This window comes from Microbacterium sp. Z10_103 (assembly GCF_058310455.1).
Genome location: NZ_JBZEGK010000001.1, coordinates 1017976 through 1470902, shown reverse-complemented (window position 1 = coordinate 1470902; position 452927 = coordinate 1017976). Strand labels below are relative to the sequence as shown.

419 protein-coding genes, 14 tRNA genes, 1 other RNA gene and 3 pseudogenes (2 of these 437 only partly in view) are annotated in these 452927 nt (G+C 69.5%); 252 read left to right on the top strand and 185 right to left on the bottom strand.

The features are described 5' to 3' along the window. Together mnmA and ligA are read left to right on the top strand one after the other, a co-directional pair. Nucleotides 1–857: the 3' portion of a tRNA 2-thiouridine(34) synthase MnmA gene (mnmA, locus tag AC4FS2_RS06910; RefSeq protein WP_491152524.1), read on the top strand. Its footprint begins 241 nt before the window's first position; 857 of the gene's 1098 nt are visible here — the last part of the coding sequence; its start codon lies beyond the left edge, outside the window; its stop codon occupies nucleotides 855–857. A 50-nt stretch (nucleotides 858–907) separates the two neighbouring features. Then, nucleotides 908–3163 (top strand): NAD-dependent DNA ligase LigA, encoded by a 2256-nt coding sequence (ligA, locus tag AC4FS2_RS06905; RefSeq protein ID WP_491177809.1) that lies wholly within the window; start codon nucleotides 908–910, stop codon nucleotides 3161–3163. 79 nt (nucleotides 3164–3242) lie between these two features. On the opposite strand, the gene AC4FS2_RS06900 is transcribed toward ligA, so the two are convergent. Both AC4FS2_RS06900 and AC4FS2_RS06895 read right to left on the bottom strand, forming a co-directional pair. Next, complete coding sequence (locus tag AC4FS2_RS06900; RefSeq protein ID WP_491152526.1) at nucleotides 3243–3785, bottom strand: hypothetical protein; 543 nt, start codon at nucleotides 3783–3785, stop codon at nucleotides 3243–3245. 92 nt (nucleotides 3786–3877) lie between these two features. Further along, complete coding sequence (locus AC4FS2_RS06895; protein WP_491152528.1) at nucleotides 3878–5578, bottom strand: long-chain-fatty-acid--CoA ligase; 1701 nt, start codon at nucleotides 5576–5578, stop codon at nucleotides 3878–3880. Nucleotides 5579–5677: 99 nt separating this feature from the next. Between AC4FS2_RS06895 and gatC the strand changes: the two genes are divergently transcribed. From gatC to AC4FS2_RS06865, 6 genes are all read left to right on the top strand, one after another. Beyond that, nucleotides 5678–5977, top strand: a complete 300-nt coding sequence (gene gatC / locus AC4FS2_RS06890) for an Asp-tRNA(Asn)/Glu-tRNA(Gln) amidotransferase subunit GatC (RefSeq protein ID WP_484509068.1) — start codon at nucleotides 5678–5680, stop codon at nucleotides 5975–5977. Next, on the top strand, nucleotides 5974–7512 hold the full coding sequence (gene gatA / locus AC4FS2_RS06885) for an Asp-tRNA(Asn)/Glu-tRNA(Gln) amidotransferase subunit GatA (protein ID WP_491152529.1): 1539 nt from the start codon (nucleotides 5974–5976) through the stop codon (nucleotides 7510–7512). Before gatC ends, gatA begins: the two co-directional genes overlap by 4 nt. Then, complete coding sequence (gene gatB / locus AC4FS2_RS06880; RefSeq protein ID WP_491152531.1) at nucleotides 7512–9026, top strand: Asp-tRNA(Asn)/Glu-tRNA(Gln) amidotransferase subunit GatB; 1515 nt, start codon at nucleotides 7512–7514, stop codon at nucleotides 9024–9026. Before gatA ends, gatB begins: the two co-directional genes overlap by 1 nt. 116 nt (nucleotides 9027–9142) lie before the next feature. Continuing rightward, complete coding sequence (locus AC4FS2_RS06875) at nucleotides 9143–10399, top strand: DNA polymerase IV (protein WP_491152533.1); 1257 nt, start codon at nucleotides 9143–9145, stop codon at nucleotides 10397–10399. A 38-nt stretch (nucleotides 10400–10437) separates the two neighbouring features. After that, complete coding sequence (locus AC4FS2_RS06870; protein WP_491152536.1) at nucleotides 10438–10758, top strand: hypothetical protein; 321 nt, start codon at nucleotides 10438–10440, stop codon at nucleotides 10756–10758. Then, nucleotides 10733–11326, top strand: a complete 594-nt coding sequence (locus AC4FS2_RS06865) for a nucleoside/nucleotide kinase family protein (protein ID WP_491152537.1) — start codon at nucleotides 10733–10735, stop codon at nucleotides 11324–11326. The genes AC4FS2_RS06870 and AC4FS2_RS06865 overlap by 26 nt, the downstream gene beginning before the upstream one ends. Before the next feature lie 17 nt (nucleotides 11327–11343). Here the strand turns inward: AC4FS2_RS06865 and AC4FS2_RS06860 are convergent, their stop codons facing one another. The 7 genes from AC4FS2_RS06860 to AC4FS2_RS06830 form a co-directional block, all read right to left on the bottom strand. Continuing rightward, complete coding sequence (locus tag AC4FS2_RS06860; RefSeq protein WP_491152539.1) at nucleotides 11344–11883, bottom strand: YaeQ family protein; 540 nt, start codon at nucleotides 11881–11883, stop codon at nucleotides 11344–11346. Between the two features lie 54 nt (nucleotides 11884–11937). Continuing rightward, nucleotides 11938–12441: a DUF2017 family protein gene (locus AC4FS2_RS06855; RefSeq protein WP_491152541.1), complete on the bottom strand. Its 504-nt coding sequence runs from the start codon at nucleotides 12439–12441 to the stop codon at nucleotides 11938–11940. Beyond that, complete coding sequence (gene clpS, locus AC4FS2_RS06850) at nucleotides 12438–12728, bottom strand: ATP-dependent Clp protease adapter ClpS (RefSeq protein ID WP_491152543.1); 291 nt, start codon at nucleotides 12726–12728, stop codon at nucleotides 12438–12440. Before clpS ends, AC4FS2_RS06855 begins: the two co-directional genes overlap by 4 nt. Then, the gene (locus AC4FS2_RS06845; protein WP_491152546.1) at nucleotides 12725–13108 is read right to left on the bottom strand and encodes a metallopeptidase family protein; all 384 of its coding nucleotides are present in this window, start codon (nucleotides 13106–13108) and stop codon (nucleotides 12725–12727) included. The genes clpS and AC4FS2_RS06845 overlap by 4 nt, the downstream gene beginning before the upstream one ends. A gap of 19 nt (nucleotides 13109–13127) precedes the next feature. Further along, nucleotides 13128–13203 (bottom strand) — tRNA-His (locus tag AC4FS2_RS06840). Nucleotides 13204–13241: 38 nt separating this feature from the next. Next, on the bottom strand, nucleotides 13242–13868 hold the full coding sequence (gene orn, locus AC4FS2_RS06835; RefSeq protein ID WP_491152547.1) for an oligoribonuclease: 627 nt from the start codon (nucleotides 13866–13868) through the stop codon (nucleotides 13242–13244). A gap of 42 nt (nucleotides 13869–13910) precedes the next feature. Continuing rightward, nucleotides 13911–13983: transfer RNA gene (locus tag AC4FS2_RS06830), tRNA-Arg, on the bottom strand. A gap of 95 nt (nucleotides 13984–14078) precedes the next feature. Here AC4FS2_RS06830 and AC4FS2_RS06825 point away from each other — a divergent pair. Further along, on the top strand, nucleotides 14079–14288 hold the full coding sequence (locus AC4FS2_RS06825) for a methyltransferase (RefSeq protein WP_491152549.1): 210 nt from the start codon (nucleotides 14079–14081) through the stop codon (nucleotides 14286–14288). 32 nt (nucleotides 14289–14320) lie between these two features. On the opposite strand, the gene yczE is transcribed toward AC4FS2_RS06825, so the two are convergent. Beyond that, nucleotides 14321–14947 (bottom strand): membrane protein YczE, encoded by a 627-nt coding sequence (yczE, locus tag AC4FS2_RS06820; protein WP_491152551.1) that lies wholly within the window; start codon nucleotides 14945–14947, stop codon nucleotides 14321–14323. A 61-nt stretch (nucleotides 14948–15008) separates the two neighbouring features. Between yczE and yczR the strand changes: the two genes are divergently transcribed. Beyond that, a complete protein-coding gene (gene yczR, locus AC4FS2_RS06815) occupies nucleotides 15009–16430 on the top strand; it encodes a MocR-like transcription factor YczR (protein ID WP_491152552.1) in 1422 nt (473 codons plus the stop codon). Between the two features lie 3 nt (nucleotides 16431–16433). Here the strand turns inward: yczR and AC4FS2_RS06810 are convergent, their stop codons facing one another. Then, the gene (locus AC4FS2_RS06810) at nucleotides 16434–16679 is read right to left on the bottom strand and encodes a hypothetical protein (protein WP_491152554.1); all 246 of its coding nucleotides are present in this window, start codon (nucleotides 16677–16679) and stop codon (nucleotides 16434–16436) included. A gap of 114 nt (nucleotides 16680–16793) precedes the next feature. Between AC4FS2_RS06810 and msrA (AC4FS2_RS06805) the strand changes: the two genes are divergently transcribed. The 5 genes and pseudogenes from msrA (AC4FS2_RS06805) to AC4FS2_RS06785 all read left to right on the top strand — a co-directional run bounded on the left by msrA (AC4FS2_RS06805) (nucleotide 16794) and on the right by AC4FS2_RS06785 (nucleotide 20713). Beyond that, the gene (msrA, locus tag AC4FS2_RS06805) at nucleotides 16794–17321 is read left to right on the top strand and encodes a peptide-methionine (S)-S-oxide reductase MsrA (protein ID WP_491152555.1); all 528 of its coding nucleotides are present in this window, start codon (nucleotides 16794–16796) and stop codon (nucleotides 17319–17321) included. Nucleotides 17322–17467: 146 nt separating this feature from the next. After that, nucleotides 17468–17818: pseudogene (gene ssb / locus AC4FS2_RS06800) on the top strand (single-stranded DNA-binding protein); the annotation flags it as partial. 198 nt (nucleotides 17819–18016) lie between these two features. Further along, a complete protein-coding gene (locus AC4FS2_RS06795; RefSeq protein WP_491152557.1) occupies nucleotides 18017–18502 on the top strand; it encodes a DUF6993 domain-containing protein in 486 nt (161 codons plus the stop codon). A 41-nt stretch (nucleotides 18503–18543) separates the two neighbouring features. Beyond that, a complete protein-coding gene (ettA, locus tag AC4FS2_RS06790) occupies nucleotides 18544–20223 on the top strand; it encodes an energy-dependent translational throttle protein EttA (RefSeq protein ID WP_491152558.1) in 1680 nt (559 codons plus the stop codon). Beyond that, complete coding sequence (locus AC4FS2_RS06785) at nucleotides 20216–20713, top strand: acyl-CoA thioesterase (RefSeq protein WP_491152560.1); 498 nt, start codon at nucleotides 20216–20218, stop codon at nucleotides 20711–20713. The genes ettA and AC4FS2_RS06785 overlap by 8 nt, the downstream gene beginning before the upstream one ends. Here AC4FS2_RS06785 and AC4FS2_RS06780 read toward each other — a convergent pair. Continuing rightward, complete coding sequence (locus AC4FS2_RS06780) at nucleotides 20704–21576, bottom strand: acyl-CoA thioesterase (RefSeq protein ID WP_491152562.1); 873 nt, start codon at nucleotides 21574–21576, stop codon at nucleotides 20704–20706. The two genes, AC4FS2_RS06785 and AC4FS2_RS06780, sit on opposite strands and share 10 nt — an antisense overlap. 50 nt (nucleotides 21577–21626) lie before the next feature. On the opposite strand from AC4FS2_RS06780, the gene AC4FS2_RS06775 reads away from it, so the two are divergent. Next, entirely contained in the window at nucleotides 21627–22310 is a 684-nt protein-coding gene (locus tag AC4FS2_RS06775) for a DUF8185 domain-containing protein (protein WP_491152564.1), read from the top strand. 652 nt (nucleotides 22311–22962) lie between these two features. On the opposite strand, the gene AC4FS2_RS06770 is transcribed toward AC4FS2_RS06775, so the two are convergent. From AC4FS2_RS06770 to pepN, 4 genes are all read right to left on the bottom strand, one after another. After that, the gene (locus AC4FS2_RS06770) at nucleotides 22963–24627 is read right to left on the bottom strand and encodes an FAD-binding dehydrogenase (protein WP_491152565.1); all 1665 of its coding nucleotides are present in this window, start codon (nucleotides 24625–24627) and stop codon (nucleotides 22963–22965) included. A 25-nt stretch (nucleotides 24628–24652) separates the two neighbouring features. Beyond that, a complete protein-coding gene (locus AC4FS2_RS06765; RefSeq protein ID WP_491152566.1) occupies nucleotides 24653–25093 on the bottom strand; it encodes a globin in 441 nt (146 codons plus the stop codon). Further along, on the bottom strand, nucleotides 25090–26250 hold the full coding sequence (locus AC4FS2_RS06760; RefSeq protein WP_491152568.1) for a mechanosensitive ion channel family protein: 1161 nt from the start codon (nucleotides 26248–26250) through the stop codon (nucleotides 25090–25092). Before AC4FS2_RS06760 ends, AC4FS2_RS06765 begins: the two co-directional genes overlap by 4 nt. A 66-nt stretch (nucleotides 26251–26316) precedes the next feature. Beyond that, nucleotides 26317–28863 (bottom strand): aminopeptidase N, encoded by a 2547-nt coding sequence (gene pepN / locus AC4FS2_RS06755; RefSeq protein WP_491155634.1) that lies wholly within the window; start codon nucleotides 28861–28863, stop codon nucleotides 26317–26319. A 127-nt stretch (nucleotides 28864–28990) separates the two neighbouring features. Between pepN and AC4FS2_RS06750 the strand changes: the two genes are divergently transcribed. From AC4FS2_RS06750 to AC4FS2_RS06740, 3 genes are read left to right on the top strand one after another with little or no spacing between them, the layout of a single operon-like run. Further along, complete coding sequence (locus AC4FS2_RS06750; protein ID WP_491152569.1) at nucleotides 28991–30184, top strand: ferrochelatase; 1194 nt, start codon at nucleotides 28991–28993, stop codon at nucleotides 30182–30184. 10 nt (nucleotides 30185–30194) lie between these two features. Further along, a complete protein-coding gene (locus AC4FS2_RS06745; RefSeq protein ID WP_491152570.1) occupies nucleotides 30195–30737 on the top strand; it encodes a ribose-5-phosphate isomerase in 543 nt (180 codons plus the stop codon). Further along, nucleotides 30737–31735 carry an Fpg/Nei family DNA glycosylase gene (locus AC4FS2_RS06740; protein ID WP_491152572.1) on the top strand — a complete coding sequence of 333 codons (999 nt, stop codon included), beginning with the start codon at nucleotides 30737–30739 and terminating at the stop codon, nucleotides 31733–31735. The genes AC4FS2_RS06745 and AC4FS2_RS06740 overlap by 1 nt, the downstream gene beginning before the upstream one ends. A gap of 82 nt (nucleotides 31736–31817) precedes the next feature. Here AC4FS2_RS06740 and AC4FS2_RS06735 read toward each other — a convergent pair whose 3' ends face one another. Together AC4FS2_RS06735 and AC4FS2_RS06730 are read right to left on the bottom strand one after the other, a co-directional pair. Continuing rightward, nucleotides 31818–32372 (bottom strand): small multidrug efflux protein, encoded by a 555-nt coding sequence (locus AC4FS2_RS06735; protein WP_491152574.1) that lies wholly within the window; start codon nucleotides 32370–32372, stop codon nucleotides 31818–31820. Nucleotides 32373–32478: 106 nt separating this feature from the next. Then, entirely contained in the window at nucleotides 32479–33231 is a 753-nt protein-coding gene (locus AC4FS2_RS06730) for a MerR family transcriptional regulator (RefSeq protein WP_491152576.1), read from the bottom strand. An 88-nt stretch (nucleotides 33232–33319) separates the two neighbouring features. Here AC4FS2_RS06730 and AC4FS2_RS06725 point away from each other — a divergent pair, with 88 nt between their 5' ends. Together AC4FS2_RS06725 and AC4FS2_RS06720 are read left to right on the top strand one after the other, a co-directional pair. Continuing rightward, the gene (locus AC4FS2_RS06725; protein WP_491152578.1) at nucleotides 33320–33955 is read left to right on the top strand and encodes an FMN-binding negative transcriptional regulator; all 636 of its coding nucleotides are present in this window, start codon (nucleotides 33320–33322) and stop codon (nucleotides 33953–33955) included. After that, nucleotides 33952–35442, top strand: coding sequence for an amidohydrolase (locus AC4FS2_RS06720; RefSeq protein ID WP_491152580.1), 1491 nt, complete (start codon nucleotides 33952–33954; stop codon nucleotides 35440–35442). Before AC4FS2_RS06725 ends, AC4FS2_RS06720 begins: the two co-directional genes overlap by 4 nt. Before the next feature lie 54 nt (nucleotides 35443–35496). Here AC4FS2_RS06720 and AC4FS2_RS06715 read toward each other — a convergent pair whose 3' ends face one another. Then, entirely contained in the window at nucleotides 35497–35979 is a 483-nt protein-coding gene (locus tag AC4FS2_RS06715; protein WP_491152582.1) for a Dps family protein, read from the bottom strand. 149 nt (nucleotides 35980–36128) lie between these two features. Between AC4FS2_RS06715 and AC4FS2_RS06710 the strand changes: the two genes are divergently transcribed. The 3 genes from AC4FS2_RS06710 to AC4FS2_RS06700 are packed head-to-tail and all read left to right on the top strand — an operon-like array spanning nucleotide 36129 to nucleotide 39197. Beyond that, complete coding sequence (locus AC4FS2_RS06710) at nucleotides 36129–38270, top strand: acyltransferase family protein (RefSeq protein WP_491152584.1); 2142 nt, start codon at nucleotides 36129–36131, stop codon at nucleotides 38268–38270. Nucleotides 38271–38279: 9 nt separating this feature from the next. Further along, nucleotides 38280–38831 (top strand): gamma carbonic anhydrase family protein, encoded by a 552-nt coding sequence (locus AC4FS2_RS06705; protein ID WP_491152586.1) that lies wholly within the window; start codon nucleotides 38280–38282, stop codon nucleotides 38829–38831. Nucleotides 38832–38840: 9 nt separating this feature from the next. Further along, a complete protein-coding gene (locus tag AC4FS2_RS06700; protein ID WP_491152588.1) occupies nucleotides 38841–39197 on the top strand; it encodes an A1S_2505 family phage non-structural protein in 357 nt (118 codons plus the stop codon). 15 nt (nucleotides 39198–39212) lie between these two features. On the opposite strand, the gene AC4FS2_RS06695 is transcribed toward AC4FS2_RS06700, so the two are convergent. Both AC4FS2_RS06695 and AC4FS2_RS06690 read right to left on the bottom strand, forming a co-directional pair. After that, nucleotides 39213–39374 (bottom strand): hypothetical protein, encoded by a 162-nt coding sequence (locus AC4FS2_RS06695; protein ID WP_491152590.1) that lies wholly within the window; start codon nucleotides 39372–39374, stop codon nucleotides 39213–39215. Between the two features lie 616 nt (nucleotides 39375–39990). Continuing rightward, a tRNA-Gly gene (locus AC4FS2_RS06690) sits at nucleotides 39991–40064 on the bottom strand. Nucleotides 40065–40390: 326 nt separating this feature from the next. Between AC4FS2_RS06690 and AC4FS2_RS06685 the strand changes: the two genes are divergently transcribed. The 7 genes and pseudogenes from AC4FS2_RS06685 to AC4FS2_RS06655 all read left to right on the top strand — a co-directional run bounded on the left by AC4FS2_RS06685 (nucleotide 40391) and on the right by AC4FS2_RS06655 (nucleotide 46577). Continuing rightward, nucleotides 40391–40464: transfer RNA gene (locus AC4FS2_RS06685), tRNA-Pro, on the top strand. Nucleotides 40465–40538: 74 nt separating this feature from the next. Then, a complete protein-coding gene (gene tig, locus AC4FS2_RS06680) occupies nucleotides 40539–42062 on the top strand; it encodes a trigger factor (protein ID WP_491152591.1) in 1524 nt (507 codons plus the stop codon). A gap of 65 nt (nucleotides 42063–42127) precedes the next feature. Further along, nucleotides 42128–42619 (top strand): tetratricopeptide repeat protein, encoded by a 492-nt coding sequence (locus tag AC4FS2_RS06675; RefSeq protein WP_491152594.1) that lies wholly within the window; start codon nucleotides 42128–42130, stop codon nucleotides 42617–42619. 69 nt (nucleotides 42620–42688) lie between these two features. Then, a pseudogene (locus AC4FS2_RS06670) lies at nucleotides 42689–43300 on the top strand (ATP-dependent Clp protease proteolytic subunit); the annotation flags it as partial. Between the two features lie 32 nt (nucleotides 43301–43332). After that, nucleotides 43333–44007 carry an ATP-dependent Clp protease proteolytic subunit gene (locus AC4FS2_RS06665; RefSeq protein WP_491152596.1) on the top strand — a complete coding sequence of 225 codons (675 nt, stop codon included), beginning with the start codon at nucleotides 43333–43335 and terminating at the stop codon, nucleotides 44005–44007. A 146-nt stretch (nucleotides 44008–44153) separates the two neighbouring features. Then, complete coding sequence (gene clpX, locus AC4FS2_RS06660; RefSeq protein WP_491152598.1) at nucleotides 44154–45422, top strand: ATP-dependent Clp protease ATP-binding subunit ClpX; 1269 nt, start codon at nucleotides 44154–44156, stop codon at nucleotides 45420–45422. 42 nt (nucleotides 45423–45464) lie between these two features. Then, a complete protein-coding gene (locus AC4FS2_RS06655) occupies nucleotides 45465–46577 on the top strand; it encodes an epoxide hydrolase family protein (RefSeq protein WP_491152600.1) in 1113 nt (370 codons plus the stop codon). 6 nt (nucleotides 46578–46583) lie between these two features. Here the strand turns inward: AC4FS2_RS06655 and AC4FS2_RS06650 are convergent, their stop codons facing one another. Next, on the bottom strand, nucleotides 46584–48635 hold the full coding sequence (locus tag AC4FS2_RS06650; RefSeq protein WP_491152601.1) for a M3 family metallopeptidase: 2052 nt from the start codon (nucleotides 48633–48635) through the stop codon (nucleotides 46584–46586). Nucleotides 48636–48792: 157 nt separating this feature from the next. Between AC4FS2_RS06650 and AC4FS2_RS06645 the strand changes: the two genes are divergently transcribed. Both AC4FS2_RS06645 and AC4FS2_RS06640 read left to right on the top strand, forming a co-directional pair. Continuing rightward, on the top strand, nucleotides 48793–48924 hold the full coding sequence (locus AC4FS2_RS06645; RefSeq protein ID WP_491152603.1) for a hypothetical protein: 132 nt from the start codon (nucleotides 48793–48795) through the stop codon (nucleotides 48922–48924). After that, the gene (locus AC4FS2_RS06640; protein ID WP_491152604.1) at nucleotides 48924–50249 is read left to right on the top strand and encodes an MFS transporter; all 1326 of its coding nucleotides are present in this window, start codon (nucleotides 48924–48926) and stop codon (nucleotides 50247–50249) included. The genes AC4FS2_RS06645 and AC4FS2_RS06640 overlap by 1 nt, the downstream gene beginning before the upstream one ends. Here the strand turns inward: AC4FS2_RS06640 and AC4FS2_RS06635 are convergent. The 3 genes from AC4FS2_RS06635 to AC4FS2_RS06625 form a co-directional block, all read right to left on the bottom strand. Continuing rightward, on the bottom strand, nucleotides 50246–50497 hold the full coding sequence (locus AC4FS2_RS06635; RefSeq protein ID WP_491152607.1) for a hypothetical protein: 252 nt from the start codon (nucleotides 50495–50497) through the stop codon (nucleotides 50246–50248). The two genes, AC4FS2_RS06640 and AC4FS2_RS06635, sit on opposite strands and share 4 nt — an antisense overlap. Next, nucleotides 50497–53067 carry a valine--tRNA ligase gene (valS, locus tag AC4FS2_RS06630; protein ID WP_491152609.1) on the bottom strand — a complete coding sequence of 857 codons (2571 nt, stop codon included), beginning with the start codon at nucleotides 53065–53067 and terminating at the stop codon, nucleotides 50497–50499. The genes AC4FS2_RS06635 and valS overlap by 1 nt, the downstream gene beginning before the upstream one ends. A gap of 369 nt (nucleotides 53068–53436) precedes the next feature. Next, nucleotides 53437–53670 carry a DUF559 domain-containing protein gene (locus AC4FS2_RS06625; protein ID WP_491176807.1) on the bottom strand — a complete coding sequence of 78 codons (234 nt, stop codon included), beginning with the start codon at nucleotides 53668–53670 and terminating at the stop codon, nucleotides 53437–53439. A 902-nt stretch (nucleotides 53671–54572) separates the two neighbouring features. Here AC4FS2_RS06625 and AC4FS2_RS06620 point away from each other — a divergent pair. From AC4FS2_RS06620 to ndk, 8 genes are all read left to right on the top strand, one after another. Then, nucleotides 54573–56180, top strand: a complete 1608-nt coding sequence (locus AC4FS2_RS06620; RefSeq protein WP_491152613.1) for an ABC transporter substrate-binding protein — start codon at nucleotides 54573–54575, stop codon at nucleotides 56178–56180. Nucleotides 56181–56218: 38 nt separating this feature from the next. Next, nucleotides 56219–57196 (top strand): ABC transporter permease, encoded by a 978-nt coding sequence (locus AC4FS2_RS06615; RefSeq protein WP_491152615.1) that lies wholly within the window; start codon nucleotides 56219–56221, stop codon nucleotides 57194–57196. Beyond that, entirely contained in the window at nucleotides 57193–58005 is an 813-nt protein-coding gene (locus AC4FS2_RS06610) for an ABC transporter permease (RefSeq protein ID WP_491152616.1), read from the top strand. Before AC4FS2_RS06615 ends, AC4FS2_RS06610 begins: the two co-directional genes overlap by 4 nt. Continuing rightward, complete coding sequence (locus AC4FS2_RS06605; protein ID WP_491152618.1) at nucleotides 58002–59522, top strand: dipeptide ABC transporter ATP-binding protein; 1521 nt, start codon at nucleotides 58002–58004, stop codon at nucleotides 59520–59522. The genes AC4FS2_RS06610 and AC4FS2_RS06605 overlap by 4 nt, the downstream gene beginning before the upstream one ends. A 215-nt stretch (nucleotides 59523–59737) precedes the next feature. After that, a complete protein-coding gene (gene ileS / locus AC4FS2_RS06600; protein ID WP_491152619.1) occupies nucleotides 59738–63160 on the top strand; it encodes an isoleucine--tRNA ligase in 3423 nt (1140 codons plus the stop codon). Next, nucleotides 63157–64509: a bifunctional folylpolyglutamate synthase/dihydrofolate synthase gene (locus AC4FS2_RS06595; protein WP_491152621.1), complete on the top strand. Its 1353-nt coding sequence runs from the start codon at nucleotides 63157–63159 to the stop codon at nucleotides 64507–64509. The genes ileS and AC4FS2_RS06595 overlap by 4 nt, the downstream gene beginning before the upstream one ends. Continuing rightward, nucleotides 64497–64901: a DUF4233 domain-containing protein gene (locus tag AC4FS2_RS06590; RefSeq protein ID WP_491152623.1), complete on the top strand. Its 405-nt coding sequence runs from the start codon at nucleotides 64497–64499 to the stop codon at nucleotides 64899–64901. Before AC4FS2_RS06595 ends, AC4FS2_RS06590 begins: the two co-directional genes overlap by 13 nt. Nucleotides 64902–64903: 2 nt before the next feature. Beyond that, on the top strand, nucleotides 64904–65320 hold the full coding sequence (gene ndk, locus AC4FS2_RS06585) for a nucleoside-diphosphate kinase (RefSeq protein ID WP_491152625.1): 417 nt from the start codon (nucleotides 64904–64906) through the stop codon (nucleotides 65318–65320). Here ndk and AC4FS2_RS06580 read toward each other — a convergent pair whose 3' ends face one another. Continuing rightward, nucleotides 65321–65743 carry a hypothetical protein gene (locus tag AC4FS2_RS06580; RefSeq protein WP_491152627.1) on the bottom strand — a complete coding sequence of 141 codons (423 nt, stop codon included), beginning with the start codon at nucleotides 65741–65743 and terminating at the stop codon, nucleotides 65321–65323. Between the two features lies 1 nt (nucleotide 65744). Further along, nucleotides 65745–66344, bottom strand: a complete 600-nt coding sequence (locus tag AC4FS2_RS06575; RefSeq protein ID WP_491152630.1) for a vitamin K epoxide reductase family protein — start codon at nucleotides 66342–66344, stop codon at nucleotides 65745–65747. 286 nt (nucleotides 66345–66630) lie between these two features. Here AC4FS2_RS06575 and AC4FS2_RS06570 point away from each other — a divergent pair, with 286 nt between their 5' ends. Then, nucleotides 66631–68982: an Rne/Rng family ribonuclease gene (locus AC4FS2_RS06570; protein ID WP_491152632.1), complete on the top strand. Its 2352-nt coding sequence runs from the start codon at nucleotides 66631–66633 to the stop codon at nucleotides 68980–68982. 4 nt (nucleotides 68983–68986) lie between these two features. Here the strand turns inward: AC4FS2_RS06570 and AC4FS2_RS06565 are convergent, their stop codons facing one another. Further along, nucleotides 68987–69262 carry a DUF4031 domain-containing protein gene (locus tag AC4FS2_RS06565; protein WP_491152634.1) on the bottom strand — a complete coding sequence of 92 codons (276 nt, stop codon included), beginning with the start codon at nucleotides 69260–69262 and terminating at the stop codon, nucleotides 68987–68989. A 229-nt stretch (nucleotides 69263–69491) separates the two neighbouring features. On the opposite strand from AC4FS2_RS06565, the gene rplU reads away from it, so the two are divergent. The 9 genes from rplU to rsfS all read left to right on the top strand — a co-directional run bounded on the left by rplU (nucleotide 69492) and on the right by rsfS (nucleotide 76127). After that, nucleotides 69492–69800 carry a 50S ribosomal protein L21 gene (rplU, locus tag AC4FS2_RS06560; RefSeq protein WP_484509123.1) on the top strand — a complete coding sequence of 103 codons (309 nt, stop codon included), beginning with the start codon at nucleotides 69492–69494 and terminating at the stop codon, nucleotides 69798–69800. Nucleotides 69801–69817: 17 nt separating this feature from the next. Continuing rightward, nucleotides 69818–70075, top strand: a complete 258-nt coding sequence (rpmA, locus tag AC4FS2_RS06555) for a 50S ribosomal protein L27 (RefSeq protein WP_442926970.1) — start codon at nucleotides 69818–69820, stop codon at nucleotides 70073–70075. 118 nt (nucleotides 70076–70193) lie between these two features. Then, nucleotides 70194–71693, top strand: coding sequence for a GTPase ObgE (gene obgE, locus AC4FS2_RS06550; protein WP_491152636.1), 1500 nt, complete (start codon nucleotides 70194–70196; stop codon nucleotides 71691–71693). Then, nucleotides 71690–72541, top strand: a complete 852-nt coding sequence (gene proB / locus AC4FS2_RS06545; RefSeq protein ID WP_491152638.1) for a glutamate 5-kinase — start codon at nucleotides 71690–71692, stop codon at nucleotides 72539–72541. The genes obgE and proB overlap by 4 nt, the downstream gene beginning before the upstream one ends. Next, nucleotides 72538–73797 (top strand): glutamate-5-semialdehyde dehydrogenase, encoded by a 1260-nt coding sequence (locus AC4FS2_RS06540; protein ID WP_491152640.1) that lies wholly within the window; start codon nucleotides 72538–72540, stop codon nucleotides 73795–73797. The genes proB and AC4FS2_RS06540 overlap by 4 nt, the downstream gene beginning before the upstream one ends. A 49-nt stretch (nucleotides 73798–73846) precedes the next feature. Next, on the top strand, nucleotides 73847–74068 hold the full coding sequence (locus AC4FS2_RS06535; protein WP_491152642.1) for a hypothetical protein: 222 nt from the start codon (nucleotides 73847–73849) through the stop codon (nucleotides 74066–74068). A gap of 9 nt (nucleotides 74069–74077) precedes the next feature. Beyond that, entirely contained in the window at nucleotides 74078–74674 is a 597-nt protein-coding gene (gene nadD / locus AC4FS2_RS06530; protein ID WP_491152644.1) for a nicotinate-nucleotide adenylyltransferase, read from the top strand. Then, nucleotides 74671–75756 (top strand): hypothetical protein, encoded by a 1086-nt coding sequence (locus AC4FS2_RS06525; protein WP_491152645.1) that lies wholly within the window; start codon nucleotides 74671–74673, stop codon nucleotides 75754–75756. The genes nadD and AC4FS2_RS06525 overlap by 4 nt, the downstream gene beginning before the upstream one ends. After that, nucleotides 75756–76127 carry a ribosome silencing factor gene (rsfS, locus tag AC4FS2_RS06520; RefSeq protein WP_491152647.1) on the top strand — a complete coding sequence of 124 codons (372 nt, stop codon included), beginning with the start codon at nucleotides 75756–75758 and terminating at the stop codon, nucleotides 76125–76127. The genes AC4FS2_RS06525 and rsfS overlap by 1 nt, the downstream gene beginning before the upstream one ends. A gap of 16 nt (nucleotides 76128–76143) precedes the next feature. Here the strand turns inward: rsfS and AC4FS2_RS06515 are convergent, their stop codons facing one another. Further along, nucleotides 76144–76578: a VOC family protein gene (locus tag AC4FS2_RS06515; RefSeq protein ID WP_491152649.1), complete on the bottom strand. Its 435-nt coding sequence runs from the start codon at nucleotides 76576–76578 to the stop codon at nucleotides 76144–76146. Nucleotides 76579–76689: 111 nt separating this feature from the next. Between AC4FS2_RS06515 and AC4FS2_RS06510 the strand changes: the two genes are divergently transcribed. Together AC4FS2_RS06510 and AC4FS2_RS06505 are read left to right on the top strand one after the other, a co-directional pair. Next, nucleotides 76690–76762, top strand: a tRNA-Ala gene (locus tag AC4FS2_RS06510). 94 nt (nucleotides 76763–76856) lie between these two features. After that, nucleotides 76857–77015, top strand: a complete 159-nt coding sequence (locus AC4FS2_RS06505; protein ID WP_491152651.1) for a hypothetical protein — start codon at nucleotides 76857–76859, stop codon at nucleotides 77013–77015. A gap of 3 nt (nucleotides 77016–77018) precedes the next feature. Here AC4FS2_RS06505 and AC4FS2_RS06500 read toward each other — a convergent pair whose 3' ends face one another. From AC4FS2_RS06500 to AC4FS2_RS06490, 3 genes are all read right to left on the bottom strand, one after another. Next, nucleotides 77019–77252: a hypothetical protein gene (locus AC4FS2_RS06500; RefSeq protein WP_491152653.1), complete on the bottom strand. Its 234-nt coding sequence runs from the start codon at nucleotides 77250–77252 to the stop codon at nucleotides 77019–77021. Beyond that, nucleotides 77242–77403: a hypothetical protein gene (locus AC4FS2_RS06495; protein ID WP_491152655.1), complete on the bottom strand. Its 162-nt coding sequence runs from the start codon at nucleotides 77401–77403 to the stop codon at nucleotides 77242–77244. Before AC4FS2_RS06495 ends, AC4FS2_RS06500 begins: the two co-directional genes overlap by 11 nt. A gap of 426 nt (nucleotides 77404–77829) precedes the next feature. Then, the gene (locus AC4FS2_RS06490; protein WP_491152657.1) at nucleotides 77830–78159 is read right to left on the bottom strand and encodes a hypothetical protein; all 330 of its coding nucleotides are present in this window, start codon (nucleotides 78157–78159) and stop codon (nucleotides 77830–77832) included. A 162-nt stretch (nucleotides 78160–78321) separates the two neighbouring features. On the opposite strand from AC4FS2_RS06490, the gene AC4FS2_RS06485 reads away from it, so the two are divergent. Beyond that, the gene (locus AC4FS2_RS06485; protein ID WP_491152658.1) at nucleotides 78322–79830 is read left to right on the top strand and encodes an alpha/beta hydrolase; all 1509 of its coding nucleotides are present in this window, start codon (nucleotides 78322–78324) and stop codon (nucleotides 79828–79830) included. A 24-nt stretch (nucleotides 79831–79854) separates the two neighbouring features. On the opposite strand, the gene AC4FS2_RS06480 is transcribed toward AC4FS2_RS06485, so the two are convergent. The 5 genes from AC4FS2_RS06480 to AC4FS2_RS06460 are packed head-to-tail and all read right to left on the bottom strand — an operon-like array spanning nucleotide 79855 to nucleotide 85647. Then, nucleotides 79855–81228 carry an amidohydrolase family protein gene (locus tag AC4FS2_RS06480; protein ID WP_491152660.1) on the bottom strand — a complete coding sequence of 458 codons (1374 nt, stop codon included), beginning with the start codon at nucleotides 81226–81228 and terminating at the stop codon, nucleotides 79855–79857. Nucleotides 81229–81262: 34 nt separating this feature from the next. After that, complete coding sequence (locus tag AC4FS2_RS06475; protein WP_491152661.1) at nucleotides 81263–82861, bottom strand: ABC transporter permease; 1599 nt, start codon at nucleotides 82859–82861, stop codon at nucleotides 81263–81265. After that, nucleotides 82858–83649, bottom strand: coding sequence for an ABC transporter ATP-binding protein (locus AC4FS2_RS06470; protein ID WP_491152664.1), 792 nt, complete (start codon nucleotides 83647–83649; stop codon nucleotides 82858–82860). The genes AC4FS2_RS06475 and AC4FS2_RS06470 overlap by 4 nt, the downstream gene beginning before the upstream one ends. Beyond that, nucleotides 83646–84683, bottom strand: a complete 1038-nt coding sequence (locus tag AC4FS2_RS06465; RefSeq protein WP_491176805.1) for an ABC transporter substrate-binding protein — start codon at nucleotides 84681–84683, stop codon at nucleotides 83646–83648. Before AC4FS2_RS06465 ends, AC4FS2_RS06470 begins: the two co-directional genes overlap by 4 nt. 28 nt (nucleotides 84684–84711) lie before the next feature. After that, a complete protein-coding gene (locus AC4FS2_RS06460; RefSeq protein ID WP_491152668.1) occupies nucleotides 84712–85647 on the bottom strand; it encodes a nucleoside hydrolase in 936 nt (311 codons plus the stop codon). Between the two features lie 147 nt (nucleotides 85648–85794). Between AC4FS2_RS06460 and AC4FS2_RS06455 the strand changes: the two genes are divergently transcribed. Together AC4FS2_RS06455 and AC4FS2_RS06450 are read left to right on the top strand one after the other, a co-directional pair. After that, nucleotides 85795–86823 carry a LacI family DNA-binding transcriptional regulator gene (locus AC4FS2_RS06455; RefSeq protein WP_491152670.1) on the top strand — a complete coding sequence of 343 codons (1029 nt, stop codon included), beginning with the start codon at nucleotides 85795–85797 and terminating at the stop codon, nucleotides 86821–86823. Between the two features lie 143 nt (nucleotides 86824–86966). Next, a complete protein-coding gene (locus AC4FS2_RS06450) occupies nucleotides 86967–88166 on the top strand; it encodes a glycoside hydrolase family 3 N-terminal domain-containing protein (RefSeq protein ID WP_491176803.1) in 1200 nt (399 codons plus the stop codon). On the opposite strand, the gene AC4FS2_RS06445 is transcribed toward AC4FS2_RS06450, so the two are convergent. The 4 genes from AC4FS2_RS06445 to AC4FS2_RS06430 are packed head-to-tail and all read right to left on the bottom strand — an operon-like array spanning nucleotide 88167 to nucleotide 91503. Continuing rightward, nucleotides 88167–89030, bottom strand: coding sequence for a 3-methyladenine DNA glycosylase (locus AC4FS2_RS06445; RefSeq protein ID WP_491176800.1), 864 nt, complete (start codon nucleotides 89028–89030; stop codon nucleotides 88167–88169). 19 nt (nucleotides 89031–89049) lie between these two features. Further along, on the bottom strand, nucleotides 89050–89763 hold the full coding sequence (locus AC4FS2_RS06440; protein WP_491152674.1) for an SOS response-associated peptidase: 714 nt from the start codon (nucleotides 89761–89763) through the stop codon (nucleotides 89050–89052). A 28-nt stretch (nucleotides 89764–89791) separates the two neighbouring features. Further along, nucleotides 89792–90835: an App1 family protein phosphatidate phosphatase gene (locus AC4FS2_RS06435; protein WP_491176798.1), complete on the bottom strand. Its 1044-nt coding sequence runs from the start codon at nucleotides 90833–90835 to the stop codon at nucleotides 89792–89794. 5 nt (nucleotides 90836–90840) lie between these two features. Further along, on the bottom strand, nucleotides 90841–91503 hold the full coding sequence (locus AC4FS2_RS06430) for a DedA family protein (RefSeq protein WP_491176795.1): 663 nt from the start codon (nucleotides 91501–91503) through the stop codon (nucleotides 90841–90843). A gap of 42 nt (nucleotides 91504–91545) precedes the next feature. Here AC4FS2_RS06430 and pabB point away from each other — a divergent pair, with 42 nt between their 5' ends. The 5 genes and pseudogenes from pabB (at nucleotide 91546) to holA (ending at nucleotide 99545) form a co-directional block, all read left to right on the top strand. Next, on the top strand, nucleotides 91546–92868 hold the full coding sequence (gene pabB, locus AC4FS2_RS06425) for an aminodeoxychorismate synthase component I (protein ID WP_491176793.1): 1323 nt from the start codon (nucleotides 91546–91548) through the stop codon (nucleotides 92866–92868). Between the two features lie 46 nt (nucleotides 92869–92914). Further along, the gene (gene leuS, locus AC4FS2_RS06420; protein ID WP_491176791.1) at nucleotides 92915–95494 is read left to right on the top strand and encodes a leucine--tRNA ligase; all 2580 of its coding nucleotides are present in this window, start codon (nucleotides 92915–92917) and stop codon (nucleotides 95492–95494) included. 192 nt (nucleotides 95495–95686) lie between these two features. Beyond that, a pseudogene (locus AC4FS2_RS06415) lies at nucleotides 95687–96180 on the top strand (ComEA family DNA-binding protein). Continuing rightward, entirely contained in the window at nucleotides 96177–98498 is a 2322-nt protein-coding gene (locus AC4FS2_RS06410) for a ComEC/Rec2 family competence protein (protein WP_491176789.1), read from the top strand. Before AC4FS2_RS06415 ends, AC4FS2_RS06410 begins: the two are co-directional and overlap by 4 nt. 9 nt (nucleotides 98499–98507) lie before the next feature. Then, nucleotides 98508–99545, top strand: coding sequence for a DNA polymerase III subunit delta (gene holA / locus AC4FS2_RS06405; protein ID WP_491176787.1), 1038 nt, complete (start codon nucleotides 98508–98510; stop codon nucleotides 99543–99545). A 59-nt stretch (nucleotides 99546–99604) separates the two neighbouring features. Here the strand turns inward: holA and rpsT are convergent, their stop codons facing one another. From rpsT to AC4FS2_RS06390, 3 genes are all read right to left on the bottom strand, one after another. Beyond that, nucleotides 99605–99865 (bottom strand): 30S ribosomal protein S20, encoded by a 261-nt coding sequence (rpsT, locus tag AC4FS2_RS06400; RefSeq protein WP_491152690.1) that lies wholly within the window; start codon nucleotides 99863–99865, stop codon nucleotides 99605–99607. A gap of 111 nt (nucleotides 99866–99976) precedes the next feature. Beyond that, nucleotides 99977–100696: an alpha/beta fold hydrolase gene (locus AC4FS2_RS06395; protein WP_491176784.1), complete on the bottom strand. Its 720-nt coding sequence runs from the start codon at nucleotides 100694–100696 to the stop codon at nucleotides 99977–99979. Nucleotides 100697–100759: 63 nt separating this feature from the next. Beyond that, nucleotides 100760–105412 carry an ExeM/NucH family extracellular endonuclease gene (locus AC4FS2_RS06390; protein WP_491176783.1) on the bottom strand — a complete coding sequence of 1551 codons (4653 nt, stop codon included), beginning with the start codon at nucleotides 105410–105412 and terminating at the stop codon, nucleotides 100760–100762. Nucleotides 105413–105629: 217 nt separating this feature from the next. Here AC4FS2_RS06390 and AC4FS2_RS06385 point away from each other — a divergent pair, with 217 nt between their 5' ends. From AC4FS2_RS06385 to leuA, 13 genes are all read left to right on the top strand, one after another. Continuing rightward, entirely contained in the window at nucleotides 105630–106784 is a 1155-nt protein-coding gene (locus AC4FS2_RS06385; RefSeq protein WP_491176781.1) for a pyridoxal phosphate-dependent aminotransferase, read from the top strand. 12 nt (nucleotides 106785–106796) lie between these two features. Further along, nucleotides 106797–108641 (top strand): translation elongation factor 4, encoded by a 1845-nt coding sequence (gene lepA / locus AC4FS2_RS06380; protein WP_491152698.1) that lies wholly within the window; start codon nucleotides 106797–106799, stop codon nucleotides 108639–108641. Between the two features lie 108 nt (nucleotides 108642–108749). Beyond that, nucleotides 108750–109400: a DUF1990 domain-containing protein gene (locus AC4FS2_RS06375; RefSeq protein ID WP_491152700.1), complete on the top strand. Its 651-nt coding sequence runs from the start codon at nucleotides 108750–108752 to the stop codon at nucleotides 109398–109400. Beyond that, nucleotides 109400–110617, top strand: a complete 1218-nt coding sequence (hemW, locus tag AC4FS2_RS06370) for a radical SAM family heme chaperone HemW (RefSeq protein ID WP_491176779.1) — start codon at nucleotides 109400–109402, stop codon at nucleotides 110615–110617. The genes AC4FS2_RS06375 and hemW overlap by 1 nt, the downstream gene beginning before the upstream one ends. A gap of 82 nt (nucleotides 110618–110699) precedes the next feature. After that, nucleotides 110700–111740, top strand: a complete 1041-nt coding sequence (gene hrcA, locus AC4FS2_RS06365; protein WP_491152704.1) for a heat-inducible transcriptional repressor HrcA — start codon at nucleotides 110700–110702, stop codon at nucleotides 111738–111740. A gap of 53 nt (nucleotides 111741–111793) precedes the next feature. Beyond that, nucleotides 111794–112915, top strand: a complete 1122-nt coding sequence (gene dnaJ / locus AC4FS2_RS06360) for a molecular chaperone DnaJ (protein ID WP_491176777.1) — start codon at nucleotides 111794–111796, stop codon at nucleotides 112913–112915. Nucleotides 112916–112918: 3 nt separating this feature from the next. Further along, a complete protein-coding gene (locus AC4FS2_RS06355) occupies nucleotides 112919–113650 on the top strand; it encodes a 16S rRNA (uracil(1498)-N(3))-methyltransferase (RefSeq protein ID WP_491176775.1) in 732 nt (243 codons plus the stop codon). 43 nt (nucleotides 113651–113693) lie between these two features. Further along, the gene (locus tag AC4FS2_RS06350; RefSeq protein WP_491176773.1) at nucleotides 113694–114041 is read left to right on the top strand and encodes an HIT domain-containing protein; all 348 of its coding nucleotides are present in this window, start codon (nucleotides 113694–113696) and stop codon (nucleotides 114039–114041) included. Continuing rightward, nucleotides 114019–115125, top strand: a complete 1107-nt coding sequence (locus AC4FS2_RS06345) for a PhoH family protein (protein ID WP_491152711.1) — start codon at nucleotides 114019–114021, stop codon at nucleotides 115123–115125. Before AC4FS2_RS06350 ends, AC4FS2_RS06345 begins: the two co-directional genes overlap by 23 nt. Next, nucleotides 115122–115589 (top strand): rRNA maturation RNase YbeY, encoded by a 468-nt coding sequence (gene ybeY, locus AC4FS2_RS06340; RefSeq protein ID WP_491176770.1) that lies wholly within the window; start codon nucleotides 115122–115124, stop codon nucleotides 115587–115589. Before AC4FS2_RS06345 ends, ybeY begins: the two co-directional genes overlap by 4 nt. After that, the gene (locus AC4FS2_RS06335) at nucleotides 115586–116920 is read left to right on the top strand and encodes a hemolysin family protein (protein WP_491152715.1); all 1335 of its coding nucleotides are present in this window, start codon (nucleotides 115586–115588) and stop codon (nucleotides 116918–116920) included. The genes ybeY and AC4FS2_RS06335 overlap by 4 nt, the downstream gene beginning before the upstream one ends. After that, nucleotides 116913–117806, top strand: a complete 894-nt coding sequence (era, locus tag AC4FS2_RS06330) for a GTPase Era (protein WP_491176767.1) — start codon at nucleotides 116913–116915, stop codon at nucleotides 117804–117806. The genes AC4FS2_RS06335 and era overlap by 8 nt, the downstream gene beginning before the upstream one ends. 277 nt (nucleotides 117807–118083) lie before the next feature. Beyond that, nucleotides 118084–119844: a 2-isopropylmalate synthase gene (gene leuA / locus AC4FS2_RS06325; protein ID WP_491152718.1), complete on the top strand. Its 1761-nt coding sequence runs from the start codon at nucleotides 118084–118086 to the stop codon at nucleotides 119842–119844. 130 nt (nucleotides 119845–119974) lie between these two features. On the opposite strand, the gene AC4FS2_RS06320 is transcribed toward leuA, so the two are convergent. Further along, nucleotides 119975–120664 carry a trimeric intracellular cation channel family protein gene (locus tag AC4FS2_RS06320; protein WP_491177807.1) on the bottom strand — a complete coding sequence of 230 codons (690 nt, stop codon included), beginning with the start codon at nucleotides 120662–120664 and terminating at the stop codon, nucleotides 119975–119977. A gap of 72 nt (nucleotides 120665–120736) precedes the next feature. On the opposite strand from AC4FS2_RS06320, the gene recO reads away from it, so the two are divergent. From recO to AC4FS2_RS06305, 3 genes are all read left to right on the top strand, one after another. Next, nucleotides 120737–121465 (top strand): DNA repair protein RecO, encoded by a 729-nt coding sequence (gene recO / locus AC4FS2_RS06315; RefSeq protein ID WP_491152720.1) that lies wholly within the window; start codon nucleotides 120737–120739, stop codon nucleotides 121463–121465. Further along, nucleotides 121462–122268, top strand: coding sequence for an isoprenyl transferase (locus tag AC4FS2_RS06310; RefSeq protein ID WP_491176765.1), 807 nt, complete (start codon nucleotides 121462–121464; stop codon nucleotides 122266–122268). Before recO ends, AC4FS2_RS06310 begins: the two co-directional genes overlap by 4 nt. A 146-nt stretch (nucleotides 122269–122414) precedes the next feature. Next, entirely contained in the window at nucleotides 122415–123113 is a 699-nt protein-coding gene (locus AC4FS2_RS06305; protein WP_491176763.1) for a DsbA family oxidoreductase, read from the top strand. A gap of 21 nt (nucleotides 123114–123134) precedes the next feature. On the opposite strand, the gene AC4FS2_RS06300 is transcribed toward AC4FS2_RS06305, so the two are convergent. Then, nucleotides 123135–123635 (bottom strand): glutathione peroxidase, encoded by a 501-nt coding sequence (locus AC4FS2_RS06300; protein ID WP_491176760.1) that lies wholly within the window; start codon nucleotides 123633–123635, stop codon nucleotides 123135–123137. 53 nt (nucleotides 123636–123688) lie between these two features. On the opposite strand from AC4FS2_RS06300, the gene dusB reads away from it, so the two are divergent. The 6 genes from dusB to AC4FS2_RS06270 all read left to right on the top strand — a co-directional run bounded on the left by dusB (nucleotide 123689) and on the right by AC4FS2_RS06270 (nucleotide 129374). Beyond that, nucleotides 123689–124867, top strand: a complete 1179-nt coding sequence (gene dusB / locus AC4FS2_RS06295) for a tRNA dihydrouridine synthase DusB (protein ID WP_491176758.1) — start codon at nucleotides 123689–123691, stop codon at nucleotides 124865–124867. Further along, a complete protein-coding gene (locus AC4FS2_RS06290; protein ID WP_491176756.1) occupies nucleotides 124857–126197 on the top strand; it encodes a deoxyguanosinetriphosphate triphosphohydrolase in 1341 nt (446 codons plus the stop codon). The genes dusB and AC4FS2_RS06290 overlap by 11 nt, the downstream gene beginning before the upstream one ends. Further along, nucleotides 126197–128062, top strand: coding sequence for a DNA primase (gene dnaG, locus AC4FS2_RS06285; RefSeq protein WP_491176753.1), 1866 nt, complete (start codon nucleotides 126197–126199; stop codon nucleotides 128060–128062). Before AC4FS2_RS06290 ends, dnaG begins: the two co-directional genes overlap by 1 nt. Nucleotides 128063–128094: 32 nt before the next feature. Then, complete coding sequence (locus tag AC4FS2_RS06280; RefSeq protein ID WP_491176752.1) at nucleotides 128095–128868, top strand: ATP-binding cassette domain-containing protein; 774 nt, start codon at nucleotides 128095–128097, stop codon at nucleotides 128866–128868. A 62-nt stretch (nucleotides 128869–128930) separates the two neighbouring features. Continuing rightward, a tRNA-Asn gene (locus AC4FS2_RS06275) sits at nucleotides 128931–129003 on the top strand. Between the two features lie 161 nt (nucleotides 129004–129164). After that, nucleotides 129165–129374, top strand: coding sequence for a hypothetical protein (locus tag AC4FS2_RS06270; RefSeq protein ID WP_491152736.1), 210 nt, complete (start codon nucleotides 129165–129167; stop codon nucleotides 129372–129374). Nucleotides 129375–129405: 31 nt separating this feature from the next. Here AC4FS2_RS06270 and AC4FS2_RS06265 read toward each other — a convergent pair whose 3' ends face one another. The 3 genes from AC4FS2_RS06265 to def form a co-directional block, all read right to left on the bottom strand. Beyond that, nucleotides 129406–129669, bottom strand: coding sequence for a DUF8836 family protein (locus AC4FS2_RS06265; RefSeq protein ID WP_491176749.1), 264 nt, complete (start codon nucleotides 129667–129669; stop codon nucleotides 129406–129408). Between the two features lie 39 nt (nucleotides 129670–129708). Then, nucleotides 129709–130389, bottom strand: a complete 681-nt coding sequence (locus AC4FS2_RS06260; RefSeq protein ID WP_491176747.1) for an HAD family hydrolase — start codon at nucleotides 130387–130389, stop codon at nucleotides 129709–129711. Between the two features lie 74 nt (nucleotides 130390–130463). Continuing rightward, complete coding sequence (def, locus tag AC4FS2_RS06255) at nucleotides 130464–131030, bottom strand: peptide deformylase (protein ID WP_491176745.1); 567 nt, start codon at nucleotides 131028–131030, stop codon at nucleotides 130464–130466. Between the two features lie 42 nt (nucleotides 131031–131072). On the opposite strand from def, the gene AC4FS2_RS06250 reads away from it, so the two are divergent. The 4 genes from AC4FS2_RS06250 (at nucleotide 131073) to AC4FS2_RS06235 (ending at nucleotide 134122) form a co-directional block, all read left to right on the top strand. Continuing rightward, nucleotides 131073–132059, top strand: coding sequence for a DMT family transporter (locus tag AC4FS2_RS06250; RefSeq protein WP_491176743.1), 987 nt, complete (start codon nucleotides 131073–131075; stop codon nucleotides 132057–132059). A gap of 70 nt (nucleotides 132060–132129) precedes the next feature. Next, a tRNA-Ile gene (locus tag AC4FS2_RS06245) sits at nucleotides 132130–132203 on the top strand. A 466-nt stretch (nucleotides 132204–132669) separates the two neighbouring features. Continuing rightward, entirely contained in the window at nucleotides 132670–133419 is a 750-nt protein-coding gene (locus AC4FS2_RS06240) for an SDR family NAD(P)-dependent oxidoreductase (RefSeq protein WP_491176741.1), read from the top strand. A gap of 145 nt (nucleotides 133420–133564) precedes the next feature. Then, complete coding sequence (locus tag AC4FS2_RS06235; RefSeq protein WP_491152748.1) at nucleotides 133565–134122, top strand: TetR/AcrR family transcriptional regulator; 558 nt, start codon at nucleotides 133565–133567, stop codon at nucleotides 134120–134122. Nucleotides 134123–134287: 165 nt separating this feature from the next. On the opposite strand, the gene AC4FS2_RS06230 is transcribed toward AC4FS2_RS06235, so the two are convergent. Beyond that, nucleotides 134288–135181 (bottom strand): alpha/beta fold hydrolase, encoded by an 894-nt coding sequence (locus AC4FS2_RS06230; RefSeq protein ID WP_491176739.1) that lies wholly within the window; start codon nucleotides 135179–135181, stop codon nucleotides 134288–134290. Between the two features lie 81 nt (nucleotides 135182–135262). On the opposite strand from AC4FS2_RS06230, the gene AC4FS2_RS06225 reads away from it, so the two are divergent. After that, nucleotides 135263–135736 (top strand): MarR family transcriptional regulator, encoded by a 474-nt coding sequence (locus tag AC4FS2_RS06225; RefSeq protein WP_491176736.1) that lies wholly within the window; start codon nucleotides 135263–135265, stop codon nucleotides 135734–135736. A 123-nt stretch (nucleotides 135737–135859) separates the two neighbouring features. Here AC4FS2_RS06225 and AC4FS2_RS06220 read toward each other — a convergent pair whose 3' ends face one another. Both AC4FS2_RS06220 and AC4FS2_RS06215 read right to left on the bottom strand, forming a co-directional pair. Next, nucleotides 135860–136798, bottom strand: coding sequence for a CAP domain-containing protein (locus tag AC4FS2_RS06220; RefSeq protein ID WP_491176733.1), 939 nt, complete (start codon nucleotides 136796–136798; stop codon nucleotides 135860–135862). A gap of 132 nt (nucleotides 136799–136930) precedes the next feature. Further along, nucleotides 136931–138946, bottom strand: coding sequence for a DUF262 domain-containing protein (locus AC4FS2_RS06215; RefSeq protein ID WP_491176731.1), 2016 nt, complete (start codon nucleotides 138944–138946; stop codon nucleotides 136931–136933). Between the two features lie 213 nt (nucleotides 138947–139159). Here AC4FS2_RS06215 and AC4FS2_RS06210 point away from each other — a divergent pair, with 213 nt between their 5' ends. From AC4FS2_RS06210 to AC4FS2_RS06200, 3 genes are all read left to right on the top strand, one after another. Continuing rightward, a complete protein-coding gene (locus tag AC4FS2_RS06210) occupies nucleotides 139160–139933 on the top strand; it encodes a hypothetical protein (protein ID WP_491152758.1) in 774 nt (257 codons plus the stop codon). A 126-nt stretch (nucleotides 139934–140059) separates the two neighbouring features. Further along, nucleotides 140060–140569, top strand: coding sequence for a DUF1269 domain-containing protein (locus AC4FS2_RS06205; protein WP_491152760.1), 510 nt, complete (start codon nucleotides 140060–140062; stop codon nucleotides 140567–140569). Nucleotides 140570–140793: 224 nt separating this feature from the next. Further along, nucleotides 140794–141297, top strand: coding sequence for a DUF3145 domain-containing protein (locus AC4FS2_RS06200; protein WP_491152762.1), 504 nt, complete (start codon nucleotides 140794–140796; stop codon nucleotides 141295–141297). 134 nt (nucleotides 141298–141431) lie between these two features. Here AC4FS2_RS06200 and AC4FS2_RS06195 read toward each other — a convergent pair whose 3' ends face one another. The 6 genes from AC4FS2_RS06195 to aceE form a co-directional block, all read right to left on the bottom strand. Continuing rightward, nucleotides 141432–142670, bottom strand: a complete 1239-nt coding sequence (locus AC4FS2_RS06195; protein ID WP_491152764.1) for a beta-ketoacyl-[acyl-carrier-protein] synthase family protein — start codon at nucleotides 142668–142670, stop codon at nucleotides 141432–141434. A 52-nt stretch (nucleotides 142671–142722) separates the two neighbouring features. Beyond that, on the bottom strand, nucleotides 142723–142971 hold the full coding sequence (locus tag AC4FS2_RS06190; protein ID WP_124293295.1) for an acyl carrier protein: 249 nt from the start codon (nucleotides 142969–142971) through the stop codon (nucleotides 142723–142725). Nucleotides 142972–143045: 74 nt separating this feature from the next. After that, nucleotides 143046–144047 (bottom strand): beta-ketoacyl-ACP synthase III, encoded by a 1002-nt coding sequence (locus AC4FS2_RS06185; RefSeq protein WP_491152766.1) that lies wholly within the window; start codon nucleotides 144045–144047, stop codon nucleotides 143046–143048. Next, nucleotides 144044–144964, bottom strand: a complete 921-nt coding sequence (locus AC4FS2_RS06180; RefSeq protein WP_491152768.1) for an ACP S-malonyltransferase — start codon at nucleotides 144962–144964, stop codon at nucleotides 144044–144046. Before AC4FS2_RS06180 ends, AC4FS2_RS06185 begins: the two co-directional genes overlap by 4 nt. An 82-nt stretch (nucleotides 144965–145046) precedes the next feature. Beyond that, the gene (locus AC4FS2_RS06175; protein WP_491152770.1) at nucleotides 145047–146267 is read right to left on the bottom strand and encodes a PucR family transcriptional regulator; all 1221 of its coding nucleotides are present in this window, start codon (nucleotides 146265–146267) and stop codon (nucleotides 145047–145049) included. A 6-nt stretch (nucleotides 146268–146273) separates the two neighbouring features. Further along, nucleotides 146274–149000, bottom strand: coding sequence for a pyruvate dehydrogenase (acetyl-transferring), homodimeric type (gene aceE, locus AC4FS2_RS06170; RefSeq protein ID WP_491176729.1), 2727 nt, complete (start codon nucleotides 148998–149000; stop codon nucleotides 146274–146276). Between the two features lie 286 nt (nucleotides 149001–149286). Here aceE and AC4FS2_RS06165 point away from each other — a divergent pair, with 286 nt between their 5' ends. From AC4FS2_RS06165 to AC4FS2_RS06145, 5 genes are read left to right on the top strand one after another with little or no spacing between them, the layout of a single operon-like run. Continuing rightward, nucleotides 149287–150354: an Ldh family oxidoreductase gene (locus AC4FS2_RS06165; protein ID WP_491176727.1), complete on the top strand. Its 1068-nt coding sequence runs from the start codon at nucleotides 149287–149289 to the stop codon at nucleotides 150352–150354. Then, nucleotides 150351–151706 carry an MFS transporter gene (locus AC4FS2_RS06160; protein ID WP_491176725.1) on the top strand — a complete coding sequence of 452 codons (1356 nt, stop codon included), beginning with the start codon at nucleotides 150351–150353 and terminating at the stop codon, nucleotides 151704–151706. The genes AC4FS2_RS06165 and AC4FS2_RS06160 overlap by 4 nt, the downstream gene beginning before the upstream one ends. Beyond that, nucleotides 151703–153061 (top strand): mannitol dehydrogenase family protein, encoded by a 1359-nt coding sequence (locus AC4FS2_RS06155; protein WP_491176723.1) that lies wholly within the window; start codon nucleotides 151703–151705, stop codon nucleotides 153059–153061. The genes AC4FS2_RS06160 and AC4FS2_RS06155 overlap by 4 nt, the downstream gene beginning before the upstream one ends. Continuing rightward, entirely contained in the window at nucleotides 153058–153822 is a 765-nt protein-coding gene (locus AC4FS2_RS06150; RefSeq protein WP_491176721.1) for an SDR family NAD(P)-dependent oxidoreductase, read from the top strand. The genes AC4FS2_RS06155 and AC4FS2_RS06150 overlap by 4 nt, the downstream gene beginning before the upstream one ends. Nucleotides 153823–153852: 30 nt before the next feature. Beyond that, on the top strand, nucleotides 153853–154605 hold the full coding sequence (locus tag AC4FS2_RS06145) for an IclR family transcriptional regulator (protein ID WP_491176718.1): 753 nt from the start codon (nucleotides 153853–153855) through the stop codon (nucleotides 154603–154605). A 12-nt stretch (nucleotides 154606–154617) separates the two neighbouring features. Here the strand turns inward: AC4FS2_RS06145 and AC4FS2_RS06140 are convergent, their stop codons facing one another. The 4 genes from AC4FS2_RS06140 to AC4FS2_RS06125 all read right to left on the bottom strand — a co-directional run bounded on the left by AC4FS2_RS06140 (nucleotide 154618) and on the right by AC4FS2_RS06125 (nucleotide 158805). Further along, nucleotides 154618–155574: a sugar kinase gene (locus AC4FS2_RS06140; RefSeq protein WP_491176716.1), complete on the bottom strand. Its 957-nt coding sequence runs from the start codon at nucleotides 155572–155574 to the stop codon at nucleotides 154618–154620. Beyond that, the gene (locus AC4FS2_RS06135) at nucleotides 155571–156194 is read right to left on the bottom strand and encodes a bifunctional 4-hydroxy-2-oxoglutarate aldolase/2-dehydro-3-deoxy-phosphogluconate aldolase (protein ID WP_491176714.1); all 624 of its coding nucleotides are present in this window, start codon (nucleotides 156192–156194) and stop codon (nucleotides 155571–155573) included. The genes AC4FS2_RS06140 and AC4FS2_RS06135 overlap by 4 nt, the downstream gene beginning before the upstream one ends. Nucleotides 156195–156315: 121 nt before the next feature. Beyond that, nucleotides 156316–156388, bottom strand: a tRNA-Val gene (locus AC4FS2_RS06130). 851 nt (nucleotides 156389–157239) lie between these two features. After that, nucleotides 157240–158805, bottom strand: a complete 1566-nt coding sequence (locus AC4FS2_RS06125; RefSeq protein ID WP_491176711.1) for a deoxyguanosinetriphosphate triphosphohydrolase family protein — start codon at nucleotides 158803–158805, stop codon at nucleotides 157240–157242. Nucleotides 158806–158932: 127 nt separating this feature from the next. On the opposite strand from AC4FS2_RS06125, the gene AC4FS2_RS06120 reads away from it, so the two are divergent. From AC4FS2_RS06120 to rnpB, 4 genes are all read left to right on the top strand, one after another. Beyond that, on the top strand, nucleotides 158933–159664 hold the full coding sequence (locus AC4FS2_RS06120) for a zinc ribbon domain-containing protein (RefSeq protein WP_491176709.1): 732 nt from the start codon (nucleotides 158933–158935) through the stop codon (nucleotides 159662–159664). Next, nucleotides 159661–160101, top strand: coding sequence for a reverse transcriptase-like protein (locus AC4FS2_RS06115; protein ID WP_491152789.1), 441 nt, complete (start codon nucleotides 159661–159663; stop codon nucleotides 160099–160101). The genes AC4FS2_RS06120 and AC4FS2_RS06115 overlap by 4 nt, the downstream gene beginning before the upstream one ends. After that, nucleotides 160088–161803, top strand: a complete 1716-nt coding sequence (locus tag AC4FS2_RS06110) for a bifunctional 3'-5' exonuclease/DNA polymerase (RefSeq protein WP_491176706.1) — start codon at nucleotides 160088–160090, stop codon at nucleotides 161801–161803. Before AC4FS2_RS06115 ends, AC4FS2_RS06110 begins: the two co-directional genes overlap by 14 nt. A 40-nt stretch (nucleotides 161804–161843) precedes the next feature. Further along, nucleotides 161844–162226: RNase P RNA component class A (gene rnpB / locus AC4FS2_RS06105), an RNA gene on the top strand. 6 nt (nucleotides 162227–162232) lie between these two features. On the opposite strand, the gene ppgK is transcribed toward rnpB, so the two are convergent. Further along, a complete protein-coding gene (gene ppgK, locus AC4FS2_RS06100) occupies nucleotides 162233–163027 on the bottom strand; it encodes a polyphosphate--glucose phosphotransferase (protein ID WP_491176703.1) in 795 nt (264 codons plus the stop codon). 91 nt (nucleotides 163028–163118) lie between these two features. Here ppgK and AC4FS2_RS06095 point away from each other — a divergent pair, with 91 nt between their 5' ends. Genes AC4FS2_RS06095 through AC4FS2_RS06080 form a run of 4 tightly spaced genes read left to right on the top strand, consistent with a single transcriptional unit; the run spans nucleotide 163119 to nucleotide 168675 of the window. Continuing rightward, nucleotides 163119–163328, top strand: coding sequence for an SPOR domain-containing protein (locus AC4FS2_RS06095; RefSeq protein ID WP_491152795.1), 210 nt, complete (start codon nucleotides 163119–163121; stop codon nucleotides 163326–163328). A gap of 20 nt (nucleotides 163329–163348) precedes the next feature. Then, a complete protein-coding gene (locus AC4FS2_RS06090; RefSeq protein ID WP_491152797.1) occupies nucleotides 163349–164689 on the top strand; it encodes a glutamine synthetase family protein in 1341 nt (446 codons plus the stop codon). Between the two features lie 13 nt (nucleotides 164690–164702). Further along, on the top strand, nucleotides 164703–167699 hold the full coding sequence (locus tag AC4FS2_RS06085; RefSeq protein WP_491176701.1) for a bifunctional [glutamine synthetase] adenylyltransferase/[glutamine synthetase]-adenylyl-L-tyrosine phosphorylase: 2997 nt from the start codon (nucleotides 164703–164705) through the stop codon (nucleotides 167697–167699). Continuing rightward, a complete protein-coding gene (locus AC4FS2_RS06080; RefSeq protein WP_491176699.1) occupies nucleotides 167692–168675 on the top strand; it encodes an epimerase in 984 nt (327 codons plus the stop codon). The genes AC4FS2_RS06085 and AC4FS2_RS06080 overlap by 8 nt, the downstream gene beginning before the upstream one ends. Nucleotides 168676–168835: 160 nt before the next feature. Here the strand turns inward: AC4FS2_RS06080 and glnA are convergent, their stop codons facing one another. Beyond that, nucleotides 168836–170260 carry a type I glutamate--ammonia ligase gene (gene glnA / locus AC4FS2_RS06075; RefSeq protein ID WP_491152803.1) on the bottom strand — a complete coding sequence of 475 codons (1425 nt, stop codon included), beginning with the start codon at nucleotides 170258–170260 and terminating at the stop codon, nucleotides 168836–168838. A gap of 136 nt (nucleotides 170261–170396) precedes the next feature. On the opposite strand from glnA, the gene AC4FS2_RS06070 reads away from it, so the two are divergent. After that, complete coding sequence (locus tag AC4FS2_RS06070; RefSeq protein ID WP_491152805.1) at nucleotides 170397–170798, top strand: RDD family protein; 402 nt, start codon at nucleotides 170397–170399, stop codon at nucleotides 170796–170798. A gap of 57 nt (nucleotides 170799–170855) precedes the next feature. On the opposite strand, the gene AC4FS2_RS06065 is transcribed toward AC4FS2_RS06070, so the two are convergent. Next, nucleotides 170856–171566 carry a DUF4191 domain-containing protein gene (locus AC4FS2_RS06065; protein WP_491176697.1) on the bottom strand — a complete coding sequence of 237 codons (711 nt, stop codon included), beginning with the start codon at nucleotides 171564–171566 and terminating at the stop codon, nucleotides 170856–170858. 122 nt (nucleotides 171567–171688) lie between these two features. Between AC4FS2_RS06065 and AC4FS2_RS06060 the strand changes: the two genes are divergently transcribed. Further along, on the top strand, nucleotides 171689–172960 hold the full coding sequence (locus tag AC4FS2_RS06060; protein ID WP_491176694.1) for a hypothetical protein: 1272 nt from the start codon (nucleotides 171689–171691) through the stop codon (nucleotides 172958–172960). On the opposite strand, the gene sucB is transcribed toward AC4FS2_RS06060, so the two are convergent. Genes sucB through AC4FS2_RS06045 form a run of 3 tightly spaced genes read right to left on the bottom strand, consistent with a single transcriptional unit; the run spans nucleotide 172961 to nucleotide 177692 of the window. Further along, the gene (gene sucB / locus AC4FS2_RS06055; RefSeq protein WP_491176692.1) at nucleotides 172961–174796 is read right to left on the bottom strand and encodes a 2-oxoglutarate dehydrogenase, E2 component, dihydrolipoamide succinyltransferase; all 1836 of its coding nucleotides are present in this window, start codon (nucleotides 174794–174796) and stop codon (nucleotides 172961–172963) included. A 56-nt stretch (nucleotides 174797–174852) separates the two neighbouring features. Then, nucleotides 174853–176226 (bottom strand): dihydrolipoyl dehydrogenase, encoded by a 1374-nt coding sequence (gene lpdA, locus AC4FS2_RS06050; protein ID WP_491176690.1) that lies wholly within the window; start codon nucleotides 176224–176226, stop codon nucleotides 174853–174855. Further along, complete coding sequence (locus tag AC4FS2_RS06045; protein ID WP_491176688.1) at nucleotides 176223–177692, bottom strand: leucyl aminopeptidase; 1470 nt, start codon at nucleotides 177690–177692, stop codon at nucleotides 176223–176225. The genes lpdA and AC4FS2_RS06045 overlap by 4 nt, the downstream gene beginning before the upstream one ends. Before the next feature lie 84 nt (nucleotides 177693–177776). On the opposite strand from AC4FS2_RS06045, the gene AC4FS2_RS06040 reads away from it, so the two are divergent. The 3 genes from AC4FS2_RS06040 (at nucleotide 177777) to AC4FS2_RS06030 (ending at nucleotide 180975) form a co-directional block, all read left to right on the top strand. Next, the gene (locus AC4FS2_RS06040; protein WP_491176685.1) at nucleotides 177777–178721 is read left to right on the top strand and encodes a proteasome assembly chaperone family protein; all 945 of its coding nucleotides are present in this window, start codon (nucleotides 177777–177779) and stop codon (nucleotides 178719–178721) included. Nucleotides 178722–178936: 215 nt separating this feature from the next. After that, a complete protein-coding gene (locus AC4FS2_RS06035) occupies nucleotides 178937–180280 on the top strand; it encodes an RNA polymerase sigma factor (RefSeq protein WP_491176682.1) in 1344 nt (447 codons plus the stop codon). Beyond that, nucleotides 180277–180975 carry a coenzyme F420-0:L-glutamate ligase gene (locus AC4FS2_RS06030; protein WP_491152816.1) on the top strand — a complete coding sequence of 233 codons (699 nt, stop codon included), beginning with the start codon at nucleotides 180277–180279 and terminating at the stop codon, nucleotides 180973–180975. Before AC4FS2_RS06035 ends, AC4FS2_RS06030 begins: the two co-directional genes overlap by 4 nt. 350 nt (nucleotides 180976–181325) lie before the next feature. Here the strand turns inward: AC4FS2_RS06030 and AC4FS2_RS06025 are convergent, their stop codons facing one another. Then, a complete protein-coding gene (locus AC4FS2_RS06025; protein ID WP_491152819.1) occupies nucleotides 181326–182348 on the bottom strand; it encodes a sugar-transfer associated ATP-grasp domain-containing protein in 1023 nt (340 codons plus the stop codon). Nucleotides 182349–182393: 45 nt separating this feature from the next. Between AC4FS2_RS06025 and AC4FS2_RS06020 the strand changes: the two genes are divergently transcribed. Both AC4FS2_RS06020 and AC4FS2_RS06015 read left to right on the top strand, forming a co-directional pair. Further along, the gene (locus AC4FS2_RS06020; RefSeq protein ID WP_491152821.1) at nucleotides 182394–183047 is read left to right on the top strand and encodes an alanine racemase C-terminal domain-containing protein; all 654 of its coding nucleotides are present in this window, start codon (nucleotides 182394–182396) and stop codon (nucleotides 183045–183047) included. Further along, entirely contained in the window at nucleotides 183044–184099 is a 1056-nt protein-coding gene (locus tag AC4FS2_RS06015; protein ID WP_491176679.1) for an alanine racemase, read from the top strand. The genes AC4FS2_RS06020 and AC4FS2_RS06015 overlap by 4 nt, the downstream gene beginning before the upstream one ends. Here AC4FS2_RS06015 and AC4FS2_RS06010 read toward each other — a convergent pair. After that, entirely contained in the window at nucleotides 184083–184307 is a 225-nt protein-coding gene (locus AC4FS2_RS06010; RefSeq protein WP_491176677.1) for a DUF7455 domain-containing protein, read from the bottom strand. The two genes, AC4FS2_RS06015 and AC4FS2_RS06010, sit on opposite strands and share 17 nt — an antisense overlap. 163 nt (nucleotides 184308–184470) lie before the next feature. On the opposite strand from AC4FS2_RS06010, the gene AC4FS2_RS06005 reads away from it, so the two are divergent. Continuing rightward, the gene (locus AC4FS2_RS06005) at nucleotides 184471–186543 is read left to right on the top strand and encodes a DNA gyrase/topoisomerase IV subunit B (protein ID WP_491177805.1); all 2073 of its coding nucleotides are present in this window, start codon (nucleotides 184471–184473) and stop codon (nucleotides 186541–186543) included. A gap of 30 nt (nucleotides 186544–186573) precedes the next feature. Here AC4FS2_RS06005 and AC4FS2_RS06000 read toward each other — a convergent pair whose 3' ends face one another. Beyond that, nucleotides 186574–189030 (bottom strand): DNA gyrase/topoisomerase IV subunit A, encoded by a 2457-nt coding sequence (locus AC4FS2_RS06000; protein WP_491176675.1) that lies wholly within the window; start codon nucleotides 189028–189030, stop codon nucleotides 186574–186576. 84 nt (nucleotides 189031–189114) lie between these two features. On the opposite strand from AC4FS2_RS06000, the gene AC4FS2_RS05995 reads away from it, so the two are divergent. Further along, complete coding sequence (locus AC4FS2_RS05995) at nucleotides 189115–190242, top strand: alkaline phosphatase family protein (RefSeq protein WP_491176673.1); 1128 nt, start codon at nucleotides 189115–189117, stop codon at nucleotides 190240–190242. A gap of 1011 nt (nucleotides 190243–191253) precedes the next feature. Here AC4FS2_RS05995 and sepH read toward each other — a convergent pair. Then, nucleotides 191254–192282, bottom strand: coding sequence for a septation protein SepH (sepH, locus tag AC4FS2_RS05990; RefSeq protein WP_491176672.1), 1029 nt, complete (start codon nucleotides 192280–192282; stop codon nucleotides 191254–191256). Nucleotides 192283–192501: 219 nt separating this feature from the next. On the opposite strand from sepH, the gene AC4FS2_RS05985 reads away from it, so the two are divergent. Continuing rightward, the gene (locus tag AC4FS2_RS05985) at nucleotides 192502–192795 is read left to right on the top strand and encodes a DUF4193 domain-containing protein (RefSeq protein ID WP_491152832.1); all 294 of its coding nucleotides are present in this window, start codon (nucleotides 192502–192504) and stop codon (nucleotides 192793–192795) included. On the opposite strand, the gene AC4FS2_RS05980 is transcribed toward AC4FS2_RS05985, so the two are convergent. Then, nucleotides 192770–193261: a DUF3093 domain-containing protein gene (locus AC4FS2_RS05980; RefSeq protein ID WP_491176670.1), complete on the bottom strand. Its 492-nt coding sequence runs from the start codon at nucleotides 193259–193261 to the stop codon at nucleotides 192770–192772. The two genes, AC4FS2_RS05985 and AC4FS2_RS05980, sit on opposite strands and share 26 nt — an antisense overlap. A 12-nt stretch (nucleotides 193262–193273) precedes the next feature. Between AC4FS2_RS05980 and dut the strand changes: the two genes are divergently transcribed. The 5 genes from dut (at nucleotide 193274) to dxs (ending at nucleotide 200204) form a co-directional block, all read left to right on the top strand. Next, entirely contained in the window at nucleotides 193274–193729 is a 456-nt protein-coding gene (dut, locus tag AC4FS2_RS05975) for a dUTP diphosphatase (protein WP_491176669.1), read from the top strand. Then, the gene (locus AC4FS2_RS05970) at nucleotides 193726–194322 is read left to right on the top strand and encodes a DUF3710 domain-containing protein (protein ID WP_491176667.1); all 597 of its coding nucleotides are present in this window, start codon (nucleotides 193726–193728) and stop codon (nucleotides 194320–194322) included. The genes dut and AC4FS2_RS05970 overlap by 4 nt, the downstream gene beginning before the upstream one ends. Before the next feature lie 38 nt (nucleotides 194323–194360). Further along, entirely contained in the window at nucleotides 194361–195092 is a 732-nt protein-coding gene (locus tag AC4FS2_RS05965; protein ID WP_491177803.1) for a DUF3159 domain-containing protein, read from the top strand. A 129-nt stretch (nucleotides 195093–195221) separates the two neighbouring features. Beyond that, complete coding sequence (locus tag AC4FS2_RS05960) at nucleotides 195222–198071, top strand: aconitate hydratase (protein WP_491176666.1); 2850 nt, start codon at nucleotides 195222–195224, stop codon at nucleotides 198069–198071. 174 nt (nucleotides 198072–198245) lie between these two features. Continuing rightward, nucleotides 198246–200204, top strand: a complete 1959-nt coding sequence (gene dxs / locus AC4FS2_RS05955) for a 1-deoxy-D-xylulose-5-phosphate synthase (RefSeq protein ID WP_491176664.1) — start codon at nucleotides 198246–198248, stop codon at nucleotides 200202–200204. A 105-nt stretch (nucleotides 200205–200309) separates the two neighbouring features. Here the strand turns inward: dxs and AC4FS2_RS05950 are convergent, their stop codons facing one another. The 4 genes from AC4FS2_RS05950 to AC4FS2_RS05935 form a co-directional block, all read right to left on the bottom strand. Beyond that, on the bottom strand, nucleotides 200310–202448 hold the full coding sequence (locus AC4FS2_RS05950) for a 3-hydroxyacyl-CoA dehydrogenase NAD-binding domain-containing protein (protein ID WP_491176663.1): 2139 nt from the start codon (nucleotides 202446–202448) through the stop codon (nucleotides 200310–200312). A gap of 6 nt (nucleotides 202449–202454) precedes the next feature. Continuing rightward, entirely contained in the window at nucleotides 202455–203660 is a 1206-nt protein-coding gene (locus AC4FS2_RS05945; RefSeq protein ID WP_491152850.1) for a thiolase family protein, read from the bottom strand. 72 nt (nucleotides 203661–203732) lie between these two features. Beyond that, the gene (locus tag AC4FS2_RS05940) at nucleotides 203733–204929 is read right to left on the bottom strand and encodes a ribonuclease D (RefSeq protein ID WP_491152852.1); all 1197 of its coding nucleotides are present in this window, start codon (nucleotides 204927–204929) and stop codon (nucleotides 203733–203735) included. Beyond that, nucleotides 204922–205515, bottom strand: a complete 594-nt coding sequence (locus AC4FS2_RS05935; RefSeq protein ID WP_491152853.1) for a DUF3000 domain-containing protein — start codon at nucleotides 205513–205515, stop codon at nucleotides 204922–204924. Before AC4FS2_RS05935 ends, AC4FS2_RS05940 begins: the two co-directional genes overlap by 8 nt. A 25-nt stretch (nucleotides 205516–205540) precedes the next feature. On the opposite strand from AC4FS2_RS05935, the gene AC4FS2_RS05930 reads away from it, so the two are divergent. Continuing rightward, complete coding sequence (locus AC4FS2_RS05930; protein ID WP_491176661.1) at nucleotides 205541–206764, top strand: alpha/beta hydrolase family protein; 1224 nt, start codon at nucleotides 205541–205543, stop codon at nucleotides 206762–206764. On the opposite strand, the gene AC4FS2_RS05925 is transcribed toward AC4FS2_RS05930, so the two are convergent. The 3 genes from AC4FS2_RS05925 to AC4FS2_RS05915 all read right to left on the bottom strand — a co-directional run bounded on the left by AC4FS2_RS05925 (nucleotide 206733) and on the right by AC4FS2_RS05915 (nucleotide 208846). Next, complete coding sequence (locus tag AC4FS2_RS05925) at nucleotides 206733–207437, bottom strand: dihydrofolate reductase family protein (protein ID WP_491176660.1); 705 nt, start codon at nucleotides 207435–207437, stop codon at nucleotides 206733–206735. The genes AC4FS2_RS05930 and AC4FS2_RS05925 overlap by 32 nt on opposite strands. A gap of 1 nt (nucleotide 207438) precedes the next feature. Continuing rightward, the gene (locus AC4FS2_RS05920; RefSeq protein WP_491176659.1) at nucleotides 207439–207879 is read right to left on the bottom strand and encodes a SufE family protein; all 441 of its coding nucleotides are present in this window, start codon (nucleotides 207877–207879) and stop codon (nucleotides 207439–207441) included. A 73-nt stretch (nucleotides 207880–207952) separates the two neighbouring features. Next, entirely contained in the window at nucleotides 207953–208846 is an 894-nt protein-coding gene (locus AC4FS2_RS05915; RefSeq protein WP_491176656.1) for a sulfurtransferase, read from the bottom strand. Between the two features lie 119 nt (nucleotides 208847–208965). On the opposite strand from AC4FS2_RS05915, the gene zapE reads away from it, so the two are divergent. The 3 genes from zapE to AC4FS2_RS05900 all read left to right on the top strand — a co-directional run bounded on the left by zapE (nucleotide 208966) and on the right by AC4FS2_RS05900 (nucleotide 212075). After that, nucleotides 208966–210006, top strand: coding sequence for a cell division protein ZapE (zapE, locus tag AC4FS2_RS05910; protein ID WP_491176654.1), 1041 nt, complete (start codon nucleotides 208966–208968; stop codon nucleotides 210004–210006). Between the two features lie 203 nt (nucleotides 210007–210209). After that, nucleotides 210210–211478 (top strand): ammonium transporter, encoded by a 1269-nt coding sequence (locus AC4FS2_RS05905; protein WP_491152863.1) that lies wholly within the window; start codon nucleotides 210210–210212, stop codon nucleotides 211476–211478. 78 nt (nucleotides 211479–211556) lie between these two features. Continuing rightward, entirely contained in the window at nucleotides 211557–212075 is a 519-nt protein-coding gene (locus AC4FS2_RS05900) for a type II toxin-antitoxin system PemK/MazF family toxin (RefSeq protein WP_491176651.1), read from the top strand. Between the two features lie 587 nt (nucleotides 212076–212662). Here the strand turns inward: AC4FS2_RS05900 and AC4FS2_RS05895 are convergent. Next, a tRNA-Val gene (locus AC4FS2_RS05895) sits at nucleotides 212663–212735 on the bottom strand. Nucleotides 212736–212881: 146 nt separating this feature from the next. Between AC4FS2_RS05895 and AC4FS2_RS05890 the strand changes: the two genes are divergently transcribed. From AC4FS2_RS05890 to AC4FS2_RS05880, 3 genes are all read left to right on the top strand, one after another. Continuing rightward, nucleotides 212882–212954: transfer RNA gene (locus tag AC4FS2_RS05890), tRNA-Gly, on the top strand. Between the two features lie 62 nt (nucleotides 212955–213016). Next, nucleotides 213017–213090, top strand: a tRNA-Cys gene (locus AC4FS2_RS05885). A gap of 24 nt (nucleotides 213091–213114) precedes the next feature. Further along, a tRNA-Val gene (locus AC4FS2_RS05880) sits at nucleotides 213115–213189 on the top strand. Nucleotides 213190–213645: 456 nt separating this feature from the next. Here AC4FS2_RS05880 and AC4FS2_RS05875 read toward each other — a convergent pair. Beyond that, nucleotides 213646–214689, bottom strand: coding sequence for an RNA polymerase sigma factor (locus tag AC4FS2_RS05875; RefSeq protein ID WP_491176649.1), 1044 nt, complete (start codon nucleotides 214687–214689; stop codon nucleotides 213646–213648). Further along, nucleotides 214686–215069, bottom strand: a complete 384-nt coding sequence (locus AC4FS2_RS05870; RefSeq protein WP_491176647.1) for a YciI family protein — start codon at nucleotides 215067–215069, stop codon at nucleotides 214686–214688. Before AC4FS2_RS05870 ends, AC4FS2_RS05875 begins: the two co-directional genes overlap by 4 nt. 199 nt (nucleotides 215070–215268) lie before the next feature. On the opposite strand from AC4FS2_RS05870, the gene AC4FS2_RS05865 reads away from it, so the two are divergent. After that, entirely contained in the window at nucleotides 215269–215433 is a 165-nt protein-coding gene (locus tag AC4FS2_RS05865; RefSeq protein WP_491152876.1) for a hypothetical protein, read from the top strand. Nucleotides 215434–215465: 32 nt separating this feature from the next. Here the strand turns inward: AC4FS2_RS05865 and AC4FS2_RS05860 are convergent, their stop codons facing one another. Continuing rightward, entirely contained in the window at nucleotides 215466–216287 is an 822-nt protein-coding gene (locus AC4FS2_RS05860) for a zinc-ribbon domain-containing protein (protein ID WP_491176645.1), read from the bottom strand. Between the two features lie 1035 nt (nucleotides 216288–217322). On the opposite strand from AC4FS2_RS05860, the gene AC4FS2_RS05855 reads away from it, so the two are divergent. After that, nucleotides 217323–217649 (top strand): hypothetical protein, encoded by a 327-nt coding sequence (locus AC4FS2_RS05855; RefSeq protein ID WP_491152879.1) that lies wholly within the window; start codon nucleotides 217323–217325, stop codon nucleotides 217647–217649. Between the two features lie 182 nt (nucleotides 217650–217831). Here the strand turns inward: AC4FS2_RS05855 and AC4FS2_RS05850 are convergent, their stop codons facing one another. Next, nucleotides 217832–219073 (bottom strand): MFS transporter, encoded by a 1242-nt coding sequence (locus AC4FS2_RS05850; protein ID WP_491152881.1) that lies wholly within the window; start codon nucleotides 219071–219073, stop codon nucleotides 217832–217834. A 107-nt stretch (nucleotides 219074–219180) separates the two neighbouring features. Here AC4FS2_RS05850 and AC4FS2_RS05845 point away from each other — a divergent pair, with 107 nt between their 5' ends. Continuing rightward, complete coding sequence (locus AC4FS2_RS05845) at nucleotides 219181–220077, top strand: LysR family transcriptional regulator (protein ID WP_491152883.1); 897 nt, start codon at nucleotides 219181–219183, stop codon at nucleotides 220075–220077. A 56-nt stretch (nucleotides 220078–220133) separates the two neighbouring features. Here the strand turns inward: AC4FS2_RS05845 and AC4FS2_RS05840 are convergent, their stop codons facing one another. The 4 genes from AC4FS2_RS05840 to AC4FS2_RS05825 all read right to left on the bottom strand — a co-directional run bounded on the left by AC4FS2_RS05840 (nucleotide 220134) and on the right by AC4FS2_RS05825 (nucleotide 224571). Then, a complete protein-coding gene (locus AC4FS2_RS05840) occupies nucleotides 220134–220970 on the bottom strand; it encodes a carbohydrate ABC transporter permease (protein WP_491152885.1) in 837 nt (278 codons plus the stop codon). Next, nucleotides 220967–221935, bottom strand: coding sequence for a carbohydrate ABC transporter permease (locus tag AC4FS2_RS05835; protein WP_491152887.1), 969 nt, complete (start codon nucleotides 221933–221935; stop codon nucleotides 220967–220969). Before AC4FS2_RS05835 ends, AC4FS2_RS05840 begins: the two co-directional genes overlap by 4 nt. Nucleotides 221936–221940: 5 nt before the next feature. Beyond that, nucleotides 221941–223224 (bottom strand): ABC transporter substrate-binding protein, encoded by a 1284-nt coding sequence (locus tag AC4FS2_RS05830; RefSeq protein ID WP_491176643.1) that lies wholly within the window; start codon nucleotides 223222–223224, stop codon nucleotides 221941–221943. A gap of 81 nt (nucleotides 223225–223305) precedes the next feature. After that, nucleotides 223306–224571, bottom strand: a complete 1266-nt coding sequence (locus AC4FS2_RS05825; RefSeq protein WP_491176641.1) for an aminotransferase class V-fold PLP-dependent enzyme — start codon at nucleotides 224569–224571, stop codon at nucleotides 223306–223308. 180 nt (nucleotides 224572–224751) lie between these two features. Here AC4FS2_RS05825 and AC4FS2_RS05820 point away from each other — a divergent pair, with 180 nt between their 5' ends. After that, nucleotides 224752–225435 (top strand): FadR/GntR family transcriptional regulator, encoded by a 684-nt coding sequence (locus tag AC4FS2_RS05820; protein WP_491176639.1) that lies wholly within the window; start codon nucleotides 224752–224754, stop codon nucleotides 225433–225435. A gap of 17 nt (nucleotides 225436–225452) precedes the next feature. On the opposite strand, the gene AC4FS2_RS05815 is transcribed toward AC4FS2_RS05820, so the two are convergent. Next, nucleotides 225453–226601: an SLC13 family permease gene (locus AC4FS2_RS05815; RefSeq protein WP_491176637.1), complete on the bottom strand. Its 1149-nt coding sequence runs from the start codon at nucleotides 226599–226601 to the stop codon at nucleotides 225453–225455. A gap of 214 nt (nucleotides 226602–226815) precedes the next feature. On the opposite strand from AC4FS2_RS05815, the gene thrS reads away from it, so the two are divergent. From thrS to AC4FS2_RS05800, 3 genes are read left to right on the top strand one after another with little or no spacing between them, the layout of a single operon-like run. Then, nucleotides 226816–228825: a threonine--tRNA ligase gene (gene thrS / locus AC4FS2_RS05810; RefSeq protein WP_491176635.1), complete on the top strand. Its 2010-nt coding sequence runs from the start codon at nucleotides 226816–226818 to the stop codon at nucleotides 228823–228825. Continuing rightward, entirely contained in the window at nucleotides 228822–229388 is a 567-nt protein-coding gene (locus AC4FS2_RS05805; RefSeq protein ID WP_491176633.1) for an HIT family protein, read from the top strand. Before thrS ends, AC4FS2_RS05805 begins: the two co-directional genes overlap by 4 nt. Before the next feature lie 33 nt (nucleotides 229389–229421). Next, complete coding sequence (locus AC4FS2_RS05800; RefSeq protein ID WP_491152901.1) at nucleotides 229422–229994, top strand: hypothetical protein; 573 nt, start codon at nucleotides 229422–229424, stop codon at nucleotides 229992–229994. Between the two features lie 3 nt (nucleotides 229995–229997). On the opposite strand, the gene pdxY is transcribed toward AC4FS2_RS05800, so the two are convergent. Both pdxY and AC4FS2_RS05790 read right to left on the bottom strand, forming a co-directional pair. Next, entirely contained in the window at nucleotides 229998–230849 is an 852-nt protein-coding gene (gene pdxY / locus AC4FS2_RS05795) for a pyridoxal kinase PdxY (RefSeq protein WP_491152903.1), read from the bottom strand. Nucleotides 230850–230856: 7 nt separating this feature from the next. Further along, nucleotides 230857–232179 carry an aminotransferase class I/II-fold pyridoxal phosphate-dependent enzyme gene (locus AC4FS2_RS05790; protein WP_491176631.1) on the bottom strand — a complete coding sequence of 441 codons (1323 nt, stop codon included), beginning with the start codon at nucleotides 232177–232179 and terminating at the stop codon, nucleotides 230857–230859. Nucleotides 232180–232296: 117 nt separating this feature from the next. On the opposite strand from AC4FS2_RS05790, the gene pdxS reads away from it, so the two are divergent. The 3 genes from pdxS to AC4FS2_RS05775 are packed head-to-tail and all read left to right on the top strand — an operon-like array spanning nucleotide 232297 to nucleotide 234332. After that, nucleotides 232297–233181: a pyridoxal 5'-phosphate synthase lyase subunit PdxS gene (gene pdxS / locus AC4FS2_RS05785; protein WP_491152907.1), complete on the top strand. Its 885-nt coding sequence runs from the start codon at nucleotides 232297–232299 to the stop codon at nucleotides 233179–233181. A gap of 2 nt (nucleotides 233182–233183) precedes the next feature. After that, nucleotides 233184–233777, top strand: coding sequence for a pyridoxal 5'-phosphate synthase glutaminase subunit PdxT (gene pdxT / locus AC4FS2_RS05780; RefSeq protein WP_491176629.1), 594 nt, complete (start codon nucleotides 233184–233186; stop codon nucleotides 233775–233777). 21 nt (nucleotides 233778–233798) lie between these two features. After that, the gene (locus tag AC4FS2_RS05775; RefSeq protein ID WP_491176627.1) at nucleotides 233799–234332 is read left to right on the top strand and encodes a DUF1697 domain-containing protein; all 534 of its coding nucleotides are present in this window, start codon (nucleotides 233799–233801) and stop codon (nucleotides 234330–234332) included. On the opposite strand, the gene AC4FS2_RS05770 is transcribed toward AC4FS2_RS05775, so the two are convergent. Further along, nucleotides 234316–235695 (bottom strand): pyridoxal phosphate-dependent decarboxylase family protein, encoded by a 1380-nt coding sequence (locus AC4FS2_RS05770; protein ID WP_491176625.1) that lies wholly within the window; start codon nucleotides 235693–235695, stop codon nucleotides 234316–234318. The two genes, AC4FS2_RS05775 and AC4FS2_RS05770, sit on opposite strands and share 17 nt — an antisense overlap. Nucleotides 235696–235903: 208 nt before the next feature. Here AC4FS2_RS05770 and AC4FS2_RS05765 point away from each other — a divergent pair, with 208 nt between their 5' ends. From AC4FS2_RS05765 to AC4FS2_RS05730, 8 genes are all read left to right on the top strand, one after another. After that, nucleotides 235904–236662 carry a YebC/PmpR family DNA-binding transcriptional regulator gene (locus AC4FS2_RS05765; protein WP_491152915.1) on the top strand — a complete coding sequence of 253 codons (759 nt, stop codon included), beginning with the start codon at nucleotides 235904–235906 and terminating at the stop codon, nucleotides 236660–236662. A 49-nt stretch (nucleotides 236663–236711) separates the two neighbouring features. Continuing rightward, entirely contained in the window at nucleotides 236712–237314 is a 603-nt protein-coding gene (ruvC, locus tag AC4FS2_RS05760) for a crossover junction endodeoxyribonuclease RuvC (RefSeq protein ID WP_491152918.1), read from the top strand. Between the two features lie 10 nt (nucleotides 237315–237324). Beyond that, a complete protein-coding gene (ruvA, locus tag AC4FS2_RS05755) occupies nucleotides 237325–237945 on the top strand; it encodes a Holliday junction branch migration protein RuvA (protein ID WP_491152921.1) in 621 nt (206 codons plus the stop codon). Then, nucleotides 237938–238963: a Holliday junction branch migration DNA helicase RuvB gene (gene ruvB / locus AC4FS2_RS05750; RefSeq protein WP_491176623.1), complete on the top strand. Its 1026-nt coding sequence runs from the start codon at nucleotides 237938–237940 to the stop codon at nucleotides 238961–238963. Before ruvA ends, ruvB begins: the two co-directional genes overlap by 8 nt. A gap of 78 nt (nucleotides 238964–239041) precedes the next feature. Then, nucleotides 239042–239479, top strand: a complete 438-nt coding sequence (locus AC4FS2_RS05745) for a preprotein translocase subunit YajC (RefSeq protein ID WP_491152924.1) — start codon at nucleotides 239042–239044, stop codon at nucleotides 239477–239479. A 33-nt stretch (nucleotides 239480–239512) separates the two neighbouring features. Continuing rightward, entirely contained in the window at nucleotides 239513–241234 is a 1722-nt protein-coding gene (gene secD / locus AC4FS2_RS05740; protein ID WP_491152925.1) for a protein translocase subunit SecD, read from the top strand. After that, on the top strand, nucleotides 241234–242235 hold the full coding sequence (gene secF / locus AC4FS2_RS05735; RefSeq protein WP_491152927.1) for a protein translocase subunit SecF: 1002 nt from the start codon (nucleotides 241234–241236) through the stop codon (nucleotides 242233–242235). The genes secD and secF overlap by 1 nt, the downstream gene beginning before the upstream one ends. 57 nt (nucleotides 242236–242292) lie before the next feature. Beyond that, the gene (locus AC4FS2_RS05730) at nucleotides 242293–244545 is read left to right on the top strand and encodes a RelA/SpoT family protein (protein WP_491176621.1); all 2253 of its coding nucleotides are present in this window, start codon (nucleotides 242293–242295) and stop codon (nucleotides 244543–244545) included. Here AC4FS2_RS05730 and AC4FS2_RS05725 read toward each other — a convergent pair. From AC4FS2_RS05725 to AC4FS2_RS05715, 3 genes are all read right to left on the bottom strand, one after another. Further along, nucleotides 244524–245087 carry a type IV toxin-antitoxin system AbiEi family antitoxin gene (locus AC4FS2_RS05725; protein WP_491176619.1) on the bottom strand — a complete coding sequence of 188 codons (564 nt, stop codon included), beginning with the start codon at nucleotides 245085–245087 and terminating at the stop codon, nucleotides 244524–244526. The two genes, AC4FS2_RS05730 and AC4FS2_RS05725, sit on opposite strands and share 22 nt — an antisense overlap. 90 nt (nucleotides 245088–245177) lie before the next feature. Next, nucleotides 245178–246443 carry a DUF349 domain-containing protein gene (locus AC4FS2_RS05720; RefSeq protein WP_491176617.1) on the bottom strand — a complete coding sequence of 422 codons (1266 nt, stop codon included), beginning with the start codon at nucleotides 246441–246443 and terminating at the stop codon, nucleotides 245178–245180. Nucleotides 246444–246541: 98 nt separating this feature from the next. Continuing rightward, the gene (locus AC4FS2_RS05715; protein WP_491176615.1) at nucleotides 246542–246853 is read right to left on the bottom strand and encodes a dioxygenase; all 312 of its coding nucleotides are present in this window, start codon (nucleotides 246851–246853) and stop codon (nucleotides 246542–246544) included. Nucleotides 246854–246962: 109 nt separating this feature from the next. Between AC4FS2_RS05715 and AC4FS2_RS05710 the strand changes: the two genes are divergently transcribed. From AC4FS2_RS05710 to AC4FS2_RS05520, 39 genes are all read left to right on the top strand, one after another. Then, nucleotides 246963–248297: a replication-associated recombination protein A gene (locus tag AC4FS2_RS05710; RefSeq protein WP_491176612.1), complete on the top strand. Its 1335-nt coding sequence runs from the start codon at nucleotides 246963–246965 to the stop codon at nucleotides 248295–248297. A 301-nt stretch (nucleotides 248298–248598) separates the two neighbouring features. Continuing rightward, complete coding sequence (gene rpsD / locus AC4FS2_RS05705) at nucleotides 248599–249228, top strand: 30S ribosomal protein S4 (RefSeq protein ID WP_491152939.1); 630 nt, start codon at nucleotides 248599–248601, stop codon at nucleotides 249226–249228. Nucleotides 249229–249332: 104 nt separating this feature from the next. After that, the gene (locus tag AC4FS2_RS05700; protein WP_491176610.1) at nucleotides 249333–249647 is read left to right on the top strand and encodes an ATPase; all 315 of its coding nucleotides are present in this window, start codon (nucleotides 249333–249335) and stop codon (nucleotides 249645–249647) included. Nucleotides 249648–249711: 64 nt separating this feature from the next. Next, nucleotides 249712–252378 carry an alanine--tRNA ligase gene (gene alaS / locus AC4FS2_RS05695; RefSeq protein ID WP_491176607.1) on the top strand — a complete coding sequence of 889 codons (2667 nt, stop codon included), beginning with the start codon at nucleotides 249712–249714 and terminating at the stop codon, nucleotides 252376–252378. Beyond that, on the top strand, nucleotides 252375–252848 hold the full coding sequence (gene ruvX, locus AC4FS2_RS05690) for a Holliday junction resolvase RuvX (protein WP_491176605.1): 474 nt from the start codon (nucleotides 252375–252377) through the stop codon (nucleotides 252846–252848). Before alaS ends, ruvX begins: the two co-directional genes overlap by 4 nt. Nucleotide 252849: 1 nt before the next feature. Continuing rightward, nucleotides 252850–254298: an endolytic transglycosylase MltG gene (gene mltG, locus AC4FS2_RS05685; protein ID WP_491176602.1), complete on the top strand. Its 1449-nt coding sequence runs from the start codon at nucleotides 252850–252852 to the stop codon at nucleotides 254296–254298. Beyond that, the gene (locus AC4FS2_RS05680; RefSeq protein ID WP_491176600.1) at nucleotides 254268–255122 is read left to right on the top strand and encodes a shikimate dehydrogenase family protein; all 855 of its coding nucleotides are present in this window, start codon (nucleotides 254268–254270) and stop codon (nucleotides 255120–255122) included. The genes mltG and AC4FS2_RS05680 overlap by 31 nt, the downstream gene beginning before the upstream one ends. A 4-nt stretch (nucleotides 255123–255126) precedes the next feature. After that, the gene (gene aroC, locus AC4FS2_RS05675; protein WP_491176598.1) at nucleotides 255127–256356 is read left to right on the top strand and encodes a chorismate synthase; all 1230 of its coding nucleotides are present in this window, start codon (nucleotides 255127–255129) and stop codon (nucleotides 256354–256356) included. After that, complete coding sequence (locus AC4FS2_RS05670; RefSeq protein WP_491176596.1) at nucleotides 256343–256876, top strand: shikimate kinase; 534 nt, start codon at nucleotides 256343–256345, stop codon at nucleotides 256874–256876. Before aroC ends, AC4FS2_RS05670 begins: the two co-directional genes overlap by 14 nt. Further along, a complete protein-coding gene (gene aroB, locus AC4FS2_RS05665) occupies nucleotides 256873–257946 on the top strand; it encodes a 3-dehydroquinate synthase (RefSeq protein ID WP_491176593.1) in 1074 nt (357 codons plus the stop codon). The genes AC4FS2_RS05670 and aroB overlap by 4 nt, the downstream gene beginning before the upstream one ends. Nucleotides 257947–258081: 135 nt before the next feature. After that, nucleotides 258082–258540: a type II 3-dehydroquinate dehydratase gene (aroQ, locus tag AC4FS2_RS05660; protein ID WP_491152956.1), complete on the top strand. Its 459-nt coding sequence runs from the start codon at nucleotides 258082–258084 to the stop codon at nucleotides 258538–258540. Nucleotides 258541–258628: 88 nt separating this feature from the next. Then, nucleotides 258629–259189, top strand: a complete 561-nt coding sequence (gene efp, locus AC4FS2_RS05655) for an elongation factor P (RefSeq protein WP_491152958.1) — start codon at nucleotides 258629–258631, stop codon at nucleotides 259187–259189. Between the two features lie 18 nt (nucleotides 259190–259207). Beyond that, complete coding sequence (nusB, locus tag AC4FS2_RS05650) at nucleotides 259208–259618, top strand: transcription antitermination factor NusB (protein WP_491152960.1); 411 nt, start codon at nucleotides 259208–259210, stop codon at nucleotides 259616–259618. Between the two features lie 58 nt (nucleotides 259619–259676). Next, nucleotides 259677–262928 (top strand): DEAD/DEAH box helicase, encoded by a 3252-nt coding sequence (locus AC4FS2_RS05645; RefSeq protein WP_491152962.1) that lies wholly within the window; start codon nucleotides 259677–259679, stop codon nucleotides 262926–262928. 88 nt (nucleotides 262929–263016) lie between these two features. Next, nucleotides 263017–264579, top strand: a complete 1563-nt coding sequence (locus tag AC4FS2_RS05640) for a Rieske 2Fe-2S domain-containing protein (protein ID WP_491176592.1) — start codon at nucleotides 263017–263019, stop codon at nucleotides 264577–264579. A gap of 170 nt (nucleotides 264580–264749) precedes the next feature. After that, nucleotides 264750–265283, top strand: a complete 534-nt coding sequence (gene pyrR, locus AC4FS2_RS05635) for a bifunctional pyr operon transcriptional regulator/uracil phosphoribosyltransferase PyrR (protein WP_491152966.1) — start codon at nucleotides 264750–264752, stop codon at nucleotides 265281–265283. A 4-nt stretch (nucleotides 265284–265287) separates the two neighbouring features. Further along, nucleotides 265288–266256, top strand: a complete 969-nt coding sequence (locus tag AC4FS2_RS05630) for an aspartate carbamoyltransferase catalytic subunit (protein ID WP_491176591.1) — start codon at nucleotides 265288–265290, stop codon at nucleotides 266254–266256. Then, nucleotides 266253–267593, top strand: a complete 1341-nt coding sequence (locus AC4FS2_RS05625) for a dihydroorotase (RefSeq protein ID WP_491176589.1) — start codon at nucleotides 266253–266255, stop codon at nucleotides 267591–267593. The genes AC4FS2_RS05630 and AC4FS2_RS05625 overlap by 4 nt, the downstream gene beginning before the upstream one ends. Continuing rightward, nucleotides 267590–268087 (top strand): PH-like domain-containing protein, encoded by a 498-nt coding sequence (locus AC4FS2_RS05620; protein WP_491176587.1) that lies wholly within the window; start codon nucleotides 267590–267592, stop codon nucleotides 268085–268087. Before AC4FS2_RS05625 ends, AC4FS2_RS05620 begins: the two co-directional genes overlap by 4 nt. Further along, complete coding sequence (carA, locus tag AC4FS2_RS05615) at nucleotides 268084–269235, top strand: glutamine-hydrolyzing carbamoyl-phosphate synthase small subunit (RefSeq protein ID WP_491176584.1); 1152 nt, start codon at nucleotides 268084–268086, stop codon at nucleotides 269233–269235. The genes AC4FS2_RS05620 and carA overlap by 4 nt, the downstream gene beginning before the upstream one ends. Continuing rightward, entirely contained in the window at nucleotides 269235–272522 is a 3288-nt protein-coding gene (carB, locus tag AC4FS2_RS05610; RefSeq protein ID WP_491176580.1) for a carbamoyl-phosphate synthase large subunit, read from the top strand. The genes carA and carB overlap by 1 nt, the downstream gene beginning before the upstream one ends. Further along, nucleotides 272519–273367 carry an orotidine-5'-phosphate decarboxylase gene (gene pyrF / locus AC4FS2_RS05605; RefSeq protein ID WP_491176578.1) on the top strand — a complete coding sequence of 283 codons (849 nt, stop codon included), beginning with the start codon at nucleotides 272519–272521 and terminating at the stop codon, nucleotides 273365–273367. Before carB ends, pyrF begins: the two co-directional genes overlap by 4 nt. Beyond that, nucleotides 273360–274256: a guanylate kinase gene (gmk, locus tag AC4FS2_RS05600; RefSeq protein ID WP_491152983.1), complete on the top strand. Its 897-nt coding sequence runs from the start codon at nucleotides 273360–273362 to the stop codon at nucleotides 274254–274256. Before pyrF ends, gmk begins: the two co-directional genes overlap by 8 nt. A gap of 134 nt (nucleotides 274257–274390) precedes the next feature. Continuing rightward, nucleotides 274391–274645, top strand: a complete 255-nt coding sequence (gene rpoZ / locus AC4FS2_RS05595) for a DNA-directed RNA polymerase subunit omega (protein ID WP_442927132.1) — start codon at nucleotides 274391–274393, stop codon at nucleotides 274643–274645. A gap of 107 nt (nucleotides 274646–274752) precedes the next feature. Next, nucleotides 274753–275946, top strand: a complete 1194-nt coding sequence (gene metK / locus AC4FS2_RS05590) for a methionine adenosyltransferase (protein ID WP_491176575.1) — start codon at nucleotides 274753–274755, stop codon at nucleotides 275944–275946. Between the two features lie 27 nt (nucleotides 275947–275973). Further along, entirely contained in the window at nucleotides 275974–277947 is a 1974-nt protein-coding gene (locus AC4FS2_RS05585) for a primosomal protein N' family DNA-binding protein (protein WP_491176573.1), read from the top strand. 8 nt (nucleotides 277948–277955) lie between these two features. Next, nucleotides 277956–278876 (top strand): methionyl-tRNA formyltransferase, encoded by a 921-nt coding sequence (gene fmt, locus AC4FS2_RS05580; RefSeq protein WP_491176570.1) that lies wholly within the window; start codon nucleotides 277956–277958, stop codon nucleotides 278874–278876. Continuing rightward, nucleotides 278873–280243, top strand: a complete 1371-nt coding sequence (locus tag AC4FS2_RS05575; RefSeq protein ID WP_491176567.1) for an RsmB/NOP family class I SAM-dependent RNA methyltransferase — start codon at nucleotides 278873–278875, stop codon at nucleotides 280241–280243. The genes fmt and AC4FS2_RS05575 overlap by 4 nt, the downstream gene beginning before the upstream one ends. A 23-nt stretch (nucleotides 280244–280266) precedes the next feature. Continuing rightward, entirely contained in the window at nucleotides 280267–280959 is a 693-nt protein-coding gene (gene rpe / locus AC4FS2_RS05570; protein ID WP_491176565.1) for a ribulose-phosphate 3-epimerase, read from the top strand. 113 nt (nucleotides 280960–281072) lie between these two features. After that, the gene (locus AC4FS2_RS05565; RefSeq protein WP_491152995.1) at nucleotides 281073–281336 is read left to right on the top strand and encodes a phosphoribosyl-ATP diphosphatase; all 264 of its coding nucleotides are present in this window, start codon (nucleotides 281073–281075) and stop codon (nucleotides 281334–281336) included. 43 nt (nucleotides 281337–281379) lie between these two features. After that, complete coding sequence (gene hisG / locus AC4FS2_RS05560) at nucleotides 281380–282222, top strand: ATP phosphoribosyltransferase (protein WP_491176563.1); 843 nt, start codon at nucleotides 281380–281382, stop codon at nucleotides 282220–282222. Between the two features lie 16 nt (nucleotides 282223–282238). Further along, nucleotides 282239–283003 carry an imidazole glycerol phosphate synthase subunit HisF gene (hisF, locus tag AC4FS2_RS05555; protein ID WP_491155637.1) on the top strand — a complete coding sequence of 255 codons (765 nt, stop codon included), beginning with the start codon at nucleotides 282239–282241 and terminating at the stop codon, nucleotides 283001–283003. 26 nt (nucleotides 283004–283029) lie between these two features. Then, nucleotides 283030–283377 carry a phosphoribosyl-AMP cyclohydrolase gene (hisI, locus tag AC4FS2_RS05550; RefSeq protein ID WP_491177801.1) on the top strand — a complete coding sequence of 116 codons (348 nt, stop codon included), beginning with the start codon at nucleotides 283030–283032 and terminating at the stop codon, nucleotides 283375–283377. Continuing rightward, complete coding sequence (locus AC4FS2_RS05545; RefSeq protein WP_491176562.1) at nucleotides 283374–283958, top strand: Trp biosynthesis-associated membrane protein; 585 nt, start codon at nucleotides 283374–283376, stop codon at nucleotides 283956–283958. Before hisI ends, AC4FS2_RS05545 begins: the two co-directional genes overlap by 4 nt. 85 nt (nucleotides 283959–284043) lie before the next feature. Then, on the top strand, nucleotides 284044–284274 hold the full coding sequence (locus AC4FS2_RS05540) for a DUF6704 family protein (protein ID WP_491176559.1): 231 nt from the start codon (nucleotides 284044–284046) through the stop codon (nucleotides 284272–284274). 35 nt (nucleotides 284275–284309) lie between these two features. Continuing rightward, nucleotides 284310–285086: an indole-3-glycerol phosphate synthase TrpC gene (gene trpC / locus AC4FS2_RS05535; protein WP_491176556.1), complete on the top strand. Its 777-nt coding sequence runs from the start codon at nucleotides 284310–284312 to the stop codon at nucleotides 285084–285086. After that, entirely contained in the window at nucleotides 285083–286345 is a 1263-nt protein-coding gene (gene trpB / locus AC4FS2_RS05530; RefSeq protein WP_491153003.1) for a tryptophan synthase subunit beta, read from the top strand. The genes trpC and trpB overlap by 4 nt, the downstream gene beginning before the upstream one ends. Further along, nucleotides 286342–287127, top strand: a complete 786-nt coding sequence (trpA, locus tag AC4FS2_RS05525; protein ID WP_491153004.1) for a tryptophan synthase subunit alpha — start codon at nucleotides 286342–286344, stop codon at nucleotides 287125–287127. The genes trpB and trpA overlap by 4 nt, the downstream gene beginning before the upstream one ends. Further along, nucleotides 287124–287975 carry a helix-turn-helix domain-containing protein gene (locus AC4FS2_RS05520; RefSeq protein WP_491153005.1) on the top strand — a complete coding sequence of 284 codons (852 nt, stop codon included), beginning with the start codon at nucleotides 287124–287126 and terminating at the stop codon, nucleotides 287973–287975. Before trpA ends, AC4FS2_RS05520 begins: the two co-directional genes overlap by 4 nt. Here the strand turns inward: AC4FS2_RS05520 and AC4FS2_RS05515 are convergent. Continuing rightward, nucleotides 287957–288502, bottom strand: coding sequence for a DUF5655 domain-containing protein (locus tag AC4FS2_RS05515; RefSeq protein ID WP_491153007.1), 546 nt, complete (start codon nucleotides 288500–288502; stop codon nucleotides 287957–287959). The genes AC4FS2_RS05520 and AC4FS2_RS05515 overlap by 19 nt on opposite strands. Nucleotides 288503–288588: 86 nt before the next feature. Between AC4FS2_RS05515 and lgt the strand changes: the two genes are divergently transcribed. From lgt to AC4FS2_RS05485, 6 genes are all read left to right on the top strand, one after another. After that, a complete protein-coding gene (gene lgt, locus AC4FS2_RS05510) occupies nucleotides 288589–289572 on the top strand; it encodes a prolipoprotein diacylglyceryl transferase (RefSeq protein ID WP_491153009.1) in 984 nt (327 codons plus the stop codon). A gap of 55 nt (nucleotides 289573–289627) precedes the next feature. Continuing rightward, on the top strand, nucleotides 289628–294205 hold the full coding sequence (gene gltB / locus AC4FS2_RS05505; protein ID WP_491176554.1) for a glutamate synthase large subunit: 4578 nt from the start codon (nucleotides 289628–289630) through the stop codon (nucleotides 294203–294205). Beyond that, a complete protein-coding gene (locus AC4FS2_RS05500; protein WP_491153012.1) occupies nucleotides 294198–295664 on the top strand; it encodes a glutamate synthase subunit beta in 1467 nt (488 codons plus the stop codon). The genes gltB and AC4FS2_RS05500 overlap by 8 nt, the downstream gene beginning before the upstream one ends. A gap of 55 nt (nucleotides 295665–295719) precedes the next feature. Further along, nucleotides 295720–297168 carry a pyruvate kinase gene (gene pyk, locus AC4FS2_RS05495; RefSeq protein ID WP_491176552.1) on the top strand — a complete coding sequence of 483 codons (1449 nt, stop codon included), beginning with the start codon at nucleotides 295720–295722 and terminating at the stop codon, nucleotides 297166–297168. Between the two features lie 72 nt (nucleotides 297169–297240). Then, nucleotides 297241–297323 (top strand) — tRNA-Leu (locus AC4FS2_RS05490). Between the two features lie 82 nt (nucleotides 297324–297405). Continuing rightward, on the top strand, nucleotides 297406–298026 hold the full coding sequence (locus AC4FS2_RS05485) for an ANTAR domain-containing response regulator (RefSeq protein WP_491153015.1): 621 nt from the start codon (nucleotides 297406–297408) through the stop codon (nucleotides 298024–298026). A gap of 143 nt (nucleotides 298027–298169) precedes the next feature. Here AC4FS2_RS05485 and AC4FS2_RS05480 read toward each other — a convergent pair whose 3' ends face one another. Then, nucleotides 298170–298601, bottom strand: a complete 432-nt coding sequence (locus AC4FS2_RS05480; RefSeq protein ID WP_491153017.1) for a hotdog fold thioesterase — start codon at nucleotides 298599–298601, stop codon at nucleotides 298170–298172. Between the two features lie 57 nt (nucleotides 298602–298658). On the opposite strand from AC4FS2_RS05480, the gene polA reads away from it, so the two are divergent. Together polA and AC4FS2_RS05470 are read left to right on the top strand one after the other, a co-directional pair. Next, a complete protein-coding gene (gene polA, locus AC4FS2_RS05475) occupies nucleotides 298659–301295 on the top strand; it encodes a DNA polymerase I (protein ID WP_491176550.1) in 2637 nt (878 codons plus the stop codon). Between the two features lie 58 nt (nucleotides 301296–301353). Then, nucleotides 301354–303027 carry a DUF885 domain-containing protein gene (locus AC4FS2_RS05470; protein WP_491176547.1) on the top strand — a complete coding sequence of 558 codons (1674 nt, stop codon included), beginning with the start codon at nucleotides 301354–301356 and terminating at the stop codon, nucleotides 303025–303027. Nucleotides 303028–303043: 16 nt separating this feature from the next. Here AC4FS2_RS05470 and AC4FS2_RS05465 read toward each other — a convergent pair whose 3' ends face one another. Next, nucleotides 303044–303673 carry a phosphoribosyltransferase gene (locus AC4FS2_RS05465; protein ID WP_491176545.1) on the bottom strand — a complete coding sequence of 210 codons (630 nt, stop codon included), beginning with the start codon at nucleotides 303671–303673 and terminating at the stop codon, nucleotides 303044–303046. A 139-nt stretch (nucleotides 303674–303812) separates the two neighbouring features. Between AC4FS2_RS05465 and AC4FS2_RS05460 the strand changes: the two genes are divergently transcribed. The 3 genes from AC4FS2_RS05460 (at nucleotide 303813) to AC4FS2_RS05450 (ending at nucleotide 307075) form a co-directional block, all read left to right on the top strand. Then, nucleotides 303813–304856: an LLM class flavin-dependent oxidoreductase gene (locus tag AC4FS2_RS05460; RefSeq protein ID WP_491176542.1), complete on the top strand. Its 1044-nt coding sequence runs from the start codon at nucleotides 303813–303815 to the stop codon at nucleotides 304854–304856. A 66-nt stretch (nucleotides 304857–304922) separates the two neighbouring features. Further along, on the top strand, nucleotides 304923–306275 hold the full coding sequence (locus tag AC4FS2_RS05455; protein WP_491176540.1) for an MFS transporter: 1353 nt from the start codon (nucleotides 304923–304925) through the stop codon (nucleotides 306273–306275). Nucleotides 306276–306310: 35 nt separating this feature from the next. Continuing rightward, entirely contained in the window at nucleotides 306311–307075 is a 765-nt protein-coding gene (locus AC4FS2_RS05450) for an SGNH/GDSL hydrolase family protein (protein WP_491153029.1), read from the top strand. Nucleotides 307076–307083: 8 nt separating this feature from the next. Here the strand turns inward: AC4FS2_RS05450 and AC4FS2_RS05445 are convergent, their stop codons facing one another. Continuing rightward, nucleotides 307084–307731: a hypothetical protein gene (locus AC4FS2_RS05445; RefSeq protein ID WP_491153030.1), complete on the bottom strand. Its 648-nt coding sequence runs from the start codon at nucleotides 307729–307731 to the stop codon at nucleotides 307084–307086. Next, complete coding sequence (locus tag AC4FS2_RS05440) at nucleotides 307728–308300, bottom strand: dihydrofolate reductase family protein (RefSeq protein WP_491153033.1); 573 nt, start codon at nucleotides 308298–308300, stop codon at nucleotides 307728–307730. The genes AC4FS2_RS05445 and AC4FS2_RS05440 overlap by 4 nt, the downstream gene beginning before the upstream one ends. A gap of 172 nt (nucleotides 308301–308472) precedes the next feature. Between AC4FS2_RS05440 and AC4FS2_RS05435 the strand changes: the two genes are divergently transcribed. The 5 genes from AC4FS2_RS05435 (at nucleotide 308473) to AC4FS2_RS05415 (ending at nucleotide 312270) form a co-directional block, all read left to right on the top strand. Further along, complete coding sequence (locus tag AC4FS2_RS05435; protein ID WP_491153035.1) at nucleotides 308473–308733, top strand: DUF6458 family protein; 261 nt, start codon at nucleotides 308473–308475, stop codon at nucleotides 308731–308733. A gap of 97 nt (nucleotides 308734–308830) precedes the next feature. Further along, the gene (locus AC4FS2_RS05430) at nucleotides 308831–310081 is read left to right on the top strand and encodes a serine/threonine-protein kinase (RefSeq protein WP_491153037.1); all 1251 of its coding nucleotides are present in this window, start codon (nucleotides 308831–308833) and stop codon (nucleotides 310079–310081) included. Beyond that, entirely contained in the window at nucleotides 310078–310674 is a 597-nt protein-coding gene (locus AC4FS2_RS05425; RefSeq protein ID WP_491153039.1) for a hypothetical protein, read from the top strand. The genes AC4FS2_RS05430 and AC4FS2_RS05425 overlap by 4 nt, the downstream gene beginning before the upstream one ends. Before the next feature lie 53 nt (nucleotides 310675–310727). Next, entirely contained in the window at nucleotides 310728–311645 is a 918-nt protein-coding gene (locus tag AC4FS2_RS05420; RefSeq protein ID WP_491153041.1) for an AEC family transporter, read from the top strand. Nucleotides 311646–311721: 76 nt separating this feature from the next. Further along, complete coding sequence (locus AC4FS2_RS05415; RefSeq protein ID WP_491153043.1) at nucleotides 311722–312270, top strand: HdeD family acid-resistance protein; 549 nt, start codon at nucleotides 311722–311724, stop codon at nucleotides 312268–312270. A gap of 558 nt (nucleotides 312271–312828) precedes the next feature. Here the strand turns inward: AC4FS2_RS05415 and AC4FS2_RS05410 are convergent. Continuing rightward, entirely contained in the window at nucleotides 312829–314823 is a 1995-nt protein-coding gene (locus tag AC4FS2_RS05410; protein ID WP_491153045.1) for a S9 family peptidase, read from the bottom strand. Between the two features lie 2 nt (nucleotides 314824–314825). After that, nucleotides 314826–315590 carry an SDR family oxidoreductase gene (locus tag AC4FS2_RS05405; RefSeq protein WP_491153047.1) on the bottom strand — a complete coding sequence of 255 codons (765 nt, stop codon included), beginning with the start codon at nucleotides 315588–315590 and terminating at the stop codon, nucleotides 314826–314828. A gap of 128 nt (nucleotides 315591–315718) precedes the next feature. Between AC4FS2_RS05405 and AC4FS2_RS05400 the strand changes: the two genes are divergently transcribed. From AC4FS2_RS05400 to AC4FS2_RS05385, 4 genes are all read left to right on the top strand, one after another. Further along, the gene (locus AC4FS2_RS05400; RefSeq protein WP_491153049.1) at nucleotides 315719–316192 is read left to right on the top strand and encodes an NfeD family protein; all 474 of its coding nucleotides are present in this window, start codon (nucleotides 315719–315721) and stop codon (nucleotides 316190–316192) included. Then, complete coding sequence (locus AC4FS2_RS05395; protein WP_491153051.1) at nucleotides 316189–317268, top strand: SPFH domain-containing protein; 1080 nt, start codon at nucleotides 316189–316191, stop codon at nucleotides 317266–317268. The genes AC4FS2_RS05400 and AC4FS2_RS05395 overlap by 4 nt, the downstream gene beginning before the upstream one ends. Next, entirely contained in the window at nucleotides 317265–318041 is a 777-nt protein-coding gene (locus AC4FS2_RS05390) for a glycerophosphodiester phosphodiesterase family protein (RefSeq protein WP_491153052.1), read from the top strand. Before AC4FS2_RS05395 ends, AC4FS2_RS05390 begins: the two co-directional genes overlap by 4 nt. Nucleotides 318042–318146: 105 nt before the next feature. Further along, entirely contained in the window at nucleotides 318147–318527 is a 381-nt protein-coding gene (locus AC4FS2_RS05385) for an RNA polymerase-binding protein RbpA (RefSeq protein WP_491153054.1), read from the top strand. A gap of 49 nt (nucleotides 318528–318576) precedes the next feature. Here the strand turns inward: AC4FS2_RS05385 and lnt are convergent, their stop codons facing one another. The 9 genes from lnt to AC4FS2_RS05340 all read right to left on the bottom strand — a co-directional run bounded on the left by lnt (nucleotide 318577) and on the right by AC4FS2_RS05340 (nucleotide 328487). Next, complete coding sequence (gene lnt, locus AC4FS2_RS05380; protein WP_491153056.1) at nucleotides 318577–320112, bottom strand: apolipoprotein N-acyltransferase; 1536 nt, start codon at nucleotides 320110–320112, stop codon at nucleotides 318577–318579. Between the two features lie 39 nt (nucleotides 320113–320151). After that, nucleotides 320152–322638, bottom strand: coding sequence for a DEAD/DEAH box helicase (locus AC4FS2_RS05375; RefSeq protein ID WP_491176537.1), 2487 nt, complete (start codon nucleotides 322636–322638; stop codon nucleotides 320152–320154). Beyond that, nucleotides 322635–323396, bottom strand: coding sequence for a twin-arginine translocase subunit TatC (gene tatC, locus AC4FS2_RS05370; protein ID WP_491176535.1), 762 nt, complete (start codon nucleotides 323394–323396; stop codon nucleotides 322635–322637). The genes AC4FS2_RS05375 and tatC overlap by 4 nt, the downstream gene beginning before the upstream one ends. Nucleotides 323397–323468: 72 nt before the next feature. Further along, the gene (gene tatA / locus AC4FS2_RS05365; RefSeq protein ID WP_491176533.1) at nucleotides 323469–323717 is read right to left on the bottom strand and encodes a Sec-independent protein translocase subunit TatA; all 249 of its coding nucleotides are present in this window, start codon (nucleotides 323715–323717) and stop codon (nucleotides 323469–323471) included. Nucleotides 323718–323791: 74 nt separating this feature from the next. After that, nucleotides 323792–324763: a helix-turn-helix transcriptional regulator gene (locus AC4FS2_RS05360; RefSeq protein WP_491153064.1), complete on the bottom strand. Its 972-nt coding sequence runs from the start codon at nucleotides 324761–324763 to the stop codon at nucleotides 323792–323794. After that, a complete protein-coding gene (locus AC4FS2_RS05355) occupies nucleotides 324760–325689 on the bottom strand; it encodes a helix-turn-helix transcriptional regulator (protein WP_491155639.1) in 930 nt (309 codons plus the stop codon). Before AC4FS2_RS05355 ends, AC4FS2_RS05360 begins: the two co-directional genes overlap by 4 nt. A 126-nt stretch (nucleotides 325690–325815) precedes the next feature. Then, nucleotides 325816–326763, bottom strand: coding sequence for an FKBP-type peptidyl-prolyl cis-trans isomerase (locus AC4FS2_RS05350; RefSeq protein WP_491176531.1), 948 nt, complete (start codon nucleotides 326761–326763; stop codon nucleotides 325816–325818). A gap of 9 nt (nucleotides 326764–326772) precedes the next feature. Continuing rightward, nucleotides 326773–327786: a tRNA (adenine-N1)-methyltransferase gene (locus tag AC4FS2_RS05345; RefSeq protein ID WP_491176529.1), complete on the bottom strand. Its 1014-nt coding sequence runs from the start codon at nucleotides 327784–327786 to the stop codon at nucleotides 326773–326775. Then, nucleotides 327783–328487 carry an HAD family hydrolase gene (locus AC4FS2_RS05340; protein ID WP_491176527.1) on the bottom strand — a complete coding sequence of 235 codons (705 nt, stop codon included), beginning with the start codon at nucleotides 328485–328487 and terminating at the stop codon, nucleotides 327783–327785. Before AC4FS2_RS05340 ends, AC4FS2_RS05345 begins: the two co-directional genes overlap by 4 nt. Nucleotides 328488–328594: 107 nt before the next feature. Between AC4FS2_RS05340 and AC4FS2_RS05335 the strand changes: the two genes are divergently transcribed. Beyond that, nucleotides 328595–329464, top strand: coding sequence for a PAC2 family protein (locus AC4FS2_RS05335; protein ID WP_491176526.1), 870 nt, complete (start codon nucleotides 328595–328597; stop codon nucleotides 329462–329464). An 18-nt stretch (nucleotides 329465–329482) separates the two neighbouring features. Here the strand turns inward: AC4FS2_RS05335 and AC4FS2_RS05330 are convergent, their stop codons facing one another. Beyond that, entirely contained in the window at nucleotides 329483–330313 is an 831-nt protein-coding gene (locus AC4FS2_RS05330; protein WP_491153074.1) for an undecaprenyl-diphosphate phosphatase, read from the bottom strand. Nucleotides 330314–330322: 9 nt separating this feature from the next. Then, the gene (locus tag AC4FS2_RS05325) at nucleotides 330323–331624 is read right to left on the bottom strand and encodes a M20/M25/M40 family metallo-hydrolase (RefSeq protein ID WP_491176524.1); all 1302 of its coding nucleotides are present in this window, start codon (nucleotides 331622–331624) and stop codon (nucleotides 330323–330325) included. Nucleotides 331625–331754: 130 nt separating this feature from the next. Between AC4FS2_RS05325 and AC4FS2_RS05320 the strand changes: the two genes are divergently transcribed. After that, nucleotides 331755–331839, top strand: a tRNA-Leu gene (locus AC4FS2_RS05320). A gap of 163 nt (nucleotides 331840–332002) precedes the next feature. Here the strand turns inward: AC4FS2_RS05320 and AC4FS2_RS05315 are convergent. After that, nucleotides 332003–333211: an MFS transporter gene (locus tag AC4FS2_RS05315; protein ID WP_491153077.1), complete on the bottom strand. Its 1209-nt coding sequence runs from the start codon at nucleotides 333209–333211 to the stop codon at nucleotides 332003–332005. 39 nt (nucleotides 333212–333250) lie between these two features. Between AC4FS2_RS05315 and AC4FS2_RS05310 the strand changes: the two genes are divergently transcribed. Then, nucleotides 333251–334039: a GntR family transcriptional regulator gene (locus AC4FS2_RS05310; RefSeq protein WP_491176522.1), complete on the top strand. Its 789-nt coding sequence runs from the start codon at nucleotides 333251–333253 to the stop codon at nucleotides 334037–334039. Nucleotides 334040–334174: 135 nt separating this feature from the next. Next, on the top strand, nucleotides 334175–335521 hold the full coding sequence (gene gdhA / locus AC4FS2_RS05305) for an NADP-specific glutamate dehydrogenase (RefSeq protein WP_491176519.1): 1347 nt from the start codon (nucleotides 334175–334177) through the stop codon (nucleotides 335519–335521). Nucleotides 335522–335530: 9 nt separating this feature from the next. Here gdhA and AC4FS2_RS05300 read toward each other — a convergent pair whose 3' ends face one another. Together AC4FS2_RS05300 and AC4FS2_RS05295 are read right to left on the bottom strand one after the other, a co-directional pair. Next, nucleotides 335531–336697, bottom strand: coding sequence for a VIT1/CCC1 transporter family protein (locus tag AC4FS2_RS05300; protein ID WP_491176517.1), 1167 nt, complete (start codon nucleotides 336695–336697; stop codon nucleotides 335531–335533). Nucleotides 336698–336729: 32 nt separating this feature from the next. Then, entirely contained in the window at nucleotides 336730–338601 is a 1872-nt protein-coding gene (locus tag AC4FS2_RS05295; RefSeq protein ID WP_491176515.1) for a DEAD/DEAH box helicase, read from the bottom strand. 99 nt (nucleotides 338602–338700) lie between these two features. Between AC4FS2_RS05295 and AC4FS2_RS05290 the strand changes: the two genes are divergently transcribed. Beyond that, nucleotides 338701–339660 carry an SGNH/GDSL hydrolase family protein gene (locus AC4FS2_RS05290; RefSeq protein ID WP_491176513.1) on the top strand — a complete coding sequence of 320 codons (960 nt, stop codon included), beginning with the start codon at nucleotides 338701–338703 and terminating at the stop codon, nucleotides 339658–339660. A 108-nt stretch (nucleotides 339661–339768) separates the two neighbouring features. On the opposite strand, the gene AC4FS2_RS05285 is transcribed toward AC4FS2_RS05290, so the two are convergent. Then, nucleotides 339769–340581: a TrmH family RNA methyltransferase gene (locus tag AC4FS2_RS05285; protein ID WP_491176510.1), complete on the bottom strand. Its 813-nt coding sequence runs from the start codon at nucleotides 340579–340581 to the stop codon at nucleotides 339769–339771. Between the two features lie 106 nt (nucleotides 340582–340687). Here AC4FS2_RS05285 and AC4FS2_RS05280 point away from each other — a divergent pair, with 106 nt between their 5' ends. The 3 genes from AC4FS2_RS05280 to AC4FS2_RS05270 all read left to right on the top strand — a co-directional run bounded on the left by AC4FS2_RS05280 (nucleotide 340688) and on the right by AC4FS2_RS05270 (nucleotide 342527). Further along, nucleotides 340688–341545: a Sir2 family NAD-dependent protein deacetylase gene (locus AC4FS2_RS05280; protein WP_491176507.1), complete on the top strand. Its 858-nt coding sequence runs from the start codon at nucleotides 340688–340690 to the stop codon at nucleotides 341543–341545. Between the two features lie 18 nt (nucleotides 341546–341563). Beyond that, nucleotides 341564–342160 (top strand): histidine phosphatase family protein, encoded by a 597-nt coding sequence (locus AC4FS2_RS05275; protein ID WP_491177799.1) that lies wholly within the window; start codon nucleotides 341564–341566, stop codon nucleotides 342158–342160. Nucleotides 342161–342263: 103 nt separating this feature from the next. Further along, nucleotides 342264–342527: an iron chaperone gene (locus AC4FS2_RS05270; RefSeq protein WP_491176505.1), complete on the top strand. Its 264-nt coding sequence runs from the start codon at nucleotides 342264–342266 to the stop codon at nucleotides 342525–342527. A gap of 7 nt (nucleotides 342528–342534) precedes the next feature. Here the strand turns inward: AC4FS2_RS05270 and AC4FS2_RS05265 are convergent, their stop codons facing one another. Genes AC4FS2_RS05265 through pdhA form a run of 8 tightly spaced genes read right to left on the bottom strand, consistent with a single transcriptional unit; the run spans nucleotide 342535 to nucleotide 351997 of the window. Next, entirely contained in the window at nucleotides 342535–343347 is an 813-nt protein-coding gene (locus AC4FS2_RS05265; RefSeq protein WP_491153095.1) for an HpcH/HpaI aldolase/citrate lyase family protein, read from the bottom strand. After that, the gene (locus AC4FS2_RS05260; RefSeq protein WP_491153096.1) at nucleotides 343344–343823 is read right to left on the bottom strand and encodes a MaoC family dehydratase; all 480 of its coding nucleotides are present in this window, start codon (nucleotides 343821–343823) and stop codon (nucleotides 343344–343346) included. Before AC4FS2_RS05260 ends, AC4FS2_RS05265 begins: the two co-directional genes overlap by 4 nt. A 9-nt stretch (nucleotides 343824–343832) precedes the next feature. After that, the gene (locus tag AC4FS2_RS05255) at nucleotides 343833–345002 is read right to left on the bottom strand and encodes an acyl-CoA dehydrogenase family protein (protein WP_491176503.1); all 1170 of its coding nucleotides are present in this window, start codon (nucleotides 345000–345002) and stop codon (nucleotides 343833–343835) included. Further along, a complete protein-coding gene (locus AC4FS2_RS05250; protein ID WP_491153098.1) occupies nucleotides 344992–346911 on the bottom strand; it encodes an acetyl/propionyl/methylcrotonyl-CoA carboxylase subunit alpha in 1920 nt (639 codons plus the stop codon). Before AC4FS2_RS05250 ends, AC4FS2_RS05255 begins: the two co-directional genes overlap by 11 nt. Nucleotides 346912–346916: 5 nt before the next feature. Then, a complete protein-coding gene (locus AC4FS2_RS05245; RefSeq protein ID WP_491153099.1) occupies nucleotides 346917–348497 on the bottom strand; it encodes a carboxyl transferase domain-containing protein in 1581 nt (526 codons plus the stop codon). Nucleotide 348498: 1 nt separating this feature from the next. Next, nucleotides 348499–349863, bottom strand: coding sequence for a dihydrolipoamide acetyltransferase family protein (locus tag AC4FS2_RS05240; RefSeq protein WP_491176501.1), 1365 nt, complete (start codon nucleotides 349861–349863; stop codon nucleotides 348499–348501). Beyond that, nucleotides 349860–350870, bottom strand: a complete 1011-nt coding sequence (locus tag AC4FS2_RS05235) for an alpha-ketoacid dehydrogenase subunit beta (protein WP_491153101.1) — start codon at nucleotides 350868–350870, stop codon at nucleotides 349860–349862. Before AC4FS2_RS05235 ends, AC4FS2_RS05240 begins: the two co-directional genes overlap by 4 nt. Then, nucleotides 350867–351997 (bottom strand): pyruvate dehydrogenase (acetyl-transferring) E1 component subunit alpha, encoded by a 1131-nt coding sequence (pdhA, locus tag AC4FS2_RS05230; protein WP_491176498.1) that lies wholly within the window; start codon nucleotides 351995–351997, stop codon nucleotides 350867–350869. Before pdhA ends, AC4FS2_RS05235 begins: the two co-directional genes overlap by 4 nt. A 166-nt stretch (nucleotides 351998–352163) precedes the next feature. On the opposite strand from pdhA, the gene AC4FS2_RS05225 reads away from it, so the two are divergent. Then, the gene (locus AC4FS2_RS05225; protein ID WP_491176496.1) at nucleotides 352164–352637 is read left to right on the top strand and encodes an Lrp/AsnC family transcriptional regulator; all 474 of its coding nucleotides are present in this window, start codon (nucleotides 352164–352166) and stop codon (nucleotides 352635–352637) included. Here AC4FS2_RS05225 and AC4FS2_RS05220 read toward each other — a convergent pair. Beyond that, nucleotides 352609–353583 carry an EamA family transporter gene (locus AC4FS2_RS05220; protein WP_491176494.1) on the bottom strand — a complete coding sequence of 325 codons (975 nt, stop codon included), beginning with the start codon at nucleotides 353581–353583 and terminating at the stop codon, nucleotides 352609–352611. The two genes, AC4FS2_RS05225 and AC4FS2_RS05220, sit on opposite strands and share 29 nt — an antisense overlap. Nucleotides 353584–353651: 68 nt before the next feature. Between AC4FS2_RS05220 and AC4FS2_RS05215 the strand changes: the two genes are divergently transcribed. Continuing rightward, complete coding sequence (locus AC4FS2_RS05215; protein WP_491153105.1) at nucleotides 353652–354215, top strand: CGNR zinc finger domain-containing protein; 564 nt, start codon at nucleotides 353652–353654, stop codon at nucleotides 354213–354215. Here AC4FS2_RS05215 and AC4FS2_RS05210 read toward each other — a convergent pair. Next, nucleotides 354175–355068, bottom strand: a complete 894-nt coding sequence (locus AC4FS2_RS05210; RefSeq protein WP_491176492.1) for an alpha/beta fold hydrolase — start codon at nucleotides 355066–355068, stop codon at nucleotides 354175–354177. The genes AC4FS2_RS05215 and AC4FS2_RS05210 overlap by 41 nt on opposite strands. Nucleotides 355069–355139: 71 nt before the next feature. On the opposite strand from AC4FS2_RS05210, the gene AC4FS2_RS05205 reads away from it, so the two are divergent. Beyond that, entirely contained in the window at nucleotides 355140–355874 is a 735-nt protein-coding gene (locus AC4FS2_RS05205; protein WP_491153107.1) for a 3'-5' exonuclease, read from the top strand. A 191-nt stretch (nucleotides 355875–356065) separates the two neighbouring features. On the opposite strand, the gene AC4FS2_RS05200 is transcribed toward AC4FS2_RS05205, so the two are convergent. The 3 genes from AC4FS2_RS05200 to glgA all read right to left on the bottom strand — a co-directional run bounded on the left by AC4FS2_RS05200 (nucleotide 356066) and on the right by glgA (nucleotide 358409). After that, nucleotides 356066–356314 carry a type B 50S ribosomal protein L31 gene (locus AC4FS2_RS05200; protein ID WP_491153108.1) on the bottom strand — a complete coding sequence of 83 codons (249 nt, stop codon included), beginning with the start codon at nucleotides 356312–356314 and terminating at the stop codon, nucleotides 356066–356068. Nucleotides 356315–356420: 106 nt separating this feature from the next. After that, nucleotides 356421–357206, bottom strand: coding sequence for an ABC transporter ATP-binding protein (locus AC4FS2_RS05195; protein WP_491153109.1), 786 nt, complete (start codon nucleotides 357204–357206; stop codon nucleotides 356421–356423). 9 nt (nucleotides 357207–357215) lie between these two features. After that, entirely contained in the window at nucleotides 357216–358409 is a 1194-nt protein-coding gene (gene glgA, locus AC4FS2_RS05190; RefSeq protein WP_491176490.1) for a glycogen synthase, read from the bottom strand. 76 nt (nucleotides 358410–358485) lie between these two features. On the opposite strand from glgA, the gene AC4FS2_RS05185 reads away from it, so the two are divergent. After that, nucleotides 358486–359730 carry a glucose-1-phosphate adenylyltransferase gene (locus AC4FS2_RS05185; protein WP_491153111.1) on the top strand — a complete coding sequence of 415 codons (1245 nt, stop codon included), beginning with the start codon at nucleotides 358486–358488 and terminating at the stop codon, nucleotides 359728–359730. Nucleotides 359731–359747: 17 nt separating this feature from the next. Here AC4FS2_RS05185 and AC4FS2_RS05180 read toward each other — a convergent pair whose 3' ends face one another. Next, nucleotides 359748–360518, bottom strand: a complete 771-nt coding sequence (locus tag AC4FS2_RS05180) for an SDR family NAD(P)-dependent oxidoreductase (RefSeq protein WP_491176487.1) — start codon at nucleotides 360516–360518, stop codon at nucleotides 359748–359750. Between the two features lie 21 nt (nucleotides 360519–360539). Then, a complete protein-coding gene (locus AC4FS2_RS05175) occupies nucleotides 360540–361013 on the bottom strand; it encodes an S-ribosylhomocysteine lyase (RefSeq protein WP_491153113.1) in 474 nt (157 codons plus the stop codon). A gap of 131 nt (nucleotides 361014–361144) precedes the next feature. Here AC4FS2_RS05175 and serB point away from each other — a divergent pair, with 131 nt between their 5' ends. Continuing rightward, entirely contained in the window at nucleotides 361145–361783 is a 639-nt protein-coding gene (gene serB, locus AC4FS2_RS05170; RefSeq protein WP_491176485.1) for a phosphoserine phosphatase SerB, read from the top strand. Nucleotides 361784–361891: 108 nt separating this feature from the next. Beyond that, a complete protein-coding gene (locus tag AC4FS2_RS05165; RefSeq protein ID WP_491176483.1) occupies nucleotides 361892–362584 on the top strand; it encodes an alpha/beta fold hydrolase in 693 nt (230 codons plus the stop codon). Between the two features lie 108 nt (nucleotides 362585–362692). Here AC4FS2_RS05165 and fabG read toward each other — a convergent pair whose 3' ends face one another. Beyond that, entirely contained in the window at nucleotides 362693–363403 is a 711-nt protein-coding gene (gene fabG, locus AC4FS2_RS05160; RefSeq protein WP_491153116.1) for a 3-oxoacyl-ACP reductase FabG, read from the bottom strand. A gap of 123 nt (nucleotides 363404–363526) precedes the next feature. Here fabG and AC4FS2_RS05155 point away from each other — a divergent pair, with 123 nt between their 5' ends. Genes AC4FS2_RS05155 through AC4FS2_RS05140 form a run of 4 tightly spaced genes read left to right on the top strand, consistent with a single transcriptional unit; the run spans nucleotide 363527 to nucleotide 365549 of the window. Next, a complete protein-coding gene (locus tag AC4FS2_RS05155; RefSeq protein WP_491176480.1) occupies nucleotides 363527–364120 on the top strand; it encodes a DUF4190 domain-containing protein in 594 nt (197 codons plus the stop codon). Between the two features lie 39 nt (nucleotides 364121–364159). Next, a complete protein-coding gene (locus AC4FS2_RS05150; protein ID WP_491176478.1) occupies nucleotides 364160–364525 on the top strand; it encodes a DUF3099 domain-containing protein in 366 nt (121 codons plus the stop codon). Then, on the top strand, nucleotides 364522–364734 hold the full coding sequence (locus AC4FS2_RS05145) for a hypothetical protein (RefSeq protein WP_491176476.1): 213 nt from the start codon (nucleotides 364522–364524) through the stop codon (nucleotides 364732–364734). Before AC4FS2_RS05150 ends, AC4FS2_RS05145 begins: the two co-directional genes overlap by 4 nt. Then, nucleotides 364731–365549, top strand: coding sequence for an SURF1 family cytochrome oxidase biogenesis protein (locus AC4FS2_RS05140; RefSeq protein ID WP_491176474.1), 819 nt, complete (start codon nucleotides 364731–364733; stop codon nucleotides 365547–365549). The genes AC4FS2_RS05145 and AC4FS2_RS05140 overlap by 4 nt, the downstream gene beginning before the upstream one ends. A 13-nt stretch (nucleotides 365550–365562) precedes the next feature. Here AC4FS2_RS05140 and AC4FS2_RS05135 read toward each other — a convergent pair whose 3' ends face one another. Then, on the bottom strand, nucleotides 365563–367161 hold the full coding sequence (locus AC4FS2_RS05135; protein WP_491176472.1) for an ABC-F family ATP-binding cassette domain-containing protein: 1599 nt from the start codon (nucleotides 367159–367161) through the stop codon (nucleotides 365563–365565). Nucleotides 367162–367366: 205 nt separating this feature from the next. On the opposite strand from AC4FS2_RS05135, the gene AC4FS2_RS05130 reads away from it, so the two are divergent. From AC4FS2_RS05130 to AC4FS2_RS05105, 6 genes are all read left to right on the top strand, one after another. Then, nucleotides 367367–368389, top strand: a complete 1023-nt coding sequence (locus tag AC4FS2_RS05130; RefSeq protein WP_491176470.1) for an iron-siderophore ABC transporter substrate-binding protein — start codon at nucleotides 367367–367369, stop codon at nucleotides 368387–368389. Between the two features lie 5 nt (nucleotides 368390–368394). After that, nucleotides 368395–369441, top strand: coding sequence for a FecCD family ABC transporter permease (locus AC4FS2_RS05125; RefSeq protein ID WP_491176469.1), 1047 nt, complete (start codon nucleotides 368395–368397; stop codon nucleotides 369439–369441). Then, nucleotides 369438–370463: a FecCD family ABC transporter permease gene (locus AC4FS2_RS05120; RefSeq protein WP_491176466.1), complete on the top strand. Its 1026-nt coding sequence runs from the start codon at nucleotides 369438–369440 to the stop codon at nucleotides 370461–370463. The genes AC4FS2_RS05125 and AC4FS2_RS05120 overlap by 4 nt, the downstream gene beginning before the upstream one ends. Continuing rightward, nucleotides 370460–371266: an ABC transporter ATP-binding protein gene (locus tag AC4FS2_RS05115; protein ID WP_491176464.1), complete on the top strand. Its 807-nt coding sequence runs from the start codon at nucleotides 370460–370462 to the stop codon at nucleotides 371264–371266. The genes AC4FS2_RS05120 and AC4FS2_RS05115 overlap by 4 nt, the downstream gene beginning before the upstream one ends. A 10-nt stretch (nucleotides 371267–371276) precedes the next feature. Continuing rightward, nucleotides 371277–372188, top strand: a complete 912-nt coding sequence (locus AC4FS2_RS05110; protein ID WP_491153126.1) for a siderophore-interacting protein — start codon at nucleotides 371277–371279, stop codon at nucleotides 372186–372188. Between the two features lie 99 nt (nucleotides 372189–372287). Continuing rightward, on the top strand, nucleotides 372288–373667 hold the full coding sequence (locus AC4FS2_RS05105) for a collagen-binding domain-containing protein (RefSeq protein ID WP_491176461.1): 1380 nt from the start codon (nucleotides 372288–372290) through the stop codon (nucleotides 373665–373667). 18 nt (nucleotides 373668–373685) lie between these two features. Here the strand turns inward: AC4FS2_RS05105 and AC4FS2_RS05100 are convergent, their stop codons facing one another. The 8 genes from AC4FS2_RS05100 to sufB are packed head-to-tail and all read right to left on the bottom strand — an operon-like array spanning nucleotide 373686 to nucleotide 381241. Next, nucleotides 373686–375044, bottom strand: a complete 1359-nt coding sequence (locus AC4FS2_RS05100) for an MFS transporter (RefSeq protein ID WP_491176459.1) — start codon at nucleotides 375042–375044, stop codon at nucleotides 373686–373688. Next, a complete protein-coding gene (locus AC4FS2_RS05095; RefSeq protein WP_491176457.1) occupies nucleotides 375041–376201 on the bottom strand; it encodes a MalY/PatB family protein in 1161 nt (386 codons plus the stop codon). The genes AC4FS2_RS05100 and AC4FS2_RS05095 overlap by 4 nt, the downstream gene beginning before the upstream one ends. A 9-nt stretch (nucleotides 376202–376210) precedes the next feature. After that, nucleotides 376211–377164: an NAD-dependent epimerase/dehydratase family protein gene (locus AC4FS2_RS05090; RefSeq protein ID WP_491176454.1), complete on the bottom strand. Its 954-nt coding sequence runs from the start codon at nucleotides 377162–377164 to the stop codon at nucleotides 376211–376213. Nucleotides 377165–377183: 19 nt separating this feature from the next. Beyond that, complete coding sequence (locus AC4FS2_RS05085; protein ID WP_484509409.1) at nucleotides 377184–377513, bottom strand: metal-sulfur cluster assembly factor; 330 nt, start codon at nucleotides 377511–377513, stop codon at nucleotides 377184–377186. Between the two features lie 27 nt (nucleotides 377514–377540). Next, nucleotides 377541–378314, bottom strand: a complete 774-nt coding sequence (sufC, locus tag AC4FS2_RS05080; protein WP_491153131.1) for a Fe-S cluster assembly ATPase SufC — start codon at nucleotides 378312–378314, stop codon at nucleotides 377541–377543. Beyond that, entirely contained in the window at nucleotides 378315–378641 is a 327-nt protein-coding gene (locus AC4FS2_RS05075) for a non-heme iron oxygenase ferredoxin subunit (protein ID WP_491153132.1), read from the bottom strand. After that, nucleotides 378638–379822 carry a Fe-S cluster assembly protein SufD gene (gene sufD / locus AC4FS2_RS05070; protein ID WP_491176451.1) on the bottom strand — a complete coding sequence of 395 codons (1185 nt, stop codon included), beginning with the start codon at nucleotides 379820–379822 and terminating at the stop codon, nucleotides 378638–378640. Before sufD ends, AC4FS2_RS05075 begins: the two co-directional genes overlap by 4 nt. After that, nucleotides 379823–381241 carry a Fe-S cluster assembly protein SufB gene (gene sufB / locus AC4FS2_RS05065; protein WP_491153134.1) on the bottom strand — a complete coding sequence of 473 codons (1419 nt, stop codon included), beginning with the start codon at nucleotides 381239–381241 and terminating at the stop codon, nucleotides 379823–379825. A 255-nt stretch (nucleotides 381242–381496) separates the two neighbouring features. On the opposite strand from sufB, the gene AC4FS2_RS05060 reads away from it, so the two are divergent. Then, on the top strand, nucleotides 381497–382468 hold the full coding sequence (locus AC4FS2_RS05060) for a COX15/CtaA family protein (protein WP_491176449.1): 972 nt from the start codon (nucleotides 381497–381499) through the stop codon (nucleotides 382466–382468). Between the two features lie 102 nt (nucleotides 382469–382570). Then, nucleotides 382571–383116 (top strand): dinucleotide-utilizing enzyme, encoded by a 546-nt coding sequence (locus tag AC4FS2_RS05055; RefSeq protein WP_491176447.1) that lies wholly within the window; start codon nucleotides 382571–382573, stop codon nucleotides 383114–383116. Nucleotides 383117–383200: 84 nt separating this feature from the next. On the opposite strand, the gene AC4FS2_RS05050 is transcribed toward AC4FS2_RS05055, so the two are convergent. Then, complete coding sequence (locus tag AC4FS2_RS05050; RefSeq protein ID WP_491153137.1) at nucleotides 383201–384127, bottom strand: heme o synthase; 927 nt, start codon at nucleotides 384125–384127, stop codon at nucleotides 383201–383203. A gap of 226 nt (nucleotides 384128–384353) precedes the next feature. Here AC4FS2_RS05050 and tkt point away from each other — a divergent pair, with 226 nt between their 5' ends. From tkt to pgl, 6 genes are read left to right on the top strand one after another with little or no spacing between them, the layout of a single operon-like run. Then, nucleotides 384354–386480 (top strand): transketolase, encoded by a 2127-nt coding sequence (gene tkt / locus AC4FS2_RS05045; protein WP_491153138.1) that lies wholly within the window; start codon nucleotides 384354–384356, stop codon nucleotides 386478–386480. Beyond that, nucleotides 386477–387598 carry a transaldolase gene (gene tal / locus AC4FS2_RS05040; RefSeq protein WP_491153139.1) on the top strand — a complete coding sequence of 374 codons (1122 nt, stop codon included), beginning with the start codon at nucleotides 386477–386479 and terminating at the stop codon, nucleotides 387596–387598. Before tkt ends, tal begins: the two co-directional genes overlap by 4 nt. Continuing rightward, on the top strand, nucleotides 387595–389217 hold the full coding sequence (locus tag AC4FS2_RS05035) for a phosphoglucose isomerase-related protein (protein ID WP_491153140.1): 1623 nt from the start codon (nucleotides 387595–387597) through the stop codon (nucleotides 389215–389217). Before tal ends, AC4FS2_RS05035 begins: the two co-directional genes overlap by 4 nt. An 8-nt stretch (nucleotides 389218–389225) precedes the next feature. Further along, a complete protein-coding gene (zwf, locus tag AC4FS2_RS05030) occupies nucleotides 389226–390776 on the top strand; it encodes a glucose-6-phosphate dehydrogenase (RefSeq protein ID WP_491176444.1) in 1551 nt (516 codons plus the stop codon). Then, nucleotides 390773–391723: a glucose-6-phosphate dehydrogenase assembly protein OpcA gene (locus AC4FS2_RS05025; protein ID WP_491153142.1), complete on the top strand. Its 951-nt coding sequence runs from the start codon at nucleotides 390773–390775 to the stop codon at nucleotides 391721–391723. The genes zwf and AC4FS2_RS05025 overlap by 4 nt, the downstream gene beginning before the upstream one ends. Then, nucleotides 391716–392507: a 6-phosphogluconolactonase gene (pgl, locus tag AC4FS2_RS05020; protein WP_491176442.1), complete on the top strand. Its 792-nt coding sequence runs from the start codon at nucleotides 391716–391718 to the stop codon at nucleotides 392505–392507. The genes AC4FS2_RS05025 and pgl overlap by 8 nt, the downstream gene beginning before the upstream one ends. A gap of 103 nt (nucleotides 392508–392610) precedes the next feature. Here the strand turns inward: pgl and AC4FS2_RS05015 are convergent, their stop codons facing one another. The 11 genes from AC4FS2_RS05015 to AC4FS2_RS04965 all read right to left on the bottom strand — a co-directional run bounded on the left by AC4FS2_RS05015 (nucleotide 392611) and on the right by AC4FS2_RS04965 (nucleotide 404584). After that, entirely contained in the window at nucleotides 392611–392967 is a 357-nt protein-coding gene (locus AC4FS2_RS05015) for an RNA polymerase-binding protein RbpA (protein ID WP_491176440.1), read from the bottom strand. A gap of 2 nt (nucleotides 392968–392969) precedes the next feature. Beyond that, nucleotides 392970–393218, bottom strand: coding sequence for a preprotein translocase subunit SecG (gene secG / locus AC4FS2_RS05010; RefSeq protein WP_484509424.1), 249 nt, complete (start codon nucleotides 393216–393218; stop codon nucleotides 392970–392972). Between the two features lie 80 nt (nucleotides 393219–393298). Continuing rightward, nucleotides 393299–394090, bottom strand: a complete 792-nt coding sequence (gene tpiA, locus AC4FS2_RS05005) for a triose-phosphate isomerase (RefSeq protein ID WP_491153145.1) — start codon at nucleotides 394088–394090, stop codon at nucleotides 393299–393301. Then, entirely contained in the window at nucleotides 394081–395295 is a 1215-nt protein-coding gene (locus AC4FS2_RS05000; protein WP_491176438.1) for a phosphoglycerate kinase, read from the bottom strand. The genes tpiA and AC4FS2_RS05000 overlap by 10 nt, the downstream gene beginning before the upstream one ends. A 6-nt stretch (nucleotides 395296–395301) precedes the next feature. Beyond that, nucleotides 395302–396306, bottom strand: coding sequence for a type I glyceraldehyde-3-phosphate dehydrogenase (gene gap, locus AC4FS2_RS04995; protein WP_491153147.1), 1005 nt, complete (start codon nucleotides 396304–396306; stop codon nucleotides 395302–395304). 108 nt (nucleotides 396307–396414) lie between these two features. Next, the gene (locus tag AC4FS2_RS04990) at nucleotides 396415–397041 is read right to left on the bottom strand and encodes a superoxide dismutase (RefSeq protein WP_491153148.1); all 627 of its coding nucleotides are present in this window, start codon (nucleotides 397039–397041) and stop codon (nucleotides 396415–396417) included. A gap of 126 nt (nucleotides 397042–397167) precedes the next feature. Further along, nucleotides 397168–398145 (bottom strand): DNA-binding protein WhiA, encoded by a 978-nt coding sequence (gene whiA / locus AC4FS2_RS04985; protein ID WP_491153149.1) that lies wholly within the window; start codon nucleotides 398143–398145, stop codon nucleotides 397168–397170. Nucleotides 398146–398248: 103 nt separating this feature from the next. Then, nucleotides 398249–399130, bottom strand: a complete 882-nt coding sequence (gene rapZ / locus AC4FS2_RS04980; RefSeq protein WP_491153150.1) for an RNase adapter RapZ — start codon at nucleotides 399128–399130, stop codon at nucleotides 398249–398251. Nucleotides 399131–399151: 21 nt separating this feature from the next. After that, nucleotides 399152–401116, bottom strand: coding sequence for an excinuclease ABC subunit UvrC (uvrC, locus tag AC4FS2_RS04975; RefSeq protein ID WP_491153151.1), 1965 nt, complete (start codon nucleotides 401114–401116; stop codon nucleotides 399152–399154). Between the two features lie 2 nt (nucleotides 401117–401118). After that, nucleotides 401119–404052 carry an excinuclease ABC subunit UvrA gene (gene uvrA / locus AC4FS2_RS04970; protein ID WP_491176436.1) on the bottom strand — a complete coding sequence of 978 codons (2934 nt, stop codon included), beginning with the start codon at nucleotides 404050–404052 and terminating at the stop codon, nucleotides 401119–401121. A gap of 97 nt (nucleotides 404053–404149) precedes the next feature. Next, the gene (locus AC4FS2_RS04965; RefSeq protein ID WP_491176434.1) at nucleotides 404150–404584 is read right to left on the bottom strand and encodes a MarR family winged helix-turn-helix transcriptional regulator; all 435 of its coding nucleotides are present in this window, start codon (nucleotides 404582–404584) and stop codon (nucleotides 404150–404152) included. A gap of 39 nt (nucleotides 404585–404623) precedes the next feature. Here AC4FS2_RS04965 and AC4FS2_RS04960 point away from each other — a divergent pair, with 39 nt between their 5' ends. Then, the gene (locus AC4FS2_RS04960) at nucleotides 404624–404860 is read left to right on the top strand and encodes a hypothetical protein (RefSeq protein ID WP_491153154.1); all 237 of its coding nucleotides are present in this window, start codon (nucleotides 404624–404626) and stop codon (nucleotides 404858–404860) included. 60 nt (nucleotides 404861–404920) lie between these two features. On the opposite strand, the gene uvrB is transcribed toward AC4FS2_RS04960, so the two are convergent. Together uvrB and coaE are read right to left on the bottom strand one after the other, a co-directional pair. After that, entirely contained in the window at nucleotides 404921–407002 is a 2082-nt protein-coding gene (uvrB, locus tag AC4FS2_RS04955; RefSeq protein ID WP_491153155.1) for an excinuclease ABC subunit UvrB, read from the bottom strand. Between the two features lie 113 nt (nucleotides 407003–407115). Then, nucleotides 407116–407712 carry a dephospho-CoA kinase gene (gene coaE / locus AC4FS2_RS04950; protein ID WP_491176432.1) on the bottom strand — a complete coding sequence of 199 codons (597 nt, stop codon included), beginning with the start codon at nucleotides 407710–407712 and terminating at the stop codon, nucleotides 407116–407118. Between the two features lie 127 nt (nucleotides 407713–407839). Here coaE and AC4FS2_RS04945 point away from each other — a divergent pair, with 127 nt between their 5' ends. Beyond that, entirely contained in the window at nucleotides 407840–408208 is a 369-nt protein-coding gene (locus AC4FS2_RS04945; protein ID WP_491176430.1) for a response regulator transcription factor, read from the top strand. Between the two features lie 7 nt (nucleotides 408209–408215). On the opposite strand, the gene AC4FS2_RS04940 is transcribed toward AC4FS2_RS04945, so the two are convergent. Together AC4FS2_RS04940 and AC4FS2_RS04935 are read right to left on the bottom strand one after the other, a co-directional pair. Then, the gene (locus tag AC4FS2_RS04940) at nucleotides 408216–409382 is read right to left on the bottom strand and encodes a hypothetical protein (RefSeq protein WP_491176429.1); all 1167 of its coding nucleotides are present in this window, start codon (nucleotides 409380–409382) and stop codon (nucleotides 408216–408218) included. Continuing rightward, on the bottom strand, nucleotides 409379–411022 hold the full coding sequence (locus AC4FS2_RS04935) for a sensor histidine kinase (RefSeq protein ID WP_491176427.1): 1644 nt from the start codon (nucleotides 411020–411022) through the stop codon (nucleotides 409379–409381). Before AC4FS2_RS04935 ends, AC4FS2_RS04940 begins: the two co-directional genes overlap by 4 nt. Before the next feature lie 153 nt (nucleotides 411023–411175). Between AC4FS2_RS04935 and AC4FS2_RS04930 the strand changes: the two genes are divergently transcribed. Next, on the top strand, nucleotides 411176–411949 hold the full coding sequence (locus AC4FS2_RS04930; RefSeq protein ID WP_491176425.1) for a GNAT family N-acetyltransferase: 774 nt from the start codon (nucleotides 411176–411178) through the stop codon (nucleotides 411947–411949). Between the two features lie 10 nt (nucleotides 411950–411959). Here the strand turns inward: AC4FS2_RS04930 and AC4FS2_RS04925 are convergent, their stop codons facing one another. Beyond that, nucleotides 411960–412508 (bottom strand): GIY-YIG nuclease family protein, encoded by a 549-nt coding sequence (locus tag AC4FS2_RS04925; RefSeq protein WP_491176423.1) that lies wholly within the window; start codon nucleotides 412506–412508, stop codon nucleotides 411960–411962. A gap of 128 nt (nucleotides 412509–412636) precedes the next feature. On the opposite strand from AC4FS2_RS04925, the gene AC4FS2_RS04920 reads away from it, so the two are divergent. Then, entirely contained in the window at nucleotides 412637–413020 is a 384-nt protein-coding gene (locus AC4FS2_RS04920; protein WP_491176421.1) for a hypothetical protein, read from the top strand. A 66-nt stretch (nucleotides 413021–413086) separates the two neighbouring features. Continuing rightward, the gene (locus tag AC4FS2_RS04915) at nucleotides 413087–414307 is read left to right on the top strand and encodes an MFS transporter (RefSeq protein ID WP_491176419.1); all 1221 of its coding nucleotides are present in this window, start codon (nucleotides 413087–413089) and stop codon (nucleotides 414305–414307) included. Between the two features lie 63 nt (nucleotides 414308–414370). Here the strand turns inward: AC4FS2_RS04915 and AC4FS2_RS04910 are convergent, their stop codons facing one another. The 11 genes from AC4FS2_RS04910 to AC4FS2_RS04860 form a co-directional block, all read right to left on the bottom strand. After that, nucleotides 414371–414859, bottom strand: a complete 489-nt coding sequence (locus AC4FS2_RS04910) for a hypothetical protein (RefSeq protein ID WP_491176417.1) — start codon at nucleotides 414857–414859, stop codon at nucleotides 414371–414373. Beyond that, nucleotides 414856–415200 carry a DUF2200 domain-containing protein gene (locus AC4FS2_RS04905; protein ID WP_491176415.1) on the bottom strand — a complete coding sequence of 115 codons (345 nt, stop codon included), beginning with the start codon at nucleotides 415198–415200 and terminating at the stop codon, nucleotides 414856–414858. Before AC4FS2_RS04905 ends, AC4FS2_RS04910 begins: the two co-directional genes overlap by 4 nt. Nucleotides 415201–415243: 43 nt before the next feature. After that, on the bottom strand, nucleotides 415244–416443 hold the full coding sequence (locus AC4FS2_RS04900) for an MFS transporter (RefSeq protein ID WP_491176414.1): 1200 nt from the start codon (nucleotides 416441–416443) through the stop codon (nucleotides 415244–415246). 154 nt (nucleotides 416444–416597) lie between these two features. Beyond that, on the bottom strand, nucleotides 416598–417278 hold the full coding sequence (locus AC4FS2_RS04895; protein ID WP_491176412.1) for a response regulator: 681 nt from the start codon (nucleotides 417276–417278) through the stop codon (nucleotides 416598–416600). Further along, nucleotides 417275–418573, bottom strand: coding sequence for a sensor histidine kinase (locus tag AC4FS2_RS04890; RefSeq protein ID WP_491176410.1), 1299 nt, complete (start codon nucleotides 418571–418573; stop codon nucleotides 417275–417277). Before AC4FS2_RS04890 ends, AC4FS2_RS04895 begins: the two co-directional genes overlap by 4 nt. Nucleotides 418574–418583: 10 nt before the next feature. Next, entirely contained in the window at nucleotides 418584–419402 is an 819-nt protein-coding gene (locus tag AC4FS2_RS04885; protein ID WP_491153169.1) for an ABC transporter permease, read from the bottom strand. Next, nucleotides 419399–420310: an ABC transporter ATP-binding protein gene (locus AC4FS2_RS04880; RefSeq protein WP_491153170.1), complete on the bottom strand. Its 912-nt coding sequence runs from the start codon at nucleotides 420308–420310 to the stop codon at nucleotides 419399–419401. The genes AC4FS2_RS04885 and AC4FS2_RS04880 overlap by 4 nt, the downstream gene beginning before the upstream one ends. A 107-nt stretch (nucleotides 420311–420417) precedes the next feature. Then, complete coding sequence (locus AC4FS2_RS04875; RefSeq protein WP_491153171.1) at nucleotides 420418–421596, bottom strand: SGNH/GDSL hydrolase family protein; 1179 nt, start codon at nucleotides 421594–421596, stop codon at nucleotides 420418–420420. Nucleotides 421597–421599: 3 nt separating this feature from the next. Next, entirely contained in the window at nucleotides 421600–422187 is a 588-nt protein-coding gene (locus AC4FS2_RS04870) for a TetR/AcrR family transcriptional regulator (protein WP_491153172.1), read from the bottom strand. Between the two features lie 333 nt (nucleotides 422188–422520). Further along, nucleotides 422521–423993 (bottom strand): 30S ribosomal protein S1, encoded by a 1473-nt coding sequence (gene rpsA, locus AC4FS2_RS04865; RefSeq protein ID WP_491153173.1) that lies wholly within the window; start codon nucleotides 423991–423993, stop codon nucleotides 422521–422523. 313 nt (nucleotides 423994–424306) lie between these two features. Continuing rightward, a complete protein-coding gene (locus AC4FS2_RS04860) occupies nucleotides 424307–425596 on the bottom strand; it encodes an HNH endonuclease signature motif containing protein (RefSeq protein ID WP_491176409.1) in 1290 nt (429 codons plus the stop codon). 152 nt (nucleotides 425597–425748) lie between these two features. On the opposite strand from AC4FS2_RS04860, the gene AC4FS2_RS04855 reads away from it, so the two are divergent. Further along, complete coding sequence (locus tag AC4FS2_RS04855) at nucleotides 425749–426915, top strand: hypothetical protein (RefSeq protein WP_491153175.1); 1167 nt, start codon at nucleotides 425749–425751, stop codon at nucleotides 426913–426915. 78 nt (nucleotides 426916–426993) lie between these two features. Here AC4FS2_RS04855 and AC4FS2_RS04850 read toward each other — a convergent pair whose 3' ends face one another. Next, complete coding sequence (locus AC4FS2_RS04850; protein ID WP_491176407.1) at nucleotides 426994–429951, bottom strand: DEAD/DEAH box helicase family protein; 2958 nt, start codon at nucleotides 429949–429951, stop codon at nucleotides 426994–426996. Between the two features lie 168 nt (nucleotides 429952–430119). On the opposite strand from AC4FS2_RS04850, the gene AC4FS2_RS04845 reads away from it, so the two are divergent. Both AC4FS2_RS04845 and AC4FS2_RS04840 read left to right on the top strand, forming a co-directional pair. After that, nucleotides 430120–430533 carry an MmcQ/YjbR family DNA-binding protein gene (locus tag AC4FS2_RS04845; RefSeq protein WP_491177794.1) on the top strand — a complete coding sequence of 138 codons (414 nt, stop codon included), beginning with the start codon at nucleotides 430120–430122 and terminating at the stop codon, nucleotides 430531–430533. A gap of 363 nt (nucleotides 430534–430896) precedes the next feature. Further along, nucleotides 430897–431760 (top strand): aggregation-promoting factor C-terminal-like domain-containing protein, encoded by an 864-nt coding sequence (locus AC4FS2_RS04840; RefSeq protein WP_491176406.1) that lies wholly within the window; start codon nucleotides 430897–430899, stop codon nucleotides 431758–431760. Nucleotides 431761–431857: 97 nt separating this feature from the next. On the opposite strand, the gene AC4FS2_RS04835 is transcribed toward AC4FS2_RS04840, so the two are convergent. Genes AC4FS2_RS04835 through AC4FS2_RS04825 form a run of 3 tightly spaced genes read right to left on the bottom strand, consistent with a single transcriptional unit; the run spans nucleotide 431858 to nucleotide 434866 of the window. Then, a complete protein-coding gene (locus AC4FS2_RS04835) occupies nucleotides 431858–432466 on the bottom strand; it encodes a GyrI-like domain-containing protein (RefSeq protein ID WP_491176404.1) in 609 nt (202 codons plus the stop codon). Between the two features lie 52 nt (nucleotides 432467–432518). After that, a complete protein-coding gene (locus AC4FS2_RS04830; protein ID WP_491177790.1) occupies nucleotides 432519–434273 on the bottom strand; it encodes an ABC1 kinase family protein in 1755 nt (584 codons plus the stop codon). Nucleotides 434274–434293: 20 nt separating this feature from the next. Beyond that, the gene (locus AC4FS2_RS04825) at nucleotides 434294–434866 is read right to left on the bottom strand and encodes a PadR family transcriptional regulator (protein WP_491153179.1); all 573 of its coding nucleotides are present in this window, start codon (nucleotides 434864–434866) and stop codon (nucleotides 434294–434296) included. 1026 nt (nucleotides 434867–435892) lie between these two features. Between AC4FS2_RS04825 and AC4FS2_RS04820 the strand changes: the two genes are divergently transcribed. Both AC4FS2_RS04820 and AC4FS2_RS04815 read left to right on the top strand, forming a co-directional pair. Further along, a complete protein-coding gene (locus AC4FS2_RS04820) occupies nucleotides 435893–436291 on the top strand; it encodes a PPOX class F420-dependent oxidoreductase (RefSeq protein WP_491176402.1) in 399 nt (132 codons plus the stop codon). Nucleotides 436292–436362: 71 nt separating this feature from the next. Continuing rightward, nucleotides 436363–437304, top strand: a complete 942-nt coding sequence (locus AC4FS2_RS04815) for an aldo/keto reductase (RefSeq protein WP_491176401.1) — start codon at nucleotides 436363–436365, stop codon at nucleotides 437302–437304. A gap of 78 nt (nucleotides 437305–437382) precedes the next feature. Here the strand turns inward: AC4FS2_RS04815 and AC4FS2_RS04810 are convergent, their stop codons facing one another. The 5 genes from AC4FS2_RS04810 to AC4FS2_RS04790 form a co-directional block, all read right to left on the bottom strand. Then, entirely contained in the window at nucleotides 437383–438261 is an 879-nt protein-coding gene (locus tag AC4FS2_RS04810; RefSeq protein WP_491153182.1) for an aggregation-promoting factor C-terminal-like domain-containing protein, read from the bottom strand. A gap of 219 nt (nucleotides 438262–438480) precedes the next feature. Next, complete coding sequence (gene nagB / locus AC4FS2_RS04805) at nucleotides 438481–439263, bottom strand: glucosamine-6-phosphate deaminase (RefSeq protein WP_491153183.1); 783 nt, start codon at nucleotides 439261–439263, stop codon at nucleotides 438481–438483. Nucleotides 439264–439314: 51 nt separating this feature from the next. Next, entirely contained in the window at nucleotides 439315–440994 is a 1680-nt protein-coding gene (gene pgi / locus AC4FS2_RS04800; RefSeq protein ID WP_491176399.1) for a glucose-6-phosphate isomerase, read from the bottom strand. Nucleotides 440995–441004: 10 nt separating this feature from the next. Continuing rightward, entirely contained in the window at nucleotides 441005–441937 is a 933-nt protein-coding gene (locus AC4FS2_RS04795) for an NAD(P)H-hydrate dehydratase (RefSeq protein WP_491153185.1), read from the bottom strand. Next, nucleotides 441921–442688, bottom strand: coding sequence for a histidine phosphatase family protein (locus AC4FS2_RS04790; RefSeq protein WP_491176397.1), 768 nt, complete (start codon nucleotides 442686–442688; stop codon nucleotides 441921–441923). Before AC4FS2_RS04790 ends, AC4FS2_RS04795 begins: the two co-directional genes overlap by 17 nt. Nucleotides 442689–442802: 114 nt before the next feature. Between AC4FS2_RS04790 and AC4FS2_RS04785 the strand changes: the two genes are divergently transcribed. Then, nucleotides 442803–443864 (top strand): NAD(P)-dependent alcohol dehydrogenase, encoded by a 1062-nt coding sequence (locus tag AC4FS2_RS04785; protein WP_491153187.1) that lies wholly within the window; start codon nucleotides 442803–442805, stop codon nucleotides 443862–443864. A 4-nt stretch (nucleotides 443865–443868) separates the two neighbouring features. On the opposite strand, the gene AC4FS2_RS04780 is transcribed toward AC4FS2_RS04785, so the two are convergent. The 3 genes from AC4FS2_RS04780 to AC4FS2_RS04770 form a co-directional block, all read right to left on the bottom strand. Next, nucleotides 443869–444918 carry a PQQ-dependent sugar dehydrogenase gene (locus tag AC4FS2_RS04780; protein ID WP_491176396.1) on the bottom strand — a complete coding sequence of 350 codons (1050 nt, stop codon included), beginning with the start codon at nucleotides 444916–444918 and terminating at the stop codon, nucleotides 443869–443871. A gap of 127 nt (nucleotides 444919–445045) precedes the next feature. After that, nucleotides 445046–445867 carry an SDR family NAD(P)-dependent oxidoreductase gene (locus AC4FS2_RS04775; protein ID WP_491153189.1) on the bottom strand — a complete coding sequence of 274 codons (822 nt, stop codon included), beginning with the start codon at nucleotides 445865–445867 and terminating at the stop codon, nucleotides 445046–445048. 26 nt (nucleotides 445868–445893) lie between these two features. Continuing rightward, complete coding sequence (locus AC4FS2_RS04770) at nucleotides 445894–446376, bottom strand: pyridoxamine 5'-phosphate oxidase family protein (protein WP_491153190.1); 483 nt, start codon at nucleotides 446374–446376, stop codon at nucleotides 445894–445896. Nucleotides 446377–446585: 209 nt separating this feature from the next. On the opposite strand from AC4FS2_RS04770, the gene AC4FS2_RS04765 reads away from it, so the two are divergent. Both AC4FS2_RS04765 and AC4FS2_RS04760 read left to right on the top strand, forming a co-directional pair. Continuing rightward, nucleotides 446586–448349 (top strand): thiamine pyrophosphate-dependent enzyme, encoded by a 1764-nt coding sequence (locus AC4FS2_RS04765; protein WP_491153191.1) that lies wholly within the window; start codon nucleotides 446586–446588, stop codon nucleotides 448347–448349. 20 nt (nucleotides 448350–448369) lie between these two features. Beyond that, nucleotides 448370–448936 carry a dihydrofolate reductase family protein gene (locus AC4FS2_RS04760; RefSeq protein WP_491177788.1) on the top strand — a complete coding sequence of 189 codons (567 nt, stop codon included), beginning with the start codon at nucleotides 448370–448372 and terminating at the stop codon, nucleotides 448934–448936. On the opposite strand, the gene AC4FS2_RS04755 is transcribed toward AC4FS2_RS04760, so the two are convergent. Both AC4FS2_RS04755 and AC4FS2_RS04750 read right to left on the bottom strand, forming a co-directional pair. Then, nucleotides 448933–449322 carry a nuclear transport factor 2 family protein gene (locus AC4FS2_RS04755; protein ID WP_491153192.1) on the bottom strand — a complete coding sequence of 130 codons (390 nt, stop codon included), beginning with the start codon at nucleotides 449320–449322 and terminating at the stop codon, nucleotides 448933–448935. The two genes, AC4FS2_RS04760 and AC4FS2_RS04755, sit on opposite strands and share 4 nt — an antisense overlap. Before the next feature lie 49 nt (nucleotides 449323–449371). Then, nucleotides 449372–450112: an NUDIX hydrolase gene (locus tag AC4FS2_RS04750; RefSeq protein WP_491176394.1), complete on the bottom strand. Its 741-nt coding sequence runs from the start codon at nucleotides 450110–450112 to the stop codon at nucleotides 449372–449374. Between the two features lie 709 nt (nucleotides 450113–450821). Between AC4FS2_RS04750 and AC4FS2_RS04745 the strand changes: the two genes are divergently transcribed. The 4 genes from AC4FS2_RS04745 to AC4FS2_RS04730 form a co-directional block, all read left to right on the top strand. Further along, on the top strand, nucleotides 450822–451115 hold the full coding sequence (locus AC4FS2_RS04745; protein WP_491176392.1) for a thioredoxin domain-containing protein: 294 nt from the start codon (nucleotides 450822–450824) through the stop codon (nucleotides 451113–451115). 96 nt (nucleotides 451116–451211) lie between these two features. Continuing rightward, entirely contained in the window at nucleotides 451212–451676 is a 465-nt protein-coding gene (msrB, locus tag AC4FS2_RS04740; protein ID WP_491153195.1) for a peptide-methionine (R)-S-oxide reductase MsrB, read from the top strand. Next, nucleotides 451673–452224, top strand: a complete 552-nt coding sequence (gene msrA / locus AC4FS2_RS04735) for a peptide-methionine (S)-S-oxide reductase MsrA (protein WP_491153196.1) — start codon at nucleotides 451673–451675, stop codon at nucleotides 452222–452224. The genes msrB and msrA (AC4FS2_RS04735) overlap by 4 nt, the downstream gene beginning before the upstream one ends. Nucleotides 452225–452378: 154 nt before the next feature. After that, on the top strand, nucleotides 452379–452927 hold the start of the coding sequence (locus AC4FS2_RS04730; protein WP_491176390.1) for a MalY/PatB family protein. The gene runs 627 nt beyond the window's last position; only the first 549 of its 1176 coding nucleotides appear in the window; its start codon is at nucleotides 452379–452381; the stop codon falls past the right edge of the window.

Here is a 452927-nt window from a genome sequence, read left to right as displayed (position 1 = left end):
TGATCGACGATTTCATCGCGGAGTACAGCGCGGGTCGCACACCCAATCCCTGCATGCGGTGCAACGAGCACATCAAGTTCGCCGCGCTCCTGGAGCGGGCGCTCGAGCTCGGTTTCGACGCCGTCTGCACGGGGCATTACGCCGCTCTGGTCGACGGACCCGACGGCCGCGAATTGCACCGGGCGTCGGATGCGGCGAAGGACCAGTCCTACGTCCTGGGCGTCCTGACGGCCGAGCAGCTCGCGCACACCTACTTCCCGCTCGGTGACACGCCGTCCAAGGCGCTCGTGCGCGCCGAGGCCGAGGCGCGCGGCCTGACGGTCGCCCAGAAGCCCGACAGCCACGACATCTGCTTCATCCCCGACGGCGACACGCGCGGATGGCTCGCCGAGAAGGTGGGCGCCGAACAGGGCTCCATCGTCGATCGCACCGGCGCGGTCGTGGGTTCGCACGAGGGCGCCCACGCCTACACCGTCGGCCAGCGGCGCGGGCTGCAGCTGGGCACGCCCGCTCCGGACGGCAAGCCCCGTTTCGTGCTCGAGGTCCGTCCGGTGAGCAACACGGTCGTCGTAGGGCCGAAGGAGGCGCTGGCGACGGCGGAGGTCGCCGGCAGCCGGTACACGTGGGCGGGCCGCCCGCCCCGCGAGGGCGCCTTCACGTGCCATGTCCAGATCCGGGCGCACGCCGATCCCGTGCCCGCACGGGCGACGTGGGCCGACGGCACCCTGGCGGTGACGCCCGACGAGCCGTTCGACGGCGTGGCACCCGGGCAGACCGCGGTGCTGTACGACGGCACCCGCGTGATCGGTCAGTTCACGATCGACCGCACGGTTTCGGCGGTACCGGTTCCCGCGTAGGTGTCCACCCCTCCGGCCGCGTCGGAGGTCATCCCTAAACTGACCGGGTGGTGAACGGCGACGAACTTCCCGATCTGACCCTCGAGCAGGCGCGCGCGGAATCGGGCGATCTCATCTCCCGCATCCTCCAGGCGCGCGACGCGTATTACGGCGACGACGCCGAGATCGTCGACGACGCCACCTATGACGAGTGGATGCGGCGGCTCGACGCCATCGAACGCCTCTACCCGGAGCTTCAGGGGCAGGACAGCCCGACGCAGTCGGTGGGGGCCGCGTCGGGGACGCTGTTCGCTCCCGTGGAGCATGCCGAACGGATGCTCAGCCTGGACAACGTCTTCAGCGACGAGGAGTTCCTGGCGTGGGCGACCCGGGTCGAGCGTGATGCCGGCCGGCGGGTGGACTACCTGTGCGAGCTCAAGATCGACGGCCTGGCCCTGTCGCTGCGCTACCAGCGCGGCCGGCTCGTGTCGGCGGCCACCCGCGGGGACGGCCGCGTGGGGGAGGACGTGACCGAGACCGTTCGGGCCATCCGCGGCATCCCGCAACGCCTGAAGGGCACGGGGCACCCCGACCTCGTCGAGGTGCGCGGTGAGGTGTTCTTCAACGTGGCCGACTTCGAATCCCTCAACGCGTACCAGGAGTCCGTGGGCGATCGGATCTTCGCGAACCCGCGGAACGCGGCATCCGGCTCCCTCCGCCAGAAGACGGAAGGGAAGAACGAGCGTCAACTGCAGGCGATGCACGAGCGCCTGTCGCGGTTGCGCATGACGGTGCACGGGATCGGCGCGTGGCCGAACCCGCCGGTGAACTCGCAGAGCGCGGTGTACCGCCTGCTGGCGGAGTGGGGACTCCCCACGAGCGACTACTTCCGCGTGGTGACCTCCGCCGCGGAGGCCGACGAGTACATCCGCCACTACGGTGCGCACCGCCACGACGTCGAGCACGAGATCGACGGGGTCGTCGTCAAGGTGGATGACCTCGCACTCCACGACGAGCTCGGCGCGACCAGCCGCGCGCCGCGCTGGGCCATCGCCTACAAGTACCCGCCGGAGCAGGTCAACACCAAGCTCCTCGACATTGTGGTGTCCGTGGGGCGGACAGGACGGGCCACGCCCTTCGCCGTCATGGAGCCCGCCCGCGTCGCCGGGAGTGTCGTGCGTCAGGCGACGCTCCACAACCAGGAGGTCGTCAAGGCCAAGGGTGTGCTGATCGGCGACACGGTGGTGCTGCGCAAGGCCGGAGACGTCATCCCCGAAGTCCTCGGTCCCGTGGTGGAACTTCGCGACGGCACCGAGCGCGCTTTCGTCATGCCGGCGGAGTGCCCGGAATGCGGGTTCCCCCTCGCCCCGGCCAAGGCCGGCGACATCGACCTGCGCTGCCCGAACACGCGCGCCTGCCCCGCCCAGGTGCGCGGAAGGGTGGAGCACATCGGGTCGCGCGGTGCGCTGGACATCGAGGGTCTCGGTGAGGTGTCGGCCGCAGCGCTCACCCAGCCGGTGCGGCCGGAACAGCCGCCGCTGGACACCGAAGCCGGACTGTTCGATCTGCGCCCTGAAGACCTCTTCCCGATCGACGTCGTCGTCCGCGATGCCGAGACCGGGCTGCCACGGCTGCTCGAGGACGGCGCGCCCGACACCCGGTCGCCCTTCCGCCGTCAGCGCAAGAAGACCGACCCCGCGTTCGATCCGGACGGGCCGTTCGACGGCGACGCGGGCTTCGTGTTGTCCAAGTCGGCTCAGGAGCTCCTCGCGAACATCGAGGCGGCGAAGACCAAGGAGCTGTGGAGATTCCTGGTCGCCCTGAACATCCGTCATGTGGGGCCGGTCGCCGCGCGCGCCCTCGCCCAGTGGTTCGGATCCGTCGACGCGATCCGCGCAGCATCCCGGGATGAGCTCGCTGCGGTGGAAGGCGTCGGCGGCATCATCGCCGACGCCCTGACGGACTGGTTCGAGGTCGAGTGGCACCGCGAGATCGTGGAGCGGTGGACGGCCGCAGGGGCACAGCTGTCGACCCCCGGCCACCCCGGCCCCGGGGCGGCCACTACCGAGGGCGGGGTCCTGGAGGGACTGACGATCGTGGCGACCGGGTCGCTCGAGGGCTACACCCGCGAGGGGGCGCAGGAGGCGATCCTCCGCGCCGGCGGGAAGGCCGCATCCAGCGTGTCCAAGAAGACCGACTTCGTCGCCGCCGGTCCGGGAGCGGGCTCCAAGCTCGGCAAGGCGGAGGAGCTGGGGCTGCGCATCATCGATGCCGCGCAATTCCACGTCCTCGTCACGGAGGGTCCGGCGGCGCTGGACGCCGGATGATGCGCCGCAGTTTCCGGTAGATCGGCGGGCCGGGTCCGGCAGACCGCGGGCATCCGGAACCGTCGCTGAGACGCCGGTCTCAGTCCGTCCTCATGTTGCGGTATGCGGGGAGGAAGACGAGGAGGGCGGTGAGGGTGGTCGCCAGGGTGAGCACGGGAAGTGCGGGTTCGGTGAACCAGGGCGAGTATTCGGCATTCGTTCCCATTCCCATGACCACCCAGGCTCCGAAAGTGCCGAGGATGAGGAGCACAGCGAAGGTGAGGGGGGCCACCGCCGCCCGTCCCCGAAGCGGCCGGCGGGCGATCATCGGCACGGTGAGGATCGCGCCGATGATCACGATCACGAGCACAGTGAAGGCGCCGCCGAACAGCGCACCGCCACGGTCGAGCTCGCCCGACTCGTCGGGAGCGAAGAGGCTGAAGATCAGGCCGAACAGGTTCGCCGTCTCGTCATCCTCGGATACCTCCGTGGTGACGAAAGGGAGGAAGAGCGCGAGCACCAACAGGGTCTCGATCAGGATGATCGGGAGGACGAGCAGGATCGACTCGAGGGCGCTGACTCGCTGTTCCAGCGATCGGCGAGCCGCCTCGTTCGCGACGTCCTCGGACGTGTCGTGTGTCATGGTGCGCCTTTTCTCTGGTTGCGGGCGAGGGGAATGACCGGCACGAGCGTGTCCGCGAGATCCTACAAGCGGCGTCGACCCTGCGTCGCCCGTCAGCGACCCGAGGAGAGGGTGAGGAGACGGTCGCGGACCTGACGGCGAAGCACCTTGCCGATGAGCGAGCGGGGGAGTTCGTCCACGAGGAAGATGCGCCGTGGCACCTTGTAGGCGGTCAGGACGCTCCGCGCGAACTCGCGGATCTGCTCGACGTCCACGTCGTCATCGCCGTCCGGAACGATCGCGGCGACCACCTCTTCGCCGGAGTGCTCGTTCGGTAACCCGACGACGGCGACGTCCGCGACCCGCGGATGCTGGCGCAGGACGTTCTCGACCTCTGTCGGGGCGACGTTGAATCCGCCGGTGATGATGAGCTCCTTGATCCGGTCGACGACCCGCACGAACCCGTCGTCGTCGATCGTTACGATGTCGCCGGTGCGGAACCAGCCGTCGACGAAGACGGCTTCCGTCTCCTCGGGTCTGCCGTAGTAGCCGCTGAACACCTGCGGGCCGCGCACCAGGAGTTCGCCCCGTTCCCCGGGGGTCACGTCCACCCGCGGGTCATCCGGGTCCACGACGCGGCATTCGGTGCCGGGAATCGGGAGCCCGACCGTTCCGGGCTTGCGGTTGTCGGCGACGGGATTGGCCATGAGCACGGGCGAGCACTCGCTGAGGCCATACCCCTCGACGAGGTAGCCGCCGGAGGCATCCTCGAACGGCACGACCAGTTCGTGGGGCAGAGCCATCGCTCCCGAGATGGCGATCCCGGTGCCGGTGATCGGGATCCCCTTCTCCCGCGACGCGTTCAGAAGGCGCTCGGCGATCGGAGGGACCAGCGGCAGGAACGTCGCCGGATGCTTCTTCGTCACGGCGAGCACGAGATCGGGGTCGAACCGCGGGAACAGCACCAGTCGCGCGCCCATCGACATGGCGAACGTCAGGCACAGGGTCAGGCCGTACGCGTGGAACATGGGCAGTACCGCGTACACGACGCATCCCTCACCGCGACGGATCGACGGCACCCACGCCCGCGCCTGGGCGGCATTGGCGAGCAGGTTGCGGTGGGTCAGTGCGGCGCCCTTGGGCGTGCCCGTGGTGCCGCTGGTGTACTGGATGATCGCGAGGTCGTCGGTCGCCGGCTGCGGGTAGCTCGCCGGGAGCGGATCCGCGCGCAGCAGGTCTTCCCACGTCATGGTCCCGGAGACCTTCGCGTGGAGAGCGGCCCGCGATTCGCGGGCCCGCGCCACGGGGAGGCGCAACGCGGCACGCGTGCGAAACGGCATGGCACGCGTCACGTCGATGGATACGAGCGTGTCGACGCGCAGGTCCTCGGGGAATTCCTGAACCGTGCCGACCACTTTGCTCCACACGATCGCGTGCTTGGCACCGTGGTCCTCGAACTGCTTGCGGAGCTCGCGCGCGGTGTAGAGCGGGTTGTGCTCCACGGCGACGGCGCCCAGCCGCAGGATCGCGTAGAACGCCACGATGTGCTGAGGGCAGTTCGGCAGCACGATCGCCACCGGATCGCCCGCGTGCACGCCCTGGGCACGGAGGCCGGCGGCCGCACGCGCGATCTGCTCCTCGAGTTCGCGGTACGACGTGGTTCGTCCGAAGAACTCGAGAGCCGGGGCATCCGGGTAGTCGCGCGCGGACGCTGCCACGATGTCGCCGAGCGATCCGGAGACCGGGTCGAGGTCTTCGGGTACACCGTCGGCGTAGCTGCGAATCCAGGGCCGGGGCGGGTCGTACGTGGTCATCTCGCCACCCTATTTCGTTCGAGCGGAGGGTCAGCGACGGCGCCGGCGGGCGGGTGCGGGCGAATGTGGCCCATCGCGCACAGAACCTAGACTGGAGGGGTGTCTGAAATCACCCCCGATCTCGTGCGCCACCTCGGTGTGCTCGCCCGGATCCAGCTCAGCGACGAGGAGGTCGAGCGTCTCACCGGTCAGCTCGACGTGATCGTCGACAACATCGCGAAGGTGTCGGAGGTCGCCACCCCCGACGTCGTGGCGACCAGTCACCCGATCCCGCTGCAGAACGTGTTCCGCACCGACGTGCCGAGCGACGTGCTGAGCCTGGACGAGGTACTGCAGAACGCCCCGGATGCGGCGGATAACCGCTTCCGCGTGACCGCGATCCTGGGGGAGGAGCAGTGACCGACGACCTCACGCGCCTGAGCGCGTCCGACCTCGCCGCGCGCCTGTCCGCGGGGGAGGTCTCCAGCGTGGAGGCCACGCAGGCGCACCTCGACCGGATCGCCGCCGTCGACGGCGACCTGCACGCCTTCCTGCATGTCAACGCCCGAGCTCTCGACGTAGCCGCCGACATCGACCGCCGTCGCGCGGCCGGCGAGGAGCTCGGCCCGATCGCGGGCGTGCCGCTGGCCATCAAGGACGTGCTGGTCACGACCGACATGCCCTCCACGAGCGGCTCGAAGATCCTCGAGGGGTACCTCTCGCCGTACGATGCGACGGTCGTTGCGCGCTCTCGCGCGGCCGGCCTCGTGCCGCTGGGCAAGACGAACATGGACGAGTTCGCGATGGGGTCCTCCACCGAGCACTCCGCCTACGGTCCGACGCGCAACCCGTGGGACCGCGACCGGATCCCCGGCGGCTCCGGCGGCGGATCGGCGGCGGCGGTGGCCGCGTTCGAGGCGCCGCTGGCCCTCGGCTCCGACACGGGCGGCTCCATCCGCCAACCCGCACACGTCACCGGCACGGTCGGGATGAAGCCGACCTACGGCGGCGTCAGCCGCTACGGCGCCATCGCGCTGGCCTCGAGCCTGGACCAGGTCGGGCCGGTCACGCGCACGGTGCTGGACGCGGGGCTCCTGCACGACGTCATCGCCGGACACGATCCGCATGACGCCACCTCGCTGACCGACGCATGGCCGTCGTTCGCCGACGCCGCGCGCGACGGCGCCACCGGGGAGGTCCTGAAGGGACTGAAGGTCGGTGTCATCCGCGAACTCCCCGACAGCGGCTTCCAGGCGGGCGTGGCGTCGTCGTTCCGCGATGCGCTCGCGGCGATGGAGGCCCAGGGTGCCGAGATCGTCGAGGTCAACGCGCCGCACTTCGAGTACGGCGTCGCGGCGTACTACCTGATCCTCCCGGCGGAGGCCTCCAGCAACCTGGCGAAGTTCGACTCGGTGCGGTTCGGGATGCGGGTCACCCCGCACGCCGCTGCCACCGTGGAGGAGGTCATGGCCGCCACCCGCGACGCGGGCTTCGGCGACGAGGTCAAGCGCCGCATCATCCTGGGCACCTACGCGCTGTCGGCCGGATACTACGACGCGTACTACGGCAGCGCCCAGAAGGTGCGCACCCTCATCCAGGCCGACTTCGACGCCGCCTTCGCGCAGGTGGACGTCATCGCGACGCCCTCGGCGCCGACGACGGCCTTCCGCTTCGGCGAGAAGATCGATGACCCGCTGCAGATGTACCTCAACGACGTCACGACCATCCCGGCGAACCTCGCCGGTGTGCCGGGGATCTCGATCCCCTCCGGCCTGGCCGCGGAGGACGGGCTGCCCGTCGGCATCCAGTTCCTCGCTCCGGCGCGGGAGGATGCCCGCCTGTACCGCGTGGGCGCCGCTCTGGAGACGCTGCTCGTGGAGGAGTGGGGCGGTCCGCTGCTGGACCGCGCACCTGCCCTTCCACAAGCTCAGGGACCGAACGGAGGGAGCCGCTGATGGCGAAAGACACGCTGATGGGCTTCGATGAGGCACTGGAGCTGTTCGAGCCCGTGCTCGGCTTCGAGGTGCACGTCGAACTGAACACGCGCACGAAGATGTTCTCCGGAGCGCCGAACCCCGCCCACTCCGACAACCACGACGCCGCTCCCAACACCCTCGTCGCACCGGTGGACATGGGACTCCCCGGTGCGCTGCCGGTGGTCAACGAGCAGGCGGTGCGGTTCTCGATCTCGCTCGGGCTCGCGCTGGGATGCTCGATCGCTCCCTCCAGCCGCTTCGCGCGGAAGAACTACTTCTATCCCGACCTCGGCAAGAACTACCAGATCTCGCAGTACGACGAGCCCATCGCCTTCGAGGGCTCCGTCGAAGTGGAGCTGCCCGACGGCACCCTCGTGACCGTGCCGATCGAGCGCGCCCATATGGAGGAGGATGCGGGCAAGCTGACCCACGTGGGCGGCTCGACCGGTCGGATCCAGGGCGCGGAGTACTCCCTCGTGGACTACAACCGTGCGGGTGTGCCGCTCGTGGAGATCGTCACCAAGCCGATCTTCGGCGCCGAGCACTCGGCCCCGGAACTGGCGAAGGCGTACGTGCAGACCATCCGCGACATCGTCCTGTCCCTCGGCATCTCCGAGGCCCGGCTGGAGAGGGGAAACCTGCGCTGCGACGCGAACGTCTCCCTGCGTCCGCGCGGGCAGGAGAAGCTCGGCACGCGCACGGAGACGAAGAACGTCAACTCGATGCGATCGGTCGAGCGCGCGGTGCGGTACGAGATCCAGCGCCAGGCGGCGATCCTCGCCGCCGGAGGCACGATCATCCAGGAGACCCGTCACTGGCACGAGGACACCGGCACCACGTCGCCCGGCCGGCCCAAGTCGGACGCCGATGACTACCGGTACTTCCCCGAGCCCGACCTGCTTCCCGTCGCTCCTTCCGAGGAGCTCATCGAAGAACTCCGCGCGGCCCTGCCCGAGCCGCCGGCCGCCCGCCGCCGCCGCTTGCAGGGCGAGTGGGGCTTCGCCGACATCGACTTCCAGGGCGTCGTCAACGCGGGCCTGCTCGCGGAGGTCGGTGCCACGGTGGCTGCCGGCGCGTCGCCCGCCGCGGCGCGCAAGTGGTGGATGAGTGAGATCAGCCGCATCGCGAACGCCCAGAACCGTGAGGCGACCGACCTCGTCTCGCCGGAGAACGTCGCCGCCCTCCAGAAGCTCGTCGACGCGGGCACGCTGACCGACAAGCTCGCCCGCCAGGTGCTCGAGGGCGTCATCGCCGGGGAGGGCACCCCGCAGGAGGTCGTGGATGCGCGCGGCCTTGCGGTCGTGTCCGACGACGGCGCGCTCCTGGCAGCCATCGACGAGGCCCTGGCAGCCCAGCCCGACGTGCTGGCGAAGATCCGCGACGGCAAGGTTCAGGCAGCCGGGGCCGTGATCGGCGCGGTCATGAAGGCCATGCGGGGCCAGGCGGACGCGGCGCGCGTGCGCGAACTCGTCCTCGAGCGCGCCGCCGAGTAAGCCGAATCAGGCGAAACGCCCGAATCAGGAGCATCCGGAGTCGCCGGGTCCTGGTCCGGGCGTTTTCGTCGTGGGGCCGTCGCTGGATGTCGGCGCTCCACGGGAGAATAGATCACATGGGACGCGGCGATGGATCGGGGCGCATCGTCTCCGCCGCGGGTGCCGACGACACCGGCGCGGGGATCCTGCACGTCGACATGGATGCGTTCTACGCGTCGGTCGAGATCCTCGACGATCCGTCGCTGCGCGGCAAGCCGATCATCGTCGGAGCCCCGGAGGGACGCGGCGTCGTCTCCAGCGCCTCGTACGAAGCCCGACGGTTCGGCGTCCGCTCGGCGATGCCGGTCTCGCAGGCCCTGCGGCTCTGTCCCACCGCCACCGTCGTTCCGCCGCACTTCGATCGGTACACCGAGCTGTCCAGCCGCGTGATGGCCATCTTCCGCGACTTCACCCCGCTCGTGGAGCCCCTCTCCATCGACGAGGCGTTCCTCGACGTGCGCGGTGCCCGCCGGCTGTGGGGGAGTCCCGGGGAGATCGCGCGGATGCTGCGCGCCCGGGTCCTCGAGGAGACCGGGCTCACCTGCAGCGTGGGAGCGGCGTCCACCAAGCACGTGGCGAAGATCGCCTCCACCATCAGCAAGCCCGACGGCGTCCTCATCATCGCCGAAGCCGATACGCAGGCGTTCCTGGCCGCGCGGCCCGTGCGGGCACTCTGGGGGGTGGGCCCCAAGGCGGCCGATGCTCTCGAGTCGCGGGGCATCCGGACGGTGGCCGACGTCCTGGCCTCCTCGCGCCCGCTCCTGGACCGGGCCCTCGGCCCCGCGATGGGGGAGCGGGTGTGGCAGCTTTCCCACGGGATCGACGCGCGTGAGGTGCACACCGAACGCGTCGAGAAGAGCATCGGCCACGAGGAGACGTTCTCCGAGGACATCGCCGACACGCGCGTCCTGCATGTGGAGCTCCGCCGGCTGGCCGACCGTGTGGGCGCTCGGCTTCGACGCCACGGCGTGGAGACCTCGACGGTGGCGATCAAGGTGCGGTTCTCCGATTTCACGACGCTGAGCCGATCGCGCACCCTCGCCGAGCCGACCGCTGTCGGGCAACGCATCGGCGAGGCTGCGATCGAGATGTTCGATGCGATCCCGCGCCCGCTGCCGGTCCGGCTGGTAGGCGTGCGGGGAGAGAAGCTGCGCTCGGCCGCCGGTCCGCTCGGCCTGTGGGATGACGACGAGGAATGGCGGGCCGTCGAAGACGCGCTCGACGACGCGACGGCGCGCTTCGGCCGCGGCGCGGTCACCCGCGCAGCCCTGCTCGGCCCGCGTCGTGACGGCGGCTCCCTGCCGTCGCATCCCCTCCCGCCCGGCGGAGACTGACGCTGGGCAGACGGTTCGTCGGGCGGTACGGTGGAGGCATGCCCAACATCGCACTCGACCTCGGCAACCAGGCCGCACAGTTCGGCGTCACCGCCGCGTACGGAGAGCAGCAGGACGTCGATGGCGTGCGGCTCGTGCCCGTAGCCCTCACGTGGAGCGGGTTCGGCGGCGGCGAGGACGAGAACGGCAACGGCGGAGGCGGCGGCGGCGGCTACACCGTGCCCATCGGCGCGTACGTCCGCCGTGGCGACGACCTGCGCTTCGAGCCGAACGTCGTATCGTTCCTCGCGGTGGCGATCCCCTTCGTGTGGGTCGCCGGCCGCGCGCTCAGCCGTGTCATCCGGGCTCTCAAGAAGTAACCCCGACCCGTTCGCACGCGCCCTGGACACCGCGGTCGACGCGGTCGTCGACGCTGTGCGCGGCGTCGCAGCCGCCAACGCGGTGGTGCTCATCGACGGGCGGAGCGGCGCGGGCAAGACGTCGCTGGCCCGCCTTCTGGTGGGCCGCTGGCCGCAGCGCGGCCGTGTGCAACTCGTCGCCCTGGACGCCGTCTACCCCGGCTGGGACGGGCTCGCCGACGGGGTCGACTACGCCCGCACCACCATCCTGGTCCCGCACGCGAGGGGCCTCATCGGGGTGTGGCAACGCTGGGACTGGGACGCCTCGGACCGCGCCGAAGCGCACGCGGTCGACCCGTCACTGCCGCTCATCGTGGAAGGCTCGGGGCTGCTCGCCCCACGTACCGCCCCCCTGGGCGACGTTCGGGTCTGGCTGGACGCACCCGCCGACGCGCGCCGCACGCGAGCGCTGGCACGCGATGGGGATGGCTACCGGCCGCACTGGGAGCGGTGGGCCGCGCAGGAGGACGTGCATCTGACGGCCGACGACCCGAAGTCGCACGCCACTGTGACCATCAGACTGCCCTGACCGCCCGCGACCGCGCGCTAGACGAGGGCGTGCTCGTGGACGGCGGACTCGAGCGTCGAGCCGTTCAGGTCCAGGTAGATCCGGCGCTCTGTGATGGACAACGTCATGGTGTTGCGACGCTCGAGGAGGGCCGCGGCAGCATCCACGAAGCTCGGATCGAAGCTGTAGAGCGCGATGTCTTCGGCGCGATGGATGCGTTTGCCGGTCCACTGCGCGGCGACGGTGGTGGGATCGCGATGCGTGTACACACGGGTACGGTCGGCGAGCTTGCTTCCGTAGTGCAGGCGCGCGGCGTCCGGGGACCCCACCTCGACCCACGCGATGATGCTCCCCGTCGCGTCGCGGACGAGCACGGCGGGCTCGTCCGTCGAGGAGATGCCCTCACTGAAGGCGATTCCGTCCTCGAATTCGAGGCAGTACGCCAGCACGCGCGTCATCATGTAGGCGGCGGTCTCGGAGGGGTGACGCGCCACCCGGAGTGCGAAGTCCTCGTAAACGGCGCGGTCCACGTCGGCCAGCTGTACCGAGAAGGTGTGCATTGTCGCGCCGGTGGCCATAACGATCGAGCTTACGCGCGGGTGCCAGCGGGCCCTATTCCGGGTGCGCGGGCCTCAGTCCGCGTCGAGCGCCATCACGAGACCGTCCAGGCGGGAGCCGAGCCAGTCGTACAACAGCGACCGGGGGTCGTCGCTCGGGTCGTCGTCCTCGTCCTCGATACCCATGCGGGAGGCGAGGACGAGCCGTACGGCCGCGAGGGTGCGCAGCCACGCAGAAGCCTCGCCGGAATCGAGGGTGACCCGCACGGGCTGCATCGCGCGTCGTTCGTCCAGGTCGGACACGAGTGGGATCGGGCCGGACTGCGCGAGCGTGTCGAGAACCGTCCGCGCGTCGCTCGCACGGCGCCCCAGCAGATCACCCGAGGTCAGCCGACGGAAATCTGCGGACGACGATGCGTCGTCGGGGTACGCGTCGGGGACGAGGCGGGCCACCGCAGGATCTTCGGATGCCGCGCCCTCGCCCTCGTCGACGAGCTCGAGGAACTGACCCGTCACCGCCGCGAGATGGGCGACCTCCACCGCGGTCAGATCGAGCACGAGCAGCCGGTTGCCGTTCATTCCGGCGCCTTTCGAACGGTGGCCCACAGGCCGTAATCGTGCATGGCGGAGGTGTGCAGTTCCATCTGCTCGCGTGCACCCTCTGCCACGATGGCGTGCCCTTCGTGGTGAACGGCCAGCATCAGGCGGGTCGCTTCGGCCACGGAGTACCCGAAGTACTCACGGAAGACATGCACGACGTAACTCATCAGGTTGACCGGGTCATTCCAGACGACGGTCTGCCACGGCCGGTCGCCTGCGGAGGCCTCGTCCAGCCGGAGGTCGTCCTCGAGGAGCGTGCTGGTCATGCCCAGCCCAGCTGGTGCAGTCGAGCATCGTCGATGCCGTAGAAGTGGGCGATCTCGTGGACGAGCGTCGTATGGATCTCGTCCCGTAGGTCCTCGAGCGAGGCGCACGCGGCGAGGTGCGACTCCCGGTAGAGGATGATGCGGTCGGGAAGCTCCCCGGCGCTGCCGTAACGGTCGCGCTCGGTCAGCGACCAGCCGTCGTAGAGGCCGAGCAGATCGAGAGAGCCGTCCTCGGGCCGGTCTTCCACGACGAATACGACGTTGTCGAGTCCTCCGACCATGTCGTCCGGAAGACGGTCGAGTTCGTCGATGACGATCCGCTCGAACCGTTCGGCATCCATGTCCCCGAGGCCGCCCGCCTGATCGGAGAGGTCGGTCATCGCCCCTCGCGGGAGGTATTGGGGTGAGTAACGGGGCTCGAACCCGCGACATCGGCCACCACAAGGCCGCGCTCTACCAACTGAGCTATACCCACCATGCGCTCCGCGGCTGCGGAACAACCAGAATATTCTCTCATACCGAGAAGGGGTACGCCGACACCGCTGCTGCCGCCGCGGCGCGCGCGCCGTCGCTCGTCGGTCCGGGCTCCGGAACGAAGACCGCGGTGCGGTAGTACGCCAGCTCACGGATGGACTCGTGGATGTCGGCGAGGGCGCGGTGACCGCCGTTCTTGGCCGGTGCGTGGATGTACGCACGCGGGAACCAGCGGCGGGACAGCTCCTTGACGCTCGACACGTCGACGTTGCGGTAGTGCAGCCAGCGGTCGACCCGCGGCATGTACTTGGCCAGGAACATCCGATCGGTGCCGATGGTGTTGCCCGCCAGCGGTGCCTTTCCCTCCACGGGCACGAATCGCTGGATGTACTCGAGTGCCTGGAATTCCGCATCCGCCAGGGAAACCCCTGCCGGGATCTCCTCGAGAAGCCCCGACGAGCGGTGCATGTTGGTGACGAACTCACTCATGTTCGCCAGCGCGGACTCGTCCGGTTTGATCACGATCTGGAACCCCGGGTCGAGCACGGTCAGTTCGAAATCTGTCACCACGACGGCGATCTCGACGAGTTCGTCGACGGAGAGGTCGAGTCCCGTCATCTCGCAGTCGATCCACACGAGGCGGTCATTCTCGGAAGGCCCCACCATGACAACCATCCTAACGATGGCCGCCGACCGGGGTGCGCAGCGTCCCCCAGGCACGATTCGAACGTGCGACAAACGGATTAGAAGGCCGCTGCTCTATCCACTGAGCTACTGGGGGTCGGCTCCCCAGGTTACCGATGCGCGGGCGCGCGTGCACTGGTGCGGCGGTGGGATGCGGCGTACCGTCGCATGCGCACCAGGAAGGAAGCGATGATGACCGAACCGACCACGCGCCGACTGTGGGTGGCGTACGGACCGGCCGGTGCCGTCGGCAAGATCCAGAAGGACGCCGACTCCTTCACCGTCCAGATGGCCGGGAAGGATGCCCCGTTGGGCACATACCCGTCGATGGACATCGCCAAGCGGGCGCTGCAGTCGCATCTCAAGCCCGGCGCCGAGCCGCCCGAGTACCGCGAGCACTGACCCCGGTCGGTCCCGCCACCTGCAGACCGGCCTCAGCGGTGCGCGATCGTCGGCGTCTGCAGTGCCGGACACGTCCCGTGGGTAGGCGTGCGGATGTCGAACAGCGGCAGGGCCATATGCACCAGCGGTCCGATGCTGAGCGCGAACACCACGGTGCCGATCCCGACGGTGCCGCCCAGCGACCAGCCGAGCACCAGGACGGTTCCCTCGACCGAGAGGCGGCAGAGCCAGATCGGCGCGCCGAACCGCGAGTGAAGGCCGGTCATCAGGCCGTCGCGTGGTCCGGGTCCGAAGTGGGCGCCGATGTACAGGCCCGACGCGACCGCGACGGACACCACACCCGCGGCGAGCATCGAGACGCGCCCGAGGGTGCTGCCCGGCGGGGGGATGAGGCCCAGGGTGATCTGCATGGCCGTGCCCACGAGGGCGATGTTCGTGATGGTGCCGATGCCCGGGTGCTGGCGCAGAGGGATCCAGACGAGGAGCACGACCGCGCCGAGGAGATTCGTGACCCAGCCCACGCCGATCCCGGAGTGCAACGACAGCCCCTCGGCCAGAACCGTCCACGGATCGACGCCGAGGCCGGCCGCAACCGTGAGGCCGCAGCCGAATCCGTACAGCGCGAGGCCGATCAGGAGTTGCGTCACGCGACGGGGCATACCAAGATCCAATCACCTCAGTGGCCCGCGGATAGCAGGCCAATTCGGCTAGCCTGGCCTGATGGATTCTCGTCTTTCGGCCCGCGCCCTGGCCGCCGCCCTCGGCGGATGGCGCAGCAGCGAGCCAGCCTACGAAGCGCTGGCGGACGCCGTGCGTCTGCTCTGCCTGGACAATCGGCTGGCCGCGCACACCGCACTGCCGGCGGAGCGGGAACTGGCCGCCGCGCTCGGTGTCAGCCGGACGACGGTGGCAGCGGCGTACCGCAGCCTCCGTGACAGCGAACACATCCGCAGCCTCCGGGGATCGGGCAGCGTCACGCTCCCACTCGCGCGGCGCGACCCGGGGATCCGCGCGGGGGTGGCCGACGCGATCGACCTCCAGCGGGCGTCGCCGCCGGCATGGCCGGGGCTCGCCGGAGTGTTCACCGAGGTGGCCGCGAAGGCCGCGAGTCTCGTCGCTCGAGCCGGCTTCGACGTGGTCGGCGGTCTGGCCCTGAGGGAGGCCGTCGCCGCGCGCTACCGGATGCGGGGCATCCCGACCCGCCCGGAGGAGATTCTCATCACCGGCGGCGCCCAGAGCGCGATCCATCTCCTGGCGTCCGTGATGCTCGGCCGGGCCGACCGTGTCCTCATCGAAACGCCGACCTATCCGCACGCCGCCGACGCGTTCCGTCGCGCCGGCGCGCGGCTGGTGGGCGTCCCCGTCACCACCGACGACGGATGGGACCTCGACCGAGCCGAGCAGGCGTTCGCGCGCACGCTCCCGGTGATGGCCTACCTCATGCCGAGATTCCAGAACCCCACGGGCCGGACCATGAGCCCCTCCGAAGCCGCGGTGTTCTCCGCCGCGGCGGAGCGGGCAGGCACGCTCGTGGTCATCGACGAGACCACTGCCGACCTCGCCATCGACGCGGATCCCGACCGTACCGAGCCATTCGGAGGTGACGAGACCGTCGTGCGGATCGGGTCGATGGGCAAGACGGTGTGGGGCGGGCTGCGCGTGGGATGGGTGCGGGCCTCGGCCGACATCATCCGTCGCCTGATCGCCGCTCGCCCGATGCACGACCTCGGCACGCCGGAATTCGAGCAGGCCGTGGCCGCAGCGCTCCTTCCGCGGATGGACGAAGTCGTGGCGCAACGGGCGGCGCACTTGCGCGCCGGGCGTGACGCGGTGACGGACGCACTGGCCGAGATCTTGCCCGATTGGCGCGTTCCCACGGTCAACGGCGGAGTGGCGCTGTGGGTGGAGTTGGATGCGCCGCTCAGCTCCGCGCTCGTCCTCGCGGCCCGATCGCGCGGCCTGTACCTGTCGGCCGGTGCTCGCTTCGCTGTCGAAGGCGGTCACGACCGCCATCTGCGCATCCCGTTCACGGGCGCTCCCGACGACCTGGTGCGGGCCGCCCGCATCCTGGGGGAGACGTGGCCGGAGGTGCGCGCCGGGTCTCCGGCTGCGCGCGTCGACCGCCTCGACGCTGTCGTCTGACGGTCAGTTCTGGTAACGGAGGCAGTCCAATGCCTCCTCCGGAGTCCAGAACTCTCCGATCCGCCGGAAAGACCGTGACCCGGCGGAGAACTTCTCAGCGGCATACCGCCATCCGCCGTCGGTCAGCATGCTGTGCACATGGCCGACAACCCGTCCGGAGCGGTCCGTCACCCGCCACCGGCCGCGCGCGACGCGGCTGAGTCGCGCCCACGTCGGTGCCGATAGTTCGGGCGTGTCGGTCCAGATCATGTCTCCACGCTAGGCACCCCCTCCGACATTCCGACGAGGCCGCCCACCGCGGGACGGACGGGACGGGCAACGGTCCAACGCGTAACGTGGAGAAGCGAGTCCGAGGAGGGGCAAATGACCACGTTCGTACTGGCCGGCGGCTGCTTCTGGTGCCTGGATGCCGCGTACCGGACGCTCCGCGGAGTGACCGCTGTCGTGTCGGGCTACACGGGGGGTGACGTGCCTTCTCCCACCTATGAGCAGGTCTGCACTGGCCGCACGGGACATGCGGAGGCGGTGGCGGTCTCCTTCGATCCCGAGGTGGTTCCCTCAGACATCATCCTCGACGCGTTCTTCACGATGCACGACCCTCGCCAGCTCAACCGGCAGGGAGGTGACATCGGCACGCAGTATCGCAGTGCGATGTTCCCCGCTGACCAGGAGCAACGGGTTCTCTTCGAGGCCGCGCGAGACCGCGCCGCGCAGTGGTGGGACGGCGGCGTGGTGACGACGATCGAGCCGCTCGGGGACTTCTACTGGGCCGAGGACAACCACCAGGACTTCTTCGCGAAGAACCCCACGCAGGGCTACTGTCTGGCCGTCGCCCTCCCGAAGGTGAACAAGGTCCGCGCGAGGTTCGCCGACTACATCCTCCCGGGCTGACCTTCCTCCCCAGGCGGGTCCTCCGGCGAATTCTCCCCAGCAGCGCACGAGGCTGTCCCGGCGAGAAGACGGCGCCGCGACGATGGTCGCAGCTCCGGTGTCCGACGGGCACGCGGACACCGGAGCATCCGACGAAAGGATGCGACATGACCGAAATCATCACCGTCACCGGCAACATCGCCACCGAGCCCGAGCAACGCAACATCTCAGACGGAGTGCGGGTCACTTCGTTCCGGATCGCGTCGCCGCACCGCCGGTACGACAGAAGCTCGGGCAAGTGGGTGGAGCAGTTCACCAACTTCTTCACGGTGTCGGCGTTCCGCGGGCTCGGCGAGCACGCTTACGCGTCTCTTCATTCCGGTGACCGCGTTATCGTGACGGGCCGGCTGCGCCTGCGCGACTGGGACAACGGCACGCGCCACGGGACCTCAGCCGATATCGACGCCGACGCCATCGGACACGACCTGCTGTGGGGCACGACGGCATACAGCCGAGCGGATGCGGGCGACCGGGAACGCGAACGGCCCTCGGAGGAGCAGAATCGCCCGGCCGACGCGCCGGCTCCGGCGGTGACCGACGGCGCAGGGTGGGCTATCCCCGCCGCTTCGCCCGAGCTCGTCGGTGTCGGAGTGGAGGCCGACCGGGCCTCCGGCGGAGGCGACGAGACGCCGTTCTGATCCCCATAGACTCGTCGGGTGGCCAGATCGCTCGCGCACCGGCGTCTGTTTGCTGCTCTCTCCGTCGTGATCGTGGGAGGGGCCGCGACGGGCTGCACGGCGCAAGCGCCGCCCGCGGCCTCACCCGCTCCGGACCCGGTCGTGTCGAGTCCGGCGCCGACACCTGCTGGCCCGACGCTCGTTCCGGAGGGAACCGCTGACGAGAACCTCCCGTACTTCACGGAGATCGTCCGCGAAGTGTGGGCGGGGCCGGAACAGGTTGCCGGCCGCGCCTACGTGGACGCTCTCGCCGCCGCCGGTTTCGACAAGGCGGCCATGCAGGTGACCCCCGACCAGACGACGGTGGGCAACGCCGCCGAGAGCATCCAGTTCTCGGTGCGCTGGGGCGAGGAGTGCCTGATCGGCCAGGTCGGACCGGCCACGGGGGAACCCGTCGCGCTGGTGATGCCGGGGCTCCAGTCGGGCGGCTGCCTGGTGGGCAACACCCGTCCCATCGACTGGTGACGCGGCGGGCCCGCACGCCCGGACCGTAGACTGGACGGGTTATGGCGGAATATATCTACTCGATGGTGCGCGCCCGTAAGGCCGTGGGCGAAAAGCTGATTCTCGACGACGTCACGATGGCGTTCCTTCCCGGTGCCAAGATCGGCATGGTGGGTCCGAACGGCGCGGGCAAGTCGACGATCCTGAAGATCATGGCCGGGATGGACACCCCGTCCAACGGGGAGGCCAAACTCGCACCGGGGTTCTCGGTCGGGATCCTCATGCAGGAGCCGGTGCTCGACGAGACCAAGACGGTGCTGGAGAACATCCAGGAGGGTGTCGCGGTCAAGGCCAAGCTGGACCGCTTCAATGAGATCTCCGGTCTCATGGCCGACCCCGATGCCGACTTCGACACGCTGCTGGCCGAGATGGGCACGCTGCAGGAGGAGATCGACGCCGCGGACGGCTGGGACCTCGACTCGCAGCTCGAGCAGGCCATGGACGCGCTGCGCACCCCTCCCGGTGACGCTGCCGTCGGTCCGCTCTCGGGTGGAGAGAAGCGTCGGGTCGCGCTGGCGAAGCTGCTGTTGCAGAAGCCGGACCTCCTGCTGCTCGATGAGCCCACGAACCACCTCGACGCCGAGAGCGTGCAGTGGCTCGAGCAGCATCTGCAGGCGTACAAGGGCGCCGTCATCGCCGTCACCCACGACCGGTACTTCCTCGACCACGTCGCGGAGTGGATCGCGGAGGTCGACCGGGGCCGGCTCATCGGTTACGAGGGCAACTACTCGACGTACCTGGAAAAGAAGGCCGAGCGTCTCGACGTCCAAGGCAAGAAGGACGCCAAGCTCGCGAAGCGCCTGAAGGACGAGCTCGAGTGGGTGCGCAGCAGCGCGAAGGGGCGTCAGACCAAGTCGAAGGCGCGCCTTGCCCGGTACGAGGAGATGGCCGCCGAGGCAGACCGCACGCGGAAGCTCGACTTCGAGGAGATCCAGATCCCGCCGGGGCCGCGCCTGGGCAGCGTCGTCATCGAGGCGAAGAACCTGAAGAAGGGCTTCGACGGGCGCTCGCTTATCGACGGGCTCAGCTTCAGCCTTCCGCCGAACGGCATCGTGGGTGTGATCGGTCCGAACGGCGTGGGCAAGACCACGCTGTTCAAGACGATCGTCGGTCTCGAACCCCTTGACGGTGGCGATCTGAAGATCGGCGAAACGGTCAAGATCAGCTACGTCGATCAGACGCGCTCCAACATCGACCCGAACAAGTCTCTCTGGGAGGTCGTCTCGGACGGCCTGGACATCATCACCGTGGGCAAGATCGAGATCCCCTCGCGCGCCTACGTCTCCAAGTTCGGGTTCAAGGGGCCCGATCAGCAGAAGAAGGCGGGTGTGCTCTCCGGCGGAGAGCGTAACCGGCTGAACCTCGCCCTCACGCTCAAGGAGGGCGGCAACCTGCTGCTGCTGGACGAGCCGACGAACGACTTGGACGTCGAGACGCTGTCGAGCCTGGAGAACGCGCTGCTGGAGTTCCCGGGTTGCGCCGTGGTCATCACGCACGACCGGTGGTTCCTCGACCGCATTGCAACGCACATCCTCGCGTACGAGGGCACGGAGGAGAACCCCGACAAGTGGTACTGGTTCGAGGGCAACTTCGAGGCGTACGAGACGAACAAGATCGAGCGTCTCGGGCCGGACGCCGCCAACCCGCACCGGTCGACGTATCGCAAGCTCACTCGTGACTGACGGGCCCCGCCTGCACATCCCCATCCATCTGCGGTGGGGCGATCTGGACGCGCTGGGCCACGTCAACAACACGTCGATGCTGAAGCTTCTGGAAGAGGCGCGTCTTCGTGCCTTCTGGCGGGGCGACGGGACGGATGAGCCACTGCCCACGGCGGTGTTCGACATGGACGTGCTCGAGAACGGCGGGGCGCGGGCGACGCTGATCGCCCGCCAGGAGATCGAGTACTACCGGCCGGTGCCCTACGGGCAGCGCCCGCTGGACGTGCAGCTGTGGATCGGCCGCATCGGCGGGTCGAGCGCCGACGTGTGCTTCGAGGTGTTCAGCCCGCTGGGCGTCGAGCCGCCGGTCCTCTACGCGCGAGCGACGGCCGTCGTCGTGATCGTCGACACGGCCTCGGGGCGCCCCATCCGCTGGAACGCCGAAGAGCGCGCCGCGTGGACGCCGTTCCTCGACGAGCCGATCGACCATCGGCGGCGCCGTCAGTCCTGAGGGACGCGGACGGTGATCTCCTGCGCGACGCTGGCCGCCAGCACACCCTCGCGCGTGTAGATCCGCCCGGTGGCGAGGCCCCGTCCACCGCGTGCGCTGGGGGAGTCCTGCACGTAGAGGAGCCACTCGTCCACACGCGCGTCCCGGTGCCACCACATCGCGTGGTCCAGGCTTGCGACCTTCAGGCCAGGACGCGCCCACGAGATGCCGTGGGCGCGCAGGATCGGCTCCTGGATGGTGAGGTCGCTGAGGTAGCCGAGGGCCGCGCGGTGCAGCAGCCGGTCATCGGGCAACCGCCGGCGCGCGCGCATCCACACCGCCTGGTGGGGCGACGCCTCGCCCTCGACCGCGAAGTAGATCGGCGACGGCACATGCCGCAGGTCGACCGGCCGCTCGGTGAAGAGCCTGCGGGTCATGGGATGCTGCGCCTCCGGGCCTAGCGCCGGGTCGGGCAGGTCCTCGGGCGCGGGGACATCGGGCATGGGCTCCTGGTGGTCGACGCCCGGGTTGTCGTCCTGGAACGACGCGATCATGGAGAAGATCGGCACTCCGTCTTGGAAGGCCTGCGTGCGGCGGGTGGAGAACGACCGGCCGTCGTGGATGCGATCCACCGAGAACGTGATGCCGGAGTTCACGTCGCCCGGGCGGAGGAAATACCCGTGCATGGAGTGGATCATGCGTCCGGCGGGGAGCGTTCGGGACGCGGCCACCACGGACTGCGAGAGTACCTGACCGCCGTAGACGCGCCCGCTCGGCATCGCGTGCGATGCGCCGGTGAAGATGTCTTCGGAGGTGCGGGCGCCGGCATCCTTGAGATCCAGCACGTGCAGAAGTGCGCCCACCGGGTCGATCGCGTCCGACACTCGTCCTCCAGACGGGCGGCTGTGCTCCGCCCCTTGATAGTTTAGGGCGGGTGTCTGCGCGCCTTGTTTTCCCCGACCCCGATGCCGCGGCCGACGTGCTCACCTTCGCTGCACGCGCCGCGCCGCTCGGCGATGGGACGGTGCGGCTGCGCGCGGCGGGAGGCACGCTTGTGGTGACCTCCGCCCCGCTGGCGCCGCGTGGGCTTCTGGACGCCACCCCGACCGTGCTCGGGATGCGGGCGATGGCGGTGGACCCCGACCTGGAGTGCGATCTGCTCGTGCCCGCAGATGCCCTGACGATCGCGCTCGACGACAACGCGGCCGTCGCGCTGCCCGAAACCGCGGTCTCGGCCGCGTGGGCGGGCGTTTCGCCCCCGCGGGCCGGGTGGGTCGCGGCCGGCGAGCTCGCAGCATCCACCCTCGCAGCGCGGGCGCAGTGGGGGATGGCCGCGGTCGCTGACGGCGTGCCCGCCGACGCGGGCGAGGACGCGGTGCGCGCCGTGCGCGCTCACGTGTGGGGTCCCCCCGACGAATCGCTCGGCGGTCTTCCCCTCGGCGTGGCCTTCGCCGCCTTCGCGCTCGGGTTCATCGCGGGCGAGGAGAAGGCGGTGGTACGGACGGCGGGACCCTGGACTCGGATCACCCTGGTCCGCGGACACATCCTCGTCCGCGGTCCCATGCGCTCTGGCCTGACCCCCGTGCGTCGCACCGGCTCGCCCTCCTCCGGGACCTAGCCGGACAGCTGTGGGGAGACGTCCGTGGGGCAGGAGATCTAGCCGGGCCGTCGGGGAGGACATCTAGGCCGGGCGGTCAGGTAGGAGATGTGGCCGGGCGGTTGGGGAGGAGATGTGCGTTGGGGAGGGCGCATCCGGCGTATTTGGACCTCCGCAGTGCACATCTCCTCCCGGACGGCTCGCGCGCTGCCGAGGCGGACCGCCGTCCGAGCCGTGCTGGCTGCGGCGGGTGCTGGTCCGGGGCGGGCGCTAGGGGAGGAGATGTGCGCTGGGGAGGGCGCATCCGGCGTTCTCGGACCTCCGGTGTGCACATCTCCTCCCGGGCGGCTCGCGCGCCGGGGCGGACCGCCGTCCGAGGCGTGCGGGCTGCGGCGGGTGCTGGTCCGGGGCGGGCGCTAGCGGAGGAGATGTGCGTTGAGGAGGGCGGATTCGGGGTAATAGGACCTCCGGTGTGCACATCTCCTCCCGGGCGGCTCGCACTCGGAGCTACCCGCCTTCTGAGGTTTCCTGGCTGCCCCGGGTGCGCGCCCGGCCGGGCGGCTGCGGAGGAGATGTGCGTGGGGGAGGGCGCATCCGGCGTATTTGAACCTCCGGAGTGCACATCTCCTCCCGAATGGCCCGGCTTCGCCCGGCTTCGACCGGCGGCCGGCGGCTACACCGCGGCGGCGGCGGTACGGCCGGCGACGCGTCCGGAGAAGAGGCATCCGCCGAGGAAGGTTCCCTCCAACGCGCGATAGCCGTGCATCCCGCCCCCGCCGAAGCCGCTCGCCTCGCCCGCCGCATACAGGCCGGGGACAGGCGCCCCGTCGGCGGCGAGCACGCGTGCGCCGAGATCGGTCTCGAGACCTCCGAGGGACTTTCGCGTCAGCACGTGCAGCTTCACGGCGATGAGCGGCCCGGCCGCAGGATCGAGGATGCGGTGGGGCGCGGCCGTGCGGATGATCCGGTCGCCGCGGAAAGCTCTCGCCGATCGCAGCATGGCGATCTGCGCGTCCTTGGTGAAGTCGTTCGCCATCTCCCGGTCCCGCGCCTCCAGCTCGGTGCGCACCCGTGCCGGGTCGAGGACCTCGCCGCCGGGCAGTTCCCGCATCCCGGCGATCAGCGCGTCCAGGTCGTCCCGTACGACGAAGTCCGCTCCGTGGTCGAGGAACGCCTGCACCGGTCCGGCCGCGCCCTTGCCGAGGCGCGAGCGGACGAGGAGCCCCAGGTCCTTCCCCGTCAAGTCCGGGTTCTGCTCGCTGCCCGACAGGGTGAACTCCTTCTCGACGATGCGGGATGACAGCACGAACCAGGAGTGGTCGTGGCCGGTGGCCCGCAGGTGCGCGAGGGTTCCGAGCGTGTCGAACCCGGGGAAGAGGGGTGCGGGCAGCCGCGCCCCGGTGGCGTCGAGCCATACGGACGACGGCCCCGGAAGGATGCGGATGCCGTGGTTCGCCCACACCGGATCCCAGTTGCGGATGCCTTCGACGTAGTGCCACATCCGGTCGCCGTTGATGCGCCGGCCGCCCGCGGATGCCGCGATCGCCAGCATCGACCCATCCACGTAGGCCGGAACGCCGGCGACCATCGACGTCGGCGCACTCCCCAGCCTCGCCGGCCATTGGGAGCGCACCAGGTCGTGATTGCCGCCGATACCGCCGGAGGACACGATCGTCGCGCCGGCGGTGATCCGGAATCCTCCGATGCTCTCGCGAGAGGATGCTGCGCCCCGAGGCGATCCGCTCGGGGCGAGGATGTCGCCGGCGGCACCCGTGACGACGCCGTCCACGGTGAGGAGTTCGGTGACGCGATGGCGGGGAAGAAGAACCGCGCGGCCGTCGCGCTCGGCCTCCTCGACGGCGACCTGGAAGGGGGCAACCACGCCGGGACCGGTGCCCCACGTGATGTGGAAGCGGGGGACGGAGTTCCCCGGTCCCGTCGCGGTGTAGCCGCCGCGCTCGGCCCACCCGACGATCGGGAAGAACCCGACGCCGAGCTCCTTCAACCACGCCCGCTTCTCGCCGGCCGCGAATGCGAGGTAGGCCTCTGCCCATTCGCGGGGGCGGGCGTCTTCGACGCGGTCGAACCCTGCCGTGCCGAACCAATCCTGCCGGGCGAGGTCGAGCGAATCGTTGATGCCGATTCGGCGCTGCTCGGGGGAATCGACGAAGAACAGTCCACCGAACGACCACCATGCCTGGCCGCCGAGGTTCGTGCGCGGTTCCTGGTCGACGATGGCCACCCGCTTGCCCGCCCGGACAGCCTCGCGGGCGGCGACGAGTCCGGACAGTCCCCATCCGATGATGAGGACGTCGGTCTCGTAGGTCTGGACGGTCATGGCGACTCCCTCGTCGTCGTGGCGGTCAGCGTCGGTCGTCTCCCGCCAGGGGGAGCGACGGTCGTCCGCCCCGGGCACCCGTGGTGTCGACCGTGTTCACCATCGCATGCGCCGCTCGCGACAGGTAGTCCCACAGTGTGGCCTCGTGAAGCGGCGGCAGGTTCAATTCATCCACGGCCGTGCGCATGCAGCGGAGCCAGCGGTCGCGCGCGTCGGCATCGACGGCGAAGGGGAGGTGTCGCATCCGCAGCCGGGGATGTCCGCGCCCCTCGCTGTACGTTCCCGGGCCGCCCCAGTACTGCATGAGGAAGAGGGTCAGACGCTCCTGCGCCGGACCGAGGTCTTCCTCGGGGTACATCGGCTTGAGCACGTCGTCGCGCGCCACCTCGCGGTAGAAGATATCGACCAAGCGGCGGAAGACCGGCTCCCCGCCGATCTCCTCATAGAAGGCAAGCGGCTCGCTCATGCGCCGGTCCCCTCGGGCGCGTCGGACGCGGGCTTCTTCGGGGCGCGCTTGGCCGGTGGCGTCTTCGGGGCGGGGGCCGCAGCGCCGGATGCTCCGGCCTGGGATGCGGCGTCCGCATCCGCGTCGCGTTTGCGCCGCGGCTTCCACACCGGGCGTTCGGGGGTGGGAACCGCGGTGGGCTTGGTCTTCGGCGGGTTCGCCCCGCGGACGCGCTGGGCGCCTTCGATTCCGCTCAGCACGATCGAACTGAGCTGCGGCAGCTTCAGTCCCAGATCGTCCATCGCGTGCTTCAGCCGCATCCGTAGTTCGCGTGCGACGTCGTCTTTCGCGTTGGCCCGGGTCTTCAATACCAGGCGGATGACCAGAGCATCGCCCGCGATCGACTCCAGGCCCCACACCTCGGGCTGCTCGATGACACGCGTGCGCCATTTCGCGTCCTTGGTGAGCGCCTGCGCGGCGTCCAGCATCGTCGCCTCGACCTCCGCGATGTCCGCGTCGACCGGGACGGCCAGGTCGATGATGACGCGCGACCACCCCTGCGACATGTTGCCGATGCGGGTGATCTCACCGTTGCGCACGTACCAGAGGGTGCCGTTGACATCGCGGACGTGGGTGATGCGCACGCTGACGTACTCGACGACACCGGTGGCCAACCCCAGGTCGACGACGTCGCCGATGCCGATCTGGTCCTCCGCGACGAGAAAGATCCCGTTCAGCACGTCCTTGACGATGTTCTGCGCACCGAAGCCCAGACCCGCGCCGATCGCGGCGGTGAGCAGCGTCAACGACGCCAGAACGTCGGGGGCGACGATGCCGGCGATGAGGACGAGCGCCACGACGACGATCGCCACGTTCACGATGTTCTGCAGGATGGAGCCGAGCGTCCGCGTCCGCTGGACGAGTCGCACGGCCGCGATCGGTGAACGGTCGAGCGCCTGCGTGTCGTCGACGTTCGCCTTGTTCTTGGCGCCGTTGACGATCCGCCCGACCACACGACGGATGACGAAGCGGAGCCCCCAGGCGATCAGGACGCTGACGACGATCACGACGATGACGTTGAGGGCCCGGAAGCCGAACACGATCGCGCCTTCGCCGAGAGTCGTCCAGAAGTCGGGATCGGTGACGGGCGGGAGCGAGGGGGCGAAGAGAACAGGCATCCCAGCCATGCTAACGACGGATGCCTCGGCGCCGGCTGAGCGTCGAGGCATCCGGTCGGGCGATTCTTAATCCTCCGCGTCGCGGTCCTGCACGGAGAGGGCGCGCTCGACGCCCGCGAGGTTCTCGTGCACGAGACGGCGGAGGGCCGGCGGCGCGTCGGGATGCGCCGACAGCCAGGCGCGCGTGGCGTCGCGCAGCGCGCGGTTGGCCAGGGGCGCCGGGTAGAGCCCCACGATGAGGTACTGGGCGATCTGGTACGTCCGCGACTCCCACACCGGCAGAAGCATGTCGAAGTAGGGCGTGACGAACTCGGCGAGTTCGGTCACGGTCGCGGGGTGGACGAATCCCGCCGCGACCGCACGCACGATGGTGTTCGGAGCATCATCCGTCGTGACCAGGGACTCCCACGCGGCCGTCTTGGCCGCCGCGTCGGGGATGGCCGCCTTCGCCTGTGCGGCGAACTCACCGCCCTTGGCGGTGTTGTCGGCGGCCAGTGCGCGGTCGATGTCGGCCACGTCGACGAGTCCGCCTGCGGCGAGCGACACGAGAAGCTGCCACGAGAGGTCGGTGTCGACCTCGAGGCCCTCGAGACGCGCCTCGCCGTCGCGCAGGGCACGGACCTGCGCCCACTGCTCCGCCGTAGCCGCGGCTGAGGCGAACGCGGTCACGAACTGCAGCTGGTTGTCGCTCCCCGCATCGGCACCCTGCGCGAGCTGCCAGAGGCTCTCGGCGACGCGCGTGCGCGTGGCATCCCGCCTGTCGGGGGCGACGTAGGAGTTCGCAGCAAGCTGCAGCTGCGCGAGGGTGGTGCGTACGGTCGTCGACTCCGTCTCGGAGCCGATGTTCGCGAGCACGAGGTCGACGTAGTCGCTCGCAGACGCTTCCGCATCGCGGGTCTGGTCCCAGGCCGCACCCCACACCAGCGAACGCGCGAGGGGTTCGCGGATGTCTTTCAGGTGCGCGATCGCCGTCCGCAGCGACCGGTCGTCCAGACGGATCTTGGCGTAGGCGAGATCACGGTCGTTCAGAAGCACCAGGTCGGGTCGCTTCTGGCCCTTGAGCTCGGGGACATCCGTCCGGTCGCCGTCGACGTCGAGCTCCAGGTAGTGCACTCGCTCGAGCCCGCCGTCGGTGAGGTCGTAGAACCCGACGCCGAGACGGTGCGGGCGGATCGTCGGGTAATCCGCCGGAGCGGTCTGAACGATCGCGAACCGGGAGATCGTGCCGTCCCCGGACTCATCGATGAGCGGGGACAGCGTGTTGACGCCGGCCGTCTCGAGCCACTTCTTCGACCAGGCGGTCAGCTCGCGACCGCTGGTGGCTTCGAGCTCGGTCAGCAGGTCGCCGAGCTCGGTGTTGGACCACTCGTGCTTGGCGAAGTACGCCGCGACGCCGGCGAAGAACTGCTCGATCCCGACCCAGGCCGCCAGCTGCTTGAGCACAGAGCCGCCCTTGGCGTAGGTGATTCCGTCGAAGTTCACCTGAACGTCTTCGAGGTCGTTGATCTCGGCCACGACCGGGTGCGTCGAAGGCAGCTGATCCTGCCGGTACGCCCAGGTCTTCTCCATGGCGTTGAAGGTCGTCCAGGCCTCGGTCCACTCGGTGGCTTCGGCGGTGGCGATCGTCGACGCCCACTCGGCGAACGACTCGTTCAGCCACAGCCCGTTCCACCACTTCATGGTCACGAGATCGCCGAACCACATGTGCGCGAGTTCGTGAAGGATCGTCACGACGCGACGCTCCTTGATCGCGTCGGTCACCTTGCTGCGGAAGACGTACGACTCCGTGAACGTCACCGCGCCGGCGTTCTCCATGGCGCCGGCGTTGAACTCCGGGACGAAGAGCTGGTCGTACTTGGCGAAGGGGTACGGGTAGGCGAACTTCTCCTCGTAGTACGCGAATCCCTGACGCGTCTTGTCGAAGACGTAGTCGGCGTCCAGGTGCTGCCAGAGGCTCTTTCGTGCGTACACGCCGAGGGGGATGACCCGGCCGGAGGCGCTCGTCAACTCGGAGAACGTCGACTCGTACGGGCCGGCGATGAGGGCTGTGATGTACGAGGAGATCCGCGGGGTCGGTTCGAATCGCCACGTCGCCGTGCCGTCCCCGTGCCGCTGGGGCTCGGGGGTGGGGGAGTTCGAGACCACCGCCCACGGCTCCGGCGCGGTGACGGTGAACTGGAACGTCGCCTTCAGGTCGGGCTGCTCGAAGACGGCGTACATCCTCCGCGAGTCGGGCACCTCGAACTGCGAGTAGAGGTACACCTCTCCGTCCACCGGGTCGACGAAGCGATGCAGGCCTTCGCCGGTGTTGGTGTAGAGGCAGTCCGCATCCACGATGAGTTCGTTCTCGCGCTCTAGTCCGGTCAGCGCGATGCGCGAGTCGGCGAAGGCGCCGAGGTCGACCGAGCGGCCGTTGAGGGTGATTTCGCGCACGTCGCGCGCGATCAGGTCGACGAAGGTGTCGGCGCCATCGGTGGCGCTGAAGCGGATGATCGTCCGCGATCCGAAGATCTCGGGACCCCGGGTCAGATCCAGGGCGACCTCGTACGACTGCGTGTCGACGATGGCGCGGCGTTCCTGCGCTTCGATGCGGGTGAGGTTCTCTCCAGGCACGTGCATGCTCCCAGGGGTGTCAGGGCGGATGTCGCGGGCGGCGCTGCTGACGCCGGCGGCAACCGTCTCAGCCTAGCGTCGGCGCCCGCCCGGAGAAGGACCGGGTGGACGATGAGAGGATGGGGGAGTGCCCCACGATGCCCCCCACCCTCCGTACGAATCCGACCAGGTCCCGTACGCCAGTCCCGCAGCGCGTGCCGGTCTGCCGTGGGTGGAGGAGCCGGTCGCGTACGACGCGATCCTCCTCGCCGGCTTCGGGGGGCCGGAGGGTCAGGATGATGTCATCCCGTTCCTGCGGAACGTCACCCGGGGGCGGGGCATCCCGGACGAGCGTCTGGAAGAGGTGGCTCATCACTACCGCCACTTCGACGGCGTGAGTCCCATCAACGCCCAGAACCGAGCCCTGAAGGCGGCGCTGGAGGCCGAGATCGCCCGACGCGACCTCGATCTGCCGGTCTACTGGGGGAACCGCAACTGGGCGCCGTACCTGGAGGAGGCGGTCCAGGATGCCTCGGCGGCGGGCGACACGACGCTTCTCGCGATCGCGACCAGCGCGTACAGCTCGTTCTCCAGCTGCCGGCAGTACCGCGAGGACTTCGCCCGCGTTCTGGAGTCGACGGGCCTCGGAGAGACCGTGACCATCGACAAGGTCCGCCAGTTCTTCGACCACCCCGGCTTCGTCTCCACCTTCATCCAGGGGGTCCGCACCGCGGTAGCCGGTTTCCTCGCCGAGGGCGTGGCTCCGGCCGCGATCCGCGTGCTTTTCTCCACTCACTCCATCCCCCTGGCGGACGCTCAACGATCCGGTCCGCGCGACGTCGACTTCGGGGAGGGCGGCGCATACGCTGCGCAGCATCGTGCTGTCGCCGAGCTCGTCATGACGGAAGTGGCGGCCACAACCGCCGACGTGGCGTGGGAGCTCGTCTACCAGTCCCGCTCAGGTCCGGCCACCCAGCCGTGGCTGGAACCTGACGTCAACGAGGTCATCGCGGAGCTTCCGGCTCAGGGGGTCGAGGCGGTCGCCATCGTGCCGCTGGGCTTCGTCAGCGACCACATGGAAGTCCTCTGGGATCTCGACACCGAGGCCATGGAGGCCGCCGCCGAGGCCGGGCTGCGGGCGGTGCGCACGCCGACGCCCGGGGTCGACCCGGCATACGTGTCCGGCCTCGTCGACCTCATCCAGGAGCGGCTCCGGGGCACACCCGCGGCCGACCGCCCTCACACGACCGCCCTCGGCCCCTGGTTCGACGTCTGCCGACCCGGCTGCTGCGAGAACGTGCGGGCGGGTTTCAAGCCCGCCGCCGCCGGGGTGGCTCCATAAAATGTCTGGCATGCGCATCCACATCGCCACCGACCATGCCGGTCTGGACTTCTCGACCCAGCTGCAGCATCACCTCGCGGCACAGGGGCACGAGGTCATCGACCACGGCCCCCTGGAGTACGACGCGGTGGACGACTATCCGGCGTTCTGCATCCGCGCCGCTCAGGCGGTCGTGCGCGACCAGGAAGCGGGCATCGAAACGCTGGGCGTCGTGTTCGGCGGATCCGGCAACGGCGAGCAGATCTCGGCGAACAAAGTCCGCGGTGTGCGTGCAGCGCTGGTGTGGAACATCCCGACCGCAGAGCTCGCGCGCCAGCACAACGATGCGAACGTCATCGCCATCGGGGCGCGTCAGCACACCTTCGACGAGGCGGCATCCTTCATCGACCGGTTCATCGCGACGCCGTTCTCCGGTGAAGAGCGGCACGCGCGACGCATCGCTCAGATCGCGGCCTTCGAGGAGGACGGTGCGCTCGCGCCGGATCCGCGTGCCACCACCGCCGGCCCCGACGTGCTCGATGCCAGTGACACCTTCGATCCCGAGGCCGGCTGATGCCCGAAGGGCATTCCGTCCACCGCATCGCTCGCCAGTTCGACCGTAACTTCGTGGGGCGCCGGGTCGCCGCATCCAGTCCGCAGGGCCGGTTCGTCGAAGGCGCGTCGCTGATCGATGGGCGCGAGGTGCTCGCCGCCCGCGCGGTCGGCAAGCAGATGTTCCTGCAATTCGAGGGCGACCTCTGGCTGCGCGTGCACCTCGGGCTCTACGGCGCCTGGGACTTCGCCGGCGAGATCCTCGTCGACCCGACGATCGCCTCGGCGAACGGCCGGATGGGCCAGACGAACCAGCGCGGCACCGAGCTCGGCGACGCACCGATCCTGGACGGTGCCGGGGAGAACTCGCTTTCATCGATCGGCGCTCCCCGCAAGGCGCGCGGTCGCGTGCGCATGTCGGAGCAGACCACCGGGATGGAGGAGGAGAGCGAGTGGCCGCCGCCGGTGGTCGGGCAGGTCCGCCTGCGACTCCTCACGGACGTCACCTGCGCAGACCTCCGCGGCCCCACCGCGTGTGTTCTGCAGACCCCGGACGAGGTCGCCGCGACGATCGCGAAGCTGGGTCCGGATCCGCTGGTCGACGGTGCGGCCGCCGGCGAGGAGCGGTTCGTCGCCACCGTCCGCCGGAAGGCGACGCCGATCGGACTGCTGCTGATGGATCCGTCCGTCGTGAGTGGCATCGGCAACGTCTACCGGGCCGAGCTGCTGTTCCGCGCGCGGCAGAATCCGCATACCCCGGGGCGAGACGTCCCCGAAGAGGTCGTCCGCGCCATCTGGCGAGACTGGGTGCGGCTGCTCACCATCGGTGTCGAGACCGGACAGATGATGACGATGGACGACCTCGACCCGGACGGCTACCGCCGGGCGATGGCGAGCCGCGACGACCGGCACTGGGTCTACCACCGCGCGGGCCTCCCGTGCCGCATCTGCGGCACGACGATCCTGGTGGAAGAGGCCGCCGGGCGGAACCTGTACTGGTGCCCGCGCGACCAGGCCTGAACCTCCGGTCGACTCGCCAACTTATGCGCGATTTCGGCCCGGTTTGCGACGTTTTCTGGCGAGTCGACCGAGGTAGGGAGGCTCACGCCCCCAGGACGACCTGGAGCGCGAGCCACAGCGAGACGGTCGCGACCGTGGTCCAGATGGCGATGGCGATGCCCTGCCAGAGCAGCACCCACGCTCGGGAGGTCCCGCCGGCCACGAGTATGGCGGAGGTGAACTGGGTGGGGATCGCCAGGGGGCCGAGGATGCTGGCACCGGGCACACCGAATCGGACGAGCATCTTCTGGAAGCGCAGGCGTCCCTTCGACTCCGGTTTCGCGACGGGCGCTTCCATCGTGGTCACGCCTCCGGCGCTGCCCACGGCGGCGGTCCGGCTGGCTTGGCGGTTGACGACGGCGGTTCGTGCACCCGAGCTGAGAAGCACGACGAGGAGCACGCTGACGAAATTGCCCACTGCCGCAGCGATCGCGGCGACGAACAGGTTGATTCCGCCGACGATGCCGATGATGGCCGCTCCTTCGCCTTCGATGAAGGGGATGGCGCCGGCGAGCATGACGATGAACGGTTGGATGAGTTCGGGCACCTGGGCCACGAGATTCTGGAAGTTCTGGACGAGTTCTTCGATGGGATTCATCGGAACGGCTCCTTGAAGAGATGGCGAGACGCCGGGATCTGTCCCGGCTGATCCCCAGTAGAAACCGTGTTCTCAGGACATGGTCAAGCGCTGGCCGACAGGGATGTCAGTCAGCCTCCCCGCTCTGTTCGGATGCGCGGCGGAGCTGCTCGTGGGCGAGGACGCTGGCACGGCCCAGCACGTCGAGCTGAGCGGGGTTGTACAGCTCCACGAGTGCGTCTATGAACGTCTGCTGCGTGACCTGCGGGCCCTTCGACAGGTGCGCCTTCGGATCGTTCAGCCAGGGGTAGTCGATCATGTTCCGCGCGATCACCGGCGCGAGCCGTTCGGCAAGCTGCCGCCTGGTCGCCTCGTCCGCATCCGCGCGGAGCGCGTCGATTTCGGCGCCGACGGCGTCGGTGTCGGCCTCGACCATCTTCCGCACATCCGCGAGCGCGTCCTCGTCGTACAACCGCGTATAGATGTGGAGGATCGAATTGTCGGCCTCGGAGAGCTGTGACGCCACGGACTCGAAGCCTGCGGGTGCGTCGGCCGGCGCACGGTCGCGCAGGATGGCCGCGATATCTGACCGCGCCTGCTCCAAGCGCTCGATCCTCGCCGCAAGCTCAGCGTCCAGATCCCTCAGCGCCTCTGGCGTGCTGCCCCCACCTGCGGCCACCTCCCCGATCTGAGACAGCGGTACCCCCAGATCGACGAGACGCCGGATACGCAGGAGACACACCAGATGCCGTACCTCGTATTCTTTGTAACCGTTGTACCTGCGCTCAGGGACATCGAGCAGGCCCAACCGGTGATAGTGCCGGATTGTGTTCACCGTCGTCCCCGCCAGGTGGGCGAGTTCACGAGTACTCCACGCCACGTGCGACTCCTTCGATGGCATCAAACGTACCGAACGGTGCAGGAGGAGGGTTCGGCATCGAGTCGAGCGCGGGTCGTAGGCTGGCCGGATGCGGCAGAATCCGAGCTTCGCGATGACGGACGTGGGCGAGCTGCGGCGGCTGGTCGAGGAGAACCCCTGGGGCACCCTCGTCAGTGCCACCGACGAGGGGCTCGTCGCGTCGCACTACGCCGTCCTCCTGGACGACGACCGCGACGACCTGACCATCGTCGGGCATGTGGGCAAGCCCGACGACCTCATCCACGGCCTCGGCCAACGTGAGCTCCTCGTCGTCGTGCAGGGCCCGCACGGCTACATCTCGCCCGGCTGGTACGGCGACGTCGCATCCGTCCCCACGTGGAACTTCGTCTCGGCACACCTGACCGGTGTGCCCGAGCTGCTCAGCCCCGAGGAGAACCTCCGCATCCTCGACCGCCTCGTGGCGCGGTTCGAAAACCGGCTGCCGCAGCCGCGGCAGCTGTGGGAGCTCCCCAACGACGCGACCTTCGTCGAGCGCCTGGAGAAGGGGACCGTCGGCTTCCGCCTCACCCCGCGGCGCGTCGTCGCCAAGCGCAAGCTCAGCCAGAACAAGACACCGGAGGTCGTCGAGACGATCATCGCCGAACTCTCCGCATCGGGTCCGTACGCCGACGCGCGGTTGGCCGCGGAGATGCAGCGCGCCGCCGACGCGCGACCCCGCGCATGATCGGGGAGGCCATCGGCACCATCCGCGGTGCCCGCGTAGCGGGGGCCGGCCGCGAAATGCTCCTGGACGACGGTCCGGTCGACGTGTTCGTCACCGACGGGCGCATCACCGACATCGCACCATCGGGGGCACTCCCGCCGGTCGGCGCGGTGCTCGATGCAGAGGGCGCGTGGCTGATTCCCGGCCTCTGGGACCATCACGTCCACATGCTCCAGGCCGCGATGGCGGGGGTACGCGTGCCGCTGGGGTCCGCGGATTCCGCCGCCGAGGCGGCGGCGATCATGGGTGCCGCCGCGCCGATCGACGGCCGGCGGATCGGCGTCGGCTTCCGTGACGCGTTCTGGGCGGATGCTCCGACCCTCGAGCTGCTCGATTCCGCCACCGGCGAGGTGCCGACCTACCTTGTCAACGCCGACGTGCACAGTGCGTGGCTCAACTCCGCCGCCTTTCGCCGCGAAGGTCTGCGCGCCGACGATGACGGGATGCTCCGGGAGGAGGGCGCCTTCGAGGTCTCGCGTCGACTCAACGCCGTCGACGCGACGGCGGGTGACCGTCAGGTCCATCGCCTCGCGCAGGAGGCCGCCGCGCGTGGCGTGGTCGGCATCGTCGACCTCGACATGGCATGGAACGACGAGGCCTGGATGCGCCGCACTTCCCAGGGATTCGACACCCTCCGGGTGTCGTACGGCATCTACCCCTCAGATCTGGACCGTGCGATCGCCGAAGGACTGCGCAGCGGCGACGCGGTTCGCGGCAGCACCTCCCGGCTGGTGCGGACGGGCGGATTCAAGGTCATCACAGACGGCTCGCTCGGTACCCGCACGGCCGCCTGCTCACACGCCTATCCGGAAACCGGCGAGCGCGGGGTCCTCACGGTGGACGCCGAGACGCTGCTGGATCTCATGAGCCGCGCCACCGGGGCAGGTCTGGCGTGCTTCGTCCATGCGATCGGCGACGTGGCCAACACGTCCGCGCTCGACGCTTTCGCGGCCACGGGTGCCACAGGAACGATCGAGCACGCGCAGCTCGTGGCGCACACGGACATCCCCCGGTTCGCCCGCCTGGGCGTGGCGGCCAGCGTGCAGCCGGAACATGCGCTGGATGACCGCGACCTCACCGACACCGTGTGGGCGGGTCAGACGGCGCACCCGTATCCGCTGCGCTCCCTCGCCGACAGCGGCGCGAACCTGCAGTTCGGATCCGACGCACCCGTTTCCCCCCTCGATCCGTGGGCGGCGATCGCCGGCGCGGTGTTCCGCACGCGGGGAGGGCGGGAGCCGTGGCGGCCGCACGAGCGGATCGACGTGGATACCGCCCTCGGGGCATCCACGGCGGGAGGTTCGACCTCCGGCGCACGGATCGAGCCGGGCGCCCTGGCTGATCTCGCGCTCTGTGAGAGCGACCCGCGGACCGCCGACGAGGCGGGGATGCGGGGAATGCGGGTGACCGCCACGCTCGTCGCCGGGCGCGTCACCTTCGCGGCCTGACGCGACGAAGCCCCCGGCTGCTCTGCGGCGGCCGGGGGCTTCGAACGTGGCGGATTACTCCGCGAGGTGGGCGAAGAGGAACCAGCGGTCCTTCTCCAGGCCTTCCTTGATGGTGACAGCGACGTCCTGGCTCGTGAGGTCGATCTCGTCGAGGCCGTCGATGGCGACCTGCAGGTCGGTGAGTACGGTGTCGATGTCGGAGATGACGTCGCGCACCATCTCTTCCCACTGCGTGAAGCCCGCGCGAACGGCCGACGTGGACTTCTCGGCGACGCTCGTCAGGCGACCGTCCACGGGGAGGCCGAGTGCGACGATCCGCTCGGCGGCGTCGTCGGACCATTCGCGAGCGTGTTCCACGACGGTGTCGAGGAGCTCGTGGATCGCGATGAAGTTGGATCCGCGCACGTTCCAGTGCGCCTGCTTGCCGTTGACCGACAGGGCTGTCAGCCCGACGACGACCGGGCTGAGGAACTGTGCGGCGGCTGCTGCCACGGTGGGGTCGGCAGCGGTGGCCGGTGTGGTCTGCGTGTGAGTCATTTCTCGCCTCCGTACTGGGCAGGAGATGCCCGTGAGGACCAACGCTACTCAGGGCGGAACATTCCGCAAGCAAGCGAAGGCTGGGCTTACATCCGCGCGAACCCGCGCAAATCCCGGGGACCGCCTGCTGTGTCGACTACCGTCGAGTGGTGCCTTCCGCCGACCCGACCCCCGCTCCGCAGCACCTCGGCGATCCGGCCGATGTGCGCCGCCGCATCCCCGTGGACCGTTCGCCCGAGCACGCGGAGCCGGCGCGGTTCCTTCCGCATGTGCAGGGCCTGCGCGCAATCGCGGTCCTCTTCGTCGTGCTCTACCACTTCTGGCCGGGGCGCCTGCCGGGCGGCTATGTCGGCGTCGACATCTTCTTCGTGATCTCGGGCTTCCTCATCACGTCCCACCTCATGCGCGAGTTGACGGCGACCGGTACCGTCCGCCTGGGCCAGTTCTGGGCCCGACGCGCCCGCCGGCTTCTTCCCGCATCCCTCCTGGTCCTGCTGTTCTGCGCGATCGTGGCGATGTCCCCGTACCTGACGCCGACATCCGCGCTGCCGAACGAGGTGCAGGAGATCGTCGCATCCACGTTCTACGTGGAGAACTGGTTCCTCGCCCTCAACTCCGCCGACTACCTCGGCCACGGTGGGGAGCCCACCACCGTGCAGCACTACTGGTCGCTGTCTCTCGAAGAGCAGTTCTACGTCCTGTGGCCCCTGCTGATGCTCCTCGCCGCGTGGATCGCGGTGAAGTGGCTCCACGGATCGACGCGCCGCACCGTGGTGATCGTCCTCGGTGTCGTGTCCATCGCCTCGTTCGTCTTCTGCGTCTTCTTCACGCTGACCGACCCCGCACCGGCGTACTTCGTGACCTTCGGGCGGATGTGGCAGTTCGGGGTGGGCGCGATGCTCGCCCTCGTCCCGCTGCTGCGGGTGCAGCATCCGGTGGTCAGCTTCATCCTCGGATGGGGCGGCGTTCTTGTGCTGCTCTACGTCGCGTTCCGCTTCGACGGCCAGACCCCGTTCCCCGGCTACGCCGCCGCCCTCCCGACCCTGGGAGCCGCCGCGATCATCGCTGCGTCCAATACGAAACGGTGGTGGTACCCGACCCGGGTGCTGGCCCTCCGCCCCGCACAGTTCGTGGGGAACATCTCCTATTCGCTGTACCTGTGGCACTGGCCGCTGATCGTGATCGCACCGTCGGTGCCGTTCTGGGGATTGACGATCTACCACCGTGTCGCGCTCCTCGTGCTGTGCTTCGTGCTCGCGTGGCTGACCAAGCGCTTCGTCGAGGATCCGGCGCGCTCGTGGCGTGTGCTGACATCCCGCCCCGCGCGCGTGACCCTGTGGTCGTCACTGGCCGCGATGGTGGTCGTGGGCGCGGTGGCCGCGGGGGCGTGGGCCGTGAACGCGCCGGCGTATCGGGATGGCGTACAGGCGCTCGAGCAGCTGCGCGAAGATCCCCCGGAGTGCTTCGGGGCGGCCGCGGTGCTGGATGCCGGCTGCGCCGGAACGGAATGGGACGACACGATCCTGCCCGCGCCCGGCTTCGCCGGCGTCGATCGCCCCGCCGACGAACAGTGCTTCGTGCAGCTGAACAACGCCCGCGCGGTGTTGTGCGAGTTCGGTTCGGACGATCCGGATGCTCCGACCGTCGCCCTCGTCGGTGACAGCCACGCCTACCAGCTGCTGTCCACCTTCCAGCGGATCGCCGAGAACGAGGGATGGCACCTGACGACGTTCTTCAAGGGTGCCTGCCCGTGGAACACGACGCCGTTGTCAACGCCCGGGTCCTTCGGAGACGCCTGCACCCAGTGGCGGGACAGCGTCGCGACCGAGCTGCAGGAGGCCGACGTCGACGCGGTCTTCACGGCGGCCCTCGCCACGACGCCGTTCTCCGCCGCGGGGTACGACTCCTCGTTCGACGCGGCGGTCGCGGGCTACCGCGAGGCGTGGTCGGCGATGACCGACCGCGGCGTCCCGGTGATCACCGTCGTGGACAACCCGGTGTGGGAGACCGACCCGAACAAGTGCCTGCGCACGCGAGATGCCGCGTCGTGCGAGGGAGCGCGGTCGGAGGTGCTCGTTGCGGACGACCCGCTGCGCGCTGCCGCGGAGGGTGCCGAGGGCGTCACGTTGCTCGATTTCACCGACGTCTACTGCACGGAGGAGCTCTGCTCGCCGGTCGTGGGCGGCGCGAACGTGTACCGCGATCAGGACCACCTGACCGTGACGTTCGCCGACACCTTGGCACCGTGGTTCACCGAGGCGGTCGGGGAGGCGCTCGCGGGCTCTCAGTAGGCTCGCCTCATGACGATCGCCGCCGACGCCACCGTTCTGGCCCTCCCTGGTTCGACCCCCTCCGTGGATGCGTCCGCCTTCGTCGCACCGGGGGCACGTGTGGTGGGTGATGTGACTCTCGCCGCCGAGTCGAGCGTCTGGTACAACGCGGTTCTCCGGGCCGACAGCGCCCCCATCACGATCGGGGCCGGCAGCAATCTGCAGGACAATGTGTCGGTGCACGTGGATGCCGGACACCCGGTGCGCATCGGCGAGAACGTCTCGGTGGGGCACAACGCGGTCGTCCATGGGTGCACGATCGGCGACGGGTCGCTCATCGGCATGGGCAGCGTCATTCTCTCCGGCGCGGTCATCGGCGCCGGATGCCTCATCGCCGGGGGCGCCGTCGTCCTCGAGGGCAGCGTCATCCCGGACGGCTCCCTCGTCGCTGGGGTGCCCGCGAAAGTGCGGCGCGAGCTGACCGGCGAGGAACGCGCCCGCCTGCGTGCGAACGCGGACATCTACCGTGACCACGTCCGCACGCACGCGGCGGCCGTGGACGCGGCGGCGGACCCGGCGTAGCGTCGGCCCATGCGCATCGAGGTCCTGCAGCCGGGCGAGGTCTTCGTCTTCGGGTCGAACGCGTCCGGCGCGCATGGCGGGGGAGCAGCGCGGTTCGCGTATGACCGGTTCGGTGCGGTCTGGGGCCAGTCCGAAGGGCTGCAGGGCCAGTCGTACGGCATCGACACGATGTCGGGTCTCGGCGTGTTCGAGGAGCAGGCCGGGCGGTTCCTCGACTTCGCCCGGCAGCATCCGGAGCTGAGGTTCCTCGTGACCGAGGTCGGCTGCGGCATCGCCGGCTATACGCCCGAGCAGGTGGCCGGGTTCTTCGCGGGCGCACCGGAGAACGTCGTGCTGCCGGAGAGCTTCGTCGCCGCGATCGAATGAGGGGCCGGGCCCGCGTCAGGGGGCGGGGGAGACCTCGATGACGATGCGCCCATCCTGGATCTCGCCGAGCCGCGGCCCCTCACCCGCAGATGGGGCGGGGGCCGGAAGCTGGTTCCGCGTCTGCCAGTCCAGCCGCGCGTCGTGTGCGGACGGGTGGAACAGCGCGAAGACGTCCATGGTGCGACGCTAAGCGGCGCTCGTGTGGCGGCACATCACCCGGAAGGACGATGTTCGCCTCCTCCCTTGGTACGGGGTGATAACAGGAAGCCACCCCGCCGCCCCTCGGGTCTCGCTCCCGCGCGGCGCGCGGCGGTCAGCTCGGGAGGAGATGTGCACTGCGGAGGACGAAGTCGTCGGATTCGGTCCTCCCGAACGCACATCTCCTCCCGACCTGCACGTGCCGGTAGGCCCTGATGGTCGTGGGCGTGCGTCGGCGTGCGCTGCGGTGCGCTGCCGCCACGGCCTGCGCGCGCAGCGCCCACAGCGTGCGGCGGGCAGCTCCGGAGGGAGCAGCTCGGGAGGAGATGTGCACTGCGGAGGACGGAGTCGTCGGATTCGGTCCTCCCGAACGCACATCTCCTCCCGAACTGCACGAGCCACGGCCCACGCACATCGCGAGTAGACGCCCAAGGGGGTCTCGCGGGGGATGGCGGCGTCCCCGCGCCCTCGCTTGCGGCGGCGAGGCGCGCGGAGCCTCCGACCGCCCCCCGCGTCCCGCTCCGAGAAACAAGAATCCGGACGAGACGTCACGCGGCGCGTGGTGTCTCGTCCGGATTGTCGTTTCTCGCGGATGTGGAGGGGATGACGGGAATCGAACCCGCACCATCAGTTTGGAAGACTGAGGCTCTACCATTGAGCTACATCCCCGCAGCGGCCTGCGCCGCAGCATCCCCGAGTCTAACCGAACGCCGCGCCGCTCTTGGACGCATGACTCGCGAGCCGCCCGCACCGGATCCGCACCGCGCCCGCACCGCGCCCCCACCGGCCCGCTCCGCACCGGCGCCGCCCGCGCCACATCCGCACCGCGCCCGCTCCGGAGCCGCGCCGCCCGCGCCGCATCCGTGCGCATCGGCGCAAGCGAGGCTGCAACGGACGTGCCGCCGAAGGGCTTCGGGATGTGGGCACAGATCTGGCACGGGCGGATCGACTAGACTTCCGGGGGACGTTCGTCGTGCGCGCACGTGCGCACCGCCCGGGGCGTAGCTCAGCTTGGTAGAGCGCCCGCTTTGGGAGCGGGAGGCCGCAGGTTCAAATCCTGTCGCCCCGACGGTCGGATCCCTCAGACCCAAACGTATGACCGCCGCTTCTGCGCGCGGACCATCACAAGGAGAACGAAAAGGCATGGTCAACAGCACCGTCGAGAAGCTCACCCCGACGCGGGTGAAGCTGCACATCACGGTCTCGCCCGACGAGCTCAAGCCCAGCATCGCGCACGCGTACGAGCACATCGCGCAGGACGTGCAGATTCCGGGATTCCGCAAGGGCAAGGTGCCGGCTCCGATCATCGACCAGCGCATCGGGCGCGGCGCGGTTCTCGAGCACGCCGTCAACGAGGGACTGGACAAGTTCTACCGTGAGGCCGTCGCGGCGCAGAACCTGCGCGTGCTCGGCCGGCCGAACGCCGACATCGTCGAGCTTCCCGAACTGAAGGACTTCTCCGGCGATCTCATCGTCGACGTCGAGGTCGACGTTCGTCCCGAGTTCGACCTGCCCGCCTACGAAGGCATCACGATCACCGTGGATGCTCTCGAGGTCGACGAGGCCGCCATCGACGAGGAGCTCGACCGCCTGCGCGCCCGCTTCGGCACGCTCGTGACCGTCGACCGCCCCGCCGCCACGGGGGACTTCGTCGAGCTGAACCTCGTCGCCACGATCGACGGCACCGAGATCGACCGCGCCGAAGGTGTGTCCTACGAGGTCGGCTCCGGTGAGCTCCTCGAGGGCATCGACGAGGCGATCGAGTCGCTCACCGCGGGCGAGGAGACCACCTTCCGCTCGAAGCTCGTCGGTGGAGACCACGCCGGCGAAGAGGCCGAGGTCGCGGTCGTCGTGACCGCCGTCAAGGAGCGCGAGCTCCCCGAGGCCGACGACGACTTCGCGCAGATCGCCAGCGAGTTCGACACCATCGGCGAGCTGCGCGAGAGCCTGAAGGACCGCGTCGCTCAGCAGTCCAACTTCACGCAGGGCTCTGCCGCCCGCGACAAGCTGGTGGACGAGCTCCTCTCCCAGGTGGAGATCCCCGTGCCGCCGCAGCTCATCGAAGACGAGGTGCACACCCACCTCGAGAACGAGAACCGTCTCGAGGACGACACGCACCGCGCCGAGGTCGCCGAGGCCAGCGAGAAGCAGTTCCGTACGCAGATGCTGTTGGACAAGGTCGCCGAAGAGGCGGATGTCCAGGTGTCGCAGGACGAGCTGACCCAGTACCTCATCCAGTCGGCTGCGCAGTACGGCATGGCGCCGCAGGAGTTCGTCGACGCGCTGCAGCAGGGCAACCAGCTGCCCGCCATCATGGGCGAGGTCGCGCGTAACAAGGCCCTGGCCGTCGCGCTCGCCCGGGTGAACGTCGTCGACACCAACGGCAACCCGGTCGACCTCAGCGGCTTCGTCGCCATCGAGGACGAAGCGGCGGCCGAGGAAGACGTCGTCGAGGAAGCCCAGGAGATCGCTGACGCCGCCGCGGACGAGGAAGCCGTCGAAGCCGAGGAGAAGCCGGCCAAGAAGAAGCGTGCCCCCGCGAAGAAGGCCGCCGCCGAGGCCGAGCCTTCGCCCGAGCCCAGCACAGGCGAGGCCATCGAGGCCGAGGAGAAGCCCGCCAAGAAGAAGCGCGCCCCGGCGAAGAAGAAGACCGACGCCGCAGAGTGACACGCGGTTTGTAAGAAGGGGGTGGATGCTGCGGCATCCACCCCCTTCTGCATGAAAGGACGATCGTGACCGAGACATGGGATGACCGCGTGGCGGCCGTCTGGGACGATGCGACGCTGCGTGACGGCCAGCGCATCGCCGCGATCGATGCGCTGGCCGCGGAGCGCGACCCCACCGACCCGCGCGCGCTGTTCGAGCGGGCGGGCGCCCGCGACGCGGCCGGGCGGGAAGCAGAGGCCGAGCCGCTCTACCGGGCCGCGCTCCGTGGGGGCCTCCCGGAGGACCTGCGGACGCAGGCGGTCATCCAGCTGGCCAGCACGCTGCGCAATCTGGGGCGCTCCGATGAGGCCGTCGCCCTGCTGGAGGAGGAGTCCGTCAGCGCGGCGGGGAGTCCCCTGCGCGACGCGGTTGCGGCGTTCCTGAGCCTTGCGCTGGTGTCCGCGGGCGAGCCCGATCGCGCCGCATCCGTCGCGCTGCAGAGCCTGGCGCCTCACCTGCCGATGTACACCCGCGCCGTGACCGCTTATGCGCGGGAGATCGCGCAAGGACGCGCCTGATCTGCCGACGGCGAACACGCGTACCGGGCCTCTGACGCGCCGGTAGATTCGAACCCAGATCGAACGGAAACAGGAGCACACATGCCCGAACCCCTGGTCGCAACAAGCGTCTTCGACCGGCTGCTGAGAGACCGCATCATCTGGCTTGGCTCAGAGGTGCGCGACGACAACGCGAACGAGATCTGCGCCAAGATCCTTCTGCTGGCTGCCGAAGACTCCGAGAAGGACATCTACCTCTACATCAACTCGCCCGGCGGCTCCATCACGGCCGGCATGGCGATCTACGACACGATGCAGTTCGTGCCCAACGACATCGTCACCGTCGGTATCGGGATGGCGGCTTCCATGGGTCAGCTGCTGCTGACCAGCGGCACGAAGGGCAAGCGCTACATCACGCCCAACGCCCGCGTCCTGCTGCACCAGCCCCACGGTGGCTTTGGCGGTACCGCCAGTGACATCCAGACCCAGGCGCAGCTCATCCTCGACATGAAGAAGCGGCTCGCCGAGATCACCGCTGCGCAGACCGGCAAGCCGGTCGAGCAGATCAACGCGGACGGCGACCGTGACCGCTGGTTCAGCGCCCAGCAGGCGCTGGAGTACGGCTTCGTCGACCACATCCGCGAATCCGCGACCGACGTCATCGGTGGCGGCGGCACCGCCGACGGCGGACCGGCAGCCTGAGACCCGCGTCGAAAAAGAAGGACATTCCCGATATGCAGACACCCACATTCGGCGGCGCGAACCCGCAGGCGTTGCAGATGCCCGGCAGCCGCTACGTCCTCCCGCAGTTCGAGGAGCGCACGGCCTACGGCTACAAGCGCCAGGACCCGTACAACAAGCTGTTCGAAGACCGCGTGATCTTCCTCGGTGTGCAGGTCGATGACGCGTCCGCCGACGACGTGATGGCGCAGTTGCTGGTGCTGGAGAGCCAGGACCCCGACCGCGACATCATCATGTACATCAACTCGCCCGGTGGCTCGTTCACCGCGATGACCGCGATCTACGACACGATGCAGTACGTCTCGCCGCAGATCCAGACCGTCGTCCTCGGACAGGCAGCCTCGGCTGCCGCTGTCCTGCTGGCCGCCGGTGCGCCGGGCAAGCGACTCGCGCTGCCCAACGCGCGCATCCTGATCCACCAGCCTGCGATGGGCGAGGCCGGCCACGGTCAGGCCTCCGACATCGAGATCCAGGCGCAGGAGATCATGCGGATGCGCACCTGGCTCGAGGAGACGCTCGCAAAGCACTCCCACCGCTCGCAGGAGGAGGTCAACAAGGACATCGACCGTGACAAGATCCTCTCCTCCGAAGAGGCGGTCACGTACGGACTTGTCGACCAGGTCCTCACCACGCGCAAGCGAACCCCAGCGGCCGCTCTCACCCGCTGATCGAATCCGAAGCCCCGCCGCACACCGGCGGGGCTTCGGCGTTCCAGGCGGCGCCGATCCGTCGCCGTCGCAATACGCTCCGATGTCGGCCCCAGCGGTTAGGCTCGAAGCATCCTGTATGACCCTGCCGAAGGAGGAGGAGCCGGATGGCACGCATCGGTGAGAGCGCCGACTTGTTCAAATGCTCCTTCTGCGGAAAGAGCCAGAAGCAGGTCCAGCAGTTGATCGCCGGCCCCGGCGTCTACATCTGCGACGAGTGCGTCGAACTCTGCAACGAGATCATCGAAGAGCGGATGGCCGAGTCCTCCGCCGGCGTCGTCTCCGAGTTCGACCTGCCCAAGCCCCGCGAGATCTTCTCCTTCCTGGAGGAGTACGTGGTGGGCCAGGACGCGGCCAAGCGTGCGCTCTCGGTCGCCGTGTACAACCACTACAAGCGCATCCGTGCGCACGGCACGCTCCAGCCCGCCGAACAGCGCGCCGAAGACGTCGACATCTCCAAGAGCAACATCCTGCTGCTCGGCCCGACCGGGTGTGGCAAGACCTACCTCGCCCAGACGCTGGCGAAGCGACTCAATGTGCCGTTCGCCGTCGCGGATGCCACGGCCCTCACCGAGGCCGGTTACGTCGGCGAAGACGTCGAGAACATCCTGCTCAAGCTCCTCCAGGCCGCTGACTTCGACACGAAGCGCGCCGAGACCGGCATCATCTACATCGACGAGGTCGACAAGATCGCCCGTAAGGCCGAGAACCCCTCCATCACCCGCGATGTGTCGGGGGAGGGCGTGCAGCAGGCACTGCTGAAGATCCTGGAAGGCACCGTCGCCTCGGTCCCCCCGCAGGGCGGGCGCAAGCACCCTCATCAGGAGTTCATCCAGATCGACACGACGAACGTTCTGTTCATCGTCGCCGGTGCCTTCGCCGGGCTCGAGGAGATCATCTCCTCCCGCGTCGGCAAGCACGGTGTGGGCTTCGGCGCCCCACTGCACGACAAGGGCGGCGACCTCAACCTCTTCGGGGAGGTCCTGCCCGAAGACCTGCACAAGTTCGGTCTCATCCCGGAGTTCATCGGACGTCTGCCCGTCGTCGCCTCGGTGCACCCGCTCGATCAGGACGCGCTCATGGAGATCCTCACCGGACCCAAGAACGCCCTCGTGAAGCAGTACCAGCGCATGTTCGAGCTCGACGGGGTGCAGCTCGAGTTCGAGGAAGACGCCCTGCGTGCCATCGCCGATCTCGCTGTCGGCCGAAAGACGGGCGCTCGCGGGCTCCGCGCCATCCTCGAAGACGTCCTCGGGCCGATCATGTTCGACATCCCCTCGGCCGACGACGTGGCCAAGGTGATCATCACTCAGCCGTCCGTGAACGAGGGCGCGACTCCGACGCTCGTGCTGCACCAGAAGCGCAAGAGCGCCTGACTCAGCCACTCCGCTGTCGGCGGGTGCCTCTAGCGTGGCGGAATGAGCACGCCCAGGCCCTTCCGTATCTCCGTTCCGGACGACGTCCTCGACGATCTGCGGGCGCGTCTGCGCGGTGCGCGGCTGCTCGCTGACTCCCCGAGGCGGATGCCGTCGGGGATGACAGCGGCCTACCTTCGCGAACTCGTGGATGCGTGGATCGTCTTCGACTGGCGCGCGCGGGAGGAATGGCTCAATTCGCATCCGCAGTACCTCACCGGGATCGACGGGTCCCGCCTGCACTTCGTGCACCGGAAGTCCACGGCGCCGGACGCGCCCGCGCTGCTGATCATGCACGGGTGGCCGCACACGTTCGCACTCCAACTCGAGCTGGCCGATCGTCTTCCCGACTTCGATGTCGTCCTCCCGAGCCTTCCCGGTTTCGCGTTTTCGGAGCCGTACGCCGATGCCCCGATGACGGAACTCCGCCTCGCGGAGACCATGCACGCCCTCATGACCAAGGTCTTGGGCTACCGGAGCTATGTGACCTACGGGGAGGACGTGTCGGCGAATGTCAGCGACCTGCTCGCCTCGACCCACCCCGACGCGGTGCGGGCGATTGTGGCCACGCACGCGCATTTCGGTTCCCCGGCGGAGCGCGCGAGGGCCGACGAGCCCGACGTGCAGGCCTTCTTCGAGCGGTTGGCCGCTGATCATCAGCTCCACGGAGGCTACGGCCAGATCCAGGCGACACGACCCGACACCCTTGCGACGGCGCTGAACGACTCGCCGGCCGGTCTGCTGGCGTGGCTCGTCGAAAAGATCGTCGAGTGGGCTGACGTCGCCCCCGGTGACCCGGCCCGGATCGAAGCACGCATCAGCCGGGAGCGGCTTCTCACGGAAGCGATGATCTACTGGGTCACGCAGTCCATCGGAACGTCCTTCCGCCCGTACTACGAAGGCGCCGATCAGCCGGAGCCCATGGCGCCCACCGACGTCCCGGCGGCGGTGTTCATCCAACGGCACGAGCACGACTACCCGGAGGTGCTCGCCCGCCGGTTCTACCGGGATCTGCGCGTCTTCGAGCGCCTCGCGGCGGGCGGGCACTTCACGGCCGCGGAGATCCCGGAGGAGCTGGCCTCCCGCATCCGCGCGTTTCTGGGGTCGCTGCCGTGAGTGCGGTCAGTCGGTGAGCCCGCGACGTTCCAGCAGCGGCTGAATGTCCGCGTCGCGGCCGCGGAAGTCGCGGTAGGCCTCCAGGGGATCCTTCGCCCCGCCCACTCCGAGCAGCCGCGCCCGGAATCGGTCGCCGTTGTCGCGGCGCAGGCCGCCGTTCTCCCGGAACCACTCGACGGTGTCGGCGTCGAGAACCTCGCTCCAGATGTACGAGTAGTATCCGGCGCTGTATCCGCCCGAGAACACGTGCTGGAAGTACGTCGAGGCGTAGCGAGGGGGCACGACCGGGTTGTCCAGGCCGATGTCGGCCAACGCCGCCTGCTCGAACGTGGACACGTCGATGTCCGCGGCCGCGTCCGCCGCCGACAACCCGTGCCACGCCTGGTCGATCCAGGACGCGGCAAGATACTCGCTCGTGGCGAAGCCCTGGTTGAACGCCTCGGACGCGTGGAGCCGGTCGACGACATCGGTGGGAAGGGGCTCGCCCGAGTCGACATGCCGGGCATAGTTCGCCAGGACCTCCGGGTCGAAGATCCACATCTCATTCACCTGGCTGGGGAACTCGACGAAGTCGCGGAACACCGCCGTTCCACCGAAGTGCGGATACGTCACACGCGCGAAAAGCCCGTGCAGTGCGTGCCCGAACTCGTGGAAGAGCGTCGTGACTTCGTCGAGGGTGAGGAGCGTCGGGGTTCCGGCGGCGGGCTTGGAGACGTTCAGGTTGTTGACCACGACGGGCGTCGTGCCGCGGAGCTCGGACTGGGTGACGATGGAGTTCATCCAGGCGCCGCCGCGCTTGGTGTCGCGGGTGTAAAGGTCGAGGACGTACAAGCCGAGTGGCGAGCCGTCGGGCTCGAAAACTTCGAACACGCGGGCGTCCGGGTGGTACGCGGTGAGATCATCCCGCTCACGGAATCGGATGCCGTAAAGGCGTTCCGCGGCGAAGAAGACGCCGTCCTGCAGCACGCGTTCTGCCTCGAACCAGGGACGGAGCGCCGTGCGGTCGAGGTCGTATTCCGCTGCGCGGACCTTCTCGGTGTAGAACGCCCAGTCGTGCGCCTCCAGGGTGAACGTGCCGTGTTCCTCGTCGAGAAGATGCTGCAGCGTCTCCTCCTCTCGGCGGGCGTTGCGGGCGGCGGGGGCAGCGAGCCGGCGGAGCATCCCGTGGACGGCCTCGGGCGAGCCGGCGGTCTGGTCCGCCGTCACGTAGGCGGCGTGGCTGGTGTAGCCGAGCAGCTGCGCCCGTTCAGCGCGGAGGCGCGCAATCTCCCGCAGGACGTCGCGATTGTCGTGGGCGTTGCCCCGGGTACCGCGGGAGCGGGAGGCCTCGAGGAGTCGTCGGCGGCTGTCGCGGACGGTCAGTGTGGACAGATACGGATGGCCCGTGAACAGGGTCAGTGTGACGACGTACTTTCCGGGAAGTCCGCGATCGTCGGCGGCTTGAGCGGCCGCGGAGAGTTCACCCTCCGACAGCCCGTCGAGCTCGGCTGCGTCGTCGAACACGACCGCGAGATCATTGGTGTCCGCCAGCAGATTCTTCTCGAACGTCGTGGTCAGGACCGAGAGTCGCTGGTTGATGTCCATGAGGACCGACTTCTCGTCCTCGCTCAAACCTGCGCCGGCGCGGGACATCTCCCGGAATCGACGGTGCACGAGATAGCGCTGCTCGTCGGTCAGGTCCAGCTCGTCGAGGCGGTCGCGAATCGCTCGGATGCGCGCGAACAACTCCGCATTCAGCGCGATGGCGTCCTGATGCGCGGACATCAGCGGGGCGAGCGTCTCTTCGATGTCCTGGATCTCCGGCGTCGCGTCCGCCGATGAGACCGTGTAGAACGTGTGGGCGACGCGCTCAAGCTTCTCGCCACTGTCCTCCAGCGCCCGCAAGGTGTTCTCGAACGTCGGGGGCTCTGCGGCCCGGGCGATGAGGTCGACGGCTGACCGCTGCGCGGCCATCGCCTGCTCGAAGGCCGGGAGGTAGTCGTCGGTCCGGATGGCGGCGTAATCGGGGAGCCCGTGGGGGAGCGGGCTGGCCGTGAGCAGCGGGTTGGTGCGGTCCATCTCGCCAGCGTAGCCAGGGTCCGGGGCTTCGCAGCGCCGCGGAGCCCGGCGGCGGCGCACCGGGTCCGCGGAAGCGGGAATGGGAAGGCGGAGGCGGAGCTTGTGACAACGAGGACTTGCACGTATTCCGCTGAAGGCATTGCCGAAGGACCCTGACATGACCATTCACGCCATACCGGCATACCGAGCTCTGGACGGGTCGGGGGCGGAGCGTCTCCTCCCGCGCGGCGGCGGTGCGGAACCGCAGCGCGACGCCGGATCCGGCGTGCATCCGGACCTGATTCCGTGATGGCACTGACAGGGGCTCGCCCTGATCGTCGTCGTCGACGGGCAGCGCGTGACGGCCTGGGACGAGACTTCGGCAAGCTCTGGACCGCCGCCGCCTTCAGCAATTTCGCGGACGGGGTGGGGCGCACCGCGGTGCCGTTGGTCGCGACCACCCTCACGAGTGACCCGCTGACCATCTCCCTGTTCGGCGCTCTCGCCTTCCTGCCCTGGCTCGTGTTCGGCCTTCCCGCGGGCATGGTCGTCGACCGCTTCGATCGCCGGATGGTGATGGCCGCGGCGAATGGGCTGCGGGGCGCGGCCGCGCTGTGGCTGGCGATTCTCGGGGTGACCGGTGACGTGACGGTGGCCGCCCTGCTCGCCGGCACCCTTCTGTTCGGTCTGGGCGAGACGCTCTTCGACAACGCCACCAATGCCGTCGTCCCCGGCGTCGTTCGTCGCGATCAGCTTGAGCGCGCCAACGGGCGCATCCAGACTGCGCAGGTCACGATCGACAATTTCGTCGCCACGCCGATCGCGGGAGTCCTCTACGCCGTCGCGCTCGCGCTGCCGCTGTGGTGCGGAGCGGCCGGATACCTCGTGCCGGTGGTACTCGCCCTCTTCCTGCCGGTGACGGCCGCGCGACCGCTCCGCCAGGCGCCTCCGTCGACCTCGGCTGAACCGCCCTCGGCCCCCGGCGCGGTCCCTGCGCCCCCCGCGCGAGTCCCGACGCGGGACGCTCTCCGTTATCTCGCGCGGCACCGCTACCTCCGGGCCATGGTGGTGTTCGTCTCAGTCCTCGGTTCGGCGTTCAGCTTCGCGCAGGCGACGACGCTGCTGTACTTCCTCGACGAACAGGGGGTCGCCCCCGGGGCCATCGGGTTCGTCACGGCCGGCCTGGGAGTGGGCGCCATCCTCGGGTCGGTCCTCGCAGCATGGTTCGTGCGCCGCTTCGGCCGCGGCCCGGTCATGCTGGGCGCGAACCTCGTGGCCGTGGCGGGGATGACGGCGATATGGCTGGCGCCCGGGGTGGTCGTCGCCGTCGTGTCGTTCGCCGTGTTCGCCTTCGCGGTGTCGCTCTGGAACGTCCCCTGGTCCGCCCTTCGACAGCAGATCGTGCCGCCGATGCTCTTCGGACGGGTGCTGGGGGTGATCCGGATGCTGACATGGGGACTCTTCCCCGTCGCCACCGTGCTCGGGGGCGTCGTGGCGCGCGTCGATCTGCGGCTGCCGTTCGTTGTCGCCGCCGCGGTGGTCCTCATCACGACGCTGGCCTGCTCGCGGCTTCTCATCCGGGGCACGCGGGAAGCCGGGGCCGAGGCGGGCGCCCTGCCGGTCGAGGACGACTAAGAGATGCCGGTGTCGTCGTCCTTGCGCACGACGACCTCGCCGTTCGGGTCGACCGTGACGATCACACCGGTGTCCAGTTCGGCGACGGGGCGGTGTTCCAGCCAGGTCAGCGTCCAGCGCGGCGTCGGCTGGTGCGCCAGCTGGTCGGCGGGGAGGAGGCGCTCGACAGCGGCGATCTGGGCGTGGAGCACCTCCGGCACGGCGGACGGCGGGGTTTGGCCGGAGGTCCAGCGGGTTCCGAGTTGCATCAGTCCTCCTGGGGGGTGAAGCGGATGTCGAGCACCGAGGTGGACTCGGCGTCGGTGAATGTGATCGACGCGATGCGGCCGACCGCGCGCAGGTCGCCCTCGGCGAGCTGCAGGGCAGCGGAATGGGGGCCGGCGACGGTCGCCGACTCCACGGGGGTCTTCTGCGAGACCTTCGCCTCGGTCTTCGCCCGACGGATGCCGATCAACGCCTCACCCACGGCCGTGAGGATCGCCGGGTCACCGTCGATCCCGACCGGCTCCGGCCACTCCGCGCCGTGCACAGAGCCATCGTTGAACCACGACCACGCCTCTTCGGCAGCGAACGCGAGCACGGGCGCGAACAGGCGGATGAGGGTGGACAGCGCCATCCTCAGCGCGAGGGCGGCCGACGCCTGGCCGACGTCGGAGGAGGGGTCGTAGGCGCGTTCCTTGACGAGCTCGAGGTAGTCGTCGCAGAACGTCCAGAAGAAGGACTCGGTGACTTCCAGTGCGCGCGCGTGGTCGTACCCCTCGAGCGCCTTGGTCGCCTCCCGAACCACGCCGTCCAGCGTCGCGAGCATCGAGGCGTCCAGCGCGTGCGTCACCTCCGCGCCCTCCGGCACGGGGAAGGACAGCACGAACTTCGCGGCGTTGAGGAGCTTGATCGCCAGGCGCCGCCCGATCTTGATCTGTGTCGGGTTCTGCGGGTCGAAGGCGGCATCCGTCCCCAGGCGGCTCGAGGCGGCCCAGTACCGCACCGCGTCGGAACCGTGCTGCACGAGGATGTCGGCGGGCGTCACCACATTGCCCTTGGACTTCGACATCTTCTTGCGGTCGGGGTCGACGATGAAGCCGGAGATCGCGGCATCCGTCCACGGAGCGCGCCCGTCCTCGAGGGCGCTGCGCAGCAGCGTGGAGAACAGCCAGGTACGGATGATGTCCTGCCCCTGGGGGCGCAGATCGAACGGCGCGACGGTGTTCCACAGCTCTTCGTCGCGCTGCCATCCGCCGGCCAGCTGCGGCGTGAGCGAGGACGTCGCCCAGGTATCGAAGATGTCGCGCTCGGCATCGAACCCACCCGGCACGCCCCGCTGGTCTTCGGTGTACCCCGGCGGCACGTCGGTGGTCGGGTCGACGGGGAGGTTCGCGAGGTCAGGTGTGAGAACGCGCCCGTAATCGCGCTCACCGCTCTCATCGAGCGCGTACCAGACGGGGATCGGAACGCCGAAGAACCGCTGGCGCGAGACGAGCCAGTCTCCGGTGAGTCCGTTCGTCCAGTTCTCGTAGCGCACGCGCATGAAGTCGGGATGCCACGAGATGTCGCGGCCGAGCGTGATGAGGCGCTCGCGCAGCTCAGCGTCGCGGGCGCCGTTGCGCACGTACCACTGGCGCGTGGAGACGATCTCCAGCGGCCGGTCGCCCTTTTCGAAGAACTTGACGGCGTGGGTGAAAGGCTTCGGGTCGCCGACCATCTCGCCCGATTCCTGCAGGAGCTCGACGATCCGCTTCTTCGCGCTGAACACCGTCTTGCCGGCGAGCTCCGCGTACGCGGCCTTCGCCGCATCCGTCTGAACCACGTCGGGGGCCTCGGGCAGCACGCGGCCGTCTTTTCCGAGGATCGTGCGGTTGGGCAGGTCGAGCTCGCGCCACCAGATGATGTCGGTGACGTCGCCGAACGTGCAGATCATCGCGATGCCCGACCCCTTGTCGGGCTGGGCAAGCGGGTGGGCCAACACCGGCACCTCGACGTCGAACAGCGGCGTGCGCACCGTCGTGCCGAAGAGCGGCTGGTACCGCTCGTCGTCGGGATGGGCGACGAGGGCCACGCAGGCGGGCAGCAGTTCGGGGCGGGTCGTCTCGATGAAGACGTCGCTCTCGCGGCCGTGGAAGGCGAGGCGGTGGTACGCGGCGGGCTGCTCGCGGTCCTCCAGCTCCGCCTGGGCGATCGCCGAGCGGAAGTCGATGTCCCACAGCGTCGGCGCGAGCGCCTGGTAGGCCTCGCCGCGATCGAGGTTGCGCAGGAACGCGAGCTGGCTCGTGCGCATGGTGTCGTCGGAGATCGTGCGGTAGGTCTGCGTCCAGTCCACGCTCAGTCCGAGCGAGCGCCACAGCGCCTCGAACGTCTTCTCGTCTTCGACCGTCAGCCGTTCGCAGAGTTCGATGAAGTTCCGCCGGCTGATGGGCACCTGGTCGGCCGCCTTGCTCGACTTGTTGTCGCCGCCTTCGTACGGCGGGGCGAATTCCGCGTCATACGGCAGCGACGGGTCGCACCGCACGCCGTAATAGTTCTGCACGCGGCGCTCGGTGGGCAGGCCGTTGTCATCCCACCCCATCGGGTAGAACACCGTCTTTCCGCGCATCCGCTCGAAACGTACCTTCACGTCGGTGTGCGTGTAGCTGAACACGTGGCCGATGTGGAGGCTCCCGGACGCCGTCGGCGGGGGAGTGTCGACGGAGAAGACGCCGCCGCGACCGGCTTCGACGGCACGGGCGCGGTCGAACAGGTACGTGCCGCGTTCCGTCCACGCGGCATCCCACTTCCGTTCGAGGCCTTCCAGGGCGGGCTTGTCGGGAATGTGCGCGTCGGCCATGGGAACTCCTCGATATGTGCGGCACTGTGTGAGCGTGCCTGAGTGTGGGCGTGCTCGATTCTACCGCCCGCCCGCGGCCGGTCTTCGTGCACGCGCGTGAGGGACGCCCGCGAGCCGGCGGAAAACGAGGGGATCTCGGATATCGAGGAGCGGATCCCGCATCCGGCTCCTCGATTTGCGGAATCTCCTCGAAAAACGTGGGCGCCGACCCCGCGCCCGCCTCGGGGCTGGGCGGTTCGCGTGCGGGGAATGGCCCGCGCAGTCCGCGGGCGGAAGCTCAGCGCGGCACGGGAATCGAGGGGATCTCCGATATCGAGGAGCGGACCCCGCATCCGGCTCCTCGATTTGCGGGATCTCCTCGAAAAACGGTCAGCGCGGCAGGTGCAGCCCCTGAGCGACGGCCTGCATGACGAGCCCCTGCACCTCATGCCAGCGGTCGACGACCTGGATGTAACCGACCCGGATGACGTGGTACCCCATCGTGGTGAGGAGCGCGTCGTGCGCGATGTCTTCTGCCCGCTGCTGCCCGACGTGATGCGCGCCGTCGATCTGCAGGACGAGCCTGTCACCGATGAGGAAATCCACCCTGTGGCGGCGATCCACGCCTGCGGCACGATCGGCAGCCGCATCCACCGGAGACGGATGAGCACGAACGTCTCGAGCCCGGAGTCGCTGAAAGGCGTTGCAACCCAGGCGATTTCCCGCGCGGTGCCGGTGAGGGGGAGTCGACGAAGCTGATGGAGGTCGACCATTCCCGCTTTTATCGCCGACTCCCATGTCGCCAGGGCACGTTCGTAGGGTTGGCACCCGGCGACCAGCGCGAGCATGTTCTCCGGCGCATCCGTGAGCGCGCCGGGGATGCGGGGGACCAGCGGCTCCGCCCAGTGCACATGTGCTCCTTTGGCGGTCACAGCGCCGGAATGCCGGGGCGCCGCGACATGGTGATCGTCGCTGTTGCGCAGCACCCACAGCCCCGCCCGCGCTGCCAGCGTCACGCACGTGAGGACGACTCCCGCGCGCGCCGCGGCGATCAGATCCGGATCGGCGTAGGGGAGCGCGACCCACCCGCCGCGGGGCCGCATGAGAAGGCCTGCGGCGATGTCCTGCCTGATGCGGTGTTCGCTCGCACCGGCGCGGCGAAGGTCGCAGGTCCGCACCACGCCGCCGTGTGCGGCCACCCATCCGAGGACATCCATCCTGGGATCCTCACCCCGGTGGGGATGCCGCGAGGGAGCCGGGGGTGCACCGGTGCATAACGTCACTCCCGCGCACCCTGGGGAGGAGAACTGGCCGACTCGGGAATCGAGGAGATCGCAGAAATCGAGGGGCGGATGCGGCAACCTCGCCCTCGATACGCGAGATCTCCTCGAATTCCGCCCGCTCCGCCGGTCGGCCAAATCCGGGCGCGATGGGGGGAATGCGGGAGCCGCGGCCGGCGTTGTTCGACCGCGTCCAGGAATCCGATACGGTTGACGCCGTTCCCACCTTCGTTCAAAGGTTTTGCCATGCCCTTCCGTACCTCGCGCCGGGTCGTCCCGGCCGCAGCCCTCAGCCTCCTCGGCGCGCTCGTGCTCAGCTCGTGCGCCCCCGCGGGACAAGAAGCCGGCGACGAGGTGGTGTGGGCCATCGAGGGCGCGAACCTGTCCGCCGGGCACATGGATCCGCAGACCAGCCAGCTCGACGTCTCGGCGATGGTCCAGCGCACGGTGCTCGACTCCCTCGTCCATCAGGAAGCGGACGGCACGTTCTCTCCCTGGCTCGCGGAGGAGTGGGAAATCGAGGACGACGGCGCCGCGTATGTCTTCACGCTGCGCGATGACGTGACCTTCCACGACGGCGAAGCGTTTGATGCTGCGGCCGTCAAGGCGAACTTCGACCGCATCGCCGACCCGGAGACCGCGTCGGCGCAGGCGGCGAGCATGCTCGGTGGCGAGTTCTACGCCGGCACGGAGGTGGTGGACGACCACACGGTCCGCGTGAGCTTCACCCAGCCGTATGCGCCGTTCCTGCAGGCGGCGAGCACGGCTCTGCTCGGCTTCTATTCGCCGGCCGTGCTGGAGGAATCCGCCGACCAGTTGAAGGCCGGCGGCCCGGGTATCACGGTGGGTACCGGACCTTTCGAACTGACCGAATACACCCCCGACCAAGAGATCGTCTACACGCGCAATGACGATTACGCGTGGGGGCCGGATGGTGGCGGCGCCGCGCAGTTCGAGACCTTGCGGGTGGAGATCCTCCCCGAGGCCGCCGTGCGAGCGGGCGTGGTGGAAAGCGGGGAAGCGGATCTGGCGACCGACATTCCGCCGAACCTCGCCGTGGAGCTGCCGGACACCGTCACCATCGACTCGATCGCGTACCCGGGGCTGCCCTACTCCCTGTATCTCAACGAGAAGTATGGTGTCTTCGCCGATGAGCGGGTGCGCCAGGCGTTCGCCCGCGCCATCGACGTCGACACCGCCGTCACCGAGATCTTCCACGGCCAGTTCCCTCGGGCCTGGAGCATCCTCGGTCCCACCACCCCCGCCTATGACCCCTCGCTGGAGGGCACGTGGGAGTTCGATCCCGAGGTGGCCGGCGAGCTTCTGGATGAGGCGGGGTGGACCGAGCGCGATGCTGACGGCTACCGCGTCAAGGACGGCGTGCGGCTCTCCGCGCGGTGGATCGCGTGGACGCCCGTGCCCGACGATCGCGTCGCGCTGGCCAACGCCATCCAGTCGGATCTGAGGGCCGTGGGTTTCGAAGTCGTTCGTGAGGTGCTGGAGCCGGGCGCTTACAACGAGCAGTACGGGCCGAAGACCTTCGATCTGACGGACTGGGGATTCTCCGGGGTGGACCCCGATCTGCTGCGGAGTCACCTGCACACTGACGGCTTCCAGAACGCCTCCCAGGTGAGCGATCCTGCCGTGGATGCCCTGCTCGAAGAGGGCGTGGCCGCCACCGACCAGGATGCGCGCACCGCGATCTACGCGCAGCTCCAGCAGTGGAATGCGCAGCACGTCGCGATCGTGCCGCTGTACAGCCCGTCGTTCATCACCGCCGTCGGCGAGACGGTGTCGGGGCTCACCTTCGACCTGTACGGTCGCCCGCTGTTCTCCGACGTCACCGTCGGCTGAGGCGCGTCCCCGGTTTCCCATCCGGCGGGGAGGGCAGGATGACCAGCGGTACCCGCACGCGCGAATGGGTCGCGCGCCTGGGCGGCCTCGTGGTGTCCGTCCTGGTGGTGCTGTGGGGGGCCGCGACACTCGCCTTCGTGGTCTTCCGGCTCATCCCGGGCGACCCCGTCGAGGTGATGCTCGGCCCCCAGGCTCAGGTGAGCGACGCCGTGAAGGACTCCATCCGTGCCGAGCTGGGACTCGACCGCCCGCCCCTCGAGCAGTACGTCGCGTACCTCGGCGCACTGCTGCGCGGTGACCTCGGCGAGTCGTATCAGCTGCGGATGCCGGTGGCCGACGTCATCGGACGTCAACTCGGACCGACGTTGCAGCTGACGGCCACCGCGCTCGTGCTGGCCACCATCCTCGCCCTCTCGGCCGTGCTCCTCGCGCGAGGGCGCACCGCGCGAGGAGTGGTCGCGGCGGTCGAACTCGTGATCCTGTCGTCCCCGGTCTTCTGGATCGGGTTGCTCCTGCTGAGCGTGTTCGCCTTCGGACTGGGATGGTTCCCGGTGTCCGGCTCGCGGAACCCGGCGACCATCGTCCTCCCGGCGGTGACGCTGGCGCTGCCGGTGGCGGCCCTTCTGGGTCAGGTGCTGCGCGACGGTGTCGAGGCCGCCGAACGCCAGCCCTTCGCTGTCACGGTGCGGGCGCGGGGTGCGGGGCCCACGTGGCTGACGCTGCGCCACACGTTGCGCCACGGCGCGACGGGCGCCGTCACGCTCGCGGCCTACTTCGTGGGGTCGCTGCTGGGCGGGGCCGTGCTCGTGGAGACCGTGTTCGCCCGTCCGGGACTCGGCCGGGTCACCCTGGCCGCGATCAGCGACCGTGACCTCCCGGTGATCACCGGAATCATCCTGCTGAGCGCGCTGGTGTTCGTGGTCGTCACCTCGATCGTCGAAGTGCTCTACCCGCTGTTGGATCCTCGGCTGCGCGATGCCCGCACGGCCGCCGCGCGCGCCCGGAGGGTGTCGTGACCGCTGGTGGGCGCGTGCTGGTGGGCGCGGCCATCACGGTCCTGAGCCTGGTGGCACTGGCGGCGGTCGCGCCGCAGCTGCTGGCGACCCAGGACCCGCTGCAGACCGACGTCACCCAGGCGCTGCTCCCGCCTGGCGCGGAGCACGTGTTCGGCACCGACCAGAGCGGGCGGGATGTGTATTCACGTGTGGTCTACGGGGCGTCACGCTCGGTGGGGATCGGTCTGCTCGCGACGGGGCTGGCGCTGATCGTCGGTCTGGTGGTCGGCTCGCTCTCCGGGGTCGCCCCGCGACTGGTGGATGCGGCGGCCATGCGTGCGACGGACGTGTTGCTGGCCTTCCCCGAGTTCCTCATCGCGCTCGTCGTGGTCGCCGTCCTCGGCCCGGGCGCCGTCAACGTGGCGATCGCCGTCACGGTCGCCGCGGTCCCCGTGTACGTGCGACTCGCACGCGCCCAGACGCGCAGCCTGCGAACAGCGGAGCACGTCGAGGCGGCGCGGATCCTCGGTGTGCCGGCACCCGCCGCCTTCGTCCGCCATGTGGCCCCCGGTGTCCTCGGGTCGCTCAGCGTGCTGGCGACCATCGGGATCGGCTCCAGCATCCTCGCCGCCGCCGGCTTGAGCTTCCTGGGACTCGGCCCCACCGAACCCACCCCCGAGTGGGGGCTGATGCTGTCGGGCGGGCGTAACGTCCTCGGCCAGGCATGGTGGGTGGCCGTCTTCCCGGGAGCCGCCATCACGCTCACCGTCGTGGCGGCCACCGTCCTCGGCCGTGCGGTGCGAGCCCGCGCAGACGGACGGGCGACATGACCGGTCTGCGTGTGCGGGGCCTGCGGGTGTCGTTCGGAGCGAGCGTGGTCGTCGACGGACTGGACTTCGCCGTCTCGCCGGGGGAGTGTCTCGCCATCGTGGGAGAGTCCGGCGCCGGCAAATCACTCGCCGCGCGGTCTCTGCTGGGACTGTCGCCCAGCGGCGCCCTGGTCCACGCGGACGAGCTCATGGTGGACGGGATCGACGCGCGTGGCATGGGCGACCGCGGATGGCGGCGGCTTCGGGGGGCGCGCATCGCACTGGTCTCGCAGGACGCGTTGGTCTCTCTCGACCCGCTTCGGCGGATCGGTGCGGAGGTGGAGGAGCCGCTCCGGCTGCATGAGCCGAGGATGCCCCGCGCCGAGCGTCGCGCGCGCACTCTGGCACTCCTCGCCGACGTCGCCCTGCGTGATCCGGAGCGTCGGGTGCGTCAGTATGCCCATGAACTGTCCGGCGGCCAGCGTCAGCGGGCGCTCATCGCGTCCGCGCTCGCGGCGAGCCCGGCGATCCTGGTCGCCGACGAGCCCACCACCGCGCTCGACGCCACGGTGCAGGCGCGCGTCCTGGATCTCCTCCGCCGGATCGCCGACACCGGCGTCGCGGTCGTGCTCATCAGCCATGACCTCGCTGCGGTGCGCCGCGTCGCCGATCGCATCGCCGTCATGCGGGACGGTCGCTTCCTCGAGACCGGAGCGGCCGATGCCGTGCTCGGTGATCCTCAGCACCCGTACACCCGTGCTCTTGTCGCGGCGGCCCGCCACGACCCGCGTCCCGTATCGATGCCAGGCGGGACGGTCGCGCTGAGCGCTCGTCACCTGTCGAAGGCCTTCGACCGCCCCGCGGTGCGGGATGTCTCCCTCGACGTGGCAGCGGGACGCACCGTCGCCGTGGTGGGCGAATCGGGGTCGGGCAAGACCACTCTCGCCCGCATGATCGTCGGGGCATCACGGCCGGACGCCGGCGAGGTGCGCATCGGGGGACTGGAGTGGGGCAGCGGGCACGACACGCAGCTGCGACGGCGGATCCAGTTCGTGCAGCAGAACGCGCTCGGGGCCTTCGACCCCCGCTGGCGCATCGGCAGATCTCTCCGCGAAGCCCTCGCCGCCGGCGGGATGGCGCGGTCCGAGCGCGCCGCTGCCGTAACGGCGCTCCTGCGCGAGGTCGATCTGGATCCCGCGCTCGCGCGTCGCCGTCCGGCGCAGCTGTCCGGCGGCCAACGGCAGCGCGCCGCGATCGCGCGCGCCCTCGCCCCCGCGCCCGACATCCTCGTGCTGGACGAGCCGGTGTCCGCCCTCGACCCGACCGTGCGCGAGCGGGTGCTCGCCCTGCTTGAGCGGCTGCAGCGCGAGCGGGGCCTCACCATGATCTTCATTTCGCACGACCTCGACGTGGTCGCATCGGTCGCCGACGACGTCATCGTGATGCAGGACGGCGCCGTGGTCGAGTCGGGGCCGACAGCGGCGGTGTTCGCCGACCCGCAGCATCCCTTCACGCGGGAACTGCTCGCCGCACGGTAGCGGGCGGGCGGGTACAATCGATGCAAGAGCACCGATCCGGCCATCACCGGGGAGCTCTCGGAAGAACAGGACGCCAGTCCCCAGTAGAACCGAGCGGGTCAGGCCCGTCACAGCCGCAGTGAAAGAGGGCGGATGCGCGAAGCATCCGTCACGCGGGGTGGTACCGCGGCCGAAAGGGTCGTCCTCGCAGGGAGAAGACGACCTGCTGGAGTGACATGACCTACCCGAAGTCCGCGTTCGGACCCGCCGCCGACCCTGTCGTGCCGAGTCCCCGGTTCCCCGCGATCGAAGAGGACACCCTCGCCTTCTGGGCCTCCGATGACACGTTCCGTGCGTCGATCGCTCAGCGCCAGGATGCTGAGGAGTGGGTGTTCTACGACGGGCCGCCCTTCGCCAACGGGCTCCCGCACTACGGCCACCTCCTCACCGGATACGCCAAGGACCTCTTCCCTCGCTTCCAGACCATGCGCGGGAAGAAGGTCGATCGCGTCTTCGGCTGGGACACGCACGGGCTGCCGGCCGAGCTCGAGGCGATGAAGCAGCTGGGCATTACGGAGAAGGACGACATCGAGCGGATGGGCGTTGCCACCTTCAACGCGAAGGCACGCTCGTCGGTGCTGGCGTACACCCGGGAGTGGGAGGAATACGTCACCCGGCAGGCGCGGTGGGTCGACTTCGAGCGGGGCTACAAGACGCTCGACCCCACCTACATGGAGTCGGTGCTGTGGGCGTTCAAGACTCTGCACGACAAGGGCCTCGCGTACGAGGGCTACCGCGTGCTGCCGTACTGCTGGCGGGACCAGACGCCGCTTTCCAGCCATGAGCTTCGGATGGACGACGACGTCTACAAGTCGCGCCAGGACCCGTCGGTGACCGTGACGTTCCCCCTCGTGGGCGCCAAGGCCGAAGTGCTCGGTCTCACCGGCGTGCGCGCCCTGGCGTGGACGACGACGCCGTGGACGCTGCCGACCAACCTCGCGCTGGCCGTGGGTCCCGGCATCCGCTATGTCGTGGTGCCGGGCGGGCCGGACGGCGCCGCCGATGTGCACCGCACGCCCGGGGGCGAAGCCGACGACGTGGTGGAGACCTCCGCGCACCGTTATCTCCTGGCCGCCGACCTCCTGGCCGGCTACGCCAAAGACCTCGGCTACTCCTCGGCGGAGGATGCCGCCGCCGCGGTGGAGCAGACCGTCGTCGGTTCCGAGCTGGAGGGCGTCGCGTACGACCGCCTCTTCGACTACTACGCCGACGCCGACACGTGGGGCACCGGGAACGCCTGGCAGATCCTCGTCGACGACTACGTCACGACTACCGACGGCACGGGCATCGTCCACCAGGCGCCGGCCTATGGCGAGGACGACAAGCGTCTCGCCGATGCGGCCGGAATCCCGACCATCCTCTCGCTCGATGACGGCGGGCGCTTCCTGCCGGCCGTGGCCGATGTTGCCGGGACGCGGTGGATGGACGCCAACACCCCCCTCATCCGCATGCTCCGCCAGAGCGGGCGGCTGGTCCGCGAGGCCAGCTACGAACACGCGTACCCGCACTGCTGGCGCTGCCGCAATCCTCTGATCTACAAGGCGGTCTCCAGCTGGTTCGTCCGTGTCACGGACATCAAGGACCGCCTGATCGAGAACAACGGGGACATCCGGTGGGTGCCGGAGAACGTCCAGCACGGTCAGTTCGGCAAGTGGCTCGAAGGCGCCCGCGACTGGTCGATCAGCCGCAACCGGTACTGGGGTTCGCCCATCCCGGTGTGGAAGAGCGACGACCCGGAGTACCCGCGCGTCGACGTGTACGGCTCGCTGGCCGACCTGGAGGTGGACTTCGGACGGCTTCCCCGCAACGAGAACGGTGACGTGGATCTGCACCGCCCGTTCATCGACGAACTCACCCGCCCGAACCCGGATGACCCGACCGGTCGCAGCTCGATGCGCCGCATCGACGACGTGCTCGACGTCTGGTTCGACTCCGGCTCGATGCCGTTCGCGCAGGTGCACTACCCGTTCGAGAATCACGAGTGGTTCCAGGAGCACGCGCCGGCCGACTTCATCGTGGAGTACATCGGGCAGACCCGCGGCTGGTTCTACGTGATGCACGTCCTGTCCACGGCGCTGTTCGACCGGCCGGCGTTCAAGGCGGTGTCCGCCCACGGCATCGTCCTCGGTAACGACGGACAGAAGATGTCGAAGTCGCTGCGGAACTACCCCGACGTCCGCGAGGTCTTCGACCGTGACGGATCGGACGCGATGCGCTGGTTCCTCATGTCCAGCTCCGTCCTCCGTGGGGGAAACCTCGTCGTCACCGAGGAGGGCATCCGCTCCGGCGTCCGTGAATTCCTGCTCCCGCTGTGGAACGCGTGGTACTTCTTCGCCACCTACGCCAACGCGGCGGGCGGACCGGCGACCGCTTCAGGGACCGCGACCGGCGGCTACGACGCCTCCTGGCGCACCGACTCGACGGATGTGCTGGACCGTTACATCCTCGCGCTGACGGGGCAGCTCGTCCGCGACGTGGCCGCCGACCTGGATGGATTGGACTCGACGACGGCGAGCGAGCGCCTCCGCGACTTCGGTGAGGTGCTGACCAACTGGTACATCCGGCGCTCTCGCGACCGGTTCTGGCTCGGTGTCCGGGACGAAGACCCGGCCTCCCGCGAAGCCTTCGACACCCTGTACACGGTTCTGGAAACGCTCACCCGGGTTGCCGCGCCGCTGCTCCCGCTCGTCGCGGAGCGGGTGTGGCAGGGGCTCACCGGTGGACGGAGCGTGCACCTGACCGATTGGCCGGATGCGGGCGCCTTCGACGCCGCGGAAGACATCCGCGCCGCCATGGACGCCGTGCGCGCGGTCTCGAGCGTCGCCAACGCCTTGCGCAAGAGGGAAGGCAAGCGCGTGCGGCTCCCGTTGCCACGGCTGACGGTCGTCATCGAGAACGCCGCAGCTCTGCAGCAGTTCGAGAACATCCTCGCCGACGAGCTCAACGTCAAGCGCATCGACCTCGTCGAACTCGAAGCCGGCACCCCGGCGGAGTACGGCATCACGCACCGGCTGAACGTCAACGCCCGGGCGGCCGGCCCGCGGGTGGGCAAGCTGGTGCAGCAGGCCATCCAGGGTGCCCGCTCCGGCGACTGGAGCGATGTGGACGGTGTCGTGACGGCGGGCGGTGTCGTGTTGCAGCCCGGCGAGTACGACCTTCACGTGGAGACGGCCGGGCGACCGGAGGGCGAGGCGCTCGCGGTTCTTCCGTCGGGCGGTCTGGTTCTCCTGGACACGACCACCAACGAGGCGCTCGAGGCCGAAGGTCTCGCCCGCGATGTGATCCGTGCGGTACAGGACACGCGAAAAGCTGCGGGGTTCGACGTCAGTGACCGTATCCGTCTCGTGCTGGCGTTCGAGAACGCCGACGATGCTGCCGCGGTCACGACCGCCTTCGACGTCGCCGACATCGCGGGGGAGACTCTTGCTCGCGAGGCGTGCGTCGTCGCCGACGGCGCTACCGTACTCGCCCGTAACACGCTGCGATCCACCCCCGACGCGGATGCCGAGCACACCGGCGAGTTCGCGCCCGGGGCATTCGCCAACGCCGGAGCGTTCCGCGTCGCGGTGACCCGGCTCGATGCAGAGGAGACACTGTGAACGATCGGGCGCGCGCCGACGCCGTGTACGCGGCGCTCCTGCAACGCCAGGGCGAGCAGTGGGTGCAGCCCCGCGTGGAACGAACCCGCCGCGTGCTGGAGCTGCTGGACGACCCGCAGCGCACGTACCGCGTCATCCACGTCACGGGGACGAACGGCAAGACCTCGACCAGTCGCATCATCGAAAGCCTCGTGCGTGCCCTGGGCCTTCGCACCGGGCTTTTCACGAGCCCGCATCTGGAACGGTTCACCGAGCGCATCATGATCGACGGCGAACCGGTGGCCGATGCTGCTATCGCCGACGCATGGGACGAGATCACGCCCTTCGTCGACCTCGTCGACGCCGAACTCGCGGCAGCCGGCGACGCGCCGCTGACATTCTTCGAGTTGCTGACGGTCCTCGCGTTCGTGGTCGCCGCGGACGCACCCGTCGACGTCCTGGTGCTCGAGGTGGGGATGGGCGGGTCCTGGGACTCCACCAACACCGCCGACGGCGACGTTGCGGTGTTCACCCCGGTCGATCTGGACCACACCGACCGGCTGGGCAGCACCCTCACCGAGATCGCGCGTGTGAAATCCGGCATCATCAAAGACGGCGCGGCCGTCGTCTCGGCGCAACAGGATTCCGCGGTCGCCGCCGTCCTCCGTGAGGCGGCCGCCTCCCGCGGCGCCACCATCGCCTTCGAAGGGCAGGACTTCGCCCTCGACGCGCAACGTCTTGCCGTCGGCGGCCAGCAGATCTCCGTCCGAGGCCTCGCCGGGACCTACGCGGACGAGTACCTTCCGCTGTACGGAGCGCACCAGGCCGCCAACGCCGCGCTGGCCGTCGCCGCCGTGGAATCTCTCATCGGCGGGGCCTCCCAGCCTCTGACCGACGAGGTGGTGGGCGACGGCCTCGGGCAGGTGACCTCCCCGGGTCGCCTCCAGCTGGTGGGTGCGCATCCCACGGTGCTCGTGGATGCCGCGCACAACCCCCACGGTGCCCGCGCGCTGGTGACAGCGTTGAGCGACTCCTTCGACGTGGACGAGTGGGGCGTGGTCCTGGGCGTTCTGGGGGACAAGGACGTCGCCGGCATCGTCGCTGCCCTCGCGCCCGCAGCGGCGCACGTCTTCGCGACCGCGCCGGATTCCGAGCGGGCCACCGACCCGGAGGTCCTCGCCGACCTGGCCGAGGCGGCAGGTCTCACCGTGACGGTTCATCCGAACGTGGAGGATGCGGCGGATGCGGCTCGGGAATGGGCCGCGGCCTCCGACCGCCGCGCTGTCGTCATCGCCGGTTCGGTCGTCCTGGCCGGCGAGGCGCTGCGCGTGTCGGAGATCGAGGGATGGAAAGACGGATGGCAGGCGTGAGTCCTCGGCAGCGACGGCCGCGCGGTGCCGCCGAATCACTCGGGGCCGTGGTGCTCGGGTTCGAGTCGATCGTGGTCTTTCTCGGCGGGCTCGTCGCCTATGGCCTGCGCGTCCTCCCGGCCGGTATCGAACCGTGGTGGGCGGTGGTGGCCGGCAGCGTCCTCGCCGTCCTCATGATGCTGACCGCCGGTCTCCTGCGCCACCGCTGGGCGATCGCCGTCGGATGGGCTCTTCAGGTCGTGCTGGCGCTGGGCAGCATCTGGTTGCCGGCGCTGGTGCTGGTGGCGCTCGTTTTCGGCGGGATGTGGGCGTATGCGACGATCAAGGGGGCTTCCCTCGATCGGCGCAACGCCGCCGCATCCCGGAATCCCGAACCCGCGAACGGAGAATGACAATGGCGACCGAAGAGACCCTGGTGCTGGTGAAGCCCGACGGTGTGGCTCGTGGGCTGACGGGCGCGATCCTCGCCCGGATCGAGGCGAAGGGGTATGCGCTCGTCGACATCCGGCTGGTGGAACCCGACCGCGCCCGGCTGGAGCAGCACTACGCCGAACATGAGGGCAAGCCTTTCTACGAGCCCCTGCTGGAGTTCATGATGTCGGGTCCGTCGGTGGCGATCCGCCTGGCGGGCAACCGGGTGATCGAGGGGTTCCGCTCCCTGGCCGGCACCACCGACCCCACCGCGGCCGCCCCGGGAACGATCCGTGGCGACTACGGGCGCGATTGGGGTGTGGCCGTCCAGCAGAACCTCGTGCACGGCAGCGACAGCCCCGAGTCCGCCGCGCGCGAACTGGCGATCTGGTTCGCCTGACTACTCGCGAACGTCGAAGATGACCGCGGCGGCCGCGCAACTCGCGCTCCCGGGGCAGCTCGCATAGTCCCAGTAGTTCGCGATGTGCGCGACCGCCCGGCCGGGCCCGATCGTGGGCGGCACGGTGATGCTCACCGTGAAGGAGCCGTCCGGCTCCGGGTCGACGGAGGCACGCGCGATCGGGATCCGCTCGCCTTCCGGCTGGATGCGGACGTCCCAGCGAGCTCCCTCGGGCAGCTCGCCGGGACAGGAGCGGGTGGTCTCCACCGTGACGATGCGTCCGGGGCGGGGATCGTCGGGTGTGACGGACAACTCCGGAACGCAGACGTTCGGGGCCGCCGGAGGTGCGCAACCCGCGAGCACGCCCGCAGCGCACCCGAGCAGCACGAGTGTCGCTGTCGCGCGGTGCCATCGGCCGGCCATGTCAGAGCGACTGTATCCAGTGCAACTGCACCTGCGCGATCGCCGCGATGGCGGCGTAGCTGAGGACGGCCAGCAGCGGCACCCATCCGGCGAGGGCACCCGCCGCGCGGCGGACCGCCGCCGACGTCGGCACGATCCCCGTGCGCAGGACGTGCAGGAGCACCGCGTAGAACGACGGGATGGTGACGATCCAGGTGACCATGCACCACGGGCAGAGGGTCGACAGCTCCAAGATGCTCTGCGCGATCAGCCAGAGGACGAACGCGAAGGCGCCCGTCATCCCGAGCGTGAAAAGCCACCAGAACCAGCGGGCGAAGCGAGCCCCTGCCAGCAACGCGACACCCACCACGATCGGCGCCATCCAGCCCGTGAGCCCGAGAAGCGGGTTCGGGAAACCGAAGACGCTGCCCTGCCACGAGTCGAGGTTCTTTCCGCACTGGATGAGAACGCTGAAGTCGCACGAGGCCGAGCTTCCGGGATTGGCCAGGAGATGCAGCCGCTCCAGCGTGAGCGAGAACGCGGCCCACCATCCGATCAGCCCGGCCAGGATCAGCCAGACGGCAAGCGCAGTCGGACGAGCGGGGGAGACCGTGTTGCTCATGGCTCGGATTATGGCATCGGCGGCTGGATGAAACGCCCGTTGCGCGGCGGCGAAGACGCGCCATTCGGAGCGGTGCCTGCACGAGGCCGCAGGAAGTGCGATAATAGGGGTCGATGCACCGCGGCCGCGCCGCAAACGCATCACGACCAGACTTCGGGCGATGGACGCCCTTCGCAGTATGTGCTTCGAGCCGACTGCAGACCGCGAGAGTTGATGGCACCGCCGGGTGCGGCGCCGCATGAGTTCCGGACGACGCGCGGCGTCGCCCGCAGGGAGTATGCCAGAGATGGCCGATGCAACAGAGAACCAGCCAGAAGCCGCCGACGAGACCGTCGACGAGACAGTGGTCGCGCCGGATCTGACCGAGGCGTCGCTCGCCGAGGATGAGATCGCTGCGGTGATCGATGCGGTGGCGGCCGTCGAATCCGACACCGGAGCGCCCGCCGCGCTGACGCTGACGGACGGAAGTTCGTCGGAGGACGAGACCGCGCCGAGCGGCGACGGGCCGACCGCTACTGCGGTGCCGGCCGAACTCTCCGCGCAGCAGACCCAGCCTGATGGGCCGCCCACGGCGGTCTCGCTCGGACTCCTGCCGGAGACGTTCGTGTCGACCGTGAGCACGGCGCTGCACTTCTACGCGCCCGAGATCCCGGTCCTCCCACCGGCCCCGCTCGAGGAGGAGCCCGCCGGCCCCACCAACGTGCGCCGCCGTAACCGCCGCCGGGGGGCGGGCGCCGATGAGGCGCCGGCGCCGGAGCAGCAGGAGCCGCAGCAGCCCGCGCCGCGTCAGCGTGCCGTGGAGTACATCACCGAGCCTCAGCGCATCAAGGGCTCGACGCGCCTGGAGGCCAAGAAGCAGCGTCGACGCGATGGCCGCGAGGCGGGGCGCCGCCGTCCCGTCGTCACCGAGGCCGAGTTCCTCGCTCGCCGCGAGGCGGTGGACCGCGTCATGGTGGTGCGCTCCAAGAACGGCCGCGTGCAGATCGCCGTTCTCGAAGACAACGTGCTCGTGGAGCACTACGTCGCACGCAACCAGGACGCATCCTTGATCGGCAACGTCTATCTCGGCCGTGTGCAGAACGTCCTGCCCAGCATGGAGGCGGCGTTCGTCGACATCGGCCGGGGCCGCAACGCGGTGCTGTACTCGGGCGAGGTCGACTGGGATGCGGCGGAGACCGGCAACCAGCCGCGCCGGATCGAGCTCGCACTGAAGTCGGGCGATCGTGTTCTCGTCCAGGTCACGAAGGACCCCGTCGGCCACAAGGGTGCGCGACTGACCAGTCAGATCTCCCTTCCCGGCCGTTACCTCGTCTACGTCCCGGGCGGCGCCATGAACGGCATCTCCCGCAAGCTCCCCGACACCGAGCGGGCGCGTCTGAAGAAGATCCTCAAGGAGGTGCTGCCCGAATCCTCCGGCGTGATCGTGCGCACGGCGGCCGAGGGTGCGACCGAGGAGCAGCTGACTCACGACGTGCAGCGACTCACCTCGCAGTGGGAGCTGATCTCGCAGCAGGTCGAGTCGATCCAGGCGCCCGCGCTCCTGCACTCCGAGCCTGACCTCCTCGTCAAGATCGTCCGCGACGTCTTCAACGAGGACTTCACGAAGATGCTCATCCAGGGCGAGGACGCGCAGCAGACGATCTCGTCCTACCTCGCCGGCGTGGCCCCCGACCTGCTCGAGCGTGTCGAGTCGTACGACTCCGATGGTGACCCGTTCGACGAGTTCCGGATCACCGAGCAGATCGAAAAGGCTCTCGACCGCAAGGTGTGGCTGCCCTCGGGCGGGTCGCTCGTGATCGACCGCACAGAGGCGATGACCGTCGTCGACGTCAACACGGGCAAGTTCGTCGGCTCCGGCGGCAACCTCGAGGAAACCGTCACGAAGAACAACCTCGAGGCGGCCGAGGAGATCGTCCGGCAGCTGCGGCTGCGCGACATCGGCGGCATCATCGTGGTCGACTTCATCGACATGGTGCTCGAGTCCAACCGAGATCTCGTGCTGCGCCGACTCATCGAGTGCCTGAGCCGTGACCGCACCAAGCACCAGGTCGCGGAGGTCACCTCGCTCGGCCTTGTCCAGATGACCCGTAAGAAGTTGGGTCTGGGCCTGCTGGAGACCTTCAGCGAGCCGTGCGAGGTGTGTGCGGGCCGCGGGGTGGTCGTGCATCACGACCCCGTCGTGAAGCATCGTTCGAACGGCTCGGCCAGCGCCGGCCCGGCCTCGAACAGGCGCGGCGGCCGAAGCAACGGAAACGGCAACGGCAATGGCAACGGGTCCGCCGCTTCCACGGGCACCCACGTCATCACGGAGGGCGTGAAGTCGGCGCTCGCACAGATCGCGGCATCCACCATTCAGACGGCGGCGATCGACATCATCGAGACGCCGTCCGAGCCGGTGGTGGCCGAAATCGAGATCGAGCCGGCGGAGCAGACCACCGAAGCCCCGCGCAAGACGCGAAAGAAGCGCTCGGACGCCGGAACGAAGTCTCAGCGCACGGAGAAGGACCTGCTCCTGGACTCGGTGCTGAACGCGCTCCCCGAGCCCAAGGCGCCCGGTCAGGGGCGCTCACGCCGACGCGTCACCACGGCTGCCCTCAGCGGCACGCCCGTGCAGGCTTCTCCGGCCGACGATAACTGAGCGGTCAGCGGTTCCGGCGCCGGTCGCGCGCCGGAACCCGCAGTCCCGAGGCGATGAGACGCCGGACCAGTTCGTGCCCGTCAACCGGCTGTGCGCCCCCGGCGACCAGGCGGGCGTGCTGTTCCTGGGGAATGTCGTAATGGTCCAGATCGAATCCGCGCCGCGGGATCTCGTGGGCGCGGGCGAATGCGTGGAGCTCGTCCAGATCGGTGTCGCTGACCAGGTGAGACCAGAGGCGCCCGTGCGCCGGCCAAATCGGCTTATCGATCAGGATCGCCACCCAGCGATCATATGTGGGAGGTCACGACACGCGGCGGAGCCTCCCGCTTTGCCAGTAGTCCGGGCATCAGGTAAACTCGACCTTTGGTGCGTCACGTTCGCCTCCTTCGCGGGGGTGACCTCGTCGTTCGTCTCTCAGCCGCAACGCGGTGAGACGACGAAATCGTGCCGAGACTTCCGTCATCAGACAAACCCCGGAGCAGTGCGCTCCCGAATGAAACAGGTGTGAAGTGGTTTACGCAGTTGTGCGCGCCGGTGGCCGGCAGGAGAAAGTCGAGGTCGGCACGGTTGTCGTTCTCGATCGTCTCGCCGCGTCGGTGGGCGACAAGGTGCAGCTTCCCGCGGTCCTCCTCGTCGACGGCGACGCTGTCACGACCGACGCCGACAAGCTTGCGAAGGTGACCGTCACCGCCGAGGTGCTCGGCGAAGAGCGTGGTCCGAAGATCGTGATCCAGAAGTTCAAGAACAAGACCGGGTACAAGAAGCGCCAGGGGCACCGTCAGGACCTCACGCGCGTCAAGATCACCGGCATCAAGTAAGCCAGGGAGACGTAGACATGGCACACAAGAAGGGCGCAAGCTCCACTCGGAACGGTCGCGACTCCAACGCCCAGCGACTGGGCGTGAAGCGGTTCGGCGGTCAGGTCGTCGGTGCGGGCGAGATCATCGTCCGCCAGCGCGGCACCCACTTCCACCCCGGCGCCAACGTCGGCCGTGGCGGCGACGACACGCTTTTCGCGCTGTCCGCCGGCGCGGTGCAGTTCGGCACCAAGGGCGGCCGGAAGGTCGTCAACATCGTCGCAGCGGCGGAGTGACCCGGAGCGTCGGAACGGTTTCACGAGGGGGTGGGCGTAGGCCCACCCCCTCGTTTTTTTCCCGCGTCCGATCCTCCTCCACCCCCGCATCCGCGGCTCACGCCCGAAGGGAAGACCCATGGTCACATTCGTAGACCAGGTGACGCTGCACCTGCGCGCGGGCAAGGGCGGCAACGGATGCGTCTCGGTCAAGCGCGAGAAGTTCAAGCCCCTCGCCGGCCCTGACGGAGGCAACGGCGGACATGGCGGCGACGTCGTGCTCGTCGCCGACCCGCAGGTCACGACGCTGCTCTCCTACCATCACTCCCCGCACCGCTCGGCCGGCAACGGCGGATTCGGCATGGGAGATCACCGTTCCGGTGCGCTCGGCGAGTCGCTCGAGCTGCCCGTTCCGGTGGGCACGGTCGTGAAGTCCGCCGACGGGGAGACGCTCGTCGACATGATCACGCCGGGCATGCGATTCATCGCTGCGCCCGGCGGACAGGGCGGACTCGGCAACGCTGCCCTCGCCTCCACAAAGCGCAAGGCCCCCGGCTTCGCTCTGCTCGGCACTCCCGGGTGGGAGGGTGACCTTGTCCTCGAGCTGAAGACCGTCGCAGATGTCGCACTCGTCGGCTATCCCTCGGCCGGGAAGTCGAGCCTCATCGCCGCCGTCTCGGCGGCGCGACCGAAGATCGCCGACTATCCGTTCACCACGCTGCATCCGAACCTCGGTGTCGTCCAGGCCGGCGACGTGCGGTTCACCATCGCCGATGTCCCCGGGCTCATCGAAGGGGCAAGCGAAGGTCGGGGTCTGGGGCTGGAGTTCCTCCGTCACGTCGAGCGCTGCACGGCACTCGTCCACGTCCTGGACTGCGCCACACTGGAGCCCGGCCGCGATCCGCTCAGCGACCTCGATGTCATCCTCGCCGAACTGGCCGCCTACCCTGTTCCGGAAGGCCAAACCCCCCTGGTGGATCGCCCGCAGCTGGTGGCGCTGAACAAGGTGGACGTTCCCGAGGCGAAAGAACTGGCCGCACTCGTCCGCCCCGATCTGGAAGCGCGCGGATTCCGGGTCTTCGAGATTTCCACCGTTTCCCGTTCTGGTCTGCGCGAACTCACGTTCGCGCTGGGGGAGCTCATCGAGCACCACCGCGCGGAGCTTGCCGCGACCGAGCCTGCCGAGCGCATCGTCATCCGCCCGAAGGGCTCCGAGCGCGACTTCAGCGTGCGGGTCGAGGGCGGCACCTACGGCCCGGTCTACCGCATCCTCGGTGCCAAGCCGCTGCGGTGGGTTCAGCAGACCGACTTCCAGAACGACGAGGCCGTCGGTTATCTTGCCGACCGCCTGGAACGCCTCGGCGTGGAGGACGAACTGTTGCGCGTGGGGGCGACGCCCGGCGCGACCGTCGTCATCGGTGAGGGCGACGGCGTCGTCTTCGACTGGCAGCCGTCCCTGTCCTCCGCTGCGGAGCTCATGACCGCCCCCCGTGGCACGGACCCGCGCCTGGACGAGAACCCCCGTCGCACCACCTCCCAGCGCCGCGAGCGCTACCACGAGCGCATGGATGCGAAGGCTGACGCCCGCGCAGAGCTCGAGGTTGAGCGACTGGCGAGACGGGACGGAGACGGCGGATGACCGCGCTCACGCGGTCCGAGGTCCCCGGGGCCGATCGAGTCGTGGTGAAGGTCGGTTCGTCCTCGATCAGCGGTGACAACGCGCACCGTATCGATCTCATCGTGGAGGCCCTGGCTGCGGCGCACGCCCGCGGCACGGAGATCGTCCTGGTTTCTTCGGGCGCGATAGCCACCGCCCTGCCGTTCCTCGACCTCGCCGGACGCCCGACCGACCTGGCGACGCAGCAGGCGGCGGCCGCGGTCGGTCAGAACGTGCTCATGTGGCGCTACCAGACCTCGCTCGACCGCTTCGGGCTCCTTGCCGGGCAGGTGCTGCTCACCGCGGGCGACCTGGAGAACGCCACCTCTCGTTCCAACGCCCGCCGCGCTATGGAGCGACTCCTCGGGTTACGCATCCTCCCGATCGTCAATGAGAACGACACCGTCGCCACCCACGAGATTCGCTTCGGTGACAACGACCGGCTGGCAGCTCTGGTGTCGGCGCTCCTGGGTGCCGATGCGTTGATTCTCCTCAGCGACATCGAATGCCTCTACACCCGCCCCCCGGGGGACCCGGGTGCCCGCCCCATCCCCGCGATCGAGTTCGGAGACGACCTGCAGGGTTACGAATTCGGAAGCATGGTCGTCAACAGCGTGGGGACCGGGGGAGCGGCGACGAAAGTGTCGGCCGCGCGGCTTGCTGCGGCTTCCGGAGTGGGCGTACTCGTCACCAGCGCCGACCTCGTGGCCGATGCGCTCAGCGGGCGCGACATCGGCACCTGGTTCCACCCCGACCCCGACGCGACGGCGCCGGCACCGACCGGCCCCGTCGGGACCGTCACCACCCCCATCGGTAGACTGAGCGGATGACCGTCGTCGCCACATCCGCACGCGAGAGGATGCTTCTCGCTCACGATGCTTCGCGCTCCGTCGGGTTGCTGGACGCCGCTCGCAAGGAAGAGCTTCTGCGTGCGATCGCCGGCCGGCTGGAGGCCGATGCCGGGCCCATCGTCGCCGCGAACGCCGAAGACCTCTCGCGCGGTCACGAGAACGGGATCGGCGAGGCGCTGCTGGACCGCCTCCGCATGGACGAACCGCGCGTGTCGGCTCTCGCGGCCGCAGTGCGGCAGATCGCTGAGCTCCCGGACCCGGTGGGCCGCGTTCTCGACGAACGGACCCTGCCCAGTGGCCTGCGGCTGCAGAAGATTTCGGTGCCGTTCGGAGTGGTGGGCACCATCTACGAAGCCCGGCCCAACGTGACGGTCGACATCGCTGCCCTCGCGCTCCGCTCCGGCAACGCCGTCGTGCTCCGCGGTGGGAGTGCCGCGGAGCAGACGAACGCGGCGCTCGTTCGCAGCATGCGCGCCGCATTGGTCGACGTGGGCGTGAATCCGGACGCGGTACAGACCGTGGACGAGTTCGGCCGTGACGGTGCCCGTGAGCTGATGCAGGCTCGCGGCATCGTGGATGTCCTCGTGCCGCGCGGAAGCGCGCAGCTGATCGAAACGGTCGTGACCGAGTCGCTCGTGCCGGTCATCGAGACCGGCGCAGGTGTCGTCCACATCGTCCTCGACGCGACGGCGCGCGCGGACTGGGCACGGGACATCGTCGTCAATGCCAAGGTCCAGCGTCCGAGCGTCTGCAACGCGGTGGAGACGGTCCTGGTGCACCGTGACGCCGCCGAGCGCGTCCTGCCGGGCGTTCTCGCCGCGTTGGATGAGGCGGGCGTCACCGTTCACGGAGACGAGGCGGTCGTGCGTCTGCATCCCCGCGCTGTCCCTGCGACCGAGGAGGACTGGGCGACCGAATACCTCAGCCTCGACGTCGCGGTACGCATCGTCGCCGACCTCGACGATGCCCTCGCTCACATCCGGCGGTATTCGACGCACCACACCGAGTCGATCGTCACCGATGATGCCGCCAATGCGGAACGGTTCCTCGCCGAGGTGGACTCGGCTGTGGTCATGGTGAACGCATCGACGCGGTTCACGGACGGCGGCGAGTTCGGCTTCGGTGCTGAGGTCGGTATCTCGACGCAGAAGCTCCACGCCCGCGGGCCGATGGGGCTTGCGGAGCTGACCAGCTCGAAGTGGCTGGCGCGCGGCGACGGGCAGATCCGCACATGAGCGCACTAAAATGGCAGGGCGCGTCGCGCTCGACCCGAACGGAGACCCGATGACCACCGCCACGTTGATCGCCCTGGCCGCTGCGGAGGCGGAGCATCACGGCAACGTCGCCCTCGAGACGTTCTGGTACGGCGCTGTGGCCCTCGCGGTTTTCGCCCTCCTCGGGATCGTGACGCTGTCCTACCGCAACGTGGCCAACCGTCACGCACCGAAGGCGGAGGCATACGCTCGCACCCACCCGGCACCGAGCCACGAGGGACACGGCCACTAGGCCCACTGGATGTCGGGGGAGCGCGCGGCGCGGATCGGGGTCATGGGCGGGACTTTCGATCCCATCCACAACGGTCACCTGGTTGCGGCCAGCGAAGTGGCACAGGGCTTCGGGCTCGACGAGGTCATCTTCGTGCCGACCGGTATGCCGTGGCACAAGCAAGAGGTCTCGCCGAGCGAACACCGTTACCTCATGACGGTGATCGCCACCGCGTCCAACCCGCAGTTCAGCGTCAGCCGGGTGGACATCGACAGGATCGGGATCACGTACACGATCGACACTCTGCGCGACCTGCAGGCCCAACGCCCGGGCGCCGAGCTGTTTTTCATCTCCGGTGCGGATGCCGTGGCGCAGATTCTCAGTTGGAGGGACCATGATGAGTTGTGGGACCTCGCGCACTTCGTCGCGGTGTCACGGCCCGGCCACGTACTGAGCACGGAAGGGCTGCCCACCGAAGACGTCAGCCAACTCGAGATCCCGGCGCTGGCGATCTCGTCTACCGACTGTCGGGACCGCGTCCGCCGAGGACACCCCGTGTGGTACCTCGTCCCCGACGGGGTCGTTCAGTACATCGCAAAGCACCACCTTTACCGGAGCAAGGCATGAGCACACCAGATCAGCCCGAGACGACTCCGCTGACCCGTCGCCGCATCCGCGAGATCCGCGCGACCGGCGCCAACCCCATCATTCCTCCGCCAACGGAGGAAGAGGCCGGCGATTCGCCCGCCGAGACCGTTGTACCGGAGCCGGTCGCCGCAGCACCCACCCCGCTGCCGCGCGCCGCCGAACCCGCCCCGGTTGCTCCCGCACCCCTGCCCGACACTTCCATCGACCTCGGAGTGACCGCCCTGACGCGCCGCCAGGCCCGGGCGCAGGAGCGCATCCGCACCGCCTCGGTCCCCGTCATCCAGCCCGACATGCTGTCGGACGCGTCGGCGGCTGCCGTGCCGCCCGCGACGGACGCGCCGACGGCATCGGAGGAGACGCCCGAGGATGAGGTTCCCGCCGACCCGCGACCGGAGCCGGAGCCGACCGGCGCGCAGCCGGATGCTGCACAAGAGGCGGAAACCGACGCCGGGGTTGCCGAGCCCGAAGCGCAAGAGGCCGAAGGGCAAGAGGCCGAAGCCGATTCTGGTCCGATCGCCCACCTCCCACGCCCCGCCGAGGACGAAGAGGCGCCCGCGCCGTCCGTGGTGAATCCGGAGCTGGGCTCCGGCCTGCTTGCCGGCCAGACGCCTCCCGTTTCCGCCCCGTCCTCATTCGATCAGCTGATTGCGCGCGGCAGTTCTGCGACCGGGTCCATCGCGACGCCGAACGCGTTGATCCTCTCCCAGACGCCCAGCGCGGCCCCGCTCTCACCGATATCGGCGACGGGCGAGCTCCTCATCACGGGCTCGTTCGACCTGCCTGCCGGGCTGGGGTCTGTCGGGCACGCGCACGGAACCACGGACGGCAAAGACGTCGACGCCGTCCTCATCGACGGCGAGCTCCCTGCCTCGTCCTCCCCGACACCGATCGCCGCGAGCGCGGCGATCAGCACCGCGCGACACCCCGGCGAGGAGATCATCCGACCGCCGGCACCTGAGAAGGGCAACCGATTGATGCTTGCCCTGGTGATCACCGCCGGCGTCCTTGCCCTCGCCCTCGTCGGTGTGCTCATCGCCGCCGTCACAACCGGAGTCTTCTGATGGCCGCCACCGAGTCCTCGCGGACGATGCTCGACATCGCCGCCCACGCCGCCGATTCCAAGGGTGGCGAAGACCTCGTCGCGCTCGACGTCTCGCAGCCGCTTCCGCTCGTCGACATCTTCCTCATCGCCACGGGGCGAAACGAACGCAACGTCGCTGCGATCGCCGACGAGATCGAAGCGAAGCTCCTGGAAGGCGGACACAAACGCCTACGCCGGGAGGGTCGGGCGGAGTCGCGCTGGATTCTGCTGGACTTCGGCGACCTCGTCGTGCATGTCTTCCACGAGCAGGAGCGCGTGTACTACGGGCTCGAGCGCCTCTGGAAGGACTGTCCGGTCGTCCCCATCGACCTTCCCGCACACGCGGAGTAGCGTCGCGACGACGCCCTCACTGCAGGCAGAACTCGTTCCCCTCGGGATCGCGCAGCTGCCAGTAGCGCTCCGGCCACGGCCCCCAGTTCTGCTCCACCAGCCGAACGACCTCGGCACCGAGAGCGACCAGGCGGTCCTTCTCTGCGTCGAGGGTCGCCGCGTCCACCTGCAGCTGACCGTCCGGCCGATCGGCGGTGAGGTCGATGTGCAGGCGATTGCGCTCCGTCTTCGGTCCGTCGGCATGGTGGAAGAACATCCGCGGGCCTTTCCCCGTCGGATCCTCCGCCAGTCCGCGATGGGAGAGGTCTTCCTCCGTCAGCCCGTTGGCCAGGAGCATATCCCGCAGCTCGCCCTCGAACTCGATATGGGGGTACCCGAACACGTCCGACCAGAAACGCGCGAGTTTCGGCGGGTCATCCGCATAGATGACGATGTTTCCCAGTGACGGCATAGCGCATCCCTTCGTTGCCAGCACGATATCGACCGCCGCCGACAGCCGCCGCGGTTCGAGAGCCTCGGCGGGATGTAGTAGTCTTGCGTAGTTGCCTCGTGAGGCAGCTTCGGGCCTGTGGCGCAGCTGGTAGCGCACCTGCATGGCATGCAGGGGGTCAGGGGTTCGAGTCCCCTCAGGTCCACCGAAAGACCCCCGTCATTGCGGGGGTCTTCGTGTTTTCACCCTTCATGCCGCGCCGGTGATGCGGGCACTATCGTCGGTCCAGTGCCCGGATTGTGTCCAGAGGCACCGCCGGAAGGGGCTCCATCACCCTCGACGCGGTCGGCACGTTCGCCCGCCGGACCGGCGTGACGGAGATCGAAGCGGACGACAGAGGGGCGCTGCGCACGAAGGTGCCCGACGGCTGGCAGCTGCTGAGCGTCCGCACGCTCTAGCCCTCAGCCACGCGGCTCGGATAGTGGCGGGCGCGGTTTCCTGAGCTCGAGGGCCGTGACGACGGTGGCCGAGATCCCTGTGATGAGGAGCGTGAGCGCTCCCCACAGCCCACCCCACATCTCGAGGTATATCGCGCCAGCCAGCATGAGGAGCCCGAGGATCGTCACCGCGATACCCATGACGTGGACGACCTTGTAAAGGCGACGGTTCACACTGCTCTGTGGGTTATTCGTCATGGCGGGGAACCTGGCCTTCTCCCGGCTCGTCGAGTTCGAGTTCCTTGCCGCTGTTACGGAGTGCGACAGCGAGTGTGATGAAAGCCGCGATTGTTCCTATCGACGTGATGACGATGACCAGCGCCTCGGCGTCCAGGCCGCCTGCGAACACAGCGACGACCGTCGCGCCTTATACCAGAATCGCGAGAACCCAGAGCCAGAGGATGTGGTTCTTCATCACCGTCACCCCCGAAGGTCTCCCGCATAGGGAACCACAGGCGTGCAGCTGTGCGCCAGTGGGTCCCCCAGTGCTCCTGGAGCCGGCGGCCGGTGACTGGATACGGGGCAGGGTGACCGCATTGGTGACCTCCACAGGCAACACCAGGATCACCCAGGAATCACGCATGGCATGCAGGGGTCAGGGGTTCGAGTCACCTCAGGTCCACGAAACACCCCGGGAGACCGGGGGTTTTCGCGTTGCGGGGCGTGTTGCGGCCCCGGCGATGCGCACACCTCGGCCTGGCCGAGGCATCGCGGGGGCACCTGAGGAAACGCTGTCATCCGGTACCGCGCGAGGGCAGGGCGGTGGCAAGGACGGTCAGTCTCCGCCACCGCCCCCGCCGCCACCGTCGCCGCCGCCACCGTCGCCGGAGTCACCGTCATGACCGATGGTGCGGTCGTGGTCACCGGACCCCGCGGCCGCGGCCGAGCCGTCGGAGCCGTCAGCAGCCGTCTTCGACCCCTTCGCCTTCTCGGATTCCCACAGCGAGAACGCGACGGCGAGCGAGGCGCCGATACCGATGCCGACGGCGATACCGGCGCCGATGTTTCCCATCGCGACACCGATGGCTGCGCCGATGGCGACGCCCAGGGGAATACCGGCCGCCCACGCCGTGCCGTTCAGCTGCTTCTCGTCGTCCGTCGCCATACGAAGCACCCTACGAAGGCTACGTCGGGATCTCCTCCCCCTCCCGGGGGAGAGGCCCCCTCCGTCTTCGGTCGTGGGGCAACCCGGTGGTGGGAGGACACCCTCGCGCGGAACGCCGGCGGCGACTATCGTGTGCGGCATCAAGCCCGGGGGAGAGCACCCATGCGTGAGATCGATCGTGTCCTGCTGGACCTCAAAGCGATCGGGGACCGCCTGATCGAACTCCTCGGTGGCCGCGCCGACGAGTTTCAGGCCGCGCTCCTCGCACTTCTCGGGGAGCTCGACGGCGATGACAGTCGAGCTGCCGCGAGCGATACCGTGCAGCTGGTCCGCCGTTACACGCAGACCCCTGAGGGCGATCCGGACGACCGCATCACAGACCTTCTCGCGAGCACGGCGACGCTCGGGCCCGCCCTCGCGGCGCACGAGGCCCCCCTGGCTGAGGTGTTCGATCCCGCCGGGACGACGTTCTCCGTGGATGACGCGGCCGGCCCGCCCTCGAGCGATTTCCTCGACATCGCTCCTGTCGGCGTCCCTCCGTTCGACGCGGACGCGCTCACTGCCGTCGAGGACGTGCTGACGTCGGCGGACGTCGTGAGGCCGCCGAACGCGAAGCACGTGCTCGTGCCGATCTGGTATGCGACCGACCGCGACCACCGGCCGGGGGAGGGACCGTCCGACCGTTTCGGCAGCGAGCGGAGTACAGCGGAGAACGGCACCTTTCTTCGCTACGGAACCGTGACGGTCAGCATCCCGGATGTCCACGAAGCGGGGGAGAAGGAGCGCCCGAAGTGGTACAAACCGTGGCAGCAGGAGGACCCCGACCTGCACATCGTGGTCCGAAGCATCCGGGAGCTCGGCCACGACGCCTGGATGAGGTCCCTGCGATACGGGCTCCAGAGTGGGAAACCTGCCGGCACCGACACCCGGGGCGACGTCCTGGTCTTCGTGCACGGGTACAACACGACGTGGGGTGATGCCGCGAGAACCGCGGCCCAGTTCACCTGGGACCTGGGGTTCCAAGGCCGCACCGTGATGTACTCCTGGCCCTCCCGCGGCACGTTCCTGGGCTATGGAAGGGATGAGGACCAGGTGCTCTGGGCGCAGGACCACTTCACCGGGCTTCTCCAGGACGTGCTGGCGAACAGTGGCGCGCGCCGGGTGCATCTGGTCGCCCACAGCATGGGCAATCGCCTGACGACCAACGCGCTGAGATCCATCGCCGAAGAGAACACCGTCTACCGGACCCCGGTCCGTGAGATCGTCTTCGCCGCGCCGGACGTCGACCGAGACACCTTCGGCGAGTTCGCTCGGCGCTTCAACGACCTGGTCGCCTCCTTCGAACCGCCCAGGGCGCCGCACCTGACTCTGTACACGTGCGGCGTGGACTCAGCGCTCGATTTCTCTCGCCTCCTGCACGGCAACTTCTTCCGCGCCGGCGATGCTCGCGACGGCATCCTCGTCGCCCTTCCCATGGACACGATCGAGGTGACCCGCATCGTCGTGGAGGAAACCCGTGACGACTGGACGGGCCACGCCTACTTCTGCACCAACCCGCGCGTGATCGACGATCTCAACCGCCTCGTGCTCCAGGGCGCGACCCCGACCGAGCGACACCACGAGCACAGCGAGTCCTACTGGCGGATGAGGTCGGTGAACGATCTCGGCTGAGGAAGCCGCGGGGCGTCGATCAGCTCACGCGATCCGGTCGGCGAGTTCGCGCTGCCGGCGACGCGCCCTGGCATGGATCTCGGCGGCATCGACGGTGGTGCTGACGCCTTCTTCGACGACGCGCTGACCATCGACGTAGACATCCCGGACGTCGCGGCCGCTGGCGCACTCGTAGAGGAACGCCTCCTCGGAGTCGTATCCGGCGGCGTCCGGGCTGTCCATGGAGATGACGACGAGGTCCGCGCGCTTGCCGACCTCGATCGAACCGATGACCGCGCCCAATCCCATCGAGCGCGCGCCGCCGACGATCGCCATTTCGAGCGGCTCACGCGGGTCGATCTCATTGCGGTTGTGGCGGTGCACCCCTTCCACCAGCTGCTGGCCGACGCGCGTGATCATCGCGATGCGGAAGAGATCGAGGGTGCCGAGGGATGCGACCCCATCCGACCCGAGGCCGATGTCCACACCGCGCCGCCACATCCGCACCGCCGGTGCCGGGCCGATGCCGAAGTTCCCCTTCGCGCAGTGCGCGGCGGAAACGCCACTGCGGGCGTAGGCGGCGATGTCTTCGTCACCCACGAGGACGGAGTGCGCGCCGTGGAGGGTGTCCGTGAAGACTCCGAGATGTTGCAGATACTCCACCGGTCGCCGACCGAAGTGCTCCAGGGCGTAGTCGATCTCGTAGGTGCCCTCGACCAGGTGCGTGTGCACCTTCACGCCCCGAGCGCGTGCCTCGCGATGGATGTCGACGACGAGGCCGGGAGAGCAGGCGACGATCTGGCGCAGTGACATGCCCCCCGTGACGCGCACCGATCCGTCGGGAGCGGCGCGGTGCTGTTCGACAACGTCGATGTTGCGTTGGACCGCTTCGTCGCTCGTCAGCTGCATGGAGCCGGGAATCCGCGCGCCGCCGTCCATCGTGTTCTGCGACACGACCCCGCGGATGCCGGCGTGCCACGCTGCCCGGGCCATCGCCGAGGGGTGCGGCCCTCCCGCTTCGAAGAAGGCCGTCGTCCCTGTGGCGAGCATGCTCGAGTACGCCAGAAGGCCGGAAAGCTCCACGTCGTCCTCGTCGAGATTCGCCTCGAAGGGGACGAGGTACTCGCGCCACGTGGGGACGCGCAGCTCGCGCGTGCGGCGCATGTCGGTGAGCAGGCCGCGCATCATCGTCTGTGCAGTGTGGATATGGGCATCGACGAGTCCGGGGATGACGATCCGGCCCCCGAGATCGCGGCTCGCGGCGGGAGCGACGCGCGTGCGGACATCGGCGGTGGGGCCGATGTCGACGATCGCGCCGTCGGCAATGGCGATCGCACCGTCGCGGATGACGGTGCGATCGGTGTCGAACGCGACGATGTAGGCGTGCTCGAGCACGAGATCGACGGGGCGGGGGTGCATGGTGCTCCTCGGAGTGCAGGGTCGGGTGGGGCTGTCAGGCGAGGCCGAGGCGGCGCGTCACGACGCGGTCGAGCCATCCGATGGCCCCGTAGGCCAGGAGAGCGACGACCACCAGCAGAATTCCGGCGGCCCAGAGCGTGTAGTAGTCGGCGAGGATGGATGACTGCGTGAGCAGCTGACCGAGCCCCTTACCGGTGGCGAGCCATTCGGCCAGGGTCGCTCCGCCGATCGCGCCGGGGACGGCGATCCTCGCCGCCGCGGTGATCGAGGGGAGCGCGTACTGCAGCCGGACGAACCGGGCGGCGTGTCCGGCGGAACCGCCCGACGCGCGCACGACATCCAGTGCACCCTCGGGGGCAGCGCGCAGCCCGGCCATCACCGTCACGAGAGTGGGGAAGAAGGTCACGAGAGTGACGAGGACGGTCACCCCGAGCAGACCGCGCCCGAACATGAGCATCAGCAGCGGGGTGAGGGCGAGGAGCGGCACCGAACGCAGCACGATCGCGAAGGGCATGACCGCTCGGCCGAGCGCCGGCACCGCCACGAACAGGATCGCGACGCCCACGGCGACCACGGTGCCGACGAGGAAGCCTACCGAGGCATCGAGCAGGGTCTGGCCGAGCCCACCCAGGAACACCTCCCAGAACTCCGAGGCCGGCGCGCCGGTCCGAGGGTTTCCCGCGACCAGGAACCCGGCGATATCCACGGGGGTTTTCGTGAAGAACTCGGGAAGCTCGAACACGGTGCGCAGCGACTGCCAGAATCCGATCAACAGCAGGAGCGAGAGCGCGGCTGCCGTGAGCGTCTGCCACCGTGGGAGGACGGCGCGCTCGGTGCCGGCGACGCCGGTCCCGACACCGGCACCTCGCCCGGCCCACGGGGCGAGGATGCGCGCGGCGAGGGTGACCAGGCCGTAGCCGATCGCCGCCAGCGCGCCGATGAAGATGGCGATTCCCCACGTGCGATCGGTGAGGAACGACTGCTGCGAGGTCACGATGATCGCGCCGAGGCCCCGATCGGAGCCGAAGAACTCGCTGATGACGGCGCCGAGGATGGCCGCGGGTACCGCGATCTGCAAGCCGGCGATCATCTGCGGCACCGCACTCGCGGCGCGGACGAAGCGAAGCCTGGCGAGGTTGCGACCGCCGCTGGCTGTCACAACGTCGAGGGCGGCAGCGTCGGTGGAGCGCAGTCCCAGCAGCAGGCCGATCAGGAGGGGGAAGTACACCTGCAGCGCCGCGATGACGATGCGCGAGACTTCGCCGGGCAGAGCCACCATCAGGATCGGCGCGATCGCCACGAACGGCACGACGTGCACGACCACGGCGACACGCATGACGATCGGCTCGCTCACGGGCAGCACCAGGCAGAGACAGGTCAGCGGAACGATCACGACGATCGCCCAGAAGAGCCCAGCTGCCGCAACGCCCAGCGTCACCGCCGTGTTGATCATCAGCAGACCCCAGTCGGCTGCGATCTGCGCGACGAGCTCCCACGGATACGGGACGATGCCGGTGGACGCGAACCCCGCAGCGACCGCGCACCACAGGACGATCATCGTCGCGATCGTCAGCGCCCCGATGCGGAGGCCGGTACGCCGCGCGCGTGCGGAGGTCAGGACCGCGGTAGTCATGCCGCCGAGCTGGACTGGTCCCGGGCCGCGAACAGCAGCTCCGACAGTCGGTCGCGGTAACCATGGAACTCTTCGGTCCGCTGCACCTCGGGGCGGCGGGGCCGGGGGATATCGATCGGCAACTCTTCGACGATGCGTCCCGGGCGGGCCGCCATGACCAGCACCCGGTCGGAGAGGAACACCGCCTCGTCGAGGGAATGCGTCACGAGCAGAGTCGTCGTGGGCCGCTCGGTCCAGATCCTCTGCAATTCCACGTTCATCGACCGGCGCGTCATGTCATCCAAGGCGCCGAACGGCTCATCCAGCAGGAGCACCTGCGGTTCGAGGACGAGCGAGCGGGCGATGGCGACGCGCTGACGCATCCCGCCGGACAGCTGCGCGGGACGGGCATCCTCGAACCCCTGGAGGCCGGTCAACGCGACCAGGTCCGCGATCGCCTTCCGGTCGACGCGGCGTCCGGCGACTTGCAGCGGAAGGGCGATGTTTGCTGTCACGGACCGCCAGGGAAGGAGCGCTGAGTCCTGGAACGCCACCCCGATCTCATGCTGGGCCTGGACCTCCTGGGGTGGACGACCGAGCACGCTCAGGGTGCCTGCTGTCGGCGCCTCCAACCCCGCGAACATGCGCAGCAAGGTCGACTTGCCGCACCCGGATGGTCCGATGAGGGCGCTGAAGGACCCGGGAGCAGTGCGCAGCGTCACGCCCGACAGTGCCTCCACGACGCCCCTGCCCGTCGAGAAGCGCTTGGCGACCGAGTGCGTCTCCAAGCCCCCGGCAGCCGAGCTCATTCGAAGACCTCCTCGCCGACGGTGAGGTCGAAGATGTCGGTGGCCTGCTGCTGGATGCCGACGGCGTCGTAGAAGGACTGCAGCTCCGCCAGAGCCTCGTCGTCCACCTTGAGCAGCCCCGTGTCCTCCGTGTTGCGCTGGGCCAGCTCAGCCCAGATGACTGCGCCCTCGGTCTGCGTCTCGAGCTCGAGGCCGAGCTGCTCCCCGTACGCGTCGAACACGATCTGCCCGGCGGCCTCCGGGTCACCCACGGCGTACTCCGTGCCGAGCTTGAGGGCGGTGAGCATGCCCACGATCTGCGCGCGCTCCTCCTCGTCCTGCAACGATTCCTCCCGCACGACGAACACGCCGCTCCAGCGGCTGTATCCGTAGTCGGCCAGCGGGATCGACGTCACATCCAGGCCCTGAGCGGCGAGCACGACCGGCTGGTTGGGCAGGGTGCCGGTGATGGCGTCCACCTCGCCCGATGCGAGGGCTGCGGGGTCGGAACCGACAAGCACCTGCTCGATGTCGGTCGGGTCCACGCCCACGAGGTCGAAGAACGGGGTGTACACGGGGACGTCGGTCTGCGACATACCGAGCTTGCGTCCAGCCAGATCGGCGGGCTCTTCGATCCCGGATCCGGCAAGCGTGATGATGGCCGAGGAGGTGGTCTGATACGTCGCCGCGATTCCCACGAGCCCCGATCCGGCGGCCACCGAGTTCGCCAGCGCCTCGGCGGAGAGCACGCCCATGAGGGCGTTGCCACCGGCGATCTGCGCGTCTGCACTCACGTCCGGGCCACCGGGAAGGATGTCGATGTCGATGCCTTCGTCGGCGAAGTACCCGTTCTGGTCCGCGACGATGGTGGACATGTTCTCCACATTCGGCAGCCAGCCCAGCTGGATTGCGGCGGGGGTCAGCGCATCCTCGGACGAATCTGCCGAGGAGGTGGCGCCCGGCGCGCAGGCGGCGAGGAGAGTGCCGACCGCGGCAAGGGCCACACCGGCCGTGATGCGACGTGCGACGGTGCGGGAGTTCGGGTTCGAGTTCATGGTGTCGCTCCTGGGGTGGGTAGAGGTATCAGAGGGTGAGGGCATCGAGCAGGAGCTCGCGGTGGAAGGCGGTGACGATGCGCACGGGCTCGCGGTCATCCGTCGCGTCGCGCTCGTCGACGATGGTGACGCCGTGCGCCAACCCGCCGTCGTGAACCACGTGCACCCGATGGTGGCGTGAGTCGGCGACGACCTCCGGCCGGAGGGCGATGGCCATCGCCAGCGGGTCGGCACGTCCGAAGTCGGCGCTGGCCGCGTACGCGGCATCCGTGGACAGCCGGTGCTCGGCGAGGCCGCCGAGCAGGCGAGCCTCGGCGGAGGTGCCGGCCCAGAAGGCGGCCATCTCCTCGCCCGAGAAGCGCGTGGCCAACGACGCGTCCCACGTGAGGAGGGTGATGCGCTGCATGCGCGAGAACACGGCTTCGGCCGCCGCCGCGTCGGCGTAGATGTTGTACTCGGCCGCAAGTGAGGCATTGCCGTGCTGGGCCGGGCTGCCGCCCATGATCGTGAGGGAGCCCACCAGGTTCGGAAGGTCTGGCTCCAGGGCGAGGGCGAGGGCGATGTTGGTAAGCGGTCCCAGCGCGACGATGTGCAGCTCCGCGCGGTGCGTGCGAGCGTGTTCGACGATCGCGAGGGCGGCGTGTTCCGGGCGGGTCACGATTCCGGCGCGCGTGCGCGGAAAACCGGCGAGACCGTCGTCCCCGTGGATGTGTGCGGCGCCGACGACAGGTCCCACCAGGGGAGCGGCTGCGCCACGGTACAGCGGCGCCGTGGGTGCGAGCTGCTCGATGAGCCAGGCCGCGTTCGCGGTGACGGTGTCGATGCCGACGTTCCCGGAGACCGTCGTGAAGACCAGATCGGGATGTGCGGCAGAACGCGTCGCCATGGCGATGGCGTGAGCGTCGTCGAGCCCGGGATCGGTGTCGATGAGGTAGATGGCGCACTCGTTTCGATGGGATGCCAAATCGATTTGTCATCAATCTACGCGTCGACCAGGCTTCGAATGGGCGCCGAAACAAGAACGTCACAGAGCGGGAACGAGACAGTCACGCGGGCGATCGCGCGCGGGGATCCGGTGCTCGTTAGCATGGCGCCAGAGAGAGGAGGCCCGATGACGCCATCGCCCGCCGGCAGACCGACCATCGCGGACGTCGCGAAAAGCGCCGGTGTCTCTCGGACCACCGTCTCCCATGCGCTGGCCGGCAAGGGGCGTGTCGACCCCGCGACGCGGGAGCGCGTCCTGCGGGCGGCTGCCGATCTCGCATATCGTCCCAGCCCGCGGGCACAGCGCCTGCGCGGAGGAAGCGCGCGCTCGGTGGCCATCCTCTCCGCCCTCCCTCCCTCCATCGTGGGGGAAGGGTCGGAGATGGGATTCCTCCTCGACATGGCGATGCCGGCCGCGCGGGCCTGCCTCTCGTACGGATACTCGCTCGTGCTGGTCCCGCCGGGTGCCGGCAGTGGTTATCTCGACGGTCTCGATATCGACGGCGCAATCGTCATCGACCCGCTCGTCGACGATCCGAGCTGCGCCGCGCTGGAATCTCGCGGGGTCCGCGTGGTGACGATCGGGAGAGCCCAGGGCGCTCGTGCCGACGCGATCCTTGACCGGGGGATGGCGGGGGCCGACGTCATGCTGGATCATCTCGTGGACCGCGGGGCCCGCTGCATCGCCGTCGTACGGAGCGCGGAGGCTTATGGCGCAGCCTCCGTGCTCGAGGGGCTCGCCCTGGCGAACGGTGGTCGTTGGCGTGACGCCGAGGTGATCGTCGTCGCCGCCGATGCCGCGGGAGGCGAACGCGCCGCGCACCACGCGATCGCCGAACTGCTGCGCGAGCGCCCGGAGGTCGACGCCATCTACGCGCCGCTGGATGCATTCGCCCTGGGAGCCCTGAGCGCCGCACGGGATCGCGGGCGGGTCATCGGTGGCGACCTCCTCGTTGCCACGAACTACGACGGACCCCGCGCGGCCGGAAGCGCGCCGCCGTTGACCGTGCTCGCCCTCGGACTCGACGCGATGGCGCAGACGGCGGCCGATGTGCTGATCCGCGCGCTGGCGGGGGAGGAAGTGCAGGACGTCGTGGTGGAGAGGCCCACGGTCATCCCGAGAGCTTCCACCGCCCGGCTCGCCTCGACGTCGTGAGGCAGCCGAGTCGTCGCGGCGGTCGCCGAGACCGCGTCGCAGATTCGTCGAGGCGCGGCGGATTCGGATGCTGCGAGCCGCTGGGTCCATGTCCGCGGGCGATCTCCGAATCGGCGTGCGGGGCCGCGGCGTAGGCTGAGTTAATGATGCGTCGCCTTCTGGCACCGCTGGCGGCGGCCGTCGTATTGGCGGCAGGCGCAGCCGGCTCTCCTTCACCCGCGGACGTGCCCACCCCGTCGCCGGGCGTCGGGGTCCGGGTCGCTCCCGCACCCCCGGACGACGGGGCAACACGCGAGCGGGCGGCCGCGCGGGTCGCCGCGATGACGCTGCGCGAGAAGGCGGCGAGTGTCGTGATGGGCCACATTCCCACGACCGACCCAGCCGCCGCCGCCGCGTACGTCACCGCCAACGGGCTGGGCGGGTTCATCCTCATGGGCGCCAATGTGAGCGGCGATGAGGACGCGCTCCGCGCGCTCACCTCGGCCCTGACCCCCGATCCGGCCTTCCCGACGTTGATCGCCGTCGATCAAGAGGGCGGCGACGTCTCGCGCCTTCCGTGGGACGACCTCCCGGCAGCGCGGACCTTGAAAGATGCACCGCCCGACGCGGCACGCGACGCCTTCGCCGGTCGCGCGGCGCTCGTCGACCGCGCCGGAATCGCCGTGAACTTCGGCATCGTGGCCGACGTCACCTCCGACCGGTCGATGTTCATCTTCCGCCGGGCGCTCGGGGCCGACCCGGCAGGGGCCGCGGAGCGGGTGCGTGCCGCCGTGCTCGGCGAGGGCGGCCAGACGGCCTCGACCCTCAAGCACTTCCCCGGTCACGGTGCAGCGCCCGGCGACTCACACACCGGGATCCCGGAAACCGGGGAGACGCTGGATGAGTGGCGGGCGAGCGATGCCGTGCCCTTCGCCGCGGGCATCGAGGCGGGCGCTCCGGTCCTGATGTACGGTCACCTGCGCTACTCCGCGGTGGACTCGGCCCCCGCATCGCTCTCCGCCGAGTGGCATCGGATCGCCCGGGAAGAACTCGGGTTCACCGGCGTCTCGGTCACCGACGATCTCGGGATGCTGCAGGCTTCGGGCGAACCGGCGTACGCCGATCCTGTCGCGAATGCCGTGTCGGCGCTGACAGCCGGGAACGACCTTGTCCTGTCCGTGATGTTCACCACCGCCGACTCGGCGCCGCGCCTCGTCGGCGGCATCGTCGCGGCTGTCGAGTCGGGCGCGCTCCCGGCCGAGCGGCTCGACGAGGCTGCGACCCGCGTCGCGGACCTGCGCCTCGCTCGCGCAGCTGCCGGTGCCGGCTTCGCGCCGTGTCGGGCGTGCGCGCCGGCGGGCTGATCAGCCCACGACGGCGAGGAGCCGCGTTCGGAGACCGGCCGCCCGCGCGGAGAAACCACGCTGCTGCCGCACGTACTCCGCCTTCCCTTCGGCGGTCTCGATCGCGACCGGTTCATACCCCCACTCGGTGAGGTCGTAGGGGGACGCGCGCATGTCGAGTTCGCGGATGTCACGCGCGAGGGTGAAGCTGTCCAGCAGAAGCTTCCCCGGCACCAGCGGACCGAGTTTGACCGCCCATCGGTACACATCCATCCCGGCGTGCAGGCACCCGGGCTGCTCGAACGACACCTGCTGCTCACGGCTGAGCGCGGCGCGGTTACGGGGTGCCGCATCCGGGGTGAAGAAGCGGAACGCATCGAAGTGCGTGCACCGCAGATCATGAGCCTCGACCACCGCGTCGGTGCCGTCGGACCCCAGCCGCAGCGGGGCGGGATGGCGCACCTCGCTGGTGCGGTACAGCATGGCCCACTCGTGGAGTCCGAAGCATCCGTACACGGGTGCTCGCTGCGCGGTAGCCCTGAGGAGGCCACGGATGCCGCGGAGCAGCCCGGCCCTTTCCGCGCCCACGCGAGCGTCGTCGACCAGGGCCGTGTCCGGCTCGTCGCCCGCGCGGTACCACCGCCACGCGACCCGTTCCGCCGCGTCGCGCAGCTGTACCCCGGCGCCGGGATGCCACCGCCGCAGAAGCGCCGGCCGGTACGAGTAGTACGTGAAGAGAAAGTCTTCGACCGGATGCGTTTGTCCCCGGGCCGCCCGCTCGCGCCGTCCCGCCGTCAGGGCGTCGGCACGCTCTGCGTGCGCGTGTGCTGCCTCGCGCCACTCCGGCGGATCGAGCACGACCGCGGGGGCAAGGTCGACGGTCATCCTTCGAGGATAAGCGGCGTCACTCGTCGACGGGTTCGATGAGCTCAGGGCCGTTGTTGCGGACGTTGCCCACCGCCTTGGACACGACATGGTCTTCCAGCGCGTCGGCTACCGCGGGGGCGGCGTCGATCGCCGCATCCAGCACATCGCGGACGTTCTCCGTGGACGGGTCGAGCCACGCGTCCGCGTGATCGGGGTCCATGAACAGCGGCATCCGGTCATGGATCGAGCCGAGGTGGCCGATCGAATCCCGCGTGAGGATCGTGAAGCTCAGCATCCATCGGTCGGGGTCGTCGTCGGGCAGGGCCGGGTTCTTCCACCACTCGTACAGGCCCGCGAAGAACATCGGAGAGCCCTCGGCGGGATGGATGAAGTGCGGCACCTTGCCCGAGTCGGTGACCTTCCACTCGTAGTAGCCCGATGCGGGGACGATCGCGCGGCGCTTGTGCAGCGCGCCTCGGAACATCGACTTGTCTTCCAGTTCCTCGCTGCGGGCGTTGAACGCGCGTGCGCCGATCTTCGGGTCCTTGGCCCAGCTGGGCACCAGTCCCCATCTCGCCGGCTCCAGGCGCCGCGTGGGAGGGTCGGTCTTAGCCGAGTCGAGCACGATCGCGGCCGTCGCCGTGGGGGCGATGTTGTACGACGGGGCGGGGAGGTCATCGGCTTCGACATCCACCCGGAGCGCGCCCACGAGCTCGGAACCGACGTTCGCTACGACGAATCGACCGCACATGGCTCCACCGTACGCCGTGGCTGCGACGTCAGGCGTGAGGGTCCGTCGACGCGATCCCGACGGCTTCGAGCCGCTCGAGCAGACCCGCGCCATCCGACTCGGTCACCCATGGCACCTTCGCGGCCGAGTGGTCGTCGACGACCGTGCGACCGCCGGCGAGCACCGCCTCGGCGGGGGAGAGGCGACGGATGGCCACGGCCGCGACCGCGCCGGGATTCTCACTGGCGAACTTCGTGTAGATCTCGTCGTCGTGCTGCCCGTCGTCACCGACCAACAGCCAGCGGATCTGGGGGAACTCCGCGGCCAGCCGCTCGAGGTTGCCCGCCTTGTGGTCACGGCCACTACGGAACCAACGGTCGTGCGTGGGGCCCCAGTCGGTGAGGAGCACCGACCCCGGCGGAAACAGGTGCCGCCGAAGGAACCGGATCAGGGTGGGTGCGACGTTCCACGCTCCCGTGGAGAGGTACAGCATGGGGGCGCCCGGATTCTCCCGTGTCAGCCGTTCGAGCAGCACCGCCATACCGGGCACGGGCTGCCGCGCGTGCTCGTCGACCACGAAGGAGTTCCATGCCGCGAGGAGCGGACGCGGCAGCGCGGTGACCATGACCGTGTCGTCCACGTCCGAGACGATGCCGAAGCGCACGTCCGACGCCACGATGAACACGCGCGTCTCGACCGGTTCGCTGTCTTCCACCGACATCGTCAGCGTCTGCCATCCCGGCTCCAGCCGAGCGGGGATGACCGTGTCGATGACGCCGCCGCGATCGGCGACGACCTCATGCGTCGTCCCCTCCACAGTGACGCGCACCTGGGCGTATCCCACGGGGACGGACACGAAGCTGCGCCATCCGCGCACGCTCGCGTACTCTCCGGACGCGTCTTTGCGCAGTGGGGGCGCGATCAGCACCCGGCCGACGATGCGCACCCAGTCCTCGGCGCCGTATCCGGGGAACCCGGTCACCTGCGGCTGAAGACCGCGCGCCCGGGCGCGCCGTTCGCGCCACGAGTGCGCGCGGCGCTCGAGACGGGCGAGCCAGAGGATCTTGGTGCGATCGGGTTCGTCGGAGGACATCGGGTCTAGTTTTCCACGTCTTCGGACTGCGACTCGTCGAGGTGGCGACGTTCGACCCGTTCGATGACCTTTTTCCCCACGAAAACGAGCACCACGAAGAGCACGATGACACCGACGAAGAGGTAACCGGCGAAGTGCAGGGTGTCGGCCAGGTCCCGGTAGGTGCCGGCTGCCAGAGCGGCGACGGAAATGTAGAGGCTGGCCCAGATGATGCAGGCCGGAGCCGTCCACGCGAGGAACCGGCGGTAGCTGTACCCGCTCATCCCGACGGTCAGCGGAACCAGCGAATGCAGGACGGGGAGGAACCGGGACAGGAAGATCGCAAGTCCTCCGCGGCGCCGCAGATACCTCTCCGAACGCTCCCAATTGCGGCCACCGATGCGCCTGCCGAGGCGAGACGCGCGGATGCGTGGTCCGAGGAACCGGCCGAGCCCGAACCCGATGCTCTCGCCCACGAGCGCGCCGAGAACCACGGAAACGCCGAGAGCGATCCCCTCCCACAGCGAGGCGACCGCCGTGCCCGCGACGATGACGATCGTGTCGCCGGGAACGACGAGCCCCACCAGGACGCTGGTCTCCAGCAGGATGGCGAGGCCGGCGACGAGCGTGCGGATGACCGGATCTACACCCTGGACCGCATTGAGCAGGTCCGTCAGGATCTCGTTCACGGGACAGAGCCTAGAGCCGCGGAGCCCCTCTAGCCTGGGAGCGTGCCGCCCATATCCGTGACCGTCCCGCTGCCGCGGTGGGTCAACCCGGCGGCGGTGTTCGCGACGTTGGCCGCGACCGACCCGCATGTGTTCTGGCTGGATGCCGGACCCGACGCGGCCGACGGGTGGAGCTGGATCGGTGTCGGGAGCCCCGAGGCGGATCCCCGGAGGGTGCGCGGGGTGGATGCGACGCAGCGCCCGACCCCATCGGAGGCGGGGGCGTTCCGAAGCGGGTGGGTCGGCTGGGTGGGTTACGAAACCGGCGCCGCGGCGGCCGGCGCGCCGGTGCACCCCGCGGAGGACCCTGTGCCGGGGGAGATGTGGCTTCGGGTCGACGACGTGATCGCCTTCGACCACGCCGCGCGGCGAGCGTGGCTGACCGCACCGGAGGATCGAGTTCCGCACCTGTCGGAACGGCTGCGGGCGGCCCGCGACCCCGGGGTGCCGACCGCCGCTCGCACACGGCCGGCCTCGGCACGCCACACCACGGCGCAATACGCCGAATCCATCGAACGGTGTCGCGATCGCATCCGCGACGGCGACGCCTACCAGCTCTGTCTCACGACCCGCTTCTCCGTCGCCGAGCCGGTGGATCCGCTCGACGCGTACGCGCGGCTGCGCGCGGCGGCCCCCTCGCACCACGGTGGCCTGGTGCGACGCGGCGACGTCGCCCTGGCCAGCGCGACGCCCGAGCGATTCCTGGAGATCTCGGGCGGCTCGGTGCGCACGCATCCCATCAAAGGGACGCGCCGTCGCGACTCCGACCCGCAGACGGATCGGGCGCTGGCCGATGAGCTGCGCGCCGATCCCAAGGAGCGCGCCGAGAACGTCATGATCGTCGACCTGATGCGCAACGACCTCTCGCGGGTCAGCCGGCCGGGGAGCGTGACCGTCGAAGGGCTCCTCGAGATCGAGAGTTACCCGGCCGTGCACCAGCTCGTCAGTTCCATCGCCGGCGAGCTGGAGCCGGGGACGACGATCGGCGCCATCCTGGATGCGGCGTTTCCTGCGGGGAGCATGACCGGAACCCCGAAGCTTTCGGCGATGACGATCCTTTCCGAGCTCGAAGGGGCACCCCGAGGAGTGTTCGCGGGGTGCTTCGGATGGGTCGGCGACGACGGCGCCGCCGACCTCGCGATGGTGATCCGGAGCATCGTGACGTTCCCGGGCGGCGCCTACGTCGGTGCCGGCGGGGGCATCACCTGGCGCTCCCGCGCCGACGCCGAGGTGGCCGAGGTGGCGTTGAAAGCCCGCGCGCCGCTGGCCGCTGCGGGCGCGCACCTGCCGCCAGACTGGGCCGAGCGGGGGTCCGGTACCCTGTGAGGGGCGCCCTCGGCGCAGATTCCGACGTTCCAGATTGGCTTTCCCCGTGTCCCAGACCACGACCCCTTCGACCGCAGCTGACAGCGGTGGATTCGACCCGCACGCGATCCAGCGGAAGTGGCAGGACCTCTGGGCCGCGCACGACCCGTTCCGCGCAGGTGGCGACGAGGACTCTCGCCCCCGCAAGTACGTGCTGGCGATGTTCCCGTATCCGTCCGGCGACCTGCACATGGGGCACGCCGAGAACTACCTGTACTCCGACATCGTGGCGCGCTTCTGGCGGCACCGGGGCTACAACGTCCTGAACCCGATCGGATGGGACTCCTTCGGGCTGCCCGCCGAGAACGCGGCCATCCAGCGTGGTGCGGACCCGGTGGAGTGGACGTACGCGAACATCGCGCAGCAGAAGCAGAGCCTCCACGACTACGGCGTCTCGTTCGACTGGAGCCGGGTGCTCCACACGAGCGACCCCGAGTACTACCGGTGGAACCAGTGGCTCTTCCTGAAGCTGTACGAGCGCGGCCTGGCATACCGCAAGGAGAGCCCGGTCAACTGGTGCCCCTTCGACCAGACCGTGCTGGCCAACGAGCAGGTCATCGACGGCCGCTGCGAGCGATGCGGCAACGAAGTCGTGAAGAAGAAGCTCACGCAGTGGTACCTCAAGATCACGGATTACGCCGACCGGCTGCTCGACGACCTTAACCAGCTCGAGGGTTTCTGGCCGCACAAGGTCCTGCAGATGCAGCGCAACTGGATCGGGCGCTCCGTCGGCGCCGACATCGAGTTCGAGATCGAAGGGCGTGCCGGCACGGTCTCGGTCTTCTCCACCCGCCCCGACACCCTGTACGGTGCCACGTTCTTCGTGGTGGCCCCCGATTCGGACCTGGCGGCAGAACTCGTCGTCGACGCATCAGCGGAAGTGCGCATGCGCTTCCAGGACTACCTGGACCGGGTCGGTAAGACCACCGACATCGACCGCCAGTCCACCGACCGTCCGAAGACCGGCGTCTTCCTGGAGCGGTACGCCATCAATCCGGTCAACGGAGAGCGCCTGCCGATCTGGGCGGCCGACTACGTGCTCGCCGATTACGGGCACGGCGCCGTCATGGCCGTTCCCGCCCACGACCAGCGTGACCTCGATTTCGCTCGCGCGTTCGACCTCCCGGTCAAGGTGGTCGTGGACACGATGGCCCCGGTGACCGGCGCCATCCCCGTGATCGACGTGGACGAGGACGGCGTGCCGATCGACCCGCTGCAGGGGGAGGTCGACGATCTGGACCCGGCCCGCACGGGTGTGGCGCTGACCGGCGAAGGCCGGATGATCAACTCCGGACCCCTGGACGGGTTGTCCAAGCGCACCGCGATCGCCCGGGTCATCGACATCCTCGAGGCGGCCGGCCGCGGCCGTGCGGCCAAAACCTATCGCCTGCGCGACTGGCTCATCTCCCGCCAGCGGTTCTGGGGCACGCCGATTCCCATGGTGCACGGCGAGGACGGGCGGATCATCCCCGTGCCCGAGGATGAACTGCCCGTGCAGCTGCCCGCGGTGGAAGGCCTCGATCTGAAGCCCAAGGGCACCTCGCCGCTCGGCGCTGCCACCGGATGGGTCGAGACCGTCGATCCCGAGACAGGCGCCCCCGCGCGCCGCGACCCCGACACCATGGACACGTTCGTCGACTCGTCCTGGTACTTCCTGCGCTTCCTGTCGCCGGGGGACGAGACGCAGCCCTTCTCCGCCCGCGAAGCCGACAAGTGGGGACCGGTCGACTTCTACATCGGCGGCGTCGAACACGCGATCCTGCACCTGCTCTACGCGCGCTTCGTCACCAAGGCCATGTTCGACATGGGGATGGTGGAGTTCACCGAGCCGTTCTCGAACCTCATCAATCAGGGCATGGTCATCCTCGGCGGAACGAAGATGTCCAAGAGCAAGGGCAACCTCGTCCTCTTCCAAGAGGAGCTGGACACGCACGGCGCCGACGCCCTCCGCGTCGCGCTGGCGTTCGCCGGCCCGGTGGAGGACGACAAGGACTGGGATGACGTGTCCACGACGGGCGCGTCGAAGTTCCTCGCCCGCGCGATGCGGGTCGCCCACGACGTCGACAGCCGCACGGACGTCGTGTGGGCGGAAGGCGACGCGGCCCTGCGCCGCGTGACGCACCGCCTGCTGGCGGACGCTCCCGGGCTGATCGAGCAGACGAAGTTCAACGTCGTCGTGGCCCGCCTGATGGAGCTCGTCAATGCCACCCGCAAGACGATCGATTCCGGCGCCGGCGCGAGCGATCCGGCCGTCCGCGAGGCCGCCGAGGTGACCGCCATGGTTCTCGACCTCTTCGCGCCCCACACGGCGGAGGAGATGTGGGCCGTGCTCGGCTACGAGCCGTTCGTCGGACTCGTGCCGTGGCGGTCGGCTGACCCCACGCTTCTCGTCGAGGAGACGGTGACCGCGGTCGTTCAGGTCGACGGCAAGGTGCGCGGAACGCTCGAAGTGCCGGCACGCATCGACGCCGCCGATCTGGAGGCGCGCGCCCGTGCCGACGTCAAGGTGCAGCGGGCGCTCGGTGACCGCGAGATCGTGCGTGCGGTGGTGCGCCCGCCGAAGGTCGTGAGCTTCGCCACGAAGTAGCCTCCTCCCCAGCCGGCGTCCGCGAGGCGTCATCCACGGGATGCCGGCGGGGAGCGGGGAGGCCGCATCCCGCCGCCTAGCGTGTCGCGGGTGGCGTCACCATCTGAGGGCACCCGCGTCCGCCGCCGATGGGGCGCGGGGGCGGTCATCGTGGTGGTGCTGGCTGCCTTCGCCATCACGGTGGGAATCGGGATGTTCCGCGGTGCGGCCGGTGGAGCCGAGACGGTCGCTCCCTCACCGGTCCGGGCGAGCGCGGAGGCGGAAACCGCGGATGCGGTGTACGTCCACGTGGCCGGCGCGGTGGCGGCGCCGGGACTGTACACGCTTGCGTCCGGTGCGCGCGCGGTGGACGCGGTAGCAGCAGCCGGTGGATTCGCTGCGGACGCCGACCGCGGCTCCATCAATCTGGCACGCCCGGTCGCAGACGGCGAGCAGATCCTGGTGCCCGTCGTCGGCGCCGCGCCCGCACCGGCCCCACCGGGCGAAGCGGGGGACGTGGTCGTGGACCTCAACACGGCCGACATCAGCGCGCTGGAAGAGCTCCCCGGCATCGGACCGGCGCTGGCCGAGCGGATCCTCGCCTGCGGGAGGATCACGGACCTTTCGCCAGCGTCGAGGATCTGCTTGCCGTGCCGGGGATCGGCGAGAAGCTCCTCGCCGGCCTCCAAGAGCAGGTGCGGGTGTGAACCTCAGCCGCGGACTTCGGCTCGTACCCGTTGCGGTCACCGCGTGGGGCGCGGCGGCGTTCGCGGTGTTCCTTCCCACCGCGGCAGGTCTCGCCGGGCTCGGGCTGTGGGCGGCGGCGGTGTCTGCCGTCGTCGCCTCGATCCGGCATCCTCGGCCCTGGCTCGGGATCGCCGCCGTCGGTCTCGCCGTCGCCGGGAGCGCCTGCCTCCACGTCGCCGGGGCCCAGCCGCCGCGGGAGGCCGCGACCTCTGTGACCGGCCTGGAAGGCCGGCCCCTGGACGTGGTGGCAACGGTCACCGGGCGACTGGACCCCGCGCCATCCGGCGACGTGTGGTTCGATGTCACCGCGCACACGATCCGGGCGGGAAGTCGCGCCGCATCCCGTGACGTCTCGGTACGCGTCGGCGTCAGCGCCGATGACGCGGGCTCGCTTGCCGGGGTCGACTTGGGGGCGACCATCCGTGTACACGGGGCGTCGCTGGGGGCCGACCCGGGCGATCGCGCGGTGGCCATCGTGCGCGCCACCGAGCCCATCGACACGCTCACGCCGCCCACGGGGATCTGGCAGGCGCTGTCGGACGTGCGGAGAGGCTTCGCAGAATCGGCGCAGCGCCTGCCGGGCCCCGGGGCCGGGCTGATTCCGGGGTTGGCGGTGGGCGATACCGCCGGGGTGGCCGCGAGGCTCGAGGATGCGATGACCGTTTCGTCGCTGACGCACCTCACAGCGGTGTCCGGCGCGAACTGCGCGATCGTCGTGGGGTTGGCCTTCGGCTGCGCGGCACTGTGCGGGGCACGTCGGGCCGTGCGCATCGCGGCGGGGCTCGGGGCGCTGGGGTTGTTCGTCCTGCTCGTCACCCCGGAGCCCAGCGTGGTGCGCGCCGCCGCGATGGCATCGATCGCGATGATCGCCGTGGGACTCGGACGTACGGGAGCCGGGATGGGGATGCTCAGCGCGGCAGTGACCCTCCTCCTGATGTTCGACCCGTGGCTCGCCGTGACGTGGGGCTTCGCCCTGTCGGTCACCGCCACCGCATCCCTGCTTCTCCTGGCCAGACCGCTCGCGGCGGGTCTGTCGCGTCATATACCGCGGCTGCTGGCCGCGGCGATCGCGGTTCCGCTCTCAGCTCAGCTGGCGTGCGCCCCGCTCCTGATCCTCCTCGACCCGCACGTTCCCGTGCTCGGGGTCGTGGCCAACCTGCTCGCGGGGCCGGCTGCCCCACTCGCCACCGTGGCGGGTCTCTTCGCGTGCCTCGCGGCACCGATTCCCGTCTTGCAGGACGGCCTCGTGGCGGTCGCCTGGCTTCCGGCATCCTGGATCGCCGGCGTCGCGGAGACGATCGCCGCCCTCCCCGCTCAGCGCATTCCGTGGATCGAGGGTCCTCTCGGCGTCGGCACGCTCGCGCTCCTGTCTGCAGCGATTTTCGCGGTGATCGTCACCCCGCCCGCGCGCATGCGCCAGTGGGGTGCCGTGCGCGGGATCAGCTGGGCGGTGTTGGCCCTGGCGAGCGGGCTCGCCGCGGGACAGGCAGCCCTGGTCAGCGTCGCAGCGCCGTGGACGGTGCCCGTCGGATGGCAGATCGCCCTGTGCGAGGTGGGGCAGGGGGATGCCGTGCTCCTCCGCTCGGGGGAGGCGGTGGCGCTCGTTGACACCGGGCCGGACCCGACGCCGCTTCGCGCATGCCTCGATCGGTTCGCCATCGAGAAGGTCGAGCTCCTCGTGCTGACCCACTTCGACGCCGACCATGTCGGAGGGGTGGAGGCGCTGGCCGGCCGGGTCGGGACGGTCTGGCACGGTCCGCCTGATGCCGACGGCGAACGGGTTCTCGCGACGCTCGAGGCGGGCGGGGCCGCGCGGCGTGAGGTCGCCGCGGGCGACTCCGGCCGGCTCGGGCCATCGGCCGTTCGCGTGTTCTGGCCGGCGCGGTCGGTGCGGGAGCCGGGCAACGACGCCAGCGTCGCGATCGGTGTGACGGGAGGAGGCGTCCCCTCCACTCTCCTGCTCGGAGACCTCGGGGAAGAGGCTCAGACGCGTCTACGCGCCGCCTCGGAGCTGGGTGACTACGACATCGTGAAGGTCGCGCACCATGGCAGTGCGGATCAGGACGCCGAGCTCTACGACGAGGCAGGCGCCGAGCTCGCTCTCATCCCCGTCGGCCCGGACAACGACTATGGCCACCCGCGCGAGACGCTTCTGAATCTTCTCCGCGCCGACGGCACGCGCATCGCCCGATCGGACACCGACGGAGCGGTCGCCGTGTGGCGGGAGGGAGAGGCGCTGCGACTGTGGCGTGAGCGCAGAGTCCCCGCCGATCGTTAGGCTGAATGCATGGCTTCGACACCACGCCGCAGCGCCCCCGCCAAGGCGCGCTCCGCGATCCCCCAGGTGTCGTGGCGGAACCCGCAGCCGGCTCCGATCGTGCTCGTCTCGGGGCCGGAAGAAGTGTGCGCAGAACGGGCGATCGGGGGCATTCGCGAGTTCCTGAAGGCCGAAGACCCCAGCCTGGAAGTCAGCGACGTGCGCGCCGATGACTATGTCGCCGGGACGCTCCTGGGGGTGACGTCTCCCTCGCTGTTCGGTGAACCACGCCTGGTGCGCGTGTCGGGCGTGGAACGGTGCTCGGACGTCTTCCTCGCTGAGGCGGTCTCTTACCTCTCGCAAGTCCAGGAGGGTGCCACTGTCGTGCTGCGGCACACCGGCGCGAGCGTGCGCGGGAAGAAGCTGCTCGATGCCATCCGAGCGGGGCAGGGGAGCGGCATCGAGATCGCCTGCCCGGCGATCAAGCGCGACTCCGACCGATACGACTTCGCTGCGGGCGAGTTCTCCGCGGCGCGCAAACGCATCGCGCCCACGGCGCTCCGGGCGCTCGTCTCGGCGTTCGCGGACGACCTCACCGAGCTCGGGTCCGCGTGCCAGCAGTTGATCTCCGACGTTCCCGGCGACATCGACGACCGGATCGTCGAGCGCTACTACGGCGGACGGGTGGAAACATCGGCCTTCACCGTCGCCGACATGGCGATCGCCGGACGTTACGGAGACGCGCTTCTCGCGCTACGGCACGCTCTGGCCTCCGGCGCCGACCCTGTGCCGCTCGTGGCCGCGGTGGCCCTCAAGCTCCGGACGATGGCGCGAGTCGCCGGGAGCCGGGAGCCTTCGGGGGCCCTGGCTGCGCGGCTGGGCATGAAGGACTGGCAGGTCGATCGCGCGCGCCGCGACCTGGTCGGGTGGTCACAGGTCACCCTCGGCATGGCCATCCATGCCACCGCGCGGGCCGACGCCGAGGTCAAGGGCGCGTCACGGGACCCGATCTTCGCCCTGGAGCGCATGATCACCGTCATCGCGACCCGCGCACCGTTCGCCGCCTGACGCGACGCAGGTACGCCGAAGGCCCGCTCCGCGAACGGAGCGGGCCTTCGAAACGGGTCTTAGAGAGCCGCGACCTGCTTGGCGATGGCCGACTTGCGGTTCGCTGCCTGGTTCTCGTGAATGACGCCCTTGCTCACGGCCTTGTCGAGCTTCTTGGTCGCCGTGATGAGCGCCTTCTCCGCGGCGGCCTTGTCGCCGGCGGCGATGGCCTCGCGGGTGCGACGCACCTCGGTCTTCAGCTGGCTCTTGACGGCCTTGTTGCGCGCACGCGCCTTTTCGTTGGTCTTGTTGCGCTTGATCTGCGACTTGATATTCGCCACGGTCGACGTCTTTCGTTCGGAGTTGTCTGGTCAATGCCGCATGACAGTAGAGGGGTGCCACGCAGCGGTCGTGAGGGGTGGGACCCACACGCAAGCCAATCACCGAGTCTATCAGTTGTGCTCGATGGTCGTGATCGCCAGGTTCAGTACCGCGTTGAAGACCTCGGGACGCATGGCGGAGACGAGGTGAGTGGTGCGCGGAACGATGACCATTTCTGCGTCCGGGGCGAGTTTGCGGAAGAGTCGCTCGTTCAATCGCAGCTGATCGTACTGGCCGTTGACGAACCACAGCGGAACGTGGATCCGCTGCAGCGCCGTGAGCAGGTCCAGCACGGAAAGGCTCGCCATGGCGGTGTCTTGCGCATCGAAGGCGTAACCGCCGGCGCCGAAGTCATCACGGGTCTCGGCGGGGAGGGTCTTCTCCAGCATGTACTGCGTGATACGCAGCCCCCGCCCGGGAAGCGCGTCGAACCCCCGTGCCAGTGCGCGGTAGGTGGCCAGGCCCAAGCCGCGGGGGATGGCGGTGCAGGACGCGGCGATGAAGCCGTGAAGAGGCGGCGGATCCGTCGCACCGGCGTACTCGATGCACAGCAGCCCGCCCATGGAATGTCCCACCAGGAGCACGGGGCCGCGTTCGGCGGCGGCGCGCACGGCGGTGTCGATCGTCTCGAGTGCGCCGTCGAGGGTGAAGGTTTCGGCCATCCTCGTGCCGTGGCCCGGCAAGTCCACCGCCGTCACGGGCGTGCCACGGCCTTCGAGGTACGCGACCTGGGCGCGCCACATGGTCGCCGACGTGCGGATGCCGTGGACGAGCACGACCTGGACCGTCATGCACCCACGATACGACGCGGCCCCGGCCTCTCCGCACGGGAGACCGGGGCCGCCTTGCACGCGTCAGCGCGACGCGGCGGTCCGGCGCCGGAGGACGAACGCCAGGCCGCCGGCCACCAGCAGGAACCCGCCCGCCAGGGCGACACCCCACGGCAGTTCCGCACCGGTGACCGCGAGGGCGCCGGATCGGAGGACGGTGACGCCGACCTGGATGGGGTCGAGTCCGGCTGCCGTGATGACCAGGCGGTGGGCGCCGAGGTCGAAGTCGACGGGGAACGCGATCGAGAACGAGGTGACGCCGGAGGCGTCGGCCGCGGGGATGCCGGTGACGATGATCGGGTCGCTGAACAGGGTCGCGGCGATCTGCTGCCCGGGGTCGAGGTCGCTGACGGTGACCCGCAGCACGCCGCCCTGTTCGACGCGACCGCCGTTGCTGAGCGTGACGTCGGCCCACTCGCCACCCGTCTGCTGACCGGCCGCGGGCGGGGTGACACCGGGGTCGACCGGCGTCGGCGGCGTCCCCGGGTTCTGACCCGGGTTGCCGACGAGGGACAGGATCGCGCGACCGAGCGGCGCGGGGTCGACCACGTCGAACTCTTCGAAGTACGCCAGCGTCGCGTCGAGGTCGACCTGACCGGTGTCGGTGCGGTCGGTGCCTTCGGCGAACGTGGCGAATCCGTCGCCGCCGTTGGCGAGGAACGAGTTCGTCACGACGGTGAACGTGTCCGTCGGAGCGATCGCCTCACCCTGATAGCTCATCGAGACCACCCGCCCGCTCCGCGGTGCGGCCTGCCCGGGCGGCGGTGCATCCTCGACGTACTCGTAGCTGAACCCGTCCGAGACCCCCAGGTGCAGCTTGGGTCGGTCGCCGGTCGCCTTCCACTGCTGCTGCAGGATCTCCTGGATCTGCGCGCCGGTGAGGGTGACCGTCACCAGGGTGTTGGCGAAGGGTTGTACCAGGGCCGCTTCCTTGTAGGTGACGATGCCGTCCTCGCCGCGGAGCAGGTCCGCTCGCAGTCCGCCCGGGTTCATCAACGCGATCTGGGCCGGGGTGCCCGCGAACTGCGGGTTGTCACTGGTGGCCCACAGGTACACGTCGGCGACCCAGTTCCCCATCGACGACTCCACCCCGCGGTCATCACCGGGCTTGGCACCGCCGCGGAGGATGTCGCCACTGATCTCCCCGACCGGTACGGCACCGCGCACGTCGGCTTCGGCGACGTACGCGTCAACGGTCGCCTGGATGTCGGCGTCGGCGGGGTACGCGCCCTTCAAGGGGAAGGTGCTTCCATCGATGGAGACCAGTTCGTCGCGGACCCGGTCGTAGGCGATGTCGAGCTTGCCCATCGCCTTGCCGTACTCCGCCGCTTGAATCACGGGGCGGGTCTGACCCGCAGCCCCATCGACGGGTACGTCGCACGCGTAGGTCTGGTGCGTGTGCGCCGACACGATCGCGTCGATCTCCGCCGACGCGCCGGTCGCCAGCGCCCCGAACCCGGCCTGATCGGCGGCGAGGGCCGCGCAGTCGCCGGAGGTCGCGGCGCCGGAGTGGGTCAGCAGCACGATGACGTCCACATCATCCCGCGCTGCCAGTTCGGCGGCGACCCGGTTGGCCGCTTCCACCTGGTCGCCGAACTCGATCGTCGCGACCCCGGCGGGGTCGACCATCGTGGCCGTGTCCGGTGTCACCGTCCCGATGAAGGCGACCCCCACACCGTCCTGCTCCTTGATCACGTACTCCGGAAGCACCGGATCGGCGGTGCCCTTCGCGTACACGTTCGCCCCGAGGCCGTACGCCTCACCAAGTGCACGCTGCTCGGCGGTCACATTCGCCGGGTCGGTGTTCCCCCCGAACCGCGGGATGACCCGGTTCACGAGGTCATCGAGCCCCCGGTCGAACTCGTGATTACCCACCGCGCTCACGTCCAGCCCCGATGCCACCAGGGTGTCGATCGTGGGGTTGTCGTCCTGAATCAGCGACGTGAACGTCGATGCCCCGATGTTGTCACCGGCCGACACGAACAAGGTGTTCGGGTTCTCCGCCTCGTGCGCCTTCACGGCCCCGGCGATCACCGCAGCACCCGCTTCGTCACCGGACGGGTTCGCTTCCATTCGACCGTGGAAGTCGTTGATGGTCAGGATGTCTATCTCGACCGGTGCTTCCTCGGCGGTGAGGCCGACTTTGACGGGGTCGTGGTCCGATGAGCGGTGCGGGCCGGGCTCGTGGAAGAGGGCGCCGTGGTTGTTGTGGCGGCTGTACTCCAGAGCGACGGACTCGCCCGAGTTGATGTTCCAGATGTCGGCGCCGGTGGCGCGTGCGAGCGCCGCCTCGTTCAGCAGCACGTGGTCGAGTGAGCCCGACAGTCCCTGGAACGAGTAGCTCGACTCGCCCAGTTCGAAGGCAGCCTCCGCGTCCGCGTAACCCCCCGCGTAGAGCACCTGCAGCGGGTCCTCCTGGCCGTAGGAGTTGAAGTCCCCGGCAAGGATCACGGAGGCGGTATCACCCTGGATGTCGGTGACCCAGTCCCGCAGCGCGGTCGCCTGCGCCACTCGGGAAGCGTTCGATGCCCCCTGTCCATCACCGCTGTCCTCGTCGCCGGGGAGCGGTCCGGCCGATCCCTTGGACTTGAAGTGGTTCACGACGAACAGGAACGGGTCGCCTCCGGCGAGGGGCTCGAAGACCTGACCGATCGGCTCACGCGCGTTGCTGAACGCCTCGTCGCCGTCGCTCAGGGCGCCCAGGGCGCGGGACGGTCCGACGGGCTCGACGAGCGCCGGCTGGTAGATGATCGCGTTGGTGATGAGGTCCTGCTCCGTGACGGGCGGCAGCTCCTCCGAGGATCGGACGTAGTCCCACGTGCCTGCTCCGGCCGCGTCGTTCAGCGCGTCCACGAGCGATGCTGTGGCCTCGTCCGGCGTCTCACCGAGCGCCGCGGAGTTCTCGATCTCCATCAGCCCGACGACGGAGGCGTCGAGGGTCGTGATGGCCGAGACGATCTTGTCCTGCTGGCGCTCCAAGTCCGCCGCATCCCAAGCGCCCCGCTGCAGGCATCCCTCGTCCACGTTGTTGCCGTTGCCGGTGCGGTCTACGAATGGTTCGCACGACGGGTCACTGTCTCCGAGCGTCGTGAAGTAGTTCAAGACGTTGAAGGATGCGACGCTCACAGCGCCCCCCACGCCGGCGGGAGCCGCCGTACGGGGATTCGAGAATTCCACGCCGTCGTCGCCGCCCGAGCCGTCGCCGACCAGCGCGCGCGTGGGGTTGAGCTTCCAGGCGCCGTTGCGCCAGTCGACGATGACGGGTGCGGCGAAGCGCGCCGCACCGCCGACGACCACCGGCTCCGTCAGTGACACGTAGGGCGGGGTCAGCCCGCTGTTCGCGGCGCTCAGGAAGTTGGTCGACGCACCGTCGTCGAGGGTCACGGCACGCGCCGCGTTGTCAGCTGCGACCGCCGCCGCCTCGCCGCTGCCCGGGGTCGCGGCATCCGTCGGCTGGCGCAGCGGCTCGTCGCCAGCTGCGAGTCCGACTTCGCCGTACTGGTTGGTCGTGAAGGTGTTCGTGACGGTGAAGGCGCCCTGCGGCTGCACGAGCATCGACTCGAGTGCCTCACGCTGGCCGTCATCGGTGGGCCACCCCACGGTGGCGGGCACGGGCTCGGCCGCGTCGGCGATCACCTGCGCGTCGCTGGGCCCGACGGTCAGCTCCGTCAGGCCGTTGAACTCACCGACCACCCCGGTCACGCGGACGGTCTGCCCGAGGGCGACCTCCGAGACCGCCTGCGGCGCGAAAACGAACACCGCGGTGGACGCGGTGTGGGTGGCGAGATCCAGCGCGCCGCCCGTGCCGGGCGTCTGGATCACGTACCCGTTGAAACCGCCCGTGGGGTAGTGCGCCGTTACGACACCCTCGGTCGTCACGGTCTGACCGCCGAGCGGACTCGACGGTCCCGTGCCCTGGATGCCGGCGATCGTCACGACCGCCGGGTCCGTCGGCGTGGGCTCGGGCGCGGGTTCGGTGGGTGTGGGTTCCGGGGTCGGCCCGGGGGCGGGTTCGGCGGCCCCCTGCGAGTTCCGCGGGGTGGGAGTTCCCGCGGTGAAGTCCGCCCCGTTGACGGCGGTGTTGGTGTGCGCGGTATCCCGAGAGACGCTCGTCGTGTTCGTCGCCCCCGGCGCGGGGGTGCCGGCCGCGGGAGTGGCGTTCGATCCCCACGCGACGTAGTCGACGACGTTCGCCGCATCCGGGCCGCTGACCGCCGTGGTGTCGGACGCGAGGGCCACCTTGCCCGCGGTGCCCCCGAGCGCCAGCGAGCCGGTGGCGTCCGGGGTGGGCAGGGGAGTGGTTCCGCCGTCGCCCGCAGCGAGTTGAACGAGGAAGTGGCCGCGTGCGGGGATGGTGCCCGTCAGCGGGAGCTGCTGGGAGAATGCGCCGGTGGCGGAGGCGTACTGCAGCGTCCAGCCCGTCAGCGCCGCCGGTGCGTCGCTGACGTTGACCAGCTCGACGAAGTCGTGGGTCAGGGTGGCGCCGTTGTTGCCGCCACCGCCGTACACCTCGTTGATGACGACCGGGGTATCCGGGCTCACTGCGGCCGAGGCGGGGACGCCGAGACCGACCGCGCCGAGGGACAGCGCGCCGACGAGCGCGGCCGAGAGCAGGGAGCGGATCGTCCCCGTCCGGTGGGAGTCACGCAGAACCGGGACCGAGGGATGCGTCGTCACAGACTCTTCTCCGAGATTCTGAGCGCACGCGAGCATCGCGATGCGCCCGGGGTGGGCACCGTGGGGGGTCGGGGGGACCTGACTCCGATCATAGGGATGGCCGCGGACACCGGGTTTCCGGGGTGTGAACAGTCCGTTCCCGCCATCGAAATGATGCTCGTCGGCGGGTCGCCCGCGCCTGGGTTCGGAGATGGGGGGCGCCCCCTACGATGGCGGCATGCCGCACGTCTCCGCGCACATCGACGACATGCCGGGGTCGGGCGTGCGCCGGATTCTGGAGATCGCGCTGCGGCGCCCGGGGACGATCATCCTGTCCGTCGGCGAGCCCGGGGAGGCCGTCGCGGAGCGGATCCGCGCGGCAGGCGCGCAGGCGTGGACGGACGGTGCGACCCGCTACACGCCCAACGGCGGCATCCGGCCGCTCCGCGAGGCGATCGTCGCCAAGCTCGCACGCGAGAACGACCTCGACGTCGACCTCGAGCAGGTCTGGGTCACCGTGGGGGGAACGCAGGCGCTGCACCAGGCGATGACGCTCGCGCTCAGCGCCGGCGACGAGGTCCTCGTTCCCGACCCGGGCTACACCACCTTCACGATGAACGCTCATATGCTCCAGGCCCGCCCTGTGCCGTACCGACTCGAAGCCGTGCGCGGCTTCGCGCCCGACCCCGACGCCCTCGCGCAGCTGGTCACACCGCGCACCCGCGCGATCGTCATCAACTCGCCGTCGAACCCTCTCGGGGTCACCTACGCCCCCGACCTCATCGCCGAGCTCGTCGCGTTCGCCCGTCGGCACGATCTGTGGCTCATCAGCGACGAGGTGTACGAACGGTTCACGTGGGGTGCGCCCCACGCCAGCGCAGCCACGTTCGACACCGACGGGCGGGTGCTCACGGTGTTCTCGACCTCCAAGACCTACGCCATGACCGGTGCGCGAGTCGGATGGCTCGTCACCCCGCCGGGGATGACCGAGACGATGCTTCGCGTGCAGGAGGCGGCGATCAGTTGCGTCGACACCGCCGCGCAGTACGCCGCCCTCGAAGCTCTCACCGGACCTCAGGACGGCGTCATCGCGGCGGGAGCGCACTACGCCGCCAACCTTCGAGCCGCCACAGCGGTGCTCGACGACGGCGGATTCACCTATCTCGAGCCCAGCGGCGCCTTCTACCTCTGGATCGACATGTCGCACGCGACCGAGGGGAACGTGGCGGCATGGTGCGAGCGGTTCCTGGACGAGCGCGGTGTGGCAGTGGCCCCCGGCTCCGCGTTCGGGGCGTCCGGCGAGGGGTGGATCCGCGTGTGCGTGGCGAGCGATCGAGGGGCGCTCGTGGAGGGGATGCGGCGACTGCCCGCGCCGCACGCGCCGCGCCCGTAGAATCGACGGGACATGTCACCCCGTGCCCTACAGCCTCTCGCGCCGTCCGCGACCCCGCCCGAGCTGATCCGAAACTTCTGCATCATCGCCCACATCGACCACGGCAAGTCGACGCTGGCCGATCGGATGCTGGGGATCACCGGTGTCGTCGCCGACCGCGACATGCGTGCGCAGTACCTCGACCGCATGGACATCGAGCGCGAGCGTGGCATCACGATCAAGAGCCAGGCCGTCCGGATGCCGTGGGCCTCGGCATCCCAGACCTACGCGCTGAACATGATCGACACGCCCGGGCACGTGGACTTCACGTACGAGGTCAGCCGGTCTCTTGCCGCGTGCGAGGGTGCGGTCCTCCTCGTCGACGCCGCGCAGGGGATCGAGGCGCAGACCCTGGCGAACCTCTATCTCGCGCTCGAGAACGACCTGCACATCATCCCGGTGCTGAACAAGATCGACCTCCCCGCGGCTGACCCCGAGAAGTTCGCCGCCGAGCTCGCCGGACTGATCGGGGGGAGCCCCGACGACGTCCTGCGGGTGAGCGGCAAGACCGGCCAGGGCGTCGAAGAGCTCCTCGACCGGATCGTCCAAGAGATTCCGGCACCCCAGGGCAAGGCCGAAGGCCCCACCCGCGCCATGATCTTCGACTCCGTGTACGACGCGTACCGCGGCGTGGTGACGTATGTGCGCATGATCGACGGCAAGCTCGATCCGCGTGAGCGCATCCAGATGATGTCGTCCAAGGCCACCCACGAACTCCTCGAGATCGGGGTGTCCAGCCCCGAGCCCACGCCCACCCAGGGGCTGGGCGTGGGCGAGGTCGGCTACCTCATCACCGGGGTGAAGGACGTCCGCCAGTCGAAGGTGGGCGACACCATCACCACGCACCGCAAGCCCGCGACCGACGCCCTGCCGGGGTACACCGATCCCAAACCGATGGTGTTCTCGGGCATTTACCCGATCGACGGCAGCGACTACGCCGACCTGCGTGAGGCGCTCGACAAGCTCAAGCTCTCCGACGCATCCCTGCAGTACGAACCTGAGACGTCGGTGGCGCTGGGATTCGGGTTCCGGGCCGGTTTCCTCGGGCTGTTGCACCTGGAGATCATCACCGAGCGCCTCGCCCGCGAGTTCGGACTCGACCTCATCACCACTGCGCCGTCGGTGATCTACACCGTCACCACCGACACGGGGGAGACCATCACCGTCACCAACCCCAGCGAGTACCCGGACGGGCGGGTCGCTTCGGTCTCGGAGCCCATGGTCAAGGCGGCGATCCTGCTGCCGAAGGATTACGTCGGCACGGTGATGGAACTCTGCCAGTCCCGCCGGGGCACCCTCCTGGGCATGGACTACCTGAGCGAGGACCGCGTCGAGCTGCGGTACAACATGCCGCTCGGCGAGATCGTGTTCGACTTCTTCGACCAGCTCAAGAGCCGCACGCAGGGGTATGCGAGCCTCGACTACGAGCCCGCCGGCTCGCAGGAGGCCGACCTCGTGAAGGTCGACATCCTCCTCCAGGGCGAGAAGGTGGACGCCTTCAGCTCGATCGTGCACCGGGAGAAGGCCTACGCCTACGGCACACTGATGACCGAGCGCCTGCGCAAGCTCATCCCGCGCCAGCAGTTCGAGGTCCCGATCCAGGCGGCGATCGGCGCGCGCATCATCGCCCGTGAGAACATCCGCGCCATCCGCAAGGACGTGCTCGCCAAGTGCTACGGCGGTGACATCACCCGCAAGCGCAAGCTCCTCGAGAAGCAGAAAGAGGGCAAGAAGCGCATGAAGATGGTCGGCCGGGTCGAGGTGCCGCAGGAGGCGTTCATCGCCGCTCTCTCCGGCGACATCGACACCAAGAAGTAGCCCGCGCCCGGGCGCCGGCCCCGCGGGAGACCGCCCGAATCGGAGCATGTTCCACAGGGCTGGGGAGATCACGGGCGCCACACGGGAAACCCGAAGTACCCTGGATGCATGCGCCGTGGGACCTTTCGAGACGAGACGGTCGACTACGCCGCCGTGGGAGCGACCCAGGCACCCGACCTCATGCACTACCCGCCGGAGCGGTCCATTCCCGCGGAGGAGAGCTGGCGGATCGGCAGCGGCGAGGAGCGTTTCGCGGTGGCGAGTGAAGCGCTCCTGTCGTGGGCTGCGCAGCGCGAAGGGGGTCTCTCGCTCACCGACGTCCGCCCCGCACAGGGGCCGATGTATGCCGGCGTCGGCTACGACGCCGAGGGCAATCCGGTCGCCCCCAGCCGGCTCGAATCCGACCAGCGATTCGATGCGGACGGCACCCCGTTCGTGGCCCCCGGTACGACGGTGCGCCTACGCGGTCGCGTGCGCCGGATGCGCGTCGACGCCGAACTACGTGTGATCTCCGTCAGCGAAGAGCCGCGTCGCGTGGGCTTCATCCTCGGGACGGTCGGAGACTCCGTCGTCAGCGGCGAGGAGCTGTTCCTGCTCGAGTGGCGCGAGAACGACGAGGTGTGGTTCACCGTCCGGGCCTTCGACGCTCCGGCTGCGCTGCTCTACCGGCTCTACCCGCGGCTCATCCGCCACCGGCGTCGTGACCTGTTCCAGCGGTACCTGCGCGCGATCTCTCCGCTGTACGCGACGTCGCGCTGATGGGCGCTGCTCTTCCTCTCGGCGAGCCCGCACCGCTCGACGGAGCCCTCCCTGCTGACATCCATACCGATCCCGCGGCCGATTTCGGGGCGTACCTCCACGTGCCGTTCTGCCGAGTGCGGTGCGGGTACTGCGACTTCAACACCTACACCGCCTCCGAACTCCGCGGCGCCCGGCAGGACCAGTACGCCGACACTCTCCTCCGAGAGATCGACATGTCGGTCGGCGTCCTCGCGGGCACCGGAGAGGTGCGACCGGCATCCACGGTGTTCCTCGGTGGCGGAACACCGACCCTGCTTCCGCCGGGTGACCTCGCACGGATGCTGGACGGCGTCCGAGGCGCGTTCGGAGTCGTCCCCGGCGCGGAGGTGACCGTCGAGGCCAATCCGGACACCGTGACCGACGCCGTCGCCGTCGAACTGGCCGCCGCCGGCGTCACCCGGATGTCCATCGGCATGCAGTCCGCGCAACCTCACGTCCTGGCGGCTCTGGACCGCACGCACAATCCCGCGAACGTCCGGACCGCCGTCGCTGCCGCGCGACGGGCCGGCCTCGACGTGAGCCTCGATCTCATCTACGGCACCCCCGGTGAGTCGCTCGGAGACTGGCGCTCCTCCCTGGAGGAGGCCATCTCGCTCGAACCCGACCATCTTTCGGCCTACGCGCTGATCGTCGAGGACGGCACGAAGCTCGCGCGGCAGATCCGGCGCGGGGAGCTCGCCGAGCCCGACGACGACCTCGAGGCCGACATGTACGAACTGGCCGACGACCTGCTGGAGGCGGCGGGGCTCCACTGGTACGAGGTGTCGAACTGGGCACGCACCCCCGAGCAGCGCTCCCGGCACAACCTGGCGTACTGGCGCGGCACCGACTGGTGGGGCTACGGCCCTGGCGCGCACAGTCATGTCGGGGGAGTCCGATGGTGGAACGTCCGCCACCCGGCCGCGTACGCCGCCCGGCTCGCGCAGGGCCAGTCGCCCGCGGCCGGACGGGAGCGACCGGACGCCGACGCCCAGCGGCTCGAGGCGGTGCTGTTGCGCTCGCGCATCCGGGAGGGCATCCCCGTGGCCGAGCTCCTGGCCGAGGGACGCCACGCCGTGGCCGGGCTCGTGGCGGACGGTCTCGTGGAGGGCGGCGAAGCCGTGCGCGGGCGCGTGGTGCTCACTCGTCGTGGGCGCCTGCTGGCGGATGCTGTCGTGCACACGCTGACGCGGTGAGCTTCCGGCTGACGTCCACACTCATCCGCTAGAATTGGCACTCAGGGATGACGAGTGCCAACGTTCGTAGGGGAGGAGCGCTATGGTCACGGAACGCGGTCTCCAGGTGCTGCGAGCCATCGTGCAGGATTACGTCGATACGCGTGAGCCCGTCGGCAGCAAGGCCATCGTCGATCGCCACGCGTTCGGCGTCTCGGCCGCCACGATCCGCAACGACATGGCGCTGCTCGAAGACGAAGAGCTCATCACCGCCCCGCATACCTCCTCGGGACGCGTCCCCACCGACAAGGGATACCGCGTCTTCGTCGATCACCTCGCCGGCCTCCGCCCCCTCACGCCGGCCCAACGCTCCGCCATCGCGTCGTTTCTGGGCGATTCCGGCGACCTGGACGATCTGCTGGCGCGCACCGTCCGTGCCCTCACTCGTCTGACCGGGCAGGTCGCGATGGTGCAGTATCCGTCGTTCGCCGCCGCGAACGTCACCCACGTCGAGCTGGTGGGGCTCGGCGGCGGCCGGATGCTGGTGGTCGTCGTGACCGACACCGGCCGTGTCACGCAGCGGATCGCGCTCGCCCGCGAGGCACCCACCGACGCTGAGCTGGTCCAGCTGCGAGCCCGCATCGGGGCGCTGGTGGTCGGGCGCTCGGTGCGGGACGGCGCGGAGCGGCTCACGGCCCTCCTGAACGGCGCTGCGCCTGCCGGCGGCGGACTGGACGCGATCGCGCACCCCATCCTTCGCGTGCTCGCCGAGGAGCTCGAGGAATTCCGCCAGGACCGCCTGGTGATGGCCGGCACGGCGACCCTCGCGCGGCGGGAGTCGGACTTCCGCGGCAGCATCTACCCGCTCCTCGAAGCAATCGAGGAGCAGGTGACCCTGCTCCGTCTGATGAGCGAGATGGTCGCGGATGAACAGGGACTCTCGGCGAGTATCGGGCGCGAGAACGAACCGTTCGGCCTCCCCGAGGCCTCCGTGCTCATCAGCGACTACGACGCACCTGCCAGTGGTGCACGCGTGGGTCTGCTCGGTCCGACCCGAATGGACTACCCCTCCAATCTCGCGACGGTTCGCGCCGTCGCGCACTATCTGACCCGGATGCTCGAAGAGGACGAGAACAGCCGCTGAGGCGGGCATCCGGTTCCCGAACGATCCCGCGCTCTGCGGGCAGGAAGGCGACTGTGGCTGACCACTACGAGGTCCTCGGCGTCGCGCGCGACGCGTCCGTGGACGAGATCAAGCGTGCCTACCGGCGTTTGGCGCGCGAACTGCACCCCGACGTCAATCCCGGCGAGGATGCAGCGGAGAAGTTCAAGCTCGTCACGCATGCGTACGACGTTCTGAGCGACCCGGAACAGCGCCGCCGCTACGACATGGGCGGCGACTCGAACCCGTTCGGCGGGGGCGGTGCCGCCGGCTTCGGCGGCTTCAGCGACATCTTCGAGTCCTTCTTCGGAAGCACGGGCGGCGGCGGTCGCGGTGGGCGCCCGCGGTCGCGGCGTGAGCGCGGCCAGGATGCGCTCGTTCGGGTGACGCTGGAGCTCGGCGACGTCGTGTTCGGCGCGCATCGCGACCTCGAGGTCGACACGGCCGTGCTGTGCGAGACGTGTCAGGGTTCCTGCTGTCAGCCCGGCACGTCCGAGGTCACGTGCGATATCTGCCACGGCACCGGCAATGTTCAGCGGACGGTGCGGAGCCTCCTCGGCAACGTGGTCACCTCGCAGCCCTGCGCGACCTGCCAGGGATACGGCACGACCATCCCCTACCCCTGCGCCACGTGCCAGGGCCAGGGCCGGGTCCGCTCGCGTCGCACGGTGTCGGTCGATATTCCTGCGGGCGTCGAGACGGGGCTGCGGCTGCAGTTACCCGGGTCCGGCGAGGTCGGGCCCGCCGGCGGCCCGAACGGCGACCTTTATCTCGAGATCAACGTCGCCCCGCACGAGGTGTTCAGCCGGGAGGGCGACGATCTTCTGGCGACGCTGGAGGTGTCGATGCCCGACGCCATCCTCGGCACGGAGACCACCATCGGAGCTCTCGATGGCGAGGTCGAACTCGAGCTGCGCCCCGGCGTGCAATCCGGCGATGTCCTGACCATCAAGGGCCGCGGCGTCACCCCGTTGCGCGGCACTCAGCGCGGCGATCTGCGGGTCGGCGTGCACGTGGTCACCCCCACGCGGCTGGACGGCAAGGAGCGTGCGCTCATCGAGGAGTTCGCCCGGCGGGCGAAGCCGCCCGAGCCGCGGCTGGCGGAGTTCCACCAGGGGCTGTTCGCGAAGCTGCGCGACCGCTTCCGAAACGCCTGAGCCGTGGCGCTGCACTTCCTCACCGAGGAGGCGACCGACGCGCAGCCGGGCGGCGACATGGTCCTCACCGGCGCGGAGGCGCACCATGCGGCGAACGTGCGGCGCCTCCGGTCCGGGGAGGGCGTGACCGTGGGGAACGGACGCGGGGTGTGGCTCGACGGCGCCGCGACCTCCGTGTCGGCGCGGGAGGTCGTCGTCCGGGTCTCGGCCCGAACCGAGGTGCCGGCGCCGGCCCCGCGACTGATCCTCGTGCAAGCCCTCGCAAAGGGCGACCGCGACGAGCTCGCCGTGCAAGCGGCCACCGAGCTGGGCGTGGACCGGATCATTCCCTGGCAAGCGGAGCGCAGCGTGTCGCGGTGGGATGGCAAAGTCGAAAAGGCCCTCGGCCGCTGGCGCACGATCGTCCGAGAGGCCGCCAAGCAGGCGCACCGCGCGTGGCTGCCGGACGTGACCGAGCCGGTCGACACGACCGCACTCTCGGCGCTGTCACCGGGAGTGCGGATGCTGATCCTCGAACCGTCCGCGTCCTTGCCGCTGTCCGGGCTCGACCTCGGCGCCGACGCGCGCGACATCGCCCTGGTCGTCGGGCCCGAGGGCGGTGTGTCGCCGGGCGAGATCGCTGCGCTCACCGCGGCCGGAGCGGAGCCCGTGCGCCTCGGCGCGACAGTACTCCGCACCTCGACTGCAGGCGCCGCAGCTCTCTCGGTGGCGAACGTGGCCCTCGGCCGCTGGTGACCCGCCCCGCCTGGGGTGGGCGGCCCGTCGATAGACTGGACGTATGAGCGAACCGTCGATCTTCACGCGCATCCTCGAGGGCGAAGTCCCCGGCGAGATCATCGCCGAAACGGAAAACGCGTTCGCCATCAGGGACGTCGCGCCGAAGGCGCCCGTGCATCTGCTGGTGATCCCGAAGACGAGCGCCTACCGCAACGTCGTCGAGCTGGCCGCCGGGGATCCGGGACTCCTGGCGGAGCTTGTCGGGCTCGCCAGTAGCGTCGCGGCTGAACAGGCCGGCGGCGACTTCCGTCTCGTCTTCAACACCGGCCCCAGCGCCGGTCAGACCGTCTTCCATGTCCACGCCCACGTCCTCGCGGGTGACCTTGATGAAAAGAGCCTCGGTGGCTGATGATTCCGGCATTTCCGTCGATCGCGTCTACGCGGACGGCGTGGCGATGGTGCAGCTTCTCGGTCCGCAGGACCGCCTGCTGCGGGTCGTGGAGAAGGAACATCCGGATGTGGACGTGCTCGTCCGTGGAAACGAGATCACTCTGACGGGTCCGGCCGAGGCCGTCGCCCGTGCGCGGGAGTTGGTGGACGAGCTGCTGTCGATGACGCGGGCCGGTCACGGACTGGATCCCGCCGATGTGTCGAGCTCCAGTCGCATCCTGCGCAACGCCGCCGACGCCGGCGGGGGGCTGCGACCGTCCGAAGTGCTGGGGGAGGCGATCCTGTCCTCCCGCGGGAAGGTGATCCGGCCGAAGACTCTGGGGCAGAAGGCGTACGTCGACGCCATCGAAGAGAGCACGATCGTGTTCGGCATCGGTCCCGCCGGGACGGGTAAGACCTACCTCGCCATGGCCAAGGCCGTCCAGGCTCTGCAGCGCAAAGAGGTCAGCCGCATCATCCTGACGCGCCCGGCCGTCGAGGCCGGGGAGCGGCTCGGGTTCCTCCCCGGCACGCTCACCGACAAGATCGACCCCTATCTTCGGCCGCTGTACGACGCGCTGAACGAGATGATGGACCCCGAGATCGTGCCGAAGCTCATGGCGACGGGCACGATCGAAGTGGCTCCCCTCGCCTACATGCGCGGTCGCACGCTCAACGACTCTTTCGTCGTCCTCGACGAGGCACAGAACACCACGCCCGAGCAGATGAAGATGTTCCTCACCCGTCTCGGATTCGGCACCCGCATGGTTGTCACCGGCGACATCACACAGGTCGACCTACCGCAGGGCAGTTCCGGCCTCCGCCTGGTCACCCGCATCCTCTCCAACGTCGACGACATCAACTTCTCCTACCTCACGAGCGAAGATGTCGTCCGCCACACGTTGGTGGGCCGCATCGTCGACGCGTACAGCGAGTACGACGAGAAGCGGCTGGTATCCAAGCGGGAGCGCGACGAAGCGACCGAATTCGCCAGCCGGGCCGACCGGCGGTCTGGGCGCGCCCCCGGACCACGCGACCACCTGCCCCGACGAGGACGCTCATGACGATCGAGATCAACAACGAGTCCGGCATGGACGTCGATGAGAAGGTCCTCCTCCGGCTGATGGAGTACAACCTCGCCGAGCTGTACGTCAGCCCGGATGCCGACGTCGCGATCGTTCTCGTCGATGAAGGGGCGATGGAAGCCCTGCACGTGCAGTGGATGGACGAGCCCGGCCCCACCGATGTGCTGAGCTTCCCCATGGACGAGCTCCGCCCCGGCACGGAAGACGTTCCCACTCCCGCCGGGCTCCTCGGTGACATCGTGCTGTGTCCGCAGGTCGCCGAGACTCAGGCGGTGGCGGCGAAGCACTCCACACAGGACGAGCTCGTCCTCCTCACCACCCACGGGCTGCTCCACCTTCTCGGGTTCGACCATGCCGAGCCGGAGGAGGAGCGGGAGATGTTCGGCTTGCAGAAGGACCTCATCGTCGGCTTCCAGTCGGCCGAGCGCCGCCGTCGCACATGACCGAAGTACTCCTCCTCTTCGCTGCCCTCGTGCTGGTGGCGTTCAGCGGCCTCATGGTCGCTCTCGAGGCCGCGCTGGGCGTGACGTCCCGCGCGGATCTCGCGGATCTCGGCTCCGAGGGCCGCAATGGCGCGTCGCTCCGCCGGATCGCGGCCGACCCCGACGCCCACGCCAACGCGGTCGCCTTCATCCGCGTTCTGGGGGAGACCACCGCGGCCGTGCTGGTCACCGTGGCGTTCGTGCGCTTGTTCGGGAACATCGGGTGGGCGGCACTGGTCGCCGCGGTGATCATGACGGGAATCTCGTTCGTGGTCGTCGGAGCCAGCCCGCGATCCGTGGGCCGCCAGCATGCGCGCGGGCTCCTGCAGGCGACGGCGCCCGTGGTCCGCGCCGTGCGCATCCTTCTCGGACCGCTCGCCTACGGGCTGGTGGCACTCGGCAGCCGCGTCACCCCCGGGGTGGCACCGGGATCGTCGTTCGCGTCCGAGGAGCAGCTGCTCAGCATCATCGACGAGGCGGCGGAGAACGAACTGATCGAGCAGGATGACCGCCAGCTCATCCACTCGGTGTTCGACTTCACCGACCGCTACGTCCGTGAAGTCATGGTTCCCCGCACCGACATGGTCTCCGTCGATGCCGGAGCCACCACCCGCCAGGCGCTCACCCTCTTCCTGGAGAAGGGGATCTCCCGCATCCCGCTGATCGACGACGAGGCGGACGACGTCGTGGGGATGCTGTATCTCAAGGATCTCGTGCAGTTCGGCTTCCGCGACGAGGACGGATGGCGTGATGCCCCGATCCGCCGCATCGCCCGTCCTGCCGTCTTCGTCCCGGAGTCGATGCGTGCCGAGACGCTCCTGCAGCAGATGCGACGCGACGCGGTGCACGTCTGTCTCGTCATCGACGAATACGGGGGAGTGTCGGGCCTCGTGACGTTGGAAGATCTCATCGAAGAGCTCGTGGGTGACATCGCCGACGAATACGACCCCCGTTCCTCGGAGATCAGCGAGCTGGAGCCCGGGCGCTTCCGCGTGAGCGCACGACTCGGTCTCGACGAGGTCGGCGATCTGTTCGGTCTCGAACTCGACGACGAAGAGGTGGACTCCATCGGCGGTCTGCTCGGCAAGGCGCTCGGCCGGATCCCGCAGCCCGGGGCCACCGCCGAGTACGCGGGGCTCTCGATGACCGGGGGAGCGTCGCGCGGCAGAGGGCGAGGCATCTCCACCGTCTTCGTCGAACGCGCTGAAGAATCGGAGGCCGCCGAGGAGGCGCCCCCGCGACTGCGCACGGGAGAGATCCGCGTGCCACGGAAGGGAGAGGGCGATGAGTGAACCTCGGTCCGGCTTCGTGACGTTCGTCGGTCGGCCCAACGTGGGCAAGTCGACGCTGACCAATGCGCTGGTGGGCGAGAAGGTGGCCATCACCAGCGAGAAGCCTCAGACGACCCGGCGCGCCATCCGCGGCATCCTGAACCGTCCCGAAGGTCAGCTGGTGATCGTGGACACCCCCGGCATCCATCGTCCCCGCACGCTCCTCGGGCAGCGCCTCAACGACCTCGTCGAGCAGGTGCTCGGCGACGTCGATGTGATCGCCTTCTGCGTGCCGGCCACGGAGAAGGTCGGCCCGGGAGACCGACGGATCGCCGAGTCACTCAGCAACTATCCGCGCGCCAGAAAGGTCGCGATCGTCACCAAGACCGACGCGGCCGGACGCGACCAGATCACCGAGCGCCTGCTGGAGGTGGACGCGCTGCGCGAGGACTGGCACGCGGTCATCCCGCTGTCCGCCCTCACCCACGATCAGCTCGACGTGCTCGCGGGCGAGCTGCTCGGCCTCATGCCGGAGGGTCCGCCGCTGTACGGGGAGGGTGTCGTCACCGACGAGTCCACCGAGGATCGCATCGCCGAGATCATCCGGGAAGCGGCGCTGGAGGGGGTCCGCGATGAGCTCCCGCACTCGATCGCGGTCACGATCGACGACATCTCGAAGCGGGAGACGGGTTCGATGACCGACATCTTCGCCAACGTCGTCGTCGAGCGCGACAGCCAGAAAGCCATCATCATCGGCCACAAGGGCTCGCGGCTGCGGGACGTCGGCGCGCGCGCACGCGCTCAAATCGAGCCTCTCGTGGGCAGGAAGGTCAATCTGCAGCTCCACGTTCGCGTCGCCAAGGAATGGCAGCGCGACCCCAAACAGCTCGGCCGCCTGGGTTTCTAGCCTCGAGCGCCGCCTGCCGTCGCGCAAATCGAGGGGATCCCGCGTATCGAGGAGCGGGGTGCCGCATCCGCGCCTCTTTCTCCAGGATGTCCTCGATTCCCGCACGGGCGCGGGATGCCACGTTCGACCGCGCGTACGGGCTGGTGTAGCCTGACATCGTGCTTTCCGGCGGTCGGCTCCTTCTTAGCTGCCGCGGCGAGGCCTCGTTCTAAGGGCCTTCCTCGTCGCGGAGTTTGTCGTCGGCCCGTATCCTCGACAAACCGGAAGCGAATCCCTCATGGAGAACACCCAGAAGCCGTCGGGCATGCCGACGCACAAATACCGTCCGTTCCACGAGCAGATCCGCGTCGACCTGCCCGATCGCACCTGGCCCGACGCCCGCATCACGACCGCACCGCGCTGGTGCGCTGTGGATCTGCGTGACGGCAACCAGGCCCTGATCGATCCGATGACACCTGAGCGCAAGCGCGTGATGTTCGAGCTGCTGGTCAGCCTCGGGTACAAGGAGATCGAGGTCGGTTTCCCCAGCGCGAGCCAGCTCGACTTCGACTTCGTCCGTCAGCTGATCGAGGATGACCTGATCCCGGATGACGTCACCATCCAGGTGCTGACGCAGGCGCGTGAGCACCTCATCGCACGCACCTACGAGTCCATCGCCGGCGCGAAGCGCGCCATCGTGCACCTGTACAACTCGACGAGCGTCCTGCAGCGCGAGGTCGTGTTCCGCACCGACAAGCAGGGCATCATCGACATCGCGCTCGAGGGCGCTCGGCTCTGCCGGCAGTACGAGAAGACCGTCCCGGAGGTGGAGGTCTTCTACGAGTACTCGCCGGAGAGCTACACCGGCACCGAGCTGGAGTTCGCCGCCGACATCTGCAACCAGGTGCTGGAGGTCTTCGAACCGACCCCCGAGCGCAAGGTGATCATCAACCTTCCCGCCACGGTCGAGATGGCCACCCCGAATATCTACGCCGATTCGATCGAGTGGATGTCGCGTCACCTGAACCACCGCGAGAACGTCATCCTGTCGCTGCATCCGCACAACGACCGGGGCACCGCGATCGCGGCCGCTGAGCTGGGATACATGGCCGGCGCCGACCGCATCGAGGGGTGCTTGTTCGGCAACGGAGAGCGCACGGGCAACGTCGACCTGGTCGCGCTGGGCGTGAACATGCTGACGCAGGGGATCGACCCGCAGATCGATTTCGGCGACATCGACCAGATCAAGCGCACCGTCGAGTACTGCAACCAGCTGCCCGTCCCCGAGCGGAGCCCCTGGGCCGGCGACCTCGTCTTCACCGCCTTCAGCGGATCGCACCAGGATGCGATCAAGAAGGGCTTCGAGGCGATGGAGGCACGGGCCAAGGCCGCGGGCGTCTCGGTCGACGAGATCGAATGGGCGGTGCCGTACCTGCCGGTCGACCCCAAGGATCTCGGCCGGTCGTACGAGGCCGTGATCCGCGTCAACTCCCAGTCGGGCAAGGGCGGCGTCGCATACCTGCTGAAGACGGATCACGCCCTCGACCTGCCGCGCCGCCTGCAGATCGAGTTCTCCGGGGTCATCCAGGCCAAGACAGACGCCGACGGCGGCGAGGTGACGAGCGCACAGATCTGGGATGTCTTCACCGACGAGTACCTGCCGGCCTCCGTCGCCGACAACCGGTGGGGCCGCTTCGAGCTCGTCGCGACCCGCACTTCGAGCGAGATGACCGGAGACGTGGAACTGGTCATCCGCCTGCGTGACGGCGAAGAGGTCGAGGATGCGACGGGGCACGGCAACGGGCCGATCGACGCGTTCCTCGACATCCTCTCGTCGCGGGGCTTCGACATCTCGCTCTACGACTACGTCGAGCACACGCTCAGCGCCGGTGGCGACGCGCAGGCGGCCGCCTACGTGGAGTTGCAGGTGGACGGTCAGCGCCTCTGGGGCGTCGGCATCGACGGCGACATCTCCACCGCGTCGCTGAAGGCCGTCGTCTCGGCCGTGAACCGCGCCATCCGCGCGCGGAGCGAATCGCCGTCACTCGCCACCGTCTGACCCCTCCGGGCCGCCCCGCGAAACAGGGGATTTCCGGCGAGAAACAGCGCGTCGCGTTGTTTCTCGCCGGAAATTTCGTTTCTCGCCGCGCGGGACAGGCGGGAGGCGCGGGAGGCGCGGGAGGCGCGGGCTAGTCGGAGGCGTCGCCGGGGCGGACGACGGGGATCGCGGAAGTCTCCACGGCCACCTTGCGGCGGTGCAGCATCCGCTGTTCCGGAAGAGAGACGTCGAAGATCACCGCGAGGATGCGGAGCACGGTGGTCACCACGATCCCCACGATCGCGGCGATCTCGAGCGGAGCGCCCAGCGTCGCGGCCGTAGCGAGAACGGCGCACCCCGCCCCCGCCGCGACGGCGTAAAGAGACCCGACGTGCATGATGGCCACCGGGAGCCCCATCAGCACATCGCGGAGAACGCCGCCACCCACCGCCGAGCACACGCCGACGAACACCGCGGGCACCGGAGGAAGGCCGATAGCCAGGGCCTTACTGGTGCCGAAGGCTCCGAACAGCCCGATGACGAGAGCATCCAGCGCCACGATGGCCTTGTTCAAGCGTTCGAAGATCCCCGCCAGGAGCATCCCGACGAGTGCGGCGCCGGCCGCGGTGAGCAGGTACCAGTTGCTCTGCAGGGTGGCGGGCACGACACCGAGCAGTAGGTCGCGGATGAGGCCGCCCCCCATCCCGATCATGACGCCGATGATCGCGACCCCGAGGAAGTCCAGCCGCGTCTGCCCGCGGAAGCCCGACGCGAACAGGGCGCCTTGGATACCGCCGAGCCCCACGGCGGTCAGGTCGGCCCACAACGGGATGATGAGCATCTGGGAGGTCACACGTCCATTCTCGCGGCGCGGGCAGAGGCCGGGAAGCGCCCCGCGGCGGATAATGGGGGAGTGCCCACCTACCGCGACGAGGTTGTGGTCCTGCGTACCCACAAGCTCGGGGAGGCGGACCGCATCGTGACGATGCTCGGGCGCAAGCACGGCAAGATCCGCGCGGTGGCCAAGGGCGTGCGCCGCACCTCCTCGCGGTTCGGGTCGCGGCTGGAGCCGTTCATGGTCGCCGATGTGCTGCTGTACCAGGGCCGCTCGCTCGACATCGTGCAGCAGGCCGAGTCCGTCGGCGCGTATGGCGCCGAGATCGCCGTGCATTACGACCGCTACACCTCTGCGAACGCGATGGTGGAGACGGCGGACCGGTTGAACGAAGCCGAGGCCACGCCGCAGCAGTACCTCCTGCTCGTCGGCGGCCTGCGGGCTCTGGCGCGCGGCGAGCATGCCTCACGCAGTGTGCTGGATTCGTACATGCTGCGTGCCATGGCGTTGTCCGGGTGGGCCCCCGGGCTGGAGGAGTGCGCGCGCTGCGGCGCTCCCGGCGAGCACGAATCGTTCGTCGCCCAGCTCGGCGGAATGGTGTGCACGAACTGCGCGCCGGTCGGGTCGGCGCGCGTCGCCGCCCCCACCGCGTCCCTCCTTCGCGCATTGCTGCGGGGCGACTGGACGCAGGTGGATGAGGCGGCGCCCGGTGCCATGTCCGCCGCATCCGGCCTGATCGCGGCCTACGCACAGTGGCATCTGGAGCGCGGCATCCGTTCGCTGGAGCACGTGGACACGGGGCGATGACCCCCAAGCCCTACACCCACCGGGATGCGGTGCCTTTTCGCCCTGTCGACTGGACCGGGGAGCGCCCGCCGGAGTTCCGCAAGGGCTCCGTGCCGGAGCATGTCGCGATCGTCATGGACGGCAACGGGCGGTGGGCCAACCGTCGCGGGCTTTCGCGGGTGGAGGGGCACCGCGCCGGCGAAGCGTCTCTGCTGGATGTCGTGGCCGGCGCGATTCAGGCGGGCGTGAAGCATCTGTCGGTGTACGCGTTCTCCACCGAGAACTGGACGCGCTCGCCCGACGAGGTGCGCTTCCTCATGGGGTTCAATCGCGAGGTACTCCATCGCCGCCGCGACCAGCTCAACGAGTGGGGCGTGCGTGTGCGGTGGGCCGGGCGCAAGCCCCGCCTGTGGGGGTCGGTGATCAAGGAGCTCCAGTTCGCCGAGCAGCTGACCGCGGGCAATGACGTGCTGACTCTCACGATGTGCGTCAACTACGGGGGGCGCATCGAGATCGTCGACGCGATGAGGCGCATGGGGGAAGACATCGCTGCCGGAAAGCTCAGGCCGTCCGCGATCACCGAGAAGCTCGTGCGGCGTCACCTCTACCAACCGGACATGCCCGACGTCGACCTGTTCGTCCGCTCGAGCGGCGAGCAGCGCAGTTCGAACTTCCTCCTGTGGGAGTCGGCCTACGCCGAGTTCGTTTTCCTCGACACTCTCTGGCCCGACTTCCGCCGCACGCACCTGTGGGAGGCGATCGGGCTCTACCTCGACCGCGACCGGCGTTTCGGCGGTGCCATCGACGCGCCGGGCGGGCTCTGACGGCACGCCTTCACCGAGAAACGAAATCCCGGACGAGACGCCCCGCGACGCGTCGTTTCCCATCCTGGATGTCGTTTCTCGGTGAGGGCGCCCGACGGGTATACGCCGCGCGGAATGCGAACGCATACTGTGCGGTTGCACCGCACGTGAGTGAAACCATCAAGATCGACGTGTGGAGCGACATCGCCTGCCCGTGGTGCTACATCGGCAAGCGCAACCTGGAGAAGGGGTTGGCCGAGGTCGCCGGCGATGACGACGCGCCCCAGGTCGAGGTGGTGTACCACTCCTTCGAACTGTCACCGGACACTCCGGTCGACTTCGAAGGCGGCGAGGCGGACTACCTGTCGCTCAACAAAGGCATCTCGCGCGAGCAGGCACAGCAGATGCTCGACCGCGTCACAGGGGTGGCCGCCGAAGCCGGGCTCCATTACCGCTTCGACCTCGTCCACCACACCAACACGGTGAAGGCGCACGAGCTGCTGCACTTCGCGAAGGCGCAGGGGCGTCAGCTGGAGCTCGCCGAGCGGCTCATGTCGGCGTACTTCATCGAGGGTCGTCACCTCGGGCGGGAGGAGGAGCTCGTCTCCCTGGCTGCCGAGGTCGGGCTGGATGCTGCGGAGGCGCGAGCCGCGCTGGAGTCGCACCGCCATCTTTCCGACGTGCGCAACGACCAGGAGCAAGCCGCCGCCTACGGGATCAACGGCGTGCCGTTCTTCGTCCTCGATGGGAAGTACGGCGTCAGCGGCGCCCAACCACCGGCGGCCTTCGCGCAGATCACCCGGCAGTTGTGGACCGAGCGGAACGCGGTCGTCGAGGAAGAGCCTGCAGGGGTCGCCGCCGACTGACCGGCACCCGGCCGGTCCACATCAGCGGGGGAGGGCGTCCTCGATGACCGACACGATCGCCGGGTCGTCGGGGGTGACCGTCGGCCGGAACCGGTGCACGTCGCCGTCGGGCGTCAGGATGAACTTCTCGAAGTTCCAGAGGATCGGTCCGCGCTTGCCCTCCTGATCCTTCGCGCTCTTGAGCGCCTTGTACAGCGGAGCGGCGTGCGATCCGTTGACCCGCACCTTCTCGAGAATCGGGAAGGTGACGCCCCACGTGGTGGAGCAGTACTCGAGGATGTCTTCCATCGAGCCCGGCTCCTGCCCCATGAACTGATTGCACGGGAAGCCCAGGACCGTGAGGCCCCGGTCGCCATAGGTGCGTTGGAGTTCTTCGAGCTTCTCGTACTGCGGCGCCAGCCCGCAGCGGGACGCGACGTTCACGATCAGAAGCACGTTGTCGCCATAGTCGCCCAACGTCGCGGTGCCGCCATCAGCGGTCGTGAAGGGAATGTCGCGCAGATCTGTGGACGTCGTCGTCATGTCCCCAGGTTAGGACTTCTCCGGGGCAGGGGGCCCCGTTCGTCTGGGAGAATATGAGAGTGACCACCGCCCTCGCCCCGACGCGCCCCCTGCGCATCGGCCCGCTGCAGCTCGATGCTCCCGTCGTGCTGGCTCCCATGGCCGGAATCACCAACACGGCGTTCCGCCGTCTGTGCCGTGAATACGGTGCGGGCCTCTACGTCAGCGAAATGATCACGACCCGGGCTCTCGTGGAGCGCAACGCGACGACGATGCGCCTCATCCGCCATCACGAGTCCGAGACGCCCCGGTCGATCCAGCTGTACGGCGTCGACCCGGCGACCGTGGAGGCCGCCGTGCGAATCCTCGTGGAGGAGGATCACGCCGATCACATCGACTTGAACTTCGGATGCCCCGTCCCCAAGGTCACCCGGAAGGGCGGAGGCGCGGCCCTGCCGTGGAAGACCGGCCTCTTCCGAGACATCGTCGCGCGGGCCGTGCGCGCCGGCGGCGACATCCCCGTGACGGTGAAGATGCGCAAGGGCATCGATGACGATCACCTGACGTTCCTGGAGGCCGGACGCATCGCGGAGGATGCGGGCGTGGCTGCGGTCGCCCTGCATGCACGGACGGCGGCGCAGTTCTACTCCGGCACCGCCGACTGGGCGGCGATCACAGCGCTCAAGGAGGCAGTGACCAGCATCCCGGTGCTCGGTAACGGCGATATCTGGTCGGCCGAGGATGCGGTGCGCATGATGAGCGAGACCGGATGCGACGGCGTGGTGGTCGGTCGCGGGTGCCTGGGCCGTCCGTGGCTGTTCGGCGATCTCGCCCGGGCGCTGGGATCGACCAGCGGGGGAGCGGCGGCCGCCCAGCCGGTCGATGCGACGCTCGGCTTCGTGGCGCAGGCGTTCCGTCGCCACGCCGAGCTGCTGGTCGAGTTCTTCGAGGACGAAGACCGGGGATGCCGCGACATCCGCAAGCACGTGGCCTGGTACCTCAAGGGCTACCCTGTCGGCGGCGAGCTGCGGGCACGCCTGGCCACCGTCTCCAGCCTTGCGGAGATGGACGAGCTGCTTGCGCAGCTCGAGCTGGACGCGCCCTACCCGGGTGCGGCCGCGGAGGGCCAGCGGGGACGGGCCGGCACCCCCAAGAGTCCTGCTTTGCCGGACGGATGGCTGCAGTCCCGTGACCTCGGCGACGCCGCATCCCGAGACCTTGCTGAGGCGGAGCTCGATTCCAGTGGCGGCTGACGTCGAACGCGGGAGCGGTGCCCCCCGCCCGACCGGCTACGACGACGCGGACGCCGCACGCTACTCGTTCGAGCACCACGGGTCCCAGCGTGACGACTTCGCCCGGGACCGCGCCCGTGTCCTGCACTCGGCAGCCCTCCGGCGCCTCGCCGCGAAGACGCAGGTGCTGAGCCCCGCCAGCCCTGCGGATTTCGCCCGGAACCGTCTCACTCACTCCCTCGAGGTGGCTCAGGTCGGCCGCGAACTGGCCACCGCCCTGCAGCTGTCGCCGGACGTCGTGGACACCGCATGCCTCAGCCATGATCTCGGTCATCCACCGTTCGGTCACAACGGCGAGCGCGCGCTGAACGAGTGGGCCGAGGACATCGGCGGGTTCGAGGGCAACGCGCAGACGCTGCGCATCCTCACCCGCCTCGAGCCGAAGGTCGTCGACCCGGGGGGCCGGAGCCACGGGCTGAACCTCACGCGGGCGAGCCTGGATGCGACGTGCAAGTACCCGTGGACGGCGGATCACCCGGTGCCCGATCCCGGCGGTCGACTGAAGTTCGGCGTGTACCCCGATGACGAAGACGTCTTTCACTGGATGCGCGCTGACGCGCCCGGCCGCGTGCGCTGCATCGAGGCCGAGGTGATGGATCTCTCCGACGACATCGCCTACTCGGTGCATGACTTCGAGGACGCCATCGTGAACCGCTACCTCGACCCCGCGCGCCTCGCCGACACCCGTGAGCACCACGCCCTCCTCACGGCCATCCAGACCTGGGTGGGGTACGACTTCGCCCGCGACGAACTCGCGCACGCGCTGTACCGGCTGATGCGCCTCCCGGAGTGGATCGGCGGATTCGACGGCACGCGTCCGGCGCTGGCCCGACTGAAGAATCTCACCAGCGACCTCATCGGACGCTTCGCCCGCGCGGCCACGACCGCCACTCGCGAGGCCTACCCCTACGAGACGCTGACCCGCTACCGTGCCCACGTGGTGGTTCCGCGCGTGATCGAGGCCGAGATGGCCGTCCTCAAGGGCATCATCGGCGCGACGGTGGTCTCGATCGAAGGCCGCCGGTCGCTCTACAAGGAGCAGCGCCGCGTTCTCAAGCGCCTTGCGACGGCCCTGTGGGACTCTCCGGAATCTCTCGATTCGCTGCATGCCGCCGACTTCGCCACGGCCGACAACGACGCCGACCGCCGGCGCGTGGTCGTCGACCAGGTCGCAAGCCTCACCGACCAGCTCGCGCTCGCGTGGCACAGCCGGCTGGTCGGCGAGGTGGATGCGGCATCCATCGGCATCTGGGCTCCCGGGTTCTCGCGCACGACGGAGGTCGGATCCTGATGGCCGGCCGCATCCGCCAGAGCGACATCGATGAGGTGAAGGCGCGCACGAACATCGCCGACGTCGTGGGCGAGCGGGTCGCCCTGAAAACGGCCGGCGTGGGCTCACTGAAGGGACTGTGCCCGTTCCACGACGAGCGCAGCCCGAGTTTTCACGTGCGCCCTCAGGTCGGGTACTACCACTGCTTCGGATGCGGCGAATCGGGAGACGTGTACTCGTTTCTCCGGGCGATGGACCACGTCTCGTTCAGTGAGGCCGTGGAACGCCTGGCCGGGCGGGTGGGCTACTCGTTGCACTACGAGGATGGCGGCGCAGCGCCGGAAACCAGCGGCAGGTCGCGGCTCTATGCCGCGAACGCCGCGGCGGCGGAGTTCTACCGCTCGCGTCTTGCCGACCCGGAGGCGGAGGCGGGACGAAGGTTCCTCGGCGAGCGGGGCTTCGACGCCGGAGCCGCCGCGCACTTCGGCGTGGGGTACGCGCCCCGGGGATGGTCCGCCCTCACCGATCACCTGCTCGCGCAGAAATTCACCCGCGAAGAGCTCACTCAGGCCGGTCTCGTCTCCCAGGGCCAGCGGGGCGTGTACGACCGTTTTCGGGGGCGGCTGGTCTGGCCGATCCGCGATGTCACAGGCCAGGTCATCGGATTCGGGGCGCGCAAGCTCTACGACGACGACAACGGCCCCAAGTACCTCAACACGCCCGAAACCCCCATCTACCGGAAAGCCCAGGTGCTGTACGGGCTCGATGTCGCCAAGCGGGAGATCTCGCGAGAGCACCGGGTCGTCGTGGTCGAGGGCTACACCGACGTCATGGCGTGTCACCTCGCCGGGGTGACCACCGCCGTGGCCACGTGCGGCACGGCATTCGGATCGGACCACATCACGGTTCTCCGGCGCGTCATGGGTGACGACACCGCCGCGGGAGAAGTGGTCTTCACCTTCGACCCGGATGCGGCAGGTCAGAAGGCGGCCCTGCGGGCGTTCGGTGACGAGAAGCGGTTCGCGGCGCAGACATATGTCGCCGTGGCGCCCGAGGGCCTGGACCCCTGCGACCTCCGACTGGAACGCGGCGACGGTGCCGTGCGCGGTCTGATGGACACCAAGGTCCCGATGTACGAATTCGTCATCGATTCGCGCCTGGCCGGTTTCGACCTCGCGACAGTGGAGGGACGCGCCGGGGCGCTCCGGGCCGCGGCCCCCATCGTCGCCGAGATCCGCGACCCATCACTGCGCCCGGGGTACACGCGCGTGCTCGCGCGCCGGCTCGGCCTGGACCTCCCCGAGGTGTCCGCCGCCGTGGAGCGCGCCGCGCGCGGAGCGGCACGCGCGAGTACCCTCGACCGGGTGACGCCCGAGCGCGGCGCGGATCCCGGCGACGCCCAGCCGGTGGAGGTGCGGATCTCGATCGCCTCGCTGCCGCGCGACCGCGACACAGCGCTGGAGCGGGACGCGCTGATGGCCTTTCTGCAATACGGGCACCGCGTCGATGCCGAGATGCTGGCCGGCGCCCTCTCGGTCCCCTTCCGCTCGCCCGCTCTCGAGGCGGTCCGCGCGGTCGTGGCCGGGGCGGCTGGGGCGTCGCGTCCCGGGTGGGCGGCCGACGTCGTCGGCGCCGTGCGGGAACCGTTCCGGTCCCTGGCCGCCGAGCTGCTCACCGCCGATTTTCCCGCCCGCGACGAAGCGCACGCGGTCGCATCCGCGAAGGATCTTGCGCGTCGATTGATCGTGCGCTCCCTCGAACGACAGAAGAGCGAACTTCTGGGCGCCATCCAGCGGGTGACCCCGGACTCCGAAGAGGGTCGGAGCCTCCGCATCCGGCTGCGTGACCTCGATCGCGACAGACAGCGGCTCTTGGAGCCGCAGTAGCGCGCGCAGGTCCGACACGGCAGGATGAGGGGATGCCCCGCCCGACCGAAGCGGACACCGCTGTGCGCGCCGACGACCTCTCCGTGGCACGCGGTGGCGTGCGCATCGTGGAAGGCGTCTCGATCACCCTCCCGCGGCGCGGCATCCTCGCTGTCATGGGACCCACCGGCGCCGGCAAGTCGACGCTCGCGACATTTCTCGCGGGGCGCACGGAGGACGGCGTGGTCGCCGTGGGGGGTTCGGCCCAGGTGGAAGGGATCGACGCCCGCCGGCCCGGCCGTGCGCGTCGACAGCTCACGTATGTGGTCGGCCACATGCCGCAGCGAGCCGGCGCCGACCTGCCGGCGCGGCTGACCGTCTCCGAGGTGATTTCCGAACCCATCACGAGCCGCGACCGCCGGGTGAACACGCGTGCCCTGGCGGTGCGCGTGGCGACACTGCTGGATGAGATGCAGTTGCCGCTCGGGGCGGCCGCGAAGTACCCATACGAGCTGTCCGCCGGAATGCGCCAGCGCGTGGCGTTGGCTCGAGCTCTCGTTCTCGACCCCCGGCTGCTGATCGCCGACGACCCCTACGCCAACCTCGACATCGAGGTGCGCGCAGCGGCACGTGACGCCATCCTCCGGCGCCGCGATGGGTACGGCATGTCGGCCATCGTCGTCACGAACGATCCCGAGGCGACACGGGAGCTGGCGGCAGATGTTCTCGTGCTCCGTGGCGGGCATCCCGTCGCCTATGGACACGGGGCCGACGCCCTCCTGTGGACGCCTGACGGTGTGGACGCGACGCGCGCGGTGGCACGCTGAGTTCGAAGCACGTCGGATGCTTTGCTAGGATGGTGGGGTTGCGCGCATGGCGCGGGACGTATTCCTCGGTAGCTCAATTGGCAGAGCAATCGGCTGTTAACCGATAGGTTCTTGGTTCGAGTCCAAGCCGGGGAGCGAGAGTACCGCGTCATCTAACGCGGCTCTCACTTAAGGCCCGGGCTTCCACCCCGGGCCTTTCCTTTTGTGGCGAGCGTGCGCGCGTACATGAGCGCGTGTCCGCCGGGCAGGCGCCACTGTCGCCGGGTACATTCGACTCAGCGGAAGGAGCGTCGCGCATGGGGGAACGCAAGGTGCGAACGAAGGGCACCCGGGTGCCTCGGCACGGTCACGCGTTCGTGACCGTCACCGCGCGTGACGCGAACGGGTTCGTGCACCACTTCGACGAGATCGAGGCGCCTCTCGGCTCACTGCACGAGGCCGTCGCCATTCTTCAACTGAAGTCGACCGCCATGGAGGCGGCGCACCGCGACGCACACACCGCCTGACGCCTCCCGACGTCTCGGCGGGTGCGCTGCGTCATGCTGCGCGCGCGAACGCCACGACCTCGTCGGGTTGCTGCTGGTGCTGGTCCGCGGGGTGCTCCACCAGAGCGATCACTCGGTTCGCCATGAACCTTGCTGAACGCACCGGCCTGCCACTTCGGGTCACTTCTGCGACCTCGATCAATCCGCGTCCGTGCGTCACGTCCAGTCGACGACCGGCGCGGCTCGCCTCGATCTCATACGTGCGCGCGATCCCGGCCCCGGCATCCACCACAATTTCTACTCGATCACCCTTCATTTCTTTCCTCCCGGGCGTAGAACACTCCCGGTCAGGGGGCTATTCCCCGGCCCCACCCAGGATGCTGTCATCGAGCTCGCTCCGGAGCTGGGCGACGTCGTCGTAGACGGCGACCGCGCCGGCGGCGATCAACTCGGCACGGCCGGTACCGCCGCTGAGCACGCCGATGCATCGGACGCCCGCGCGCGCCGCCGCCTCGACATCCCAGACCGCGTCGCCGATCATCACGGCGCTCTCGGCCGGTACTTCGGCTCGCTTCAGCGCCACTTGCAGGATGTCGGGCGCCGGCTTGGCTGTCTCCGCATCCTCCGCGGAGGTGACGACGTCGAGGGTGTCAGCGAGGTCGAGCACCGGGAGCAGGGCATCCAACTCCTCCTGGGGTGCGGAGGTGGCCAGCACGACCGTGTGACCGCGCTGGGAAAGCTCCATCAGCAACTCGCGCGCGCCCTCGAAGGGGCGGAGGCGGTCCGCCATGCCGGCGTAGATGCGGCCGTGCGCTTCCTTCGCCGGCGGGCCGACGGTCTCGGCCTGATCTCCGAGCAGGGTCTCCAGCAGCAGCGCGGAATCCATGCCGATGCCGCGGTGGATCCGCCACGTGTCGACGGGATGTCCCGCCTCCGAGAACGCGCGCGCCCACGCTTCCACGTGCAGGTAATTGGAATCGACCAAGGTTCCGTCGATGTCGAACAGGACGGTCAGGGGCGTCGAGGTGTCGGGCATGAGTCCACCCAATCCGATGCGGACCTCCGGATGAATGGGGTGGCGCCGCACCACGGGATGGGTCTAAGGGACAATCACGCGTCGATGTCGTCCACGCCGGGCAGCCAGCTCTGGCCAGGTTGACCCCATCCCCGCTTGCGGGCGATCTTCTGCGTGGTCTTCCAGTCGCTGTCCTCGAGCCGGTCGATGTACAGGATGCCGTCGAGGTGGTCGAACTCGTGCTGCATGATGCGAGCGCGCCATCCGGAGACCTGGAGGCGTACCGGGTGACCGTCCAGGTCGGTGCCGGTCACCAGAACCTCCTCCGAACGGCGGAGGGGGTACCGTTCGCCCGGGAACGAGAGGCATCCCTCGGACTCCTCGACCGGGTCGGGGGATCCGGGCTCCAGCGGGCGCATCCACAGCTCCGGATTGACGATGACGCCGCGCCACGGCGCACCCTCATCGTCTGAATAGTTATAGACGTACAGGCGCAGAGGCACGCCGACCTGGGGGGCAGCGAGACCGACCCCGGGCGCGGTGTCCATCGTCTCGAACATGTCGGCGACGAGTTGACGGACCTCGTCCGTGATGACCTCGACCGGGGAGGCGGGAGAGTGCAGGACGGGGTCGCCCATGATGCGAATCGGGAGAACAGCCACGCCTTGAGCCTACCGACGGCTTCGGACGGTTAGTGTCGAGGGGTGATTGGCGTGGACGCATCGCTGGGCGATGTCACCGACGAGCTCGTCGGGATCTTCCGCGACCCTCGGATCCTCCTCGGAATCCCTCTGGCACTGCTGGGCGCGGTGTTCATGTCGTTCGGTGCGCAGTACCAGTCCCGCGGGGTCGCGAAGGTCGAGCGACTGTCGGGCAAGGCCGGCACCTCGGGCCTGAATGGCGGGCAGCTGGTGGCCCTGTTCCGGCGGCCGTCGTGGGTCGTAGGAACGGTCATGCTGGCGTTCGCGATCGTCTCCCAGCTCGGAGCGCTCTCGGTCGCGCCGCTGATCCTCGTTCAGCCGCTGGGCGCCGTCGCCCTCGTCGTGACGACTCTCCTGAACGCACGACTGTCCGGTCACAAGCCCACACGACAGTCCCTCATCGCGATCGCGGCGTGCATCGGCGGCATCCTCATCTTCGTGGTGATCGCCGCGTTCTTCGCCACCGAGCACGCGGTGACACCCCGTGAGCTGTGGATCATCCTTGCCGTGCTCGCGGTCGTCATCGTGATCTTCGCCGTGCTGTGGGGATGGCTGCGCAAGCGCATGCGCGCCCTGTTCTACATCACCGCAGCCGGCGTCATCTACGGTTTCGTCGCGACCCTCGCGAAGGTCGTGATCAGCCGCATCCAGAGCGGTGACTTCGAGTGGCTGACACTCCTGTGCGTCGTGGCTCTGCTGGCGGCCGTCGCCGTGGGTGCGTACTTCGTGCAGACGGCATACTCCGTCGGCCCTCCCGATCTCGTCATCGCCGGACTCACGGTGATCGACCCCTTGGTTGCCGTCCTCATCGGCCTGCTCGTCCTCGGAGAGGCCTCAACCGCGCCTCTCTGGGCGTTGGCCGGGTTCGCCGTGGCCGGCGCCGTGGCGGTGTGGGGGGTCATCCAGCTCACTCGGTTCCATCCGCAGGTGGTCAGCGCCTCGCACGAATCGCCGATTCCGCGAGGCGGCAACGAACCGCCGCAGCACTGACAGCACCGAGGCCGCGAAAGACCAGGACTCCCGTGCTGTTCCTCCCAGCCCGGTAGGCTCGGAGCAGCAGGGGGCGGTGGCCAAGCTGGTCAAGGCAGCGGGCTCATAACCCGACGATCGTGGGTTCAAGTCCCACCCGCCCTACAGTGTCGCAGTCCGGCCTCCGTGGAATCACGCGGAAGCTGAGGTACACCAGCGTTCATCCGCATACCCGATGCTCGACGGCCCGGCCGCACTCGACCGCGTACCGGCGGACAACGCCGGGCGCCGCATCCGTCGCTGACCGCACCCTCTCCGACGCGTGCAACCGCAGGGGCCTCCTCCGCCGCGTCTAACGCGCTCCGGCACGCTGGGGTGGCTCCCGCCGGAACCTAACTCAGGCTCGATGCGTCAACGCGCCTCCACGGCGGCGGAATTCCGCCCCGGAACACGCGCCCCACCCGACTTGAGCCTGAGTTCGTGCGCTTGGACGAGGGACCATGGCGCTCCCGGGTGCAGGCGCCGACGACTGCCCATACAGCCGGACGCCGCTCGCGCGCCTCATTCTGTACTACGCGATATAGAATTGCCCACGGACGGATCCACCGTCTTTGTGTCGAAGGAGAAGACCGTGGGAAAACTCACTGGACAGACCGCAGTGGTGACGGGCGGAACTGCGGGCATCGGACTCGCCACCGCGAAGCGATTCGTCGCCGAGGGCGCGAGCGTCATCATCACGGGGCGGCGCCCCGCCGAGCTGGAGCAAGTCGTGCGCGACCTCGGCCCCGCGGCGACGGGCGTCCAGACAGACGTCGCTGACCTCGAGCAGGTTGCTCGACTGTTCACCGCGCTCGCTCGTGACGGGCGGGAGATCGACGTGTTGTACGCGGGCGCCGGCGGGGGCGCGTTCGCAGCCCTGGGCGGCATAACCGCGGAACACTATTCGGATACGTTCGACAGCAATGTCCGCGGCACTCTCTTCACGGTGCAGGAGGCGCTTCCACTCCTCAAGGACGGCGCCCGCGTCATTCTCCTGGGATCCTCGGCAACGTTCGGGGGCACGCCGGCATTCGGCGTCTATGCGGCGTCCAAGGCGGCGGTTCGCTCGTTCGGCCGAACATGGGCGGCGGAACTGAAGGATCGCAAGATCAGAGTGAACACCCTCATCCCGGGCCCGACAAATACCCCGGGCCTTCGCGGGTTGGCTTCCAGTGAAGAGGAGGCGCCCGCGCTCCTGGAGTTCATCGCCGGTTCGGTGCCGATGGGCCGTCTCGCCGAGCCGGAGGAGATCGCGAATGCGGCGCTCTTCCTTGCGACGGATGAAAGCAGCTTCATGACGGGCGGAGAGCTCATCGTGGACGGAGGCGAGGTTCACATCTAACCCATGCACGGTGCCCGGCCTCCCGGTGGGGAGGCTGGGTACGCTGTGGGCCTCGGTGATCGTTCCTGCGTTTTATCCTGGACAGTATGAAAAACTCGGGCGAGGCGATCACATGGTGACGCGGGGGAGACCCCGGGAGTTCGACATGGATGACGCACTCGATCGAGCCATAGACGTCTTTTGGCGGCACGGCTACGAGGGAACGACACTGGACGATCTCACCAACGCCATGGGCATCACTCGGCCCAGCCTTTACGCGGCGTTCGGCAATAAGGAGAGCACCTTCAAGCGGGCGGTCTCGCGCTACGCAGAGGTCGACATGGCGTACGCGCGTGAGGCGCTTGCAGAGCCGACGGCGAGGGCCGTCGCGGAGCACTATCTGCGAAGCAACGTGGCCGCCATCACCACGCCGGGGCGGCCTGCCGGATGCCTGTCGATCCAGGGTGGACTGTCGGGGCGAGCGGAGGACGAGGCCATCGTCGCGTTTCTGAGCGACAGTCGTCGCGCCGGCGAAACGCGAATGGCCGAACGATTCCAACGAGCCATCGCCGAAGGTGATCTCTCCGAGGCCGAAGACCCCGCCGAACTGGCGAAATATCTGTCGACGGCATCCGCCGGGTTGGCGGTCCAGGCGGCCGGCGGCGCTTCTCGGGCGCAGCTCGCAGCGGTCGCAGAGCGCATGCTCCTCGCCTTTCCTGGCTGACCCCCTTCGCCTGCGCCCCCAGCCGGGTCCGCTGTCTGGGCCGTCTTGACGACGGCCGCGATTGCGGGTCTTGTGCGGAATGCGCCGCCTCGATGAGGTTCCGACGTCACTCGGTCCCGGCGCCTGCGCTGAGGCTGGCGTGTGATGCGCGACGTCCCACCCGCCCTACCGACTGTTCTCAACGCGGTGCGTGAAGTCCAGGATGGCCTCGGCCAATGCGTCGGGCGCCTCCTGCGCCACGAGGTGACCGACACCCGCGATGTGCACCGCGGTGACCTCGCCCGCGGTCACCTGCCGGAAGGTGGCAGCGGTGAACGGGGCGTTCACGCCGTCTACTGCCAGGACCGGCACCGCGATGGGGTGGGCCTCGGCCAGAGCCTTGGTCTCGCCCTTGTCGATGAAGAGCTGCTGATAGAGACCCTCTGTCCCGCGCCATGCGTTCGGGCGCACGTACGAGCGGAGGAACTCATCCAGGTCCCCTTCGGTGACGGCGCCTTCCGTGCCGTTCATCAGGGGGTAGGCCCAATCCGCGAGGAGCTGTCGCTCGTGCCCCGGCACCAGCATGCTGGCGATCCCCGGCGTGCCGAGGAACCCGACGTGCCACGAGCCGAAATTGTTCACGTCAGCGAGGGCTTCGAGCCCGAAACCGATGAGAGTCGTCTCGACAGCGATGAGGCTCAAGACGTCCTGGGGGTGGGTGGCGGCGAAACGAAAGACCGTGCCGCCGCTGATGTCCTGGCCGTGGACGTGCACCGGACCGGCGCCCAGGTGACCGACCAGGTGGTGCAGGTCCTCCGCCGACACGGTTTCTCCGTACCCGGTGCCGTCGGCGCTCGAGTCGCCGAAGCCGCGAAGGTCGACCGCGTAGACGCGGTGGGAACGCGCGAGGACGGGGATGAGTTTGCGGAACGCCCACCAGGTCTCCGGCCAGCCGTGAACGAGGAGGATGGGTGTGCCGCTCTCGCCGGCGGCGACGTAATGCAGGGATGTGCCGTTGATCTCCGCGACGTGGTGGGTGACGCCGGGGATGGTCGCCCCGGCAGGGGTGATGATGGTCATGGTGCTCCTTAAATCGACAACGGGGTTGTCTCTACATTAGACAACCGGGTTGTCCGCATCAATATTCCGTACGCTGGGGGCATGTCCAGGTCCGGTGCCGAACTCGCCCTGCTCCTGCTCGGCGGCTTTCGCACCCTCGCCGACCGGGCCACCACGGAGCTGGCGAAACGGGGCTACGAAGACGTCCGACCGACCCACGACTTCGCGCTGCGCGCGATCCTTGCCGGTGCCGATAGCGCGTCGGATCTCGGCCGCGCGACCTCTGTGACGAAGCAGGCCGCGGCCAAGACGATCGCGGCGCTGGAGGAGCGCGGCTACGTCACGCGCGACGTGGATCCGGACGATCGGCGGCGGATTCTGGTGCGCGTCACCGATCACGGTCTGGCGATGCTTCACGACGGGGAACTGATCTTCGACGAGCTTCGAGAGCAATGGGAGGAGCAGGTGGGCGCCGCATCGCTGGCGACCGTCGTCGATATCCTCCGGACGCTTGTCGGAGATCGAGCGCTCCGCATCGACTCGCCGGCTTGGGACGTTCGCGACCTCGACGCCTGACGTCGGCGCCAACCGCGCACGTGCGTGGCGCGGGGGACGCGGTTCACTCGGGGGAGTGGTCGGCAGGGAAAACCCCGCGCACGGAGGGGATCCGCGCGCGGGGCTCTGGTGTGGCGAAGGTGCTTACGGCAGGTAGTCGGCGATGTTCAGCTCGAACGGGATGCCCGCCGCAGCAAGCTGATCGCGGATCTGCTGCTGCAGCGCTTCGCGGTCGACCCAGGGGTAGCCGGACTCCCGCAGGTGTGACCAGACGAGCTCGCGGATCTCGGCGGCGGTCGGCACATCCACCTCGGGCACCATGGGCGTTTCGGGGACAGGCGCAGGTGCGGGCGCGGGTGCGGGTGCCGGCGCGGGAGCAGGCGCCGGCTCGGGAGCAGGCGCCGGCTCGGGAGCAGGCGCGGGTGCAGGCGCAGGGGCAGGCACAGGCGCGGGCGCAGGCGCGGGCGCAGGTGCGGGAGCAGGCGCGGGGGCGGGCTCCGGTGCAGGTGCAGGCGCGGGAGCCGGCTCCGGTGCGGGTGCAGGGGCAGGCGCGGGAGCAGGCGCGGGCGCCGGACGTGTCCCGGCCGGGTAGGTTGCGAAGTCCTGCGTGAAGTAGGTGCGTCCGTCCGCGCCCACCGCGTACCCGATGCCGATGTGGGTCGTGGAGGGGTCGAGGATGTTCGCCTGGTGACCCGGCGAAGCCATCCATGCGGCCACGACCTCTTCGACGGACTGACCGGATGCGACGTTCTCCGCCGCCCGTGTCCAGCCGGCGGGATACGCCGAGTAGGCGTCGCAGTGCGCCATGACGCCGTTGGCCGCCTGCGTCTCGGAGCAGGACTGCGCAATGGCGTTCAGATCCGCGTCTTCGGTCAGCGCGGGGAGGCCGGCAGCGGCCCGGGCAGCGTTCGTCTGCGGCAGGATGGTCGCCCGCGCGGAGGCGACGTCGGCGGGCGCGACAGCGGAAATGCTGACGGTCGGTGCCTGCGTCGCGACAGGGGCCGCAGCGGATGCAGCGGTGGCGGCGAAGGCGGGAAGCGCCACGGCTAACGCCGCTGCCACCGCCAGTTTGTTGTACTTCATCGGTTCATCCTCACTCTGTTGACCCCAGGAATCCCCCCATGCGCGGGCCACTCTACGTTGCCCGCCCCTGCGCCTCACGGGGGTTGCGCCCGGGCCGATGTGTGAGCCCGACAGTGTGGAATCGGCTCCTGATCAGGGCATAGCGTTGCCGACGTAGGAGTACTTCACGAACACTTCCGATGCGATCCCGGCCTCGTCCAGCAGCCCCTGTACGGCGGCGAGCATGTAGCGCGAGTCCCAGCCCATGTAGAGGAAGTGGCTGTCATCCAGCGCGTCCCACTGCCCGTTCCACGATTGCGCGTCATAGACGGGGCCGCCGCGACGGGCGCTGAAGGCGATCACGGAATCGCGGGAGTCAGCCCAGAGCCGCTTGAAGATGCGGTTGAAGAGGTACTTGACGTCGTAGACCTCCCAGTGCTCGCCGCGGTACTCCACGTAATCCCACTCGCGCTGCCAGCCGCGGGGCCAGCCGCGGCGGCGCTTGGCGTCGAGGATGGGGGTGAGATCGTCGTCGTCGATGGCAACCACCGGCGGCTTCGCCCAGATCTCCAGGAAGCGCTCGCTGAGGGCCGCGGACCGGGCCGAGATCGCCGCGGTATTCCACGTGTCCACCTGGGCGAGCTCCCGGGCCAGCCCCACCGCGCTGCGCGGGTACACCGCATCCCGCTTCTCGGGGAAGGAACGGCCGGCGGCCCGTTCCGCCAGACCTTCCTCGAGCAGAGTCAGGTTGCCGAGCGTCTTCGCCAGCGCGCGGTGGCTGTTCTGCTCGTCCTCGGAGTACTCCGACCAGGGGCGCATGCCGTCACCCGTCCAGGCATCGCCGGGAACGGGCGGGAAGATGTACTCCACCTCCAGGTCAGCGGGGTTGTCAACGCCGGCAAGCCGACTGAGAACGTACGCGGGATGCGGCAGGTCGGCGTACTTCAGCCCGACGCGCACGCGTTCATCCGACGGCGTGATGCGGGAGATCGCGGCCTCCAGCGCCTCGCTGCTGACTGCGCGCGCTCGACAGAGCCGTGCGACGAGCCGGTCGTTGCTGAGGCCGGATACTCGGCGCCGCAGCAGCAGAGATTGGACGTAGAGGATCGTCTTCAGCAGCTCGCTCTTCGACAGCGACCCTGCGGCGAAATCGCCGTACGCCTGCATGACCAGGGGGTACATGCCCCGCCCGAAGACGTTGAGGTAGCCGAGTTCGCGGGTGATCTCGCCGTCCGCTGCGTGGGCGGGCTCCAGCAGAACCCGGTAGATCTCCGAGTAGGCCTTCCATTCGGCGGCAGCGGAAACGAGCTGTGCGCGGTCAAGGCGCGGAAACTCCGTCCGGAAGGCGTCGTAGACACCCCGTTCACCGACGGTCGTGACCTCCCGCCCCGTGCGCATCACGAGGTAATGGCGCCAGAATGCCGCAATCGAGTCACCGGTGTTCTGCTCGATGGGGAGCCAGTACTCGTCCTCGATCTCCGTCTGTTCGGCGTGGGTGAGGCCCATGAGCACGTAGTTGTGAATGAGCTCGTGGTCGCGCAGCGGCTCGCCGGTGGAGTTGAGGCTCTCGAAGATCTGCTGTGCGTTGGCGCCCGCGCCGAGGTTGATGGCGACGTGCTCGAGCTTCTGAAGGCCTCGCCAGATTCGCGGCGCCTCGTCCAGGCTCACCTGACTGCGGAAGAAGGAGTAGTTGTCGTCGAATCGGGAGTCGCGCACGGCCTCGTCGCCGTACCTGTCGAGAACGACCGCCTCGAACATCTCGGCCCACGCGCGGTGCGGGCGGAGCTTCGTTCGTGAGCGGTCGGCAGCCCGGACGAGCACGCGTTCGAGGTCGCCCGCGAGAGCCGGGTCGGTGGCCCGCACGGTGTGGTGCAGAGCGGCGATGAGGAGCATCAGAGTCGTGATGCGCTGCTGCCCGTCGATGAGCACGAGCTCGGGAGATCCGTTCCCCCGGTCGGTGTTGGCGGCGGAGAGGATCGATCCGAGAAAGTGCATGGTGCGGTCATCCGCGTCTGCCACCGCGCGGATGTCGGCGAGGAGTTGCTCGCAGCCGCCGATGTCCCACCGGTACTGCCGCTGATACACCGGGACGACGATGTTCGTGTCGGGGGAGGAGAGCCAGCCCACCGTGTTGACCGCGTTCGCATCGACGTTCGTGGCGCTGACCATGTGCCGTTTCGACCTCCACTCGTGAGAAAGGGCCGCGTGCGATCCGGGATCGGCACGAAGGCCCCGTCGAGTCTAACCGCGGAGACCCGGGCAGACGGGGCGGGCGACGCTCTCCGCCTCGCCTCCCGAGAGGGCTCAGGTGCCCCAGGTAGGCTTGCCTTACCAGGGCCTGGAAAAACGTACTGGCCCCCTACGGAAGGCATGACTCACCTCATGGGTTACATCAAGTCCGCCGCTCTCGAAGAGACCGGCTACGTCGTCCTCGACCGCTACAACCAGGAACTCGACCCCCAGGAGTGGCTCGACCTGGAGTACGTCGACTGGAAGTCCTCCGGCGACACCCGCTTCGCACCCCTGGCCTCCAAGGACGGCGAAATCGAATGCGGCGGCTTTTGGAGCGGCAAGACCCCGCGGACCGACAAAGACGGCATCTGGATCCCCTCTCAGGTCGAGAAGGCGCCGAACCTCGTCCGTCGCGCACAGGAGCCGGGCGCAAACGTCGGCCGCTGCCGCATCATCGAGCTGCAGCCGAACACCTACGCCGACTGCCTGTACAACCTGCACCAGGATGACAACAACCGGCTGAACCCCGACGGCACCGGCTGGGTCGTGCGCGGATTCTTCAACCTCACCGACGACAAGGACAGCTTCTTCGTCCTGCGGGACAACCGGACCGACCCGAGCGTCGAGTACCGGATCGCCCTGCCGGCCGGGGCGCAGCTCATCGTCGACACCCAGCGTCTGTGGCATGCCGCGACCCACCCGGGCAACGACCCCCGCTACTGCCTCATCACGTCGTGGACGTCCGGACCCGAGCTGGACGCGTACATCGAGAAGTACAACGGCCGCACGCATGTGCCGAACTACGAGGTCTCGCAGGAGTACCTCGACGCCGGTCAGGCCGAGCAGACCCGCCGACTCGCGGCTCGCGCCGCGGCCCTGGCTGCTCGTGGCCAGGCGGAGCAGACCGTCATGAGCGAGGCCTGAGCCTCGCTGAACAGCTGAGAGGGGCGTTCCGGTCGAACCGGGGCGCCCCTCTCTCGCTGCCAGGACGTTCTGCTCTGGCACTGCCGGCGAACGCGGCGGAAGGTGGGTCCACGGAAAGGACGACCCATGATTGGCCGCAGCTACTCGCTGCTCGTCGCCTCGTTCGAAGACGAAGCCTCGGCGCAGGGTGATTTCGCACAGATGAAGTCGGCCGACGACCTCAACGTCGTCGCCGCCGTGGTGCTCACGAGCGACCGGGAGGGTCGCGTCGAAGTGACCGAGCACGGCGGTCGACTGACCGTGTACGGCACGGCGCCCACGGCTGTGGCCGGCCTGGTGGTGGGCCTGTTCGAGCCACCGCTCCAGCTCGCGGCGGGCGGCGTTCCGGTCGAGGCTGACGGGGGTGCGATCGACCAACGCCACGCCGAGAAGCGGGTGGGGATGGATGCTGCGGAGTGGCTGCCGGCGGGATCATCCGCGATCGTCGCCGTCGTCGACGACGTCTACTTCGACCGCGCCGACACCGGGCTGGGGGGCGCCGGGAGGACCGTGAGCACGGCCATCGAAGAGGAGGCCTATGAGCGGGTTGTGGACGCCGTCCACGGCGGAGACGAGAAGATCGCGGTGAACCGCTGAGGCCGCCCGCCACCCCCAACCGAGAAACCACGATCCGGCCGAAACACCACGCGCGGCGGCGTTTCTCGTCCGGATCGTCGTTTCTCGCTCGAGCCCCAGCAGCCGGACGGCGAGGCGTCCTTGTGGTTCCGGCGCGAGACAGCGATAATGGCGTCAGCACAACCGAATAACGCCGGGTATCCGGTCAGGTCGTAGGGGAAGACGTACCTGACGAAGGAGAAACCATGGCGAGCACGTTTTCGCGTGGAGTGATTCTGATTCACTCCGCGCCACGCGCGTTGTGCCCGCACCTCGAGTGGGCGGTGGGTCGGAGTCTCGGCCGCGCCGTGAACTTCGAGTGGGCGGATCAGCCCGTACTCGCCGGCGCACGCCGCGCGGAGTACTACTGGGAGGGTCCGGTGGGCACGGGCGCCGCTCTGGCGACAGCGATCCGCGGGTGGGAGCACCTGCGATTCGAGGTCACCGAAGATCCGACACCGCGCAGCGATGGCGGGCGCTGGATGCACACCCCCGGGCTGGGCATCCATTACGCGCAGACCGACTCAGCGGGAAACGTCGTGATCGGCGAGGATCGCCTCCGGTACGCGATGGAAGTCGCCGCCGGAGACGCGCTGGAACTTCGTTCCGAGCTCGAGGTTGCGCTCGGTGCGGCGTGGGACGAGGAACTCGAGCCGTTCCGCCACGCGAGCGACGACGCATCCGTCGTCTGGCTGCACAAGGTCGGCTGACCCTCAGACCTCGGGCGGCGTGACGCGGGGGTACCGGAAGCCGGTGAGTGCCCTGGCAGCCGAGACATCGTGTCCCCGCCCGACATCAGGAAGACCCCCGTGCCGCGAGGCACGGGGGTCTTCTGAATGAACCGTCAGGCGTTGGCGAAGGCCACAACCGCGTTGTGCCCGCCGAAGCCGAAGGAGTTGCTGATCGCGAGCTGGTCTCCGGAGCCCAGCTCCACCGGGTCGCCGGAGAAGGCGAAGGGCACCTCGGGGTCGCGCTCCGTGAGGTTGATCGTCGGCGGCGCGATCCGGTCGCGCAGGGCGAGGATGGTGAAGATCCCTTCCAGTGCGCCGGTGCCCCCGAGCAGGTGGCCCGTGGAAGCCTTCGTGGCAGACAGGGGGATCTCCTCGACACGCGGCCCGAATACGGATCGCAGCGCCTGGTACTCGTTGGGGTCGCCGACCGGGGTGGAGGTCGCGTGGGCGTTGATGTGCGTCACGTCATCCGGCGAAGCATCCGCCATCTCGAGAGCCTGTCGCACGGCCAGCGCCGCGCCTCGGCCTTCGGGGTCATTGGCGGTGATGTGGTACGAGTCGGCGGTGACGCCGCCTCCGACGACGACACCGTAGATCTTCGCGCCGCGTGCTCGGGCGTGCTCCTCGGTCTCGAGGATGAGAACCGCTGCGCCTTCCGCCATCACGAAGCCGTCACGGTCGATGCTGCCCGGACGCGACGCGGTTTCGGGGGAGTCGTTTCGCCGGGACAGTGCCTGCATCGAGGAGAACGCCGCGAGGGTGATGGGATGGATGGCAGACTCCGTGCCGCCTGCGATGACGACATCGGCGTAACCGGCACGAAGGTGCTCGAGGGCGTTGACGATCGACTCCGTGCTGGAAGCGCAGGCGCTGGCGACCGTGCGGGCGTAAGCCCGGGCGCCGAAGTGCAGAGAGAGGTTTCCCGCTGCGGCGTTGGGCATGAGCATGGGGACCGTCATCGGCATGACGCGGCGAGGACCCTTCTCGCGCAGCGTGTCCCATGCATCCAGGAGCGTCCAGACGCCGCCGATCCCGGTGGCGAAGTCCACGCCGAGGCGTTCGGGCTCGACCTCAGGGCTGCCGGCATCCGCCCACGCCTCCATGGCGGCCACCATCGCGAACTGGGACGCGGGGTCCAGGCGCTTGGCGATCGGGCGCTCCAGCACGGTGTCGGGGCGCACCTTCGCTTCGGCGGCGAACGTGACCGGGAGCTGGTACTGCTCGACCCAGTCATGCTCAAGGCTGCGGGCGCCGGATTCTCCGGCCAGCAGCGCCGACCAGCTTTCCGGTGCGGTGCCACCGAGGGGGCTGGATGCCCCGATACCTGTGACGACGATTCGAGAGGTGCTCATAAATGGGGTTCCTCAGGGGAAACCGGTGGGGGCGAACCCCCACCGGAAACGATTACGCCTGGTTCGACGTGATGTAGGTGACAGCGTCACCGACGGTCTTGAGGTTCTTGACCTCATCGTCGGGGATGGTGACGCCGAACTTCTCCTCGGCGTTGACGACGATCGTCATCATCGAGATCGAGTCGATGTCGAGGTCATCGGTGAAGGACTTCTCGAGGGCGACCTCGTCGGCCGAGATCCCGGTCTCGTCGGTGATGAGCTCTGCGAGTCCGGCGAGGACCTCGTCGTTGGTGAATGCCATGGTTACTCCTGTTCGTTCGTGGGGTTCGCCAGCCCCGGAGGGCCTTGTTCAGTCTAGGGTCCGGCTCACTGCGGCTATGGGAGGACGACGACCTGCGCGCCGAAGACGAGCCCCGCGCCGAAGCCGATCTGCAGTGCGAGGCCACCGCTGAGCTCCGGGTGCTCCTCGAGCAGGCGGTGCGTGGCCAGGGGGATGGATGCCGCAGAGGTGTTGCCGGTCGTCTCGATGTCGCGGCCGATCACCACGCTCTCGGGGAGGCCGAGCTGCTTGGCGAATTCGTCGATGATGCGCATGTTCGCCTGGTGCGGGACGAACGCCGCCAGATCGGACGCCTGCACTCCCGCGGCCTCGAGCGCTCGACGGGCGACCTTCACCATCTCCCACACCGCCCAGCGGAACACTGTGGGCCCCTCTTGACGCAGCGTCGGCCACGGTGCCACGCCATCGCGGAACTCGATGAGCGTGTGATTCATGGTGACGGCGTCCGCCTTGGAACCGTCGGAGCCCCACACCGTCGGCCCGATGCCGGGCGTGTCGCTGGGGCCGATCACGACCGCGCCGGCACCGTCACCGAGCAGGAAGGAGATGCTGCGGTCGGTGGGATCGACGATGTCGCTGAGCTTTTCCACCCCGACCACCACGGCATACCGGGCGCTGCCGCCGCGGATCAGCGCGTCGGCCTGTGCCACACCGTAGGCAAAGCCCGCGCACGCGGCGTTCATGTCATAGGCGGCAGCGGGATTCGCCCCGACGCGGTCGGCGACGATGGCCGCCACGGACGGAGTCTGCCGGGGGTTGCTGATCGTGGCGATGATCACCGTGTCGATCTCCGAGGCGGGGATCCCGGACCGGGCGATTGCCTCGGCTGCGGCGTCGGTGGACAGTTCGATCGCCGTGGTCTCGGGGTTCGCGCGGACGCGGGTGATGATTCCCGTCCGCTGACGGATCCACTCGTCGCTCGAGTCGATCGGCCCGACGAGGTCGTCGTTGGGCACCACGCGCTCACCGCGCGCTGCGCCGTAGGAGTAGATCCGCGTATGGGCCGGGCCCTGAGGTTGGACGAGGACGGCGCTCACGCGGCATCTCCTTTCAGCAGCGCGACGGCTGCGGCGATGTCATCGGGTGTCTTCACCGCGACGGTGGGCGTGCCGCGAAGGCCGCGTTTGACCAGGCCGGTGAGCGTACCGGCGGGCGCGAGTTCGACGATCCCGGTGACCCCGTGTGTGCCGAAGGACTCCATGCACAGATCCCAGCGGACCGGTGAGGCGACCTGCGCGACGAGGAGGTCGAGTGCGGTGCGGCCGTCGGTGACGACGGAGCCGTCGGAGTTGGTCCACAGCGTCACGGCCGGGTCGGCCGGGGAGAGGCGGGCGGCAGCCGAGCGAAGCGTCTCGACGGCGGGTTCCATGTAGCGCGTGTGGAACGCCCCCGCGACCTGAAGCGGGATGACGCGGCTGCCGGGCAGCGGCACGTCGGCGAGTTCGGCCAACGCGGGCAGACTTCCGGCGGCGACGATCTGTCCACCGCCGTTGTGATTGGCCGGGGTGAGGTCGAGGTTCTGCAAGCGTGCGAGGACGTCGCCGGCATCGCCGCCGATGACCGCGCTCATCCCTGTGCGCTCCAGCGCCGCAGCGTCGGCCATAGCGCGTCCGCGGAGGGCAACCAGCCGCATCCCGTCGTCGTCGGAGAGCACTCCCGCCGCAACGAGCGCTGCGATCTCACCGACGGAGTGCCCGGCGACTCCATCGATCGCGGCGTCGGCTTGCGCCGTGAGCTCCGCCCACGACAGCAGGCTCGCCGCGACGATGAGGGGCTGGGCGACTTTCGTATCGCGGATACGGTCCGCATCCCATTCGGTCCCCGCCGCGACGAGATCGAGACCCGCGTCGTGCGAGTACCGTTCGAGACGCTCGCGTGCTCCGTCGAGCTCGAGCCAGGGTGCAAGGAAGCCCGGGGTCTGGGAACCCTGACCGGGGAAGACGGCGATGATCACTTGTCCATCCTGCCAAGGATCGGGCGTGTGATTTCGGAGATCGTCGCACAAGAATGCGCCATACCTTTGTATCCACCTTCCATCACAGCGGGTTCCGGCGCAGCGTGGGCGCGCGACGGCGGGTGGTGTCGGTGCCGATGGCCCCCAGGATGAGGGCGGTCTGCAGGATCAGCGCCTCGCGGGGCCCGGTGGCGTCCCAGCCGATCACCTCCGACACGCGCTTGAGGCGATAGCGGACGGTGTTGGGGTGCACGAACAGCTCGCGGGCGGTCGCCTCGAGCGAGCGGCCGTTGTCGAGGTAGCTCCACAGGGTCGAGACCAGGTCGGTGCTGTGCGTCTGGAGCGGACGGTAGATGCGTTCCACGAGCGTCTGCTTGGCCAGAGGGTCGCCGGCCAGGGCGCGCTCGGGGAGGAGATCGTCCGCGTCCACCGGGCGCGGAGCGCCGCGCCACGCGCGCGCGACCGCGAAGCCGGCGAGGGCCGCGCGGGCGCTCTGGCCGGCATCGACCAGCGCGGGAACGGTCGGCCCGAGGACGAGGTGGCCGGAGCCGAAGCCGGGTTCCAGGCGCCGGGCGATCTCGGCGAAGGGGAGCTCGGGCGCCGCGTCCTCGGTCCGTGCCGCCTGCGCGCGGCCGACGACCAGGACGAGGCGGATTCCCTGCACACCGATGAGCACATCGACGCCGAGCTTGCGGGCTGTGCGGCGGAGCTGGTCGACGTCGAGCTGAGGGGGAGTGGTCCCCACGAGGACGGCGACCTCACCGTGCCCGTGCCAGCCGAGTGCGGCGATACGGCTGGGGAGCTCCTCATCCGCCTCGCCGGTGAGGATCGAGTCGACGACGAGCGCCTCCAGCCTGGCATCCCACAGCCCGCGCGCCTCGGCCGCGCGCGCGTAGACGTCAGCGGCCGCGAAGGCCACCTCGCGGGAGTACAGCAGGATGGCGTCGCGGACGTTGCCGCTGCGGCCTTTGACGCGTTCCTCAGTGACTTCGACGGTCGCCCGGATCAACTGCAGCGTCTGCTGCAGGCTGACGCTGCGCAGCAGCTCGCGGGGCGCGGCGGCGAAGATGTCGGCGGCGATCCACGGAGTGGAGGTCGGGTCTTCGTACCAGGAGATGAACGACGTGATGCCCGCCTGCGCCACCAGCCCCACCGCTGAGCGGCGGGCCGGCGGCATCTCGGCGTACCACGGCAGCGATTCCTCGAGCCGCTGGATGGTGGCGGTCGCGAGGTCACCGGAGATACGGCGCAGCCACGCCAGCGTCTCCGCCTTGTCAGCCGGCGTGGCGCTGCGCCCGGTCATCCCGATTCAGCTTTCGCCGCCGGCGTTCCCGCTCGTGCCCGCGGTCACGTCGTGCAGGCGGTACTTCTCGATCGCCTGTGCGGAGAGACCCGGGTCGACCGCGCCTTCGGCAGCGAGCGCCTGGAGCGTGCGCACCACGATCGACGGCCCATCGATATTGAAGAAGCGGCGAGCAGCCGGACGCGTGTCCGAGAAGCCGAAGCCGTCAGCGCCGAGAGTGTGGAAATTGTGCTGCACCCACGGACGGATCTGTTCCTGCACCGCGTGCTCGAAGTCGCTCACGGCAACCACCGGGCCCGGAGCGCCCGCGAGCTTCTCGGTGATGTAGGCCGTCTTGGGTGCGTCCTCCGGGTGCAGGAAATTGTGTGCGTCCGCGGCCAGGCCGTCGCGACGCAGCTCCCCCCACGAGGTCACGGACCAGACGTCGGCGCCAACCCCCCAGTCGTCCTTCAGCAGCTTCTGGGCTTCGAGGGCCCACGGGACACCGACGCCGGAGGCGAGGAGTTGCGCACGCGCGCCGTCGCCCTGACCCTCGGAGATGCGGTGGATGCCGCGAACGATGCCGTCGACGTCCACGCCCTCGGGCTCGGCCGGCTGGACCAGCGGCTCGTTGTAGACCGTGAGGTAGTACATGACGTTCGGGTCGGGGTGGTTGCCGCCGTACATCCGCTCGATGCCCGAGCGGACGATGTGCGCGATCTCGTACCCGTACGCGGGGTCGTAGCTGAGGACGGCGGGGTTCGTCGACGCGAGGAGCGGAGAGTGACCGTCGGCGTGCTGCAGCCCTTCACCGGTCAGCGTGGTCCGGCCGGCGGTCGCGCCGACGAGGAATCCGCGGGCCATCTGGTCGCCGGCCGCCCACAGCGCGTCACCGGTGCGCTGGAAGCCGAACATCGAGTAGAAGACGTACACCGGGATGAGCGGCTCACCATGCGTGGCATAGGACGTGCCCGTCGCGGTGAAGGCGGCCAGGGCGCCGGCCTCGTTGATGCCGACGTGAATGATCTGCCCCTGCGGGCTCTCCTTGTATGCCAGGAGGAGCTCCCGGTCGACCGAGGTGTAGTGCTGGCCGTTGGGGTTGTAGATCTTCGCGGTCGGGAAATAGGCGTCCATCCCGAAGGTGCGTGCTTCGTCGGGGATGATCGGCACGATCCGGTGTCCGAAGTCCTTGGCGCGCAGCAGGTCTTTCAGAAGTCGCACGAACGCCATGGTCGTGGCGACCTCCTGCGTGCCGGACCCCTTCTTCGGCAGCGCATACGCGTCGTCGCCGGGGAGGGTCAGCCCGACGTGGTGCGAGCGACGCTCCGGGAGGAAGCCGCCGAGTGACCGGCGCCGCTCCAGGAGATACTGGATCGTCTCGTCCTGCGCGCCGGGGTTGTAGTACGGCGGGAGGTAGGGGTTCTCCTCGAGCTTCGCGTCGCTGATCGGAATGTGCATCGCGTCGCGGAAGAGCTTGAGGTCATCCAGAGTCATCTTCTTCATCTGGTGGGTCGCGTTGCGGCCCTCGAAGTGCGGTCCGAGACCGTAGCCCTTGATGGTCTTGGCGATGATGACCGTCGGCTGCCCCTTGTGCTCGACAGCCGCCTTGAACGCCGCGTACACCTTGCGGTAGTCGTGCCCGCCGCGCTTGAGGTTCCAGACCTGCTCGTCGCTGTAGTCCTTCACGAGAGCGGCGGCACGCTCGTCGCGGCCGAAGAAGTTCTCGCGGACGTAGGCACCGCTCTCGGCCTTGTAGGTCTGGTAATCGCCGTCAGGGGTGACGTTCATGAGGTTGAGGAGCGCGCCGTCGGTGTCGCGCTTCAGCAGGTCGTCCCACTCCCGACCCCATACGACCTTGATGACGTTCCACCCCGCGCCGCGGAAGAAGCTCTCCAGCTCCTGGATGATCTTGCCGTTGCCGCGGACGGGACCGTCGAGGCGCTGCAGGTTGGCGTTGATCACGAACGTGAGGTTGTCGAGGCCCTCGTTCGCGGCGACCTGGAGCTGCCCGCGGCTCTCGACCTCGTCCATCTCGCCGTCACCGAGGAACGCCCAGACGTGCGAGTCTCCGGCGTCTTTGATACCGCGGTTGGTGAGGTACTTGTTGGTCATCGCCTGGTAGATGGCGTTGATCGGGCCGAGCCCCATCGAGACCGTCGGGAACTGCCAGAAGTCCGACATGAGGCGCGGATGCGGGTAGGACGGGATGCCGTTGGGGGCTGCCGACTTCTCCTGACGGAAGCCGTCGAGCTGCGCCTCGGTGAGCCGGCCTTCGAGGAAGGCCCGCGCATAGGTGCCGGGGGAGGCGTGTCCCTGGATGAAGATCTGGTCGCCGCCGGATGGGTGATCCGCGCCGCGGAAGAAGTGGTTGAAGCCCACCTCGTACAGGGCAGCGGAGGAGGCATACGTCGAGATGTGCCCGCCCACGCCGATCCCGGGCCGCTGGGCGCGGTGCACCGTGATTGCCGCGTTCCACCGGATCCAGGCGCGGTAGCGTCGCTCGATCTCCTCGTCGCCGGGGAAGTCGGGCTCGTTCTCGGGCGCGATGGTGTTGATGTAGTCGGTGGTCGGCACCATCGGCACGCCGAGGTGGAGATCCTTCGAAGCCTTGAGCAGGCTCAGCATGATCTCGCGACCACGGCCGTGGCCCTTGGCCTTCACCAGCTCCTGGAGCGACTCCTGCCACTCTGCGGTCTCATCCGGATCGCTGTCGAGCGCGTCCTGCGAGTACGGATCCTGATCGTGAACAGTCACGGCAGACCTTTCTACGGCTGGCAGATCGTGCCAGGGAATCGCCAACGGTGCGTGCAAAGCGTTGTCCGCTCCGCACAACGCACCACCCACCAGCCTAGCGAGTGACACCACGGTCGGAGGCTTCTGGAGTGCATCCGCCCGCATCGCGGTCCGCGAAACGACGCATGATACCGCCGGGGGATCCCTCTTTACCTGTCGCGCGTGGGGCGGTAACGTCTGTGTGGGGATGGAACCGCGTTCTGTTCCACGGAACTTTCGCCACCGATCGAATGACGAGGACGTCGACGTGATCAACGACGCAGTGACCCTGAGCGCCGAAAGGCTGCAGGATTGGGCGACGAACCTCCTCCAGTCGCTCGGCGCGCCGGCCGACACCGCGGAGACGGTAGCGCAATCGCTCGTCGAAGCCGACCTCCGCGGCCACGACTCGCACGGGGTGCGTCGAATCGCCCCCTACGCGGACTTGATCAGACAGGGACGCCTCGATCCCGCGGCCGTCCCCGTCGTCGCCGAGTCCCCGACGCCGGCCGTCGCCCGTATCGATGGTGCAAACGCGTTCGGCCAGTTGACCGCGCGCCTCGGCGCCGACGAAGCGGCTGCACGCGCCGCGCAGTTCGGCATCTCGACCGCCGTCCTCAGCCGGTGCCAGCACGTCGGCCGGCTCGGGGAGTACGTCGAACGGATGGCCGAGCGAGGCCTCGTCGGTTTCGCCATCGCCAACGCAGACCCCACCGTCGCGGCCTGGGGAGGTCGGACACGTCTGCTGGGGACCAACCCGCTCGCGTGGGCGGTCCCGGCTGCAGCGGGCACCGCCCCTGTCGTCGTCGACTTCGCCACCTCGGCGACCGCCGAGGGCAAACTCGCCGTCGCCGTGGCCAACGGGGCGTCGATCCCCGAGGGGCTCATCGTCGACCCGCAGGGCCGCGCCACCACCGACCCCCGTGATTTCTACGCCGGGGGCGCCCTCCTTCCGTTCGGCGGACACAAGGGCTACGGCCTCGGGCTCATCGCCGACATCGCCGCCGGGCTGCTGAGCCGGACGGGGAGCGGAAGTTCGTCCGCGTACGACGGCACGTTCGGAACCCTCCTGATCGCGATCGACGTAGCGGCTTTCGTCGATGTCGAAGAATTCTCGGCCGAGGTCGAAGCGCTGCGCGAGCGCGTACACGGGTCCGAGCCCGCCGAAGGCTCGCAGGGCATCCTGATGCCCGGTGAGCCGGAATGGAACACCCGTCGCCAGCGCCTCGCGTCCGGAATATCGGTCGCGCCCGGCACCGTCCAGGCCCTGGACCGCCTGGCCACCGAACAGAACGTCCCATCCCTGTCCACCCTCAACGAGGAGAACCGAGCATGAGCTCTTCCCACGCCAGCAATGATGCTGCGACCGCGCCGCAGACCACACCGACCAGCCCACGCGACCTCCGTCGCGTGGTGTTCGGATCCGTCGTCGGCACCGCACTCGAGTGGTACGACTTCTTCATCTACGGCACGGCGTCGGCCCTGGTCTTCGCGCCCCTGTTCTTCCCCGACAGCGAACCCGCCATCGGCGCCATCCTCGCCTTCGCCACTTTCGGCGTCGGTTTCGTGTTCCGTCCGCTGGGCGGCATCTTCTTCGGTCACATCGGTGACCGGATCGGCCGCCGGGCGACGCTCGTGATCACCACCCTCGTGATGGGCGTCTCCACCGGCATCATCGGACTGCTTCCCACCTTCGAATCCGTGGGCCTGCTCGCGCCACTGCTGCTCGTGCTCCTCCGCGTGGCGCAGGGTCTCGGCGCCGGCGCGGAGTTCGGCGGAGCATCCACTCTGCTCGCCGAACACGCCCCCCAGGCCCGGCGCGGATTCTTCACCTCCTTCGCTCAGACGGGTGTGCAGATCGGTCTTCTCCTCGGCACCGTCGTGTTCCTCATCGTCGGCATGCTGCCCGACGACGTGCTGCTGTCGTGGGGTTGGCGGATTCCGTTCCTGTTCAGCTTCGCTCTCATCGGGGTCGCGCTGTACGTCCGACTGCGCGTAGAGGAGTCGCCCATCTTCCTGGAGATGCGCAAGACCCAGAAGATGGTCAAGCTGCCGGTCCTCGACGCCGTGCGCCGCTACCCGAAGAACATGCTCATCGGTATCGGCGCCCACATCGCCGACACCGCGCTGGTCTACCTGTGCGCAACCTTCGTCGTGAGCTACGTCACGGGAACCCTCGGTCTGCCGCGGTCGACCGCTCTGACCGGCGTCATCATCTTCTCCGTCATCGTCATCGTGCTGCAGCCCATCTACGGAGCTCTTTCGGACCACATCGGTCGGAAACCGCTCAACCTGTTCAGCGTCATCTTCACCGCCGCGTTCGCCTTCCCGTTCTGGCTCATGATCGACACCGGGCAGCCCGTGCTCATCTGGATCGCCCTGGTCCTCGCCACCTCGCTGGGACTGGCGCCGATGATCGCGGTGCAGCCGGCGTTCTATGCCGAGCTGTTCGGTGCGCGGGTGCGCTACTCGGGGTTCGCGACGTCACGAGAGATCGGCGCCGCCCTGGCCGGGTTCACCCCGCTCGTCGCCGCGGGACTCCAGGCGCAGCTCGGAGGCGAGCCCTGGCTGATCGCCGGCCTGTTCGTCATCCTCTCCCTCGTGTCGTTCGTGGCCTTCGCCGCGGCGAAGGAGGGCAAGGACATCGACATCGAGGACCTCGGACCGGGCGACCCGCAGGGGCGATGACCGCCTCTCGGACGCAGGTCCACCTCGGGGCGGGCGCCTTCGCCCGCGCCCACACCTGGCTGGGCACCGCTCGCGCGCAGCGCGATGGCGACGCGGACGGCTGGGGAGTGGTGGCAGTCGCGCAGCGATCCGATCGAGTGGTCGGATCGCTGCGCGACAACCAGTGGGCGTACACGGTGGTGGAAGGCGACGCCCGAGGAGTCACCGCAGAACGCGTGGAGGTCGTGACCGCAGGTATCGTCGCCCGGCGGGAACCGGACGCGCTCCTGCGCGCCCTCGCCGACGAACGCACCGAGGTCATCACGATCACCGCCACCGAAGCCGCGTACCCACGCACAGCCGCGGGTCGCCTCGACCGGGCACTCGTCGCCGACGACCTCGGGGATGGCGGCATGCGAAGCGTGATCGGGCAGGTGGTGGCCACCGCACGCGAACGCGAACGCACGGGTGCAGGCGCTGCGACCTTCGTCGTTTGCGACAACATCCTCAACGGGGGAGACGTGCTCCGCACCCTCGCCCTCGAGTTCGCTGGGGCGCGCCGCGAGTCGGGCGCGGAACGCTGGCTGGCGGAAAGCGCGGCCTTTCCGAATGCCGTCGTCGACAGGATCGTGCCGGCGCCCACGGAGGAGATCGTGCGAGAGGCGCAGGAGGCCACCGGCGCCGAGGATGCCGCGCTCGTGGCGACCGAGCCCTTCTTCCGCTGGGTGTTGCAGGACCACTTCGCCGCGGCGCGGCCGCGATGGGAACGCGCCGGAGCGCTTTTCGTCGACGACGTCGCTCCGTGGCAGGCGGTCAAGCTGAACCTGGTCAACGCGCCGCACTCGCTGCTCGCCTACCTGGGTCTCCTGGTCGGGCACACCAACACGTACGCGGCGGTACAGGACTCCGTCCTCCGCCGCGGCCTCGAGGCCGCCTTCGCAGAGGACCTCGTTCCCGCGATCCCCGAGGCACCAGGCATTTCACCCGTCGCCGAAGCCGAGTCCTCGATCCGGCGATTCGCCAACCCCCGGATCGACCACCGCCTGGACCAGATCGCCGCCGGGGGTGCCCAGAAGCTGGCGCAACGTCTGGTGTCCCCGCTCGGATACGCATCCGCGCACGGTCGCGACGGGGAATGGCTGGCCCTCTGCCTCGCCGCGTGGGCCGAGTGCAGCGCCCGTGGACTGGTTGAAGAGCCCGCTCTGCGCCCCGAAGGGACTCGGCTGGATCAAGCGCGGACGATCGTGGGTGCGGCCGGCCTGGGACATGTTGCTCCGGATACGTTCGTGGCGGCAGTGGCGGACAGGCGAGACACTCTTGCGCGGCGAGGCGCACACGCCGCGGTGAGGGAACTGTTCGAGAGAGGAGCGTCATGACGGAAGACACGGAACGAGTCGCGGTCATCACTGGAGGGGCAACGGGAATCGGCGCGGCGATCGCCGAGAACCTGCGTGCCTCCGGCGTCAATCGCTTGGTCATCACGTACAACGGCTCCGCCGACGCGGCCCAGGAGACCGTCGACCGGCTCCAGAGCGCGGGAGCGCAGGTCATCGCCGTCCGGACGGATGTGCGCGACGACGCCCAGGTGCGTGCCCTCGCGAAGCGCTGCGAGGAGGAGTTCGGACGCTGCGACGTGCTCGTCAACAACGCCGGCACCACGCGGTGGATCCCGCTGGCCGACCTCGACGCGCTCGATGAGGACACCTGGAACGAGCTCTTCAGCGTCAACGTGGTGGCGGCCTTCCGCACCGCTCGGGCGTTCGCCGGACTGCTCAAGGACAGCCGAGGCGTGATCATCAACGTCGCCTCGATCTCGGCATACCGGGGCATCGGGTCTTCGATCCCGTACGGCGTGAGCAAGGCGGCGCTGGTTCAGCTCACCCGCACGCTGGCCGCCACCCTCGGCCCCGAGATCCGGGTCAATTCGGTCTCACCGGGCACCATATCGACGCGGTGGCAGCTCGATCACCACGGCGACGCGTTCGCGGAACTGGCTGCGCGCGAACGCGCGGTGGCCCCCCTGGCGCGCACGCTGGGCCCGGATGACGTCGCCGAAGCGGTCGCAGGTCTCATCGGGGCGCGGGGTGTCACCGGGGTCGATGTCATCGTCGACGGAGGGAAGCACATAACGTACTGACGTCGCTCTAGAGTGACGGGGGAGGCCGAAGTGGACGAAGAGCAGCGCGGCAACGCGACCTCGAAGGTACTCGCCGTACTTGATGCCCTGGGCGACCACCGGCGTTTCGCTGATCTCGTACACACCACGGGTCTGCCGAAATCCAGTGTGCACCGCATCCTCCAGGACCTCGTGCGGTCCGGTTTCTGCACCGTCGATGCTGCCGGCGGTTACCTCCCCGGGCCGAGACTCATGGGGCTGGCGGGCCGGGTGTTCGGTCGCCTCGACACCCTCTCCGGCGCAGATCCCGCCCTGGACCGACTGCGCGCTCGAACGGGGGCCACCGTGCATCTGGCGGTGCTCGCGGGCGATGAGGCGATATATGTGCGCAAGCTCGAGGCCAGCAAGCCGTACCGGATGGCATCGCGCATCGGCATGTCGCTACCGCTGCACTGCACCGCCATCGGCAAGGCACTCCTCGCGGGGGCTCCCCGCGAGGACGCCCTCGCGATCGTGAAACGTACCGGCCAGCTCGCGCGGACCCCCAACACGCGCACCACCCCGGACGCGCTTTCCGCCGACCTCGATGCCTCGGCGCGCCGAGGATGGGCCCTCGACGATGAGGAGAATGAGGTCGGCGTGGTGTGCGTGGCGGCTGCCGTCCGCGACGCCACGGGGCGGGTGGTCGCGGCCGTGAGCGTCTCGCAACTCGTGAGCGACCTCGAGGAGATGCCGCCCGAAGTGGCCGGGCCCCTCGTGGCTCAGACTGCGCGTGAAGTCTCCGCGAGCATCGGCTGGTCCTGACCCGAGCGTTCGCTACGCGCGGGCGGGGTCGTTCACGCCGGCCGCATGATTCTGCGTCTCGGCGAGCGTCGGAAGGTATCCGGTTCCCCCCTGGCCGCGCAGCGACAGCGCGGCAGCCGCGCCGGCGAGCGTGATGGCCGAGGCATCCAGAGGACCACGTGACAGGCACGCGGCAAGGGTTCCCGCGAAGACATCCCCCGCCCCCGTGGCGTCGACGATGACCGGAGCGGCCGACGGCGGGATGCGGCTCACGTCGGTTCCATCGTGGAAGAGCACGCCGGCCGCACCCTGGGTCACGCACACGTTCGCGGCTCCCCACTCGAGTGACCGCTCGGCGGCGACGAGGGGATCGTCCGTGTCGAGAAGGGCGCTGCTGTCGGTGGGGCACGACGGGAGAACGAGGTGGCAGTGGGGCGCGATGGCGCGGAATGCGTTTCGCGCCTCCTCGGCGCTGGTCAGGCGCCGCCGGAAGTTCGGGTCGTAGATGACCAGGCCGCCGGCTTCGGAAACCTCGTTCACCGCCCGGAGGACGGTTGCCGCCGCCGACTCGGAGATGGCCATCGTGATGCCGCTGACGAGCAGCACCTTCACCTCGGACGGCGTGATCCGGTCAAGGTCTGCGGGCGTCAGGTGGGATGCGGCCGACCCGGCCCGCAGATAGACGAAGTCGCGGGTGCCGTCGGGGTCTGCCCCGACGAGGTACGCGCCGGTGTGCTCCGCCCCGACGCTCACGTGCCGGGTGTCGATGTGCAACTCGCCGAGGTTGCGCCGCAGCCGCCGGCCGACCTCGTCGTCTCCCACGCGGGTCAGAAGGGCCGTGCGCGCCCCGGCGGCGGCAGCGGCAGCCGCGGAATTGAGGGCATCGCCGGAGAACGACAGGGAGAAGGTCTCGGCGGTGTCCAGCGGCGCGGCGGCGGAGAGCTCGACGAGCGGTTCGCCGAGGACGAGTACGTCGATGGCGTCGGTCATCGCTGCGCCAGCCCCGCCACCGCCTGCGGATCATCGGCGAGTCGGGCGATGAGAGCCGAGCCGACTCCGACGGCCACGGCACCGGCAGACAGCCACTCGTCGATGTCGTCCAGCTCGATCCCACCGGTCGGGACGATCCGCGCCCCGGGAACCACCGCGAGCACGCTCCGGAGGTAAGCCGGTCCGCCCACGTGTGCGGGGAAGAGCTTGGCCATCCCTCCGCTCAGCGCCGCCGCCAGTTCGGTCGGTGTGAAGCCCCCTTCGATGAACGGGACGTCCCGCGCCGACGCGATCTCACGGACCTCGGGCGCCAACCGCGGAGACACCAGGAAGTCCGCGCCGGAGTCGAGCGCCATGGACGCCGTCTCGGCATCCACGACAGTGCCCACACCCAGGAGCACGTCGAGAGGGCGAAGCTCGTCCAGGGCGAGCCGCCAGTCTCGGGTCGTGGCGGTGAGTTCGATCGTCTGCAGCCCGGCGTCGGCCAGAAGGCGCGCATGGGCGATCGCTTGGGTCGAGTCGGCGGTGCGAAGCACCGGGAGCAGGGGCGACGTCGCCCACGCAGCCTCCAGCGCCGCAAACACGTCAGTTCCGCCACGCGGGATGTCGTATCGTTCCACGAAACCAGCCTACTTCTGGCACGCGCGCGTGTCGATGGCGCGTCGCGAGAGCGGTGGGGAACGGCGGCAGGCGCGCGCGTCGTGCGGCGCGGTGCGCCGCGGCCAGCGCGGCGCGGGTGTGTGGGCCCTGCCGGGATCGAACCGACGACATCCACGGTGTAAACGTGGCGCTCTACCAGCTGAGCTAAAGGCCCCTCCTCAGCAGTTTAGGTGCGGGCCCTTGAGAACGTCGATTCGCGCCCCGGAGGACCGAATCGGCGCCGCCCTCCCTCCGCAGTGCACATCTCCTCCCGAGGCGCTCGGCGCGACCTCGGGCCCGCCGCATCCCTCCGTATCGCCCGCACTGCGGACCGTTCGGGAGGAGATGGCGCTTCGGGAGGACCGAATCGGCACCATCCCCCCTCCGCAGTGCACATCTCCTCCCGAAAGGCCCGGGCACAACCCGGACCCGCCGCCGGATCCCTCCGCATCGCCCGCACCCCGCACCGTTCGGGCACAGCCCCGAAACGCCCCGGCACAGCCCGACCCGCCGCCGGATCCCTCCGCATCGCCCGCACCCCCGAACCGTTCGGAGGAGATGGCGCCTCGGGAGGACCGAATCGGCACCATCTCCCCTCCGCAGTGCACATCTCCTCCCCAAACGCCCCAGCACAGCCCCGAAACGCCCCGGCACACCCCGACCCGCCGCCTCGTCCCTCCGCATCGCCCGTAACCCCGCACCGCTCCGGAGGAGATGGCGCTTCGGGAGGGCCGAATCGGCACCATCTCCCCCCGCAGTGCACATCTCCTCCCGAGGCGCTCGGCGCGACCTCGTGCCCGCCGCAGCGTCCCTCCGCATCGCCCGCCGCTGCATCCCCGCGTGTTAACCCCGGACCCCGAACCGTTCGGGAGGAGATGGCGCTTCGGGAGGGCCGAATCGGCACCGTCCCCCCTCCGCAGTGCACATCTCCTCCCGAACCGCCCGGGCACAACCCCGGACTGGCCGCCCCGCCTGTTCCCACCCGCCCGCACTCGCCGCGGGGCCGGAGCCGGCGGCTGCCCGCCGTCAGAGGCCTTGCCCGAGCGACCACAACCGGTCCGTACGGCCCGAGATGGCCTCCGAGAACGCTGTCGCCTGGGCGTCTGTGAGGGACGCGACGTAGTCGAGGATGCCCCGCGCCTGTGCCAGGCGGTGCAGTTCGTTTCCGGTGGTGGGGGAGTGCTCGCCGCCGCGGGAGCGCTCGTACCCCTGGTGGGCGAGCTCGATCAGCTCCCGCAGTCGCCGAGGCGTGCGGTCCCGATCGCGAGCGTCTTCCAGCCACTCGACGAGCGCATGGACGGAACGGGTGAGCACCCGACCCAGTCCGCGCTGGTAGATCGTGAGGTCGGGCCTGCTGAGGACGAAATGCTTGTGCACGAACTTCAGAACCTCGACGTGGTGCCACGCGGCGGGGGACAAGCGCACCGGGCCCGAGCGCGCGTCATCGGCGGCGCTCGTCACCACGGAGATCTCGAGGGCGCGGATCCATCGATCGGTGAAGGTCGCGAGTTGACGCTCCGCCGTGAGGGAGCCGTCGAACGGCCGGGCCAGAAGTTCCTCGACCAGCTCGGTGTGCACCGTCGCGACGGCCTCGTGGAAAGCGTCGTCCTCGGCGATCCACGCGTCGTCGCGCCGCATCTTGCGTCGCAGTCGCTCGAGCGCCGCCCCGTGGGCGGAATCGCCGCGGAGGTCACTCGCCTCGCGCCGCCCCCACTCGTGGGGTGCGGCCAACCAGGCATCGAACTCGGCGGCGATCGGCGCGTGATTGAGGATCCCGGCGCGATAGAAGTCGTCGACGTCATGCACGGAATACGCGATGTCGTCGGCGATGTCCATCACCGCGCCCTCCACCGACTGCCGGAGCGGCGCGATTGCCAGGAAGGAGCGTGCCTGGTCCAGATCGGCCGCGTCGATGTCGTAAGCGGAGTACTTGAAGACCCTCACGCCGCCGTCCGAGTCGCGCCGCATGCCCCGCGGCAGGCCGCGGTCCTCCCGCTCCTGGCCGGGCGCCACCGCCGTCCACGGGTACTTCGCGGTGGCGGCTCGCACGGCCGCCGTGAGATTGAGGCCCTGGGGAACCTGCTCCGTGACATCCAGGGCCGTCAGGATGCGGTAGGTCTGGGCATTGCCTTCGAAGCCGTCGTGAAGTCCCAGCTCCTCCCGCGCCACCCGGTTGAGCACTGATTCACCCAGGTGGCCGAACGGAGGATGACCGAGATCGTGCGCGTGGGCCGCGGATTCCACCACGGTGACGTCACAGACCTCTGACCTATCCGTTCGGCGGGAACGGTCGTTGAGGTGCAGCGCCACCGCGCGAGCAATCGCGCTGACCTTCAGGGTGTGCGTGAGGCGATTGTGCACCGGGGCTCCGGAAATCGACGGCGACACGACCTGGGTGACCGCCGACAGGCGGGAGAAGTACGGAGAGAACTGGATGCGCTGCAGGTCGAGCGCGAACGGCTCGGTGACCTGGCGGCCGCTCTCCGGGTGCAGCCGCCCTACGCTGTGCGCATCCTGCCGCCCGGTTTCTTCCTGTCGCCCGTCACGGGGCAGGTCGCGAGGGGAGGCGGGCGACGCGGTGTCTGACGTCATGGCCCGCAGTGTACCCAGTGACGGTCATGCCGCGGTGAACGCGTGGCACTGTCGGCGGCGGGTGCCGTTGCGCTCTCGCGAACGGAGGCGGCCGTCTGACGTCACGGGTCGGAGGTAGGTTGGTCGGGTGAATGCCGACCCCGCAGACCAGCGCCGACTGCTCGACCTCGCCGACCTCGACGTGCGGATTCGCCGCGTCGAGGCCGCGCGTACCAACCCACCGCAGGCCTCGCGCGTGCAGGAGTTGCTCACGCAGCGGGCGACGCAGACGCAGGAGCTGAGCCGGCTGTCGGGGCTCCGCGAAGATCTCCGGGCGGAGCTCGCGCGCATCGAGTCCGACGTCGCCGTGGTGGATGCCCGCGCCGAGCGCGACGCGCAGCGGCTCACGACGAGCGCCAACGCCAAAGAGGCGCAGGGCCTGGAACACGAACTCGCCTCGCTGGCGCGCCGCAAGAGCGATCTGGAAGACGCCGAACTGGCGATCATGGAGCGTCTGGATACCGTCGACAGCGAGGTGGCCTCGCAGGAAGCGCTCGTTGCGGCGACCAACGACGAAGGCACCCGGCTGAGCGCAGAGGCCAAGGCGGCTGTCGCCGATGCCACGCGCGATCTCGAAGCGGCGCAGCGCGATCGAGCGGCGATCGCCGGCTCCGTGGCGGCGGATCTCCTCGCCCTGTACGACCGGATCGCCGCACGCGGAACAGCGGCAGGCCTCCTTCACCGCGGCACCTGCGAAGCGTGCCGGATGGTGTTGTCGGGCACGGATCTCAACGCGGTCCGTCAGGCGGCCGCCGATGCGGTGGTGACCTGCCCCGAGTGCGGTGCCATCCTCGTCCGCACGGAGGAGTCAGGTCTGTGACCACCCTCGTCGTCGAAGCCGACGGGGGATCGCGCGGCAACCCGGGTGTCGCCGGCGGTGGCGCGGTGGTGATCGACGACTCCGGAGCCGTCGTGACGGAGCTGGGCGTGTATGTCGGAATCGCCAGCAACAACGTCGCCGAATACAACGGCCTGCTCGCGGGACTCCGCGCCGCTTACGAGCGCGATCCAGAGGCGGTCGTGCACGTGCGCATGGACTCGAAGCTCGTCGTCGAGCAGATGACGGGCCGCTGGAAGGTGAAGCATCCCGACATGCAGCAGCTGGTCCGGGAGGCGCAGGCGATCATCGCGGGTCGTCCCGTGACTTTCGAATGGGTTCCACGGCTGTCCAACTCCCGCGCCGACAAGGCGGCGAATGAGGCGATGGACCGCCGCGAGGGTTTCCGGCGCGACCTCGACCCGCATGGACGAGACTGAGCCCACCTGGATCGTCCTCGCCCGTGCGAGCAACGGGGTCGTGGCGGTGGAGCTGGACGGGGACGGCCGAGAACGCCGACGGACCGACCTCACAGTCGCGGAGCTCGTGCCGTGGGTCGCGCAGCGGGAGGAGGCGTATGCGCCGCGCTGGGTGTGGAACGACACACCGAGGTGGTACGACGAACTCCTGGCGGCGGGGGTCCGGGTCTCCCGCGCGCACGACCTGCGGCTGTCGCATGCTCTTCTGCGGGATGCGGATGCCGTGGCCGACGATGCCGGGTTGCGGGCGGCGAGCACGTGGGATGCGGCCGGCGGCGAGCACGGACGTGGGGAACCCGCGCTGTTCGAGCTGGCCGACCCTGGCGGAGGGGTGCCCGAGGACGCTGCGGAGTCGCTAGCGGAGTTCGCCCGGCAGCGTACGGCGCTGGAGCGCGCGCGGACGCCCGGGCCACTGCGCCTCCTGGTGGCCGCTGAGTCCGCGGGCGCGCTGCTGGCGTGCGAGCTCCGCGCAGCGGGCCTCCCCTGGGACGCCGCCGCGCACGACGAGATCCTGCGGGGGATGCTGGGGGAGCGAGGGCCTGGCGGAGTTCCGAGCGAACTCGACCGTCGCGCTGCCGAAGTGCGCGCGGCCCTGGGCGATCCGACGGCGAGCCTGGACTCGCAGCCGAAGCTGCTGCGCGCCCTGCACCGCGCCGGGGTCCTCGTGGAGTCGACCAGTCGTTGGGAGCTCCAGCGTCACCGGCATCCCGTCGTCGAACCACTGATCGAGTACAAGCGGCTCATGCGCCTGTACACGGCCAACGGGTGGGCGTGGCTCGCGGAGTGGGTGCATGACGGTCGATTCCGCCCGGTCTACGTGCCGGCGGGGGTCGTCACCGGGCGATGGGCCTCGTCCGGCGGCGGGGCACTGCAGATCCCGAGACAGCTGCGCGCCGCCGTCCGCGCCGATCCCGGCTGGTGCTTCGTCATCGCCGACGTGGCCCAGCTCGAACCCCGCATCCTGGCCGCCATGGCACGAGACACCGCTCTCGCGGAGGCGGCGCGCGGTCGTGACCTCTACGCCGGGATCGTGGCCCAGGGCGCCCTGGAATCCCGCGCCGAGGCGAAGGTGGCGCTCCTCGGTGCGATGTACGGGGCCACGAGCGGCGACGGAGGCCGTCTGGTCCCACGCCTGCGGAAGGCGTTTCCGCGCGCTATGCGACTGGTGGATGACGCCGCTCGCACGGGCGAGGAGGGCCACACCGTGTCCACATGGCTCGGAAGGACGTCGCCCCAGCCGGGGGCGCGATGGGCACAGCTCCAGTCGCGCGCGAGCGATGCCGACGCCTCGGACGTCGATCAGACCCACGCCCGCCGGTCGGCGCGCGACCGCGGCCGGTTCACGAGGAACTTCGTGGTTCAGGGCACAGCTGCGGAGTGGGCGCTCGCCTGGCTGGCCGACCTCCGCAGCCGGCTCACAGCGCTACCGGAGGTGACGGCGGACCAGTCCGCGCCGCGCTCCGGACCGGCCTTCGCACGCCGGCCGCACGTCGCGTTCTACCTGCACGACGAGATCATCGTCCATACGCCGGTGGTGCATGCCGATGCCGTCGCCGCGTCGGTGCAGGAGTCCGCAGCATCCGCCGGGCGTCTGCTGTTCGGGGACTTCCCGGTGGATTTCCTCCTTGACCTGCGGATCGTGGACCATGCCGGCAAGGAGTGAGGCCGCGTTCAGCGCACCCCGCTACACTCGGCGGTGCGAATGGGTCGGCTGGACGGTCGCGTAGCGGGATTCCCGCGCCGAGGAACGTCCGGGCTCCACAGGGCAGGACGGTGGGTAACACCCACCCGGAGCAATCCGCGAGACAGTGCCACAGAGAGCAGACCGCCGCACCCGACCCCGAGCTTGTCGAAGGGTCGGGAGCGGTAAGGGTGAAAGGGTGGTGTAAGAGACCACCGGGATCGCGGTGACGCGATTCGCAAGGTAAACCTCGTCCGGAGCAAGGCCAGACAGGGGATGTTGACGCGGCTCGCCGAGTCCCCGGGTAGGCCGCTGGAGCGGCACGGCAACGTGTCGCCGAGAGAGATGACCGTCGACGGGGCTTCGGCCCCCGAACAGAACCCGGCGTACAGGCCGGCCCATTCGCCTCCGCTACTCGGAGATCGCCGGCAGCGCCTCGGGGACCGCGAGGCCGAGTGCGGCGGCCCCGATGATGCCTGCGTTGTTGCGGTGCACTGCCGGGATGATGGGGGCCTTCAACTTCAGCAAGTCCAGGAACTGATCCGCGTGCTTGGACACCCCGCCCCCCACGATGATGAGATCGGGACTGAAGAGGAACTCCACGTAGTCGTAGTACCACTGCAGGCGCGCGGCCCACTTCGTCCACGAGAGGCTCTCCCGCTCCATGGCGGAGTAGGCCGCGTACCCCTCGGCGTCCCGTTTGTGGTTCGCTCGTTGCAGGTGACCCAGCTCGCTGTTGGGGATGAGGACGCCGTCGTAGATCATCGCGGAGCCGATGCCTGTGCCCAGCGTCGTGAGGATCACCAGGCCATCGACCCCCTTCGCCGCGCCGAAGCGCACCTCGGCGATGCCGGCGACATCGGCGTCGTTGGCGAAATGGATGTCGCGGCCCAGACCGTCTTCGAAGAATTTCTCGGCTTCGAAGCCGATCCACTTCTCCGACACGTTCGCCGCCGACATCGTCCGCCCGTTCTTCACGATGGCGGGGAAGGCCACGCCGAGGGCAAGAGAGTCGTCGCCGGCGACGCCGAGCCGGTCGAGAACCTCTGTGACGGCGGCCAGGACATCCTTCGGCTCCGCACCGGCGGGCGTGGGCACCTTGATCCGGTCACTGACGAGGGCACCCGCCTCCAGGTCGACGACACCTGCTTTGATGCCGGTTCCTCCGATGTCGACTCCCACCGCGCGGGACGTGTTCGTTGCCATGCGCCCAGCCTATCCAGGCTCGGGGCCGGGGTCAGTAGGATCGATGGAGGTGCCCGGCCGGTCAGGGCGCACGCGAACGCAGGGAGTCATTGTGAGCGCCGATAGCGAGAAGTACTGGTACAACCTCACGACCGGTTCGGTCGAGCGCGGCTTCGCGTCTCCGGCCGTTGACCGGGCCGGCCCCTTCGACACCGCCGAAGAGGCCGCGCGGGCACCAGAGATCTTCAAGGAGCGCTCGCGTGCGTGGTCGGAGGACGAAGCTCGCGATGACAATTGGGGCGGCGAAGGATCCCGGAAGTAAACCGGGAACGAGGGGGAAGCATGGACAAGCAGCGCGACTTCGTACTGCGCACGATCGAGGAGCGCGGCGTGAAGTTCGTGCGCCTGTGGTTCACGGATGTCATCGGGACGCTCAAGTCTGTCGCGATTGCGCCGGCTGAAGTCGAAGGCGCCTTCGCAGAGGGACTCGGCTTCGACGGATCGGCCATCGAGGGCCTGACCCGCTCGTACGAGTCGGATCTGCTCGCACATCCCGATCCCACGACGTTCCAGACGTTGCCCTGGCGCGGCGAGATCGACCCGACGGCGCGGATGTTCTGCGACATCACGACCCCCGACGGGGCGCCTGCCGTCGCCGACCCGCGGCACGTGCTCAAGCGCACTCTCGCCAAGGCCGCCGACGCCGGGTTCACGTTCTACACCCATCCCGAGATCGAGTTCTACCTGCTCAAGTCCTCCGCACCCGGCCCGGACGGGCGGCCAGAACCGGTGGACTCCGCGGGGTACTTCGACAATGTGCCCGGCGGCACGGCCCACGACTTCCGCCGCCGGTCCGTGCGGATGCTGGAAGACCTGGGCATTTCGGTGGAATACAGCCACCACGAAGGCGGCCCCGGCCAGAACGAGATCGACCTGCGTTACGCCGATGCGCTGACCACCGCGGACAACATCATGACCTTCCGCACGGTGATCAAGGAGGTGGCGATCGAGCAGGGCGTGTACGCGACGTTCATGCCCAAGCCGCTGAGCGGACAGCCCGGAAGCGGGATGCACACGCATATGTCGCTGTTCGAAGGCGACCTGAACGCGTTCTACGAAGAGGGCGCCCAGTACCAGCTCTCCAAGGTCGGCCGGCACTTCATCGCAGGACTTCTGCGCCACGCCAACGAGATCTCGGCCGTCACCAATCAGTTCGTCAACTCCTACAAGCGACTGTGGGGCGGCGACGAGGCCCCGAGCTTCATCTGCTGGGGTCACAACAACCGGTCGGCCCTCGTGCGGGTGCCCTTGTACAAGCCGAACAAGGGACAGTCGTCGCGTGTCGAGTACCGCGCTCTCGATTCCGCTGCGAACCCTTACCTGGCCTACGCGCTCATGCTCTCGGCAGGCCTGAAGGGCATCGAGGAGGAGTATGAGCTCCCCGCCGAGGCCGAGGACAACGTGTGGTCGCTGACCGACGCGGAACGCCGCGCGCTCGGCTACGCACCGCTCCCGCAGAGCCTCGACCACGCGCTGGGGTACATGGAGGAGTCGGAGCTGGTCGCCGAGACGCTCGGCGAGCAGGTCTTCAACTACGTCCTGCTGAACAAGCGTCGCGAATGGCAGCAGTACCGCTCCCAGGTCACACCCTTCGAGCTCCGCAGCAACCTCGAGATGCTCTGATCCGGCGCCGGCGATGACGTCGGGGGAACGCAGCGGCTCGCTCACGGCGCTCGCGCGCCGTGGGTTCACGCGCCTGGAAGCGGCAGACGACCTCCTCACCGAGCTGTCCGATGCGATCGGTCTGCCCGCCGATACCCTCGCTGATCACGCTTCACTCGGGGCAGACCCCGACGACGGACTGAATGCCGTCGTGCGCATCGCGCGACGCGACGCCGGTGCCGTCAAGGCGCTCGCTACCGACGAACTCGGGTGGTCCGCGCTGTGGCGGCTGGTCGGTGCGTCCACCGGCTTCGGCGAGTTCTTCCAGCGCCACCCCGACGAGCTGGCGAACCTCCACGGCGCCGGTGAGGATCTTCCCGATGAGGGGAAGCTCCGCGCCGCGATGCTCGAGGCGGTGGGTGCCGCGGACGGATTCGCGGCCTCCGGCGCGGACGATTCCTGGGTCCTCCTGCGTGTCGCCTACCGCCGGGTGCTGGCGCGGATCGCGGCTTTCGATCTCGCTCAGGACGACCCCGCCGACGTCGTCGCTCAGGTTTCGGCGCGCCTGGCCGACGCCGCCGGCGCCGCGTTGGAGGCGTCGCTGGCCGTCGCGCGCGCTCGCGTGTCGGGGATCGGCTCGTCACCGGTGTTGTTTCCCCGCGAGGAGGTCGCGCCCACACAGCTCGCGATCATCGCCATGGGAAAGGCCGGGGCGCGCGAGCTCAACTACGTCAGCGACGTGGACGTCATCTTCGTCGGTGGCACGGCAGACGCAGACCTCGTGACCGAGGCGCGCTCCATTGATATCGCCACCCGCTTGGCGGTTCAGACCATGCGCGGCATCTCCGGCCCGGAGATCGAGCCCGCGCTGTGGGAAGTCGATCCGAATCTCCGGCCGGAGGGCAAGCAGGGCGCGCTGGTACGGTCGCTGGCATCCCACCTGTCTTATTACGACCGGTGGGCGCAGAGTTGGGAGTTCCAGGCGCTCCTGAAGGCGCGAGCCATCGCCGGCGACCCCGCACTGGGCGGAGAGTACGTCGAAGCCGTGCAGCGGAAGATCTGGACGAGCGCCGCGCGGGAGAACTTCGTCGACAGCGTGCAACGGATGCGCGAGCGCGTCACCGAGCACATCCCGCCGGACGAGGTGGCTCGTCAGGTGAAACTCGGTCCCGGCGGGATCCGGGACGTGGAGTTCACGGTGCAGCTCCTGCAGCTGGTGCACGGGCTGACGGATGACCGCATCCGCCAGCGCGGCACCCTCGAGGCCCTCGATGCGCTCGAAGCCGAGGGGTACATCGGGCGCTCGGATGCGAGCGCCTTCGCGCGGGATTACCGCGTGCTCCGAGTTATCGAGCATCGCCTCCAGCTCCGCGCCCTGCGCCGCACCCACCTCATGCCGACGAAACCCGAAGACCTCCGCGTCCTCGCTCGGGCGACCCGCATCGCCGATACCGGCGCCGGCATCCAGGAGGCGTGGGAGGGGATCAAACGCGAGGTCCGCGACATCCATGTGCGGCTGTTCTATCGTCCGCTCCTCAGCGCCGTGGCGGGCCTGGGTGAAGACGAGCGCATGCTGTCGACCGAGCAGGCCCACGACCGTCTGGCGGCCATCGGGTTCCGTGACCCGGCCGGGGCGCTCCGTCACATCGCCGCCCTCACGAGCGGCCTGAGTCGGAAAGCCACGATCCAGCGGCACCTCATGCCGATCATGATCCGCTGGTTCGCCGAAGGCGTCGACCCTGACTACGGTCTCCTCGCCTTCCGCCGGATCAGCGAGCGGCTGGGCAACACACCCTGGTTCCTCCGGATGCTGCGCGACTCCTCCGGCGCGGCTGAGAGCCTCACCCGCCTCTTGTCCGGGTCGCGCTACGTCGGCGAACTGATGGAGTGGATCCCGGAATCGGCGGCGTGGCTCGACGGCGACGCGTTGCTGCGTCCCCGCACGGGGATGGCGCTTCAGGCGGAGGCCCGCGCCATCCAGACGAGGCACACCTCGATCGAAGACGCCATGCGCTCGGTGCGTACCCTGCGGCGCCGGGAAATGCTGCGCACGGCCATGGCGGCCGTGCTCGGTGTGCTGACGATCGACGAATTGGCCGGGGCGCTCACGACGATCACGGAGGCGACGATCCAGGCGACGCTCCGTGCGGTACGACGCGAGGTCGTGCCGCCGGAAGACGAGGCGCTCGATTTCTCGGTGATCGCGATGGGACGGTTCGGCGGCCGCGAACTCGGGTTCGGTTCCGATGCCGATGTGATGTACGTCTACCGCGCGAACGGGGTGGACCCGCAGCGTGCACACGAACTGTCGCTGCAGTTGGTCGCCGGCCTGCGCCGGTACTCCGAGGACCACCGCCTGCCGCTCGACCTCGACGCCGGGCTGCGCCCCGAAGGACGGAACGGCCCCGTCGCGCGGTCGCTCGAGGCGTACGCGGAGTACTACCGCCGCTGGTCGCTGTCGTGGGAGGCCCAGGCGCTCCTCCGCGCGCGGGGAGTGGCCGGCAGCGTCAAGCTCATCGCCGCGTTCACCGAGCTCGCCGACGAGGTGCGATATCCGGCGCAGGTCGACCCCCACGGGTTGCGGGAGATCAAGCGCATCAAGGCGCGTGTGGAGAACGAGCGCCTCCCGCAAGGCGCCGACCCGGCGCGCCACTTGAAGCTGGGCCCGGGGTCGCTCAGCGATGTGGAATGGCTCGTGCAGATCCTCCAGCTCCAGCACGCCGCCGCCGTCCCCGGTCTGAGGACCACCTCCACACTCGACGCGCTCGAGGCGGCCCGGGAAGCCGGGTTCGTCGGCGATGTCGACGCCTCCAGACTCAGAGAGGCGTGGCGCCTGGCCAGCCGCCTGCGGTCAGCGGCGACCCTGCTGTCGTGGCAGACCAGCGACGTGCTGCCTACCGACCGCACCAAGCTCGACGGCATCGGCCGCATCCTGGAGTACCCGCCCCGCTCCGCGACGCGCGTCGAGGAGGACTACCTCGCCGCCACCCGTCGGGCCCGCCGAGTGTTCGAGAAGCTCTTCTATGGATGAGGTGAGCCCCCGCACGGCCGTGATCGCCGGCGCCAGCGGCTTCGTCGGAACCGCGCTGACCGGGTCCCTCTCCTCGCAGGGCTTCGCCGTACGGACGATCGGGCGGTCCGGGGACGCCGTGTGGGGCGACGCGGCCGGGGTCCGCCGGCTGGTCGACGGTGCGGACGTGCTCATCAACCTGGCGGGGAAGTCGGTCAACTGCCGGTACACCGACGCGAACCGGGACGAGATCCTGCGGTCGCGCGTGGAAACCACACGTCAGCTGCGCGAGGCGGTGGAGTCGGCTGCGCGGCCACCTCGGGTCTGGCTGAACGCGTCCACGGCGACGATCTACCGTCACGCGATGGACCGGCCGAACACGGAGAACGAGGGCGACCTCGGCAGCGGGTTCTCGGTCGACGTCGCTCGAGCCTGGGAAGAGGAATTCTTCGCCGGCGACCTGCCGACGACGCGCCGGGTCGCGCTGCGGATGGCCATCGTGATCGGCGAGGGACCGGCCACGCGGACGCTGTTGCGGCTCGCGCTGGTGGGGCTCGGCGGACCACAAATCGACGGATGGTGGTTCCCGCACCGGCGCTATCGCGGGATCGGTCCGCGCCCCACCGGGGGCAGCGCCCCCAGACACCGGACACGGGGTCGGCAGAAGTTCAGCTGGATCGACCTGGACGACGTGGTGGCGGCGGTCGACTTCCTCCTGGCCCGCGACGACATCTCCGGGCCGGTGAACCTCGCCAGCCCGCATCCGGTCGACAACCGTACGCTGATGCGCACCCTCCGCCGTGCCGTCCGGACGCCGATCGGTCTTCCGGCGTGGCGGTGGATGCTGGAGCCGGCCATGTGGGTGCTGCGCACGGAGCCGGAGCTCGTTCTCAAGAGCCGGTGGGTGCTGCCCGGAAAGCTGACGGAGGCGGGGTTCGTCTTCGGTCGGCCTGACCTCGAGGAGTCGCTCGCAACCGTGGTCTCGCGCCGGCCCTGACCGCGCCGACTGCACGGGTTCTCGCCCAACGCACGACGTCCCAACGCGATCAGGCCGTGCGCTCGCCATCACGTCGTGCATTCGTCGCTGCGCAGTCGCCGCATCCCGGACGCGACGAAGGGGCCCCGGCGAACCGGAGCCCCTTCGCGCAGACCAGAACTCAGACGCCGAAGTACAGCTCGTACTCGAACGGGTGCGGGCGCTGGGCGATCGGCTGGATCTCGTTCTCGATCTTGTACTCGATCCAGGTCTCGATGAGCTCCTCGGTGAAGACGCCACCGGCGAGCAGGAACTCGTGGTCGGCGCGCAGCGCCTCGAGCGAGTCGAGCAGCGAGTTCGGAACCTGCGGGATGTTCTTGGCCTCTTCAGCGGGCAGCTCGTAGAGGTCCTTGTCGACGGGCTCGTGCGGCTCGATGCGGTTGTTGATGCCGTCGATGCCGGCCATGAGCTGAGCGGCGAACGCGAGGTAGGGGTTGCCCGACGCGTCGGGTGCCCGGAACTCGATGCGCTTGGCCTTCGGGTTGGAGCCGGTGATCGGGATGCGGATGGCCGCCGAGCGGTTACCGGCCGAGTACACCAGGTTCACCGGAGCTTCGAAGCCCTTCACCAGGCGGTGGTAGCTGTTCAGCGTCGGGTTCGTGAAGGCCAGGATGGCCGGCGCGTGGGCGAGGATGCCGCCGATGTACCAGCGGGCGACGTCGGACAGGCCGCCGTAGCCGGTCTCGTCGTAGAACAGCGGCTTGCCGTCGTTCCACAGCGACTGGTGCGTATGCATGCCCGAGCCGTTGTCGCCGAAGAGCGGCTTGGGCATGAAGGTCGCGACCTTGCCCCACTCGAGCGCCGTGTTCTTGACGATGTATTTGAACTTCAGGATGTCATCGGCGGCGTGCACCATCGTGTCGAAGCGGTAGTTGATCTCCGCCTGGCCGCCGGTTCCGACCTCGTGGTGCGCGCGCTCGAGAATGAGGCCCGCATCGATGAGCTTGAGGCTGATGTCGTCACGAAGGTCGGCCTGCTTGTCGACGGGGGAGACGGGGAAGTAGCCGCCCTTGTACGGCGTCTTGTTGGCGAGGTTGCCGCCCTCTTCGGCGCGGCCGGTGTTCCAGGCACCTTCCTCGGAGTCCACCGCGTAGAAGCTCGTGTTCTGCTTCACCTCGTAGCGGACGTCGTCGAAGATGTAGAACTCAGCCTCGGGCGCGAAGTAGGCCGTGTCGGCGATGCCGGTCGAGGCGAGGTACTTCTCGGCCTTCTTGGCGACCTGACGCGGGTCCTTGGAGTAGATCTCGCCGTTACGGGGGTTGTAGATGTCGAAGACCATGATGAGCGTCTTCGCCTCGCGGAACGGGTCGAGGTACGCGGTGGTGACATCCGGGATCAGCTGCATGTCCGACTCATGGATGTTCGCGAACCCGCGGATCGACGAGCCGTCGAAGAGCTGTCCGACCGTGAAGAAGTCCTCATCGACGGTGGCCGCGGGAATGTTGAAGTGCTGCTGCACGCCAGGGAGATCCGTGAATCGGATGTCGAGGAACTTGACGTCCTCGTCCTTGATGAACTTCAGCACCTCGGATGAATCTTTGAACATGTGGAAGACTCCAGAGGTAGGGCATCGGGATTCGCCGGCCTGCCAGGGCTGGCCCCTCGAACCTACCCAGGAGGCATTGCCCGGCAGTGTCTCTCATGTTTCCGGCATGTTACGCGTGCCTGATTAGGCTGAGGTAATGCCCGACGCTACACCCGCAGAACGTTATCCCGGTGAGCGATTGGGACTGCCGGCGCAGGGAAGGGGCAGCATCGCCACCCTGGGCCGCCGTGTGGGGGCGATCATCCTCGACTGGGCGTGCGCGGTGGTCATCTCGATCGCGTTCTTCGCGTACGACGCCCTCGCCACCACGGTGATCTTCGCGCTCGTGCAGATCCTCTTCATCCCGACGATCGGCGGAAGCCCCGGTCACCGGGTGTTCGGGATGCGGTTGCAGCGCGTGACCGGAGGCTGGACCGGCTTGTGGCGGCCGATCGTGCGGACGGTGTTGCTCGCGCTGGTGATTCCCGCGGTGATCTGGGATGCGGATAATCGCGGCCTCCACGACAGGGCGGCCGGAACGGTCCTCGTTCGCGCCTGACCTTCGACCGGCTGAGGCCGCGGTGGTGCGGGAGTCAGCGGGGCTGTGGTGCGGAAGTCAGCGGGGCCGCGGCGCGCGGACCTTGGTGGGATCGACGCCCTTCGGAATGGGCAGCGACGTCACCGACTGCGATATCGAGTCGACACGCTTGATGACAGCGGCCATCGTGGCCCGGTCGATCTTCTTCGGCAGCGCCTTGATGGTCGACGCGAGCTTGCCGATGGGGACCTCATCGTTGCCGTGCCCGACGTAGAAGACGTGCACGGGAACACCCGACGCCACCCGCTGTACCTTCGAGCGCTCATCGTTCACGAGCCGCGTGAGGCGGCCGCGCGCGCCTTCGCCGACGATGACGACACCTCCGCGACCGATCGCGCGATACACCGCCTCCTGCGTGCGCGGGTTGACACCCACCGGCATCTCGGATGCGCTCCAGTTGCGGCCGAGCCCCGTGGACAGCACGTGACCGGCGGCACCGGGCATCCCGTCGATCTTCTTGTACATGGCCTTGGTCGACAGACGGGTCATCGTGATCATCGCCGCCAGGATGCCGGCCATCAGGCCCGTGACGCCCCACAGGATGACACTCCACACCGCGACGGGCGGGATGAGGAAGCCGATGCCGATACCGAGAGCGATACCGGCGAGAAGGATCCCGATGAGGGCGAACGGGAGCCATCGGTAAGCCTCGCGTGTGAACCGGAAAAGGGTACGAAGCTGCGAGAAGAAGCCAGGGCGCTTCTCGGGTGCGGAACTGCGAGCGGCCATAACGGGATTCTACCTTCCGGCGCCCCGGGCGTCCGTCCTCCACAACCGGGGTCCTGATGGCTCTTTCCCCCGATCCCGTGCCACGCTGCCACCACCGGCGCGTCCGCGCACAGGATCAAGGCGTGCGAGCGCTTCCGGTTCCTTCCGCCTACACCGCCTATCCGGCCATCCGCGCCGTCGGTCCCCCCGATGCGCCGTTCGAGGGCGTGCTTGCTCGCGGTGCCGGCGATGGCACGGTCCTGCTGGTCGATCGGGACCTGCTTCAGGACTGGCCGGCGTGGCGCGCACCGGGCGACACCCACGTACTCGCCCCGCTCGATGTCGTGCGACGGAAAGACGGCCACGACATCGTGCTTCCGGCCTTGGCCGACCGCCTCGACCGTCTGGTGGCCCGCCGGGGCGGTGCGGGCGCGCCGGTGTCGGACGGTGAGGCGCTCACGGTGGCCGTCAGCGTCCTGCGCGGGGTCGTGACGGCGCTCACCGAAGAGCTCGATGGCGAGACCGCGTCCTGGTGGGTCACAGTCGAAGGGAAGCCCGTGCTCGTCTGCGGTTCGGGCGAAAGCGACGCCGTTCGCGCGTCGCAAGAGCTCGTCGCCGGACTCGCGGAAACAGTCGCGGATCCACGTCTGCGGGACGTCCTCGACGACTTCCGCGATGCTCTGACTCAGCCCCGGGTCCTTCCCCGTAACGCCGACAGGTGGGAGGACGCCTTCTTCGCCGTCGTCGAGGCGGAACCCCTCATGACCGAGGTGATCGGTCCGGTGCGGCCTCCCACGATCCCGGCAGCGGACACGGTGGCCGGCGGAGAGCCGGAGGGGCTGCGCCGGCCATGGTGGAGCAGCCTGGCTGTCGCCGCCGACTCGGGGCTCGCGGCCAGCGCGTTCGATCTCATGCATCGGATCCGCGTGCGAATGACGAGCCGTGGCAGGAAGGTCCGTCCGGTCGCGTGGGCCGCCGGCTTGGCCGCAGTGGTCCTGGTCGTGGGGCTGAGCTGGCCGGAGCCGAGCGGGCCTCACGCTGCCCTCGGCGCCGAGAAGCCGGTTCCGTCCACCCGGGCATCCGCGTCGCCCGTCGCACCGGATGCGGAAGCGAGCACAGGGAGCGGTGACCAGCCGGCCGACGCCGCGGAGGCACTGCGCGGGCTGTTGGATGCGCGTGCCGCGTGTCCGGACGCGCCCTGCCGAGCTTTGGCTCAGGAGGATCAGGGCAAGACGCTGCCCCCGGGCGCCGTTGACGCCGAGCAACGGACGATCGCATTGCTTGACGACTTCGGCGGCCTTGCAGTCCTCCGCGTGGACGCTCCCGGGGAACTCTCCCAGTTCGTGACCGTGGTCACGACACCGGGGGGTTGGCGGATCCGCGACGCGTTCGACGTCGCGGATCCACCCGCCTGATCAGATGCCGAGGTTGTCCTGGAACTGTGCAGCCTCCAGGCGTGCCTTGACCGCGGAGAGGAACCGGGCGGCGTCCGCCCCGTCGATGACTCGGTGGTCGTAGGACAGCGCGAGGAACACGTAGGAGCGAACCGAGATCGCGTCCTTGCCGTCCACCGACACGACGCCGGGGCGCTTGACGACCGTCCCGGTGCCGAGGATCGCGGACTGAGGCAGGAACACCAGCGGGGTGTCGAACAACGCGCCGCGGGAGCCCGTGTTCGTGACCGTGAAGGTGCCGCCGGCCAACTCGTCCGGCTTGAGCTTGTTGTTTCGCGTGCGCGCCGCCAGATCTGCGATCTCGTGCGCGATCTGAGCGAGGTTCTTCCCACTGGCCTCACGCACCACGGGGGTCAATAGGCCCCGCTCGGTGTCGACCGCGATCGAGATGTTCTCCGACGGCGGGTAGACGATGGTCTCGCCGTCCACCGTGGCGTTGATCACGGGGTAGGCCTGCAGCGCCTCGGCGGCGGCCAGGACGAAGAACGGCAGGAACGACAGCTTGTCACCGGTCTTGGACTGGAAATCGCCCTTGACCTGATCGCGGTACGACGCGAGCTTCGTGACATCCACCTCGACGACAGTCGTCAGCTGAGCCGTGGCCTGCATGGATGCGACGGCACGCTCGGCGAGTACCTTCCGGAGGCGAGACATCGCCTGCGTCGTGCCGCGGAGCGGCGAGACCTCGAGCTCTGCGGGTGCCGCGGCGGCGGGCGCCGCGGGCTCCGGCGCCGGTGCCTGCGCCGCCTGCGCTGCCTGCTCGGCAGCCTTGAGCACGTCTTCCTTGCGGATGCGTCCACCGACACCGGTTCCGGTGATCTTCGACAGGTCGACGCCCTGCTGCTGTGCGAGTCGGCGCACGAGCGGGGTCACATACGTCACCTCGTCGTTCGACGCGGACAGCGACTCCGACGACGTCGACGGGGCCTGCGGGGCGGGAGTGGAGGCTCCGGGCGCGGGGGCGGGCTTCTCCGGTTCAGCCGGCTTGGACGGCTCCGCCGTCTTCTCCGGCTCGGCGGACTGAGCTGGGGCGGCTGCGGGCTCCGGCTGCGCCGCGGGCTCGTCAGCCTCTACGGGCTTGTCCACGGAAGGCGCCTCGGGCGCGGCTGCCGCAGCGGGAGCCGGAGCTGAGCCGCTGCCGATGCGTGCGAGGGCTGCCCCCACCGCCACGGTCTCGTCCTCGCCCACGAGGATCTCCTGCAGCACGCCGGCGACGGGGGAGGGAATTTCGGTGTCGACCTTGTCGGTCGAGATCTCCAGGAGCGGCTCATCGACGGCGACGTCGTCACCGACCTGCTTCAGCCAGCGGGTGACCGTGCCCTCCGTGACGCTCTCACCCAGTTCCGGCAGAACGACGTCTCGGCTCTCGCCACCATCCTGGGCAGCCGGCTCGGCGGCGGGCTGCTCGGCGGGCGGGGCCTCCGCCGCTGGAGCCGGCTCTTCGGCGGGGGCGGGCTGCTCGGCGGGGGTGGACTCCTCCGCGGGAGCGGACTGCTCGGCCGGAGCCGACTCCGCCGCTGCTGCCTCGTTCGCGGGGGCATCGTCCGTGGACGCGCCCGAGCCGTCACCGATCTTCGCCAGCACGGCGCCGACCTCTACGGTCTCGTCCTCTTCGACCAGGATCTCTTCGATCACTCCGCTGACGGGCGACGGGATCTCGGTGTCGACCTTGTCGGTCGAGATCTCCAGCAGGCCCTCGTCCTCCTGGATCGTGTCACCGACCTTCTTGAGCCAGCGGGTGACCGTTCCCTCGGTAACGCTCTCTCCGAGCGCGGGGAGGACGACGGAAGTGCTCATGAGCTTGTCTCCTTCAAAGGCGGATTCGTATCTAGCTTAGTGACGCGCCGGGCAGCTCAGAGCGTGTGCAACGGCGAGCCCGCCAGGGAGAGGAACGCTTCACCGAGCGCCTCGCTCTGCGTGGGGTGCGCATGGATGTACGGAGCGACGTCTTCGGGATGCGCTTCCCACCCCACGACGAGCTGAGCCTCGGTGACGAGTTCACCCACGCGGTCGCCCACGAGATGGACCCCGAGAACCGGACCGTCCTTGAGGCGGACGACCTTCGCGATACCCGCCGTGCCGAGAATCTCGCTGCGGGCGTTGCCGGCCAGGTTGTACTCGGTGACAACGAGCGCGTCGGCACCGTGCTGTTCGGCGGCCTGGGCCTGCGTCCACCCGACGGAGGCGACCTCGGGGTGGGAGTAGGTGACTCGCGGGATGTGGTGTTCCGGAACACGCACGGGGGAGCGACCGGCGATCTCCTCCGCCACGAAGATGCCCTGCTGGAACCCGCGATGGGCAAGCTGCAGGCCGGCGACGACGTCACCGACGGCCCAGACGTGTTCGGCGTCGGTGCGCAGGCGCTCGTCGGTGCGCACGAAACCGCGGTCGAGCAGCACGCCGGACTCCTCCAGCCCGAGTCCCGCAGTCGCGGGACCGCGCCCCACGGCGACCAGGAGGTAGTCGGCCTCGAGAGAGCTGCCGTCCTCGAGCTGCACCGTGACCGCGTCGGGGCTCTGTGAGGCAGAAGCGAACCGCGTGCCGAGGCGGAAGTCGATTCCGCGCTTGCGGTAGGCGCGTTCGAGCGTCTTGCTGGAGGCGACGTCCTCTGCGGGCACCAGATGATCCAGTGCTTCGATGATCGTGACCTCAGAGCCGAACGAACGCCAGACACTCGCGAATTCCACGCCGATGACTCCGCCGCCGAGGACGATCACGCGGGCGGGGATCGCGTCGAGTTCGAGAGCCTGTTCGCTGGTGATGATGCGGCCGCCGATGTCGAGCCCCGGGAGCGTCCGGCTGTACGAGCCGGTGGCGATGACGACATCCGCGCCGCGGTACAGGTCGTCGCCCACACGGACGGCGGGCCCCGCCTCGAGCCTGCCTTCCCCGGCGACGACAGTGATCCCGCGCGCGGAGAGCAGGCCTTCGAGGCCGCGATACTTCTTGGAGACGATTCCTTCGCGGTAGGTCCGCACGGCCGCCGGGTCGATCCCCTCCAGAGTTGCGCGCACGCCGACAGAGGCGGCGGTGCGCGTGGCGTCAGCCACCTCCGCCGAGTGGAGCAGAGCCTTCGTCGGGATGCATCCGCGGTGCAGGCAGGTGCCTCCGACCTTGTCCTTCTCCACGATGATCACCGAGGAGCCCAGTTCCGCGGCGCGGAGCGCGGCGGCGTAGCCCCCGCTGCCACCGCCGAGCACGACGAGGTCGGCCGTGTGCTCCGTCATGCTGCCGCCTCCGTGGCCAGAAGTTCGATGAGCGAGCGCACCGTCGCGCCGGTCACACCCTTGTCCGTGAAGCCATACGGCGCACCTTTGTTCATGCCGACGCCCGCGATGTCGAGGTGCACCCACGGGATGCGGGGAGCGTCCTCCGCGTCGGAAGTCTGCCCGACGAAACGCCGGAGGAACAGCCCCGCGAACAGCGAGCCGCCCGCCGGGTCGCCGATCTTCGCGTTCTGCAGATCGGCGATGGGGGAGTCCAGCTCATCGGCCATGTGGTCGGGGAGCGGCAGCGGCCAGGCCAGTTCGTCGACGCGGGACGCCGCATCCAGGTACCGGCTCACGGCCTCCTCGTCACCCATCACGCCGGCGTGCCGGGTTCCCAGAGCCACGGTGATCGCGCCGGTCAGCGTGGCCACGTCGACGAGGAGGTCGGGGTGCTCCCGACTTGCGGCGGCGAGGCCGTCGGCAAGGACGACGCGTCCCTCCGCATCGGTGTTCAGCACCTCGACGGTCGTTCCGTCGAGCGTCCGCACGACATCGCCGGGGCGGGTGGCGCGGCCCGAGGGCATGTTGTCGGCGATGCACATCCACGCCGTGACGCGCACGGGAAGGCGGAGAGCCGCCGCCGCCCGGACCACCGCGAGCACCGTGGCGGCACCGCACATGTCGTACTTCATCCCGACCATCGACGCCGCCGGCTTCAACGACAGCCCACCGGTGTCGAAGGTGATCCCCTTACCGACCAGCGCGACCGAGCGCGTAGCGGTGTCGGGGGAGTAGTCGAGGCGAACGAGCCGCGGCGGACGGTCCGATCCCTGGCCGACGCCGAGGATGCCGCCGTATCCCGCTTCCCGGAGCGCTTCCTCATCCAGAATCGTCACGTCGACGGGGAGACCGGCGACTGATTCCGCCGCTCGCTCAGCGAGATCAGCCGGCCCGAGCCACTCGGCGGGAGTGGTGACCAGATCCTTCACCAGTGCCACGGCGTCGCTGATCGCAGCGACGGCCTCGACCTCAGCATCATCCGGCGCCGTGGGAGTCACCACCACGACCTCTTCGGCCCGCGAGGGCGGAGCAGCGGTCTTGTATCCGGCGAATCGGTAACCGCCGAGAGCTGCGCCTTCCGCCAGGGCGCGCCACGCAGCATCCGGCGTCGAGGGCGCGCCGACGGCGACTCGGGCGAACCCGGTGAGCTGGCGGATGCCGGTTCCGGCTGCCGCCCGCAACCCAGAGGCCTGCGGGTCGGTGCCCGCTCCGGCCACCGCGATCGGCGTCGTCATCCCGGGGACGGCCACCCGCTGGAACGACCCCGCGCTCCCGGTGAAGCCCACCGCGCTGAGCGTCTCACGGAGACCTGGCCAGCCGGGTACCGCGGCATCCTCACCCGCCGCCGGCAGGACGAGAAGGATGGCATCGGCGGAGATCTCATCCAGGGGGGTGCTGCTGTGCGTCACGAGGGGAAACGGCATGCGCTCCATCCTAGGTTCGCGTGTTCGCTGTGAGCGGGAGGGGTCGCGGCTCCCCGAGGTCGGTTGCGCTCGTAGAGTTGAGGTATGCCTTATCCCGCGTCGCTGTTCGACCGTGCCGTCTCGGCGCCGCCGGTGCCGTCCGGGCTTCCGCTGGTCATCGCGCTGACAGGGTTCACCGACGCCGGCTCTGCCGTGTCCCGGCTGATCGATTACTTCCGCGATGACTTGCAGCCCTCTGCGCTGTACGTCTTCTCCAACGACGTGCTGCTCGATTACCGTGCCCGGCGCCCTGTCATCTCCTTCGACGAAGACCATCTGACCGGATACCGCCCGCCGCGTCTGGAGCTCTCCCTCGCCCACGACGCCCTGGGCCAGCCCTTCGTCCTGCTGGCCGGCTACGAGCCGGACTTCGCATGGGATGCCTTCGTCGATGCCGTGATGGAACTCAGCGCCGGTCTCCAGGTGTCATCGGTCACGTGGGTGCATGCCATCCCGATGCCCGTGCCCCACACCCGCCCCATCGGTACGACTGTCAGCGGCACGCGGACCGAGCTGGTCGACGCCCATTCGGTGTGGCGACCACACACCCGGGTTCCGGCGACCGTCGGCCACCTGCTGGAGTACCGCTTCGCCGAGGCAGGCGCGAAGGTAGCGGGTTTCGTCCTGCTCATCCCTCACTATCTCGGCGACACGGAGTATCCCGCCGCAGCTCTCGCGGGCATGGACAGCATCACCGTCGCGACCGGCTTGGTCTTCGACGGCGACGCCGTGCGCGAGGAGAACCGGGAGTACCTCGACAAGGTCCAGGAGCAGGTCACCGGCAGCGACGAACTCACCCGGATGCTCGAAGGCCTCGAGGAGCGCTATGACTCCTACATGGCGGGGATGGCCGGCTCCAACCAGGCGACGCCCATCATCCACACCGGCGACCTCCCGAGCGCGGATGAACTGGCGGCCGAACTCGAGCGCTTCCTCGCCACGCGTCCGAGCGGTGACGAGGACAAGCGCGGCGGGCCGAGTCTGGGCTGACGCGGGGGAATATCCACCCGTCGCCAGAGGTTATGTCTGGTGTATTCTCTGCGCGCGTCAGCTGCTCGGAGAAGGTATGAGACAATAAAGGACCTGGCCCGTTGTCGATCCTCGGTGGGAGCATCCGCTCACCGCCGCAGACTTGACAAGGGTCTTAATAGTGTCCGAGAACGACCGGCGACCGTGTAACGCGCGCCACCGGTGAAAGGCGAAACGTGGCAGGCACGAACACCAAGACCCGCTCCCGCAGCGGCGAGGACACCGACATCGACACGGTCGACGAGACCACCGCGGTGCCGTCGAAGAAGACGCCCGCGAAGAAGGCGGCCCCCAAGGCTGCTGCCAAGTCGAAGACGGCCAAGGGCAAGACCAAGGCTGACGAAGCCGACGTCGACGAAGAGATCGAAGACGTCGAACTGGACGCCGATATCGAAGTCGTCGAAGAAGACACGACCGACGTGACCGATGACGACGCGCCGGGGGCTGCCCCCGCAGCCAAGCCGGCCGCCGAAGGCGCTGCGGACGACGACGACGAAGAAGACGCCACCAAGCCGGCCTTCAGCGAACCGCTGCCGACCGGCGCGATCGTCATCTCGTCCAATGACGAGGATGACGTCCCGGTCTACTCCGCTCAGATCACCGGCGCCACCGCCGACCCCGTCAAGGACTACCTCAAGCAGATCGGTAAAGTTCCGCTGCTGAACGCGGCCGAAGAGGTCGAACTGGCGATGCGCATCGAGGCGGGACTGTTCGCCGAGGAGAAGCTGTCGCACATGTCGGCGGCGGAGAAGTCGGGCCAGCTCGGCCTCGACCTCCAGTGGGTGGCTCGTGACGGTCAGCGCGCGAAGTCGCATCTGCTCGGCGCGAACCTCCGCCTCGTCGTCTCCCTCGCCAAGCGCTACACGGGTCGTGGAATGCAGTTCCTCGACCTGATCCAGGAGGGCAACCTGGGCCTCATCCGCGCGGTCGAGAAGTTCGACTACACCAAGGGCTTCAAGTTCTCCACGTACGCCACCTGGTGGATCCGTCAGGCGATCACGCGCGCGATGGCCGACCAGGCCCGCACCATCCGCATCCCGGTGCACATGGTCGAGGTCATCAACAAGCTCGCCCGCGTGCAGCGGCAGATGCTGCAGGACCTGGGCCGGGAGCCCACGCCCGAGGAGCTCAGCCGCGAGCTGGACATGACCCCCGAGAAGGTCATCGAGGTACAGAAGTATGGGCGCGAGCCCATCTCGCTGCACACCCCGCTCGGCGAGGACGGCGACAGCGAGTTCGGTGACCTCATCGAAGACACCGAGGCGGTCGTTCCGGCGGATGCTGTCGGCTTCACGATGCTGCAGCGTCAGCTCGAGTCGCTCCTGGACTCCCTGTCGGAGCGTGAGGCGGGCGTGATCCGCATGCGCTTCGGCCTGGGCGACGGCCAGCCGAAGACGCTGGACCAGATCGGCGACACCTTCGGTGTGACGCGCGAGCGCATCCGCCAGATCGAGTCGAAGACGATGGCGAAGCTGCGCCACCCGAGCCGTTCGCAGTCGCTGCGGGATTACCTCGAGTGACCGGTGAGGCCAACGCCGGCAAGGCGTTGACGGTCACCGTCGATGGGGCGTCGTTCGCCCGCATCCCGATCCGTACGCGGGTTGTGATGCCGGGCGACGAGCTCGATCCGTTCATCCGCGAGTACGCCGCCGACGTCGTGCAGCCCGGCGATATCTTCTTCGTCACGGAGAAGATCGTCGCCATCACGCAGGGCCGGTCGTACCTCGTCGAAGACATCCATCCGCGGCGTCTGGCACTGTTCCTGTCGCGTTTCGTCGTCCGCACGCCCTACGGCATCGGCCTCGGCATGCCGGAGACGATGGAGATGGCGCTGCGCGAGTGCGGGGTACCCCGCATCCTGTTCGCCGCCGCGGTCTCGGCCGTGACGAAGGCTTTCGGCCGCAAGGGCGACTTCTACCGCATCGCGGGAGACAAGGCCCGCGCGATCGACGGCCCGACGAGCGGAACAATCCCGCCGTACAACAAGGCGGTCGTGCTGGGTCCGGACAAGCCACGCGAGGTCGCCCAGCATCTGAAGTCGCTGCTCGGCGGAGTGGCGGAGGTCGCCGTGGTCGACATCAACGACCTGGGTGGCAACATCCTCGGCTCGACGCTGGATAAGGCCGGTGAGCGCCGGCTGGTGGCGATTCTGAAGGACAACCCGCTCGGGCAGGGCCACGAGTCCACGCCGCTCGGCGTCGTCCGCCCCGCCTGACCCGTCGGTCTGGGCCCAGAGCACGCGAGTTCCGGACCCTGAGCGAGGGAGCGCAGCGAGACGAAGGGCCGCCCCGCGCGACCCTGACGCTTCGTCTCGCTGCGCTCGCTCAGCGCCCGGAGCACGCCGCCCCGCGGCCCCGACGCTTCGTCTCGCTGCGCTCGCTCAGCGCCCGGTGATCGCAATTCCCGGACCCCGAGCGAGGGAGCACGCGACCGAGACGAGGGGCCGCGCCTCGGCGGCGCTGACGCTTCGTCTCGCTGCGCTCGCTCAGCGCCCGGTGATCGCAAGTTCCGGACCCTGAGCGAGGGAGCGCAGCGACCGAGACGAAGGGCCGCGCGTGGGCGGCGCTAGAAGCCGATGGCGGCGCGGTACCGCGGTTTGTGGCCGGTGCGGATGCCCGTGACGCTGGGCTTGTTCTCGTACACGCCCGCGCCCCAGTTGCCCTCGACAAGCACGGGGCCCTCAGGCGTCACCACGATGTCCCAGCCCACATACTGCACCTGCGGCACGACACGGGCGACCCGATCCACGAACGCGCGCACCTCATCCATCATCGGCAGCTGGAAGTCCGCGATCCGGAATCCCGAGTCAGGGTGATGCTCGTGCACATGGCCGTGCGAGTCATATCCTGCGCCGACGGCGTGGCCGTTCTCGTCGAGCATCGTGTAGAAGCCGCCGAACGTCATCTGGTCGCTCACCGCGCCGCGGCCGAACTTCTGCGCCATCGCAAGGATGTGCGTCGTGGAACCGTCGAAGAACGCGGTGACCCGCGTGGTGTTGACCGTGCCGGGGCAGACGGCCGCGAGATCGGGATGCTGCACGATGAGCTGCTCGAGGAGGAGTTCACCGCGCTGCCGCAGGCCCGCGTGGAAGGCCGCCCAGTCGTCCACCTCCGCCGCGTGGTAGCGGTGCACCCCGGTACCCGCCTGACCGACCGGCTCCTTGGTGACGATCGTGCCGTGGCGTTCGGCGAATGCCCGAACGGCATCGGCGTTGTCCTCCTCGACGACCATCCACTCGCGGTGGAGATGCTCGCTGAAGACACGGTCGAACGCGATCTTGTCCTGGAACAGGTGCCGGAAGTCCGGGTGGTCGTACTTCTGCGAGATCTGGTTCGACACCGGATGCGTCATGTACGTGCCGCGTTCGGCGCGAGAAAGGATCGCGAAGTCGTAGTCGATGTAGTCCTGGAACCCGACGTTACGGAATCCGGCTTGAAACAGCATGTCGGCCACGATCACCGGCATCCACTTCCCGTGCTGCTGCGAGGCCTCTCGCGCACGCTCGAAGACGGATCCGACATCGATCCGCCGCGCGCGGCCGATCAGGTAGCGGACGCGGGGCGCGAGGGCGAAGCCTCTTTCAGGCATGCGGTCTCCGGGGTCGGGGGACGGGACGCGGATAGTCTATTGGGCGTGACTGCGCCGGACCTCGGAACCCCCCGGCCTGCGCCGAAAGGCTCCGGGCCGGTGGCCCGCCTGTCCGCTTCCGCTCTGCGACACAACATCCCGCTGGCCCTGTCGCGGCGCGCGGGACGAGTGGCGGCGCTGTACGCCGACGCGTGGGGCCACGGAGCCACGTGGGTGACGGATGTGCTCGCCGCCGCAGGCGTCGACGAGGCGGCGGTCGAGGCCGAGACGCTCTTCGGGCTGCCCGGAGGGGACTCGGACGCGCGCCCCGTACTGACCCTCGTCGGCCGGGTGCTCTCCACCAAGCACCTGCGTGCGGGCGAAGGCGTCTCGTACGGGTACGCCCACCGCGCCCCCGAAGACACCCGTGTGGCCCTCGTCGCCGGGGGGTATGCGCAGGGGGTCGTGCGGATGCTGGGCAACCGGGTCGCGGTGCGGATCGGCGGGACGCTTCATCCGCTGGTCGGACGTGTGGCGATGGACGTCTGCGTGGTGGACATCACCGAACACGCCGTATCACGCGGTGACGAAGTCGTCTTCTTCGGCGACCCGCGGGAGGATGCGCCCCCGCTGGCCGAGTGGGTCCGGGCGACGGGATGGACCGCGGGAGAGATCGTCGCGACCACCGGACTCCGCGCCGCCCGGGAGGTGGGGCCGTGAGCGCCCGGTTGGTGGTCGACCTGGACGCCTTTGCGAGCAATCTGCGGGTCATCCGCCAGCAGATCGCACCAGCGCACCACATGCTGGTCGTCAAGGATGACGCATACGGGCACGGGCTCCGCCCGATCGTGCACCGCGCCCACGCAGAAGGCATCCGATGGTTCGGTGCGTTCGACACCGCCACCGGACTCGCGGTTCGCGAAGAGCTCGGCCCGGACGTCCGGATCTTCGTCTGGATGATCAGTTCCGTCGAAGATCTGCACACGGCCGTGGAAGCGGACCTCGACCTCGGGGTCGGGGATGACCTGTTGCTCGAGGATGTCGCGGCACGGGGACCGGCACCCGCCGGGTCGCGGCCCCGCGTGCACCTGAAGATCGACACCGGGCTGCATCGCAACGGCATCCGTCCCGAGCAGTGGCCGGACGCGGTCGCCCGCGCTGCCGAGCTGGAGCGAGCCGGCATCCTGGGTGTCGAGGGGGTGTGGAGCCACATCGCCGAGGCGTCGGACGCGGAGGACGACGCAGCGCGCGCACTGTTCCTCCAGGCTCAGGAAACAGCGGTCGCCGCCGGGCTGACACCGCGGTTCGCGCACCTCGCGGCCAGCGCTGCCGGCTTCGCGCGCCCGGAGTTCCGGGAGGACCTCGTCCGGATCGGGGCGTTCGCGTACGGCATCCGTGCCGCCGGTGGCCCGGATGAGGAAGCCCTCGGCATCAGGCCGATCGCTTCGCTTCGAGCCGAAGTCATCGAGACGGACGGCGTCCGCGCTCACGTGGGGGTCGGAAACCTCGATGGGATTCCCTCACCCCTGGGCGGGATGCTCAGTATCCGTACGCCCGGCGGTGTCCGGCGCGTGATTTCCGTACTGCCGGATCGGCTGGTGGTGGAAGGGTGGGACGGCATGCGCCCGGGCGATGAGGTGATCGTGCTGGGCGCGGATTCGCCGCATCCGTTCACGGATGCTGCCGAGCGCATCGCGACGATCGGCGAGGAGATCGCGTTGCGGATCTCCCCGACGATCGAGCGGATCTATCGGTTCAGGCCGACTCGCTGAGGCGCGCGGTCTCGTCGTGCCACGAGGAAGCGATGCTGCGCAGCTTCTCCTCGTACTTACGGCCGTGGTGCGCGCAGAAAAGCAGCTCGCTGCCATTCACCTCTGCGGCGATGTATGCCTGCGCCCCGCACGAGTCACACCGATCAGCGGCGGTGAGACGGTACTCCAGGACGGCAGCGTTGTCGGTCGGTGTCGAAAGCGTGTTCATCTCGGTACCCTCCTCCGGTGCTCGCGGTGCTTCGGTCATCACATACAACCACGGGGGTTCTGGGTGCATGCCCGCCTGTCCCCCCATTTCGCTGAGCGCGTACGGCGGCCCGCGGGCGCCGTGTGTCTGCGTCCCGGTGGGGCGGCCCCCGTTATCGTGGGAGATTGTGACCTCCGAGTATTCCGCCCACCACCTTCAGGTGCTCGAAGGGCTCGAAGCGGTCCGCAAGCGCCCGGGGATGTACATCGGTTCCACCGACTCCCGGGGTCTCATGCACTGCCTGTGGGAGATCATCGACAACTCCGTCGATGAGGCCCTCGGCGGACACGGCAATCGCATCGACATCCTCCTGCACGCCGACGGCAGCGTCGAGGTACGGGACCGCGCGCGCGGCATCCCGGTGGACATCGAACCTCGCACCGGCCTGCCCGGCGTCGAGGTGGTCTTCACGAAACTGCACGCCGGCGGCAAGTTCGGCGGCGGCTCGTACGCCGCATCGGGCGGTCTGCACGGTGTCGGCGCATCCGTCGTCAACGCCCTGTCCGAACGCCTCGACGTCGAAGTGGACCGTGGCGGCAAGACGTACGCCATGTCGTTCCACCGCGGCGAGCCGGGCGTGTTCTCCGGTCCCACGCCGGATTCCACCTTCACCCCGTTCGAGAAGAGCAGCGAACTGCGGGTCGTGGGCAAAGCGCCCAAAGGCGTGACCGGCACCCGCATCCGGTACTGGGCCGACCGGCAGATCTTCACGAAAGACGCCGCGTTCGGACTGAACGAGCTCGAGCAGCGCGTTCGTCAGACGGCATTCCTCGTCCCCGGACTCGAGATGGTGGTCCGGGATGAGCGTGGCGCTGTGCCCGTCGAAACGGCCTACCGCTTCGACGGGGGCATCTCCGAATTCGCCGACTACCTCGCGCCCGACAGCGGCGTGACGGACACGTGGCGCCTCACCGGGTCCGGCACGTTCACGGAGACCGTGCCCGTCCTGCAGGCAGCCGGCGCGATGGTGCCGACAGAGGTCGAGCGCACGTGCGAGGTCGACGTCGCGCTGCGGTGGGGGACCGGCTACGACACGGTGATGCGCTCCTTCGTCAACATCATCGCCACCCCCAAGGGCGGCACGCACCAGCAGGGGTTCGAGCAGGGCCTCATGAAGACGCTCCGCAGCCAGGTCGAGCAGAACTCGCGCCGGCTCAAGGTAGGAAACGACAAGCTCGAGAAGGACGACATCCTCGCCGGACTCACCGCGGTGCTGAACGTGCGACTGCCCGAACCGCAGTTCGAGGGGCAGACCAAGGAGATCCTGGGTACGCCCGCCGTCCGGCAGATCGTGTCGTCCGTGGTCACCAAAGAACTGGCGGCCCGCTTCGCGTCGGCCAAGCGTGACGACAAGGCGCAGACCGCCCTCCTGCTGGACAAGGTCGTCTCCGAGATGAAGTCGCGCATCTCCGCGCGCACCCACAAGGAGACCCAGCGCCGGAAGAACGCCCTGGAGTCGTCGTCGCTCCCGGCGAAGCTGGTCGACTGCAGGTCCAACGACGTCAGCGATTCCGAACTCTTCATCGTCGAGGGTGATTCGGCGCTGGGGACGGCGAAGCTGGCGCGCAGCAGCGAGTACCAGGCACTTCTGCCGATCCGAGGCAAGATCCTCAACGTGCAGAAGGCGTCGGTCAGCGACATGCTCTCCAACGCCGAGTGCGCCTCGATCATCCAAGTCATCGGCGCCGGATCAGGTCGTTCGTTCGACCTCGAAGCAGCCCGGTACGGCAAGGTGATCTTGATGAGCGACGCCGACGTGGATGGCGCGCACATCCGCACCCTCCTCCTGACCCTCTTCTTCCGCTACATGCGGCCGCTGGTCGAGGCGGGGCGCGTCTACGCGGCGGTCCCGCCGCTGCACCGGGTCGTGGTCATGACCCCGGGCACCAAGCCGAACGAGACGATCTACACCTACAGCGAGCCGGAGCTGCACGCGTTGCTGACGAAGCTCACCAAGGCGGGCAAGCGCTGGCAGGAGCCCGTGCAGCGCTACAAGGGCCTCGGCGAGATGGATGCGGACCAGCTGGCCACGACGACCATGGATCGCGCCGGCCGCACGCTGCGCCGCGTCCGCGTCCAGGACGCGGAGGTGGCCGCGAGCGTGTTCGAACTGCTCATGGGCAACGACGTGGCGCCGCGCCGCGAGTTCATCGTGGACGCCAGCGACCGTCTCGCGCGCGAGCGCATCGACGCCTGACCGGCCGCTCCTTCGCCCCACACCGACAGGTCAGCGGACCGTGGTGCCCAGCGCGCCGATGATGCCGTCGACCGGCGTGCCCGACGCGTCGCGCTTCGCCCCCGAGGGCGGAAGCTGTCGCACGCCGCCGTCCGTGCCCACCGCACGGGGGTCGGAGCCGACCCAGCCCAGGGTGAGCCCGTCTTCGCCCTTGAGGAGCCGCTGTGCGCGCACGCCGCCGGTGCCCCGACCCTTCGCCGGGTACTCCGTGAACGCCGACACCTTCGCGCTTCCCGCATCCATACCGGGAATCGCCGTACTGGAGCCGGCGACGGTCACGACGACGGCGTCGAAGGCGGATGCGCCGACCGCGGAGAACCCGATAGCCTCCACCCCGTCGGCCAGGCGGATGCCGGCCATGCCGCCTGCTGCGCGCCCCTGGGGTCGCACAGATGAGGCGTCGAAGCGCAGCAGTTGTGCGTCGGCGGCGATGAACACGAGCTCGGCGCCGTCGCTGGCGGGAGCGGCACCGATCACCCGGTCGCCCTCCCGCAGAGCGATGATGGAGACGTCGTGCTTACCCGCCGGCAACTCGGTCGCGGCCACCCGCTTGACGACACCGTGCGCGGTTCCGAGAGCGATCGGCGGATCGGCCACCAGGGGCACGACGGCCACCACGTGCTCGCCCCCGGAGAGGCCCAGATACTGATCCGCACGTGTGCCCGCGGCCAGCTGCACCGCGTTGCCCGGAACCGAGGGCAGGTCGACGGGGGAGAAGCGGATGAGCCGGCCCGCGCTGGTCACGGCGCCGACGTCCCCGCGCGTGGTGGTGTCCACGGCTGAGCGGATCGCGTCGTGCTTCGATCGGCGCGCCGGCGTCACGATGCCTTCGTTCGGAGCATCCGGCGCGCGCTCGGCACGCACCATCCGCCCGGTCGCCGAAAGGAATACGCGGCATGGCGCGTCAGCGATCTGGAGATCGGCGGGGGCAGCGCCGCGGGCCGCGCGGGGCGTGACCGGTCCGCCGTTCAGCAGCATTGTCCGCCGCGGCGTGCCGAGGGCATCCGATGTCGCCTCGAGTTCGCGGGCCACTTGCGCACGCAACAGCGCCGGGTCGCTCAGGAGCTCCACGAGCGCGGCGATCTCCGCCTGCAGTGCATCGCGTTCGGCCTCGAGCTCGATCCGCGAGAACTTGGTCAAGCGGCGCAGGCGCAGCTCGAGGATGTATTCGGCCTGCGGCTGACTGAGGTCGAACACGTCCATCAGCCGTCCACGCGCCTGCTCGCCGTCGTCCGACGCACGAATGACCTGGATGACCTCGTCGATATCGAGGATCGCGATGAGCAAGCCCTCGACGAGGTGCAGCCGTTCGCGCCGACGGGCGAGACGGTATTCGCTGCGGCGCGTGACGACGCGGATGCGGTGGTCGAGATAGACCTGCAGCAGCTCTCGCAGCCCGAGCGTCTGGGGCTGACCGTCGACGAGTGCGACGTTGTTGATGCCGAACGAATCCTCCATCGGCGTGAGGCGGTAAAGCTGGTCCAGCACGGCGTTCGGATCGAACCCGGTCTTGATCCCGATGACAAGACGCAGGCCGTGCGTGCGGTCGGTGAGGTCGGTGACGTCGGCGATGCCGGTGAGCTTCTTGCTCGTCACGGCGTCTTTGATCTTCTCGATCACGCGCTCCGGTCCGACGAGGTACGGCAGCTCGGTCACGACGAGTCCGGTGCGGCGCGGTCCGAGCGGCTCGACCGAGACCTTCGCCCGCGTCCGGAAGGAGCCGCGCCCCGTGGCGTACGCGTCGCGGATTCCGTCGAGTCCGACGATGATGCCGCCGGAGGGCAGATCCGGCCCGGGAACGAACTCCATGAGTTCTTCGAGGGGGGCCTCCGGGTTCGCCAGCAGGTGCACGGCGGCTGCCACCACCTCGATGAGGTTGTGCGGCGCCATGTTCGTGGCCATACCGACCGCGATGCCGGATGCCCCGTTGACGAGCAGGTTGGGGAACGCGGCCGGCAGCACCTCGGGCTGCTGGAACTGCCCGTCGTAGTTCGGGATGAAGTCGACGACATCCTCATCGAGATCGGCCGTCAGGGCGAGGGCAGGAGGCGCCAGTCGCGCCTCGGTGTAGCGCGGAGCCGCAGGACCATCGTCCAGCGATCCGAAGTTGCCGTGTCCATCCACGAGAGGCACGCGGAGCGAGAACGCCTGGGCCAGGCGAACGAGGGCGTCGTAGATCGGCGCGTCGCCGTGCGGGTGCAGCTTTCCCATGACTTCGCCCACGACGCGGGCGCTCTTGACGTGGCCTCGGTCGGGCCGCAGACCCATCTCGGCCATCTGGTACAGGATGCGTCGCTGCACCGGCTTCAGCCCGTCGCGGGCGTCGGGGAGCGCGCGCGAGTAGATGACCGAGTAGGCGTACTCGAGGAACGAGCCCTGCATCTCGGCGGAGAGGTCGACGTCTTCGATGCGTTCTTCGACGGCAGGGGAGGGGCGGGAAGAGGGCATGTCCGTTCGGCCTCGGGTCGGCGGTGTCGATCGCGGCGGTTGCGCCTCGACCAGGGGCCGTTCGCCTGTGCGAGACTGACCCGGATGTCTCTCAGCCTACCGGCGTACCCGCCACGCGCCCGGAGCCTCACCGGCGTGCTGGCCGACGCGCTGGCCGCGCTCGCAGGCACCCCCGGCGCATTTCCCCCCGCCCGCAGCGCGATCGTTTTCGTCCTCGACGGCCTGGGCGCACACAACCTCGCCGCCCGGCGCGGGCACGCCCGGTTCCTCTCCTCGCTGAGCTCGCGATCCGCCGTCGCCCGCACCGTCTTCCCGTCCACGACGGCGGCCGCGCTGACCAGCCTGCTCACCGCCACCGACCCCGGTGTGCACGGCATCGTCGGTTACCGCGTGCGCATCCCCGGCACGGACTCCGCGCCGAATCAGTTGCACGGATGGGAGACCCACGGCCTGGACCCCCGCACCTGGCAACGTTCGCAACCGATCCTCGAGAGCGAAGCGAACGCGGGTCGCCCGACCTTCGTCGTGTCCCGCCCCGAGTACCGCGGAACGGGTTTCACCGAGGCGACACTCCGCGGAGCGGAGATCGTGGGAGTCGAGGATCTCGTCGGGCGGGTGGAGGCAGCCGCCCGCCTCGCGGCGGAGCATCCCGGGTCGGTGACCTACCTCTACGCCCCTGACCTCGACGGCGTCGGGCACCGGCACGGCTGGGAGTCCGATCAATGGTCCTCCGCCTTGGAACGGGTGGACGCTGCCGCTCAACACTTTGCGGAGGTCCTGGATCCGACGACGGGCGCGCTGATCACGGCCGACCACGGCATGGTCGACGTGCCGGCGCACCGCCGGCTGCTGTTCGGGGCGGACTCACAGCTGTGGGACGGGGTCGCGGTCGTTGGCGGTGAGCCTCGGATGCTGCACCTCTATGCCGAGGACGGCCGGGCTGCCGACGTGCATGCCGCCTGGCACGCCGCCGAATCGGGCCGGGCGTGGGTGCTCGCCCGGGATGAGGCGATCGACGCGGGCTTGTTCGGCCCGGTCGACCCCGCGGTTCGTGAACGCATCGGCGACGTCCTGGTGGCGGCCCGCGCCGGCGTGGCGTACTACGACGACCGCGAAGCCGACAAGGCTTCGCAGCGGATGGTCGGGCAGCACGGATCGCTCACCATCGAGGAACGGATGGTGCCGTTGCTCCGCCTCGGCGCCTTCGCCTGACGGTACTGCTTCGGCTCGCGCGGCGCCGGCTCCGCGTTCTCTGGTGGCGCTGAAGGCGCGTCGGGCGAGCCGCCACCTCGGGTAGTTCCGGAGGGGATGTGCATCCGGGAGGGCGCACCCCAGGATTCTCTCCTCCCGAAGCGCCATCTCCCCCCGAAGCGCCATCTCCCCCCGAAACGCCCGCCGACCCCGGAGCCTGGGCGGTTAGGGAGGGGATGTGCACCCGGGAGGGCGCATCCCAGGATTTCTTTCCTCCCGAAGCGCCATCTCCTCCCGAGGTGCGCGCCGTTCCCACCCATGCGCCTGGGTGCGTCACAGTGCCTTCGCCCCACCCCGCAGCCTGGGTGGGCCCCTGCCGCTGCTGCACCCGCCAGCCTTTTGGCTCTACGCCTGGGCGGTTCGGGAGGGGATGTGCACTCGGGAGGGCGGATCCGGGATTCTCTCCTCCCCAAGCGCCACCTCCACCCGAAGCGCACGCCACACCCCGCAGCCTGGGCATTTCGGGAGGGGAAATGCACCCGGGAGGGCCGATCCGAGGAATTCTCTCCTCCGCAAGCGTCATCTCCTCCCGAAGAGCACGCCGTAGCCCGCCGCCCGGGCCGTTCGGGAGGGGATGTGCACCCGGGAGGGCGCATCCGAGGATTCTCTCCTCCCCAAGCGCCATCTCCTCCCGGAGCGCACGCCGAACCCCGCCGCCCGTACCCCGCCGCCCGGGCCGTTCGGGAGGGGATGTGCACCCAGGAGGGCGGATCCGGGGATTCTCTCCTCCCGACGCGCCATCTCCTCCCGGAGCGCACGCGGCACTCACACGGCGGAAGAATCCGCCCGCACGCGGCGGGCGCCTCCCGCTCACCGAACCCGCGGAGCCCGGGCCCGGCCCCACCGAACCCGCAGAGCCCGAGCCCGGCCCCACCGAACCCGCGGAGCACGAGCCCGGACCCACAAACCCGCGTCACCGCCGAACCCCCCGAACCCGGCTACGCGGGTCAGCTCACCCGCGTCGGAGGTGCGTCAGCTCTCGTCGCCGCGAGCGCCGAAGACGATCTCATCCCACGACGGCATCGACGAGCGTCCCTTGCGACGCCCGCCAGCGTCGGATGATGGGGTGCTTCGCGACGGATCAGCGTCCTGGCCGGGGGAGGGGGAGTCGTCGTATCCGGGCTCCAGCGCGTCGAACAGCGCCACCGGCGCCGCCGAGTGTCGCGCCTCGGCCTCCGCACCCGTGCCGGGGAGGGGCTCCCGCTGGCCGCGACGGCGCCGCAACGCCTCGAGAAGGTCAGCGGTCTCCGTCGATGTCACAGGAATCTCCGGCGCCCGCTTGATGGCCGCATCCTGAGCGGACGGTCCCGCAAAAGGCGAGTCGGGGATCGGCTCGGTGTCGTTCTCCATGCGTCGCGGACCGAATGCTCCACTGTCGAAGCGCGAGTCGTCCTTGGCCGCCGGCACGTCCAGCGCGCGCAGACGCGGGATGAGGCCCTCCGGAAGGGATCCCTGCCGCGACAGCTGGATCGCATCCGCGTTCTGCGGCGACAGCGTGCTGCGCCGCGGATCGTAGCCCCACCGCGCATCGTGATCGATGGCGCTCGCTGTGAACTCGAGCTTGACGATCCAGCCGGTCGATTCCTTCCAGCTGCTCCACCGCTCACCCGTGGCGTGGGCCTCGGCAAGTTTGGCGCGCACCGCTGCGCCGAAGGTGACGTGCTCGTGCTCCAGCTCACCACCGAGCAGCACGGGCACGGCGAGAGCCTGCCCGACGATGTGCTCGCGCTCGGCGAGGACAGGATGCTCGAACTTCACCACGTCCTCGAGGCGGGCGCCCATCAGCACGGCGACTTCCTGCGCCGAGAGGCCGGCACGGATGTGCGCCTGCACTTCCCGGGGGCTCGGGCGCGGCCCGCGTTCCTCGGTGCTGCGTTCGCGACGGGCGCGGCGCATTTCGCCGCGCAGCACTTCATCGACAGCGAGAGTGAACCTCTCGCCGGAGTCGGTCGCCAGGACCAGGAGATTTTCCTCGGTGCCGATGACTTTGAGCTGTTCCATGCGAAACACCCCTTCGATCTGCGGTCAGCGCCCATGCTGACACAGGCCCCGCTCACCACCGGGAATATCGCGGGCGCGCCGCGCGTTTTGCCGATATCCCGAACCACACAGGCGATGTCGTCGCGCGTGTATTTGCGAAACGACGGTCGGTCATGCAAACTATGGCCGCCCGCTCGGGCGACGCACCCCCTGTTTATTTGAAAGAAGAGACGTTCACGCATGGCCACCGATTACGACGCCCCCCGCAAGACCGAGGACGACAGCGAGTCGATCGAGGCCCTGAAGGAGCGCGTGCCGGACAAGACCTCTGGTGCAATCGACGTCGAGGACGCCGACAACCCCTCGGGCTTCGAACTGCCCGGCGCCGACCTTTCCGACCTGGAACTCGACGTCGTTGTGCTCCCCCCGCAAGAGGACGAGTTCACCTGTTCCAACTGCTTCCTCGTGAAGCACCGCTCACAGCTCGACCACGAGACCGGCTCCGGCCCTATCTGCCGGGAATGCGCGGCTTGACCTGAGCGCGGCGGATCGCCGCCGCCAACCGATCCGGCGTGCGCGTGGAAATCACCCACGCCGGAGTCGGGTCGTCCGGGTCGGTCACGGGAATCGTGACCACCCCGTCGATCCCACCGCGAATCAGCATCCATGACCGGCCATCGATGCCTGCGCCGCGCGCCATCCGCGCCTCGTCGCCGGTCACCGCAACCGGATCGCCCAGCAGACCCGCGTCGATGTGCGCCGCTCCCGCGTGCAGCACGCCGTCACGCACCTCCACCACGGGGGCGAGGGCGACGAGAGCGGCAACCACCCCCACCCCCACGACTGCGCCGGCGATGAGCGCGATCGTGCGATCGATCGGGGCGAACACGAGCGCCGCCATCGGACCGCACACGGCGGCAGCGACCAGCGCCCACAGAGACGGGCTCAGCCGCTCCCGATAGGTGATTGCCTCGCGGATGCTGCACCTTCCCATCTGCATTACCCTCGTGGGGTGACCGATACCGTCGACGTGCCCATTATCGCCGCCGCGGCTCCCGCGTATGCGCACCCGGGCGATGCCGGCGCCGATCTGACGGCGGCGGAGTCCGTGCGACTCGAGCCCGGCGAGCGAGCCCTGGTGAGCACGGGCGTGCGCATCGCCCTCCCCGACGGCTACGTCGCCTTCGTCGTTCCCCGCAGCGGGCTGGCCGCGAAGCACGGCATCACGATCGTCAACGCACCCGGCACCGTGGACGCCGGCTACCGGGGCGAGATCAAGGTCGCGCTGCTGAACACCGATGCGCGCGAACCGTTCGATGTATCGGTGGGCGACCGCATCGCCCAGTTGATCGTGATGCCCGTACCGCAGGTGCGGTTCGTTCCCGTCGACGTCCTCCCCGACAGCGCCCGAGGCGAGGGCGGTTTCGGGTCCACCGGTTACTCCAGCCAGCAAGGGACCCGCGCATGACCGATCTTCCCCCCGAGACGCCCGCCGTCAAGGAATCTCCCACCGACCGTGACGTCGCCGGACCCTTCGACGAGTCCGAGGCGAACCCGGTCCGCCCGTACATCGATCTGGGCGGCATCAAGGTCCTCCCGAGGGAGGGCTTGAACCTCCGGCTCGAGGTCGAAGAGCAGACCAAGCGCATCGTCGCCGTGGGCCTGGACTACGCCGACTCCACCCTGCAGGTTCAGCCGTTCGCGGCACCGCGCACGACCGGCCTGTGGACCGAGACCCGCGATCAGATCCGCCAGCAGGTCCGTCAGCAGGGTGGCCGTGTCGAGGAACGCGAGGGTCCGCTCGGGCCCGAGCTTCTCGCCGAGGTACCCGTCACCGCCGGCGCCGACGGGGCCAGCAAGCGCCTCGCCCGGTTCGTCGGCGTCGACGGGCCGCGCTGGTTCCTCCGTGGAGTCATCGGCGGCGCGGCGACCAGTGACACGGATGCTGCGGCCAAGGTCGAGGATCTCTTCCGCTCGATCGTCGTCGTGCGCGGAACGGCGCCGATGCCGCCGCGCGATCTCATCCCTCTCAAGATGCCCGCCACCCCGGGTACCACGTGACCGATCCGAAGGACCCCCGAGAGCCCGCGTCGCCGGGTGTGGAGGCGGCACACGGCACGCCCGAGACGCCGCCGCCCGCCTCCGAGGCGCTGGGGGCGGCGCTCGGCGCCGCCGCCCGCCGGGCCGGGCTCGACCCGTCACGCAACGCCTCCACCGGTGCGGCGGTCTGGACCGCGATGGGCGGATGGCGCGGCATCCTGGAGTCGGTGCTACCGAGCCTGGCGTTCGTGATCCTGTTCACGGCGACCCACGACCCCGACGCCGGGCAGGGGAACCTCTGGCTGAGCCTGGGAGTGTCCGTCGGCATCGCCGTGGTGTTCACGGTCGTCCGTCTGGTCCAGCGCGGACCCGCCGGCGCCGCCCTCGGCGGCCTCATCGCCACGGCCGCGGCTGCCGCCCTCGCGTTGTGGACCGGTCGCGGCCAGGACAACTTCGTTCTCGGGTTCTTCACCAACGGCATCTACGGGTCGGCGTTTCTCGTCACGGCATTGATCGGATGGCCCTTGATCGGACTGGCCGTCGGCTTCCTCATGAACGAGGGCACACGGTGGCGGACCAATGTCCGCAAGCGGCGGGTGTTCTTCTGGCTCTCGCTGGCGTGGGCCGCGCTCTTCGCCGCCCGCCTGTTCGTCCAGCTCCCGTTCTACTTCGCGGGTGACGTCACGACGCTCGGAACCCTGAAGATCGCGATGGGGCTGCCGCTGTTCGCGCCCCTCCTCGCGGTCACCTGGCTCGCCGTGCGGGCGCTCTATCCGCCCCGGCAAACCTGATACATTTATCTCGACATCAAGATAAATTCCCGCCCCCGCCGGTTAGGTCAACCTTCCTAGCTCCCGCGGAATGCGACAGGGAAGATGGGAAGACGGGCTCGCCCGCATTCGCCGACGAAGGAGACGAACGTGTCCACGGTTGACAGCTTCGGTGCCAAGAGCACCCTGACGGTCGGCAGCACCGACTACGAGATCTTCCGGATCGATTCGGTCGACGGCTACGAGAAGCTCCCCTTCAGTCTCAAGGTCCTCCTGGAGAACCTTCTGCGCACGGAGGACGGCGCCAACATCACGGCCGACCACATCCGGGCGCTCGGCTCATGGGACCCCTCGGCCGAGCCCGACACCGAGATCCAGTACACGCCGGCGCGCGTCGTCATGCAGGACTTCACCGGCGTGCCCTGCATCGTCGACCTCGCCACCATGCGCGAGGCCGTCGCCGACCTCGGTGGCGACCCGACCAAGATCAACCCGCTCGCGCCGGCCGAACTCGTCATCGATCACTCGGTCATCGCCGACCTCTTCGGCACGCCGAACGCATTCGAGCGCAACGTCGAGATCGAATACGAGCGCAACGGTGAGCGGTACCAGTTCCTCCGCTGGGGTCAGACGGCGTTCGACGACTTCAAGGTCGTCCCGCCCGGAACCGGCATCGTGCACCAGGTGAACATCGAGCACCTGGCCAAGGTGACCTTCACCCGTGAGGTCGACGGCGTGCTCCGCGCGTACCCCGACACGTGCGTGGGTACCGACTCCCACACGACGATGGTGAACGGCCTCGGAGTGCTGGGCTGGGGCGTCGGTGGTATCGAGGCCGAGGCCGCGATGCTCGGCCAGCCCGTGTCGATGCTCATTCCCCGTGTCGTCGGGTTCAAGCTGACCGGCTCCATCCCGACCGGCGTGACGGCGACCGACGTCGTGCTCACGATCACCGACCTGCTGCGTAAGCACGGCGTGGTCGGCAAGTTCGTCGAGTTCTACGGCGAGGGCGTCGCCTCGGTGCCGCTGGCCAACCGCGCGACCATCGGCAACATGAGCCCGGAGTTCGGTTCGACCGCGGCGATGTTCCCCATCGACGACGTGACCCTCGACTACCTGCGTCTCACCGGGCGCAGTGACGAGCAGGTGGCGCTCGTCGAGGCGTACTCCAAGGCTCAGCACCTCTGGCACGACCCGGCGACCGAGCCCTCGTTCAGCGAGTACATGGAGCTCGACCTCTCCACCGTCGTGCCGTCGATCGCCGGTCCGAAGCGCCCCCAGGACCGCATCGAGCTGTCCCGTTCCAAGGAGCAGTTCGGGCACGACCTGCTGGACTACGCCGAGCCCGGCGCACACACGCCCGTCGATGCGGCGGTGGAGGGGACCTTCCCGGCATCCGACCCGATCGGCTTCACGCCGCAGGACGAGCACAGCCAGGGCGAGCCGCCCACGGAGGTCAGCCACCAGCACGAGCACGACGCGCAATCGCTGGCGCACGCGCCCTCGACGGTGTCCAAGCCGACGAAGGTGACGCTGGAGGGCGGGGAGTCCTTCATGCTGGACCACGGCGCGGTCACGATCGCGGCGATCACCTCGTGCACGAACACCTCGAACCCCTCCGTCATGCTCGCGGCGGGCCTGCTCGCCCGTAATGCCGCGCAGAAGGGGCTGAAGGCCAAGCCGTGGGTCAAGACGACCCTGGCGCCCGGATCCAAGGTCGTCACGGACTACTACGACAAGGCCGGTCTCACGGGCGATCTCGAGGCCCTCGGCTTCTACACCGTCGGCTACGGCTGCACCACCTGCATCGGCAACTCGGGCCCCCTCATCGAGGAGGTCTCGGAGGCGGTCAACCAGAACGACCTCGCTGTCACGGCGGTGCTCTCGGGCAACCGCAACTTCGAAGGTCGCATCAACCCCGACGTGAAGATGAACTACCTCGCGTCGCCCCCGTTGGTGATCGCGTACGCCCTCGCCGGGTCGATGAACTTCGACTTCGAGACGGATGCGCTGGGCAAGGACGCGGACGGGAACGACGTGTTCCTGCGCGACGTGTGGCCGAGCGCCGACGAGGTGCAGGCCACGATCGACTCCTCGATCTCGACCGACATGTTCGACACGCAGTACGCGAGCGTGTTCGACGGTGACGAGCGGTGGCGTTCGCTTCCCACCCCGACCGGCGCGACCTTCGAATGGGACGACGCTTCCACCTACGTGCGCAAGCCCCCGTACTTCGAGGGCATGACGATCGAGCCCGATGCGGTGTCCGACATCTCCGGCGCCCGCGTGCTGGCGAAGCTGGGTGACTCGGTCACGACCGACCACATCTCGCCCGCCGGCTCGATCAAGGCCGACAGCCCCGCCGGTCAGTACCTCATGGGGCACGGCGTGGATCGGAAGGACTTCAACTCCTACGGATCGCGCCGAGGCAACCACGAGGTCATGATCCGCGGCACGTTCGCGAACATCCGCCTGCGCAACCAGCTCCTCGACGGCGTGGAGGGCGGCTACACCCGCGACTTCACCCAGGACGGCGCGCCGCAGGCCTTCATCTACGACGCGTCGCAGAACTACCAGGCGGCGGGCACCCCCCTGGTGATCCTCGCCGGCAAGGAATACGGCTCCGGATCGTCGCGCGACTGGGCCGCCAAGGGCACCAGCCTCCTCGGAGTGCGTGCGGTCATCGCAGAAAGCTACGAGCGCATCCACCGTTCCAACCTCATCGGCATGGGTGTCGTGCCGCTGCAGTTCCCGGCGGGGGAGTCGGCGGCGTCGCTCGGCCTGGACGGGACCGAGATCATCTCGGTGTCGGGCATCGCTCAGCTCAACGAGGGCACGACGCCGCGCACCGTGCGGGTCACCGCCCAGCCGAGCGACGCGTCGGCCGAAGGCAAGCAGCCGATCGAGTTCGATGCCGTCGTTCGCATCGATACGCCCGGCGAGGCGGACTACTACCGCAACGGCGGCATCCTGCAGTACGTGCTGCGTTCGCTCGTCTGAACGCGCGCGTCGGTGGCCCCGGGGGAGACCTCGGGGCCACCGGCCGTTTGCCGGCGGATGCGGCGCAACGGTACACACGGATGCCTTTTCCCGCGCGTACAGGCATCGTCCAAGAGTGCGCGGCTAAACTCTGAGCACGACGCCCGGCGTCGCGACCGGCCGAAGAAGGGTCTCATGGAGCTGCTGCCGACAATCCGGAATCCGCGCGACATCGATGCGCTGGACCTTCCGCAGCTGCAGCAGCTCGCCGCCGAGATCCGCTCGTTCCTCGTGGAGAACGTCGCCCGTACGGGTGGGCATCTCGGTCCCAATCTCGGCGTCGTCGAACTCACCATCGCCATCCATCGCGTCTTCGACTCGCCGGCCGACCCGATCATCTTCGACACGGGCCACCAGTCGTACGTCCACAAGCTCCTCACGGGGCGTCAGGACTTCTCCGGCCTCCGCTCGCGGGGCGGGCTCGCGGGTTACCCGCAGCGCTCGGAGAGCCCCCACGACGTGGTGGAGTCCTCCCACGCCTCCAGCTCGCTGAGCTGGGCGGACGGCGTCTCGCGCGCCTTCACCCGCACCGGACGCCGGGACCGGCATGTGGTCGCCGTCGTCGGCGACGGCGCGCTGACCGGCGGGATGACGTGGGAGGCGCTCAATAACATCACCGACGACAACGACCGCAACCTGGTCATCGTCGTCAACGACAACGGCCGCTCCTACGCCCCGACCATCGGCGGAATGGCGCGCTATCTCAACCGTGTGCGCACGGCTGACACGTACCGCACGCTGCACCGCGGCTCTGATTCACTGTTCCGTCGGCTCGGCCCCGCGGCCCGCGCGCTGTACCGCGGCGTGCGGGGCGGCACGCACGGGTTCCTCTCGCGATTCACCAACAACGCGGCGCTGTACTCCAACCTCGACATCAAGTACCTCGGACCGGTCGACGGTCACGACCTCGAAGTGCTCCTGGAGACGCTGGAACTGGCGAAGTCGTACGGCGCCCCGGTCATCGTCCACACCATCACCGACAAGGGACGGGGCTTCGGTCCGGCCCGAAGCGACGTGGCCGACCAGTTCCACGCCGTCGGGCGGATCGACCCGGTGACCGGCGAGCCGCTTTCCCTCAGCGGCGGCAACGACTGGACGGACGTGTTCGCCGACGAGCTCGCCGCCATCGGCGCGGAACGCGAGGACGTCATCGCGATGACCGCGGCGATGCTGCGCCCCACCGGCCTGCAGGTGTTCGCCGAGCGCTTCCCCGAGCGGGTGTACGACGTCGGCATCGCCGAGCAGCACGCCGTCGCCTCCGCGGCGGGCTTGGCGTTCGGCGGGCTGCATCCCGTCGTGGCCATGTATGCGACGTTCATGAACCGCGCCTTCGACCAGGTGCTGATGGATGTCGGGCTGCATGGAGCGGGCGTCACGTTCGCGCTCGATCGCGCGGGCATCACCGGCCCGGACGGTCCCAGCCACCACGGGATCTGGGATCTCGCCATGCTCCAGCTGGTGCCGCGCATCCGTATCGCCGCACCCCGCGATGCGGCGCGCCTGCGTGAAGAGCTGCGCGAAGCGGTGGCCGTGGACGACGCTCCGACGGTGGTGCGCTACCCGAAGGGTGCGGCCGCGCCCGACCTCCCCGCGCTCGAGCGCCTGGCCGACGGGGTCGACGTGCTGGTCCGCTCGGACGCGGAGGATGTGCTCCTGATCGGCATCGGACCGATGGCTCATATCGCGGTCGACGTCGCGGAGCGTCTGCGCGCGCAAGGAATCGGCGCCACGGTGGTCGATCCGCGCTGGGTGATCCCGGTTCAGCCGTCCATCGTGGACCTCGCCGCGCGCCACCGCCTCGTCATCACGATCGAAGACGGCATCCGCGTCGGCGGGGTCGGTACACGGATCCGGCAGGTTCTCCGCGAGTCCGGAGTCGATACCGCCGTCGACGAACTGGGCGTCCCGGACGAATTCATCCCGCACGCCTCGCGCGATCAGATCCTGGATGACGCCGGCCTCACGCCCGCGAAGATCGCCCAGGATGTGGTGTCCCAGGTGCTCGGCACCCGCATCCCCGTCGCGCGGCCCACGGAGCAGCAGCCCGTGTGGTTGATGGACGTCTCCGCGCGACGCGACGCGCGCGAGCGCTGACCCGACCCGCCACCGCCAGGAAGCGCCTGCCGCCCGTTCGGCGCTCCTTCCACCGCGGACGCCAAGAGGGCGGCCCCGAAGGACCGCCCTCACCTGCAATGCTGTTCAGCTGCCGATGCCGCGGATCGGCGGGTGGTGGAAGGTGTCGCCGAAAACCCGCTCCGATGCACCCTCGCGGTCGAGGTAGGGCGATGCGCCGCCGTCGATGAACGGCCAGCCGGCGCCGAGGATCAGGCAGAGGTCGATGTCTTCGACTTCGGGCACGACCCCCTCGTCGAGCATGATCTTGATCTCCTGCGCGAGTCCGTCCTGCACTCGGCGGAGGATGGCCTCTTCGGATGCGGGGGACGAGCCGGTCTTCAGCACCTTCTGCGCGGCCTTCGTCCAGCCGGTGACCCGGCCGCTCTTGTCCTTCTCCACGACCTGAGGAAGCTCGGCAAGCTCGTGGAAGTTCTCCGACGCGAAGAAGCGGTCGGGGAAGGCAGAAGCCATGGTGTCCTGCACGTGTGCGGCCACCTTCCAGCCCACCAGGTCGATGAGCTGGAACGGCGTCATGGGCAGACCGAGGGGTCCGAAGGCCTTTTCAACCGTGAGGAGCGGCGTACCTTCGAACATCGCACGCGCGGCCTCACCCATCACGATGGCGAGCAAGCGATTCACGACGAACCCGGGGGAGTCCGCGGTGAGCACCGCGTTCTTACCGAGATTCTTGGCGACCACGAAGGCGGTCGACAGGGCCGCGTCCGATGTTCCGGGAGTGCGCACGATCTCGATGAGCGGCATGACGGCGACCGGGTTGAAGAAGTGGAAGCCGACCAGTCGCTCGGGGTGGGTGAGGTTGGCGCCGATCTCCTCGACCGAGAGGGACGAGGTGTTCGTCGCGAGGATCGCGTCGTCGGCGATGATCGCTTCGATCTGCGCGAAGACCTGCTGCTTGACGCCGACCTCCTCGAAGACGGCCTCGATCACGAAGTCGCAATCGGAGAACTCGCCCTTGTCGGTCGTGCCGCGCACCAGCGCACGGAGCCGGTTCGCGGCGTCCGAGTCGAGCCGACCCTTGGCCTCGAGCTTGCCGATCTCCTCGTGGATGGAGGCGACGCCCTTGTCGACGCGCGCCTGATCGAGGTCGGTGATGAGCACAGGAACCTGCAGCTTGCGCACGAACAGCAGTGCGAACTGACTGGCCATGAGGCCCGCGCCGATGATGCCGACCTTGGTCACCTTCTTCGCCAGCGCCTTGTCCGGCGCCCCCACGGGCCGTTTAGCCCGCTTCTGCACGAGATCGAACGCGTACATGGATGCGGCGAACTGGTCGCCCACGATCAGATCGGCCAGGGCCTCGTCCTCACGGGCGAACCCCTCGGCCTTGGTGCCGCTCTTGGCCTTGTCGAGCAGATCCAGCGCGACATACGGGGAGCGTGGCACGGTGCCGATCCGGCTCTCGAGCATGCCGCGGGCCATCTTGATCGCAATGGGCCACTTCGTCAGGCGTTCGATCTTCCCCGGCTCGTGCTTCCGCGAGACCTTCACCGCGCCGGTGAGGACGCCGTCGGCCCAGCGCAGCGAATCCTCGAGGTAGTTGGATGCCGGGAAGATCGCGTCCATGATGCCCAGGTCGAATGCCTGCTGCGGCTTCAGCATCCGGTTCTGCTTGAGCGGGTTGGAGATCACGACCTCGAGGGCGTTCTCGATCCCGATGAGATTCGGGAGCAGGTACGCACCGCCCCACCCCGGGATGATGCCGAGGAACACCTCGGGCAGCGCGATCGCCGCCGCCGACGCATCCACGGTGCGGTAGGTGGAATTCAGCGCGATCTCGAGGCCGCCTCCGAGCGCGAGACCGTTCACGAACGCGAACGAGGGCACGCCCAGTTCGGACAGTGAGCCGAGCACCTGGTGTCCGCGCTGCGCGATGAGTCGTGCGACATCCTTCGACGGCAGGTTCGCCACCTCGGAGAGGTCGGCTCCTGCCGCCAGGATGTACTGCTTCCCGGTGGTCGCGACCGCGTCGATCTCGCCGGCGGAGGCGCGCTTCTTCAGCCGGCCCAAGGTTGCACCGAGCTCGGCGAGCGTCGCAGGGCCCAGAGTGTTCGGCCGGGTGTGGTCACGACCGTTGTCGAGCGTGATGAGGGCGAGCACCTTGCCCGAGGCGAGCCGGATGTCGCGAACACGCGACTGCGTGACGACCTCGTCGGCGGACAGGGACTCCAGAACGGTGAAATCGATGTCGTCGTAACTCGTCATGTGCACTTACTTCCGCTTCTTGCCGTTGAAGTACGGGTTCTCCCAGATGACCGATCCGCCCTGGCCGAGGCCGACGCACATCGCCGTCAGGCCGTAGCGGACATCGGGGCGCTCCTGGAACTGTGCGGCGAGCTGGATCATGAGCCGAACGCCGGATGCGGCGAGGGGGTGGCCCACCGCGAGAGCGCCTCCCCACGCGTTGACGCGCGGGTCGTCGTCGGCGATGCCGAAGTGATCGAGGAGCGAGATCACCTGGATGGCGAACGCCTCATTGAGTTCGAACAGCCCGATGTCGTCGATGGTGAGTCCGGCCTTGCGCAGAGCCTTCTCGGTCGACGGGATGGGGCCGATGCCCATGATCTCGGGCTGCACGCCGGCGAACGCGAACGACACCATGCGCATCTTGGGCTGGAGACCCAGCTCCTTCACGGCGTCCCCGCCGGCCAGGAGCGACACGGTCGCCCCGTCGGTGAGCGGTGAGGAGGTGCCGGCCGTGACCCGTCCGTGCGGGCGGAACGGCGTCTTGAGGGCGGCGAGACCCTCCATGGTCGTCTCCGGGCGGCGGCCCTCGTCTTCGGTCGCGAGACCCCACGCGCCTTCCGCATCCTTGACGGCCACCGGAACCAGATCGGGCTGGATCTTGCCGGCCTCGTACGCGGCCTGCAACTTGTGCTGGCTCAGCATCCCGTAACGGTCGGCGCGCTCCTTCGTCAGGTGCGGGAATCGGTCGTGGATGCGCTCGGCGGTCACGCCCATGTTCAGCGCGCCCGGATCGACGAGCTTCTCCGCAACGAAACGCGGGTTGGGGTCGGTGTTCGCACCGATCGGGTGCCGGCCCATGTGCTCCACACCGCCGGCGAGGGCGATGTCGTACTGGCCGAAGCCGATCGACGCGCCCATCGTCGTGACGCTCGTCATCGCGCCTGCGCACATGCGGTCGATGGCCAGTCCGGGCACCGACTGCGGGAGGCCGGCGAGGATCGCGGCCGTGCGTCCCAGCGTGAGTCCCTGGTCGCCGGTCTGCGAGGTCGCCGCGATCGCTACGTCGTCGATGCGGTCCTTCGGCACCTGCGCGTTGCGTTCCATCAGTCCGATGATCGCCTTGACGACGAGGTCATCCGCGCGGGTGTTCCAGTACATGCCCTTCTCGCCGGCGCGGCCGAACGGCGTGCGCATTCCATCGACGAAAAAGACGTCCGAGATGTCGGGCACTCTGCCTCCAAGAGTAGGGATGCCGCCAGCCTAGGAGCGCCCATCGGCCGCCCCGAATCGGTTGGATCGAACCTACGAATCCTCGGACGAGGCCTCGTCCGGCTCTTTGACGGATTCTACAAAGGCATCGGCGATTAGCTGTGCGGTCTGCTCAATCTGCCACTCGCGCGCACCGAGTTCCCGCAAGGCGAGCCCGATCTCGTCAGCGGTCGGGTCGAGCGGCGGCGCCCAGGCGAGCCGGCGGAGCAGGTCGGGCGTGAGCAGATTCTCCGTCGGCATCCCGAGCTCTTCCGCGCGCGCCTCGACGACGGGGCGCACCGCGCGCAACCGGGCGTCGGCTTCCGGATTGCGATCGGCCCAGGCCCGCGGGGGAGGAAGCGTGTCGGAGGGCACACGGTCGGGAGGAAGTTCCTCCGCGGCGCGACCCTCCACGATGGCGTTCCACCACCGGTCGAGCTGCGATCGGCTGGCGCGGCCGTTGAACTCTTTGATGCTCGCGAGTTCCTGCTTGGACTGGGGATCGGCGAGCACGGCCGCCACGAGCGATCGGTCGGGCACGAGGCGGCCGGGGGCGACGTCCTGTTCCCGCGCGAAGTCCTCACGGGCCTGCCACAGCGAGCGCGCGACGGCAAGCGAGCGACGCCCGCGCACGGTGTGCAGCCCGCTCAGCCGGCGCCACGGGTCTTCACGGGGCGGCTTCGGCGTGCGCGTGCGCACCGCTTCGAACTCCTCGGCGGCGTAAGCGGTCTTCCCCTGCTCCTCGAGCTGGACGACGAGGGCGTCGTGCACATCCAGGAGGTGGGCGACATCCAGAGCCGCATACTCCAGCCACGACTGCGGAAGCGGTCGCGTGGACCAGTCGGCGGCCGAATGGGCCTTCGCCAGAGTGATCCCGAGGGTCGACTCGACCACGGCGCCCAGGCCCACTCGTTCATGCCCCAACAGCCGTGCCGCAAGCTCCGTATCGAAGATCTTGGGGGGCTCGAGGCCACGTTCCCGGAGCGATGGCAGATCCTGGCTCGCCGCATGGAAGACCCACTCGGCGTCGCCGATAGCCTCCTGCAGCGGAGCGAAGTCGTCGATCTGCGTCGGGTCGAACAAGAAGTTGCCCGCGCCGCGACGGAACACCTGAATCAGGTAGGCGCGTTGCGAATAGCGGAATCCGGAGGCACGCTCCACGTCGACAGCGACGGGTCCGGTACCTGCGGCGAGCGCGCGAACGGCTGCTGAGAACCCGTCCGTGTCGGCGATCACGGCGTAATCAGTCACTCACAGTCCTTCGTGCGCCGAACACGGCGATTCCCTCGGAGCCCGGCGGCAGCCCGGCCAGCATGCACACCAGCTCAGCCCATGCTTCCACATGTGGGCCGAAGGGTCCCTCCGGCGACCACGATGCGCGCAACTCGATCTGTGCTCCGTCGCCGTGGGCGGACAGAGAGCCGAACCCTTTCGACAGTGTTTTCGTGGCCGTTCCCGACGCGGAATGGTAGCCCGCGCCACGCGAGGCGAGGGCGTCGGTGAGCCACGACCATGCCACGTCCGCCAGCATCGGGTCGGTGCCGATCTCCGTCTCCAGCGGTGCCTGCGCGAAGCAGACGATGCGCCACGCGCCCTCCCACGGCTCGGGCTCGACGGGATCGTGCAACAGGATGAAGCGCCCTGTGCCGTACGGCGAGTCCAGCCCGCCCCCGTCGTCAGGTCGGACGTCACCGGCGAGGGCGAGGGCCTCGGGCGCGAGGCCTTCCGGCGCGGGGATCTCGCGCACCGCGAAGTCGGGGCGGAACGCGAGCGAACGCAGGTCGTCGGCCGCACGCGCGAACTCCGTCGGAGACCCGTCGGGAGGAAGGTCGGTCACGGCGACAGACTAGAGTGAGGCCTCGATGAACGCCTCCAGGCGCGCCGCAACCCCCGGCGCCTCTCCCCGGCATGCCGCAGCCTTGCGCACGTCGATCGCGCTCCTGGCGATCTCGCTGGGCGCTGTGGTGACCGCGATCGGAGCGATCACCGTCCGGGTTGCGCGCCGCGTGGTCACACCGGCGGATCGCGTGCCAGACACCCGGATCGTCGACCTCGACACGAGCGCCCAGACGATCACCCTCGAACGCAATGCCGACACCGAGCTGCCCGGACGCTATGGGTTGTTCACCACCGGCACCCTCCCGTACGTCAAGCTCGGATCGGTCCTCTCCGAGGATGAGCGCACGGTCAAGCGCAAGCTGCTCACGCACGTGGGAAGCGGTGCACGCCTGGCCCCGGATGCGGCGTTCAGTGGCTGGTACTTCGACCGCCCCGAGGACCTCCAGCTCCCGTTCCGCAACGAGCTCATCGGGACCTCGATCGGCCCGTGCCCCGCCTGGGTCTTCCCCGCGGCTGTCGACTCGGACCTCTGGGTCATCCAGGTGCATGGCCGGGGCACCACTCGCGCTGAGGCGCTGCGTGCGGTGCCGCTGTTCCACTCGCTCGGGTACACGTCGATGCTGGTGTCGTACCGCAACGATGGCGACGCTCCCCGCAGCCGCACGGGGACCTACGCGCTGGGCGCCACCGAGTGGCGCGACGTGGATGCGGCGATCGGGCACGCTCGGCGCGCCGGCGCGCGCCGAGTGGTGGTGATGGGCTGGTCGATGGGGGGAGCGGTGGCCCTCCAGGTGGAGCTGAATTCCCCTCATCAGGACATGATCGTCGGGCTCATCCTCGAGTCGCCGGTCGTCGACTGGCGGGTCGTGCTGGAATATCAGGCCAAGCAGATGCACCTTCCCGCCCCGGTGACCGGGCTCGCCCTCGGCGCGCTCGGATCCGAGTGGGCATCTCCTGTCGCGCGTACCGGCGCACCGATTCCGTTCGACCGTCTGGACGGCGTCGCCCGCGCCGACGAGCTGCGGCACCCCATTCTCCTGCTGCACAGCGACGATGACGGGTTCGTGCCCTCCGACGCATCCCACCGGCTTGCCGCTGCCCGTCCCGACCTCGTCGAGATGCACACGTTCGCTGTCGCCCGGCACACCAAGCTGTGGAACTACGACCAGGAGCGCTGGTCGCAGGCGATCACCGAGTGGCTGCGGAGGCAGGGGCTCACCGTCGAGGGCGTAGACGCACGTAGCTGAACGCCGCCTCGTCCACCAGCATCCCCGCCACATCGGTGTCGACCCGTGTCGCCACCGGCAGGAAGGGACGCTCGACCGCCTCGAGCACGGGAGCCACGGTCAGGCAGTATTCGTCGATCACGCCGGCTCCGGCGAACCGTCCGGCCAGGGTCGGCCCGCCCTCGCAGACGATGCGGCCCATCCCATGCGCGGTCAGCGCATCGACGATCGCGCGGGGATCGAGTTCGCCCTCGCCTGCCACCGGAAGCACCTGGGCCGCCGGCAGATCGGCGCGGACCCGCACGGACTCTGCGCGGTCTGCCGGACAGACGAGGACCACGCGGTCGGCGGCCTCCGAGAGGCGGTGTCCGTCGAGATCGCCGGTCGCGGTGACGATCGCCAGCACGGAGCGGCGGGGGAGGAGATACCCCTCCGCCCGGACGGTGGCGGCTCCCACCACCACGACGTCGGCATGCGAACGGATGATGCCGAGGATCGCTCGGTCGGTGCGGCTGGTGAGTGTCTCGCTCGTGCCGTCGACGCCGACGGCGGCACCGGTGAGGCTCGTGATCATATTGAGCCGCACGTAGCGCGGCCCGTCCCACGCGTAGACGGATTCCAGCCAGGAGCGTCCTTCGGCGTCGGTGATGTCGTGATCCCGGTCGGCCGCGGGGACGATCTGGCGGACACGCATGTCAGGCGGCGCGCTTGGCCCGTACCTGACGCTTCGCGCGCAGGAGCATGCCGGTCATCCCGGCGATGCGGAGAGGGCTGACGGCGCGCGTGAGGCCGATGCTCTGCGGGAAGTCGTCCGGGATGGCCAGGACCTCCTCCGCACTCAGGCCGCTGATCCCCTGAACGAGGATGCTCGCGAATCCGCGTGTGGTGGGAGCCTCGGCCGGTGCCGTGGCGTGCATCGCCACCCGGTCGTCCGCATCCACGTCCACGACGATGTACACCGGCGACTGGCATTCCACGACCCGCTCGCACATCTCGGGGTGACCGTCGTACTCGGGAGGCACAGCGGGCAGCTCCTGCGAGAACTCGAGCAGCAACTGGAGCCGTTCGGGTTCGTCGAGTTCCAGGAACTCGTCGCGGATGGCGGCCAGCGTTGCGGGGAGAGCGATATCGGTCATCCACGCCATCATCCCACGGGCAGGGTTCCCCGGCTCCGATCGGGAAGCGATCCTGGGGAGAGCGGTCAGCGGATCACACCGCGCCGGGCTCGCTCCCGGTGGCGATCGGGACGCGGACCGCACTTCCCCACTCCGTCCAGGAGCCGTCGTAGTTGCGGACGTTCTCGAACCCGAGGAGATGCTGGAGCACGAACCACGTGTGGCTCGAGCGCTCGCCGATGCGGCAGTAGGCGACGATCTCATCGCCGTCCTTGAGACCCGCGCCGTCGCGGTAGATCGAGTCGAGGTCGGCACGCGACTTGAATCCGCCGTCGGGGGCGACCGCCTTGGCCCACGGAACGTTCTGAGCGGTCGGGATGTGGCCGGCCCGCAGCGCTCCCTCTTCGGGGTAGGCGGGGGCGGTCGTCCGTTCGCCGGAGTACTCCTCCGGGCTGCGGACATCCACCAGTGGTTTGCCGAGGTGGGCGAGCACATCTTCCTTGTAGGCCCGAAGGAGCGCATCATTCCGCTCGACCACGGGGTACTCGGTCCGCTCCCGGGCGGAGGCGTCGGTCGTGAGAGGCCGGCCCTCGGCGACCCACTTGTCACGCCCGCCGTCCAGCAACCGCACGTCTTCGTGTCCGAAGAGGGAGAACACCCACAGCGCGTAGGCGGCCCACCAGTTGTTCTTGTCTCCGTAGATGACGACGGTGTCATCCCGCGAGATGCCCTTCTTGCTGAGCAGCTCGGCGAACCCGGCGCCGTCGATGTAGTCGCGCACCACCGGGTCGTTCAACTCGGTGTGCCAGTCGACCTTGACGGCCCCGGGAATGTGTCGGGTCTCGTACAGCAGCACGTCCTCGTCGGACTCCACGACGACAAGGCCGGGCTCGCCGAGGTGGGCCTCGAGCCAGTCGCCGGTGACGAGACGCCCGGGCGTGGCGTACTCGGCGAACTTCTCCGACGTGGTGTCGTACTCGACGGTCATGGTGGCTCCTCGGTCAGCGCGGTGGGTGGTTCGGCGTAGGCTGGGCACGGCCCCTTCGAGCCTAGATCCGCTGCCAGGGGCGCGGACCACGTTCGTAAAACGGCGACACAGGATGGCGAATGACCTCGACAGGCACCTCCACCGGGACAGGGATCGTCCACCTGGTCGATCGCACCCCGGAAGTGACGGGGTCCGAGATGGTCGCCGCCCTCGTGCCGCCGCCGCAGTTCGACGAGGCCACGTTCGACTCGTATCGCGCTGATGCGGAGTACCCCTCGCAGCAGGAGGCCAAGGAGCGACTCCTGGCTTTCTCCGGCCAGGGTGCACCGGCCGCACGGGGTGGATTCTTCCGGCGCGCCAAGCGGGGCCCCGAAACCAAGCCCGGGGTCTACCTCGACGGCGGTTTCGGCGTCGGTAAGACCCACCTCCTGGCCGCGATCTACCACGCGCTGCCGGCCCGCCGGAAATACTTCGGCTCGTTCATCGAGTACACCGCGCTGGTCGGCGCCCTCGGCTACCAGAACACCGTCGAGCTGTTCCGCGGCTCCGACCTCCTCTGCATCGACGAGTTCGAACTCGACGACCCCGGCGACACGATGGTGATGACGCGTCTGCTCGGCGAGCTCGTGGCATCCGGAACCCGGTTGGCCGCCACATCCAACACGCCGCCGAATGCGCTCGGGGAGGGCCGGTTCGCCGCGCAGGACTTCCTGCGCGAGATCCACGCCATGTCCTCGAGCTTCGACACCATCCGCATCGACGGCACCGACTACCGCCAGCGTGCGATCGACGGCTCGGCCGTCGTGCGCACGCCGGAGGAGTACGCGGCGGACATCGAACGCGTGAGCACCGACGGAGTGGCATCGGACGACGAGTTCGCCGCCCTGGTGGCGCATCTGGCGCGCGTGCACCCGTCGCGCGTCATCCGCCTTCTCGACGACCTGGACCTCATCGGCCTGCGCGATGTCGCCGTACTCACGGACCAGTCGGCAGCGCTGAGGCTCGTGGCCTTCGTCGACCGGGCGTATGACGCGCAGATCCCGATCCGTGCGACGGGAGTGCCGCTGAACGAGGTGTTCGGCACCGAGATGCTCGCCGGTGGGTACCGGAAGAAATACCTTCGGGCGATCTCTCGGCTCGTCGCGCTGACGCACGCCTGAGCTCGGCCGTATTCGACCCTCGACGCCGCACAGCGGTCAAGGATTCCTGTCATCCTCGCGCTGCGCCGAAACACGATGTTTACGCGCGCACCCACCACGTAACAGGCCCGAAACACCGAACGGGGGGCGGTGGTAACCCGCGCTGAGGACACTGGAAGCACCCGACGCTACACCTGCGTCCCTGCAGAGAGGTTCACTTCGAGATGGATCAAGGCAACACAGCATTCATCCTGATAGCGGCAGCACTCGTCCTGCTGATGACGCCAGGACTCGCGTTCTTCTACGGCGGTCTGGTCAAGGCCAAGAGCGTCATCAGCATGATGATGATGAGCTTCGGCGCAATGGGCCTCATCGGCGTGATCTGGGTCCTCTACGGCTACGCCATCGCCTTCCCCGGAGCTGAGGGGATCATCGCGCCGTGGTCGATCGATTGGTCGGCGCTCGGTCTGTCGAGCCTCCTGGAGACTCCGGAAGGCGCCGCCTACCCGCCGCTGGCCTTCGTCGCCTTCCAGGCCACCTTCGCCATCATCACCGTCGCACTCGTCTCGGGCGCCATCGCCGACCGGGCGAAGTTCGGTTCCTGGATGGTCTTCGCCGCTCTGTGGTCCACGATCGTCTACTTCCCGGTCGCCAGCTGGGTATTCAACTTCGGCCTCGGTGACGACGGCAGCTTCGCCTACGGCGGCTGGATCACCTACGGGATGCAGGAGTGGTTCGGCGTCGGCGCGATCGACTTCGCCGGCGGCACGGCCGTGCACATCAACGCCGGTGCTGCAGCTCTCGCTCTCGCGCTCGTGCTCGGTAAGCGCGTCGGATTCCAGAAGGGTGTGCACGTCCCGCACAACCCGCCCTTCGTTCTCCTCGGTGCCGGCCTGCTCTGGTTCGGATGGTTCGGCTTCAACGCCGGTTCCGAGCTCGCCGCCGACGGCACCGCCGCCCTCGCGTTCGTCAACACGATCGCCGCTCCCGCTGCGGCACTGCTGGCCTGGCTTCTCGTCGAGAAGCTCAAGGATGGCAAGCCCACGTCCGTGGGTGCAGCATCCGGTGCCGTTTCCGGCCTGGTCGCGATCACCCCGGCCTGCGCGTCGCTCACGCCGTTCTGGGCGATCGTGCTGGGCCTCGTCGCCGGCGCCGTCTGCGCCCTCGCGGTGGAACTGAAGTACCGGTGGGGCTTTGACGACTCGCTCGACGTGGTGGGCATCCACCTCGTTGGTGGTCTGATCGGTACCCTCTACCTCGGGTTCTTCGCGAACAGCACCGGTCTCATCTACAGCGGTGAGTTCACGCAGCTCCTCGTGCAGGCCATCGCCGCCCTCGCAGTTCTCGTCTACTCCTTCGTGCTCGCCTACATCATCGGCTTCGCGATCGAGAAGACCATGGGCTTCCGCGTGAAGAACGAGGACGAGGTCGCCGGCATCGACACCATCGTGCACGGCGAGGAAGGATACGTCCTGGCCGACAGCCGGTCCTGACCCACACCACCTCGAAGGGGCGTCGCGGATGATCCGCGGCGCCCCTTCCTGTGCGCCCGGTCTCGCTAGGGTGTCCGTGTGCCGTCTCGCCTCGTCTCCGCGCTCACCCGTCTCTTCCGGCCTTCGACTCGGGGCGCCGCTGCACCGAAGATCGCGACGGACGGCGGACCGGGACGAGCGGAGGCGACGGCCACGGTGCACCTGACGCCGCCGGGGTCGCACGGTGTGGTCGTCGCCTACGCGCCGGACGCCGATGGCGCGCCGGATGCGGGCGAAATCGTGTGGACATGGGTTCCGTACGAGGAACGTGACGGCCGGGGCAAGGATCGCCCTGTGCTCGTCATCGGGCGGCAGAGTGCCGACCGCCTCTATGCGGTGCGACTGACGAGCACCCCGCACGACGGGTCGGCCGACTACGTGGCGCTGGGTCCGGGGGAGTGGGATGCGCAGAACCGTGCCTCCTCGGTGGACATCAGCCAGCTCTACAGCGTGCACCAGCACGGCATGCGTCGCGAAGCATCCGCCCTCGACCCCGCCCGCTTCGGCCTCGTGTCCGCGGCCTTGCATCGTCGGTACGGCTGGCGCACCGGCGCCTGAGCGATGACGCTGTCGGGCGGGTCGCGAGATGCCTCCGGGGCGTCGCGAAGCGCCCGGTTTCATGCTCCCCCGGTCGATGCCGCGCCCCTGGGGCCGCTCGCCGTTGCGTTCCCCGCAAGATATCCGCGACGGTGCCTGAAGTAATTGTGAAGACGCACGAACGGCCGACAGGTGACCGCTAGCGTTGCACGTGTTCGAGCCATTGGGGGTGGCGAGAACGGCACCGACGGACTGCCGGATGCACGCAGAGATTCGACCGCCTGGGGATGCGGGAGAAGCCGAAGGCGTGCGGCAGGCCGAGCACTGTCCCAGGCACTGCCTGGGACAGCCAAAGCCCCCGGCCCGCATCCGTGAGGATGCCGGCCGGGGGCTTCACTACGTGTCCAGAGCGTCCGGTCGCCGGGCTGGTCCATTCGCCCAGGGGCAGGGTCGCCGGGCGAGGGTCGCCGGGGGAGGGTCGCCGGGGGAGGGTCGCCGGGGGAGGGTCGCCGGGGGAGGCAGATCATCTCAGCGAGAAGCGCTTCGTCCCTGACGGGAAGTGCGGAGGCCCAGCATCCGCTTCCGCGTAATCCCGGGCCTCTGTCGAGTGGGCGATACCGGACTCGAACCGATGACCTCTTCCGTGTGAAGGAAGCGCGCTACCAACTGCGCCAATCGCCCGTCGGCCCCGTAGGACCTCGGTCGATATTACCGGATGCTGCGGACGCCGCTGAACGCGGCCCCCGCGACACGCTCGGTGCGCCTCGGTTTGAAGCAGGGGTCGCGATGGGATAAAGTCATTCGAGTGCCCGGGGAAGCCCGGATACGCGGATGTAGCGCAGTTGGTAGCGCACAACCTTGCCAAGGTTGGGGTCGCGAGTTCGAGTCTCGTCATCCGCTCGAGTGGATCGCCACCCGGGGAAACCCGAAAGCCGATCACGCACGTGGGTCGAACCACACGCGGTGGCGTGGCCGAGCGGCTAGGCACCGGCCTGCAAAGCCGTTTACACGGGTTCGAATCCCGTCGCCACCTCCACTCAACAAATGAATAGCCTTTTAGGCGCGATTGGCGCAGCGGTAGCGCGCTTCCCTGACACGGAAGAGGTCACTGGTTCGATCCCAGTATCGCGCACCACAAAACCCCCGGATTTCCGGGGGTTTTTGGTTTCTCCGGCACGCGACTCTCGTCTGCGCCGCAGCTGAGCCCGCCCATCCCGCCCCGACAGGGGGAGCTCCCTCAAGCGACCTGAGTGGGGGAGACGGGTCGCGAGGGAGCCCCGGTGACCCGGCCGATGGGGCGGCCGGACACTCACACTCAACCCCGCACACGGCGCGGCCCGCGCCCCCTTGACACCACACCGATACGAAGTCGGCAACCCTCGACGGCGCGACGTCGCGTGGGGCGCTGAAGGAATGCGCGAGGGTTCCAGAAGGAACCGTCAAGACGAAAAAACGGCGGATAGCGTTGCCCCTGTGTTCGTGCCACTGGGGGGTGGGGCGAACGCTCCGGGGCCCGCCGGCCGCACGCGATCAGCTCCACCCGCCTGGGGATGCGGAGAGTGGATTCGCGTGCGGCGGGCCCGCTAGGAGGTCAGCGCCGGAGGTGACGCGCTTCCACGGCGGCGAGGGCGGAACGGGCACCCGACGTCGGTGCGATCACGACGAGGCCCCGGTACAGGGTGAGGAGCGCCTCGACGTCGAGAAGCCCGGTTCGTGCGCGGTCGCAGTGAACGGATTGGATGGCCGCCTCCAGCTGAAAACGCCCGAGAGGGCGGCCGAGCGCCGATGCCCGCCGGAGGAACGCCGCGCCCTCGGCGATCAGGCCGCGGTCCCACGAGGTCGGATCCTGATCGTCCAGCGCGGGCCACGCCGGTCCGACGCGCGCCGGTGCGCGCGACTGCGCGAAGGTCAACAGCGCCGCCAGCCCCCATGCCTCCGGCTCGTCCTGCAGCAGGTTGGCCACGAGAACGGCCAGCCAGCGGGCCTCGTCGGCCACCGACTCCCGTACGTTGTCGAACTGGTTGAGCCAGTCGATGGCGTACGCGCCGTAGATCGCCTCGAGAACCGCGGGAAGCCGGTCGGGCATGTCGGCCCTCGTCGGCACCACGAAGGGGATGCCCGCCTGGCGGATGCGGCGCTTCGCACGTACGAGCCGCTGTGCCATCGCGGCGGGCGCTACGCCGAAGACGGTGGCGATTCGAGCCGCCTCGAACCCCAGGACGGTCTGCAACATGAGCGGCGCGCGTGCGGCCGCGTCGATCGCCGGGTGCGCACACACGAAGAGCAGCTGCAGCCGCTGATCGGGGATGTCGTCGCCCCGCTCCACGGCGGCGATCACGTCGGTATCGTCGGCGATCGCACTCAGCGCTGCATCCGCTCTTGACGCGGCGGTGCGCTGCGCGGCGGAACCGAAGTGATCGCGAAGGCGGTTACGTGCCACGGTGATCAGCCACCCTTCGGGATTGGCGGGGATGCCGGCGTCGGGCCACACCCGTAGCGCGCGTTCGAGGGCGTCGCCGAGCGCATCCTCCGCGGCTGCGAGGTCACGGGTACGGGCGGACAGCACAGCGATGAGCCGCCCGTACGAAGCGCGGACCGCGTGCTCCGCGGCCCGCGCCGCGTCCGGCGATGTCATCGGTACTCGAAGACCTGCCAGGCGCCGTCGGCGAAGTGCGTGGCTGACGGCCGGATCTCCACGGCCCCCCACGACACGGCAGGCGCCTTCGCGGCCCACGAGATCGCCGCATCCAGGTCGGGCACCTCGAGAACGAACGTGCCGCCCATCTGCTCCTTCGTGTCGGCGAACGGCCCGTCCTGGATCCGAAGTGCACCATCGGCGACCCGCACGGTCGTGGTCGCCTCGGAGGGTCGCAGCACCTCGGCGGAGATCAAGACCCCCGCTTGTTCCAGCGCCGTGGCATACTCATCGAACTCCCGCATCCCCTCGGCGAGCCCCTCCGGCCCCAGCTCTTCGGCGGTCATCTCGGGATAGTGCAACAGCAGCGCATAACGCATGGCATGTCCTTCCGTCTCGGTTTGTCGGATGCTTCACCCTGATGACGATTCGCCCGCCGCCGGATCGACATCGGCACGGCCGTTTCGGGACGAACGGGGCCGCGTGCCGGAGGGATTCCTCTCGGTGGCATAACAACGCGACGGCGCGTCCGCGTCAACCCGCTCCTCCGGCTTGCGAAGAAGGCGTAACGTCTGAGCCATGTGGACAGTTCTCGTCATCCTGCTCGTTGCGTGGGCGGTGCTGGCGATCGTCGGTTTCGCCCTCGAAGGCCTGCTGTGGTTGGGCATCATCGGTATCGTGCTCTTCCTGGGCACGATCGCCTTCGGTGCCGTCCGGGAGCGCGCGCGGCGCGCCAAGAGGTGACGTCCTCTCGCCACGGCTGAGCCGCCGCTGGCTCAGCGCAGATATGCGTCGACCGCGATCGAGCCGCGGACATCGCGGATGGTCTCGATGAGGCGATCGACGCCGTGCCGGCCGAGCGTGTTCATCTGCTGGTCGTAGGGTCCGAGCTTCTCGAGCTTGCCGGTCCGGATACGCACGACCTCCCATCCTGAGGCCCTCAGTAGCCGATCCTTCCGACGGTCGGACTGCTCGCGCGCACCGACGTGCTCGAGGCCGTGACGGCCGGTGCTGTCGTACTCCACGGCGATGCGCAGCTCGGGGAGGACGATGTCCGGCCACACCTCGAAATGGTCGAAGAAGGGGCGCGCGGTGCGGACGGCGTTGAACCCCGGGGTGAGCGCGAGCCGTTCGAACAGCTCGGCGCGCAGCCGGGCTTCCACGGCCGAGGCCGGCTTCGGCGCGCAATCGCTGACGAACGCTTCGCCGGCCGGGAGGGCGGGGGTCTTCTCGCACAGCGCCCGCCGGGGTTTGGGGGGCCGGGGCGGCGAGTCCCGAGTGCGGACGGGCGTGGGCTTGGCGAGGGCGGCGCAGTCGGGGCACCAGGCCGAGCGTCGGCGTTCCCGCCCCGGCCGGTTGCGCTGCTCGGAGGGCGTCGCAGCGAAGCGGTGACCGGCGTCGCACTCCCAGCACAGCAGCACATCCGCGGCTGGGGGGATCTGCGTGAGCGTGATGCCGGCGTTGAGCTCCGGGTGATACTGCCGGATGAGCATCGGGTAGGGCGCCCACGCCTCGCGGTAGGTCCCCACCCCGTAAGGGAGGTCGACGCCCTTGGAGAACTGCCGACGCGCCCACCACAGCTCCACGCGCTCCGCCATGTGCGCGACCATATCGCCGACCGCCCCCACGCCCCCGGGCCGGTGTGCCGCGGCCCGGGGCGTGGGCTGGGGCGGGGCCTGGGGGCGGGGGCCGCGCCGTCGCGGCCGGGCCGGTGGCCGGTCGACGCATGCCCGGGCGCGAAGGGAGGAGATGTCCCATCCGGAGGGCCATATCGGCCGTATTCACCCTCCCGTCGTGACATCTCCTCCCGTAACGCCGGGGGCGAGCGCTGATGCGGCGGATGCCGCCGGAGCACCGGCCTGGTACCGCCCGCCAGTGCGCACCAGGGGAGGGAGATGTCCCATCCGGAGGGCCATATCGGCCCTATTCACCCTCCCGAAGTGACATCTCCTCCCGGAACGCCCGGTGCGCGCGCTGCTGCGGCGGATGCCGCCGGAGCACCGGCGGGGTACCGCCCGCCAGCGCTCACCAGGGGAGGAGATGTCCCATCCGGAGGGCCATATCCGCCGTATTCATCCTCCCGAAGTGACATCTCCTCCCGTGAGGCCCGGGGCGAGGGCGGATGTGGCGTACCACGCCGGAGCACCGGCGTGGTACCACCCGCCAGCGCGCACCAGGGGAGGAGATGTCCCATCCGGAGGGCCATATCGGGCGTATTCACCCTCCCGTTGTGACATCTCCTCCCGGAACGCCCGGGGCGAAGGCGGATGTGGCGGATGCCGCCGGAGCACCGGCGCGGTACCGCCCGCCAGCGCGCACCAGGGGAGGAGATGTCCCATCCGGAGGGCCATATCGGCCGTATTCACCCTCCCGAAGTGACATCTCCTCCCGGAACGCCCGGTGCGCGGGCAGATGCGGCGGATGCCGCCGGAGCGCCGTCGTGGTACCGCCCGCCTGCGCGCACCAGGGGAGGAGATGTCGCATCCGGAGGGCCATATCAGCCATATGCATCCTCCCGAAGTGACATCTCCTCCCGTGGGGCCCAGCCGGGGTGCGGTGCGACCGGTCGACGAGGCGGGCGGGAGGCATGTCGTCGCTCGTGCCTAGGGTCGAGGTGGCGGGAGGCAATGGCTGTGGGCACGAATCGGCGTTACGCGCATCGCGTGGACGCGCGTGTGGATGACCGCATCCTCGAGCGCGTCTCGCGCGATGGACCACTGCAGACGCTGACTCCCGGTGAACTCGAGCTCGACCGGCATCCGCTGACCATCACGCCGGTCCCCGAACCGGTGCGAGCGTGGGTGCGCTTCGGGGACACCCCGGTACGGGTGGATGCGGAGGCTCTACGGTGGACGGCCCGTGCCATCGGCATCCGCTTCCACGTGGGGGAGAGGGAGCTACGGACGTGGGTATGGGCATCCGCAGTGGAGCGCGCAACCGGATCGACGCCGCCGGCGTGATTCGACACGGCGCGCGCCTGTCCGGGGGTCAGCCGCGCAGCGCCGCCCATATGGGGTCAACGCAACACGCGGGCCCGTCCGACGAGCAGCCGCGCCCGCGCCCCCGTCCCGCAGGTCAGGCGCGCGGTGCGCCGGCGAACGCGCGCCTCACGGCCGACGGCGGCCCACGGCCGACGGCCGCCTCACGCGCGCCGGCGGAACGCGAGAACCCCGAGACCGCCGATGACGAGCAACAGGATGACCGCCAGCCCGCCCATCGCGACGACGGGGGTGACGCTGAGAGTGGCGACGCCGATTCCGACGGCGGGCACACTCAGCCCGACGTAGGAGACGAGGAACAGTCCCGCGAGTGCCTCACCGCGTCTCTCGGGGGCCGCCCCGGCCGACACGGTGCCCACCGCTGCGGTGAAGAGCAGGCCGGCGCCAGCGCCGGCGAGGATGCCGCCGGTGAGGAACATGGGCAAGCTGCCGACCGCCATCCCGACGACGAGCAGGACGAGCCCGACCGCCAGCGCCGCCAGTCCGCTGACCTGGCGGCTCTGAAGGCCCATGCGGGTCGTCGCGGTCTGAGCCACCGTCGCGGCGCCGAAGACGGCGAACACGACGAACCCTGCGATCGCGGGGGAGGTCTGCTGCAGAGAGCCTGCGATGAATCCCGGTGCGACGGAGGTGAAGATCCCGAGCAGGGCGAACGCGACGAACCCCGAGCCGAGGGCGGCGATGAACCGGACGCGATCGCCGTGCTGGGCGCTGACCCGCTGGGGACGATAGCGAGGCTTCACGGTCCGTGCCTCGACCGTCTCGGGGGTGAGCACCACCCCGATGATGCTCACGATGAGGAGCACGGCGAAGACCACGTACGGGGTCCGCAGCGGCTCACCGACATACTGTGCGAGCACACCGGCGATCAGCGGACCGGAGCCGATGCCCCCGATGTTCGCGGCGGTCGAGACGACCTCGAAGCGCCGCTTCGACGCATCGGGCCGGTGCTTCACGTGCAGGTCGTGCAGGTGAGCCGTGGCGGTGGCGGTCAGCATCCCGATGCCCAGACCCGAGAGGACCCGGGCGAGGAGAATGACCCAGAGCTCCGGAACCGTCAGGAACAGGATGGCGGCGACGAGCTCCAGGGCCAGGGCGGGAACCAGGATGTTCTTGCGACCGACCCAGTCCGAGACATGCCCGGCGAGGATCAGGCTGATGACGACCCCGACGGCGTAGGCGGCGAAGATGATCGTGATCGTGAACGTGGAGAATCCGTCGCGCGCCTGGTAGAGCGGATACAGCGGTGCGGGCGCGGCGGAGAATGCCATGGCGACGAAGAAGGCGAACGCGATCACCCAGAAGCCGGCGTGGTGGCGAGCGCGAGAATGCGCGCGGCGGTTGAGGCCGGTGCGAATGGGAACGGGCGCGGTGGTAGCGGGCACGAGATGCTCCATCGGGTGGTCGGGAGATTCCCAGCGTGCTCCGCAGCGTCGATCATGTCCAACGCCTAATCGTGCTCATATTGATCGCATGCAGAGATAATCGTCCTATGGAACTGCGTCACCTGGAGTTCTTCATCGCCGTCGCCGAGGAGCGGAGCTTCACTCGGGGCGCAGCGCGGGTGCACGTCGTGCAGTCGGCGATTTCCGCCGGGATCAAAGCGCTGGAGAAGGAGCTGGGCGCGACGCTGCTCGAACGCAGCACCAAACGCGTCGACCTCACCGAGGCGGGCGCCGCGCTCCTCGTCGAGGCGCGCAAGACCCTGCAGGCAGCCGCGGATGCTCGGGATGCTGTCGACGCGGTGCAGGGCGGGATCCGCGGCACCGTACGGATCGGGACGATGACGTCGGTGGGGATCGTCGATCTCGCCGCGATCCTCGGGCGATTCCGGGCGCGACATCCTCACGTCGCGGTGCAGGTGACGGCGGCACCCAGCGGCGGCTCACAGGAGCTCGTGGCCGCCCTCGAGGAGCGAAAAGTCGACCTGGCGCTCGTGTCCATGCCCGGTGGGCGCCCCGCCTCGATCGAACTGGTCGATGTCGCCCAGGTGCCGATCGAACTCCTCGTGCCGTCCGGCCACGAGCTCGCGAGCATGGGCTCTGCGCGCCTTTCCGACCTCGCCGAGTGCGACTTCATCGACTCCCCGATCGGCTACGGCAACCGCACCCTGGTCGACCGCGCGTTCATCGAGGCGGGGGTTTCCCGCCGGGTGACGATCGAAGTCGCGGATGTGGGAACGATCAGCGACTTCGTCAGTCATGGCCTCGGTATCGCGCTGCTGCCGCAGTTCGCCATCCATCCCGGTCCCTCCGTGGCGGTCGTACCCCTGACCGACACCGAGCTTGTGTGGCCGATGTCACTCGCCGTCCCCGCCGACCGTCGTCCGAGCGCCGCGGCGGCCGCCCTGATCGAGCTCCTCCGGGAGACGGTCGCCGACGCCCACTGAAGCGAAACCCCGGGTGCACACGCCCATGCTCCCCGCCCCTGGTGTCCTCGTAGCGATCAGCCCTTCACTGCCCCCGAGGTGAGCCCCTGCACGATGTACTTGCTCGCGAAAGCGAACAGCACCATGGTGGGGATGATCGTCAGCACGGCGGCGGCGGTCATCGAGCCCCAGTCGATGTTGTAACTGGTGATGAAGCCGTTCAGCGCCGTCGGCACCGTCTTGTTGGCGTCCGAGGTCAACAACGTGACGGACAGGAACAATTCGTTCCAGCAGCTGACGAAGTTGAAGATGAACGCCGCGACGATCCCCGGGGTCATGACGGGGACGATCACCCGGAACAGCGCCGTGATGCGGCTGCACCCGTCGATCATCGCGGCTTCTTCCAGGGCGTCGGGAACGTTCTCGAAGAACCCCCGCAGCAGGATCGTGGAGAACGGTATGCACATCGCGATGTACACCAGGACCAGTCCGGTCCGGTCGTTGACCAGGTTCAGGTCGACCATCAGCTGGTAGAGGGGCCCCAGGGCGATGAAGCCGGGGATCATCTGAGTGACGAGGAAGGCCATCAGCACCGTCGTCTTCGCCCGGAACTCGAAGCGGGCCAGGATGTACCCCGACAACAGCGAGATCAGAGTGACCGAGCTCGCGGCCACGACGGAGACGATGACGCTGTTGAGCAGGTACGTGCCGAAGTTCGACACCCGGAAGAGGTTCTCGAAGTTCTCGAACGAGAATGTCTGCGGCCAGTACTCCACGGGGAAGGCATAGATGTCGTTGCGCGGCTTCACCGCCGTCACGACGATCCAGTACAGGGGGAAGAGGGTGATGACCAACCAGATCCCCAGCGCGACGAAGCGCACGATCTTGCTGCTTCGAGACTGCGTGGTGATCACCGGGCGACCTCCTTCTTCTCCCGCGTCGCCAGCAGGTAGAACACGGCGAAGACCGCGAGGACGAGCATGACGATGAGGCCCAGGGCGCTGGCTCGTCCGTACTCTCCCTGCTGTGTGGTGGCGATCATGTAGCTCGTGACGATGTGCGTGCGACCCCCGGGACCCCCGGCGGTCATCCCGAAGATGAGATCCGGGAAGTTGAAGATCCAGATCGTTCGCAGCAGCACCGTCAGCGCCAAGGTCGTGCGGATGTACGGGATGGTGACGTTCCAGAAGACGCGCACCTTTCCCGCGCCGTCCAGCGCCGCCGCTTCGTAGAGCTCATCGGGCACGGACTGCAGCGCGGCGAGGATCATGATGGCGAAGAACGTCACCCCGTACCAGACGTTGGCGATGATCACCGCCGGCATCGCCAGCGCCGGCGTCGCCAGCCAGGGGAGCGGGCTGTCGATGAGGCCGCTGCGCATCAGCAAGTCGTTGATGACGCCGAACTCGCTGTTGAACATCCAGCGGAACAGAATGCCGATGAGAAAGCCCGAGATCGCCCACGGGAAGAAGACGAGCGCCTGATAAACACCGCGGAAGCGGAACTTTCGTCGCATCCACAACGCCAGCGCGAAGCCGATGACGAACTGGGGCACGATCGATCCGACGACCCAGATGATCGTGTTGCCGACGGTGTTGTAGAACAGCGGGTCGGACAGGACGGCGCGGAAGTTGTCCAGGCCGATCCAGGGCTGCTCGGTGATGTTGTAGATGGTCCACGTGCGGAACGCCCCGAGGCTGCCCGAGAACATCGGGTAGTAGGTGAAGACGGCGACGAATAGGAATGCGGGCGCCAGGAACAGAGCGATCGTCGCCGCGCGGCGGCGCGTGAACACCCGGCGCCGCGACCCGCGATCGCGCGGTGGGCGTTCGGGAGCGGCGTCCGCGGGGGGACGCCGCTCCCGGACGGTGTCGACCATGCGCCTCAGCCCTCGGACGCGTACTTCTCAGACCAGAAGGTGTCCCATCCGGCGAGGAGGTCGGCCGTGGAAAGCTCGCCCAGCAGCGCGGACTGCAGCTCCCGGTCCGCCTTCTCCTCCCACTCGGTCCACCATGCGACACCGCGCGGCTGCACGACGGTCATGTACGTCTCGGGCTGCTCGTTCATCGCGACGTAGGTGGCCCAGGGGCCCTCGCTGAAGAACGGGTCGTCCTGTGCCGATGTCACGATCGGAATGAGCGAGTTGCCTTTCGCGAAGGTCAAGGGAGCGTCGCCGGAGGAGAGGAACTTCACCAGTTCGACGGCCTCCTCCTTGTGCTCACTGCTCTCGGCGACACCCCAGCCGGCCGAGGCGAGCGGCTGTGCCGCCTTGCCGGAGGGACCGACCAGGAGCGGCGTGGTGCTCCACTGGTCTTCCGTGAGATTCGAGTCGTCGCGGATCGTGGCGATGACTTCCGGGTCCTGAAGCAGGAACGCGGTCGACCCGGAGGCGAAGCCCTGCACCATCTCCGGGTAGCCCCATGCGATCGACGAGGGCGGCGAACCGGTCTGGAAGAGCTCCAGGTAGTCGTCCATCGCCTGCTGCGCCTCGGGCGTCGAGAAGACCGTGGATCCATCCTCGAGAAGGAACGCGCTCTCCGGGTCGATCTGATCTGCCGCGTAGGCGGTGATGATGGCAGCGGCGTTGGATGCACCGTTCGTGCCACCGCGGAACGCGTAGCCGTAGGTGTTCGTTGACGGGTCGTTGATGGCCGCGGCCATCTCGATCATGTCCTCCCAGCTGTGGGGCGGCTCGTCGAAGCCCGCCTCGGCGGTGAGATCGGTGCGATAGAACAGGCTCAACCCGTAGAAGCCGTAGGGGATCAGATAGGTAGGACCCTCCTGGTTCGCGAAGGAGACCGCGTTCGGGGTGAGTTCGTCCCAGCCCTCCCAGTCCGCGAGGTCGGCATTCATGTCGTAGATCCAGTCGTTTGCCGTGAACGGGCCGACGGTCGAGTCCTGCACCTCCAGGACGTCGACGCCGTCACCGGCCTGCAGCATCTGCTGCACCGTGGTGAGGGCCTGCTCGTTCGGCGGGGAGACCAGCTCCACGGTGACTCCGGGGTTCTCCTCCTCGAACTCCGTGATGAGTTCCCCGAGAATCTCCTGCCGCACCGGGTTGGTCAGCGTCTCGACCATCCGCAACCGAACGGTGTCGTCTCCCGACGACCCCGAGCATCCTGTCAGGGCCAGGGCTGTGGCCGCGGTGACGGCAGCTGCTGCACTCATCCGCTTGTTCATTCGTTCCTCCGATTGTCGATGGGGCTTCGTCGCGCTCATGGATGACCGCCGTCTGACCGGCGGCGGGGGTCAGGTCGGGGAAAGGTCGGCCACCGCCGACGCAAGCGGCCCGCCGCTCTGGGCTCGGGCTGCGTGGGCGGCCGCGATAGCCGGCACACCCCGTTCGATGAAACGCGTGTAGTCGTCCAGGGTGTTGTAGACGTGCGCGGACAGCCGCAGGAACCCGCGGCCTCCCCACGCGGTGATCGCGGTCTCGAAGCCGAGCTTCGCGAGCGCGGCCGACAGGACGTGCGCGTCATCGGGGCCGGCCACGAGACCGGGTGGGAGCGCCACGAGCCGCATCATGGGTGCCGGCGCGGCGACCTCGACGGCGGCCGAGGCGTCGACGGCTGATTCCAATGCCGTCCGGATCATGGACTGCGCCTCGCCGACGAGCCACGCCGAGTAGTCGCGGACATGCTCCCACCCGAACTCCTCCTCGATCAGACCGAGCGCGTGCGGCGCGGCGAGGTAGGACGTCAGGTCCACCGTTCCCTGGGTGTCGAAGCGCGTGGGGAACGGATGCGGGGCACCCCAGGAGTCGATGGTGGGAAAGAGCGTGTCACCCACGCGCGCCGACGCCACCAGCGCCGCGGTCCCGCGCGGAGCGCACCCCCACTTGTGGAGGTTGCCGACCCAGTAGTCGACCTCCGCGTCCGCGGCCGGTTTCGCCACCATTCCCGGGGCGTGGGCCGCATCCACAAGCAGAGGGATGCCCCGCTCATGCAACCGCCGCGCGATGTCGCCGATGGGAAACACACGCGCGGTGGCCGACGATATCTGATCGGCGATGACGAGCGCCGTTCGCTCGGAGACGGCATCCAAGAGCGCGGCCGCGACGTCATCGTCGGTGGCCTCCAGGGGGATGGCGACCTCGGTCACGATGCCGGCCACGCGGCGGACGGCGCGTTCGGCCGCCATCCGCACCGCGCCGTAGGCGTGATCCGTCATCATGATCTCGGCGCCACGGGGGAGATCGAGAGATTGCAGCACGACGGAAACGCCCGCGCTGGCGTTCGAAACCAGCGCTGTGCGGTCGGGGTCCGTGCCGAGGAACGCGGCGATGCTGTGGCGCGCTCCGCCCACACGGCCGGGCAGCTCGGTGAACCAGCGACCGGGGGCGGCGTTCATGAGCCGGATGAGCGTCAGTTGATAGTCCGTCGTGGCCGTCGGAACGGCGCCATACGACCCGTGGTTGAGGTGCACGGCGTCGGTGGTGAGCGCCCAGAGGTCACGGGCGACCCCGCCGCTCGTGGGTCGCGGCACGTCGTACGCCGTCGCGGGCTCAGGGGTCATCACATGCACCGGTTCTCGAAGTCATAAGACCTTGGGACACTCACGCACAACATAGGGCTGAGACCGCCACCGCCGCAACGCCGTTTTTTCCCCTCATCCGGTCGCGGTGCTGACGGGCTGGAGTAATAGTCATCAGATGACTGAGGGGGTTCTACAGTGAGGGTGCGAGAAAGGTCAGCCATGACGGTGATGATGACGGCGTTGACCGGGCTCCGCCAGATGATCTCTTCCGGCACGCTCGCGCCGGGCCAGAAGTTCCCGCCCGAGGCGGAACTGTGCCGTCAGCTGGATGTGTCCCGCAGTTCCCTCCGCGAAGCCGTGCGGGTGCTCGACACGCTCGGTGTCATCGAGGTGCGGCACGGATCCGGAACCTACGTCTCGCGCCTCAATCCCGCCGACATCATCCGGGGATTCTCGCTGACCGTCGATCTCCTCCCGCTCGAGGGGCTGCTGCAGCTGTTCGAGATTCGTCGCGTCCTCGAGGGAAATGCGGCGGCCCAGGCCGCAGCCCGCGCCCCCGACGACCTGGTGCCACGTCTCTCCGAACTGTGCGACCAGATGGAACGGGGCGACAACGGTGACGTCGCGGAACTGGATGACGAGTTCCACGAGCGGATCTGCCTCGCGGCCGGCAACCCGACGGTGACCTCCCTCATCGGCGTACTCCGCTCACGAGGACGTCACTACCGGATCTTCGATTCCGGACCCGCGTCGCCGGCCAAGCGGTCCAGTGACGAAGGGCACCGCGCGATCGTCGATGCGCTCGCGCGTCGAGACCCGGCCGCGGCCACCGCCGCCGCCGTGGCGCACGTCGCCCGTACGGAGTACTGGCTCTCCCGCCTCCAGCCCGCTCCCGAGACCTGACGGAGCCGCCGCGGCCTTCAGAGGGCCAGCGGCAGCACCGCGGCAGCGACCGTGAGCGGAACGACGAGCGCGCCGAGGACGACGAAACGCCGCCACGGTACATCCACTCCCATCGCGACGAGACGGCCGTGCCACAGCAGGGTCGCGAGCGAGGCCCACGGGGTGATGAGAGGTCCGGCGTTCACGCCGACCAGCAAGGCCGCCAATCGCTCGCCGCCGCCGGCGGCCGATTCCAGCGCGAGGAAGGCGGGGAGGTTGTTGATCGCGTTCGCGCTGAGCACCCCGGCGCCGGCAACCTGCCACACCCCGCCCGGCCCGCCGTCTTCGCCCACCAGTGCCCCCGCCACCACCCCCAGCCCGAGGGACTCGGCGGCGGCCACGACGACGAAGAGGCCCGACGCGAAGACGAGCGTGGACCACGGCACGAGGCGCGGTTGCACCGCACGCGGCGCCCGCAACGCGAAGACCGCGACCAGCACCGTCGCCGCAGCGACCGTCGGCATCCAGGGCGGGATTCCCGCCACCAGCAGCGGCAGAAGAAGGCCCACTACCACGGCGGATGCCCGCAGCAGCACCGGGTCGGAGACGGCGGGCGCGGCGGCTTCGGGGTGCCGGACGGGAAGGCCCGGAAGGAACACGGCGGTCAGGACGGCGGCCGACACGAGGATCGCCAGGGCGGCCGAGGGGCCGAGGAGGCCCAGGAAACGCCAAGGATCGGTCGACCCCGTCCGCTCAGCCGCCAGCAGATTCGTGAGGTTCGACACGGGCAGGAGCAGCGACGCGGTGTTCGCCAGGACCACCGTCAGGAACGCGAAAGGCAGCGGGTCGAGCCGGTGCTGGCGCGCCATCGTCACGACCACGGGTGTGAGGAGCACGGCGGTCGTGTCCAGCGAAAGGAACGCGGTGGTCCCGGTGGCCAGCACGACCACGAGAAGCCACAGCACCCGGGTCCGTCCGCGGGCCAGGCGGGCGAGCCGCTCCGCGATCACAGCGAAGAGCCCGGCGGTGGAGGCCAGCTCAGCGACGATCGTGACAGCGACCACGAACAGGAGGACCGGCCAGACGCGTTCTGCGATGGCGGCAAGACCATCGAACGGCAGGATGCCGAGGGCGACGGCAAGAGCCCCCGCAAAGCAGAGCACTCCGCCCGCGATCCCCAACCTCACCGAACCATCATCGCGCCTCTCGACGGTAGACTCTGGCCATGGAACTCCGGATGCTCCGCCCCACGGGAGCCGCAGCATCCGCGCGTGTCGGAACGCGAACGCCCGACGCCTGAGCGGGCGGGGCGCGGCGCGCGCCCGAAGCTGAGACATTCCCCGGCACGGGCCCGCCAAGGCTGCCCGTACCCTTGAAGCCGAGCCACCCAGGAGAGTTCCCGTGACCGATGCCGCCTCCCCGTCCGACGTGTCCTACCCCGCCGACGGATTCGCCCTCTTTCCCGACCGCTCCGTCGTCGCGCTCCGCGTCAATGGCGAACTGAAGGACCTCGCCGCGACCGTGCAGGCGTCCGACGAGGTGGAGCCGGTGCGCATCGACAGCCCCGATGGCCTCTCGATCCTGCGCCACTCCACCGCACACGTGCTCGCGCAGGCCGTTCAGCGCATCAATCCGCAGGCGAATCTCGGCATCGGCCCGCCGATCACCGACGGGTTCTATTACGACTTCGGCGTCGCCGAGCCGTTCACCCCGGACGACCTCAAAGCGATCAAGAAGGAGATGGAGCGCATCGTCCGCGAAGGGCAGCGCTTCGTCCGTCGCGTCGTGAGCGATGACGAGGCCCGTACCGAGCTCGCCGACGAGCCGTTCAAGCTCGAGCTGATCGATCTGAAGGGCGGGTCGTCGACCGCGGCAGAGGGCGCGGACGTGGAGGTGGGCTCGGGCGAGCTCACGATCTACGACAACGTCAACCGCGACGGCGAGACCGTGTGGAAGGACCTGTGCCGAGGCCCGCACGTGCCCAGCACGCGCATGATCGGCAACGGCTGGGATCTCACCCGCATCGCGGGGGCGTACTGGCGCGGCAGCGAGAAGAACCCGCAGCTGCAGCGCATCTACGGCACCGCGTGGCCGACCAAGGACGAGCTGCGCGCGTACCAGCACCGTCTCGAAGAGGCCGGCAAGCGCGACCACCGCAAGCTCGGCAAGGAGCTCGACCTCTTCTCCTTCCCCGACGAGATCGGTTCGGGGCTGTCCGTGTGGCATCCCAAGGGTGGTCTCGTCCGCGGCGAGATGGAGCAGCATGCCCGCCGCCGGCACGTCGAGGGCGGGTACACCTACGTGTATACGCCGCACATCTCCAAGCAGGACCTCTTCATCCAGTCGAACCACCTCGTCACCTACAAGGAGGGCATGTTCCCGCCCATCACCCTGGACGAGGAGCGCGACGCGGCCGGGGAGATCACCAAGCAGGGCGTCGACTACTACCTCAAGCCGATGAACTGCCCGATGCACATCCTCATCTACAAGGAGCGGGCGCGTAGTTACCGGGATCTTCCGATGCGCCTCGCCGAGAACGGGACGGTCTACCGCAACGAGCTCTCGGGCGCGCTGCACGGCCTGACCCGCGTGCGGGGCTTCACCCAGGACGATTCGCACCTCTTCGTCACCCCCGATCAGCTCGAGGCGGAGACGGCCCGCGTCCTCGAGTTCGTTCTCTCCATGCTGCGCGACTTCGGTCTGGACGACTTCGAGCTCGAGCTGTCGATGCGCGACGACGAGAAGTCGAAGTGGATCGGAAGCGACGAGTTCTGGGAGTACTCCACCAACGCGCTGCGCCACGTCGCTCACTCGAGCGGACTGAAGGTCACCGAGGTGCCGGGGGAGGCCGCGTTCTACGGGCCGAAGATCGACCTGAAGACCAAGGACGCCATCGGACGGACCTGGCAGCTGTCCACCGTTCAGGTCGATGTGAACCTGCCCGAGCGGTTCGAGCTGGAGTACACCGGACCCGACGGTGAGAAGCACCGCCCGATCATGATCCACCGGGCTCTCTTCGGATCGATCGAGCGATTCTTCGCCATCCTCCTCGAGCACTACGCCGGGGCGTTCCCCGTGTGGCTGTCGCCCGTGCAGGCCGTCGGCGTCCCTGTTGCCGACGAATACGCCGACTACCTCGGTGGGATCGTCGATCGGCTGCGCGTCGAGGGCGTGCGCGCCGAAGTCGACCACAGCGACGACCGCATGCAGAAGAAGATCCGCAACCACACCACTGCCAAGGTGCCGCTCCTCCTCATCGCGGGGGAGCAGGACCGTGCTGCCGGCACCGTGTCGTTCCGCTTCCGCGACGGGACCCAGGAGAACGGTGTGCCCGTGGACGATGCGATCCGCCGCATCCGCGACGCCATCGCCACCCACGCGCTCGTCAACACCGCCGAGGATCTGGCGTGAGCCAGAACCCGGAAGATCCGGATGCGGCGCTCATCGCCGCATCCGACCTCCCGGGTGTGCCGGATGAGTTCCAGCGACTGTGGACGCCGCACCGCATGGCGTACATCCAGGCGGGGCCCGAGCCACTCCGGGACGTGTGCCCGTTCGATGAGGCGCCCCTCAAGAGCGACGAGGACGGGCTGATCGTGGCCCGGGGGCGAACCGCCTACGCGCTGCTGAACCTCTTCCCGTACAACTCCGGGCACCTTCTCATCTGCCCGTATCGCCACATCGCGACGTACGACGAGGCCACCCCCGAGGAGGTCGCCGAGATCGGTGAGCTCACCCAGACCGCGATGCGCGTGCTCCGCCAGGTGTCGCGATGCGACGGGTTCAACATCGGGATGAACCAGGGCGCGGTGGCCGGTGCCGGAGTGGCCGCCCACCTGCACCAGCACGTCGTGCCGCGCTGGGCCACCGATGCGAACTTCTTCCCGATCATCGCCAAGACGAAGGCATTGCCGCAGCTTCTGGCCGAAGTGCGCCAGGCCGTGGCCGAGGCCTGGCCCGCTCCCGCCCGCTGACGTCCCGGCTTCGTCGACGCGTAGCGTGAGGGGATGACGCAAACCCCGACCCGTCGCGTGCGTGCCACGTGTGTTCTGCTCCTCGTCGCCGGTGCCGCGTTCGGGGTGTCCGCGTGCACGGCGCCCGGATCCGATCCCCAGCCGTCGGGCACATCGGGTGTCACGGGGGAGGAGACGTCCCGGCCCTCGGCGGCGCCGACGTCGCCGCCCGCCGACGCGCTGGCCGAGCGCGACGAGTTCTTCGCCGCGCAGGGGCAGCCGGCCGACGGCACGCTGCCGACCCCGCAGACACCCGAGCAGCAAGACTTCCTCGCGCAGCAGCGCGCGTACGTCGAGTCGCAGGGCGGCACGTGGGACGAGGTCTACGACGGAGTCGCACTCGCCCTGGCGCTCGACGCGTGCGAAACGTCGATCCTCAACGGCCACGACGTCAGCGTCGAGACCGCCCGAATGCACATCGAAAGCTCCCCGTTGATCACGGAGGTCGCAGGCGGCGACCCCGACGCCACCCAGGGGCTGGTGAGCATCATGGTGTTCGGCACCACGTTCATCTGTCCCGCCGACGCTCCGCAGTGGGAAACAGCCTTCGCCGCCCTGTACGGCTGACGCTCACCGCACCTGGCGGACCGGGAACTGCATCTGCGGATGCGCGTAGGCCTCCTGCGACTCGATCAGCTGCAACTCCCGCTCGCCCGAGTCGAGGGTGCGCTGCAGCAGATCGAAGACGCTGGATGCGGTGCGCGCCAGCGCGTCCGCGGCATCCCCGGTGCGCACGTAATGCGCCGTGAACAACGCGGCCGTGACATCGCCCGACCCGTTGGCCTTCATCGGCAGCAGCGGCGTCTGAACGATCCACGCGCCCGTGTCGTCGGCGACGAGCATCTCGATCGTGTCCGGCTCGCGGTCGGGGCGCTCGACGCTCGTGACGAGGATCGTCCGCGGACCCATGGCGCGCGCGGCATCCACCGAGTCCAACGTCGACTCGAGGGTGTCGGGATCCGTGCCGGTGAGGAAGCCGAGCTCGAACTGGTTCGGCGTGATGATGTCGGCCACCGGCACGACCCGCTCACGCAGGAGTTCCGGAATGGCCGGCGCGACGAAGCATCCCGACGTGGCGTTGCCCATGACCGGGTCGCATGCGTACAGCGCGTTCGGGTTCGCTGCCTTCACGCGCTGCACGGCGTCGACGATGACGTCGCCGATCCCCTCGCTGCCCTGATATCCCGACAGCACGGCATCGATCTGCGGGAACACCCCGCGCTCTTCCACCCCCGTGATGACCTCGGCGACGTCGCCCGGCGGAATCAGCGGGCCCCGCCACGCCCCGTACCCGGTGTGGTTGGAGAAGTTCACCGTATAGACCGGGAGAACCTCGACGCCGATGCGCTGCAGGGGGAAGACGGCGGCGGAGTTGCCGACGTGGCCGTAGGCGACGGCGGACTGGATGGACAGAATCTTCACGGGAACATCATCCTCTGGAAGTCGAGGCGGCACGCGCCGCAGCGGACAGATCGGTGACGAGGGCCGCAGCGGCGGTCTCATCGAGGTCATGGACGGTCAGCCGGAGGTGCGTGCTGACCCCGGGCGCGAGGGAGAACTCGTCCCCGGTACGCGCGAGCCATCCGCGACGCATCAGCTGTTCCGACACCGCACGGGCAGGCGCCGCGACATCGACCCACAGGTTCAGCCCGTCGCCGGGGGTGCAGTCGAAGCCGGCGTCGCGCAGCCGAGCGGCGAACGCCGCGTTGCGCTCGGAGTAGTGCGCGGCGGCCCGCTCGATGGCAGCCGTCACGTCGGGGTCGCTGACCTGGGCGAGGGCGAGCCGCTGGAGCAGGTGGCTGACCCAGGTGGTCCCGGGGCGCAGCCGCAGGGCGAGGCGCTCCGCGGTCTCCGGGTCGGTGGCCGTGACGGCGAGGCACATGTCGGGACCGAGTGACTTCGACACCGACCGGATGAGCGCCCAGCGCTGATGCTCCGGGCCGATGAGGGACGTGTACGGCTGACGAGACAGCATCGCGTAGTGGTCGTCCTCGATCACGAGAACGTAGGGATGCTCCGCCAGGACCGCGCGCAGTTCTTCGGCGCGGCGCGGCGAGAGGCTCACTCCGGTCGGGTTCTGCGCCCGCGGCGTGCACAGCACGGCACGCACCCCGCCGTCGAGCGCCGCGCGGAGCCCGGCCGGGGTCATCCCCTCGGCGTCGACCGGGACGGCCACCGGGCGGTAGCCTCCGACGCGGACCGTGTGAATGGCGGAGAGGAAGCAGGGGTCCTCCAACGCCACCCCATCGTCGCGGGTCAGCGCCTGCGAGAGAAGCCGCTCGACGGCATCGACGGCGCCGTTCGTCACGGTCACCCGCACATCGGTGGGCAGGAGGTCGGCCGCGAGCCAGCCGCGCGCCCAGTCCTCGAGGCCTGCGTCCACGACCGGCTCTCCGTAGAGCACCGGCCGACCGACGACCCGGGCGAGCGCGGGGGTCGGATCGGGAATGAGCGTGACATCCGGGTTCCCGGTGCCCACGTCGCGCAGCACCGTGTCGGCGGCGAATCCTTCCTGGGGGATCGGGCTCTGACCGGCGATGCGGGTACCGCCGCGCCCCCGGGTCACGGCAACCCCCGCCGCGACGAGCTGGCGGTAGGCGGCGACGGCGGTATTGCGATTCACCCCGAGCTCGGAGGCCAGCGCCCGCACCGAGGGGAGCGGATCGCCCGCGCGGAGGGCGCCGCGCTCGCGGAGACCGCGGACGCTCTCGGCGATCTCGGCCGCAGAGCTGCCGCCGATCTGCGTTGTCATATGTGTCCTCCGCCTCGATCCTAAGGGCGTGGAACATGGTACTTTCTGGCCTATGCCAATGTGCATCCGCGATCGCCCGGTCGCGGACTGAACCCGCCACGGCGGAAGGACCCCACGATGAGCACCAACGGAACGTCGCGCGTGAAGCGCGGACTGGCGGAGATGCTGAAGGGCGGCGTCATCATGGACGTCGTCACGGCCGACCAGGCGAAGATCGCCGAGGACGCCGGCGCCGTCGCCGTGATGGCGCTGGAGCGCGTGCCCGCGGACATCCGGGCACAGGGCGGCGTGGCCCGGATGAGCGATCCGGACCTCATCGATCAGATCATCGCCTCGGTGTCGATCCCGGTGATGGCGAAAGCGCGGATCGGGCACTTCGTGGAAGCACAGGTCCTTCAGCAGCTCGGCGTGGACTACATCGACGAGTCCGAGGTGCTCTCACCGGCGGACTACGTCAACCACATCGACAAGTGGGGCTTCACCGTGCCGTTCGTGTGCGGCGCGACGAATCTCGGCGAGGCGCTCCGACGCATCACCGAAGGCGCGGCGATGATCCGCTCCAAGGGCGAGGCGGGCACCGGCGACGTCTCCGAGGCGACCAAGCACATCCGTACGATCACGGGCGAGATCAACCGGCTCCGCTCGATGACCAAGGACGAGCTGTACGTCGCAGCCAAGGAGCTGCAGGCGCCGTACGACCTGGTCGCCGAAATCGCCGAGACCGGCACCCTCCCCGTGGTGCTCTTCACCGCCGGCGGCGTGGCCACTCCCGCGGATGCGGCCCTGATGATGCAGCTCGGCGCCGACGGCGTCTTCGTCGGTTCGGGCATCTTCAAGTCGGGCAATCCCGCGGAGCGCGCGGCAGCCATCGTGAAGGCCACCACCTTCTTCGACGACCCCAGCGTGATCGCGGACGTATCCCGCGGTCTCGGCGAGGCCATGGTCGGCATCAACGTCGCCGACCTCGCCGCCCCGCACCGCCTGGCCACGCGCGGCTGGTAGCGGTGGCGCACCGGCCCCGCGTCGGCGTCCTCGCGCTGCAGGGCGACGTGCGCGAGCACGCACGCATGCTCGCCTCGCTCGGCGCCGATGTCGCCCTCATCCGCCGCCCGGAGGAGCTGACCGCCGTCGACGGGCTCGTGCTCCCCGGCGGCGAGTCGAGCGTCATCGACAAGCTCTCCCGGACGTTCGGGATGCAGCAGCCGCTGCGCGAGGCCATCGCCGACGGGCTGCCCGTCTACGGGACGTGCGCAGGGCTCATCCTCCTGGCGGACCGGATCACCGGCGGGATCGCAGGCCAGGAGACGTTCGGCGGACTCGATGTCGTCGTCGCGCGCAACGCGTTCGGGAGTCAGGCGGAATCCTTCGAGACCGATCTGGACGTCGACGGTTTCGATGCACCGGTGCACGCCGCTTTCATCCGCGCGCCCATCGTCCAGCACGTGGGAGAGGGCGCACGCGCGATCGCGTCGCTCCCCGACGGCCGGGTCGTGGCCGTGGAGCAGGACGCCGTGCTCGGCACCGCGTTCCACCCCGAGGTGACGGGGGAGACCCGATTCCACGAGCGCTTCCTGGCCCGCGTGCGTGAGCGAACCTGATGTCCGGCCTACGCTGAGCGCATGACCGAGTGGGTGGTGCTGCTGCGCGGTGTGAACGTCGGCGGCATCACCGTCCGCAGCGCCGATCTGCGCGCGACATTGTCCAAGCTCGGGCTCTCCGACGTGCAGACGGTGCTGGCCAGCGGCAACGCGACCTTCACCGGTGGCGGAACGCCTGCGGAGCGGGCGCAGCTCAAGAACCGCATCGAGGGCGCGCTCCGCGACCGGTTCGATTACGAGGCCCGGGTGCTGCTGTTCACCCGGGAGGAGGTGGCGCGTGCAGCCGAAGGGTTTCCCTTCGACGCCGACGACCCGGCGCGCCAGCCGTGGCTGCTGTTCTGCGCGGACGACGCGACTCGCGACGAGCTCGTGAACGCCGCCGCATCCCTCGATTCCGCCATCGACCCCGTCGCCGGCGGCCCCGGCGTCGTCTACTGGAACCCCCCGAAAGGCTCCAGCACCGATACGGCGTTCGCGAAACTCATCGCCAAACGCACCTACAAGGAGCGGACGACCAATCGCAACCTCAGGACGGTGCTCAAGATCCTCGGGTGAGCGCCACCAGACGCGTGAACGCCTCGAGAGTGCGTTCGATGTCGTCCTGCGTCGTCACCCACGACGACATCGAGCAGCGCAGCACCGCATGCCCCGCCCACACCGCTCCGGTCACCGCGGCGGTTCCCTCGGCGAGGATCGCCGCTCCGAGCGCCTGCGTGTCCGCGTCGTCGTCGAGGCGGAACATCACCTGCGTGTAGGGAACGTCATTCATGATCGTCACGCCGGGGATGCGGCGGAGCCCGGCCTCGAGCGCACGCGCGTGGGTGTGCAGTCGCTCGACCAGGTCAGCCACGCCCGACCGGCCGAGGCTTCGCAGCGCCGCCCACACCGGAACACCGCGGGCGCGGCGCGACAGCTCCGGGGTGACATCCCACGGGTCGAGACTCGAGTACATGAGGTAGTCGCCGCCGGTGCGGAACACCGCGATCGAGTCGGCGGGATTCCGCACGATCGCCATGCCGCAGTCGTACGGCACGTTCAGGGTCTTATGCGCGTCGGTCGTCCAGGAGTCCGCCTCGGTCATGCCCGCCGTCAGGTGCGCCAGGGCGGGGGATGCTGCCGCCCACGCCCCGAACGCACCATCCACATGCACCCATGCGTCGCGCGCTCGTGCCAAGGGAATGAGCTCCGGAAAGGGGTCGAACGCGCCGGAGTGCACCTCTCCGGCCTGCACGCAGACGATCACGGGGTCGCCGCCGCACAGCGTGAGCGACTGCTCGAGCGCATCCGGCAGCATCCGACCCTGGTCGTCCGCGGCGGCCACGACGATGTCGTCCTCGCCGATGCCGAGGAACCGCGCGGCGCGATCCACCGAGCCGTGCCGGTCTGCGCCGACGACCAGTCGCACCCGCGGCGCACCGTGCACGCCCTGCCGGGCGACATCCCATCCCCGCCGCCGCAGCACGGCGGCGCGGGCGGCGGCCAGGCAGACGAAATTCGACATCTGTGCGCCGGTGACGAACCCGACGGAAGCGCCCGGCGGCAGCCCCAGGAGGTCGAGGATCCATTCGCCGGCCACGCGCTCGAGGGCGACCGTCGCCGTGGTCATCGTGCTCGATCCGGAGTTCTGATCCCACGTCGATACGAGCCAGTCGGCCGCGAGAGCTGCGGGCAGCGTGCCGCCGATGACGAAGCCGAAGAACCGGCCGCCGGGGATGGCGACCAGCCCCGGCTCGGCCCCCTCCGCCATGTCGGTGACGACGGCCTCGGCCGGCATCCCCTCGTCCGGGAGGGCACCCCCGAATCGTGCGAGCATGTCGTCGAGGGTCGCCCGAGGCCACACCGCCCGCTCGGGCAGGCTCGCCAGGAAGGCGGAGGCCGCTGCATGTGCGGCGTGCAACGCTCCATCGCGTTCGTCCACGTCGACAGTGTGGACCCGCTGCGGGTGCGCATCAAGACCCGCCGCATCCGCCGAGTGCACGACCTCCTGCCCAGCGCACGGCTTATCGGCGCAGACATCCCGTGCACTCGGCATCAACCCGTGCCGTCGACGCCTCATCGGGGCGTGGTCGGAGCCCGACGAGACCGCGGGTGTTCGGCGCGAGAACGCCACGGGTAGAATTGGCTCCATGTCCGGCCACTCCAAGTGGGCGACCACCAAGCACAAGAAAGCCGTCATCGACTCTCGCCGTGCCAAGTCGTTCGCCAAGCTCATCAAGAACATCGAGGTCGCCGCCAAGATGGGCGGTGCCGATCTTGCGGGAAACCCCACGCTGTACGACGCCGTGCAGAAGGCCAAGAAGACCTCCGTTCCCAACGACAACATCGAGCGCGCGATCAAGCGCGGCGCCGGCATCGGCGGCGAGGCGGTCGAATACACATCGATCATGTACGAGGGCTACGGGCCCAACGGCGTGGCGCTCATGATCGAGTGTCTGACCGACAACCGCAACCGCGCGGCGGCGGAAGTGCGCACCGCGCTCAGCCGCAACGGAGGCAACCTGGCCGATCCGGGAAGCGTCGCATACAACTTCACCCGCAAGGGCGTCATCGTCGTCTCCAGTGACGGCACGACCGAGGACGACATCATGATGGCCGTGCTCGATGCCGGCGCCGAAGAGGTGGAACCGCACGGAGACGACTTCGCCGTCGTCACCGAAGCCTCCGATCTCGTGCCGGTGCGCACGGCGCTGCAGGATGCGGGCATCGACTACGAGTCCGCGGACATCGAGTTCGTTCCCAACCTCAAAGTCGAAGTCGACGCCGACACGGCGCGCAAGGTCTTCCGTCTCATCGACGCGCTGGAAGACAGCGACGATGTGCAGAACGTCTTCAGCAACTTCGACCTCACTCCCGAGGTGCAGGCGCAGCTCGAAGAAGACGACTGAACAGGCGCGCCTGCCAGCCGCCGTCCGCCCCCGCGCTTAGCGTGGGGGAGTGACCTCCCGCCCGTCTCTGCGTGTGCTCGGCGTCGACCCCGGACTCACCCGGTGCGGCGTGGGAATCGTCGATGTCGCGCCCGACCGTTCGGCGCGCCTGGTGTACGTGGGCGTCATCCGCTCGGCGGTCGACCTGCCCATCGAGCGCCGGTTGGCCACCATCGCCGCCGGTCTCCGCGAGGTCCTCGACGCGCATTCTCCGGACGTGGTCGCCGTCGAGCGGGTCTTCGCCCAGGACAACCTGCACACCGTCATGGGAACAGCACAGGCCAGCGGCATCGCGCTCATGCTCGCCGGTGAGCGCGGCCTGCGCGCCGCCACCCATACCCCGAGCGAGGTCAAGGCCGCCGTCACCGGCTACGGATCTGCCGACAAACGGCAGGTGCAGACGATGGTCGCCCGGGTACTCCGGCTCGATGAGCTTCCCCAACCGGCCGATGCCGCGGATGCCCTCGCCCTGGCGCTCTGCCACGCCTGGCGCTCGGGACCAGGAAGCGCGCCCGGCGCGACGGACGCGCTGACTCCGGCGCAGAAGGCCTGGCGGGACGCCGAGCAGCGGACTACGCGTGTCGCTCGAACAAAGATGCGAACCCGCACGTAGGCTCGCCTTCATGATCTCCTCCGTCACGGGAAGCGTCGCGCACGTCGACGACGACGCGCTCGTGGTCGTCGTCGGCGGCGTGGGGTTCAGCGTGGCCGTCGTGCCTCAGCTCGCCCGCGCCGCCATGGTCGGCTCCGACATCCACCTGCACACGAACCTCATCGTCCGCGAGGACGCCCTGTCGCTCTTCGGTTTCGAGACGCGGGAAGAGCTCGTGGTCTTCGGTCAGCTCCTCAGCGTCACCGGGGTGGGCCCGAAGTCGGCTCTCGGCGTGCTGTCCTCGCTCACCGTCTCGCAGATCGCGGAGGCCGTGGCGGCCGACGACGACGCGCCCTTCCGCCGTGTTTCGGGGATCGGGCCGAAGACGGCGAAGCTCATCGTCGTCCAGCTCGCCGGCAAGCTCGCCCCGCCCCGCGCGGCCGCTCCGTCGTTCACACGGTCCGCGGGCGCGGTCCCCGCCCAGGTCGCCCAGGCGCTCGTCGGACTCGGCTGGTCGGAGCGCATCGCCGTCGAAGCGGTCGCGAGCGTATCCGACGACGCGTCCGAGGCCGACCGCGCGTCGGTCCAGGCGCTCCTCCGACTGACGCTCGCGATGCTGGGCCCTGCCCGCCGGGAGCCTGCCGGTGGATGATCTGCGCGACGTCGGCACCCCGGAAGACGACGGCGAACTCGCCATCGAGGGAGCGCTCCGCCCGACCTCCCTCGCCGACTTCGTCGGGCAGCACAAGGTGCGCGGCCAGCTGCAATTGCTGCTGGACGCCGCGCGCATCCAGCAGCGTTCCCCCGACCACATCCTGCTGTCGGGTCCGCCGGGGCTCGGCAAGACCACCCTCGCGATGATCGTCGCTCACGAGAGCGAACGGCCCCTCCGCCTCTCCAGCGGTCCGGCCATCCAGCACGCCGGCGATCTGGCCGCCCTCCTGTCGAGCCTCACTCCCGGCGAGGTGCTCTTCATCGACGAGGTGCACCGCATGGCGCGCTCGGCCGAGGAGATGCTGTACCTCGCGATGGAGGATTTCCGCATCGACATCATGGTCGGCAAGGGCGCCGGTGCCACCAGCATCCCGCTGGATCTCGCCCCGTTCACGCTGGTGGGTGCGACCACCCGCTCGGGCCTCCTCCCCAACCCACTGCGCGACCGGTTCGGGTTCACCGCGCACCTGGAGTACTACGAGCCGGAGGAGCTGGAACGGGTCGTCGAGCGCTCCTCGGCGATGCTCGGCGTCCCCCTGCCGCCGCGCGCCCGCGCTGAGATCGCGCGCCGCTCGCGGGGCACGCCCCGCATCGCCAACCGGCTCCTGCGCCGGGTGCGCGACTACCTGGTCGTGCACGACGCGATGGACGCCGACCTCGCGGCGGTGGACGCGGCCCTCGAACTCTACGACGTCGACGCCATCGGGCTCGACCGTCTCGACCGCGCGGTGCTCGAAGCGCTGGTCCGCCGTTTCCGCGGAGGCCCGGTGGGTCTTTCCACCCTCGCTGTCGCGGTCGGTGAAGAGGCCGAGACGATCGAGTCGGTCGTGGAGCCCTATCTTGTCCGCATCGGGTTCATGGGCCGGACCCCGCGCGGACGAGTCGCAACCGCCGCCGCAGCAGCACACATGGGCGTGCCCGCGGGCGACGGTGCTCTGCGACTGCATGACCTATAATCGCTGAAGGCTATCGCCGCCCTCCCTCCCTGAAGGCAGTACCGCAGCGGCGCGCCGAAATCGAAAGGTGCCCGACCAATGCAATTCCTCGCCGATTACGGGCTCATCATCCTGCTCGTCCTCCTCCTGGTCTTCATGTTCTGGAGTTCGCGTCGTCGGATGCAGAAGCAGAAGGCCGAGCAGGAGGCCAAGGCGCGCCAGACGGTCCCCGGGGCCGAGGTTCTCCTCCAGGGCGGCCTCTACGGCACGATCGTCGAGTACGACCCCGACAACCTCGACCGGCCCGCTCGCGTGGAGATCGCACCGGGCGTCGAGATCAAGGTGCACAGCCAGGCGATCCTGCGCATCGTCGATCCCGCGGAGGGCGTGGTCACCGACGACGAGTTCATCGAGGCGGAGGAGAGCGAAGCCGAGTACGTCGCCGGCGTCGCCGAGGGTGACATCACCTCGATCAGCGATGACCAGAAGCGTGCACGCGGTCTCGACGGCGAGTCCAAGGACAAGCCCCAGGCCTGATTCCTCCCGTTCGACGTACAGAGAGCCGAATTCGTGGCGCCTTCCACCCCCGTTCGTCACGCCTGGCGCGCGCTGACCGGACTGCTCGCCATCACGGCGGTGCTCTTCGGAATCAACGCGCTCGGCGTGTATGTCTTCCACCAGAGCTCCTGGACGCCGGAACTCGCGCTCGACCTCCAGGGCGGCACGCAGATCATCCTGCAGGCGCAGACCGAGGATGGTGCCGCGCCCACGGAGGAGCAACTGGCGCAGGCGGTCACGATCATCCGACAGCGCGTGGATGCGACGGGCGTCGGTGAGGCCGATGTAGCCAGCGAAGGCGGCCGGAACGTCGTCGTGCAGATTCCCGGCGAAGCCGACCAGGAGACGCGCGACCGCATCCAGGCCGCCGCTCAGCTCCAGCTGCGCGCGGTGCTGTTCACCGGTGCTCCGGCCAACACGTTCGTGGGGGAGGACGGCCAGGAAACTCCGTACCCCTCGGCCGATCCCGCTCTGCCGGCCACACCGACGGCGGCGCCCACCAGCGGGAGCGACCAGGCCTGGATCACCCCGGCTCTGCAGTCCCAGTTCCTCGCTTACGACTGCGCCAACCCGGACAACGACCCCGCCAATGCGCCCGCGGACCAGCCGCTGATCACGTGCAGCGCTGACGGATCGGTCAAGTACATCCTCGGCCCGGTGGAGCTGGACGGTACGTCGATCGACGACGCCACCAACGGGGTCGATCCCAACAACGGCAGCTGGGTCGTCAACCTCGACTTCAACGACGAAGGCACCTCCGTCTTCGGAAAGATCAGCCAGCGCCTCTACGGGGCCACTCCGCCGCTGAATCAGTTCGCGTTCGTGCTCGACGGTTCGGTGCTGTCGGCGCCCCAGATGAACGGGACCATCCTCGACGGCAACCCGTCGATCAGCGGATCCTTCACGCAGGAGTCATCGAAGGCCCTCGCCGACCAGCTGAAATACGGGGCGCTGCCGCTGAGCTTCACGGTGGTGAGCTCCGACACCGTCTCGGCCACTCTCGGCTCGCAGCAGTTGCAGATCGGCCTCATCGCCGGCCTCATCGGTCTCGCTCTCGTGGCGATCTATTCGCTCCTCGTTTATCGCACCCTCGGCACGGTGATCATCGCCTCGCTCGCCGTGATGGCCGTGCTGACCTATGTGACGCTGTGCATCCTCGCCTGGCGCATGGGCTTCCGCCTCTCACTGGCGGGCGTCGCGGGCCTCATCGTCACGATCGGCTTCACAGCCGACTCGTTCATCGTCTACTTCGAACGCATCCGAGACGAACTCCGCGACGGGAAGTCGATCACGAGCGCCGTCGAAGACGGCTGGGCGCGCGCGAAGCGCACGATCTACATCTCGAAGTCGATCAACATCCTGGCGGCGGTGGTGCTGTACGTCCTCGCCGACGCGACCGTGAAGGGCTTCGCCTTCACGCTCGGGCTCACCACCGCCATCGACATCCTCATCTTCATCCTGTTCACCCACCCGGTGATGCAGCTGCTGGCCCGCACGAGATTCTTCGGCTCGGGACACCCGCTGTCGGGCATGGATCCTGCGGCGCTCGGGGCCGTGTACCGCGGGCGAGCCGAGTTCCGCGCGCCCGTCGTGGCGGACCGCGCCCGGACAGCTCGATCGCGCGGTGAGGCGCAGCGCCGCCAGACCATCGCGGAGCGCAAGCAGGCCGAATTGGCCGCATCCAGGAGCTCGCGCGGCGATACGCCGACGGCCGGTAAGAAGGGCGACGACTGATGCGCACCATGGGTCAGCTCGGAAACGACCTCTACACCGGCAAGACCTCGTTCCCGTTCGTCGGGCGTCGCCGGTTGTGGTTCATCATCGCGGCGATCCTCGTGATCGGCTCGGCCCTCGTGCCTCTCATCCGGCCGGTGCAGTTGTCGATCGAGTTCACCGGCGGTTCGCAGTTCACCGTGTCGGGGTTGAGCTCGCCGGATCAGTCGCTCGCGTCGGAGGCGGTGCAGTCGGTGGTGCCGGATGCGACGGCGCGCGTGACGACCGTGGGCGACAATGCCGTCCGCGTGCAGACCGAACTCCTCGACGGGGGACAGGACGACGCCCAGACGCAGGAGATCGTCGCCGCCCTCGCGGACGTCTACGGCGTCTCCACCAGCGAGGTCACCGCATCGTTCATCGGTCCCACATGGGGGGCCGACGTCACCCGGCAGTCGCTGTGGGGCCTGGCGATCTTCCTCGCCCTCACCTTCCTCATCCTCGCCCTGTACTTCCGCACCTGGAAGATGTCGGTCGCCGCCATCGTCGGGCTCGTCGACGTGCTCGTCATCACGATCGGCGTGTACGCGCTTGCGGGGTTCGAGATCTCACCGGCGGCGGTGATCGGATTCCTCACGATCCTGTCGTACTCGCTCTACGACACCACGGTCGTCTTCGACAAGGTCCGCGAGAATACCCGTGACGACGGCGAGATCTCCGGCCGCACCTTCGGCGAATCGGTCAACCTCGCCGTGAACCAGACGTTGATCCGCTCGATCAACACGACGGTCGTCGCGGTGCTCCCCGTCGGTGCGATCCTGTTCATCGGCGCGATCTGGCTCGGAGCCCGTACGCTCAGCGACATCTCGCTGTCGATCTTCGTCGGCACCATCGTGGCGGCCTATTCGACCTTGTTCGTGGCGGCGCCGCTGTACTCGCTGTTGCGCGAGAACGAGCCGCGCATCAAAGAGCGCGACGCGCGCGTCCTGGAGGCCCGCTCGCGCGCCGTCGCCCCGGCCTGAGCCCCTGCGGCGCTGGCGTAAGATGGTCGCGTCGAAGCGAACAGGGGAGGTGACCGGATGACCGAAACCGCGCCCCCGGTCGCACAGACCTCCTCGCTGCGACGACTGGTTCCGCGGATCTTCTCCCGCTCGGCCAAGCGCGACGGGGTCGACCAGCTGCTGCGCACCGTTCGCACGCATCATCCCAAGGGCGATCTCGGGATCATCGAGCGCGCGTACGCCGTCGCGGAAACCCTGCACGAAGGCCAGAAGCGCCAAAGCGGCGAGCCGTACATCACCCACCCGCTCGCGGTGGCGCAGATCCTCGCCGACCTGGGCCTCGGCCCGAAGGCCATCGCCGCCGCGCTCCTCCACGACACCGTCGAAGACACCGGCTACCCGCTGGACGAACTGGCCGCCGAATTCGGCGACGAAGTCGCCATGCTCGTCGACGGCGTCACCAAACTCGACAAGGTCAAGTACGGCGAGAGCGCACAGGCCGAGACGGTCCGGAAGATGATCGTGGCGATGTCCCGCGACATCCGGGTCCTCGTCATCAAGCTGGCGGACCGGCTGCACAACGCCCGCACGTGGGGATTCGTTCCCCCCGAGAAGGCTGCCAAGAAGGCGACCGAGACGCTCGAGATCTACGCGCCGCTCGCGCACCGCCTCGGCATCCAGGCGATCAAGTCCGAGCTCGAAGAGCTGTCCTTCGCGGTCCTGCACCCGAAGCTCTACGCCGAGATCGAGAGCCTCGTGAAGCAGCGCACGCCGCAGCGCGAGCAGTACGTGCAGAACGTGATCGCATCCGTCGACGCCGACCTCCGCGAACTTCGGATCCGCGGGCGCGTCATAGGGCGCCCCAAGCAGCTCTACTCCGTCTACCAGAAGATGGTCGTTCGGGGGCGCGAGTTCGACGACATCTACGACCTCATCGGGATTCGCGTGCTCGTGAGCACCGTGCGCGACTGCTACGCGGTGCTGGGCGCCATCCATGCGCGCTGGACTCCGCTGCCCGGGCGATTCAAGGACTACATCGCCACGCCCAAGTTCAACCTCTACCAGTCGCTGCACACCACCGTGATCGGCCCGGGCGGCCGCACGGTCGAGATCCAGATCCGCACGAACGAGATGCACCAGCAGGCGGAGTACGGTGTCGCCGCGCACTGGAAGTACAAAGAGCGGATGAACGGCGGTAAAGCCGACGGCAAGGCGGCCGACACCGACATGGCGTGGCTTGCGCACATCTCCGACTGGCAGGCCGAGACGGCCGACCCGGGGGAGTTCCTCGACGCCCTCCGCTTCGAGATCGGGGCCAAAGAGGTCTACGTCTTCACACCGAAGGGGCGCGTCATCGGCCTCCCCGCCGGTGCGACGCCTGTCGACTTCGCCTACGCCGTGCACACCGAGATCGGTCACCGCACGATGGGGGCCAAGGTCAACGGCCGCCTGGTGCCGCTCGAGTCGGAACTGAAGAGCGGCGATGTCGTGGAGGTCTTCACCTCCAAGAATCCCGACGCCGGCCCGAGCCAGGACTGGCTGGGCTTCGTGCAGAGCACACGGGCGCGCAACAAGATTCGCGGGTGGTTCACCAAGGAGCGCCGCGAAGAGGCGCTCGAACAGGGCAAGGAAGCCATTGCCCGCGCGATGCGGCGGCAGAACATGCCCCTGCAACGGCTCATGAACCAGGACTCCTTCACGGAGGTCGCGCACCAGCTGCGCTATGAGGACGTCTCCGCGCTGTACGCGGCCGTGGGTGAAGGCCACGTCTCGACGCAGTCGGTGATCGAGAAGGTCACCGCGCTCGTCGGCGCCAGCGACCCCACGACCGGGCCGATCGATCTCCCACAGGTGGGCCGCAGCAAGGCCCCCCGCGATGGCGACGCGGGCGTGCTCGTGCGTGGCGCCCCCGACATCCTCGTCAAGCTCGCCAAGTGCTGCACCCCGGTGCCCGGCGACGAGATCGTCGGCTTCGTGACCCGGGGGAGCGGCGTGTCGGTGCACCGCGCGGACTGCACGAACGTCAGCTCGCTCCGGCAGGACCCTGAGCGGATGATCGACGTCGACTGGGCGCCGACGTCGAAGAGCGTGTTCCTCGTGCACATCCAAGTGGAAGCACTGGACCGCTCCGGGCTCCTCAGCGATGTGACCCGCGTGCTGAGCGAGCACCACGTCAACATCCTCTCCGCCACCGTGCAGACCACCAACGACCGCCTCGCCATCAGCCGCTTCGTCTTCGAGATGGGCGACACGGTGCATCTCGACCGCGTGCTCAACGCGGTGCGTCGCATCGACGCCGTCTACGACGTCTACCGCGTGACGTCCTCCTGACCCACCGCCTCGTCGGTCGCGGCCAGCAGCAGCTCGGCTCGCCGTCGGTTGGGGATGCGGGGCCGCTCGGCGAACCACTCCCGCGCGAGACGCACGGCGGACGCGTCACGGCTCACCCAGGAGTGCAACGCGCGGACGTGCGCCTCGGTCGGTGCGCGCGCCAGGTCGGCGAGCGTCCGAGCGGGCTTCGTCACCCGCACGCCGCCGACCTGGACGAGGTCTTCCGGCGGCACGAACGAGTCGTGATAGACGAGGCGGCGGTCGATGATGTGGTGAAGCCGACGTCCGACAGCGCGCTGCGCACCATGCCGGGTCGGCGGATCGTCGATGCCGCCGAAGATCCAGGCAGCGCTGAGGTGCGACGCGGCCAGGGATGCTCCGAGCATCTCTGCGAGACTCGCCGCGCGCAGAGCCGCGGTTTCGACCACATCGGCGGGCACGAAGGCCTCGCCGAGGGCGATGACGTCACCGTCCAGGCACGCCGCGGAAAGCTCGGCTCGAGACAGCCGGCTGCCCGCGAAGTAGATGAACGGTGACGCCACCCCCGAAGTCTCGCCGACCGGGCCGCGCCGACACGGCCGCGGAGACCGGTTGTGGACAACCGGCGCGGGGGCGCGGCAGGGGAGGGCTGGTCAGCCTCCGACGGCGCGCAGCCACGTACGTCGAGCCTCGAGGGCGTCCTGCGCGTCCTTCTCGGCCCGCTTGTCTCCGCGCGCCTGAGCATCGGCCAGCTCTTCCTCGAGCTTGTCGATCGCGTCGGTGAGCTGGCGCGTCATGTCGTTCGCGCGCGCCTTGGTCTCGGGGTTGTTCCGCTTCCAGTCGGCGTCCTCGCGCGTGCGTACGCTCTGCTCGATCTTGCGCAGCTCGTCGTCGAGCGGCCGCTCGATCTCTCGCGGGTGGATCCGACCGATGTCGTCCCAGCGGCGCTGAACGTTGGTCAGGAGGGACCGCGCGCGGGCGATGTCACGCTCGTCGACGATCGGAGCGGCCTCGAGGAGAAGAGCGCGCTTCGCCTCGATCTTCTCCTTCGACGCCTCCGTGTCGGCGGCCTCGCGTTCGGCGCGGGCGCCGTAGAGGGCATCACCGGCGGCCTTGAACCGCGCCCACAGGGCGTCGTCCAGCTTCTTGCCCGCGCGGCCGGAGTTCTTCCACTCGTCGAGCAGGTCACGGTACGCACCGATGCCGTCCTCGCCGCGCGGAGCCAGCGCCTCGGCCCGCTCGACGAGCCGGGTCTTCGTGTCACGGGCGGCCTTGTGGGTCTGATCCAGGCTGGCGTAGAACTCGCGGCGGTGCCGATCGACCGTGGACCGCGCGTCGCGGAAGCGTCGCCAGAGTTGCTGCGCGGACGCGCGCGGCAGTCGAGGACCGTTCTGCTGGTGGGTCTGCCAGCGGTCGAAAAGCTCGGTCATCTCCGTCGACGCCTGCTTCCACTGCACCGTCTCGGGGTCGCGGGCAGCAAGCGCCTCGGCCGCTTCGACGATCGCCGTCCGCTCGCGGGTGGCCTCTTCCACGGCCGCCTTCGCGGCAGCGGACTCGGCCTGGGTCGCCTCGGCAAGAGTCTCGGTGAGTGCATCGACGCGCGTGCGGAGGTTCTCGAGATCTCCGACAGCCGCCGCATCCGCGATGCGTGTGCGAAGCGTTGCGGCGGTGGAGCGGAGGTCGGCGGCGGGCGCGCCGCCGCGGCGGACACGGGCCTCGAGCAGCGTCACTTCGCCGGCGAGGTCGGTGAACTTCCGCTCGAAGTACGCCAGCGCCTCTTCGGGCGTGCCGTCCGGGAACTGGCCGACCACACGCCAGCTGTCACCCTCGCGGACCGATACGGTGCCGTCGTCGTCGACGCGGCCCCAGGCCGGCTGGGGGTCACGGGTCGTGTCGGAAGTCTCGGCGTCGGCAGTCACGGATTGCACCTCATCGCGGCTCGGGCCGCCTCGGTTGGGGACGGGGTCGAGCCTAGTACGTGACGCGGCCGGTGCGCAGAGCGTCTGCGGGGAGCCGGCTACGGGGTCGGTGTCGCGGGACCCTCGGTGGGCATCGCCGGGGTTTCACCCGGCGTGGGCCCGACGGAGGGTGTCGCGGGCGCACTCGGGCTGGAGCTCGGCGAAGGTTCGGGGGCGCCGGGACCGGCCATGAAATAGGCCGTCTGGCCGCCGACCGCCCCGAGGATCACGAGCCCGCCGAGAACTCCCGCGAGAAGGTTGTCGCGCCGGCGGCGCCGGGACTGCGCCAGATGGAGCTGCTGACGTGCCTGGTACACCCGCGCGCGCTCACGTGCTTCCCGCGTCTCGCGATCCTTGCCGCCCGTGGCCACAGCATCCTCCCTCGCCCGGTGTTCCCGGGCGCGAAGCATCCTACGCAGGGCTGTGGGCAACGGCCAAAAGCGCGCGCGCCGTGTCGGTAGCCCCGGATAGCCTGGGGGAGTGACCTCCTCTGCCGCGCTCTTCCGTGGGCAGACGCCTCTGGCCGTGCGGATGCGACCCACCTCGCTCGACGACGTCGCCGGCCAAGGACATCTCCTGCGCCCCGGCTCGCCCCTCGTCGCGCTGGCGTCGGCCGAGGTGTCGAGCGCGGCGACCGCGGTCTCGGTGATCCTGTGGGGACCACCGGGAACAGGCAAGACCACCCTCGCCCAGGCGATCGCCCGTTCGTCGGGGCGACGTTTCGTGGAGCTGTCGGCCGTGACGGCGGGTGTGAAGGATGTCCGCGAGGTGATGCAGGACGCATTGAACCAGCGCGACCTGTACGGGCAGTCGACCATCCTCTTCCTGGACGAGATCCACCGCTTCACCAAGGCGCAGCAGGATGCACTCCTGCCGGGTGTGGAGAACGGATGGGTCGTCCTCATCGCCGCGACGACCGAGAACCCGTCGTTCTCCGTCATCTCGCCGCTCCTGTCGCGCTCCCTCCTCCTCACGCTCCGGCCGCTGGGCGACGACGACCTCGGGCTCCTCATCGACCGGGCCGTGTCCGATCCGCGCGGACTCGACGGGGCAGTCACCCTCGAGCCCGAAGCCCGCGCGGCGCTGATCCGACTGGCTTCGGGCGACGCGCGCCGGGCGCTCACCGCGCTGGAGGCGGCCGCATCCGTCGCCGCCGACGACGGCGATGACGACGTGCCGGCCGTGGTCACCGCAGAGCACATCGCGCAGGCCGTGGACCGCGCGCTGCTCCGGTACGACCGGCAGGGCGACGAGCACTATGACGTCATCAGCGCGTTCATCAAGTCCATCCGCGGATCCGACGTGGATGCTGCCATCCACTACCTCGCCCGCATGATCGAGGCCGGTGAAGACCCGCGCTTCATCGCGCGGCGCCTGGTGATCTCGGCCTCGGAAGACATCGGACTGGCCGACCCGCAGGCGCTGCAGATCGCGGTGGCCGCCGCGGACGCCGTGGCGTTCATCGGCATGCCGGAGGGGCGTATTCCGCTGGCCGAGGCGACCGCGTACCTGGCGACGACGGCGAAATCGAACGCGGCCTACAACGCGATCAACGCCGCGATCGCCGACGTGCGCTCGGGCGGCTTCGGCCGCGTGCCGATGCACCTGCGCGATGCGCACTACCCCGGCGCGAAGCGTCTCGGACACGGCAAGGGCTATCGATACCCGCACGACAGCGAGATCGGCATCGTCGCGCAGCAGTACCTGCCCGACGAGCTGCGCGGGCGGCGATACTACGAGCCCACCAACCACGGCCAGGAACGCGATGTGGCGGCGCGGCTGGAGAAGATCCGCCGCATCGTCGACGGCTCGTGACCGTTATCCAGATCAGGCGATACCGCGGACACAGGACGAACCACGCGGAATCAGCCTGGCTACGCCACATCTCCTGATCCGGGCCCGGTGCGCCGGTCATCGCTGGGGGCAGCGGCCCACTCACCGCGGGGCGGAAGCCGGGCTCTGTTAGACTAGATCGGCTCGAAACAGAGTTTTCGGGCATCCCCCTCTTCCTGTATCACCGTACGGCGCGCCCCGGCGTGCGAACCGGACGGGCGGAAGGGGTTGATACGTCCGTGAGCCGCGAAGTGCGCGGCCACGTATTCGGAAGGAACCCTTCGTGGCAACGAAGTCCCAGGACCGCCGTAAGGTCCGCCTGTCACGCGCGCTCGGCATCGCGCTGACCCCCAAGGCAGCCAAGTACCTCGAGAAGCGCCCGTATGCTCCGGGTGAGCACGGCCGCACCAAGCGCAAGCAGGACAGCGACTACGCCGTCCGTCTGCGGGAGAAGCAGCGTCTGCGCGAGCAGTACGGCATTCGCGAGAAGCAGCTGCGCATCGCGTTCAACGAGGCCCGCCGCGTCGACGGCCTGACCGGTGAGAACCTGGTCGAGCTGCTCGAGATGCGACTGGATGCCATCGTGGTCCGCTCGGGTCTTGCCCGTACGACCGCCCAGGCCCGCCAGCTCGTGGTGCACCGCCACATCCTCGTCGACGGCCAGCTCGTCGACCGCCCGTCGTTCCGCGTGAAGCCGGGCCAGGTCGTTCACGTCAAGCCCAAGAGCGAAGGCCTCGAGCCCTTCCAGGTCGCCGCCGCTGGTGGGCACGCCGAGGTGCTGCCCCCCGTTCCGGGCTACCTGGAGGTCGAGCTCGACAAGCTGCAGGCGCGGCTCGTCCGTCGCCCGAAGCGCGCCGAGGTGCCCGTCACGTGTGACGTGCAGCTCGTCGTTGAGTACTACGCGGCGCGCTAAGCACTGCACGCGTGGAGGGCGTCGGGGTCACCCGGCGCCCTTCGCCGTATGCCGTCTACGATGAAGGGATGCCGCGCCCGCGGCCCGATCCGAGGAGTGAGATCGTGAAGAGCCTGCTCTGGTTCCTTTTCGGCGTTGCCGGTGGCGTCACGGTCGCCCACTTCGTGAACAGGGATCCTCGCGGTCACGAGGTGCTCGCCCAGATCGACTCGCGCATCAGCGAGTTCACCGACCGCATCGGCTCCGCCTACCGCGACCAGGAGGCGCGCTTCTCCCACCCCCTGTCCGAGGCGAGGGTCGCCGCCGTTGAGGCCGCCGACGCGGTCGCACAGCAGGCCGCCGACGCCGCGGCATCCGTGCCGGGAACCACTCCCGAACCCTCGCTCGGCGCTGCAGACAGCCCCCGCACCACCGCCTGAACCCCCTCCGCCACCGCCCGGCTCGACCGGGCTGGGCGCCCGCGCCTCCCGAAAGACCCGATGCATGAAGACCGCTGAGATCGCCCAGCGTTACCTCGATTTCTTCGAGAAGAACGACCACACAATCGTGCCGTCGGCCTCGCTCGTCACCGACGACCCCTCGCTGCTGTTCACCGTCGCGGGGATGGTGCCGTTCATCCCCTACCTGACCGGTGTCGTGCCGGCGCCCTATTCGAGGGCGGCCGATGTGCAGAAGTGCATCCGCACGAACGACATCGAAGAAGTCGGGCACACCGCCCGGCACGGCACGTTCTTCCAGATGCTCGGCAACTGGTCGTTCGGCGACTACTTCAAGGAAGGCGCCATCTCCTACGCGTGGGAGCTGTTGACCTCTTCGGAGTCGGACGGCGGTCTGGGTTTCGCTGAACGCGACCTGTGGGTCACCGTCTACCAGGACGATGACGAAGCCGCCGAGCTGTGGCAGAAGATCGCGGGCCTTCCCGCTGACCGCATCCAGCGCCTGGGCCGGGAGGACAACTACTGGTCCACCGGCCAGCCGGGGCCCGCCGGTCCGTGCTCGGAGATCTACTTCGATCGCGGCCCCGCGTACGGCCGCGAGGGCGGTCCGGCGGTGGACGACAATCGGTTCACCGAGATCTGGAATCTCGTCTTCATGCAGTACGCGATCAACAACGTGCGCTCGAAGATCGATTTCGACATCATCGGCGAACTCCCCGCCAAGAACATCGACACCGGCATGGGTCTCGAGCGCGTCGCGTTCATCAAGCAGGGCGTCGACAACATGTACGAGACCGACCAGGTGCGTCCCGTTCTCGACCGTGCCGTCGAACTGTCCGGACGCCGCTACGGGGCCGACCACGAAGACGATGTGCGTTTCCGGGTGATCGCCGATCACGTGCGGTCCTCGCTCATGCTGCTGTCCGACGGCGTCACTCCGTCCAACGACGGGCGCGGGTACATCCTGCGTCGCCTCATGCGCCGCAGCGTCCGGGCGATGCGGCTGCTGGGGGTGGATGCTCCGAGCTTCCCCGAGCTGTTCGCCGCATCCCGCGACGCGATGAAGGACGCCTACCCCGTCGTCGAGACCGACTGGGAGCGCATCTCGCAGTACGCGGTTGCCGAGGAGGAGACGTTCCTGCGCACCCTCGCCGCCGGATCGACGATCCTCGACCTCGCGGTGGAAGACACCAAGCAGACCGGCGGGACGACCCTCTCCGGTCCGGAAGCGTTCCTCCTGCACGACACGTACGGCTTCCCGATCGACCTCACGCTGGAGATCGCGGAGGAGGCGGGGCTGTCTGTGGACCGCGCCGCGTTCGACACCCTGATGCTCGAGCAGCGCAATCGCGCGAAGGCCGACGCCAAGTCGCGCAAGCGTGCGATCGCGGATCACAGCGTCTATCGCGACTTCCGCGCTCTCGGTGAGACCGTCTTCACCGGATACACCGACCTGGAGGCGGAGTCCCGTGTGCTCGGCGTGCTCGTCGACGGCATCTCGGTCGACCGGGCGCGCACCGGGCAGGTGGCCGAGGTGATCCTCGCCGAGACCGCCTTGTACGCCGAGTCGGGCGGCCAGGTGGCCGACAAGGGTGCCATCATCGGACCGGGCTACGAGCTCGAGGTGCTCGACGTTCAAAAGCCCGTGCCGGGTCTGGTGAGCCACACCGTCCAGGTCACGACGGGGGAGGTCGCCGTCGGCGAGGCCGCGACCACGGTCGTGGACGCCGCCAACCGTCGCGCCGCGCGTCAGGCCCACTCCGCGACGCACCTCGTGCACGCGGCCCTCCGTGACACGCTCGGGAAGTCCGCGACCCAGTCGGGCTCGCTGAACCGTGCCGGATACCTGCGGTTCGACTTCTCGTGGGGGCAGTCGCTCTCGCCCGAGACCCGTTCGGAGATCGAGGAGATCGCCAACAACGCCGTGCGCGACAATCTCGAAGTCACCACGCGCGTGCTTCCCTTGGATCAGGCGCGCGAGCTGGGCGCCATGGCGCTGTTCGGCGAGAAGTACGGCAACACCGTGCGCATGGTCGACATCGGTGGCCCGTGGTCTCGGGAACTGTGCGCGGGAACGCACGTCTCCTCGAGCGCCGAGATCGGTCTGATCAATCTCGTCGGCGAGTCGTCGGTGGGAGCATCCAATCGGCGCGTGGAGGCCCTCGTGGGCCTGGACGCGTTCCGTGACCTCGCCGCCGAACGCGCGATCGTCTCGCAGTTGACGTCGACGTTGAAGACCCCGCGCGAACAGCTGCCCGCTCGCATCGCCGAGCTCACCGCCAGTCTCAAGGCGGCGGAGAAGCGGATTGCGCAGTTCGAGTCCCGCGCCCTGGCCGACCGCGTTCCGCAGCTGGCCGAGAGCGCCGTTTCCGCCGGACGCGTGCGGGTCGTCGCCCAGTCGATCGGCGCGGCGTCCTCCGCGGACGACGTCCGGTCGCTCGCCCTGCAGGTGCGTGACCGGATGGGCTCCGCGCCCGCGGTGGTGGCGCTGGGTGCGACGCTCGGCGACCGCGCCACAGTGGTCGTGGCGACCAACGACGCGGCACGGGCCGCCGGCGCGCGGGCGGGTGTGCTCGCCAAGGCCGCCGCGGCGGTGCTCGGCGGCGGCGGCGGTGGACGCGACGATGTCGCGCAGGGCGGCGGCACGGATGCTGCCGCGCTGCCTCGTGCGCTGGACGCCGTGACCGCGGAACTGGCTTCGACGGGGGAGTGACGGTCATCCGCCGCGGCATCAGGCTCGGGATCGACGTCGGGAAGGCGCGTGTCGGTGTCGCCCGGAGCGACCCCGACGGCCTCCTCGCGGTGCCGGTCGAGACTGTGACGCGATCGGAGGCGACGATCGCCCGGCTCCGTGAACTCGCGACCGAGTACGAGGCTCTCGAGTTCGTCGTCGGGCTGCCCACGAACCTGAGTGGCAACGACACGCCCTCGACGACCGACGCCAGAACGTTCGCGGCCGACCTCGCGGCGGCATCCGGCACCCCGGTGCGGCTGATCGATGAGCGCCTCAGTACGGTGAGCGCACACGACGTCCTGCGCTCCGCCGGGCGTTCCCAGCGTCGTTCTCGTAGCATTGTGGACCAAGTCGCCGCCGTTGTACTCCTGCAACAGGCGCTCGATGTGGAGAGACGCTCCGGCAACCCGGCCGGAGTCGCGGTACCTTCGGGACAGGAGCCCGCCTGACATGCCCGACAACACGTCCGGATTCGACGACCCGTTCGCGGATCTCTACGGAAAACTGCCCGACCCGCGCCGACACGGATCGGGTGAGGACTCGTCGGTTCCGCCGTCGCGGCGCGCCGCCCGTGCGGCCCGCTCGGGCGGCGTCACCCCGCCGCGCGCCCCCGAACCGGCGACGGACCACGAGCCCATCCCCGCGCCCCGCGAACCTCAGCCCACCCCCCGCGACGAGCCGGTCGTTGTGCGCGAACCGGCCACCGTGGGCGCGACCGCCGGCAGCCCGGGCGCCCCCGTGCGCGCAGCTCGCGCCGGCACCCTCGAGGATCTGTTCACCGGCGAGCGGACGGCCGAGGAGATCGGCGCCCCGCCACCGCGGCCCAAGAAGCGGCGTCGCGTCGGCGGGTGGGTCGCCCTGATCGTGGTGCTGGCCCTCATCGGCGGCGCAGTCGGGGGCGGTGTGTGGGCGTGGAACACCTTCAGCGAGCGGATCGAGGGGTTCTTCGCGGGGACCACGGTCGATGACTTCGAGGCAGGTCAAGCCCACGGTGAGACGCAGATCACGGTCGCTGCGGGAGACACCGGCGCCCCGGTCTCGCAGAAGCTGTTCGACGCCGGCGTCACCAAGACGCCGACGTCCCTCTACGACTACATGGTGGAGAACTCCGTGAGCTTCACCTTCCAGCCGGGCGTGTACCGCCTGCAGCTGGAGATGACGTCCCCGGCCGTGCTCGAAGCGCTCCGCGACCCCGCGAACAAGCTCGAGAACACCGCCCAGCTGCGCGAGGGGCTCACCGTGCAGCAGACGATCGAGGCGATCTCCGAGCAGATGGGGATGCCGATCGAAGATCTGCAGTCGGCGGTGGCCGACCCCGCCGTCTACGGCGTGGCCGCCGATTCGCTCGAGGGCTGGCTGTTTCCCGCCACGTACACCTTCGACCCGGGTGTGACGGCCACCGATGTCGTCGCCCGGATGGTCAATCGCACCGTCGAATCGCTCGACACCGCCGGCGTTCCGGCGGAGGAGCGCCAGCGCGTCTTGACGGTCGCGTCGATCATCCAGCGCGAGGCGCGGTTCGAGGACGACTTCTACAAGGTGTCGCGGGTCATCCAGAACCGCCTCGATGAGGGCATGAAGCTCCAGATGGACTCCACAGCTCAGTACGGATACGGAGAGCTGCACGAGGGCTCGGCGAGCACGTCGGGCGAAGCGCAGTTCGACGAGAACCCGTGGAACACCTACGTCGTGGACGGGCTGCCCTCCGGACCGATCTCCAACCCGGGCGACCTGGCCATCGATGCCGCCATGAACCCGGCGGAGGGGCCGTGGCTGTTCTTCGTCACGGTGAACCTCGACACGGGGGAGACGGTGTTCACCACGAACGCCGACGAGCATCAGGCGGCGGTGGACCAGTGGGTCAACTGGTGCAAGGACCACCCCGACTCGGGATGCTGACCGGAACGCGTCTCGCCGTCTGGGGTGACCCGATCGCCCACAGCCGTTCGCCGCTGCTGCACTCGGCGGCCTACGCGGTGCTCGGACTGGACTGGGAGTACGGGCGACGCCAGGTCACCGAGAGCGGCTTCGACGACGCCCTCGCCGAACGGGACTCCACGTGGCGGGGATTGTCGCTGACGATGCCGCTCAAATCCGTAGCGGCCCGCGCCGCGACCGACCTCGACCGCCGCGCCCAGCTCACCGGAGCGGTGAACACGCTGCTGCTGGACGACCGGATCCGCGGGTTCAACACGGATGTCGGTGGGCTCGTGCTCAGCCTCACCGAGCAAGGCGTGTCGGAGGCGGCCACCGCGCGGATCCTCGGCGCGGGCGCGACGGCCACCTCCGCGCTCGTCGCTCTTTCGGAACTGGGCGTCCGACGGGTGGACGTCGCTGCACGTCGGCGGGAAGCATCCGCGGCCCTCATCGGTCTCGGCGAAGCGCTCGGCGTCCGCGTCACCCCCGTGGGCCTGGACGAGAAGAACCCCGACGCCGTCGACGTGACGGTGGCCACGCTTCCGGGCGGGATCGACCTCGGCGCTGCGGCGGAGAATTTCGCGGCGGCCGGCGGCGTCCTCGTCGACGTCGTCTACGGTCAGTGGCCCACCCCGCTCGCGACGGCATGGGAGACGGCCGGTGGCACAGCGCACTCAGGACTCGGGATGCTGCTGCACCAGGCGCTCCTGCAGGTGCGCATCTTCGTCTCCGGCGACCCCGAACTGACCCTGCCCGGCGAACCCGCCGTGCTGGCCGCGATGCGCCGAGCGCTCATGGGAGACTAGACGAATGCTCCGCGTGCTCACGGCCGGCGAATCCCACGGCCCCGAACTGGTCGCCATCATGGAGGGTCTTCCCGCCGGCGTTCCGATCTCGTCCGACGGGATTCGCGCGGACCTCGCGCGGCGCAAGCTCGGATACGGACGCGGTTCACGGATGAAGTTCGAAGAGGACGAGCTGACGATCTCCTCCGGCGTGCGTCACGGCCTCAGCCTGGGCAGCCCCATCGCGCTGCGGATCGGTAACACCGAATGGCCCAAGTGGGTCGAGGTCATGAGCCCGGAGCCGGTCGAACTCACCGAGAAGTCCCGCGGCCGCGGGGCAGCGCTCACCCGGCCGCGTCCCGGCCACGCCGACCTCGTCGGCATGCAGAAGTACGACTTCGACGAAGCCCGCCCCATCCTCGAGCGCGCGAGCGCCCGCGAGACCGCCGCCCGCGTGGCGCTGGGAGCGCTCGCCCGCGCCTTCCTCTCCGAACTCGGGATCCGCCTGGTCAGCCACACCCTGTCCATCGGCCCGGTGCGCGTTCCGGAGGATGCGGTCATCCCCGCCCCTGGCGACGTGGACGCCCTGGATGCCGATCCGCTGCGCTGCTTCGACGCCGAGACCAGTGCCCGGATGGTCGCGGAGGTCGATGACGCCCGCAAGGACGGCGACACCCTCGGCGGTGTCGTCGAGGTACTGGCGTACGGGCTGCCCCCAGGGCTGGGCTCGCACGTGCAGTGGGACCGGCGTCTGGACGGCAAGCTCGCGCAGGCGCTCATGAGCATTCAGGCCATCAAGGGCGTGGAGGTCGGCGACGGCTTCGTCACGACCACCCGTCGCGGATCGCAGGCGCACGACGAGCTCTTCGCCACCGCGGAGGGAATCGCACGAGCCACCGACCGGGCCGGCGGTACCGAGGGCGGGATGTCGACGGGAACCGTGCTGCGGGTGCGCGCGGGCATGAAGCCCATCGCCACCGTGCCGCACGCGCTGCGCACGATCGACGTGGCCAGCGGCGAGGCCGCGGCCGCCCACCATCAGCGCTCGGACGTCTGCGCCGTGCCGGCGGCCGGCGTCGTGGCCGAGGCGATGACGGCGATCGTGCTCGCCGAGGTCGTCCTGGAGAAGTTCGGCGGCGACAGCGTCGGAGAGACCCGTCGCAACCTGCTGTCGTACCTCGACGCCGTCTCTCCGTCGCTGCGGACAACCTCCGCCAGCGACGCGACGCTCGCCGCGTCCGATGGCTCCCACTGACACGATCGCTCTCATCGGACCGATGGGGGCGGGTAAGTCCAGCATCGGCCGTCGCGTCGCCAAGCAGCTGGGCGTCCCGTTCACCGACAGCGACGCTGTCATCGCCCGCACACACGGACCGATCCCGGCGCTGTTCGCAGAGCACGGCGAGGACGGGTTCCGCCGCCTCGAGCGGAACGCGGTCCGCGAGAGCCTCGCCTCCGGCGGCGTGATCGCTCTCGGCGGGGGTGCGGTGCTTCACCCCGACACCCGCGACGACCTCGCCACCTGCCGCGTCGTCTTCCTCACGGTCGAACCGGACGTGGTGGTCCACCGCATCCGCGACGGTTCGCGCCCGCTGCTCAGCGGCAGCGGCGACGCGCTCGCGCGTTGGACCGAGATCTTCGAAGCCCGCCGCCCGCTGTACGAAGCCGCGGCCGACGTCACCTTCGACACCTCCCGCGGCCCGCTTCAGGCCGTCGTGGACGCCGTCGTCCGCTGGACCCACGCGTCCACCCCGACCGGATCGAGCACACCATGAGCACCACGACCATCCCCGTCACCGGCACCACCCCCTACGACGTCACCGTCGGCCGCGGCCTGGTCGCGGGCCTCGGGGCGGTTCTTCCACCCGCGGCACGCAAGGTACTGATCGTGCACCCCCCGACGCTGGCCGAGCGTGCCGAACAGTTGCGGCAGTCGCTCCTGGCCGATCGCGAGGTGCTGCTGGCCGAGATCCCCGACGCCGAGCAGGGCAAACGCATCGAGGTCGCGGCGTTCTGCTGGCAGGTCCTCGGTCAAGCAGATTTCACGCGCACCGACGTGGTCGTCGGATTCGGCGGGGGAGCGGTGACCGACCTCGCCGGGTTCGTTGCCGCGACCTGGCTGCGCGGCGTCGCCCTCGTCCAGGTGCCGACGACGGTACTCGGGATGGTGGATGCCGCAGTCGGCGGCAAGACCGGGATCAACACCGCGGAGGGGAAGAACCTCGTGGGCGCGTTCTGGCCGCCGTCCGCGGTGGTGTGCGACCTCGATCTGCTGGACTCGCTCTCGCCCAACGAGCGGACCGCCGGGTACGCCGAAGTCGTGAAGGCCGGGTTCATCTGGCACCCCGAGATCCTCGATCTCATCGAGGCCGACCCCGTCGCCGTCGTCGACCCGCGCGGGGAGGCGTTCCGGCGCACGCTGGAACTCGCCATCGACATGAAGGCTCGGGTGGTCGGCGAAGACCTGCGCGAAGCGGGGCTTCGGGAAGTCCTCAACTACGGCCACACCCTCGGCCACGCCATCGAGCATGCCGAACGGTACCGCTGGCGTCACGGCGCCGCGATCTCGGTCGGCATGACATTCGCCGCCGAGCTCTCCCGCCTGGCCGGCCGCCTCCCGGACGCGGTCGTGCAGCGCCACCGCGACATCCTGGGCGCGCTCGGTCTGCCGATGACCTATCGCGCGGGGGCGTGGCCGCAGTTGCTGGCCACGATGCAGCGCGACAAGAAGAGCCGCGGGGGGATGCTGCGCTTCATCGTGCTCGACGACCTCGCCCGCCCGACCGTGCTCCAGGCGCCGGACGAATCGCTGCTGTTCGCCGCCTACCAGGAGATCGCGGCGTAGCCCGCCGCGCGCGCCGCGCGCCGCAGCCGCGCGAGAAACGACAATCCGGATGAGAAATGCCGCGTCGCATCCCGTCTCGTCCGGATCGTCGTTTCTCGGGAGCTGGCGCGTGCGGGCCGCTGGTAGTGTGCAGCGGTGACGACCGCCCGCCGCCTGCTCCTCGTCAATGGCCCGAACCTCAATCTGCTCGGCACGCGAGAGCCGGAGATCTACGGCACCGCCACCCTCGCCGATGTGGAGCGGACAACGGCCGATGCCGCTGCCCAGCGAGGCTTCACGATCCGTGCGGTGCAGAGCAACCACGAGGGCGTCCTCATCGACGCGATACACGAGGCGCGGGAGGACTGCGCCGGCATCATCATCAACGCCGGCGCCTACAGCCACACCTCGGTCGCGCTTCGCGACGCCCTCTCCGCGGTCGCGCTTCCGGTCGCGGAAGTGCACATCTCCGACCTGTCGGCGCGCGAGCCGTTCCGCCAGCACTCCTACATCGCGGACATCGCCGTCGTCCATGTGATCGGGGAAGGCGTGCCCGGCTACGCCCGCGCCGTCGCGCTGCTGTCTGACGTGATCACCGGGCAGGCTGAGGGCTGACGCCCGCGGGGGAGGGCGCCGCATCCCGTAGAATGCTGTGCCGGGCCGCGTTCGGCCCCGCACCCCGACGAACGGACCCTCTTCCCCCATGGCCTCCACCGCAGATATCAAGAACGGCGTCGTCCTCAGCATCGACGGACAGCTGTGGAACGTCATCGAGTTCCAGCACGTCAAGCCCGGTAAGGGCGGCGCGTTCGTCCGCACCAAGCTCAAGAACGTCGTCACCGGCAAGACCGTCGACCGCACCTACAACGCGGGGGCGAAGATCGAGATCGAGAACGTCGACCGCCGCGACTTCACCTACCTCTACAACGACGGCGAGGCGTTCGTCTTCATGGACGTCGAGGACTACGACCAGCTGACCGTCCCCGCCACGGTCGTCGGTAACGCCTCGAACTTCCTCCTGGAGAACCAGCAGGTCCAGATCGCGCTGAACAACGGCAACCCGCTGTACGTCGAGCTGCCCGCATCCGTCGTGCTGGAGATCACCTACACCGAGCCCGGGCTTCAGGGCGACCGCTCTTCGGCGGGGACGAAGCCCGCCACCGTCGAGACCGGTTACGAGATCCAGGTTCCGCTTTTCCTGGAGACCGGGACCAAGGTCAAGGTCGACACCCGTACCGGCGACTACCTCGGCCGCGTCAGCTGACGCGCCGCCGACGTTTCGATGAGTGCTCGCACGAAGGCGCGTAAGCGCGCCCTCGACATCCTTTTCTCCGCCGACGTCCGTGGGGAGGAACTCGGCACGGTGCTCGCAGCGGAAGCCAAGCGCGCCGCGAGTGAACCCGCCCGCGAAGCGTCCTGGCTCTACGCCCGCGAGATCGTCGACGGCGTGATCGACAACGCCGACGCGATCGACGAGCAGATCACCACGTTCGCGAAGGACTGGTCGCTCGCCCGGATGCCCGCCGTCGATCGCGCGCTGTTGCGGATCGGCACGTGGGAGATCCTCTACAACGACGCCGTGCCGGCCGCCGTGGCGATCGACGAAGCCGTGGAGCTCGCCAAGGAGTTCTCCACCGACGACTCCGGCGCCTTCGTGCATGGAGTGCTGGGCCGGATTTCACGCGCCGGCTGACCGCGGTCGCTCCGGTGGGCTCGACCTCACGGCCGGGGCCCTTGCGAGGATGGATACCGTGACCCCGCCGATCGTGGACGCCGCGCACATCCGCGGCGTCGTGGACGACGGGTCGTATGAGCGCGGGGTCGCCTACTTCGCCGGCGGCGCGGTGCAGCAGGTGAGCTGGGATCCTGCTGCGGGCGTGCTCGAATCGGTCGTCTCCGGCAGCGGGACCGCGGTCTACCGTTGCCGCATCCGCCTCGACCCTCGGGAGCGCGAACGTCCGATCGTCGGAACGTCGTGCACATGCCCGATGCACACGGGCTGCAAGCACGCGGTCGCCACGATTCTCGCGGGCAACCGCCTCACCGACCGGGCGTCGGCCGCCATCCCCGCATGGCGGTCCGTGCTCGCACCCCCGGCGCCGGTCACCCCGCGACGGTGGACGTCCCTCGCTCTCGGAGTGGAGCTGCGGCAGCGGGTGCGCCGGGGCGCATCGACGTGGACGCCGGTACGCCTGGAGACGGCCACACCGCGCAGCCTGCACCAGCACGGACCCGATGTCCTCGTCGGCCTGCGCCCCCTCGAACACAGCGAACGGTCGGGGTCGTGGATCAAGGGGACGGTGTCGTGGGATGCGCTCCGCCGCTTCGGCTCGGCGTACGACCCCGCTCAGGCGCGCTGGTTCGCGGAGCTCCACAGCATCGGTCGCGATGTGCGCTCCTTCGGCGCGTTCTCCGACGTCTCCGAATGGCTCACCCTGGACGACATCGCCTCCGGCCTCCTGTGGCCGCACCTCGCCGGCGCGACGCAGCTGGGGATTGCCGTGGTTCCCACCAAGCGGTCGCAGACGGTGCACGTGGCAACCTCAGCGTCGGCGGCCATCCGGGCCGCGACCGTGGGCGGCGGGTGGGAGGTCTCCCCGCGTATCGCGCTCGACGGGGAAGACGCGGATGCCGACAGCATCCGCCCCATCGGCAGTACAGGCGTGTACCGGTTCGAGGTGCAGCGCGAGCGCATCGACGTGACGCTCGCCGCTCTCCCGCTGCCTGACCCGCTGCCCGCGCTGCTCGCGGCGCGCCGGCCCGTGACGATCCCTCCCGAGGAGGCCGACGAGTTCACCCGCGAGCATCTCCCTCGCATCGCCCGACGGGTGATCGTCGACGCCCCCGGGATCGCGATCCTCGCCCCGCCGCGCCCTACTCTCGTCGTGAGCGTCCGGTTCGCACCGTCGCACGTGCTGGAGTACCGCCTGGCGTGGCGCTACGGCTCCGGCGAGACCCTTCCGTTCGATGCCCGGGCCACCGGCGACCGGGACGCCGCGGCCGAGGACGAGATCCGCAGCCGGGTCGAGAAGCTGTGGGGCGACGTGTCTCCGGTGGCGTGGGCCGCGTCGGGCAGGCTCGAGAAGCTGGAAGCGGCGGAGTTCTCCTCGCGGCTGCTGCCGAGGATGGAAGCCGAGCCGGACGTCGTCGTCGAACTGTCGGGCGAGCGTCCCCGCTACCGTGAGCTCTCGGGGGATCCGCGCATCGAGGTGTCGGGCATCGAAACCACCGACCCGGACTGGTTCGACCTCGGCATCGTGGTCACCGTCGAGGGGCGGAGCATCCCGTTCGGTCCCTTGTTCACGGCGCTCTCCCGCGGCCGGAAGAAGATGCTCCTGAGCGACGGCGCCTATTTCTCGCTCGCACATCCGGCGCTGACGCGCCTGCGCGAGCTCATCGACGAGGCGGCGGAGCTCCAGGAGTGGGAGGCCGGTCCGCGGATCAGTCGCTCCCAGGTCGACCTCTGGGCCGATTTCGAGGACCTGGCCGACCAGGCGGAACCGGCGGTCTCGTGGCGTGCGACGGCCGAGGGGCTGCGCACCGCGGACGGCGTGCCACCGGCCTCCGTTCCCGCGGGTCTGCACGCCGACCTCCGGCCCTACCAACGGAAGGGTTACGACTGGCTGGCCTTCCTGTGGCAGCACCGGCTGGGCGGCATCCTCGCCGACGACATGGGTCTGGGCAAGACGCTGCAGATGCTGGCGCTCCTTGCGCACACCCGCGAAACGGGAGAACGCCGGCCGTTCCTCGTGGTGGCTCCCACGTCCGTCGTCTCCACCTGGCGCACGGAGGCGGCACGGTTCACCCCCGACCTGCGGGTCGCCATCGTGGATGCGACCGCCGGGAAGCGCGGTCGGACGGTCGCGGATGCGGCGGCGGACGCGGACGTCGTCGTCACCTCGTACACGCTCCTCCGTCTGGACGAAGCGGGCTTCACCGGAGTGCACTGGGCCGGGGTGATCCTCGACGAGGCGCAGTTCGTCAAGAACAGCCAGACGCGGGCGTATCGGGCCGTTCGCGCGCTGACCGCCGATGTCGTGTTCGCGATCACCGGCACGCCCCTGGAGAACAGCCTCACCGAGTTGTGGGCACTGCTCTCCCTCACCGCACCGGGGCTGTTCCCCTCGGCGCGAGCCTTCCGCGAGCAGTATGTCGGCCCCATCGAGAAGGGCAAAGTGCCCGAGGACGAGGGCGCGGCCTACCGCGCCGGCAGGCTCGCGCGGCTGCGGCGCCGCATCCGCCCGCTGGTGCTGCGGCGGACGAAGGACGTCGTTGCGGCCGACCTGCCGGCCAAGCAGGAGCAGGAGGTGCGGATCGAACTCAGCGCAGCGCACCGGGCGCTGTACGACACGGTGCTCCAGCGAGAGCGGCAGAAGGTGCTGGGGCTGCTCGACGACCTCGACCGCAACCGCTTCATCGTGTTCCGCTCGCTGACGCTCCTCCGGATGCTGAGCCTGGCGCCCGAGCTCATCGATCCCGCGCACGCGCACATCGAGCCGAGCAAGCTGACCGCGCTGTTCGAGCAGCTGGACGAGGCCCTCGCCGAGGGCCACCGCGCTCTCGTGTTCAGCCAATTCACGTCCTTCCTCGCGCTGGTGGCCACCCGGCTGGAACAGCGCGGCATCCCGTACGCCTCCCTCGACGGGTCGACACGCGACCGCGACGCGGCCGTCGCGGCCTTCCGCGGTGGAGAGGCGTCGGTGTTCCTCATCAGCCTCAAGGCCGGCGGCTTCGGACTGACGCTCACCGAAGCCGACTACGTCTTCCTGCTCGACCCGTGGTGGAACCCCGCCGCCGAGGCGCAGGCGGTCGACCGCGCGCACCGCATCGGGCAGACGCGCAACGTCCTGGTGTACCGGCTCATCGCGAACGGCACGATCGAGGAGAAGGTGATGGCGCTGCAGCGCCGAAAAGCCCGCCTGTTCCGCTCCGTCCTCGACGACGACGCGCTGTTCGGCGGACCGCTCACCCCCGACGACATCCGCGGCCTGTTCGAAGACTGACCCGCCCGAGGACCGGCATGCCCCGCCCGTCCACCGGGCGTCCAGGTGACCCTCGCGTAGAATCGGAGCCGTCCTACGAGGAGGAAAAATGCGCATCACGGGCCTCGGCCACGCGGGCATGTTCATCGAGACCGCCGGCGGCAGCATCCTGTGCGACCCGGTCCTCGGACCGAGCTTCTTCGGATCGTGGTTCCCGTTCCCCGACAACCGCGGACTGGACTGGGAACGCTTCGGCAAGGCCGACTTCCTCTACATCTCGCACCGTCACCGCGACCACTTCGACCCGGCACTCCTCGAGAAGTACGTTCCGAAGGACATCCGGGTGCTGCTTCCCGACTATCCGACCGACGACCTCGAGCGCGATCTCCGGGGCCTCGGCTACGACAACATCATCTACACGCACACGGGCGAGGTGCTGGAGTACGGCGACGTGAAGCTGATGGTCACGCCGCTGCGCGCGCCCAGCGACGGACCCATCGGCGACTCGTCGCTCAGCGTGGACGACGGCACGGCCAGCATCCTGAATCAGAACGACTCGCACCCCCTCGATCTGGAGAAGCTGCTGAGCTTCAGCAAACCCGACGCGTACTTCACCCAGGTGTCCGGTGCGATCTGGTGGCCGATGGTCTACGACCTGCCGCTGGAGGCGAAGCAGAACTTCGCCCAGCTCAAGCGAGACGCGCAGAACAAGCGCGCCATGTACTACATCGAGAAGGTCGACGCCGAGCACGTCTTCCCGATGGCGGGGCCCCCGATGTTCCTGCGCGAAGAGCTCTTCCGCTACAACGGCCTCGGGGAGCAGAACGACTCGATCTTCACCGATCAGAGCCAGTTCCTCGAGCACATGTCGCGGCAGCGCCCCGGGCAGAAGGGGTACTTGTTCCTGCCGGGCACGCAGGTGGATGTCCGCGGCAGCGCCGTCGAGGTGACGCAGACGCTCTTCAGCGACGCCGAGATCGACCGCATCTTCGGCGCCAAGTGGGACTACCTCGCCGAGCAGCGCGACACGCGTCAGGACGAGGTCCGCGCTGAGGCGGCCTCGCGCGCCGAGGTGCTGCCGCCGGCGGAGATGCTCGCGGCACTGAAGGAATGGTGGGAGCCCCTCCTGCGCCGAGCCCGCACCATCCGCAACGGTGTGGGCGGGGCCGTCCGTTTCCGCATCGGCGAGCTGGACATGGTCGTGGACTTCCCGAAGGCCAAGGTGCGCGAGTACGCGGGGGAGGAGTGCATCTACTGGTACACGATCCCCGCCGACCTCGTGTCCACGAACATCCGCGACCACGAGGTCGACTGGTCGAACTCGATCTTCCTGTCCATGCAGTTCGAGGTCGGCCGCAGCGGCAAGTTCAACGAGTTCCTCACGACGTTCCTGAAGTGCCTGTCGCGCGACCGGATCGAGTATGTCGAGAACTGGTACGCCGAGCAGTCCGACCAGACCGAGGACATCCAGCTCGACGAGTGGGTCGTGCAGCGCCGCTGCCCGCACCTGCGTGCCGACCTGTCCAAGACCGGCAAGATCGAGGACGACGTGCTCACGTGCAGCCTCCACGACTGGAAGTGGGACCTGACCTCGGGCAAGTGCCTGACGACCCAGGGGCACCCCATCCGCTCGTCCCTGGCGCCCGAGGTCGCGGCGGCCCCCGCCGCCTGACCGCTGGCGCGGCATGCCTGCGACCGCGAGACTGCGTGTCCGCCACGAGACAGCAGCCGTCGTCGGCGGTCTCGTGGCGCAGGAGCGGTTTCGCGGCCCGGGCCTCCGGTAGGCTGAGAGGACCAAGCAACCTTTAACACCGTCCCGTGAGGCGGAGAAGGGAGCGGCGGATGAGCACGCGCACCGTGCTGCACGAGGCCGACATCGCCCGAGCACTGACTCGGATCTCCCACGAGATCCTGGAGTCCAACAAGGGGCCGGATGGCCTCGTCCTTCTGGGGATCCCGACCCGCGGCGTTCCGCTGGCCGAACGCATCGCCTCGCTCATCAGCGACTTCACCCGCGCGCAGGTGCCCGTCGGTGCGCTCGACGTCACGATGTACCGCGACGACCTGCACCGCAACCCCACGCGTGCGCCGCACCCGACGCAGATCCCGCCCGGCGGGATCGACGGCAAGACGGTGGTCCTCGTCGATGACGTGCTGTTCTCCGGCCGCAGCATCCGCGCCGCGCTCGACGCGCTGCAGGACATCGGCCGGCCCGCCGCCGTACGCCTGGCCGCCCTCGTCGACCGCGGCCACCGGGAGCTGCCGATCCGCCCCGACTTCGTCGGAAAGAACCTGCCGAGTTCCCGCGAGGAGCACGTGTTCGTGCGGCTCGCCGAGACCGACGGCCAAGAGTTCGTCATCATCGAAGGGAACTGAGCGGATGCAGCATCTGCTCGACACGCAGACCCTCGCGTACGACGACGCCCTCCGGATCCTCGACGTCGCCGAAGACATGTCCGACACGCAGCAGCGCGAGGTGCGGAAGCTCCCCACCCTGCGTGGCCGAACGGTCGTGAACCTCTTCTTCGAGGACTCCACGCGCACCCGCATCTCGTTCGAAGCCGCCGCGAAGCGTCTCTCGGCCGACGTGATCAACTTCTCCGCGAAGGGCTCGAGCGTCTCGAAGGGGGAGTCTCTCCAGGACACCGCCCAGACCCTCCAGGCCATGGGGGCGGATGCGGTGGTCATCCGCCACGGAGCCTCCGGTGCGCCGCGCACCCTGGCCACCAGCGGGTGGATCAGTGCCGGTGTGATCAACGCGGGCGACGGCACCCACGAGCACCCCACCCAGGCCCTCTTGGATGCGTTCACGATCCGCAAGCGCACCCACGGCGACTCCAGCCGCGGTCGCGACCTCTCGGGCCTGCGCGTCACCATCGTCGGCGACGTCCTGCACTCGCGCGTCGCCCGCTCGAACGTCTGGCTCCTGCACACGCTCGGAGCGGAGGTGACGCTGGTCGCGCCCCCCACCCTCGTCCCGCAGGACATGTCGCGCTGGCCCGTGCGGGTGCTGTTCGATCTCGATGAGGCGATCGCCGAGGATCCCGACGCGCTCATGATGCTCCGCATCCAGCTGGAACGCATGAACGCCGCGTATTTCCCGACTGAGCGGGAGTATTCCCGGCGCTGGGGCCTGGACGCGCGGCGGCTGGCGTCGCTGCCGACCGATAGCATTGTGATGCACCCCGGACCGATGAACCGGGGTCTGGAGATCTCCGCCGAAGCCGCCGATTCCGATCGCTCGACGGTGCTCGAGCAGGTCGCGAACGGCGTGTCCGTGCGGATGGCCGTGCTGTACCTGCTGCTGGCGGGCGAGCGCCCCGCGACCGAGAAAGAGGACCACCGATGAGCGCCTTGCACGCCGCCCCGGGTGGCTCCGCCGAAACGTTCGTCCTCCGCGGGGCCCGCGTCGAAGGCGGCGGCGCGACCGACCTCGTTCTCGCCGACGGGATGCTGGTGGAGGCCGGGGTGGGGGCGACCCGGGCCGGTGCCACCGTGATCGACGCCGACGGACTGATCGCCCTCCCCGGGCTGGTCGACCTGCACACCCACCTGCGCGAGCCGGGCTACGAAGCATCCGAGACGATCCTCTCCGGATCGCGCGCGGCCGCGGCCGGCGGGTTCACGACCGTCTTCGCCATGCCCAACACCTCGCCGGTGGCCGACACCGCCGGCGTCGTCGAACAGGAACTCGCGTTGGGTGAAGCCGCCGGGTTCGTCTCCGTGCAGCCCATCGGCGCGGTCACCGTCGGCCAGAAGGGCGAGCGGCTGGCCGAACTGGGAGCGATGGCCGACTCGCGCGCCCGGGTCCGCGTGTTCAGCGACGACGGCTTCTGCGTGTGGGACCCGCTCATCATGCGCCGCGCACTGGAATACGTGAAGGCGTTCGACGGGGTCGTCGCTCAGCACGCGCAGGATCCGCGCCTGACCGAGGGCGCGCAGATGAACGAGGGGGCCGTCTCCGCCGAGCTGGGGATGGCCGGATGGCCGGCCGTGGCCGAGGAGTCGATCATCGCGCGCGATGTGCTCCTCGCCGAACACGTCGGCTCGCGGCTGCACGTCTGCCACCTCTCCACGGCCGGATCGGTGGACATCATCCGCTGGGCCAAGAAGCGCGGGGTGGACGTTACCGCCGAGGTGACGCCCCACCACCTGCTCCTCACCGAGGAGCTGGCCCGCGGCTACGACGCCCGCTTCAAGGTGAATCCACCCCTCCGCCGCGAAGAGGATGTCCTCGCGGTGCGCGAGGGGCTCGCCGACGGCACCATCGACATCGTCGCCACCGACCACGCCCCGCACCCCGCCGAAGCGAAGGCCTGCGAATGGCCGGCAGCGGCGAACGGCATGGTGGGGCTGGAAAGCGCGCTGCGGGTCGTGCAGCTCGCCATGGTCGACACCGGCCTGCTCACCTGGGGCGACGTCGCACGGGTGATGTCGCGCGTCCCGGCCCGCATCGGACGCCGCATCGACGCCGGCACGCCCCTGACGGCGGGCCAGACCGCCTCGCTCACGCTGTACGACCCGCGCCCCACCCGTGCCTTCGGCCGGGACGACCTGCACGGGCGCAGCAGAAACTCTCCGTACCTCGGCCGTGAGCTTCCCGGCGAGGTGCGGTGGACGTTCTACGCCGGCACGCCGACGGTCGCCGACGGCCGCGTGCTGGATGCACCGGGGGCGCGCGCATGAGCCGGGAAGGCGCGCTCGCCGTCATGATCGGCGTCGCCGTGGTCGCCCTGGCGGTGCTGGCGTGGGCGTGGATGCGACGCACCCGCCGCGACGCCGGATTCGCCGCTCCCATCGGCGAGGCGCCCGCCGGCGCATCCGTCCTCGCGACCTTCCCCGGGCTGTACGTCGCCACCACGCGCGCGGGCGAGCCGCTCGAGCGCCTCGCGATCCGCGGGCTCGCCTTCCGTTCCCGCGCCGACATCACCGTGACCGACACCGGAGTGGTTCTCGACCTCCCCGGCCAGCCGCGGATGTTCCTCCCCACGGACCGCATCGTCGACGCCGCCCAGGCCACCGTCGCGATCGACCGCGTCGTCGAGCGAGACGGCCTCACGCGCCTCTCCTGGCGCATCGACGACGACACCATCGTCGACACCTACCTCCGCCCCCAGGATGCGTCTGCCCGAGCCGTGGCCGACGCCATCCGCCGCCTTCTGCCGACAGGAAACGCATGATCTCCCGTGTTTCGACCGACCCCGCCGTCCTGGTACTCGAGGACGGCACCCGCTACCCCGGCCGCGCCTACGGCGCCCGCGGCACGACGCTCGGCGAGGTCGTCTTCGCCACCGGGATGACCGGCTACCAGGAGACGCTCACCGACCCCTCCTACGCCGGCCAGATCGTGCTGCAGACCGCCCCCCACATCGGCAACACCGGCATGAACACCGAAGACACCGAGTCCCGCCGCATCTGGGTCTCGGGGTATGTCGTGCGCGACCCTTCCCGCGTCGTGTCCAACTGGCGCGCGGAGGAGTCGCTCGACGACGCGCTCGTCGCCGACGGCGTGGTGGGCATCAGCGGCATCGACACAAGGGCGGTCACCCGCCGCATCCGTTCGACCGGAAGCATGCGCGGCGGCATCTTCTCCGGCGACGCCGCCGCCATCGAGCCGGGGGAGCAGCTGCGCATCGTGCAGGAGACGCCCGAGATGTCGGGGCGGAACCTGTCCGCCGAGGTGTCGGTGGCCGTCGCGGAAGTGACCCCCGCCACGGGCGAGCGCATCGGCAATCTCGCCGTCCTCGACCTCGGAGTGAAGCAGGCCACCATCCACAACCTCGCCGCCCGCGGCTTCGACGTGCACGTGCTTCCGCAGGACGTCACGATCGATGAGCTCCGCGCGATCGAGCCGGTCGCGGTGTTCTACTCCAACGGACCGGGCGACCCGGCCGCCTCCGACGAGCACGTCGAGCTGCTCCGCGCGGTGCTGGATGACCGGCTGCCGTTCTTCGGCATCTGCTTCGGCAATCAGCTGCTCGGCCGTGCTCTCGGCTTCGGCACGTACAAGCTCCCCTTCGGACACCGCGGGATCAATCAGCCGGTCCTGGACAAGACCACCGGACGGGTGGAGATCACCGCCCACAACCACGGCTTCGCCGTGGACGCGCCGCTGGATGGCCCCACCGACAGCCCGCACGGTTACGGCCGCGTCGAGGTCAGCCACGTGGGCCTCAACGACCAGGTCGTCGAGGGGCTGCGTGCCCTCGACATCCCGGCGTTCTCGGTGCAGTACCACCCGGAGGCGGCGGCCGGACCCCACGACGCCAATTACCTCTTCGACCGATTCCGTGACATGGTGCTCGACGCCCAGAAGGACTCCCACTGATGCCCAAGCGCGACGACATCCATTCCGTCCTGGTCATCGGCTCCGGCCCGATCGTCATCGGTCAGGCCGCGGAGTTCGACTACTCGGGGACGCAGGCCTGCCGTGTGCTGCGCGAGGAGGGCGTGCGCGTCATCCTCGTCAACCCGAATCCCGCGACGATCATGACCGACCCCGACTTCGCCGATGCCACCTACATCGAGCCGATCACGTGGGAGGTCATCGAGACGATCATCGCCAAGGAACGCCCCGACGCGATCCTCCCCACCCTCGGCGGCCAGACCGCGCTGAACGCCGCGATCGAACTCCACAACCACGGGATCCTCGAGAAGTACGACATCGAGCTGATCGGGGCCAACTTCGAGGCGATCAACAAGGGCGAGGATCGCCAGATCTTCAAGCAGCTCGTGATCGACGCGGGCGCCGAGGTCGCCGCATCCCGCATCGCGCACACCATGGACGAGGTGCTCGCCGCCGCGGACGAACTCGGCTACCCGCTGGTGGTGCGCCCGTCGTTCACGATGGGCGGCCTCGGATCCGGCTTCGCCTACGACGAGAAAGACCTCCGTCGCATCGCCGGGGCCGGCCTCCACGACTCCCCGACCTCCGAGGTGCTCCTGGAGGAGTCCATCCTCGGGTGGAAGGAGTACGAGCTCGAGCTCATGCGCGACACCGCCGACAACACCGTGGTGGTGTGCTCGATCGAGAACGTCGATCCCGTCGGCGTCCACACCGGCGACTCCATCACCGTCGCACCGGCCCTCACCCTCACCGACCGCGAGTACCAGAAGCTCCGCGACATCGGCATCGACATCATCCGCGCCGTGGGGGTGGACACCGGCGGATGCAACATCCAGTTCGCCGTCGACCCGGCCACCGGGCGCATCATCGTCATCGAGATGAACCCGCGCGTGTCCCGCTCGTCGGCTCTCGCTTCCAAGGCGACCGGCTTCCCGATCGCCAAGATCGCCGCGAAGCTGGCCATCGGCTACCGGCTGGACGAGATCCCCAACGACATCACCAAGGTCACCCCGGCCAGCTTCGAGCCGACCCTGGACTACGTCGTCGTCAAGGTGCCGCGCTTCAACTTCGAGAAGTTCCCCGCGGCCGATCCGACGCTGACGACCACCATGAAGTCGGTCGGCGAGGCCATGGCGATCGGACGCAACTACACCACCGCGCTGCAGAAGGCGCTCCGGTCGCTCGAGAAGCGCGGGTCGAGCTTCCACTGGGGCACGGAGGACCGGCCGGTCGAGGAGCTTCTGGAGGTCGCGAAGACGCCGACGGATGGACGCATCGTCGTCGTGCAGCAGGCGCTCCGAAAGGGCGCGACCGTCGCGCAGGCGTTCGAGGCGACCGCCATCGACCCCTGGTTCCTCGACCAGATCGTCCTGATCAACGAGGTCGCCGAGACCGTCCACACGGCGGACGAACTGGATGCCGACACCCTGCGCCTGGCGAAGGAACACGGCTTCAGCGACGCTCAGATCGCTCAACTGCGCGGCGACACCGAGACCGAGGTCCGCGGGGTCCGCACGGCGTTGGGCGTCCGCCCGGTCTACAAGACCGTCGACACGTGCGCGGGCGAATTCCCCGCCCTCACCCCGTACCACTACTCCAGTTACGACTGGGAGACGGAGGTCGAGCCCTCCGACCGCACGAAGGTCGTCATCATCGGGTCGGGCCCCAACCGCATCGGGCAGGGCGTCGAGTTCGACTACTCGTGCGTCCACGCCTCGTTCGCCCTGTCGGACGCCGGGTTCGAGACCATCATGGTCAACTGCAACCCGGAGACCGTCTCCACCGACTACGACACCTCCGACCGCCTGTACTTCGAGCCGCTGACGCTCGAAGACGTGCTCGAGGTCCTGCACGCCGAATCCGCGTCGGGGGAGATCCTCGGGGTCATCTGCCAGCTCGGCGGGCAGACGCCCCTGGGCCTGGCGAAGGGGATCGAGGCCGCCGGCTACCGCATCCTCGGGACGAGCCCCGCTGCGATCGACCTCGCAGAAGAGCGGGAGCTGTTCTCCCGGCTGCTGGATGAGGCAGGCCTCGTCGCCCCGCGCAGCGGCACCGCGATCGACGTGGACGGTGCCGTCACGGTCGCCGAAGAGGTCGGATACCCCGTGCTCGTGCGTCCGAGCTTCGTGCTCGGCGGACGCGGGATGGAGATCGTCTACGACACTCCCAGCCTGCGCGACTACTTCGTCCGCGTCGCCGACCAGGCCATCATCGGCCCCGGCATGCCGCTCCTGGTCGACCGCTTCCTCGACGACGCCATCGAGCTGGACGTCGACGCGCTCTACGACGGTGCCGAGCTGTATGTGGGCGGCGTGATGGAGCACCTGGAGGAGGCCGGGATCCACTCCGGCGATTCCAGCTGCACCCTGCCGCCGATGAGCCTCGGCCGAGCCGACGTGGATCGGGTCCGTGACGCGACCCTCGCGATCGCCGAGGGCGTCGGGGTGCGCGGACTGCTGAACGTGCAGTTCGCGATCAGCGCCGGTGTCCTCTACGTCATCGAGGCCAACCCGCGCGCGAGCCGGACCGTGCCCTTCGTGTCCAAGGCCCTCGGCATCCCGCTCGCCAAGGCCGCCGCCAGGATCATAGCCGGCTCGACGATCGCCGAGCTGAAGGGCGAGGGGCTGCTCCCGCCGCAGGACGGGTCGCGTGTTCCGCTGGATGCCCCGGTGGCCGTCAAGGAAGCCGTGCTGCCGTTCAAGCGCTTCCGGACGAGGGACGGGCAGACCGTCGATTCCATCCTCGGCCCCGAGATGCGCTCCACCGGCGAGGTCATGGGCATCGACCGCGATTTCCCCACGGCATTCGCGAAGAGCCAGGAAGCCGCATACGGCGGCATGCCGCTGACCGGCACGGTGTTCATCTCCGTCGCGGACGCCGACAAGCGCGCCGTCATCCTGCCCGCCCACCGCCTGCAGGAGCTCGGGTTCACGCTGGTGGCCACCGAGGGCACCGCGGAGGTGCTGTCCCGCAACGGTATCGAGGTGCGCGTGGTCAACAAGTACTCCGCGACGCAGGCTTCGGGGGAGACCAACATCGTCGACCTCATCAACGCCGGTGAGATCGACATCGTCGTGAACACCCCGAGCGGTGGGCTCGCTCGGGCGGACGGGTATGAGATCCGCGCGGCGGCGGTCGCGGGGGATAAGGCGTTGTTCACCACGATGGCGGTGCTCGGCGCCGCCGTCAGCGCGCTCGGGGTCGTCAGCGAAGGGTTCCGCGTGCGGAGCCTCCAGGAGTACGCGGCCGACCGGGCGGCGCGCGCATGAGCACGAGCTTCGGTGAGCGCCTGCGGGCGGCGCGCAACGCCTACGGCCCCCTGTGCGTCGGAATCGATCCGCACGAGCATCTCCTCGCGCAGTGGGGGCTGGATGCCACGGCATCCGCCGTCCGCGATTTCGGCCTCCGCGTGGTGGAGGCCTCGGCAGGACGCGTCGGCATCGTGAAACCGCAGGTGGCGTTCTTCGAGCGGTTCGGTGCCGCCGGGTTCGCAGCGCTCGAGGATGTGCTCCGGGCAGCCCGCGAGGCCGGCCTCGTCGTCATCGCCGACGCCAAGCGCGGCGACATCGGCTCCACCATGGACGGCTACGCCGCCGCGTGGCTGGAGGCCGGAGCGCCCTTGGAGGCGGACGCCCTCACCGTGAGCCCGTACGTGGGCGTGGAAGCGCTCAGCGGGACCCTCCGCCAGGCCGTTGCAGGAGGCAAGGGCGTGTTCGTGCTGGCGGCGACGAGCAATCCCGAGGCGCGCGAACTGCAACGAGCGGACGTGGACGAAGACACCGTGTCGGCCCTCGTCGTCGAGCAGGTCACGGCGTTCAACGCCGCATCCACTCCCGACCAGCAGTGGGGGAGCATCGGCGTGGTCATCGGCGCAACCGTCGATCTGCTCGCCGCGGGGCTCGGTCACGGCGCGGAGGATCCCGTCGCCCCGATCCTCGCACCGGGTTTCGGCGCCCAGGGCGCCCAGCCGCGGGACCTCTCGTCGCGGTTCGGACCGCGTGCCGGCGCGGTGATCGCGAGCGAGAGCCGCAGCATCCTCTCGGCGGGGCCGGACGGTCTCGCCGCACGAATCGACGAACGCTCGACGCTGTACCAGGAGGCGCTCGATGACTGACGTCCGCCGTCCCCCGGAGGTCGATCGCGCCGCGGCATCGCGGCGCGCCGTCGCGGCGCGGCGCGAACGCGCCGCCCTGAAGCGCGACGTCACGAGCCGTGTGATCACGCCGCAGGAACTGCTCCGGCGCGCCCTGGCCGAGCCCGACTCCGCTGCCGGGGCGATGCGCGTTCCGGAGTTCCTCACGGCGATCCCGGCGATCGGGGAGGGTAAACGCGACCGCATCCTCGCCGACCTGGCGATCTCGCCCGTCAAACGCCTCGGCGGCCTCGGGGCACGCCAGCGTCGCGCACTCCTCGACTACCTCGACCGGCGGTGGCCCGAGCCGCAACCGCGGCCGGGGCGGAGCCGCCTCGTCGTGCTCGCCGGTCCCACGGCCGTGGGCAAGGGGACCGTCGCCTCGCACATCAAGGAGCACCACCCGGAGATCCACCTGTCGGTGTCGGCCACGACGCGTCCGCCGCGGCCGGGGGAGGTCGACGGGGAGCATTACTTCTTCGTCGACGACGCCGAGTTCGACCGGCTCGTGGAATCGGGGGCGCTGCTGGAGCACGCCACCGTGCACAATCGGTATCGCTACGGGACGCCCCGCGCGCCGATCGAGAAAGTTCTCGCCGACGGGGGGACGGCCCTCCTCGAGATCGACCTCCAGGGAGCACGCCAGGTGCGCGCGGCCGATCCGTCGGCTGCCCTCGTGTTCCTCCTGCCGCCCAGCTGGGATGAGCTCGTGAACCGCCTGGTCGGTCGCGGCACGGAGGACGCCGAGGAACGCTCGCGACGCCTGCGCACGGCGCGTGCCGAGCTGGCGGCGCAGAACGAGTTCGACTTCCGTGTCGTCAACGACGACGTCGCCGCCGCAGCCGAACAGGTCGTCGCCGTCGCACGGTGACGACCCCACGCTCGTACCACACAGGCCGTCGCCGCCGGCCGAGCATGGCCCGGTAGACTAGGGGGATGCTTCGGCGCTCATCGGGCGCCGCATCCTCGGCATCAGCCTTTCCACCCCGAACCAGGAGGTCTTCCATGGCCGGAACGAACCAGGGCATCATCGAGCCCCCCATCGACAGCCTTCTCGAGAAGGTCGACTCCAAGTACCAGCTCGTGATCTACGCCGCCAAGCGCGCGCGTCAGATCAACGACTACTACTCCGACCTGCACGAGGGCAACCTCTTCGACAACGTGGGCCCGCTCGTGGACTCGACCGTCGAGGACAAGCCGCTCACCATCGCGATGCACGAGATCCACGAGGACAAGCTCCGCCTGCGTCACGTCGAGTGACGTCCCGTCGGGCGTGAGCGGCCCCGGTCGGCTGTCCGCCGTCCGGGGCATACTCGTGTCCGTTGCACCCCACACCCGAATCAGCTTCTGCGCCTGAGGGAGCATGCATGACCGAGCTGCGGCTGTTCACCTCCGAGTCCGTCACGGAGGGGCACCCCGACAAGATCTGCGACCAGATCTCCGACAGCATCCTCGATGCGATCCTCGCCGAAGACCCGACGGGCCGGGTCGCCGTCGAGACGCTCGTCACCACCGGTCTCGTGCACGTGGCCGGTGAGGTCTCCACCAGCGCCTACGTGGAGATCCCCGCGATCGTGCGCGACGTGGTCAATCGCATCGGGTACACCTCCAGCGAAACCGGGTTCGACGGCGAGTCCTGCGGTGTGAGCGTGTCGATCGGCGCGCAGTCCTCCGATATCGCGGCGGGAGTGAACCGGGCTTTCGAGCAGCGGGAGCGCGGATCGATCGACCCCCGCGACGAGCAGGGCGCCGGCGACCAGGGCATCATGTTCGGTTTCGCCACGACGGAGACGCCGCAGCTGATGCCGATGGCGAGCTGGACCGCTCACCGCATGGCCGAGAGGCTGGCCGCCGCGCGCCGCGATGGCCGGCTGCCGTTCCTGCGCCCCGATGGCAAGACGCAAATCACCCTCGGATACGACGGGCAGATCCCCCGCACCGTGGAGTCCGTGGTGCTGTCCACCCAGCACCATCCCGACATCTCGCAGGACGACCTGCGCGCCCTCGTGCGGGCCGAGGTCATCGACCCCGTCCTCGCCGACACGGGCCTCGACCTCCCCGACGTGAAGTACTACATCAACCCGGCCGGCCCCTTCGTCGTGGGCGGCCCGAAGGGCGACGCCGGCCTCACCGGCCGGAAGATCATCATCGACACGTACGGGGGAGCGGCGCGTCACGGCGGCGGGGCGTTCAGCGGCAAGGACCCGTCGAAGGTCGATCGATCGGCCGCATACGCCATGCGCTGGGTCGCGAAGAACGCCGTCGCGGCCGGCCTCGCCGAGCGCCTCGAGGTGCAGGTCGCCTATGCCATCGGAAAAGCGAGCCCGGTCGGGCTGTACGTCGAGAGCTTCGGCACCGGCCGCATCGATGACGAGGCGATCACCCGCGCCATCCTCGACGTGTTCGATCTGCGCCCGAAGGCGATCATCGACCGCCTCGATCTGCTGCGCCCCATCTATGCCCAGACGGCTGCGTATGGACACTTCGGTCGCGATCTCCCCGATTTCACGTGGGAGCGCACCGACCGCGTCGAAGAGCTGCGCGCCGCCGCCGGACTCTGACGTGCCTCCGCTCGGCGGGGCGTTCGGATGAGTGCCCGGCGGGTCGCCAGGGTGCTGCTGGATTCGCCGCTTCCGCAGCTGGACCGTCTGTTCGACTACGCGATCCCGGCGAGCGTCGAGGTGACACCGGGGGTCCGGGTCCGTGTGCCGTTACGGTCGGCCGGACGGCAGGTCGACGGGTTCGTCGTCGAGATCGATGAGGCCGACGACGGTGATCGGACGCTGTCCGAGATCGACAGCGTCGTGTCGTCGGTCGCGGTGCTTCCTCCCCGGCTCTACGCACTCGCGCGACGGGTCGCCGATCGGGCCGCGGGGTCGGCCGCCGACATCCTGCGCCTGGCGGTTCCCAAGCGCATGGTGCGCGCCGAGAAGGCCTGGCTCGCGGCTGACCCGCCCGTCGCGCCGCTCGTGCCTGCTGAGGCACTCGCCCGCGCGAACGCGGCGCTGGAGGAGTACGCCGACCTGGTCGCCGGCCTGGCTGCGGGGGAGCGCCTGGTGGTGGATGCCCCGCCCCGCCCCGCGCGCGATATCGCCACCGGCGCGTGGGCGGTGCTGCTGGCGGCCTCCGCCGCTCACGTCCTCGCCGCCGGACGAAGCGTCATCCTCGTCGTGCCCGACTACCGCGACCAGGCGCAGCTGGAGCGCGCCCTGGGGGCATTCGTCCCCGCCGAGGCTGTCGTGCGCGACGACGCCGACCAGTCCGGCCCGGCGCGGTACGCCCAGTTCCTGCGCATGCTCGATGACGCACCCTGCATCGTCATCGGCCGCCGCTCCGCCGTCTACGCGCCCGTCCGGGCGGGGCTGGTCGCGATCTGGGATGACGGCGATCCGCTGCTGTCGGAACCGCTCAGCCCGGGCGTGCACGCGCGCGATGCGGCGCTGGTGCGGCAGGAACTCGAGGGGTCGGCGCTGGTGTTCGCCGGACACACGCGCACCACCGACGTGCAGCGGCTGGTCGATGTGCGGTGGGTGCGGGAAGCCAACCTGAAGCGCCGCGCCTCACCGCGGGTCGTGCTCAGCGCGACCCGTGAGGGAGAGCGCGGGTCACGGGTGCCGTCATCGGCGTTCCAGGCCGCCCGCGAAGCCCTCGCGCACGGCCCGGTGCTCATCCAGGTCTCCCGCCCCGGCTACGCTCCCTCGCTCGTGTGCGGCGAGTGCCGCCGCCCCGCCCGCTGCACCTTCTGCGCGGGTCCTCTGCGGGCGACACGCCCGGGGGTCGTTCCCACCTGCGCGTGGTGCGGCCGGAGCGCACACGGCTGGACGTGCCCGCATTGCGAGGGGCAGACCGTGCGCATGGCCTCCTCCGGCAGCGAGCGAACCGCGGACGAGCTCGGGCGCGCGTTCCCCGGCGTCCGCGTGATCGTCTCCGACGGCGCCCACCAGGTCGCGGAGGTGGATGGACGCCCCGCCCTCGTCGTGGCGACCCGGGGCGCCGAGCCGTTCGCGCCCGGCGGGTACGCCACCGTCATCCTGCTGGACGGTGAGCGGATGCTGATGTCGGAGGCCCTGCACATCGGCGAGGACTGCCTCCGCTGGTGGTCCAACGCGGCCGCGCTGGCGGCCCCCGGGGCCCCGGTGCACCTCGTGGGGGTGACCGGGCCTGTGGCCCGCGCGCTGGCGACGTGGACGCAACCGTCCTATGCCCGCGGCGAACTCGCCGAGCGCGCCCCGCTGCATATGCCGCCGGCGGTGCGTCTCGCCTCGGTCGAAGGACCCCTCGCCGCCGTGGACGCGGCACTGACCCAGCTGCGTGCCGACGTGCCCGACCTCGCCACCGAGGCGATCCTCGGGCCGGTGACGCGCCCCGCCACCGATGGGGATGCTCCCGTTGCCCGCGCGCTGGTGCGCTTCGAATATGCGGCCGGCCGCGCCGTGGCGGAGAGCCTGCGCGCCGCGGTGGTGGCCGACGCCGTCTCTGCCCGCGCCCGGAGTCGCGGCAAGGGCACACGCGCCCGCAATACACTCAGAGTCCGGTTCGACATCCCCGAACCGGACCTGTGAGGAGAACCATGCGCCTCGTCTTCGCCGGCACCCCCGCGGCGGCCGTCCCCTCCCTGCGCGCCCTCGCGGCCGGCAGCCACGAGATCTCTGCGGTACTCACCCGCACGGATGCTCCGCTGGGCCGCAAACGCGTCCTCACGCCGTCCCCGGTGGCCCACGCGGCCACGGAGCTCGGGCTCCCCGTTCTCAAGGCCGACCGGTTGAACGGGGAGATCACCGACGCCGTCACGGCACTCGCCCCCGATCTCGGGGTGATCGTCGCCTATGGCGGGCTGGTGCGGGAGCCGCTGCTGTCGACCCCCACCCACGGGTGGATCAACCTCCACTTCTCGCTCCTGCCGCGCTGGCGAGGGGCCGCACCCGTGCAACGCGCGCTCATCGCGGGCGACGACACCCTGGGCGCCAGCGTCTTCCAGCTCGTCGCCGAGCTCGACGCCGGGCCCGTGTTCGCCGAGGAGTCCGTGCCGGCGGCCGACGTGACGGCAGGTGAGGCGCTGGAGGCGCTCGCTTCCTCGGGCGCCGGCCTTCTCGCGCGCGTCGTCGACGACATCGCCGCCGGGCGCGCGGTCGCAAGACCCCAACTCGGCGAGCCGACCTTCGCCCCCAAACTCACCCTCGCCGACGGCGAGATCGACTGGACCACCGACGCCGCAGCCGTGCTCGCACGCATCCGCGGCACCACCCCCGAACCGGGCGCGCACACGACCGTGGACGGCGCACGCCTGAAGATCACGCGTGCCGCACCGGCGGAGGCGGAAGGCACATCCCTCGCTCCCGGCGAATTGACGCTCAGCGGTCGCCGCGTCCTCGCCGGCACCGGGAGCGTCCCGGTCGAACTGGTCAGCGTCCAGCCCGCCGGCCGCGGCGCCATGGCCGCCGCCGACTGGTGGCGCGGGCTCCGCACGGAATCTCGGAGGGCGGGCGCATGAGCGTGCAAGCGGCACGGCAGGTGGCGTACGACGTGTTGCGCGCCGTGGACGACGCCGACGCCTACGCGAACCTCCTGCTGCCGCATACCATCGCGCGGGCAGGTCTGGACACGAAGGATGCGGCGCTGGCGACCGAGCTGACCTATGGCACGCTCCGCCGGCGCGGAACGTACGACGCCGTGATCGCGCTGGCCGCCGCCCGCCCCGCCGACGACATCGATCCGCCCGTGCGGGATGCGCTCCGCCTCGGAGTGCACCAGATCCTCTCCACACGCGTCGCCTCGCACGCCGCCGTCAACGAGTCGGTCGAGCTCGTCCGGCGGGCGGCCGGTCGTGGGCCGGCGGGGTTCGCCAACGCCGTGCTGCGGCGCGTAGCCCGCGATACGCCGGGCACATGGCTGGCCCGCGTGGGTGAGGCTGCGCGCTCGAACGACGAACGCATATCGCTCGCGTCGTCGCATCCGGTGTGGATCGTGCGCGCCTTCCGCCGCGCGCTGGCCGCCGAGGGCCGCGCCGACGAGCTCGACGACCTCCTCCAGGCCGACAACGACGCCCCGCGCGTGACGCTCGCCGCCCTGCCGGGTCTCGCCGAGGTGCCCGCCGAGGCGCGCCGCGGCCGCTACTCGCCCTTCGCCTTCCCGCTGGCCGGGGGCGACCCGGAGGAAACGGTCCGCGCAAGCGAGGGCCGCATCCGCGTACAGGACGAGGGGTCGCAGCTGGCCGCCCTCGCCCTCAGTCGCGCGACGCCGGTGAGAGCGGGGGAGCGGTGGCTGGACCTCTGCGCCGGGCCGGGCGGTAAGACGGCGCTCCTGGCTGCCGAAGCGCTGGCAGCCGGTGCCTCCCTGGAAGCGAACGAAATCTCCCCGGCGCGCGCCGAGCTCGTCCGCCGCGCGGTCGCCGCAGTGCCGCTGGACGTCCCCGTCTCGGAGGAGGACGGCCGCAGCCGCGCGGCGTCGGCACCCGGCTCCTACGACCGCATCCTGGTCGACGCGCCCTGCACGGGCATCGGCGCGCTGCGTCGGCGCCCCGAGGCGCGGTGGCGGAAGACCCCGGGCGATGTGCCGGGTCTGGCCGAACTGCAGCGGGAACTCCTCCTGGCCGCCATCGACGGGCTCCGGCCCGGCGGCATCGTCGCTTACGTCACGTGCTCGCCGCACTTGGCGGAGACGGCCGGAGTGCTCGCCGACGTGCGCCGCGACGTGGGGGGAAGGATCGAAGAGCTCGATGCCCGCGCCGTGCTCCGGTCGATCTCCCGCTCGCCGATCGAGCTTCCCGAGCAGGCCGACGGATCGGGTCGCGCGCAGCTCTGGCCCCATCGGCACGGAACGGACGCGATGTCGATCGCGCTCCTGCGCAAGACGGCGTGAGGCGCGCTGGCCATAATGGACCCGTGGCCCCTCCCCGCGATTCCGATGATCCGGTCCGGATCAACCCCAGCATCCTCGCCGCCGACTTCGTCAACATGCAGTCCGAGCTCGCACGGATCGCCGGGGCCGACTTCGTGCACGTCGACGTCATGGACAACCACTTCGTGCCCAACCTGACGTTCGGGCCGCAGATGGTGCGACGGGTTCAGGACACCAGCCCCGTCCCACTCGATGTGCACCTCATGATCGACGCCCCCGAGCGCTGGGCTCCGGCCTACGCCGAGCTCGGCGCCGCATCGGTCACCTTCCATCTCGAAGCATCCGCCGAGCCGGTGACTCTGGCCCGCCGGTTGCGGGAGATCGGCGCGCGCGCCGGGGTCGCGATCAAGCCCGACACTCCCGGAGAGGGCTTGTTCGACGTCCTCGACGAGTTCGATCAGATCCTCGTCATGACCGTGGAGCCCGGCTTCGGGGGGCAGTCCTTCCGACCCGAAACAATGCCGAAGCTGCGGGCCCTCGTGGACGAGGCCCGCCGGCGCGGCTCGACGGTGTGGTTCCAGGTCGACGGCGGCATCTCCGAGTCGACGATCGCGCAGGCCGCCGAGGCGGGAGCCGACACCTTCGTGGCCGGTTCCGCCGTGTTCGGGGCGGGTGACCCGGACGCCGCGATCGCCCACCTCCGCTCCCTCGCGCGCCGCCACTACACCGCTGCCTGAGCGGAACCGACATGGCCCGTCCTCGTCACGGCCGGGCTCGAGCTGATGGTGAGCCGGCTCAGCATCGCCGCGCACTGACCCGGCGGCCACCGCAGGTTCGATACCCTGGCTGAGTGAAGACGTTCGACGCCCTGTTCGCCGAGCTGAGCGCGAAGGCGATCGAACGCCCGGCCGGCTCCGGTACCGTCGCGCAACTGGACGCGGGAATCCATGCGATCGGCAAGAAGGTCGTCGAAGAGGCCGCCGAGGTGTGGATGGCCGCGGAGTACGAGTCCGACGCCGCCGCAGCCGAGGAGATCTCCCAGCTGCTGTACCACCTGCAGGTTCTCATGCTCGCGAAAGGCCTGAGCCTCGAGGACGTCTACCGACATCTCTGAGCGCTCCCTCCCTCCCATTCGCCTCCTCCCACGAAAGCCCGTCATGTTGCGCATCGCCGTGCCGAACAAGGGCTCGCTCGCCGAGACCGCCTCCGAAATGCTCTCGGAGGCCGGTTACACCGGCCGGCGGGACCCGAAAGATCTTCACGTCATCGACCCCGCCAACGAGGTCGAGTTCTTCTACCTCCGACCCCGCGACATCGCGACGTACGTCGGATCGGGCGCCCTCGACGTCGGGATCACCGGTCGCGACCTGCTGCTGGATGCGCGCATGCCCGGTGCGCGGGAGGTCGAAGCGCTGGGCTTCGGCGATTCCACCTTCCGCTTCGCCGGACGTCCCGGACGCTTCACCGAACTTGCCGACCTGGAAGGGGCCCGCGTGGCCACCGCCTACCCCGGTCTGGTCGACGGCTTCCTCGACGAGCGCGGCATCGCCGTCGACCTCGTACCGTTGGACGGAGCGGTCGAATCCGCCGTGCAGCTGGGCGTCGCGGATGCGGTCGCCGATGTCGTTTCGACCGGGACGACGCTGCGTCAGGCCGGCTTGGAGATCTTCGGTCCGGCGCTCCTGCAGTCCGAAGCGGTCTTGATCGCCGGCCCCCGTGACGTGGACGGCACCGACACTCTGCTGCGGCGCCTGCGCGGCGTCCTCGTGGCCCGGCGGTACGTCCTCATCGACTACGACCTGCCCGCCCGTCTCGTGGACGACGCCGTCGCGGTCGCACCGGGAATCGAGTCGCCCACCATCTCTCCCCTCCGCGACCCCGAGTGGGTGGCCGTCCGTGTCATGAGCCCGAAGCGCGGGGTGAACCAGGTGATGGACGCCCTCTGGGCCATCGGTGCCCGCGCCATCCTCGTGACCGAGATCCACGCGGCACGCCTGTGACGAACGGTCTGTGACGATGTCTCTGGCACGACGTGTCATCCCCTGCCTCGACGTGGCCGCCGGCCGTGTGGTCAAAGGCGTGAACTTCGAGAACCTCCGCGACATGGGCGACCCGGTCGAGCTCGCGCGGCTCTACTTCGACCAGGGCGCCGACGAGATCACGTTCCTGGACGTGACCGCGACGGTCGACGAGCGGGCGACCACGTACGACGTCGTCCGGCGGACGGCCGAAGAGGTCTTCATACCGCTGACCGTCGGCGGGGGAGTGCGCTCCGTCGATGACGTCGCGCGGCTGCTGGCCGTCGGCGCCGACAAAGTCGGCGTGAACTCCGCCGCGATCGCGCGCCCCGACCTCGTCGACGAGATCGCCGACCGGTTCGGTGCGCAGGTGCTGGTCCTCTCGCTCGACGTGAAGCGTGCCGCCACGACCGCATCCGGGTTCGTCGTCACCACGCACGGCGGCCGCACCGAGACCACCCTCGACGCGCTCGACTGGGCGCGTGAGGCGATCGAGCGGGGTGCCGGCGAGCTGCTGGTCAACTCCATCGATGCCGACGGGACCAAGGAAGGCTTCGACCTCGAGCTCGTCGCCCTCATGCGGGAGGTGTCCAGCGTCCCCGTGATCGCCTCCGGGGGCGCCGGCGCCGTCGAGCACTTCGCGCCGGCCATCCACGCCGGTGCCGACGCGGTGCTTGCCGCATCCGTGTTCCACACCGGCGTGCTCACCGTCGGGGACGTCAAGGCGGCGCTGGCCGCAGACGGGATCGAGGTGCGTTCGTGACCACGCAGAACAACGAAGGCGGGAGCGTGGAGGACAGGATCGCGCGCGTCGCCTTCACGCCCGAGGGCCTCGCCCCCGCGATCATCCAGCAGCACGACACCGGCGAGGTGCTCATGCTCGGGTGGATGGATGCCGAAGCCCTCCGCCGCACCCTGACCAGCGGCCGGGTGACTTTCTGGTCGCGTTCGCGCGAGGAGTATTGGCGCAAGGGCGACACATCCGGCAACATGCAGCTCGTCCGTGGCGCGCGCCTGGACTGCGACGGGGACGCCCTCCTGATCCAGGTGGAGCAGGTCGGCCCCGCCTGCCACACGGGAACCCGCACGTGCTTCGACGCCGATGACCTGGAGCCCGTGGTGGGCGCCTCGTCATGAAGCGGCGCGCCCGGCTGCTCGCCGTCGTCGCCATGCTCGCCGCCGGGGCGATCGGCGTGATCTCGGCGACGCAGACGTGGCTGACCGTGACACTCGCCGATGGCGCCGCCGAACCTCTCCTGGTGCCCGGCGCCGACGCCCTTCCGGTGCTGACACCGCTGAGCCTGGCCGTGCTCGCCCTGGGCGCCGCACTGTCGATCGTCGGAACCGTCGTGCGGGTGATCTTCGGAGCGTTGGGCGTCGTGCTCGCCGTGGCCCTGGGATGGGCGACGGCCATGATCGCCCTCTCACCCTCGGTGACCGCTGTCGCCTCGACGGTGACCACCGCCACGGGAATCGCCGGGGTCGACGCCGTCGCCCGCCTGGTGGCGAGCATCGATCCGACGCCGTGGCCTCTGATCACGCTGCTCGCGCAGGTGCTGCTGGCGGCCGCCAGCGGATTCACCCTCGTCACGGCCCGCCGTTGGCGAAGCGGCGCTGACCGGCGGTACAGCTCGGCCCCCGGGCCGGCCGGATCGCGTCCGCCCGATGCGATCGACTCCTGGGACGACCTGTCCCGGGGCGAAGACCCGACGCGCTGAACGCCCCGGTGATTCGGAGCGGCAAGGGGCACCGGTAGACTGAGGTGCGCACACGACAGGCCGTGCCCGCACCCGAAGGAGACCCATGAGCAGCAACATCGGCGACCCCGGTCACGGACACTCTCCGGCCGCCTGGACGGCCGTGACGATCATGCTGATCGCCATCGCGATCGGCACCGTCGCGTTCTTCCTCGACCTCGCCTGGCTGGTGATCGCTTCTGCCGTTCTGGTGGTCGTCGGGCTCCTCGTGGGCTGGGGTATGTCGCGGGCCGGCTACGGCGTCGGCGGCTCGAAGACCACCGTCAAAGAGCATTGAGCACGGGTGCTGAGCGAGCGCCAGCGAGACGAAGCATGCTCGCCGACCTGACGGCCGGCGCTGTGGAAGACGCCGCTGCGCGCGCCGTCGCCCGTCCGCTGGCGGAGGTGGAACGCGACGCGCTGAATCGGCCTCCCGCGCGAGACGCGTTGGCCGCCCTGGCACCCACCGACCGGGTGAAGATCATCGCCGAGGTCAAGCGCGCCAGCCCCTCCCGCGGAGATCTCGCCGAAATCCCCGACCCGGCCCGCCAGGCCGCGCTCTACCAGGAAGGCGGCGCATCCGCCATCTCCGTCCTCACGGAGGGACGTCGCTTCAAGGGCAGTCTCGCCGACCTCGAGGCCGTGAAAGACGCGGTCGCCCTTCCGGTGCTGCGGAAAGACTTCATCGCGAACCCGTACCAGGTGCTGGAAGCGCGCGCCGCCGGCGCCGACCTCGTGCTGCTCATCGTGGCCGCGCTCGAGCAGCAGGTGTTGATCGACCTGCACGCGCTCGTTCTGGACCTCGGGATGACACCCCTCGTGGAAGCCCACTCGGCGGACGAGGTCGCTCGCGCCTCCGACATCGGGGCACGCGTGATCGGGATCAACGCCCGTGACCTGTCGACATTCGAGCTCGATCGTGATCTGTTCGGCCGCCTCGTCGACCGCGTGCCGGCCGACGCCATAAAGGTCGCCGAGTCGGCTGTGCTCGCCCCCGCCGACGTGGCGCACTATCGCGCCGCCGGAGCCGACGCTGTCCTGGTGGGAGAAGCCCTGGTCACCGGCGACCCCGTCGCGACGCTACGGGCCTTTCTGGGAGCATCCTCATGAGTCTTCGTGACCAGTCCGGACCGTTCTTCGGCGATTTCGGGGGCAGGTTCATGCCCGAGTCGCTCATCGCCGCGATCGACGAGCTCACGGCCGTGTACGAGTCGGCGATGGCCGACCCGGCGTTCCTGGACGAACTCCGCCGATTGCTGCACAGCTATGCCGGACGCCCGTCGCCGATCACCGAGGTGCCGCGGTTCGCGGCGCACGCCGGTGGCGCCCGCGTCTTCCTCAAACGCGAAGACCTCAACCACACGGGGTCACACAAGATCAACAACGTCCTGGGCCAGGCGCTGCTCACCCAGCGCCTGGGCAAGACACGGGTGATCGCCGAGACCGGCGCGGGTCAGCATGGCGTCGCCACAGCGACCGCCGCCGCCCTGTTCGGATTCGACTGCACGATCTACATGGGCGAGGTCGACACGGAGCGCCAGGCGCTCAACGTCGCGCGCATGCGCCTCCTCGGCGCCGAGGTCATCCCCGTCCGCACCGGCTCACGCACCCTCAAGGACGCCATCAACGACGCGTACCGCGACTGGGTGGCCAGCGTCGAGACGACCAATTACATCTTCGGCACCGCGGCCGGCCCCCACCCCTTCCCGGCGATGGTGCGCGACTTCCAGAAGGTCATCGGCGAGGAAGCCCGCGCCCAGCTGCTCGACGAGGTCGGGCGCCTTCCCGACGCCGTGTTCGCCTGCGTGGGCGGCGGGTCCAACGCGATCGGCATGTTCGACGCGTTCCTGGACGACGAGGATGTGCGCCTGTACGGCGTGGAAGCGGCCGGCGACGGCGTGGACACGCCGCGGAACGCGGCATCCATCGAACGTGGGCGTCCCGGCGTCCTGCACGGATCTCGCACGTTCGTGCTGCAGGACGAGGACGGGCAGACCATCGAGTCGCATTCGATCTCGGCGGGCCTGGACTATCCGGGCGTCGGCCCCGAGCACGCCTGGCTGTCATCGATCGGCCGCGCGGAGTACATCCCCGCGACGGACGACGAAGCGATGCAGGCCCTCCGCCTCCTGAGCGAGACGGAGGGGATCATCCCCGCCATCGAGTCCGCCCACGCCCTGGCCGGCGCTCTGCGGATCGGTCGCGACCTCGGACCCGACGCCGTGATCGCGGTGTGCCTGTCCGGTCGCGGCGACAAAGACATGGACACCGCCGCCCGGTACTTCGAGCTGTACGACGCGCAGCAGGCGGAGATCGTGAACGTTCCGCCGGCGGATGACGCCGCCAGCGGAGAAGGCGTGGAACTGTGACCTCCCGGGTGGCCGCGGCCCTCGACGCCGCTCATGCCGAAGGACGGGGGGCCTTCATCGGGTACCTGCCTGCAGGGTTCCCCGACCTGCGGACCGGGATCGAAGCCGCCGTGACGCTGGCCGAGAACGGCGCCGACGTCCTGGAGATCGGACCGCCCTACAGCGATCCCGTCATGGACGGCGCCATCATCCAGGAGGCCACGCAGGCGGCCCTGGCCGGCGGCTTCCGACTCTCCGATCTCTTTCCCGCGATCGCGGAGATCACGCGCAGGGTCGATGTGCCCGTTCTCGTCATGACGTACTGGAACCCCGTGGTGCAGTACGGCGTGGACCGCTACGCCGACGACCTGCTGGCCGCGGGCGGCGCGGGTCTGATCACGCCCGACATCACTCCGGAGAACGCGGAGGAGTGGATCGCCGCCAGCGAGCGCACGGGCCTTGATCGCGTGTTCCTGGCCGCGCCCACCTCCACCGACGAACGCCTCGAGCTGATCGCCGCGGCCTCGACCGGCTTCGTCTATACCGTCTCGACGATGGGCATCACGGGCGAACGCGCCCAGCTGGATGCAGCGGCCCGGACGCTCGTCGGCCGTCTCCGGGCACACGGCGCGACGCGCGCGTGTGTGGGAATCGGCATCTCGACCCCCGAACAGGTGGCCGGCGTGGTGGAGTACGCCGACGGCGCGATCGTCGGCACGGCGCTGGTACGCGCCCTCCGCGACCGCGGACTCGAGGGCCTCGCCGAAACCGCGCGTTCCCTTTCCGGCGGCACCGTGCGGTGATCTACCTCGAGCGGTCGGCGCCCCCCGGTCTGGAAGGGCCCGTCCGCCGCGTCTGGTTCCTGGAGACACCACGTGCCCGGCCGTACGAGAAGATCCTTCCGCTCCCGTGGATCCACCTGATCGTCAACCTCTCCACTCCCTACCGCATCTTCACCCGTGACAGAACGCCGCTGCCCGTCGCGGATGCCTTCATCTCCGGACCGCACGCCGAATACCTGATCACCGAGCTTCCCGAGACGATCCGCCACGTGGGCGTCGAGCTCGAGCCGAACGCGCTCAGCTCCGTCTCCGCTGTCAGCCCGGCTCGGGTCGTGGGGCGGGTACAGCCGGCTGCCGCGGTGATCGACGGGATCGACGAAGTGGCCTCCGCGCTCCGCCGTGGCTCCGCTCCGGTTCCCCCAGGCGATGCGCTGGACGCGATCGTGACCTGCCTGGCGGACGCGTACCGGCCGGTGCCGGCCGATCCGGTCGCTTCCGCGGTCCTGGCTGCGATCCGTGAGGATCCGGCCCGTCCCATCGGCGACCTGGCGATCGCGCTGGGTGTCTCGCACCGCACGCTGATCGGTCGGTTCCGGGGCGCGGTGGGCATGGCACCGAAGGCCTATGCGCAGGTGTGGCGATTCCACACTCTGATCAGCTCGCTGGGATCCGGCACGCCGGGATGGGCCGATGTCGCCGTGAGCTCGCGCTACTACGATCACGCCGACGTCATCCGCGCCTTCCGACGGTTCACGGGCTGGACCCCCGGCGAGTACCTCAAGCGGGTTCGCGCCTCCGGACCCGACGCCGCGCTGTTCGTCCCCCTGTCGGAGCTCCCTCCTCCCGAGGGTCAGCCGACGCGCTCATAGGCGTCGCGCAGCCAGCCGCGCAATTCGTCGTCCACCTCTGCGGGGGTGGCCAGGTCAACGGCGTGCGTGCACATCCCCGTGGCTGCACGGAGTCGTTCCGTGGGCGGCGCACCGCGAAGGTTGAGGCCGACGCGTACTCGAGCCGCGCTCGGCACCTCGACGTAGGCGAACTGGCGACCGCGCCGGAAGGACACCGCCGTCTTCTTCACAACGACCTCGACGTCGGCCCCGAGGCCCGTGGCCGCCGACGCCACCGCGTCGTAGAGCCCACGCAGTGCCGCTTTCCGGCCGGTGAACTGCGCATCCAGCATCGCGGAGTCCGAGGCCGGCATCTCACCGCGCGCGAGGTAGCGGGCCGCGATGAGATTCGCGAAGCCGTGGGACACCGCGTACTCGCTCTTGAGGTGTCCGAGGATCTTGCCGTGTGTGCCCAGACCCGTCCCGTCGATCACCTGGAACCATTCGTCCAGCGTGCGTCCGGTCTTCTCCGGAACGTTACCGAGCATGGTCAGGGTCGCCTGGTCCATCCACCTCACCCCCCATCACGCACCACCGTAGCGAGGAGAAAACGGGTGGCGATTGTAGATTCTTGACGCGCCGTAGACTCTTTCGCATGACGTTCGCCTCCTCGAGCGCCCTCAGCGGCGTGCTCGGCAGCATCCCGAGCCCCGAGATCAGCTTCATCCAGCTCGGTCCGCTGCGGATCTATTTCTACGCGCTGTGCATCATCGTGGGCATCATCGCCGCGACCCTGCTGACCAACGCGCGCCTGACCCGCCGCGGCGCCGAGCCGTGGATCGTCATCGACATCGCGCTGCTGGCGGTACCTCTCGCCATCATCGGCGCGCGGATCTACCACGTGCTCACCCACCCGGGCTTCTACTTCGGCGAGGGCGCCGACCCCTGGGCGGTGTTCCGCATCTGGGAGGGCGGCATCGCCATCTACGGCGCGCTTCTCGGCGGCGCCGTGGGCGCGTGGCTGGGATGCCGGTGGACCGGTATCCGCTTCTGGACACTGGCGGATGCCATCGCCCCCGGGCTGCTCCTCGCCCAGGCGCTCGGGCGATTCGGCAACTGGTTCAATCAGGAGCTGTTCGGCCTTCCCACCGATCTGCCGTGGGGACTGGAGATCGACAGCGACAACGCCGCCTTCCCCGCAGGGCTCGAGCCCGGCACCCTCTTCCACCCCACGTTCCTGTACGAGGTTCTCTGGAACCTCCTCGGCGTCGCCGTCCTCCTGTGGGTCGGCCGCCGGTTCCGCCTCCAGTGGGGGCGCCTCTTCGCGGTCTATCTCATCTGGTACAGCGCAGGCCGCATCGTGTGGGAGTCCATCCGGATCGATCCGAGCGAGATCTACTTCGGGCTCCGCACCAACGTGTGGGCCGCGATCGCCGGCGTCCTGCTCGGACTCGTGCTCTTCTTCGTCCAGCGTCGCCGGCACCCGGGGTACGAGCCGTCGCCCTACGTGCCCGGTCGCGAGGCGAAGGGCAAAGGGGCTGTACAATCGACCGACCCCAACGACTTCGTCGATGTGAGCGAGCCGCCCGCGACGGAGAACCGCGTCGGCAGCGCCACAAGCACCACTGTCACGAGTTAGGAAATTTCCGGGCCGACGTCGTCCCATCTTGAGCAACAACGTGAGGACGGTTGGTATGGCCTCGAGCCCCCGTTCCGGAGCCGTCGGAGGAGCGCTGCCTCCCCGGCAGGGCATGTACAACCCGGCATTCGAGAAGGACGCCTGCGGCCTGGCGATGGTCGCGACGCTGCGCGGCGAACCCGGGCACGACATCATCGACCTTGCGCTGACGGCGCTGCGCAACCTCGAGCACCGCGGCGCCATCGGCTCCGATGCGGGCACGGGTGACGGTGCCGGCATCCTGACGCAGATGCCCGACGCCTTCCTGCGGGAGGTCGTCGACTTCGACCTGCCCCCCGTGGGCGAGTACGCGGCCGGCATGGCCTTCCTGCCCCTGGATGCTGAGGAACGTGCCGCGCAGAAGGCCGGCATCGAACGGCTCGCACACAGCGAGAACCTCGTCGTCCTCGGCTGGCGCGAGGTTCCGGTCGACCCCGAGCACCTCGGCAAGCTCGCCTACAAGGCGCGGCCGGCCTTCGAGCAGTTGTTCGTCGCCCGTCCGGCCGTCGGGGACGCCCCGGCGCTGTCGGGGCTCGCGCTGGACCGCCGGGTCTACCGCCTGCGCAAGCGCGTCGGTCACGAGCTCGACGCCTACTTCGTGTCGCTGTCCAGCCGCACGCTCGGCTACAAGGGCATGGTCACCACGCTCCAGCTCGAGCCGTTCTACCCCGACCTGCAGGACGAGCGGTTCGCCTCAGAACTCGCCGTCGTGCACTCGCGGTACTCGACGAACACCTTCCCGTCGTGGCCGCTCGCGCAGCCGCTGCGCATGCTCGCCCACAACGGCGAGATCAACACGGTCAACGGCAACCGCAACTGGATGCGGGCGCGTCAGTCGCAGCTCGAGTCCGAGCTGCTGGGGGACATCACCCCGCTTCTGCCGATCTGCACCGACGGCGCCAGCGACTCGGCGTCCTTCGACGAGGTGCTCGAGCTGCTCACGCTGACGGGGCGCAGCCTGCCCCACGCGATGATGATGATGGTCCCGGAGGCCTACGAGAAGCAGCCGGACATGGATCCGCAGCTACGGGCGTTCTACGAGTACCACTCCATGCAGATGGAGCCGTGGGACGGCCCGGCGGCGCTCATCTTCACCGACGGCACCCTCGTGGGGGCGACCCTCGACCGCAACGGCCTGCGCCCGGGGCGTTGGACGGAGACCACCGATGGTCTCATCGTGATCGGGAGCGAGACGGGCGTGCTCGACTTCGAGCCGGCGCGGATCAAGCGCCGCGGGCGCCTTCGCCCGGGTCGGATGTTCCTGGTAGACACTGCACAGCACCGCGTCATCGAAGACAGCGAGATCAAGTCCGACCTGGCGAACATGGAGCCGTGGCAGGAGTGGCTGGATGCGGGGCGCGTGCAGCTGAGCGAGCTGCCGGAGCGCGAACACATCGTGCATCCGATCGCCTCGATCACCCGCCGCCAGCGCACTTTCGGCTACACCGAGGAAGAGGTCCGCATCCTTCTCACCCCGATGGGGCAGAACGGTGCCGAACCGCTCGGGGCGATGGGCAGCGACACGCCCGTGGCGGTCCTCAGCGAGCGCCCCCGCCTGTTGTTCGACTACTTCGTCCAGCAGTTCGCCCAGGTGACGAACCCGCCGCTGGACTCCATCCGCGAGGAGGTCGTGACGTCCCTCAGCCTCGGTCTCGGCCCTGAGCGCAACCTGCTGGACTGGGGCCCCGATCACTCCCGCGTCGTCACCCTGGACTTCCCGGTCATCGACAACGACGAGCTCGCGAAGCTCCAGAACATCGACAAGGCGCTTCCCGGGCGGCGCTCCGTCACCATCCGAGGCCTGTATCACTTCGATCAGGGACGCCGCGCGCTCGAAAAGCGTCTCGACGCCATCTGCGCCGAGGTCGACGAGGCGATCGAGGACGGCGCGGAATTCATCATCCTGAGCGACCGCGACTCGAACAAGGACCAGGTCCCGATTCCGTCGCTTCTGCTCCTCTCCGCGGTGCACCACCACCTCATCCGGCGGCAGAACCGCTTGAAGGTGGGCATCGTGGTCGAGGCCGGTGATGTGCGGGAAGTCCACCACGTCGCGACGCTGCTGGGCTACGGAGCATCCGCGGTGAACCCCTACCTCGCCATGGAGACCGTCGAATACCTCGTGCGCGCGGGCTTCATCACCGGGATCACCCCCGAGAAGGCCGTCAAAAACCTCATCTACGCCCTGGGCAAGGGCGTGCTGAAGATCATGTCGAAGATGGGAATCTCGACGGTGTCGTCCTACGCCGGAGCGCAGGTCTTCGAGGCCGTCGGGCTGTCGGAGGAGTTCGTCGGGAAGTACTTCACCGGCACCGAGACCAAGCTCGGCGGCATCGGCATCCAGCAGGTCGCCGCGGAGAACCAGGCCCGCCACGACTTCGCCTATCCCGAGGACGAGGCGGTGCGCGCGCACGAGCGGCTGTGGACCGGCGGCGAGTACCAGTGGCGCCGCGACGGCTCCCCGCACCTGTTCAACCCCGACACGGTCTTCCGGCTGCAGCACGCGACCCGCGAGCGGCGGTACGACATCTTCCGCGAGTACACGCGACTGGTGGACGACCAGGCGAACGAGCTGAAGACGCTTCGCGGGCTGTTCCATCTGCGCACCGACGCCCGGCCGGCGGTCCCGATCGACGAGGTCGAACCGATCTCGTCCATCGTGAAGCGTTTCTCCACGGGTGCGATGAGCTACGGCTCGATCTCCAAGGAAGCACACGAGACGCTCGCCATCGCGATGAACAGCATCGGTGCCAAGTCGAACACCGGTGAGGGCGGCGAAGACGTCGACCGGCTCCTCGACCCCGAACGTCGCAGCGCGATCAAGCAGGTGGCCTCGGGCCGGTTCGGCGTCACGAGCCTCTACCTCACCCAGGCCGACGACATCCAGATCAAGCTCGCCCAGGGTGCCAAGCCCGGCGAGGGCGGCCAGCTTCCGCCGGCGAAGGTGTACCCGTGGGTGGCGCGCACGCGGCACGCGACGGCCGGCGTGGGCCTCATCTCGCCCCCGCCCCACCACGACATCTACTCGATCGAAGACCTCAAGCAGCTGATCTTCGACCTCAAGCGCGCCAACCCGAGCGCGCGCATCCACACCAAACTCGTGAGCCAGTCCGGAATCGGGGCGGTCGCCGCCGGTGTCGCCAAGGCGCTTTCGGACGTCATCCTCGTCTCCGGTCACGACGGCGGTACGGGTGCGAGCCCGCTGAACTCGCTCAAGCACGCCGGCACCCCCTGGGAGCTGGGGCTGGCCGAGACGCAGCAGACCCTCATGCTCAACGGCATGCGTGATCGGGTCGTGGTGCAGGTGGACGGACAGCTCAAGACCGGGCGCGATGTCATCATCGGCGCGCTGCTGGGCGCAGAGGAGTTCGGCTTCGCGACCGCGCCCCTGGTGGTTTCGGGCTGCGTGATGATGCGCGTCTGCCACCTCGACACCTGCCCGGTCGGTGTGGCGACACAGAACCCCGTGCTGCGGGCGCGGTTCACCGGAAAGCCTGAGTTCGTCGTGAACTTCATGGAGTTCATCGCCGCCGAGGTACGCGAGTACCTCGCCGCCCTGGGGTTCCGTTCCCTGGACGAGGCGATCGGCCACGCTGAACTTCTGGACGTCGATGGGGCGATCGAGCACTGGAAGGCCAGCGGATTGGACCTGACCCCCATCCTGGAGGGTCCCCAGTTCGCCGACGACGAGCCGCGACGTTCCGAGCGCCCGCAGAAGCATGAACTGGACGAGCACTTCGACGTCGCCCTGATCGAACGTGCGCAGGATGTCATCGCCCACGGAGGGTCGGTCGCGATCGAGATGCCCATCCGGAACACGGCACGCGCCGTCGGGACGATGCTCGGGCACCGCGTGACCCGCGTGCACGGTGAGAACGGGCTGACGTCAGGCTCGATCGACGTGTCACTGACAGGCTCGGCCGGGCAGTCCCTCGGGGCCTTCATGCCCGCCGGCATCACACTGCGTCTGGAGGGCGACTCCAACGACTACGTCGGCAAGGGTCTCTCCGGCGGCAAGATCGTCATCCGGCCCCCGCGCGCGTCGACGTTCGCCGCATCCGAGAACGTGATCGCCGGAAACGTGATCGGTTACGGCGCCACGCAGGGCTCGATGTTCCTCAGCGGCGTGGTGGGGGAGCGGTTCTTCGTCCGCAACTCCGGTGCGACCGCCGTGGTCGAGGGTGTGGGCGACCACGCTCTGGAGTACATGACCGGCGGTCTCGCGGTGATCCTCGGGGCGACCGGACGCAACTTCGGGGCAGGGATGTCCGGGGGTACCGCCTACGTCTACAAGCTCGACCGCGCGCTGGTGAACCGTGAGGCGCTCGCATCCGGTGAGTTGGTCCTCGGGCCCCTGGGTTCGGGGGATGCGGAGATCCTGCGCGATCTGCTGTCGGAGCACGTCGCGGAAACCGGGTCCGTCCTCGCCCAGCGCCTGCTGGCCGACTTCGACGCGGAGTCGGACGACTTCGTGCGCGTCGTACCGCGCGATTACGCGGCGGTGCTGGAGACCCGGCAGGCGGCGCTGGCCGAGGGACTCGACCCGGACGGCGACGTCGTCTGGAACCGCATCATGGAGGTGACCGGTGGCTGATCCGAAGGGCTTTCTGAAGACGACGGAGCGCGAGCTTCCGCCGCGGCGGCCGGTGCCCGTGCGCATCATGGACTACAAAGAGGTCTACGAGGCCGCGGATCCCGCGATGGTCCGCCGCCAGGCGGGCCGCTGCATGGACTGCGGCATCCCGTTCTGCCATAAGGGATGTCCGCTGGGGAACCTCATTCCCGAGTGGAACGACCTCATGTGGCGGGGCGAGGGTCGCTCGGCGATCGAGCGCCTGCACGCCACGAACAACTTCCCCGAGTTCACCGGCCGGCTCTGCCCCGCCCCGTGTGAGAGCTCGTGCGTCCTGGGCATCAATCAGCCGGCGGTCACGATCAAGCAGGTCGAGGTCTCGATCATCGACGAGGCCTTCACGCGCGGATGGGTCGAGCCCGAGCCGCCGGAGCGCCTCACGGGCAAGACCGTCGCCGTGGTCGGATCCGGACCGGCGGGCCTCGCCGCAGCTCAGCAGCTCACCCGCGCGGGGCATACCGTCGCGGTGTACGAGCGCGACGACCGCATCGGCGGGCTCCTGCGCTACGGCATCCCCGACTTCAAGATGGAGAAGCGCCACCTCGAGGCGCGGCTGCGCCAGATGCGCGACGAAGGCACCCGCTTCCGTGCGGGCGTCGAGATCGGGCGGGACATCTCCTGGAACGACCTGCGCAGCCGCTACGACGCGGTCGTCGTCGCCACCGGCTCCACCGTCCCGCGCGATCTCCCGATCCCCGGCCGGGATTTCGAGGGAGTGCACTTCGCGATGGAGTACCTCGTCGAGTCGAACAAGGCCGTGGCCGGTGACGACGTGCCCTCGCAGATCAGCGCACAGGGGAAGCACGTCATCGTCCTCGGCGGCGGCGACACCGGCGCCGACTGCATCGGCACGGCACACCGCCAGGGGGCGCTCAGCGTGACGAACCTCGCGATCGGCCAGCAGCCGCCCGAGCTGCGTCCGTCGCATCAGCCGTGGCCGATGACCCCGACGCTGTTCGAGATGTCGTCTGCGCACGAGGAAGGCGGTGAGCGCACCTACCTCGCCTCGACCGTGGAGTTCCTCAGCAACGGCTCCGGCGAAGTGCGGGCGCTGCGCGTCGCGGAGACCGAGTTCGTGGATGGGCGTCGCGTCCCCAAGAGCGGCACCGAGCGCGAGATCCCCGCCGACCTGGTGCTGATCGCCCTCGGATTCACCGGCCCCGAGCGGCCGCAGCTGGAAGACCAGCTCGGCGCGCAGTTCACGGGGCGCGGCAATGTCGCACGCGATCACGACTACGCCACCACCTCTCCCGGCGTCTTCGTCGCCGGCGACGCGGGACGTGGCCAGTCGCTCATCGTTTGGGCCATCGCCGAGGGCAGGGCTGCCGCCGCATCCGTCGATCGCTACCTCATGGGCACGACCGCGCTGCCCTCGCCGGTGCGCCCGGCCGATGTCGCCATCGGTCTGCAGCCCGCGTAGGCTGGCCGAGGCCACCCGACCACCCTCCCCTTCTTCCTCCTGGAGCACATACACAGTGAGACGCGCCAAAATCGTCGCCACCTTGGGCCCCGCAACCTCGTCGTACGAGATGGTTCGCGCCATCATCGACGCCGGCGTGGATGTGGCTCGCCTGAACCTCAGTCACGGCGACTACTCCGTGCACGAGGCGAACTTCGCCAACGTACGGAGGGCAGCGGAGGACGCGGGCAAGCCGGTCGCGATCCTCGTCGACCTGCAAGGCCCCAAGATCCGCTTGGGACGGTTCGAGAACGGCCCGCACGAGCTGGCCGCCGGCGATATCTTCACCATCACGATCGAGGATGTGATGGGCACGAAAGAACGGGTCTCCACCACGTTCAAGGGCCTGCCGCAGGACGTGAAGCCGGGAGATTTCCTCCTCATCGACGACGGCAAGGTCCGGGTGCGCGTCATCGCCGCTGACGACACCGACGTCACCACTGAGGTGGTCGTGGGCGGAATGGTGTCCAACAACAAGGGCATCAACCTCCCCGGCGTCGCCGTGAACGTCCCCGCACTGAGCGAGAAGGATGAAGCAGACCTCCGCTGGGGCCTGCGCATCGGCGCCGACCTCATCGCCCTGTCCTTCGTCCGCTCGGCCGAGGACGTGGACCGGGCGCGCGTCATCATGGGCGAGGAGGGGCGCCACGTCCCGATCATCGCCAAGATCGAAAAGCCGCAGGCCGTGGACAACCTCGAGAGCATCATCGATGCGTTCGACGGGATCATGGTGGCCCGCGGCGATCTCGGTGTCGAGCTGCCGCTGGAGGCGGTGCCCATCGTGCAGAAGCGCGCGGTGGAGCTCGCGCGCCGGATGGCGAAGCCCGTCATCGTGGCCACGCAGATGCTCGAGTCGATGATCTCCAGCCCCGTTCCCACCCGCGCCGAAACCAGCGACGTCGCCAACGCCGTCCTGGACGGTGCCGACGCTGTGATGCTCTCCGGTGAGACCAGCGTGGGGGAGTACCCGGTCGTGGTCGTGGAGACGATGGCCCGCATCGTCGCCTCCACGGAGGAGCACGGACTGGAGCGCATCCTGCCGTTGACGAACAAGCCGCGCACACAGGGTGGCGCGATCACCCTTGCCGCGGTCGAGGTCGCCGACTTCGTCGAGGCCAAGTTCCTGTGCGTGTTCACCGAGTCGGGCGATTCCGCACGCCGCCTCGCGCGCCTGCGCTCCATGATCCCGATGCTCGCGTTCACCCCGGAGCCGGGCATCCGCCGCCGCCTCGCGCTCACCTGGGGAGTGCGTGCGACGCTCGTCGAACACGTGCCGCACACCGACCGCATGTTCATCCAGGTCGACGACTACCTCCTCGGGCGCGACCTGGCGAAGGTCGGCGACAAGGTGGTCGTGATCTCCGGATCCCCTCCCGGCATCGCCGGCTCCACCAACGACCTGCGCGTGCACCGCGTGGGCGACGCGGTGCACGGGGCGGCTCCGATCTACCAGGCCGACCGGTGATGTCCCGCGCGCGAGCGCGCCCGGGATGCGGGGCGATCGCGCGCGTGCGCTAGGGTCGATGCCGACGTGCAGGCCGGTGTGGCGGAATGGCAGACGCGGGGCACTCAAAATGCTCTGTCCGAAAGGACGTGTGGGTTCGAGTCCCACCACCGGCACGATGGCATATCGGCTCCGTGAGGGGCCGGTATGCCACCTCTCCCCGAATGTCGGCCGAAAGCCGACGCTCGCAGTTCTAGGATGGAACACGTGACCGACTCAGAGCCCCCCGCTGCATCTGCCCCCCGTCGCGTCGTCGTGGCGGAGGACGAGTCGCTGATCCGCCTGGACATCGTCGAGATCCTCCGCGACAACGGGTACGACGTGGTCGGTGAAGCCGGCGACGGCGAGACCGCGGTCCAGCTGGCCACCGAGCTGCGGCCCGACCTCGTGATCATGGACGTGAAGATGCCACAGCTGGACGGCATCAGCGCAGCCGAGCGCCTCAGCAAGAATCACATCGCCCCGGTCGTGCTGCTCACCGCCTTCAGCCAGAAGGAACTCGTCGAGCGTGCGAGCGAAGCTGGTGCCCTCGCCTACGTCGTGAAGCCGTTCACGCCGAATGACCTGCTCCCCGCGATCGAGATCGCCCTGGCCCGCCACGAGCAGATCATCACGCTCGAGGCCGAGGTCGCCGACATGGTCGAGCGGTTCGAGACCCGCAAGCTCGTCGACCGTGCCAAGGGTCTCCTCAACGAGAAGATGGGCCTGACCGAACCCGAGGCGTTCCGCTGGATCCAGAAGGCGTCGATGGACCGCCGCCTCACCATGCAGGACGTCGCCAAGGCGATCATCGAACAGCTCGCGCCGAAGAAGTCCTGACCGCCCCCGCCGCTCCGTCCCGCCCGGCCCCGCCCCGCTCCGCCGCGCCGCTCCGTCCCGCGAGACTGCACGGCCGCCACGAGGCTGCGTGCGACGGATGCTGTCTCGTGGCGCAGGTGGAGTTTCGCGGTCCTGAAGCCGGGTCAGGCGCGCGGCATGTCCTTGACGTGGTTGGTGATGCGCACGGTCGAGCAGCGTCTGCCCTCCTCGTCGGTGACGACGATCTCGTGCACGGTCAGCGAACGGCCGAGATGGATCGGCGTGCACACTCCGGTGACGATCCCCGAGGTCGCCGAGCGGGTGTGCGTGGCGTTGATGTCCACACCCACCGCGAGTCGCCCGGGGCCGGCGTAGAGGTTGGCGGCCATCGAGCCGAGCGACTCTCCCAGCACGACGTACGCGCCGCCGTGGAGGAGCCCCACGGGCTGCGTGTTCCCTTCGACGGGCATCGTCGCGACGGCCCGCTCGACGGAGAACTCCACGAACTCGATGCCCATCTTCTCTGCGAGGGCACCCACGCCACGGGCGCGGGCCCAGTCGATTCCGGAAGCGGTCTGCGGGGGAGTGGAGCTCATCGTCGCCTTCGTTTCGCCGCGGGGAGAGATGTCCTCTCCCGTCGTTAGGCTGAACAGGTGACGGACTCCGCAAAGCCTACCCTTCTCGTCGTCGACGGCCATTCGCTCGCGTACCGGGCGTTCTTCGCGCTGCCGGTCGACAACTTCTCCACGAAGGACGGTCAGCACACCAACGGCATCTACGGCTTCCTGTCGATGCTGGTGAACCTCATCAAGGCAGAAAAGCCCACGCACATCGCCGTCGCCTTCGATATGGCACGCCACTCGTTCCGCACCGACCAGTACCCCGAGTACAAGGCGAACCGTTCCGAGACGCCGAGCGAGTTCAAGGGTCAGATCCCGATCCTGCAGGACTGCCTGGCGGCCATGAGCATCCCCGTGCTGCAGAAGGAGGGGATCGAGGCCGACGACATCCTCGCCACGCTCGCCACGCAGGGCGCCGCCGAGGGCTTCCACGTGCTCGTGTGCTCGGGGGATCGCGACACCATCCAGCTCGTCACCGATGACGTCACCCTGCTCTACCCCAACGTGCAGGGGGTGTCTCAGCTGAAGCGCTACGACCCCGCCGCCGTGGTGGAGAAGTACGGCCTGCCACCCGCCCAGTACCCCGAGATCGCCGCGCTCGTGGGGGAGACCAGCGACAACCTTCCCGGCGTACCGAAGGTGGGCGAGAAGACCGCGGTGAAGTGGCTGACGCAGTACGGCTCGCTGGATGCCCTCCTGGAGAACGCCGACAAGATCACGGGGGTCGTGGGCAACAACCTGCGCGAGCACCTCGACGACGTCCGGCGCAACCGCGCCCTGAACCGCCTGCTCCGCGACGTCGAGCTCCCCGTTGCCCCCGCCGACCTGGAGATGCGGCCCATCGACGCACAGGCCGTGCGAGACATCTTCGCGCGCCTGGAGTTCCGCACCCTGCTGCCGCGGGTGTTCGAAGTCGCCGGCGCCGACGCGACCGGGTCCGATGCCAGCATCCCGGTGGCCGAGGCTCCGGCCGCGCTCGAATCGGATCCCGCGGCCCTGGCCGCGTTCGTCACCTCGGCCGAGGGTGAGGTCGGCGTCACCCTCGTCCTCACGGGCGGTCGACCCTCCCGGGTGGGACTGGCAACGGCATCCGGCGCCGTCGAGGCGGACTGGACACCCGGGGTGCGCGACGCGCTGGCCGAGTGGTTCGCCTCCGACCGTCCGAAGACGTTCGCTGACGCGAAGCCGCAGGTCAAAGCGCTCCTTCGCGAAGGCGTCAATGTCGGCGGGGTCGCGCTGGACGTCATCCTCGCCGGGTGGCTCCTGCGTCCGAGCTTCCCCGACAAGACCCTCGCCGACCTCGTCGCGCGTTACCTCGGTGAGAAACTCCCCGAGGCCGATCCGACGCAGCTCGTGCCGGAGACGGAAGGGGCGACCCCCGGTCAGATCTCCTGGTTCCTGCTGCGGGTGGCCGACGCGCTGCGGACCGAACTACCCGCACCTGTGGCGACGGTCCTCACCGACATCGAGCTGCCGACGCTGAAGGCGCTGGCGGCCATGGAGCTGGCCGGAGTGGCGGTGTCGCACGAGAAGCTCTCGACCTTCTCCGGCGAACTCGCCGCCCGGGCCGACGCACTGGCGCGCGAGGCGTACGCGGCGATCGGTCGCGAGGTGAACCTCGGTTCCCCCAAGCAGCTGCAGGAGGTGCTGTTCGACGAGCTCGAGCTGCCGAAGACCCGCAAGACCAAGTCGGGGTACTCCACGGATGCGGCCGCCCTCGCCGATCTCCAGGAAACCCACCCGCACCCGTTCCTCGCGCTGCTGCTCCAGCACCGCGAGGCCACGAAGCTGCGGCAGATCATCGAATCGCTGGACGTCGCGATCGACGACGGTGGCCGCATCCACACCACGTATCTGCAGACGGGCAGCCAGACCGGCCGCCTGTCCAGCACCGACCCGAACCTGCAGAACATCCCGATCCGCAACGAGGAGAGCACCCGCATCCGCGCCGCCTTCGAGGTGGGCGCGGGATACGAGACTCTTCTGACGGCGGACTACTCGCAGATCGAGATGCGCATCATGGCGCACTTGTCGGGCGATCCCGGCCTCATCGAGGCGTTCAACTCCGGGGAAGACCTCCACCGCTTCGTCGGCGCCCGGGTGTTCGGTGTCGCCCAGGAAGACGTGACGCCCGCCATGCGCACGAAGGTGAAGGCGATGTCGTACGGACTGGTCTACGGGCTCTCGGCCTTCGGGCTCTCGAAGCAGCTGCGGATCGAGCAGGCCGAGGCCCGGGAACTCATGATGGAGTACTTCGCCCGCTTCGGCGCGGTGCGGGACTACCTGCGCACCTCCGTGGAAAAGGCCCGCGTCGACGGGTACACCGAGACGATCTTCGGTCGTCGGCGGCCGTTCCCCGACCTCGTCAGCCCGAACAGGGTCCTGCGCGAGAACGCCGAACGAGCCGCGCTGAACGCCCCCATCCAGGGCAGTGCCGCCGACATCATGAAGATCGCCCTGTTCCACATCGCGGATGACCTCGCCGCTGGGGGCCTCGGATCCCGCGTGCTGCTCCAGATCCACGACGAGCTCGTCCTCGAAGTGGCACCGGGGGAGTGGGACGCGGCCGAGCGGATCGTGCGTACGCGCATGGGCGACGCCGCCGCACTCTCGGTGCCGCTCGACGTGCAGATCGGTCGCGGCCCCGACTGGTCGGTCGCCGGCCACTGACGACCGAGTCCGCGAGAACGGGTTGGTTGCGCGGGCGGCGCGTCCGTAGGCTCGACGTATGACGAACGCATCCCGCACTCCCTCGCCGATCGACGAGATCGCCGACGCGTGGGTGGACACCCTCGCGGAACTCGAACCGACCGCTGCGACGTACATCGGCCGGTCCGAGTACAACGACCGGTTCGGCGATTACTCACCCGCCGGCCACGACCGGATGGCGAGCGCCGTCCGGGAGACGCTGACCGCCCTGGAGGCGGCGGAGCCGGCGGACGAGATCGACGTGGTGACCAAGACCGACCTCGCGCGGGAACTGCGTCTGAGCCTCGACCTGTACGACGCCCGCTGGCACCTGCGTGATCTCAACGTCATCGCCTCCCCGGCGCAGGACATCCGGATGGTGTTCGACCTCATGCCCACCGCTACCGCTGAAGACTGGACGGTGGTCTCCGCACGTCTGAAGGCCTTGCCCGCGGCGCTCGACGGCTATATCGCCACCCTCCGGGAAGGAATCGCCCAGGCAGTCGTCCCGGCCCGCCGTCAGGTGCGCGAGGTCGTGACGCAGATCGACCGCTACACCGCCGACAACGGGTTCTTCGCCGAGTTCGCCGCCAACGCCGCACCGGACGAAGGACAGCTTCCCGCGTCGCTCGCGCGCGAACTGGCCGACAACGCCAACGCGGCGCGCGTGGCCTACGGCGAGCTCGCCGCCTTCCTCACCGGCGAGCTGGCGCCGGTGGCGACCGAGAAGGATGCCGTCGGCCGCGAGCTGTACGCGCTCCACTCCCGCCGATTCCTCGGTGCCACGGTGGACCTCGACGAGACCTACGAGTGGGGCGTCGAAGAGCTCGCCCGCATGGTCGCGGAGCAGGAGGCCATCGCGAACGAGATTCTGCCCGGCGCGAGCGTGGAAGAGGCCGTCGCTTTCCTGGAGGCAGACCCGACGCGGAAGCTTCACGGCACCGAAGCGCTCCAGAAGTGGATGCAGGAGACCAGCGACCGCGCGATCGAACAGCTCGGGGCGAGCGCCTTCGACATCCCGGAACCCATTCGCCAGCTGCAGTGCATGATCGCCCCCACCCAGGAAGGCGGGATCTACTACACCGGCCCCACCGACGATTTCTCGCGTCCCGGACGCATGTGGTGGTCGGTTCCGGAGGGTGTCGAAGACTTCGACACGTGGCGCGAGCTGACCACCGTGTACCACGAGGGCGTTCCGGGGCATCACCTGCAGATCGCGCAGGCGGTGTACAACCGCGCACAGCTGAACTCGTGGCGGCGTCTGCTGGCCGGGACATCCGGGTATGCGGAGGGCTGGGCCCTCTACGCCGAACGTCTCATGCAGACTCTCGGTTACCTCGACGACCCCGCCGACCGGCTCGGGATGCTGGACGGCCAGCGGATGCGGGCGGCCCGCGTCGTGCTCGACATCGGAGTGCACCTGGAGAAGCCGCGCCTGGACGGAACCGGCACCTGGGACGCGGAGTACGCGCTCGAGTTCATGCTGCACAACGTCAACATGTCGGACGAGTTCGTCCGCTTCGAGGTCAACCGCTACCTCGGCTGGCCGGGGCAGGCGCCCTCGTACAAGGTGGGGCAGCGGATCTGGGAGCAGATCCGCGACGGCTACGCCGAGGCACAGGGGGACGCGTTCGACCTGAAGGCCTTCCACAAGAAGGCGCTCGACCTGGGCGGGGTCGGCCTGGATACGCTGCGCGAAGCGCTCGTGCCCTGACCCGATGGCCGCTCTTTCACGCGGGGAGGTCACGCGCCAGCAGGCGGGTGACCTCCTCGTCGCTCGTCTGCGGGAACTCGTCGTAGAACTGCCCGACGGCACGGAAGCCGCGCGGCCGATGCGGGCACACGAACTCGTCGACCACGTCAGCATCCGGCGCCCAGTCGTGCGGTGCGACCGGCACCGCCAGGATGACGCCCGCGGGTCCTCGCGCGCGCACGGCTCGGCACGCAGCCATGGCCGTCGCCCCGGTAGCCACCCCGTCGTCGACGACGATCGCCACCCGCCCCGCGACGTCGGCGCCGGGGGAGGGGTAGAGGGATGCTCGGCGTGAGAGTTCGGTGCGCTCGACACCCTCCGTGTCGGCCACATCGGCGGGGGTGGTGCCGGTGAGCCGCATCACCTCGTCGGACAGCACCCGCACGCCGTCCGCGATGGCTCCCACCGCGAGCTCTTCGCGCCCGCGCGCACCGAGCTTTCGCACGGGGATCCTGTCCAGCTGCCAGCCGCCCGCGGACGCGACCTCCGCAGCCACCACCACCCCGCCCCGGGGAATGCCGAGGACGACCGCGTCGGAGCCCCACCGCGTCCGCAAGCACGCAGCGAGCTCCTGGCCGGCCGCGACGCGATCGGCGAACAGCACCATGGGGCGAGCCTACGCTCCGCCGCGATCGCCGCATCAGGCCCCGAGGACCGGGGCCCCGGCTCGTTCGTGACGCGCGCAATCCGTGGGAATGCCCCCGGATGGCCTGCGGTTTATGCGGACGAATGAATAGGAGGCGCCGATGAGCGCAGGACAGGTGGAACTCGGCCTCGACACGTTCGGGGACGTGGCGATCGCGCCCGACGGCTCACGTGCAAGCGACGGCGCGACCATCCGGCAGGTCGTGGAACAGGCCGTTCGCGCCGACGAGGTCGGGCTGTCCTTCTTCGGGGTGGGGGAGCATCACCGACCCGAGTTCGCCGTCTCCAGCCCGGAGATCGTCTTGGCCGCAGCCGCAGGCCTGACCGAGCGCATTCACCTCGGCACCGCCGTGACGGTGCTCTCCTCGGACGATCCCGTCCGCGTGTACGAGCGCTTCGCGACGCTGGATGCGGTGTCCCGCGGCCGCGCGGAGGTCATCCTCGGCCGCGGCTCGTTCATCGAGTCCTTCCCGCTGTTCGGCTACGACCTCGCCGACTACGAGGTGCTCTTCGACGAGAAGCTGGCCCTGTTCCGTCAGCTTCTGGACGAGAAGCCCGTGACGTGGTCGGGAACGACCCGCGCCGGGTTGGCGGCGGCCGACGTCTATCCGAAGACCGAATCCGGACTCACCGCATGGGTGGGCGTGGGCGGCAGCCCAGAATCGGTGGTGCGTACCGCGCGCCACGGCTTCGGCTTGATGCTCGCCATCATCGGCGGACCCGCACACCGGTTCCGCTCCCTCGTGGATCTGTACCACCGGTCGCTGGACTCCTTCGAACGCGACCGCCTGCCGCTCGGCATTCACTCGCCCGGCCACGTCGCTGACACCGACGCGGAGGCCCAGGAGGAGGCGTACCCGGGCGTGGAGCGCAATTTCACCGCCATCGGGCGCGAGCGCGGCTGGCCCGCCTACAACCGGCTGCGGTTCCAGCACGACCTCGGCCCGGAGGGGTCGATGTACGTCGGGTCGCCCGAGACCGTGGCGCGGAAGATCGCCGACACGGTTCGCACCCTGGGCGCCGACCGCTTCGACATGAAGATCGGCACCGGCGGCCTGCCGCAACACCAGGTGCTGCGCAGCATCGAGCTGTACGGCACGCGCGTGCTGCCGATGGTCCGCGACATGCTGTCCAGCGCGGGCTGAGCATTTCGGGCGGATCATCTGCCGAGGACGACCCGTGACAGGGCCGAAGGTCCCTAACATGGCGTCATGACCGATGTTGCGGCTTCCTCGCCCGCCACCGTGTCCGAGCGACTCGACCGACTGCCATTCGGCCGCGGGCACGTCCGCGTGCTGACCGGTTCCGGCATCGGGTGGGCGCTGGATGCCATGGATGTGGGGCTCATCTCGTTCGTCATCGCGGTCCTCGCACAGCAGTGGGCGCTCCAGCCGAGCGAAACGGCATGGATCGCGTCGGCCGGCTTCGTGGGGATGGCCGTCGGCGCCAGCGTCGGCGGTCTGCTGGCTGACCGCTTCGGGCGGCGGCAGGTTTTCGCCGTGACCCTCCTGGTCTACGGCGTGGCCACGGGGGCCAGCGCGCTGGCGGGCGGACTGGCGGCCCTCATCGTGCTGCGCTTCCTCGTCGGCCTCGGGTTGGGTGCGGAACTCCCCGTGGCATCCACCTACGTCAGCGAGTTCGCTCCCGCGCGCATCCGGGGCAGGCTCATCGTGATCCTCGAGGCGTTCTGGGCGGTGGGATGGACCGCTGCGGCGCTGATCGGCTACTTCGTGATCCCGGCCTCGGACGACGGGTGGCGGTGGGCCTTCGCGCTGGGGGCCGTCCCGGCGGTGTACGCCCTCGTCGTACGGTGGGGTCTTCCCGAGTCACCGCGGTGGCTCGAGCGGCAGGGGCGCTCGGCCGAGGCAGCCCGCATCCTGGCGTCCTTCGAGGGCGGCAGTGCCGGGGGAGCGGTACCGGCGGCGACCGCCGCGGCTGTGCCCCCGCCCGCGGCCGGACGGGCAGGGGAGCGTCTCGGGGCGCTGTGGTCACCGGAGTTCCGCCTGAGGACCGCGAGCCTGTGGGTCGTGTGGTTCTGCGTGAACTTCTCCTACTACGGGGCATTCATCTGGATCCCCACGATCCTCGTCGCCTCGGGCTACGACCTGGTCAGGTCGTTCGGCTTCACGCTGATCATCACCCTCGCGCAGCTGCCCGGGTACGCCGTCGCCGCGTGGCTCATCGAGGTGTGGGGACGCCGGGGGACACTCGCCGTGTTCCTCGGCGGCTCAGCCGTCGCGGCCATCCTGTTCGGCACCGCGACGAGCGAGGCGATGGTCATCGGGACCGGGATGGCGTTGTCGTTCTTCAACCTGGGCGCATGGGGTGCGCTGTACGCGGTCACTCCCGAGACGTATCCCACGTCGCTGCGCGCGACGGGAAGCGGATGGGCGGCGGGCGTGGGCCGCATCGCGTCGATCCTCGCGCCCTTGACCGTGCCCCCGCTCCTGGCCGCCGGCGGAGCACCGGTCCTCTTCGTCGTCTTCGCCGCGTTCTTCGCGGTGGCCGTCATCGCGACGTGGGGCCTGGCCGACCGCCGAGGGCGCGCACTCGACGAACGCTGAGCCGGACGCTCTCCGGGCAGCCGTAGGGTAGCGGGGTGGCTTCCGTACGCTTTGTCTCGATCGGCGACTCCTTCAGCGAGGGGGTGGGGGATGAGCTGCCGGACGGCACCGTACGCGGGTGGGCCGACCTCGTCGCGCAGCAGTGGGCGACCGCCGTGGCGGAGCCGATCGAATACGCCAACCTCGCGATCAGGGGCAAGCTGGGGTGGCCCATCGTGCGGGAGCAGCTGGAGCCGGCGCTGGCGCTGAAGCCCACTCATCTGTCCTTCAACGGCGGCGGTAACGACATGATCCGTCCGCGTCCCGACATCGCGCACATCGTCGACGCGTTCGCGGCGGTGCTGCGCCGGTGCGATGAAGAAGGCGTCCGCCTCATCCTCCTCTCCGGCGCCAACCCGTCTGGGCAGTTGCCGCTCGGACGCATGGTGCAGCGGCGCGGGGACAGCCTTTCCGCCGCCGTCGTGGAACGCTTCGCGGATCGACCCGACGTCGTGCGTGCCATGAATTGGCCCGACCGGGAGCTGTCGACGCCGTCGTACTGGGCTCCGGACCGTCTGCACATGAACGCACGCGGGCACCATCGCGTCGCGGCCCGCGTACTCGATGCACTGGGGCTGGACGTGCCGGCGGGCTGGTGGTCGCTTCCGGACACGACGCAGGAGCGCCTGGCAGGCGCCGCCTACTACCGCGCGCATGTCGGCCCGTGGGTGCGCCGCCGCCTCACCGGCACGTCCTCCGGCGACGGACGGACGGCGAAGTTCCCGTCGTGGGTGACCGTCACACCCGCCACCACCGCCTGAGCGCGCGCCTACGGCGCGGGTTCGATCGTGAATGACACTGTCACCCCGCCATCCACCACCACCGCCGCGCTCACGAGCGCGCCACGCGAGGGGATTCCGGGGAGTGCGGCCGAGTAGCCGCCTCCGTCGCCACCCTGCGCGGCCGCGGCGAGATCCGATGAGAGCTGGGCGAGCTGACCCTCGGTCCAGCCCCACGTGAGGGCGGTGCGTTCCAGCTCGCCCGAGACACTTTGCCAGGAGCGGCCGGTGTCCGGCACGAGGGTCACCGCGGTGACCCGGTTCCCGGTGCTCGTCACCGAGACGGAGGACACGGCTTCCAGCACCAGCGGTTCGTCCGCCAGGACGACGGCTCGCACCGGGACGAGCGGCTCTATCGTGCTTTCGCCCTCCGCCGCGAGGCCCAATTCGTCGGCCGGCAGGGCGTCATCTCCGATCCTCACCCGCACAGCGCCAGCGCGCGTGAAGTAGTCCACGCCGGCGCGATCGAATCGCGACATCCCATCGGCAGCCTGCTGGTCGGCGGCGGGCTTCGGAGCCGGCGCGGTCCACCAGGAGTTCTGCATCGCGACGGCGCCGATCACCACCGCGACGCAGATCGCGCCGATCACCGCCGTCGGCAGCCACGTGCGCACCACCCGGCGGACGCGCCGGTTCATGCGGCACCGGTGAAGCGGTTCACCCGGTACGCCAGCTCGACGAACTGGCCGTGGCGTGCGACCGTCTCCAGGCTCAGGCGGTCCGGGCCGATTCGGCGGGGGAGAAGCGGCTTGCCCGCGGGCAGCAGGGCCGGAGCGACCGAGAGGCGGATCTCATCGAGGTGGGCGGCATCGTCGAACTGGCCGACGAGATCGCCCCCGCCGACGAGCCACACGACACCGTCGCCCGCGGCTTGCTCGATGCGCGGCCAGAAGGAGGGAACGTCCCCCCGGACGAACTGCACGTTGGCGCCCTCGGGAATGGGGAATGTCCGGTGGGTGACCACGAAGCAGGGGAGTGCGCCGTAGGACTCCGCCCACATCCCCGGGCGCTCTTCCTCCTCGTGCCGGAGCACCCACTCGTACGTGGCCGCGCCCATCACGAACGCGCCGACGGTGGCGAGGAACGAGCCGAAGTCGTTCTCGGCGTCATCGGCCCCCGGAACGGCGAACAGCCAATCGAGTGAATCGGCCTCGTCCGCGAGGAACCCGTTCAGGGTGACGGCGGTGTGGAAGATCGTGGTGGCCATGCCCCGACGATAGGCGGGGCATCCGACGTTCATGGAACCGGTTCCGGTGTCGAGGGTACGCAGAGTCGCGTTGTCAAGCCCTCGGATGATCGGGCATGGGGTGGCCATCATTGGGAGCGCGGCATGGTGTCGCGAGGACGTCGGCTGTGCCGACGCCTAGAAGGGGGAAGCCATGAGCATCGGAGCGGGAATCGCCCTGTTCGTCATCGGAGCCATCCTTGCGTTCGCCGTCAACGTGCAGCTCGAGTGGTTCAACCTCGACCTCATCGGCTACATCCTCATGGGTGCCGGCGTCGTCGTCTTCGTCATCGGTCTCGTCCTGATGATGCGTCGTCGCTCGACGGACACCGTCACGCGCACGGCCGTCGACCCGGCTGCGGGAGAGCGCGTCACGCGCCAGTCCACGCGGTCCAGCGGCGACGACATCGTCTGAGCGATCCGGGCGGAAGGCCGCAGGAGCAGGGTTGATCTGTTCATGCTGACATAATGTGCATTATCGGCAATTGCATGGCTGGGTGTGAGGGGCTGCGATGACGGGCGTCGTCGACCCGCCTGTCGCGCCCCTCACCGGAACGATTCTCGGCGGGCGCTACCGCCTGGGCGGCCTGGTCGGCCGCGGCGGGTACGCCAGCGTCTACCGTGCAGTCGATGAACGCCTGGACCGTGCCGTCGCGCTGAAGATCTTCGCCGCGGCCGCTCCGGATGATCCGGACAGCGCACGGGTGGCCGCGGAGACGCGCGTCCTGGCCTCTCTCACGCATCCCTCGCTGGTCACGCTGTTCGACGCGCGCCTGGATGAAGACCCGCCGTACTTCGTGATGGAACTCATCGACGGTCCGACCCTCGGCCAGCGCATCCGCGAGAGTCCGGTGGATGCTGCCACGGCCGCCGCCTTCGCCGCCCACCTGGCCGAGGCGCTTCACGTGATCCATGCCCGCGGCGTCGTGCATCGCGACGTGAAGCCGTCCAACGTGCTGCTGCGTCCGGCGCCGCTGCCCTCCGAGCCGCCTCGCGCGACCCTCGCCGATTTCGGCATCGCCTACCTCATCGACTCGGCTCGCGTCACGGCGACCGGGACACTCATCGGTACCGCCGCGTACCTCAGCCCGGAGCAGGCACGCGGCGATTCGCCGTCGCCCGCTGCGGACGTGTACGCCCTCGGGCTCGTGCTCCTGGAGGCGCTCACCGGGCAACGGGCGTACCCTCAGGTCACCCCGCACGAGGCCCTCGTGGCCCGTCTCGTACGCTCGCCCGAGGTTCCTGCGAGCCTGCCGGACGACTGGCGGAACCTCCTGACAGCGATGACCGCGATGGATCCGGCTTCTCGTCCCGACGCTCATGCCGTGCAGCGCGCGGCTCTGCTCCTGCGCTCAACCGGGGCCGCGGAGACCGATGATCCCGCGGCGATCACGCAACCCGCGGCGCGCCCCCCTGTCCCCGACGACGCTGACCGTCCCACGCTGCGCCTCCTTCCTCCTACCGAGGTGCTCACCGGCCCTGCCGCCACGTCGACGACGTTCCCGGCTCCGGCCACGGCGATCGGTGCGCCGCCGCCGCTCCCGTCGGTCACTCCCCCCGCCGGCGATGCCGTCCCGCACGGGGGCCGTTCACGCCGGGGGTGGTGGATAACGGCGGCTGTGGTCCTCCTCGTCGTCGCGGCCGCCATCACCGTGGCTCTGCTGCTCCCGGGCGCGACGCCGGCTCCGGAACCGACCTTGCCCGCACTCCCCGAACCACTCGGCGAGCATCTTCGCCAGCTCTTGGAGCAGGTGCAGCCATGAGACTTGGAGCAGGTGCAGCCCGCCGCATCCCGTGGGTCCTTGCCACGGCTCTCGTGACCGCCCTGACGATCGCCGGCTGCTCGGCCACGCCGTCGCCGGCGAACGATCTCCGCACGCTCGTGGTGGATGCCGCCGGCTCCGCCGCTTCGGGAGATCTGGCCGCGGCAGAGTCCTCGATCGACGAGGTGGAGACGCGTGTCGTTGCCGCCCGGGATGCGGGTGGCCTCCCCGCGAACGAAGCCGACGAGATCCTCGCGACGATCCTGCTGGTCCGAGCGGACCTCGCCGCGCTCGCTGTTCCGGTTTCGACCCCGGCGCCCGAACAGCCCACCCCGGAGCAGGCGACGGAGCCGACGGTCACGGTCGTTCCCGACGACGTCGTTCCGACCGACGCGGAAAACGGCACGGACACGGGCGGTGGGAACGGCAGCGGCAACAGCGGTCCGGGGAACAACGGCGCCGACAACGGCGGGCCGGGAAAGAAAGACAAGGAGGAACCCGGGAAGAAGGACGATCCGGCGCCCGGCAACAACGGGCCGGGCAAGGACGCACCAGCCCCCGGGGACAAGGAAAAGGGCAAGGGGAAGGGCTGAGGCCCCCGTAAGCTCGACCCCGTGAGGACATCGCCGCTCCCCCGCACCGCGGCATGACCGGCATCCTCACCGGCTTCGCCGTCGTCGGACTCGCTGTGGCCGTGGGCTTCATTCTCGGCCGCACCCAGCTGTTGGGGCCTTCCGGACTCCCGGTGCTCAGCCGTCTGACGTTCTTCGTCCTCTCGCCGTTCCTGCTCTTCGTCATCCTCGCCGGTGCCGACGTGCACACCCTCTTCTCCGCGTTGTTGCCGGTCTCCGCGCTCACAGCGCTCGTGATGTTCGCGCTCTACGCGCTCATCGCCGCCCTCGTCCTCCGGCGCGGGCTCGGTGAGACGGTCGTCGGCTCCTTCTCGAGCGGCTACGTCAACGCCAACAACATCGGAATCCCGCTGTCCCTGTACATCCTCGGCGACGCGGCGTACTCGGCACCCGTCGTGCTGTTCCAGCTGCTCGTGTTCATGCCGGTCACGCTCGCGTTGCTGGATGCAGCCACGACCGGGTCGCTCTCATGGCGCCGCATCGTGGCCCAGACCGTCCGGAACCCGATGCTGTGGGGCGCGGCGCTCGGTGTCGTCGTTGCGCTGACAGGTATCGATCTGCCCCCCATCGTGCTCGACCCGCTCACCTTGATCGCGGATGCCGGAATCCCCGTGTTGCTCATCGCCTACGGCATGTCCCTCCACGGGCAGCGGGTGCTCACCGCTCCCGGAAGGCGGGTCGACGTCCTGCTCGCCTCGGCTCTGAAGCTCGTGGCCATGCCGCTCGTTGCCTGGTTACTCGCCATGGCCTTCGCCCTCTCCCCCGAGCAGACGCGCATCGTCGTGGTGCTCGCGGCGCTTCCCACGGCGCAGAACGCGTTCCTTTTCTCACAGCGCTATGGCGTGGGTGAGATCATCGCGCGTGACACGATCTTCGTCACAACGCTCGGGTGCATCCCCATCCTCTTCCTGGCCGCCGCCCTCCTGCACTGAGGCCTCTCCCGGCGGCGCAGCCGGTGCCCTATGGTGGGGCCGAAGCCCGGCTTCTCCCCCGCACAGAAAGGCATTCATGTCTCTCGACTCTTCGCTTCAGCGCAGCGCCACCACGGCGATCCGCGTCGCGCTCGGCGTCTCGGGCGCTCTCTCGCTGATCGTCGGCATCCTCATCTTCGTGTGGCCCGGACGCACCGCGGAGGTGGGGGTCGCGATCATCGCCATCTGGGTGATCGTCGCCGGCCTGGTATATGTCGGACTGGGCATATTTTCGCGGTTCTTAGGCGGATGGAGTCGCGTCGGCTACGCCGTCCTCGGCGTGCTGTTCGTCATCGCGGGTGTGGTGGCGCTGGTCAATCTCGCGGCGGCCACCACGGGATTCGCGATCGCGCTCGGCATCATCATCGGCGCTCTGTGGGTCGCCGAGGGGATCGTGACGCTGGCGACCCTGCGTACCGCCGGCTCGAAGGGCTGGTCGGTCTTCTTCGGGATCGTCAGCATCCTGGCCGGCATCGTGCTCCTGCTCACTCCCATGTACGTCGCCCTGCTCTGGGTGTTGCTGGGCGTCTCGCTCATCGTGCTGGGCATCGTCCAGATCGTGCGGGCGGTCACCTTCGGGCGCTAGTCCGTCTGACCCCGCGCGCGGCGGAGCGCGCCGCACTTCCGCCACGCTCGCCCCAGTGCGCGCGGGCCCGTCGTGGGCCGTTCGGGAGGAGATGTGCACAACGGAGGGCCGATCCGGCGAATACGACCTCCCGAACGCTCATCCCCTCCCGTAGCGCACACCCAAGCTCCGGATCTCGCCGAACGCCACTCCCCCCATCCCCGGCACTCGCCCCGCCCGGGCCGTCGGCAGCGGGCAGCACAGGAGGAGATGTGCACAACGGAGGACCGATCCGGCGAATACGACCTCCCGAACGCTCATCCCCTCCCGAAGCGCACACCCGAACGCCAGACCAGACGCCCACACTGAGCGCCACGCCTCCATCCCCGGCGCTCACCCGCCCGGGCGGTAGCAGCGGGCAGGCCGGGAGGAGATGTGCACAACGGAGGGCCGATCCGGGCGAATACGACCTCCCGAACGCTCATCCCCTCCCCAGGTGCACACGACCTCGCGAACGTTCATCCCCTCCCGAAGCGCACGGTGAACCGTCGGCTCAGGACTGCCGGTGCCGGGCGCGCTTCAGGCGTCGGCGGGGAGATACCGCTTCCACCAGTCCAGCACGGCGTCGAACCGCTCGATGCGGTGGCGCGGCTGCCCCGCGCGGGTCAGCTCGTGATTCTCGCCGGGGAAGATGAGCATCTCCGCCTCGGTGCCCTGGCGCTTGAGGGCGGTGTAGTACCGGGTCGCCTGCTCGAGCGGGCATCGGAAGTCCAGTTCCGAGTGCACGACGAAGGTCGGCGTGGTCACCTGGTCGACCACCGCCATCGGGCTCTGCGACCGGATCCCGTCCGGATCGGTACCGACGTACTCGTCACCGAAGAAGCTGCCGATGTCGCTGGTTCCCTGGAAGGACACCGGGTCGAGGAATCCCCGCTCGACGATCGCTGCGGCGAAGCGGTGGTCGTGCGCGATGACCCGCGCCGTCATGTAGCCGCCGTAGGAGCCGCCCATGATCCCCACGCGCCCGCCGTCCAAGCGGGGGTCCGCAGCGAGCGCCCCCTCGAAGAAGTCCATGATGTCGGTGTAGTCCAGGGTGCCCATGGCGCCCCGGATGGCGCGGCCGTGTGCTCGCCCGTACCCGGCACTGCCGCGCGGGTTGCAGTAGACGACGGCGTAACCGGCGTCCACGAGTACCTGCGTCTCGTCGAAGACGTGCACGCCATACGAGGCGTACGGACCACCGTGGATCTGCAGGATGACCGGGAACGGGCCGCTCCCCTCCGGCGTGGCGACCCATCCGTGCACCGGGTACCCATCGCGGGCGGTCACCTCGAGTTCGCGGGGTGACACGATTCCCCGCTCACCGAGCGGCCGCCCGAAGTCGGTGAGGACGCGAGCGGGTGCGCCGGCATCGAGGAGCACGAGCTCGCCGTACGACTCGGGCGTCGCGACCGCTGCGACGATCCGCTCCCCCGCCGCGGCGACGCCGACGGCTTCGAGGTCGCCGCCGAGGACCTCGAAGACTTCCCCGGCCCGGGTGACGCGGAGCACCCGCATCCGCCCGCGCGTACGGTCCTGCACGAGCACGTCGTCGCCGGCCGGTGTGAGCGCACTGCCGACTTCGCCGAGGTCGATGGTCTCGGGGTCGGTGAGCGCGCGGGGTCCGTTCGCCTCGAGGATCCACAGCGCCACCCCTGGCGCCACGAAGTCGATCCCGCGGGTTCCCGCGTCGCTGGCCCGCAGGAAGACCGTGCCATCGTCAGCCACCGCAAGGTCGCTTACGGAAAGGTTCGCCGCCGTCCCCAGCACCTCGCGCGTCGTGCCGTCAGCGGCGGCGATGGCGACGACTCGGCTCCGCAGGTCGCGCTCGCCCCGCTCGATGACGTCGGGGATGACGAGGATCTCGCGGCCGTCGGCCGTCCACGTGGCGCCGTGCCAGCTGGCCGGGCCCTCCGTCAGCGCGACGGCTTCGTCCGCCACCAGCGTCTTGACCGGCGCTTCTTCACCCTCGGCCAGCACGCGCGGAGCAGGCTCGTAGAAGGGCTCGGCACCCACCGACGGGGCATCGATCACGAACAGCTGCGCCGGGCGGTCGGCGACGTAACCCAGGCCGTTCGCGTGCCAGCGGATGCCGGTGATTCGCCGCGGGGCCTCGGCCGGAGCATCCAGCCCCTCGACCGTTCCGTATCGTCCCTTCTCCGCGATCCGCGCGGTGTATGCCAGCCGCGCGCCGTCGGGAGACCACGCGAACCCCTCGACGCCCGACGGGGCGTCGGTCGCCTGCATGGGCTCCCCTCCCCCGGATGCGACGACGAACACTTGCGCGCGTCCCTTGGCGTCACCGCGCAGGAATGCCACCCGTGTGTCGTCCCGCGTGAGCGCGGGAGCGGAATCCGCGATGCCGCGGGTGAGCCGGCGCGGCGATCCGCCGGGGAGATCGATGCGCCACAGCTGCCCGACGTTGCGGTTGGCAGCGATGTCGGGACGCGACGTCGCGAAGACGGCGAACGAGCCATCGCGCGCGATCGCGGGGCGAGCGACCGCGACGAGGTGCTCGATGTCGGATGCCCGCATGCTCACTCCCCCGCGAAGGACGACGTGTCGCCGACGAGCCGCGTGGAATCATCCGGGATGGGGTCGATCGCCGCGCGGGCGACCTCGGCGGCGAACTCCGACACGTTGTACAGTCGCCCGGCCGATTCGCGGCGCGACGCGATGGCGCCGGGGTTGGCCCGTTCGAGCAGGGTCGCGGTGATGGTGCCCTCGATCATGTCGCCGGAGACGACCACGAACCCGATGCCGCGTTCGGCGAGTTCGGGGATGTATTCGCGCAACGCGTCTTCACCGGCGCGCTTGGAGAGGGCCACCGGCTCGTACTCCGGCATGGTCGGGGTCGTGCGGATGAAGTGCGCCTGGTGGCTCGTGACGAACACCACGCGCGCCCCGTCACCCAGCAGCGGCAGCGCGTTCTGCAGCACACGCACCTGCGCATCGCGGTTCAACTGCAGCGCGTAGTCCTCGCCCATCCCGGCCTCCATGCCGCCGGAGGCGTTCAGCACGAGGATGTCGAGGGCACCGAAAGCCCGCTCCACCTCGGCGAACATCGCCTGCACGGATGCGTCGTCGGTCAGGTCGGCACCGATGACGAGCACTTCGGCGCCGAGGGCACGCAGCTCTCCGGCCAGTTTCTCGGCGCGAGGAGCCTTGTTGCGGTAGTTCACCACGACGTTCGCGCCGGCCTCGGCGAGGTAACGCACGGTGTCCGCGCCGATGCCGCGGGAGGATCCCGTCACGAGGGCGGTCTTGCCGCGCAGCGAATCGGGGGGGAGGATCTGAGACACGGGAGCTCCTGAAGTCTTGGGTTTCCTGTGCCGCGCCGACGACGTGGCGCGGCCGCTGTTCGACCCTACCAATCCGGGTCCGTGAGAAACGGCGCGTGATACTTTCGACCCACAGGGAGGCGCGCACGATGGAGCTACTCCAGATCATCGAGCAGTGGGCGTGGATCGGCTGGCTGGTCCTCATGCTGATCTTCCTCGTCGTCGAGATGCTCACCCTCGATCTGACGTTCCTGATGCTGTCGATCGGCGGCCTCGCCGGCCTCGGTGCGGACATCCTCGGAGCCCCGCTGTGGCTGCAGGTGATCGCCGCCGCCGCTGTGGCCGCCGTGCTCCTCCTGGCCCTGCGCCCCGCCCTCTTGCGCCGCTTGCACCGCAGTTCGGACACGAGACCGTCGAACGTGGAGGCGCTCCTGGGTCTGGACGGGCGCGTCCTGGCAACCGTCTCGAGCGTGACCGGTCAGGTGAAACTCGCCAACGGGGACGTGTGGACCGCGCGCAGCGAAGGACGCACCGAGATCGAACCCGGCACTCCGGTCCGCGTCGCCCGGATCGACGGCGCCACGGCCTTTGTCCGCCCCCGACCTGAGGAGCTGTCCGAATGACCGCATCAGAGGTCATCCCGGCCGTGATCGGCTGGACGCTGGCGATCGCCGTCCTGATCTTCGTCCTGGTGGTGATCTTCCGCGCCATCCGCATCATCCCGCAGGCCTCCGCCGGTGTCGTCGAACGCCTCGGGCGCTACCACAAGACGCTGCAGCCGGGCCTGAACATCCTCGTGCCGTTCATCGACCGGGTGCGCCCCCTCATCGACATGCGCGAGCAGGTCGTGTCCTTCCCGCCGCAGCCGGTCATCACCGAGGACAACCTGGTCGTCTCCATCGACACGGTGGTCTACTTCCAGGTCACCGACGCGCGCGCGGCGACCTATGAGATCGCGAACTACCTGGGCGCTGTCGAGCAGCTCACCACCACGACGCTGCGCAACGTGGTCGGCGGCCTGAACTTGGAAGAGGCCCTCACCAGCCGCGACAACATCAACGGGCAGCTGCGCGTGGTGCTCGATGAAGCGACCGGCAAGTGGGGCATCCGCGTCGGCCGCGTGGAGCTGAAGGCGATCGATCCGCCGCACTCCATCCAGGACTCCATGGAGAAGCAGATGCGCGCCGAGCGCGACCGCCGCGCCGCGATCCTCACGGCGGAGGGGTCGAAGCAGTCGCAGATCCTCGAAGCGGAGGGGCGCCGGCAGGCGGAGATCCTCAGCGCCGAAGGTGACAAGCAGGCCGCAGTGCTGCGGGCACAGGGTGAGTCTGAGGCCATCCAGATGGTGTTCTCCGCCATTCACGCCGGCGAGCCCGACGAGAAGCTCCTGGCGTACCAGTACCTGCAGACGCTGCCGAAGATCAGCGACAGTCCCTCGAGCAAACTGTGGATCATCCCCAGCGAACTGACCGAGGCGCTCAAGGGCATCGGCGACGCGTTCGGCGGGCGTCACTCCGAGCCGGGCGGGCCCCGTGCTCCGCGCGCCCCCAAGCCCCCCGCCCCGTCGCCGGGCACCGATGAGGCGCTCGCTGCGGCACGGGAGGCTGCGTCGGCCGCGGACGACATCGCGGCCGAGGCCCGGTCGACCCTTCCCGCAGGGGCGGGCGACCTCGAATCAGGGCGGCCCGCTTCGTCGTGACGCACCCTTATTTCCGCGGCGCCGCACGGCCGCGGGTCCTGGCACACCGTGGGCTCGTGACCGCGGATGCTGCAGCAGCCGGTGTGGTGGAGAACTCCTTCGCCGCCGTGGCCGAGGCGCATGCCGCCGGCGTGGAGTTCGTCGAATCGGACTGCCGCCTCACGGCGGACGGGACGGTCGTCCTGCTGCACGACGAGGACCTGCAGCGCGTCGCCGGCCTCCCCCGCCCGGTCGCGGAGGTGGCGCTGCCAGAGTTGACGGACCTCTTGGCCCCGCGCGGAGGTCTTCTCACCCTCGAGCAGGCGCTGGATGCGTTCCCGACCTTGCGTTTCAATCTGGACGTCAAGGAGGACGGAGCGGAGGATGCCGTGGGGCGGCTGGTCGCTCCGCACGCCGAGCGGGTGCTGCTGACGAGCTTCTCCGACGAACGGCGCCACGCCGCACTGGCCGCCGCCGTACGGCACGGCGCACGGCCCGCGCCCGCGACATCGCCCGGATCGCAGGTACTGCGACGGCTGGTGGCGGCCCTCGCCGTGCGGAGTCGTCGCCGTGCCGACGCTGCCCTCGAGGGGCTCGACGCGCTGCAGATTCCGGAACGCCATCGTCGCGTGCGCGTGCTGACGCCCAGGCTCGTCGAGGCCGCCCACGCCCACGGAATCGAAGTACATGTATGGACCGTCAACGACCCTGCCGACATGCTGCGACTGCTCGACGCCGGGGTGGACGGACTGATCACCGACCGCGCCGATGTGGCCCTGACGCTGGCATCTTGACAGCCCCGCTGAGCATCATCTGTGAATGCCCGGCCGAGGGCAGCCGTTCGGATGGATCGCCCAGGTCAAGACGTTATACCTGAACAGCGACGAGAGGACCTTACAATGGCAGACCGCAGTCTGCGCGGAGTCCGACTCGGCGCCCAGAGCCTACAAAGCGAAGAGGGCGTCGTGTTCCACGACCGCGCACAGCACATCTACACCTGCACGTCCTGTGGACGTGACACGACACTGACGTTCGCCGCCGACGCGGAGGTACCCCCGTCCTGGGAGTGCCGCACCTGCGGAGCCGAGGCTCTGCTGCGCATCGGCGACAACACCGCCACCGTCGACCACAGCGAAGACAAGGCTCCTCGCACCCACTGGGACATGCTGCTCGAGCGGCGCACGCTTCCCGAGCTGGAGGAGCTGCTCGAAGAGCGTCTGGCTTACATCCGCGCCCGCCGCGGTGGTTCCGCCGGGGCGACCGAGAAGATTTCCGCCTGAGTTCACACTCACACCGACGCCGGTCCCCGCGGGGGCCGGCGTCGTCGTTTCAGCGCGAGTGGCCGGCGCGGCGGCCCCGCAGTAGGACGACCAGACCGACGGCGAGGAGCGCGAGCGCACTCCCCCACCCCACGATCGCCTGCACGGCGGAGCCGATCAGCACCGCGGGCGTGAGTCCCTCCCGCAGCGGCACGTCCGTGAGCATCGTCCCCGCCTCGCCGGCCGGCAGCGCGTCGACGACGGCACCGTCGGGCGCGATGACCTGGCTCGTCCCGACGGTGGAGATGTTGACCACGGCGCGCCCGGTCTCGATCGCACGCATGCGGGCGAAAGCGAGCTGCTGAAGGTTCTCGTCGGTGTCGCGGAAGTCGGCGTTGTTGGTCTGGAACACGTAGAGCTCCGCACCGCCGCGGGCCCCCTCCCAGAGGACATCGTCGTAGATGACGTCGAAGCAGATGGCCAAGCCGATGCCGATGCCCCCGAGGTCGACGAGCGGCGGGTTGGTGCCGGGCGTGTACTCGCGGCCGATCAGTCCGACGAGGTCCGGAACGAGCGCTTCGAAGAACCATCGGTCGGGGACGTATTCGCCGAACGGCACGGGATGCGTCTTGTCGTGCACCGCGGCGGGGCCCTCGCCGGCGGTCCAGAGGATCGACGTATTGAAGATGTCCTTGCCCCGTGCGGTGGCGGCGTTCACGAGCAGGGGCGCGTCGACGCGCGCGGCCAGGGCGTCCAGCATCCGCGCGGTTCCCTGATCGGACAGCGGGTCGGCGTCGACGCTTCCCTCCGGCCACACGAGCAGGTCGAGGTTCTCGTCCAGCAGCGGCGAGGTGGCTCCCAGCTGCGCGTTGAGGACGTCGCCCGGGGCGCGCGGGTCGAAGTAGCCGCTGGGCCCGTTGCCCTGGACGCTCCCCACGCGCAGGGATCCGGTGCCCGTGGTCGGGAAGGCAGGAACGGCGAGCAGAACGACGGCGAGGATGGCCACGGGGATGACGGTACGGAGGTCGCGGAATCGTGCGAGCCGCACCCACTCGAGCACCGCGGCGGTGAAGGCCACCATGAGGAACGTCAGCCCGGTCACCCCGACCCACGACGCGAGAGAGGCGAGGGGGCTCTCGGACTGGCTCATTCCGATGCGCCCCCACGGGAACCCCGTGTACGGCCAGGAGCCCATCACGAGTTCCCGCATCGTCCAGAGGCCTCCGACGAGCACGGGGAGCACCACCAGGCGCCCCCACGTCGCCGGGAGGACCCGCGGCAGCCACCGGTACGCCAGCATGATCGGGATGGAGCCGACGGCCCAGAAGACGGTTTCGGCACCGGCGAGGCCGAACCACGGGACGATCCCCAGGTAACGGGTGGTCCACGAGACGTGGACGAACCAGAACGCCGCGCCGAAAACGGAGCCGACCAGCAGCGCGCCGCCGACGCTCCGTCCGATGAGGGAGGCGAGTGCGAACGCTACCCCGACGAAAGCCAGGGGCCACCAGCCGATATCGGGAAAGGCGGCATCCAGAACCAGCCCCCCGACGCCCGCGGTGAGCACCGCAGCCCACAGCGGAAGCAGGGGGCGGTGTCGGGGCACGAATCGACCTTAATCGGGGGATGCTGATCGCGCGCTGTGTCAGACGGTGGAGTAGGCGACGATGCCGCGCCGGACGCCCTCGAGTGCGCGACGCGCGACACCCGCGACCGGCGGGTCGGCGACGAGCGACAGCTGATCGAGCAGGTCGATCGTCTGCTTGGCCCAGCGCACGAAGTCGCCGGCGGCCATGTCGGCGTCCGCGAGGACGCGATCCAACGGCGCACCCCGCGTCCACTGGTGGATGGCGCTGGCCAAACCCGCGGCGATCGGTTCGGTGCCGGGCAGCCGGTGCGCCTGCTCGAGGTCGTCCAGCTCCTGCCAGAGGTTCTCCGTCGCCTCCAGCGCGGGGCGGAACGCCCCGCGAGGCAACCCGTGCTCGCCCGGCCCTGCGTCATCGCGGCGCGGCTCGTAGACGAGCGAACAGGCGATGGCCGCCAACGCCGGGGCGTCGAGGCCGGTCCACAGCCCGCGGCGCAGCGACTCCGCCACGAGGAGGTCGCGTTCGCCGTAGATGCGCCGCATCGTGCGACCGGTCGGGGTGAGACGTGTCGACCCGTCGTCCTCGACGACGACGTAGTGCAACTCGGTGAGCACATCCACCACGCGGTCGAAGATGCGCGCCACCGTGCCCGTGCGCGCCGAGATCTGCGCCCGGATCTTGTCCGTGGAGCGCTTGAGCTTCCAATACCGCTCCGCCCACCGGGCGTGGTTCTCCCGGTCGGGGCAGGAATGGGCCGGATGCCGCTGCATCCGCTTGCGCAGCGACGAGATCTCCCGCAGACGCTTCTCCCGCGTCGCGCGGGACGCGGTGGCGTCGCGCCGATTGAGTTTCTCCGCCTCGGAGAGGTCGCGCCGGATCGCGGAGTACTCGCGGAAGTCACCCCGGTCGCAGGTCATCGCCTGCGCGTATCCGGCGAGTGACTCCTCGGCCTCGCGCACCTGCCGGGCGAGACCCACGACCGCGCGGTCTGCCTGGAACTGCGCGAAGGAGGATTCGAGGATCTCCCGCGCCCGAGCGCGGCCGAACTGGTCGATGAGGTTCACGGCCATGTTGTACGTGGGGCGGAAGCTCGAGTTCAGCGGGTAGGTGCGCCGGGAGGCGAGGGCGGCCACGGCCTGTGGATCCAGACCCTCGGTCCACTGAATGACCGCGTGGCCCTCGACGTCGATGCCGCGGCGTCCGGCTCGCCCGGTGATCTGGGTGTACTCCCCCGACGTGATCGCGACGCGCGCTTCGCCGTTGAACTTCTCCAGTTTCTCCAGCACGACCGTGCGCGCGGGCATGTTGATGCCGAGGGCGAGGGTCTCCGTCGCGAAAACCGCCTTGACGAGTTTCCGCTGGAAGAGATACTCCACGACCTCTTTGAAGGCCGGGAGAAGCCCGGCGTGGTGGGCGGCGACACCCCTCTCCAGGTTGTCGCGCCACTCCCAGAAGCCCAAGACGGCGAGGTCTTCGTCGCGCAACGTGCGGGTACGCTCCTCGACGATCTCGCGGATCTCCCGGCGCTCCTCCGGTGTCGTCAGACGCAGGTTCGCGCGCCGCACCTGCTGCACGGCACCGTCGCAGCCGGCGCGGCTGAAGATGAAGAAGATCGCCGGCAGCAGGTTCGCCCGCCGCAGCAGCTCGACCACGTCCGGCCGATCCAAGCGCTCGATGCGCTGGACGTTCGCCGAGCGGACCGGACGCTGGCCGCCGCGCGGCGGTCGTCGGCCGTGGGGTGCGGTGCCGGCCTGCTGCGCCGACCGGTAGCTCTGCGCGCGCCGGTTGTTCTCGTACGACGCACCGGATCCCGACCGGATGCGCAGAAGCTCCTGGTTGACCTGGGCGGTGGCCACGCCCGCGCGGTCATCGAAGAGGGGAAGCAGGTCGCCGCGCACGAGCACATGCTGCTCGAGAGGGACGGGACGCACCTCCGACACGATCACCTGGGTATCGCCGCGGACGGTGTCCAGCCAGTCGCCGAACTCCTCGGCGTTGGAAACCGTCGCGGAGAGGGAGATGATCCGCACCGAAGCGGGAAGGTGGAGGATGACCTCCTCCCACACCGGGCCGCGGAACCGATCGGCGAGGTAGTGCACCTCATCCATCACCACGTATCGCAGCCCGCGGAGTGCCGACGAGTCGGCGTACAGCATGTTGCGCAGGACCTCGGTGGTCATCACGACGATGCGCGCCGAGGCGTTGATGTTCGTGTCGCCGGTGAGGAGACCGACATCGTCCGCCCCGTAGACCTCGACGAGCTCACGGAACTTCTGGTTCGAGAGGGCCTTCATGGGGGTGGTGTAGAACGCCTTCTCCCCCGGCTCGTTCATCGCCAGGTGGACGGCGAACTCCCCCACGATCGTCTTGCCCGCGCCGGTCGGTGCAGCGACCAGCACGCTACGGCCCTCTTCGAGCGCCTGGCAGGCCGCGATCTGGAAGTCGTCGAGCTCGAATTTCTGCGCCGCGGCGAACTCGACGGTCAGCGGATGCTGCGCCCTCCGGGAGGCGCGCGCGAACCGCTCGGCCGGGCTCGGGTCGCTCACGAGGAGGCCTGCGACGAGAGGAAGGCAGCATCGCGCTTGCGACGGCGACGATCGAAGAGCATCGACACGCCGGCGGCGGCGAAGAACAGCACGACGAGGATGCCCGCGAGCAGCAGCATGCTGATGACATCCGCCGCCGGCGTGGCCAGCGCGGCGAACACGGTCGCCACCAGCACGGCGACGCGCCATCCCTTGATGATCGCCTTTCCGCTCATGACCCCCGCCAGGTTCAACGCGACGAGGAAGACGGGGAGCACGAATGCCACACCGATGACGATGAGGAGCTTGAAGACGAAGTCGTAGTAGTAGGAGGCGTCGTAGAAGGAGACCCCCTCGTTGGGAACGAACGTGTTCATCAGCTCGACGATGTGCGGCATCACGTACAGGCCCACGGCGCACCCCGAGAAGAACAGCGGGACGGCAGCGAGGATGAAGCCGACCGTATAGCGGATCTCCTTGCGGGTCAGCCCGGGCATGATGAACGCCCAGATCTGCCACAGCCACACCGGCGCGGATAGGAGCAGACCGATGGCGAAGGACATCCGCAGTCGCAGGTCGAACGCACTGGTGACGGTCGTGAACATCAACTCGACGCGCGCTTCCTCGTTGTCGGTGGCGGCGATCTGACGGATCGGCTCCGTGATGAGGTGGATCACGGGGTCGGTGATGAAGAACGCCACCGTCATGCCGACGATCAACGCCGCGGCGGCGAACATCAGACGCTTGCGCAGCTCCACGAGGTGCGCGCCCAGCGACATGCGGCGATCACCGCGTCGCGGCGACCGGGGCTGATCCCCCACCCTCGGCGGTTCCGTGGTGACCACGGCGGGTCAGGAGGGAGTGTGGGGCGTCCCGCCGGGCCGGTCCACCGAGACGTTCGATGGAGTGCGCACGTCGGGAACGGCGGGTGCCGACGCCGACTCCGCGGCGTCTTCCTTCTTCATCTCTTTGATCTCGCCACGGAACACACGGGCCGACTGGCCCACGCTCTTGGCCAGGGCCGGCAGCTTCGCCGCGCCGAACAGGAGAAGGATGACAGCGAGGACGATCAGCAAGTGCCATCCGGTTAAGCCGGCCATGAGGTCTCCTCGAGTTCTACGGGAAGCCCCCAGTGTAACCCGCGCACCTGCACGGCGCCCGAGGCGCGACGAGGTTAAGCCTCGGAGCGATACTGCGCCAGCCCGGCCTGGGCCCAGGATGCTGCGGCGCTGCGCGCGGCCGGCGGGTCGAGGATCTCCACCTCACCGCCGCGGCGGGCGGCGAGCCGCTTGAGGCTGTGCTCGTCGGCGACCTGGATGTGTGCGATCGTCGTCGTCCCCGTCGTCTCGGTCCGGGCGCGGTCCAGGTAGTCACCGATCAGCGGCGCGATGGCGGAGGGGAAGCGGATGCGCACGACGACGTCGTTCTCCCCCGGCTCGAACAGGTCGGGCACGGGCTCGGCGCCATGGGTGATCGGAATGTCGGTGAGGGTGAGGTCGCGCACCCGGTCGAGGTGGAAGGTCCGCACCGCTTCGCGCATGTGGCACCACCCCTGCAGATACCACGAGCCGTTGGCGATGTGCACCTTCACGGGGTCCACCGTGCGGGTGGTGGCCGCGGCATCGGGCGCCTTATAGGTGAACGACACCGCGACGCCGCGCCGAAGGGCATCGCCGACGACGTCCCGCACCCCATCGACCGGTCCTGGCGCGACGATGACGTCAGCCGGTGCCGAGGACGCACCGCGGGCGAGCTTCGCGAGCAGCCCGTTGATGAGCTCGCCCGTGCCCACGCCGGGAACGGTGCGTGCCAGCTGCAGGCCGGTGAGGAGCGCGGCCGCCTCGCGCGCGGTGAGTCGGGGCGACCGCTCGAGCCCGACGGAGTTGGTGATCGAGATGATGTCGCGCGCGTCCAGGAGATCCCAGTCGATGTCGAACAGGTCGTTCGGCAGCTGCCAGAACCCGCCGTCACCGGGCAGGCCGATGACCGTGAGCTTCTCCACCATGCCGCGCATCTGCTCGGGGGTCACCTCGAATTCATCGGCCGCCTCGACGATCGACACCTCGCCCTTGCCGATGAGATAGGGCACGAGCTGCAGCATGAGCGCGGCGCGGTCGGTGGCGAGCATCGGTTTACCCGTCGTCATGCGCCACCTCCGTGCAGCGCCAGGGTCGCTTCGAGGCGCCGGATCACCTGCTGGCGCAGCTCCTCCGGTTCGACGACGCGCACCTCGGGGCCGTAGGAGGCGAGCTCGTCGGCGAAGACATGCACATCGACGTACGGCACGCGGATGCCCTGGTCAGCGGGCGTCGCTCGTCGAGAGAGCCTCAGCGCCGCTTCGGTGCCGGGGTGCACCTCCAGGAGCGCGGTCTGGGAGGCCGCGACCGCCTGCAGACCCGACAGCGCCCTCTCCCCCGCTCCGTCGCGCAATGCCGGATCGAATCGGTCCCGGGTCAGTTCGACCTCCCCGACGATGCGAGAAAGAAGGAAGGTGCGATCGGCGTCGATGTTGACGTCGTACCCGAACACATGCCAGCGCGCCTCGTACTCCACCAGCGCAAGAGGGCGGATGCGGCGCGCGCGCGGCGCCGAATCACCGGGGCGCAGGTAGGGGAAGTGAACGACGCGACTCTGCTCGATCGCCGTCTGCAGCGCAGGGAAAGCGGGGTCACGCAGGCTGATCCGCGGGGCGTAGCCGATGATCGGCTCATCCACCGGAATGCCCAGCGCGCGGATCTTGCGGAGCCCGCTACGCGCGTCGGTCGAAAGCGACTCCGACCCCCACACCCCGCCGGCGAGGTTCAGCAGCGCGACTTCGGCGGGCGTGAACGTGATGTCATCCGGCAGCGAGTACTCCGCGGTGGGGACGCGGTAACGCGCCTCACGGAGATCATCCGGGTCGGCGTAGTCCCCGATGGTCTCGATGGGAACCCCGAGCCCGCGGAGGCTCTCCTTGTCGCGCTCGAACATCTTCTCCAGCGCGTCCTTGGATGCACCGGAGTCGACCTGCTCGCGATACCCCGCGACCGAGGACAGGATGGTGTCCTTCGTCAGTCCCTGCTCGGTGGCCATGAGCGCCACGACGAGGTTGACGAGACGCTCCTCAGGAGCGTTCTTCACCGGTCGGATAGGCACTGTGACATCCTACGTTCGCGCCCGTCGGTCGGCCGCGCCTGCGCCGTGGCGGTGTGGCGGGCTTCACCCGTCGATGCCGAGGAGGTCGATCACGTACACCAGCGACGACCCGCCCGGGATCGCGCCCTCCTGCTCGTCACCCGTTCCTTCGCTCGGAGGCAGGACGATGAGCACCTGCGAGCCGACGTTCTGCCCCTCCAGCGCTGACACCACCGCCGCGGGAAGCGTCTCCGGCGACACCGCGGCAGGCGTGGCGCCCCAGGTCGTGTCGAAGACCTCGCCGGTCTCCCAGACGACGCCCGTGTAGTGCACGCGCGCGGTGTCGTCGGCGGTGATCTCGGGGCCGTCACCCTGCTTGAGCACCTCCACGACCACGTCGCTCGGCGGGGTCGCGTCGGGGACGATGATGCCGGGACGCCCGTCGGGCGCGCGCACGACGGTCGGGAGACCGTGACCCTCGGTGAACCGGTCGGCTCCGTCGGCTTTGGGCAGGTACACCTTGCGGACGTCCACGACGGCGACGGCGGACTCGCCCTCATCGAGGCCGATGCTGTTGGCAGCGCCTTCGGCGAGGTCGTCGGGGGCCAGACCCACGACGACCCGCGAGCCCTCGGTCACGCAATCCAAGGCCGTCGCGAGGCCGGGGAAGCCCTGCAGCCACTCCGACACGGTGAAGACCCGCGTCAGGTCCCCGTTGTACGGAGTCGCGATGACCGATTCGCCGGTCTCGCCACTGTTCACGGTGATGTCGAGCACCACGAGCTGGTTCTCGTCGACGATCGCCGGGCCGTCGCCCCGGTCGAGCACCGTCGAGGCGGTCGAGTCGACGTGGAAAGGCGTGCGCACCTGCACCGTGGGTTCGCCGGTTTCCGACCCCGACACATCGACGAGGTCGAGGGCCTCCGCGTTACGGGTGGTGGGGTTGCACGTCGCATCCGACGGGGCCGAGCAGCCGACGAGACCGAAGGCGGCCAGCGCTGTCAGGGTGAGAAGAGCGGGGGTTCTGCGCACCGCAACAGTCTAAGGGGTGGGGTTCTCGCCGCCCCGCTCGGCCGCCTGCCGCACTCCCTCGGCGGCCCGCTGCGCTTCGCGCACGCGTTTGCGGAGGTTCTTGTCCGTGATCTCACGATCCCCGACGGCACCGGGCGTCCAGACCTCCACGTCGTCATCGGCGTACGTGGGCTTCTTGAGCGCGCGACGCCGCACGTCTGGTGGCATCGCGCCGGGCGCCAGGCGGCGCGCGGTGAGAAGGAAGCCGGTGTGCGCGACCATGCGGTGGTCGGGCCGTACGGCCAGGCCCTCGACGTGCCAGCCCCGCACCATGGTCTCGCTCGCCTCGGGCTCGGTGAACAGCCCGGTGCCGCGCAGGTACTCGGCGACGCGGCTGAGCTGCGTGGCCGTCGCGACGTAGCAGAGCACGACGCCCCCGGGGATCAGGGCGTCGGCCACGACGTCGATGCACTCCCAGGGCGCGAGCATGTCGAGGACCACGCGGTCGACGGATGCGGGGGCGACGGTGTCGGGGAGCGTCTCGACGAGGTCGCCGACGACCAGCTGCCACGTCGACGGCTGCGCGCCGAGAGCCGTCTCGACATTGGCGCGCGCCACTTCGGCGAAGTCCTCGCGGCGTTCGAAGGACACCAGGCGCCCCGCGGGGCCGATCGCGCGCAGGAGCCAGAGGGCCAGTGCGCCCGAGCCCACGCCGGCTTCCACGACGACGGCGCCCGGGAAGATGTCGGCCTGCGCCAGGATCTGCGCCGCATCCTTCGGGTAGACGATCGCCGCACCGCGCGGCATCGACATCACGAAGTCGCGCAGGAGCGGCCGCAGCGCCAGATAGTCGTGACCGCCGCTGTTGGTGACGACGCTGCCGTCGGGTTGGCCGATCAGGGTCGCGTGCGGCAGCACCCCGTGGTGGGTGTGCAGCTCGCCGCCCTCGCGCAGGGTGATGGTGTGCAGCCGCCCCTTGGGTCCGGTCAGCTGGACGCGGTCACCGATGCGGAACGGGCCACTCAGGTGCGGGATGTCGGTCATCGTCCTGCCTCCGGGTGCTGCGCCTGCAGGGGCTGTCGCGCGTGCGCGGCGTGGAGCACGCGCAGATCCTCTGTGCTGCGTCCGTCCAGGGTGGGCCACAGCGCGTGCGCGCCCACACCGGTGAGAGAGAGCATCAGCGGCACCCCGAGGGTCACCGCGCCGCTGGCCAGCGCCGCGCGCGCGCCGTTCGGAGAGTCCTCGATGGCGACGGTATCGGCCGGGTCGACCCCGAGCGCCGCGCACGCTTGCAGATATCCGTCGGGATGCGGTTTCGGGCGGGTGGCGTCGTCGCCGGCGATGATGACGTCGAACGCGTCGAAGTCCATGAGGTCGACCACGCTCTGCGCCATCCGGCTGACCGACATCGTCACGAGGGCCGTCTTCACCCCGTTCGCCTTCAGGTCGGCCAGCAGTTCACGCGCACCGGGACGGAACGGCACGCCCGTGGCCGCCAGGCGCGCCATGACGTCATCGGTGAGGTGATCGATGATGTCGGGCACGCTCATCGCGACGCCGGCGTCCTGGAAGATGCGGGCGGAGTCCTCGAGCCCGAGGCCCACGAGCTGTAGCGCTTGCTCGTGGGACCACGTCCCGCCGAACCGTTCCACGAGAGGGGATTCGGCCGCCATCCAGTACGGCTCGGTGTCGACGAGCGTGCCGTCCATGTCCCACAGGACAGCGGCGAGCCGGGGCGAAGTCATCCGTCCATCGTAACCAGGAGGGCCGCGCCCCCGCCGCCGCCCCCGGCCCGGTCACAGCCCGATGCGCCTATCCTGGAGTGATCGCAGCGACGGTCTGAGGAGGTTGCGTGGACGCACTGGGTCGCCGGGTTCTGGTCACCGCCTTCGACGGTTGGAACGACGCGGGCGAGGCTGCTTCGGCTGCGGTGTCGCTCCTGCGCGCGCAGGGCGCGTACGAGCCCGTGTTCTCGGTGGATCCGGAGCTGTACTTCGACTACCAGTACACGCGTCCGCACATCGTCACCGACGGCGAGGGACATCGGTCGCTCCGCTGGCCCGAGGCCACGCTTTACAAGCCCTCCCACCCGAGCCGGAGCGGAACGCAGCTGTGGCTCCTCACCGGCGCCGAGCCGGCGCGCGCGTGGCAGGCCTTCGCGAACGAGTTCGTCGATGTGGCGCTCCGCGAGGACATTACCGGGATCGTCGCGCTCGGCTCGATGATGTCGGACGTGCCGCACACGCGGCCGATCTCCGTCTTCGCCGGCAGCGAGAACGAACGCCTCCGGGACGTGCTCGAGCTCGAGCGCAGCAGCTATGAGGGTCCGGTCGGGATCCTCAGCGTGCTGTCCAGCGTCGCGGATTCCGCGGGCATCCCCTCGGCCAGTCTGTGGGCGAGCGTGCCGCACTACGTCGCCGGCCACACGCCCTCTCCGAAGGCGACCCTGGCGCTCCTCGACCGGCTGGAAGATGTCACCGGCGCCGAGGTTCCGCGCGGAGACCTCGCGGGTGAGGCCGCCGCGTGGGAGGCGTCGATCGATGCCGCCGCAGCGGACGACGAGGAGATGACGGAGTACATCCGGCAGCTCGAGCGCACACGCGACACGTGGGACTCCCCCGAGGCATCCGGCGACGCGATCGCGCAGGAGTTCGAGCGGTACCTCCGGCGCCGCACCGACGGCCCCGGCAAGCCGGGCCGCGACGAGCCTCCCCGCCGCTGAGACGGTGGGCGCGGCCGATCAGGTCGGCTGCAGCACGTTGGTGGCGAGCAAGACCATCAGCACCGCGCCCAGGACGAGGCGGTAGATCACGAACGGCAGGAAGCTGCGGCGCTTGATGTACTGCATCAGGAACGCGATCACGGCCAGGCCCACTCCGAAGGCGACCACGGTCGCCAACCCCGTCTCGGCGAGGTTGTACGGGCCGCCCGGCTCCTCGAAGGCCTGGAGAAGCTCGTAGAAGCCGCTGCCGAACACCGCCGGAACGGCGAGGAGGAAGGCATATTCCGCGGCGGCGGGACGGGTGTAGCCCAGGGCGAGGCCGAGCGTCGTCGTCGCCCCGGACCGCGACACCCCCGGAACGAGCGCGAGCGCCTGCGCGAATCCGAACGCCACGCCGTGCGGGTAGGTGAGGTCCGTCAGCTCCCGCCGGCGCTTGCCCCAGTGGTCGGCGGCACCCAGCAGCAGGCCGAAGACGATGAGGACGGTCGCGACCAGCCAGAGGTTGCGGAACGTATCGCGGATGACGTCCTGGAAGAGGAACCCGAGCACGCCGATCGGGATGGTTCCGAGGATGATCAGCCACCCCATCCGCGCGTCCGGGTCATTGCGCGGCACCCGGCCGGCCAGGGACTGCGCCCACCGCGAGATGATCCGCACGATGGTTCCCCAGAAGTAGACGAGCACCGCTAATTCGGTGCCGATCTGCGTGATCGCGGTGAAGGTCGCACCGGGGTCGGTCGCCGACGGCAGGAACTCCCCGACGATGCGGAGGTGCGCGCTCGAGGAGATCGGCAGGAACTCGGTCAACCCCTGGACGAGCCCCAGGATGATGGCTTCCAAGACGTGCATGCGCGCCTTTCAGTAGGTCCGGAGAAGATCGGTGAGCACACCCTGCCCGAATTCGAGCGCGTCGATGGGGACGCGCTCGTCGACGCCGTGGAACATCCCGGTGAAGTCGAGGTCGGCGGGCAGCCGCAGAGGGGCGAACCCGTATCCGGCGATGCCGAGGCTCGACAGCGCCTTGTTGTCGGTGCCCGCTCCCAGCAGATACGGCAGGACCGGTACGCCCGGATCCGCACGATCGAGAGCGCCGACCATGGCATCCACGAGTCCGCCGGCGAAGGGCACCTCCAGGCCGATGTCGCGGTGGACGATCTGGACCTCCACATCGGGTCCGACGATCTCCGCGATCTGCGCGAGGACCGCGTCCTCCGTACCGGGAAGGGTCCGCACATCCACCAGCGCCTCCGCGCGATCGGGGATGACGTTGTGCTTGTACCCCGCCGTCACGCCGGTGGGGTTGGCCGTCGTCCGCAGGGTCGAGCGGAGGAACGCCGCGGCGGCACCTGTGCGGTCGGCGAGGGCGTCAGGATCATCGGTGCCGGCGCCGGTGAGTTCGGAGAGGGCGTCGAGGAACTGGGTCGTGGTGTCGGTGAGCCGCACGGGCCAGTCCGTGCGGCCGAGGGCGGCCACCGCCTCGGCCAGTCTCGTGATGGCGTTGTCGGGATGGACGCGGCTGCCGTGGCCGGCACGGCCGCGGGCGACGAGCTTGATCCACACGAGGGCCTTCTCCCCCACCTGCAGCAGGTAGGCCCGGCGGTCGCCGACCGGGATCGAGTAGCCGCCGACCTCGCTGATCGCCTCCGTCGCCCCCGCGAACCACTCCGGGCGATCGCGCACGACCAGCGCCGAGCCCTCGATGCCGCCGTTCTCCTCGTCGGCGAAGAACGCGAGCACGAGGTCTCGTTCGGGCATCCCACCGCTGCGCAGGATGTCAGCGACGGAGGTGAGGATCATGGCATCCATGTTCTTCATGTCCACGGCGCCACGGCCCCAGAGCAGCCCGTCGCGGATCTCGCCCGCGAACGGGTCGACGCTCCAGTCCTCCGCGATCGCCGGGACGACGTCGAGGTGTCCGTGGAGCACCAGTGCGGGCTTGCGGGGGTCGCGCCCGGGAACGCGGGCCATGACGTTGGTGCGCCGCGGGATCGGCTCGTAGTACTCCGGCGTCAGCCCGAGCGACTCCAGGTACCCGCCGACGTACTCGGCGGCTTCCCGTTCGCCTTCCGAACGTCCGCCGCCGTAGTTGGAGGTGTCGAATCGGATGAGGTCGGCCGCGATCCGGGCGACTTCAGGCAGGTCGGACGAGCTGGAGGCCATGCCGCCTACGCTACCGGTCACGCGGAACCCGCCCGTTTCGCACCACCCTCCGCGGGACGCCCCGGCGATTATCGGAGCGGTGCGGCGACGTGCTAATCTCGATCTTCGGTTGCGCAAGCGACTCACCCATGCGCGGGTGGCGGAATAGGTAGACGCGCTAGCTTGAGGTGCTAGTGCCCGTATAGGGCGTGGGGGTTCAAGTCCCCCCTCGCGCACAGAAATGAAAAGGGTCCCGAAAGGGGCCCTTTTCGTTTCTCCGGGTGAGCGTGACGCGCAACCTCTCCCCGGTGTCGCCCCCTCGCGCACAGAAACGAAGCGCTCATGGGACATCTCCGCAATCCATGGCCGATGAGGAGCGCTTCGCGTGCGCCGTCGACGTCAGCGGACGAGGATTGATCTGCTCGGCAGAGCGATCAGCGACAACAGCGCCGTGAGCGCGGATGCGCCGACAACGATCCACGTGACCACCGAAGTGCCGGACGCGCCGACGATGACGCCTGCCACGAGCGTGCCGGCGCCGATTCCGAGAGTCATGGCGCTGACGACCCAGCCGTTCGCCTCGGTGAGAGCAGCGGGCGGGCTCAGTTGCGAGATGCGTTCGAAGGCCTGACCCAGCGTCGGAGGGAGCATCAGCCCCGAGATTCCCGCGGCGACGACGTAGGCCCAGGTCGGAAGCGCTGTGGCGGCGAGCGGGAGATACCCGGCAGCCAGAAGGATGCCGCACAGGGTGAGCAGGCGCTCTGGCGTGGAGCCGAGTGGCCGGATGCCGACCACAGTTGCGCCGATCAAAGCGCCCACGGCGTTCACCGCGAGAACCCACCCCGCCAGTCCTGCGTCGGCTCGGGCCGCCTCGGAGGCGGTCGCAACGATGGTGAGCGCGCCGACGGGAACGCCGATGCCGAACGTGAATGCGGCGAGCCGCGCCACGGCGGGCATGAGAATGGGCGACCGGACGCCGCGGTGCGCGGCGACGTCGCCGCGCCGCTTGATCGAGGCAGCTCTCGGGGCGGGGTTGACGATGAAGGCGAGCGCACCGATCAGGCCGAGCCCGCCAGCGAACAGCAGGTTGCCGATCGGGCCGAGCACGGCGATACCGGCGACGGTCAGCAGGGGGCCGATGATGAAGATGATCTCCTGCGCGCCGGCGTCCAGGCTGAAGGCCGCTTTCAGCTGGGGGCCGGGACTCACCAGCCGCGGCCACAATGCACGAAGCGCCGGCTCGAGCGGCGGCGTGAAGATTCCCGCGGCTGCCGCAAGCGCAACCGCAGCACCCGGCGCCGGGTCGAGCGTCAACGCCATACCGGTGAACGCCAGAAAGCTCAGGACGCCGCTGACGGCGAGAACAGCGACCTGGCCGAGCCGATCGATCAGCCTGCCGAGGAGCGGCTGCCCCACGGCGCCCGCTACGACGTAGACGGCCGTGATCAGCCCGGCAAAGGCGAAATCCCCGCTCGTGGAACGGACGAGCTGCACGATCGCGAGAGCCGCCATCGCGCCAGGGAGCCGACCGAGGAGGGAGGTGAACAGCAGATACCCGGTATGCCGGGTCCGGAGCACGGAAACCACCGGGTAGGACGAGCTTGTCATACGGGTTAGTCTGACATGCGCATATGTTTTGATGGTCGCATGACAGCTCTCGTGGGCCCCATCACTCCGCGTCCGGGAGTTCCGCTTCGGGTTGAGGTCTACGACCGGATCGCGGGCGCCATCCGTTCCGGTGCGCTGCCGCCGGAATCACTGCTCCCCAGCGAAAGCGAGCTGGGCGAGGCGATGGAGGTCAGCCGCACCGTCATGCGGGAGGCGCTGCTGTTGCTCGAGGAGGACGGGCTTCTCCGATCGCGCCGAGGAATCGGCCGGGTCGTCTCCGCCGCTCAGCCGGCCGTGGGCTTCGAGCGCCTGCGCCCGATGGAGCAGATTCTCTCGGAGCGGTTCCCTGACCTCTCTGTGAGCCGCACGGAGGTGACGCTGCAGCGGGAATCCGTGTCGTTCATCGCCGAGGGACTCGGCATCACGCCGACGTCACCGAGTCTGTTCGTCGAGTCCGTGCTGTCCAGCAACGGCGACCCCGTCGCGCTGGTCCAGGAACACCTCCCGGCGGGAGAGAATCTCCGCACTTTCGGCACGCAGGTGCAGCGCCTCATCGAGAACATCGATCAAGGGCGCACATGCCTCGGCTCTCTGGCGGCCGAGCTCGGCCCGGCCTTCGGCACAGGCCGCTCGGAGCTTACTGCAGGCACGCCGGGGGTGGTTCGTGCGAAGCTGCTGAAGACCCGGCCCACCTCGCCGGTTCTGATCGTGACGCAGACGGTTCACCTGGCCTCCCGGCCCCTCTACCTGTCCAAGGTCATCCTCCGCCCGGAGGCCGGACCCCTGGAGATCAACCACTCCGCGGGACGAGGGCGCCTGTCAGCGTGACAGGATTTCCTGCGCGGCACCGTGTGGGCTCGGAGCACACATGGTTTCGCGAGGCGGGCGCGATACCGTCGAGGTGGTGCGTCTGCTTCCGGGCGCACCTGCCGCAAGCGGCAGAGCACCATTGAAGGAGCACCCGTGTCCGTTCTCGAGCCCAGTCTCATCCCTGTCTTCGACGAAGTCGTCCGCCGCAATCCCGGGGAGGCGGAGTTCCACCAGGCCGTGCGCGAGGTATTCGAGAGCCTCGCACCGGTCGTGGCCAAGCACTCGCAGTATGCCGACGAAGAGATCATCCGACGCCTCTGCGAGCCCGAGCGTCAGATCATCTTCCGCGTACCGTGGACCGACGACGCCGGACATGTGCAGCTGAACCGCGGATTCCGCGTCGAGTTCAACTCGGCCCTGGGCCCGTACAAGGGCGGATTGCGCTTCCACCCGAGCGTGTACCTCGGCATCGTGAAATTCCTCGGGTTCGAGCAGATCTTCAAGAACGCGCTGACCGGAATGCCGATCGGCGGCGCCAAGGGCGGCAGCGACTTCGACCCGAAGGGCCGCTCGAACGGCGAAGTCATGCGCTTCTGTCAGTCGTTCATGACGGAGTTGTACCGTCACCTCGGCGAGCACACCGATGTCCCGGCCGGCGACATCGGCGTCGGCGGACGCGAGATCGGTTATCTGTTCGGTCAGTACAAGCGCATCACCAACCGCTACGAGTCGGGGGTGCTGACCGGTAAGGGCCTCACCTGGGGCGGCTCGCAGGTGCGCACGGAAGCCACCGGGTACGGCGTGGTGTTCTTCGTCGACGAGATGCTGCGTGAGGCGGACGACGGGCTCGAGGGCAAGCGGGTGGTCGTGTCCGGTTCGGGCAACGTCGCCATCTACGCCATCGAGAAGGTGCACCAGCTCGGCGGCACCGTCGTCGCCTGCTCGGATTCGTCGGGATACGTCGTTGATGAGGCAGGCATCGACCTCGATCTGCTCAAAGACATCAAGAACGTCCGCCGCGCCCGCATGAGTGTTTATGCCGATGAACGCCGCGGCGCGGAGTTCGTCTCCGGCGGATCCATCTGGGAGGTCGCGTGCGACATCGCGCTCCCCTGCGCGACGCAGAACGAACTGGATGCCGCGGGCGCGGACGCGCTCGCGCGGGGCGGCTGCCGGATCGTGGCCGAGGGCGCGAACATGCCCACGACGCCCGATGCGATTCGCGTCCTGCGTGAGGCGGGCGTGCAGTTCGCGCCGGGCAAGGCCGTCAACGCCGGCGGGGTGGCCACCAGCGCGCTGGAGATGCAGCAGAACGCGTCTCGCGACTCCTGGACGTTTCCGCACACGGAGGAACGGCTCGAGCAGATCATGCGTTCCATCCACGACCGGTGTCTCGAGACTGCAGACGAGTACGGCGTGCCGGGCGACTACGTCGCAGGGGCGAACATCTCCGCGTTCATCCACGTGGCCGACGCGATGCTCGCCCTCGGCCACATCTGACCCGTCGGGTCACCCCAGGGTGACGCCGAAGGCGAGCCCGAGCAGATAGGTGACCGCGGCGGCGCCGTATCCGATGAACAGTTGCCGGAGGGCGCGGCGAAGCGGCGAGGCCCCGGAGAGCAATCCCACCGTGGCGCCGGTCGCCAGCAACGCGGCACCTACGAGCAGGAGCGCCACCACGATGGCTGCGACCCCGGAGAGCCCGAAGATCCACGGGAGCACGGGGATGACCGCTCCCGAGGCGAAGAAGAGGAAGCTCGAGGATGCGGCGCGCCAGGCGCTTCCGACGATCTCGTGCGCGTCGCCGGGATCGGGTTCGCCCGCCCGCGCCGCTCCGCGCCCGGTGGCCTGAGCCGCCGAGACGACGCGGCGTGCCCGATCGCGGGACTCGTCGATGGGAAGACCGCGCGTGCGATAGACCAGGGCCAATTCGTTCGCGTCGAGGTCGAGGAACGGCAACGCCTCGTCGGCGTACTCGTTCGGCTGCGTGGCCTGCAGCAGCTCTCGCTGCGAACGCACCGAGACGAACTCCCCGGCCGCCATCGACAGCGCCCCGGCGAGGAGCCCGGCGAGGCCGCTGAAAAGCACGAAACCAGGGGCGATCCCGGTCGCGCCGATTCCCATCACCAGCGCGAGGTTGGAGACCAGTCCGTCGTTGGCGCCGAAGACCGCCGCGCGGAAGGTGCCCGACAGTCGTCGGCGCCCGCGTGCAGCGAGCCCGCGAACGACTTCGTGGTGCACCTTCTCGTCGGCAGCCATCGCCGCCGTCGCGTACGGTTCGTCTTCGTACGGCGAGCGCCCCTCCGCATTCTGGGCCAGAGCCAGCACGAAAAGCCAGCCGAAGTGCCGCGCCATCCACGCGAGGAGCGTGGTTCCCATGCCCGGGCGCGGTGCCCGCCGGGGCTCGCCGCCGAGAAGGTCGAGCCAGTGGGCCGCGTGGCGCGCCTCTGCGTCGGCCAGAGCGAGGAGGATCTCCCGTTCCTCGCCCTCCCGGCGGGTGGCGAGTTCGTGGTAGACCCGCGCTTCGGCGCGCTCATCCACGAGGTACCGCGCCCAGCGCCGACGATCTCGCTCTGTCGGCAGGGCGCGGGTCACGAGAGCTCCGATCGGGTGGTGAGCTTCCACGCTATCCGCGGTGATGGGCCGGGCCGGCCCCGGCGGCGGAACTTCCAGCATTTCGGGGTTCCGAAGCGCGTCCTCCCGGTTCGTCACGAGTGGACCCGGCGACGCAGCACCTCGATACGCGCCTGCAGCTGCGCGACGGTCGCGTGCGAGACGGCCGGCCCGCCGCACACGCGCCGCAGTTCCGCGTGGACCAGTCCGTGCGCTTCGCCGGTCTGCCGCGCATACAGACCCACGAGGCTGTTGAGCAGTTGACGCTGCTCCTTCAGGGTTCGGTGCAGGGGCTGCGGCAGGCCCGCTGCGGGGGCGTCGGATGCCTCGCCCTGCTCGGGGGCCTGCGCCTCCTGCGCCTCGCGCGCGGTGCGGTGCCGGGATTGCCGGGAGACGCGCGACATCAGCACCTCGTGCACCTGGTCGGGTTCGAGCAGGCCGGGAATACCGAGGAACTCCTCCTCCTCGGGCGTTCCGGGGATCGCCAGCTGACCGAAGTCCTTCCCGTCGAACATCACCCGATCGAAGTGGGCGAGAGAGCCGAGCGCCTGGAAGCTGAACTCTTCCGTGAGCCCGTCGGAGGCCTTCTCCTCGCGCTCGGCGGCGTCCATCATGTCTTCTTCGGCGTTCCACTGATCGTCGTCGGAGTCGCGATCCAGCGCGTGGTCACGCTGCCGTTCGAGCTCTCCGGCGAGGGCCAGGAGGATCGGCACGTTGGGAAGGAACACGCTCGCGGTCTCCCCGCGACGCCGCGCCCGCACGAAGCGGCCGATCGCCTGCGCGAAGAACAGCGGTGTTGCCGCCGACGTCGCGTACACCCCCACGGCCAGGCGCGGCACGTCGACGCCCTCCGACACCATCCGCACGGCCACCATCCACCGGCTCGTGCTCTGGGCGAACTGCTCGATGCGCGAGGATGCCTCGGCCTCGTCCGAGAGGACGACGGTCGGCTGCTCGCCGGTGACGTCGGCGAGGATCGCGGCGTAGGCGCGCGCGGCGGTCTGGTCCGTGGCGATGACGAGGCCACCCGCATCCGGGATGTGCTGACGCACCTCGGTCAGCCGCCGGTCGGCGGAGCGCAGCACCGCCGGGATCCACTCCCCGTTCGGGTCGAGGGCCGTGCGCCACGCCTGCGCTGTGATGTCTTTGGTGTTGTCCTGGCCGAGATGCGCTTCCATCTCGTCGCCGGCCTTGGTCCGCCACCGCATCCTCCCGGCGTAGACGAGGAACAGGACGGGGCGCACCACGCCGTCCTCCAGGGCGCGGCGGTATCCGTACGCGTAGTCGGTGCGGGAGACGCGGATGCCCTTGGCATCGGGGTGGTATTCCACGAACGGGATGGGTGCGGTGTCGCTGCGGAAGGGCGTGCCCGACAGCAGCAACCGTCGCGTCGCGCGACTGTACGCCTCGCGCAGCGCGTCGCCCCAGCTCAACGCGTCGCCGCCGTGGTGCACCTCGTCGAGGATCACGAGCGTGCGGGCGTCGAGGATCAGCCGGTGATGCACGGATGCCTTCACCGCGACCTGCGCGTAGGTCACCGCGACACCGTGGTACTGCCGAGAGGGAGCCGCGTGCCGGTTGCTGAACGCCGGATCCAGCCGGATGCCGACGCGGGCCGCCGCATCCGCCCACTGGGTCTTCAGGTGCTCGGTCGGTGCCACCACGACGATGCGGTCGACGACGCGTCGCCGCACCAGCTCGCTCGCGAGACGGAGCGCGAACGTCGTCTTGCCGGCGCCGGGTGTCGCGGCCGCGAGGAAGTCGCGCGGACCCTTACCCACGCCGTCGGGCCCGTCGAGCCCGAAGTACACGTCAAGGGCCTCGGCCTGCCACGCGCGCAGGCGCTGCGCGGTTCCCCACGGCGCTCGCTGGGGATACGTCGGTGAGAGATGCTCGGCCGCGAAGCTCCCGAAGTGCGCTTCGCTATCGGGGGAATTCTCGGGGGCGAGGAGCACGTCGTCGTCCACGTTTCCTCCCCTCTCCGTCCGGCGCGACTCACTACCCTAGGCGATGCTCCCGACTCCACCGGCCCCAGGAAGGCCGTTACCCTGGATGGCGGAGGAACGATGACGACACACCCCGACGTCCCCGCCCACACTCCCTTCGAATCACCACCCGCGCCGCATCCCTGGCGCCGCTTCATCGCGATCGGCGACTCCTTCACGGAGGGTGTCGGCGACCCCGAACCCGGCTCCCCCGCCGGTCTCCGCGGGTGGGCCGACCGCGTCGCCGAGGTGCTCGCCGCGCAGGCCGACGACTTCGCGTACGCCAATCTCGCCGTGCGGGGGAAGCTCATCGGTCAGATCGTCGCCGACCAGATCGAGCCGGCCATCGCCCTCGCGCCGGACCTCATCACCTTCTCGGCGGGAGGCAACGACGTCATCCGCCCCGGCAGCGACCCCGACGCGGTGGCCCAGCAGTTCCAGGACGCCGTCGTGCGCCTGTCCCGCACCGGCGCCACGCTCGTGGTGTTCACGGGAATCGACACCCAGTTCACGCCGGTGTTCCGCGGCATCCGCGGCAAGGTCGCCATCTTCAACGAGCACATTCGCGTGATCGCCGCCGCCCACAACTGCATCGTGGCCGACCAGTGGGGTCTGCGGGTCGTGCAGGACGGACGGTTCTTCGACGACGACCGTCTGCACTACAACTCCCTCGGCCATCACGAGGTCGCCCGCATGGTGCTGCGGACTCTCAACGTGCCGAACGACCTCCAGCCGATGCAGCCCGAGCCGCTCCCGCGGACGACCTGGCGCGCGGCGCGCGGCCACGACATCCTGTGGGCGCGCGAGTACCTCATGCCCTGGGTGCTCCGGCGCTTGCGTCACAAGTCCTCGGGAGACGACCTCACACCCAAGCGCCCCGAGCCCCTCCCGGTCGCGCACTCGGACGCCTCACGTTCGGCCGGGACGGCGGAAGCCGCCGGGGGTTCTCCCGTGCCTGCGGCCGAGCCGGACCGCCCTGACCCCGAGGCCGACCACCTCGGCCCCGAACGTCCGGGCGGCGAGCAGGGCACGCCCGGCTGAGCCGCAGCATCCCCGCGCAATTCGAGGGGATCACGCGAATCGAGGAGCCTCTGCCCCGAACCGGTCCTCGATGACCGGGATCCCCTCGATTTCCGGGTGAGCGTTCACCTAGCTGCGGTCGCGCGGGCGCAGCGCCCAGAGCGCGACCGCGGATGCCGCCGCCACGTTGAGGGAATCCACTCCCCCGGCCATCGGAATGGTCACCACCGTGTCTGCGGCAGCGAGCGCACGCCGGCTCAGGCCGTCGCCCTCGGCTCCGAGAAGAAGCGCGACGCGCTCCGGGCGGGATGCGGCGAAGTCGTCCAGTGACACCGCATCCGCCGACAGCGCGAGCGCAGCGATGTGCAGGCCCGCTTCGTGCAGGAGCGGACCGGCCGCATCCCACTCCGGCAGGCGCGTCCACGGGACCTGGAAGACCGTTCCCATGCTGACGCGCACACTGCGGCGGTACAGCGGGTCGGCGCACCGCGGCGTCACGAGCACGGCGTCGGCACCCAGGGCCGCGACGCTGCGGAACGCGGCTCCGACGTTGGTGTGGTCGACGATGTCCTCCAGGATCACCACGAGCCGCGCCCCGGCCACCACCTCGGCCACGGGCCGCAGGGCGGGACGATGCATCGCCGCCAGCATCCCCCGGTGCACGGCGTACCCCGTCACCTGGGCCGCCACCTCTTCCGGCACGACGTAGACGGGCACGTCGCCGTCGCGCACCAAGCGCTGAGCCTCGTCGAGCCATTTCTCCTGCACGAGCAGCGAGCGGGGCCGATGTCCCGCAGCCAGCGCCCGGGAGAGCACTTTGGCGGACTCGGCGATGTAGAGCCCCTCGGCTGGTTCGCGCACCCGGCGGAGGGCCACATCGGTGAGGTCGCGATAGTCGCTCAACCGGGGGTCGGCGGCATCCGCGATTTCGACCACGAGCATGCATTCACTCTGCCATTTCCCGAACGCCTCCCGAGCCGCCCACCGACGCCGGGCATCGGGCGTCAGGGGTCCGGCACGCGCCTACACTCGACATCGGAGGTGGAGGGTGTCTTCTGTGTTCGCCCAGGATGCTGCGGTGGCGGCGTCGGTCGAACGTGCCATCGAGACGCTGGAAGGTCGCCGTCTCGCGATCCTCACGGGGGCGGGAGTCTCGACGGATTCCGGGATCCCCGACTATCGCGGCGCGGGCGCTCCCGTGCGCACCCCCATGACCGCGCAGCAGTTTCTGGCGAGCGAAGGCGCGCGGCGCCGGTACTGGGTGGGCAGCCACCTGGGCTGGCGCACCTTCGCCGCGGCCCGACCCAACCCCGGGCACGCCGCCATCGCCGACCTCGAGCGCGCGGGCGCGGCGACCGGCGTCATCACGCAGAACGTGGACGGCCTGCACATTCGCGCCGGCAGCCGCCGGGTCGTCGAGCTGCACGGCACGATGCGGCGGGTCTTCTGCACGCACTGCGGCCAGGTGTTCGACCGCCGCGACCTCGCCGAGCGGGTCGAGGCCGACAATCCCTGGCTCCGTGTCGACCAGGACGTGCCGCTCGGACCCGACGGCGACGTACGGCCCGAGACGGTCGAGGGCTTTCACATCCCCGCCTGCACGGTGTGCGGGGGGATGCTCAAGCCCGACGTCGTCTTCTTCGGCGAGTTCATCCCGGCGGAGAAGTTCCGGGAGGCGGAGCAGCTGCTGCACGCGAGCGGGGCGCTCGTGGTCGCCGGATCGTCGCTCGTGGTCAACTCCGGCATCCGCCTGGTCGAGCGGGCACGGCGGCGGCGCATCCCCGTCGTGATCATCAACCGCGGCGAGACCCGCGCCGACGGCCGAGCGACGGTCAAGATCGACGCGGGCACGAGCGAGGTGCTCCCCGCGCTGCATCGGGCGCTCGCCGGGGAGCCCGGCGGATAAACTCATTCGGTGACGCTCATGACCCTCATCCGCCACGGCGAGACCGACTGGAACCGCGACGGGCGCGTGCAGGGCGCGACAGACATCCCCCTGAACGACACCGGGCGGGCACAGGCACTCGCCGCGGGGATGCTCCTGGCCGAGGATCGTGACCCCGAAACACCCCTCGTGGTGGTCTCCAGCGACCTCTCGCGCGCGGTGGAGACCGCCGCCATCATCGCCCACACGCTGGGGGTTGCTTCCCCGAGGCGCTACGCGGGGCTGCGCGAACGGGCGTACGGCGACGCGGAGGGGCTGGACGCCGCGGAATTCCATGCTCGCTGGGGCGATTGGCACTCCGCGCAGGTGCCCGGTGCCGAGCCGTGGCCGGACGTGCGCGTCCGCGCGGTACGCGCCATCCGCGCCGTGGTCCGCGACGCGCGGCTGCTCACGGCGCCGCGCGCGCCCGAAGTGGTGGCGGTCGCGCACGGTGCGCTCATCCGCCAGGTCATCCGGCACGCCAGCGGCGACGAGCTGCCGGCCGAGGGCGAGCGCCTGCCGAACGGGTCGGCGCACCGGTTCCTCGTCGAACGCGACCGCATCCGTCTGCTGTCCTACGTCGGGGCTGCGGCCTAGACTGCGCGCATGCCTGCCCCCGCCACGGTCGACGAGTATCGCGTCCTTCCCGGGGGCCATCGCCGAGCGTCTTCAGCGGGTCCGTGCGGCCATCCTCGCCGAAGTGCCGGCACCGGAGGAGAAGATGCGGTACGGCATCGCCGCCGTGATGCTCGGCGGCCGGTACGCGCTGCACTACGCGGGGTGGAAAAAGCACATCGGCCTGTATCCGGTCCCTCCGCTTTCCGAGCCGCTCGAATCGGAGATCGCGCCGTACCGCACCGAGAAGGACTCCGTCGTCTTCCCGCACGCCCAGCCCATTCCGTACGACCTGATCGCCCGCGTCGCAGCCGCGATCGTGGCGCAGCGCTCCGCCGGGGGCGTCTGAGCCGAGCTCAGCCCTGCACGCGCTGCAGCACGCGTCGGGCGTGGACCAGCACCGGCTCGTCCACCATGCGCCCGTCATGGCGGAAGACTCCACCCGCGCCGGCCGCGGCCCGCAGCACACCCTCGGCCCACGCCACGGTGGCGGCGTCCGGGCGGTAGGCGGCGCGGATGATCGGCGCCTGCGACGGGTGGATGCAGGCACTCGCGGCGAACCCGGAGGCGGCAGCATCCTCGGCCTCGCTCCGGAGCCCCGCGGTGTCGGCGATGTCGAGATGCACCGCGTCGATCGCGGCCTTGTCGTGCGCCCGGGCGGCGAGGAGCACCCACGAGCGCGCGTAACGGGCGATGTCGCGATACCGGCCGCGGTCATCACGGCTGGAGGTGCCGCCCAGGCTCGCCACGAGGTCTTCCGCTCCCCACATGAGGGCGACGACGCGGTCGGATGCGGCGATCTTGTCGGCCGCGGCGACACCCTTCGCCGTCTCGCACAGCCCGATGATCGAGAACCGTTCATCGAGGGCGCGCAACGCCTTGGCCGATTCGGTCTTGGCGACCATGACCGTACGGAAGTCGGTCTGCGCGAGCGTGGCGAGGTCGGCGACGAAGGCGTCGGTGCCGGGCGCCGACACCCGGACGATCACGCGGGCCGGATCGAGCTCCGCTTCGATGAGCGCCCCGCGCGCTCGGGTCTTGTCGGCGGGCGCGACCGCGTCCTCGAGGTCGAGGATGACCGCGTCCGCGCGTTCGGCGGCCTTGGCGAAGCGTTCGGGGCGGTCGGCGGGGCAGAACAACAGCGCGGGGCCCAGGGCGAATCCGCTCATGGCCGGCCCTCTGCATCCTCGCGCCACACCAGCACGGTGCGCGTCGCGGTGGCGACGACGGTGTCGTCTTGCGATCGGCCGGTGTGGCGCAGGGTCACGACCCCCTGGCCGGGACGCGACGCGGATGGGCGTGTCGCGGTGATCTCCGTTTCGGTGTAGAGCGTGTCGTCGGGAAACAGCGGCGCGGGAAACGCGATGTCGCCGAGCCCGAGTTGAGCGACGAGGGTGCCCTGCGTCAACTGCGCCACGGATGCGCCCACCATCGTGGCGAGCGTCCACATCGAGTTCACGAGGGGGCGGCCGAACGGCTGGCTCGCCGCGTATGCGGCGTCCACGTGCAGCGCCTGCGGGTTGGCGGTGAGGGCGGAGAAGAGGATGTTGTCGGCCTGCGTGATCGTCCGCCCGGGGCGGTGAAGGTACCGCGCTCCGACCTCGAACTCCTCGAACCACAGGCCGCGCTGGAGGATGCCGCTCACAACGTCACGCTATCCCGTCAGACCGAGTGCCCGCGAAATGACGAGGAGCTGCACCTCGGTGGTGCCCTCACCGATCTCCAGGATCTTCGAGTCGCGATAGTGGCGGGCGACCGGATACTCGTTCATGAAGCCGTTTCCACCGAAGACCTGCGTGGCGTCGCGGGCGTTGTCCATCGCCGCCTCCCCCGCGACGAGTTTCGCGATGGCCGCCTCCTCCTTGAACCGCTCCCCTGCGTCCCGCAGGCGCGCGGCGTGCAGCCACGCCAGGCGGGAGGTGTGCACGCGCGCTCGCATGCGTGCGAGGAGGAACTGGATGCCCTGACGCGACGAGAGACGCTCGCCGAACACGGTGCGGCTCTTGGCGTAGTCGACCGCGGCTTCCAGGCAGCCCTCCGCCGCACCGGTGGCGAGGGCGGCGATGGCGATCCGGCCTTCGTCGAGGATGTGGAGGAAGTTCGCGTAGCCGCGGCCGCGCTCCCCGAGGAGGTTGGCCTCGGGGACTCGCGCGTCGGAGAAGGCGAGCGGATGCGTGTCGGAGGCGTGCCACCCCACCTTGTCGTAGCCGGGTCCCACGACGAATCCGGGAGTGCCGGAAGGCACGATGATGGCCGAGATCTCGGGGCGCCCGTCCGCGCCGCGGCCGGTGACCGCGGTCACTGTGACGAACCGGGTGATCGCGGTGCCGGAGTTGGTGATGAACTGCTTGGCCCCGTCGATCACCCACTCCCCGTTCTCCAGCCGCGCCGCGGTGCGCGTCGCGCCCGCGTCGCTGCCGGCCTCGGGCTCGGTGAGGCCGAACCCGGCCAGCGCGCGCCCGGCCAGGAGGTCGGGGAGGAGCTGGGTGCGCTGTGCGTCGGTGCCGAACCGGTACACCGGCATCGCGCCGAGACTCACGCCCGCTTCGAGGGTGATCGCGATCGACTGGTCCACCCGCCCGAGTGCTTCCAGCGCCACACACAGGGCGGCGTAGTCGCCGCCCTGCCCCCCGACGTCTTCGGGGAACGGGAGGCCGAACAGGCCGAGCTCACCCATCTGAGCGACGATGTCGAGAGGAAGAGTCGCCTCGCGATCCGCCTCGTACGACCGCGGCGCGACGACCTCGTCGGCGAAGGCGCGGACCATGCCCGAGAGTTCCCGCTCCTCTGCGGTCAGTCCGACGGTCAAGGTGTCAGTGGGCATCGTGGTCCTCCAGGACGGGTGGTTCGACTTCGGCGACGCTCTGGTCGCGGGCGACGGATGCTCCGAGCTGCACCCGCAACCGCGCGATCCCGTCGTGCGGGGCCGTGAGGGTGTGCTCCATCTTCATGGCTTCGATCGTCAGCATCTTCTCGCCCGCGTTCACACGGGAGCCCTCCGTGACGTGCACGGCGACCACCGTGCCGGGGAGCGGCGCGAGGAGTGCGGGGTTGCGCTGTGCCGCGACGGCGCCTTCCCGCTCGCGCAGTGTCGCGTCGCGCCGGGAGACCGGGACGACCCGTGCGGTCACCCCGTCGTCGTGCACCCAGACGGCGCCGTCGGCTGCGCGGGCCACGACGGCGCTGGGCGAGGGCGCCGCGTTCCCGTCGACCGTGGCGGTGCCCGCGTCGGTGTCGAAGATGGTGCGCACCTCCGCGGAACGGCCGCCGGCTCGCCAGCCGTCGCGGGCCTCCCACAGGTCGCCGCGGGGCGGTGCGACAGCATCACGGGCGGCAGCGAGGATCGCCGGTGAAGGCGGCTCCTCTTCTTCGGACGGCAGCCGGTCGAGCAGTCCGGTGTCGAGGTCTCCCCGGCGAACCCGCTGGTCGGCGAGGATCGTGCGGAGGTAGGCGATATTCGTCTCCACGCCGAGCAGGACCGTGCCGGCCAGGGCCGCATCCAGTCGCGACAGCGCGCTGGCCCGGTCGGCGCCATGCGCGATGACCTTCGCCACGAGAGGGTCGTAGTCCACGCCCACCCGACTGCCGCTCTCGACGGCGGCGTCGGTGCGCGCTCCGGGGGCCGGCCGCCAGGCGAGCACGTCGCCGGTTGCCGGCAGGAATCCCCGTGCCGGGCGTTCGGCGTACACGCGGGCCTCCATCGCCCACCCCTCTACGCGGACGTCCGCCTGCGTGAAGTCCAGCGGTCGCCCGGCCGCGACCCGTACCTGCTGCTCGACGAGGTCGAGCCCGGTGACCAGCTCGGTGACGGGATGCTCCACCTGCAGGCGCGTGTTCATCTCGAGGAAGAAGAATTCCTCCGGGTTCTCGCCCGACACCAGGAATTCCACGGTGCCCGCGCCGCGATAATCGACGCTGGCCGCTGCCGCGCACGCGGCCGCCCCCAATCGCGCGCGCAGGCCGGGCGTCACGATCGGCGACGGAGCCTCCTCGATTACCTTCTGGTGCCGCCGCTGAAGAGTGCACTCCCGCTCGCCGAGGTGCACGACGGTTCCGGCTTCGTCGGCGAGCACCTGCACCTCGATGTGACGGGGCGCCGACACGAACCTCTCCAGAAGCAGGGTGTCGTCGCCGAAGGCCGCGGTGGCGACGCGGCGCGCGGTGGCCAGGGCCGCCGGCAGGTCCGCCGCATCCCGCACCACCTCCATACCCTTGCCCCCGCCGCCGGCCGACGGCTTGACGATCACCGGGTAGCCGACCTCGACGGCCCGGGCGGCGATCTCGGCGTCGGTCATCCCCTCCGCCCCGAAACCGGGCACGATCGGCACCCCGGATGCGGCGACATGGTCGCGGGCGCGGATCTTGTCGCCCATGATGTCGATCGCCCGCTCCCCCGGCCCGATGAAGACGATTCCGCCCTCCGCGCAGGCGCGGGCGAAGGCGGCGTTCTCGGACAGGAACCCGTACCCGGGGTGGATGGCGTCGGCGCCGGTGGCCCGGGCGGCCGCGAGGACCGCGTCGATGTCCAGGTACGACCCCCGGGCGGCGGCGGGTCCGATGCGCACGGCGGTGTCGGCTTCCCGCACGTGCGGCTCACCGGCGTCGGCGTCGCTGTACACGGCGACCGATCGGATGCCCAGGCGCCGAAGCGTCCGGATGACGCGGCGGGCGATCTCACCGCGGTTGGCGACGAGGACGGTGCCGAACACCTCGACAGGCTCGGTGGGACCCATGGCGCTCACATCCGGAAGACGCCGAAGCGCGGATCGGGAAGCGGGGACCGGGACACGACCTCCAGCGCAAGGCCGAGCACGGTGCGGGTGTCGGCGGGGTCGAGGATGCCGTCATCCCACAGCCGGGCGGTGGCGTAGTACGGGTCGCCCTGCGCGTCGTAGCGGTCGCGAACGGGGGCGCGGAACGCCTCTTCGTCCTCGGGCGACCACTCCTGGCCCCGTGCGTCGAGCTGATCTCGTTTGACCGTGGCGAGGACGGCCGCGGCCTGAGTCCCGCCCATGACCGAGATGCGGGCGGCCGGCCAGGTCCACAGGAACCGCGGGTCGTACGCGCGTCCGCACATGGCGTAGTTGCCGGCGCCGAACGAGCCGCCGATGATCACCGTCAGTTTGGGTACCCGGGTGGTCGCCACGGCGGTGACCATCTTCGCGCCGTCCTTCGCGATACCGCCGGCCTCGGCATCCTTTCCGACCATGAAGCCGGAGATGTTCTGCAGGAACAGCAGCGGGATGCCGCGCTGATCGCAGAGTTCGATGAAGTGCGCCGCCTTGAGCGCCGATTCGCTGAAGAGCACTCCGTTGTTCGCGACGATCCCAACGGGATGCCCGTGGATACGTGCGAACACGGTGACGATCGTGGTGGCGTACTCGCGCTTGAACTCGTGTACCGAGTCGGCGTCGACCAGTCGGTCGAGCACGGCGTGCACGTCGTAGGGCTGCGTGACGTCGACGGGCACGACGTCGTACAGGGTGGCGGGGTCTGCCGCGGGTGGGACGGATGCGGTGACCTCCCATGACCGCGGGGCGGGCTTGGGCAGCGTCGCGACGATGTCACGCACGATCTCGAGTGCGTGCGCGTCGTTCTCGGCAAGGTGATCGACCACCCCGGAGCGGCGCGCGTGCACGTCTCCCCCGCCGAGCTCCTCGGCGGTGACGGTCTCGCCGATCGCGGCCTTCACCAGCGGCGGGCCGCCGAGGAAGATCGTCCCCTGGCCCCGGACGATCACGGTCTCGTCACTCATCGCCGGCACATACGCGCCGCCGGCGGTGCACGAGCCCAGGACGGCGGCGATCTGCCCGACGCCCTCAGCGGAGAGACGTGCCTGGTTGCGGAAGATCCGCCCGAAGTGGTCGCGGTCGGGGAACACCTCGTCCTGCATCGGCAGGTAGGCGCCTCCGGAATCGACCAGGTACACGCACGGCAGGCGGTTCTCGAGGGCGATCTCCTGAGCACGGAGGTGCTTCTTCACGGTCAGCGGGAAGTACGCGCCGCCCTTCACCGTCGCGTCGTTGGCGACGACCATCACGAGGCGGCCGTGCACGAGACCGATGCCGGCGACCACGCCGGCGGCGGGGGCATCCCCGTCGTACATTCCCTCGGCGGCGAGCGGCGCGACCTCCAGGAAGGGGCTTCCCTCGTCCAGGAGACGGTCGACCCGGTCGCGAGCGAGGAGCTTGCCGCGGGCGACATGACGGTCGCGGGCGGTGTCGGAGCCGCCGCGTGCCACCTGGGCGAGGCGGTCGCGGAGGCGGTCGGCGAGTGCGGCTTGCGTCGCGTGCGTCGGTGCGGTCCGGGTGGTCGTCATCTCAGCGCAGCAGCATCGCTCGGCCGGGTGCGCGCAGCACGCCGGCGACATCCATGAGGAAGCCGGCGGCCTCCGCGCCGTCGGCGAGGCGGTGGTCGAACGACAGGCTGAGCGTCATGACGTCGCGGAGCGCGATGTCGCCGTGATGCTCCCACGGCTGACGTCGTATCGCTCCGACGGCGAGGATGCCCGCCTCCCCGGGGTTGAGGATGGGGACTCCGCCGTCCACACCGAACACCCCGACGTTGGTGATGGTGAACGTGCCGCCACTGAGCTGGACCGGGGTGAGCGACCCGGCACGCGCCGTGGACACCAGGTCGCCGATGGAGTCGGCCAGATCCACCAGGGTGAGCGTCTCGGCGTCCCGCACGTTCGGGACGACGAGGCCCCGCGCGCTGGCGACGGCGATGCCGAGGTTCACGTACGAGGGCTGGATGATCTCTCCCGCCTCCTCGTCCCAGCGCGAGCCGAGCACCGGGGTGCGCCCGAGTGCCAGGCACACGGCCTTCGCGGTGACGGCGAGGATGCCGAGGCGGTGGCCGTCCAGCGCCCGGTCGTGCGACAGTTCGTCGAGGAGGCGCACCGTCTCGGTGACATCGACGGTGACGAAGGTCGCGGCGTGCGGCGCGGTGAAGGCACTGCGCACCATCGCCGCAGCGGTGTGCTTGCGGACGCCCCGGATGGGGATGCGGGTGACCCGGGGGTCGCTCGCTGCCGCGGGCCGGGCTGCGGCCTCCACGTCGGCGCGCGTGATCAGGCCGTCGCGTCCGCCCAGCGCATCGAGGTCGACGCCGAGCGTTTTGGCGAGGCGGCGCACCGGCGGGCTGGAGCGGGGCCGTTCCCGCTCGCCCGCCTCGCGCGCCGGAGCCGTTCCGGGCCCCGCGGCCGGGAGCCCGCGTCGGGGGCGACGGTGCGGACGCGCACCCGATCGCCCGACCGCGCCATACCCGACGAGGGTCGGTTGCCGACCGTCGGTCGACTCCGACTCGTCGCGTGACGGCCGCTGCGCGGAGGCGGGCACGTGCGCGCGTTCCGGCTCCGGCTCCCGCTCCCGCTCCCGCTGGGAGGCAACCTCCGGTGCCGACCCGGTCGCGACCGGGTCGGCACCGGGGCTCGGCGCGTCCTCGCCGGGCACGGAGAAGGTCACCAGGGGCGCGCCCACCTGCACGGTGTCGCCGGCTGCGGCGTGCAGGTGCTGGACGGCACCGGCGAACGGCGACGGCAGCTCCACGACCGCCTTGGCTGTCTCCACCTCCGCGATCGTCTGGTTGAGATGCACCGCGTCGCCCTCGGCGACGAGCCACTGCACGAGCTCCGCGTCGGTGAGCCCCTCCCCGAGGTCGGGGAGTCGGAATTCCTGGATCATCGCGGCATCCCCTGCAGGTCGTGTTCGCGGCCGAGCACGCGGTCGACGGCCGCGAGGATGCGGTCGAGGTCGGGAAGGTGGTGACGCTCGAGCTTGGCGGGCGGGTAGGGGATGTCATGACCGGTGACGCGCTGGGGAGCGGCTTCCAGGTAATCGAAGCAGCGCTCGGTGATGCTGGCGACCAGCTCCGCCCCCACTCCCGCCTCGCGCGCTGCCTCGTGCGTGACCACCGCGCGGCCCGTCTTGCGCACGGATGCGGTGACGGCACCGTAGTCCACCGGGGAGATCGATCGCAGGTCGAGGACTTCGATCGATACCCCCTCATCCTCTGCGGCGAGAGCGGCGTCCAGGGCGATCGGAACCTGCGCGCCGTAAGTGACGAGAGTGACGTCGGTGCCTTCGCGCACCACGCGGGCGAGCCCCATCGGCGGCTCATCGGCGAGATCGAGGTCGAGGTCGACCTCGCCCTTCGTGTGGTACAGCCGCTTGGGCTCGAAGAAGACCACCGGGTCATCGCTCGCGATCGCCTGGCGCAGCAGCACATAGGCGTCGCGGGGGTCGGATGCGGCAACCACGCGCAGACCGGCCGTGTGGACGAAGTACGCCTCGGGCGACTCGGAGTGGTGCTCGGCCGCGCCGATGCCGCCCGCCCACGGGATACGGATCGTCAGCGGCATCTTCACCACGCCGCGCGTGCGGTAGTGGAGCTTCGCCACCTGGCAGACGATCTGATCGAACGCGGGATACACGAACCCGTCGAACTGGATCTCCACCACGGGCCGGTAGCCGCGGAAGGCGAGCCCCACGGCGGCGCCCATGATGCCGGCCTCGGCCAGCGGCGTGTCGATCACGCGCTCCGGGCCGAACCGGTCGAGCAGCCCGTCGGTGACCCGGAAAACTCCGCCGAGCTTCCCGATGTCTTCCCCGAGGAGCAGCACACGGGGGTCGTCCTGCATGGCGGTGCGAAGACCCGCACCCACCGCCTGGGCGAGAGTCAGCCGAGTCATGCCTCCACCTCCGTGTCGGCGAATGCCGCGAGATACGCCTCGTAGTCGCGGCGCTGTTCGGCAAGACCCGAATGCGGCTCGGCGTAGACGGTGTCGAGCACCTCGACACCGGGGAGGGTCTGCGCGCCGATGCACGCCGCACGCACCTCGGCGGCCAGGGCGTCGCCAGCGGCTGCCACCTCGGAAACCGCCTCATCGTCGAGGATCCCCTCGCCGCGCAGGTAGGTCTCGAACCGGGAGATCGGGTCGCGGCGTTCCCAGCGCTCGAGTTCCGCAGCATCCCGGTACCGGGTCGGGTCATCCGCGGTGGTGTGCGGCCCCATCCGGTACGTCACAGCCTCGAGGAGCGTCGGTCCCTCGCCCCGACGGGCACGGTCGCGCGCCCAGCGCATCGCCGCGTAGCAGGCGAGAACGTCATTGCCGTCGATCCGCAGGCTCGGCACCCCGAAGCCGGCTCCGCGAGCGGCCAGCGGCACCCTCGACTGGACGTCGACCGGCTCGGAGATCGCCCACTGATTGTTGGAGCAGACGAACACGACGGGCGCCTGGTAGGAGGCGGAGAACACCAGCGCCTCGTTGACGTCGCCCTGACTCATCGCCCCATCGCCGAAGTACGCCACCGCGATCTCGTCCGCGTGATCGCGCTGGATGCCCATCGCGTAGCCGGTGGCGTGCAGTGCATGGGCTCCGATGATCACCTGCATGGGCGCCATCCGCAGCCGCTCGGTGTCGTGGGCGGTGTGCGCCTCGCCCCGCCACGCGAGCACGAACTCCTGCGGACGCCCTCCCCGTGCCAGCAGTACCCCGGTCTCGCGGTAGCTGGGGAAGATCATGTCGGCGGCGGCGAGGGCGTGGGTGGTGCCGACCTGGACAGCCTCCTGGCCGCGGCAGGGCGGCCACAGACCCAGCTGCCCCTGGCGCTGCAGGGCGAAGCCCTCGGCGTCGACCCGGCGGGTGAGGATCATGTCGCGGTACAGCGTGCGCAGCGCGGCGGGGTCGAGCGCATCCAGCCAGGGATCCAGCGTGGGGTCGGCCACGCGCTCGCCGTCGGCGGTGAGCAATCGTGCCGCGTCATCCACGGACACCGCGGGACCGGCTGTCGGGGTTGGAGTGTGCACCATCGTCATACCTCCAGGTCGGCCCGCGGCCCTCGTGGGGCCCCGAAGCGTCCGGCGCCGGCGGCGTCGCCGACAGGCCGACCATACGTCCGGCGCGCACCTAGCTCAAGCATCACGGTTTGGATTGAGCAAGTTGCGTTACATCGGCGCGGCCTCGCTGCTAAGGTTTCGCATCATGTCTCGTCTGGACGCAGTCGACCTCGACCTGCTGCGGGCGCTGGCCGATGATCCGAGGGCGACCGTGGTCGCCCTCGCCGATCGCCTCGGACTCTCGCGCAACACCGTGCAGGCACGCATGGCGCGCCTCGAGCGCGCCGAGGTGCTCCTGTCGTTCGAGAGATCCCTCTCGCCGGCGGCCCTGGGCTTCCCGATCGAGGCGTTCATCCAGGTCACCGTCCGACAGGCGGATCTTCCTCGCATCCGCACGGAGCTGGAGAGCATCCCCGAGATTCTCCAGGCCCACGGGATGAGCGGGGAGATCGACCTCGTGGTGCGGGTCGCGTGCCGCGACGCCCGTCATCTGTTCGACGTCGACGCCCGCATTCTCGCGGTGGACGGCGTGGAACGCACGGAGACGTCGCTCGTGATGCGCGAGGTGATCCCCTACCGCGTGGGGCCGCTCATGGAGCTGGCGCGGCGGGAACGGTAGCGGCCTCCCGCCGGGGCGGCGCCGCAGGATCCGCCCGCACGAGGACGACACCGGCGAGGATGAGCACACTTCCGAATGCCTGGACCAGGGTGGGCGCCTCACTGAGCAGCAGCCACGCGAACAGCATCGCGAACAGCACCTCGGTGAGGCCGACGAAGGACGCCAGTCGCGCACCGATGCGCGGCACGGCGAGGACTCCCAGTCCGTAGCCCAGCGCGGTGGCGACGAGGACGACCCACGCGATGGAGACGAGCCACGGCATGCTCGCCCCGAGGATGTCGGTGGACACCGGCGGGGCGACGAACGGCAGCACGCCGGTCAGGCACAGCACCGCCATGAACAGCGCGCCGACGAGCAGCCCGCCGGCGGCGAGGGCCAGGGGCGGCATCGTCTGGGCGGCGTGCTCGGCGATCGCGAAGTAGGCCGCGAGGCACACGGCCGCGCCGAGGGCGAGGACGACACCGAGCAGGTCGAAGGAGGCGCCGGCGATGTCGATGACGAGGACCAGGCCGGCCACGCCGACGGCGGTGCCGATCAGCACAACCGACGAGGGGCGGCGACGCGTCCGTGCCCACACCCACACGACCAGCAGCACCGGGGCGATGTACTGCACGAGCAGGGCGATGGCCACCGGCATCCTCTGCATCGCGGAGAAGAAGAACACCTGGCATCCGGCGACGGCGGTGAGCCCGAATCCGACGATGAGCAGCCACGAGCGACGGAGCATCGAGCGATCGCGCAGGATCGCGCGGACGAGCCACGGCGACAGCAGGAGCGCGGCTCCGCCCATCCGCAGGAGGAGGGCGGCACCCACCGACCATCCCGCTTCCAGGAGCGGTTTGGTCACGGGTCCGCTCGAGGCGAAGGCCAGGGCGGAAGCGAGTCCGATGACGATGCCGGCTGTGCGCGCGCGGGCGATGTCCGGGAGGAGGACGGTAGCGGTCATCAGTGGCCTGTCACGAGCGTAGGGTCTGTACGCTGGTGACACTACGGTACGAGATGTCAGGAGTCAACATGGTGTTCATTCATGACACGCAGCTTGCCCTCGGCGCCGCCGTCACCCTGGTCAACACGCTGCCCGAGACGTCGTCCGACGGTGTGGACGACCTCACGACGGTCGACGATCTGAACCGCTTCCTCGCCGGTCAGCCCTACAGCGGGCGGATCGACCGCGATGCCGGCGAACTGGCCCAGCTGCGGAGCATCCGCCCGCGCCTGCACGAGCTGTGGACCGTGGATCGCGATAACGCCGTCCCCCTGGTGAACGGCATGCTCGCCGACGGGCGTGCGCTCCCCCGGCTCGTCACGCACCCGGGATTCGAGGAGTGGCACATCCATGCCACCGACGACGATGCACCCCTCGCCATCCGGATCCTCGTGGAGACGGCGATGGCGTTCGTCGATGTCATCCGCGCCGACGAATACGACCGGGTACGCGTGTGCGAGGCGGACGACTGCGCGTCGGTGTACGTCGACTACTCACGGAACGGTTCCAAGCGTTACTGCGACACCGGCAACTGCGGGAACCGCATGAACGTCAACGCGTACCGGCGTCGGAAGGCGCAAGAAACCGCCTGATCGCGTCGGCGGCCTCGGCCGGAGTCTCGTAATGGATGAGGTGGCCGACGTCGGGGATCTCGACGAGCTCGGCGCGGGGGAAGAGGGTCGCCAGGTGACGCTCCACCTCGATGGGCGTGATGTCGTCGCGGACGGCGGCCACCAGCAGCACCGGCTGGGCGATGCGCGGGGCGAAGGCGCGCACGTCGTTCGAGACCGACGTGACGAACGCCTGGTGCAGTACGTCGCGGTCGGAGAACCGTGAGAAGTAGAGGTCGTGCTGCTCGTGGACGAACCGGCGGAGCCCGGGATCCTTCGTCTTCGCCATCGCCAGGCTCATGACCCGCACGATGATCCGGTTGCGCAGCAGCGCCTCGCCGATGCGGCGCGGGAGGCGGGCACCGGCCCAGTAGTAGAAGACCGCGAGACGCGTGAGGACGCCACGAGGCCCTTCCAGCGCCGGGGCACCGATGGGGTTCACGAGCACGACGGCGGGGGTGTCCAGTCCGCCGGCGACGGCGGCCGCCGACACGATGGAGCCGAAGGAGTGCCCGAGGATCACGGCGCCCGGAGCCACGGCGGCGACGAACCCGGTGAGCCACTCGGCATACAGGGCGAGGTCGTGCGCACGCCCCCTGATCGGGGCGCTCTCGCCGAATCCCGGCAGGTCCGGCGAAATGACGCGCATCCCCGGAAGGTGCGCGATCACCGGCTCGAGCCCGTGGTGCTCGCCGCGGAAGCCGTGCACCGCCACGACGGTGGTCGCCGCATCCGCATCGCCGTAGACCCAGTACGCCGTCGTTCCGCCCAGCACCTCGGCCTCGCGACGCTCGAGCGCGACGCGGGACAGCAGGGGGGCGTAGGGATTCGGCATCCCCCGAGTCTACGGAGCACGCGGCGGTGCGCCTGCCGCGGATGTCGGATGCCGCGCATACCGTGTGGCGTATGCACCCCGCGAAGCGACCTCCACCGCTTCCGTTGTTCCAGGCCCCGGAGTGGACGCGCGTCATCGGGGTGTTCGACCTGGAGACCACGGGCGTGGATGTGACGCGCGACCGGATCGTGACCGCGCACGTCGGCGTGCTCGACGCGGACGGCGCGGTGCTGACGGCACGGGATTGGCTCGCCGACCCGGGCGTGCCCATCCCCGAGGGCGCTGCCGCCATCCACGGCATCTCCACCGAGCACGCACGCCGGCACGGGCGCGAGGCCGCCACCGTGGTCGCCGAAGTGGTCGACGCCCTCGCGGGCATCTTCGCCGCCGGCATCCCGGTGGTGGCCTACAACGCGCCATATGACTTCTCGCTGCTCAAGCACGAGGCCCTCCGCCACGGCGTGGCGCCGCTGGAGTCCCCCTCCCCCGTCATCGACCCGCTCGTCGTCGACAAACGCTACGACCGCTACCGGCGGGGCAAGCGCACGCTGGCGGTGGTCGCGGAGCATTACGCGGTGCGTCTCGACGGCGCCCACGAGGCGTCCGCCGACGCGGTCGCCGCGGGCCGCGTCGCCCTGGCGCTGGCCGAACGCTTCGCCGCCTGGCTCCCGCCGAGCCTCGACGAGCTGCATACGCGGCAGATCGGCTGGGCGCGGTCGCAGGCGGAGAGCCTCACCGAATACTTCGTGCAGATCGGCCGGCTCGACCCCGACGACGCCGTCGACGGCCGCTGGCCCATCCGCTGACCCTCTCCTCCCGTGCGTCCCGCTTCCTTCCCGCTCCGTCCGCGAGAAACGACGATCCGGGCGAGAAACGACGCGCCGCGCCGTTTCTCGTCCGGAATGTGGTTTCTCGCGAGTGAGCGCGGGGACGGACGGCGTCGGGGGCGGGAACGACGAAGGCCCCGCGGAGCGGGGCCTTCGAGGAGGGACGAGTCTTACTTGCCGAAGTTCTTGAAGCGCTGGTTGAACTTCTCGACGCGACCGGCGGAGTCCATGATGCGCTGCTTGCCCGTGTAGAACGGGTGCGACGCGGACGAGATCTCGACGTCGATGACGGGGTACTCGACACCGTCGAGCTCGACCGTCTTGTCGCTGGACACCGTCGAACGGGTGAGGAAGGTCTCGCCCGAACCGAGGTCGCGGAACACGACGGCGCGGTACTCGGGGTGAATGTCAGTTCTCATGCGGAATCCTTGGGGTGTGAACGAGGCCTCGAGGGCCGGGAAAGTCTGAGGTGCGCGAGGCACCAAGCGTCGATTCTATCAGCACCGGGTCGACGGCGGGAACACGTCAGGATGCTGCGCGGGCGGCGTACCGGCCGCCGTCCTCGGTGAGCACGATCGGTGCGCCGAAGGTGGCGGTGAGGTTCTCGGCGGTGAGGGTGGCCGGAATCGGCCCGGCGGCGACCACCCCGCCGTCGCGGAGGAGCAACACGTGCGTGAACCCGATGGGGATCTCCTCGACGTGGTGCGTCACCATGACCATCGCGGGCGTCGTGGGGGCCTGTGCGTAGCCGGAGAGCAGGGTGAGGAGCTCCTCGCGGGCACCGAGATCGAGGCTCGCGGTCGGCTCATCGAGGAGCAGCAACTCAGGGTCGGTCATGACGGCACGGGCGATCTGCACGCGCTTCTGCTCGCCGTCGGAGAGCGTGCCGAAGGTGCGGTCGGCGAGGTGATCGAGCCGCCATTCCGACAGCACGCGCAACGCCCGGCGCTCGTCGATGTCTTCGTACTCCTCGCGCCACCGCCCGAGCACCGAGTACGCGGCGGTGAGGACCACGTCCAGCACCGTCTCCTCCGGCGGCACGCGGCGGGCCATCGCCGACGAGGCGAACCCGATCCGCGGACGCAGTTCGAAGACGTCCGTGCGGCCCATCCGCTCGCCGAGGATCGTCACGGTGCCCGACGTGGGATGCAGCAGCGTGTCGGCCAGCTGGAGCACGGTCGTCTTGCCCGCGCCGTTCGGCCCGAGGATCACCCAGCGTTCGTCGTCGGCGACCGTCCAGTCCAGGTGCGCGACGATGTCGCGAGTGTTCCGGCGGACGACGACGTCGGAGAACTCCAGGACTTCAGGCATGCGCCCAGCCTATCGGCCGGGCGTCGTCAGACTCGCGTACAGCGCGGCCGTCTGCTCCGCGATCCGGTCCCAGCCGAACTCCTCCACCGCCCGCAGCCGCCCGGCCTCGCCGTACTGTGCCGCGCGTGCGGGATCGGCCACGACTTCGGTGAGTACGCGCGCGAGATCGTCCACGAACCGCTCCGGGTCCACGGGGGTCCCCGTGCCGTCCTGCACCTGCTCGATCGGCACCAGGCGCCCGGTCTCTCCGTCGGCCACGACCTCCGGGATGCCGCCGGTGGCGGTTCCGACGACCGCGGCGCCGCACGCCATGGCTTCCAGGTTCACGATGCCGAGCGGCTCGTACACCGACGGGCACACGAAGGTGGTAGCGGCGGTGAGGATGGCGCAGAGCTGGTGGCGCGGGAGGAGGCGGTCGATCCATACGACCCCCTCGCGCGTGGCCTGCAGGTCCCGCACGAGTTCCTGCACTTCAGCCAGGATCTGCGGCGTGTCGGGCGCCCCGGCGCACAGCACCAGCTGCACCTCGGGCGGCAGTTGCTCGGCCGCCCGCAACAGGTACGGCAGGCCCTTCTGTCGGGTGATGCGCCCCACGAACACGACCGAGGGACGGGAGGGATCGATGCCCTCCTCGGCGAGGAACGCCGCATCCTCGACGGGATGCCACGCCTGCGTGTCGATGCCGTTGTAGATCACGTGCACCTTGGCGGGATCGAGGCTCGGGTAGCTGCGCAGGATGTCGGCGCGCATTCCCCCGCTCACCGCGACGATGGCCGCCGCCCCCTCGTACGCGGTCTTCTCGATGTAGCTGGAGACGGCGTACCCGCCGCCGAGCTGCTCGGCCTTCCACGGGCGGAGCGGCTCGAGGCTGTGCGCCGTCACGACGTGCGGGATGCCGTGCAGCAACGACGCGAGGTGACCGGCGAAGTTGGCGTACCAGGTGTGGCTGTGCACGACGTCGGCGCCGGCGACATCCCCGACGATCTCCAGGTCGGTTCCGAGCGTCTGGATCGCGCCGTTCGCCGCGGACAGTTCCGCCGGCGCGGCGTAGGACGTCGTGCCCTCCTCCTCGCGGGGCGCACCGAAGGCGCGCACCTGGACGTCGAGCGAATGGCGCAGGGAACGCACCAGTTCGGTGACGTGCACCCCTGCCCCGCCGTAGATTTCCGGCGGGTATTCCTTGGTCACGATGTCGACGCGCATGAGGGAACGGTAGTACAGCTGTCAAGGGGGCGGAGGCGGGTGGTTGCGCCCGCATGTCCCGGCCTAGGGTGGTGCCATGCCAGCAGCGCCGAAGGTCTTCGGAATCATCCTCGCCGGGGGCGAGGGAAAGCGACTCATGCCTTTGACGGCTGACCGAGCCAAGCCCGCGGTTCCCTTCGCGGGGCAGTACCGCCTCATCGACTTCGCGATCTCGAACCTCATCAACTCCGGGCTCCGCCAGCTCGTGGTGCTGACGCAGTACAAGTCCCACAGCCTCGACCGCCACATCTCCCAGACGTGGCGGATGTCGCCGATGCTCGGCTCGTACGTGGCGTCGGTGCCGGCGCAGCAGCGCCTCGGCAAACGATGGTTCTCCGGTTCGGCGGACGCGATCCTGCAGAGCATGAACCTCCTCACCGACGAGAAGCCGGACATCGTCATGGTCATCGGTGCCGACCACGTGTACCGCATGGACTTCGGTCAGATGCTCGAGGCGCACATCGCATCCGGAGCACGCGCGACGGTCGCCGGCATCCGTCAGCCCATCTCGCTGGCGAACCAGTTCGGCGTCATCGACGTCGACCCGAAGGACAACGTCCGCATCCGCGACTTCCTGGAGAAGCCGCAGAATCCCACCGGACTCTCGGATGCTCCCCACGAGGTGCTCGCCTCGATGGGCAACTACATCTTCGACGCCGACGCGCTCATCGAGGCCGTGCAGGTGGACGGCGAGTCGCCCACGTCGAACCACGACATGGGCGGTGACATCGTGCCGTACTTCGTCAATCGCGGGGAGGCGGCCGTGTACGACTTCAAGCGCAATGACGTGCCGGGGTCCACCGATCGTGACCGGGCCTACTGGCGGGATGTGGGAACGATCGACTCGTTCTACGATGCGCACGCCGACCTCATCGCGACTCTGCCGATCTTCAACCTGTACAACACGGACTGGCCGATCCATTCGCAGACGGTCAACTCCCCTCCCGCGAAGTTCGTCCGCGACTCGGTGGGGCGCATCGGCAACGCGATCGACTCGATCGTGTCCCTCGGGTCGGTGCTTTCCGGCACGCACCTCGAGCGCAGCGTCGTGGGTCCGTGGACCCTCGCCGGCGGCGGATCGACGATCACCGACTCGGTGCTGTTCGACTACGTGCACGTCGGTGCGGGAGCGCGTGTCCACCGCGCCATCCTCGACAAGAACGTCGTGCTGGCCGATGGTGCCACGGTCGGGGTCGATCGGGAACGCGATCTTGCCCGCGGCTACACCGTCACCGATACCGGCATCACGGTGGTCGGGAAGGGCGTGCGCGTCGACTCCTGACCCGGGGTCCCCCGGGGTCAGTGCATCGTCATCCCGCCGGTGACGTTGATGCCCTGTCCGGTGACGTACGACGCGAGATCGCTCGCGAGGAACAGCGCCACGCCGGCGACGTCGGCCGGTGTGCCCGTGCGTCCGACCGGCACCTGGGAGCGGTCCTCGGCTTCGATGTCGGCGGCGGTGAGGCCGCGCACGAGCGCACCCTCTGCGCGCTCGCGCCACTTCATGGGGGTCTCGATGATGCCCGGGCAGATCGCGTTCACGAGGATGCCCTCGCTCGCCAGCTCGACCGCCATCGTGCGGGTGAGCCCGAGGACCGCGTGCTTGGACGCGACATACGCGGCCATCCCGCGATAGCCGTTCTTGGCCGCCTGCGACGCGACGAGAATGATCCGGCCCGGACGGGATGCGGCGCGCAGCCCGCGCGCGACGTGCTTGGCGACGAGGAACGACCCCTTCGCGTTGACGTCGAGGTTGCGGTCCCAGTCCGCTTCGGTCGTGTCGACCGCGTAGGCCATCGTGGAGGTCCCGGCGGCGTGCACGAGCACCTCGACGAGGCCGATGCGGTCGCGGATGTCGCGCAGGGCTCGCTCGACGGCGGCCTCGTCGGTCACGTCGAGGCGCAGCATCCACACGCCGTCGCCGCCCCGAGTGGGTGCGGTGGAGGGATGCGCGAGGTCGGCGCTGATGACGACGGCCCCTTCGGCGGCGAAGGCGGCCACGGAGCCTGCGCCGATGCCGCTGGCTCCTCCGGTGATCAGTACGACGCGGCCGGCGAGTTCGGCGAACATGTCAGCTCCCGCCGGGAGGGTTCAGACGCCGACGCGTTCGAAGGCGTCGAGGCTGATGCCCTGCTGGAGGATGAGCTTCGACCATTCGCGCGCGGTGTGGAGGCTGTGGTCGCGGTAGTTGCCGCAGCTGAACGCGTCGACCCCGGGGATGTCGGCCTCGGTCGCCTCTTCGGCGATGAACCGGAGGCTGTCACTCAGGGCCGCGACGAGCTCCCGCAGGGGCGGTTCACCCCACGCGATGAGGTGGAACCCGGTGCGGCATCCGAAGGGCGAGATGTCGATCAGGCCTTCCATACGATCGCGCAGGAGGCTGGCGAGCATGTGCTCGATCGTGTGGATGCCGGCGGTGGGGATCTCCCCCTCGTTGGGCTGCACGAAGCGCACATCAAAGTTCGAGATGACGTCGCCGCGCAGACCCTTCTCCGTGCCGATGAGGCGTACGTAGGGCGCCTTCACGGCGGTGTGGTCCAGGGTGAAGCTCTCGACGTCGGCCATGGCGGATCTCCTCGGGTGGGAAGCGGGCGTCGCGCGCGCGACCTTCCGAGCCTACGACGGCCGGCCGATCGTGCGCGCCGGATGACGCCGGAGGGCGGGGCGCCATCGCGCGTCGCGCTAGGGTCGAGGCCGTGCCCGACGCATCCCGCCTCCTCGTCGTTCTGGACGCCGACTCCACCCTGCTGCGCAACGAGGTCATCGAACTGATCGCCGACGAAGCCGGCCGCGGCGCGGAGGTCGCCGCGGCCACGGAGGCGGCGATGCGCGGAGAGGTGGACTTCGCGGAGAGCCTCCGTGCACGGGTGTCGGAACTGCGTGGGGTGCCGGTGACCGCGTTCGCCCGCGTCATCGCGCGCGTCGAGCCCACTCCGGGGGCGCGCGAACTCATCGCCGCGGTCCGTGCGCGCGGCGGAACGGTGGGGGTGGTCTCGGGCGGGTTCCACGAGGTGCTCGACTCCATCGCCCCCGGGCTCGGTGTGGACCTCTGGCGGGCGAACCGCCTGGCAACGGCTGAGGGGATGCTGACCGGCGACGTCTCCGGGGCGATCGTGGATGCCGCGGCGAAGGCGGCGTCGCTGCGCGCGTGGGCGGACGAACTCGGGGTGGCGCCGTCCCGCACGATCGCCATCGGCGACGGAGCGAACGACCTTCTCATGCTCGCGGCGGCCGGCCTCGGGCTCGCCTTCAATGCCAAGCGCGCGGTGCGGGAACGCGCCGACCTCGTGATCGGGCCGGTCGATCTCGCGCAGGTGATCCCGCTCCTCCCCTGACCCCGTCGAGTCGCCAGAACACGTCGGGCCGGCCGCCGGAACACGACCGAAGGTGGCGAGTCGACGGGCCGAGGAGGGGATGTCGGGACCCGCGCGTACCGTGAGCGCATGGACGTTCTGCTCGTACCCGGACTCTGGCTCGACGGCTCCACGTGGGATCAGGTGCTCCCACCGCTCCGCGACGCCGGCCACACGCCGCATCCGCTGACGATGCCGGGCCTCGGCGAGTCGGCGGAGCTATCCGCCGACATCGGGCTCGCGGACTGGGTCTCCGCCGTCGTCGCGGAGATCGATCGGCTGCCGGGACAGGTGGCACTCGTGGGCCACTCCGGCGGCGGCAACGTCGTCTGGGGCGCTGCCGATGCCCGCCCCGACCGCGTCGCGCGCGTGGTGTTCGTCGACACCTTCCCGCCCGGCGACGGCGGGTCGATCTGGGAGTTCCCGATCGTCGATGGCGTGATCCCGTTCCCGGGCTGGGACACATTCGAAGACGCCGAGGTGGGTGACCTCGACGATGACACGCGTGCGGATGCGGCATCCCGCACTCTTTCGGTGCCCGTACGGGTGCCGACCGATCCCATCTCCCTGACGGATACGCGCCGCTACGACGTTCCCGTGACGATGCTCACCGGAACGATGCCGGAGTCGGACCTCCGAGCGATCATCGCGACGGCGCCCGCGTGGGCGGCCGACCTGGCCGCCCTGCGGAACCTCGAGATCGTCGAGCTGAACTCCGGACACTGGCCGCAGTTCTCCCAGCCCGCCGAGCTCGGCCGCCTGATCGCCGCCGCCCTGCGCTGACTCCCGCCGAGCGCACGAGTTCCTGCCGAGTGCACGCCTTCGCAGCGCCCACAAGCCGTGCACCGGGCACGATCCCGTGCACTCGGCGAACGTACGGCGGGGTTCGGGTCAGTGCCCCATGCCCAAGCCGCCATCGACGGGGATGACGGCACCGGAGATGTAGGCCGCGGCGTCGGAGGCGAGCCACGTCACGACGCCGGCGACCTCCTCGGCGGTGGCGAAGCGCCCGGCTGGGATGCTGCGCTTGTATTCGGCCTGGGTGTCTTCGGGCAGAGCGGCGGTCATATCGGTCTCGATGAATCCCGGCGCGACGACATTGGCCGTGATGCCGCGAGACCCGAGCTCGCGGGTCAGGGAGCGGGCGAATCCGACGAGGCCGCTCTTGGAGGCGGCGTAGTTGATCTGCCCCGCCGATCCGAGGAGGCCCACGACGCTGGAGATCAGGATGACGCGACCCCACCGGGCACGCAGCATCCCCTTCGAGGCCCGCTTGACGACACGGAAAGTCCCTCCGAGGTTCGTCGCGACGACCGAATCGAAGTCGTCCTCGCTCATCCGCATGAGCAGGGTGTCCTTGGTGATCCCGGCGTTGGCGACCACGATCTCCACCGGCCCGAGCGTGGCCTCCACCTCGCGGAAGGCGGCGTCCACGGCTGCGGCGTCGGTGACGTCGGCGCGGACCGTCAGGGCGCCCATCGGCCCGTCGCCCGAGCGCGCCGTCACGGCGACGCGGTACCCCTCGGCGACGAACCGTTCGGCGATCGCACGGCCGATGCCGCGGTTTCCGCCGGTGACGAGTACGACGCGATCGGTGGCCATGGGCACACTCCGTTTCAGGCGAGGGAAAGAACGGCCCCAGCCTAAGCGAGCGGCCGGAACCGCGTTTGACACCGCCACCCCGCGCTGGGAATGTTGAGGCCTCCGACTAGAAAGGGGCCCTCCGTGAGCGACCCCACTTCGCCCCTCGCCGACGACTCCCCCGCCTCGCCGCCGATTCCGCCTCCGCCCGCTCCTCCGGCCGTCCCGCCGTACGCCACGGAATCGGCTCCCACGCCGCAGACCTACGCGCCGCCGCAGGCGTACACGCCGCCGTCGCAGGGTTACTCCCAGCCCGCGCAGGGGTACGGAACACCCACACAGGGATACGGAACGCCCGGACAGGGATACGGGTCATCCGCGCCGCAGGGATACGGCCCTCCCGCGGGCTACTCCCAGCCCACGCCCTACGGTGCACCGGGCTACCCGCAGCGCAGGACGAACGGGCTGGCCGTGGCGTCGCTCGTGTGCGCCATCGCCGGCATCGTGTTCTCGTGGACGCTCGTCCTGGGCCTGGCCTCCATCGCCGCCGTCATCCTCGGTCACCTCTCGCTCAGACGCCTCAAGACATCGAACGAGGCCGGCTACGGCATGGCCCTGGCGGGCACGATCGTCGGCTGGGTGGGCGTGGCGTTGCTCGTCCTCCTGTTCGTGCTCTTCGCCATTCTGCCTTTCCTGTTTCTCATGGGAGTGATGGGCGCGACCACATACAGCTCCTGAGCGCTCTCTTCCAGGTGCCCGGCGTAGTCTGGGAGGACCGTGAAATCCTCCCCCCGCGCGCCCTCCGCGACGTCGCTGCCTCGCGCTCCGCACGACGACGCCAGTTCGCGGTTTGCCAAGTACATGATCACGATGGGGATCCGCATCGCGTGCCTGGTCGGGATGGTGTTCATCACGCCTTACGGCTGGTACACGTGGGTGCTGGCGGCCGGAGCCGTTCTCCTTCCGTACGTCGCCGTCGTCATCGCCAACGTGGGTCAGGAAACTCGCCGGACCGTCGCCGAGAGCCCCGGCCGGGCGATCGCCGATCCCACGCCCGCTGCTCCGCCACCACCCGGCGGTCCGACCGTGATCCGCATCAGCGAGAGCACGCGCCCCGACCCGGACGCCGAGGAGAACCGATGACCGCGGAATGCTCGCGGGCCGGCTGCCGCGATACCGCGGTCTGGCGGATCTCGTGGCGGAATCCCCGCATCCACACCCCCGACCGCCGCAAGGAATGGGTGGCGTGCGACGAGCACGTCGGCTATCTGCGTGACTTCCTGGCGGCGCGCGATTTCCCCCTCGAGGTTGCTCCCCTTTCCGCTGCCGGCACCGCGGGAGCCGCATCGTGAGCCGCCGGGATGCTCCCCCTGCCGTCCGCTGGACCGCCTACGTGGCGGTGGCCATCGTCTTCGCGATCGCGTGCGGCTTCCTCTCGAACTGGCAGTTCGAGAGGAACGAGGCGCGTGCTCGCCAGCTGGCACTGGTGGAGGCGAACTACGACACGACTCCGGTCCCGCTCGGCGATGTCCTGGCGCCCGGCGCGGACCTCGCCGCATCCGATGAGTGGACACCCGTGACCCTCACCGGCGAATACCTGACCGACGAACAGCTCCTCGTCCGCAACCGCCCGCACGGGGGCACGGCCGCCTTCGAAGTCCTGGTGCCGTTCCTCCTCGAGGACAGCCGCACGCTGGTCGTGGATCGCGGGTGGGTGCCGCCGGGCGTGGATCAGCCCGACCCCGATGTCGTTCCCGCGCCCCCGACGGGGCTCGTCGAGGTCACCGTGCGTCTTCGTCCGGGTGAGCCCTTGCCGACATCCGGACGCACCGCCGGCGAGGGCCAGGTGCCCACCATCCACTTGCCGCTCGTGGCGGAGCGGATGAGCGACGGATCGACTCTGGAGACCGGCGCCTACGGTCTGCTGGTCTCGGAAGACCCGGCGCCCGCGACAGTCCCCGGGTCGATCGACCCGCCGTCGGAGGACCCGGGCCCGCACCTCTCGTACGCGGTGCAGTGGATCCTGTTCGCGGTCATGGGTTTCGCGTTCATCCTCTACATCCTCGTCACCGAGCGCAGGCACGCCCGTGAGGATGCGGAGACGCGGCGTCTGCGACGTCGCGACCGGGATTCCGAGGTCGAGGACGCCCTCCTGGACGCCCGCTGATCCTCCGGTCCGGTCAGGCCAGGGCGATGAGGTCGGCGTAGTCGCGACCCCAGATGTCTTCGACGCCGTCAGGGAGGATGAGAACGCGCTCGGGGTTCAGGGCCTGCACGGCGCCCTCGTCGTGCGAGACGAGCACGACCGCGCCCTCGTAGTGTGCCAGAGCGCCGAGGATCTCCTCGCGGGAGGCCGGGTCGAGGTTGTTCGTGGGCTCGTCGAGCAGCAGCATGTTCGCCGACGAGACCACGAGTGTGGCCAGCGACAAACGCGTCTTCTCTCCACCGGAAAGGACACCGGCGGGCTTGAGGACGTCGTCGCCGACGAACAGGAACGAGCCGAGCACCTTCCGCGCCTCGGTGGCGGTGATGTCGGGCGCCGCTGACATCATGTTCTCCAAGACCGAGCGGCCGACGTCGAGGTTCTCGTGTTCCTGGGCGTAGTAGCCGATCTTCAGCCCGTAGCCGGGCTCGATCACCCCGGTGTCGGGCTTGTCGACGCCGGCCAGCATCCGCAGCAGGGTCGTCTTCCCGGCACCGTTGAGGCCCAGGATCACCACGCGCGAGCCGCGGTCGATCGCGAGGTCGACGTCGGTGAAGATCTCCAGCGACCCGTACGACTTCGACAGCCCCCGCGCCATGAGCGGCGTCTTGCCGCACGGTGCGGGCTTGGGGAAGCGGAGCTTCGCGACGCGCTCTTCCTGACGGACGTCGTCCAGGCCGGACAGCATCTTCTCTGCCCGCGCCACCATCTGATGCGCGGCGGCGGCCTTCGAGGCCTTCGCGCCGAATCGCGCCGCCTGGAGCTGCAGGGCTGTGGCCTTCTTCTCGACGTTGGCGCGCTCCTTCTTGCGGCGCTCCTCGTCGGCCACCCGCTGACGCAGGTAGTTCTTCCAGTTCATGTTGTAGACGTCGATGACCTGACGGTTGCCGTCGAGGTAGAACACGCGGTTGACCGTCTCGCCGACCAGCTCGATGTCGTGGCTGATCACGATGAGCCCGCCCTTGTACCCCTTGAGGAATTCGCGCAGCCACACGACGCTGTCCGCGTCGAGGTGGTTCGTCGGCTCGTCGAGGATCATCGTGCTGGCGTCGGAGAAGAGGATGCGGGCGAGCTCGATGCGGCGGCGCTGCCCTCCGGAGAGGGTCTTGAGCGGCTGGTCGAGGATGCGGTCAGGAAGGGAGAGGTTGTGGGCGATGGATGCCGCCTCCGCCTCCGCGGCGTAGCCGCCGAGCGCCTCGAACCGCTCGGTGAGGTTGCCGTATCGCCGCATCGCCCGTGCCGCGACATCCACGTCGTCGTCGGCCATCTGCAGCGAGGCCTCGTGCATCCCCAGGGCGAGCGTGCCGAGCCCGCGGGCGTCGAGGATGCGCGTACGCGCCAGCATCTCGGGGTCGCCCGACCGCGGGTCCTGCGGCAGATAGCCGAGCTCCCCCGACCGCTCGACGCGACCGTCGCTGGGCATCAGGTCGCCGGCGAGCACCTTGGTCAGCGTGGTCTTGCCCGCCCCGTTGCGGCCCACCAGCCCGATCTTGTCGCCGTCGGACACGCGGAACGACACGTCCGACATGAGCACGCGGGCGCCCACGCGGATCTCGAGGTCGTGCACAGCGAGCACAGCGGAAGTCCGATCTGTCGGGCGGGAGGGGGTGGATGGCCGAGCGGCCAGCCTTCAAGTATAAGTCGCGAGGCGCCTCCTCGATTCCGCGCGGGTCCTCATCGGGGGAAGCCCGTTTGTCTCGCCGTCGAGATTTCAATTCGACGCGATCGATGGCACGTGCATAAACTAAGGGAACCCTTACCTAACTACCGAGGAGATTCCTGTGCCCCGCATCCGCACTGCCGCCGCTTTCGCGGCCGGAGCCGCACTCCTGTTGACCGGCTGTTCGACCGCGAGCCAGACCTCCGACGCCGGGAACTCCGCCGACGGCGACGACGTGTTCCCGGTCACGATCGAGCACGCATTCGGCGAGACCGTCATCGAATCCGCTCCCGAACGCGTCGCCACAGTGGCGTGGGGCAACCACGAGGTCCCGCTGGCACTGGGAGTGGTCCCGGTCGGGATGGAGAAGGCCACGTGGGGCGATGACGACAACGATGGCGTCCTCCCCTGGGTCGAAGAGCGCCTCGAAGAGCTCGACGCCGAGACTCCCGTGCTCTTCGACGGCGGAGACAGCATCGACTTCGAGGCCGTCAATGACACGAAGCCGGACGTCATCCTCGCCTCCTACTCGGGCCTGACCCAGGAGGAGTACGACACCCTCTCCAAGATCGCGCCGGTCGTGGCGTACCCCGAGGTCGCGTGGGGCACCTCATACCAGGACATGATCCGCCTGAACTCCACGGCGCTCGGTCTCGCGGAGGAGGGCGAGGCACTGATCGCAGACCTCGAGGCGGAGGTGGATGCGGCGCTCGAGGAGTACCCGGCGCTCGCCGAAGGAACGGCTCTGTTCTCCTACCTGGACCCGACCGACCTGAGCCAGATCGGCTTCTACACCAGCCACGACACACGCCCGGGGTTCCTGGCCGACCACGGAATGCCCCTGCCGAGCATCGTCGAGGAGGAGTCTGCCGGGACGGAGGAGTTCTACGTCACGGTCAGCGCCGAGGAGGCCGACCGCTTCGCCGATGTCGACGTCTTCGTGACCTACGGCGACCCCGACGGTGAGCTCATCGCCCAGCTGCAGGCCGACCCCCTGCTCTCCCAGATCCCCGCCATCGCCGAGGGACGCATCGCGGTGCTGGAAGACAGCACCCCGCTCGCGGCGTCGGCCAACCCGACCCCGCTGTCCATCCCCTGGGGCGTACGGGACTACTTCGCCGTGCTCGCCGCCCCGCTCGGCTGAGACCGATGACCGTCCTCCAGCGGCAGACATCGCTGCCGGACACCGCACTCCTGCGGCGTCCGGCAGCGGTACGTCTGTTGTGGCTCGGCGCCCTCGTGGTGGCCTTGCTCCTGCTGGTGGTCGCCTCCGTCGCGTTCGGCACCCGCCCGGTCTCGCTCGAGGAGATCTGGGGCGGGCTCACCGGCACCTCCGCGGGTGTCGGCGAGGGTGCCGTGATCGCGCGTCTGCCGCGGACGGTGCTCGGGATCCTCGTCGGTGCCGCCCTGGCGCTGTCGGGGATGACGATGCAAGCGGTCACGCGCAACCCGCTGGCCGACCCCGGCATTCTCGGGGTGTCCGGCGGTGCGGCTCTGGCCGTGGTGATCGGAATCGCCTTCTTCGGCCTGTCGAACCCCTACGGCTATCTCGCGTTCGCCACCGTCGGAGCGGCCGCCGCGGCCGTCTTCGTCTACGCGGTGGGTTCCCTCGGCCGTGGTGGCGCCACCCCGCTCAAGCTCGCCCTCGCGGGCGCGTCGATCACCGCCGCATCCATGTCTCTCGTCAGTGCGATCCTCCTCCCCCGCGTCGACCTCCTCGAGACGTTCCGGTTCTGGCAGATCGGCGGGATCGGCGGCGCCACGTGGGACCGGATCGGCGTCGTCCTGCCCGCCCTCGCGCTCGGCGCGCTGGTGTGCGTGCTCACTTCGCGCGGCATGAATTCGCTCGCTCTCGGTGACGACATGGCGACGGGCCTCGGTGAGCACGTGGCCCGCACGCGCCTGATCGCCTCCTCCGGCGCCGTCCTCCTGTGCGCCGCCGCGACGGCGATCGCCGGGCCGATCGCCTTCGTGGGGCTTGTCATTCCTCACCTGTGCCGCCTGCTCGTGGGAACCGACCACCGCTGGCTGCTCCCCTACTGCGCCCTCGCCGGCGCGAGCCTCCTCCTCCTCGCCGACGTGGTCGGACGCGTCGTGGCCCGGCCCTCCGAGGTCGAGGTGGGGATCATCACCGCCCTCATCGGGGCACCGGTGTTCATCGCGATCGTGCGACGCCAGAAGGTGCGGGAACTATGAGCGTCGCAGTCGTCCTCGCGGGTCGGCGGGCGCGGGTCCGACGGCACGCCGCCGTCACACTGGTGCTCGCCGCCGTCGCCGTCGTGTTGTTCGTGGTGAGCCTCATGGTGGGCCGCACGTTCTACGACCTGTCGGATGTCCTGCGTGTCGTCCTCGGCGAGACGGTCCCCGGCGCGTCCTTCACGGTCGGCGAGCTCCGACTCCCCCGCGCGGTCCTGGCGATCCTCTCGGGCCTCGCGTTCGGCGTCGGGGGCGTCATCTTCCAGACGATGCTCCGCAACCCGCTCGCCGCACCCGACATCATCGGCATCACCTCCGGCGCCAGCGCTGCCGCCGTCGCCGGCATCATCCTGCTCTCTCTGGACCAGACCGCGGTGTCGTTACTCGCGCTGGGCGGAGCCCTCGTCACCGCCGCCGCGATCTACCTCCTCTCCCACCGCGGCGGCTTCGCGGGCACGCGCCTCATCCTCATCGGGATCGGCGTTGCCGCCATGCTCGACAGCGTCGTGACCTACGTTCTCTCGCGTGCGGCGGCATGGGATCTCCAGACCGCGATGCAGTGGCTCACCGGCAGCCTCAACGGCGCGACATGGTCGTCGATCCTGCCACTGGCGATCGCGACCGCGGTGCTCGTTCCGATCGTCCTCGCCAACGGTCGCGACCTGGGCGTCCTGCGTCTGGGCGATGACTCCGCCACCGCCCTCGGCGTGTCCGTGCACCGCACCCGCGTGCTGCTGCTGATCGGCGCGGTGGCGCTCCTGGCCTTCGCCACCGCCGCCGCAGGGCCGATCGCGTTCGTGGCGTTCATGGCGGGTCCGATTGCGGCGCGCATCGTCGGCCCCGGAGCATCCCTCATCGTTCCGGCCGGGCTGGTCGGAGTCGTCCTGGTGCTGGCCGCCGATCTCATCGGACAGTTCGCCTTCGACAATCGCTACCCCGTCGGAGTCATCACCGGCGTCCTCGGGGCGCCGTACCTCGTCTACCTGCTCATCCGGACCAACCGCTCGGGAGGCTCCCTGTGACCGTGTCGCACCAACTCGCCGCCGAGGACGTGACCCTGGCCTACGGTGACCGCGTGATCGTGGAGGGCCTGGACCTGGTCATCCCCCCTGGCCGGATCACCGCGATCGTGGGGGCCAACGGATGCGGTAAATCGACGCTGCTGCGCGCCCTCGCCCGCCTCCTCCGTCCGCGCAAGGGTTCCGTGGTGCTCGACGGAAAGGCCGTGCACTCCCGGCCCTCGCGCGAAGTGGCCCGCACCCTGGGCCTGCTCCCCCAGAGCCCGATCGCCCCCGAGGGGATCGCGGTGGCCGACCTCGTCGGGCGGGGGCGTCATCCGCATCAGAAGCCGCTCGCACGGTGGAACGCTCGGGACTACGAAGTGGTGGCGCAGTCGCTGGAGGCGACCGGCATCTCCGACCTGGCCGATCGATCCGTCGACGAGCTCTCCGGCGGCCAGCGGCAGCGGGTATGGATCGCGATGGCGCTCGCGCAGGAGACCGACATCCTGCTGCTGGACGAGCCGACGACGTTCCTGGACGTCGCGCACCAGATCGAAGTGCTCGACCTGATCACCGACCTCAACCGCGAACGCGGCACCACGACGGTCATGGTCCTGCATGACATCAACCTCGCCGCCCGTTACGCCGATCACGTGTTCGCGATGTGCCGCGGCGAGGTGATCGCCGGTGGACCTCCCGCCGAGGTGATCACGAGCGACCTCATCCGCGAGGTCTTCGGGCTGGAATCCCTCGTCGTCCCCGACCCCGTCTCCGGCACTCCCCTCGTCCTCCCCCGCGGCCGCCACCACGCCGCAGCTGTCTGAACGGAACCCCATGACGTCGACCACCGTCGCCACCAGTCGCTTCTTCCGTGCTCGCGTCGCGGCGATCACCGATGTCACGCCGAGTTTCCGCCGCTTCACCTTCGCCGGACCCGATCTCGCCGACTACGGCGACCCGGGGCTGGACCAGCGGGTCAAGGTGGTCTTCCCCACGCCCGTCACGGGAATCGACGTCATGCCCACCGCCGACGACTGGTACACGCAGTGGCGCGACATGGATGAGGCCGGCCGGCCGCCGTTCCGGACGTATACGACGCGTGCGGTGCGCAACGACGTCGCCGAGGTCGACATCGACATGGTGGCGCACGAGGTGCTCGGTCCGGCATCGGTATGGATCGAGAAGGCCGTGATCGGTGACGAGGTGCTGATATTCGCCCCGACGACGGCGCACACGGGAGTGAGCTTCGGCATCGACTTCGTCCCGCCGGCATCCACCGGGTGCTTCCTCCTCGCGGGCGACGAGACCGCAGCACCGGCGATCGCGGTGATCCTGGAGCACCTCCCCGACTCCGCTCGTGGCGTGGTCGTGCTCGAGGTGCCGCACGAAGCCGACGCGGCATACCTGCCGCAGCATCCCGGTTTCACCTATCGCGTCGCCGCGCGCGGCAGCGCCCCGCGGCACGCGCACCTGAAGACCGCCGTCGTGGCGGCGGCCGCTGAGCTGATCCCGCCCGGCCATGGCGCCGAGGTCGAGGAGATCGACATCGACGAGGGCATCCTGTGGGAGGTGCCCCGGACGGCGAAAGGCGGCGCGGCGTTGAAGAAAGCGCCCATGTACGCGTGGCTGGCCGGCGAGGCCGGGGCGATCAAGGCCCTGCGTCGCCACCTTGTCGGCGAACACGGCGTCGACCGCCGCGCGGTGGCCTTCATGGGCTACTGGCGCGAGGGCCGCGCGGAGAGCTGACCCGGAGAAGAGGGCGCTCGCCCCGCCGAAGCAGATCCGCGAGCAACCGACGGGACCAAGGTCCCTGGTCCCCGGGGGACCGGGGACCGACGATGAGCTATGGCTCCCCCCGCCACCTCCCCTTCCTCTGTCCTCGCCGCGGCCGGCGCCATTGCTCTCGGCTGCCTCCTCGTGGTCGGATCGCTTCCGGCCTCCGCAGCGCCCGGCGACCCGATCGGCCCGATCAACCCGGTCACCCAGCCTCTGAACGGGTCGCCCGCGAACGGCAACTTCCTGGTATTCGTGGAAGACGACGTCGCACTCGACGGCGATGAGGCGGAGGGAACCGTGGCCGCGGGAGGCGATCTCTCGTTCTCCTCGGCGTACAACATCTTCGGCGGCCGACCGACCGTGACGGCGCCGGGCGACGCCCAGCACATCGCGCTGTACGTCGGCGGGGGCATCAACTGGGATCCGGACGGCCAGATTCTTCGCATCCTCCAAGGGGGCTACGTGAAGGTGGCGGATACCACCACCTACCTCGCGCTGGACACAGACAGCAACGGCGCTGCCGCCAACCTCCGTGTGGTGGAGCCGGGCGCCTCCTACGACTCGACGCCCCGCATCGAGAGCGTCGTCCCGCAACCCGCCGCCTCGGTGGGCGAGCCTGTGCCCTCGGACGTGCTGGACATCGCAGGCGCCTACGAGCTGTACCGGGACACCTCCGCCACCCTGGGCACGTGCGCGACCACGGTGACACTGCTCCAGCGAGACGACGGGCAGCCGGCCACGCGCCCGGTGCCCGCCGGGGGGAACGTCCGGGCGCCCCTCGTCTCCGGAGTGACGAATGTGCTCTCTTTCAGCGCAGAGGAGCTCGCCGGGCTCGGTGAGCTCGTCATCGACCCCGCGCCCAGCAGCACGACCCCGTTGCTGGTCAACATCACCGGCGATTTCAACGGCGAGATCCCGAGCATGCCGGGCCTCAGCGGCGCTTCGGCGCCCTACATCCTCTGGAACTTCGTCGACGCGACGAGCGTGCTCGTCACAGGCGGAGATAGTCTGCGCGGCACGATCTACGCTCCGCGCGCACAGCTGAACTGGCAGGTCACGCAGAACATCGAGGGTAACGTGATCGCTGCGTCGTTCATTCACGGCGGCGTCGCAGGCCGCGGGCCGCGCGAGGTGCACGACTTCCCGTTCGCGACGACTCTGTCGTGCGTCGAAGCGGGGCCGACGCCCACGCCAACCCCGACGCCGACTCCAACCCCGACGCCGATTCCAACCCCGACGCCGACCAGCACCGCCCCAACGCCCGCTGAGCCCACCGCGACTCCCGGCGGGAGCGCGCCGGGACCGGCGACGCCGGATCCGTCCATCAGCACACTCCCGGCGACGGGAGGCAACGCTTCCGGTGGCGCCGTGCTCTGGCCTCTGGGGGCACTGCTCATCGCGGCGGGCGGGACATTCCTCGCGGCGGCACGCCGCCGTCGCAAGGTCTAGCGCGAGAGGCGCCCGCGGTCAAGGCCGCTCGCGCGCGCGACCCAGACGCAGCCCTGGCACGATCGCGAACACCGCCAGGGCGGCCGCGATGGCGAGCACCGCGGAAAAACCGCCGCCGGCACCCGTCAGAGCGGTGAAGACCAGCCCCATGACCGCGATCGTCATGGCCGTTCCGAGGGCATCGGAGATCGACAGCGCCGACGAATGGAAACCCTGATTCTGCGGTGTCGAGTAGGCGAGCGTCAGAACCGTCAGGCGGGGGTACATGAGACCCATCCCGCCGCCGGCGAACGCCCAGCCCGCGATCAGCAGCGCGGGGTGGACGTGGAGGAGCGCCGTGAGGAGCGCCGTGACGGTCGCGGTGGTGAGCATGGCTGTACCGATCACGGCGATCCGCGTGTTCCCGAGGCGATCCCCGACCCGCCCCTGCACCTCCGCCGCGGTCGCCCAGGACAGCGCTGCGGCGGCGAGGGCGAGACCTGCCCACGTCGGCGAGAACCCGTACTCGTCGATCAGCAGGTAGGGGATGTAGACCTCGGCGCCGAAGAGCGAACCGGCGATCAGCCCTCGCATCAGCACGACGCTCGGCAGCCCACGCCCCAGAAGCAGCGTCCGGGCGGGGAGAAGAGGACGCACCGCCAGGCCGATGACGACGACGGACCCGATCACTCCCGCCCACGACAGTCCGCCGAGCCGGCCCGAGAGACCGAGAGCCAGGGCCCCCAGCGCGACTGCTGCCGCGCACGCCAGCCGCGGACCGACGCGCTGCGTCGCGGGGTGGTCGGTTCCCAGCGGCTGCCCGCGCAGGCGTGCGACGACCATGGCGAAAGCGACGACCGTCAGCGCCGCGACCCCGAGGAAGACCCACCGCCAGTGCAGGAACTCCGCGACGGCACCGGCGAGGAAGGGCCCGATCAGCGACGGCACGACCCATGCCGCCGAGAAAGCGGCGAACACGCGTCCGTGCAGGGTCGGCGGATAGACCCGCGCGACGACGACGTACAGCGCCACGGTCTGCCCGCCCGTTCCCAGGCCCTGGATGAGGCGGCCGACGACGAGCACCTCCATGGTCCCGGCGAGCCCGGCGATCATCAGTCCCACGACGAAGAGCACCACCGCCGTGGTCAGCGGGGCGAGCACCCCACCGCGGTCGCACCACGCCCCGACGGCGACCATGCCGATGACGCTGGTGGCCAGCGTGCCGGAGAAGGCGACCGCGTACAGGGCGTCGCCGTCGAGGTCGGCGCTGACGACCGGCATGACGGTGGTCACCGCGAGCGACTGGATGGCCGCGAGGAAGATGAGCGCGACGGCGCCGAGCGTCACCCAGACGAACTGCGCGCTCCAGACACCGCTCGCCGGTGTGCGGAGGGTCACGCGCGCGCCAGCGCGCCGATGCGCTCCACGGCCTCGCGGAGCACGTCGGGGGAACAGCCGAAGTTGATGCGGACGTGCCCGGAGCCCTCGTTCCCGAAGAGCGGCCCGTGGTGCAGGGCGACCCGGGCCTCCCGGCGGATCCGCGGCGCGGGGTTGTCCCCCCAGCCGTACGCCGACACGTCCACCCACGCCAGGAATCCGGCATCGGGGATGCGGTAACCCGCGCGGGGCAGGTGCTCGCTGAGCAGCGCGGCCAGGAGGCGCCGGTTCTCGTCGAGTGCGGCGAGGAGCGCGTCGAGCCATCCGTCGCTTTCGGGGGCGAAGGCGGCGACGGAGGCAAGGGCGCCGAAGTGACCCGTCCGCCATTCGACCTCTGCCGGCATCCCGCGGAGCACCCCGGCGTGGGCATCGGATGCGGCGACCATGAGCGCACACTTCAAGCCCGCCAGATTGAACGCCTTGCTCGCGCTGACGAGCGCGAACCCGACCGCCGCCGCGTCGTCGGAGGCGGAGAGGAACGGGGTGAACGGTGTGCCCGGCTGGACGAGCGGCGCATGGATCTCGTCGCTGAGGACGACCGCGCCATGTCGCGCCGCCGTCGACGCCAGTTCCGCGAGCATCTCGCGCGCATGCACCGTTCCGGTCGGGTTATGGGGGTTGCACAGAAGGACGGCCCGCGCCCCACCCGCGAGCGCCCGGTCGATGGCGTCGAGGTCGAGCTCCCACCCCGTGCCCGTGTCGCGCAGGGGAACCCGTTCGGCGACGCCGCCGGCCTCGGGGATGGCGTCGTAGAACGGTGGGTACACCGGTGGCGTGACCACGACCCGGTCGCCGGGGCTGACGACGGCGCGGAGCACCTCCACGAGCCCCATCATGACGTCGCACGTGGAACGCATCCGGGCCGGGTCAGGGCTCCAGCCGAAGCGGCGGTCGGCGAACGCGGCGTAGGCGGTGCGAAGTCCGGGGTCCGGTGGCGTGTAGCCGGTGTCTCCGCGCCGCACCGCGTCGGCCAGAGTGCGCGTGATGGCCGGTGCGAGGGGGAAGTCGGTCTCGGCGACGAAGAGCGGCAGGACGTCGTCGCCGTAGGTCCGCCACTTCGAGCTCGATCGTTCGCGGAGCTCGTCGATCGGCAGTGCTCTCAGCGGGTTGACGCTCACCCGACGAGCCTACGACAGCAGCTCGGACTCCTCCGCGGCGGAGAGTCCCGCCCGGCGCGTCCGGTCGATTCCCCGCGCCACCTCGTCGGCGAGCGTGCGGGTGAGGGTCTCCGGCAGGGGACGCGTCGCCCCGCCGGTCGCTCGGAAGGCGGCATCGCTCCTGCGGGCGAAGCCGGTGTCGCCGATCGGCAACCAGAGCGGCAGGGACCGCGGGCCGGACCAGTAGCGGACATCGCGCTCGAGAAGCCACCGATCGTCGCGCGCCTCGATCTCGCCCTCGAAGTCCGTCACGTTCTGCGCGACGGCGAGGACATCGTCGAAGGTCGTCGGTGGGCCCACCGCGTTGATCGTGCCGGCCACACCCGTGGCGCCGGCACGGACGATCCACTGCGCGAGATCGTCGACGTCGATGACCTGCACGAAGCGGTCCGCCGTCGCCGGGGCGAGGACCCGCCCGCCCCGGGACATCCGCGCCGGCCAGTATCCGAACCGATCGGTGGGGTCTCCCGGACCGACGATCAGACCCGCACGGGCGATGAGGAGCCGCTCGGCGAGAGTGCGGGCGGATGCGTGTTCCGCGGCGACTTTGGCCTGCGCGTAGTCGGCAGGATCGTCCCCCTCGACGACATCGGCGGATTCGTCGGCACCGGGCTCGTCATTGCGCCGGTACACCGACACACTCGACACCAGGGTCCAGTGCCCGGCGTCCCCGGCGAGGGCCTCGCGGGCGGCGCTGACGAAGCCGCTGTCGTACGAGACCTCGACCACGGCGTCCCATGTGCCGCGGACCGCGTCGTACGCGCCGGGATCCGACCGGTCGGCCGCAACGAGGTTCGCACCGGCCGGAACCGCTCCCGACCGTCCGCGCGCCACGCAGGTGACGTCAGATCCATCGGCCAGCGCCGCCCGGGCGATCGCTCCCCCGAGCCACCCGGTACCCCCGAGGATCAGGACCTTTCGCATCGGCCGGGGTGACAGGCGGTCAGATGGCGAAGCCGAGGGCCCGCATCATGTCGCGCCCGTCGTCCGTGATCCGCTCGGGACCCCACGGCGGCATCCACACCCAGTTGATGCGGAAGCGCTCGACGACCCCGTCCAGGGCCTGAGCCGTCTGCTCCTCGAGCACATCGGTGAGCGGGCAGCCGGCCGACGTGAGCGTCATGTGGATGACCAGTGCGTCGTTCTCGTCGTCCCAGGCGAGGTCGTAGATGAGGCCGAGGTCGACGACGTTGATCCCGAGTTCGGGGTCCATGACGTCTTTGAGCGACTCGGTGACCTCGTCGTACTTGTCAGGTGCGAGGGTTGCGGTCATGTCACGATCCTATGCTTGGCGTCGCCGTCAGGCGTCGACGGAGGTTCCGGCCTCGGTGATGAAGCGGTCGTAGCCCTCTTCTTCGAGTCGGTCGGCAAGCTCCGGGCCGCCCTCTTCGACGATGCGTCCGCTGACGATCACGTGGACGAAGTCGGGGCGGATGTAGCGGAGGATCCGCGTGTAGTGGGTGATCAGCAGCACGCCGAGGTCGCTGGAGGCCTTGGCGCGGTTGACGCCCTCCGACACGATCTTGAGCGCGTCGACGTCGAGGCCGGAGTCGGTCTCGTCGAGGACGGCGATCTTCGGCCGCAACAGCTCGAGCTGAAGGATCTCGTGGCGCTTCTTCTCACCACCGGAGAAGCCCTCGTTGACGTTGCGTTGGGCGAACTTCGGGTCCATGCGCAGGTTCGTCATGGCGTGCTTGACGTCCTTCGTCCAGGCGCGGATGCTGGGCGCCTCGCCGTCGATCGCGGTCTTCGCGGTGCGAAGGAAGTTCGTCACGGTGACGCCGGGGATCTCCACCGGGTACTGCATCGCGAGGAAGAGGCCGGCGCGCGCGCGCTCGTCCACGGTCATCGCCAGCACGTCTTGGCCGTCGAGGGTGATCGAACCCGACGTGACGGTGTACTTCGGGTGACCGGCGATCGTGTACGCCAGGGTGGACTTGCCGGACCCGTTGGGGCCCATGATCGCGTGCGTCTCTCCCGTGCCGATCGTCAGGGTGACGCCGTTGAGGATGGGCGTGGTGCCTGCATCCGTCTCGACCGTCACATGGAGGTCGCGGATCTCGAGGACAGACATTCAGACTTCCTTCGTTCGGGTGGGGTCAATGAGCACGTCATCGCCGTCGATCTCGACGACATAGACGGGCACCGGCTCGAAGGCCGGCAGGTTCAGGGGGTGTCCGGTGCGCAGCGAGAATGCCGAGCCGTGCGCCCAGCACTCGAGCGTGTCGTCTTCGACGAACCCCTCGGAGAGCGAAACCTCGCCGTGGGTGCACGTGTCGCCGATGGCGTGCACGTCGCCGTGGGAGTCGAGCACGACGGCGATCGGGACGCCACCCACCTCGACGCGCAGCGGGGTGTCGGTCTCCAGCGCGCTCAGGGCGCACACACGCGCGGCACTCACAGCGCCTCGCCTTCGACCAGTTCGCGCTCGATCTCCGCGGCGAGTTCCCGCTCGAGGTCGGGGACGCCGATGCGCTGCACGATCTCGCTGAGGAAGCCGATCACGACGAGTCGTCGTGCTTCTTCCTCGTCGATGCCGCGCGCTTGCAGGTAGAACAGCTGCTCGTCGTCGAACCGGCCCGTGGCGCTGGCATGGCCGGCACCGAGGATGTCGCCCGTCTCAATCTCGAGGTTCGGGATGGAGTCGGCCCGGGCACCGTCGGTGAGCACGAGGTTTCGGTTGGCCTCGTACGAGTTGGTGCCCACAGCATCCCGCCCGATGAGCACGTCGCCGATCCAGACGCTGCGCGCGCTCACGCCCTGCAGGGCTCCCTTGTAGAGGACGTCGCCGACCGTGTGCGGACCCTTGTGGTGCAGGTACACCTGCGACTCGAAATGCTGGCCGGCGTCGGCGAAGGACAGACCGAACATCCGGCCCTCGGCGCCGGAACCGGCGAGCTCGACGGAGGGATTGACGCGAACGACGCTGCCGCCGAGGGTAACCACCCCGTGGATGAGCTTGGCGTCACGGTCGACCCGCGCCTGGTGGGTGGCGGCGTGCACGGCGTCGTCGTTCCAGCGCTGCACCGAGATGACGGTCAGCTGCGCCCCGTCGCGGACGAGGATCTCGAGGTTCTGCGCGTACTGCGCCGATCCGGAGTGGTACAGGATCACCGTCGCGCGGGAGTTCGGAAGCGCCTCCAGCACGATGTGCGCGGCACCGAACCCGTCGGCGCGCTCGCCGACGAGGTCGATGCGCAGCGGCTCGGCGAGGTCTTCGTTCGCCGGAATGCGGACATGCAGCCCGCCGGCGCGCTGCCACGCGATGGCGGCCGGCAGATCTTCGGGGCGGAAGAACTCGCCCCGCACGGTGGAGTCGGCCACCAGGTACGCGGCGGCGTTCCCGGTCACCACACGCACAGCGGATGCATCATCCCCGGGCGCCAGCACACCACCGAGGCGGTCGATCGGAGTGTGCTTCCAGTTGACCTCACGCCCGGTGGGGGCGCCGAAGTCGGCGGGGTTGAAAGACCAGGGTCGCTCGGAACGGGTCTGGATGGGCGCGGCGGGCACGTCGGCCCGGTCCCATCCTCCGTCGGTGTGCGCTGAGCTTCCCGGCAGGGGGGCGGTCGCGGTCGTCATTTAGCCGACGGATCCTTCCATGCCCATCTCGATGAGCTTGTTCAGTTCGAGGGCGTACTCCATGGGCAGTTCCCGTGCGATCGGCTCGATGAAGCCGCGGACGATCATCGCCATCGCTTCGTCTTCGGGCATGCCGCGCGACTGCAGGTAGAAGAGCTGCTCTTCGCTGACCTTGGAGACCGTGGCCTCGTGGCCGAGCTGGACGTCGTCGACACGGATGTCGATCGCCGGGTACGTGTCGCTGCGCGAGATGGAGTCCACCAGCAGCGCGTCACACCGGACGGTGTTGGCGGAGTGGTGCGCGTTGGCGTCGACGCGGACCTCGCCGCGGTAACCGGCGCGGCCACCGCCGCGGGCGATCGACTTCGACACGATGGAGGACTGCGTGTAGGGCGCCATGTGGATCATCTTCGCGCCGGCGTCCTGGTGCTGTCCCGGACCGGCGAAGGCGACGGACAGGGTCTCGCCCTTGGCGTGCTCGCCCATCAGGAAGATCGACGGGTACTTCATCGTGACCTTGGACCCGATGTTTCCGTCGACCCACTCCATCGTCGCGCCCTCGTGGGCGACGGCACGCTTGGTGACGAGGTTGTACACGTTGTTCGACCAGTTCTGGATGGTCGTGTACCGCACACGGGCGTTCTTCTTCACGATGATCTCGACGACGGCCGAGTGCAGCGAGTCGCTCTTGTAGATCGGAGCCGTGCAGCCCTCGATGTAGTGAACGTAGGAACCCTCGTCGGCGATGATCAGCGTCCGCTCGAACTGACCCATGTTCTCGGTGTTGATCCGGAAGTAGGCCTGGAGCGGGATCTCCACGTGCACGCCGGGCGGCACGTAGACGAAGGATCCGCCCGACCACACCGCGGTGTTGAGCGCGGCGAACTTGTTGTCACCCGCGGGGATGACGCTGCCGAAATACTCGGTGAAGAACTCGGGGTGCTCACGCAGGGCCGTGTCGGTGTCCATGAAGATGACACCCTGGGCTTCGAGCTGCTCGTTGATCTGGTGGTAGACCACCTCGGACTCGTACTGAGCCGCCACACCCGACACCAGCCGCTGACGCTCGGCCTCGGGGATGCCCAGGCGCTCGTAGGTGTTGCGGATGTCGTCGGGGAGGTCTTCCCACGTCTGCGCCTGCTTCTCGGTGGAGCGGACGAAGTACTTGATGTTCTCGAAGTCGATGTCGCTGAGGTCTGCACCCCAGGTCGGCATGGGCTTGCGGTCGAACAGCTGCAACCCCTTCAAGCGGGTCTTCAGCATCCACTCGGGCTCGGCCTTCAGGGCAGAGATATCGCGCACGACGGCTTCGCTCAGCCCACGCCTTGCGCTGGCGCCAGCGGCATCGGCGTCGTGCCATCCGAACTCGTAGACGCCGAGGCTCTCGAGTTCGGGCCGGTCGATCAGGACATCAGCCATGTCGGTCACTCTCCTCTCGGGCCGCAACGGTGTGATCCGCCCCGGAATTCCCACGTCCTCCGTGGAGTTCCGGAGGGGGGAAGCCGTCGGTGGGCCCGCTCTGTGGGCGCAATTCCCGCGCCTAGACTGTCAGTGATGCGAAACGCGCAGCGTCCGCATCCCGAACCCTTTGATTCTACAGGTTCCGGCTCTTCCCCGGGGCCGCCGCCGCCGCGTCGGCCGCCCCTCGTCAGCAGCGTCCAGGAGGCGACTCGCATGTCCGTGCAGACTCCCGTGCCGATCCGCTCCGGGGTTTCCGGCAAACGACGGGAATGGCTTCCGGCGCGGGTGGACCGGCGGGTGATCGCCGCGGCCTGGGCCACGCTGATCGTCCAGATCGGGATCGTCGGCACCGGTGGTCTGGTGCGCCTGACCGGATCGGGCTTGGGGTGTCCCACGTGGCCCCGGTGCACGGCGGACTCCTTCGTCGCGACGGAGGAGATGGGCATCCACGGGGTGATCGAATTCGGCAACCGGCTGCTGACGTTCGTCCTCGTCGCCGTGGCCATCGCGACCTTCCTCCTCGTGGTCCGGATGCGGCGCACGCGGCCCGACCTGTTCTGGCTCGCCCTCGCCATCGGCCTCTACGTGCCGCTGCAGGCGATCATCGGCGGCATCACGGTGCTGACGAACCTCAACCCGTTCGTCGTCGGACTGCACTACTTCGCCTCGGTCGTGCTCGTGGCGCTGTCGGCCGTGTTCGTTGCCCGCGTCTACGCGACACCCGGCCCGCGCGTGCGCGCCGTGCCGGCCTGGTTCGCCGCCCTCACCCATGTCACGAGCCTGCTCGTGCTCATCACGGTCGTCGTCGGCATCCTGGTGACGGGTTCCGGGCCGCACGCCGGAGACGGCGGAGCTGCACGCAACGGCTTGGACCCGCAGTTCATGCAGCACGTCCACTCCTGGCCCGCCTACGCTCTCCTGGCCGCGACGCTGATCCTGCTGGTCGGCGCGTGGCGCACCCCGTCGCGTCTCCGCCTGCGCCTGTGGGTCGGGCTGCTGCTGGCCGTCGAGGCCGCCCAGACCGCAGTGGGGCTGTGGCAGGCTCGCGCCGGTTTGCCCGTCGTCCTCGTGAACATCCACATGGTGCTCGCGGTGGTGCTGGTCGCGGCGATGACCGCGGTCGTCATGCACCTGAAGCTCCCGGCGACCGACGAAGACCCGCGGCGAGATAAGTCCGCCACATAGGGGATTCATGGACGGCGCGGAGGCGATGTCCATGCCGATGCGTCAAGCTGGGGGGATGCCGCGGCCGACCGTGCCCGGAAATCACCGAGGAGAACGCCCCTTATGACCTCACGCCCCAGCCTGATCCGCAGCATCCCGTTCTGGGTGCTCCTGGTCGGATCCCTCATCCTGACGGGCGTCGGCGCCTGGCTCGTCCTTGACCGCCTGTCGCGCATCGAGTCGGCCATCGTGAGCCAGTCCGCCGAGGCGACGATCGAGGTCTACGTGGGCCAGCCCGCCGTTCTGGCCGCCGCCATCGTCCTCGGCTCCGGGCTCGTCGGCCTGCTGCTCACCCTCGCCGTCGCGACGTACAGCACCCTGCGCCCCCGTCTCGCCGTCGAAGAGATCGAGACGATCGACTGGACCGACGACGAGGTTGCCGCGCCCGCTCCGGAGTACAGCGCCAGCACCGCGTCCGCCCCGGCCGCCGCATCCGCCGCCCCCGTCGCCGCCACCCCGGCCGCAGCACCCGCCGCCACCCCGGCCGTAGCACCCGCCGCAGCGTCGACGCACGCCGACCCGGTCATCGCGACCGACCCGGTGATCGCCGAAGGCCCCGACGTCGAGGTCCCCAGCACCGCGACGCCGCCGGCTAACGCCCGCGACTGACCCGCGAGAAACGACGATCCCGCCGAGAAACAGCGCAACGCGCTATGTCTCGGCGGGATCGTCGTTTCTCGGCGGCGTCCCGCGTCAGAACGGCAGGAGCGGGTCGACCGCGATCGCCACGAACAGCAGCGTGAGGTACGTGATCGACGCGTGGAACACACGCATCGGACGCGGCTCCGTACCCCGAACGGCGCGGGAGTACAGGCGGTGTGACTCGTAAACGAACCAGCCGCCGAACACGAGTGACGACACCGTGTAGACCAGGCCCATCGAGGCGACGGGGATGAGGAGAAGCGAGCACGCGACGGTCGCCCACGCGTAGAGGATGACCTGCAGGCCGACCTGCGGGCCGCTACGCGTCGCCCCGAGCATCGGCACGTCGGCCTCTTCGTAGTCGTCCTTGTACTTCATCGACAGCGGCCAGTAGTGCGGCGGCGTCCACAGGAAGACGAGCACGAACAGGATGAGCGCCGACCAACTGAGCGTTCCGGTCACCGACGACCAGCCGATCAGCACCGGGAAGCATCCGGCGATGCCCCCCCACACGATGTTCTGCTCGGTACGGCGCTTCAGCAGGATCGTGTAGATGACGACGTAGAAGAAGATGGCGGCGGCCGACAGCGCGGCGGCGACCCAGTTCGTCGTGACCAGCAACCAGACCGTGGACACTGCGGCCAGCGTCCACGCGAAGATGAGCGCACCGCGGGGGGAGACTTCGCCGGTCACGAGCGGACGCTTACTGGTGCGCTGCATGTGCGCGTCCATGTCGCGGTCGAGGTACATGTTGAACGCGGCGGCCGATCCTGCGCTCATCGACCCGCCGATCACCGTGGCCAGCACGAGCCACAGGTTCGGCAGCCCGTTCTGCGCCAGGATCATCACCGGAACGGTCGTGACGAGCAGGAGCTCCAGCACGCGGGGCTTGGTGAGAGCGACGTAGGCGCGGATCGTACGACCGACGGAGCGGGGTGCGGTCGGCAACGGCGCATTCGTCGTCGTAGAGATGTCCATCGCCCCCTGTTTCGAGCACCGTTTCGGTGCGTTCAGTCTAGGCCATGGGGCTGAGCGCCCCCGTCTCGTCCTACGCAGGTCGGAAGCCGTCACGACCGACCCGGCAAGTTCCCCGCTTCGCTATGCTGGCAACGAAGCGCGCCCAGCGCATCCCTCCCTCTGACCCTCGTGCATCGAGGCCGCGGACCGAATGCGGCTGGGCACAGGGATCGAGAAAGGCGACCGCGTGTCGGACTTGCAATGGGATGAAATCGATCGTCGTGCGGTGGATACCGCACGAGTGCTGGCAGCGGATGCTGTCGAGAAGGTGGGAAACGGCCATCCCGGCACGGCGATGAGCCTCGCACCGGCCGCGTACCTGCTGTACCAGCGGGTGCTGCGCCATGACCCCGCCGATCCGCACTGGCCCGGGCGTGACCGCTTCGTCCTGTCGGCCGGTCACTCGTCGCTGACCCAGTACGTCCAGCTGTACCTGGGCGGGTTCGGCCTGGAGCTCTCCGACCTGGAGGCGCTGCGCACGTGGGGCTCGAAGACTCCGGGACACCCCGAGTACGGCCACACCGACGGCGTGGAGATGACGACCGGCCCGCTGGGCCAGGGCTTGTCCTCCTCGGTGGGCTTCGCCTACGCGGCCCGGTACGAGCGGGGCCTGTTCGACCCCGACGCGCCGCAGGGCGAGAGCCCCTTCGACCACTTCGTGTACGTCATCGCGTCCGACGGCGACCTCGAGGAGGGCGTCACCAGCGAGGCGTCGTCGCTCGCGGGTCACCAGAGCCTCGGCAACCTCGTCGTCATCTACGACTCCAACCAGATCTCCATCGAAGACGACACCAACGTCGCCTTCACCGAAGACGTCGCGAAGCGCTACGAGGCCTACGGCTGGCACGTGCAGACGGTCGACTGGAAGAAGTCCGGACAGTACGTCGAGGATGTGGCGGAGCTCTACGCCGCGATCGAGGCGGCCAAGGGCGAAACCGACAAGCCCTCGATCATCGTTCTCAAGACGATCATCGGCTGGCCCTCCCCCGGCAAGCAGAACAGCGGCAAGATCCACGGCTCCGCCCTCGGCGCCGACGAGCTCCGCGCGACCAAGGAAGTGCTCGGATTCGACCCCGAGCAGAACTTCGCCGTCGCCGACGACGTTCTCGCACACACGCGCTCGCTCGTCGAGCGCGGCGAGGCCGACAAGGCCGCGTGGCAGGAACGGTTCGATGCGTGGGCCGCCGCGAACCCCGAGCGCAAGGCGCTGTGGGACCGCCTGCAAGCCCGCGAGCTCCCCGCCGACATCGCCGACGCGCTCCCCGCCTTCGAATCGGGCAAGGAGGTCTCGACGCGTGCCGCCTCCGGCACCGTCATCAACGCCCTCGCCGCCGAGCTTCCCGAGCTGTGGGGCGGGTCGGCCGACCTCGCCGAGTCGAACCTCACCACCATCAAGGAGGCGGAGTCGTTCATCCCCGAGGAGTGGTCGACCCACGAGTGGCAGGGATCGCCGTACGGGCGCGTGCTGCACTTCGGCATCCGCGAGCACGCGATGGGCGCGATCCTCAACGGCATCGTGCTGCACGGCCCGACGCGGCCCTTCGGCGGCACCTTCCTCATCTTCAGCGACTACATGCGCCCGCCGGTGCGTCTGGCCGCGCTGATGAACATCCCCACGATCTTCGTCTGGACGCACGACTCCGTCGCCCTCGGCGAAGACGGGCCCACCCACCAGCCGATCGAGCAGCTCGCCACGCTCCGCGCCATCCCGAACTTCGCGCTCGTGCGTCCGGCCGACGCCAATGAGACGGCCGTGGCGTGGCTGGAGATCCTCCGGCGCACGGACGGGCCGGCCGGTCTCGCGCTGACGCGGCAGAACATTCCGGTGTTCCCCCGCGGAGAGGGCGCCGCATCCGGCGACACCTTCGCGTCGGCGCAGTCCGCCGCCCGCGGCGCCTACGTGCTCGTGGATGCTCCGAACGGCTCCCCCGACGTCATCCTCATCGGCACCGGGTCCGAGGTTCAGGTCGCGGTCGCCGCGCGTGAGCAACTGGCCGCCGAGGGTGTCAATGCCCGCGTCGTCTCGGCTCCGTCGTTGGAGTGGTTCGACGAGCAGGATGCGGAGTACCGCGAGTCGGTGCTTCCGTCGTCGGTGCGCGCGCGGGTGTCGGTCGAGGCGGGCATCGCCCTCCCGTGGCGCGGCATCGTCGGAGACGCCGGCCGGTCTGTCTCGATCGAGCACTTCGGCGCCTCGGCGGACTATCAGACCCTGTTCCAGAAGTTCGGCATCACCGCCGAGGCCGTGGTCGAGGCCGCACGCGAGAGCATCGCGGCCGCGGGCACTGCTGCGATCAAGCACAAGGAGAACTCATGAGCACCCCCACCGCCAAACTGGTCGCCGAGGGCGTCAGCATCTGGCTCGACGACCTGTCGCGCCAGCGCATCCTGACGGGCAACCTCGCGGACCTCATCGCGACGCGAAACGTCAGCGGTGTCACCACCAACCCGACCATCTTCGCCGGCGCCCTCTCCCAGGGCGAGGCGTACGAGGCTCAGGTGCGCCAGCTCGCCGCGAAGAACGCCTCCGTCGACGACGCGATCTTCGAGATCACCACCGACGACGTCCGCGCCGCCTCCGACGTCTTCGCGACGGTGTTCGCCGAGACCGGCGGCGTCGACGGACGGGTGTCGATCGAGGTCTCCCCCGAACTCGCGCACGACACCGAAGCGACCATCGCCCAGGCGAAAGAGCTTGCCGCGGCCGTCGACCGCCCGAACGTGCTCATCAAGATCCCCGCGACCAAGGCGGGCCTCCCCGCCATCACCGAAGTCATCGGCGCGGGGATCTCGGTCAACGTGACGCTGATCTTCAGCCTGGAGCGCTACGCCGAAGTCATCGACGCGTATCTCACCGGCGTGGAGAAGGCGCAGGCAGCCGGCCACGAGATCTCCACGCTGCAGTCGGTCGCCTCGTTCTTCGTCTCCCGCGTCGACACCGAGGTGGACAACCGGCTCGACGCCGTCGGCACTGCTGAGGCCGTCGCCCTCAAGGGGCAGGCCGGCCTCGCCAACGCGCGCCTGGCATACGAGCTGTACGAGCAGAAGTTCGCCGAGCCGCGCGCCAAGGCGCTCCTGGATGCCGGCGCCACCGTGCAGCGCCCGCTGTGGGCGTCGACCGGCGTGAAGAACCCGGATCTTCCCGACACGCTCTACGTGACGGAGCTGGTCGCGCGCGGCGTCGTGAACACGATGCCGGAGAAGACGCTCGAGGCGACCTTCGACCACGGCGTGATCGAGGGCGACACCGTGACCGGCAGCTACGAAGCGTCACGCGAGGTCTTCGCGAATCTCGCCGACGCCGGCGTCGACTTCGCCGACATCACTCAGGTGCTCGAGGACGAGGGCGTGGAGAAGTTCATCGCCTCGTGGCACGAGCTGCAGGAAACCGTCTCGAAGGCGCTGGAGGCCGGCACCGCGGAGGCCGCTTCGTGAGCTTTGAGATCCATGTCTCCGGGCGTCCCAAAGAGCTCGTGGACACGATCGTTCCTGGGCTGGCGGCCTCCCTGGTCGCCTCCGGCATCACCGCCGGTGACGCGACCCTGTGGGGCGCGACCGCCGAGTCCGAGGCATCCCGGCGACTGGGCTGGGTCGAGGCGGTCTCGACCTCGCGTCCGCTCGTGGCCGAGATCGAAGCCCTCCGGGCACAGCTCGTCTCGCAGGGCATCACGCGGGTCGTCCTGGCCGGCATGGGCGGATCGTCCCTCGCACCCGAGGTCATCGCGCAGACGGCCGGCGTCCCGCTGGTGATCCTCGACTCCACCGCCCCCGGCCAGGTGCTCGCCGCGATCGACGGCGACGCCGAAGCGGGGGGCCTGGAGAACACGGTTCTCGTCGTCTCCTCGAAATCCGGCTCGACGATCGAGACGGACTCCGCCAAGCGCGCGTTCGAAGCGGCGTTCCGCGACGTCGGCATCGACCCGACCGAGCGGATCGTCGTCGTCACCGATCCCGGCTCACCTCTGGAGGCGTCCGCTCTCGCCGACGGCTACCGCGTGTTCCCGGCCGACCCCGAGGTCGGCGGGCGCTACTCGGCCCTGACCGCCTTCGGGCTGGTCCCGGCCGGGCTCGCCGGCGTCGACGTCGGTGAGCTCCTCGACGAGGCCGAGGCGACCCTCCTCGAGGTCGCCATCGACGACCCGGGAAACCCCGCGCTCGTGCTGGCTGCCGCCATCGCCGGCGGGGACCCTCGCCGCGACAAGCTGGGGCTGGTTTCCGACGGCACGCACATCGTCGGGCTGCCCGACTGGATCGAGCAGCTCATCGCCGAGTCGACGGGTAAGAGCGGCACGGGCATCCTCCCCGTGGTGCTGCTGCCGGTCTCCCCGGAGGTGGAGGAACCACCCGCCGACCTCCAGATCGTCCGTTTCGTCGACGACGCCCAGCACTTCCGGCTCTTCGAGAGTCACTTCGACGAGATCCTCGTGAGCGGCTCGCTCGGTGCCCAGTTCATCGTGTGGGAGTACGCCACCGCGATCGCCGGGCGGATGCTGGGGATCAATCCCTTCGACCAGCCCGATGTCGAATCCGCCAAGGACGCGACGCGTGGCCTGTTGGACGCTCGTCCCGAACCCTCCGCGCCCGCCTTCACCACGGACGGCGTCGAAGTCCGTGTGAGCGACCCCGCCCTCGCCGCATCCGGGACCCTGGCCGGTGTGCTGGACGCGCTGTGGGCGAGCATCCCGGCCGACGGCTACGTCAGCATCCAGGCCTACGTGAACCGGCACGCGCTGCCGCAGCTGCAGGGTCTCCGCGAACTCGTCGCCGCCGACTCCGGGCGCCCGACCACGTTCGGGTGGGGTCCGCGGTTCCTCCATTCCACCGGGCAGTACCACAAGGGCGGCCCCGCCGTCGGCGTGTTCCTGCAGATCATCGAGCAGTCCGAGGTCGACCTGGAAATTCCTGGGCGCCCGTTCACGTTCAGTTCACTGATCCAGGCGCAGGCCGCTGGTGACGCAACTGTTTTGGCTCAGGGGCACGGACGTCCCGTCGTGACTCTGACATTGACCGATCCGCAGGTCGAAGTGCTCTCGCTCTTCGAGGCTGCTCAGTAAGGCGAAGAATGACCGTAGAGATCTCGCGGGGAGACAACCCGCTCCGCGACCCTGATGACCGGCGCCTGAACCGCATTGCGGGGCCCAGCGCTCTCGTGATCTTCGGTGTCACGGGTGACCTGGCGCGCAAGAAGCTCATGCCGGCCGTCTACGACCTCGCCAACCGTGGCCTCCTCCCCCCGGGGTTCGCGCTCGTGGGGTTCGCCCGCCGCGACTGGGAGGATCAGGACTTCGCGCAGGTCGTGCATGACGCGGTGAAGCAGTACGCGCGCACGGAGTTCCGCGATGAGACCTGGAAAGAGCTCCTCGAGGGGATCCGCTTCGTTCCGGGCGAGTTCGATGACCCGGAGGCGTTCCAGCGCCTGCGTGAGACGGTCGAGAAACTCGACGTCGAGCGGGGCACGCTCGGCAACCACGCCTACTACCTGTCGATCCCGCCGAAGGCATTCCCGGTCGTGGCGCAGCAGCTGAAGGCGTCGGGGCTCGTCGGCGACACCGCCGATGACGAGACGGGCTGGCGCCGCGTCGTCATCGAGAAGCCGTTCGGGCATGACCTGGCTTCGGCCCGCGAACTGAACGCGGCGCTGGAGACGGCGTTCCCCGCCGACTCGATCTTCCGCATCGACCACTATCTCGGCAAGGAGACGGTCCAGAACATCCTGGCTCTGCGCTTCGCCAACGAGCTGTACGAGCCGATCTGGAACCGCAACTACGTCGACCACGTGCAGATCACGATGGCCGAAGACATCGGTGTGGGCGGCCGTGCCGGCTACTACGACGGCATCGGTGCGGCGCGCGATGTCATCCAGAACCACCTGCTGCAGCTCATGGCGCTCACCGCGATGGAAGAGCCCATCAGCTTCAACGCGAAAGACCTCCGCGCCGAGAAGGAGAAGGTGCTCGCCGCCGTGCGCCTTCCCGAAGACCTGTCCCTGGCAACGGCGCGCGGTCAGTACGCCGGCGGCTGGCAGGGCGGGGAGCAGGTGACCGGCTTCCTCGACGAGGACGGCATGGACCCCGGTTCCACGACCGAGACCTACGCCGCGGTCAAGCTCGAAGTCAACACGCGCCGCTGGGCGGGGGTGCCGTTCTACCTCCGCACCGGCAAGCGGCTCGGCCGACGCGTCACCGAGGTGGCGGTCGTGTTCAAGCGCGCGCCGCAGCTCCTGTTCAGCCGCAGCCAGACGCAGGAGCTGGGGCAGAACGCACTGGTCATCCGTGTGCAGCCGGATGAGGGCGTCACGATCCGGTTCGGGTCGAAGGTTCCCGGTGACGGCACGCAGGTGCGCGACGTCACGATGGACTTCGGCTACGGGCACGCGTTCACCGAGGCCAGCCCCGAAGCGTACGAGCGCCTCATCCTCGACGTGCTTCTCGGCGACCCTCCCCTGTTCCCGCGGCACGAAGAAGTCGAGCTCAGCTGGAAGATCCTCGACCCGATCGAGAACTTCTGGGCCGAGCAGGGAGGACCGCTCGAACAGTACTCACCCGGTTCGTGGGGACCGGGCTCCGCCGACGAACTCCTTGCCCGCGACGGCCGCAACTGGAGGCGCCCGTGATCATCGACCTGCCCGACACGACCGTCAGCAAGATCTCGAAGGCGCTCGTCAACGTCCGTGAGGAAGGCGGCGCGGTCGCCCTGGGCCGGGTGCTGACGCTCATCATCGTCGCGCACCAGGGCGAAGAGGAAGCGGTCATCGGAGCTGCGAACGACGCTTCGCGCGAGCATCCCATGCGCGTCGTCGTGCTGATCTTCGACGAGGCCGCCGATTCTCCCCGCCTGGATGCGGAGATCCGCGTCGGCGGTGACGCAGGGGCCAGCGAGGTCGTCGTCCTTCGCGTGTACGGCGCGGCGGGCTCGAATGCGGAGAGCCTGGTCACGGGACTTCTGCTTTCGGATGCACCGGTCGTCGCGTGGTGGCCCGCCAACCCGCCCTCGTCCCCCGCGGAGTCCGAGGTGGGCCGCATCGCGCAGCGGCGCATCACGGATGCGTCGAGCCAGCCGGATCCGGCGGCGTGGGTGGACGGCCTGGGAAGCCACTACCACCCGGGCGACACCGATTTCGCGTGGACGCGCCTGACGCGGTGGCGCGAGCAACTCGCCGCGGTACTGGACCAGCCCCCGTACGAGCCCGTCACCGCCGTGCAGGTGCGCGGCGCCGCCGACTCGCCGTCCACGGTGCTCCTGGCCGCGTGGCTGCGCCTGAAGCTCGGAGTGCCGGTGGATTCCGCGTACCTTCCGACCGCGGAGTGGGCGAGCGGAATCAAGAGCGTGCGGCTGACGCGCGCGAGCGGCGACACGCTCCTCGAGCGGCCGACCCCGGGCGTAGCCGTGCTGACGCAGCCGGGTCAGCCGGTGCACGAGCTGGCCTTCCCACGACGCACCATGCGTGAGTGCCTCGCGGAGGAGCTGCGGCGCCTGGACCCGGATGTGCTGTACGGTCGCGTCATCACGGAGGGCATGGAACTGCTTGCCCGGACCGACGATGGGAGCGACCGTGGCTGATGCCGGCACCGAGAAACGGGTCGTGATCGGCAACGATCCCGGTGCCCTCGCGTCATCCGTCGCCGAGCGTCTGCTGGACCGTATCAACAAGAACGTGGAGAACGGCAAGACGGTGCACATCTGCCTCACCGGCGGATCGATGGGTGGCGCTGTCCTCCGCGCGGCGGCGCAGGACGGTCGCATCGAACGTATCGACTGGTCTCGCGTGCACTTCTGGTGGGGTGACGAGCGTTGGGTTCCGCGCGACTCCGATGACCGAAACGAGAAGCAGGCTCGCGAGGCGCTTCTGGACTCGCTGGACATCCCCGCTGAGAACATCCACGCGATGGCATCCAGCGACGAGACGCTCGACCTGGATGCTGCAGCCGGGGCCTACGCCGACGAGCTTGCGCAGTTCGCGCCGGCCGACCGCACGGAGACGGGGCCGTGGCCGACGTTCGACATCTGCTTCCTCGGTGTCGGGCCCGACGGCCACATCGCCTCGCTCTTCCCGGACCGCCCCGAGATCCAGGTCACCGATCGCGCGACCGTATCGGTGAGGGACTCCCCCAAGCCTCCGCCGGAGCGGGTCTCGCTCACGCGCCCCGTGATCAATTCGTCCAAGCGCGTGTGGATGGTGCTCGCCGGCTCGGACAAGGCGTCGGCCCTCGGCCTGGCGCTGGCCGGGGCGAGCTATGAGAGCGTGCCGGCCGCCGGCGCGAAAGGCCGGAGGCGCACCGTCCTGTTCGTCGACGAGGCTGCCGCCGCTTCCGTGCCGCCACAGCTCATCGACCGCGAGTATTGACGCGACTCGGATCAATGCGGCGCAGCCGCGTTGCTCCGAGGCGGGTCAACGCAGAGCGAGCAGCCGAAGGCAGCGAGACGAAGCGTAGACGAGTCGCGCGGCCTCAGGCCTGGCCGCGACGGTCGCGCAGCGCCTGCAGGGCGTCGTCGAGGAGCGCTTCGGCCTCTTCCTCGGTGCGACGCTCCTTCACGTACGCGAGATGCGTCTTGTAGGGCTCCGCCTTCGCCAGCGCCGGCGGGTTCTCCTTGTCGCGCCCGGCAGGAAGCCCGGAGTGCGGGGAGTCGATGGTGTCGGGGATCTCCTCGTCGGGGATGCCGGCGGCGAAGTAGCGCACCGTCTCGTTTCCGAGGGCATCCCAGTACGACACCGCCACGCGATCCGCGTGGAAGCCGTGGTCCTGTTCACCCATGGGCCCCGCGCCGACGCGCGTGCCCCGAATCGCATTTCCGCCTGTCGCCATTGTCAGAGTCCCTGAAACTTGGTGATGAGCCCCAGCGACACGATGGACACGAACCATGCGAGCGCAAGGATGATGGTGAAACGATTGAGGTTGCGTTCGGCCAGCCCCGACGACCCGAGCGCCGACGTCATGCCGCCGCCGAACATGTCGGACAGCCCCCCGCCGCGCCCCTTATGGAGCAGGATCAGCAGGGTCAGCAGGAGGCTGGTGATGCCCAGCAGCACCTGCAGGACGAACTCGATGATCTGCACTGTCGAAAGCCTTTCGCGGCGACCCTCCCCGGTCGCACAAGGGTCAAGTATACGGGCGGCGGCCCCTCCGGCTCGAAAGCTCAGACGCCGACGTGCTTCTGGTACCGGATGATCGCGGCGAACTCTTCCACGACGAGGCTCGCGCCGCCCACCAGGGCGCCGTCCACGTCGGGCTGCCTCATGAAGCTCGCGATATTTCCCGACTTCACCGACCCGCCGTAAAGGACGCGGGTGCGTGCCGCCGCATCCGCGCCGAGCTTGTCGGCGACGACCTCGCGGAGCTTCGCGCACACGTCCTGTGCCTGATCGGGGGTCGCGGCCTGCCCGGAACCGATCGCCCAGACCGGCTCATAAGCCACGACGATGTCGGCATCGGCCGGCACGCCCTCGAGGGCGACCTGCAATTGGCCCACCGGCACCGCGCTCGCACCGAACTTCTCGAGGTCTTCGGCCGTCTCGCCGACGCAGATGACCGGCACGATGCCGTGGCGGAGGGCCGCCTGCACCTTCTGCGCCACGAGCTCGTCGGACTCGGCATGGTACTCGCGGCGCTCGGAGTGGCCGATGATCACGTAGCCGACGTCGAGCTTCGCGAGGAACTGGCCGGAGATCTCACCCGTGTATGCGCCGGAGTCCTGCGTGGACAGGTCCTGCGCGCCGAGGGCGAACGGGATCTTGTCCGCGTCCACCAGCGTCTGAACGGTGCGCAGGTCGGTGAACGGCGGGAAGACCGCCACCTCGACACTGCCGTTCTCGTGCTTGGCATCGCGAAGCGTCCAGTGCAGCTTCTGCACGAACGCGACCGCCTGGAGGTGGTCGAGGTTCATCTTCCAGTTGCCGGCGATGAACGGGGTACGCGTTGCTACGCCCATCCGAGGACCTCCAGTCCGGGGAGCTTCTTGCCTTCGAGGAACTCCAGGCTGGCTCCGCCGCCGGTGGAGATGTGACCGAACTGGTCGTCGGTGAATCCGAGCTGCCGTACCGCTGCGGCGGAATCGCCGCCGCCCACGACGCTCAGGCCGTCGACGGCTGTGAGTGCGTCTGCGACGGCACGCGTTCCGGCGGCGAACGGCGCCAGCTCGAACACGCCCATGGGCCCGTTCCAGAACACCGTGCGGCTCTCCCGGATCGCCGCGGCGAAGGTCTCGCCCGTGGCGGGGCCGATATCGAGTCCCAGGCCGGAGGCACCGAAGGGGGTGCTCTCCAGGGCGGTCGCATCGGCCACGACATGCTCGGCGTCGGCGGAGAAGGATGCGGCAACGACGGCATCCACCGGGAGGACGATCTCCACGCCTCGCTCGGCAGCGTCGGCGAGATAGCCCTTCACGGTGTCGATCTGGTCCTTCTCGAGCAGGCTCGCGCCGACGGAGTAACCCTGCGCGGCGAGGAACGTGAACATCATCCCGCCGCCGATGAGGAGCCGATCCACGCGCGGCAGCAGGTGCTCGATCACGCCGAGTTTGTCGCTGACCTTCGAGCCACCCAGGACGACCGTGTACGGCCGCTCCGGGTTCTCGGTGAGACGGTCGAGGACGTGCACTTCTGCTTCGATGAGCGACCCCGCCGCGGACGGAAGGATCTCGGCCAGGTCGTAGACGCTGGCCTGCTTGCGATGCACCACGCCGAACCCGTCGGACACGAATGCGTCCCCGAGCGCGGCGAGCTGCTGCGCGAACGCCCGCCGCTCGCCCTCGTCCTTGGCCGTCTCCCCCGGGTTGAACCGGAGGTTCTCGAGCACGGCGATGTCGCCGTCCTCGAGGGCCGCGACAGCCTCGGCGGCCGACTCTCCCACCGTGTCACGCGCGAACGCGACCGGCTTGCCGAGCAGCTCCGAGAGCCGCTGGGCAACAGGAGCCAGGCTGTACTTCGGGTCGGGCGCGCCGCTGGGGCGACCGAGGTGGGAGATCACGACGACGCGGGCGCCGGCGTTGATGAGGGCATTCAGGGTGGGCAGCGACGCACGCACACGTCCGTCGTCGGTGATGACCCCGTCCCCGAGGGGAACGTTGAGGTCACACCGGACGAGGACACGCTTGCCTGCGAGCGACCCCAGAGAGGCGAGGGTGCGCAGAGCCATGACGGCCTACAGGCGATCCGCGACGTACTCGGTGAGGTCCACGAGGCGGTTGGAGTAGCCCCACTCGTTGTCGTACCACGCCGACAGCTTGACCTGGTCGCCGAGGACGCGCAGGAGTCCGGAGTCGAAGATCGCCGAGTGCGGGTCGGTCACGATGTCGCTGGAGACGATCTCATCCTCGGTGTACTTCAGGATGCCCTTGAGCGGACCCGCCGCGGCTTCCTTGTACGCCTCTCGGATCTCCTCGACGGTGACCGGGCGGGAAGCCGTGACGGTCAGGTCGGTGATCGAGCCGGTGGGGATCGGCACCCGCAGCGCGAAGCCGTCCAGCTTGCCCTTCAGCTCCGGCAGCACCAGGCCGATGGCCTTGGCGGCGCCCGTGGAGGTGGGGACGATGTTGATCGCGGCGGCGCGAGCACGACGCAGGTCGCTGTGCGGCCCGTCCTGCAGGTTCTGGTCGGCGGTGTACGCGTGCACGGTCGTCATGAGGCCGCGCTCGATACCGAACTTGTCGTTGAAGACCTTCGCGAGCGGCGCGAGGCAGTTCGTGGTGCACGACGCGTTGGAGATGATGTGCATCGTGGCGGGGTCGTAGGTCTCTTCGTTCACGCCCATGACGAACGTGCCATCCTCGCCGGTGGCGGGGGCGGAGATGAGCACCTTGGTCGCGCCAGCGGTGATGTGCTTGCGGGCATCATCGGCCTTGGTGAAGCGGCCGGTCGACTCGATGACGATGTCGACGCCCAGCTCGCCCCACGGGAGGTTCGCGGGGTCGCGCTCAGCGAGCACCTCGATCTTCTTGCCGTTGACGGTGATCGACGTCTCGTCGTATGAGACCTCGGCGTCCAGGCGGCCCGTGACGGAGTCGTACTTCAGCAGATGGGCGAGGGTCTTGTTGTCGGTGAGGTCGTTGACCGCGACGATTTCAAGGTCAGCGCCCTGCGCGAGCGCCGCGCGGAAGTAGTTGCGTCCGATGCGGCCGAAGCCGTTGATCCCGATTTTGACGGTCACGGAGTCACTCCTGAATGTGTTTCGTGGGCGCAGAACGCGCTCTGATGTGGGTGTTCCAGGTTGGACGACGGCGTCCCGGCGGGTGTCCCACCGGGACGCCTGCGCCGTTTACGACAGTACCAGCAGACCTGCAGTCTTCTGGCGGGCGGTGGCGAAGCGCTCCTGCGCGTTCGCCCAGTTGGCGACGTTCCAGAACGCCTTCACATAGTCGGCGCGCACGTTCTTGTAGTCGAGGTAGTACGCGTGCTCCCAGACGTCCAGGAGGAGCAGCGGGACGGTCGCTGCGGCGATCTGACCCTGCTGGTCGAAGATCTGCTGGATGACGAGGTTCTCGCCGATCGAGTCCCAGAAGAGCCCGGCCCAGCCGGAGCCCTGCACGCCGAGTGCGGCGGCGGTGAAGTGAGCCTGGAACTTGTCGAACGACCCGAACGCGTCGTCGATGGCGGCAGCGAGCTCGCCGACCGGCTTGTCTCCGCCGTCCGGCGACAGGTTGGTCCAGAAGATCGAGTGGTTGACGTGGCCGCCGAGGTTGAAGGACAAGTCCTTCGTGAGCTTGTTGACGTTCGCGAGGTTGCCGGTCTCACGGGCTTCCGCGAGCTGCTCCAGTGCGGTGTTGGCACCCGTGACGTACGTCTGGTGGTGCTTGTCGTGGTGCAGCTGCATGATCGTCGCACTGATGTGCGGCTCCAGGGCGGCGTAGTCGTAAGGGAGGTCGGGCAATGAATACTTCGCCATGTTCTCTTCTTCCGTTCGGCGCGCGCCGAGACCCCGGCGCAGCGAGGATGACGTTTTCATCCTAGTGACCGGCAACACCTCCGCGCCCCGGTTGCTTCCCACCGGAACGCGGTGGGTGCGCGGGCGTCAGTCCTCGACGCCGGCGGGGACGGCAGACTCCGTGCCGGGGATCCCGTCGACTTCTGCCTTCTTGTCCGCCATGGCGAGGAGCCTGCGGATGCGGCCGGCCACGGCATCCTTCGTCAACGGCGGGTCGGCGTGGTGGCCGAGTTCGTCCAGGCTCGCGTCGCGGTGAGACAGCCGCAGTTCGCCCGCCTCGCGCAGGTGCTCGGGCACTTCGTCACCGAGGATCTCCAACGCACGTTCCACACGCGCGCACGCAGCCACAGCGGCCTGCGCCGACCGGCGGAGGTTCGCGTCGTCGAAGTTCACGAGCCGGTTCACCCCGGCGCGCACCTCGCGGCGCTGGCGGAGCTGATCCCACTCGGCGGCGGTGCGCCGCGCGCCCATCTCGGCGAGGGTGGCGCGGATCGCTTCACCATCGCGGACGACCACCCGCGGGACGCCGCGGACCTCGCGCGCCTTGGCGGCGACACCGATGCGGTGAGCGGCGCCCACGAGGGCCATGGCGGCCTCGGGCGACGGGCAGGCGATCTCCAGCGACGCCGAGCGTCCGGGCTCGCTGAGCGAACCCGCCGCGAGGAACGCGCCACGCCAGATGGCCGCGAGGTCGCCGCGCGATCCGGTCGTGAGCTTGTTGGGAAGGCCGCGGACGGGGCGCCGGCGCTGGTCGAGGAGCCCGGTCTGCCGCGCGAGGGTCTCCCCCGCCTCGATGACGCGGACGGCGTAGTGGCCACCGGTGCGGCCGCCGGATCCCTGCACGTGGACGAGCTCCGGACGGACGCCGTACAGCTCCATGAGGTCGCGCGCGACCCGGCGGGCGAGCATTTCGGAGTCGAGCTCGGCCTCCACGGCGACGCGGTTCGCGATCGAGTGAAGCCCCCCTGAGAACCGCAGAAGCGCCGTCAGTTCGGCTATGCGGGCCGTCGGCCGCGGGTCGCGGACGGTGGTCAGCTCGGCCTTTACGTCGGCGGTCAGCGGCACGGTTCTCCTTCGGGCGAGGGTGGGGGGACGACGTTACAGCCTACTCGCGGCCCCTCCTCGATGACGACCGGGTCGCTTCGCGACGGGCCTGTTCGCACCCGGCCTACTCGCGACCAAGATCACGATGCGCGACGCGGACGGCGACGCCCGGCGTCGATCGCAGGCGCTCGGCGAGCTCCCGGGCCATCACGACGGAGCGGTGTCGTCCGCCGGTGCACCCGATCGCGACCACGGAGTGCCGCTTGTTCTCGCGCTGGTATCCGTCGAGGACGGGGCGGAGGGCGGCGGCGTAGGCGTCGAGGAACTCCTCGGCGCCGGCTTGAGCAAGAACCTCGTCGCGCACCGCGGCATCCTCGCCGCTGAGCGCACGCAGATTCTCGTTCCAATACGGATTGGGGAGGAACCGCATGTCGGCGACCATGTCCACGTCGGTGGGCAGGCCGTACTTGAACCCGAAGCTCATGAGCGTCACGGTGTGCCGCGCCGCTCCCTGTTCGCTGAACAGCTCAACGGCGCGGGTGGTCAGCTGGTGGATGTTCGTGGTCGAGGTGTCGATGAGCACATCCGCGGATTCCCGCACCTCCGCGAGTTGCTCGCGCTCCCGCCGGATACCGTCGAGGATCGTGCCCTCACCCTGCAGCGGATGCGGTCGCCGCACCGCCTCGAAGCGCCGGACGAGGACGTTGTCGGCAGCATCCAGGAACACGACGCGCACCTGGCGGCCGGCGCGGAGAGTCTCCATCACCTCGGGGAGATCGGAGAACAGCTCGCCCCCGCGCACATCGACCACCACCGCGACCCGCGGTACGGCTCCCGCGGCGAGCTCCGTGAGCTCGAGCAGGGGCCGCAGCATCCGCGGCGGCAGGTTGTCCACGACGTACCAGCCGAGGTCTTCCAGTGCGTTCGCGACGGTCGTGCGGCCGGCACCGGACATGCCGGTGACGATCAGCACCTCGCCGCGCTCGCGCTGTGCCTCGTCGCTCATGGCCACCCCCGTCAGCACAGCCTAGCGAGCCAAATGCGCGTGGATGGACTCGGCGAGCTTCGGCCCGATCCCCGGCAGCTGTGACATCTCCTCCGGCGTGGCACCGCGCAGCGCCGTGACCGACCCGAAGTGACGCAGCAGAGCCTTGATGCGGGCGTCGCCGAGGCCGGGGATCTCGGACAGGACGCTGGAGATGTCGCGCTTGCGCCGCTTGCGCTGATGCGAGATCGCGAACCGGTGCGCCTCATCGCGCAGGCGCTGCAGCAGGTACAGCGCCTCGCTCGTCCGGGGAAGGATGACGGGGAAGTCCTCCCCCGGCAGCCAGACCTCCTCGAGACGCTTGGCGATGCCGCACAGGGCGATCTCCGGGTGCCCCGCGTCGGCCAGCGCCCGCGCGGCCGCTTCGACCTGCGGCTTACCGCCATCGACCACGAGGAGCTGCGGCGGGTAGGCGAAGCGCGGCCGCTTGCGCGCGGTGACGACCTCGGCGTCGGGGTCGGTGACGATGTCCGCCGTCGGCGCGACGACGCTGCGGGTCGCGGTGGCTGCCGCAGCGTCGGGCTCGTCGCCGCCCTGGGATTCCGGACGGTCCAGGTATGCCAGGCGCCGGGTGAGCACCTGGTACAGCGAGTCCGTGTCATCGGTGGTCTCGGGTACGCCGAAGGAGCGGTACTGGTCCTTCCGCGGGAGGCCGTCTTCGAAGACCACCATGGACGCGACCACGTTCGTGCCCGACAGGTGCGACACATCGAAGCCTTCGATGCGCAGCGGCGCCTCGGGAAGGTCCAGCGCCTCCTGCAGGTCGGTGAGCGCCTGGGTACGGGCGACGTAGTCGGTCGTGCGTCGCGTCTTGTGGAGCATCAGGGCCTGTTGCGCGTTGAGCGTCGCCGTCCTCATCAGGTCGGCTTTGCGCCCGCGCTGGGCGACCTGGATGGTGACATTCTTCCCGCGGCGTTCGCGCAACCAGTCTTCGAGCTCGGCGGCGTCGTCGGGAAGCGAGGGGACGAGCACCTGCCGCGGGATGTCGGTGGCGGGGGCGTCGCCGTACGTGCGCTGCAGCACCTGGTCGACCAGGTCGGCGCCGGAGATGTCGATCTCCTTCTCGATGGTCGTCGCCCGCACACCGCGGACGCGTCCGCCGCGGATGACGAAGTGCTGCACGGTGGCGGCGAGCTCGTCCTCGGCGATGCCGAAGAGGTCGGCGTCGGTGTCGGGGGCGAGCACCAGGGCGCTCTTGTTGAGCACCGCGTCGATGGCCTGGAGCTTGTCACGGTAGACCGCGGCCGATTCGTAGTCCATCGCCGCCGACGCTTCCCGCATCCGCGCGGTGAGGGCCTTCCGGAAGCGCTGGTCGCCGCCGGCCATGAACGCGACGAAGTCGTCGACGATCGCACGGTGCTCCTCGATCGTCACTTTCATCGAGCACGGCCCGCCGCAGCGTCCGATCTGGCCCGGGAAACAGGGGCGCCCCGACTGCATCGCCTTCTTGTACGACGCGTCGCTGCAGGTGCGGATCGGGAAGACCTTGATCATCAGGTCGATCGTGTCGTGCACCGCCCACACCTTCGGGTACGGCCCGAAGTACTTGGCCCCGGGGATGCGGCGATTGCGGGTCACGAGAACCCGTGGGGCCTCGTCCCCGAGCGTGATGGCCATGAACGGGTACGACTTGTCGTCGCGATAGCGGACGTTGAAGGGCGGATCGAACTCCTTGATCCACATGTACTCCAGCTGCAGCGAGTCCACGTCGCTGGCCACCACGGTCCACTCGACGGATGCCGCGGTCGTCACCATCCGCCGCGTGCGTTCGTGAAGCGAGCGCAGCGGGGCGAAGTAGTTTGACAGGCGCGCACGGAGGTTCTTGGCCTTACCGACGTACAGCACGCGTCCGTCGGCGTCGCGGAACCGGTAGACACCGGGGTTGGTGGGGATCTCGCCGGGCTTCGGCCGGTACGGAAGCTGCGACACCCGTTCTCGGGATGCCACGCTCAGCCGGCCTTGCGCTCGAGTTCCCGCTCGCGGGCTCGGATGGGCGCGGCGAGCGAGCGGCCGGCGAGCACCTCGGCCAGGAACGCACCCGTGTAGCTCTCCCGCACCCGCGCGACCTGCTCGGGGGTGCCGGTCGCCACGATGGTGCCGCCGCCCGAGCCACCCTCGGGGCCCAGGTCGATCACCCAGTCCGAAGACTTGATGACGTCGAGGTTGTGCTCGATGACGATGACCGTGTTGCCCTTGTCCACGAGGCCGTTGAGCACCTGCAGCAGCAGGGAGACGTCTTCGAAGTGCAGGCCGGTGGTCGGCTCGTCGAGCACGTAGATCGAGCGGCCGTTGCTGCGGCGCTGCAGCTCGGTGGCGAGCTTCACGCGCTGCGCCTCGCCACCGGACAGCGTCGTGGCCGACTGACCCAGCCGCACGTACCCGAGGCCGACGTCGACGAGGGTCTTCAGGTAGCGGTGGATCGCCTGGATCGGCTCGAAGAACTCCGCAGCCTCGGAGATCGGCATCTGCAGCACCTCGGCGATGTTCTTGCCCTTGTAGTGCACGGCGAGCGTGTCGCGGTTGTAGCGCTTCCCGTGGCACACCTCGCAGTCGACGTACACGTCGGGGAGGAAGTTCATCTCGATCTTGATGGTGCCGTCGCCCGAGCACGCCTCGCACCGGCCGCCCTTGACGTTGAAGCTGAACCGCCCGGCCTGGTAGCCGCGGACCTTCGCCTCGGGCGTCTCACTGAAGAGCGTGCGGATGCGGTCGAACACTCCCGTGTAGGTCGCCGGGTTCGACCGCGGCGTGCGGCCGATGGGTGCCTGGTCGACGTGCACGACCTTGTCGAGGTTGTCGAGTCCCGTCACCCGGGTGTGCTTGCCGGGGACGCGGCGCGCACCGTTGAGCCGCGAGGCGAGGACTTCGTAGAGGATGCCGTTGACCAGCGACGACTTACCCGATCCGCTCACGCCGGTGACGGCGGTGAGGACTCCGAGGGGGAAGTCGACGGTCACGTTCTGCAGGTTGTTCTCCCGCGCGCCGACGACGGTGATCTGCCGCTTCTTGTCGATCTTCCGGCGCTTGGCCGGTGTCGCGATGGCGCGGCGCCCGGACAGGTACGCGCCCGTCAAAGACTCTTCGTCCGTGAGGAGTTCGGACAGCGGACCCGAGTGCACGACATTGCCGCCGTCGACCCCGGCGCGCGGACCGATGTCGACGACCCAGTCGGCGGCGTGGATGGTCTCCTCGTCGTGTTCGACGACGATGAGGGTGTTCCCCAGGTCGCGGAGCTTGATGAGCGTCTCGATGAGTCGCCGGTTGTCACGCTGGTGCAGCCCGATGGAGGGCTCGTCGAGGACGTACAGCACCCCGGTCAGCCCCGATCCGATCTGCGTGGCGAGCCGGATGCGCTGTGCTTCACCGCCGGAGAGCGTCGCTGCCGCCCGTCCCAGGCTCAGATAGTTCAGGCCGACCTGGATGAGGAAGTCCAATCGCGCGCGGATCTCGCGCAGCACCGCCGCAGCGATCTGCGCCTCACGGTCGGTGAGCTGCAGCTGGGCGAAGTACTCCTGGGCCTCGCCGAGGCTGAGGCGCGACGCATCCGCGATGGAGTGACCGTGCACGAGCACGGCCAGCACCTCGGGCTTGAGCCGGTCTCCGTCACAGACCGGGCATGGGACCTCGCGGAGGAACTCCGACCAGCGCTGACGCTGCGTGTCGGACTCGGCCTGCAGGTATTGCCGCTCGATGTAGGGCACGACGCCCTCGAAGCCGGAGGTGTACCGCATCTCGCGGCCGTACCGGTTCTTCCATTTGACGGTGACCTTGTAGTCCTCGCCGCGCAGCACGGCCTGGCGCACGTCCGACGAGAGCTTCTTCCACGGGGTGTCGAGGGAGAACTTCAGGTCGCGCGCGAGTCCTTCCAGGAGCCGCTCGTAGTACTGGAAGAGACCCTTGCCCTGGGTCGTCCAGGGGATGATGACGCCCTCGCGGATGGAGAGCTCTTCGTCGCCGAGCATGAGGTCGACGTCGACCGACATGCGGGTACCGAGGCCCGAGCACGTGGGGCACGCGCCGAACGGCGCGTTGAACGAGAACGTCCGCGGCTCGATCTCGGTGAGCTGGATGGGGTGGCCGTTCGGGCACGACAGCTTCTCGGAGAAGGACTGCCACGCGTCATCGCCTTCTTCGTCGACGAAGTTGACCTGCATGACGCCGCCGGCAAGTCCCAGAGCCGTCTCGACCGAGTCGGTGACGCGGCTGAGGATGTCGGGGCCCGCCACGAGGCGGTCGACGACGACGGCGATGTCGTGCTTGTAGCTCTTCTTCAGGACGGGCGGTTCGGCCAGCTGCACCAACTCGCCGTCCACGACGGCGCGGGCATATCCCTTCGCGCTGAGCTCCTTGAAGAGGTCGACGAACTCGCCCTTCTTCTGCGTCACGACAGGCGCGACGATCTGGAAGCGCGTGCGTTCGGGCAGCTCTATCAGCTGATCGGCGATCTGCTGCACGGTCTGCCGCTGGATGGTCGCACCGCAGATCGGACAGTGCGGCACGCCGATGCGCGCCCACAGCAGGCGCATGTAGTCGTGGATCTCGGTGATCGTGCCCACGGTCGAGCGCGGGTTGCGGTTCGTCGATTTCTGGTCGATCGACACCGCGGGGCTGAGGCCCTCGATGAAGTCCACGTCGGGCCGATCGACCTGACCGAGGAACTGACGCGCGTAAGCGCTCAGCGACTCGACGTAGCGGCGCTGCCCTTCGGCGAAGATCGTGTCGAACGCGAGACTCGACTTGCCGGAACCCGACAGACCCGTGAAGACCACGAGCGCATCGCGCGGAATGTCGAGGTCGACGTCCTTCAGGTTGTGGACGCGCGCGCCACGAACACTGAGCTTTCCGCTGGTGTTTCCGGGCAGGACGGCAGGAACGATGGGCACCCGTCAAGTTTAGGCGGGGGTTCTGACACCGGCTCCAGGTTCGCGGCCAGCGCACCCGCCGAGTATCGTGCGGCCGCGGCACATCCGGGTTGGCGGATCAGGCGGAGCGACGCCCGGCGAACGGGGCGAGGCCGTCGCGGAGGGCGATGAGTGCCTCGGCGCTCATGCCCGTGCGCTCCATGATCTGCTCGGGTACGCGGACGGCATCCGAGCGCAAAGCCCGGCCGGCGTCGGTGAGCGCGATGTCGAGCACGCGCTCATCCCCCACCCTTCGGGCACGGGTGACACGGCCTTGGCCCTCGAGCCGCTTCACCAGGGGTGAGAGCGTCGCCGGCTCCATGGCGAGTTCGGCGGCGAGGTCGCCGAGCGAACGCGGCGACTGCTCCCACAGCGCGAGCAGGACGAGATACTGCGGGTGCGTCAGCCCGAGCGGCTCGAGCACAGGACGGTAGATCGACACCACGTTGCGGGCGGCCGTCACCAGCGCGAAGCACACCTGATTGTCGAGCTTGAGCAGATCGTCCTCCGACACCCGTGCTCCTTCCGCCAATTGGTTAGTACACTAAACATCATGGCACGAAGCGATCCGGAGCGGCCCCCGTTGCGCGAGCGCGTGCGTGCAGCCGGCGGCTGGTACACCTACGTCAACACCCGTCTGATCCGCATCGCCGGTCCGGCATCGGTCGGCCCCTACGAGACGACCCCGGAGCCCTCGCGCACGGAGCGTCCGTGCCCGCTGTGCGGCAACCCCATGTCGGCGCACACGTTCGACCGCTCGGGCCCGAAGCCCCTCATGACCTGCCCCTGACGCGGGTTGCCGGACCTTCCGTCCGGAATTCCGCCGACTCGAGTCGGGCGTCCCGCTCCCCTACGCGTGCCCGGCCTTCTCCATGGCGCGCAACTCCTTCTTGAGGTCTTGCACCTCGTCGCGCAGGCGGCCGGCCAGCTCGAACTTCAACTCGGCCGCCGCTGCCAGCATCTGGTCGCTGAGGTCGGCGATCGTCGCTTCCAGCTGATCGGCGCCCTCGGCGGCGATCCCGGTCCGGCGCAGTTGCGGCGTCGGCGACTTGCCCTTGCCGTTCTTCGACGCCGCCGCATCCCGACGCGAGAGCAGCTGCTTGGTGTCACTCGCCTCACGGTTCAGCACGTCGGTGATGTCGGCGATCTTCTTCCGCAACGGCTGCGGGTCGATGCCGTGCTCGAGGTTGTACGCGACCTGCTTCTCACGGCGACGATCGGTCTCTTCGATGGCCTTGGCCATCGAGTCGGTGATCCTGTCGGCGTACATGTGCACCTCGCCGGAGACGTTGCGGGCGGCGCGTCCGATCGTCTGGATGAGGGAGGTGCCGCTGCGCAGGAACCCTTCCTTGTCCGCGTCGAGGATCGCGACAAGCGACACCTCGGGCAGGTCGAGGCCCTCACGGAGGAGGTTGATACCGACAAGGACGTCGTACACACCCGCACGCAGCTCGGTGAGCAGCTCGACACGGCGGAGCGTGTCGACGTCGGAGTGCAAGTACCGGACGCGGACGCCGTGCTCACCGAGGAAGTCGGTGAGCTCTTCGGCCATCTTCTTGGTCAGGGTCGTGACCAGCACGCGCTCGTCGCGGCTCGCGCGCACGCGGATCTGCTCGAGCAGGTCGTCGATCTGGCCCTTCGAGGGCTTCACGATGATCTGGGGGTCGACGAGCCCGGTCGGACGGATGATCTGCTCGACCACGCCGTCGGCGATCCCCATCTCATACCGTCCGGGGGTGGCGGAGAGGTACACGGTCTGCCCCACGCGGTTCTTGAACTCGTCCCAGCGCAGTGGCCGGTTGTCCATGGCGCTGGGAAGGCGGAAGCCGTGCTCGACGAGCGTGCGCTTGCGCGAGGCGTCGCCCTCGTACATCGCCCCGATCTGCGGCACCGTCACGTGCGACTCGTCGATGACCATGAGGAAGTCGTCGGGGAAGAAGTCCAGGAGGGTGTGCGGCGGGTCGCCGGGACCGCGTCCGTCGAGATGGCGGGAGTAGTTCTCGATGCCGGAGCAGAACCCGAGCTGCTGCAGCATTTCGAGGTCGAAGGTCGTGCGCATCCGCAGACGCTGCGCTTCGAGCAGCTTGCCCTGCGACTCCAGCTCCTTGAGACGCTCGGCCAGCTCGTGTTCGATGGTGCCGATGGCGCGCTTCACGGTGTCGGTGCCGGCCGCGTAGTGCGTGGCGGGGAAGATCGGGATGGCCTCCATCCGCTGCAGCACGTCACCCGTGAGCGGGTGGAGCATGTACAGCGCCTCGATCTCGTCGCCGAACATCTCGATGCGGATGGCGAACTCTTCGTAGACCGGGATGATCTCGATCGTGTCGCCACGCACGCGGAAGTTGCCGCGGGAGAAGTCGACGTCGTTGCGGTTGTACTGCATCGCGATGAACTTGCGGATGAGGGAGTCGCGGTCGTAGCGCTCCCCCACCTGCAGCGCCACCATGGCGCGGAGGTACTCCTCGGGCGACCCCAAACCATAGATGCACGAGACGGTGGACACCACGATGACGTCCCGCCGGCTGAGGAGGGAGTTGGTCGTGGAGTGGCGGAGGCGCTCGACCTCGGCGTTGATCGAGGAGTCCTTCTCGATGAAGGTATCGGTCTGCGGGACGTACGCCTCGGGCTGGTAGTAGTCGTAATACGAGACGAAGTACTCGACGGCGTTGTTCGGCATCAGTTCGCGGAACTCGTTGGCCAGCTGCGCCGCGAGGGTCTTATTGTGCGCGAGGACGAGCGTCGGGCGCTGCACCGCCTCCACGAGCCACGCCGTGGTCGCCGACTTTCCTGTTCCCGTCGCCCCGAGCAGTACGACGTCGGTCTCCCCGGCGTTGACCCGGGCGGCCAGTTCGGCGATCGCCTGCGGCTGGTCGCCCGACGGCGTGTACTCGCTGACGACCTCGAACGGACGGACGGAGCGGGTAGCCTGCATGCTTCCAGCGTAGGCGGAGCCTCCGACACCGGGGCGGCCGTTCGCCGAGCGCGGAGGCGATGAGGGCGCCCGGGCCGCGCGCGCCGGTGGAGAGGAGGGAGGGGACCGCCGCGTCAGGCGGAGAGCCGCTCCCACAGGGCATCGGCCTGGCGGAGGGTCTCGTCCAGCGTCCCCGAGGTGTCGATGACGACGTGGGCGAGCTTCACCCGGTCCTCGTCAGACACCTGGGCGGCGATGCGTGCCCGCGCATCGGCCTCGGTCATGCCGCGTTCGCTCGTGAGCCGCTGCACGCGGATGTCCGCCGGCGCGTGGGCGACGACGACGAGATCCCACGGGTCGGCGGCCCGGGCCTCCGCCAGCAGCGGCACGTCGTAGACGACCACCGCAGCGGGGTCTGCCGACGTTGCCTGCGTGAACCGCCGCTCGGACTCCACCCGAACGGCGGGGTGGACGATCGCGTTCAGGGCAGCGAGCTTCTCGGGATCACCGAACACACGTGCGCCGAGGACAGGACGATCGAGCGACCCATCGGCGCGAATCACATCGGCACCCAACACCTCCGCGATCCGGGCGAGAACGGGCGACCCGGGCCGCTGCACGTCGCGCACGATCTGGTCGGCGTCGATGATGACCGCGCCATGCTCCGCGAGCCGACGCGCGATCGTGGATTTGCCCGACGCGATGCCGCCGGTCAGTGCGATCAAAGGCATCCTCCGAGCATGGCACGCGGCGGGCAGGCGGGCGGCCCCTCGCGCGCTCAGCGTGCGGGATGCACGCGTGTATTACGATTTGGTGATCCGCCGTGACCCGAAGTCGGCGGAGTACCGAGGTAGACGGATGTCGAACCCGCTCGTGGCGGTCATCATCGAGGACGATGCGGACATCCGCTCCCTCATTTCCGCTGTTCTCACGAGTTCCGGTTTCGACGTGCACACCGCGCCCGCCGGACTGGAGGGCATCGAGCTCGTGCGCGAGCTGTCCCCCGCGGTCACGACCCTGGATGTGAGCATGCCCGGCATCGACGGATTCGAGACGGCACGGCGCATCCGGGCCTTCAGCGACACCCGCATCCTCATGGTGACCGCGCGCGCCGACGAAGAACACGTGCGCCTCGGACGCGAGGCCGGCGCGAACGACTACATCACCAAGCCGTTCCGTCCCCGGGAACTCCGCGCCCGCGTGCAGGCGGCACTGGACGAGGAGTAACGGCGGCTCACCCCTCGGCGAGGATGACGGATGCGTCGTGGCTGGACGAGGACCGTCTCGCCGCGTCGACCGCCGCTGCGGTGAGCACGTCGAAGTCGTAGCCGATCTGGTCGGTGAGGGCGACGCCGACCGACACGATGGGCAGGACCGACAGGCGCAGGACCGCCATGTCATCCAGGACACGGCGGTGGATGATGCTCGCGGTGCGCCGCACGTCGGCGAACGAGGTCGTCAAGAACATCGCGAGCAGGGTCGTGCGGTCCGCCTCGCCCACGATCGCGGCCGTAGGCGAATGCTGCCGCACGCCCAGGCGCCAGGCCGCGGCGATGGCTTCGGCTTCTTCCGGCCCGAAGGCGGTTCCGATGCGGTCGAGGTCGTCGACCCGTACAGCGATGATGCACATCGTCTCCTCCCGGGCATGGGCGCTCTCGAGGAGCGTCGACGCCAGGAGGCGGAAGGAATCCGGCAGGAGGAGGCCATCCAGCGCCACGCGCAGCGCGATCGTGTCGCGCTGACCGCGCAGGTTCGACTCGCCTGCTCTCAGCACGGACGTGGTCACGACGGTGGCGACGGTGAGGGTGATCGTCAGGAGCGAGGCCAGCGAGGTGCCGAACCAGGTCTGGAACAGGTCGCTGTCGGGTCCGGCGAGAAGGAAGACCGGGGTGCGCAGGACGAACCAGATGCACTCGATCGCGAGCACGGCGGTCAGGCCGATCGCGCTCCAGTGGGATGACAGCGCGCCCCGGCGGGTCTCGACGGCGCCGAAGGCGGCGAACAGGGCATTGCCCAGGAACATCACGGGAGCTCCGGCCCAGTCGCCGCCACCGGGGCCCGGGAGGAGCGCGGCGAGGATCACCACGAGCACGCCGCCGCCGAGGATCGCCCCCGCGACTCGGAGATCGCTGCCGTTGAAGGCGCGGCACCCGAGCCACAGGAATCCGGCCGAGGCGGTGAAGGCGCCGTTGCCGAGGGCGACGGCAACGAAAGCGCCGGGGTCGACAGCCCACACGAGATACGACATCACGCTGAGGATCCCGGACAGGAACGCGGTCGCCCACAGCCGCCCCGCGGCGCCCTCCTTCCGCAGCAGCGTCTCGACCAGGTAGAACACGCCGGAGACGACGATGACCACTGCGGTGAGCACGGTCACCGTGAATGGATCGAGCGCGTTCATTCGGCCTCCTCTTCGAGAGCGACGGGAAGGCGCACCGTGAAGGTCGCGCCGGAGCCCGGTTGAGTGTGGACGAAGATCTCGCCGCCGTGCGCGCGGACGATCTCACGGCTGATGGCCAGACCCAGGCCCGAGCCGTGCATCGTGGAGTTGCGCACCGCATCCGAGCGGAAGAACCGGTCGAACAGGTGGGGCTGCTCCTCGACGGAGACACCCGGCCCGTTGTCACTGACGGTGATCCAGACGGAGGCGCCGTCAGTGCTGACAGCCGCGCGCACCGTCCCGCCGTCGTGGTTGTAGTTCACCGCATTGGAGAGCAGGTTGTCGACGACCTGGCGGATGCGGTGCGGATCGACCGCGGCCGTGGCGGAGTACACGTCCGATGTGTCGATGGTGATGTGCCGATCCGCAGCGCGCGGAGCGATGGACTCGGCTGCCGAGGCGAGGATGACGGCGATGTCGACGGGTTCGCGATGCAACGTCAGCTCGACCCCGCCCTGCCGCGACGAGGCGGAGAGGGCGAGGATGTCGGCGACCAGTTCGAGGAGGCGGTCCGCGTTGCGCTCGGCCACCTCCAGGTCGCGGCGCGTCTGTTCCGGCAGTTCCTCCCCGTCCAGCGCCAACTCCAGGTATCCGATGATCGAGGTCAGCGGCGTTCGCAGTTCATGCGAGACCGATGCCACGAGGTCCTCGCGCGCGCGGAGCGCCTGCACCTCTATCGTGACGTCGCGCGAGATGACGATGGTCCCCGCGTGCGACCCGTCGATGTCGGTCAGCCGCCGCGCGCTGACGGTGAGGGCGCGGCGCCCCTCCCCCGGTGTCCCGTACCAGATGACCTCGTTCTCGAACGTTTCCCCGCGTCGTGCGCGCGACAGCGGCGCCTCCCACGGCTTCAGCCTCGTCGTGCCATCGGCGGCGAAGGCCGGGATGTCCTCGCCGCTCCACGTGGAGCTCCCCTGCAACCGTCCGTGCGCCTCGTTGGTCACCACGAGGTCGCCGCCCGCGGTTATCCGCGTGACGCCGAAGTCGACGGCATCCAGCACTTCGGTGACCACGTCCTCCTGCCGCCGCGCCCGGTCGACGGACCGTGACAGGTGAGCGGACTGCTTCTCCAGCAGCTCACGCTGCACGTACGCGCGGCGGGTGAACAATGCGACGAGCAGCCCCAGGGCCGCCAGCAGCATGGGAAGCAGGAAGGTCGAGGCGGAGATGCGCCCGTCCGGGTCCCGTGCGATGAGGAGCACCAGAAGCACCGTGACCGCGACCGTGGACGCGACGACCCCGACGATCCCGAAGACGGTGGCGATCCACATCGCCGGGAAGGCCCAGAGGAGCCCCAGTCCGCTCCCGGGGGCCGCCTCCCGGATGAACGTGATCGCGACGATGTCGACGATCGGCAGGATGCCGCCCGCCCAATAGGGAAGGCGCTTCCACGGGAGCAGGATGGCGGCCGCCGCGCCGACGTAGATGATGGCGAACCCGATGACGTAACTCGGCGTGTGGCGCACCTCACCCAACGGAAGCGCGACGAGGGTGACGACGAGGACGACCCCCGCCAGGAGGAGCTGGTGCAGGAGGACCGTCCGGTCGCGCGTGGGCTCCTCCACGCGCGCCCGCCGCTCACCGTCGGACAGCCAGGCCATGCGCTCGACAGTAGCGCCCGCGTGCCGCGGGCCCCGTCCGCCGTGCCGTCGGAGCGTCGCCGATCGTGCCGGGAACCGATGCGCGTGGACTCCGTAGCACTTACGTAGTTGGACGGATGATCCCGTACGTCGGCGGTCTCTAGCGTGGTCGCCATGAGTATGACAACCGACACCCTGTACGAGCTCGCACCTCTGCTGACCAACTACCGCCGCTTCTGGCAGGGGTGGGGCGGGCCGGGCTCCGTCACCGGCCCCCTCCAGGTGTACCGCAGCGGCGCGCAGTACCCACGTCTGAACGGGGTCACCCACAACGAGATGCACCCGAACGAGGTCGTCGCGGACGTGCGCCAGCGGTTGGCCGGGGTGCCGTGGCTGTGGGAAGTCACGGCCGAGTCGCACCCCCGGACCCGTGAGGCCCTCGGCGCCCTCCGGGCGCCGCACTACGGCGCGGTCAGCGTGATGGCGATGGACCTCACCCGCTCCTCGTCCTACGCCCGTCCGGACGCGGACACCGGCGTGAGGGAATGGGAGCGCACCGCGGATGCCACGGAGTGGGTCGAGGCGTATGCGGGGCCGATGGAGGTGCCCGAGGCGGTCATCCCGCAGATCGCGGCCCTGGACGCTGCGCGCAGGCTCGACGACGACCGGCTGATCCGGTTCGGGTACACCGCTGACGGGGCCATCCGCGCGACGGCGGAGATGCTCATCACCGCCGACGTCGCCGGCATCTACCTCGTCGCGACCCAGGAGGCCTACCGCCAGCGGGGAGTGGCGACCGCCGTGGTGGCCGCAGCCGTGGCCCGCGCGCGTTCCGAGGGCCTGCCCGTGGCGACCCTGCAGTCCAACGACATGGCGGAGCCGGTGTACCGACGACTGGGCTTCGAGAAGGTGAGCGAGATCCAGGTGTTCGGTCCTCCGACCGCCTGAGGACTCGGCGTCAACCGCGGTGGGCGAGGGCTTCGCTCCGCCACCGGGTCCACAGCATCCACGGGTCACCGACTCCTGCGGCGAGGACGGCGATGTGCCCCGCGAGCGGGTCGGAGAGGCGGAACCACTCCGTGCCGGAATACCGCTCCGCGGCGAACTGCGCGTGGCGGCGGCTTTCGAGCGCGCGGTCGCCGCGCTCGAAAGCGAGCAGCTCGTCATGCCGGATCGCGGACAGGCGCTGGCGCGGGTTGGCGGTGGTGCCGATCTTCACCCGGTCGGCGTAGCGGAGGTAGTAGACGACGTCGACACGCGGCGGGGCGAGATCGCCGTCGGGGACCTCGCCGTAGCGCCACTCGCAGGCTGCGCACAACCAGCCGGTCGGCCACCGAACCCCCAGGCGCGACCCGCATACGAGGCACGGTGAGGGCAGGAGGTCGGTGACGCCGCTCTCGCGTTCGGCCCACTCGCCCGCCACGGCGAAGTGCCGGGCGCAGAGGGAGATCGGCGCCTCCGGGTCGACGCGGGCGTCGCATCCGATCACCAGGCACGTCGTCGGCATTGCGCGAGCGTACGTGGAGCCGACGACAGCGGCTGTCCCCCGAACGGTCTACAGACAGACCCTGGGGGCGCCGCTTAGGGTCGGAGGAGCGTCGTCGGATACCCCCCACCGAACAGATGCGAGGAAGCATGAACGACCTGACGCTGACGATCCTGCTGTTGATCGCCGGCATCGGGACCGGGCTCGCCACCGGGATCGCACGAGTACCACGCGTACGTGTGATCCCGGGGGCCGCCGCGGCCACACTGGCCGTCCTGCTCGCGCTGGTGGTTCTGATGACACGGCCCGCCGAACTGTGGCTCGGGCTGTCGCTCGTGGCCCTCATCATCGTCTCCGCACCCCTGTCCGGCGCGTGGATGTGGAAGCACGAGGTCGGCGTCGACGCCGGCTACGGGTGGCTCCTGGCGCAGGAGTTCTTCCACCCGCAGCACCTTCGCCGCTGGCACGAGGAAGTGGCGACGGGGTGCGGCCGCCGCGCGGCATCCGGCCGCACCCGCCCTCGGGGCCGCTGAGGCAGGAGCGCAGCCCGCGAGGTGCGCTGCCCGGCAGGCCCCGCGGCGCAGGCCACAATGGGACGGATGTCCCCACACGACGGCAGCCCTCGCCCCGGCGCATTCGCACGGTTGTGGACGGCGTCGACGCTGAGTTCGCTCGGCACGACGCTCACAGCGGTGGCGCTGCCCGTGCTCGTGATCGACGATCTGCGCGCAGACCCGCTCGGCGTCGGAATCGTGAACGCGGCGCAGTTCGTCCCGTACGCGTTGCTCGGACTCCTCGCCGGAGCGTACGTCGATCGATGGCCTCGCCAAGCGGTGCTCGTCGTGGCCAGCTGCGGGCGGGCGGCGGCACTGGCGGCGATCCCCGTGCTGTGGTGGCTCGACGTCCTCTCACTCGGGATGCTGGTGGCCATCCTCCTCGTATTCGGGGCGTGTGCGGTGTTCGGCATGGCCGCGTCCCAGTCGCTGCTCCCCGACGTCGTGCCGCGCGATCGGCTGCTGTCGGCCAATGCGAGGCTGGATCAGGGGGACGCAGCCGCACAGACCGCCGGCCCGCCCATCGGCGGCATCCTCGTGGGCGTGATCGGCGCACCCGTGACGATTCTCGTGGACGCGGTCAGCTACGTCATCGACGCAGTGCTGATCGCACGCATGCGGGTGCGGGAGACGGGCGCTCCCGCCGGACAGGTGCGTTTGGGCAGACAGATCGCCGACGGGCTGCGCTGGACGTACCGCCACCGCGTCCTGGCTCCGCTCGCGGTGTCGACGCACGTGTGGTTCATCGCCAACGCCGCCGGTCTCACCGTTCTCGCCATCCTGGTGCTGGGCACCCTCGATCTCGGGCCGGTCTTCTACAGTGTCCTGCTCGCGGTCTTCGGGGTCTCGGCGCTGGGCGGGGCGTCCCTCGCGGCCACGGTAGGTCGACGTTGGGGATCGGGGCGTTCCATCGTGGCCGCCCGCTTCGCCTATCCGATCGCCTGGTCGCTGGTCCTCGCGGCACCGACCGCCGGCGTCGCCACCATGGCGCTCCTCCTGGCCGGCGCGGCGCTGCACGGGCTCGCCGGCGGTGTCGAGAATGCGAATGAGATGAGCCTGCGGCAGCAGGCGACCCCGAGCGCGTTGCTGGGGAGGGTGAACGCGACGATGAGGTCGGCGAATCGCACCGCGGCCGCGGTGGGGGCGGTCGGCGGCGGGGCACTCGTGTCCCTCGCCGGTGACCGCGGCGCGATCCTCATGGTGATCGCCGTTTTCGTCGCTGCCGCGGTGCTCGGATGGGCATCCCCGCTGCGCACCGCGCGGTGACCGGCCCTGCCTCCCGCCGGCGAACCCGGAGCAGCGGACCGCTCTCGCAGACGACCCGCTACCTCACGGCTCCGCGGCCACCGCATCCGACCACAGAGCTCGAAGGCGCCGGTTCGCCTCCGGCGCGACACGGTTGCCGGAGCGGAACTGGAAGCGCCACGCCACCTCCGGCACAACGACCTCCAAGAGATCCCGCGGCACGCGCTCGCTCTCGATCAGCAGGGCGTCGAACGCGACATCCACGAAGCTCGCGGTGCGGCGCGGGTCAGCGAAATGAACGTCCTCATACGGATGCGTCATCACGGTGCCGTGCCCGATCAACCCATACGAGCCGCCTTGACGCAGGAGCCAGGCATCCGTCCCTGGTTCCACCTCGCGGCGCGAACCCACCGACCACTGCGTCACATACGGCGAGCCGTCGGTGACCGCGGCCACCACGGCTGCATAGGAACCAGGCCACTCGTCCCACAATGAAGGGTTCCAACCGAGGATCACGCCGGCGTCGCGCCAGTAGTCGGATGCGGCGCCGCCGGCCGTCTGCTGGGGCGTCACGCGGTACGCAGGATCTTCTCGAGCGGCTTGCCCTTCGCCAGCTCGTCGACCAGCTTGTCGAGATACCGGAGCTTCTGCATCAGCGGATCGTCGATCTCCTCGACCCGTACCCCGCAGATGACACCGGTGATGAGCGACGAATTCGGATTCATGTGCGCAGCAGCGAAGAATTCCTCGAAAGTGGTGCCCTGCGCGATGTGCCGGCGCAGGGCGGCATCGTCGAATCCGGTGAGCCACTCGATCACTTCATCGAGCTCGTTCCGGCCACGACCTTTCTTCTCCACCTTCGTGACGTACAGCGGGTACACGGAGGCGAAGCTGGTGCGGAAGATGCGATGCACAGGGCCAAGCGTACGCCGCTGGAGGCGCCCGTCGAAGGGTCGGTCAGCTGCGGCGCAGCACCGCACCGGCGAGCACACCGGCCACCACGCACATCACGATGACCGCGGCGACGAACGGCTCCCACCCCACGTCGGCGAAGACCCATCCCAGCGCCCACCCGAAGACGCTCGATCCCCCGTAGTAGCCGAGGTAATACAGCGACGAGGCTTGCGCGCGCGAGTCCGGCCGCGCCGCCGCCGGCGCCCACCCCGACGCCAGCGCGTGCGCGCCGAAGAATCCGATTGTGAACACGACGAGCCCCGCCAGGAGGACGGGCACGGCCGGCACGAACATCAGCAGCAGGCCGAGGATGGTGCATCCGATCGAGGAGAGCAGCACCGGAAGCCGACCATGCCGGGTCGCCAGCGAACCAGCCCACGCCGAGGATGCGGTGCCGGCGAGGTAGGCGAGGAACAGCAGCGTGACGATCCACGCCGGGAGGGAGAAGGGTGGGGCGGTGAGGTGGAACCCGAGGTAGTTGTACACCCCCACGAAGGCACCCATGAGGAGGAACGCCTGCCCGTACAGAGCGAGCTGCACGGGCGAGCGCAGGTTGACCGCGAGCCGCGCGGCGATGCGGGGGCCCTGCTGGGCACGATGCCGGTGCGGGACGAACCCGCGCGCCCGAGGGACCAGCCACAGGAACAGCACCGCCGCAGCCGCGCACAGGGCAGCGACAGCCCACATTCCCGCGCGCCACTGGGCGAGGTCGGCGATCGGACCCGACACGAGCCGCCCGGCGAGCCCACCCACGGTGGTTCCGGCGGTGTAGCTGCCCGCAGCCGCCGCCGCATGCCCCGCATCCACTTCTTCGCTCAGGTACGCCAGCGCCACGGCGGGCACGGCGCCGAGCGCCGCTCCCTCGACCAGGCGGATGACGAGGAAGACGCCGATCTCGCTCGCGAACGGCGCGGCGACCCCGAGGATCGTCGCCGCGACGATGCCGATCGCCATGGCCGGCACGCGACCTATCCGGTCGGCCACCATCGACCACGGGATGACCGCCGCCGCGAGTCCGAGCGTCGACGCGGAGATCGAGAGGGCCGCCGTCGCCGGCGCGATGCCGAGGTCGTCGACGATCACGGGAAGGACGGCCTGCGGCGAGTACAGCTGCGCGAACGTCGCGACGCCGGCGAAGAAGAGGCCGGCGAGCAGCCGGCGGTATTCGCGGCTTCCGCGCAGGTGTCCGGTGAAGCCGCTCACTCCCCCACGTTAGGGGACGGGCGAGCCGGGCCGCGATTCCACCTCGCCTCGCCACGCTTCGATGCCCTCACGCACTGCCGGGGTCTTCCCGGGTGAATTGCCACGCGACGACGGCCGCGGACAGCACTTCGATGACAGCGACCGCTCCGGCGGCTCAGAGACCCGGGCCGGAGTCACCGAAGGCGGCATGACCCCAGCGGTGGGCGAGGATGACGGCGTGCACACGGTCGCGGGCGGCGATCTTCGCCAGGACGCGCCCGACGTGTGTCTTCACCGTCGATTCGCTGAGGAACAGCGACTGGGCGATCTCGGCGTTCGTGAGGCCCTGTCCGATGGCGCGGAAGACCTCGTTCTCGCGTTCGGTGAGGAGCGTCGCGGGGTCGCGACCGGCGGGTGTCCCCGGCATCCGCGAGGCGACATGGTCGAGCAGCCGGCGCGTGACGCGGGGCGCGAGGACCGCGTCTCCACCGTGGACCGAGCGGATGGCGGCGGTCAGGTCAGCGCGCTGCACGTCCTTGAGCAGGAACCCGCTCGCCCCGGCCTGGATGGCTCCGAATGCGTACTCGTCGAGGTCGAAAGTGGTGAGGACGAGCACTCTCGCGCGCGGGTCCGCGTGGACGATCCGCTCGGTCGCCGCGATGCCGTCGACCCCGGGCATCCGCACGTCCATGAGGATGACGTCGGGCTTCAGAGCGGCCGCCTGGGCGATGGCCGACTCGCCCTCGGCGGCCTCCCCGACGACGACCATGTCGGCCTCCGCCTCGAGCACGAGGCGGAATCCCACGCGGATGAGTTCCTGATCATCGACCAGCAGGATGCGGATGGGGTCGCTCATGCGCGCGACTCCCCCGTGGCTGAGAATTCCGCGGGCAGATCGCGCGCCGCGGCGGCAGCGGCGGGGAGCACCGCGCGAAGCTCCCACGAGCCGTCGCGGATGAGCTCCGACGTCACGGTCCCGCCGACGTGCGCGGCCCGTTCGATCAGGCCCCGGATGCCGAATCCTCCCGACGCGATGGGTCGGGAGGCCCCGTCGTTTCGCACTGTCACCTGCACCTCCGCATCCGTGTACTCGATCCGCACCTCGATGGCCGTCGCATCCGGGGCGTGGCGCATCGCATTGGTCACGCCCTCCTGCACGATCCGCCCGATCGCGAAGCGCACGGCATCCGACCCGGTGGACGATCCCGTGACGATGAGTGTGACCGGGAATCCCGCACGCCGGGCTGCGTCGACGGTGGCCTCGGGGGCCACGGGCTCCACGGGGGTGAGGGGCGCATCCGGTCCGCTCTCGCGGAGAACGCCGAGCATGGCACGCATCTCGGTCAGCGCCTCGCGTGCGGTCGCGGCCGCCGCATCCATCGCGCTCCGCGCCCGCTCGCGGTCGGGCGTGGCCGCGGCGCCCTCGGACAGCGCGACGACCACGGTGAGCGAGTGCGAGACGATGTCGTGCATCTCGCGCGCGATCCGCGCCCGCTCAGCTGCTGCGGCCAGGCGCGACTGCTGGTCGCGTTCGACGAGGAGCTGGCGCGACCGGGCGAGCACCGCTTCGAGGTATCGCTTCCGGTTGCCGACGTTGACGCCGATGAGCGAACCGATCAGTCCGAGCACCGCTTCCGCGATGACCGCGGTGCTCGCCGTCTGCAGGGTGAGGCTCCCGCTGCCCACCAGAGCAAGTCCCAGGAGACCGAGCGTCCCGATCGCGATGCCGTACCCGACCCAGCACGCGCGGGAGGATCGGTAGACGGCCAGTGAATAGGTGGCGACGAGCACGAGAGGGCTGCCGCCGGTGGGATTGAACAGCAGAAAGGTCGCAGCGCTGACGAACCACGCGGCGAAGACGAGGGTCGGTCGCCTCCTGCGCCACACCAGGAGGACCGATGCCGCCGCGGCCGCGGCCAGTGGGATCGCAGACGCCCAGGGCATGTCGACGGCCGAGTCTGTGTCCCGCAGCTCAGCGGGCTGGAAAGGCACGACAGGGAGCAGGGTGAGCGACAGGCAGATCAGGGCGATCAGGATGTCGGCGAAGAGCGGATGCCGCGCCCAGAACTGCCGGACGAGCCCCGGCGCACGCGGCAGCCGCAGGTCCTCCTCGGCGGTCGAGGAGGACCTGCGGTTGCGCGTGGTCGGCACGGCGTCGACTTTACGCGTCGCGCATCCGGAGCACGGCCCAGGCGGCGAGCATGCCCGCGACAGCCCAGCCGCACAGGGTGACGAGCGACACTGTGGCGCTCAGCGCGTTGTCGGCCAGCGGCAGGATGAGGCTCTGTGACGCAGCCGGCGGCAAGTACGCGCTCAGATCGGTGACCCACTGCCATGCCGTGGGATCGAAGGCCGGGAAGATGCTCACCACGATCGGCAGGACGAAGAGGAGCCCGACCGAGGCCGCGATCGCGCCGGCGCCACTGCGCAGGAGGAACCCCCATGCCGCCCCGAGAAGGGCGAAGATCGCCATCGAGAACGCCGCCGCCAGGAGCGGCAGGAACGATTCGTCGGCCGCGCCCCACGCGATCCCGTTGCCTCTCGGTTCGAGGATCGGAGTGATCGCGAGGGCTGCGCCGACGAAGATCACGAGCGATGCCGCGAACATCAGTCCGGCGACCACGACGGCCTTCGCCGCGAGGACCGACCCGCGGCTCGGGTCGGCGGTGAGGGTCGACCGGATCATCCCGGTGGAGTACTCCCCGGTCACCGCGAGCACCCCGAGGATGCCGGCGAGCAGCATCGTGAACTGGACCGGCAGGATGACCGCCTGGATGCCCGCGAAGCCCGGACCGTCCACGGCCAGCGCGACGAGGAGCGCGATCCCGATCGTGAGCAGCGCGACGATGCCGATCGACCACCAGGTCGATCGCAGCGTGGACAGCTTGATCCACTCGCTGCGGAGAACCCGAGGGAAGGTGAGCCGGTAGGGACTCGTCCGTGTCTCCGGCGATACCGATGTGGCGGATGCGGGGGTCATGCCAGCTCCTTCGTCCGGTACTCGACAGCTTCGCCGGTCAGGGCGAGGTAGGCCTCTTCCAGGGATCCGGTGGTCGGGGTCAGTTCGTGGAGGGGAATGCCGTGTTCGGCGGCGAGATCGCCGATGCGCGGGGCTGGGACCCCGTGGATGTCGAGCACGTCGGGGCTCATCGCGACGACCTCTACACCCGGCCCGGAGACGGCCGCAGCCAGCTCGCTCGCGCGCGGTGTGCGCACCCGGACGGCCGCTGTCGTCCAGGCCTGCACGAGGTCGTGCAGCGGAGCATCCGCCAGCACCTTTCCTCGCCCGAGCACGATGACGTGGTCGGCGGTCTGCGCCATCTCGCTCATGAGGTGGCTGGACAGCAGCACCGTGCGCCCCTCGGCGGCGATGCGGCGGACGAACTGCCGCACCCACCGCACGCCCTCGGGGTCGAGTCCATTGACGGGCTCGTCGAGGATGAGCGTGTGCGGGTCGCCGAGCAGCGCCGCGGCCAGGCCGAGGCGCTGACCCATGCCGAGCGAGAACGTGCCGGCGCGCTTCCCGGCGACCGAACCGATGCCGGTGAGGTCCACGACCTCGTCGACACGGGAGGCGGGGATGCCGTGGGTCGCGGCCATGGCGCGCAGGTGGTTCCGCGCGGTGCGGCCGGTGTGCACCGCCTTGGCATCGAGGAGGATCCCGACTTCGGTGAGAGGTGCGCGCAGCCGCCGGTAGTCGCTGCCGTTGACGGTGCTACGGCCGGACGTCGGCCGGTCAAGGCCCACGATCATGCGCATCGTCGTGGATTTGCCGGCGCCGTTGGGGCCGAGGAACCCCGTGACCTTTCCCGGGCTCACCGTGAACGACACGTCGTCGACGGCCGTCTTGTCTCCGAACCTCTTCGTGAGGCCTTCCGCTGTGATCATGCGTCCGACGCTACGGAACGCCGACGCCGTGCACATCGTGCTGAGGTGCCACGCTGATCCGCGGATCCGGTACCACCGGCTGACCCGTGGCGGTGCCCGGACCGCGATCAGGAAAGGCTCTGTCCCCAGCCGAGCGTGCCGGCGAAGGCCTGGCCGGCGAACCGCTCGCCGATGAGGCGATGCGTCTCCGCGTCAGGATGCAGCCCGTCCGGAAGCGGATGCGCGAGGGAGTCCTGCTCGCCGTAGAGCCGCAATCCGTCGAGGTAATGGAGGTTCGGGTCGGCGGGGCGCCGCTCTGCCACGATGCGGGCGAGCTCCTCGCGGATGCTCACGAGCGTCAGCTTTCCCGCGGCGCGCTCGGCAGGGTCACCCGTCGCGATGAACCGCATCTCCCCGCGTCCGAGCGCTTCCGGGTCGAAGGCGCCCGGCCCGGGCGTGTTCTCATGGATCCCGCAGAAGATGGGCGACACGACGATCAGCGGCGCGGTCGGGTGCCCCTCGCGGATGGTGTCGAGGAAGCCATGCACGGCCGGCCTGAACGCCCGCATCCGCATGAGATCGGTGTTCACCAGGTTGATCCCGAGCTTCAGGCTGATCACATCCGCGGGAGTATCCCGCATGACCCGTGCGACGAAGGGGTCCATGAGGGCGCTCCCGCCGAAGCCGAGATTGGTCAGTTCGACCCCGGCGATCCGCGCGGCGACCGCTGGCCAGGTCCCGAGCGGACCGGCGGCGTTGGACCCCTGACTGATGGAACTGCCGTGGTGGAGCCACACCGGCGCTCCCGGATCGAGCGGCTCGACCGGGGCGTCGGCGCGGAGTCCGAGGATCTCGAGCGTCTCGTTGTGCGGGAGCCACAGTTCGACATGCTTGGGCTCCGCGGCGAGGTCGCCGAACCGCAGCGTCGCCACCGGTCCGTTGTCGATCGACCGCTCCCCCGTCGTCGTATCGACGGTGACCGCGATGCCGCCCGTGGTCGCCGAGCGCCCGACCGGGATGCCGTCGACCACGAGATCGACGATGCCGTCGGGCCGAGGCGGAAGGCCCGCATACGCCACTCGCGTGCGCCGCACGTCCAGTTCGATGACCGATGCGGCGGTGCGGAAGGCCAGTCGGACCCCGGAGGGCTGGGACTCGACCATCGCCAGCTGCCCATCGGCGGCTTCGGATCGCGCCCAGGAGGGTAGGCGATGCGGCAGGATCCCGGCGTCGGTCCGTTCCAGCTCCATCGCCCCCCGTACGAGGGAGTCCGTGAGAGGCACGGTCACAAGTTCGGAACGGGTCATTCGTCACGCCTCCAGAGGTGGCAACGATTCGGGCCAATGGGTGAAGAGCGCGTCGAGCGCGACGATGGTGGCCGACCAGCTCTCTTCAGAGGGCGGCGCACTGTGGGAGAAGCTTCCGCTCATCTCCAGTGTGATGAAGCCGCGGGTGGTGCTGCCGAGCAACCGCACGGCGTGAACGGTGCTCGCCACGTCGAGCCCGTAACCCCGGAGCACCGCCTCCGACAGCCGGGCGTGCCGGGGGCCGGCGCTGGATGCCGCCGTGTCCGCGTCCAGTGGAGCGAGCGTCGCGGCGAACCGGCCGGGAAATGCTCGCGCGTAGTCGCGGTATGCGTTCATCAGTGCGGCCACCGCATCGCGACGCGAGAGCCCGGCGACAGCATCCGCGGCGCGGTCGGCAAGCTCCTCGAGCGCGAGAAGGGTGATTCCCTGGCTCAGTTCGAGGGTGCTTCGGATGTGCGAGTAGAGGCTCGCGGTCTGCACCCCGAGCCGCCGTGCGACAGCTGCGACGCTCACGTGCTCGAAACCGATCTCGTCCGCCAGCTCCGCGCCGGTGGCCACCACCCGCGTGACCGTGACTCCCGCTCTGGGCACCGGGCCTCCCTCGCTTCGGGGTTACCTATAGCTAATAGCTTACCGGCTAATGCGCATAGGCAGGCCGTACGCCGCGGATCACGTGTCGGCGGATCACGCCCGCCGCATCGAGATGAGCCACAGCTCGGGCGGATATGCCGGGCGGGCGTCCTCGTACTCCGAGGCGTGCGCGTCGAAGTGCATGCGGCCGGGCATGTGCGGGAGCGTACTCCGCCACGCTTCGCGGTCGGCCAGCTGATCTCTGATGGGGTCCACCCTCGACCGGGAAGACGAAAGTGGGCCGGAACCCGAAGGTTCCGGCCCACTCGCGTGGAGCGTCAGCTCAGCGCTGGATCAGCGACCCGAGAGCTTCTCGCGCAGAGCGGCGAGAGCAGCGTCGTCGGCCAGGGTGCCGGCCGAAGCCGACTCCGAGGAGTACGACCCTCCGCCACCGGTCGAGACCGGAGCATCCGCGCTCGGGGCCGGAGCGTTCGCCTCGGCCTCGAGGGCCTTGGCGACGGCGGCCTTGTGAGCCTCCCAGCGAGCCTGGGCAGCGGCGTACTCCTGCTCCCACTTCTCGCGCTGCTCGTCGAATCCTTCGAGCCAGGCGTTGGTCTCCGAGTCGAAGCCCTCGGGGTACTTGTACTCCCCGCGCTCGTCGTACTCGGTGGCCATGCCGTAGAGGGCCGGGTCGAACTCGGTGCCGAACGGGTCGACCGACTCGTTCGCCTGCTTGAGCGAGAGCGAGATGCGGCGACGCTCGAGGTCGATGTCGATGATCTTGACGAAGACCTCTTCGCCGACCGACACGACCTGCTCGGCGAGCTCGACGTGGCGGCCCGACAGCTCGGAGATGTGCACGAGGCCCTCGATGCCGTCTGCGACGCGAACGAACGCACCGAACGGAACGAGCTTGGTGACCTTGCCCGGTGCGATCTGGCCGATCGCGTGGGTGCGGGCGAAGACCTGCCACGGGTCTTCCTGCGTCGCCTTGAGCGACAGGGAGACACGCTCGCGGTCCAGGTCGACCTCGAGGATCTCGACGGTGACCTCCTGGCCAACCTCGACGACCTCAGAAGCGTGCTCGATGTGCTTCCACGAGAGCTCGGAGACGTGCACGAGGCCGTCCACGCCACCCAGGTCGACGAACGCACCGAAGTTGACGATGGACGAGACCGTGCCCTTGCGGACCTGGCCCTTGTGCAGGTTGTTGAGGAAGTTCGAGCGCGACTCGGACTGCGTCTGCTCCAGCAGAGCGCGGCGCGAGAGAACCACGTTGTTGCGGTTCTTGTCGAGCTCGAGGATCTTCGCCTCGATCTCCTGGCCGAGGTACGGCGTGAGGTCCCGGACGCGGCGCAGCTCGATGAGCGACGCCGGCAGGAAGCCACGGAGGCCGATGTCGACGATGAGGCCACCCTTGACGACCTCGATCACGGAGCCGGTGACAACACCGTCGGTCTCCTTGATCTTCTCCACGTCGCCCCAGGCGCGCTCGTACTGCGCACGCTTCTTGGACAGGATGAGGCGGCCTTCTTTGTCCTCCTTCTGGAGAACCAGCGCCTCGACGTGGTCGCCGACCTTGACGACCTCATTGGGGTCAACGTCGTGCTTGATGGAAAGTTCACGCGAGGGGATGACACCCTCGGTCTTGTAACCGACGTCGAGCAGCACCTCGTCGCGGTCAATCTTCACGACGGTGCCTTCGATGAGGTCGCCGTCGTTGAAGAACTTCAGAGTCAGTTCGACCGCGGCCAGGAAGTCTTCAGCAGAGCCGATGTCGTTGATCGCGACCTGCTTGGTGGCCGGGGCGGTCGTTGCGGTAGTCATGTAGTGGGTTGTCCTAGTTGGGTTTGTGTCGGGCTTCTGCTCGTGCCCCACCCCCGGTTGGGAGTGAAACATTCCGCAGCCATACGATCGTTGAACGAAGACGCACAGCGACCGAGACGAAACGGCGCGAGCCGAAGCGAAGCGGATTGATTTCGTGCGATGTCACCGAGCCGGAGCCCGGACGTGCGGAACGAGCCACACGAGTGACACTCAAGACTAGCAAACGCTGGCGGGGGGCGAAATGTTCCCCGCAACCCGCTCTCCCGAAGTTCTCCGACGGCCACGCGGAACCGCGTGCGATGACCGGACGCGCTCAGGCAGCGTGGAAGACCGGGACCCGGCGTTCGGGTTCGACGACGTACTGCCGGCCGAGGGGCGAGGTCCACTCGATCGCGCCGCCGCTGCCTTCTTTCTGACGTACCCGCCAGCCGCCATGATGCTTGACGGTGTGGTGCCCTTGGCACAGCGGCGCGAGGTTGGACAGTTCCGTTCGTCCGCCCTCCTCCCAAGCGGTTTGATGGTCGATCTGGCATCGGGAGGCGGGCAGGCCGCATCCTGGTCCCATACATCGCTCGGCCCGCCAGCGGACCAGTCGCCGAAGCGGCGCCGGAGGCCGGTATTTCTTTCGTCCGACGGAGAGGACCATCCCGTTCTCGGGGTGGGTAAGGATTCGCATCCAGCTCTCCGCGGTGCCGCACAGCTCACGCGCCCGAGCAATGGGGATCGGACCCACCCCCTCCACCGTGGCGGGCTCGCTGCGCGCGGCCAACTCGTCGCTCAGCAGTGCCAGAACCGGAACAGTGACCGCAACGGTCGCGCGGATACCGTGGGCCGCCTCGGGGTGCGCGTTGACGACACCTTCGACGAGCAGGTCGCCCACCACGTCGGCGCGCAGCTGATCGAGCGTGCGCTCTTCACCTTCCTCCGCGCCGAGCACCTTCGCGATAGCGGTGACGCGGTCGTGCACCGCCTGCGCCTCGACCGCCGGCAGGTGGATGAGCAGCCACGCCATACCATCCTCGGACGGTTCGATGACGACTCGGCGTTGTGCGATCGCGTCACGATAGCGCTCTTCCAGCGTCGCCGACCGGACCGTCTCGACAAGCTTGCGCAACAGACGGCGGAACGTGCCCAGCGGGTGCACCTCCGCCAGCTCGACAGCGATCGGGACGACCTGGTCACGCAACTCCGCCTCGACCGTGTCGACCAGCTCCACGAGAACCTCGGCATGACGTTCCGTCGTGCGCCCGGCGTGCAAGGAGCCGAGCATCGCGGGATAGCGGACGACCAGCCCTTCGGCGGTGATGAGCATCCGATCTGCCGCGCGCTCGGTCATCTGCAGTGCCGCGGCCAACTCCAGGCGCAGCGAACGTTCGATGATCTCCAGGCTCGCCCCACGGAACGTCTCCAGCTCGGTCAGAGCCTCCCGGTGCATCGCTTCGACGCGTTCGAACCGCTGTGCCGCGAACACCGACATCATCGTCGACACTTCCGTCACCAGATCGATCGAGTCGAGCATCTCGGCCAGACCTGGGTCGTCATCCCACAGCGAATCGACGTCGTCGGCGGGCTCTTCCGCCGGGTCGATGCGATCTGTGGACATGGCAAAAGACTAGAACCGACCTCCGACATCGAGCCGGACACGAGCGCCACTCCTCGCCCGCAGCATCCGATCGCGAGCCGGACCTCATCTCGCGGGCGCCGGCGCGGCGAGTGACGAGCACGGCCGCGCCGGATGATTGACTGAATCGAACAGTGACCAGCCTCGCGGCCGGGGAGGCGATCATGGACCTGCGGTGGATGAGCGCGCCCGTCGACGAGGTGGCGGCGGCCATGGCCACGGTGCGCCGCGACTCGCGGCCGAGCTGGATGCCGACGAAGCGTCAGGTGCTCCTCCACGTCAACAACTGCCTGGTGCTCTGGTACATGTTCGTCGTCTTCATGTTCGTCGGCGTGCGGGTCGACGGCATGCAGGACGGTGTGGTGCGCCCCGACGACTTGGCGGTGCTCGCGGTGACGATGCCCGTCCTGGCGGTGTGGCTGGTGGCGACTCTCTTCCTCTACCGCGCGACGAAGCGACCCCCCTCGCCGCGTACGCGACTGAAGTCGTGGCGCCGCACCCTCACCGCACTCGCGAACGGGTTCGAGCCGCGGGCGAGCGAGAGAGCGACGTTCGCCTCGCTCATCACCGGTTCCAGCGTGGGTGTACGGGAGTACCCCCGGTTCGCCGCTCCCGGCGTCGAGTTCGGAAGCCTCAAGGCGCGTTCGCCGAGGGCCACGGAGTGGCACTACATCGCGGTGGCGCTCCCCGCGCCGCTTCCGCACCTGATCCTCGACGCGACGACGAACAACCGGGGTGGGAGCGACCTGCCGGCGGGGGTGGACCGCGGACAGCGGCTCTCGCTCGAGGGCGACTTCGACCGGTGGTTCCGCGTGTACTCCCCCGTCGCGTACGGCCAGGACGCGCTCTACGTCTTGACGCCCGACCTCATGGCAGCCCTGGTCGACCACGCGAGCGCGTACAACGTGGAGATCGTCGACGACATGCTCGTGTTCTTCACATCGCCGGGCGCCGATTTCTTCACGGCGGAGCAGTGGGAAGCGGTGGGCGCCGTCCTCGAGCACGTTGCGCCACGGGTCACCTCGAAAGCGCGCCGGTATCTGGACGAGCGGGTGCCCGGGCAGGAGGTGCCGGTGGCCCTGCGGGCGGTGCGCGCGGCACTGGACGACCCCGACACCGCGTGGGTGCCGCCCCCGGCAGTCATCGGACCGACCGGACGTCGCCTGCAGGTGCGCGATCGGAGCACCGGGTTCGGCCCGGTCATCGGCGCGGTGGCGTGGTATGTCTTCCGCGCATCGCTCTACCTCGTGCCCGGCCTGTTCGCCTTCGCCGGCTTCATGTCGATCGTCGACGGCTGGTAGAACGCCAGGCGGTCATCAGCCCGGTACCCGAGGTGCGGCTGCCGAGGCATCCGGAGGCGGCAGGGGACGATGCTGCGCCTAGCGCCATTCCTCACGCGTGACGGGCGCCGACAGCACGTCGCCCCCGCGACGCGCGTGGGCCATCAACGCGAGCTGGCCGGGGCGATCCATCGCGTGCAGGACGCACGGGCCAACCTCGCGCTCCCACGACGCGGCGAACTGCTCGGCATCGTCGCGGCGACGTCCGATCGCGGATGGCACGGAGAGGAAATGCCGCGGTCGGTCCTGCCGCGTGAATCTCCGCAGCACCCAGCGCACGACCGGCGAACGCCCTCCCCGACCCGTCTCGAGGAGGAAGCGCGGGGTGCGCACCACCCCGAACAGCTCACCGAGCGCCTCGGAAAGCGTCCGCTGATCGGCGACCGAAGCCGTCGGCGCCGCGATGGTGATGGGCACGAGTCCGCGCTGAGGCGTCCCCTCGTCCACGAGCACGGACGCCTCGATGTCGGCGACCCTTCCGGCGCGGCGGAGCACCTCCCACACCACCGCGGCGATGCGCCGGTACGCCTCGGCGGTATTCGCGGACTGCGTTCGCGCCTGGCGCCTGGCGCGCCCGAGCGGAGCCGCCGCGATGAGCCCGAGCCCGAGCGCCGCGACACCCGCGACCATGCCGGCTTCGGGTGCGGCGAGGGCGAGTCCGGCGAAGGGAGCGCCCGCCGCCCCAACCAGGGTGGCCACCGCCACTCCCCCGAACGCGCCGCCCAAGGCGCGGGACACCGGCTCGCTGGTGCGGAAAACCGGATGCTGCGGCCGCCGGGCCACCAGCGCACTCACGCTCTCGCGGTCGACGTACTCCTCGCCGATCCGCCAGTCGGCTCGGGTGCGGGATCGCGCCGGCAGCGCGAGCAGATCATTCAGCGCGTCGACGGACATCGCAGCATCCTTCGCCACCACTCGCTGCAGTCCTTCACGCTGCTCGGCCGTCAGTGCGACCGAGAGCCCGCGCACCACGCGCGACGGCTCGTCGCTGTCGAGGCCCCACAGACGCGCGTGCTTGCGACGCAGCCGCGTCGCGTCGGGCTGGGACTCGAGCGGGAACGAGGGTGGAAGCACCGTCGTGACGGTCCAGTTGTGCGCGACCTTCGCGGGCCAGGCCGGGTCGAGGCGCAGGGTGCGTCCGCGCAGTTGCTGGGTCGCCGACGCCGTCGCCACCGCCGTCAGGTCGATGAGCGTGTTGACAGCCGGGCAATCCCAGCCCTCGCCGAAGAGCCCGCGCGTGCCGACGACGACCTGCACGGTGCCGCGCATGAGCAGAACGGATGCGGCGCGCACGAGCGTGGCCGCCCCGATCCCCGGCGCGTGCACCTCCGACACCTGCGTCGCGCCGAGGACCGGAGCCGACGCGACCGGCACACCCAGCAGCTGCCCGAGAGCGGGAACGAGCACGTCGACGTCGCGCGTGGCGATGCGGGTGCGGTCGCCGGTCACCAGAATCGGTCGCAGGCGCACGGTCGCCGCATCCGCCACCAGCGTCGCGAACGTACGGAGCGCTCCGGCGGTGCCGACAAGTCCACCGTGCTTGTTGCCGTGCTCGGCGAAGTCGGTCACGACGAGCGCGCGCAGGCGCTCATCGCCGAGCGCCTCCCGCTCGAGGCGCAGAATGTCGCACGCGGCGTGATCCTTCGCCAGCGAGGACGCGAGCATCGTGTCGATAGGGTCACGGGCGCGGCGCACGCCGCGGTCGGTGAGCGCGTAGCCGAAGTCGGCGAGCGTGCGTCGGATCCGCTCCCAGCGGGGTTGTTCGGAGGGATCCGGGAGGAGACGGTCGAGCCCGAAGCGGGCGAGGAGGCGCAGCGACTCGTCGGTGGTCGGCGGGCGCCGCGCGGCATGGGGCAACCGCTCGACAAGGGGATGCTGCGGAGCCACGGTCGCGAGCATCGCCGCTGCGGCTTCGGATCCGGCGAAGTCGTCGCCGAACGCCGCCGCCAAGCGAGCGTCGATCGCGTCTTCGACCGGCATCGGCGCGGCGGGCGGTTCGAGCTCGGACCGCTCGGGCTCCGGCTCGGGCTCCGGCTGGAGCTTGTCCACAAGAAATTGCCGGCCGGTGTCGTGTGCGAACGTCGTACGCAGCAGCACGGCGAGCCCCTCGGCATGTGCGCCCAGGAACGCGAGCTCTTCGCGTGTGGGCTCCACGAAGCGCACGAGGTCGCGGTAGGGCGCGAGGTTGCCCTCCCGGACGACGGCGGGCACCGGCACCTCGTAGTCGACGTCGCCCAGAAGAGAGGTGTAGTTGTCGTACTCGTCGGCGTCGTCCGGCGAGGGCAGGGTGGCGGTGAGCCCGATGAGCAGCGGCTCGCGTCCCGCGGAACGCAGCCGTGCCGTCAGGGTCGCCACGACGAGCGCCCAGTGGTCGAGCAGGTGGTGGCACTCGTCGAGCACGATCGTCTCCACCCCGTGGGAGACGAGCCGGTCGATGAGGGCGAGGGCGTTCGGATGCAGCGCCGAAGCCAGCACGTCGGCGTCCTCGCGCACGAGCTGGCGGCGGAGGGTGCGCGACCGGCTCGCGATCCCACGCCGGTAGACCTTCGGGTTGCCCTCCTCCATCTCGTCGAGCCACCGGGCCGCGGCGTCGGGCGAGCGGCCGTCGGCTTCCAGCTCCGCCAGCCAGCGCGTCCGCGCCAGCCCCGAGAGGGGGTTGGCGCTGTCGAGCACGCTGACGGCCTGGTACGTCAGGGCGGTGAGGTCGCCGGGACTCGCCGGGTCCTGGGAGATCGCGCTCGGTTCGGCCGCGAGGGATGCCGCCGCCCGCGCCCACTGCGCGCGGATCGTGGTGGTCGGGGCCAGCACCACGGTGCGCCGGCCTCGGCGCGCTGCCAGCAGCAGTCCGAGGAGGGTCTTGCCCGAGCCCGGTGGGGCGACGATGTGCAGCGGGGACGTGGCATCCACGTCGACGCGCTCGAGCACGTCGGCCTGGTAGTGGCGGAGGGTGCCCGAGAAACGCCACGAAGCGAGCGGGGTCGGCGTCGCGGGTGGCATCCGTTCAGCCTAGAAGGCGGCGGCCTCCGCCTTCGTTGCCGGGAGGGACGCGTCTCGACCGCTCCGCTCGCGGTGTTCGGATGCGTGCGTGATCGCATTGCGGTGGCTCCGCTGTCACGGCCACTCATCGACGGATCGCCGCGCGCGCGGCACACTGGGCGCGTGGCGATGACGCTGGACGACGTGCGCGCGATAGCGCTCGCGCTCCCGGAGACCGTCGAGGCGACGGACGGTCACCGCGGGGGCGCCACCTGGCGAACCGCGAACGGTGTCTTCGCGTGGGAACGCGCGCCCAGCAAGACAGATCTCGCGCAGCTCGCAGAGCTCGGCATTCCGTGGCCGGACGGCCTCGTGATCGGAGTGCGGACCGATGGGCTCGCGGAGAAGGAAGCGCTCCTCGGAAGCTTCCCGGAGCTTTTCTTCACGATTGCGCACTTCAACGGCTACCCGGCCGTTCTCGTGCGACTCGACGCGATCGACCGGGATCAGCTGCGCGAAGTGATCACGGACTCCTGGCTGCTGAAGGCACGGAAGCGGGACGCGAAGGCGTGGCTGGCCGCACCCCCGAGCCCCGAGGAATAGACGCCTCCACGGCTTCTCGCGGCAGGGTGCGACGGCGAGACGCCAGCCCGCACGGCGTCCTCGCGGACGTCGGTTTCCGAGGGTTTTCGCCCTCGGATCGGCCCTTCCCCCACGGCGATTCCGCCCCTCCACCCAGGTAACGCCCAGGTAACGACTGCCAGGCTTGGGTTTTTGTGTCCGCATGACGCGGATTCGAGGCGCCGATTCATCGGCGTGTACCCCTATACGGAACCGGTTTTTATGCGCCCGAACACGTCATCAGTCTCCACCCGCCGCACCCGCCGTCAGGCGGAACGCCGCACCCGCCGCCGCCCGATCCTCGTGGTCGGCGGCCTTGCTCTTGCGGCTGTCTGCTCGGTCGGAATGACCGGCACAGCACCCGTGCCGCAGCCCGCTGCCGCAGCATCCTCGCCCGCCGCCACCTACGCTCTCGCCTCCTACGGCGTCCCGACCGTGATCCAGCCGGCTGCCGACCCCGAAGTCGCGCAGGCTCAGGATGCGGTCGCCGCTGCGGACGCCTCCGTCCAGGCCGCGGCCTCGGTGCAGGCCGACATCGCCGCGTCGGGCCTCGACATCGGCCAGCCCGACACGTCGGTCGACACCGCGCTGCTCGAGGCGGCAGCCGATCGGCTCGAGGGTGCCGACATGCTCCCCACGCCGCTGATGCCCGCGCTGACCGAGGATGTGGCGGAACTCGTCGCATCCGTCGACACGCGGGTGGCCGACCTTCGCGGCGGCCTCGAAGGCGCCATTCAGAAGAAGGCTGCGGAAGAGGCCGCCGAGAAGGCGCGGGTCGAGGCGGAAGCCGCGGCGGCCGCTGCTGCTGCCGCTTCCGCAGCGGCGAAGGCGACGGTGAAGCCCTCCACGGGTGGCGGCGGTGGCGCAGCGCCGCTTCCGGCCGTCCCCGCAGGCACGGGCGACAACAGCCCCGCCGGCGCTCAGGCGACCGCGCGCGGCATGGTCGCCGCCCGCGGTTGGGGCGAGGACCAGTTCAGCTGCCTCGTGTCGCTGTGGAACAAGGAGTCGGGCTGGCGCGTGAACGCAGCCAACCCCAGTGGCGCGTACGGCATCCCGCAGGCCCTCCCCGGCAGCAAGATGGCATCGGCCGGTGCCGACTGGCAAAGCAGCGCGGCCACCCAGATCTCGTGGGGCCTCGGCTACATCACGAGCCGGTACGGAACCCCGTGCGGTGCCTGGGGCCAGTCCCAGCGCGTCGGCTGGTACTGACGCCCCGCCGCTGAGATTCGGAGCCGCCCCTCGCATTCGTTGCGGGGGGCGGCTCCTTCCACCCGGCAGTCGCCGGACACCGCCGCGCCCGCGTCGCTCAGGCTTCGGTCACCGGCTGACGCAGAATCGTCTTGAGGTTCGCCGGCTCGGTGCGCCGTGGATCGCTCAGGTAGATCTCGTGATGGCGCCCGGTCATCCGCAGCCCCTCACCCGGGACGAACTCGTCGTGCATCCTCGCGAGCACGGGCGCCTCGTCGTCATAGGAGCCGACGTGCAGGATCTGGACACACCGACCCTCGGCCAGCGTCTCGACGCGGAGTCGCCCGAGGAGCGGAGCATCCGGCGCGGCATCGCGCGCACGGAGAACGTGGTCGTCGGAGATCCAGTCCGGCACGAGGTTGAGCAGCATCCACTTCCATTGCGACTTGTCGCGTGTGGCGGTGAAGGCGGCCATGTCGTTGGCCCACCACAGCGCCTCGAGCGGCGGCACGACGTAGTCGCGATCGAGCTCACGCTTGCTGAGGAACTTCAGCTTGTACGCGACCGGGTAGATGGTCTCGAGCGCGGCGCGATACTCGGCGGCCGTGTTCGGGTCGCCGGCGCCCTCGATGGCGAGGTACCGCAGGGGCGGCACATCGACGATCTCGAAAGCGCCGCGCGGAGCGCCGTAGGCCGCGATCTCTTTCTTGAGATCCACTTTGGTCACGGCACCAGCATGGCCGATGCCGGATCACCCGTGGCGAACAATCGCGCGGAGGTCAGTCGAGTCGCCGCCGGCCGACGAAGCCGGCGAGGAGCGCGTAGAGCAGGGGCAGGACGGACACGCCCATGAGCACCGACCCGAGCACCGCCTCATCCGGGCGCAGGAGGATGCCGCCGATGAGGAGCCCTGCGAACAGCACTGCGGCGAGCACACGGCGCCCGAGACGCTCGAGTGCGCGCAGTCGCCGCTCGATGCGCGGCGCCTGCGCGGTGAGTCGCCCTTCTTCGATCCTCGTCACCAAGTCGTCGAGGCGGCGCGGAAGGCGCGCCACGACGCCCACGACCGATGCCGCCTCCTGCGCGAAGCCCTGCACGACGTTGCCGCCCTCTTCGCGGATCAGTCGATTGGCGTAGGGCTCCACCGCATCCCAGATGTTGAAGGCGGGGTCGAGCGAGCTGCACATCCCCGACGTCAGTGACATGGCGCGGATGACGAGCAGGAAGTTCTCGGGGAGCTGGAACGGCAACGCACGAACGGTGTCGCCGAACTCCTCGGCGAACACGCGGAACTCGCGCGGGTCCACCTCCTGCAGTTCGGCGAACCCCATCCCGCCGAACCGCGCGAAAAGCCGAACCATCGCGCGTTCGAGTTCGGCGGTGTCGGCCGAGGGCAGCAGCATCCCCACGTCGCGTATTCCGTCGACCAGGCCTTTGCCGTTGCGGGATGCGGCGGCGATGAGTACCCGCCGGAGGCCACGACGGAGACCGTCGGGGACCTCCCCCATCATGCCGAAGTCGATGAACGTCAGCCGCCACGGTGGGCCCGGCGATGCGACGCCGGACCCGTCGACAGGCCCGGGAACGGGCCGCAGCGGAGTGACGAAGATGTTGCCGGGGTGAGGGTCGGCGTGGAAGAAACCGTGCACGAACAGTTGGTCGAACATCACCGCGGCGAACTGCGCAGCGACCTCCGATGGGTCGATGCCTGCCGCGCGCAGCCCGTCGACGTCGTTGATCTTGATCGCCGTCACGTCCTGCAACGTCAACACGCGTCGCGTCGTGCGCTCCCACACGACCTCCGGCACGGCGACGCGGGCGTCGCTCGCGAACTCGGCCGCGAACCGCTCCGAGTTGACCGCCTCGTGGACGTAGTCGATCTCCTCGAAGCTCGTCGCGGCGAACTCCTCGATGAGAGCCGGTGCGTCGACGCGATCGGCCACGACCTTGACCCGCATCAGCCACTGGCCGACGCGGCGAAGCGCCCGCAGGTCCACGTCGATGACCTGTTCGATGCCCGGCCGCTGAATCTTAAGGACGACATCGCCGAGCCCGGTGTCCGCCGCATCCGCGGCACCCAGTCGGGCACGATGCGCCTGACCGAGGGATGCTGCGGCCAGCGGGGTGGGATCCACGTACGCGAACGCCCGATCCAGCGTCACACCCAGCTCGGCCTCCGCCAACTCCCGGATCGCGCCGAAGGGCACGGGCGGGACCTCATCCTGGAGCCCCTGCAGCTCGTTCGTGATCTCCGGCGGGAGCACGTCCAGGCGCGACGACATGAACTGTCCGACCTTGATCATCAGCCCACCGAGGTCCACGGCGAGCACGTGGAAACGCTGCGCGATGCGCTGGAGTCGGGCGGCCCGGCCGCGCGCGGCCAGCCGGGCCAACCCGATCCGCGGCAGGAAGAGCTCGAACCACCACGACTGCACCAGGTACCGTGCCGCGAACCGCGTGATGCGGCGGTACCGGGCGCGCAGGGCGTAGCCGTCGGCTCCCGAGTCGCCCGACCGCCGGCGTGCAGCGGGCACGCCGTCGGAGTGCGACAAGCTCAATCCTGCGCGAGGATGGAGAAGATCTTGCGACGCGCCTCATCCAGCACAGCGACTGCTTCCTTGACCTGCTCCTGAGTGCCCGAGCGACCCACCTGCGCGGCCGCCTGGGCGAGATCGATCCCGGCCTTGGCGAGCGCCGTGTGGCGTCCGCTTTCGCGAGCGCCGGACGTCTCCCACGGGGCCGACTTGTCGCTCTCGGCACCGGCAACGACGCCACCTTCGTCGGTCAACGAGTAGGTCTTGCGGCCGCCCGACTCCTCGGCGCGGATCAAGCCCTCGTCGGCCAGAAGCTGAAGCGTCGGGTACACCGAACCGGGGCTCGGCTTCCACGTCCCGCCGCTGCGCTCCTCGATCTCGGAGATGATCTGGTACCCGTGCATCGGGCGCTCGGCGAGAAGGGAGAGCACCGCCGAGCGGACGTCGCCCTTCTGCATCCGCGTTGTGGGCTTGGGCATGAAGGAGTCGCGAAGCTGCTCCATCGCATCCCACAGTCCGGCGCCGCTCGGCCAGCCCGAGCCTGCACCCTTGCCCAGTCCGGCGAACCCATCACCGAAGAATGAATTGCTCATGATGAACCTCCTCTGCGCCGCGTCCACCGCGGGCTCGGCGATACATAACGATATATCGCTAGACGGGGGTCGGCTGGGGTTCCGCGGCGAACTGCCAGGTTGAGTTGTGGCGCTCTGCGGTGCTGCGCGCCGGTGGTGATGGGGACGCCAGGGGGCGGCCGGGGTGCGGTGCCCGGGGTGCGGTGGCGGGGGTGCGGTGGCCGGGGCGCGGCGGCCGGGGTGCGGCGGCCGGGGTGCGGCGGCGGGGGTGCGGGGTGCGGGGTGCGGGGTGCGGCGTTGGGCTCAGGCGTTCGCTTCGCCGGATCGACGTCTCGCTGAGGGTGGCTCGCGGCGTGCACCTCCGGAGGAGATGTGCACTCCGGAGGTCCGTATCCGGCCGAAGCCACCTCCCGAACGCACATCTCCTCCCCAACGGCACGGCGCGGGCGGCGCAGACGACCGCGGGGCACGGCACCTACAGCTCTCGGCGAGCTGCTCGGGAGGACATGTGCACTTCGGAGGCCCGTATCCGGCCGAAGCGACCTCCCGAACGCACATCTCCTCCCCAACGGCACGGCGCGGGCGGCGCAGACGTCCGCGGGCACGGCAGCTACAGCTCTACGCGAGCCGCTCGGGAGGACATGTGCACTCCGGAGGCCCGCATCCGGCCGAAGCGACCTCCCGAACGCACATCTCCGCCCCAATGGCACGGCGCGGGCGGCGCAGGCGTCCGGCCGCTAGGCGCCCGGCGCCTTGCACCCGGCCGCTCCCGGCGAGCACGTCCGGAGGAGATGTGCACTCCGGAGGAACAATTCCGGCCCAAGCGACCTCCCGAACGCACATCCCCTCCCGAACCGCACGCCCGAAAGGCGGCGGGGGTACCGTCGGCCGCTCGCCGCGAGCACCCCCGCAGGGGATGTGCGCTCCGACGGACTTTCCTCCTCGCATCCGCCTCACTCAGCGCGCAAATCCTCCCCGCGCGCTCGCGGGGTTATCCCGCCGGCCCCAGGGGTTCGGCAAGCCTGAGCTTCCCCGTAGCCTGGGGGCATGACGAAGAGCTGGGACGACGTCCGCCCGTACTTCCTCCGCACCGCCGTAGCGCACGTGGCGACCCTGCTGCCGGACGGTTCGCCCCACAGTGTTCCGGTCTGGGTGGGTGTCGAGGGGGATCACGTCGCATTCTTCTCCCTCGCCGACTCCCGCAAGGACAAGAACCTCGCGGCCGACCCGCGGATCGCCTTCTCCATCACCCACCCAGAGAACCCGCTCGACATGGCGACCGTTCGCGGGCGCGTGGTGGAAAGGATCGACGGGGATGCGGCGATGCCGATCATCGACCGGATCGCCGAGCGATACACCGGCGGGCCCTACGACATCCGATCGGGCATGGTCGTCTTCCTCGTGCAGCCGGACGTCTGCTGGGCGCACGACTACACCGGGGAATAGATCCCACCCGCACGGGTACGAGCGCATCGTCGCGTTCGCGCCCGGGAGCCGCCACCATCGACAGGACCCCTATGACCCGCATCGGCTTCAGCGACCTCGACATCGCACCCCTGGCCCTCGGCGGCAACGTCTTCGGGTGGACGGCCGACCGCGATGCCTCCTTCGCGATCCTCGACGCATTCCACGAGGGCGGAGGCAACTTCCTCGACACCGCCGACGGCTACAGCGCGTGGGTCCCGGGCAACTCCGGCGGCGTGAGTGAGACCATCATCGGCCACTGGCTAGCGGCGCGGAGGCCGGAGAACCTCGTCGTCGCGACGAAGGTCAGCAGCCACCCGGACTTCCGGGGTCTCTCGCCGAAGACCGTTCGCGCCGGCGCCGAAGCTTCGCTGAAGCGCCTCGGAGTAGACACGATCGACCTCTACTACGCGCACTTCGACGACGCCGACACGCCGCTCGAGGAAACAGTCGCGGCGTTCAACGACCTCGTCACCGATGGCCTGGTGCGCTACACCGGCGTCTCGAACTACTCGGCCGACCGCATCCGGTCCTGGATCTCGCTCGCCCAGGCCGCCGGCTACGCCCTCCCCGTCGCCATCCAGCCGCGCTACAACCTCGTGCACCGCAATGACGTCGAGGATCACATCATGCCGATCGCCCAGGAGTTCGGTCTGTCGCTTGTGCCGTATCCCGCGCTCGCCGGTGGATTCCTGACCGGGAAGTACCGATCGGTGGATGCTGCGGATGGATCGCCGCGCGCCAGGGGTGCCGCGAAATATGCCACACCCCAGGGGCTTGCGATCATCGACGCGCTCGAGGACGTCGGCCGCGCCCACGACGCGTCGATCGCGGCGACGGCGATCGCCTGGGTTCGTGCTCAGCCCACCGTCGCCGCACCCATTGCCAGCGCATCCAAGCCGGAACAGGTCGCCGACCTGCTGGCGAGCCTGCGTGTCGCGCTGTCAGCCGACGAGGTGGCGCGCTTGAACGACGTCTCCGCCTGGACCCCCTGACTGCCGCGTCGACTCGCCAGCATCCGGCCATTTTCCGGCCGGATCACAACGCTTCTCGGCGAGTCGACGCGCCAGAGCTCAGTACCAGTTGACGGACTGCGACTTGCCCCACGCAGCACACGGAGTTCCGTACGCGCGGGAGATGTAATCGAGACCCCAGGAGATCTGGGTGGCGGCATTGGTCTGCCAGTCCGCGCCCGCGCTGGCCATCTTGCTGCCGGGAAGGGACTGCGGGATGCCGGTGGCCCCACTCGAGGCGTTGTACGCCTGGTAGTTCCAGTTCGACTCCTTCTGCCACAGGGAGTTCAGGCACGAGAACTGATCGCCGCCCCACCCGTATCGCTCGGCGGCCATCTGCTGAGCCACGGCTCTTGCGCCGTCAGGCGTGTTCGCCGCCGCGCGCAACTCGGCCTGGCGTTGCGCCTCTGCCGCCGCTGCGGCCTCAGCCTGGCGCTGCGCCTCTGCGGCCGCCTCCTCAGCGGCCTTCTGGGTGCGCGCTGCCTCCAGGGCTGCGTCGAGCTCCGCCGTGGCCGCGAGGGCGATGCGCGTCTGCGCATCAGCTTCCGCTGCCACCTCGGGGAAGAGCAGCGCGGGGACGACGCGCACCGCCGAGAGCCGCTCGATTGCCGAGGCGAGGGCGGCGGTATCCACCGAGGTGGCGCCCTCCCCCAGACTGAGCCCGGACTCAGCGACCTCCGTGGTGACGGCTGAGGCGCTTTCGAGTGCCGATTCGGCGTCGGCCAGCGTGAGCTGAGCGTCGCGGGTGCTCATGGCGAGCGGCTGCAGCACAGATACGGATTCGGCGATGAGGGCGTTCGTTTCCCTCTCGGCGGTGCGCGCCTCGGTCGAGGGCTCGGCGGCCACGGCAGCCAGTCCGGTCGTGCCGATGAAGGCAATCGCAGCGGCTGCGCAGGCGGTGGCGAGGGCCACACGGCGGCGGCGGAGAGAAGGGGTCATGTGATGAGTGGGCATGGCGAAGCGAGGCTCCTTGAAGGGTTTCGCGTCGGGAACGCGGGCGTGTCATCGGGTGGACACAAAGCCTCGAGTCTGGTGCATCACGCCTGGAGGGAGCCTCCGTGCCACCTGGACGAACCGTGAGAGCCCGGCGTCACAACCGGGACGGCAGCCTCCGCGAGACCGAGGGTCCGTTCGCGGCAGCGGCCCGGGTAGGCGACGTCAGTAACGCTGCCAGTCGGGCTTGTGAGCGTAGGTGTAGCGGTAGTAGTCCTGCAGCTGCAGCCTGCTCGCCGCCGCTTCGTCGACGATGACGGTCGCGTTCGGGTGCAACTGGAGGGCCGACGCCGGGCACATGCTCGACAGAGGCCCCTCCACCGCGAGCCGGATCGCCTCCGCCTTCGCATCGCCCTGAGCGGCCAGCACGAGGTGCCTTGCCTCCAGGATGGTGCCGAGCCCCTGCGTGAGACAGTGCGTCGGCACATCGTCGGGGTGATCGAAGAACCGGCCGTTGTCGCGACGGGTCTGCGGCGCGAGCGTCTTGATGCGTGTGCGAGAAGCGAACGACGACGTCGGTTCGTTGAATCCGATGTGCCCATTCGCGCCGATCCCGAGGATCTGCACGTCCACCCCGCCCGCGGCCAGGATGTCCTCCTCGTAGCTGCGGCACGCGGCCACCAGGTCGGTCGCACGGCCGTCGGGCACCTGCACGAGCGCTGGATCCATGCCGAGCGGCGCGACGACCACCCGGCGGATCACCGAGAGGTAGCTCTCGGGGTGGTCGGCCGGGATGCCGAGGTACTCGTCGAGCGCGAAGCCGCGCACCCGCGACAGATCCAGCTGGCCGTCCTCCACCATGCGCGCAAGCGCGGCATAGATCGCCAACGGCGACGACCCTGTGGCAAGACCCAGAACACCAGGATCGGCGCCCTTCAGAACGGCTGCGACCTTCCGGGCGGCAAGCTCACCGACCTCGGCCGGTGTCGCGAGGATGACGACCTCCATGCCTCCACGCTATCCCGACCCGCGGCCCGGCGATCAAGCGCGCGGTGCGGATCAGGGCCGCTGAGACCGGTAGTACGCGAGCAGCGCCTTCGTCGAAGCATCCTGCGCCTCGAGCGCGGCCGCATCGCCCTCGAGAGCCGGCGCGATCTGGAGGGCCAGCTGCTTGCCGAGCTCCACGCCCCACTGGTCGAACGAGTTGATGCCCCAGATCGTGCCCTGTGTGAACACGATGTGCTCGTACAGCGCGATGAGCTGCCCCAGCACCCCCGGCGTCAGCGCCGGACCGAAGATCGACGTCGTCGGCCGGTTGCCGGGGAACGTGCGCGCCGCCACCAGCGCACCGGTCGTCCCCTCGGCCTCGACCTCCTCCGCGGTCTTCCCGAACGCCAGAGCCTTCGTCTGCGCCAGGAAGTTCGCCAGGAACAACCCGTGTACGTCGCGCCCGTCATCCTCCAGCGGGTAGGCGGGGTTCGCGAACGCGATGAAATCGGCCGGGATGAGGCGCGTGCCCTGGTGGATCAGCTGGTAGAACGCGTGCTGCCCGTTGGTGCCGGGCTCCCCCCAGAAGACTTCTCCGGTGTCCGTGACGACCGGCGTCCCGTCCCAGCGCACCGACTTGCCGTTCGACTCCATCGTCAGCTGCTGCAGGTACGCCGCGAATCGGTGCAGCTGCTGCGCGTACGGCAGCACCGCGTGCGACTGCGCGCCGAGGAAATTCGTGTACCAGACGTTCAGCAGACCCATGAGGATCGGCACGTTCTGCGCGAGAGGGGTGGATGCGACGTGCTCGTCCACGGTGCGGAATCCCGCGAGCAGCTCGCGGAAGGTGTCGGGCCCCAGCGCGATCGCCAGCGAGAGCCCGATCGCCGAGTCGACGGAGTACCGACCGCCGACCCAGTCCCAGAACCCGAACGCGTTGGCCGGGTCGATACCGAACTCCGCGACCTTGTCCAGCGCCGTCGAGACGGCGACGAAGTGGTGGGCGACGGCGTCGGTCCGGGATGCTTCGGAATCGTCGATCGCGCCGCGCTCGGCCAACTGCGCCCACAGCCAGTCGCGCGCGAGGCGCGCGTTCGTGAGGGTCTCCAACGTCGTGAAGGTCTTGGACGCGACGATGAAGAGTGTGGTCTCCGGGTCGAGGCCCTCGGTCTTCTGCGCCGCATCCGTCGGGTCGATGTTCGAGATGAAGCGGGCGTGAATACCGGCGTCGGCGTAGGGCTTCAGAGCCTCGTAGACCATCACCGGGCCGAGGTCCGAGCCGCCGATGCCGATGTTGACGACGTGCGTGACCTTCTTGCCGGTCACTCCGCGCCACTCCCCCGAGCGCACCCGCTCAGCGAAGGCCGACAGCCGATCGAGCACCTCGTGCACGTCGGCGTCGATGTTCTGGCCGTCCACGACCAGCTCGGGACTCTCACCGCCGGCGCGGCGGAGCGCCGTGTGGAGAACCGCGCGGTCCTCGCTGGTGTTCAGGTGCACGCCCTGCAGCATGTCGGCGAAACGCTCGGCGACACCTGTCTGCTCCGCGAGGCGCACGAGCGAGGCGAGGATGTCGTCGGTGACGAGATTCTTCGACAGGTCGACGTGCAGTTCGCCGAGCGTGTGCGTCATCCGCTCGACGCGGCCGGGATCGTTCTCGAACCAGCGGCGGAGATCAGGAGCGAAGGAGTCGCGAGCAGCGGTCAGCTCGCTCCAGGCGGATGTGGACGTGGGGTCGACAGGAGCGGTCACAGGGTCAACGCTAGCGACCCGCGGGGGGCGGCGGCTCCGGATTACCCAACAACTCCACCTCGCGCAGCGCGAGCGGCAGTTCGGCAACGAGTTCGCGAGCCAGGAAGCCCAGCCCGAGACGGTCGGTCAGTCGATCACCGGCTCGCCCGTGCACCCACGTGCCCCAGACTGCAGCGCGGGACAGATCCGTGCCACGCGCCACGAATCCGGCGACCGCGCCGGCGAGCACATCACCGCTTCCCGACGTCGCGAGTCCGGGACCACCACCACCGACCGTCCATGTGGCACCGTCGGGGCCGGCCACCGCGTCGTAGCACGTGACGATGGCCCGGTACTGTCGCGCGACCTCGCGCACATCCGACTCCAGGTCGCCGCTTGGCTCCTGGGCCTCAGGCGCCCCCTGGAGAAGGAGCGCGAGCTCCTCCCGATTCGGCGTCAGCACCAGAGCATCCGGAAGACGTGCGCGGTCGATCTGCGGGAGCACGCCGAGGGCGTACGCGTCGAGGATGAGGCGTTGCGGACCGGCATCGGCCACCGCGAGGAGCGTGTCGCGGGTCTCGTCGGCATCGTCGAAGCCCGGCCCGACCAGCACCGCGTCGGCACTGGCGAGATTCCCGGACGCCGTTTCATCGAACGGGTCGGTCGCCTCGTCGGGCAGGGCATAGATGGCGGCCTCGGGCAGCACGGCCCCGAGCTGCACGTCGATCGACCCCGGCGCGAAAACACTGAGCCGCCCCGCGCCGACTCGGAGCGCGGCCTCGGCCGAGAGCATGACTCCCCCGGGCGTCCGCCGGGAACCCCCGATGACCACGACATCGCCGCGCGACTTCTTGTCACCTCCCGGGTCTGGCAGGCCCCAGTGGGCCAGGAGCTCCGGCGTGACCTCTTCCGCGCCGGCGGCGCTGCCTGCGTCCGCTCGACGGGTGTCAGTCGACTCTGACATCGGGACCTCCCGGTTGCGGGGCGCCTGCGGCGTCCGGTGGCTGGAGATCGGGTGTCCCCTCATGCACCGTGATGTCGGCGCCCTCCTCCTGCAGGTGGCTCACGTCAGCGAACGCCGAGACCTGCCAGCCCGCCTCTGTCAGATCCAAGCGGGTCACCGAGGCGTTCAGGACAGGGTTCGCGGAGGCGAACGCGAGGAGCTCCTCCTCCTGCATGCTCATGAGGAGCGACGTGATGAGCGTCACGACCGCGTCGTGGGCGACGATGAGCGCCGACTGATCGGGGCCCGCCAGCAGATCGCCGAGGAACGACCTGAGGCGCAGCGCCACATCGGCCCACGACTCCCCGCCGGGCGGTCGGTGGTAGTACTTGCCGAGATGCCGCCGGCGCTGGGCCTCTTCGGGATGCAGGTGTGCCACCCCGCTCGTCGTCAGCAGGTCGAGGATGCCGAGTTCCCGGTCGCGGAGGCGCTCATCGACGCCGACGACCGGGAGCTCGTCGCCCAGCGCGATCGCGAGCGTCTCGCGTGCACGGAAGTAGGGCGAGACCCAGTAGGTCGCGATTTCGGCGCGGTGCTCTGCCACCCACACGCCGAGCGCACGCGCCTGCTCCTCCCCCGTCGCAGACAGCGGGACGTCGGAATCCCTAACGTCCAGCGGGATGCGCTCGAGACCCTCCCGTTCGGCGCGTGTCGCAGCGACATTTCCCACACTCTCGCCGTGGCGCGCGAGCCACAGAGTTCTCATCGGCATTAGCCCAGCGTAGGAGGGCACGCCGGATGTCGCGCGGGGGTTGCGCTCGCGTCGTGCGGAGCGACCCACCCGACCCGCTAGACAATCCAACCAACTAGTTGGTAAGGTGCTGACATGAACGCAATCGCCTTGCAAGCCGCCGAGTACGGCGCACCACTCACCCCCGTTTCCATCCCGCGTCGGGCGCTTCGGCCGGACGACCTGGAGGTCGCGGTCACCTACTGCGGCGTCTGCCACAGTGATCTCCACGCGCTGCACACGAGCCCAGACGAGGGCGGGACCTTCCCGCTCGTTCCCGGCCATGAGTTCGTCGGCGAGGTGGTCGCCGTCGGCCCGGAGGTGACGAACTTCCGCGTCGGCGACTTCGTGGCCGTGGGCAACATCGTCGACTCGTGCGGCGTCTGCCGCATGTGCCGCGCCGGCCAGGAGAACTTCTGCGAGCAGGTTGCCACGCTCACCTACGGCGGACGCGACCGCGTGGACGGAACGATCACCGCGGGCGCGTACTCCACTCGGTACGTCGTTCGCGAGCATTTCGCCTACCGTCTTCCGGACAACCTCGACCCTGCGGCCGTTGCGCCGCTCATGTGCGCGGGAATCACCGTGTGGGAGCCACTGCGGATCGCCGGGGTGGGGCCCGGCACGCGCCTGGGGGTCGTGGGGCTTGGCGGCCTCGGCCACCTCGCGGTCAAGCTCGGCAAGGCCCTCGGAGCCGAAGTGACCGTGTTCACCAGGTCGGCGAGCAAGACCGAGGACGCACTCGCGCTCGGCGCATCCCACGTCGTCGTATCCACGGATGCCGACGCCATGCGCGCACGGCAGAGCTCGCTCGACGTCATTCTCGACACCGTCTCCGCCGATCACGACCTCGCACCGTATCTGCACGTCCTGGACCTCGACGGCACCCTGTTCTCCCTCGGGTATCTGGGTCCCGTCACGGTGCAGACGGTGGATCTCGTCTACGGGCACAAGAAGCTCAGCTCGTCCGGCGGCAGCGGCCACCGCTACACCCAGGACCTCCTGGACTTCTGCTCCGAACACGGTGTCGTCGCCGACGTGGAGGTGGTTCCCGCGTCCGGAATCGCCCAAGCGCTCGACCGGCTCGGACGAAACGACGTCCACTACCGGTTCGTGCTGGATCTGCGGGAACTCGACGAGAGCACGATCCTCGCCTGACGCGCTACGGCTCCTCCGCAAGCGCCACGCGGAGGAGCCGGTCGTCGTCAGCTCCGGGCGACCCGCGTCCGTCGGTGTTGTTGGTGAGCAGCCACAGCTCGCCGCCGGCCACGACGGCGTCCCGCATTCGCCCGTACTCCCCCGCCCACAGGGCGGTCGGCTCGCCGGACAGCTCGCCGGCCTCGACATCCAGCATCCAGACGCGCTCGCCGCGCAGCCCCGCGACGAAGAGCGTTCGGCCGGTGGCAGCCAGGCCGCTCGGGCTGGCGTCGGAGGGCGTCCAGGTCACGATCGGGTCGACGAACGCTGCATCCGCCGCGATGCCCTCGTGCAGGGGCCAGCCGTAGTTACCCCCGGGTTCGATGCGATTGATCTCGTCGACGGTGTTCTGCCCGAATTCGCTCGCCCACATGGCGCCGTCGGCCGTCCAGGCGATGCCCTGGACGTTGCGGTGACCGAGCGAGTACACGGACGAGTCGAACGGGTTTCCCGGCGCCGGATCGCCCTCGGGCGTCAGGCGGAGGATCTTGCCGGCGAGGGATGCTGCGTCCTGTGCCGCATCGCGCAGCCCGGCATCCCCGGTCGTGACGTACAGGAATCCGTCGGGGCCGAACGCGATGCGGCCGCCGTTGTGGTTGCTCGCGCGCGGGATGCCGTCGATCACGGTCTCCGGTGCGCCGAGGGTGCGGGTTCCGGCGGCGCCGCCAAGCGGCATCCGGACGACGCGATTGTCGCGGGACGTGCCGTGATACGCGTACAGCCACGTGCCGGCGTCATCCTCCCGCACGGCGATGCCGTGCAGGCCGCCCTCGCCACCGGGTACCACATCCGGCACGGCGCCGAGTTCCCGTGTCCGCCCGTCGGCGTCCACCTCGACCACGGTGCCGGTGTCGCGCTGGCTGATCAGCAGGGTTCCGCCGACGAGCGCGACGACCGACCATGGCGCATCCAGGTGGGTCGCGGACGCGGTGGGATTCCCGGACGGACGGTGGGCGGATGCGGTTCCGGTCGCCGGTGTCGCCCCGGTTGTCGGTGGCGCCTCGGCCGTTGACACCGGCGCTGTCGGGACGGGTGGCGCGCTCGGGCCGGCGGCGGAGCATCCGGCAAGAAGAAGCACACCCGCGACCACTGCCGCACGACGTCCTCGACGGGTCACTCCTGTCCGCTGCAATTGTCCCCGCTCAGAGACCTACGAGCTCCGCGCTGCGCTCCCACAGCTTCTTCGCCAGTGCCGGATCATCCGCCATCGGGCTCGTCCGGGCCACGCGGTTGCGCGCGTAGTACTGGCCCGGCTGCCAGTCGAGTCCGGCCTTTCCGAGGGCGAGCCAGGTCAGGCGCGACCCGCCGACATCGGTCGAGGTCAGGAACCGCCGCATGACCGGACTCGTGTACAACCACCGCCACGGCCCCGTGGATGCGGCGGCGAAACCGCTGGCGATCGCGCCGGGGTGGAAGGCCACGGCATTCAGTCCGCCGTCGCCGTAACGGCGCTGCAACTCCTTGGTGAAGAGGATGTTCGCGAGCTTGGCGTTGCCATAGGCGGTGCTCGCCGAGTAATGGCGTTCCGCCTGCAGGTCATCGATGTCCAGCCTCGCCAGCCGGCGTGCGGCAACGCTGGAGGTCTGGATGACCGACGCCGAATTCTCCAGGAGCCGGCCCAGGAGGAGGTTCGTGAGGAGGAACCCGCCGAGGTGGTTGACCTGGAACGTCTTCTCGTAGCCGTCAACCGTGACCACCCGATCGCTGAAGATGCCTCCCGCGTTGTTCGCCAGGACGTCGATGTGCGGATACGTCTCGAGGAGGGTCGCTGCGAGGTCACGCACCTGTGCCAGGTCGCTGTAGTCAGCGACATGCCACGGCGCACCGAGCGGGCCGGCCACGGCGCGGGTCTTGTCGGGGTCGCGTCCGACGACAACGACCTGCTCCCCCGCATCCTGCAACTGGCGGGCGGCGGCCGCCCCGATGCCGTCGCTGGCTCCGGTGAGAACGATGGTGCGGGGCACAAAGCCTCCTTAGACGTGGTTCTCTGTCAGAGGTCGAACTTCTCGTTGTCGCCTTCGATACGTTGGCCGGTCACCTTGTGCTTGACGAAGGCAACGACGCTGGCGACTCTGCCGCCGGGGCTGTCCCAATACTCGCCGCTGTGCGTGTCGATCTTCAGGAGCACCACGTTCGGGTCTTCCGGACCATCCGGGAACCAGGCCTCGAGGCCGGCGTTCCACTGCTCGCGCAGCTTTGCGGCGTCTTCGACCACGTGCGCGGTGCCCGACAGCGACAGCCACGCGTCGTTGGAGCTGAAGGAGACGCCGACCGTGGCGTCGAGGCGGATGTGTTCCACCGCCGACGCATCGCGGCTGATCACGAACCACAGGTCGCCGTCGAACTCGGTGTCCTGCACCGTCAGGGGGTGGGCGACGAGCTTGCCCTCTGCCGTGCGCGTGGTCACCATCGCGAAACGGAACTTCTTGAGGAGTTCGTTGAGCTTGGCCAGCTCGGAGGTGTCGGCGGTCATGAAGTTTCCTTTCACCGGACGGACGCCTCCATGCAACCGCGCCACCACCCTCCGTGACGAGGTGTTGACACGAGACGATCCATACGGCAGATCCGCCCCAGGTGAGGAGACCCGCTCGCCGATCCCGGCAAGCCACTGGACGCGGCGCGGTCTCGTGCGAAGACTCGAGGGATACCGCAACGCGCCGCAGTGCGCCGGGAAGGATCGCCGTGGCAGAGAACGTCGCCGAACAGCTCGTCCAGCAGCTCATCGAGGCGGGGGTGAAGCGCATCTATGGGATCGTGGGCGATTCGCTCAACCCCATCGTGGATGCGGTGCGCCGCACGGGCGGATCGGCGAAGGGCGGGATCGACTGGATCCACGTCCGCCACGAAGAGGCCGCCGCCTTCGCCGCGGCATCCGAAGCTCAGCTCACCGGTGAACTTGCGGTGTGCGCGGGCAGCTGCGGCCCCGGAAACCTCCACCTGATCAACGGCCTCTACGACGCCCACCGGTCAGGCGCGCCGGTCCTCGCGATCGCCAGTCACATTCCAGCCGTGGAGATCGGCTCGGACTACTTCCAGGAGACGCATCCGGAACGGCTGTTCAACGAGTGCGCGAACTACTGCGAGCTGATCTCCACGGCGGAGCAGTCCCCCCGCGTGGTGAACTCCGCTCTTCGGCACGCCACGGGCGGGTCGGGTGTGGCCGTGGTCGTGCTCCCCGGCGATCTCGCGACCGAGAAGGCCGCCGACTCCTTTCCGCCCTTCGTGCCGGTTCGACTGGGGCGCGTCGCGCCCGACCCGGGAGACGTCGAGGCGCTGGCCGCCGCGATCGGTCAGGCCCGGAAGATCGCCCTGTTCGCGGGGGAAGGCGCCCGCGACGCGCGCGAACAGCTGTTGTCCTTCGCCGGTCATCTGCAGGCACCGATGGGGCACACGCTTCGCGGTAAGCAGTGGGTGCAGTACGACAACCCGTTCGACGTGGGGATGTCGGGCCTCCTGGGCTACGGCGGAATCGACCGGGCCATGCACGATGCCGACCTTCTGCTGCTGCTGGGCACCGACTTTCCGTACGGGCAGTTCTTTCCCGATGCGGGCGAGGTCACGATCGCTCAGATCGACGCGGATGCCACGCGCCTGGGTCGCCGCGCGGCGGTGACGCACCCTCTCCACGGGGATGTCGGCCTCACTCTGGAAGCGCTTCAACGCCTTGTGCCCGCCCGCAGCGACCGTGCGTTCCTCGATGACACCCTGAAACACCACCGGAAGGCGATGAAGGACGCGGTGGCGATCTACACCGATTCATCCGCTGTGCCGATCCACCCCGAACGTGCAATGACCGCGATAGATCGGGCCGCCGCATCCGACGCCGTCTTCACCGCCGACACCGGCATGGGGAACGTGTGGCAGGCCCGCTACGTGACCCCCACCGCGCACCGGCGGCTCTTGGCGTCGTTCCGGCACGGATCGATGGCCAACGCGCTGCCGCAGGCGATCGGCGCCCAGTTCGCCTACCCCGAGCGGCAGGTGATCGCGATCGCCGGAGACGGCGGGCTGTCGATGCTCCTCGGCGAACTCCTCACCGCGGCCGCCTACCGGCTGCCGATCAACGTCTTCGTGTTCAACAACTCCACGCTCGGCATGGTCAAGCTCGAAATGCTGGTGAACGGCTATCCCGACTTCGCCGTCGACGTGCCCATGGTCGACTTCGCCGCTCTCGCGGGAACCCTCGGGTTCCTCACCCAGCGGGTCACCGACCCGGCGGATCTGGATGCGGCGATCGCCACGGCGCTCGCACACGCCGGCCCGGCGCTCGTCGACATCGTCACCGACCCCGATGCGCTGTCGATGCCGGCGACCATCACCGCAGAGCAGGTCACCGGGTTCGGGCTGTCGATGGCGAAACTCGTGCTCGGGGCAGAACAGTCGGGCGGGATCCGCCAGGTGATCGAGACCGCGAAGACGAACATCAAACACATTCGCGGACTCTAGGAGGGGTGAACGTGGAGGACATGCCGCCGCAGACGGCGAGCGGGAAGGTGCTGTGGCACTTCACGATGTCTCTCGACGGTTTCGTCGCCGGCCCGGGGCACACGATGGGCTGGATGGCCGGCATCGCGGACCGTCCCGGCCTGATCGACGAGTACACCGCGACCACGGGAGCGGTCCTCGGGGGTCGCGCCGGCTGGGACGCGTACCCCGACGCGAGCGCGACGTACGGCGGGCAGTGGGAGGGGGCGACTTTCGTCTTGACGCACCACCCCGAGGACGCGGCGCCCTCGCGCGGTGTGACGTTCCTGACGTGCGATGTGGCCGAGGCGGTGGTGATCGCCCGGGCTGCGGCCGGCGGCAAGAACGTCGAGGTCTTGTCCGCGTCGATCGGGCGCCAGCTTCTCGAACGCGGGCTACTCGACGAGATCGACATCCATCTCGCGCCCGTCCTGCTCGGTGACGGAGTGCGGCTCTACGACAATCCCGGCGGCGACGCGATTCCGCTCACACTGGTCAACGGCGACCGGGGTCGGGTCAGCGTCGACCTCCGCTATCGTCCCTTCCCCCGGCCGGATCGATCGGGCTAGAGCTCGACGCTCTCCTCGTCGGGGGTGGGCGTCTGCTGGTGCAGCGCCAGCCGCCACTCCCCGGCCTCCCGCACGTAGACGCTCGACATGAGCGCGTCGAAGGGCGGGCCGCCCGAGGCGCGGAACGCCCGGCCGTGGTAGACGAAGGCCGCGGCATCCGGGCCCATCTCGATGAGGCGTTCATCGGTGATCTCGTACGCCGACCAGGCGGGGGTGTCGTCGAGGGATGCCAGCACGGCGTCGCGGTCGAGCACCGAGCCGTCCGCACGCACCATGACGGCGTCGTCGGTCATGACGGAGCCGTAGAACTCTCCGCCGCTGCCGTCCGACAGCGCAGTCCACCCGGCATGTTCGAGGCGCAGCAGCTCGGAAATGTCGAAGCCCATGTCGCCAGTCTCCGGCCGCCGTGTGCTCCGGCGCAACGGACCGCCGTGATCAGCGGTCGTTCGGCCCGGGCGGGGGGAGCGGCAGTTCCTTGTCGACGTCCCACGGCTCCGTCCAGCCGAGGCGATCGAACAGCCCGTCCAGCAGCATCGCGGTGAAGCCCCACACCAGGTGCTCCCCGGTGGCGTGCGGCACGAGGAAGCCCGGCCCCCTCCACTCGAGTCCATCGCGGCGCATCACGGTCACGCCGCGGTTCGCGGGGTCGAGGAGGTCGGCGACCGGCGCACGGAACACATCTGCCGACTCGGCGTCGTCGACCACGCGAACGGGTGACGGATGCTGCCACCACGCGAGCACGGGAGTGACGAGGTGCCGCGAGTACTCGAGCGGAACCTTATCGAGAGTTCCGAGAATCTCGACGCCCGCGGGGTCGAGGCCGGTCTCCTCCTCGGCCTCGCGCAGGGCCGCCGCGACCACGCTCGCATCCCCGGGGTCGACGCGGCCGCCGGGAAAAGCGACCTGACCGGCGTGCGAGCGCAACGTGGTGGCGCGGGACAGCAGCAGCACATCCAGATCACGCGAGACCGCCGACGCCTGCGCATCGCTGTGGCTCGCGAGGCCGTCCAACATCCCGAAGAGGATGAGCACCGCGGCCGCGCGGGCGTTGGACTGCGGGTCGGTGGGAACGTCGATCCCGCGGGTGATGGGGCTGACTCCGGAACCCGAGGGGGCGCCCTGGACGAGCGAAGCCAGCTGCGATCGCGCGCTCTGGAGAGCGGAAGGGGCGGGCATCCGTCAAGGCTACGCCGCTCCCCACCCGGACGGGGCGAGCACCCCGGGAGGCGCGGGCACCCCGGGCCAGAGCGGGCGCCTATGGCCAGAGCGGGCGGCCCGGGCCAGGGCGGGCGCCCCGGGCCAGAGCAGGCGGCGCGGCAGGAGCGGGCGCCCCGGGCCAGAGCGGGCACCCCGGCAGGAGCGGGCACCCCGGGAGGAGAAGGCGCCTGCGGAGGACCGAAACCGCCCGAACCGCCCTCCCCAACGCACATCCCCTCCGCACACGCCCACCCGCCGGGCAGGGCGAGCACCCCGGGAGGAGAAGGCGCCCCCGGAGGACCAAAACCACCCGAACCACCCTCCGCAACGCACATCCCCTCCCCACACGCCCACCCGCCGGGCAGGGCGAGCACCCCGGGAGGGGAAGGCGCCCCCGGAGGACCAAAACCACCCGAACCACCCTCCGCAACGCACATCCCCTCCCCACACGCCCAACCCCCGTGCCAGACCGGGCACCCCGGGAGGAGAAGGCGCCCCCGGAGGACCAAAACCGCCCGAACCACCCTCCGCGACGCACATCCCCACACGCCCAACGCCCCACACGACCCAACGCCGCACGCCGCCCCAACCCGCCCGCACCCCGCCCAACGCGCCCGCACCCCCGCCCCACGCACCGCTCAACGAAATATCGGGACGAGGCACAGCGTTGCCTCACTCGGAGGCCGCCGTGGAAAGCACATCGTCGATCGCATTCGAGCTGTACTCGACGTCGTTCTGCGGCGCCTGCCGCCAGACGCGATCGATGTTGGAACGTGTCAGGCAACTACTCCCGGATGCGGTGGTGTCCGAGCATGACGTGGCCTTCGAGCCTGGCCTCGCCGAGGAGCGCGGGATCGAGTCGACTCCGACGGTCATCGTGCGTGGAGCCGATGGCGTCGAGGTGATGCGGGCGAGCGGGGTTCCGACGCTGGACCACATCCTCGTGGCCGCCGCCCGAGCCATGGATGCCGGGGCCCGATAACTCTCGGCCCGCTCCCAGCTTCACGGGACCAAAACCGAGGGGTTCCTCGTTCTCTTCAGTGGACGCCACAGCCAGCGGCGCCACCCAGGAGGAATCGTGAGCACCGAGTACCGCAAGACGCCCGAGGCGCTGAGCCGCCTCACCCCCACCCAGTTCCATGTGACGCAGGAGGAGGGCACCGAGCCCCCCTTCCGCAACCGCTACTGGGACAACCACGAGCCCGGAATCTACGTCGACGTCGTTTCGGGTGAGCCCCTGTTCTCGTCGACCGACAAGTACGACAGCGGTACCGGATGGCCGAGCTTCACCCGCCCGATCGACCGGTCAGCCGTGGTCGAGAAGACCGACCGGAATCTGTGGATGACCCGCACCGAGGTACGCTCCTCCGCAGCGGGGAGCCACTTGGGCCACGTCTTCGACGACGGCCCGCGCGAGGCCGGCGGAATGCGTTACTGCATGAACTCAGCCGCGCTGCGCTTCGTCCCTGTCGACGAGCTTGAAGAGCAGGGATACGGCGCCTACCGCGCACTTTTCACCGACACGAAGGAGAACGCATCATGACCACCGACACCGGAGCCATCACCCGCACTCCCGGCACCGAGACCGCCGTCCTGGCGGGCGGGTGTTTCTGGGGCATGGAGGACCTGATCCGCCGCCAGCCCGGTGTGCTCGACACCCGGGTGGGCTACACCGGCGGGACGAACGACCACGCGACCTACCGCAACCACCCCGGGCACGCCGAGGCGGTCGAGATCGTGTTCGATCCGTCGAAGACGACCTACCGCGACATCCTGGCGTTCTTCTTCCAGATCCACGACCCGTCGACACTCAACCGTCAGGGCAACGACATCGGTGTCAGCTACCGTTCGGCGATCTTCCCCCTCACCGAGGAACAGGAGCGCGTCGCTCGCGACACCATCGCCGACGTGGATGCCTCGGGCCTCTGGCCGGACAAGGCCGTCACCACGATCGAGCCCGCGGGCCCGTTCTGGGAGGCCGAGCCGGAGCACCAGGACTACCTGATCAAGTACCCGAACGGCTACACGTGCCACTTCCCGCGTGCCGGATGGGTTCTGCCCAAGCGCGCCGAGGCCGGCGCCACCGCCTGAGCCGCGCGGAGGCCGCGGTCCGCATCACGCGGGCTGCGGCCTTCGTCGTTCCGCCGGCCCGTCCCCAGCGCCGTCCGGCCGCGACAGTCCTCCGACACCACACCGGCCGCGCCCGCGCACCCGCCGCGGCCGCGACGCTGGGAGAATCGGAAGCATGACCGCTCCGGAGTTCGATGCGCTGACCGAGGCTGACCTACGAGGCAACGGCAGCGTCAAGTGGACGATGTTCCCCGACACGATCGGTGTCTTCGTCGCCGAGATGGATTTCGGCGTTGCCCCGCCCATCCGCGACGCGCTGGAAGGCGCGCTCGACAAGGGTCTCACCGGGTACCTCCCCGCACATCTCGAGGACGACCTCGCCGCAGCGACGGCGCGCTGGTACCGCAAGTCCTACGGCTGGGACGTCCCTGCCGATCGCGTGCACCACGTCCCCGACGTCATCGCGGCGCTCGAACTCACCATCGAGCGGTTCACCGAGCCGGGGTCGGCCGTTATCGTCCCCACTCCGGCCTACATGCCGTTCCTCACCGTGCCACCGCTCCACGGCCGGCGCGTGATCGAGGTGCCGAGCATCCCGGTCGACGGGCGGATGATGATGGACCTCGACGGCATCGCGAAGGCGTTCGATGACGGTGCCGGTCTTCTCGTGCTGTGCAACCCGCACAACCCCCTCGGCACTGTGTTCACGAGAGAAGAGCTGGAT

Bases quoted from the DNA above. Each gene is read 5' to 3' on its own strand.
- AC4FS2_RS06900 (WP_491152526.1), bottom strand. From the start codon at position 3,785: ATGACACACGACACGTCCGAGGACGTCGCGAACGAGGCGGCTCGCCGA.
- AC4FS2_RS06895 (WP_491152528.1), bottom strand. From the start codon at position 5,578: ATGACCACGTACGACCCGCCCCGGCCCTGGATTCGCAGCTACGCCGAC.
- gatB (WP_491152531.1), top strand. From the start codon at position 7,512: ATGGCGAAAGACACGCTGATGGGCTTCGATGAGGCACTGGAGCTGTTC.
- AC4FS2_RS06875 (WP_491152533.1), top strand. From the start codon at position 9,143: ATGGGACGCGGCGATGGATCGGGGCGCATCGTCTCCGCCGCGGGTGCC.
- AC4FS2_RS06870 (WP_491152536.1), top strand. From the start codon at position 10,438: ATGCCCAACATCGCACTCGACCTCGGCAACCAGGCCGCACAGTTCGGC.
- AC4FS2_RS06860 (WP_491152539.1), bottom strand. From the start codon at position 11,883: ATGGCCACCGGCGCGACAATGCACACCTTCTCGGTACAGCTGGCCGAC.
- AC4FS2_RS06855 (WP_491152541.1), bottom strand. From the start codon at position 12,441: ATGAACGGCAACCGGCTGCTCGTGCTCGATCTGACCGCGGTGGAGGTC.
- clpS (WP_491152543.1), bottom strand. From the start codon at position 12,728: ATGACCAGCACGCTCCTCGAGGACGACCTCCGGCTGGACGAGGCCTCC.
- AC4FS2_RS06845 (WP_491152546.1), bottom strand. From the start codon at position 13,108: ATGACCGACCTCTCCGATCAGGCGGGCGGCCTCGGGGACATGGATGCC.
- orn (WP_491152547.1), bottom strand. From the start codon at position 13,868: ATGGTGGGGCCTTCCGAGAATGACCGCCTCGTGTGGATCGACTGCGAG.
- AC4FS2_RS06825 (WP_491152549.1), top strand. From the start codon at position 14,079: ATGACCGAACCGACCACGCGCCGACTGTGGGTGGCGTACGGACCGGCC.
- yczE (WP_491152551.1), bottom strand. From the start codon at position 14,947: ATGCCCCGTCGCGTGACGCAACTCCTGATCGGCCTCGCGCTGTACGGA.
- yczR (WP_491152552.1), top strand. From the start codon at position 15,009: ATGGATTCTCGTCTTTCGGCCCGCGCCCTGGCCGCCGCCCTCGGCGGA.
- AC4FS2_RS06810 (WP_491152554.1), bottom strand. From the start codon at position 16,679: ATGATCTGGACCGACACGCCCGAACTATCGGCACCGACGTGGGCGCGA.
- msrA (WP_491152555.1), top strand. From the start codon at position 16,794: ATGACCACGTTCGTACTGGCCGGCGGCTGCTTCTGGTGCCTGGATGCC.
- ettA (WP_491152558.1), top strand. From the start codon at position 18,544: ATGGCGGAATATATCTACTCGATGGTGCGCGCCCGTAAGGCCGTGGGC.
- AC4FS2_RS06770 (WP_491152565.1), bottom strand. From the start codon at position 24,627: ATGACCGTCCAGACCTACGAGACCGACGTCCTCATCATCGGATGGGGA.
- AC4FS2_RS06765 (WP_491152566.1), bottom strand. From the start codon at position 25,093: ATGAGCGAGCCGCTTGCCTTCTATGAGGAGATCGGCGGGGAGCCGGTC.
- AC4FS2_RS06760 (WP_491152568.1), bottom strand. From the start codon at position 26,250: ATGCCTGTTCTCTTCGCCCCCTCGCTCCCGCCCGTCACCGATCCCGAC.
- AC4FS2_RS06745 (WP_491152570.1), top strand. From the start codon at position 30,195: ATGCGCATCCACATCGCCACCGACCATGCCGGTCTGGACTTCTCGACC.
- AC4FS2_RS06740 (WP_491152572.1), top strand. From the start codon at position 30,737: ATGCCCGAAGGGCATTCCGTCCACCGCATCGCTCGCCAGTTCGACCGT.
- AC4FS2_RS06735 (WP_491152574.1), bottom strand. From the start codon at position 32,372: ATGAATCCCATCGAAGAACTCGTCCAGAACTTCCAGAATCTCGTGGCC.
- AC4FS2_RS06725 (WP_491152578.1), top strand. From the start codon at position 33,320: ATGCGGCAGAATCCGAGCTTCGCGATGACGGACGTGGGCGAGCTGCGG.
- AC4FS2_RS06720 (WP_491152580.1), top strand. From the start codon at position 33,952: ATGATCGGGGAGGCCATCGGCACCATCCGCGGTGCCCGCGTAGCGGGG.
- AC4FS2_RS06715 (WP_491152582.1), bottom strand. From the start codon at position 35,979: ATGACTCACACGCAGACCACACCGGCCACCGCTGCCGACCCCACCGTG.
- AC4FS2_RS06705 (WP_491152586.1), top strand. From the start codon at position 38,280: ATGACGATCGCCGCCGACGCCACCGTTCTGGCCCTCCCTGGTTCGACC.
- AC4FS2_RS06700 (WP_491152588.1), top strand. From the start codon at position 38,841: ATGCGCATCGAGGTCCTGCAGCCGGGCGAGGTCTTCGTCTTCGGGTCG.
- AC4FS2_RS06695 (WP_491152590.1), bottom strand. From the start codon at position 39,374: ATGGACGTCTTCGCGCTGTTCCACCCGTCCGCACACGACGCGCGGCTG.
- tig (WP_491152591.1), top strand. From the start codon at position 40,539: ATGGTCAACAGCACCGTCGAGAAGCTCACCCCGACGCGGGTGAAGCTG.
- AC4FS2_RS06665 (WP_491152596.1), top strand. From the start codon at position 43,333: ATGCAGACACCCACATTCGGCGGCGCGAACCCGCAGGCGTTGCAGATG.
- clpX (WP_491152598.1), top strand. From the start codon at position 44,154: ATGGCACGCATCGGTGAGAGCGCCGACTTGTTCAAATGCTCCTTCTGC.
- AC4FS2_RS06655 (WP_491152600.1), top strand. From the start codon at position 45,465: ATGAGCACGCCCAGGCCCTTCCGTATCTCCGTTCCGGACGACGTCCTC.
- AC4FS2_RS06650 (WP_491152601.1), bottom strand. From the start codon at position 48,635: ATGGACCGCACCAACCCGCTGCTCACGGCCAGCCCGCTCCCCCACGGG.
- AC4FS2_RS06645 (WP_491152603.1), top strand. From the start codon at position 48,793: ATGACCATTCACGCCATACCGGCATACCGAGCTCTGGACGGGTCGGGG.
- AC4FS2_RS06640 (WP_491152604.1), top strand. From the start codon at position 48,924: ATGGCACTGACAGGGGCTCGCCCTGATCGTCGTCGTCGACGGGCAGCG.
- AC4FS2_RS06635 (WP_491152607.1), bottom strand. From the start codon at position 50,497: ATGCAACTCGGAACCCGCTGGACCTCCGGCCAAACCCCGCCGTCCGCC.
- valS (WP_491152609.1), bottom strand. From the start codon at position 53,067: ATGGCCGACGCGCACATTCCCGACAAGCCCGCCCTGGAAGGCCTCGAA.
- AC4FS2_RS06620 (WP_491152613.1), top strand. From the start codon at position 54,573: ATGCCCTTCCGTACCTCGCGCCGGGTCGTCCCGGCCGCAGCCCTCAGC.
- AC4FS2_RS06615 (WP_491152615.1), top strand. From the start codon at position 56,219: ATGACCAGCGGTACCCGCACGCGCGAATGGGTCGCGCGCCTGGGCGGC.
- AC4FS2_RS06605 (WP_491152618.1), top strand. From the start codon at position 58,002: ATGACCGGTCTGCGTGTGCGGGGCCTGCGGGTGTCGTTCGGAGCGAGC.
- ileS (WP_491152619.1), top strand. From the start codon at position 59,738: ATGACCTACCCGAAGTCCGCGTTCGGACCCGCCGCCGACCCTGTCGTG.
- AC4FS2_RS06590 (WP_491152623.1), top strand. From the start codon at position 64,497: ATGGCAGGCGTGAGTCCTCGGCAGCGACGGCCGCGCGGTGCCGCCGAA.
- ndk (WP_491152625.1), top strand. From the start codon at position 64,904: ATGGCGACCGAAGAGACCCTGGTGCTGGTGAAGCCCGACGGTGTGGCT.
- AC4FS2_RS06580 (WP_491152627.1), bottom strand. From the start codon at position 65,743: ATGGCCGGCCGATGGCACCGCGCGACAGCGACACTCGTGCTGCTCGGG.
- AC4FS2_RS06575 (WP_491152630.1), bottom strand. From the start codon at position 66,344: ATGAGCAACACGGTCTCCCCCGCTCGTCCGACTGCGCTTGCCGTCTGG.
- AC4FS2_RS06570 (WP_491152632.1), top strand. From the start codon at position 66,631: ATGGCCGATGCAACAGAGAACCAGCCAGAAGCCGCCGACGAGACCGTC.
- rpmA (WP_442926970.1), top strand. From the start codon at position 69,818: ATGGCACACAAGAAGGGCGCAAGCTCCACTCGGAACGGTCGCGACTCC.
- obgE (WP_491152636.1), top strand. From the start codon at position 70,194: ATGGTCACATTCGTAGACCAGGTGACGCTGCACCTGCGCGCGGGCAAG.
- proB (WP_491152638.1), top strand. From the start codon at position 71,690: ATGACCGCGCTCACGCGGTCCGAGGTCCCCGGGGCCGATCGAGTCGTG.
- AC4FS2_RS06540 (WP_491152640.1), top strand. From the start codon at position 72,538: ATGACCGTCGTCGCCACATCCGCACGCGAGAGGATGCTTCTCGCTCAC.
- AC4FS2_RS06535 (WP_491152642.1), top strand. From the start codon at position 73,847: ATGACCACCGCCACGTTGATCGCCCTGGCCGCTGCGGAGGCGGAGCAT.
- nadD (WP_491152644.1), top strand. From the start codon at position 74,078: ATGTCGGGGGAGCGCGCGGCGCGGATCGGGGTCATGGGCGGGACTTTC.
- AC4FS2_RS06525 (WP_491152645.1), top strand. From the start codon at position 74,671: ATGAGCACACCAGATCAGCCCGAGACGACTCCGCTGACCCGTCGCCGC.
- rsfS (WP_491152647.1), top strand. From the start codon at position 75,756: ATGGCCGCCACCGAGTCCTCGCGGACGATGCTCGACATCGCCGCCCAC.
- AC4FS2_RS06515 (WP_491152649.1), bottom strand. From the start codon at position 76,578: ATGCCGTCACTGGGAAACATCGTCATCTATGCGGATGACCCGCCGAAA.
- AC4FS2_RS06500 (WP_491152653.1), bottom strand. From the start codon at position 77,252: ATGACGAATAACCCACAGAGCAGTGTGAACCGTCGCCTTTACAAGGTC.
- AC4FS2_RS06490 (WP_491152657.1), bottom strand. From the start codon at position 78,159: ATGGCGACGGACGACGAGAAGCAGCTGAACGGCACGGCGTGGGCGGCC.
- AC4FS2_RS06485 (WP_491152658.1), top strand. From the start codon at position 78,322: ATGCGTGAGATCGATCGTGTCCTGCTGGACCTCAAAGCGATCGGGGAC.
- AC4FS2_RS06480 (WP_491152660.1), bottom strand. From the start codon at position 81,228: ATGCACCCCCGCCCCGTCGATCTCGTGCTCGAGCACGCCTACATCGTC.
- AC4FS2_RS06475 (WP_491152661.1), bottom strand. From the start codon at position 82,861: ATGACTACCGCGGTCCTGACCTCCGCACGCGCGCGGCGTACCGGCCTC.
- AC4FS2_RS06470 (WP_491152664.1), bottom strand. From the start codon at position 83,649: ATGAGCTCGGCTGCCGGGGGCTTGGAGACGCACTCGGTCGCCAAGCGC.
- AC4FS2_RS06465 (WP_491176805.1), bottom strand. From the start codon at position 84,683: ATGAACTCGAACCCGAACTCCCGCACCGTCGCACGTCGCATCACGGCC.
- AC4FS2_RS06455 (WP_491152670.1), top strand. From the start codon at position 85,795: ATGACGCCATCGCCCGCCGGCAGACCGACCATCGCGGACGTCGCGAAA.
- AC4FS2_RS06450 (WP_491176803.1), top strand. From the start codon at position 86,967: ATGATGCGTCGCCTTCTGGCACCGCTGGCGGCGGCCGTCGTATTGGCG.
- AC4FS2_RS06445 (WP_491176800.1), bottom strand. From the start codon at position 89,030: ATGACCGTCGACCTTGCCCCCGCGGTCGTGCTCGATCCGCCGGAGTGG.
- AC4FS2_RS06440 (WP_491152674.1), bottom strand. From the start codon at position 89,763: ATGTGCGGTCGATTCGTCGTAGCGAACGTCGGTTCCGAGCTCGTGGGC.
- AC4FS2_RS06435 (WP_491176798.1), bottom strand. From the start codon at position 90,835: ATGTCCTCCGACGAACCCGATCGCACCAAGATCCTCTGGCTCGCCCGT.
- holA (WP_491176787.1), top strand. From the start codon at position 98,508: ATGGCTTCGACACCACGCCGCAGCGCCCCCGCCAAGGCGCGCTCCGCG.
- AC4FS2_RS06395 (WP_491176784.1), bottom strand. From the start codon at position 100,696: ATGACGGTCCAGGTCGTGCTCGTCCACGGCATCCGCACGTCGGCGACC.
- AC4FS2_RS06385 (WP_491176781.1), top strand. From the start codon at position 105,630: ATGCCGCACGTCTCCGCGCACATCGACGACATGCCGGGGTCGGGCGTG.
- lepA (WP_491152698.1), top strand. From the start codon at position 106,797: ATGTCACCCCGTGCCCTACAGCCTCTCGCGCCGTCCGCGACCCCGCCC.
- AC4FS2_RS06375 (WP_491152700.1), top strand. From the start codon at position 108,750: ATGCGCCGTGGGACCTTTCGAGACGAGACGGTCGACTACGCCGCCGTG.
- hemW (WP_491176779.1), top strand. From the start codon at position 109,400: ATGGGCGCTGCTCTTCCTCTCGGCGAGCCCGCACCGCTCGACGGAGCC.
- hrcA (WP_491152704.1), top strand. From the start codon at position 110,700: ATGGTCACGGAACGCGGTCTCCAGGTGCTGCGAGCCATCGTGCAGGAT.
- AC4FS2_RS06350 (WP_491176773.1), top strand. From the start codon at position 113,694: ATGAGCGAACCGTCGATCTTCACGCGCATCCTCGAGGGCGAAGTCCCC.
- AC4FS2_RS06345 (WP_491152711.1), top strand. From the start codon at position 114,019: ATGAAAAGAGCCTCGGTGGCTGATGATTCCGGCATTTCCGTCGATCGC.
- ybeY (WP_491176770.1), top strand. From the start codon at position 115,122: ATGACGATCGAGATCAACAACGAGTCCGGCATGGACGTCGATGAGAAG.
- AC4FS2_RS06335 (WP_491152715.1), top strand. From the start codon at position 115,586: ATGACCGAAGTACTCCTCCTCTTCGCTGCCCTCGTGCTGGTGGCGTTC.
- era (WP_491176767.1), top strand. From the start codon at position 116,913: ATGAGTGAACCTCGGTCCGGCTTCGTGACGTTCGTCGGTCGGCCCAAC.
- leuA (WP_491152718.1), top strand. From the start codon at position 118,084: ATGGAGAACACCCAGAAGCCGTCGGGCATGCCGACGCACAAATACCGT.
- AC4FS2_RS06320 (WP_491177807.1), bottom strand. From the start codon at position 120,664: ATGCTCATCATCCCGTTGTGGGCCGACCTGACCGCCGTGGGGCTCGGC.
- AC4FS2_RS06310 (WP_491176765.1), top strand. From the start codon at position 121,462: ATGACCCCCAAGCCCTACACCCACCGGGATGCGGTGCCTTTTCGCCCT.
- AC4FS2_RS06300 (WP_491176760.1), bottom strand. From the start codon at position 123,635: ATGACGACGACGTCCACAGATCTGCGCGACATTCCCTTCACGACCGCT.
- dusB (WP_491176758.1), top strand. From the start codon at position 123,689: ATGAGAGTGACCACCGCCCTCGCCCCGACGCGCCCCCTGCGCATCGGC.
- dnaG (WP_491176753.1), top strand. From the start codon at position 126,197: ATGGCCGGCCGCATCCGCCAGAGCGACATCGATGAGGTGAAGGCGCGC.
- AC4FS2_RS06280 (WP_491176752.1), top strand. From the start codon at position 128,095: ATGCCCCGCCCGACCGAAGCGGACACCGCTGTGCGCGCCGACGACCTC.
- AC4FS2_RS06270 (WP_491152736.1), top strand. From the start codon at position 129,165: ATGGGGGAACGCAAGGTGCGAACGAAGGGCACCCGGGTGCCTCGGCAC.
- AC4FS2_RS06265 (WP_491176749.1), bottom strand. From the start codon at position 129,669: ATGAAGGGTGATCGAGTAGAAATTGTGGTGGATGCCGGGGCCGGGATC.
- AC4FS2_RS06260 (WP_491176747.1), bottom strand. From the start codon at position 130,389: ATGCCCGACACCTCGACGCCCCTGACCGTCCTGTTCGACATCGACGGA.
- AC4FS2_RS06235 (WP_491152748.1), top strand. From the start codon at position 133,565: ATGGATGACGCACTCGATCGAGCCATAGACGTCTTTTGGCGGCACGGC.
- AC4FS2_RS06230 (WP_491176739.1), bottom strand. From the start codon at position 135,181: ATGACCATCATCACCCCTGCCGGGGCGACCATCCCCGGCGTCACCCAC.
- AC4FS2_RS06225 (WP_491176736.1), top strand. From the start codon at position 135,263: ATGTCCAGGTCCGGTGCCGAACTCGCCCTGCTCCTGCTCGGCGGCTTT.
- AC4FS2_RS06220 (WP_491176733.1), bottom strand. From the start codon at position 136,798: ATGAAGTACAACAAACTGGCGGTGGCAGCGGCGTTAGCCGTGGCGCTT.
- AC4FS2_RS06215 (WP_491176731.1), bottom strand. From the start codon at position 138,946: ATGGTCAGCGCCACGAACGTCGATGCGAACGCGGTCAACACGGTGGGC.
- AC4FS2_RS06210 (WP_491152758.1), top strand. From the start codon at position 139,160: ATGGGTTACATCAAGTCCGCCGCTCTCGAAGAGACCGGCTACGTCGTC.
- AC4FS2_RS06205 (WP_491152760.1), top strand. From the start codon at position 140,060: ATGATTGGCCGCAGCTACTCGCTGCTCGTCGCCTCGTTCGAAGACGAA.
- AC4FS2_RS06200 (WP_491152762.1), top strand. From the start codon at position 140,794: ATGGCGAGCACGTTTTCGCGTGGAGTGATTCTGATTCACTCCGCGCCA.
- AC4FS2_RS06195 (WP_491152764.1), bottom strand. From the start codon at position 142,670: ATGAGCACCTCTCGAATCGTCGTCACAGGTATCGGGGCATCCAGCCCC.
- AC4FS2_RS06190 (WP_124293295.1), bottom strand. From the start codon at position 142,971: ATGGCATTCACCAACGACGAGGTCCTCGCCGGACTCGCAGAGCTCATC.
- AC4FS2_RS06175 (WP_491152770.1), bottom strand. From the start codon at position 146,267: ATGACCGGGCGCAGCGCCACGCCGGCTGACAAGGCGGAGACGCTGGCG.
- AC4FS2_RS06160 (WP_491176725.1), top strand. From the start codon at position 150,351: ATGAGCTCTTCCCACGCCAGCAATGATGCTGCGACCGCGCCGCAGACC.
- AC4FS2_RS06155 (WP_491176723.1), top strand. From the start codon at position 151,703: ATGACCGCCTCTCGGACGCAGGTCCACCTCGGGGCGGGCGCCTTCGCC.
- AC4FS2_RS06150 (WP_491176721.1), top strand. From the start codon at position 153,058: ATGACGGAAGACACGGAACGAGTCGCGGTCATCACTGGAGGGGCAACG.
- AC4FS2_RS06140 (WP_491176716.1), bottom strand. From the start codon at position 155,574: ATGACCGACGCCATCGACGTACTCGTCCTCGGCGAACCGCTCGTCGAG.
- AC4FS2_RS06125 (WP_491176711.1), bottom strand. From the start codon at position 158,805: ATGACGTCAGACACCGCGTCGCCCGCCTCCCCTCGCGACCTGCCCCGT.
- AC4FS2_RS06110 (WP_491176706.1), top strand. From the start codon at position 160,088: ATGGACGAGACTGAGCCCACCTGGATCGTCCTCGCCCGTGCGAGCAAC.
- ppgK (WP_491176703.1), bottom strand. From the start codon at position 163,027: ATGGCAACGAACACGTCCCGCGCGGTGGGAGTCGACATCGGAGGAACC.
- AC4FS2_RS06090 (WP_491152797.1), top strand. From the start codon at position 163,349: ATGGACAAGCAGCGCGACTTCGTACTGCGCACGATCGAGGAGCGCGGC.
- AC4FS2_RS06085 (WP_491176701.1), top strand. From the start codon at position 164,703: ATGACGTCGGGGGAACGCAGCGGCTCGCTCACGGCGCTCGCGCGCCGT.
- AC4FS2_RS06080 (WP_491176699.1), top strand. From the start codon at position 167,692: ATGGATGAGGTGAGCCCCCGCACGGCCGTGATCGCCGGCGCCAGCGGC.
- glnA (WP_491152803.1), bottom strand. From the start codon at position 170,260: ATGTTCAAAGATTCATCCGAGGTGCTGAAGTTCATCAAGGACGAGGAC.
- AC4FS2_RS06070 (WP_491152805.1), top strand. From the start codon at position 170,397: ATGCCCGACGCTACACCCGCAGAACGTTATCCCGGTGAGCGATTGGGA.
- AC4FS2_RS06065 (WP_491176697.1), bottom strand. From the start codon at position 171,566: ATGGCCGCTCGCAGTTCCGCACCCGAGAAGCGCCCTGGCTTCTTCTCG.
- sucB (WP_491176692.1), bottom strand. From the start codon at position 174,796: ATGAGCACTTCCGTCGTCCTCCCCGCGCTCGGAGAGAGCGTTACCGAG.
- lpdA (WP_491176690.1), bottom strand. From the start codon at position 176,226: ATGACGGAGCACACGGCCGACCTCGTCGTGCTCGGCGGTGGCAGCGGG.
- AC4FS2_RS06045 (WP_491176688.1), bottom strand. From the start codon at position 177,692: ATGCCGTTTCCCCTCGTGACGCACAGCAGCACCCCCCTGGATGAGATC.
- AC4FS2_RS06040 (WP_491176685.1), top strand. From the start codon at position 177,777: ATGCCTTATCCCGCGTCGCTGTTCGACCGTGCCGTCTCGGCGCCGCCG.
- AC4FS2_RS06025 (WP_491152819.1), bottom strand. From the start codon at position 182,348: ATGCCTGAAAGAGGCTTCGCCCTCGCGCCCCGCGTCCGCTACCTGATC.
- AC4FS2_RS06010 (WP_491176677.1), bottom strand. From the start codon at position 184,307: ATGAACACGCTTTCGACACCGACCGACAACGCTGCCGTCCTGGAGTAC.
- AC4FS2_RS06000 (WP_491176675.1), bottom strand. From the start codon at position 189,030: ATGCCCTCTTCCCGCCCCTCCCCTGCCGTCGAAGAACGCATCGAAGAC.
- AC4FS2_RS05995 (WP_491176673.1), top strand. From the start codon at position 189,115: ATGTCTCTCAGCCTACCGGCGTACCCGCCACGCGCCCGGAGCCTCACC.
- sepH (WP_491176672.1), bottom strand. From the start codon at position 192,282: ATGGAACAGCTCAAAGTCATCGGCACCGAGGAAAATCTCCTGGTCCTG.
- AC4FS2_RS05985 (WP_491152832.1), top strand. From the start codon at position 192,502: ATGGCCACCGATTACGACGCCCCCCGCAAGACCGAGGACGACAGCGAG.
- AC4FS2_RS05980 (WP_491176670.1), bottom strand. From the start codon at position 193,261: ATGCAGATGGGAAGGTGCAGCATCCGCGAGGCAATCACCTATCGGGAG.
- AC4FS2_RS05970 (WP_491176667.1), top strand. From the start codon at position 193,726: ATGACCGATCTTCCCCCCGAGACGCCCGCCGTCAAGGAATCTCCCACC.
- dxs (WP_491176664.1), top strand. From the start codon at position 198,246: ATGGAGCTGCTGCCGACAATCCGGAATCCGCGCGACATCGATGCGCTG.
- AC4FS2_RS05950 (WP_491176663.1), bottom strand. From the start codon at position 202,448: ATGACGAGTTACGACGACATCGATTTCACCGTTCTGGAGTCCCTGTCC.
- AC4FS2_RS05930 (WP_491176661.1), top strand. From the start codon at position 205,541: ATGAACGCCTCCAGGCGCGCCGCAACCCCCGGCGCCTCTCCCCGGCAT.
- AC4FS2_RS05925 (WP_491176660.1), bottom strand. From the start codon at position 207,437: ATGCGTGTCCGCCAGATCGTCCCCGCGGCCGACCGGGATCACGACATC.
- AC4FS2_RS05920 (WP_491176659.1), bottom strand. From the start codon at position 207,879: ATGACCGATATCGCTCTCCCCGCAACGCTGGCCGCCATCCGCGACGAG.
- AC4FS2_RS05915 (WP_491176656.1), bottom strand. From the start codon at position 208,846: ATGACCGTCGAGTACGACACCACGTCGGAGAAGTTCGCCGAGTACGCC.
- zapE (WP_491176654.1), top strand. From the start codon at position 208,966: ATGACCTCGACAGGCACCTCCACCGGGACAGGGATCGTCCACCTGGTC.
- AC4FS2_RS05905 (WP_491152863.1), top strand. From the start codon at position 210,210: ATGGATCAAGGCAACACAGCATTCATCCTGATAGCGGCAGCACTCGTC.
- AC4FS2_RS05875 (WP_491176649.1), bottom strand. From the start codon at position 214,689: ATGACATCGCCGGACGCGGCGCGGGCCGCGGAGCACGCGGTCCGCGCT.
- AC4FS2_RS05870 (WP_491176647.1), bottom strand. From the start codon at position 215,069: ATGCGTTATGCGCTGCTGTTGCACTATCCCGAGATGACCGCCGAAGAG.
- AC4FS2_RS05865 (WP_491152876.1), top strand. From the start codon at position 215,269: ATGTGGACAGTTCTCGTCATCCTGCTCGTTGCGTGGGCGGTGCTGGCG.
- AC4FS2_RS05860 (WP_491176645.1), bottom strand. From the start codon at position 216,287: ATGGCGGAGCGCGTGGAGCTGTGGTGGGCGCGTCGGCAGTTCTCCAAG.
- AC4FS2_RS05845 (WP_491152883.1), top strand. From the start codon at position 219,181: ATGGAACTGCGTCACCTGGAGTTCTTCATCGCCGTCGCCGAGGAGCGG.
- AC4FS2_RS05835 (WP_491152887.1), bottom strand. From the start codon at position 221,935: ATGGTCGACACCGTCCGGGAGCGGCGTCCCCCCGCGGACGCCGCTCCC.
- AC4FS2_RS05830 (WP_491176643.1), bottom strand. From the start codon at position 223,224: ATGAGTGCAGCAGCTGCCGTCACCGCGGCCACAGCCCTGGCCCTGACA.
- AC4FS2_RS05825 (WP_491176641.1), bottom strand. From the start codon at position 224,571: ATGACCCCTGAGCCCGCGACGGCGTACGACGTGCCGCGACCCACGAGC.
- AC4FS2_RS05820 (WP_491176639.1), top strand. From the start codon at position 224,752: ATGACGGTGATGATGACGGCGTTGACCGGGCTCCGCCAGATGATCTCT.
- AC4FS2_RS05800 (WP_491152901.1), top strand. From the start codon at position 229,422: ATGACGCAAACCCCGACCCGTCGCGTGCGTGCCACGTGTGTTCTGCTC.
- AC4FS2_RS05790 (WP_491176631.1), bottom strand. From the start codon at position 232,179: ATGACAACGCAGATCGGCGGCAGCTCTGCGGCCGAGATCGCCGAGAGC.
- pdxS (WP_491152907.1), top strand. From the start codon at position 232,297: ATGAGCACCAACGGAACGTCGCGCGTGAAGCGCGGACTGGCGGAGATG.
- AC4FS2_RS05775 (WP_491176627.1), top strand. From the start codon at position 233,799: ATGACCGAGTGGGTGGTGCTGCTGCGCGGTGTGAACGTCGGCGGCATC.
- AC4FS2_RS05765 (WP_491152915.1), top strand. From the start codon at position 235,904: ATGTCCGGCCACTCCAAGTGGGCGACCACCAAGCACAAGAAAGCCGTC.
- ruvA (WP_491152921.1), top strand. From the start codon at position 237,325: ATGATCTCCTCCGTCACGGGAAGCGTCGCGCACGTCGACGACGACGCG.
- AC4FS2_RS05745 (WP_491152924.1), top strand. From the start codon at position 239,042: ATGCAATTCCTCGCCGATTACGGGCTCATCATCCTGCTCGTCCTCCTC.
- secF (WP_491152927.1), top strand. From the start codon at position 241,234: ATGCGCACCATGGGTCAGCTCGGAAACGACCTCTACACCGGCAAGACC.
- AC4FS2_RS05730 (WP_491176621.1), top strand. From the start codon at position 242,293: ATGACCGAAACCGCGCCCCCGGTCGCACAGACCTCCTCGCTGCGACGA.
- alaS (WP_491176607.1), top strand. From the start codon at position 249,712: ATGAAGACCGCTGAGATCGCCCAGCGTTACCTCGATTTCTTCGAGAAG.
- mltG (WP_491176602.1), top strand. From the start codon at position 252,850: ATGCCCGACAACACGTCCGGATTCGACGACCCGTTCGCGGATCTCTAC.
- aroC (WP_491176598.1), top strand. From the start codon at position 255,127: ATGCTCCGCGTGCTCACGGCCGGCGAATCCCACGGCCCCGAACTGGTC.
- AC4FS2_RS05670 (WP_491176596.1), top strand. From the start codon at position 256,343: ATGGCTCCCACTGACACGATCGCTCTCATCGGACCGATGGGGGCGGGT.
- aroB (WP_491176593.1), top strand. From the start codon at position 256,873: ATGAGCACCACGACCATCCCCGTCACCGGCACCACCCCCTACGACGTC.
- efp (WP_491152958.1), top strand. From the start codon at position 258,629: ATGGCCTCCACCGCAGATATCAAGAACGGCGTCGTCCTCAGCATCGAC.
- nusB (WP_491152960.1), top strand. From the start codon at position 259,208: ATGAGTGCTCGCACGAAGGCGCGTAAGCGCGCCCTCGACATCCTTTTC.
- AC4FS2_RS05640 (WP_491176592.1), top strand. From the start codon at position 263,017: ATGCGCATCACGGGCCTCGGCCACGCGGGCATGTTCATCGAGACCGCC.
- pyrR (WP_491152966.1), top strand. From the start codon at position 264,750: ATGAGCACGCGCACCGTGCTGCACGAGGCCGACATCGCCCGAGCACTG.
- AC4FS2_RS05630 (WP_491176591.1), top strand. From the start codon at position 265,288: ATGCAGCATCTGCTCGACACGCAGACCCTCGCGTACGACGACGCCCTC.
- AC4FS2_RS05625 (WP_491176589.1), top strand. From the start codon at position 266,253: ATGAGCGCCTTGCACGCCGCCCCGGGTGGCTCCGCCGAAACGTTCGTC.
- AC4FS2_RS05620 (WP_491176587.1), top strand. From the start codon at position 267,590: ATGAGCCGGGAAGGCGCGCTCGCCGTCATGATCGGCGTCGCCGTGGTC.
- carA (WP_491176584.1), top strand. From the start codon at position 268,084: ATGATCTCCCGTGTTTCGACCGACCCCGCCGTCCTGGTACTCGAGGAC.
- carB (WP_491176580.1), top strand. From the start codon at position 269,235: ATGCCCAAGCGCGACGACATCCATTCCGTCCTGGTCATCGGCTCCGGC.
- pyrF (WP_491176578.1), top strand. From the start codon at position 272,519: ATGAGCACGAGCTTCGGTGAGCGCCTGCGGGCGGCGCGCAACGCCTAC.
- gmk (WP_491152983.1), top strand. From the start codon at position 273,360: ATGACTGACGTCCGCCGTCCCCCGGAGGTCGATCGCGCCGCGGCATCG.
- rpoZ (WP_442927132.1), top strand. From the start codon at position 274,391: ATGGCCGGAACGAACCAGGGCATCATCGAGCCCCCCATCGACAGCCTT.
- metK (WP_491176575.1), top strand. From the start codon at position 274,753: ATGACCGAGCTGCGGCTGTTCACCTCCGAGTCCGTCACGGAGGGGCAC.
- AC4FS2_RS05585 (WP_491176573.1), top strand. From the start codon at position 275,974: ATGAGTGCCCGGCGGGTCGCCAGGGTGCTGCTGGATTCGCCGCTTCCG.
- fmt (WP_491176570.1), top strand. From the start codon at position 277,956: ATGCGCCTCGTCTTCGCCGGCACCCCCGCGGCGGCCGTCCCCTCCCTG.
- AC4FS2_RS05575 (WP_491176567.1), top strand. From the start codon at position 278,873: ATGAGCGTGCAAGCGGCACGGCAGGTGGCGTACGACGTGTTGCGCGCC.
- hisG (WP_491176563.1), top strand. From the start codon at position 281,380: ATGTTGCGCATCGCCGTGCCGAACAAGGGCTCGCTCGCCGAGACCGCC.
- hisF (WP_491155637.1), top strand. From the start codon at position 282,239: ATGTCTCTGGCACGACGTGTCATCCCCTGCCTCGACGTGGCCGCCGGC.
- AC4FS2_RS05545 (WP_491176562.1), top strand. From the start codon at position 283,374: ATGAAGCGGCGCGCCCGGCTGCTCGCCGTCGTCGCCATGCTCGCCGCC.
- AC4FS2_RS05540 (WP_491176559.1), top strand. From the start codon at position 284,044: ATGAGCAGCAACATCGGCGACCCCGGTCACGGACACTCTCCGGCCGCC.
- trpC (WP_491176556.1), top strand. From the start codon at position 284,310: ATGCTCGCCGACCTGACGGCCGGCGCTGTGGAAGACGCCGCTGCGCGC.
- trpB (WP_491153003.1), top strand. From the start codon at position 285,083: ATGAGTCTTCGTGACCAGTCCGGACCGTTCTTCGGCGATTTCGGGGGC.
- AC4FS2_RS05515 (WP_491153007.1), bottom strand. From the start codon at position 288,502: ATGGACCAGGCGACCCTGACCATGCTCGGTAACGTTCCGGAGAAGACC.
- lgt (WP_491153009.1), top strand. From the start codon at position 288,589: ATGACGTTCGCCTCCTCGAGCGCCCTCAGCGGCGTGCTCGGCAGCATC.
- gltB (WP_491176554.1), top strand. From the start codon at position 289,628: ATGGCCTCGAGCCCCCGTTCCGGAGCCGTCGGAGGAGCGCTGCCTCCC.
- AC4FS2_RS05485 (WP_491153015.1), top strand. From the start codon at position 297,406: ATGGAACACGTGACCGACTCAGAGCCCCCCGCTGCATCTGCCCCCCGT.
- AC4FS2_RS05480 (WP_491153017.1), bottom strand. From the start codon at position 298,601: ATGAGCTCCACTCCCCCGCAGACCGCTTCCGGAATCGACTGGGCCCGC.
- AC4FS2_RS05470 (WP_491176547.1), top strand. From the start codon at position 301,354: ATGACGAACGCATCCCGCACTCCCTCGCCGATCGACGAGATCGCCGAC.
- AC4FS2_RS05465 (WP_491176545.1), bottom strand. From the start codon at position 303,673: ATGGTGCTGTTCGCCGATCGCGTCGCGGCCGGCCAGGAGCTCGCTGCG.
- AC4FS2_RS05460 (WP_491176542.1), top strand. From the start codon at position 303,813: ATGAGCGCAGGACAGGTGGAACTCGGCCTCGACACGTTCGGGGACGTG.
- AC4FS2_RS05455 (WP_491176540.1), top strand. From the start codon at position 304,923: ATGACCGATGTTGCGGCTTCCTCGCCCGCCACCGTGTCCGAGCGACTC.
- AC4FS2_RS05445 (WP_491153030.1), bottom strand. From the start codon at position 307,731: ATGAACCGGCGCGTCCGCCGGGTGGTGCGCACGTGGCTGCCGACGGCG.
- AC4FS2_RS05440 (WP_491153033.1), bottom strand. From the start codon at position 308,300: ATGGCCACCACGATCTTCCACACCGCCGTCACCCTGAACGGGTTCCTC.
- AC4FS2_RS05435 (WP_491153035.1), top strand. From the start codon at position 308,473: ATGAGCATCGGAGCGGGAATCGCCCTGTTCGTCATCGGAGCCATCCTT.
- AC4FS2_RS05430 (WP_491153037.1), top strand. From the start codon at position 308,831: ATGACGGGCGTCGTCGACCCGCCTGTCGCGCCCCTCACCGGAACGATT.
- AC4FS2_RS05425 (WP_491153039.1), top strand. From the start codon at position 310,078: ATGAGACTTGGAGCAGGTGCAGCCCGCCGCATCCCGTGGGTCCTTGCC.
- AC4FS2_RS05420 (WP_491153041.1), top strand. From the start codon at position 310,728: ATGACCGGCATCCTCACCGGCTTCGCCGTCGTCGGACTCGCTGTGGCC.
- AC4FS2_RS05415 (WP_491153043.1), top strand. From the start codon at position 311,722: ATGTCTCTCGACTCTTCGCTTCAGCGCAGCGCCACCACGGCGATCCGC.
- AC4FS2_RS05410 (WP_491153045.1), bottom strand. From the start codon at position 314,823: ATGCGGGCATCCGACATCGAGCACCTCGTCGCGGTCGCTCGCCCCGCG.
- AC4FS2_RS05400 (WP_491153049.1), top strand. From the start codon at position 315,719: ATGGAGCTACTCCAGATCATCGAGCAGTGGGCGTGGATCGGCTGGCTG.
- AC4FS2_RS05395 (WP_491153051.1), top strand. From the start codon at position 316,189: ATGACCGCATCAGAGGTCATCCCGGCCGTGATCGGCTGGACGCTGGCG.
- AC4FS2_RS05385 (WP_491153054.1), top strand. From the start codon at position 318,147: ATGGCAGACCGCAGTCTGCGCGGAGTCCGACTCGGCGCCCAGAGCCTA.
- tatC (WP_491176535.1), bottom strand. From the start codon at position 323,396: ATGTCGCTGGGCGCGCACCTCGTGGAGCTGCGCAAGCGTCTGATGTTC.
- tatA (WP_491176533.1), bottom strand. From the start codon at position 323,717: ATGGCCGGCTTAACCGGATGGCACTTGCTGATCGTCCTCGCTGTCATC.
- AC4FS2_RS05360 (WP_491153064.1), bottom strand. From the start codon at position 324,763: ATGACGACGGGTAAACCGATGCTCGCCACCGACCGCGCCGCGCTCATG.
- AC4FS2_RS05355 (WP_491155639.1), bottom strand. From the start codon at position 325,689: ATGGCCACCGAGCAGGGACTGACGAAGGACACCATCCTGTCCTCGGTC.
- AC4FS2_RS05345 (WP_491176529.1), bottom strand. From the start codon at position 327,786: ATGACCGACATCCCGCACCTGAGTGGCCCGTTCCGCATCGGTGACCGC.
- AC4FS2_RS05340 (WP_491176527.1), bottom strand. From the start codon at position 328,487: ATGACTTCGCCCCGGCTCGCCGCTGTCCTGTGGGACATGGACGGCACG.
- AC4FS2_RS05330 (WP_491153074.1), bottom strand. From the start codon at position 330,313: ATGCACGTCTTGGAAGCCATCATCCTGGGGCTCGTCCAGGGGTTGACC.
- AC4FS2_RS05325 (WP_491176524.1), bottom strand. From the start codon at position 331,624: ATGGCCTCCAGCTCGTCCGACCTGCCTGAAGTCGCCCGGATCGCGGCC.
- AC4FS2_RS05315 (WP_491153077.1), bottom strand. From the start codon at position 333,211: ATGACAAGCTCGTCCTACCCGGTGGTTTCCGTGCTCCGGACCCGGCAT.
- AC4FS2_RS05310 (WP_491176522.1), top strand. From the start codon at position 333,251: ATGACAGCTCTCGTGGGCCCCATCACTCCGCGTCCGGGAGTTCCGCTT.
- AC4FS2_RS05300 (WP_491176517.1), bottom strand. From the start codon at position 336,697: ATGCTGGAAGTTCCGCCGCCGGGGCCGGCCCGGCCCATCACCGCGGAT.
- AC4FS2_RS05290 (WP_491176513.1), top strand. From the start codon at position 338,701: ATGACGACACACCCCGACGTCCCCGCCCACACTCCCTTCGAATCACCA.
- AC4FS2_RS05285 (WP_491176510.1), bottom strand. From the start codon at position 340,581: ATGCTCGTGGTCGAAATCGCGGATGCCGCCGACCCCCGGTTGAGCGAC.
- AC4FS2_RS05275 (WP_491177799.1), top strand. From the start codon at position 341,564: ATGACCCTCATCCGCCACGGCGAGACCGACTGGAACCGCGACGGGCGC.
- AC4FS2_RS05265 (WP_491153095.1), bottom strand. From the start codon at position 343,347: ATGAGCGGATTCGCCCTGGGCCCCGCGCTGTTGTTCTGCCCCGCCGAC.
- AC4FS2_RS05255 (WP_491176503.1), bottom strand. From the start codon at position 345,002: ATGCCCACTGACACCTTGACCGTCGGACTGACCGCAGAGGAGCGGGAA.
- AC4FS2_RS05250 (WP_491153098.1), bottom strand. From the start codon at position 346,911: ATGGGTCCCACCGAGCCTGTCGAGGTGTTCGGCACCGTCCTCGTCGCC.
- AC4FS2_RS05245 (WP_491153099.1), bottom strand. From the start codon at position 348,497: ATGACGACCACCCGGACCGCACCGACGCACGCGACGCAAGCCGCACTC.
- AC4FS2_RS05240 (WP_491176501.1), bottom strand. From the start codon at position 349,863: ATGATCCAGGAATTCCGACTCCCCGACCTCGGGGAGGGGCTCACCGAC.
- AC4FS2_RS05235 (WP_491153101.1), bottom strand. From the start codon at position 350,870: ATGACTCGGCTGACTCTCGCCCAGGCGGTGGGTGCGGGTCTTCGCACC.
- pdhA (WP_491176498.1), bottom strand. From the start codon at position 351,997: ATGACGATGGTGCACACTCCAACCCCGACAGCCGGTCCCGCGGTGTCC.
- AC4FS2_RS05225 (WP_491176496.1), top strand. From the start codon at position 352,164: ATGTCTCGTCTGGACGCAGTCGACCTCGACCTGCTGCGGGCGCTGGCC.
- AC4FS2_RS05220 (WP_491176494.1), bottom strand. From the start codon at position 353,583: ATGACCGCTACCGTCCTCCTCCCGGACATCGCCCGCGCGCGCACAGCC.
- AC4FS2_RS05215 (WP_491153105.1), top strand. From the start codon at position 353,652: ATGGTGTTCATTCATGACACGCAGCTTGCCCTCGGCGCCGCCGTCACC.
- AC4FS2_RS05210 (WP_491176492.1), bottom strand. From the start codon at position 355,068: ATGCCGAATCCCTACGCCCCCCTGCTGTCCCGCGTCGCGCTCGAGCGT.
- AC4FS2_RS05205 (WP_491153107.1), top strand. From the start codon at position 355,140: ATGCACCCCGCGAAGCGACCTCCACCGCTTCCGTTGTTCCAGGCCCCG.
- AC4FS2_RS05200 (WP_491153108.1), bottom strand. From the start codon at position 356,314: ATGAGAACTGACATTCACCCCGAGTACCGCGCCGTCGTGTTCCGCGAC.
- AC4FS2_RS05195 (WP_491153109.1), bottom strand. From the start codon at position 357,206: ATGCCTGAAGTCCTGGAGTTCTCCGACGTCGTCGTCCGCCGGAACACT.
- glgA (WP_491176490.1), bottom strand. From the start codon at position 358,409: ATGCGCGTCGACATCGTGACCAAGGAATACCCGCCGGAAATCTACGGC.
- AC4FS2_RS05185 (WP_491153111.1), top strand. From the start codon at position 358,486: ATGCCAGCAGCGCCGAAGGTCTTCGGAATCATCCTCGCCGGGGGCGAG.
- AC4FS2_RS05180 (WP_491176487.1), bottom strand. From the start codon at position 360,518: ATGTTCGCCGAACTCGCCGGCCGCGTCGTACTGATCACCGGAGGAGCC.
- AC4FS2_RS05175 (WP_491153113.1), bottom strand. From the start codon at position 361,013: ATGGCCGACGTCGAGAGCTTCACCCTGGACCACACCGCCGTGAAGGCG.
- AC4FS2_RS05165 (WP_491176483.1), top strand. From the start codon at position 361,892: ATGGACGTTCTGCTCGTACCCGGACTCTGGCTCGACGGCTCCACGTGG.
- fabG (WP_491153116.1), bottom strand. From the start codon at position 363,403: ATGGCCACCGATCGCGTCGTACTCGTCACCGGCGGAAACCGCGGCATC.
- AC4FS2_RS05145 (WP_491176476.1), top strand. From the start codon at position 364,522: ATGACCGCGGAATGCTCGCGGGCCGGCTGCCGCGATACCGCGGTCTGG.
- AC4FS2_RS05125 (WP_491176469.1), top strand. From the start codon at position 368,395: ATGACCGTCCTCCAGCGGCAGACATCGCTGCCGGACACCGCACTCCTG.
- AC4FS2_RS05120 (WP_491176466.1), top strand. From the start codon at position 369,438: ATGAGCGTCGCAGTCGTCCTCGCGGGTCGGCGGGCGCGGGTCCGACGG.
- AC4FS2_RS05110 (WP_491153126.1), top strand. From the start codon at position 371,277: ATGACGTCGACCACCGTCGCCACCAGTCGCTTCTTCCGTGCTCGCGTC.
- AC4FS2_RS05105 (WP_491176461.1), top strand. From the start codon at position 372,288: ATGGCTCCCCCCGCCACCTCCCCTTCCTCTGTCCTCGCCGCGGCCGGC.
- AC4FS2_RS05090 (WP_491176454.1), bottom strand. From the start codon at position 377,164: ATGCGAAAGGTCCTGATCCTCGGGGGTACCGGGTGGCTCGGGGGAGCG.
- AC4FS2_RS05085 (WP_484509409.1), bottom strand. From the start codon at position 377,513: ATGACCGCAACCCTCGCACCTGACAAGTACGACGAGGTCACCGAGTCG.
- sufC (WP_491153131.1), bottom strand. From the start codon at position 378,314: ATGTCTGTCCTCGAGATCCGCGACCTCCATGTGACGGTCGAGACGGAT.
- sufD (WP_491176451.1), bottom strand. From the start codon at position 379,822: ATGACGACCGCGACCGCCCCCCTGCCGGGAAGCTCAGCGCACACCGAC.
- sufB (WP_491153134.1), bottom strand. From the start codon at position 381,241: ATGGCTGATGTCCTGATCGACCGGCCCGAACTCGAGAGCCTCGGCGTC.
- AC4FS2_RS05060 (WP_491176449.1), top strand. From the start codon at position 381,497: ATGTCCGTGCAGACTCCCGTGCCGATCCGCTCCGGGGTTTCCGGCAAA.
- AC4FS2_RS05055 (WP_491176447.1), top strand. From the start codon at position 382,571: ATGACCTCACGCCCCAGCCTGATCCGCAGCATCCCGTTCTGGGTGCTC.
- AC4FS2_RS05050 (WP_491153137.1), bottom strand. From the start codon at position 384,127: ATGGACATCTCTACGACGACGAATGCGCCGTTGCCGACCGCACCCCGC.
- tal (WP_491153139.1), top strand. From the start codon at position 386,477: ATGAGCACCCCCACCGCCAAACTGGTCGCCGAGGGCGTCAGCATCTGG.
- zwf (WP_491176444.1), top strand. From the start codon at position 389,226: ATGACCGTAGAGATCTCGCGGGGAGACAACCCGCTCCGCGACCCTGAT.
- AC4FS2_RS05015 (WP_491176440.1), bottom strand. From the start codon at position 392,967: ATGGCGACAGGCGGAAATGCGATTCGGGGCACGCGCGTCGGCGCGGGG.
- tpiA (WP_491153145.1), bottom strand. From the start codon at position 394,090: ATGGGCGTAGCAACGCGTACCCCGTTCATCGCCGGCAACTGGAAGATG.
- AC4FS2_RS05000 (WP_491176438.1), bottom strand. From the start codon at position 395,295: ATGGCTCTGCGCACCCTCGCCTCTCTGGGGTCGCTCGCAGGCAAGCGT.
- AC4FS2_RS04990 (WP_491153148.1), bottom strand. From the start codon at position 397,041: ATGGCGAAGTATTCATTGCCCGACCTCCCTTACGACTACGCCGCCCTG.
- rapZ (WP_491153150.1), bottom strand. From the start codon at position 399,130: ATGAGCGACGAGGCACAGCGCGAGCGCGGCGAGGTGCTGATCGTCACC.
- AC4FS2_RS04960 (WP_491153154.1), top strand. From the start codon at position 404,624: ATGGCACGAAGCGATCCGGAGCGGCCCCCGTTGCGCGAGCGCGTGCGT.
- uvrB (WP_491153155.1), bottom strand. From the start codon at position 407,002: ATGCAGGCTACCCGCTCCGTCCGTCCGTTCGAGGTCGTCAGCGAGTAC.
- coaE (WP_491176432.1), bottom strand. From the start codon at position 407,712: ATGCCTTTGATCGCACTGACCGGCGGCATCGCGTCGGGCAAATCCACG.
- AC4FS2_RS04945 (WP_491176430.1), top strand. From the start codon at position 407,840: ATGTCGAACCCGCTCGTGGCGGTCATCATCGAGGACGATGCGGACATC.
- AC4FS2_RS04940 (WP_491176429.1), bottom strand. From the start codon at position 409,382: ATGAACGCGCTCGATCCATTCACGGTGACCGTGCTCACCGCAGTGGTC.
- AC4FS2_RS04935 (WP_491176427.1), bottom strand. From the start codon at position 411,022: ATGGCCTGGCTGTCCGACGGTGAGCGGCGGGCGCGCGTGGAGGAGCCC.
- AC4FS2_RS04930 (WP_491176425.1), top strand. From the start codon at position 411,176: ATGAGTATGACAACCGACACCCTGTACGAGCTCGCACCTCTGCTGACC.
- AC4FS2_RS04925 (WP_491176423.1), bottom strand. From the start codon at position 412,508: ATGCCGACGACGTGCCTGGTGATCGGATGCGACGCCCGCGTCGACCCG.
- AC4FS2_RS04920 (WP_491176421.1), top strand. From the start codon at position 412,637: ATGAACGACCTGACGCTGACGATCCTGCTGTTGATCGCCGGCATCGGG.
- AC4FS2_RS04915 (WP_491176419.1), top strand. From the start codon at position 413,087: ATGTCCCCACACGACGGCAGCCCTCGCCCCGGCGCATTCGCACGGTTG.
- AC4FS2_RS04895 (WP_491176412.1), bottom strand. From the start codon at position 417,278: ATGAGCGACCCCATCCGCATCCTGCTGGTCGATGATCAGGAACTCATC.
- AC4FS2_RS04885 (WP_491153169.1), bottom strand. From the start codon at position 419,402: ATGACCCCCGCATCCGCCACATCGGTATCGCCGGAGACACGGACGAGT.
- AC4FS2_RS04880 (WP_491153170.1), bottom strand. From the start codon at position 420,310: ATGATCACAGCGGAAGGCCTCACGAAGAGGTTCGGAGACAAGACGGCC.
- AC4FS2_RS04875 (WP_491153171.1), bottom strand. From the start codon at position 421,596: ATGACCCGTTCCGAACTTGTGACCGTGCCTCTCACGGACTCCCTCGTA.
- rpsA (WP_491153173.1), bottom strand. From the start codon at position 423,993: ATGACTACCGCAACGACCGCCCCGGCCACCAAGCAGGTCGCGATCAAC.
- AC4FS2_RS04860 (WP_491176409.1), bottom strand. From the start codon at position 425,596: ATGTCCACAGATCGCATCGACCCGGCGGAAGAGCCCGCCGACGACGTC.
- AC4FS2_RS04850 (WP_491176407.1), bottom strand. From the start codon at position 429,951: ATGCCACCCGCGACGCCGACCCCGCTCGCTTCGTGGCGTTTCTCGGGC.
- AC4FS2_RS04845 (WP_491177794.1), top strand. From the start codon at position 430,120: ATGACGCTGGACGACGTGCGCGCGATAGCGCTCGCGCTCCCGGAGACC.
- AC4FS2_RS04840 (WP_491176406.1), top strand. From the start codon at position 430,897: ATGACCGGCACAGCACCCGTGCCGCAGCCCGCTGCCGCAGCATCCTCG.
- AC4FS2_RS04825 (WP_491153179.1), bottom strand. From the start codon at position 434,866: ATGAGCAATTCATTCTTCGGTGATGGGTTCGCCGGACTGGGCAAGGGT.
- AC4FS2_RS04820 (WP_491176402.1), top strand. From the start codon at position 435,893: ATGACGAAGAGCTGGGACGACGTCCGCCCGTACTTCCTCCGCACCGCC.
- AC4FS2_RS04815 (WP_491176401.1), top strand. From the start codon at position 436,363: ATGACCCGCATCGGCTTCAGCGACCTCGACATCGCACCCCTGGCCCTC.
- AC4FS2_RS04810 (WP_491153182.1), bottom strand. From the start codon at position 438,261: ATGACCCCTTCTCTCCGCCGCCGCCGTGTGGCCCTCGCCACCGCCTGC.
- nagB (WP_491153183.1), bottom strand. From the start codon at position 439,263: ATGGAGGTCGTCATCCTCGCGACACCGGCCGAGGTCGGTGAGCTTGCC.
- AC4FS2_RS04795 (WP_491153185.1), bottom strand. From the start codon at position 441,937: ATGTCAGAGTCGACTGACACCCGTCGAGCGGACGCAGGCAGCGCCGCC.
- AC4FS2_RS04790 (WP_491176397.1), bottom strand. From the start codon at position 442,688: ATGCCGATGAGAACTCTGTGGCTCGCGCGCCACGGCGAGAGTGTGGGA.
- AC4FS2_RS04785 (WP_491153187.1), top strand. From the start codon at position 442,803: ATGAACGCAATCGCCTTGCAAGCCGCCGAGTACGGCGCACCACTCACC.
- AC4FS2_RS04770 (WP_491153190.1), bottom strand. From the start codon at position 446,376: ATGACCGCCGACACCTCCGAGCTGGCCAAGCTCAACGAACTCCTCAAG.
- AC4FS2_RS04760 (WP_491177788.1), top strand. From the start codon at position 448,370: ATGCCGCCGCAGACGGCGAGCGGGAAGGTGCTGTGGCACTTCACGATG.
- AC4FS2_RS04755 (WP_491153192.1), bottom strand. From the start codon at position 449,322: ATGGGCTTCGACATTTCCGAGCTGCTGCGCCTCGAACATGCCGGGTGG.
- AC4FS2_RS04750 (WP_491176394.1), bottom strand. From the start codon at position 450,112: ATGCCCGCCCCTTCCGCTCTCCAGAGCGCGCGATCGCAGCTGGCTTCG.
- msrA (WP_491153196.1), top strand. From the start codon at position 451,673: ATGACCACCGACACCGGAGCCATCACCCGCACTCCCGGCACCGAGACC.